The organism is Verrucosispora sp. WMMA2044 (genome assembly GCF_027497155.1).
Taxonomy (GTDB): Bacteria; Actinomycetota; Actinomycetes; order Mycobacteriales; family Micromonosporaceae; genus Micromonospora; species Micromonospora palythoicola.
Window position 1 is genome coordinate 4016098 of sequence record NZ_CP114913.1, and the last position, 461373, is coordinate 4477470.

Below are 461373 nucleotides of genomic sequence, written 5' to 3' on the forward strand. Positions count from 1 at the left end.
GCACCAGCGCGGCCCGCTTCGAGGTGGAGCCGACCACTGTCACTCCCCGGTCCCGCAGTGCCTGCCACAGCGCCAGCTCGGTGGTGACGTCCAGCGCGGAGGAGACGTCGTCGGCCACCAGCAGTTCGGTACGCGGCGCCAGCGCCCGGGCCAGCGCCAGCCGTTGCAGCTGCCCACCGGACAACCGGGTGCCCTTGTGCCCGATGAGCAGGCCGAGCCCGCTGCCGGTGGCGGCCAGGTCGTGGTCGAGCTGGGCGGTGCTGACCGCGTGCGCGGCGTCCACCTGATGCCCGAGGGTGATGTTGTCCGCGACCGTGCCGGAGAGCACCCGGGGCAACTGACCGACGTAGCCGACCTGGTTGGGACGCAGGAACAGCTCCGGCTCGGTCACCGGCTCGCCGTTCCAGGTCAGCAGCCCGGTGTGCGGGGCGATGCCGGCGAGGGCCCGCAGCAGCGACGACTTGCCCGAGCCGACCGGCCCGACCACGAGGACCAGCTGCCCGCGGGCCACGGTCAGGTCCACGTCGCGCACGGCGGTGGTGCCATCGGTGTGCCGGACGCCGAAGCCGACCAGTTCCAGCCGCCGCAGCGGGGTACGCGGTGGCACCGTCGGGGCGGGGGCGGTGCCGGCGGCCAGGTCCACCCCGGGCACCCGCGCCGAGTACGCCTCGATCCCGGTCATCTCCGCCGTCCGTCGGGTCCACACCCGCGCCGACGGCACCTGGGAGATCAGTGAGGCGGTGGTCCAGGCGAACCAGCGGGCCGCGCCCAGCGTGGCGACCGCGACCAGCGCCGCCCCGGCGGAAAGCCGACCGGTCAGGAACAACGCCCACACGCCGATCGGGAACAGCCCACTGGCCACCGCCGGCGTGGAGCGTGCCCAGACCTGCACGGCGATCTCCCGGCGCTGCCGTTCGCTGCGTACGGTGTCGAGGTTGGCCAGGTGGGTCAGCACAGGTCGGGTGGCCCCGGCCAGCTTCACCGTGCGGGCCGCGGACAGCGTGGAGACCAGGGCGGTGGCGAAGGCCGCCCGCGCGGCGACGGTGTCCCGCGCCGCCCGCTCCAGTCTCGGGCCGAACGCTGTGGCGGCCAACCCGGAGAGCACCATCGTGCCGAGGAAGAACAGTCCCGGTACCACGCTGCCGGTGATCAGGGTCATGGCGACCAGCAGGATCAGGCCGACGGTCTGGTCGAGCACGTTGTCGGCGAGTTGGACGACCCGCTCGGTGTCGCCGCCCTGGGCCACCACCTCGGCGGGGGTGTGCCGGCTGACCCGGCGCGGGCCGGTCTGGCCGTACACCAGGCGGGCGCTGATCCGCAGCATCTGCCGTACCCACCAGGCGGGGAACCACAGGTGGGTCCAGTAGTGCGCCGGGATGGCGAGGATCAGCCCGGCCGCGATACCGACGGCGGGCAGCCAGGGGTCGCCGGTGCCGTCGACCACGTCGGCCCAGAGCCAGGCGAGCACCGGCCCGTCCAGGCCGAGGATCGCCAGCACGGCGAAGATGCCCACCGCCGCCGCGCCGTACCGGGGGTCGTTGAGGCAGAGCCGGGCGATCTCCCGCAGGGTCCGTCCCCGGGAGGCCGGTCGCCGGTCGGCTTCGGTCGCCGCGTCCGTGGCACCGGCGCCGGTTTCACGCCCGCCGACCTGTCGCCCCTCCGCCGGGTCGACCGGCTCCGGCCCGACGACCGGCGCGGGATCGCCCACCGGTAGACCTGCCTCGACGTCGTGCCGGGCGGGCAGCTCAACATCGTCCGGCGGTGGCGAGTCCGTGCCGTCGCCGGTCTCGCCACCGCCGGGCAGCAGCACGTCGGCGCCACGCGCGGCGGCCGGGCGGGCCCCCACGGGCGCGCTGATCGCGGCCGCCTGGCTGAACGTGCCGGCTGGTGTGGCGGCGGCCGGGTTGGCACCGACGAGCGCCGGCTCCGCCCAGATCCGGTCCGCCGCCGGCTCCGGCAGCAGCTCGGTTGCCACGTCGACACCGTGCCCGCCCTGGTGCCCGGCCGCCAGCAGCTCGGCGAAGCGCCGCGACTCGGCCAGCGGGGCGGCCTCGACCACGGCACCGTCGGCCAGTACCACCACCTCGTCGCAGCGGCTCACCGACGACAACCGGTGGGCGATGACGATGCCGATCCGGTCGCGCAGCAGCCGCTCGGTGGCCTGCTGCACCCGGGTCTCGGTGACCGGGTCGAGCCGGGCGGTGGCCTCGTCGAGGATCACCACGTGCGGGTCACGGACCAGGATCCGGGCGAAGGCGACCAACTGCTCCTGACCGGCCGAGAGCACGTGGCCGCCGTCGCCGAGGCGGGTGTCCAGGCCGGCCGGCAGCTCGGCGATCCAGTTGGCCAGCCCCAACTCGTCGAGGGCCCGGGCGGCGGCGTCGAGCAGCTCGGGGTCGAACAGCGCCACGTTCTCGGCGAGCGTGCCGGCGAGGATCTCGGTACGTTGCGGCACCACGGCGACCCACTGGCGCAGTTGCTCCACGTCGAGGTCGAGCACGTCGCGCCCGGCGAGCAGGACCGTCCCCGCTGGCACGTCGACCGCCCGGGTGAGCAGCTTGGCCAGCGTGGACTTGCCCGACCCGGTGCGGCCGACCAGGGCGTACGAGCGGCCCCGTACGAAGGTCAGGTCGACGTCACGCAGTGCGGGGCCGCGATCGGCGTCCGGCCCGGTGCTCGGGTAACGGTAGGTCAGGTCGCGGATGACCAGGTCACCGTCGCTGGGGGCGGCACCGCCGCTGGGTTCCTGCGGGGCGGCCGAGAGCAGTTGGACCCGCCCCCACGCGCCGAGTGCGTACTGCACCTCCGGCACCATCCGGCTGACGTGTTCGACGGTCATGCCGAGGGAGAGTGCGAGCAGCCAGATCGCGGTGATCCGGGCGGCATCGACCCGGCCGGTGGTCAACGCCCACACCCCACCGAGCACGACCAGCGCCACCCCGGCCCGGGTCACCCCGGCCGCGACGGTGTTGACCTGCGCCGACATCTGCCACACCCGCAGTCCACGGCGCAGCACCTCGGCCGCCCGGCCGGCGTACAGGCGCAGCACGTACGGCCGGGCCAGGCTGGTGCGTACGTCGTCCTGGCCGTGGATCGACTCCTCCATCACGGCCGCGAGGTCCGACCAGGCCGCTTCCTCGTGCATCCGGGCCGGGGCGATCCGGGCGGCGGGACGCCGCAGGGTGTACGCGAGCAGGACGCAGAGCAGCAGCATGCCGAGCCCGGCCGGCCACCAGACGGTGAGCGCGACGAGCGTGGACAGCAGGCCGACGGCCAGCGCCTGGGCCAGCCGGACGCCGGGGCCACGCACGCCCGAGGCGACGTCGTACACGTCGCCGTCGATCCGGTCCAGCATCTCACCGACCGGGGTCGTCTCCAGGGCGGGCACGGGCTGTCCCAGCGCCACCCGACACAGACGACGGCGCAGGTCGGCGGACCAGTCGGCGGTCACGCCGGCCATCACCAGGCTCACCACCAGGTCGCTGACGACCGCCGCGACAAGCGCCACCGACAGCAGCACGAAGAACCCGACGGAGCGGTGCAGCAGCACCGGCCCGGCGAGCGCGGCGGTGGCCGCCTGGCCGATGCCGCCGAGCAGGATCAGGACGACCACCAGGGTCATCCGGCGCGCGGAGGTGACCCACAGATCACGGAGCAGGCGCATGCGTCGGTTCCTCCGGTCTGGTGGCGGAGTTTCCAGCCTGCTTCGCCCGGCCGCCTGACTCAACGCATTTTCGCCGGTGGCGGGGCGTGACGAGGATCTCCGTCAGCCGGCGGGCCAGCTCAGAACAGCACGGTCGCCAGGGTGCCGACCGGACGGAAGCCGCAGCGCTCGTAGACCCGTCGGGCGGGCAGGTTGAAGTCGTTGACGTAGAGGCTGACCGTCGGGGCGACCCGGTTCAGCGCGTCGGCGACCACCGCGGCCATCGCGGCGGTGGCGATGCCGCGTCCCCGCCACTCGGGTGCCACCCACACCCCCTGGACCTGCGCGGTGCGCCGGGTGACGACCGCCAGTTCGGCCTTGAACACCACCCGGCCGTCGACGAAGCGGGCGTACGCCCGGCCGGAGCGGATCATGTCGGTGACCCGGCGCCGATACCCGCGCCCGCCGTCCTCGGCGAGTGGGGAGACGCCGACCTCTTCGGTGTACATCGCCACCGCGGCCGGGAAGAGCCGGTCGAGTTCGCCGCTGCGCACCCGGCGCACCTGCGGGTCGACCGGGACCGGGGGCGGCGCGTCGGTGACCAGCAACGGCTGGTTGGCGCGTACGTCGCGGGCCGGTCCCCAGGTGTCGGAGAGCCGCTCCCACAGTTGCAGGACGGCGTCGGCCCGCCCGACGATCGAGGAACAGAGCCGTTCCTCGCCGGCCAGCAGGTCGGCGAAGGCCGCGATGGCCTGCGGGCCGGCCAGCACCGGGGTGAGGTTGCCGCCGAGCCAGCAGACCGATTCGAGGTGCCGGCGGGAGCCGTACCCCAGCACCCGGCCCTCGGCCCGCCACCAGGCCAGCCCGCGCGCGGCGACCCGCTCCGCGACCTGCGCGCTCGCGAACGGGTCGAGGTCGAGCAACCGCTCGACCGCGCGCCGTTCCGATTCCCCGATCTGCCGCACCGGCGCCGTCAGCACGGTTACAGCCTGCCAGATCCCTTCACCTTCCGTCGGCAGACACCAACCCCACCCCAACCCACCCCCACCCACCCCCACCCGCGTTGATCAAGAAGTTTTCGCCAATTTCGGAGGCGAGTCACGACGCGAACTTCTTGGTCAACAAAGCGGAACCCGGGCGGGCTGAGGTGAAGGTGAGTTGTCGGCGTTGTGTTGGCGATATATCGTTGATGCATCAGTGATAGTTTCAGGAGAAGGAGAAGCTCATGAGGTTGCATCGACGTGGGCATGGCGTGCACGAAGGGCGGATGCGGGGGTTCGGGTTCCCGCCGGGGCCGCCGTTTCCGCCGGGCGGGCATGGGTTCGGGCACGGCCGGGGCGGTCGCGGACGGGGGCGGGGGCGCCGGCCGAACGTCCGCAACGCGGTGCTGGCCCTGCTCACCGAGCGGCCGATGCACGGCTACGAGATGATCCAGGAAATCGACTCCCGCACCGGCGGGAGCTGGCGACCCAGTCCCGGTTCGATCTACCCGACCCTCCAGTTGCTGGAGGACGAGGGCGTCATCGCCGCCACCGAGGAATCCGGCGGTGGTCGCAAGCGGTTCACCCTCACCGAGCAGGGCCGCGCCGAGGCCGACGAGGCGGCCCAGACGCCACCGTGGGCGGAGGTCGCCGAGGACACCATCAACAGCTGGCACGACATTCGGCACGCCGGCATGCAGGCGATGCAGGCGCTGCGCCAGGTGATGATGACGGGCACCGACGACCAGCGGGAACGGGCCGCCCAGGTGCTCGACGAGACCCGCCGCAAGCTGTACGCGATCCTCGCCGAATCCGAGTGACCCCGGTACGCGTCGAGGGCGGCCACCCAGTGGGTGCCCGCCCTCGTACGTCCCGCCTCGCCCGCGCCGCCCGCGTTCGTGCCGCCCGCGTTCGTCAGTGCACGGTGACGGTGGCGCCGGGAATCATGTCGCGTAGTTCCTCGGGCAGCTCGGCGCCCATCTCGTCGGCGAGCCGCAGCGCCTCCTCGATCAGGGTCTCCACGATCTGCCCCTCGGGCACGGTCTTGATGACCTGGCCCTTGACGAAGATCTGCCCCTTGCCGTTGCCGGAGGCCACGCCCAGGTCAGCCTCGCGGGCCTCACCGGGACCGTTCACCACGCAGCCCATCACGGCGACCCGCAGCGGCACCGGCAGCCCTTCCAGGCCGGCGGTGACCTCCTCGGCCAGCTTGTAGACATCCACCTGGGCCCGACCACAGGACGGGCAGGAGACGATCTCCAGGCCACGCTCGCGCAGCCCGAGCGACTCCAGGATCTGGTTGCCGACCTTGATCTCCTCGACCGGCGGCGCGGACAGCGACACCCGGATGGTGTCGCCGATCCCCTCGGCCAGCAGCGCGCCGAAGGCGACCGCCGACTTGATGGTGCCCTGGAACGCCGGCCCGGCCTCGGTCACCCCCAGGTGCAGCGGGTAGTCGCACTGCTCGGCGAGCTGCCGGTACGCCCGGATCATCACCACCGGGTCGTTGTGCTTGACCGAGATCTTGATGTCCCGGAAGCCGTGCTCCTCGAACAGCGAGCACTCCCACAGCGCCGACTCGACAAGCGCCTCCGCCGTCGCCCTGCCGTACTTGGCCAGCAGCCGCTTGTCCAACGAGCCGGCGTTGACCCCGATCCGGATCGGCGTACCGGCGGCGGAGGCCGCTGCCGCGATCTCCTTGACCTTGTCGTCGAACTGCCGGATGTTGCCCGGGTTGACCCGCACCGCCGCGCACCCGGCGTCGATCGCGGCGAAGACGTACTTCGGCTGGAAGTGGATGTCGGCGATCACCGGGATCTGCGACTTGCGGGCGATCGCCGGCAGCGCCTCCACGTCGTCCTGGCTCGGCACCGCCACCCGCACGATCTGGCACCCGGACGCCGTCAACTCCGCGATCTGCTGCAACGTGGCGTTCACGTCAGCGGTCAACGTGGTGGTCATCGACTGCACCGACACCGGCGCGCCACCGCCGACCGGCACGGACCCGACCATGATCTGGCGGCTGGCCCGGCGGGGCGCGAGCGGCGGCGGCGGTACGGGCGGCATACCAAGACTGACAGCGGTCACTTCAGGCACTCACTTTGGGAAGAGGGAGATCGGGTTGACCACGTCCGCGGTGATGGTGAGCAGGGTGAACACCCCACCGATCAGAATCACCACGTACGTGAAGGGCATCAGCTTGAAGTAGTCCACCCGGCCCGGGTCGGGCTTGCGCAGCCGCGCGTACACCCAGGAGCGGGCTCGTTCGAACCAGGCGATGGCGATGTGGCCGCCGTCCAGCGGCAGCAGCGGCAGCAGGTTGAACACCCCGATGAAGAAGTTCAGCGAGATGAACAGCATGACGAAGATTTCCCAGGCGTTGTTGGCCACCGCCTCGCCACCGAGGACGCTGGCCCCGACCACGCTGATCGGGGTGTCGATGTCCCGTTCGCCGCCGGTGATGGCGGTCCACAGCGCGGGGATCTTCTCCGGCAGCCGCTGCAACGCCTGCGCGGTGGCCACCGCCATGTCGCCGATGAAGGAACTGGTCGCGCCGACCGCCTCCACCGGGCCGTAGGTGACCAGGCCGGGGGTGCTGATGATCAGCCCGATGCCGAGCGCGGGAACGTCGGTGACCGGCCCGTCGGGGTTGTCGATCGGGGGGCGCTTGGTGGTGCCCAGCACGGTCTCGACGGTGCCGGTCTGGCCGTCGCGCTCGTAGCCGATAGTGGCGGTGGCACCCGGGCTGGCGGTCCGCAGGACGGTGAGCAGGTCGCCGTAGTTGGTGATCGGGGTGCCGTTGAACGAGGTGATCCGGTCGCCGTCGCGGAGCCCGGCGGCGGCGGCCGGGCTGGCGGCGTCGCTCGGGGTGCACTCGCGGTAGGTGGTGTCCGGCAGGACGCAGTCCTGGAGGGCGATCACGGCGGGCTCGGCACGGATCTGCGCCTCGGTGGTCGGGCGGTCCGGGTTGGGCAGGCCGAAGGTCATCGCGGCCAGCCAGGCCGCGAAGATCGCCAACCCGAAGTGGGTGACCGACCCGGCGGACATCACGATGGTGCGCTTCCACACCGGGTAGCGCCACATGGCCCGCTTCTCGTCACCGGGCTCGACGTCGTCGTCCTGCGGCGTCATCCCGACGATCTTGCAGAAGCCACCGAGCGGGATGCCCTTGAGGCCGTACTCGGTCTCGCCGCGCCTGAACGAGAAGATGGTGGGGCCGAAGCCGACGAAGTAGCGGGTGACCTTCATGCCGAAGGCCTTGGCGGTGAGCATGTGCCCGGCCTCGTGCAGGCTCACCGAGACGAGAATGCCGAGGGCGAACAGCACCACCCCGAACGCGAACGACATCAAGCTCCTTCCACCGCAGCAGCGATGATCTCCTGCGCGTGTGCGCGCGCCCACGACTCGGCTTCGAGTACGTCCTCGACGGTACCCGGTTCGCCGAAATCGGGAGCCTCCTCCAACACGCGCTGCAACGTGTCGACGATGCCGAGGAACGGCAACCGCCCGGCGACGAACGCCGCCACGCACTCCTCGTTGGCCGCGTTGTAGATCGCCGGCCGGCACCGGCCCGCCTCGCCGGCCGCCTTGGCCAGCGCCACCGCCGGGAACGCCTCGTCGTCGAGCGGCGCGAACTCCCAGCTGTGCGCCGTGGTCCAGTCGACGGCGGCGGCCGCCTCGGGCACCCGGTCCGGCCAGCCGAGGCCCAGCGCGATCGGCAGCCGCATGTCCGGCGGGCTGGCCTGCGCCAACGTCGACCCGTCGACGAACTCGACCATCGAGTGGATCACCGACTGGGGGTGCACCATCACGGTGATGTCGGCGTACGGCACGTCGAACAGCTCGTGCGCCTCGATCACCTCGAGCGCCTTGTTGACCATGGTCGCCGAGTTGATCGTGACGACCGGTCCCATGTTCCAGGTCGGGTGGGCGAGCGCCTGCTCCGGCGTGACCGCCGTCAACTCGTCGCGCCGCCGCCCCCGGAACGGCCCACCGCTGGCGGTCACCACCAGCCGGCGTACCTCACCCCGGGTGCCGCCGCGCAGGCACTGGGCCAGCGCCGAGTGCTCCGAATCCACCGGGACGATCTGCTCCGGCCGCGTCACCGCGCCCTTGACCAACGAGCCGCCGGCCACCAGCGACTCCTTGTTGGCCAGCGCGAGCGTACGCCCGGCGCGCAGCGCGGCCAGCGTCGGCGCGAGCCCGAGCGACCCCACCACCCCGTTGAGTACGACGTCACACGGCCACTGCGCCAGCTCGGTCATCGCCTCCGGCCCGGCCACGATCTTGGGCAGCTTGAACTCGCCGCTCGCCCAGCCCCGCCGGCTCGCCTCGGCGTAGAACGCCAACTGGAGATCCTGCGCGGCGGACGCCTTGGCCACCCCGACCACGTCGACACCGAGTTCGAGCGCCTGGGCGGCGAGCAGCCCGATGTTGCCGCCACCGGCACCGAGCGCCACCACCCGGAACCGCTCCGGGTTACGCCGCACGATGTCGATGGCCTGGGTACCGATCGACCCGGTACAACCCAGCAGCACAAGATCACGGGGGGACGTCACACCGCCCATTGTTCCCCACCGCCGCTGCGTGCAGGGAAGGGCACCTTGTCAACGCCTCCGGTAGAGCAGGGGCCCCCGTGCTGACAGGAAGCAGCTACCGTCAGCTCTCCCCGAGCGGGGCATCTTCGTCCTCCAACGGAGCTTCCTCGCCGAGCAGGTCGCCCGGATCGACCGAGAACTCGAACGGCTCCCGCATCACGAAGGTGCTCCCGGCCGCAGCGGCGGCCACCGGTCGGTACTCGCCGTCGGTCAGCTCGAACAGTGCGATGGTGGGGACTCGGTTACGCAGGTCGACCCGGAGGAAGAAGGGTACGCCGGCCGTACCGTACTCGCGCGGACGATCGATGATGTCCTTACGCCGATTGCCGGGCGACACGACCTCGCCAAGCAGAACGGCATGCCTGATGTCCATGGTCGTGCGCCCCCCGCCGGGAACACGCAGCACGACGAGGTCGGGGATGAACAGATCCTGGCCGGAGACGACGTACGCCTCCGCGTAGAGCCACAGCTTGGCCTTCCGGGCCGCCTGCTTCAACAGGTACGCGAGGTCGAGCTCGGCATCCTGGTGGTCATATCCGGCGTGGGGTGTCACGATCACGCTTCCGCTCAGCACCTCAACCTTGGGGCCGTTGGTCTCCGGCAACAGGTCGAGGGCGAGCTGGGCGGTCCACGGCTCGTCGTGCCACCGCAGCACGTCGAACGACGGCCCGGCGGGCCGGTCGCCGGCACCAGCGTCCGGCGCGGGCTCGGGCGCGTACGCAGCCTGGGCCATCCGGGCTCACCCCCTCAGCGGAACATCTTGCTCAACTCAGCCTAGCCAGCGCAGCCCGCACCGCACGCCATCGCACAACCTGTCCGACACAGCCGGGGCGAACGACGTCGACCAGGCCGCCGACTGTGGGTACGTTTCTTGTCGTCGGGACAGCAAGAAACGCACCCACAGCTTGCGGTCACGTCAGTTCAGGGGCGGGTGTCGAAGCGGCCCGCGCGGCTGGCGGCGACCAACCGGGGTCCAGCCGGGACGACGTGCGCCACACTCCGTCACGTCTCATGGGTCATCTCCTTGCGATTGCCGTGATCAGCTCACGGGAGTCATCGACATCGAGCGCCCGCTCGCCGAGCGAATGCCAGGCCTCCTCGTAGGTCTGGATCTCGTGCGGCTTGTCAAGGTAGGCCGCGCCGCACGGACCGTCCTTGTAGACGGTGGTCGGCTCCGGCTCCCGCACGTGCGTGGGGAAGTCGAGCACGGTGGAGGTGCCCGTTTCTGCCCAGCGGAATAGGCCAGCCGCCAAGGGAAGCACCCGGAACTTGACGTTGGGTTGGCGGCTGGCCATCACCAAGGCTTCGAGTTGCCGAGCCATCGCGAGCCGATCACGCAGCGGTCGACGTAGCACCGCCTCGCTGAGGATGACGTCGTAGTGGGGCGCTCGGGGGACTGCCCGCACCAATAGCCGTTGCGCCCACCGCCGGGCCCAGTTCACGATCTTGTGAGCTACTTCCGTCCGTACGATTCGTACGAGTTGTACAATCGGAACCGTGAGTGAGCCCGCAGCCGAACTCCCGATCTCAGACGCCCGCGACAGCCTCGCGGACGTCGTCTCCCGCGCGCACTACGCCGGGAGGATCACCTACGTCACCCGTCGGGGGCAACGCCTGGCCGCCATCGTCCCGGCCGAGGTCGCCGAGGCCATCGAGCGCGCCGAAGACGCCGGCGATGTCGCCGCCGCCCGCGAGGCCCTGACCCGCATTGACGCCGGCGACACCCCGATACCGCTGGCCGACCTACGCGATGAGCTCGGCTTGTGACCAGCCCGACTCCACCCGCCTACACCGTCCAGGTCGACCGAGCCGCCGCCAAGCTGCTGCGCAAGCTCGACCGCCCCGTGCAGGCCCGCCTCGTCACCGCCATCGCGAATCTAGCCACCGAACCTCGCCCAGCCGGCGTCAAAGCCCTGACCGGCCACTCCAACCTCTTCCGCATCCGCGTCGGTGCATACCGCATCATCTACACCGTCCGGGACCAGGAGCTGATCGTGCTCGTAGTCCACCTCGGGCACCGCAGCGACGTCTACGACCTGCTCTGAGGCACGCGGCCCGCCCCGAGTGCCACGACCCGAGCCTCATCCGTCAATACGCAGTCGGCACGCGGTACCGTCCTGACAGCGTGGCAAGGCAAAGGTCGTCGGATGACGGGCCGTCGAGTACCCGATCAGGCGGTACGCGGTGCGTCATCGGTCTTCGGCCACGGTGGGTCGGGTGGCGTCCACGGCGGTGTGCCCGCCGATGAGGATCCTCGCCTCGGCACCCGGCGTACGGCGCAGCGGATGGCCCACACGACGCCGACAACCATCACAACCACCGCGACGATCGGCACGGCGACCACCGCCGCACGTTGCGGAGGCCAACCGGTCAGCAGACGCAGCAGCAACGGCAGTGGCACCATCGCCCCAGCGAGGGTGCCCGCGACGCAGATCCGGCCGGCCACGGCCTGCGACGGCTCCGTGACGTTGGCGACGAGCACCGCGACGCCCGCCGGCACCGCCGTCATGCCCACGATCAGCGCCACCACGAGAACCGATCCCACCGCGTCGTCCGAGTTCGCGCCACGCAATGCGTAGGGGACGTACACGCCGAGCGCCACGAGGCCGAGCGCGCCACCGACAGCGGCGATTGGAATCACGAACCAGCCGTACCGCCGCGCCAGCAATGTGGCACAGCCGGCAAGCACCACCAGGCTTCCCACCGCGACCGACAGCGGAACGGCGACCCGCCAGCCGACGGTGACGGTCGCCTCCGCGACATCCGGGATCGGTGTCGCGGGTTGCTGGTGCCGGAAGCTGTCACCGGCAAGCGTGCCGAAACCGATGCGCTCCCAGCGGCCGGCGGTGTCGCGGCGGACGAAACCGTCCCGGCCGTTCGCCACCAGCACGACCACTCCACCGTCCGGCTGATCCCGGACCAGCAACGCGCGGGACGACAGGTACTCCGCCACGTCACGCATACCGGGTATCGCCGTTGCCAGTCGCTGCCGGGCGTCCTCGTCGACCTGCCAGGCGACGCGCCAGTTGGCCCCACCGTCCCGGCTCTCCTGCACCGCCAGGCGGCGCGGCACGATCCGGAAGCAGTGCCCCGGATCCCGCGCCGAACAGTCCTCCCCCGACGCGGCCGGTGGCGGCTGCTTGGAGAACAGCTCGTAGCCGCCCTCCGGCAGCTCCGAGAACGTCGGTCCGTCGTCCGCGCCGATCCACCAGGTGTAGGGCTCCCGGGAATCGTGATAGGCGTTGCCGATGCCGGCCACGGCGACGTCCCGCCACTCGTACAACGCGACAGCGTCGTCGTACCGGGGAGCGGAGGTGGCCGCGACGCCCAGCCCGGCGATCGGCAACACCACAAGCACCGCCACCATCCGCAGCCAACGTGCCGGGCTCGGGCGGGCCACCGCCGAACGCCACGTCCACCAGGCCAGCCCCAGCGCCGGCAGCGCCAGCAGGTCCGTGCCGTCGGCCAGGATCACCGACGGTCCGTTCACCACGCTCCACACCGCGGACGCCGTGACCGCCCCCTCCGGAGTGGCCTTCACCGCCGTGAATCCCACCCCGACGATGAAAATCGAGACGGCCGCCAGCAGGTCGCCCGACGTACGGCCAGACCCGAGACCAGCAACCCTGACCGTACGGCGCAGCGCCGGCAGTCGACCGCACCCGTTCGGCAGCACCAGTACGACGGCCAGCAACGGTGGCGCCATCACCAGCCCGGCGGCGTCGCTGAGCTTTCCCGTCAACCAGCCGGGATAGGCCGCCTTGAGCACCTGGTCGTTGAGGATCAACAGCGCGGTGGCCGCCACCGTCACCGGATGGATCAGCCAGGTCAGGAAGCTGTCGATCGACCCACCGCCCGAGCGTTCCACGCCTGGTCGATGCTGCGGTGACCCGTCCATGCTTCCCCCGTGATGCTGCGAGCGCCTGAGTCTTCACGGTCGACCCTGCTGGTAACGCTCCAGCCTCGCCCGAGCCTCAAAGCCGCATCCATGCCGATCTGTCCAGCATGTCGCGGGCACCCCTGGCGCTCGTCCAGCAACGCGGACAACAGGACGGTTGCCGAAGCGGATCACGGGGAACTGGAGCGCGATGGGCGGTGCGTGGGAGCGGACGAAGCGGATCACCACGGGGGCTTTCCGCCCCGTCCGTGGTCGGGATCTGTCGCTGCACGCCGCCTCGATCACGTTCTACGGGGCGATCGCCGTGGTGCCGGTGGCCCTGCTGGCGATCTGGCTGACCTCGCTGCTGGTCGGGGCGTCCCAGGTGCGACGGCTCACCGGGTACGCCGTGGAGGCGCTGCCGGACGCGATCGGTGCGCCACACGCGGTGGCCGCGCTGGTCGAGGCCGGGGTCGGCCTGACGCCGTGGCTGGCGCTGGCCGCACTGCTGCCGGCGTCGCTGTACGGCGAGGGGCTGCGCCGGGCGTTCGTGTCGGTCGCCGCGCCCCGCTCCGACGAACACCTCGTCGGCTGGCGGGGCCGGTTGCTGCTGCTGCCGCTGCTGGCACCGGCCCCGGCGCTGTTGCTGTCGATCCTGCTGGCCCTGCCGACCACCACCGGGCTGGTCCGGCGTGGCGGCTGGGCCGGCGCGCTAGGGGTGGTGCTGTCGTTCCTGGCGGTGTGGCTGGTGCTCACGCCGGTGCTGATGTGGGTGTTCCGGGTGGTCGGCCCGGCCTCGCCGGACTGGCTCGCCACGCTGGGGATGGGCTCCTTCACCGCGGCGAACCTGTCCGGCTTCCTGCACGGTTTCGTGCTCTTCGCCTCGTTGCCACTCGACCTGGGCGTGCCCTTCGGTGGGCTCGACGAGGTGGGTGCCGCCGTGGCGATCCTGCTCTGGCTCTACCTGTTCCACGTGATCGTGCTGGCCGGCTACTCCGCCACCCTGGCCCTGTCCGCCTGGCGTCAGCGGCGGAAGGGGCCGGTGACCTCGTAGGTGATGCCGCCGGAGCCGGTCGAGTTGCCGCTGGTGCCGCGCTGGGAGGAGAAGTAGAGGCGGGAGCCGTCGGGGCTGAACGCGGGGCCGGTGATCTCCGAGGAGGACTGGCCGTTGATCCGCAGGAACGGGGCGACCACGCCGGCCGGAGTGATCACGCAGACCTCCATGTTGCCGCCGTCCTCGGCCACGTAGAGGTCCCCGCCCGCGGTACCGGTGATGTTGTCGACGCCGGTCAGCGGCGCGGTGCCGGCCGGCACCAGCGAGTCGTCGTACGCCAGGTCGATGCGCTGATTGACCGCGTCGTACGCCCACACCCGGTTGTCGCCCTTGGTGGTGAACCAGCAGGTGCCCCGGTCGTACCAGCAGCCCTCGCCACCGTCGAAGTGCTTCGCCGCGCCGACCTGCCACCGGGTCGGGATCGGGAAGCCGTCGCGGTCCGGAATGTTCTGCCAGGTCACCGGGCCGGAGGTGGCGTTGGCCGGGGCGCACAGCACCTGCACCTGACCGGTGCGCAGATCACCCCAGGTGTCGGGGACGAAGCGGTAGAAGCAGCCGTCGCTCTCGTCCTCGGTCAGGTAGATCACCCGCCGGTCCGGGTCGCAGGCCGCCGCCTCGTGGGTGAACCGGCCCATCCGGGTGCGCTCCTCGGCGCTGCGGCTGCCGTCGGGCCAGGTCTCGAAGACCCGCCCCAGCGGCACCTCCTCGCAGGACAGCCAGGTGCCCCACGGGGTGGCCCCACCGGCGCAGTTCACGTTGGTGCCGCCGAGGATGCGGTACGCGGTGGCGATCGACCCGTCGGCGCGGAAGCGCACCGCGGAGGCCCCACCGATCAGCGGCACCTCCGAGTTCGAGACGTAGATCCAACCGTCACCGGCCGGGAAACAGGCACCACCGTCCGGCGCCCAGTGCCAGACGTACGAGGTGCCGGCGACCCGCTGACCCGAGCGGGCGATGACCCGGCTGCTGAAGCCGGCGGGCAGGTGGATGCCGTTGGCGTCGGCGGCCAGCAGGCCCCCGTACGGGCCGGGGCCTGGTTGGGCGGGTGCGGCCAGCGCGGCACCGGCCCAGAGGCTGCCCGAGAAGGCGGCACCACCGACGACGGTGGCACGCAGCACGGTACGACGATCCATCAGGGGAACCTCCCAGGGGTGGCGGGGGCGGGCCCCACCGACGCTAGGTCCCCCACCCCATCGACAAAACCCACTCCCCCATGAACACAAACCAAACCCTCAACAGCGGTGGGGCGGGGTGCGAACGGGTTAGGGTGCGGGGATGGTGGGTGGTGGGGTGCCGGGGCGGGCGGACGTGGTGGTCGTGGGGGCGGGACACAACGGGTTGGTGTCGGCGATCCTGCTGGCGCGGGCCGGGCTGGACGTGCTGGTGCTGGAGGCCGCCAAGGTGATCGGTGGGGCGACGCGGACCGAGAACCCGTTTCCCAAGGTGCCCGAACTGCGTCACTCCACCGGGTCGTACCTGCTCGGGCTGATGCCGCCGGAGCTGCTGGCCGCGCTCGACGTCCGGATCCCGGTGCTGCGCCGCGACCCGCACTACTTCCTGCCCACCCCCGGCGGGGTCGGCTCGCCGTACCTGCTCTTCGGCACCGACACGGAGGCCACCCGGGCGCAGCTCGCCGAGTTCTTCTCCCCCGCCGACGCCGCCGCCGACGAGGCGTTGCAGGCCGAGCTGGCCGCGTTGCGCGAGGACCTCGCCCCGGCCTGGCTGGCCGAGCCGCTCGGCGTCGAGGAGACCGGCGACCGCTACGTCCGCCCCGCGCTGCGCCAGATCTTCGTCGACCTGGTACGCGGCTCCGTCGCCGACTACCTGGCCCGCTTCGACTTCCGCTCCGAGCTGCTGGTCAGCATGTACGCGGTCACCGACGGCCTGTCCGGGCTCAACGCCGGCCCCGACGACCCCGGCACGGGCCACAACTTCCTGGTGCACAACATGTGCCGGCTACCCGGTTCGGGCGGCACCTGGATGATCGCCGAAGGCGGCATGGGCACCGTCTCGCGGATCTTCGCCGACGCGGCTCGGGCCTCCGGCGCCCGGATCGTCACGGACGCCCCGGTCGCCGCGATCAGCCTCGACGGGGGTGCCGCCCGGGGCGTGGTGCTCGCCGACGGCCGCCAGGTCGACGCCGAGGTGGTGCTCGGCGCCTGCGACCCGTACCGGCTGATGGAGCTGCTGCCCGACGGCGCGCTGCCGACCACGCTCAGCGAACGGATGGCGGCGGTCCGGCGCACCGGCAGCACCCTCAAGTTGAACCTGGCGCTGCGTGGCCTGCCCCGCTTCTCCTGCCTGCCCGAGGGCGCGCCGAGCCCGTTCGGCTCCACCATCCACCTGCTGCCCGGCTCGGCGACGCTGGCCGGCGGCGCCGGCGAATCACCGATGGCGGCGCTGCGCGCCATGTGGGCCGACGTGCGGGCCGGGCGACTGCCGGCGGAGCCGACGATCGAGTGGTACCTGCACACCACCGTCGACCCGTCGCTGGCCGACCCGGCCGGGCACCACTCGTCGGCGCTGTTCGTCCAGTCGGTGCCGTACGAGTTGGCCGGCACCACCTGGGATGCCGAACTGCCCGGTTACGTCGACAAGCTGATCGGGATCTGCGAGCGCTACGCGCCCGGCACCGGCGACCTGATCGCCGACGCGGTACCGCTGCCGCCACCCGGCATCGAGACGCACTTCGGCATCACCGGAGGCCACATCCACCACGTCGACAACACCGTCTCGTTCGCCGACCGGATGCCCTACGCCACCGGCGTCGACGGGGTGTACGCGGGCAGCGCCGGCTGTCACCCGGCCGGCAGCGTCATCGGCGCCGCCGGCCACAACGCCGCCCAGCGCATCCTCGCCGACCTCGGCCGGTAGGCGACGGCTCAGCCCGCCGGCTGGGTGACCTCCGTGACGGAAGCCTCCTCGCCGACCCGGTGCGCGCGGACCTTGTGGCCGACGCTGGTCAGGCAGCGCCCGCTGGGCAGGTCGAACCGCCAGCCGTGCAGCTGGCAGGTGAGCTGGTCGCCGTCGACGATGCCGAACCGGCTCAGGTCCGCCTTCAGGTGCGGGCAGCGCCGCTGCACCACCCAGTCACCGAGGGTGATGTCCTCGGCGTCAACGGCCCGCTCGTGCTCGTCGTACCAGCCCTCGGCGTACTGGAGGCGCTCGGTGGACAGGCACTTGAAGAAGGCGTACACGAACTCGTTGTACTGCCCGATCCGGGCGGCCGAGAAGCGGCAGGACAGGAAGAGCGAGTTGACCCAGTCGACCTCGCCGATGTGCAGCAGGTGCTCCACCAGCGCCCGCTCGGTACGGAACCGGTAGCGCACCTTCTCGTCGGCGTACGGCCGCACCTGCTTGCCCGGGAAGTCGACCACGATGGATTCGATGCTCTCACCGTCGTAACCGACCAGGTCGAAGCGGACCGGCCCGCCGACCCCCTTGGCCAGGTAGATCGACTCGTCGAGCAGCGGTTCGACGCGCCGCTTCAGCTCCTTTAGCACGTCGACCTCGGGGTGCCGCCAGGACGCCTTCTCCGCCTCGATGATGGGCCGCTTGCGCTCGCGCATCTCCTCCAGGTGGGCGACCTTGTTGGCGAAGAACTCCTCCACCGGCACCGGGTGGGTGGTCGTGGCCCCGGTGGTGGTGACCTCGGTGACGCTGCCGGGCAGCAGCACGATGCCGTTGGTGCCGCCGACCTTCGCGTACTCGGACAGGAAGACCGACTGGTCGGGGAAGATGTTCCCCTCGTCGCCGAAGATGTCGTTGAACTGCCAGAGCTCGTCGTCGAGGAAACACGGCGGGCCGGCGATCGGGAAGACGTGGTCGGCCTTGAGGTCGTCGATGTAGCGCCAGGTGCGGTCGAACTGCCGGTCCCGCTTCTGCTTGCCGAACGCGGTCTTCGCCGCGCTGGGCAGCTCGTAGACCATCGGGTACCAGATGGCGCCGGAGAACTGCAGCAGGTGCGCGTGCACGTGACCCAGCTCGGCGAAGGTGCTCAGGTCGGTCGGTCGGGCGTCGTTCTGGTTGAGCAACCGGACGCCGTCGTACTCCACCCAGAGCGAGGAGTCGCCGATCGGACCGTCGGTCGGGCTGGTCAGCGCCTGGATCATGATCTTCAGGCCGCCGTCCAGCTCGACGACCTCCTCGTTGCGGGTCTTCAGGAAATTCGTGAAGCCCAGCGCGCGGAACTCGTCCTCCATTTCGGAGGTGGGGAACTCGGGCAGCAGCACGGTCGCCTTCTTCGACACGTACCGCTTGAGGTGCGCCGCGTCGAAGTGGTCCCGGTGCAGGTGGGAGACGTACAGGTAGTCGACGTCGCCGAGGGCCTCCCAGTCGAGCTGAGAGTTGTCGGGGAACGGGAACCAGGACGCGAAGTAGGCCGGATTGACCCACGGGTCGCACAGGATGCTGCCCGCGGCCGTGTCGATCCGCATGCTCGCGTGCCCCGTACCGGTCACTCGCACCGCAGTTCCCCCTCCAAACGACAATCAAGGTGTACGCCCCAGAACGCTACCGGAGGCAGTCTGGTCCTCGCCCCGCGACGCCGGTAGTGCCCTTGCACCCACCGGAGCGGGGCCCATCGGCCCTGGCCGGAAACCGTCCCGAGGGACGTGCCAGACTAGCCGGAGATCCGTTCGCGAGGAAGGACCGACAGTGGCAGGCAGCGAGCCGGTAACGTCGCCAGACCAGCACAAGCCCGGGCACCGGAAGGCCGGGCGGATCGGCGCGGTGCTCACCGCGTTCGCGCTGCTGGCCATGCTCTGCGGCAACCACGAGGGCAGGGTCGAGAACCTCTGGCTGATCGGTTTGGCCGCGCTGCTGCTGCTCATCGTGATCGGTGACGTGGTGCTGCGCCGCAACGGCCTGCGCTCCTGACGATCCGGGCCACCCGCGACGGCCTGCGCTCCTGACCACTCGGGCGAGCTGCGCCGCTGCGCGCTCCGGCCCCAGCGACGACCTGTCCGCCAAACACCGCAGTTTCCGGCGCGAACAGCGCGAGGGCCCGCTCCGGTTCTCGGAGGCGGGCCCTCGCGCATCGCTGTCGGTCAGCGGCCGAAGAGGATGTCCTGCACGTTCTTCAGCGCGGCGTCGACCTCGGCCTCGAAGTAGCCGCCCTGCACCAGCCCGAAGCGCAGCGTGTCCAGGTCCTTCGGGTTCACCGGCATCTGGTTGCGCCCGGCCATCCCGCCGAGCAGCGACTCGAAGAACCGGTCCACCTGGTCCGGGTCGTATCCGCTGCCGAAGCGACGGACCTGGAAGCTGCGGCGGATCTGGTCCACCCGGTAGAGGTCGCTGCCGGGCGGGCCGGCCATCGGTGGCCCACCCATCGGGGGGCCGGCCATCGCGGGCGGACCACCCATTGCCGGAGGGCCGCCCATCGGAGGGCCGCCGAGCGCCTGCTGCGGCAGGCCGGGAGGCCCGGCCGGGCCGCGCCGCGGATCCCGGTCCGGCAGCCTGATCTCTGCGGTCATGTCGGTACGGCCGTGCCGACCCGCCTCGAACCCGTCGAAGCGCTGCTCATCCGGGGGGCCGTAGCCACCGGGGCCGTCCGGCGGACCGTAGCCGCCCGGCGCGTCCGGCGGACCGTAGCCACCGGGGCCGGCAGGCAGACCACGCGGCGGAGGCCCACCGTGCCCCATGCCGCCGGGAGGGCCCATCGGCGCACCCGGGCCCATCGGGGCGGCCGCCCCGCGCGGGCCGTCGTAGCCACCCCGGGGAGCGTTGTCGTACCCGCCGGCGAAGGCGCCCGTCGGCTCGTCGTAGCGACCGTAGGGTGGCCCGGCCTGTGCCGGCATCGCCCGGGGCGGCATCGGCGGCTGCGGCACCGGGGACATGCCGCGATCGTCCCGCATGCCCGGGCCCATCCGGTCCATCGGGCCCATCCGGCCGTCGCCGCGACCGGACACGCCGCCGCGCTCCTCCAACTCCGCCAGCTGCCGTTCGACCCGGTCGAGGTGCAGGTCCACCTGCCACTCGTCATAGCCGTTGAAACGAACCCGGAAGACGACGTCGTGGACTTCCTGCGAGGCCACCGGCGCTCCGACCGGCTGCCCGGCAAGTGTCGCCTCGACCCGGTCCAGGAAGGCGTCCACCTCGTCAACCTTGTATCCCCGGCGGAGCGCCTTACGCCGGAAACGCTGACCCTGACTCGCCACTATGTCTCCTGGTCTCGTTCGCCACGCCCGGTCACGCCGTCATCTCCCCGGCCGGGTCGGTGCCACTGTCCTCCGCGGCGGCCAGCTGCCCACATGCCCCGTCGATCTCGCGACCTCGGGTGTCCCGCACCGTGGTGGACACCCCGGCGTCGCGCAACCGCCGGACGAACTCCCGCTCGACCGGCTTCGGGCTGGCGTCCCAGCGGCTGCCCGGAGTCGGGTTCAGCGGGATCAGGTTCACGTGGGCCAACTTGCCGGCCAGCAGCCGGCCGAGCAGGTCAGCTCGCCACGGCTGGTCGTTCACGTCCTTGATCATCGCGTACTCGATCGACACACGACGGCCCGTGCGGGCCGCGTAGGCCCAGGCTGCGTCCAGCACCTCGCACACCTTCCAGCGCTGGTTGACCGGCACGAGTTCGTCGCGCAGCTCATCATCGGGGGCATGCAGCGACAACGCAAGAGTCACGGAGAGGTCTTCGCTGGCCAGTCGGTGGATGGCCGGCACCAGCCCAACCGTGGAAACGGTGATGTGCCGCTGCGACAGGCCGAGCCCCTCGGGCGCCGGCGCGACCAGGCGACGGATCGCGGCGATCACCCGGTTGTAGTTCGCCAGCGGCTCGCCCATCCCCATGAAGACCACGTGCGACAGCCTCGGCGGTGACCCGGCGACCTTGCCGGAAGCGGCCACGCCCGCCAGGTACACCGCCTGGTCGACGATCTCGGCGGTGGAGAGGTTGCGGGTCAGGCCCGCCTGGCCGGTCGCGCAGAACGGGCACGCCATGCCACATCCGGCCTGGCTGGAGATGCAGACGGTGACCCGGTCCGGGTAGCCCATCAGCACGCTCTCCACCAACGAGCCGTCGTGCAACCGCCACAACGCCTTGCGGGTCGCGCCGTCGTCGCAGGCCAGCTCGCGTACCGGGGTGAGCAGTCGGGGCAGCAGCTGGTCGGCCAGGCGGTCGCGGGACGACGCCGGCAGGTCGGTCATCTGCGCGGGGTCGCGGACCAGTCGGCCGAAGTAGTGGGTGGAGATCTGTCGGGCCCGGAACGCCGACTCGCCCAGCTTCGTGACCAGGTCCTTGCGGCCGGCGAGGTCGAGGTCGGCGAGGTGTTGCGGTGGCATCGCCGCCCGGCGCGCGCCAGGCGCGTCCGGGTCGACCGGGATCAGGGGAAGACTCGTCATGGCACGTCCAGTCTGGCACGCCCGGCCCGGAACACGCCCCCGCGGAGGCGCCGGATCCGCTCCCGCCTCGTCCGCCTCCCGGTTCCGCCGCCGTGGGCCATGCCTCAGTTCACCGCCGGGACGAAGACCACGAGCAGCAGGTACGCCGTGGGCACCGCGAACAGGACGGAGTCGAGCCGGTCCATCAGGCCGCCGTGCCCGGGCAGCAGGTTGCTCATGTCCTTCACACCGAGATCTCGCTTGATCATCGACTCGGCGAGGTCTCCGAGGACCGCGGCGCCCGAGATCGCCACCCCGAACACGGCGCCCCACCAGGGCGCCACGTCGAACAACAGCCAGAGCAGCACGGCACTGCCCAGGGCCGCCGCGCCGACCGAGCCGGCGAAACCCTCCCAGGACTTCTTCGGGCTGATCGTCGGTGCCATCGGCCGCTTACCGAAGTTGGCGCCGGCCGCGTAGCCCCCGGTGTCGGAGAGCACCACCGCGACCAGCGTCACCAGCACCCGCAGCGCACCGTCACCGGGAGACGACGCGAGCAGGGCGGCGAAGCCGCCGAGGAAGGGCACGTACACCGAGATCAGAGTCGCCGCGGTCATGTCCCGCCGGAGGTTGGCCGTACCGTCGCCGAGCCGCCAGACCAGGGTTCCCGCCACGGTGACCAGCAGGCCGAGCAGGAGCGCGTCCAGCCCCGCGAACCAGGCCAGGGTCACGGTGAGCACCCCACCGGCGACCAGCGGCACCAACGGCACCTCGGCGCCGCCACGGCGTACCGCGCGGGACATCTCCCAGATGCCGACGCCGAATGCCGCGACGAGCACCAGCAGGAACGCCGGGGTGTAGAGGAACAGTGGCAGCAGCACCGCCGCGCCCAGGCACACCCCGACCGAGATGGCCGCCGGCAGGTTCCGCCCGGCCCGGCTCGCGCCCTGCTGGGTGGCCGGCCGACCGGCACCGGCCCGACGCCGGCCCCGGTGGCGCCGACCCGGACCGTCCGTCCCGTCGGGCTCCGGCGTCCCGAGGTCCGCGTTCCCGGGTGGAACGGCGGCGAGCTGGGTGGTCGGCGCGTCGTCGTGCTCCCGCACGGGCGTCAACTGGGTGGTGGGTGCCTCGTCGTGGTCCCGACCGGCACCGACCCGCACCGGCGCGATCTGTGCGGTGGGTGCGTCACCGTGGTCCAGGTCGCGGGGTGCGCCGCGCCCGTTCGGTGGCTGGTCCCAGCCGCCGGGTCCGCGCCCGTTTCGGTTCTCCGGAGCGGGCCGGTCGCCGCCGTACCGGCCACGGCCCCACGGACCGGGTTCGACGTCCGGATCCGGCCAGGGCAGCGAGGTGGGTCGGTCCGGGCGATCCCAGTCACGGGCCTCGGCGCCACCGTAGGGGTCGAGGTGGGACATCACGCACCAGGGGGGAGCGGTACGAGATCCACCACTTGACGCACAGCCACTACCATCCCCTACCCGCGCGAGGCGCTCCGTCTATGTGCCGGCCTGTCGGCTGGCCGATCCCCACCGTTCACCGTCGGGTCACCGGGAATCGTGCCGAGCCTACTGCACCCGCCCGCCCGGCAGGACGTACCGGTGCCCGCTCCCGCAGCCTTGATCATGAAGTTGTCACCACGCCACGCCGGTGGCAAGGGCGACAACTTCATGATCAAGCAGGTGGTGACCTCGGCGTCAGACTTCCAGGAGCTCGGACTCCTTGTGCTTGACCAACTCGTCGACGTGCGAGACGTAGCGCTGGGTCAGGTCGTCGAGCTCCTTCTCGGCGCGGCGGCCCTCGTCCTCGCCGACCTCGCCGTCCTTGACGAGCCGGTCCAGCTCCTCCTTGCCCTTGCGGCGGATGTTGCGGATGGCGACCTTCGCCTCCTCACCCTTGTGCCGGGCCACCTTGATCATGTCCCGGCGGCGCTCCTCGGTCATCTGCGGGAGCAGGATGCGCAGTTGGTTGCCCTCGTTGTTCGGGTTGACCCCGAGGTCCGAGTCCCGGATCGCCTTCTCCATCGCATTGATCTGCGAGTTGTCGTACGGCTTGATGATGGCCATCCGCGGCTCGGGAACGGCCACCGACGCCATCTGCGTCAGCGGGGTCGGGCTGCCGTAGTAGTCGATGATGACCTTGGAGAACATGGCCGGAGTGGCGCGACCGGTACGGATGGCGCCGAACTCCTCCTTGGCGTGCTCGACCGCACGCTCCATCTTCTCCTCGGCCTCGAGGAGGGTGTCGTCGATCACCGGTCTCCTCGCCTCCTTCTTGTGCTCGTCGTGGGCTTGTCGGGTCACCGGGACCGCCGAGATCGCCGTCGGCGGTCGGCTCAGGTGGTGATCAGCGTGCCGATCTTGTCGCCACCCACGGCCCGGACGATGGTGTCGTCGCCCTGCGCGCCGAAGACCAGCATCGGCAGGCCGTTCTCCATGCAGAGGCTGAAGGCTGCCGCGTCGGCGACCCGGAGGTTGCGACGCAGCACCTCGGAGAAGGTGATCGAGTCGAACTTGCTGGCGGTTGGATCGATCCGGGGATCGGCCGTGTAGACGCCGTCCACGCCGTTCTTGCTCATCAGCACGACGTCCGCGTGGATCTCCAGCGCGCGCTGGGCGGCGACCGTGTCGGTGGAGAAGTACGGCATGCCCGCGCCGGCGCCGAAGATGACCACCCGGCCCTTCTCCAGGTGCCGGATCGCCCGCAGCGGGATGTACGGCTCGGCCACCTGGGCCATCGTGATGGCGCTCTGTACCCGGGTCTCAATGCCCTCCTTCTCCAGGAAGTCCTGGAGGGCCAGGCAGTTCATCACCGTGCCGAGCATGCCCATGTAGTCCGCCCGGGCCCGGTCCATGCCCCGCTTCTGCAACTCGGCGCCCCGGAAGAAGTTGCCGCCGCCGACCACCACGGAGACCTGCACACCCCGGCGTACCACGGTGGCGATCTGCCGGGCGATGGCCTGCACCACGTCCGGATCGACACCGATGGCGCCGCCGCCGAACACCTCGCCGGACAGCTTCAACACCACCCGCCGGGCCCGGCCGGGCGGTGGTGCCGTCGGATCGTCCGCCGCCAACGTCCGGTCACTCACAACCTGCGTCATCCGCCCGTCCTTCCCCCACTGGCGCGCTCAGGTGCGCGTACCTGCCGCTGCCGACCTTATGGGACGAGGAGGCCGCGGTGTGTGTCGCGTACACCGGCGGCCTCCTCGTCTCGTCGTTGCTCCCAGCCCACGGGCGCGGTACGCCCCGAGCCGGCTCAGGCCTGGCCGACCTCGAACCGCACGAAGCCGGTGACCTCGATGCCCGCCTCAGCCAGCACCTGCTTCACCGTCTTCTTGTTGTCGGTCACCGAGGACTGCTCCAGCAGGACGAAGTCCTTGAAGAAGGAGTTGACCCTACCCTCGACGATCTTCGGCAGCGCGGCCTCGGGCTTGTTCTCCTCGCGGGCGGTCTGCTCGGCGATGCGCCGCTCGGACTCGACGACCTCGGCCGGCACCTCGTCGCGGGTGAGGTACTGCGGCCGCATCGCGGCGATCTGCATCGCCGCACCGCGCGCGTCGGCGTCGCCCGCCTCGTCGGTCTTGCCGGCGTACTGCACCAGGACGCCGACAGCCGGGGGCAGGTCCTGCGCCTTGCGGTGCAGGTAGACCGCCACGGTGCCGTCGAGCTTGGCGAACCGGTTGAGCACCAGCTTCTCGCCGATCTTGGCGGACTGCTCCTGGACCAGGTCGGCGACGGGACGACCGTCGATCTCGCTGGCCAGCAGCTCCGCGGCGTTGCTGACGCCGGCGCGCTCGCCGTGCTCGACGAGCTGCTGCGCCAGCGCGATGAAGGCATCGTTCTTGGCGACGAAGTCGGTCTCGCAGTTGAGTTCGAGCAGCGCCTTGCCGGAGTGCGCGATCAGACCGTTCGCGGCGGTCCGGCCGGCCCGCTTGCCGACGTCCTTGGCGCCCTTGACGCGCAGGATCTCGACGGCCTTGTCGAAGTCGCCCTCGGCCTCGGTCAGCGCCTTCTTGCTGTCCATCATGCCGGCGCCGGTCAGGTCGCGGAGCTTCTTGACGTCCGCGGCGGTGATCTGGGACATGGCTCTCTCTTCGGTGTTGAGACTGCGTGGAATGGTCTGCGGTGACGATTACCCGGTTCCGAGAGGTTCGTGCCCGGTCTACCCGCCGCCGGTCACCGTCAGCGGAACGGACGGTGACCGGACGGCGGAACGGTCACTGACCGGAGACGGCGGCGGGCTGCTCGGCGGCCGGCTGCTCAGTGGCGGGCTGCTCAGTGGCGGGCTGCTCGGCGGCCGGCTGCTCGGCGGCGGGCTGCTGCTCGTCGGCCTTCTTCGGCTCTTCAAGCAGCTCGCGCTCCCACTCGGCCAGCGGCTCGTCGGTGGCGACACCCGCCTCCGGCTTCTCGTCGCCGCCCCGGCGACGACCGGAACGGGCGATCAGGCCATCGGCCACGGCGGCGGCGACGACCTTGGTCAGCAGCTCGGCCGAGCGGATCGCGTCGTCGTTACCCGGGATCGGGAAGTCGACCTCGTCCGGGTCGCAGTTGGTGTCGAGCACGGCGATCACCGGGATGCCCAGCTTGCGGGCCTCGTCGACGGCGATGTGCTCCTTCTTGGTGTCGACCACCCAGACCGCGGCCGGGAGCTTCTGCATGTCCCGCAGGCCGCCCAGGGTGCGGGTCAGCTTGATCTTCTCGCGGGAGAGCTGCAGGGTCTCCTTCTTGGTGTAGCCGGCGGCGGTGCCGCTGAGGTCACCGAGGGCCTCCAGCTCCTTCATCCGCTGCAGCCGCTTGTACACGGTCTGGAAGTTGGTCAGCATGCCGCCGAGCCAGCGGTGGTTGACGTACGGCTGGCCGACGCGGGTCGCCTGCTCGGCGATCGCCTCCTGGGCCTGCTTCTTCGTGCCGACGAACAGGATGCTGCCGCCCTCGGCCACCGTGTTGCGCACGAAGTCGTACGCCTTCTCGATGTAGTCGAGGGTCTGGCGCAGGTCGATGATGTAGATGCCGTTGCGCTCGGTGAAGATGAAACGCTTCATCTTCGGGTTCCACCGCCGGGTCTGGTGCCCGAAGTGAACGCCACTCTCCAGCAGCTGACGCATGGTCACGACGGCCATGATTCGTACTCCTTGCGGTCCCTGGTTGTCCCGCCCAGCCGGCGGCCGGGCGTCCTGGTGCCCGGTCGTCGACCATGGTGGGCCCGACCGGGGTCGGGACCAGGGAGGCCGCCGCCGCACGACGACTCGTGAGGAGGGCACGCGAGGTCGACCGCACGAGGCGGTCGCCGGTTGACCAGTGTACGCGCTCTCCCGACCGGGCCACGCCCGGGTGCGGCGATGCTCCACTCCACGGCGGTCGACCCGCGTGCAGCCACCGACACGGTTCCGCGCCACCGACGGCCAGACCGCCTGCCGCCGCCGGCTACGCCCCGCCGCACCCGCCGGCTCGGTGACGCGCAGCCGGTGGCCCGACCCCTCAGCCGGCGGCGAGCGCGGCCACCAGGAAGAGCGCCAGGCCGACCGTGAGGTAGGCCGTCGGCGGTCGCAGCCAGCCCCGCGCGCCGTCGAGCAACGAGAACCCGGTCGTCCGCAGCCCGTAGAGGCCGGCCGCGAAGATCGGCAGTCCGCAGACCAGGAACGTGCCCGCCAGCACGTCCCCGGCGGCAACCGGATCGGCGGTCGCGCCGTGCAGCAGCACCCGCACCGCCGGCACCTCGAAGATCACGACCAGCGCCGCGAAGAGCACCGCGAGCACCGGCCGCCGCGTCCGGTAGACACCATCCCCGGGCAGTACGCCGCCCGCCGGTTGACCGGGTGCCAGGTGGCCGGGTACCGGATGGCCAGCCGCCGGGGGACCGGTCACGGCGTCGGCGGGACCGGGCGGGGCCTCGCCCACCGGCGGTTCCGTCCGGGGTGCCACCGACGGCACCGGACCGGTCGGCTGTTCCAGCGGGTTGGTCGCCTCCGGGCCGCGCTTGGTCTCGACGATCGGGTATCCGGCCAGCACGGCGCGGGTCGGATCCGTGGACAACGGCGCTCCGCCGCTGGTCGGGCCCACCTCGTAGGCGGCGCGTCGGCCGGGACGGTCGACCGGCAACTCACCGGAGACGTCCGGTCCCGCCGGTTCCGCTCGGCGGGAACGCGACGCCCGGTAGCGCTCGGTCTCCCCCGCCACGTCGCCGAGCGGGTCCGTCAGCGCCGCACGTCGCGGCGAGCCGTACCGGTCGTCGTCGTCACCGCGCTGCTCGGGTACCGCGCGGGGCTCGTCGCCGAGGTGGCGCTCCTCTCCCGCCGGACGCCACTGCGGGTCGGTGTAGCCACGGTCATGGTCGCCCGGATACCAGCGCGGCTCCTGGTCATCGGCGAAACTGCGTCGTCCGTCCACGCCCGGCACCGTATGCGACAGGCAGTTGGTACGCCATTCGACCCCGCACCTGACCAGCCCGGGAAGATGGCTTAGCACATCCGGGACATGATCGTCCGGTCGTCCACAACACCCTTGGTTGTCCACAGGTCACCACGACGGGGTCGCCGCGAGTCCCGGCCCGGAGCAGTGTGCCGGTCATGACCAAGCGGAACCAGGCGATCGGCGGTTACGGGGAACGCTGCGCCGTCCGGCACCTCATCGAGGCTGGACTACGCCCGGTGGCCCGCAACTGGCGCTGCCGCACCGGGGAGATCGACATCATCGCCTGGGACGGGCCGGTGCTCGCCTTCTGCGAGGTGAAGACGCGGCGGACCACCACCTTCGGCAGCCCCGCCGAGGCGGTGGTGCCGCGCAAGGCCCGCCGGCTGCGGAGGCTAGCCGCCGCCTGGCTCGCCGCCACCGGCACCACCGCCGACGAGGTGCGCTTCGACGTCATCTCGGTGCTGCTGCCCCGCCTCGGTCGGGCGCGGGTCGAGCACGTCAAGGACGCCTTCCGGTGAGCGAACACAGCGACCGAACCGGTCGACCCGATGCGCTGGTGCCGTGTCGGGGCACCGCACGAGCCGAGGTGACGCGGTGAGTTACGCCCGGGTGCTCTGCGTCGGTCTGGTCGGGGTGACCGGGCAGTTGGTGGAGGTGGAGGTGGATCTCGCTGCCGGCCTGCCCGGAGTGGTGATCTCCGGCTTGCCCGACACCGCCCTGCACGAGGCGCGCGACCGGGTCCGGGCCGCGGTGGTCAACTCCGGCCAACGGTGGCCGAACCGCCGGATCACCCTCAACCTGCTACCGGCCACCCTGCCCAAATTCGGTTCGGCGTTCGATCTGGCGATCGCGGTGGCGCTGCTCGGCGGCTCCGGCGAGCTCCCGCTGCTGCCACTGGACGGCGTGGCGGTGCTCGGGGAGCTGGGCCTGGACGGCACCGTGCGACCGGTCCGGGGCGTACTGCCGATGGTCGCCGCGGCCGCGAAGGCCGGCATCCGACGGGTGATCGTCCCGGCCGGCAACACCGCCGAGGCGGCGGTCGTGCCCGGCCTGCTGGTCCGCGGCGTCGACACCCTGCACCGGCTGGTCGCCTTCGTCCGCGACGGCAGACCGCTGATCGAGCCGGCGGTCGACGCCCCGCCGCCGCCCGCACCCGGACCCGACCTGGCCGAGGTCGCCGGGCAGGGGCTGGGCCGACGGGCGCTGGAGATCGCCGCCGCAGGTGGCCACCACCTGGCGCTGATCGGGCCGCCGGGAGCGGGCAAGACGATGCTCGCCGAACGCCTGCCGTCGATCCTTCCGGAGCTGGACGACGAGGCGGCCCTGGAGGTCACCGCGCTGCACTCGATCGCCGGCCTGTTGCCGGCGGGTGGCCGGTTGATCCGGCGTCCGCCGTTCCAGGCACCTCATCACACCGCGACCGTTCCCTCGATCGTCGGTGGCGGGTCCGGGCTCGCCCGCCCCGGCGCGATCTCACTCGCCCACCGTGGGGTACTGCTGATGGACGAGGCACCGGAGTTCAGCAAGGCGGCGCTGGAGGCGCTGCGTCAGCCGTTGGAACACGGCCGGGTGCTGTTGACCCGCAGCCGGGGCAGCGCCGAGTATCCGGCCCGCGCCCAGCTGGTCCTCGCGGCCAACCCGTGTCCATGTGCGAACCCGGCCGGCGACGACCGCTGCGAGTGTGCCCCGCAGGCCCGCCGCCGTTACCTCGGCCGGCTCTCCGGTCCGCTGCTCGACCGGATCGATCTCCAGGTGCGGCTGCCACCGATGCGCGCCGCCGAGCTGATGGAGTCGACCAGTCACGAATCCTCCGCGGTGGTCGCCGGGCGGGTGGTGGCGGCACGTGCGGCGGCGGCTGCCCGCTGGGCACCGCTGGGTCGGCGGCTCAACGCCGAGATACCCGGCCCGCAGCTACGTCGGGCGCCGTGGCGGCTGCCCGGCCGCGTCACCGCCGATCTGCGGTCCCGGCTCGACTCCGGTTCGCTCTCCGCCCGTGGCTTCGACCGGGTCGTCCGACTCGCCTGGACGATCGCCGACCTCGACGGGCGGGCCCGGCCGGACGCGGGAGACGTCGGCGAGGCCATCACGCTCAGGACGGGAGAGGGCACATGAGCAGCCATGAGGAGTTGACCCTGGCACGGGTGGCGTTGACCTGGCTGGCCGAGCCGGGGACCCGGTCGGTGCACGCGCTGGTCGACGAGCTCGGCCCGGTGGGCGCGCTGGACCTGCTGCTGGACGGCGGAGCACCCCAGCAGGCGCTACGCGAGTCGGTGGCGGCCCGCAGTCGGGGCGGTGACGCCAGGATGATCGCCGCCGAGGCGCTGCGCCGCGCCGAGCGACTGGGTGTCCGGGTCGTCATCCCCGGCGACGACGAATGGCCGGAGACGGTGGAACATCTGCGCACGCTCCGCCTGTCCGACGCCCGCCGCCGGGTGGATGTCGAGACCGCACCGCCGCTCTGCTTCTGGGTACGTGGCTCGTGGCCGCTGGCGGAGGCGCTGGACCGGTCCGTGGCGGTGGTCGGGTCGCGGGCCGCCACGGCGTACGGCACCCACGTCGCGACCGATCTGGGTTACGGCCTGGCCGACCGGGACTGGACGGTCGTCTCCGGCGGCGCGTTCGGCATCGACGCCGCCGCGCATCGTGGGGCGCTGAACGCCGGTGGGCGCACTGTCGCGGTGCTCGCCTGCGGGGTGGACCGCGCGTACCCGATGGGCAACGCGGCGCTGTTCGACCGGATCGCCGACACCGGTCTGCTGGTCAGCGAGTGGCCGCCGGGCGCGGAGCCGCTGCGTCCCCGTTTCCTCATCCGCAACCGGGTGATCGCGGCGGGTACCCGGGGCACGGTGCTGGTCGAGGCGGCGGCCCGCAGCGGCGCCACGCAGACCACCCGACGGGCCATCGCCCTGGGTCGACCGGCGATGGTGGTGCCGGGCCCGGTCACTTCCGCCATGTCGGTCGGTGCCCACGAGATGCTTCGGGAGTACCTGGAGGCGCGACTGGTGACCGGCCTGGCCCATGTGCTCGAGGAGGTGGGTCGGATCGGCGAGTTGGCCCCGGTGCCGCGCGGGCCCGAACGCCCCACCGATCTGCTCGACGACGACGCCCGGTCGATCGTGGAGGCGATGCCGCGACGCGGCCGCGTCGATGTGGACGCCCTCGCCGTGCGGGCCGGTCTTGCCGTTCGCACGGTGCTGCGCAAACTGCCGCTGTTGGAGGAGTTGGCCCTGGTGGTACGCCGGGAGGACGGCTACGCCCTGGTCACACCGAGCCGGCCGAGCACGCCGGCCCAGCCCGGCCCGAGCACGCCGACCCGGCCCCGCCCGGTCGCGCCGGTGAGCAGGCCGATCGGCGGTGACGCCCCACCTTCCGCCTGATCACCGGGTGCCGCCTGGCGGGCCGCCTGTTCCCCGTCCGGGCCTACCGACCGTAGGGTGGATCTCGTGGGCAGGATGGGCGGGCACGTGCCGGCCGCCAACGGCACCCAGGCGATGCACGACGCGCTGCCGGCACCACTGCGGGACGCGGTGGACGAGTTCGCGGGATACCTGGCCTCGGTCCGCAACCGCTCGGCACACACCGTGCGGGCGTACGTCGCCGATCTGGTGTCGCTGTTGGATCATGCTGGGCGGATGGGCTGCACCGAGGTGGCCGAGCTGAGCCTCGACACGGTCCGCAGCTGGCTGGCCCGGCAGCGCACCACCGGCGCTGCCCGCACCTCGCTGGCCCGCCGGGCCGCCGCGGCCCGGACCTTCAGCGCCTGGGCGCACCGGCACGGGCTGCTGCCCACGGACGTCGCCGCCACGCTGGCCAGCCCCCGACCGCGCCGGACACTGCCCACGGTGCTCCGCCCCGAGCAGGCGGCCCTGCTCGTCGAGAGACCCGTCCACCCCGCGGCCACCCCCGGGTCCGGCAGGCCGGCGTCCGGCGCCGATCCCCAGCCGTCAGCCGAAGACCCATCCGTCGCCGGCCAGGCGGTACGGCTGCGCGACCGGGTACTGCTCGAACTGCTCTACGGCACCGGGGTACGGGTCAGCGAGGTGTGCGGAATCGACACCGCCGACGTCGACCAGGATCGGCGGGTCGTCCGGGTACGCGGCAAGGGTGGGCGGGAGCGGACGGTCCCGTACGGCCTGCCGGCGCAACGCGCCCTCGACGACTGGCTGCGGCATGGGCGGCCGGTGCTGGCGGTCCCCGAATCCCGGGACGCGCTGCTGCTCGGTGCCCGGGGCGGCCGGCTGCATCCGACGATGGCTCGGCGGATCGTCGGTGATCACGCCGAGGCGGCGGGGCTGCCCCGGACCAGCCCGCACGCGCTGCGCCACACCGCCGCGACCCACCTGCTCGAAGGCGGCGCGGACCTACGGGCGGTGCAGGAACTGCTGGGGCATTCCTCGCTGGCCAGCACCCAGATCTACACACATGTCTCGGTGGAACGGCTCCGGGCCGCCTACCGCCAGGCCCACCCGCGCGCCTGACGGTAGGCGGCCCGGGGCCTCCGAGTCACGCACGAATCACCCGGCGGCGGGACGCCGTGCCGAACCTCCGGACTGCCCGGCATCCCCGACCGGTGACGGCGGCAGCACCACCGGGCACACCGAGCCCGACGGCTACGATCATCGGGTGAGCGTCCCGCCGCCGCCCGAGCCGATCACGGGCGCCCGTCTGCTCTTCTCTCTCGACCCGGCGGTCAGCCACCTCAACCACGGCTCGTTCGGCGCGGTCCCGATCGTCGCGCAGCGCGCCCAGCAACGGCTGCGCGACGAGACGGAGGCCGACCCGCTGCGGTTCTTCACGCAGGGACTGGTCGACCGGATCGCGCACACTCGCCGGCACCTGGCGGGTTTCCTCGGTGCCGATCCCGACGGCACCGCCCTGACCACCAATGCCACCACCGGCGCCGCCGTGGTGCTCCAGTCCCTGGGGCTGCGGTCCGGTGACGAGGTGCTCACCACCGACCACGGCTACGGTGCCGTCGCCTACTCCATCCGACGGGAGTGCCACCGCACCGGGGCGACGCACCGGGTCCTGCGGGTGCCGTTGACCGCCACCGACGACGAGGTGGTGCAGATCGTCCGGGACGGGCTGCGGCCCGGCCGGACCCGGCTGCTGGTGGTCGACCAGCTCACCTCGGCAACGGCCCGGCTGTTCCCGGTCGCCGCGATCGTCGGAGTGGCCGGTGAGCACGGCGTGCCGGTGCTTGTCGACGCCGCACACGCTCCCGGCATGCTGCCGGCGTCGGTGCGCGGCATCGGCGCCGACTTCTGGGTGGGCAACCTGCACAAGTGGGGGTACGCGCCGCGCGGCACCGCCGTGCTGGTGGTGGCGACACCGTGGCGGGACCGGATCGAGCCGCTTGTCGTCTCCTGGGAGCAGGACTCGGGCTTCCCGGCTCGCCTGGAGTGGCAGGCCACCTCGGACTACACGGCCTGGTTGAGCGCACCGGCAGGGCTCTACACACTACGCAGCCTCGGCGTCGACCGGGTACGCGCGCACAACGCCGGACTGGCCGCGTACGGGCAACGGGTGGTGGGGGACGCGCTTGGCGTGCCACCGGCCGACCTGCCCGACCCGGGCGGACCGACGGTCGCCATGCGACTCATTCCGTTGCCGGCGGGGCTCGCCACGACCCTGGACGGTGCCCGGGCGTTGCAGACCCGGATCGCGGAGCGGCTCGCCACCCAGGTCGCCGTCACGACCTGGGACGGCCGCGGCTGGCTGCGCCTGTGCGGCCAGGTCTACAACACGCCCGAGGAGTACCAGCGACTCGCGTTCGGGTTGCCCGGTCTGCTCGTCCAGCGTTGATCGAGCGCGCCCGGCTGACGGTGAGGTCACCGACGGGCAGCAGTCGGACCCGTCCGAGACCGAGCAGAGCCAGCGGGTCGAGGTAGCCCTCGCCCCGACGCAGCCCCCAGTGCAGGCACGCGACGGCCGGACAGCCGGCGTGCCCGGGCAGCAGGTTGCCCAGCGGCGTACCGGCCGACACCACCGCGCCCACCGTGACGGTCGGTCGGACCGGTTCGTACGTGGTCCGTAGGCCGTCGACGTGGCCCACGGTGACCACCGGCCGGTCGGCGACCATGCCGGCGAACAGGACCGTGCCGGTGCCGGCCGCCCGGATCGTGGCGGCGGCCGGGGCGAGCAGGTCGACTCCCCGGTGCCCGGCCAGCCACGGCCGGGGCGGCGGGTCGAACCGGCGAACCGGCCGTGGCACCCCGTCGACCGGCCATCTGAACCGCCCGCTTCCGCCGAGCTGCGGCACCCCCTCGACCGGCCACCGCGGGGACGGCCGAGCATCCGGCGCGGCCGGCGAGGGCGACCAACCACGCGCCCCGGCCACGCCGCCCATCGATCCGGTGGGGGCCAGCAGCAGGAGCGTCGTGAGTGCGCCGAGTATCGACATCCGTGGCGACATGCCGTCGAGCCTGACCGGGCCCGTCGAAGTCCACCGCCCCGGGCGGCCGATCTGTGGACGACCGGGCGTCCTGTGGACAGTCCACGCACGCACTGGTCGATCTGCTATGGGCGAACGTCGCCTAGGCTCGGTGCGTGACCCGCGACTGGTACGCCTGGCACCACCATTACGAGGATCCGGATTCGTCGCTGTCGCGGCGGCTGACCGAGGTGCGCCGGCGGATCGGCACCGCCCTGGCGGAGGCACCGCCCGGCCCGCTGCGGGTGGTCAGCCTCTGCGCCGGGCAGGGCCGGGACCTGATTCCCGTGCTGGCGACCCATCCGCGTGGCGGCGACGTGACCGCGCTGCTGGTCGAGCAGGAGCCGCGCAACGTGGAACTGGCCCGCGCCGCCGTCCGTGAGGCGGGACTGTCCGGGGTCGAGGTGAGGTGCGGCGACGCGGCCGACAGCGATGCCTACGTCGGAATGGTTCCGGCCGACCTGGTGCTGGCCTGCGGCATTTTCGGCAACATCTCCGATGCCGACGTGCGAGCCGTGGTGGCACACTGCGCCTGGCTCTGCGCCACCGGCGGTACCGTCGTCTGGACCCGGGGCCGATGGGAGCCGGACCTGGTACCGACGATCTGCGACTGGTTCGTCGCGGAAGGGTTCGAGCAGGTCTCGGTCAGCACCCCGGCGGAGGGGGTCGGCGTGGGCGCGCACCGGCTACTCGGTCCGCCGCGACAGCGGCCGGCCGGCGCGACGATGTTCGAGTTCGTCGGGCGTCCGGAGGCCGCCGGGCACTGACGAACCAACCGAGTGCACTGTGGACGCGGGACGCGGGACGCGCGGCGGGTGGGGGCCTCCGTCGCCGCTCCGGCGGTATGCGGGGTCAGCCGCCGAAGCCGGAGTCGGCGGGCAGGGAGATGTCCGGCTTCTCCAACTCCTCGACGTTCACGTCCTTGAATGTCATCACCCGGACATTCTTCACAAACCGAGCAGGGCGGTACATGTCCCAGACCCAGGCGTCGTGCATCTCCACCTCGAAGTAGACCTCGCCGTCTGAGTTGCGGACATGCAGGTCGACCTGGTTGGCGAGGTAGAAACGGCGTTCGGTCTCCACCACGTAGGAGAACTGACGGACGATGTCGCGGTACTCCCGGTAGAGCTGGAGCTCCATCTCGGTCTCGTACTTCTCGAGATCTTCCGCGCTCATCGCACTCCGCCTTCCATGACCACATCTTCCCCCACCGGCGCCGGAGGCCGAGGCTGCTCGCCCAACGCCACGCCGACGGTACCCCCTACGGCGCCTGCGCGCCCCATCGGCTCGTCCCGGCTTGCGCCGAGCGGTCGCCGCGAGCGGGGTGGCCGGCCGTCGAGCCCGGAGACGGCGGCCACGTTGACGTACGAGTAACGGTGCTCCCGACACGGCCCGCGCTCACGCAGTGCGGCGGTGTGCTCCGCGGTGATGTACCCCTTGTGCTCGGCGAAGCCGTAGCCGGGATGCTCGGCGTCCAGGTCAACCATGATCCGGTCCCGGGTGACCTTCGCCAGCACGCTCGCCGCCGCCACACAGGCGGCCACCCGGTCGCCCTTCCACACCGCGAGCCCAGGTGCACCCAGGCCGTCCACGCCGAACCCGTCGGTCAGGACATACTCCGGCCGGACCGCGAGCGACGCCAGCGCTCGGCGCATCGCGGCCAGGTTGCACACGTGCAGCCCCCGGGCGTCGACCTCGTCGGCCGGGACGACCACCACCGCGTACGCCAACGCGCGCTCGACGACCTCGTCGTGGATCCGTTCCCGACTCGCCGGGGTCAGCAACTTGGAGTCGGCCAGCCCGTCGATCTCGCCTCGCCGGCCCTCCGGCAGCACCACGGCGGCGGCGACCAACGGCCCCGCGCAGGCACCGCGGCCAGCCTCGTCGGCACCGGCGACATGCCGGAAGCCGCGCCGTTGCAGGGCCCGCTCCAGCGCGTAGAGCCCGGCCTCCCGGCGTACCACCGTGCGTGGTGGAGTCAGCATGCCCGTCCCTCGATGACAGCCGTCGTGCCCAACGCGCGGGCCAGAACCTCGGCAAGGTCAGCTGGGTAGCAGCGCTCCCGGGTGCCGCGCAACTCGTCCGCCGACCACCACCGGTGATCGTCGACGCTGCCCCGCTCCACCTCGCTGAACCCCGCCGTGTCGACCTCGTGCGCCGTCACCCGGACCAGGAAGAACTGCTGCTCCTGCCGGTACCAGACGCCGCCGAAGGAGAACTCGGTGACGTCGGCGTGCACCGGTTGACCGACCTCGGCCACGCTCACACGGAGCCCGGTCTCCTCGGCCAGCTCGCGGATCGCGCCCTCGGCGTACGTCTCCCCCGGGTCGAGTCCTCCGCCGGGGGTGAACCACCACCGGCCGCGTTCCGGACGGGCGGGGTCGAAGCCGCGGAACAGCAGCAACCGGCCGGCCGCGTCGACAAGCAGGACGCGAGCGGCACACCTCGGGGTGTAGACGGTCACCGCACCAGACTGCCAGATGCCTGCGACGTCCCCCACGCCGCGCTGTCCGGGACGGGTGGACGCCCGTTCACCGACGGTGCCGGCCCTGGTCAGGAACTGGGGATGGCCTCGAACTCGTCCGGCACGGTCAGGATCCTGGCCCGGTCGAACGGCCAGAAGATGGTGAAGGCGCGCCCCACCACGTCGTCCTCGGGAATGGTGGCGGCCTCGATGTTCTGCCCGGACTGCTGGTAGTGCTCCAGCGAGTCACCGGAGGCGGACCGGTGATCGCCCATGACCCAGAGCCGACCCTCGGGCACCCGCACGTCGAACTCCTGGTCCGCCGGCTTGTCCCGCTGACCGTCGACCGAGAAGATGTACGGCTCGTCGAGCGGGGTGCCGTTGATCAGCAGGCGGTCCTGGTCGTCGCAGCAGACCACCCGATCGCCGCCGACACCGATCACCCGCTTGATGAAGTCCTCCCCCGCCGGATTGCCACTCCACTCCATCGGTGCCTTGAAGACGATCACTTCGCCGCGATGCGGCGAACGGGTGTGGTAGACGAGTTTGTTGACAAGTACCCGATCGTCGATCTTGAGAGTGTTCTCCATCGACGGCGAGGGGATGAAGAAGGTCTGCAGTACGAAGGCACGTACCAGTACCGCGACCAGGATCGCCACCCCGAGGAGGATGGGCAGTTCCTTCCAGAAGGAGTGGCGCGGCTTGTCGGTCTGCTCGTCAATCACGGGAGGAGCCTACGTTGCCCGACCGAGCGCCACCGTCCGGAACGCGCGAGAACGGAAAGTGTGGCCGCAATCGGGATCAGCAGGACGACACCTCCGTCGGGGTCGGGGCGTACCGGGGCCGCCCCGCCGGCGGTGGGTGGCGGGGCGACGGTGGCGAAGGTGTCGGGGATCGGCAGCGAATGCCACCGGTCGGACGGCCAGACCACCGCGAACGCCCGCCCGACCACGTTGTCGATCGGCACCGTGCCCTGGCACCGGGCGTCCTGCGAGACCTGCCGGTGATCGCCGAGGACGAACATCTGACCGGGCGGGACCACGATCTCCTCGAACCGGCGGGAACGGCACTCCTGCGGATTCGGCGGGAGATCGAGCGGCGAGTCGCGCAGCACGTACGCCGACTCGTCCAGCGGGGTGCCGTTGACCAGCACCCGTCCCTGGTCGTCACAGCAGCTCACCCGGTCCCCGGGCAGCGCGATGACGCGCTTGATGAAGTCCTTCTCGCCGGGCCGACCGACGCCGACCAGATCGCCGACGGTGCGGCCGAGCTTGTCGGCGAAGCTGGTGGGCGGCTGCACGTCCACCTGCGGGACCCACTGGTCGGTGCCGCGGAAGACCACGACCTCGCCGCGCTGTGGGTTCCGGACGTTGTAGACGACCTTGTTGACCACGACCCGATCGCCGACGAGCAGGGTGTCCTCCATCGACCCGGAGGGGATGAAGAACGCCTGGAGCAGGAAGGTGCGGATCAGCACCGCCAGGCAGAAGGCGACGATGAGCAGCAGCGGCAACTCCTGCCAGAGCGGCATCTGCCGTTTACCGCGCCGGGTGCGTCGGCGCCACGGATCGGCCGCGCCGCTGTCGTCAAGCGCCTGTACCACGCTCACTCCCCGGTCCGCAGAAACAACTACCGCCCGGGAACCTCGTCGAGGCTCCCCGGGCGGTAGTGGAGGTCACCCGCCACACACGAGGCGGGTCACCGCCGCGCTGCGCCCGTACGACCAGGGTAGTGCGGACTGGCCGGTACGGCATACGCGCAGTTCGGGCGGCGTGGCGCGGTGCGAGATCAGCTCGGCTGCTTCTCGCGCAGCTCCTTGATCTTGGCCTTCTTGCCCCGCAGCTCCCGCAGGTAGTAGAGCTTGGCCCGGCGGACGTCACCGCGAACCACGACCTCGATCCGGTCGATCGCCGGGCTGTTGATCGGGTAGGTCCGCTCGACGCCGACGCCGAAGCTGAGCTTGCGGACGGTGAAGGTCTCGCGCAGCCCGGCACCCTGGCGGCGGATGACGACGCCCTGGAAGATCTGGACCCGGGACCGGGCCCCCTCGACCACCCGGGCGTGCACCTTGACGGTGTCACCGGCACGGAAGTCGGGCAGGTCGGTGCGCTTCGACTGGGCGTCAAGGGCGTCCAGGATGTTCATCGCTGTGTCCTCGTGAGGCTCACGGCGCACCGTCACTCGGCGCGCGGATGGGTGATACTGATCCCCGGGTGGTGGCCGACGCGAACCGACCCCGGTCGGAGATCCTCGCAGCCGCCCACGGGCGCGGACGACTGCGGCAACCCCCCTACTTTGCCACATCCGGTCCGGGCACCTGAAATCCGGCCCGGTCCAGCGCCGCCACGTCCCGTTTGTCCAGGCTCTGCGGATCCAGCCCGGTGAGCATGTCCGGCCGGCGGCGACCGGTGCGGACCAGCGCCTCGTCACGACGCCAGCGGGCGATCCGGCCGTGGTCGCCGGAGCGGAGCACCTCCGGCACCGGCAGTCCGCGCCATGTGGCCGGCTTCGTGTACATCGGCGCTTCCAGCAGCCCGTGCGCGTGGGACTCCTCGGTCAGCGAACCGGCGTTGCCGAGCACCCCCGGCAGCAGCCGGGTCACCGCCTCCAGGATCACCAGCACCGCCACCTCGCCGCCGAGGAGCACGTAGTCACCGAGGCTCACCTCGGCGACCGGCATCCGCGTCGCCGCGTGGTCGAGGACCCGCTGGTCGATGCCCTCGTACCGGCCGCAGGCGAACAGCAGGTGCGGCTCGGCCGCCAACTCGTGGGCCATCGCCTGGGTGAAGGGCACGCCGGCCGGCGACGGCACCAGCAGCCGTGGCGGGGTCAGCTCCGCCGGTGCCAGGGCGTCCAACGCCTCGCCCCACGGCTCCGGCCGCATCACCATGCCGGGTCCGCCGCCGTACGGGGTGTCGTCGACGGTGCGGTGCACGTCGTGGGTCCAGCCCCGCAGATCGTGTACGGCCAGCCGCAGCGTGCCGTTGGCCCGCGCTCGGCCGATCAGCGACAGGTCCAGCGGTGCGAAGTACTCCGGGAAGATCGACACGATGTCGACGCGCATCAGGCTGCTCCGCCAGCTAGAGATCGAGCAGGCCGCCGGGTGGGTCCACCACGACCCGGCCACCGGCGAGATCGACCTCGGGGACGATCGCCTTGACGAACGGGATCAGCGCCGTGCGCCCCTCGGGACGCCGCAGCACCAGCAGATCGGAGGCGGGAGCGTGGTCGATCCGGGCCACCTCACCCAACTGCTCGCCGGTCGGTGTGACCACGGCCAGCCCGACCAACTGGTGATCGTGGAACTCCTCCGGATCCTCCGGCGGGCTGACGTCGGCGCTGTCCACCGCGAGCAGGGTGCCCCGCAGCGCCTCGGCGACGTCGCGGTCCAGCACCCCGTCGAAGGCGACGAGCAGCCGCCCCTGATGCCGCCGCGCGAACTCGACGGTCAACGTGTCGGGCGTCCGGAACGGCACACCGGGACCGTCCGGTGCGGGCTGGGCGGCGTTCGCCCCCGGCACGGTCTTGAGCACCATGCCGGGGGCGAACCGCGTCTCGGGCTCGTCGGTACGCACCTCCACGGTGACCTCACCGCGGATGCCGTGCGGCTTACCGATCCTGCCGACGATGAGCTGCATCAGTACGAGTCGATGATGTCGACGCGTACGCCGCGCCCACCGATGGAGCCGATCACCTGGCGCAGCGCCTTGGCGGTCCGGCCGGACCGCCCGATCACGGTGCCCAGGTCCTCGGGATGCACCCGGACCTCCAGCCGCTTCCCTCGCCGGGAGTCGACCATCCGGACGCGCACGTCGTCGGGGTGGTCGACGATGCCCTTGACCAGGTGCTCCAACGCCGGCCGCAGTGCCATGTCAGGCCTGCTCGCCGGTGTCCGTGGCGGGCTGCTCCTCGGCCTTCGGGGCTTCCTCGGCCTTCGGGGCCTCGGCGGCCTTGGCGGCCTTCTTCGCCGGCTTCGCCGGGGTGTCGGCCACACCCGCGGCGGCCTTCGCCTCGGCCTCGTAGGCCGCCTTGCGGTCGGCCCGCTCGGGCGCGACCTTCAGCGGCGGCGGGGCCGGCAGGCCCTTGAACTTCTGCCAGTCACCGGTCAGTTCCAGCAGCCGCTGCACCGCCTCGCTGGGCTGGGCGCCGACGGACAGCCAGTACTGGACCCGCTCCGACTTGACCTCGATCACCGAAGGGTCTTCCTTCGGCTGGTAGATGCCGACGAACTCGATCGCTCGGCCGTCGCGCTTGGTGCGCGAGTCGGCGACGACGATGCGGTACTGCGGGTTGCGGATCTTGCCCATCCGCAGGAGCCGGATCTTTACGGCCACGGTTGTTTCGCTCCTGTTGCGATCTCACCGACCCGGTACGGGCGGTGCACGGGTGAGCGCCAACCGGCACAGTGGGGTTGGGCCGGAGACCGCTCGGGTGGACTGGCGACGCGCCCGGGTTAGAGGGCGCCGGACACGCGCCGGATACCAGCCAGCCATTCTGCCAGATCCTCGCCGGAACGCTCACACCGCACCGGCAGACGTCACCCCGGACGGACCCGGCGTGACGAACGACACCCCCGGGCCGGTCAGCGCACCGGTGGTCGGTCCCAGCCGTCCGGCAGGCGATCGGGGGCGGTCCAGTGCGGCGGCGGGGTGAAGTCGCACCAGGTGCCGTCGAAGGGGAAGACCCCCGCCTCGGCCAGTGCGATCACCCGTTTACCCTCGGCCCGCACCGCGGCCTCGTCGGTCACCCAGTAGTGCTCCGGGAAGGCCAGCCGTTCGACGAACTCGTCCTCGTCCTTCCACTCCCAACTGCGGTCCGGACGGACCCACACGTCGAGATCCTGGTCGACGATGTCCACGCCGGCCAGCCCGCCGTCGTCCCACCGGACCCCCGGTTCCTCCAGGTTGACGTACCAGCCGGCGAAGCGGCCTTGCACGTCACGGAACCACCAGACCGAATGGGCAGCGCCCGTGGGCAGGAACTTCAACAAGGGTGGGCCGTTCCAGCGGCCCTGCGCCAGCCGGTAGGTCGGAGTCAGCCACTCCCGGAAGGGCACCGCCCGCATGCCCAGCCCGGCCTCGTTGACCTCGCCGGCCACCGGGCTGCCCTCGGCCACCCAGAGCAGCAGCCCCCGCTCGTCGTCGCTGACCACCCGGGCCGGCCGTACCCAGCCAACCCGCCCCCGCCGCACGTTACGGTGCACCACCACCCGACCCCGCTCAAACCCCACACCCCGACCCTACCCGCCCCCTCACCACCCACCACCCCGTCCCACCCATCGTTGATCATGAGGTTAGCGGCAATTTTGGAGATCAACTTCGCCGCTAACCTCATGATCAACCACGTCGATGGGGTGGGGTGGGGTGGGTTAGTAGGCGCGGGCGAGGATGGCGATGAGGTCGGGTTCGGTCTCGGTGTCGGGGACGGTGCCGTCGGCGCGGACCAGGCAGCGGACGGTGACGCCTTGGGCGTTGGCCTTGGCCTCGCCGTCGACGCCGACGACGGACCACGGGACGCGGGCCCAGCCGGTGGTAGCCGCCTCCAGCGCCTCGTCGAGGGTCGCCACGTCGACCGTGCGCGACTCGCGGAAGGCCAGCGCCTGGTCGTGCAGCGCCCGCTGGTCGGCATCGAGAGCGGCGAGCACCGCACCGACCACGTCCGCCACCGGCGTGGGCGCCTTCGAGCCGTCGGTACGGCGGACCACCACCGCGTTGCCTGCCGCCAGGTCACGGGGACCGACCTCGACGCGTACCGGATAGCCGCGTAGCTCGGCGTCGACGGCCCGGCGGCCGAACGGGGTGTCGGTGCGGTCGTCGAGCGTCACCCGGACACCGGCGTCCCGCAGCGCGTCGCGCAGCTTGGCCGCCGCCTCGGTGACGCCGTCACCGTCCTTGACCACCATGACGTACGCCTGGGTCGGCGCCAGCCTCGGCGGCACCCGCAGCCCGTTGTCGTCGCCGTGGCACATGATCAGGCCGCCCAGCATCCGGGTCGAGGTGCCCCAGGATGTCGTCCAGGCGTGTTCCCGGCCCCCTTCGGCCGAGGAGTAGCTGATGTCGAACGCCTTGGCGAAGTTCTGGCCCAGCTCGTGGCTGGTGCCTAGCTGAAGCGCCTTGCCGTCGCCCATCATGCCTTCGCAGGTGTAGGTGGCGGTCGCGCCGGCGAAACGCTCGCGGGCGGTCTTGAGCCCGACCACCACCGGGATACCGAGCACGCTCACCATCAGGTCCTCGTACGCCTCGTGCAGGATCTTGCGGGCGTAGGCGCGGGCGTCGGAGCGGGTGGCGTGCGCGGTGTGGCCCTCCTGCCAGAGGAACTCGCTGGTCCGCAGGAACACCCGGGGGCGCAGCTCCCAGCGGACCACGTTGGCCCACTGGTTGAGCAGCAGCGGCAGGTCCCGGTAGGAGTCGATCCACTTGGCCATGAACTCGCCGATGACCGTCTCGCTGGTCGGCCGCACCACCACCGGCTCGGCAAGCTGCTTGCCGCCACCGTGGGTGACCACGGCCAGCTCCGGCGAGAAACCCTCGACGTGCTCGGCCTCGCGCTTGAGGTAGCTCTCCGGGATGAACAGCGGGAAGTACGCGTTCTCCGCCCCGGCGGCCTTGATCCGGTCGTCCATCTCGGCCTGCATCCGCTCCCAGATGGCATAACCGGCCGGTCGGATCACCATGGTGCCCCGCACCGGCCCGTTGTCGGCCAGCTTCGCCTTGGCGATCAGATCCTGGTACCAGCGAGGAAAATCCTCTGCCCGGGGAGTAAGCACGCGCGCCATGACCGCACATCCTATGCGCCCTTCCCCCACCCCCCACGCCCAACCCACCCACCCTCCGCCGCGATGATCAAGAAGTTTGCGTCGCCCGGGGGCTGGAATCTGACGCGAACTTCTTGATCACCGCGGGCAGGCGGCGGGGGGTGGGTGGGGGCAGGTGGGGGTGGGGTCAGGGGAGGGGGTGGCCGCGGAGGATCAGGTGGGTGGGGGTGCGGAGGGTGGTGAGGTCGGTGCGGGGGTCTTCGGGGTAGATGGCGAGGTCGGCCAGGCCACCTTCGACGAGGCCGGGGAGGCCGAGCCAGGCGCGGGCTCCCCAGGAGGCGGCGGCGAGCACGTCCAGGGTGGACATGCCGGCCTGCTCGTGCAGCAGGAGCATCTCCTCGACGGCGAGGCCGTGGTCGATGCCGCCACCGGCGTCGGTGCCGACGTAGATCGGCACACCGGCCTCGTACGCGGACCGCACCACCTGCGGGAAGCGGTCACGCAGGGCGAGCATGTGCTCGGCGTACCCGGGGAACTTGGCCCGGGCCTGGTTGGCGATGTGGCCGAAGGTACGGATGTTGATCATCGTGGGAACCAGCGCGGTGCCCTGCCGGGCCATCAGGTCGATCAGGTCGAGGCTGAGCCCGGTGCCGTGCTCGACCGAGTCCACCCCGGCCCGCACCATGACCTCCACCGCCGACTCGCTGAAGGTGTGCACGGCGGCGCGTACCCCGGCGGCGTGGGCGGCGGCGACGGCGGCGGTCATCGTGTCGGCGTCCCAGGCCGGCGCCAGGTCGCCGACGCCCCGGTCGATCCAGTCCCCGACCAGCTTCACCCAGCCGTTGCCGGCGGCGGCCTGCTCCGTCACGGTCGCGGCCACCTCGGCGGCACCCACCTCCACACCGATGTCGCGCAGGTACCGCTTGGGCGGTGCCACGTGCCGGCCGGCCCGGACCAGCCGAGGCAGGTCGGGTTCGTCGTCAAGTTCCGGGTACGGGAAGGGCGAGCCCGCGTCCCGGAGGGCGAGGACTCCGGCGTCCCGGTCGATCCGCGCCAGCGCACGCGCCTGGTCCAGCGAGGTGATCGGTGCGCCGCCCCGGGCGATGCCGATGTGGCAGTGCGCGTCCACCAGGCCGGGCAGGATGAAACCGCCGTCGGCGACCGTCTCCGCGCCGGGCACCGGTTCGAAGGTGACCCGGTCGCCGACCAGCCACAGGTCGCGTACCTCGTCGTCGGGCAGGAGCACACCGCGCACATGCAGAGCCATGCGCACAGTCCTACCCGATCACTGCCCGTCGCGCGCCAGAAGCCCGGCCCGCCGCACGGTCAGCGCGGGCAGGTCCACCGACACCTTCCAGGGCCGCTCGCTGACGAAGAGGTCCTCGGTGTGCGTGGTGACCTCGTAGTCTCCGGACGCGCTGAGGGCGTACTCGGTCAACGTCATCTTCTCGTGCAGCGGGTCGACCACCCAGTACGACCGGACCCCCGCGTGGGCGTAGACCTTGGCCTTGTCGTACAGGTCGCGGAAGGTCGAGGTGGGCGAGATGACCTCGACGGCGAGCAGCGCGTCCTCCACCGGGACGGGCGAACGGTTCGCGTGCTCCCGGCGGATGGCGACCACGTCGGGCCGGGGCTCGTTGCGCCGGTCGATCCGCATCGACAGGTCGATGCTGACCAGGTAGTCGGGCGGGCAGTTGACTCTGAGCGCGAGCAGCAGCTCGACGCAGAGATCCTGATGCAGGGCGGTCGGCGACGGCACGATCAACCTTCCGTTGACCAGTTCGTACGGAAGGTCCTCCGGCAGCTCGCCGAGGTCGTCGACCGTCCACTCCGAGCGCTCGGGTGGGATGGGCAGCATGGGGGCCACGGTCATGACTCCTCCTTCCAGGGGCGACATCACCCTAGGAGCTGATGACGTCACCCGCCGTCACCGACACGCTCAGCGGGGCGGCTTACCGTCCTTGCCGAACTTGTTGAAGTCGATCTTCGGCAGCTTGAAGCCCGGCGGCAGACCCTGACCGGCGGCCAGGTCGTCGGGGTTCATCCCCGGCGGCAACTGCGGCATCCCGCCCGGGAAGCCACCCTGTACGCCTCGGGTGCCGGCGCCGCTGCGCGGCCGGTTGCCACCCTTGGTGCCCTTGCGCTTGTTCTTCGGCGACTTGGTCGCCTTGCGCCGACCGGCACCGGGCAGGCCCATCATGCCGCCCATCTGCTTCATCATCTTCTGCGCGTCGGTGAAGCGGTTGAGCAGCTGGTTGACGTCCATCACGGTGACGCCGGAGCCGTTGGCGATCCGGGCCCGCCGGGAACCGTTGATGATCTTCGGGTTGGTGCGCTCGGCCGGGGTCATCGACCTGATGATCGCGGTGATCCGGTCGAAGTGCTTGTCGTCCAGCTCGGCGAGCTGGTCCTTGACCTGCCCCATGCCCGGCATCATGGCCAGCACGTTGGCGATCGGCCCCATCCGGCGTACCGCGATTAGCTGGTCGAGGAAGTCCTCCAGGGTGAACTGCTCGCCGCCCATCAGCTTGGCGGTCATCTTCTCCTTCTGATCGGTGTCGAAGGCCGCCTCGGCCTGCTCGATCAGAGTGAGGACGTCGCCCATGCCGAGGATCCGGCTGGCCATCCGGTCGGGGTGGAAGACGTCGAAGTCCTCCAGTTTCTCGCCGGTGGAGGCGAACAGGATCGGCTGCCCGGTCACCTCACGGACCGACAGGGCGGCACCACCCCGGGCGTCGCCGTCGAGCTTGGAGAGAACCACGCCGGTGATGCCGACGCCGTCCCGGAACGCCTCGGCCGTCCGGACCGCGTCCTGGCCGACCATCGCGTCGATGACGAAGACGACCTCGTCCGGGTTGACCGCGTCCCGGATGTCGGCGGCCTGCTGCATCATCTCCGCGTCGATGCCGAGCCGGCCGGCGGTGTCGACGATGACGACGTCCCGGGCGGCCCGGCGAGCGTGCTCGATCGAGGATTTCGCCACCTGCACCGGGTCGCCGACGCCGTTGCCGGGCTCGGGAGCGTACACCTCGACGCCGGCTCGGCCACCGAGCACCTGGAGCTGCCCGACGGCGTTGGGACGTTGCAGGTCGGCGGCGACCAGCAGCGGCTGGTGGCCCTGGGCCTTGAGCCAGCGGGCCAGCTTGCCGGCGAGCGTGGTCTTGCCGGAGCCCTGGAGGCCGGCCAGCATGATCACCGTCGGCGGCTGTTTGGCGAACTGGAGCCGCCGTCCCTCGCCGCCCAGCACGGCGATCAGTTCCTCGTTGACGATCTTGACGATCTGCTGGGCCGGGTTGAGCGCCTGGGAGACCTCGGCGCCGCGCGCCCGCTCCTTGACGTTCGCGATGAAGCCCTTGACCACTGGCAGCGCGACGTCCGCCTCCAGCAGCGCGAGGCGGATCTCGCGCGCGGTGGCGTCGATGTCGGCGTCGGTGAGACGTCCCTTGCCGCGGAGCTTGGTGAAGATCCCGGAAAGGCGGTCACTCAAGGTGTCAAACACGCGAACATCCCGTTTGTCAGTGTTCCGATGAGCACGAACGAGGCCGGGTGAGCTGTCCGACCACCGCTAGGGTAGCCCGCCACCCACACCCCCGCTCCCGGCCGGGCAGCCCACCGCTGGGGGCAGGTCTGTGGCAGTTGCGGTCGCCGACACGCCGCCCGGTCGACGCCTTCACTGCCACAGATCCTTCGGGCGTCGCTCAGACGGCGGCGAGCACGGCTGCCTCCAGGCGGGCCCGTTCGTCCTCCGGGGGCCAACCACCGACCAGGTAGAAGGCGTCGACCACGTCGCCGCCGAGGGTGGCGATCCGGGCCGCCCGGACCTGGGCGCCGGCCGCGTCGAGCGCACTGGTGACCCGGTAGAGCAGGCCGGCGGCGTCGGCGGCCCGCAGTTCCAGCAGTACCGCGTCGGTGGCGGCGTCGCGGTGCCAGACCACCCGCGGTTGGGCCCCGGCCCCCCGTGCGGCCAGGGCCCGACCGCGCAACCGCTGGGTCACCGACACGTCGCCGCGTACCGCGCGACGCAGGTCCGCGCTCAGCGCCACCGGATCCGGGGCCAGGCCGTAGCGCGGCTGCACCCGGCACTGCACCAGGGCTCGCCCGTCCACGGTCGAGGCGTCGGCGGCGAGCACTTCCAGCCGGTGCAGGGCCAGGCAGCCGGCCACCGTCGCGAGCAGGCCCCGACGATCGGCCGCGGCCACCGACACCCGGTCCCCGGTCAGGTGTACGACCGGCAGCGGCCCGGCCACCAGCGCCGGGTCCGGTGCCGGCGGGGCAGGTACGTCGCCGGTGTCGAGGGTGGTGCGTACCCGGGCGACCAACTCGGCGACCAGCCGGCCCTTCCAGTCCGACCAGGCGGCCGGGCCGGTGGCGGCGGCGTCGGCGCGCACCAGCGCGTACAGCAGGTCGAGGGTGGTGACGTCGCCGACCGACTCGGCCACCCGGGCGATGGTGACCGGGTCGGACAGGTCCCGCCGGGTGGCCACCTCGGGCAGCACCAGGTGCAGCCGGACCAGCGTGCCGATCAGCGTCGCCTCGGCGGCCGGCAGGCCGATCCGGGTGGCGATCCCCTCGGCGATCGGCGCGCCCACCACGCTGTGGTCACCGGGGAGCCCCTTGCCGACGTCGTGCAGGAGCGCGCCGAGCAGCAGCAGGTCGGGACGATCCACGTCGCGGGTGTGCCGGCTGGCCTCGGCGGCCGTCTGCACCAGGTGCCGATCCAGGGTGAACCGGTGCACCGGGTTGTGCTGGGGCAGGCTGCGCAGCCGGGTCCACTCCGGCAACCATCCGTCGATCAGCCCGTACCGGTCGCAGGTCTCCCAGGCCGGGATCATGCCGGTGCCGGCTCCGAGCAGCGTGGTCAGGGCGGCGCGGGCCTCCGCCGGCCAGGGCGTGGGCAGCGGCGGGCAGTACGCGGCCAGCCACTCGCAGGTGGCGCGGGCGATCGGCAGCCCGGTGGTCGCCGCGGCGGCGGCCAGCCGCAGCGACAGGCTGGCGTCCGGGCGGGCGCCGATGGCGGTGCGGGCCAGCACCAGTTCGCCGTCGTGCTCGACCACGTCCCGGGCCACCGGGCGGCGCAGTGGCCTTCCGTCGGCGCCACGACGGCGACCGGAGCGCAGCCGGTCGGTGGCGCGGAGCGCGTCGTCCAGGGCGTGGCTGACGGTCCGGGCGTCACCGGCGACCCGACGCAGCAGGGTGTCGCCGTCGCCGTCCTCACCCCGCGACGCCGGGCCGTACCGCTGCTCCGGTGCGGACCCGGCCGGCTGCGGCGGCACGGTGCCCGGCGGGGCGTCCTCGGCGACGCCGGACGGTGTGCGACGCAGGCCGAGCAGGGCGGCCACCCCGTCGCGCTCCTGGGCGAGCAGCCGGTCGACGCGCCGGCCGACCTGCTGGTGCAGCGCGTCCCGGGTGTCCAGCAGCCGCAGGTGTGCGGCGTGTACGGCGGGTCGTAGCGCGTCGGTGATCCCGGCGGTGGCGATGGCCCGCAGGATGCCGACGTCACGTAGCCCCCCGGCCGCCTCCTTCAGGTCGCCCTCCAGCAGGTGAGCCAGTTCGCCGTGGGCCTGCCAGCGGGCGGCGGTGCTTTCCCGCAGGGGCGCGAGCTGGCGGACGGCGGTGCGCCGCCAATGGTCGGTCGCGCTGCTCACCAGCGTGTCCGCGAGGTCCGGGTCACCGGCGACGAGCCGGGCGTCGAGCAGCCCGAGGGCCACCTTGACGTCGTCCTGGGCGACCGACAGCGCCTCGGCGACGGTCCGGACGGAGTGGTCGAGCCGCAGCCCGGCGTCCCAGATCGGGTACCAGAGGGCGGCGGCCAGTTCGTCGATGCCGGGCACCCCGGCGTGCACCAGCACCAGGTCGAGGTCGCCGTAGGGGGCGCACTGCCGCCGGCCCAGCCCGCCGACCGCGAGCAGCGCGACGCCCGGCCGGTCCGGCAGCAACCGGGCCAGCCAGGCGTCGTACGCGTCGGCCCGGGCCCGACGCGCCGTCGCGCCGATCCCGGCCGGTACGCCGACGACCTCGTTGACCAGGAGGTCAGCGCTACCGGGGGGTTCCGAGGCTGCCCTGCTGGTCAACGAGGTCATCGATCAGCGCCCTACAGTGCGTCCAGGCCGCGCTCGCCGGTACGGACCCGGACGACCTCCTCAACGGCGGTCACCCAGACCTTGCCGTCACCGATCTTGCCCGTCCGGGCCGCCGACACGACGGCGTCGACGATCTTCTCGACGTCGATCTCGTCGGTGAGCACCTCCACCCGGATCTTGGGCAGGAACTCGACGGTGTACTCGGCGCCCCGGTAGACCTCGGTGTGGCCCTTCTGCCGCCCGTAGCCCTGGACCTCACTCACCGTCAGACCGGCCACGCCCAGCGTGTGCAGGGCCTCCTTGACGGCGTCCAACTGGTGCGGCTTGATGACCGCGGTCACCAGCTTCATGTCCAACCCCTCCATTCGCAGAACGTTAGCCGGCGACCTTTTCGCTTACCGGTTCGGTGGGCTCGGTCTTCGGCGCCGCCGAGGTACCGATGCCCGCGGCGGCGAACGCGCCACCGCCACCACCCGTGGAGCTGAACTCGTACGCGCTCTCCGCGTGCTCGGCGTTGTCGATGCCGTCGACCTCGGCGTCGGCGTCGGCGCGGAAGCCGATGGTCTTGTTGATCACGAAGCCGATCACGTACGCGACCACGAACGAGTACACCAGCACGGCGGCCGAACCGAGAGCCTGCTTGCCGAGCAGCGTGACACCGCCGCCGTAGAGCAGACCGTCGTTGCCCTCACCCGCCAGCACCTCCATCGCCAGGAAGCCGATGAGCAGCGAGCCGATGATGCCGCCGATCATGTGCACGGCGACCACGTCGAGCGAGTCGTCGTACTTGAGGCGGTACTTGAGGCCGACGGCCAGCGCGCAGACGACACCGGCGATGACACCCAGCGCGATGGCGCCGAGCGGCTCCAGGAAGGCACAGGCCGGGGTGATGGCGACCAGACCGGCGATGGCACCGGACGCCGCACCGAGGGTGGTCGGCTTGCCGTCCCGGATCTTCTCCACCAGCAACCAGCCGAGCACCGCGGCGGCGGTGGCGACCTGGGTGTTGATGAAGGCGATCGCGGCGGTGCCGTTGGCGGCCAGCGCCGAGCCGGCGTTGAAGCCGAACCAGCCGAACCACAGCAGGCCGGCACCGAGCAGCACCATCGGCAGGTTGTGCGGCTTGAAGCTGTCCTTCGGCCAGCCGACCCGGCGACCGAGCACCAGCGCCAGGGCGAGGGCCGCGGCACCGGCGTTGATGTGCACCGCGGTGCCACCGGCGAAGTCGAGCACGCCCAGCTCGAAGATCCAGCCACCGCCCCACACCCAGTGCGCCACCGGGAAGTAGACCAGGGTGGCCCACAGGCCGGCGAAGAGCAGCCACGGGCCGAACCGGGCCCGGTCGGCGATCGCGCCACTGATCAGCGCGACAGTGATCACAGCGAACATCAGCTGGAAACCGGCGAACAGCAGGTCGGGGATGCCACCCTCGGTCCCGCTCTCCAGCATGCCGCGCAGGCCTGCGGCGGAAAGATCACCGGTGATCCCGCCGACGTCCTCACCGAACGCGATGCTGTAGCCGTAGAACACCCACAAAAGGCTGACCAGGCCGATCGCGCCGAAGCTCATCATCATCATGTTGAGCACGGACTTGGACCGGGTCATGCCCCCGTAGAACAGCGCCAGGCCGGGCGTCATGAGCAACACCAGCGCGGCTGAAGTCAAAATCCAGGCGGTGGCACCAGAATCTAGCTCCGGCACGCTGCCTCCTCTCGGGTTGTTTTCTCCCTCCCTCCCGGCACCGCGCAGCATCGCCCGTACGCCGGTTGCGCGGAAGCCTGGTGGTCCGCTGTTTCACCCAGGGTCCCCGGCCGGTTTCCGAACCATGACGGCTTGTTTCGGACGTGTGAAGAAAGTCGCACACCTCGGCGCTTCGACGGGGGTGGATCGGCCATTTGGTGCCGGTCTATCCCCCCGTCGGCCCAGCGACCGCCGAAACGGTCGCTCAGCGCAGGGCGTGCTCGAGGGCGTGTCGCTCGTAGTCGAGCAACCGAAGATCCCGCATCGGCCGGCGCAGGTGGCCCTTGTGCACGATCCGGACGAAGGCCGGCTCCCCGGCCGCCGCCATCCGGCGGATGCCCTCGACGTGGTCCACGATCCGCTTGCGGATGGTCCGGATCAGCCGATGGCGGTCGCGCGGAATGAGCCCGTAGGCGTCCGCGAAGAGCCGCAGCCGGCGCGGCCGGTCCGGACGCTTCCAGCCGAGGGTGATGGAGTCCCGGTCGGAGAAGATCGGCACCCACGTCCAGGCCGCGTACGCCACGTCGTAGATCCGGGCACCGGGCGAGGCGAGGTCGAAGTCGATCAGCCCGAGGGTGCCGTCCGGCCGCCAGATCACGTTGTGCGGTGCCGCGTCGTGGTGGCAGATGACCTCGGTGTCCGGCGGCGGCGGGCCGAACGAGCGCCACACCGCCTGCGGTGGCGGCACGAAGCCGTACTGGGCGTCGTGGAACATCCGCAGCATGGTGGCGACAGTGACCAGGGCCTCGTCGGTGACCCAGTGCGGGGCCAGCGGGTACTCCCCGCACTCCCCCTCCAGGTAAGACAGCACCTCCCGGTTGCGCTCGTCCATGCCGAGGGCGCGGGGTGCGCCGGTGAACCCGACGTACTCCAGGTGACGCAGCAGGGCGTGCACCGACGGGGTCCACGGTCCGGCGTTGCGCCGCACCGTGTCACCGACCCGCACCACGGTGCTCACGTTCCCGCCGTGCAGCGGGATCTCCTGCGAGGTCACGTACGGTCTCCCGAGGCGCTGCGACGGGTGGCTCGCGTCGCGCCAGCCCGCGTACGCGCGATCGTCTCTGGTCACCCGAGGTTACGCGGTCTGGCCGGTGGGTTCGGTACCCAGCAACGCGTCGACGAACTGTGCCGGGTCGAACGGTGCCAGGTCGTCGGGGCCCTCGCCGAGGCCGACCAGCTTCACCGGGATGCCGAGCTTGCGCTGCACGGCGATGACGATGCCGCCCTTGGCGGTGCCGTCGAGCTTGGTCAGCACCACACCGGTGACGTTCACCACCTCGGTGAAGACGCGCGCCTGCTCCAACCCGTTCTGGCCGGTGGTGGCGTCGAGCACCAGCAGTGTCTCGTCGATCGGGCCGTGCTTCTCCACCACCCGCTTGACCTTGCCCAACTCGTCCATCAGGCCGATCTTGTTCTGCAGGCGGCCGGCGGTGTCGACGAGGACCGTGTCCACGCCGGTCTCGATACCCCGCTTGACCGCGTCGAAGGCGACGCTGGCCGGGTCGGCGCCCTCCGGACCGCGGACTGTCTCGGCCCCGACCCGTCCGGCCCAGGTCTGCAACTGGTCGGCGGCGGCGGCCCGGAAGGTGTCGGCGGCGCCGAGCAGCACACTGCGGCCGTCGGCGATGAGCACCCGGGCGATCTTGCCGCAGGTGGTGGTCTTGCCCGCGCCGTTGACCCCGACCACGAGCAGCACCGCCGGGACGCCCTCCTTCGGTGCGGTGTGCAGCGACCGGTCCAGCCCCGGGTCGAGCGCGGTGACCAGCTCGGTGGCGAGCAGGGTGCGCAGCTCGGCGACCGAACGGGTACCCAGCACCCGGGTGCGCTCCCGCAGCCGGTCGACGATGTCCCGGGTGGCGTCGACACCGACGTCGGCGGTGATCAGGCTGTCCTCGATCTCCTCCCAGACGTCCTCGTCGAGCCGGTCCCGGCTGAGCAGACCGAGCAGGCCCTTGCCGAACACGTTCTGCGACCGCGACAGCCGGGACCGTAGCCGCACCAGCCGGCCGGCGGTCGGCTCGGGCACCTCGACGGTCGGTGCCGGCGCCTCGACCGGCGGCTCGACCAGGACACCTGTGGACAGGTCAGCCTCCGGCGCCTGCACCGGCGGGCCGGCGAGGTCCTCCTCCGCCCGGGTGTCGACCTCCGTACGCGGCAGCGGCGGCTGCGGCCGTCGGCGCAGCCGCGGCACGACCAGCCCGATGCCGCCGAGGATCAGCAGACCGAGCAGGGCGAGAGCGATGAGGAGGTATTCCGTCATGCCGGAATCCTGTCAGATGCCGGCGATCACGTCTCAGCCACCGCTCCCGCCGGGCTCGGCGATCACCCGGCGCCCGACCGCCCTCGGCGTCCGCCCAGGATGCGGCGGTAGTCTCGGCCACAGTTGGCAGTGGTGCGCCGCCGGCCGGGTAGTAAAGGATGAAGCTTTCTCGTCTGGAGGTCCACATGCCCGCCGAGCTGCTCATCGGCCCCCTGCTGCGCCGGGTCGTCGGCACTCGGGCCACCGTCTGGGTGGAGACCACGACGCCGGCCGTGGTCACCGTCCGCACGGCCGGCGGCGCCACCGGCACCGCCCCCACCTTCAGCGCGTACGACCACCACTACGCGCTCGTCGTGATCGACGGGCTGACCCCGGACAGCGCCACGACGTACGAGGTGCTGATCGACGACGAGGTGGTCTGGCCGCTGCCGGACAGCCGCTTCCCGCCCAGTCTCATCCGCACCCGGGCCACCGACGACCGGGACCAGCCGGTCCGCCTGCTCTTCGGTTCCTGTCGGGAGACCACCCAGCACGCGACCACCCGCAAGTTGCCGCCGGACGCGCTCGACGCGTACGCCCGGCGGGTGATGGCCGACCCGGACCCGGCCGCCCTGCCCGACCTGCTGCTGCTGCTCGGTGACCAGGTCTACGCCGACGAGACCTCGCCGACCGTCAAGCGGCTGCTGCGCCGTCGGCGGCGGCGTCCGCAGGGCGCACCGAAGGACCAGGTGGTCAGCTTCGACGAGTACACCAAGCTCTACCTCGAGTCGTGGCGCGACCCGGAGATCCGCTGGCTCCTCTCCACCGTGCCGAGCGTGATGATCTTCGACGATCACGAGATCATCGACGACTGGAACACCTCGGCCTCCTGGCGGGCCGACATGCGCGAACAGTCGTGGTGGGCCGAGCGGATCGCCAGCGGGCTGGCCTCCTACTGGGTCTACCAGCACCTGGGCAACCTCTCGCCGGACGAGATCGCCGCCGATCCGGTCTTCGCCAAGGTGAGCACGGCGGAGGACGCCACCGGTGTGTTGCGGGAGTTCGGTGCGCGCGTCGACACCGAGGCCGACCTGGCCCACGACACCGAGCGCTGGCGGGCGGTGCAGTACCAGTGGAGCTACGCGCTCGACCTGGGGCGCACCCGCCTGGTGATGCTGGACAACCGGTGCAGCCGGGTGCTGCAACCGGGTCGGCGGGCGATGCTGCCGCCCGGGGAGTGGTCGTGGTTCGTCGACCGCGCCCACGGTGGCTACGACCACCTGGTGGTCGGCTCCTCACTGCCCTGGCTGCTGCCGCCCGGCATCCACCACGTCGAGACGTGGAACGAGAAGCTGGCCGACTCGCCCCGGCGGTGGGTCGCCGGGCTGGGCGAGCGGCTGCGCCGCGCGCTGGACCTGGAGCACTGGGCGGCGTTCCGCCGCTCGTTCGACGCGCTGGCGGAGCTGTTCGCCCGGATCGGCGCCGGCACACCTGGCACGCCCGACGACCGCAAGGGCGCCGGGCCGGCGTACCCGCCACCGGCGTCGATAAGCGTGCTCTCCGGCGACGTGCACCACTCGTACGTGGCGCGGGTCAGGTTCGCCGACCCCGGTGTACGCACACCGGTGCACCAGCTCACCTGCTCGCCGATCCACAACCAGGTGCCGGCCGGGATGCGCCCGTTGATGCGGCTGGGGTGGGCGCGCGGCCCGGCCGGAGCGGCCCGGGCCCTGGCCCGCACGGCGGGGGTCCGCCGCCCGCTGGTCAAGTGGCGCAGGCTGGCCGGGCCCTACTTCGGCAACGCGGTGGCGACGCTCACCCACGCCGGCCGCGGGGCCGAGGTGATCATCGAGGGCACCACCGGCGACGGTCACCTGCACGTGGTGGCCCGGCAGCGGCTCGCCGACGGCCGCTGAGCGCACCGCAAACCTGTCGCGGGTTGTCAGTCATCCAGGCCAGAATTCCCGGATGACCTGGACAGCACCGGCGGTCGACCGGACCCCTGAGCCCTACGTCGGCGACGAGCGCACCATGCTGGAGGGCTGGCTGGATTATCACCGGCAGACCCTCCTGCTCAAGTGCGCCGGCCTCACCGCCGAGCAACTGCGCACGGCCAGCGTGGCACCGTCGGGCCTCACCCTGCTCGGGCTGGTGCGGCATCTGGCCGAGGTGGAGGCCTGGTGGTTCCGGGAGAACTTCGCCGGTGAGCAGGTCGACTACCCGTACTACACGGACGACGATCCGGACGCCGACCACGACGTCAGCGCCGCCGACGCCGAGGCGGACTTCGCCACCTACCACCGGGAGGTGGCGCGGGCCCGCGCCGCCGTCGTCGGGCGGTCGCTCGACGAGACGTTCACCGAGGTCGGCCCGAAGCGACGGACGTTCAACCTGCGCTGGGTCTACGTCCACATGATCGAGGAGTACGCCCGGCACAACGGGCACGCCGACCTGATCCGCGAACGCATCGACGGCGTCGTCGGGGTGTGACGGAGAGCGTGGCTGGTTGGCGCGGGTTGCGGCATGTCGCGGTCACCCGTCGGCGGGACACCGCCACGTGCCGCGACCCGGGCGCGCAAAGTGAGCGACCGAGGTCGGAGCCGGATCAGGCGGCCAGCGCGGCCCGCAGATAGCGCAGGTCGGCCGGGCCGTTCCAGCGGTACGCGGACAGCCCGGCCGCCCGGGCGCCACTTATCGCCCGATCCTCGTCGTCGACGAAGAGCACCCGGGCCGGCGGCGTGTCCAGCGCCGCACAGGCGGCCTGGAAGTACTCGGGTGCCGGCTTGTGCACCCCGATGACCGAGGAGTTGACCACCACGTCCAGCTCGCCGATCAGGTCGAGCGCGGCCAGGTCGGCGTCGAGCAGGTCGGTGGCGTTGGTGCCGAGCCCGACCCGGATGCCGGCGGATCTCGCCTCGCGGACGAACGCGAGCACCTCCGGGTCGACCTCACCGCGATAGCGCTGCCACTGGGCCACCGCCGCCCGCGCCCGCCCGGCGTCACCGACCGACGGGGTGAGCGCGTCGGCCACGCTCGTCATCCAGTCGGCGTGGCTGACCTGGCCGGTGAGCACCGGTTGCAGCCGCCCCCACTGCATGGCGATCTCGCCGAGCACACCGGCGGAGAGGCCGTACTCCCGCTCGACGGCGGCGGCGACCGCCGGATCCCAGCGCCGCAGCACACCGTCGAAGTCCACCAGGAGCGCCGTCGCGCGTTCCCGAGCCACTACCCGTTCTCCTCGCCGCGGCCCTGCCGCTCGTCATCCCCGTCGGCCCGGTTGAGCCGTTGACTGATCACCTGGGTGACCCCGCCGCGCATCGTCACACCGTAGAGCGCGTCGGCGATCTCCATGGTCCGCTTCTGGTGCGTGATGACCATCAGCTGGCTCTTCTCCCGTAGCTGCGCCAGCAGGGTGATCAGCCGGCCCAGGTTCACGTCGTCGAGGGCCGCCTCCACCTCGTCCATGATGTAGAACGGGCTCGGCCGGGCCCGGAAGATCGCCACCAGCATCGCGACCGCGGTCAGCGACCGCTCGCCGCCGGAGAGCAGCGACAGTCGTTTGATCTTCTTGCCCGGCGGGCGGGCCTCGACCTCGACGCCGGTGGTCAGCAGGTCGTCCGGGTCGGTGAGGATCAACCGGCCCTCGCCACCGGGGAACAACACGGTGAAGACCTGCTCGAACTCTCGCGCGGTGTCGGCGAAGGCGCTGGCGAAGACCTCGAGGATCCGGTCGTCGACGTCCTTGACCACGGTGAGCAGGTCCCGTCGGGTCGCCTTGAGGTCCTCCAACTGCTCGGAGAGGAACTTGTACCGCTCCTCCAGCGCCGCGAACTCCTCGAGGGCGAGTGGGTTGACCTTGCCCAGCAGGGCCAGTTCCCGTTCCGCCTTGGCGGCCCGCTTCTCCTGCACCGGGCGTTCGTAGCGGACCGGTTCGGGAACCGGCAGCTCATCCCGCTCGGCGGCGGCCACCTCGGCCTCGGTGGGCGGCACCAGCTGACTCGGGCCGTACTCGGCGACCAGGGTCTCCACCGTCAGGCCGAAGTCCTCGGCGGCCTTGGCCTCCAACTGCTCGATGCGCAGCCGTTGCTCGGCGCGGGCGACCTCGTCCCGGTGCACCTGGCTGGTCAGCCGTTCCAGTTCCGCACCGAACCGTTTCGCGGCGGCCCGCACCTCCTGCAGCTCCGCCTCGCGGGTGGCCCGTTCCCGCGCCACCGCGTCGCGGTGCTCCTCGGCCCGGGCGATGCTGCTGGTCAGCTGGGTCAACGCCGTCCGCGCGCCACCGGCCACCGCGCGGGCGATGGCGGCGCCCCGGGTCCGCGCCGCGCGTCGGGCCGCCGCCCGCTCCCGGGCCGCCCGTTCGGCACCGGCCTGCCGGCGCAGCGAATCGGCCCGCCCGGCGATGGAGGCGACCCGCTCCTCGGCGGTACGCACCGCGAGTCGGACCTCCATCTCGTTCTGCCGGGCCTGCGGCACCATGGCGGCGAACTGGTCGCGTTCCTCGGTGGAGGGTTCCGCGTCGATCGGGGTCGCCTCCGCCAACCGCAGCCGCTCCTCCAGCTCGGCCAGGGTGGTCAGATCCCGCTCTCGGGCCGCCTCGGCGCGCGCTCGGGACTCGCCGAGGCGATCGGTCTCCGCCTTCGCCGACCGCGCGGCGGCACCCAGCTCGGCCAGCCGTCGTGCCGCGGCGTTGCGGTGGCTCTCGGCCTCCCGTTTGGCCGCTGCGGCGTGCTGCACCGCCTCCTTGGCGGTGGCCACCTCGGCGCGTGCCTCGACCAGCTGTTCGCGCAGCTCGGCGCTGGTCCGCTCGGCCGCCAGCCGACTGGCCCGGGCCTCCTCGACGGCCGCCTGGACCTCGATGTAGCTGGGCGCCTTGGCCGACCCGCCGGCCGCCGCGTACGCGCCGACGACGTCACCCTCCCGGGTGACCGCCCGTAGTTCGGGATTGCCGGTGACCACCTCGGCGGCGGCCGACAGGTCCGCCACCAGCACCACGTCCCGCAGTGCCCGGTGCACCGCGGGCCGGATCTGGTCGTCGCAGTCGACCAGGTCGGGTGCCCAGTGGGCGCCGTCGGGCAGTTTCGGGCGCAACGCGTCGGCCGAACCGGACATCCCCGGCCCGGCGGGGCTGCCGACGAGCAGCCCGGCACGTCCGGCGTCGGAGATCTTCAGTAGGCGCATCGCCTCGACGGCCTCGTCGACGCCGGTCACCGCGACCGCGTCGGCCAGCCCACCGAGCGCCGCGGCGAGCGCCGCCTCGTGGCCCGGCGCCACCGAGAGCAGCCCGGCGAGGCCGCCCAGCAGACCGGGCACCTGGTCGGCGCGGGCCAAGAGGGCGCCGGCACCGTCCTTGCGGCGCAGGCCGAGGGCGAGCGCCTCCTCCCGCGCCTTCCAGGTCGCGGCGTCCTTCTCCGCTGCCCGCTCCGCGTCCGACAGCGACCGGACCGTGGCCTGTGCCTGCTCCTGGGCGGCGACGGCCTCCGCGTGCCGGGCGTCCAGGTCGGCGTTGTCGCGGTCGGCCTCGGTGGACTGCTCGGCGACCGCGTCCAGCTCGGCCTGGGCCCGCTCGGCGCGGGCCATCGCGTCGGTGTGCGCGGCGGCGAGCCGCTCGATCTCCTCGCCGGCGCTGGTGGTGCGCGCCCGGGCGGAGTTCACCTGTCCGGTCAGCCGGGCCAGGCCCTCCCGCCGGTCGGCGATCGCCTTCGCCGCAGCGACGAGTTCCCGCTCGGCGGCGGCGAGCTGCCGCTCCAACTCCTGGCGGTGCTCGACCGCCTCGGCGAGCCGGACCTGGTCGTCGGTGAGCGCCGCGCGCAGTTCCTCCTCCTGCTCGCGGACCCGCTCGGCCTCGGCCTCCAGCTGTTCCGGGTCCCGCCCCGGGCGCTCGTCGTCCGGCGTGGCGGTCAGATGCCGCAGTCGTTCGACGGCGAGCTGCTCGATCGAGCGGAACCGTTCCTGCAAGGCGGAGAGCTTGTACCAGGTGTCCTGGGCGGCGGCCAGCAGCGGGGCGTCAGAGGCCAACGCCTCCTCCAGTTCGCCCAGGCGGGACTGCACCTCGGCGTGCTCGGCCTCGACCTGCTCGCGTCGCTGCCGGAGCGCGGTCTCGTCCGCGATCTCCTTGTCCAGCGTGGTCCGCAGGGTGGCCAGGTCATCGGCGAGCAACCGCAGCCGGGCGTCGCGCAGGTTGGCCTGGATGACGGCGGCCCGGCGGGCCACCTCGGCCTGCCGGCCGAGAGGTTTGAGCTGTCGGCGCAGTTCGGCGGTGAGGTCGGTGAGCCGGTTCAGGTTGGTCTGCATCGCGTCGAGCTTGCGCAGCGCCTTTTCCTTGCGCTTGCGGTGCTTGAGGACGCCGGCCGCCTCCTCGATGAACGCCCGCCGGTCCTCCGGCTTGGCGTGCAGCATCCCGTCGAGCCGGCCCTGCCCGACGATGATGTGCATCTCGCGGCCGATGCCGGAGTCGGACAGCAGTTCCTGGATGTCGAGCAGCCGGCACGAGTCGCCGTTGATCTCGTATTCGCTCTCGCCGGAGCGGAACATCCGGCGAGTGATGGAGACCTCGGTGTACTCGATCGGCAGGGCACCGTCGGTGTTGTCGATGGTGAGGGTCACCTCGGCCCGGCCCAGCGGGGCCCGCCCGGCGGTACCGGCGAAGATGACGTCCTCCATCTTGCCGCCGCGCAACGCCTTGGCGCCCTGCTCGCCGAGTACCCAGGCGATGGCGTCGACGACGTTGGACTTGCCCGAGCCGTTCGGGCCCACCACGCAGGTGATGCCCGGTTCCAGCTTGAGCGTCGTCGCGGAGGCGAAGGACTTGAAGCCCTTCACCGTCAGGCTCTTGAGATACACCTTCTCGATCCTCGTCCGGTGGCCGCCGTACCGTCGCCCGGCTGCGCGGACCCTGGTAAACCCGCAGACTAACCCGGGACCGGGTGGAGCACGCCACGCGACCCGCCTGCCCGGCCGTCGGACACCGGCCGGACCCGACTGCACACCCCGTGGCCGGGGGCGATCGAGCACGCACAGAGCTGCGCGCCGGCACAGGGTGTCGGCGCGCTAGGTGCGGTGGTGCTATTCAGTTGTGGCGACCGGTTGCGGCGGTCGCTCTCGTGCGACCAGGTGAGTTCGGCCGCTTGCGCGGCGACCAGGTGGGTTCGGCCGCTTGTGCGGCGACCAGGTGGATCAGGTCAGCGCGGGCTCGGCCAGACGGAGCAGATCGTCCGCCTCCGCCGCAGCCGCCGCGAGCCGATCGTTCTCGGCGCGCAGCCGCGTGACCTCGAACTCCAGTGACTGAACCCTGGCACGCAGTCGGGTGACCTCGTCGAGCAGGCGCCGGTCGGGCGCCGCACCTACGTGGCCGTAGAGGGCCTTCGCCATTTTTACTCCTTGATGTGCGCTGCCGGAGAGGCCGGCCAACGCGCGCCCATGTGAACGCGACTACCATTCCCACAATTTCTGGGCATGACCGGGCGCGACTGGCGACAACACCATATTGAGCCGACAGCCCCTGCTTCGTCAAGTTCTCGCAGGCCGTAGATCATCTAGGCGTCGGCCACACCCCTCGCGGGAGGCTGCCACCAGGCGCGGACACGCTCTGTCCGGACACCCCGACTCTACGCTGCGGAATCATCGAACACCTCACCCAGACGTACCGGCTCCTCTTAACTCTTCCTTAGCCAGATTGCCGCTGCTCAGACACAACACGTAGCGTCACCCCGGCCCGTAACTGACCCGTGGAGGCGACAGGCGTGCACGGCTGGAATGATCCGATCGACCCGGAGCGCACCCCGTGGCGAGCGGAACCGCCGACCGACGATCCGGCCTGGTTGACCGACCGGCCGGCGCCACGGTCGTCCTACCTGTTCGGCGACGATCCGGTGGAGCCGTCCGACGGGTGGTACCGCGACCAGCCGACCGAGCAGTGGCGGTCCGACGCTGCCGAGCACCCGGTGACGGAGACGTACCGGCAGGCGGAGCAGCCGTACCCGACAACGGAGCAGGACTGGTACGACGCCTCCGGCGCGCCGCACCAGCAGACCGGACGGCACCACCGCGACGACGAGCCCACCGCCACCGACTGGCCCGTGCACCACGCCGCGCCGCAGGAGAGCGCGTACGCCTACGATGATCGGCCCGACTGCTACACCGATCAGGCCGTCGGGTACACCGACCGGGCCGGCGCGTACGCCGAACCGGTCGTAAGCCCGCACTACGGCCCGCCGCAGACCGGGCACCGGGAACTGGCCGGTGTCGACGAGCCGGCGCTGGAGCCGACCGCCGCGACCCGTCGGTCCCGCCGACTGCCGCGCCCCCTGGTGATGGGAGGTGCCGCCGCGGCCGCCACGCTCGTGGTGAGCATCGGCGTCGCCGCCCTCGCGCTACCCGGTGACGACGCTCCGACCAACACGACGGCGGGCCAGGAACCGGTCGCCAGCGCCCCCGCCGCGCCGGAGGAGGATCCGGCGCTCACGCTCGACCTGCCCGAGAGCACCAGCCCGAGCGCCAGTCCCAGCCCCAGCGCCTCACCGAGCACCGCCACGGCAGCACCGTCACCGAGCCGGACCAGCCGGCCCAGGCCCGCGCCCTCGCGGAGCACGGCCCCCTCCCGGCTCGGCACCGACCGCCAGGGCAGTCCGAGCCGGGCCGCCTCGACCAGCCCGTCGCCCTCCGACGGCGTCACCGCCGAGGCGGCCGAGGTGGTCAAGCTGGTCAACGCCGAACGGGCGAAGGCCGGCTGCGGCGCGCTGAGCATCGACGACAAGTTGATGACCGCAGCCCAGCGGCACAGCCAGGACCAGGCCGACCACCAGAACATGTCGCACACCGGCAGCGACGGTAGCGATCCCGGCGACCGGATCGACCGGGTCGACTACGCCTGGCGTACCTATGGCGAGAACGTCGCGTGGAACCAGCGGACGCCCGCGGCGGTCATGGACGCCTGGATGAACAGCGACGGACACCGTGCCAACATCCTCAACTGCGCCTTCACCGAGATCGGCGTCGGCGTGGCGCGCAGCAACGGCCCGTACTGGACGCAGGTCTTCGCCGCACCGCGCTGAGTCGGCCGCGAATCCTTGTCGGGTCCGTGCTCGTTTGACCGGGTGGGTACGCCGGGACCCGGCGTACCGGGCTCGGGCGGCCCGACGCCGCCCCGCGACCTGCGGAGCTGGCGATGCGGTTCGGCCTGGGCGGGCGACCGGCCCGGTGGGTGCACCGCCGGGCGCTGCCGGCCGGCCTGACGTTCACGCTGCTCCTCACGGCTGCCGCCTGCCGGCCTGACCTCACCCCGCCCGGGGCACCGACCAGTTGGCCGACCACCTCGGCGCGGCACTGGCAGTGGCAGTGGCAGCTGGACGGGGTGCTCGATCCGGACGTCGAGGCGGACGTTTTCGTCCTCGACCCGGTCGACACCACCGCCGCGCAGACCAGCGAGCTACGTTCCCGGGACCGTCGGCTGGTTTGCCAGGTGCACATCGGTTCGGTGCACCCGACCGACCCCGACGCCAGCCGCTACCCGGCTCGCGTCCGCGGCGCGACGACGGCGCGGACCGGGCGCGTCTGGCTCGACGTACGCCGGTGGGACGTCCTGCGGCCGGTGCTGGCCGACCGGTTCCGGCTCTGTCGTGGAAAGGGTTTCGGCGCGGTGGTGTTCGCCGACGCCGACGGCTACGACAAGCGCTCCGGCTTCGCGCTGGAGTTCGACGACCAGTTGACGTTCAACCGTGAGGTCGCCGCGCTGGCCCGCTCGCTGGACCTCTCCCCCGGGCTGCTCAACAATCTGCCGCAGGTCGCCGCGCTGGCACCGGACTTCGACTTCGCCGTCAACGAGGAGTGCGTACGGCTGGACCGGTGCGACAAGTTGCTGCCCTTCGCCGACGCCGGCAAACCGGTGTTCCACGTCGAGTACACCGGTGCCACCATCGACTTCTGTGTCACAAGCGTCGGCTACGGCTTCGCCTCGATCCGTAAGAACCGCTCCCTGGACGCCTGGCGCCTCCCCTGCCCGGCCCCCTGACCACACGTCCGGCCCCGGCAGAGGGCGAGGTCAGCGGCGCGAGCGGGGGCGCGGTTGGCAGCGGGGGCAGCTGTACGACGAGCGGTTCATGAAGGCCTCGCGGCGGATCGGTGCGCCGCAGCGACGGCAGGGCTGCCCCTCGCGCCCGTACGCGTTCAACGATCGGTCGAAGTAGCCACTCTCGCCGTTGACGTTCACGTAGAGGGCGTCGAAGCTGGTGCCACCCGCGGTGATCGCCTCACCGAGGACGTCCCGCACGTGCGCGAGCAGCCGGTGGGCGGCCGGGCCGGTGAGCGCGTCGGTGGACCGGGTGCCGTGCAGCCCGGCCCGCCACAGCGCCTCGTCGGCGTAGATGTTGCCCACGCCGGAGATCAGGCTCTGGTCGAGCAGCGCCCGCTTGACCTCGGTACGCCGCCGACGCAGCGCGGCCACGAACTCCGCGTCGGAGAACTCCGGATCAAGCGGATCGCGGGCGATGTGGGCGATCTCCGCCGGCAGCGTGCCGCCGCCCTCGCTCACCGCCAGCCCGCCGAACGTGCGCTGGTCGACGAAGCGCAGCTCGGGGCCGCCGTCGTCGAAACGGAACCGGACCCGCAGGTGCGTCTCGTCGGGCGCCTCCGCCGGTTGCAGCAGCAGTTGCCCGGACATCCCGAGATGCCCGACGACGGCGTCCCCGCTGTCCAGCGGCAGCCAGAGATACTTCCCGCGTCGACGGACGTCGAGTACCTTCCGGCCGGCCAGCACGTCGGCGAAGTGCGCGCCGCCGGGCACGTGGCGACGGACCGCCCGGGGGTGGCGTACCTCCACCGAGTGGATCCGACGGCCGGTGACCCAGCGGGACAGGCCCTGCCGGACGGTCTCCACCTCCGGCAGCTCAGGCATGGTGCGCCTGGGCCTCGACCTCGTCGACCAGCTCCCGCTGGCCGTCCACCGTCCCGTTGACCTGGCCGTCGACCGAGCCGTCGGCGGCCGTCCCGGCCTGGTCAGCGGTCTTCTCCACCTGCTCGGCGGCTTTCTCCGCCTGCTCGGTGAGGGTCCGCCACGCCGACTCCGCCGCCCGCTGCTCGGCTTCCTTCTTGCTCCGCCCGTCGGCACCGCCGTACCGGTTGCCGGCCACCACCACCCACGCGGTGAAGGTCTTCAGGTGGTCCGGCCCGGTCCCCTCGATCCGGTACTCCGGAACGCCGAGGCCGAGTGCGGCGGTGAGTTCCTGGAGGCTCGTCTTCCAGTCCAGCGCGGCACCCCGGCCGGCGGACTCGGCCATCAGCGGGTCGAACAACCGGTGGATGACGATGGCGGCGGTGTCCAGGCCGTACTGGAGGTAGATCGCGCCGAGCAGCGCCTCGAGGGTGTCGGCGAGGATGCTGGCCTTGTCCCGACCGCCGGTGGTCTCCTCGCCCTTGCCGAGCAGCAGGTAGGGGCCGAGCCCGTCCGGGCCCAGGCCGCGCGCCACGTCGGCGAGGGCACGCATGTTGACCACGCTGGCGCGCAGCTTCGCCAGTTGGCCCTCCGGCAGGTCCGGATGGTTCTCGAAGAGCGCAGTCGTGATCACCACACCCAGCACCGAGTCGCCGAGGAACTCCAGCCGCTCGTTTGTGGGCAGGCCGCCGTTCTCGTACGCGTACGAACGGTGGGTCAGCGCGCGTTCCAGTAGCTCCGGGTCCAGCGAGACGCCGAAGGCGGCCTCCAGGTGGCCGATCTCGGGTCGCCGGCGCTTGTCGTTGCTCATGATGTGCGTACCTCGGTGTCGGTCGTGCGATCGGTGCGGTCCCCGCCGAGCAGCGCGGCGACCCGCTCGGTGGCGTCGCGCCGCCAGAGGTGGGCGGCCAGGGCGATGCCGGAGGCGATGTCGTCGGCGCGGGCGGCGCCGTGGCAGACGACGACGGTGCCGGCCACGCCGAGCAGCGCGGCGGCCCGGGGCGCGCCGCCGCCGGGCGGGTTCCCGCCGGCCATGGCGTACGCGCCTTCGATGGCTTTGAGCAGCACGTTACCGGTGAATCCGTCGGTGACCACCACGTCGGCGCTGGTGCCGAGGCAGACGTCGTAGCCCTCGACGAGCCCGACGTAGCGGGCATCACCGGGCAGCGCCGCCGCGCCGAGCATGGGGTCGGTGAGCCGGCGAGCCCGGTCACCCTTGCCGGCTTCGGTGCCCACGGAGAGCAGCCCCACCCGGGGCGCGGTGATGCCGTAGGCGACCGAGGCGTAGGCGGCACCGAGGGCGGCGTTGCGGGCGAGGGTCGCCGGGCTCGGCTCCAACGAACCACCCACGTCGAGCAGGACGACGGTGCCGGAGACGGCGGGCAGCGCGGCGGCGAGGGCGGGGCGCCGCACATCGGGCCAGCGACCGAGGACGAGGGCGGCGGCGGTGACGGTCGCACCGGTGGACCCCGCGGAGACCAACGCGTCGGCGTAACCGGCACGAACGGCCGCCACGGCCGCCCGGACGGTGGTGTCGGCACGCGCCGCGCTGGGGTCGTCGGCCATGTCGACCACGGAGTGGGTCGGTCGGACCGTGATCCGGTCCCGTTGCGCCGGGTCCAGGGCGTCGATCAACGCGCCGGCGACCCGGGTCGGCCCGACGAGAAGCAGGTGCAGGTCCGGGTCGTCGCGCACCGCCCGCAGAGCGCCGTCCACCACGACGGCGGGAGCGTCGTCCCCGCCGAGGAGGTCAACGGCGATCCGTGCGACGCCCGACTCCGTCTCGACGCCGACCGGCCTGGGCCGGCCGGCGTCGGCCGGAGTTGCGGACGACCGCCGGGGGGTGTGCGTCACCCGACCTGTGGTCGGGGACGTCACGCGCCGTCCGGGTCAGACCTCAAGGACCTGGCGGCCGTTGTAGGTGCCGCAGACCGAGCAGGCGGCGTGCGGCAGCTTCGCGGACTTGCACTGCGGGCAGGCGACGGTCGCGACCGCCGCGGCCTTCCAGTTCGCCCGGCGGGACCGGGTGTTGCTGCGCGACATCTTGCGCTTGGGGACGGCCACGGTTCTTACTCCTCTGTACGGGTCAGTTGCGACAGGCCCGCCCAACGCGGGTCGATCTGCTGGTGGCTGTGATCGGCCGGCAGATCGTCCCGGTGCACCCCGCATTCGGGGCACAGACCTGGGCAGTCCTGACGGCAGAGCGGGTTGTTCGGCAGCGCGAGCACCACCGCGTCCCGCAACGCCGGTTCCAGGTCGATCAGGTCTCCCTGCATTCGACCGACCTCGTCTTCCTCGGTGGTGGCGTCCGTGGTGCTGTTCTCGTACGCGTACAGCTCCTGGATCGTCACCGTCACCGATTCGTTGATCTCGCGCAGGCAGCGGCCGCACTCGCCCCGGATCGGACCGCTGACGGTCCCCGAGACGAGCACACCCTCGGACACCGACTCCATCCGCAGATCGAGGTCGAGGTCCGCGCCCTCCGGCACGCCGATCAACTCCACGCCGAGGTCCGACGGTGCCGGGACCACCCGTTCGACGGTACGCAGAGCACCAGGTCGGCGTGGCAGCTCCCTCGTGTCGAGGACCAGCGGCGACCTGGGGTCGAGTGAAGTGGGTGAGTTCTTGGGCATAGTCAGACTCCGGCCGGTGAGAGGCCGACAAACGAGGTTACCTGGACGGACGCCCCAGCGTCGAACCGGGGTGACCAGCCGCAGTGGCGGTCGGTCCCGGCGGTGGCGGGCAGTCCGGTCGGCGGCGGACGATCCGTTCGGCGGCAGCGGTGCGAGATCAGAAGGGCAGCGGTCGCTCCGCCTCGTCCCCGGCGAAGGTGCCGATCTCCCGCAGCGCGTGCATCTTGTCCCGGCCGCGCTCTATCGACGCCAGCGCCCGGGTGAGGAACTGTTCGAAGTTGGCCAGCGCGGTGTCGACGTAGTCGTCGACCTCCTCGCGCAGCCGCTGCGCCTCCGCCCGCGCCTCGGCGATGATCCGGGCACCCTCGTGCTCGGCGGAGACGGTGATCTCGTTCACCGAGACCAGGCGGGCGTGTTCCGCCTCACCCTCGCTGATGATGCGGTCGGCCTCCCGCTTGCCGGCCTCCATGATCTTGTCCCGCTCCTCCAGCAGGGCAGCGGCGCGGCGCAGGTCGGCCGGAAGCCCTTCGCGCAGTTCGTCGAGGGCCCCGATCATCTCACTCCGGTCGACCATGCAGTTGTTGCGCGACATCGGCACGGAGCGCGCCTGCTCCACGATGTTGATCAGTTCGTCGATGCGGTCGAGCGGGTCCACCGGTACCTCACTCCTGTCATTCGTCGGGCCGACCTACATCATGCGGGCTGCGGCCGATTTCCCGCTTCACCCAATGATGTCGTCCCGTACCAACCCCGCACCGACCCCTCCCCGGGCGTGTCGCACCACCCCACCTCGCGATCTCGCCCGTTCCGTCCCGGCAAACCGCGGTAGAAGCGGCACAGCGGCGACCAGAACGGCACGATCGAGAGCTGGTCAGGGTGGTGGGGGGACCAGGCGGGCCTTGAGGGCGTCGCGGACCACGTCGGGGACGTGGGGGGTGACGTCGCCGCCCCACTTGGCCACGTCCTTCACCAGGCTCGACGAGAGGAAGGAGTAGAGCGGGTTGGTCGGCATGAACAGCGTCTCGACCCCGGCGAGACCGATGTTCATCTGCGCCATCTGCAACTCGTAGTCGAAGTCGCTGACCGCCCGCAGTCCCTTGATCAGCACGGTCGCCCGCTGCGCCCGGCAGAAGTCCACGAGCAGGCCCCGGAAGGACGCCACCCGCACGTTGCCGTAGGAGGCGGTCACCTCACGGAGCATCTCGATCCGCTCCTCGACGGTGAACAGGCCGCTCTTCGACTGGTTGACCAGTACGCCGACGATCACCTCGTCGAACAGCCGGCTGGCCCGGCCGATGATGTCGAGGTGACCGTTGGTGACCGGGTCGAACGATCCGGGACACACCGCACGTCTCATGATCGGCGACCGTACCAAAGGGTGGTCTCGCCGTACCGGCGACTGCGCTGGCCAGTGATGCCTTCCACCCACTCGACCGGTGCGCCACGGCTGGACCGCTCCACCACCACCACCGCCTCCGGCGCCAGCCATCCGCCGTCGACCAGAGCGGCGAGCATCGTGCGGACGCTGTCGTCCGGCAGCGCGTACGGCGGATCGGCGAAGACGACGTCGTACGGCTCGCCCGCCACGGCGGCGGCCAGGACGGTGGCGACCTTGCCGGCGACCAGCCGGGCCGAGGCGCCGACCCGCAGCGCCGTCAGGTTCTCCCGGATCACCCGGGCGGCGCGCGGGTCGGACTCGACAAGCAGTACGTGCCCAGCGCCCCGCGACAGCGCCTCCAGGCCGACCGCGCCCGAGCCGGCGTAGAGGTCGGCGAAGCGGGCACCGTCGAGGTCCATCTCGGCCTCGACCGCACTGAACAACGCCTCACGTACCCGGTCGGAGGTGGGTCGGGTGCCGGCACCGGGCGGGGCGGCGATCCGCCGACCGCCGAGGCTGCCCGCGACGATGCGGGTCATCGCTCGCTCCTGCTCACCTTCGTGACGCTACGCGAGACCAGAATCGGAGCGGGCGGCCCCCGCTTGATCACCGTGGGTGGATCAATGATCTCACATTCATAACATCTCACTTAAGCTTCCCTGAGGGCTGTTTCGTTTCTCACGATCTCGCTAGGGTCTGCCCGGTGCCGGCGTCATGGCCGCCGGTCATCGGCACGGGAGGCACCCTCTCAGGCGCGGCACGTGCCGCCAGCGCCGTCCGTCCCGCCCGCGCCGACCCTGACGCTTCTTTACCCCGGGAGTACGCGTGATCCGACCCAAGCTGTCGCTCCGGCGGCCGCTGGCTGTCCTGGCAGCCGCCCTCATCGGCCTGACCGGAGCGGCGGCGGTGGCCACCCCCGCCGCCGCACACCACACCACCATCACCGCCACCGTCGTCTGCGACCAGCTCAGCGGTGAGCGGGTGATCACGTGGACGGTGGCCAACAGCGAGCGCAGGACTGCCGCCACGGTCAAGAAGGTGACCGCCGAGCCGTCGACTCCGGTCCAGGTACTCGTGCCGGGTGCCGACCCTGTCGACCTGCAGGGCGTGGCGATCCCCCGGAACGGCTCGGTCCAGGCCGTACAGCGCGTTCCGGGCGACACCGCCAGCGCCAAGCTCATCGTCGAGGGCCGCTGGGACAACCGGCGGGAGAGGACCAACGAGGGCACCATCAACCTCGCCGCCGACGGTGCGTGCACGCCGGCGCCGAAGTGCGTCGACGCCAGCGAGGCGAAGTACAGCCACACCTTCGACGGCCCGAAGGGCACGGCGACGGTCAAGCTGGAGGGCGACCTGCCGCTGTGCGGCGAGGAGAAGCAGTACTTCACCCTGGTGTCGTACTTCGCCCCGCGCCCGCAGTTCGCCACCCCGCAGTACGTCTACGGCGAGCCGGACAGCGACTTCCTCGGCGCCGGCCAGAACGAGATCGAGCTGAACGTCGGTGTCCCGGACTGCCACACCCAGGTCGACCTGATCTGGGGCGGCGTCGACGAGGTCATCGACCCGCTGGTCGAGGACGGTCCGCGCTACGGCTCGAAGAAGCTGGGCGAGAACGCTGCTCCCGGCAACCGCTCGTCGGGCCCGAAGGGCTGGTACAACGGCGGCAGCAAGAACTGCACCACCCCGGCGTCCACCTTCGCCTCCGCCTGCGACGGCAGCGTCACCGTCTCGCTGAGCAACGACGGTTCGATCTCGAAGTACCCGGTCGAGTTCGAGGTCCGGGGCGAGAACGGCTGGTCCAAGACCGTCACCGTCGCGCCGGGCAAGGCCGACAACGAGACCGTGGTGCCCGCCGAGAACGCCGGCAAGATCGAGGTGCTGGTCGACGGCGAGGTCATCGAGAACGGCACGTACTCCTGGGAGCGTCCCGAGGACTGCCCGCTGCCGACGGTGACCACCGACGCGGACTGCGAGACCTTCGGGCTGACCGCGTCGAACCCGGAGGGCGGCATGCCGGTCAAGGTGGAGTTCACCTACGGCGACAAGACCGAGACCCGTACCGTCGCCCCGGGCTCGTCGGAGAAGGTCACCTTCCCGGCCGGTGACGAGGAGGCGGCGCTGGTCGTCCTGCCGGAGCTGGGCCTGGAGCTTGAGGTCGTCTACGCGCCTGAGGGCTGCGGTGGCGGTGGCGGCGGCGAGGAGCCGCCGGGCCTGCCGGTGACCGGCGCGGCGGCCGGCGGCATCGCCGCGGGCGCGATCGCCCTGCTGGCGCTGGGCGCGGTCCTGTTCGTGATGGCGCGGCGGCGGCGGATCCACTTCACCGCCTGAGCCGAGCCGGCCAACTGAATTGATCTGAACCGCCCCGGTCGCCCATATGGGCACCGGGGCGGTTCACGTTTCAGCGCAGGTCCTCCGACCGGCCGACCTGTCGAAGCCTGAGGGCGCTGCCGACCGGCGCACGACCGTGGCGTCGACCACCAACGGACGGTCAGCCCTTTTCGAGGTACTCGGCGCGGTCGGCGTCGACCAGCGCGGCCACCGAGGCGGCGAGCGCCGGATGCCGGGCCAGCGCCGGATCCTCCTCGACCAACGCGATCGCCTCCGCCCGCGCGTCCCGGATCAGGTCCGCGTCGCGCAGCAACGACAGCAGGCGCAGGTGCGAACGACGGCCGGACTGGGTGGCGCCCAGCACGTCCCCCTCCCGCCGCTGTTCCAGGTCCAGCTCGGCGAGCTTGAAGCCGTCGGTGGTGGAGGCGACGGCGTCCAGCCGCTCCCGTGCCCCGCTGCCTTCGGCCGCCTCGGTCACCAGCAGGCAGAGCCCGGGTGCGCTGCCCCGGCCCACCCGGCCACGCAACTGGTGCAGCTGCGAGACGCCGAACCGGTCGGCGTCCAGCACCACCATCATCGTCGCGTTGGGGACGTCCACCCCCACCTCGACCACCGTGGTGGCCACCAGCACGTCCAGCTCTCCGGCGGCGAAGGACCGCATCACCGCGTCCTTCTCGTCGGCCGGCAGCCGACCGTGCAGGACCCCGATCCGCAGCCCGTGCAGCGGCCCGTCGGCCAGCAACGGCGCGACGTCGGTCACCGCCAGCGGTGGCCGACGTTCCGAGTCGTCGACCGCCGGCGGCTCCTCCTCGGCCCCCGACGTCGAATCCCCGATCCGAGGACAGACCACGTACGCCTGGTGGCCGGCGGTGACCTCCTCCCGCAGCCGCCGCCAGGCACGGTCGAGGAAGGCCGGCTTCTCCGCGGCCGGCACGACGTGCGAGGCGATCGGCGAACGACCGCGCGGCAACTGGGACAGGGTGGAGATCTCCAGGTCGCCGTAGACCGTCATGGCCACCGTACGAGGGATCGGGGTGGCGGTCATCACCAGTACGTGCGGCGGCTGCTCCGCCTTGGCCCGCAACGCGTCGCGCTGCTCAACGCCGAACCGGTGCTGTTCGTCGACCACGACCAGACCCAGGTCGGCGAAGTCGACCCCCTCGTAGAGCAGCGCGTGGGTGCCGAGCACGATGCCGGCCGCGCCGCTGGCGACCTCGGCCAGCGCCCGCCGCCGCGCCGCCGCGCCCAGCGAGCCGGTGACCAGTTCCACCCGGGTGGCGTGCTCGGCGGCGCCCAGCTCACCGGCCTGGGCGAGCGGGCCGAGCAGATCGAGCATGCCCCGGTGGTGCTGGGCGGCGAGCACCTCGGTGGGGGCCAGCAACGCGGCCTGCCCGCCCGCGTCGACCACCTGGAGCATGGCCCGCAGCGCCACCACGGTCTTGCCGGAGCCGACCTCGCCCTGCAACAGCCGGTGCATCGGGTGACCGGTCGCGAGGTCGGCGGCGATCTCGACACCGACGTCACGCTGCCCGGCGGTCAGCTCGTACGGCAACCGGGCGTCGAAGACGTCGAGCAGGCCACCCGGTCGCCCCGGACGGGGGCGCGCGGGCGACGCGGCGGCGTCCCGCTTGCGGCGGACCAGGGTCACCTGCACGGCGAACGCCTCGTCCCACTTCAGCCGCCGACGGGCCCGGTACAGCTCCTCCCGACTGGACGGCCGGTGGATCTCCCGTAGCGCGGTGCCCAGGCCGACCAGGTTCCGACCGGCCCGCACCGTCGCCGGCAACGGATCCTCCGGCGGGGCCACCGTGTCCAGCACCACCCGGACGCAGCGGGCGATCACCCAGGTGGGCACCGCCGCCGCGGCCGGATAGACCGGAATGAGTGCCCCGGCGAACTCCTCGATCTGCTCGCTGGCCGCCGCCTCGCTGTCGGTCTGTTCCCCGAGCAGGACGTACTCCGGCCCGTTGAGCTGCCGCCGGCCGCGGAACTCGGTGACCTTCCCGGCGAACAGCCCCCACCGGCCCGGCCGTAGCTCCCGTTCGCGCCACGCCTGGTTGCCGAAGAAGGTGAGGGTGAGGCTGCCACCGGAGCCGTCGCCGACGGTGACCTCCAGCAGGTTGCCCCGCCGCTGCCGCATCGGGCGTACGGCGGTGCGCTGCACCTGGGCCAGCACGGTGACCTGCTCGCCGACGTCCAACGCGCGGATGTCGGTGTGCTCGCCACGCTCGTCGTAGCGGCGGGGGAAGTGGTAGATCAGATCACCCGCGGTGTGCAGGTCGAGGTGGCCGCCCAACGCCTTGGCGGTCTTCTCACCGACCAGCTTCTTCAGCGGGGTGTCCAGATCGGACGGCTCGGCGGTCATTCGACACCGACCAGCAACGGATGGTGCGGTTGCCCACCCGGGTACGCCTGCACCTCGACGAAGGGCCAGCGGGCCGTGATGTGCGTGCGCACCGCGTCGAGCAGCCCGTCGGGGGCGTCGGCGCCGACGAGCAGGGTGACCAGCTCGCCACCACCGCCGAGCATCCGGTCGACAAGTGCGACGCAGGTGTCCACCAGGTCGACGCCGATCAGGTTCACCTCCCCCTCGACCAGGGCGAGCACGTCACCGGCGTGGCACGGGCCGGCGACGGTGAGCGCGTCCCGGCCGGCCCGGCACACCTCGGCGTACCGGCAGGCGCCGGCCGCCTCGGCCATCGCGATCACGTCGTCGGCGAAGCGACGCCCCGGATCGCGTACGGCCAGCGCCGCCAGCGCCTGCACCGGTGAGCGGGTCGGCACCACGGCCACCTCCACCCCCAGCCGGTGCGCCTCCTCGACGACCTGGTTCGCCACCGCCTGCGCGGCCGGGTCGTTGGGCAGCACCACCACACGGGCCGCGCCGGTGGCGCGTACCGCGTCGAGCAGTTCACCGGTCGACGGATCACCGGGCACCACCACCGCTCCCTCGGCGGCGAGCAGCTCGGCGATCCCGGCACCCGCGGCCACCACCACGGCGGCCCGCCCCTCGGACGACCGGGGCGGTACGGGCTCCGGTTGGTCGGCGAAGCGGGTCACCGCGATCTGGTGCGGGCGGCCGGCCACCACGCCCGCCTCGATCGCCGCGCCGACGTCGTTGACGTGCACATGGACCTGCCAGGTGCCGTGGTCACCGACGACCACCAGGGAATCGCCGAGGCCGGCGAGGGTGGCCCGCATCCGCTGCACCGCGGCGGGCTCGGCGTCGAGCAGGAACTGCACCTCGTAGGCGTACTCGGTCGAGCCGGTCTCCCGCGCGACGGTGACCGGCGGCCGCACCGCCGAGAAGCTGGGCGCCGGCCGCACCGGGCTGTCCCCCGCCACCACCTCGACCAGCGCGTCGAGCAGCAGGCACAGCCCCTGCCCACCGGCGTCGACCACCCCGGCCCGGGCCAGCGCCGGCAACTGCTCGGGGGTACGGGCCAGCGCGCCGGCCGCGGCGTCGGCCGCCGCCCGGGCCACCACGCGCAGCTCGTCGCTGCCGGCCCGCTCGGCCGCGTCGGCCGCGGCCGAGACCACCGAGAGCAGGGTGCCCTCGACCGGGCGGGCCACCGCCGTGTACGCCGCGTCGGTCGCCTCGCGCAGCGCCGCCGCCAGCTCCCGGCCCCGTACCTGCGGGGCGGCGGCCAGCGCGTCGGCGAGGCCGCGCAGGATCTGCGACAGGATCACCCCCGAGTTGCCCCGCGCGCCCAGCAGGGCACCCCGGGCCATCAGGCGCAACGCGTGCCCGTGCGCGGTCGCGACGCCGTCGGCGTGGGTGTCGAGATCCATCGCGAGCGCCTGGTGTGCGGAGGTGAGGGTGAGCACCAGGTTGGTGCCGGTGTCACCGTCGGGCACCGGGTAGACGTTCAGCTCGTCGATCTCACCCTGATGCCGCTTGAGCGCGGCCAGGCCGCTGGCGCACCAGCGGCGCACGGCGGCGGCGTCGAGGGTGTCCAGCACGGTGGCAGCCTACTGGCGTACGCTGACACTCGCCCGGCACCGGGTGGGTGCGCCCCGGTCGGGTTTCCCGGCATGGTGCTGCCCGCGTCGGATGCCGAGCCGTCTCGGTGGCCGAGCCCGGTTGGGCGGGCGGTTCCCCCATCGGGTACCCTGGCCAGGTTGCCCGGGCTGCGCCTGGTGCCGACTTCATGAACGTTTCAATCCCAGGAGTATCCCGTGGCTAGCGTGTGCGACGTCTGTGGCAAGGGGCCGGGCTTCGGCCACAACGTGTCCCACTCGCACCGGCGGACCAACCGCCGCTGGAACCCGAACATCCAGTCGGTGCGCACCCCGGCCGGTGGCGGCACGACCAAGAAGCTGAAGGTCTGCACGTCCTGCATCAAGGCCGGCAAGGTCGCCCGCGCCTGACGCGGTAGCACCCGGACATCACGACCGTCACACCGGCGGGCCCCGACGGGCCCGCCGGTGTCGTCGTGTCCGCGGGAGCCGGGGGCTCAGAGCGTGCGGCCGAACGACAGGCAGCCGGGCTCGTCGGCGTAGAAGCCGAAGTTGGGGATCCGCTCGTAGCCGGCCGCCTTGTACAACGCGATCGCCTCGGGCTGGCGGTCACCGCACTCCAGGATGATCCGTCGGCGGCCGTTTTCCCGGGCCGAGCGTTCGATGGCCGCCAGCACCGTGCGGGCCACCCCCCGCCCCCGCGCCTGCGGCGCGGTGTACATCCGCTTCACCTCGGCGGCCTGGTCGCCGTGGCTGCGCCAGCCGCCGCAGCCCACCGGCTGCCCGTCGATCCGGGCGACCAGGAACGCCCCGGCCGGCGGTACGAACTCACTCGCGTCGACCGGGGTCTCGTCGCCGCTGCCGCCGTAGCGGGCGCCCAGATCGGCCAGGGTCGCAGTGATCAACCGCTGGGCCACCGGAGAGTCGAACGGCACCATGTGGATCTCAATTTCGGGCACCCGTGCAGGGTACGACGCGACCGGCGGCACCCCGCCGGGTGGCCGATGGTCAGCGAAAATGGTCCCAACCGGGCGGGCCGTCGAACGGTCGGCCGTCCACGGTCACGCCGGCACCCTCGGTCACCCGACCGATCGCCCGCCAGCCCGCTGGCAGGGCCGTCGCCGGGGGAAAGGTCGCCGCCAGCGCGTGGTCGTCGCCACCGGCCAGCAGCCAGGCGTACGGGTCGACGCCGAGCGCCTGCGCGGCGTCGCGCATCTGCGGCGGCACCTCGAAGGCGTCCCGGGTGATGTCGACGCCCACCCCGCTGGCCTTCGCCACGTGCCCCAGGTCGGCGAGCAGCCCGTCCGAGACGTCGATCATGGCGGTGGCGCCGAGCCGGGCTGCCTGCGGTCCGGCCCGGTAGGGCACCTCCGGCCGTCGATACGCCTCGACCAGCAGCCGGGGCGTCCGGAAACCACGGGAGAGCACGGTGAACCCGGCCGCCGCGTACCCGGTGCGACCGGCCAGGGCGAGCAGGTCACCGGGTCGGGCACCGGCCCGGGTGACCGGTGACCGACCGCCCAGGTCACCGAGCGCGGTGACCGCGATGGTGAGCGTGGGGCTGGCCGACATGTCCCCGCCCACCACGCTGGCCCCGACCCCGGCCGCCTCGGCGCCGAGACCGTCGGCGAGCTGCTCCATCCATCCGGTCTCCATGTCGGCGGGTACGCAGAGGGCCACCAGCAGGGCCGTCGGCTCGGCCCCCATGGCCGCCACGTCGGCTAGGTTCGCCGCCGCCGCCCGCCGACCGATGTCGTGTGCGCCGGACCAGTCGCGGCGGAAGTGCCGTCCCTCGACCAGCACGTCGGTGGTGGCGACCACCCGGGCGTCCGGCGCGGCGACCACCGCCGCGTCGTCCCCCGGGCCGAGCAGCACCGTCGCGCCGTACGACAACCGGGCGGTCACCCGGTCGATCAGCCCGAACTCGCCGACACCCGCGACGCTCACCACGACACTCCCCCGCGCTCGCTGCGCTCGCTCACGACGGAACTCCGCTCCGCTGCGTACCGCCGTGAGGCACCACCGCCCTGAGCCTGATGGCTCGCTCGCTACGCTCGCTCACTGCTTCTCCTTGGCCACCGATCGGGATCAGCCCTGGTCCGTAAGGTACTTTCTCCCTTCGGGCCGCCTTGCCGGCGGCGACGGAGGGAGGTCGAGCGTGGTACAGGCGTACATCCTCATCCAGACAGAGGTCGGCCGGGCACGTGACGTGGCCGGTCTCATCGCGGACCTCGCCGGCGTGGTCCGCGTCGACGCGGTCACCGGGCCGTACGACGTGGTCGTGCTCACCGAGGCGAACACCGTCGACGAGCTCGGCAAGCTCATCGTCAGCAAGGTGCAGATGGTGCCCGGCATCACCCGCACGCTCACGTGTTCGGTGGTGCGCCTGTAAGTGGACGAGCACTCGAACTCCCCTGTCGCCCAGGTCGACCGGCCGGACGCGAAGGCACCCGACCGGACCAACCGCAGCGCGGCGCTGATCGCCACCGCGGTGGCGCTGCCGGTGACCCTGCTGGTGGGCGCGCTCGCGCTGAACAGTCTCTCGCCGGAGGAGCCGGCCGCCGCGCCGCAGCCGTCGGCGAGCACACCCGGCCCGATCTCCACCGCGCCGGTCGAGATGGCCGCTCCCCAACTCGGCGAGCGCCCGACCGTCGTCTGCCGTGCCCTGTTGTCGCAACTGCCCGACTCGATCCGCGACCTGCCGCAACGACCGGTGAGCGCCGGTCCCGAGCAGAACGCCGCGTACGGCGACCCGGCGGTCACGGTGGCCTGTGGTGGTACCGAGCCGCAGGTGCGGCCCGACGACCACCTCTACCTGGTCAACTCGGTCTGCTGGTACGCGGTGGAGGGGCCTGACGCGACGGAGTTGACCACGGTCGACCGGGAGACGGCGGTGACCCTGCGGGTACCGAACTTCCACGGCGAGGCGTTGCAGTGGGCCTCCCCGGTCTCCGCCACCATCGTCGAGTCGATCCGGTCCTCCGGCACGGCACCGTCCGGCTGCACCTCCTGACGCCCCGGGGCCGGCCCCGTCCGGTGCCGGGGCTGCGCGTCGAGCAGCGCGGCGGGGCTCAGTACTGCCCGGGCCCCCGGGTCAGCGCCGTCCGGATGAGCCGGTCGACCAGCTTCGGGTACTCCAGCCCGGCGGCCGCCCACATCCTCGGGAACATCGACGTCGGCGTGAAACCGGGCATCGTGTTGATCTCGTTGAGGTAGACGTCGAGGTCGGGCGTGACGAAGAAGTCGACCCGGGCCAGGCCGGCGCAGTCCAGCGCGGTGAACGCGCGTACGGCGTAGTCGCGTACCTGCCGGGTGACCCGCTCCGGCAGGTCGGCGGGAATGTCGTACTCGCAGGCGGTCTCCGCGTCGATGTACTTGGCCTCGAAGTCGTAGAAGTCGTAGTCGCCGACCACCCGCACCTCGGCCAGCACGGACGCCTCCGGCGCGCCACCGGCCTCGCCCTCCAGCACGCCGCACTCGATCTCCCGACCGACGATGGCGCCCTCGACCAGCACCTTGCCGTCGATCTGCCGGGCGGTGGCGAGGGCCGCGTCCAGGTCGTCCCAGTCGGTGACCTTGGTGATGCCGAAGGAGGAGCCGGCCCGGGAGGGCTTGACGAAGACCGGCAGGCCCAACCGTCGCTTGTCCGCCTCGCTGAGCGTTGTCCCGCTGCGGAGCACCGCGTACGGACCGACCGGGATGCCCTCGGCGGCGCAGAGCTTCTTGGTGAACTCCTTGTCCATCGCGGCGGCCGAGGCGAAGACCTTCGCTCCGACGTACGGGATGCCGGCCATCTCCAGCATGCCCTGGATGGTGCCGTCCTCACCGTAGGCGCCGTGCAGGACCGGGAAGACGACGTCCACGTCGGCGAGCGCCCGGGGCCCCTCGGTCGGGTCGAGCACCAGCAGTCCACCGCCGGTGGGGTCGGCACGCAGCACGATGTCCGTGCCGGACGCCGCGGTGATCTCCGGTAGCCGGCGGGCGTTGATGGCCAACTGACCGGGGTCACCGCTGGTGAGTACCCACTGGCCGGCTCGGGTGATACCGACCGGTACCACCTCGAACTCGTCCGGGTCCAGCGCGCCGAGCACACTGCCGGCGCTGACGCACGAGATGCCGTGTTCCGGGCTGCGGCCGCCGAAGACGATCGCCACGCGGGTCTTGCCTGGGGTGGTCACTGTGATCACCTTTCCGGGACGCACTGCTGGCGCTCTCCCGGATGACCTTACTGTGCGTGGCGGGTGGAGGTAGTCGATACCCTGCGGCAACGCAGCACGGCCGCAAACGGTCAACCAGTCATATACGCAACGTAACCACACCAGGGTGGTCAGCCGGCCAGCTCGCGCTCGCCGTACGCGTGTCGGCGACCGATGGCGAGCACCTTGACCCGCTGCCGGCCGGCCCGCACCATGCCCAGCGCCATGAAGGCCCCGGCGATCCGGTCGGCCGCCTCGCGGCTGCTCGCACCGACCACCTGGCGGCGACGCTCGGGGGCCAGCCGCTCGTTGCGGCCGTCCACCTCGTACGGGCGCACGTCGGTCAGCACCACCAGGAAACGTGTCATCGCCGGCCGCCCCGGCGCTCGCCGAAAACCCGCTGACCAGTCCGCACGTCGATTCCCTTCCGGTGGCCGACCAACTGGCGTGGCACGCGGCGGTCAGGTACGGGGGAAAACCCGACCGCCGCGCGCCCCATCCCCTCCGGTCGCTCACCACCACCGTCGCCACGACAACCGGCGGTGAGGACGCGCTAACAGATTGACAGCCTCATGGGCATGAATGCAACTCTCACTGGCGTTCTCTCATGTACAGCTTCCCAAATACGTGCGACTATCTATGTATGGCTCCGAAGACCGCCCGCGCCCGCCGGTTGGGCATCGCCCTGCGCCACCATCGCGAGGCCGCCGGCCTCACCCTGGAGACCGCGGCTGACGAGATCAACAGCACCCGCAGCACGCTCTCCCGCTACGAGAACGCGCAGACCCTGGTCAACCCGGCCACCGTGCGCGCCCTGCTCACCCTCTACGGGGTCGGCGCGGACGAGGTCGCGGCCGCCGTCCAGCTCGCCAAGGACGCGCGCAAGCCGGGTTGGTGGGTTTCCTACTCGTACCTGCTCGACCGGCGCACCATCGACTTCATCGCGTTGGAGGCCGAGGCGGTGGCCATCGCGAACTTCGAGCCGTCGGTGGTGCCGGGGCTGTTGCAGACCGCCGACTACATCCGCGGCGTGATGCGCGGCGGGCCGCACACCCTCAGCGACAACGACGTCGAGGAGCGGGTACGCATGCGACTGGACCGGCAGCAGCGGGTCTTCGAGGAGGACCCGCCGATCTTCGACGCGATTCTCGACGAGGCCGCGCTGCTGCGCCCGGTGGGTGACGACGCCGCGCAGCAGGGCCAGTTGAGCCACCTGCTCAAGATGAGCGAGCTGCCGAACATCACCGTGCAGGTGATCCCGTTGGCCGCCGGCTACCACCGGGGCACCCGGGGTTCCCTGCACATCCTCGAATTCGCCGACCCGGAGGATCCGATCATCGCCTCCGTGGAGACGGTCGCCGGGCAGATGATCCTCGATCGTCCCGGCGACCTGCGTACCTGCACCAAGATCATGGAACACCTGCGCACCGTCGCACTCAGCCCGACGGACAGTCGCGAGGCAATCTTCGAACTCCTGAAGGGACGGTAACGCGATGACACCGGAGATCAGCGCGGCGGTGGCCGTGACGGGATGGCGCAAGAGCAGCCACAGCGGCGACGAGGGAGCCTGCGTCGAGATGGCGGTCGTCCCCGGCATCGTCGCCGTGCGCGACTCCAAGGACCCGCACGGCCCCCTGCTGAGCTTCCCGCCGGCCGCGTGGCGCGCCTTCACCCAGGCACCGCCAACCCGCTGAGCCTCGGAGGAACCGCACCCCAGTGCCGCTGACCGGGCCGGTAAGGGCACCGCCGGCCCGGTCAGCCCCTCCGCCGTCGCCCGCTCAGTCGCCGACCAGCGGCGGCGGCGACGGCAACGCACGGATCGCCTCCAGCGCCGCCAGCGCCACGCCCCGCGCACCGGCCATGTCGCGGTCCGGCACCAGGGCGAAGGTGGCCAGGGCGGCCTGCTCCGCCCGGAGCAGCGTGTGCTCCCGCACGGCGGCCAGGAACCAGTCGCGGAACGCCGGGTCCGTCTCCACCACCCCGCCGCCGACGAAGTACGCGTGCGGATCGGTGAAGTTCGCCGCAATGGTGAACAGGGCACCGAGCGCCCTGGCCTGCTGGGCGAAGATCTCCCGGGCCAGCTCGTCGCCCCGCTCGCCGTAGCCGCGTACCAGCTTCGCCGCCCGCTGCGGCGACTCACCGGCCAGTGCATGCCCCGGGAAGCGGGTCAACCAGTACGGCAGCAGATTGTGCTCGATCGCGGTCAACGACACGACGCTCTCGACGTCACCGGCGAACCCGCAGGCGCAGGTCGGCACCGGCTGTCCCGGTGCCAACACGGTGGTCAGCGGAATCTGCACGTGCCCCAGTTCGCCGGCCATCCCCGCCGCCCCGGAGATCACCCGGCCGTGCTCGACCAGGCCACCACCCAGTCCGGTGCCGACGATCGCCGACACCGACGAGCGCCGCATCGCGTCGGTCCCGAAATGAACGTGATGGGCGTAGAGCGCGGCCGCGTTGCCGTCGTTGTGGTAGATCACCGGCAGCCCCAACCGACGTTCGAGGGCACCCCGGACGTCGTAGCCGCGCCAGGCCGGCTGGGAGAAGTTCGTGGACCCCTTCGACGAGATGACGCCGCTGGCACTGGCCGGGCCGGGGGTGTCCAGACCGACCGCGCCGACCTGGCCGCGGGACACCCCGGTGAGGGCCAGCACGCCGTCGAAGGCGTCCGCCATCGCCGCCACCGCCGCCTCCGGGCCCTCCTGCACGAGGCTCGGCGTCTCCACCAGGCGATCGACCAGGAACCGTCCGTCGAGCGTGAGCACGGTGGCGTTGTTGGTCGTGCCACCGTTGTCGATCCCGACCACCACCGTCGCGCCGTCCACCCGAGTTCCGCCTCCCACCGTCACAGCCTGACGTGAGGCTAGTTCTCGTACCGCCCGCCCGCCACGTCGTCCGGGCATCGGCCCGTCATCGCGGTGGCGTCGGCGGCGTCGTCACGCACCACCGACGGCACCAGGCCGGCCTCGCTCAGCACCGCCCGGAACCGCTCGACCTGCGTCTGGCCGACCTCGACCACCAGATGCCCGCCCGGCGCCAGCCACTGCGGCGCGGCAGCGGCCAACCGGCGCAGCACGGCCAGCCCGTCCGACCCACCGTCGAGTGCCGCGGCGGACTCGTAGCGGCGAGCCTCGGGGGGCAGCAGAGCCATCGCGACCGTCGGCACGTACGGGGCGTTCGCCACCACCAGATCGAGCCGGCCACGCCAGGCCGCCGGCAGCGGATCGAACAGATCCCCGGCGAGGACCGGCACCCCCACCGCCGCGAGGTTCCGCCGCGCACAGGCCACCGCCGCCGGATCCACGTCGACCGCGGCCAGCAGCCGGGGCGCGGCGAGTCGACGCGCCAGCACCCGGCTGATCGCACCGGAGCCGCAGCACAGCTCCACCACGGTCGCCGCCGGCCCGGTCACCGCCACGGCCGTCGACACCAGCAGAGCGGTACGCGCCCGGGGCACGAAGACGCCCGGGTCGACCTCGATCCGCTCGCCGCAGAACTCCGCCCAGCCCAGCAGGTACTCAAGCGGCTCGCCGGCGACCCGCCGGTCGACCAGATCCGCGAGCGTCTCCGGGCCGCCGTCGACGGCCAGCAGCAGGCGAGCCTCCTCCTCGGCCCACACACAGCCGGCCTGCCGCAACCGGGCGACCAGGGCGTCGTACCCGACCGGGAAGACCGACGCCCCCATCAGGCCGCGGCGTCCAGCGCGGCCGCGACGTCGGCGACCAGGTCGGCGGTGTCCTCCACCCCGCAGGAGAGCCGGACGAAACCGGGCGCGGTGTCGTCGCCCCACTGCGCCCGCCGGTCCGCCGTGGTGTGCAGGCCGCCGAAGGAGGTGGCCGCGGCGACCAGCCGGGCCGCGTCGAGGAAGCGGGCGACCCGGTCGGCGCTGCCGAGATCGAAGGAGAGCACGCCCGGCATCCGCCGCAGTTGCCGCACCGCCACCGCGTGCGCCGGGTCGTGCGGCAGGCCGGGCCAGCGCAGCCCGGCGACGTCGCCGCGCTCGGCCAGCAGCCGGGCCAGCGCCTGCGCGTTCGCCGTCTGCCGGGCCAGGCGCAGGTCGAGGGTGGCCAGCGACCGGTGGGCCAGCCAGGCGTCGAACGCGCCCGGCACGGCACCGGTCGCGGTACGCCAGGCGGTGACCGTCGACAGCAGCTCCGCCGACCGGGTGGCGACGTAGCCGAGCAACAGGTCGGAGTGCCCGGTCAACGCCTTGGTGCCGGAGGCCACGACCACGTCGGCACCGAGGTCCAGCGGTCGCTGCCCGAGCGGGGTGGCGGTGGTGTTGTCCACGGCCAGCAGGGCACCGGCGGCGTGTGCCCGCTCGGCGAGCGCCGGCAGGTCCACCACGTCGAGTCCCGGGTTCGCCGGCGTCTCCACCAGCACCAGCCGTACCCCGTCGAGGTCCGGGTACGGGCCGGCGGTCGGTGCGAACAGCACCCGTACGCCGTTGCCAGCGAGGGTGTCGGTGGCGAACGCGCGTACCGGGAAGTACCCGTCGGCGGGCAGCACCACCACGTCACCCGCCCGCAGCACCGCCAGCAGCAGGCCGGTTATCGCCGCCTGGCCGCTGGCGAAGACCCGACAGTCGCCGCCCTCCAGCTCACCGATCGCTGCCTCCAGCAGCCGGCGGGTCGGGTTGTCCGGACGCCCGTACCCGTTCGGGGCCGCCGCCGGGCCCTGCCACGGGTCGAGGTGGTACGGCGCGGCGAACACCGGCCCGGGCAGGAACGGCGCGCCGGGGGTGGGCTCGGGCAGACCGGCGTGCACGCACCGGGTGCCGTCCCCCGTCGACGGGTGGTCATGCGGCTGCGGGGCGTCGCGCTCGCTCATGGTGCTGCTCACTCCGGCTTCGTGGTGCGGCTCATCAGGGCCTGGACCGCCAGGCGCGGGTCCACCCCCTCGTGGCAGACCAGCTCGACCTGCTCGGTGATCGGCATCTCCACGCCGTGCGCGCGGGCCAGGTCCCGGATCGCCAGCGCGCTCTTGACCCCCTCGGCGGTCTGCCGGGTGGCCACCCGCGCCTCCTCCAGGGTGGCACCCCGGCCGAGGTGCTCGCCGAAGGTGCGGTTGCGGGCCGACGGCGACGAGCAGGAGGCCACCAGGTCACCCATCCCGGCCAGGCCGGCGAAGGTGAGCGGGTCCGCGCCGAGGGCGACCCCGAGCCGGGCGGTCTCGGCCAGGCCACGGGTGACAAGCATCGCCCGGGTGTTGTGGCCGAAGCCCATCGCGGTGGCGATGCCGTACGCCAACGCGATCACGTTCTTGACCGCGCCGCCCAGCTCACAGCCGATCACGTCGTCGTTGGTGTACGGGCGGAAGTAGGGCGTGGTGATCGACCGCTGCACCAGGGTGGCCCGATCGGAATCGGTGCAGGCCACCACGGTGGCCGCGGGTTGCTCCGCGGCGATCTCCGGTGCCAGGTTGGGGCCGGAGACCACCACCACCCGATCCGCCGCGACCCCGGCGGTCTCGACGATCACCTCGCTCATCCGTTTGGTGGTGCCGAGTTCGATGCCCTTCATCAGCGACACCAGGGTGGCCTCGGGGTGCAGGTGCTCCACCCACTCGGCGAGGTTGCCGCGCAGGGTCTGCGACGGCACCGCCAGCACCACCATCTCGGCGCCCTTGATCGCCTCGACCGGGTCGCCGGTCGCGGTGACCCGCTCCGGCAACACCACACCGGGCAGGTACTCCGGGTTACTCCGCTCGGCCCGGATCGCGTCGGCGATCGACTGTCGCCGCGCCCAGAGCGTCACCTCTCGGCCGGCGTCGGCGAGGATCTTCGCGAACGCCGTACCCCACGACCCCGCCCCCAGCACCGCCACCTGCCCACTCACGCCGCCGCCTCCCTACGGTCGGCGCCGCCGTGAGGCACCACCACACAGCACCGATGATTCACTCGCTGACGCTCGCTCATGCCGGCACTCCGCTGACGCTCCGTGCCGCCATGAGGCACCACCGCACCGCACCGATGATTCACTCGCTGACGCTCGCTCATGCCGCCGCCTCCGGGCGCTGGCGGTCGGGCTGGGGGCGGGTGGTGCGCTGCCACAGCGGCGGGGGTGTCCCGCCCCGGATGTCGGCGAGCATGTCCCGCAGCCGCAACATGATCACGTCGGTCATCTCCTCCAACACCTGGCGGCTCGGGGTGGCGCCGGCCCAGCGACTCAGGTCGATCGGCGGCCCGGCCACCACGGTCACCGGGATCCGGGGCCGCAGGTTGATCCGGGCCCGACGCGGATCGAAGATCCGCTCCGGTCCCCACATCGCCAGCGGCACCACCGGTGCGCCGGTGGCCAGCGCCAGCCGGGCCGCGCCGGTCTTGCCCTTCATCGGCCACAGGTCCGGCTCCCGGCTGGTGGTCCCCTCCGGGTAGATGATCACGGCGCCACCCGTGTCCAGCGCCTTGATCAGGGCGTCCAGCGACTTCACCGCGTCGACCGAGCCCCGCTCGACCGGAATCTGCCGGCACCGGTGCAGGATCCAGCCGATCACCGGCACCTTGAACACGCTCGCCTTGCCGAGGAACTGCGGCCATCGCCCGGCGTCGTAGACGAAATGCGCGGAGACCAGCGGATCGGCGTGCGAGATGTGGTTCGGCACGATGATCACGGGACCGTCCTGGTCCAGATGTTCCATACCCCGCCAGGTACGCCGGGTCCAGACGGTCATCACCGGCTTCACCAGCACCACGGCGAACCATTGCCAGAATCCCAGCCTCCGCCGACCCACCGTGCCTCCTCATGCCCACCCCGACCCGCCACCGGAGGAGCCCGGTGAGGTCCGCAGCGGAAATCATGCCTGCTCGCCCCGGGTACGGCCAGTGAGGGTACCGCCGCCCGGCTGGCAGGATGGCAGGCGTGACACAGCCCTGGACCGTGGTGGTGCCGGTCAAGCGCCTGGCAGCCGCGAAGACCCGGCTGCGTGGCGGGCTGCCGGGCGTACCCCACCAGGATCTGGCTCTGGCGCTGGCCGCCGACACCCTGGCGGCGGTGCGGGCCTGCCCGGTGGTGTCCGAGGTGCTGGTGGTCACCGACGATGCCCGGGTCGCCGGCGAGGCCCGGTCCGGTGGTGCCCGGATACTGCCGGACGTCGCGGACGCCGGGCTCAACGCCGCGTTCCGGCACGGCGCGGCGGGCGTCGTCGGCTGGGTGGCCGGGCTGACCGCCGACCTGCCGGCCCTGCGGCCGGCCGAGCTGGCGGCGGCGCTGCGTGCGGCGTTCACCGGACCGCGCGGGGTACGCCGGTTCGTGGCCGACGCCCCGGGCACCGGCACCGTGCTGCTGGCCGCCCCGCCCGGCGTACCCCTGGACCCCCGCTTCGGACCCGACTCGGCCGCCGCGCACGCGGCCAGCGGCGCCCGTCCACTCACCGGTGACTGGCCGAGCCTGCGGCGCGACGTGGACACCGCCGACGACCTGGCCGCCGCGGCGCGGCTCGGCCTGGGTCCGCGCACCACGGCGCTGACCGCCGGCTGCCTCACCGAGTCCTTCCGCACCTGACGGCGCGGGCGGACACACACCCGCCGGAGGATTCGGTACGGTGCTGGCATGCAGGGCACGGTGGCGACCTTCGACGCGGCGACCCGCAGCGGACTGCTGCTGCTGGACGACGGCACCGAGCTGCCCTTCCCGCCCCGGGCGTTCGATGCCTCCGGGCTGCGCCTGCTCCGCCTCGGCCAGCGGGTCCGGGTGGAGACCGACGCCGCCGGCGACGTCGTACGCGTGACGCTGCCGACGATGTCCTGACAACCCGCCCCAAGTTCATTTTGCGTTAACCGAGTTCGGGTGATTATGGGCGGGTGAGCACCCCTCGCGAACACCCCGCCAGCCCCGCCGCCACCGACGACACCACCAGCCGCAACGGAGGTCGCCCCCGGGGGACCGACGGCCGGTTCCGCAGCGCTCGCCCAGCCCCCGAGGACGTCTCGGACAACGACTTGGCGGCGGCCTCCGCCGGCCTGGAGGAGGTGCTGGACCCGGTCTCGGAACCGGGGCTGCCGCAGCCCGCCGACGAGCCGCCGTCCGCCCACCCGCTGCCCGAGGACCGGTTCCTCAACCGGGAGCTGTCCTGGCTCGACTTCAACGCCCGGGTGCTCGCCCTGGCCGAGGACCCGCACACCCCGCTGCTGGAACGGGCCAAATTCCTCGCCATCTTCGCCAGCAACCTGGACGAGTTCTACATGGTGCGGGTGGCCGGGCTGAAGCGCCGGCTCTCCGCCGGCCTACCCGTGCGGGGCGGTGACGGACTGCCCCTGCGTACCCAACTCGCGCTGATCTCCGAGAAGGCCGCCGCGCTGGTGGCCCGGCAGGCCGCCTGCTACGTCGACGACCTGCTGCCCAAGCTCGCCGCCGAGGACATCCGGGTGCTGCGCTGGTCCGACCTCGGCGATGCCGAGCGGGAACGGCTGCGTACCTACTTCCGGGAGAAGATCTTCCCGGTGCTCACCCCGCTGGCGGTCGACCCGGCCCACCCGTTCCCGTACATCTCGGGCCGATCGCTCAACCTGGCCGTCGCGGTACGCGACCCGGACGGCGGGCCGGAGCTGTTCGCCCGGGTGAAGGTGCCCAACAACGTGCCCCGGTTCGTCCGGGTCGACCGGGACCGGCCCGGGGTCCGCATGCTGCCGGTGGAAGATCTCATCTCGGTGCACCTCGGTCAGCTCTTCTCCGGCATGCAGGTGGTCGAGTGCCACCTGTTCCGGGTCACCCGCAACGCCGAGGTGGAGGTCGACGAGGACCGGGACGAGGACCTGCTCCAGGCGCTGGAGCGGGAACTGGCCCGCCGCCGTTTCGGCCCGCCGGTACGTCTGGAGGTGGCCGCCTCCATCTCCGACCACATGCTGGAACTGCTCGTTCGGGAACTGGACATGGACACGCAGGACGTGCTGCGGGTCCGTGGCCTGCTGGATCTCTCCGCGCTGTGGCAGCTGTACGGCGAGGCCGACCGGCCCGACCTGAAGGACCCACCGTTCGTCCCGGCCACCCATCCCCGCCTGGCCGAGGGCGAGGTGCCGAGGAGTGTCTTCGCCACCCTGCGCGACGGCGACGTGCTGGTGCACCACCCGTACCACTCCTTCGCCACCAGCGTGCAACGGTTCATCGAGCAGGCCGCCGCCGATCCGAACGTGCTGGCGATCAAACAGACGCTCTACCGCACCAGCGGCGACTCGCCGATCGTGGACGCCCTCGTCGACGCCGCCGCCGCCGGCAAACAGGTGGTGGTGCTCGTCGAGGTGAAGGCCCGCTTCGACGAGGTGGCGAACATCGGCTGGGCCCGCACGCTGGAACGAGCCGGCTGCCACGTGGTGTACGGCCTGGTCGGTCTGAAGACCCACTGCAAGACCGCCCTGGTGGTACGCCAGGAGGGCAACCAGATCCGCCGCTACTGCCACATCGGCACCGGCAACTACCACCCGAAGACCGCCCGGCTCTACGAGGACTTCGGCATGCTCACCGCCGACCCGGAGATCGGCGCCGACCTGACCGACCTGTTCAACGTGCTCACCGGGTACAGCCGGCAGACCGCGTACCGGCGGCTGCTGGTGGCGCCACAGGGCATCCGCAGCGGGCTGATCGAGCGGATCGAACGGGAGATCAACCATGTCCGGTTGGGCATGCCGGGACTCGTCCAGTTCAAGGTGAACTCGCTCGTCGACGAGGAGATCACCGACGCGCTGTACCGGGCCTCCCAGGCCGGCGTGCACGTGGACCTGATCATCCGGGGGATGTGCACGCTGCGACCGGGGGTGCCCGGGCTGTCGGAGAACATCCGGGTGCACTCGATCCTCGGTCGCTTCCTGGAACACTCGCGGGTCTTCCGCTTCGGCAACAACGGCGACGCGGAGTTCTGGATCGGCTCCGCCGACCTGATGCACCGCAACCTGGACCGGCGGGTGGAGGCACTGGTCCAGGTCACCGACCCGGTGGCCCGGGCCGAGTTGGACCACGTGCTCGGTGCCGCGATGAGCCCGGACGTGGACGCGTTCGAGCTGGCCGGCGACGGCACCTGGAGCCGCCGTGCCGGCCGGCCGGAGGCACCGCTGAGCCACCTTCAGCACCTGCTGCTGCGTCGCGTCGGCAGCACGGCCGGTTGACCGGGTCGGAATAGGCTGGGCAGATGGTCGAGGAGGAACGGAAGTTCACGGTGGAGGCCGGGTGGCTGCTGCCCGACCTCTCCCCCGCCGTGCCGGCCTCGGGGAGCGTCCGGGCGCTGGCACCGGCGACCCTCGTGGCCACGTACCACGACACCGTCGACCTGCGGCTGGCCCGGGCGGGTGTCTCGCTGCGCTACCGCGAGGGCGACGAGGTGCCGTGGACGGTGAAGTTGCCGACCGGCAGCCCCGGCGTCCGCCACGAGATCTCCCGTTCCGGCCCGGCCGACGTGCTGCCGGCGGAGCTGGTCGAGCTGGTCACCGTGTTCCACCGGGGTGCCGCGCTGACCCCGGCGGCGGTGGTGCGTACCGTCCGGCACGCCCAGGAGATCGTCGACGAGGCCGGCCGGGTGCTGGCCGAGGTGGTGGACGACCAGGTCACCGTGCTCGACGCCGAGGGCGCCACCACCGGCGCCTTCCGCGAGGTGGAGGTGGAACGCAAGGCCGGTGACGGCGCTCTGCTCGACCGGCTCACCGAGTTGCTGCGCGACGCCGGTGCCCGGGGTGGCGACTTCACCCCCAAGCACGTACGCGCCCTCGGCCGGGCGGCCACCGCCGAACCGGACCTGGTCGCCCCGGACGAGTTGCCGGCCGATCCCAGTGCCGCGGCGGTGGTCACCGAGGCGGTACGCCGCGAGGTGGCCCGGTTGTTGGCGCACGACCCGCTGGTCCGGCTGCGCGCACCGGTCGGCGACGACGACACCGCCGTCCACCAGATGCGGGTGGCCTGCCGGCGGTTGCGCAGCGACCTGAAGACCTTCGGCCCGCTGGTCCGCCCCGCGTGGGCCCGGCCGCTGCGCACCGAGTTGAAGTGGCTGGCGGACGCCCTGGGGGCGGCCCGGGACGCGGAGGTGCTGCGGGAGCGGTTGCGCCGCACCGCCGCCGCCGACCCAGTCAGTCCGGTGGATCCGGCGGCGGTCGACCGGCTGGACGTCGTCCTCGCCGAATGGCAGGAGGAGGCGCTGACCCGGGTGGACGAGGCGCTGCGCGCACCGCGGTACCTCGCCCTGGTCGACGCGCTGGTGCTGGCGGCCCGGGCACCGCGACTCACGCCCCGGGCGGACGCGCCGGCCAAGCGGGTGCTGCCTCGACTCGTGGCCCGCCCGTGGCGACGGCTGGCCGGCACACCGAAGAAGCCGGGCGGCGTCGCGACGCTGCACCCGGCCGGGCCCGACGAGCAGTGGCACACCGTACGCAAGCAGGGCAAGCAGGCCCGCTCGGCGGTGACGGCGGTCGCGCCGGTGCTCGGCGGGGACGCGGCGAAGCTGGCCCGGGCACTGGCGAAGGTGCAGAACCTGCTCGGTGAGCACCAGGACGCGGCGGTGGCCGCCGAGACCTGGCGCGCGGTGGCCGAGGCTCGGCCCGACGACCACCAGTTGGCGATGACCGCGGGCCGGCTGTTGGAACGGGAGCGGGCGGCCGTACGACGAGCGCGGGCGGACTTCCCGTACGCCTGGCGGCGCGCCAGCCGGCGACGCCGGACCCGGTGGCTGGCGTGACCGCGATCCGGGCGGCCGGCGGGGTGGTGTGGCGTCCCGCCGGGGTGGACCACGTCGAGGTGTGCCTGGTGCACCGGCCCCGGTACGGGGACTGGACCCTGCCGAAGGGCAAGCTGGAGCCGGGCGAGCATCCGCTGCTCGCCGCGGCCCGGGAGGTCGCCGAGGAGGCCGACGCGCAGGCCGCGCCGCAACTGCGGCTGCCGTCGGTGCGCTACCTCAGCGAGGGTCGGCTCAAGGTGGTCGACTACTGGGCGATGCGGGCGGTGGGCACCGGCGGATTCCAGCCGGACACCGAGGTCGACGAGGTCCGTTGGTTGGCCGTCGACGACGCGATGACGCTGGTGAGCTATCCGCACGACGTGGAGGTGCTGGCCGCGTTCGCGGCGCTGCCGCCGGTCACCGCGGCCCTGGTGCTGGTGCGGCACGGCCACGCCGGTAAGCGGCTTACCTGGCCCGGCCCGGACACCGGGCGGCCGCTGGACGCCCGGGGCTGGTCCGAGGCGCAGGCGTTGGCACCGCTGATCGGGCTGATCCGCCCGGCCCGGCTGCTCTCCGCGTCACCGCGCCGGTGCGTGCAGACCCTCGATCCGGCGGCGGCGCTGCTGGACCTGCCGATCGAGATCTGCGGCGACCTGGACGAGCCGAACGCCGGCCAGCAGCCCGACGAGTGCGTACTGGCCGCCGCCGCACGCCTGGCCGCGCTGGCCGCCGCCGGGGAACCGGCGGCGGTGTGCAGCCAGGGAAAGGTGATTCCCGGCGCCCTGGAGCGGCTGGCGGGGCGGTGTGGTGACTGGGCCACCGGCAAGGGCGGCGGCTGGCTGCTCGCCTTCACCGGCGACCGTCTGGTCGCCGCCGACCGTCTCTGACCGGGTGCCGCACCCGTCAACGGTCGGGCAGGGTGAGGGTGACGGCGACCGGCAGGTGGTCGCTGGCGGTGCCCGGCACCGCGACCGCGTCGGCGGCGACCAGGTCGGGTGAGACGAGGACGTGGTCGATCTGCTCGCGCGGATCGTCCGCCGGGCTGGTCGGCAGCGGGCGGGCGGCGGCGAGCGCGTCGACCAGCCCGGCATCGGTGAACGCGGTGAACGCCGGGTCGCCCGGCTCGGTGTTGAGATCACCGGCGACCACCAGCGGCGCGCCGTCGGCGTACCCGGTGGCGAAGTCCGCGACGGCGCGGGCCTGCACCACCGGGTCCGCACCCGGCGGCGGTTGCAGGTGGGTGCTCACCACGGCCAGGCGTACGCCGGCGCTGAAATCGACCGTCACGCCGAGCGCCTGCGCCCCGGTGGGCGCGCCGACGGCGGGCAGCGCACGCGTTCGGGCCCGCTGCACCGGCCAGCGGCTGAGCACCGCGTCCCCCCACAGCGGGTCGGCGGCCGGCGCGAAGACGTACGGCATCCCCAGCCGGGCGGCGAGCAGGCCCAGCGTGTCGTGGCCACCGTTGAGCAGCCAGCCCCGGTCCACCTCGCTGAGCACCACCACGTCGGCCCGGCCGACCATCCGGTCCAGGGCGGTGAGGTCGAAGCGGCCGTCGAGGCCGAAACCCATCCGGATGTTGTACGCCACCACCCGCACCCGCTCCGGCGGCCCGGGCCGGTTGCTGGCCACCAGCCATGGCCCGTGCAGCCAGGCGGCGGCGAGGGCGACGACGGCGGCCAGCACCGCCAGCCGCCACGGGGGTAGCTCTGACGAACGGTCCGCCCGTGGTGGCCGGTGCCCGTCGGACGCGGCCGCGCCGCGCATCGCGACCACCCCGGTCAGGGCGGCCACCACGGCCGGTACCCACTGGTTGGGGTAGCCGAGGTCGTAGGCGGCGTAGTAGACGAGCGCGGCGACGGCGAAGACGAGCATCCCGCCCACCGCCGCGTACGCCGGTCCGGTGCCGCTTCGGCCGGTCGGCTGCGGCGTCGCTCCGCCGCTGGCCAGGGCGAGGCAGCCGCCCAACCCCGCCGCGCCGGCCAGGATGGCGACGGTGAGCAGCGTCGGCGGACCGTATCCGAACAGCAGCGCCCCGGCCACCAGCAGCACCGGCGGCAGCGCCCGCCAGCGCGGGTGCCACGGGGTCAGCGCCCCGAGCAGGAACAGCGGTGCCGCGGCACCAAGCGGCGCCAACGCGAACGGCGGCGGCGCGGCGGTGCCCGCCTCGCCGTACCAGTAGGACATCGCGCTGATCGCCACCGCGGGCGACAGCGCCACCATGTTGCCGAGCAGCAGGGCCGGACCGACGAGCAGCCAGCCCCGGCGGTTCGGCGACGGCCGGTCGTCGACCGGCCGGGCGGCGACACGGCCGGAGACCGTCTCGGCGGCCAGCAGCGCCGCCACCACCGTCACGCTCGCCACCCACGCCGGCCAGCGCTGCCACCACACCAGGTCGTACGTGCCGAGCAGCGCGTGACCCAGCGCGCTCGCGGTCATCCCCAGCACCAGCCCGGGCACCGGATACGCGACCCGGGCGGCGGTGGCGGCCAGCCAGACCAGACCGGCGAGCAGACCGGCGCTGGCCAGCCACAGTTGGGCCCGCCCGCCCGGCGCGGCGGTGAGCGACAGCCGGGCGGCACCGAGCACCAGCACTGCCGCGACCCCGACGGTGGCGGAGCCGACGCGCGCGACGAGGGCCGGCGCGACGAGCGCCAGCACGAACCAGCCGACCGCGAACGCGCCGAGCAGCTCGGCCGGGGTCGACGCGGCCTGACCGAAGATGGTGATGACCGACGGCAGGAAGACCCGCAGCACGTCGGTCAGGACGACAAGTCCCAAGGCCAGGGTGGCGGTGCCGAGACGGCGCTGACTCAACACGGTTCTCTTTCCGGCGAGGGGTGGTGCGGCGATTCTGCTGGCCGGGTCCCGGGCCGGTCAACGGTTCACCACCGTCGGGGTGGACCGTCGGAGGCAATGGCGAGGGCGCCCGCCGTGCCGGCGGGCGCCCTCGTCGTACGACCGGCTCAGCGCCGGGTCGCGGTCTTCCTGGCCGACGCCTTCTTCGCCGGCGCCTTCTTGGCCGTCGCGGTCTTGCGAGCCGCCGTCGCCTTGGTCGCCGCGGCGGTCTTCTTCGCCGGGGCGGCCTTCTTGGTGGCGGCCTTCTTGGCCGGAGCGGCCTTCGCGGTCGTCTTGGTCGCGGTGGTCTTCTTGGCCGCCGCGGTCTTGCTCGCCGCGGTCTTCTTGGCTGCGGTGCTCTTCGCCGCGGTCGTCTTCTTCGCCGCGGTCGCCTTGGCACCGGTGGTCTTGGCGGTGGCTCCGGCGGTCTTCTTCGCCGCAGCCGTGGCCTTCGGCACCTTGCCGCTGGCCACCATCTCCTTGAACCCGGCACCGGGGCGGAACGTCGGCACCGAGGTCTTCTTGACCTTCACCGCCTCCCCGGTACGCGGGTTGCGGGCTGTTCGTGCGCCCCGGACCCGCTTCTCGAACGCTCCGAAACCGGTGATCGCCACCTTCTCGCCCTTGGTGACCGCCGCCTGGACCTCAGCGAGGACCGCGTCTAGCGCGGCCGTCGCCGTTTTCCGGTCCCCCAGGCGAACGGCGAGCGCCTCGATGAGCTCGGCCTTGTTCACGACTTCCTCCTGATTGTGCAACTGACTCGACGCGAGCCATTCTGCGCGCACGGTATGCCCTGTGCTGGCGGGACACAAACATTCGGCGGAAAAAAGCCCTTGTGTCGTAACGGATTCGCCCCCACCGGTGGCACCGGTGGGGGCGAAATCGGCTGCGGATCGGGGCGTTCGGGCTACGCGACCCGGGGCAGGAAGGTCGGTCGGTCGGCCTCGAAGGCACTGATCCGGTCCTCGTGGCGGAGGGTGAGTCCAATGTCGTCCAAGCCCTCCATCAGCCGCCACCGGCTGAAGTCGTCGAGCGGGAACGACCAGGTAGCGGTGTCGACCCGCACCTCACGCGCGGTCAGGTCGACGACCACCGGGGTGGCCGGGTTCTCCTCGACCAGGCTCCAGATTTCTTCGACGGCTTTCAATTCCAGCTCTACCGGAAGCAGCCCTTCCTTGAGGGCGTTCCCGCGGAAGATGTCACCGAAGCGCGGTGAGATCACCACTCGGAAGCCGTAGTCACGCAACGCCCACACGGCGTGCTCCCGCGATGACCCGGTGCCGAACTCGGGACCGGCCACCAGAATCGACGCTCCCGAATAAGCTTGATCGTTGAGCACGAATGCCGGGTCCTCCCGCCACGCGCTGAACAGCCCGTCGGCGAAACCGGTACGGGTCACCCGCTTGAGGTACACGGCGGGGATGATCTGGTCAGTGTCCACGTCGGAGCGACGCAGCGGCAGGGCGGTGCCGGTGTGCACGGTGAACTTGTCCATGTCGCAGCCCTTCTACAGGTCGGCGGGAGCGGCCAGCCGGCCGACGACGGCGGTGGCGGCGGCCACCGGCGGGCTGACCAGGTGGGTACGCCCACCCCGGCCCTGGCGGCCCTCGAAGTTCCGGTTCGAGGTCGAGGCGGCGCGCTGCCCCGGCGAGAGCGTGTCCGGGTTCATGCCCAGACACATGGAGCAGCCGGCGAAGCGCCATTCGGCGCCGGCGTCGGTGAAGACCTTGTCCAGCCCCTCCGCCTCGGCGGCCTCGCGTACCGCGGCCGAGCCGGGTACCACGAGCATGCGTACCCCGTCAGCAACCCGATGGCCGCGCAGCACGTCGGCGGCGGCGCGGAGGTCCTCCAGGCGCCCGTTGGTGCACGAACCCACGAACACCACGTCGACGGCGAGGTCGCGCAACGCGGTGCCGGGGTTCAGGTCCATGTACGCCAGGGCGCGGCGGGCGGCGGCCCGCTCCGGCTCGGTGACGAACTCGTCCGGGTCCGGCACGACCGCACCCAGCGGCGCACCCTGCCCCGGGTTGGTGCCCCAGGTGACGAACGGCGTGATCTCGGTGGCGTCCAGGGTCACCTCGGAGTCGAAGGTCGCGCCCTCGTCGGTGGGCAGGGTCCGCCAGTAGGCGAGCGCCGCCTCCCAGTCGGCGCCGCTGGGGGCGTTCGGCCGCCCCTTCAGGTACGCGAAGGTCGTCTCGTCCGGCGCGATCATGCCGGCCTTGGCGCCCCACTCGATGGACATGTTGGCGATCGTCATCCGCCCTTCCATGGACAGCGCCCGGATCGCCTCGCCCCGGTACTCCACGATGTGCCCGCGTCCGCCGCCGGTACCGACCTTGGCGATCAGGGCGAGCACCAGGTCCTTGGCGGTGACACCGGGGCCGAGCCGGCCGTCGACGGTGACCGCCATCGTCTTCGGGCGAGCCTGCGGCAGCGTCTGGGTGGCCAGCACGTGCTCCACCTCACTGGTGCCGATGCCGAAGGCCAGGGCGCCGAACGCGCCGTGGGTGGCGGTGTGCGAGTCGCCGCAGACGATCGTCATGCCGGGCTGGGTGAGGCCGAGCTGCGGGCCGATGACGTGGACGATGCCCTGGTTGGCGTCGCCGAGCGGATGCAGCCGTACGCCGAACTCGGCGCAGTTGCGCCGCAGCGTCTCGATCTGGGTACGGGAGGTGGGGTCGGCGATGGTGAGCAGGTCGCCGCGACGCTGCTGGAACGAGGGATCGGCGTACCCGGTCGGGGTGTTGTGATCCTCGGTGGCCAGCGTGAGGTCGGTACGCCGCACCCGACGGCCGGCCATGCGCAGGCCGTCGAACGCCTGCGGGCTGGTCACCTCGTGCAGCAGGTGCAGGTCGATGAAGAGCAGATCGGGCTCACCATCAGCGGACCGGACGATGTGTGCGTCCCAGACCTTCTCGGCCAAGGTTCTCGGCTCTGGAGTGACTCCCACCATCTGGACATCCTAAATTCTGGGAGGTAAATTTCGGCTTGTGGGACACAGTATGAGCGGTGTCGGCGTTCTCGACAAGGCGGTGGTCATCCTGGCCGCCTGTGTCGACGGCGCCAGCCTTGCCGAACTTGTTGAACGCACGAAGCTGCCCCGAGCCACCGCGCACCGGCTGGCACAGGCGCTGGAGATCCACCGGATGCTGGTCCGGGACACCCAGGGTCGCTGGCGTCCCGGCCCACGCCTGGGCGAGTTGGCGAACGCGGCGCCGGATGTGCTGATGACCGCGGCCGAGCCACTGCTGGCCGCCCTGCGGGACGCCACCGGCGAGAGCGCCCAGCTCTACCTGCGTCGGGCGGACGAGCGGATCTGTGTGGCGGCCGCCGAGCGGGCCAGCGGGCTACGCGACACCGTGCCGGTCGGCTCGGTGCTGCCGATGACCGCCGGCTCGGCGGCGCAGATCCTGCTCGCCTGGGAGCCGCCGGAGGCGGTGATGCCGCTGCTGCCCCGGTCGAAGTTCACCGGCCGCACCCTCGCCGAGGTCCGCCGTCGAGGCTGGGCGCAGAGCGTCGCCGAACGCGAGGCAGGTGTGGCGAGCGTCTCGGCCCCGATCCGCGACCGCACCGGCCGAGTCATCGCGGCCATCTCCATCTCCGGCCCCATCGAGCGCCTAGGCCGCCGCCCCGGCGAACGCCACGCCATGGCCGTGGTCCGCGCCGGCCAACGCCTCTCCGGCCTCTGACCCCCCACCCACCCCACCCCCACCCCCGCTTCACCCGTTGATCATGAAGTTATTGTCACGCCACGCCGGACGGCCGGACAACAACTTCATGATCAACGCGGCGGAGCGGGCCGGGCGGAGGGGGAGATGGGAGATGGGGAAAGCCTGTCTCGGCGGGGGAGACGGGCTTTGGTGTGGTAGCCCCGACCGGATTCGAACCGGCGCTACCGCCTTGAGAGGGCGGCGTCCTGGGCCGCTAGACGACGGGGCCAGGCACTTTTCCAGTTCACCAGCCCTTGTGGGCGGTGCGGCAGTAGTCTAGCGGCGCCGCCGCCGAGTGCCGCACAGGGGTGGCGAGTGGGTGGCCCAGCCGACCGGACCCCAGTGCGGGGAGTCGGCGCGCGGGCCCGATCCACGGGCGACAGCTGCGGTAAAGCAAACGGCTCGTTCCGCAGCAGCGGAACGAGCCGTGAACATCTGTAGCCCCGACCGGATTCGAACCGGCGCTACCGCCTTGAGAGGGCGGCGTCCTGGGCCGCTAGACGACGGGGCCAGAACACATCGCGGCACCACCCTTTCGGGCGGTGCCGCCGAACTCTACCAGACCCCGCCACCGGAGCCCCTCGCGGTGCCTCGGTGCCGAACTCCACCAGAATCCAGCGGCCTCGATTCGTGACGAATCTCGGCTGCGCTGGGGTACCAGGACTCGAACCTAGACTAACTGAACCAGAATCAGTCGGGCTGCCAATTACCCCATACCCCATTGGCCCCTTGCGGCGCCGGGAACAAACTCTACCCTCCCGGCACCGACAGGCCAAATCGACTTCCCCAAACCACTCCTGAGCTGCCAAAACGGCGATCAGGTCGCCGACACCACCGGGTTCGTCAGCTCGCCGATCCCCTCGATCCGGACGCTCACCGTATCCCCGTCCGTGAGCGGGCTAACCCCTGCCGGCGTACCGGTCAACACGACGTCGCCGGGCAGCAACGTCATCACGTGTGACACATACGACACGAGGGCCGGCGCGTCGAAGACCATGTCGCCGGTGCGGCCGAGTTGCCGCACCTCCATCTCCTCCGGATCGCGACCGACCTCGCAGCGGATCTCCAGGTCGGTGACGTCCAGCCCGGTGGTGATCCACGGCCCGATCGGGCAGAACGAGTCGAACCCCTTCGCCCGGGTCCACTGGCTGTCGGACCGCTGAAGATCCCGGGCGGTGACGTCGTTGGCGCAGGTGTAGCCGAAGATGGCCCGTTCCGCGGCGGCGCGGTCGGCCCGGCGGGCGCCGGGTGCGCCGATCACCACCGCCAACTCGGCCTCGTGCTCGACCTGCTTGCTGAACTCCGGTAGCCGGATCGCGTCCCGGGGACCGATCACCGAGGTCGAGGGCTTCAGGAACAACAGCGGCTCCTTCGGCACCTCGGCGCCGTGTTCGGCGGCGTGCTCGGCGTAGTTACGGCCGACGCAGACCACCTTGCTGGGCAGGATCGGCGAGAGCAGCCGGACGTCGGACAACGCCCAGCGGACCCCGCTGAACGTGATCTGGCCGAACGGGTGGCCGGAGATCTCGGCGATGGTGAGCCCCTGGGGCCCCGCCTCCGGCTCCCCCTCGACGACACCGAACGACATTCCCTTGGCATGAGCAAAACGAGCGATACGCACCAGGCCAACTGTAGTGCGGCCGGCGCACGGTCGGCGCAGCTTACCCGCGCCGCGCACCGTCCGGGCCGGATTCACCGCTTCGTACCCACCCGGCGCGCGCCCGCACCTAGCGTCGGCTGCGGAGGTTCGTTCGTATGCCTGCATCGACACGACACCACAGGACCCTCGCGGCGATCGTGCACTGCGTCGGTCTGCTGACCGCCCTGCCGGTGCTGCCGACCGCCACCGCTCCGCAAGCTCCGGCGGTCACCGCCCGGCACGCTCCGACGGCCGGGCTCACGCCGGCGGCGGCCGCACCTGAGCCCAGCATGCCGGCGGCACCACCGGCGGTACCGACGCCCACCCGGGTGGTCTCGCCGGCCGCCAGGCCGGAGGTGAGCGTACGGATCGCGCCGGAGCAGAGCAGTGCGCCCGGGTACCGGATCGAGGTCCGTAACGCCGGCAGCACCCCGGTGGAGACGACTGTGCGTCAGGAGTTGCCCCAGGGGGTCTCGGCGACCGCGGTGAGCGACGGTGGTCGGGTGCTACGCCCCGGCGGTTCGGCGGCGACCGAGGTGACCTGGCGGCTGAGGCTGGCGCCGGAGAGCACCACCACACTTGGCACCACGCTCACCACGACCGGCTCCCGACAGCCGGTGACCGCTCCGACGTGCGCCTTCGCCAGCGACGGCCGACAGCCGTACGACTGTGCCAGCGCCACCTGGACGGCGCCGGGGATGGCGGCGTCGCAGTCGCCGGAAGCCACGGGCTGGCGCCGCCAGACACCCGCGCTGGTGGCCGCCGGCGCCGCGCTGCTGGTGCTGGGCGTGGTGGGCCTGCTCACCTGGCGACGCCGCCGACGGCCGGTCGCCGCGGCACTGGCCTCGGACGGGCCAGGCACCATCTACCCACGCCCGGCCGCGCCCCGGCCGCCGGCCCGGCGCCGCAAGCCGCCGGTGTGGGTCGTGGTGCCGGTGGCCGCGATCGTGCTGGCCGGGACGCTGGGCGCCGCCGCGTGGTCGGCCACCCGCCGGGTCACCGCGATCGACACGGACAGCCAGCCGACCAGCGGCGCCTGGACCGGCACCGGGGTCAGTGGCGCCTTGGGGATGCCGCTACGCGAGGACGCCTTCGAGTTCACCGTCTACCGGATGAGCTGCGAACCGGGCCGGGGCGCGCGGCAGTGTCAGGCGACCGTCGGGGTCCGCAACCTCACCCGGGAGCACCAGAGCTGGCACGGCAAGCTGCAACGGGCGTACCTGGCCGACGGCAACTGGGTCACCACCGACGAGCCGGCCACCCGCCGGGCGAACCAGGGACGCGACGTGTTCGCCGACCCGCTGGCCGCCGGCAGCCGGGTGGTGCTGCCGCTGGTCTTCACCATCACCGGGCGTGAGGCGCCGCAGCGGCTGGAGCTGCGCAGCGGGGTCTTCTCCGCTGGTGTCCGCGTCGACGTGCCCTGACCCGCTACCGGACGGCGGTCGTACCCTTGGCTCCGTGAGCACCGTTCCCGCCTCCCTCGTCGGTGGTGTCGACGGCGGACGACCGGCCAGCCTGCCGGCCACCGCCTGGCGGCCCCTGCTGGCGGGGCACGAGCGACGCGCGGATTCGCTCACCGCGGGACACCGGGCCCGCCGGGCCGCCGGGGCACGCCACGCCATCGACGACTTCCTGTACGACTACTACGGCACCCGACCGTCGGTGCTACGCCGCTGGCACCCGGGCGTCGGTGTCCGTCTGGAAGCCGGTCCGGACGGTCCGGCGCCGCAGCACCGGTGGCGCTGGTACGCGACGGACGCCGACGGCTCGGTACGCCTCGACGTCGACGCGTTCCTGACCGACCGGGGCGACTCGGTGCGCTTCATCCACCGACTGCTGACCGCGATCGCGTCCCGACCGGCGTTCACCGGCTGCTTCGGGCTGCACGAGTGGGCGATGGTGTACCGCCAGGCTGAGCACCGGCACCCGCTGCCCCTTCGACTCGGTCAGCGGGGCACCGACGCGGTGGTCGAATCGCACCAGATCCGGTGCACGCACTTCGACGCGTACCGGTTCTTCACCCCCGACGCGGTCGAACTCAACCATCTCCGACCGACCCGGGCCGGTCAGGTTGACCTCGACCAGCCCGGCTGTCTGCACGCCTCGATGGACTGCCACAAGTGGGCCACCAAGCTGGGTCCCGCCGTTCCCGGTGCGCTGGCGCTCGACTGCTTCGAGCTGGCCGGCGAGATCCGGCTGCTCGACATGCGGGCGTCGCCGTACGACTTCTCCTCCTACGGTGAGCCGCCGGTGGCGATCGAGACGCCGGAGGGCAAGGCCGAGTACGTGGCGCGGCAACGCGAGTTCGCGCAGCGGGCCGGTCGGCTGCGGGCCCGGCTGATCGAGGTGTGCTCGGCGCTGCTCGACTGCGGTTGACGGGGCTACTCGCCGTCCACCCGACGGTCGCGCTTGCGCTGCCCCCGACGCTTCTTCTCGGCCAGCCGCCGCTCCTTGGCCGCCCGCGACGGGCGGGTCGGACGACGCGGTGGCGGTGGCGGGGCGACCGCCTCGCGCAGCAACGACACCAGGCGTTCCCGCGCCGCCTCACGGTTGGCCAACTGGGCCCGGTGCTCGCTGGCCGCGATCGTCAGCACGCCGTCGACCAGCCGTCCGGCGAGCCGGTCCAGCGCCCGGGTACGCAGCGACTCGGGGATGCTCAGTGAGCCGGCCAGGTCGAAGCTCAGCTCGACCCGGGAATCGGCGGTGTTGACGCCCTGTCCGCCCGGTCCGGACGATCGGGAGAACCGCTCCCGCAGTTCGGCGGCGGAAACCACCCACCGGTCGGTCACCCGCAGTCCGTCGTCCACGCCCTGAGGCTAGCGCGGGGTCCGCAGCGCCTTCGCGCCAACGCCGCGAGCGCACATCCGGCTCGGCGATCCGGTGGTCAGCGGTCGGGCCGCTCGTCGGCGGTGCTGCTCGGCGTCGGCGTCGACGGTGCCGGATCGTCACCGCCGCCGGTGGCGGCGTACGCGACCGCTCCGATCAGGAGCAGGGCGATGACGCCGACCTTCGTGGTGACGACTTTGATCAGCATCCAGGCTGCGCGACGCGCCCCGGGCACGGTCTTCTTCGCCGCCTGGTAGTCGTTCCAGCCCCGTCGGGCGCGCGCGTACGACGACCCGACGCCACTTCCGATGATGAGGCCCACCAGCAGGAGGGCCGCGATGAGAGGACGCTCCACCCACGCCAGTATTCATACCGAGCGTAATATTTCCATTCTCCGATCATCGGGCGCCGGAATCCGACAGTTGCCCCGATCTCCCCGTAATCGGACAGTCACTCTCAGCAATCAGCCACCTTTTCCGATGATCGTGTCGGCGGTCTGCTGCACCTGCTCGATCGGGATGGCGAACCCGATGCCGATGGAGCCGTTGCCGTCGATCGTCGCGATCGCGGTGTTCACCCCGACCACCTCGCCCCGGGCGTTGACCAGGGGTCCCCCTGAGTTGCCGGGGTTGATGGAGGCATCGGTCTGCACCGCACGGTGCCGGTTGTCACCGAGGCGCACCTGCCGGTCCAGCGCGCTGACGATGCCCGCGGTGACGGTGCCGGGCAGCCCCAGTGGCGATCCGACGGCCAGCACCGGTTCGCCGACCCGGGTCGCACCCGGCTTGGCCAACGGCAGCGACGTCAGGTTGGCCGACGACGGCACCTTGAGCACCGCGAGATCACTGTCCGGCTCCCGGCCGACCACCTCCGCCGCGTACCGCCGGCCGTCCGGCAGTTCGACGGTCACCGGCCCGCCACGGCCTCTGGCGATGATGTGGTCGTTGGTGATGATGTGTTGTTCGGAGTCCACCGCGAAGCCGGAACCGCTCGCCGAACCCCCCGCCGCCCCACCCACCAGCACCGACACCACACCGGGCACGGTCTTCTCGGCAGCGGTCACCAGCTCGGCCGGCACCGGGGCGGCGGACGCGGCGGCCGGCCCCGGGATGCCGTCGCGACCGGCCACCCAGCCACCGGCGACCGCTCCCGAACCGGCGGAAATCGCGATCATCGCCAACCCGGCGAGCAGCCGGCGCCGCCAGCCGCCCAGCAACCGCTCCCGCTCCCGCGCCGCCGGGTCCGTCCCGCCCCGCCCGTCCGGGTCGAGGTCGGGCGAGACGAACCAGGGTCCACGCGGCTCACCCAGTCCGGTCTGCACTGCCATACGTACGCTCCTCACGTGTGTGGCCTCGGCTGCGGCCGCCGTCGCGGATCGGACGGTCGGAACTCAGGGCAGGCGGGAGAACCAGCGCATCGAGCCGGCCGCCGCGCCCATCGCGAAGACCAGCCCGAGCCCGATGAACCGGGCCGAGACGTCCTGCCGCACCGTGCGCCAACCCACCGAGCTGCCGATGTCGTCGTAGACGGCCCGCAGTTCGGCGCTCGTACCCGCCTCGTGGAAGCCGCCCCCGGTCTGCTCGGCCACAGCCCGCAGCGTCTCCCCGTCCACCGGCACCTGGATCGGTCGCCCGCCCCGGTCGACGAAGCCACCCGGCGTACCGAACGAGATGCTGTGCACCGGCACGTCGAGGGCCACCGCCTCGGCGGCGGCGTCCACCGGATCCATGCCCGAGGTGTTCGCCCCGTCGGAGAGCAGGATGATCCGGGCCGGTGGTGGCTCGGTCGAGGCCTTGTCGTCGAGCGCCTTCACCGCACCCAGCGAGGTGCTGATCGCCTCGCCGATCGCGGTGCCCTGCACCCCCGTCGCGCCCTCGGCCAGCCGCTCGATCCCGTCGTGCAGCGCTTCCCGGTCGGTGCCCGGTGGCACCAGTACCGCCGCACTACCGGCGAACGCGACGAGTCCCACGTTGAACTCGCGGGGCAGACCGTCGGCGAAGCGCCGAGCGGCGCTCTTGGCCGCGCTGAGCCGGTCCGGCTCGACGTCGCCGGCGAGCATCGAGGTGGAGACGTCCACCGCCACCATCACGGTGGCGCGTTCCCGGGGCACCCGGACCTCGGCGGTGGGTCGGGCGAAGCCGACCACGAGCAGGGCCAGCATGGCCAGGAAGAGGCCGGCCGGCAGGTGCCGACGCCAGGTCGGGCGCCGGGGCGCCACCCGGTCGAGCAGCCGCAGGTTGGTGAAGCGGACCGCGTACCGGGTGCGGCGCCGCTGCGCCACCAGGTACGCCGCCGCCAGTGCGAGCACGCCGAGCAACAGCCAGAGCCGCACAGGTGACTGCCAGATCACGCCGTACCTCCCCGGTGCGACGTGGCCGCGGCGGCGACCAGCCGGCGTTGCGCGTGCACGTGCCGGACGATGTCGACGGTCCAGTCCCGGTCGGTGCGTAGCGCCAGATGGGTCGCACCGGCCCGGCGCAGCGCGTCCCGGACCTGCTCACGTTGGGCGGCAGCCGCCGCCGCGTAGCGCTCGCGCAGGTGTCGGTCGCCGGTCCACACCTCGCGGTGTTCACCGGTCTCCGGGTCGACCAGGGTGATCAGACCGACGTCCGGCAGTTCCAGCTCACGAGGGTCGGTCACCTCGACCGCGAGCACCTGGTGGCGAACCGTGAGCTGACGTAGCGCACGCTCCCAGCGGGCCGGGCACCGTGGGTCGTCGGGCAGGCCGTCGAGGAAGTCGGAGACCACCACCACCAGACCACGCCGGTGGGCGACCCGGCGCACCTCGGCCAGCGCGTCGGGCAGCGCGTCGGGCAGCCCGGCGACGGGCGCGGCCCGGGGCCCGACGTCCGGGTCGTCGCCGGCCCGGGGCGCGGCCAGCAACGCACGCAGCAGCCCGAGCAGGTGGGTACGCCCACCCCGGGCCGGCACCCGGTGCAGCCCGTACGGTGTGAGCACCTGCGCGCCGAGCCGGTTGCCGGGCCCGGCGGTGAGGAAGCCGATGGTCGCGACCGCGGCGACGGCCAGTTCCCGCTTGTCCAACTCGGCGGTGCCGTACTCCATGCTGGGGCTGGCGTCGACGAGCAGCCAGGTGGTCAGCTCCCGGTCGGCGTCCACCTCCCGTACGTGCGGCACGGCGGTGCGGGCCGTCACCGACCAGTCCATCCGGCGCACCTCGTCCTCACCCGGCCGGTACTCGCGGCTGCCCGCCGGTTCGCTGCCGGGACCGGGCAGCAGACCGTGCCGCTCGCCGTGCAGCAGGCCGTCGAGACGTCGGGTCACCGTGAGTTCCAGCCGCCGCAACCGCTGGCCGGGGGTGAGATCGGTGAGCACCGGGTCCGCCGCCACCGGCGGCACGGGGTTCCGGCGGCCCATCAGGCGACTGCCAGGTCGGTCGCGTACGCCTGCCTGGCGGTGGCCACCCGGGGCGGCGGTACCGCCTCGACCAGCCGGTGGACCACCCAGTCGGCGCTCATTCCGTCGGCGACCGCGTCGAAGGAGAGCACCAGCCGGTGGGCCAGGACGTCCGCCGCGAGTTCCCGGACGTCGTCGGGCAGGACGTAGCCGCGTCCCCGGAGCAGGGCCTGGGCCCGAGCGGCCGAGACCAGCCCGAGGGTGGCGCGCGGGCTGGCACCGTAGGCCAGCAGCCCGGCCATCTCCGGCAACCCGAACCGGCCGGGATCACGGGTGGCGAGGATGAGCCGGACCACGTACTCGGCGATGGCGTGATGGACGAAGACCTGCCTGGCCTGACGCTGGAACTCGCGCAGCCGCTCCGGGTCGAGCACCCGGTGCGCCCGGGGGCGGTCGGCGCTCATCCGGTAGAGGATGGCCAACTCGTCGGCGACGTCCGGGTAGTCGACGATGATCTTCATGAGGAAGCGGTCCCGCTGCGCCTCCGGCAGCTGGTAGACCCCTTCCGACTCGATGGGATTCTGGGTGGCCAGCACCAGGAACGGCTCCGGTACCGGGTGGCTGCGTCCGCCGATCGACACCTGACGCTCGGCCATTGCCTCCAGCAGCGCCGACTGCACCTTGGCCGGTGCGCGGTTGATCTCGTCCGCCAGCACCAGGTTCGCCATCACCGGGCCCAGCTCGACGTCGAAACTCTCCTTCGAGGCGCGGTAGATCCGGGTGCCGACGATGTCGGAGGGGACGAGGTCGGGGGTGAACTGGATGCGGGAGAAGCTGCCGCCGACCACCGTCGCGAGGGTCTGCGCGGCGAGCGTCTTGGCCACTCCCGGTACGCCCTCCAGCAGGCAGTGCCCGTCGGCGAGCAGCGCGACCAGGAGGCGTTCGACGAGCCGGTCCTGCCCGACGATCACGCGTTTGACCTCGAAGAGCGTCTGGTCCAACTCCGCCGCGGTCGCGTCCGGATCGGCCGGGCTGGGCAGGCTGGCCATGGTGTCCGAGATGTCCGTCACGGTGCTTGCTTCCCGAGCCGACCGGCGGACAAACGTCGGAATTTCCGGCCCTGCGCCGCCCAGACCACGTGATCGGCACCCTTACCGGACAGTGGGCAGGAGGGGCTCCCTCCCACGCGGCACCGGCCTCCGTCGTGGGACGGAGGCCGGCGACAGTGGACGGATCAGCGGTGCACGAGGAGGTAGAACGGCAGGTCGGCGGGGGTGCCGGCGGAGTCACGGGTCTGGACGAAGACCGCGTTCGGGGTGAGCAGCCGCCGCGCGACGGAGATCTCACCGGCGGGCGGGATGCAGCACGAGTCCGGCCGCCCGATCGTCGCGACGTAGATGCCGTTCGTGACGTTGCTGCCGAACTGCACCTCGTACTCGCCGACGCCGTACTTGATGACGACGCCGGCACCGCGGGCCTTGGTGCCGTTGGCGTTGACCGCCGTGGCGTAGAAGCCGCTGACGGCCTGGGTGCTCATCCCGTCCCCCTTGGCGAGGGTGGCCTTCGCGCTGTTCAGTGAGGCGGTGGTGACGGCCGGCTGCTGGGCGCTGCGGGCGGTGGGCTGGGCGGATCCGCTGGTCGGCTTCGCCGCGGCGATTCCGCCGCCGGCCAGTGCGAGCGCCAGGGCCGCGATCGCCACCGCAGCCGTCTTACGTCGGAATAATCTGGTCATGACGGGTCTCCCTTTTCAGGCGTGGAGATACGGCCGACCCGTGACACACGGGGCGGTTGTTGCCTTTTCGAGTCGGGCGGCAATGAGCGATCACCGCCTGCGCACCCCATCCGGGAGCGCACCCGCGGACGCATCCAACCCACCCATTAACATGCACTCTGAGCTGGTGATTCCTTGCCTGAGCGCGACCTCCCGAGCAGCTGAAACGTAGCACTGAAAAATGCCGGGGGTCAATAGCGACAATGCCGTCGGCGAGTTGTCGGATCAACGCCAGCAATTGCGAAAGTGAAGCCGTGAACAATTCATGAAATCGTTCCCGGGAACCGATTTCTGGGATCTTCGTCGAGCCGCCGTACGGGATCCGGTCGGGCCGGGTGTTCGTGGCCGGACGGTGCACACCGGGCGAGGTTCAGTAGCCTGCCTGACGTGGAGATCACCATCGGCCACCGGATCTGGCGGCCGTCCCGGGTCGGCCTGCTCTGCTGGTTGGCCGTCGCGCCCGGCGTCGGGTGGGTGCTGGTCCGGTCGATCGGTCTGGACCGGGGACCACTGGTGCAGGCGTTGGCCTTCACGCCGTACGTGACGATCGGCAGCCTGGTCCCGCTGGTCCTCGCGCTCGCCCTGCGCCGCCGGGCCCCGGCGATCGTCGCGGCGCTGACCACCCTCGCCCTGGTCGCGCTGGTGGCACCGCGCGCCCTGCCCGCGCCGCAGCCGGACGCTGCCGGACCGACCGTACGGGTGCTCACCGCCAACCTGCTCGCCGGTGCCGCCGATCCGGCGGCGGTGGTGGAGGTGGTCCGCGCCCGGCAGGTCGACCTGCTGCTCGTGCAGGAGTTGACCCCGACGGCCCAGGCCGAGCTGGATCGGCTCGGCCTCGACATGGTGCTGGTGCACCGGCAGCTCAACCCGATCGTCGGCACCCCGGGCTCCGGCCTGTACGCCCGACACCCGCTCAGCGACGGTGGCGTCCGCCAGCTACGCGGCGCCTGGGGCTTCACCCAGGCGTACGCGACCGTCACGGTGCCCGGCGCACCCCCGGTACGCGTCGAGTCGGCGCACCCGGCGGCTCCGTACGCGGTCGACCAGGTGGAGTTCTGGCGTGACGACCTGGCGGCCCAGCCGGCGGCCACCCCCGACGGACCGCTGAGCATCCTCGCCGGGGACTTCAACGCCACCCTCGACCACGGTCCGCTGCGAACCCTGCTCGACACCGGCTACGTGGACGCCGCCGCCTCGGTCGGCGCCGGGCTCACCGGCACCTGGGGACCGTACGACGGTGATTTCATCCCGCCCGTGGTGATCGACCACGTGCTGGTGGACCGGCGCATCGACGTACGGGACGTGACGGTCCACCCGCTACCCGGCAGCGACCACCGCATGGTCTTCGCCGAACTACGCCTGCCGGCGCAGCGCTGACCGATTCGCCGGGTGGTCGCCCACGGCCTGGCGAGCGGCAGGCCGAATGCTCACTCAAAACGATGGTCAACTGATGAGAGGGTGATGAGAGCTCTCGCCATACTCCGGTCGTCCCCTAGTCACAGGAGCAACAATGAGCGTTTTCCAACCTGATCTTGCAGGTCAGGGACGGTGTGCGTAGCCCGGTGATCGATGAGGGCGAGGCTCCAGGTAAGACAGCAAATCGACCAAAACCCGATGCCCCAACACGGGAGCCTCGCCTGTGCTGTCTTACCCGTCCACGATCTCGTTGTCCAGCCGGACGCTGAACCACCTCGCTGACCGTATCCGCAGCCACCGCAACCAGCGTCGATCCAGGTGGCGACGCCTCGACGCGGGACGGCAAGCACTGCTCGCTCTGGCTCACCTGCGCAACGGTGATACCTACACCCGCCTGGCTGCCGGGTTCGCCGTCGGCGTGAGTACCGCATGGCGGTACGTGCAGGAAGCTGTAGCCCTGCTCGCGTCGACCGCCGATGACCTGGCCACCGCCATGGACCGGATCCGCCGGCTGGCGTACGCGATCCTGGACGGCACCCTGATTCCGATCGACCGGGTTGCCGACCAGAGGCCGTACTACTCCGGAAAACATAAGCGCCACGGCGTGAACGTGCAGGTCATCACCGACGCGGCTGGCCGCCTCGTCTGGGCTTCGCCGGCACTACCCGGCTCGTTCCACGACCTGACCGCAGCCCGGACCCACGGCATCATCGAGGCGCTGACCAGCTCTGATGTGATGACCTTCGCGGACAAGGGCTATCAGGGAGCCGGCGGGAGCGTGCACACGCCGTTCAAGCGGCGCCGCTTCCGGCCCAAGCTGTCACGCCGGCAGAAGGCCGTGAACCGCGCCCACGCGAAGATCCGCGCCCGCGGCGAACGGGCGATCGCCACGCTTAAGACCTGGAAGGTCCTGGCCAAGCTGCGTTGCTGCCCACGACGAGCGACCACGATCGTGCAGGCCATCCTCGTTCTCCACCACGTCGACGCCAACCGCTACGCAGGATGAAAAGGGCTCAATGAAGCGACTGTTACGGATGTCCGGGCTCGCCTCCGCCCTCGCTCTGAGCCTGCTCGTGGCACCCGCCTCAGCCCAGGCCGCACCCGACCACGCCGCCGCCGAGGTCCAGGCGGAGATCGCTGCCAGCGAGGCCGCCATGATCGACGAGGTGACGCTCGCCGCGTCCGGCTGCGGTTCCGTCTGCGACGGCAAGGACCCGGCAACCTTCAAAATCTACACCAGCTACGGCAACTACTACACCTGCGGTCAGGACGCCATAACCCCGACGTCCGGCAGCTACACGTACCGTGTGTCCGACCCGACGGGCAGCGTCGAGCTGCGGTACAGCCCGCGATGCCGCACGGCATGGGCGCGGACCAGCTCCTCCGCCGTCACCTTCAAGGTGGTCAGCCGCACCCTCAGCGGCACGCACCGGATGACGATCACGGACCGCTACCCGAGTTCCTGGACCCTCATGGTCAACGACGCCAACCTGGAGGCGCAGGCCTGCTACTGGCCGGACGGCCCGTACGAGGGTTGGGACTGCACTCGTTGGTACTGAGGCCGAACTGACCCGCTGCCGGCGACCAGGACCGTGGTCGCCGGCAGCGGTGTGCCCGCCGGCCGTGGCGCCGACGTGCGATCGCGGCCGGCTTCAGACCCGCGCCCGGTCCAGGCCGTAGGTGAGCGCGTCGACCAGGGCGTGCCAGCTCGCCTCGACCACGTTGGGGTGTACGCCGACAGTGGTCCAGCCACCGCCCCGCCCGTCGGCCGTCTCGACGAGCACCCGGGTCACCGCGCCGGTGCCGTGGCTGCCCTCCAGGATCCGAACCTTGTAGTCGGCCAGCTCGAAGTCCCGCAACTCCGGGTAGTGGCGGCCGAGACCGACCCGCAGCGCCTCGTCCAACGCGTTCACCGGACCGTTGCCCTCGGCCGTGGCGATCACCCGTTCCCCGCGTACCCGAATCTTGACGGTCGCCTCGGAGACGACCGAGCCGTCCTCGCGGTGCTCGACCAGCACCCGGTACGACTCCAGCGCGAAGGGCCGCACCGGCGCGGCGTCCGGCAGCTCGGAGCGGACCAGCAGCTCGAACGAGGCGTCGGCGGCCTCGAAGGACCACCCGCCGGCCTCCAGCTCCTTGACCCGGTTGGTGACCCGGGACAGGGTCTCCGGATGGCCGGCCAGATCCAACCCCAGCTCGCGGCTCTTCAGCTCGATGCTGGCCCGGCCGGCCATCTCGGTGACCAGGATCCGCATGTCGTTGCCGACCACCTCGGGCTCCACGTGGTTGTAGAGCAGCGGATCCACCTTGATCGCGCTCGCGTGCAACCCCGCCTTGTGGGCGAAGGCTGCGGCCCCGGCGTACGCCTGGTGGGTGTCGGGGGCGATGTTGGCGATCTCGGCGATGGCGTGGGAGACCCGCACCATCTGCTCCAGGCAGCCCTCCGGTAGGACCGGCAGCCCGAGCTTGAGTTGGAGATTCGCGACGACCGCGAAGATGTCGGCGTTGCCCGGCCGCTCGCCGTACCCGTTGGCGGTGCCCTGCACGTGCCGGACCCCGGCCTCCACGGCGGCGATGGTGTTGGCCACCGCGCAGGCGGTGTCGTTCTGGGCGTGCATGCCGAGCAGCTCCGGCGCGACACCGATCCGGTCGGTGAGGTCGACGATGGCGGCGGTCACCTGGGACGGCAGCATCCCGCCGTTGGTGTCGCAGAGCACGAACCGCTCGGCGCCCGCCGCGAGGGCGGTCTCCACCACCGACGCGGTGTACGCCGGATCGTGCCGGTAACCCTCGAAGGTGTGCTCACCGTCGACGAAGACCCGACGCCCCTCGGCGACCAGGTGGGCCACCGTGTCGTGGATCATCGCCAGGTTCTCCTTGGCGGTCGTGCGCAACGCCCGCTCGACGTGCCGCAGATCGGCCTTGGCGACCAGGGCGACCGCCGGGGTCTGCGCGTCGAGCAGGCCACGCACCTGCGGATCGTCGGCGGCCACCGTGCCGGCCCGGCGGGTGGCGCCGAACGCGACGAGCACCGCGTGTCGGAGGTCGAGTTCGGTACGCGCCCGGCGGAAGAACTCGGTGTCCTTCGGCACCGCGCCCGGCCAGCCGCCCTCGATGAAACCCACACCGAACTCGTCGAGCAGCCGCGCCACGGCGAGCTTGTCGACCACCGAGTAGCTGAGCCCCTCCCGCTGGGCGCCGTCGCGCAGCGTGGTGTCGTAGACCTGAAACGTCATGGTGATCCCTTCGTCAGGCACCGGCCGGCGCAACAAAAAGACCCCCCGCGGATGCGGGAGGTCTGCGCGCTCGGCGAGGGGAAGGCCGGCGCGCTAGTTGCCAATAATGCGGGCGGTGCTGGTCACGTCCGGTACTCTGCCACCTCCGGGTCGCTTCTGGGAGGCACAATCCACATCTCGGGACGGCGGGTGGTGGCTGTGCCGGATGGTTTTCCTGGTGTAGAGCGCCCGTGCCGGGGTAGGAGTTTTCGGGACAACGAAACACGTTCCTCCGAGACGGCCCAACCACGGGCCGGGGCAGGAGAATCCCGTGGACAGGCTCGACCCCAACACCACGCACACCACGCCCGACCCGGAGCTGCGTGCCGTCGACCAGAGCGTCGTCGCGGGCGGCGCGCCCGCCGGCGCCTTCGACCCCTGGAGCTACCGGGACGAGGCCGGGGTGGCCGGCGCGAACCTGGTCGGCTACAAGGTGGAGGCCAGCGACGGCTCGATCGGCAAGATCGACAGTGACAGCACCGAGGTCAACGCCAGCTACCTGGTGGTGGACACCGGGCCGTGGATCTTCGGCAAGAAGGTGATGCTCCCGGCCGGCACGGTGAACCACGTCGACCACGAGGAGCAGAAGGTCTTCGTCGACCGCACCAAGGACCAGATCAAGGCCGCGCCGGAGTACGACGAGACGGCCACCGACCCGGCCTACCGGGACAAGCTCGGCGGCTACTACAACGACACGTACAGCGCCATGCCGCCCGGTGGCCCGCTCCGGTAGGACACCTGACGACGTGACGGCCGGTGGGACGCTGTTCCACCGGCCGTTACCGTGTCCGGATGGACGCCATTGAGCAGACTCGCAGGATCCCCTTCACCAGGATGTTCAACTTCCGGGACGTGGGCGGCTACCGCGGCCTGGACGGGCGTGCCGTCCGCACCGGACGGCTCTACCGCTCCGACTCGCTGCACGGGATGGATGAGGCCGACCGGGAGGCGTTCGCCGCGCTCGGCGTCCGGACCGTGGTCGACCTGCGCCGCCCGCAGGAGGTCGAGCGATACGGCCGGGTCCCCGACTTCGACGGCCTCACCTACCGGCACATCCACCCGGAGCACGCGCACTGGGAGGAGCGGCCGTACCAGCCTGACACCGATCTGGCCCGCTACCTCGCCGACCGGTACGCCGATCTGGCCCGCAGCGGCACCGCCGGTCTCGCCGAGGCGATCGGCCTGATCGCCGACAGCGCGAACGCGCCGGTGGTGGTGCACTGCGTCGCGGGCAAGGATCGCACCGGCATCGTCTGCGGCCTGACCCTCGCGGTGCTCGGCGTCGAGGACGCCGAGATCGCGGCGGACTACGCGCTGAGCACCGAGGCGTCGCAGCGCTTCGCCGCCTGGGTGGCCACCGCCCATCCCGAGGTGCCCGAGCTGCCCGTGCCGTACCTGTCCTCACCGGCCGAGACGATGCTGCTCTTCCTGGCCGAGATCCGGATGGGGCACGGCTCGGTCGACGACTACCTGCGGCATGCCGGGGTCACCGACGAGCAGCTCGCCGCCCTGCGTGACCACCTGCTGACCTAGGCCTGGTTGTCCCAGACCGTGCCCGCGCGAGCTTCATGAGCACGGCAGGACGGTGCAGGGGCCCCGCGCCACGCTCGGCGTGACGACGGGGCCCCGACGAACCGCTCAGAAGACGCGGTGGACCCAGTTGTGCGGGTCCTCGGCCTTGCCCCGCTGGAGGTCCACCAGCTGTTGGCGCAGCGCCATGGTGACGGTGCCCGGCTCTCCGCCGGCGACGGTGAACTCCCCGTCCGGGAAACGCACCTGCCCGATCGGGGTGATCACCGCAGCGGTGCCGCAGGCGAAGACCTCGCGGAGTCGGCCGCTGGCGGCGTCGGTCCGCCAGTCGTCGAAGGTCACCGGCCGCTCCTCGACCCGGTGGCCGGCCGCCGCGGCCAGGGTGAGCACCGACTCGCGGGTGATGCCGGGCAGGATCGTGCCGGTGAGCGGCGGAGTGGCGATCGACCCGTCGTCGTAGACGAAGAAGACGTTCATGCCGCCCAGTTCGTCGACGAACCGACGCTCCACGGCGTCGAGGAAGACCACCTGGTCGCAGCCGTGTTCGAGGGCCTCGGCCTGGGCTGCCAGCGAGGCGGCGTAGTTGCCGCCGCACTTGGCCGCGCCGGTGCCGCCGGGCGCGGCGCGGGTGTAGTCGGGCGAGACCCAGACCGTCACCGGCTTGACCCCGCCGGAAAAGTACGCCCCGACGGGCGAGGCGATCACCGAGTAGAGGTACTCGTTGGCCGGACGGACGCCGAGGAAGACCTCGCTGGCGAACATGAACGGCCGCAGGTAGAGGCTGCCGCCGTCGTCGCCGTCGGGAATCCACTCCCGGTCGATCTCGATCAGCCGGTGCAACGAGTCCACGAAGGTCTGCTCCGGCAACGCCGGCATGGCCATCCGGGCGGCGGAGGTGTTGAACCGGGCCGCGTTGGCGTACGGGCGGAACATCGTCACCCCACCGTCGGCCGCCCGGTACGCCTTCATGCCCTCGAAGATCTCCTGCGCGTAGTGCAGCACCGCGCTGGCGGGATCCATCGGGATCGGTGCGCGGGCCTCGACCCGGGCGTCGTACCAGCCCTTGCCGTCGGCGTAGCGGATGGTGACCATGTGGTCGGTGAACACCCGGCCGAACCCGGGGTTTGCCAGCAGCGCAGCCCGGTCGGTGGCGGATACCGGTGCGGGGTTCGGACGGATCTCGAAATCGATCTTGTCACCACCGCTCATCGCGCTGACCTCCCTGGGGACGACGGCATGCGCCGACCGCACGCCGGAAACATGGTTGTGCCAGAAACCTACCCCGAACGGTCGTTCAGCGGATAGGTCCACCGGTGGACAGGTGGCACACCACCGGCGAGTCGCCACCGCCACCCTGGTTCCGCCGAAGCGGCGAGGTGGCCGTGGCCGGTGGGACGCGAACGGTTCAGCCGGCGGCCTGCGCCGCGATCCGGTCGCCCACCTCGGCGGTACGTACCGTTACCTCGGGGCTCCGGCCGGCCAACTCCGCACTGACCGCGGCGGTGATCCGCGCGGCGGCGTCGGCATGCCCGAGTTGGTCGAGCAGCAGGGCCGCCGAGAGTACGGCGGCGACCGGGTCGGCGAGGCCGCGACCGGCGATGTCCGGGGCGGAGCCGTGCACCGGCTCGAACATCGACGGGTACGCCCCGTCGGGGTTGATGCAGCCGCTGGCGGCCAGCCCGATGCCACCGGTCACCGCGGCGGCGATGTCGGTGAGAATGTCGCCGAACAGGTTGTCGGTGACCACCACGTCGTACCGCTGCGGCTGGGTGACCAGGAACATCGCCGCGGCGTCGACGTGCTGGTACTCGGTGGCGATGTCGGGGTGCTCGGCGGCGACCGTCTCGAAGGTGCGCGACCACAGGGAGCCGGCGTGGGTGAGCACGTTCGTCTTGTGCACGAGCGTCACCTTGCGCCGTTCGCGCCGGGCGGCGCGGGCGAAGGCGTCCCGGATCACCCGCTCGACACCGTGCCGGGTGTTCAGGCTCTCCTCGGTGGCGATCTCGGCCGGGGTGCCCCGGTGCAGCGAGCCGCCGGCACCTGCGTACAGGCCCTCGGTGCCCTCCCGGACGACCACCAGGTCGACCTCGCCCGGCTTGACCGCCGCGAGCGGACTTGTCACTCCCGGCCAGAGCCGCGACGGGCGCAGGTTGACGTACTGGTCGAAGGCGAAGCGCAGCTTCAGCAGCAGACCGCGCTCCAGCACGCCGGGCGGCACGGTCGGGTCGCCGACCGCGCCGAGCAGGATCGCGTCGTGTCCGGCCAGCTCGTCGAGCACCGAGTCGGGCAGCACCTCGCCGGTGCGGTGGTAACGTGCCGCACCGAGGTCGTACTCGGTCACCTCGACACCGGGCAGCACCGCGTCGACGACCTTGCGGGCCTCCGCGACCACCTCGGGGCCGATGCCGTCCCCGGCCACCACCGCGATCCGTGCCACGTCCGTCAGCTCCTTAGCTCGAATGGCTCGACGGTACGCCGCCGTCCCGCCCCCCGGTACGAATGTTCCACCTTTCGGGAAATTGGTGACGCACAGCAGCTTCCCAGGCGGCATTCATGGCTCGGTCATCTCCGCTGCCTAGCGTGAGCGTGACGGGCCGGGGGCCCGGGCGAGCGCCGCGACGGGGCGGCACGCGCCGAGGAGAGGGCGGACGCGATGTGGACCGACGAGCAACCACGAACCCGCTGGGTCGATCCGGCGGTCTTCCGCCTCCGCCGGCCCGACCTGCGACTGGGCGCCCGGGAGCAGCGGCCGGACCGCACCGACCTGGTGGCCGGGGACCGGATCGCCGTCCGGCACACCGTTCGCACCTCGACGGCCGCCTACACCCTGCTGCTGAACGCTCCCGAGTGGTTGGGCCGGCGCGGCACCGGCGCGGCGCTGCGTGACGCGGTGGCCGAACTGCGGGCGATCGACCTGACCTACGGCCCGAACCGCCCGGAGAGCCTGGTGTCCCGGCTGCGCCGGGGTGAGATCAGCCCCGAGTCGTACCCGCCGCTGCGCGACCTGGTGGGCCGCTGCGCCGCGATGCGCGCGGCCACGGACGGCTGGTTCGACGCCTGGGCGGTGCCCGGCGGCTTCGACCCGGGTGGCCTGCTCGGCGGGTGGGCGGTCGAGCGGGCCGCGGCCCGGTTGCGCGACGCCGGCATCCACGACTACGCCGTGCTCACCGGCGCCGACCTGGTGGTACGCGGCCAGGCCGGACACGGCGGCCCGTGGCGGATCGCGGTGCACCACCCCACCGATCGGAGCCGGGCCCCGCTGCTGCTGGAGATGACGGCCGGCGCGGTCGGCACCTCCGGGGTGACCGGACGGCAGCGCCACGTGGTGGACCCGCACACCGGCGAGCCGGCCGGGCAGTTGGTCGCCGCGACCGTGGTCGGGCCCGACCTCGCGGTCGCCGACGCCTACGCCACCGCCCTGTACGCCGCCGGGCCGGCGGGACTGGCCTGGTTCCGCCCCGGGTCGGACTACCAAGTGCTCTTCGCCGCAGAGCGCTGAACCGCGCGACCCCACCAGGGGCGTGGGAAAGCAGAGGGCAGAAACACGGATCGGCCTCCACGGTCGCGGCAACGACCGTGGAGGCCGGTCGGCGACGAGTGCGCGTGGCTCGCGCAATCGAGGGGTGCGGGCCGCTCGGCCGGACGTCGACCTCGCCACCCGAAGACGGGCCGGCGCCACGTGCTCGGCAGGTGACCGCACCGGTACGTTATCGAATTGACGCGTTTCGCGGCAAGGGTTCCACAGGGGAGCATCTGCGCAATGCCGGTACCCCAGGCGTTTGCCTGCGGCAGGGTCGTTTTCGACAAGGTGAACCGCAGATGGCACGCTGTCCGCCGTGAGTTTCGATCTGAGCGTGTGGGCCCTGGCGGACGGGGCGACGCCCGAGGACGTACGAGCGGCGGTGCAGCAGTGCCGTAGCGGCCGGCACCACCAGCGTCAGCCGGACCCACGATGCGTGGGCTTCTACCGGGCGATCACCGCCAGCTACCCCGACCAGCCGGCCGGCCCGAACACTCCCTGGGCGGTCGCACCGCTGCACAAGGCGGCCGACCACATCGAGCTGAACCTTGACCCGGCCTGCCCGGACCAGGTGCTGCTCGACATCGAGCGGCTGGCCGGCGAGCACCGGCTGATGCTGTTCGACGCCCAGGACGGTTCGGTCTACCCGCCGCCCGGGGTCCGGCTGCCCGGCTGACCTGCCCGCCGGTGCCGGGCGACGGGCCCGACCGCGCAGGCGGGCGCGATGCGCCGACCGAAGCCGGCTCGGTGACCGGACTACGAGGGGCCCGGCCAGTGGCCGGGCCCCGTCGTGGCGTGCCTGCGGCGCGCTACTCGTCGCGCAGGTCGGCGGCGCTGGCCGACGTCGCGCCGATCGAGTCCGCGGCCGAGGTGAGCAGATCGGCACCGAGCGCCTGGTCCACGGTGAGGGTCATCAGCGTCTCACCGCCGGCCTCCCGACGAGCCACCTGCATCGCCGCGATGTTGATGCCGGCCTGACCGAGCAGGGTGCCGACGATGCCGACCACGCCCGGGCGGTCGGCGTAGCGGAGGAAGAGCAGGATGCCCTCGGCGCCGATCTCCACGTCGAAGCCGTCCACCTCGGTCAGCTTGATGACGTCGCGGGGGCCGGCCTGCGCGACGGTGCCGGAGACACTCACCGTCCGACCGTCGGGCAGCGCGCCGCGCACGGTGACCAGGACCGGGTGGTCGACGGTCTCCGCCTGGGTATTCAGCGACATCTCGACACCGCGCTGCGCGGCCAGGTGCGGAGCGTTGACGTAGGTCACCTGCTCCTCGACCACCGAGCTGAACAGGCCCTTGGTGGCGGCGAGCTTGAGCACCGACACGTCGTGGTCGACGATCTCACCGCGTACCTCGACGGTGACGCTGGCGGCGATCCCGCCGGCCACCGCGGTGAAGGCGCGGCCGAGCTTCTCGGCAAGCGGCAGCAACGGCCGGACGTCCTCGGCCACCACGCCGCCGGCCTGCACGTTCACCGCGTCCGGCACGAACTCGCCCTGCAGGGCCAGCTTCACGCTCTTGGCGACCGCGAGGCCGGCCTTGTCCTGCGCCTCCGCGGTGGAGGCCCCCAGGTGCGGAGTGGCCACCACGTTGTCGAAGGCGAACAGCGGCGAGGAGGTGCACGGCTCCTTGGCGTAGACGTCCACCCCGGCGCCGGCGACCCGACCCTCGGCGAGCGCGTCGGCGAGTGCCTGCTCGTCGATCAGCCCGCCCCGGGCGGCGTTGACGATGCGTACGCCCGGCTTGACGATGGACAGCTCCTTCTCCCCGATCAGGCCCACGGTCTCGGGGGTCTTCGGCAGGTGGATCGAGATGAAGTCGCTCTCCCGCAGCAACTCCTCCAGCCCGACCAGGCGTACGCCGAGCTGCGCGGCCCGGGCCGGCTGGATGTACGGGTCGTACGCGATGAGCCGGGTGCCGAAGGCGGCGATCCGGGAGGCGAAGAGGACGCCGATGCGGCCGAGGCCGACCACGCCGACGGTCTTGCCCTGAAGCTCGACACCGGTGTACTTCGACCGCTTCCACTCCCCCGCCTTCAGCGCTGCGCTGGCGCTGGCGGTGTTGCGGGCGACGGCCAGCAGCAGCGCGACGGCCTGCTCGGCGGCGGAGACGATGTTGGAGGTGGGTGCGTTGACGACCATGACGCCCCGGGCGGTGGCGGCCGGCACCTCGACGTTGTCCAGGCCGACACCGGCCCGGGCCACGACCTTGAGTCGGGGGGCGGCGGCGATCGCCTCGGCGTCGATCTGGGTGGCGCTGCGGACGATGACGGCGTCGGCCTCGGAGAGCGCCGAGAGCAGGGCCGGGCGGTCGGTGCCGTCCACGTGCCGGACGTCGAAGTCGTGGGCGAGCACCTCGATGGCGGCGGGGGCGAGTTCTTCGGCGATCAGTACGACAGGAGTCATTGGTCCTCGTAGATGTCGTCAGAGCGGTCGGCCGGGGGCTGGGCGCTGCGCTGCGCCCGGCGCGCTCCCGGGCCATGGCCGTCAGGTGCCGCCTGGAGCACCTACCCGCGATCGTAGGGTGCGGGTCGCCCGGCGCGCCCCGGAGTGTGGGGTGAGTGCCCTCACAAACCGGACGTGACGTGCGTGTTAACGATCGTTTACCACGTGGGGACAGCACGGCACCCGGCCCCGGCGTCGGGGAGAACGCCGAAGCCGGGTGCCGTCCGGAAAAGCGCTCAGGCGGTCTCGGTGATCGGCCGGTCCACCCAGCTCATCATGCCGCGCAGCTTCGCGCCGGTCTCCTCGATCGGGTGCGCCGCGCCCTCGTTCCGCCACTTGTTGTAGTTGGGCCGCCCGGCCTCGTCTTCGGCCACCCACTCGCGGGCGAACTCGCCGTTCTGGATCTCACCGAGGATCTTGCGCATCTCCTCCTTGACCCGGCCGTCGATGACCCGGGGTCCGCGGGAGAGGTCGCCGTACTCGGCGGTGTCGGAGACGCTGTAGCGCATCCGGGCGATACCGCCCTCGTACATCAGGTCCACGATCAGCTTCAGCTCGTGCAGGCACTCGAAGTAGGCCACCTCGGGGGCGTAGCCGGCCTCGGTGAGCACCTCGAAACCGGTCTGCACCAGCGCCGCCGCGCCGCCGCAGAGCACCGCCTGCTCGCCGAAGAGGTCGGTCTCGGTCTCCTCGGTGAAGGTGGTCTTGATCGCGCCGGCCCGGGTGCCGCCGATGCCCTTGGCGTACGACAGGGCCAACGCGAACGCGTCGCCGCTACCGTCCTGCTCCACGGCGACCAGGCAGGGCACGCCCTTGCCGTCGACGTACTGCCGGCGGACCAGGTGACCGGGGCCCTTCGGGGCGACCATCGCCACGTCCACCCCGGCCGGCGGCTTGATCAGCCCGTACCGGATGTTGAAACCGTGCCCGAAGAACAGCGCCTTGCCGGCGCTGAGGTTCGGCGCGATCGACTCGGCGTAGATGTGGCGCTGCGCGGTGTCCGGGGCGAGGATCATGATGACGTCGGCCTCGGCCGCCGCCTCGGCCGGGGTGAGCACCCGCAGCCCCTGCTCCTCGGCCTTCGGCCGGCTCTTCGAGCCCTCCGGCAGGCCGATCACCACGTCGACACCGGAGTCGCGCAGCGACAGCGCGTGCGCGTGCCCCTGGCTGCCGTAACCGATCACGGCGACCTTCTTCGACTGGATCAGGCCCAGGTCGGCGTCGTCGTCGTAGTACACCTCAACGCTCATGACTTCCCTTTCGTACGGCGGCCGCAGCGGCCCGTCGTGGCTGGTGGCCGGCCCCGGTCACCCGGACCCGGGCCGTGGTGGGGTCAGGCGGCCCGCAGGGCCGGGCCGGCGGTGATCGCACGCGAGCCGCGCCCGATCGCCACCAGACCCGACTGGACCATCTCCTTGATGCCGAAGGGCTCAAGGTCGCGCAGCAGCGCGTCGAGCTTGTCCGGGGTGCCGGTCGCCTCGACGGTGAGGGTGTCGGCGGCCACGTCTACCACCCGGGCCCGGAACAGGTTGACCGTCTCCAGGACCTGGCCCCGGGCGTTGCGGTCGGCGCGCACCTTGACCAGCAACAGCTCGCGGGCCACCGAGGTGCCCGGATCCAACTCGACGATCTTCAGTACGTTCACCAGCTTGTTGAGCTGCTTGGTGACCTGCTCCAGCGGCGAGGACTCCGCGTTGACCACGATGGTGATCCGCGAGACGTCCGGGTTCTCGGTCTCGCCGACCGCCAGACTGTCGATGTTGAAGCCGCGCCGGGAGAACAGCCCGGAGACCCGGGCCAGCACGCCGGGCTTGTTCTCCACCAGGACGGAGAGGGTGTGGATGGTCATCAGATATCGTCCTCGTCGAAGGCCGGGCGGACGCCGCGGGCGAACATGATCTCGTCGTTGCTGGTGCCGGCCGGGACCATCGGCCAGACCATGGCGTCCTTGCCGACCACGAAGTCGATCACCACCGGTCGGTCGTTGATGGACATGGCCATCTCGATGGTCCGATCCACGTCCTCGGCGGTCTCGCAGCGCAGCCCCACGCAGCCCAGCGCCTCGGCCAGCTTGACGAAGTCCGGAATGCGGTGCTTGTGGGTGCCGAGGTCGGTGTTGGAGTAGCGCTCGTCGTAGAAGAGCGTCTGCCACTGCCGAACCATGCCGAGGTTGCCGTTGTTGATGACCGCGATCTTGACCGGGATGCCCTCCAGCGCGCAGGTGGCCAACTCCTGGTTGGTCATCTGGAAGCAACCGTCGCCGTCGATGGCCCAGACCACCGTGTCCGGTCGGCCCACCTTGGCGCCCATCGCCGCCGGCACCGCGTAGCCCATGGTGCCGAGTCCACCGGAGTTGAGCCAGGTCTGCGGCTTCTCGTACGAGATGAACTGGGAGGCCCACATCTGGTGCTGTCCGACACCCGCGACGTAGATCGTGTCCGGTCCGGCGATCTCCCCCAGTCGCTTGATCACGTACTGCGGGGAGAGGGTGCCGTCGGACGGCTCCTCGTAGCCCAGCGGGTAGCGCTCGCGCAGGTCGTCGAGCTGCGCCCACCAGTCACTGAGGTCGGTGGTACGGCCCGCCGCGCGCTCGGCGGTGACCGCCGCCAGCAGCTCGTCGATGACGTGCCGGGCGTCGCCGACGATCGGCACGTCCGCGTGCCGGTTCTTGCCGATCTCCGCGGGATCGATGTCGGCGTGCACCACCGTGGCGTCCGGCGCGAACGAGTCCAGCTTCCCGGTGACCCGGTCGTCGAACCGGGCGCCCAGCGCCACGATCAGGTCCGCCTTCTGCAGCCCGTAGACCGCGGCGACGGTGCCGTGCATGCCCGGCATGCCCAGGTGCTGCCGGTGCGAGTCGGGGAACGCGCCGAGCGCCATCAGCGTGGTGATCACCGGGATGCCGGTCATCTCGGCCAGCTTGCGCAGACCCTCGGTGGCGCCGGCCTTGAGCACGCCGCCGCCGACGTAGAGCACCGGCCGGCGGGCGGCGCTGATCAGCCGTGCCGCCTCGCGGATCTGCTTACCGTGCGGGTGCAGGGTGGGCCGGTAGCCGGGCAGGTCCAGGGTGGGCGGCCAGGCGAAGGTCGTCGACGCCTGGAGAACGTCCTTGGGGATGTCCACCAGGACCGGGCCGGGGCGCCCGGTCGAGGCCAGGTGGAACGCCTCGGCCAGCACCCGGGGAATCTCGCTGCCGTCCTGCACCAGGAAGTTGTGCTTGGTGATCGGCAGGGTGATGCCCTGGATGTCCGCCTCCTGGAAGGCGTCCGTGCCGATCGACGGGCGGGCCACCTGACCGGTGATCGCCACCAGCGGCACCGAGTCCATGTACGCGTCCGCGATCGGGGTGACCAGGTTCGTCGCGCCCGGACCGGAGGTGGCGATGCACACCCCGACCCGGCCGGTGGCCTGGGCGTAACCGGTGGCGGCATGACCGGCGCCCTGCTCGTGCCGGACCAGGATGTGCCGCACGGTCGAGTCGTAGAGCGGGTCGTACGCCGGCAGGATCGCGCCGCCCGGGATGCCGAAGACGACGTCTACGCCGAGTGCCTCCAGGGAGCGCACCAGCGAGCCGGCACCGGACACCTGGGCCGGGGCGGGACGGGCCGCCGGAACGGCCGGCGAGGCGGCGCGGGTGTGGTCGGCGTCACTCGGCGCCTCGGCGGCGGTGCGGGCGCGCCGGGCGGAGTGGGCGAGCGTCTCGGGCGTGGGTCTCGTCATGGCGGTTGGCCTTCGGCTGAAGTGGGTGGGGCTGCTCACACTGTGGAACGCGGGCGAGGCCGGCGTTCGATTGGTTCGACGGCAAGAAAAAGGCCCACGTGCCAGATGCACGGGGCCAGCGCACTCTCAGTCAGGGAGAGTGCGCTCAGGTAAGTACTCGCAGCGACCGGTACGACGACATGGGCTCAAGACTGACGCATCTCATGCGATGAGTCAACTGATCCCACATTTTGGTTCACGGACCTCGGCGCGTCGCCGCCCGGCGCGCCGATCCGACCGGGCATGACCTGGCCGGGGACGCCCTCGCCCCGACGCTGAAGGGGCGGTCCGACGGGTCGAGCAACCGCGCTGTCAGCCGCCGGACGGGCCGGGCGGGCACCCGGCGACGTCGCCGCGTCCAGCATCGCCTCCAGGTGCTCCGCCGGTACGCCCCAGCCGAACAACGCACCCTGGCCGAACCGGCAACCGGCGGCCACCACCGCGGCCAACTCTGTGGGAGTGGTCACCCCCTCGGCGATCACCTCCAGGCCGAACTGGTGGCCCAACCGCATCACGATGTCGACCATCGGGGCGAAGGCCGGACCGTCGCGCCCTTCCGGCTGGACCGGCTCGTGCTCCGCCACCAGTCCGTGATCGATTTTGAGAATGTCGATCGGCAGCCGGCGGAGCTGGTTGAGCGAGGAGTAGCCGGCGCCGAAGTCGTCGAGGGCGATCCGCACACCGGTCAGCCGCAGCGCGGTCAGCCGCCGGATCAGCTCGTCGAGGTCGGTGGCGACCGCGTGCTCGGTGATCTCCAGCACCAGCCGCTGCGGCGGCACGTGATGGGCGCGCAGCGCCTCGGCGACCTGCACCACGTACTCGGGGGCGTGCAGCTCACGCGGGGAGACGTTCACCGACACCCAGACGTCGTGACCCTCGGCCAGCCAGCGGGACAGCTGGTAGCAGGCCTGGTGCAGCACCCAGGCACCGAGCCCGGCGATCATCCCGCTCTCCTCGGCGAGGGGGATGAACTCGTCCGGTCGTACGTTGCCCAGCTCCGGGTGACGCCAGCGCAGCAGCGCCTCCGCGCCGACCGGGCGTACCGACGGCAGGGAGGCCACCGGCTGGAACACCAGCCGCAACTCGTCCCGCTCGATCGCACCGCGCAGCTCGTGCTCGAGCGTGGTGCGTCGGCGCAGCAGCCGGTCGTACGCGCCGTCGTAGCGCTCGATCCGGTTCTTGCCACGTTGCTTGGCGTAGCGCAGCGCCAGATCCGCGTGCCGCAGCAGCAGCTCGACGTCGGGCTCGTCGGCCCAACCCGCCAGGCCGATGCTGACCGACAGGAAGACGGGTGCCTCTGGCTGCTCGTAGGCGCCGCCGAGAACCCGCAACAGTCGTTCCGCGACCACCCCAGCTCCCGCCGGGCCACCGTGCATGAGCACCGCGAACTCGTCGCCACCGAGCCGGGCCGCCAGATCACCGGGGCGAAGGTTGCCCCGCAACCGCCGGCCCACCTCGGCGAGCACGGCGTCGCCGACGTCGTGCCCCCGCATGTCGTTGACGTTCTTGAAGCCGTCCAGGTCCAACCCGAGCAGCACGCACGGCACCCGTTCCTCCGCGCTGCGGTGCAGGGCCCGCAGCAGGCCGCGACGGTTGGCCAGCCCGGTGAGCGCGTCGGTGTGCGCGAGCTGCCGGAAGTGCGCCTCCCGGTCGGCCAGCCGGCGGGCGTAGGCCCGCACGTCGTGCAGGGTGAGGTACTGCCGGGCGACCAGGGCGAACCCCTCGACGCTGCCGGCCGCGATGGCCAACCCGTCGAACCGGCCGTCCTGCAGGAGGTGGTACATCGCCGAGGCGGCCATGGCGCCCATCGGCACGAAGGCGTACTCGCCGTCGCGACGGATCACGTCGATGGCGAGCTGGCCCGGCGGATCGATCCGGTACGCCGCCACCGCCGCGATCAGCAGCCCGACGGCCAGGATCACCGCGCCGGTCAGCGCCAGGCCGGGCCCGGCCTGGCAGAGCCCGGCCGCGACACCCAGCCCGCCGACCGACGCGGCGGTGATCCCGGTGCCGAGCACGGCCAGGCAGCGTCGGGGCGGGGGCGCCCGGAGCACCATGATCGCGGAGAGGCCGGCGCTCAACGCCGCGCTGACCGAGGCGAGCAGGATCGACGGGCAGGCGGTCGGCGTCGCGTCGCCGAGCAGCCGGGTCGGCTCGGAGAACAGCACCCAGCCGACGAACCAGAGCGCTGCGCCCACGATCACGCCGTCCAGCGCGAGCCGGGCCGCCGAGGGCACCGACCCGGTCACCCCGGGCAGGCGGAGCAGGCCGAAGCAGAACAGCAGGCCGCCGGTGGCCGTGCCGAGCGCCACCAGAGTGGCCCACGTGCTGCGATGCTGCTGCTCGTGCGCCCAGTGCTCGCTCGCGGTCACCGCGACCGCCGCACCGACCAGCATGGTCACCGCCGCGAACGCGCCACCGACGGCCAGCACCGCGTACGCCGGACGGTGCGGTGCGGCCCGGCGCCGGACGGCGGCGGCGAGCAGCACGCCGGCCGTCAGGGCGATGAGCGCGCTCAGCACCGCAGCGCCGATCATGGCCGGGGGTGTGTGCACGACCTCAACTGTGCCGGATCGATGCCCGCTGTGGGGATCGGGTGTGCATCTGTTGGGACACGGCGCGACGCCGGTGTCCGGGCCGCGCCGTCGGTGTCAGACTGGTACGCATGCCTGAGCTGCGGTCGAAGACCTCCACGCACGGTCGGACGATGGCCGGCGCCCGGGCCCTCTGGCGGGCCACCGGGATGACCGACGACGATTTCGGCAAGCCGATCGTCGCCATCGCGAACAGTTTCACCCAGTTCGTGCCGGGCCACGTACACCTCAAGGACATGGGCGGCCTGGTCGCCGACGCGGTGGCGGAGGCCGGCGGGGTGGGCCGGGAGTTCAACACGATCGCGGTCGACGACGGCATCGCCATGGGCCACGGCGGCATGCTCTACTCCCTGCCCAGCCGCGAGTTGATCGCCGACGCGGTGGAGTACATGGTCAACGCGCACTGCGCGGACGCCCTGGTCTGCATCTCCAACTGCGACAAGATCACCCCGGGCATGCTGCTGGCCGCGCTGCGGCTGAACATCCCCGCCGTGTTCGTCTCCGGCGGCCCGATGGAGGCCGGCAAGACGGTGGCGATCGAGGGGATCGTGCACAGCAAGATCGACCTGATCGACGCGATGATCGCGTCCTCCAACGAGGCCGTCACCGACGAGCAGCTCGGCGAGATCGAGCGGTCCGCCTGCCCCACCTGCGGCTCCTGCTCCGGCATGTTCACCGCCAACTCGATGAACTGCCTCACCGAGGCGATCGGGCTGGCGCTGCCGGGCAACGGTTCCACGCTGGCCACCCACGCCGCGCGCCGGGCACTGTTCGTCGAGGCCGGCCGCACCGCCGTGGAGATCGCCAAGCGGTGGTACGACGGCGACGACGCCTCGGTGCTGCCCCGCGCGGTGGCCTCCCGGGCCGCGTTCGAGAACGCCGTCGCCCTGGACGTGGCGATGGGCGGGTCGACGAACACGATCCTGCACCTGCTGGCCGCCGCCCGCGAGGCGGAGCTGGACTTCTCCGTGGCCGACATCGACGCGATCTCCCGCCGGGTGCCGTGTCTGGCGAAGGTTGCCCCGAACTCGCCGCAGTACCACATGGAGGACGTGCACCGCGCCGGTGGCATCCCGGCCATCCTCGGCGAGTTGGACCGCGCCGGTCTGCTGCGCCGGGACGTGCACGCGGTGCACTCCCCCACCCTGGAGCGCTGGCTGGCCGACTGGGACGTGCGCGGCGGGGCGGCCAGATCCGAGGCGGTCGAGCTGTTCCACGCCGCACCGGGCGGGGTGCGCACCACCGAGCCGTTCTCCACCACCAACCGCTGGTCGTCCCTGGACACCGACGCGGCCGGCGGCTGCATCCGGGACCGCGAGCACGCGTACAGCGCCGACGGCGGGCTGGCCATCCTGCACGGCAACCTCGCGCCGGAGGGCTGTGTGGTGAAGACCGCCGGGGTGCCCGAGGAGTGCCTGACCTTCCGCGGCCCGGCAAAGGTCTACGAGTCGCAGGACGACGCGGTGACCGCCATCCTGGCCAAGGAGATCGTCGCCGGGGACGTGGTGGTAATCCGCTACGAGGGGCCGAAGGGCGGTCCCGGCATGCAGGAGATGCTCTACCCCACCTCGTTCCTCAAGGGACGAGGGCTGGGTCGGGCCTGCGCGCTGCTGACCGACGGCCGGTTCTCCGGCGGCACCTCCGGGCTCTCCATCGGGCACGCCTCACCCGAGGCCGCCTCCGGCGGGTTGATCGCGCTGGTCGAGCCGGGTGACGAGATCGTCATCGACATCCCGGCCCGCTCCATCGAGCTGAACGTGCCGGCCGACGTGCTGGACGCCCGCCGGGTCGCCCAGGAGAAGCGGGACCGCCCGTACACCCCGGTCGACCGGCAGCGTCCGGTGTCGGCGGCGCTGCGCGCGTACGCCTCGATGGCCACCTCGGCCAGCGACGGCGCCTACCGCCGCGTCCCCGAGTGACCGGCCGGATGGCCCGCCCCCGGTGGCGGGTCATCCGGGCCCTCGTAACCGCCCCGTCTCGGGTAGCGTGGAGGCAGCGTCGCGTGTCGGTGGCAGACCGTGTCAGGCATGGAGGCGTCGGATACGAAGGACCACGACGATGACATTGTCGTTCCCTTCGCCCTCCTGTGTCTGAGGGCGAGAAGACCAGGCTCATCGCCTGGAGTCACGAGCTGCGCAGCGTGCACGATCGGCTACACGAAGCCCTGCGCCTGACCCGCAGCGCACTCGCCGGTGGCGAGGCGGCGGAACCCGCCACCCGTGACCTGCTGCTGTTCTGTCACGGCTTCTGTGCCGCATTGACCGGGCACCACGAAGGCGAGGACCGCGAACTGTTCCCCGCCATCGCCGCCGCCCATCCGGAGCTGCAGGACACCCTGCGACACCTGAAGCAGGACCACTCGATGATCGCGCATCTGCTCGTGGGACTGCAGGCTGCCGTGAACCGGGCCGCCTCCCCGGCCGAACTCGACCGCCACGTCGAGGGGATCGCCGCCATCATGGAGAGCCACTTCCGGTACGAGGAACGCCAACTACTGGCAGTGCTCGACACGCTCGCCCTGAACGCCGACCCGCACGACGTCCTGGGTCCACTGTGAACCAGTTCACCGTCAACAAGACAACCGCGTCGAGCCCGGCGCGGTAAGGCATGCGTCGGGCTCGACGTACGTCGCGCTTGCCGTCACGACCCGAAGCACGCCCGCCCCGGGTCGTTGCTGGTCACGGACTGGTGCAGGTCAACGACGGCGTGGACGGGGAGCCGGAACCCAGGAAGCCGAACGTGGTGGTGCCGGCGGCCGGCAGCGATCCGTTGTAGTCGACGTTCCGCACGATGACGGATGATCCGCTGGTGCTGAGGTTTCCGTTCCAGAGCTGACTGATTCCCTGACCACTGCTCAGATTCCACCGGACGGTCCATCCGTTGATCGGCGCATTGCCCGCCCGGACGACAACCTCGCCCTGGAAGCCGCCGGACCACGAGCTGACGGTCCGGTAGGTCGCGCTGCACGCTCCGCTCGGCGGATTCGTGGTCGGAGGCGTCGTGGTCGGAGGCGTCGTGGTCGGAGGCGTCGTGGTCGGAGGCGTCGTGGTCGGAGGCGTCGTGGTCGGAGGCGTCGTCGGGTTCGAGAGCTTCGGCCCGGCGCAGTTGCTGACGATGCCGGGTACATCGTTGGCGTTGTCCAGTGCGTAGCTGTAGGGCGGGTTGGTGAACGGGGTGACACCACTGCCCTGCGCTCCGGTGTCCCGCCTACCGCTGGTGCCGTCGTAGACGTTGCCGCGGGCGGTGATGTATGTCGGGTTGGAGTCCTGGAAGCGGTGCGGGTTGTTGACGTTCTTGAAGTAGTTGTTCTCAACCAGGACCGAGGCGTACGAGCCGGTGCCGATTGAGTAGGCGTTCCCGGCGGAGGTGTAGTAACTGTTGTAGATGTGACCCTTGCCGAACAGCATGCGGGGGCCCCGCTGGTCGACGAGTTCGGCGAACCAGTTGTGGTGGTAGGTGGCGTTCAACTTCCCGCTGTCGGTGTCACCGTGGGTCGATCCACCGCCGACCAGGCTCGCGAGTCGGTGACTGTGCGAAGAATTGGTGTACCAGAACTTCGACCAGGACACCGTGATGTAGTCGACCCCGCGGGTCAGGTCCAACAGACCGTCGCTGGCGTCCCAGAGGTTAAGGTGGTCGAACCAGAGGTGGTGGGCGTTGCGCGCGGCGATCGTATCCGCCGGACTGCTGCCCTGGCCACCACCCTGCACGTTCAGGTTTCGCACAATGATGTTGCCACCACCGTTGATGTTGATCCCGCCACGGATCGTGGCATTCGCGTCCGCCCCGACGAGCGTCTTGTTGCTACCCACCTCCACCGGCGACGATCCGGTGCTGATGGTGCCGGAGATACGCAGTACCCGGGGCGTGGAACCACCCGCGTACTGACGCAGATCAGCCAGTGATGTGATGTTTTGCGTCGGAGCATTGCCGCCGCCGGTCGTCGTGCTGACCCCGTTGGCGGACACCGCCGCCCAGCCGTACAGCCGGTCGTCGCAGGCGACTGCGGCGGCCACGCTCGCGCCGTGCGGCGTCGGCACCGCCGCTGACACGCTCGGAATTGCCAGGGCTCCTGCCACGGTGAGGGTTACTGCCGAGGCGACGATCGCGGACATCCGCAGGCGTCGTGGCCGGACAGAATTGCCAGACTGAATCACTGCATTGCCTCCGTGTTCGGTGCGCGGCCGGTCAGCCGGCCGTGCACGACCAGTGCGGGTCAGGGGCAACCGCCCCACGAACTGGCATCACGCGCAAGGCAACTCCGCCCGGCTTGTCGCATTGCCAGCGGCCTTACATCACTGCGTGCCCTACCGCTTGATGTTCGGCGCGCACCATGGCGGATCCACGTGTGACGCTCGAATCGGTGACCCGGTGACCGGCTGGGGCTGCCCGTGCCCGACGGCCCGTGATTCCGCCTCCGGCTCACTGCGGAACCCGATCGAGACTATCCATAGAACTCAATATAAGGCAAGCGGTTTCCTCGCCCACTGTCACACTGCACGCTACTGAGAACACGTCGTCCACGTGTGGCTTGGTCCCGATCTTGAGTCACACGTCGCCGGGCGGCGCACCGGGGAACGAACCTGTCGACCATGGTTCACCCGAACGCCATGTCACCCCCGGTAGCGTGGCGCTGGTCGATCGAGATCAGGGAGGATGTCGATGGGTGCGAAACGGATGGCATGCGCCGCGGCCATGGCGGGAGTGCTCGCGGTGGGGGCCGGGATCACCGCCGCTCCGGCGAGCGCGGGCGGACAGCGACCCGGCAACCTACGGGTGGCGACCTTCAACGCCTCGCTGAACCGGGGTGTCGCCGGCGGGCTGGTCGCCGACCTGTCCGGGCGGGACGACGCGCAGGCCGGCAACGTCGCCGAGGTGATCCAGCGGGTACGCCCGGACGTACTGCTGATCAACGAGTTCGACTACGACCCGGCCGGGCGGGCGTTGGCGTTGTTCCAGGACAACTACCTCTCCGTGCCGCGCAACGGCACCCGCGCGATCCGCTACCCGTACCGTTACGCGGCCCCGTCGAACACCGGTGTCCCCTCCGGACACGATCTCAACAACGACGGGACCGTCGGCGGGCCCGACGACGCGTACGGTTTCGGGCTCTTCCCCGGCCAGTACGGCATGGCGGTCTACTCGGCGTACCCGATCGACCTGGCCCGGGTGCGCACGTTCCAGACGTTCCGCTGGCGGGACATGCCCGGCGCGCTGCTGCCCGACGACCCGGCCACCCCCGCGCCCGCCGACTGGTACTCCCGGCAGGAACTCGCCGACGTGCGGCTCTCCTCTAAGAGCCACTGGGACGTGCCGATCCGGCTGCCCGGCCGTACCGTGCACCTGCTGGCCAGCCACCCCACGCCACCGGTCTTCGACGGGCCGGAGGACCGCAACGGCCGCCGCAACCACGACGAGATCCGCTTCTGGGCCGACTACATCTCGCCGTGGCGGGCCGGCTACATCTACGACGACACCGGGCGACGCGGCGGGTTGCGGCCGGGGGCGGCCTTCGTGATCGCCGGGGACCTCAACTCCGACCCGTACGACGGTGACAGCCTGCCCGGCGCGGCGCTGCAGCTGCTCGACCACCCCCGGGTCAACGACCGGGTCGTGCCGGCCAGCGCGGGCGGCACCGCCGCGGCGCGACGGCAGGGCGGCGCCAACCTCGGCCACCGCAGCGATCCGCGTTTCGACACCGCCGACTTCGCCGACACCAGCCCCGGCAACCTGCGGGTCGACTACGTGCTGCCGAGCCGGGGCCTGCCGGTCCGTGCCACCGGAATCTTCTGGCCGGTGCCGGGTGACCCGCTGTTCCGGTTGGTCGGCGACTACGACCCGGCCCTGCCGGGCGGCTTCCCCACCTCCGACCACCGGCTGGTCTGGCTCGACCTGCGGCGCTGAGGTGCCGCCTGCCCCGGCGTCAGTGACCGGCGCCGGGGCCAGACAGAGCTGCTTCCAGGACTTCAGCGTTGCTCGGCCTTCCGGTCGAACATCTGCCCGATGCGGATCTGGTTGCCGAACGGGTCGCGGATACCGAAGTCGATGCCGTACGGCCGTTCCATCGGTTCGTCGGTGATGTCGACACCCTTGGCGACCAGTTCCTCGTACGTCTTGTGGGCGTCGTCGGTGGTCATGAAGAGGAAGCCGCCCGCGGCGCCCTTGGACAGCAGTTCGCGGACCTGCTCGGCGGTGGCCGGGTCGAGGTTCGGCGGGCCCGGCTTCTCCAGCAGGATCTCCCGCTGCCGGTCGCCGGGAATGTTGACCGTGAGCCAACGCATGAAGCCGAGATCCTGATCCGTGTTCAACTCCAGGCCGAGCTTGCCGATGTAGAAGTCGAGCGCCTCGTCCTGGTCGAGGACGTAGATCTGGGAGCGGCTGATCGCGTTCATCGTCATGCCCGAAACGCTAGTGCAACGCTCTGACCTGCTGCTTATCCAAAACTGCTCGGTCTGGTCCACGCCTTCGTGAAGCAGCTCGGTACCGGCGCGGCGGGCGCCGTCCGCCGCTTACGGTAGTCGGTGGGCGACTCACCGACGATCTGCCGGAAGGTACGGCTGAACGTGCCGAGACTGCCGAAACCGACAGCCGTGCAGATCTCCGTCACGTCCTGGTCGCTGTTCACCAGCAGGTACATGGCCCGCTCCACCCGACGCCGTTGCAGGTAGCGGTGCGGGGTCTCACCGAAGGTGGCCCGGAAGGTACGGATGAAGTGCGCCTCGGAGACGTGCGCGACCCGCGCCAGGGTCGGAATGTCGAGCGGTTCGGCGTATGCCCGGTCCATGGCGTCCCGGGCGCGCAACATCGACCTGTTCGTCTCTTCGATTGCTCTGCCCACAGCTGAGTACGGTGCCACAGCCTGCCGCCCCGGTCACGACACTGTCACGACACCGGCCCGCAGGCGAATCCTGGAGCAGTTCCTGCTCCTCCAGGCCAGGAACTGCTCCAGGGTCTGCACGAACGTGATGTCAGCGTGGACCAAGCCGGGCTACGCATTGATCGGCTGGCTACAGCTCGACGACGGCGTCCTTAGCGAGAGTGAACAGGCCAGCGTCAAGCGTGACGGTCTTCAGTTTCGTGCCCTTCGGCACCTACCAGGGTGTCTCCCGGGACACGGCCTTAGATGCAGGCGCCGACGTTCGCGCCGTTGGCCGGGCGTAGGAAGTTCGATGACGGGATGGACCCGTCCGCGTTGCGCGGCCCGGTGATGGTGCCCTGGTTGGTGCTGGCAAGCGACCAACTACCGCCGATGTCCCAGGAGTTGCCACTGCCCCGGGAGTTGCTGCCCAGTGACACGTTTGTGCCGTTGCTGACCGCCAGGTTGCCGGTCAGGATACTGGTGGAGCGGTTGACGTTGAATCCGACGCCCGGGTGGTTCCAGGCGGTGCTGCGCTCGATGCGATGCTGGCCGGGGTTGTTGTTGTCGACGAATCCGCTTACCGCGTTACTCCAGGCCATACTGTTGCGGACGGTGTGGTCGGCGGAGACACCGTTGCCACCGAGCTTGAACCCGTTGCCGTCACCAGTGTAGTCGGGAAGACTCCACCGATTGAACCCGTTTCCCCAGGTCAAGGTGTCTTCGGTCAGGATTGGCGAGCTGAACATCCAGTAGTCCAGGCCGTCGTCGGAGTTGTTCCACAGCCGGGCACCGCGGACCACGTTGCCAGTGCCGGAGCCCTCCTTGATAGCCAGTCCGTCGGCACTCTCACCGTTCTTGCGCGGGTCCCGGTTGCCGTAGGCGTCCAGGTTCAAGATCTGGTTGTTGCTCGACGCTCCCTGGATGTGGAAGCCGGACTCGTAGTTGTCCCGGGTCACCAGTCGTTCGAAGACACCGTTGTTGACGTCCAGGCCGAAGACACCGTACGGGCCGTTGATGATCTCCAGCCCGATCAGCCGCCACCAGTCACCCTCGATGTGGACCGCGCCCCGCTCGGGGCGAGGGATGCTACCGCCGACCGGGGCGGGCGTGTGCGGCATGTTCTCCCCGTCGATGACGACCCGCTCGTTGGCGTGGTTGCGCATCGTGATGGGTTGGCTCGCCGTACCGTTCTTCAGCAGTTGGATGTTGCTGCCCGGCGCGTACGTTCCACCCCTGATGACGATCGTGTGGCCCGGCTCCGCGAGGTCGACAGCCCGTTGGATGGTGGCCAGCGGGGACCCGATCGTGCCGGGGTTGCTGTCGTTGCCGTTGGTCGCGACGTAGAGCATGGCTGGCGGTGGCGCGTTGCCCGCCTCGACGTCGAGATAGTCGACGTTGGGGAGGCCGTTGGACGAGGTGGGGCTGAGCCGGACGGTGTTGCTGCCGGCGTGCAGACCCACCGACAGTGCCTTGGTGCGCCAGGAGTCCCAGGCACCGGTGCCCTCGAACGAGACGTTCGAGGCGGTGGCACCGTTCACGATCAGGTTGGCCGGACGGGAACTGCTCGTGCCGTTGGCGAACCGGACGTGCAGCTCGACGGTCCCGGCGGTCGCGACGGACACGGTGAACTCGGCGTACGCGCCGACGGCGTTGGTGCCGTTGCAGAAACCGCTGCCGGAGTAGCCGGACCAGTTGGCATCGATGGTGCCGGTGCACCGTGCGGGACTGTTCTCGGCCTCGTAGCGGACAGGTGCGGCCATCGCCGGTGCGGCGATCGACACCGCGGCGACACAGGCCACGAGCGCGAGGCTGGTGACGAGCGGCTTGAACGTCATGACTTCTCCAGGGGTCGGTCGTGCTTCGACGGCACGGCGACCGTCAGGTGCGGTCTCTGAAGCGGCCGTGCCGGCGCTGCGTGGTGGCCACGATCGGCCGGCCCGCGCTGCCCCTGCCCAGAGGGCCCCGCGACGACTCGCAGGACCTCGCGCCACCCGGACCCGCGCGAGGAAAGCGCTTTCCAGCATACCAGGATGCTAGCAATCTCCCGCACCACCGTCAATGCATTTCATTCACCACCGACATGCGACCGAAGTGTCAATGAGTGTTCGCGACCACAAATCACGGCGATATTGAAATCACTAAGAGGCTGCAATGTTAAGGCGAGCGGTAAGATTTAGGACATTCTCGACCCGGAAAGTGGTTGCACTCTCGCTCTGCGGGTGAAGAAATACTCACCTACGGAACGAGGGCGACACCCATGGCCGCATCCGGCTGCGCCAGAATCAGTTCTATCCGGATGAACCAAAGAAGGACGTGATCATCAGCTCGCCGTTGAGCATCGAGCTGTCCGTGAACACCAACTACAGCACCAGCCAGGAAGCCGACAAGATCTTCTTTACCACCCACCACGGCAGCACAAAGCGCATCATCGCGATCCTCGACTCCGAGGGCAATTTGCAGATTGCCGGCCGCGTCATGGAAATGCAGCGGGACCTCAAATACAGGTGATCTGAACACCCGTCCGGCCGGCGATGGGACGCAATTTTCGGCCCACCGCCGGCCGGTCAACCTCACCCGAGAAAACACTCACTGAACTGCCGGAGTATCGCGGCCGACCACGCGGCCGTACTGCGCGAACGCGATCTGCTCGTAGACGTGGACGGCCCGCACGGCCCATGCCGACCACCGATTGTCGGCCTGGTCGCCCTGGTGAGTGGATCAGGGCACCGGGCGGACCTGCGTGGCGCCGCGCCAGCATCCGGTGCGACCCACGGCCGACCGCCACCCCTCACCGGAGAGCTGCACCATCGCATAGACGCAGGTACGCGTGCTGGTCAGCAGGTTGCCGTAGGCGGAGATGCCGGCGTAGTCCATGCTGAACTCCGCGGTGCGCGCCGGATCATCACCGTCGGTCACTGTCAGCCGCACCTGCGCGGGGCTGGATACCCGCACGGCCGGTTCCGGCGCCGGCACGAAACGAGGCCAGCTCGCACCGCAGGCGGGCGCGTAGCGAAGCTCGACAATGCCGATCACCCGATCGTCGAGCAGCACCGCATTGCTGTCCAACGTGGTCACTGAGGGATCGGCCGCACAGCCGGCGTCCTTCGGATCGGCGCCGTCCCGGGCCGTCGCGCTGGTGTACCCCGTCGCCGAGTCGGATGCGACTGCGGAAGGATTCACGGGCGCGCCGGGCGGCGGGCGGAAGGCCCCGGCGAGCCAGGGTACGGTGACGAAGGCGGCAAGCACGACTACGGCGAGTCCGACGGCAGAGCCGGTCTGCTTTGCTGTCCGGGGGGCAAGAGCGTCCCGGGGCTGATCGGTCCTGACGGGTTGAGCGGGTCTGGCCGCCGGACCGGCGACCGCGTCACCAGTCCCGTCTGCGCCGGCCGCAGCACCCACGCGCCGCTCGGCACTGGGCTTGCGCTCGGCGAGAGGCGCATCGGGAGCTGCATCGCCTACGCCGTGGATGGCGGCCCGCAGTGCGTGCCACCGTTCGGCCCATTCCCGCTCGTCGCCGCCGAGCGCGCGGACGTAGGCGAGCGTGGTGTCCAGGGTGGGCATCCGTCGGCCGCCGGCCGCTTCCGACAACGAACTCGACGACCGGTGTGCCCTTCGAGCCAGGGCATGATAGGTGGGACGCCCGGCCGCTTCCCTGAGCAGGCGCAACTCGGCGGCGAACGCCTGGAGGGGATCGGCGGTGGGGTCTACGGGACGTTCCGCCCGAGCCATGAGCCCTCCCAGGGGTTGATTAACCGTCGCCGTTTTTGATTGTCCGTCGCGACACAGCGTAGAGATCAGTGTCGACGGACGGTAGAGATGAGGAGCCGAGTCCCGGGCTGACACAGCCCATCAGAGGTCAGGAGAGACAATGATCCGGAACGCCCGCCGGTTGGTCGCCGCTGCCGCAGGCGCCCTCATCGCCGCCAGCCTCCTGGTCGCGACGCCCGCCAGCGCCGCCACCTGTAGCGGTCACGGCTGCGACGGCCTCGATCCGATCGACACCGGCTGCTCCGCGAACGCCCGTAACGCCACGAACTACCCGAAGTACATCATGCAGGGCTCGACCACCCTCGCCGTGGTGGAGCTGCGCTGGAGCGAGACCTGCAAGACCAACTGGGGTCGGATCTCCAACCGGGTCAGCCCGCACAACACCGTTCAGGTGCACGTCTACCGGTCCAGCCCGTCCGCCACCACCGACTGGTACGGCGGCACCGGCCAGCAGTACTACGGGGACCAGCTCTACGGGCACAACATGACGGTCTGCGCGGTCGGCAAGGTGACCACCTCCTCCGGCACGACGTACACCAGCGACCCGCTCTGCGCCTGACGGTCTCCCCGGGCCGGTCCTGCGGTGCGAGCAGGACCGGCGGATAGGGCTACCGGGCCGGCGCGTCATGGGACCACGCGCCGGCCCGGTAACCATCCACTACGGCGGCGGTGAGGTCGGGAAGCGGCCCCGCCGCCACCCGAGGCGTCATGCGGGTGCCCGTACCGGCAGGTCGTTGACGCAGCGCAGCACCGGGCGGGTGGTGAGGGCGGTGGGGTCGAGGGGTGCCGCCGACCGCACCGTGAAGGTCGCCGCCTCGCCGGGGAGCAGGGTCACAAGCGCCGTGTCGACCTCAGCGGACGGGTCGAGGCGATCCGGAAACAGGGTCACGTCGCGCAGGATGGTGCGGGCGGTGACGCGTACCTGTTGGCCGCCCTCGGTCGGCTGCACCGTCGCGTCGAAGGCCGCCGTCGGCCATCGCACGTCGCGGTCCTCGGCAAAGAACCACCAGGCCCGTTCGGCCGGGTCGTCGGTCTCGGCGACCAGCAGTTCGTCCCGGGCGTCGTCGGGCCGGGCCAGCTCCGCCGCCAGTGCCAGGGTCACCGTCTCGTACGCGGGCACTTCCAGCTCCAGAATGGACTTCGCTTTCGGTTCCCCGGCCAGGGTGAGCCGGGTGACCGTGGCCGACGCCCGCCACGGCAGCCCGTCGTCGTTGACCGCGACCAGGGCCAGCCCACCGTCGCGGGGCTGCACGGTGAGCAGCCGGTCGGCGTAGGAGCGGCGCAGCGCATACCAGAGTGGTTTGCGGCGGCCGTCGCCGTCGATGGCGGCCCACGAGGTGACCGGCCAGCAGTCGTTGAGCTGCCAGACGATGGTGCCCATGCACCGGCCCCGGTGGGAGCGGAAGTGTTCCACCCCGAGGGCGATGGCCCGGGCCTGGTTGAGCTGGGTCAGCCAGTGCCAGTCGTCGAAGTCGCGCGGCTCGGGCAGGTGCGCGTCCAGCCCTCGGCGCAGCTTACGGTCCCCGTCGGCGGCCTTCTGATGGTGCGCCATGCCGGGCGAGTCGTGGGCGAGGGGCTCGTCGGAGAGGGCCCGGCGCAGCGTCGCGTACGCGGGAGGCCCCTGGTAGCCGAACTCGGCCACGAACCGGGGCAGGTACTCCCGGTACTTGACGTAGTCGTCGGTGTTCCAAACGTCCCAGATGTGCGTGGTGCCGTACGCCGGATCGTTGGGGTGGATCTCCTCGCTGCCCGACCAGGGGCTGCCCGGCCAGTACGGGCGGGTCGGGTCCAGCGCGGCGACGATGCGCGGCAGCAGGTCGAGGTAGTAGCCACGCCCCCAGCTGCGCCCGGCCAACGGTGCCTGCCAGTCCCAGTCGTGCCAGCCCCAGATGTTCTCGTTGTTGCCGGTCCACAGCACCAGCGAGGGGTGCGGCGCGAGGCGGATCACCTGTTCGGTGGCCTCGGCGGCCACCTCGGTGGCGAACGGCTCCTCCTCCGGGTACGCGGCGCAGGCGAAGAGGAAGTCCTGCTGGACCAGCAGTCCGCGCTCGTCGGCCAGGTCGTAGAAGTCCGTCGACTCGTACCGGCCGCCGCCCCAGACACGCAGCAGGTTGACGTTTGCCGCCTCGGCCTGGTCGAAGCGGTGGGCCAGGCGCGGGCGGGTAACCCGGGTGGGAAAGACGTCGTCGGGGATCCAGTTGACGCCCCGGACGAAGACCGGCACCTCGTTGACGTACAGCGTGAACGGGGCACCGTGCTCGTCGGGGGTGGTGTCCAGGCGTACCGACCGGAAGCCGATCCTGCGGTGCCACTCGTCGAGCGGGCCGCCGTCGGCATCGTGCAGGGTGACCGTCAGCTCGTGGCGGTGCGGTGCGCCGTAGCCCCGGGGCCACCAGAGTTCCGGTCGGTGGACGGTGAGGGCCACCACCGTGGAGCGTTGCCCGGGCGGGACTGTCACCTCGGCGCGCTGGCCCGCCACCTGCGCCCGAACGGTGAGCGGCCGGTCGACGGCCCGTTCCACGTCGACGTGCACCTCCACCCGGCCGGTGTCGCCATCCACCGTGACGAGTGGGCGTACCACCGCCAGGCGGGCGGCCGACCAGCCGTGCAGGGCGATCTCCTGCCAGATGCCGGCGGTGACGAGCGTCGGTCCCCAGTCCCAACCGAAGTTGCAGGCCATCTTGCGGATGAACTGGAAGGGCTCTGGGTAGGCGTTGGGCCGGTCGCCGAGCCGGTCGCGCTGCGCCTCCGCGTACCGGTAGGCGGAGTCGAAGCGTACGACCAGGTGGTTGCCCTCGGCGCGGAACAGCGACCCGACGCCGAAGCGGTGACCTCGGTGCATGTTCTCGGTACGGCCGACCTCGACGCCGTTGAGTGTGATCGTGGCGACCGTGTCCAGGCCGGCGCAGACCAGGTCGAGGCGGGAGTGGTCGCCGGGCGGCCGGTCGAAGGTGGTCTCGTACACCCAGTCGGTGCGCCCGATCCAGGCCAGCGCGGTCTCGTTGTCGTCGAGGTACGGATCGGGGATCAGCCCGGCCGCCAGCAGGTCGGTGTGCACACAGCCCGGCAGGGTGGCCGGCACCGTCGCTCCGTCGACCTCGGGCGGCACCTGCTGGCCGGGCACCGCCCGCATGGTCCACCCGTCGTGCAGCGCCAGCCGGATCGGACCGGTCCCCCGCGCCTCGCTCAAGATTTCACCGCGCCTTCCATGATTCCCCGGACGATCTGCCGACCGCCGATGACAAGCATGATCAACAGTGGGATGGTGGCCACGAACGCGCCGGCAAGCACCCGCCGGTAGATGACGTAGTTGCCGCTGGCCAGGTCGGAGATGGCCACCATCGAGGTGGGATAGTCGGTGCCGTTCAGGGTGATCAGGGGCCACTGGAAGTCGTTCCAGGTGGCCACGAAGGTCAGCAGGCCGAGCACCGCCAGCGCCGGCCGCACCGCCGGCAACACGATGTTCCAGTAGACCCGCATGGTGGTGGCCCCGTCCACCCTGGCCGACTCGACAAGTTCGTCAGGCACCGTGTTGACGATGAACTGCCGCATGTAGAACACCCCGAAGGCGGTGACCAGACCGGGCACGATCACCGCCAGCAGGGTGCCGTTCCAGCCCAGCTTGCCCATCACGATGTAGAGCGCGACCACGCCGAGCTGGTTGGGCACGGTCAGGGTGAGGATCACGAACAGCATCAGCGGCCTGCTGCCCCGGAACCGCAGCTTAGCGAAGGCGAAACCGGCCAACGAGCAGAAGAACAGCACCGACGCGGTGACCGCCGTCGACACGATCACGCTGTTCACCAGGGAGGCCGCGAAGTAGACGTCCTGGAGTGAGAACACCTCGTCCAGGTTGACCAGGAACTGGTCGCCCGGCACCACCACCGGTGGCAGCTGGGAGGTCGCCTCGTCGGTGCTGGTGGAGATGACGAACATCCAGTACAGCGGGAACGCCGCGAACAGCGTGCTCAGTGCCAGGAACAGGTAGGTCCAGAGGCCGGCCGGGGTGTCCTGCGGTGCCCGGCCGAGCAGCACGGCCCGCCTGCGTCCGCCGCGCGGTGCCGACGGTGCCGGCCGGGGTCGCTCCAGAAGGCTCATCGCGCCACCTCGCTTCGCTCGCTCATTTGCGTCCCCCCGAGATGCGGTTGGTCAACAGGGTGTTCAGGGCGGCGACCACGAGGATGATGAGGAACAGCGCCCAGGACATCGCGGCGGCGTAGCCGAGGTTGAGGTCCTTCCAACCGACCTTGTAGATCAGCTGCGCGACGGTCTGCCACTCGCCGCCGGCTCCGCCGGTGGCGGCCTGCGCGTTGAGGTCGAACAACATCGGCTCGGTGAACAGTTGCAGCCCGCCGATCGTGGACAGCACCACCGTGAAGATGACCACCGGCCGGATCATCGGCACGGTGATCCGCCAGAGCTGACGCCACGGACCGGCGCCGTCGAGCGCCGACGCCTCGTACACGTCACGCGGGATGGACTGCATCGCGGCCAGGTAGAGCAGGGCGTTGTAGCCGATCCACTTCCAGTTGACCATGGTGGCGATGGCGATCCAGGAGTGCATCTTGTCGGCCCGCCAGTCGATCGGGTTCTCGGTGCCGATGCCGATCAGGCCCAGGGCCCAGTTCGCCATGCCGAGGTCGCGGGCGAAGAAGACGTTGAAGACCAGCGTCGAGGCGGTGATCGGGGTGATGTAGGGCAGCAGCGCACCGACCCGCCACCAGGTCTGGGCCCGCAGCCGACGGTTGAGCAGCGACGCGATGATCAGGGCGAGCAGCAGTTGCGGGACCGTGGAGAGCAGGAAGATGCCGAAGGTGTTGTAGAGGGCGTTGCCGAAGTCGCCGTCGGTGAACAGCCGACTGAAGTTCGCGAAGCCGGCCCAGCCGGTCAGCTCCGGGTCGTCGAGGCGCCAGTGGCGCAGCGCCACCACGCCGTTGAAGACCATCGGGAAGAGCCCGAAGACGAGGAAGAGCAGAAAGAACGGCGCGATCATCAGGTACGGCACGTACCGCATGTCGAAACGGTGCAGCCGGTCGCGCCAGGTCATCGACCGGCCGGGAGTGGGCCGGGGGCGGCGGGTGGCCGGCGCGGGGGTCGCGCGGGTGGTGGACATTACCTGCTGGCCTTCTCGGCTTCCTTGAGCGCCTCGGCCCAGGCGGCGTCCGGCGCGAGGGTTCCGTTCTGCACCCGGTTGATGACGTTCTCCACGGCGACCCGGGTGGGGCCGTTCTTCCTGCCCAGGTACTGCGGTGTCAGGCCCTCGGCCATCCTGGGAAAGATCTGGCCGACCGGCGCGGAGTTGAAGAACTCGTTCTTGAAGTCGGCGATCGCCGGGTCGGTGTAGAGCGCCGGCTGCGAGGGCAGGTTGCCGACCGTCTTGAAGACCTCGATCTGCTGCTCCGGCTGGATCAGCCACTCCAGGAACTTGTACGCCTCGTCGATGTTCCTGCCTTGCTTGGGGATGGTGAGGAACGAACCACCCCAGTTGCCGCCGCCTCCGGGCACCGCGGCGATGTCCCACTTGCCCCTGGTGCCGGGAGCGGTGTTCTGGATGTGCCCGAGCATCCATGCCGGGCAGGCCAGCACCGCGAACGAGCCGCTGGTGAAGCCCTTGTCCCAGTCGGCCTGGAAGCTGGTGAGGTTGGCCGACAGCCCGGCGTCGGCGGCCCGCACCGCGTAGTCGAAGGCGACCTTCGGCCCACCCTCCATCCGCAGTTGCTCGTTCTCGTCGTAGAAGCCGACCTGCTGCTGACCGAGGATCGGGTTGAACAGGTTCGTCGCGTTGTCGACGAACTTCTTCCTGGTCGTGGCGGTGTACTGCTGGCCGACCTCCAGGAACCTGTCCCAGGTGGGCCAGAGCGCGGAGACCTGTTCCCGCTCGGTGGGCAGGCCGGCGGCGGCGAACAGGTCGGTGCGATAGCACATGGCCAGCCCGCCGACGTCGGTGCCGAGGCCGATCTGGGTGGCACCGTCCGCGGACAGGGACTGCTTCCACTTCCACGGCAGGTAGTTCGCCTCGTACTTGCCGGCGCCGGAGTCGAGCAGGTTGACGAACTTGTCGGCCTGGCTGCGGAACTGGACCATGAAGCCCTCGTCGATCGCCGCGATGTCGGGCGCACCCGAGCCCGCGATCAGCTTCTTCTGCAGGTCCTCGTGCTGGGCGTTGTACTCACCCGAGTTGAGGGCGATCGTGACGTTCTGGTTCTCCGCCTCGTACTTCGCCTTCAGGTCCTGGAGCCCGAAGTCGCCCCAGAAGTTGATCGTCAGCGTCACCGCGCCACCGCTGTCGCCGCCGCTCTGGGTGCTGCGCCCGCTGCACGCGACAACCAGGGAGCCGACCGTCAGACCTACGGCTGCGACCCGCAGCCACCGCGGCGTAGACCATCTCATGATCCATCCTCCGACACCCGTTGGAAACGCTCCAGAGATCGAGGAACGTTGACTGAACCGGATAAGTGAGGTCACCGTACGAGGGTGTCGTCAGCGTGTCAACGACGGGTTAACATTGAGCGCCGCCGTTAACCTCCAGCCTGTCCTTTCATGTGGGATCGCCTGGTATATCAGGGATCATCGGCGGTAGAGCGTGGGAGTCCAAGCACCCGAAGGAACGACCGACAGCGAGCCGACCCGTCGACTGAACCGCACAAGTTCGCATGCTGGCCGGTGGCGCACCGCCCCGTACCGTCCGACGGTCGGGCGGACGGGTAGCGTGTGCCACAGCCGCCCGCGCCATCGACGCGGCCGGCAGGACGAACTGGTTCAGGAGGGCGTACGCCGGTGAAGCGGCCCACGATCGCGGACGTCGCCCGGCGGGCGGGGGTCTCCAAGGGTGCGGTCTCGTACGCGCTGAACGGCCAGCCGGGCGTCTCCGAGGCGACCCGGCAACGCATCCTCGCCATCGCCGCCGAGATCGGGTTCAGCCCGAGCAGCGCCGCCCGCGCCCTGTCCGGCGCGACCGCCCGGGCCATCGGCCTGATCCTCGCCCGCCCGGCGCGAACCCTCGGCATCGAGCCGTTCTTCATGGAGCTGATCAGCGGCGTCGAGGCGGAGCTGTCCGCCCGGTCGTACGCGCTGACTCTCCAGGTGGTCGCCGACCAGAGCGCCGAGATCGCGGTGTACCGGCGCTGGTGGGGCGAGCGGCGGGTCGACGGCGTGCTGATCTGCGATCTGCGGACCGACGACGGGCGGGTGCCGGTGCTGGAGGAGCTGGGTCTGCCGGCCGTGGTGATCGGCGGCCCGACCGGCACCGGCGGGCTGCCGAGTGTCTGGTCGGACGACGCGGCGGCACTCGTGGAGACGGTGGAGTACCTCTACGCCCTCGGTCACCGCAGGATCGCCCGGGTCGGCGGCCTGCCCGAGCTGCAGCACACCGCGATCCGTACCCAGGCGTTCACCGAGGTGTGCCGGCGGCTCGGTCTCGCCGAGGCAATCACCGCCTCCTCCGACTACACCGGCGAGGAGGGTGCCCGAGCCACCCGGCGGCTGCTCAGTTCCCGGGTCCGCCCGACCGCGATGATCTACGACAACGACGTGATGGCGATTGCCGGGCTGTCGGTGGCCCAGGAGATGGGGCTCGCGGTCCCCGCCGATCTGTCCATCGTGGCCTGGGACGACTCCCCGCTGTGTCGGCTGGTGCATCCACCGCTCACCGCGTTGAGTCGGGACATCCCGGCCTACGGGGCACACGCGGCGCGCCAGTTGCTGCAGCTGATCGAGGGAGCCCCGACGGGCGGGCTGGAGGACGAGGCCCCGCATCTGACGCCACGCGGCAGCACCGGCCCCGCCCCCGGCAACAGGTGAAGCGGCTGAGCGGCCGCACCGGTCAACGCGACGTCGAGGGAAACTCCTCGAAGTACGCCTCGACCCGCTCGGCGGTCGCCGGCCGGGCCAGCTCGAAGCCCTGGCCGTAGCGGCAGCCGGCCCGGTGCGCCCCCTCGACCTGGTGGGCCGACTCCAGTTCCTCGGCCACCACCTCAAGACCCAGCCGCTCGGCCACCGTGACCACCACGTCCAGCAGAGGTCGGTGCGGGTCAGCACCGGCCGTGGCCACCTCCGGCCCGACCTTGAGCAGGTCGATCGGTAGTCGCCGGAGTTGGGCGAGGGAGGCGTGCTCGGCCCGGAAGTCGTCGAGCGCGGTGCGGATGCCCATCGAGCGCAGCCCGGCGAGCCGGGCCACCACCGTCGGCAACTCGGCGGCGACCTTCGGCTCGGCGACCTCGACCACCAGTTGGTCCGGTCCCACCCCGTATGCCTCCAGCACCGCCGCCGTCCGGGGCACGAAGTCCGGTGAGGTGAGTTCCCGGGTGGTCACGTTCACCGCCATCCACATCCGCCGGCCACCCACCGTCCAGTCGGCCAACTGTCGACAGGCCCGGTCCAGCACCCAGGTGCCCAGCTCGCCCACGATGTCGAGATCCTCGGCCACCGGTAGCAGTTCCGTCGGGAAAACGGTGCCCAGCACCGGGTTGCGCCACCGCAACAGCGCCTCGGTGCCGACCGGAGCCCGGTCGGCCAGGCTGAGCACCGGCTGGTAGACCAGATCCAACTCGCCCCGGGCGACCGCGCCGGGCAGCTCCCGCTCCAGGTCGAGCCGGCGGACCAGCTGCTCCTCCAGGTAGGCGTCGTACCACTCGACCCGGTCCCGGCCGAGTTGCGCCGCGCGCCGACGGGCCAGGTCCGCCTGGCGGAACAGGTCCTCCGGCTGCCCGCTGCCCAACTCGGTCAGCCCGATGCTGGGTCGCGACCGCAGCACCGCCCCGGCAACCTCGTAGGGTCGACTCAGCGCGGTGAGCAGCCGGGTGCCGAGCGCGTACGCGAGCACCGCTCCGGACCCGCTGACCACCGCGAGTCCCGTACCGGTCAGGTCGAACACCTCGCCGTCGTCGGCGGCCACGGCTCGGGCCCGGCGAACGGCCTCGGCGGCGACGTCGTCGCGCACCAGCCGGCCGGGCAGTTCGGTGAGGTGCAGGTCGACCACGAGCAGGGCGCCGCAGGCCGGTTCGGGGCGGGCCGCCAGCGCCCGCAGCAGGCCGGCGCGACCTGCGGAGCCACCCGGGTCGGCGGGTGCCGGTGCCTTCGCGGACATCGGGTCCGGGGCGGCGGCCGACTCGTCGCTCGACGTCGCGGCCGCGGTATCGACCAGTTGGCGCACCACAAGTGGCGGGACCACAGCGAGCGCGAGCAGCACCGCCGTGCGGTCGGGCAGCAGACCGGCCTGCAACTGGTGGACGGCGGCGAGCGCCACCGCGACCGGTGGGAGCACCGCCCGTGGCCAGGCCAGTGCGGTCCGCCGGGCGGGTGCGGGCTGCGCCACCTGCCGGACCCCGGCCGCGACCAGCAGCACGCCGACCACGAGGGGCGGCACGGCCAGCAGCGCCACCCGCCCGCCGGCAGGACCGGCCGGCAACCCGGCCAGCAGCACCAGGGCGAACAGGGTCAGCGCGGAGCCGCCACGACACCGGGCGGTACCGCCGTCGCGGCCGGCCCCGGTCAGCACGGCCAACGCGTCGACGGCGAGTAGGCCCAGGGCCACCGCGACCGCCAGGCGCACCGGCGCGGGCACACCGGCGTACGGCAGCAGCAGCCAGGCGGTGAGGACCAGGCAGACACCGGGTGCGGCCTGGTCGAGCAGCCGGTGCAGCCGACCCCGCACCGACCGACGCGACCGGTGCAGGCTGAACAGACCACCGCCGAGCAGCGCGCCGGTGCCGGCGAGCCCGGCCGCGGCGGCCGCCGGGCGGTATCCGGCGGAGGCCAGCGGTAGCACCGCCGCGGTCAGGCCGGCGGTCACCACCGCAGCATGCAGCAGGGCGGCGGCCCGTCGTGGACGCGCCGCCCGGCGGCGGGCCAGCCGGCCGGCCGGCGGTCCGGCCGCCGGATCGGGGCCGAGGGTCAGCCGGGACAGCCGAACCCCCGCCAACGTGGACGCGGCCGCACCGGCCAGCGCCACCACGGCGAGGGGAGGCACCGGACCGGCCGCACCGAGGACGATCAGCACGGCGGCGACCGCGAGCACACAGGTCTCCGGCAGGAGCGGCCGGGCGCTGGCACAGGACGGAGCGCTACGGAACACAGACGCGACGGGCACGGCGGTCGCCTTCGTGAGGGGGCACGGGGGCGGTACGCGGACGACGGACATGGTCCACCGCCCACCCCCGGTGAACGAGTCGTTCGGCGAGAAGTGACGGCCTGTCGACAGTGAGTCAGGTCACGACAACCGAGTGTGGAGCTGGACCCACGCCGGTGTCGCCGGACGGGCGTGCCGCTCGCGACCGACGGCCCACCGCCAGCCGTCTCCGCCGAGGTGGGATCATCTGGTCATGCCGCGCACCGACACCGCACGATTCCGGCACAACCAGGCCATCCTGGCCGGGGCGATCGTCGCCACCATCGGCGCCGTGCCGCTGGCCAGTTCCCGCCCCTACCTGCTGCCGGTGCTGCTGGTGCCGCTGGCGGTGGCGGTCTGGGCCTGGCGGGCCGGCACCGACGCCGACGTGCGGGGGCTACGGCTACGGGCGCTCGCCGGGGAGCGCCGGATCTCGTGGGACCAGGTGGTCGAGCTGGCGGCCGACCCCCGCGGGCGGGCGGTGGCCCAGCTCGACGACGGCCGATGGTTCGTGCTCCCGGCCGTGCGGAGTGTGGACCTGCCGAGACTGGTGACGGCGGCCGGACGCGACGTCGCCGGAGCGGATCAGTAACCGTCCACCACGACGTTGCGTGTTGGCTCACCGGCCGCGAACCGTCGGATCTGCTGACCGACCAGCCGGTACGCCCTGGGCAGCAGGCCCCGTACCGAGCCGGCCACGTGCGGAGTGATCAGCACGTTCGGCATCTCCCAGAGCGGGTGGTCGGCGGGTAGCGGCTCGGGGTCGGTCACGTCCAGCGCGGCGGAGATCCGTCCGGTGGCCAGCTCGGCGACAAGGGCGTCGGTCCGGGCAACTGGGCCCCGGGCGGCGTTGACCAGCAGGGCCCCGTCCCGCATCGCGGCGAGGAACCTCTCGTCGACCAGCCCTCGGGTCTGCTCGGTCAGCGGCACCAGCAGCACCACGACGTCGGCCCGCGGCAGCAGTCGCGGCAACTCGTCGACGCCGTGCACCCCCTGCTCGGGCCGGGCGCTGCGGGCCACCAGCAGGAACTCCACCTCGAACGGCGTCAGCCGCGCCCGCAACGCGGTCCCGATCGACCCCGAGCCGACGATCAGCACCCGTTTGCCGGCCAGTTCGTCGGTGGGGGCCACCTCGTCGTACGCCCACCGCCGCCGGGCCTGCGCGCGGGCCATCGCCGGGAAGGCGCGCAGCTGGGCGAGGATCGCGGCGACCACCCACTCGGCGGTGGACGGGTCGTGCACCCCGCGGGCGTCGCAGAGCGTGACACCGTCGGGCACCCGACCCACCCAGGCGTCGGCACCGGCCGAGAGCAGCTGCACCACCGCCAGGTCGGGCAGCTCGCGCAGCAGGGCCACGGCCTCCTCACCGGCCAGGAACGGCGGCACCCAGAACCGAACGCCGGCCCTCGGCGACGGCAGCTTCGCCGGATCCTCCATCGTCTCGACGACGACCCCCGGCGGCAGCTCGCCGAGCAGGACGTGGCCGGCCTCGTGCGGGATCCAAACCTTCACCTCGCCGACGATAGGCGTCGGCGCGGGCCGACCAGCCGATGGGGGGCGACCCGCGCCGCCATCCACGGGGTCGGCCTCGGCGGGCTACTCTGGGGCGGGTGAGCGCTCCCCCGTACCTCCGCGCCCGTCAGGTTCGTGCCGCCCTCGTGGCGTCCTGCGCGACGCTGCTGCTCGTCGCCGGTGGTTGCAGCCTCGGCGACCCGGAACCCGACCCGGCCGGCGAGCCACCGAACCTGCCCAGTCCGACGGTCACCACGGGCGATGGCGACCAGGAGGTCGTCGCCACCGTGCTCGCGCAGGGGTTGCGGGTGCCGTGGGGGATCGCTTTCCTGCCCGACGGCGGCGCCCTGGTCACCGAACGCGACAGCGGCCGCATCGTCCAGGTCGGCCCGGAGTCGACCGCCGACGGTTTGAAGATCACCGAGGTGCAGACCATCGACGACGTGGTCGCCTCGGGCGAGGGTGGTCTGCTGGGCATCGCGGTCTCTCCCGAGTTCGCCCAGGACCGGACGGTCTTCGTCTACTACACCGCCGAACGGGACAACCGGGTGGCCCGGCTGCGACTCGGTGAGAAACCGACCCCGATCCTGACCGGCATTCCCAAGGCGGGCATCCACAACGGCGGCGGCCTGGCCTTCGGCCCGGACGGGCAGCTCTACGCCAGCACCGGCGACGCCGGGGACACCGACCAGTCGCAGGACGTCGAGCAACTCGGCGGCAAGATCCTGCGGATCACACCGGACGGCAAGCCGGCGCCCGGGAATCCCTTCCCGGACTCGCCCGTCTGGTCGCTGGGGCACCGCAACGTGCAGGGCATCGCCTGGTCCGGCGACCGGATGTACGCCGTCGAGTTCGGCCAGAACACCTGGGACGAGATCAACCAGATCACCAAGGGCAAGAACTACGGCTGGCCCGAGGTCGAGGGGCGCGAGGACGACGACCGGTACGTCGACCCGATCGTGCAGTGGTCGACCGATGAGGCGTCCTGCTCCGGCCTGGCCGCGGTGGAACGGATGCTCGCCACCGCCTGCCTGCGCGGTCAACGGCTCTGGCTGGTCGAGCTGACCGAGACCGGCACGGTCCTCGGCCAGCCGCAGGCCCTGCTGACCGAGCGGTACGGGCGACTGCGGGCGATCGCCGCCGCGCCGGACGGTTCGCTCTGGGTCAGCACCTCCAACCACGACGGGCGGGGCCGGCCGGCGCCCGAGGACGACCGGTTGCTGCGCCTCGTCTTCGCCGGTGGCGGTGCCGGGCGTAGCTGAGGCGCCGACGCACGACCTCATTCCAGGTTTGCCAAGATCTTTCGGCGGGCAGGTCAGAATCTCATCATGGACGGTCAGCAGAACGACGAGCCACGCCGCGACCGGGACGGGGAGACGACCCCTGATCGGTCGCGTCGCTTCCCACTGACGCGACGTTCCGCGGCATCGCGTGCCGGCGTCGGGTGGCACCTGGGCCTGCGCCGCCTCGCTGTCGGCCTGGCCGTCCTGGTCGTCACGCTCTTCGGTGTGCTCGCCGGGGTCGTGGCGGGCGGCAACGTGGGCACCGAGATCGGGCCGTTCCACGCTCGCCTGGCCGTGTCACCGACGACCGACGGCGGCACCACCGTCGACATCCCCCCGCTGGGCTCGTTGCTGCTGGACAGCCACGACGGGCCGACCCAGCTGACCGTGGAGCTGGGCGCGTTGGAGCAGAGCCGGGTCGAGGCCCTGATCGGCGACCCGGCGAGCCTCAACCGGGCCACCCAGTCGGCGGTCGACGAGGTTCGGGAGGGGGTGATGCGGCTCGGCCTGCGCACGGTCGGCTCCGCCGTACTGGCCACCCTGGTGCTGGCGCTGCTGGTGTTCCGCGACACCCGCCGGGCGGCCTGGGCCGGCGGCCTCGCGCTGCTGATCACGGCCGGTAGCCTGGGCACCGCCGCCGCCACCATCCGACCCCAGTCGATCGAGGAGCCCCGGTACGAGGGACTGCTGGTCAACGCCCCGGCCATCGTCGGTGACGTGCGCAAGATCGCCGACGACTACACCCGGTACGCCGAGCAGCTCCAACGGCTCATCGGCAACGTCACCCAGCTCTACACGACGGTGTCGGCGCTGCCGGTGTACGAGCCGGACCCGGGCACCACCCGGGTGTTGCACATCTCCGATCTGCACCTCAACCCGAGCGCCTGGCAGCTCATCCGGACCGTGACCGAGCAGTTCGGGATCGACGTGGTGATCGACACCGGTGACATCACCGACTGGGGCAGCGAGCCCGAGGCGTCCTACGTCGGCTCGATCAGCCTGCTGGAGAAGCCGTACGTGTACATCCGGGGCAACCACGACTCGGGCCGTACGGCGGCGGCGGTGGCCCGCCAACCGAACGCGGTGGTACTGGACAACACCACGACCACCGTCGCCGGGCTGACCGTCGCCGGGATCGGTGATCCCCGCTTCACCCCGGACAAGAGCACCTCGCCGGCCAGCGGCGGGCTGAACCAGTCCACCGCGGACGAGTTGATCACCAACGGTGAGACCCTCGCCGCCACGATCCGCAGCTCGCCCCGGCCGGTCGACATCGCGCTCGTGCACGACCCGGCCGCCGCCGGCCCGCTCTCCGGCACCACTCCGCTGGTGCTCGCCGGGCACACCCACGATCGGCAGGTCAACACGCTGCCGGAGGTTCCCGGCCAGCAGCCCACCACGCTGATGGTGCAGGGCTCCACCGGCGGTGCCGGACTGCGGGGGCTGGAGCAGGAGGAGCCGACCCCACTGGCGATGACGGTGCTCTACTTCGACCAGGAGAAGCGACTCCAGGCGTACGACGACATCACCGTGGGCGGCACCGGCCAGGCCCAGGTGAACCTCGAACGCACCGTCATCGCCCCACCGGTAACCACCCCCCTCGGCGCCACCCCCACAGCCACCCCCACCACCATCTCCCCCACCCCAACCCCCACCCGCTGACCCCTCCCCTCCCCCACCCCACCCAACCTTTCCCCGTCGATCATGAAGTTGTTGTCCGGGAGAGCGCTCACCGGTGACAACAACTTCATGATCAACCAGGGGATGGGGTGGGTCAGCGGAGGGAGAGGGCGGCGAGGGCGGCGTTGACGATGCTGCCGGGGAGCAGGTCGTGCAGGTCGTAGAGGTCGTGGACGCTGCCGGACTGGCCGAACTCGTCGACGCCGAGCGGAACCGCCGGCGCGGCCACTGCCGAGCCGAGCCAGGCCATGGCGTGCGAGGCGGCGTCGTGCACGGTCACCACCGGCACCCGGTCGGCGAAGGCGGACCGCAGCGCGCCCGGCACGCTCGGCACGGTCGCCGTGCGTACGCCCTGGCGCAGCGTGCGTTGCCAGGCCCGGTAGAGGCGATCCAGGCTGGTCACGTCCACCACATGGGCGGCGACCCCCTCGTCGGCCAGTTCCGCCGCGGCGGCCAGCACCTCGGGCAGCACCGCACCGGAGGCGGCCAGTTGCACGGTCGGTGCGTCGGCCAGGTGCGGGTACGCCTGGTGGGCGTCGACCAGCCGGTACGCCCCGGCGAGCACCTGCCGGCGCAGCACCGCGTCACCGAGCCGGGCCCGGGCCGCCTCGAACGGTGCCTGGTCCACCGGCCGGGTGCTGAGCCGGAAGTAGTACGCCCCGTCCTCGGTCGGCACCGCCGTCGGCGTCGCCCGGTCCGCACCAGCGATGTGCCCGAACGCGTCGCAGAGCAGCCAGTCGAGGCTCGCCGCGTACGCGGGCTCGACGAAGGTCACCCCGGGCAGTTCCAGGCCCACGCTCGCGGTGATGGTCGACTGGTGGGCGCCACCCTCCGGCGCGAGGGTGACCCCGGACGGGGTACCCGCGACCACGAAGCGGGCACCGGAGTAGGTGCCGTACAGGAACGCGTCGAGCCCGCGTAGCACGAACGGGTCGTAGACGGTGCCGACCGGCAGCAGCGGCTGCCCGGACAGGTCCCACGCCAGGCCGAGCTGGCCGAGCAGCAGGAACAGGTTCATCTCGGAGATGCCCAGCTCGATGTGCTGACCCTCGGGGCTCTCCGTCCAGCGCAGCATCCGGTCCTCCGACCAGGAACGCTGGGCGGTCGGTGCGAACACGCCGGTCTTGTTGATGAACCCGGCCAGGTTGGTGGAGGTGGCCACGTCCGGTGCGGTGGTGACGAGGTACCGGCCCACCTGCGGGTCACGGGCCAGGTCGACGAGCACCCGGCCGAAGACCTCCTGCGTGGAGATCGGCTTGTTGGCGCGTACGTTCGTGGCCTGGGGCACGGTGACCCCCAGCGCACGCTCGCGGGGCGCGCGGGACAGCGCCTCCCGACGCTGCCCGGCCCGGATCCCGGCCGGCGATGCCGGGTCGAGCCGGTCCCACTCGGTGTCCCGGGTCAACCCCTGCGCGGCGCGCAACGCGTCCACCTGCTCGCCGGTCAGCAGGGCCGAGTGGTTGCGCGGATTGCCGGCGATCGGCAACCCCCACCCCTTGACGGTGTACGCGAACACCACGCTCGGCCGGTCGGTCACCGCGTCGCACTGGGCGTACGCGTCCAGCAGCGCCGCCAGGTCGTGCCCGCCCAGGTCGGTGACGAGTGGGCCGAGATCGGCGTCGGAGACGTCGGCGATCAACGCCGCGATGCCCTCGGGGGCACCGTCCAGGAACTGCTTGCGCAGCGCCGGGCCGGTCAACCCGAACAGCGACTGGTACTGCTCGTTCGGCATCGCGTCAATCCAGTCGCGCAACGCCGTCCCGCCCGGCCGGTCGTACGCCTCGGCGAGCCGGCGGCCGTACTTGACCTCGACGACGTGCCAGCCGGCGGCCTCGAACTGGCCACGCCACTGGTCGATCCGCACCCCCGGGACCACCCGGTCCAGCGACTGCCGGTTGAAGTCGACCACCCACATGACGTTGCCGAGCCCGGTGGTGGCCGGGTCGGCGACGGCCTCCCAGATGTTGCCCTCGTCCAGCTCGGCGTCACCGATCAGGGCGACGAACCGGGAGTGCGGCCGGGCCCCGAAGTGGGCGTCGACGTAGCGCCGGGTCACCGCCGCGAACAGCGGCGCGGCGGCACCGAGCCCCACCGACCCGGTGGAGAAGTCCACCTCGTCCGGGTCCTTCGTCCGCGACGGGTACGACTGGAGTCCGCCCCGTGCCCGCAGCCGGGGCAGGTACGACCGGTCCAGGTTGCTCAGCAGGTACTGGATGGCGTGGAAGACCGGCGAGGCGTGCGGCTTGACAGCGACCCGGTCCTCGGCGTCCAGGTGGACGAACCACAGCGCGGTCATCGCGGTGACGAGCGACGCGCTGGACGCCTGGTGCCCACCGACCTTCACCCCGTCCCCAGCACCCCGGTCGTGATTGGCCGCGTCCACGATCCGGGTGGCGAGCCACAACACCCGCCGCTGGATCTCGTCAAGAACATCAAGGTCGTGCTGATCCACGAAAACTCCATCCAGACGTCGCCATTGACGCCTCGCGAGGGGTGGCACACCTCGTTGATCATGAGGTTGACGGCAGTTTGAAGATCAACAACTGCCGCCAACCTCATGATCAACGAGGTCGGGGTGGGGTGGGGGTCAGGACTGGGCGTTCAGGCGGTCGAGGATCAGGGTGCGGACGGTTTGGGCGTCGGCCTGGCCTCGGGTGGTCTTCATGACCGCGCCGACGAGGGCGCCGGCGGCGGCGACCTTGCCGCTGCGGACCTTGTCGGCGATGGCCGGGTTGGCGGCGATCGCCTCGTCCACCGCGGCGGTGAGCGCACCTGTGTCGGAGACGACCTCCAGGTTGCGGTTGGTCATGATCTCGGTAGGCGAGCCCTCACCGGCGACCACGCCCTCCAGGACCGTGCGGGCCAACTTGTCGTTGAGCTTGCCGGCGTCGACCAGGCCCTGAAGCTCGGCGACCTGGGCCGGGGTGGCTCCGATGTCGGCCAGCTCCACACCCGTCTCGTTGGCCCGCCGGGACAGCTCGCCCAGCCACCACTTGCGGGCGGCGGCCGGCGAGGCACCAGCGGCGACCGTCTGCTCGATCAGCTCGACAGCACCGGCGTTGAGCACCGACTGCATGTCCGCGTCCGACAGGCCCCACGCCTGCTGAAGGCGACGGCGGTGCAGCCGGGGCAGCTCCGGCAGGGCGGCCTTCAGCTCGGCCACCCAGGCCGGGTCGGGCGCGATCGGCACCAGATCCGGCTCGGGGAAGTAGCGGTAGTCGGTGGCGGTCTCCTTGGACCGGCCCGGGGTGGTGTCCCCGGTGTCCTCGTGGAAGTGCCGGGTCTCCTGGGTGATCCGACCGCCGGCCTCCAGTACGGACGCCTGGCGCAGCATCTCCGAGCGGACCGCCCGCTCGACCGAGCGCAGCGAGTTGACGTTCTTGGTCTCGGTGCGGGTGCCCCACTCCTCGCCGGGCAGGTTCAGCGAGGTGTTGACGTCACAGCGCAGCGAGCCCTCCTCCATGCGCACGTCGGAGACGCCCAGCGAGCGGATCACGTCACGCAGCTCGGTGACGTACGCGCGGGCCACCTCGGGGGCGAGCGCACCGGTACCGGGGATCGGCTTGGTGACGATCTCGACCAGCGGGATGCCGGCCCGGTTGTAGTCGACGAGCGACTCGGTGGCGCCGTGGATGCGACCGGTGGCGCCGCCGACGTGCAGCGTCTTGCCGGTGTCCTCCTCCAGGTGCACCCGCTCGATGCCGATGCGCACCAGTTCGCCGTCGACCTCGACGTCCAGGTAGCCGTCGAAGCAGAGCGGCTCGTCGTACTGGCTGATCTGGAAGTTCTTCGGCATGTCGGGGTAGAAGTAGTTCTTCCGGGCGAACCGGCACCACTGTGCGATGGAGCAGTTCAGCGCCAGGCCGATCCGGATGGTCGCCTCGATGGCCGCGGAGTTCGCCACCGGCAGGGAGCCGGGCAGGCCGAGGCAGACCGGGCAGACCCGGGTGTTCGGCTCGCCGCCGAAGTCGGTCGGGCAGCCGCACCACATCTTGGTGTTCGTGCCCAGCTCGACATGGGTCTCCAGGCCGATCACCGGCTCGTAGCGCGCGACGACCTCGTCGTACGCGGGCAGCGTCGTGGTCATGAGAACTCCAGCTTTGCAGGCGGTAGCCGGCCCACGGCGGCATCCGGACACAACGCCGCCAAGCCTAACCGCTCGACGTGGCACGCCTCGGCCGGGCGTCACCCGGGTGTCACTCGGGTGTGCTGAACCGCCGACGACGGTTGATGGTCACCACGAGCAGGATCCCGCCGATGGAGAACGCCAGCACGCCCAGCGACAGCAGCACGAGTGTCGAGTTCGAGCCGGTGACCGGCAGCCACGCCCCGCTCGTCTTCGACGGCGACGGGACGGGCGCCGGCGGGCTCGCCGACGGCGTCGAGGTCGGGTCGACCGGGGTCGGCGTGGCGGTGGGCGCGGTCGGTGTGGCGCTCGGACCGGTCGGTGTGGCGCTCGGACCGGTGGGTGTGGGGCTCGGAACGGTCGGGGTTGCCGTGGGGGTCGGGGTCGGGGTCGCGGCCTCGGCGACGACGATGGTGACGTCCTGCTCGCCGAAGTAGCCGTTCTTGTCGGTCATCCGCAGGGTGGCGGGGTAGGTGCCGGCCGTGGTCGGCGAACCCCCGAGCGAGTTACCGACCAGCAGCATGCCCGGCGGCAGGCTCCCCGCACTCACCGACAACCGGTACGGCTCGGTACCACCCGTCGCCTCCACCGTGTGGATCGCGTACACCTGCCCCAGAACCATCGGCGACCGGGGCGCGCCCGAGGTGATCTCGACCGTGGGTTCGCGTACCTCGATCGTGGCCGTCCGCTCGGCGAACTGGCCGGCCGCGTCGGTCATCCGCAGGGTGAAGGTGTAGGTGCCCGCCGTGGTCGGCGAACCCCCGAGCGAGTTACCGACCACCAGCATGCCCGGCGGCAGACTGCCCGCACTCACCGACAACCGGTACGGCTCGGTGCCACCGGTCGCCTCCACGGTGTGGATCGCGTACGCCTGTCCCAGAACCATCGGCGACCGAGGCGCGCCCGAGGTGATGGTGACGGCCACCGCCGCGGCCGGGGATGCGGTGCCCAGCAGCAACGCGGCCACCATCGTCATGGCCATGACCGAGCGCAGTGTCTTCATCGCACATCCAGGTCTGATCAGAACGGCTCGCGTTCGCCTACGACCAGCCGGTCCAGCCGACTCTGGTCATCCAAACAGGAAGGTTGGTGACGGGCAATTACCCGAACGGTGACCAGTGTGTCGCGCCAACGCAACCGCGCCCGGCGCGGCGCAGTGGCCGCACCGGGCGGGCGAACGGTGCCGTGCGCGGACGACGGTCGGCCGCCCGCGCACGATCGATCACATGGTCGGTGGCGTGAGCGTGCCGACCGCGCTCTCCAGCGCGGCGGCGACCCGGTACATCCGGTCGTCGGCCATGGTCGGGGCCATCACCTGCAGGCCGACCGGCAGCCCCTCGGAGAGCCCGCACGGCACCGAGATGCCCGGCCCGCCGTACAGGTTGCTCGGGATGGTGAACAGGTCGGCCAGGTACATCTGGTACGGGTCGGAGGTGCGCGCGCCGAGCGGGAAGGCGACGAACGGGGTGGTCGGCGAGATCAGCGCGTCGACCCGCTCGAACGCCGCGGTGAAGTCGCGGGTGATCAGCGTACGTACCTTCTGCGCCTGCCCGTAGTAGGCGTCGTAGTAGCCCGAGGAGAGCGCGTACGTGCCGAGCATGATGCGCCGCTTGACCTCGGGGCCGAAGCCGGCCTCCCGGGTCAGCGACATGACCTCCTCCAGCGACCGGTTGCCGTCGTCGCCGGTCCGCAACCCGAACCGGACGCCGTCGAAGCGGGCCAGGTTCGAGGAGCACTCGCTGGGCGCGATCAGGTAGTACGCCGGCAGGGCGTAGCGGAAGTGCGGGCAGGAGATCTCGACGATCTCCGCGCCGAGCTTGGTGAGCGTGTCGACGGCCTCGTTGAAGGCGGCCGTCACGCCCGGCTCCGCGCCCTCGCCGCCGAACTCGGTGACGATGCCCAGCCGCACCCCGCTCAGATCACCGGTCGCGCCGAGCTTCGCCGCGGCCACCACGTCCGGCACCGGGGCCGGGATGGAGGTGGAGTCACGCGGGTCGTGTCCGCCGATCGCCGCGTGCAGCAACGCCGCGTCGAGCACGGTACGCGCGCACGGGCCGGGGGTGTCCAGCGAGGAGGAGAAGGCCACCAGCCCGTACCGGGAGGTGCCGCCGTAGGTCGGCTTCGCGCCGACGGTGCCGGTGACCGCACCCGGCTGGCGGATCGAGCCGCCGGTGTCCGAGCCGATCGCCAACGGCGCCTCGTACGCGGCGAGTGCCGCCGCGCTTCCCCCGCCGGAGCCACCCGGGATGCGGTCGGTGTCCCACGGGTTGCGGCTCGGCCCGTACGCCGAGTACTCCGTGGAGGAACCCATCGCGAATTCGTCCATGTTGGTCTTGCCGAGCATCACCGTGCCGGCGGCGCGCAGCCGCTGCACGATCGTCGAGTCGTACGGCGGACGCCAGCCCTCAAGGATCTTCGACCCGACGGTGGTCGGCACGCCCTTGGTGGTGAGGACGTCCTTGACCGCGACCGGCACACCGGCCAGCGGCCCCAGTTCCGCACCGGCCGCCCGGCGGGCGTCGACGTCGCGGGCGGCGGCCAGCGCGCCCTCGGTGTCGACGTGCAGGAAGGCGTTGACCCGGCCGTCGACGGCGGCGATCCGGTCCAGGTGGGCCTGGGTGACCTCGACGGCGGAGGCGGCGCCGGTGGCGACGAGCCCGGCGATCTGCGTCGCGGTCATTGCGGTGACGTCGGTCATGAGGCCACATCCTCGTCCAGGATCCGCGGTACGCGGAACCGCTGCTCCTCCGCGTCGGGGGCACCCGACAACGCTTCCTCCGGCGTCAGGCACGGCGTCACTACGTCCTCGCGGAACACGTTCGTCAGCGGCACCGAGTGGGAGGTCGGCGGGATGTCCGCGGCGGCGACCTCGCCCACCTGCGCGACCGCCTGGAGGATCACGTCGAGCTGACCGGCGAAGGTGTCCAACTCCTCCTCCGTCACGGCGAGCCGCGACAGTCGCGCGAGGTGCGCGACCTCCTCGCGGGAGATGGCGGCCATCGGTGCCCCCTTCGTGGCTGTGCTGCGTCTGCCAGACCTGCGCCCACCGCTGCCGGGTACGCGACACGCGGTGACCGCAGCGAGTCTATTGTTTCCCGCCCGGCCGGCCGTTGCCGCCTCCCCGAGCAGCCGACCCGGCCGGTCCCGGCCCGCCGGATCAGCGGGCGTGCCGGCGGGGGATGTCCGCCTCGTCGTGGCCGCCGAGCGGGCGTAGCGGACGGTACCGGGCCAGCCAGGCGGCCAACTCCTCCGCCGGCATCGGCCGGGCGTAGAACCAGCCCTGGGCGGCGTCGCAGCCGGCCGCGTGCAGCATCCGCCAGGTCCGCTCGTCCTCCACGCCCTCGGCCACCACCCGCAGCCCCAGCGCCTTGGCCAGTTCGATGGTTGAGCGGACGATCGCCGCGTCGTCGGCGTCCTCGGCCATGCCGAGGACGAACGAGCGGTCCACCTTCACCTCCGACAGCGGCAGACGGCGCAGGTGCTGGAGGGACGAGTAACCGGTGCCGAAATCGTCGAGCGCGATACCCACCCCGATCCGGTGCAGCCGGGTGATGGTGGTCAGCACCCGACGTGGGTCGGCCATCAGCGCACCCTCGGTGATCTCCAGTTGCAGCCGCTCCGGTGCCACCCCGTAGCGGCCGAGCCGGTCGGCGATCTGGTCGGCGATCTCACCGGTGTGCAGGTCCCGCACGCTGACGTTCAACGCCGCCCGCAGTCCGAGGCCGGCCGCCGACCACTTGGCGAGCTGCTCCACCACGTCGTCGACGACCCGGCGGGTGAGCAGCCGCATCACCGCGCTCTGTTCGGCGACCCGGATCAGCTCCTCCGGGTCGACCATCCCCCGGCGCGGATGCCGCCAGCGCAGCAGCGCCTCCACCCCGACCACCTCACCGGTGGCGATGGCGACCTGCGGCTGGTAGTACATCGTGATCTCGCCCGCGTCGGTGCCCGGCTCGGCGCCGGGACGACCCTCGACGGTGGGTTCCGCTCCACCGCCGAGGTCCGACTGGTCACCGGCGCGCGTCCCGGACCACAGCGCGCCGCCGGCCGTCGCGGCGTCCCAATCGGCGTCACGGGCCGCCCGGCGCAGGGTCGGGTCCGCGCCGGTGATGATCCTGGCGATCAGCTCGTCATCGTGGTGTGCCAACCGGGGGCGGCGTCGCCGCCGGTCCCACCACCGGGTCCCGGCCGGCTCCTCCGCCGGCACGGAGGTGGGCAGCACCGCGCCGTCGCCGCCGCGAGCGGCGGTCAGGTCGGCCGGCGCGGAGCCGTCGTTCCGCCCCGACGCACCGACCTCCAGCACCCGGCGCAGGTCGGCCAGCAGCCCCAACCGCTCGGCGGAGTTGTGGTCGGACTCGGCGGTGTAGACGGCGACGGTGTCGTTGCGGTGCTTCGCGTCGTACATCGCCACGTCCGCGTGCCGCATCAGGGTGGCGAAGTCCTCGCCGTGCTCCGGAAACAGGGCGATGCCGATGGACCCGCCGACGTCCAGCGGCAGCCCGTCCAGCGGCACCGGTTCGGCGAGCGCCTGGACGACCTGGTCGGCCAGCGAGCGGGCCTCGCCGACCTCGGTGAGCCCGGTCATCACGATCGCGAACTCGTCACCGCCGAGCCGGGCGACCATCTGCGGCGGCGCGACCACGCCGGTCAGCCGGGCGCTCACCTCCACCAGCAGCCGGTCGCCGACCGCGTGGCCGAGCGCGTCGTTGACGTTCTTGAACCGGTCCAGGTCGATGAGCAGCAGGGCGAGGCGCGTCGCGGCCTCGCCGCGGGCGGCGCGCTCCGCGTGCCGGTGCACCTGTTCGTTGACCTCCGCCAGCAGGGCCTTGCGGTTGGGCAGGCCGGTGAGCGGGTCGAGTGCGGCCAACTGGTGCTGCTCCACGGTGAGCCGGGCCATCCGGTAGACCGCGAACAGCGGCACCAGCACCAGCGGCACCAGGGCGGCACTGGCCCTGGCGGCGGTGACCAGAACCGGCGCGAGCAGCAGCAACGACCCGGTGGAGAGCAGCTCGAAGGGCAGGCCGTGCCACGCGTTGGGCCACCACCGCTCCCCGAAGCGCAGGCGCACCGCCATGGTGACCAGCCCGTAGTTGACCGCGAACCAGGCGACTCCGGCGCCGCCGATCGCGGCGATGTCGGTCCAGCCCAGCGCCGCACCGTCGTAGATGCCGCCGGGGCCGAGCCGGGTGATCGCGTACGCCGCCGCCAGCGAGCAGGCGTACTGCCCCGCGTTGAAGGCCGTCCGCCAGGGCGCGTGCCGCATCCGGATCCCGGACACCACCACGGCCACCGCCTGCACCGCGACCGCGGGGCCGAGCCCCCAGCCGAGCAGGATCGCGAAGGTGAAGCAGGTCGAGGGGAAGACGGCCGAGGAGGACTGCCCCCGGCCGGGCGGCAGGAAGGGCCGCGCGTCGCAGGCCACGGCGAGCACCGCCATCGTCCAGAACGCCGCCGGCAGGTCGGGCAGAGTCGAAACGAACGACACCAGGCCGCTGGCCGAGACGAGCACGGCCACCGCGAGTACGGCCGCGACGAAGGTGGAGAACTGCGCGGTTCGCCCGGGCGGGACGAGGTTGCGCGGATCGGGCGACTCCATCACACCTCCCGGCACGAGACCGGCCCGTGGTCCCACGCGCCGTACCCCAATGAAACGCCCTGACCGCCCCCTTACCCGGCGCGACAGTCACGAACCGGTCGTAGTCGTAATTAAGTTGGTATCCGGCACAGTGCCGTAAAGATCGTCACTCCTCTACCCGGGCCACCTGCCGGGCCGCCTCGGGGCCGGCGTCGAGGAGCACCTCGAAGCCCTCCTCGTCGAGCACGGGCACCTTCAGGCTCGCTGCCTTGTCCGCCTTGGAGCCGGGGTTGTCGCCGACCACCACGAAGCCGGTCTTCTTCGACACCGATGCGCTGACCTTGCCGCCCCGGGACTGGATCGCCTCCGCCGCCTGGTCCCGTGAGAAGCCGCCGAGGGTGCCGGTCACCACCACGGTCACCCCCTCCAGCGGACGTGGCCCCTCCTGCACCGCCTCCTCCGCCATCCGGACGCCCGCGTCGGCCCACTTGCGGACCACCTCACGGTGCCAGTCGACGGCGAACCACTCGCGGATGCTGGCGGCGATGGTCGGGCCGACACCGTCGACTGAGGAGAGTTCCTCCTCGGTCGCCCGGTCGACCGCCTCGATGGACCGGAAGTGTCGGGCCAACGCCTGCGCGGCGGTCGGCCCGACGTGCCGGATCGACAGGGCCACCAGCACCCGCCACAGGTCGCGCTCCCGGGCCGTGGCGAGGTTGTCGAGCAGCTTGACGGCGTTGCTGCCGAGGCTGCCGTCCTTGTTGACGAAGAACGGCGCACGGGCAAGCCGCTCGGCGTCGAGCGAGAAGAGGTCGCCCTCGTCGGTGATGATCTGCGCGTCGAGCAGCGCGGCGCCGCTCTTGTAGCCGAGTGCCTCGATGTCGAAGGCGCCCCGCCCGGCCAGGTGGAACACCCGCTCCCGCAGCTGCGCGGGGCAACTGCGCGAGTTGGGGCACCGGATGTCGACGTCGCCCTCCTTGGCGGGCGCGAGCGGCGTCCCGCAGGCCGGGCAGGTGGTCGGCATGACGAACGGTCGGGCGTCCGGCGGACGCAGGTCGACCACCGGACCGAGCACCTCGGGGATCACGTCGCCGGCCTTGCGGATCACCACCGTGTCGCCGATCAGGACTCCCTTGCGCTCGACCTCGCGGGCGTTGTGCAGGGTCGCGTACTCGACGGTGGAGCCGGCCACCCGGACCGGCTGGAGCACCGCCCGGGGCGTGACCCGACCGGTCCGCCCGACCTCGACCTCGATGTCGAGCAGGGTGGTGTTGACCTCCTCCGGCGGATACTTGAAGGCGATCGCCCAGCGTGGCGCCCGGCTGGTCGAACCCAGCCGTCCCTGGATGGGCACCGGGTCGACCTTCACCACCACGCCGTCGATCTCGTGCTCGACGTCGTGCCGGTGCGCCGCGTAGTGCGCGATGTAGTCCCGGACGCCGGCCAGGTCGGGCACCACCCGCCAGCGGTCGCTGGTGGGCAGCCCCCAGCCCTGCAACGCCGCGTACGACTCGGACTGGGTGGCCGGCTGGAAGCCGCGGCGGGCGCCGATGCCGTGCACCACCAGTCGCAGCGGGCGGGAGGCGGTGATCCGTGGATCCTTCTGCCGCAGGCTGCCGGCCGCGGCGTTGCGCGGGTTGGCGAAGGGCGCCTTGCCCTGCTCGACCAGACCGGCGTTGAGATCGGCGAAGGCGGCCACCGGAAAGTAGATCTCGCCCCGCACCTCGATGAACTCGGGGGCCGGTCCGAACTCCGCCGAGTCGGTCAGCCGACCCGGCACGTCCCGGATGCTGCGTACGTTCGCGGTGACGTCCTCGCCGGTGCGGCCGTCGCCGCGGGTGGCCGCGCGGACCAGCCGGCCACCTTCGTAGGTGAGGTTGATCGCCAGCCCGTCGACCTTCAGCTCGCACAGATAAGGTGCCGGACCACCGGCGTCCCGCTCGACCCGCTCCGCCCAGGCGGCCAGTTCCTCGTCGGCGAAGGCGTTGTCCAACGACATCATCCGTTCGGCGTGCGCGACCGGGGTGAAGTCGGTGGAGAACGTGCCGCCGACCCGCTGGGTCGGTGAATCCGGGGTGCGCAGCGCCGGGAACTCCGCCTCCAGCGCCTCCAGCTCGCGCAGCTGACGGTCGAAGTCGGCGTCGGAGACGGTCGGGGCGTCGAGCACGTAGTAGCGGTACTGGTGCTCGGTCAGTTCCTGGCTGAGCGTGGTGTGCCGCTCCCGCGCCTGCGGCGTCGGCTCGGGACCGGCGGCCTCATGCGCCGCATCGACCTGCTGGGGAACCGCTTCCTCGGACACCCTGCCGCCTCCGGACACCGCTGTCGACCTCCCGTGATCGTGCTACCCCCGCACGGTATCCCCCGGGTGGGACAACCGTGCGGCCAGCGCGGCGAGTTGATCGGCGTACTCGATCCGGCCGGCCCAGTCCGCCGGCCAGCCGGCCATCCCGTTGGCCGCGCCGACGAAGGCGCCGGCGAGGGCGGCTATCGAATCGGAGTCTCCGGCGCTCCGCGCACCCCGGGCCAGCGCGTCGACCGGGGCGTCCGGATGCCGGAGTGCGCAGTACAGGGCCGCCGTGAGCGCCTCCTCCGCGATCCAGCCCGCACCGGTGACGCGACACGGATCGTCGCCGTCGTCCGGGGCGGCCAGGGCCGCGTCGAGTCGGCCCAGCGCCAGGAGGCACTCGTCCCAGCCACGGGCGATGAACTCCTGCGGCGTCCGCTCGCCCGGCCGTTGCCACAGCTCACCGAGCCAGTCGGCCCGGTAGACCGTGCGCTGCTGCCGAGCCCGGGCGGTGAGCAGGCCAGGAAGGTCGGTCAGCGGAGCACCGTCGACGAGCAGCCGCACGGCGTACGCGGTCAGCTCGCTCGCCGCCAGCCCGGTCGGGTGTCCGTGGGTCAGGCCGGCCTGGAGCTGGGCCAGCCCGGCCAGGGTGTCCAGGTCGACGTCGAGCAGCCCGACCGGGGTGACCCGCATGTTCGCGCCACACCCCTTCGAGCCGGCCTCGGTGGCCTGCTGCCAGGGCAGGCCCCGGGACAGTTCGGCGCAGGCCCGCAGGCAGGTCATCCCCGGCGCACGGTTGTTGTCCGGGCTGGCCGCCCAGTCCAGGAACCGGCGGCGCAGCAGCGGCTCCACCGCCTCGGCGGCGTACGCCGGCGCGTCGTGCAGCGCCCAACCCACCGCCAACGCCATCTGGGTGTCGTCGGTGACCAGCGCCGGATCACCGACCAGCTCACGCGGACCGGTGGTCCCGTAGCGCCTGTCGATCTCGGCGACGGTGAGGAACTCGGTGGGCTTGCCGAGGGCGTCACCGAAGGCGAGCCCGAAGAGCGAACCGGCGACGCGCTGCGGCGCAAGGCTGATCATGACCGTGATGATGCCCGCCGCCCGCAAGTCCGCGCAGCGCCCGGTCGGACCCCACGGTCGGCCTGCCGGCCCGGCCGAGGCCGGCACCGGCAGGCCGGGCGGTCAGTCCCAGCAGAGGCAGAAGGGGTGTCCGGCCGGGTCGGCGTAGACCCGGAAGCCCTCGCCCTCGCCGGGTAGCCGGCGGGCGCCCAGGGCCAGGGCCGCCTGCTCCGCCGTCTCGATGTCGTCGACCGTCACGTCGAGGTGGAACTGCTGGGGCCGCTCCGGATCCGGCCAGGCCGGCGGGCGCAGGTCGAGGGCCCGCTGGAAGGCCAGCCGGGGTTGGTGGCCGGGCGGCCCGCCGAGCACCACCCACTCGTCATCGTCGGAGTTGTCCCCGATCAGCGGCAGGCCGAGCAGCTCCGAGTAGAAGCCGGCCAACGCGCGTGGGTCGGGACAGTCGATCACCGTCGAACGCAGCTGTCCAATCATGGCGAGCATCGTGCCCGGTGGGTACGACGGAAAACCTCACTCCTCGGACAGCCGGCGGCCGGCGTCCCGACAGGCGGCCAGAACCGCCCGAGCGTATGCGGCATCGGCACCGGCCAGGCCACAGGCGGGGGTCACCACCACCTGCTCGGCGAGCCGGCGGCGCGGAAACCCGAGGCGGTCCCAGAGGGTGCGTACCCGGTCGGCCAGGTCGGCGGAGGTCGGTGCGCGACCGCTCGGCGTCGTCGGCGCGGCACCGGCCAGCAGTCCGAAGCCGGCGTCGAGCGCCTCGCCGAGCGGGTCGAGGTCGGTGAGCAGGCTCAGGTCGAGCGCGACACCGACCGCTCCGGTGGAGCGGAGCAGGTCCAGCGGCACGTCCGGGGCGCAGCAGTGCACCACGGTCGGCACCCCGACCGCCCCGATCACCGTGCTCAGCAACGCACCGGCGTCGCCCGACTCGACCGCCCGGTAGGCGCCGAGGCCGCTCTCGGTGGGGACGCGGCCGGCCAGCACCGCCGGCAGGCCCGGCTCGTCCAGTTGCAGCAGCACCGAGGCGCGCGGCAGCCGGCGGGTCACCGCCTCGACGTGGCCACGCAGCCCTTCGGCCAGCGAGCCGGCCAGGTCCCGCAGCGCGCCGGGGTCGCGCAGCATCCGACCGCCGATCGGCAGCTCGATCGAGGCGGCCAGGGTCAGCGGTCCGGCCGCCTGGATCTTGAGTGGCCCGGCGTACTCCTCGGCCTGCTCGGCGAGCTGGTCCAGGTCGCGTTCCATCAGGTCACGGGCCCGGCGCAGGTCGCGGCCGGGACGCGGAGCCACTCGCCACCGCGCCGCGTACAGCTCGATCGGCAACTCCACCAGCAGACCGCCGGTGCGCCCGATCATGTCCGCACCCGGCCCCCGGGCCGGCAGCTCCGGCAGATGAGGCAGGGCGGGCAGCTCACCGAGGACGATCCGCTGCGCCTCGGCGATGTCGGTACCCGGCAACGACCCCAGCCCTGTCGCCGAGCCCACTCCCCACGGCAGCCCCTGATCACTCACCGCCGCAGGGTACCTCCCGCGATCCGGCCCGCATCGAGGTCACGGCTTGCGGCATGTCGGGCCTTCCCGTCGCCGTGATGGCCCGACATGCCGCAGGCCGCGACCGATACTCCACCGGGGGCGAGGGCCGGCGGGGCGGTCAGTCGGTGATGGTGGCGGAGCCGAGCACGATGTCGCCGGCCGGATCGGGGCGGTAGGCGACGATGGCCTGGCCGGCGGCGACGCCGCGCACCGGGCGGCGCAGGTCGGCGTGGAGGGTGTCGGCGTCGACCGTGACGGCGGCGGGCACCACCACGCCGTGGGCGCGCAACTGCACCTCGCACTCGATCGGGCCGTCGGGTCGCGGCCCACCGGTCCAGACCGGGCGGGTGGCCCGCACCGTGGTGACCTCCAGCGCCTCCGCCGGGCCGACGGTGACGGTGTTCGTCTTCGGCGTGATGGAGAGCACGTAGCGGGGCCGACCGTCCGGGGCCGGCCGGTCCAGATGCAGACCGCGCCGCTGGCCGACGGTGTACGCGTACGCACCGGCGTGCTGCCCCACCACCGCACCGGTGGTGGCGTCGACCACGTCGCCGGGGGCCTCGCCGAGGCGCTGGGCCAGGAAACCCCGGGTGTCACCGTCGGCGATGAAGCAGATGTCGTGCGAGTCCGGCTTGTCGGCGACGGCGAGCCCGCGCTCGGCGGCCTCCTGCCGGACCTGCGCCTTGGTCGAGTCGCCCAGCGGGAACATCGACCGGTCCAACTGCTCGCGGGTGAGCACGCCCAGCACGTACGACTGGTCCTTGGCCGCGTCGACGCTGCGGCGCAGCAGTCCGTCGGAGCCGAGCCGGGCGTGGTGCCCGGTGACCACCGCGTCGAACCCCAGGGCCACCGCCCGGTCCAGCACCGCGGCGAACTTGATCTTCTCGTTGCAGCGCAGGCACGGGTTGGGGGTACGCCCGGCCGCGTACTCGGCGACGAAGTCGTCCACCACATCGGCGTGGAAGCGGTCGGCCATGTCCCAGACGTAGAACGGGATGCCGAGCACGTCGGCGGCCCGCCGGGCGTCCCGCGAGTCCTCAAGCGTGCAGCAGCCCCGGGCCCCCGTGCGGTAGGTCTGCGGGTTGCGCGCCAACGCCAGGTGCACGCCGGTCACGTCATGCCCGGCCTGCACCGCCCGCGCCGCCGCCACGGCGGAATCCACGCCGCCGGACATCGCCGCCAACACCCTCACCCGGACCACTCTCCCTTCCCACCGAGCCTATCCCCGCCCGGCACCGGCTCAGCGGGGCGTACGCGGTGCCGCCGCCCGCCGGGCCCGTTCCACGGCCCCCGGGAGAGCGGCGATGAGCGCGTCGATGTCCTCGGTCGTGCTGGTGTGGCCGAGGGAGAAGCGCAGTGACGAGCGGGCCCGGTCGTCGTCCGCGCCCATCGCCAGCAGCACGTGGGAGGGCTGCGCCACCCCGGCGGAGCAGGCCGAGCCGGTCGAACAGGCGATGCCCTGGGCGTCCAGCAGGAGCAGCAGCGCGTCCCCTTCGCAGCCGGGAAAGGAGAAGTGCGCGTTGCCGGGCAGCCGGTCGGTCGGGTCGCCGTTGAAGACCACCTCGGGGACCGCCTGACGGACCCGCCGCACCAGGTCGTCACGGAGCGCGGCCAGCCCGGCCGCGTACTCCTGCTGGCCCTTGACGGCCGCTTCGACGGCGACCGCGAAGGCGACGATGCCGGCCGCGTCGAGCGTGCCGGAACGCACGTCCCGTTCCTGTCCACCACCGTGCAGCAGCGGTACCGCCGCCACGTCCCGGCCGAGCAGCAACGCGCCGACGCCGACCGGGCCGCCGAGCTTGTGACCGGTCACGGTGAGCGCGGCGACGCCGCTGGCGGCGAAGTCGACGGGCACCTGCCCGACCGCCTGGATGGCGTCGGTGTGGAACGGCACCCCGTACTCGGCGGCCACGGCGGCCAGCTCAGCGATCCGCTGGACGGTGCCGACCTCGTTGTTGGCCCACATCGCGGTGACCAGCGCCGCCCGGTCGCCGTGTTCGGCCAGCTCGGTGCGGAGTGCGTCCGGGTGCAACCGGCCGGACCCGTCGACTGGCAGCAAGCCCACCTCGGCGCCCTCGTGCCGGTCCAGCCACTCCACCGCGTCGAGCACGGCGTGGTGTTCGACGGCACTGGAGATCACCCGGCGCCGCCCGGCTGCGGCGGCCCGGCGCGCCCAGAAGATGCCCTTCACCGCGAGGTTGTCACTCTCGGTACCACCACCGGTGAAGATCACCTCAGACGGCCGGGCCCCCAGCGCGGCGGCCACCCGCTCCCGCGACTCCTCCACCCGCCGACGGGCGCGCCGGCCGGACGCGTGCAGGGAAGACGCGTTGCCGACCTCGCGGGCGGTCGCGACGTACGCCTCCAATGCCTCGTCGAGCATTGGAGTGGTCGCGGCATGATCCAGGTAAGCCATCACGATTCAGCCTAACGACCACTCCGGTGCCGACCGCAGACCGGATTGCCTGACGGGACGTCAAACCGGTGACGCGGTCACCACGATGTTGTCCCGGTAGCGGCGAGCCTCGGCGTCGAACGGCCCGCCACAGGTGATGAGGGTCAGGCGGGGACGCCCGTCGCGAGCGAAGTACCGCTCCAGCGGAATCTTCGTCTTGTCGTACTCCTCCCGGGCCACCACCCGGTAGGTCCGCTCGGTCCCGTCCTCGCCGGTGGCCGTCACGGTGTCCCCAGGTGTCAGTTCCCGCAGCCGGTAGAAGGCACCCCTGCCCTGATCGGCGCTGTCGACGTGCCCGGCGATCACCACCGAGCCGGACTCGGCCTCCAGCCCGGGGCCGTAGCGGTACCAGCCGATCTCGTCGACGCTTGGCGGCACGTCGAACTCCTGGGTGCGCTCGTCGACGCCGACCGGGTCGACCCGCGCGGTGACCCCGATCGCGGGGATGCGCAGCCGGACCGGGCGCACCGGTTCGGCGTCGTCCGGCAGCGCGCCGGGGGCCACCGCCACGGCCGGTCCGGTGCGCGCCGCAGTGGAGCTGGCCAGGGCGGCGGCCTGCTCGGTGCCGACACTTCCCGCCGGCCGGGACACGACCGCCACGACCGCCGCGACGGCGAGCGCGGCGGCGCCGGCGGCCACCGCCGCCAGCGCCGCACGGTTGCCGACGGTCACCGGCGACCCGACCGGACGACAGCCGCCCGCGCCCCACCCGCGACCAGCAGCAGGAGCCCGGTGCCCGCCAGGGCGTACCACCAGGTGCCGAGACCGGTGTCGGCCTGCCCGCCCGTGCCGCTCGGCACGCCGGACGGTGCCGAGTGCAGGCCGTCGATGGTCTGCGCGACGACGGAGAGGTTCTCCGCCTCGGCGGAGCCGATGGCGTAGACGATCGTCGCCGTGCCCTCGCGCAGGTTGAGGTCGGCCGGCCCGATCACCACGGTGTCGGTGCCGGCGAGTACCACGTCCGCCGAGACGCTGCCGGCGTCCACGTCGCCCTTGGCCTCGTTCGGGTTGGTCAGGCCCTCGAAGACCGGGCTGCCGCCGGCCCGCACGTCCACGGCCGGCGCGGCGGCGGTGTGCCGGACGATCAGCCGGGCCTTGCCGGCGTCGACCTTCGCGGTGTCGTTGACGAAGGGGGTGATGGTCGGCTCGCCGTCGGCGTTGAGGTGGGCGGCGATGCTGATGTTCGCCCCACCGGGCACCTCGGCGTCGTCGGCGGTGAGGATGGCCTCGCCGATCGGCTCACCCGGCCTGGTCAGCGCGAGGTCGTACTGCCCCTCTGGCAGGTCCAACGGACCGGCCACGTCACCGGGCTCGAAGTTCTCCAGGGTCTTTTCCCCGTTGACGTAGACGTCGACCGGGGTGTCCGGGATGCCGTGCACGACGGAGACCTTCGAGTCGGCGGCGTACGCCGGGGTCGCCGTCGCGATGCCGGCGCCGACGAAGGTCAGCGCGGCGACCGCACCACCCGCGGCGACGCGACGAAGGTACGCGAACTGCATGTCTGCCTCCTGATGTTTCGTGCCACTTCGTCATGCTTGCTGTGCACCCCGAGTTACGCCGACAGCTCGCCGCCCGGATGCGGGCGGCGGCGACTTTCTTTTTCCGGCGGCAACCGCATCCGTCGGGCACCGCCCCGACGTAGGGAGGTCGACAAGACGCTGGGCTGACAGAGGGGACGGCGCCGGTGCGAGCTACAGTCGGGCATGCCCCCAACCAGGCGAACCGTCCCGTGACCGGGATCCGGCAGCAACCGGGCACACCCGAGGACGAGCTGGCCCACCGGTTCCGGGCCGGCGACGAGCTTGCGCTGCGTGAGGCGTACGACCGTTACGGTCGGGCCGTTCTCCACCTGGCCACCAGCACGCTTGTCAACCGCAGCGACGCGGAGGACGCGACCCAGGCCACGTTCGTCGCCGCCTGGCTCGGCCGGGAGACCTTCGACCCGGCGAAGGGCTCGCTTGTCGGCTGGTTGCTCGGCATCGGCCGGCGCAAGGTGATCGACCGGCTCAGGTCCGCCGCCCGGGAGAACCGGGTGGTCGACACCGTGCGCCAACTGCCCGAGCCGGCACCGGCCGGCACTGACCCGGACACCGTGGTCGACCGGCTGGTGGTGGCCGACGAACTGGCGCGGCTGCCGGACGAACAGCGGCGCATGCTGGAATTGGCCTTCTTCGACGACCTGACCCACCAGCAGATCGCGACGATGACCGGAGTGCCGCTCGGCACGGTCAAGAGTCACATCCGGCGGGGCATGGCAAGTCTGAAGCGCAGATGGGAGGTGGACGGTGCAGCACCTGGAGCACGACCGGCTGGTATTTCTGGCGCTCGGTGAGAGTGAGGTGGACGTCTCCGACCGCACCCATCTCGACGCCTGCCCGCACTGCCGGGCCGAGCTGGACAGCCTGCGCCACGTCGCCGGCCTCGGTGCCGCCGGCCAGGAACTGCGTGATCTGCCCGACCCGCCGGAGCACGTCTGGCAGGGCATCATGGCCGAGATCACCGCGGCGGAGGAACTGCCCCGCCTCGCCGACCGGCAGCGGCCGGACGTGACGGATCCGGTCACCACCGGCACTCCCCCGCCGGTGCCTCGCCGGTCACGGCGCGGACGCTGGTCCCGGCTGGCCACCACGGCGGTCACGGCGGTCGCCGCCGCCACCGTCGCGGTGATCGGCACCGCCGCCGTGCTGCGCGACGGTACGCCCGCCGAGCCGACGGTGCTGGCCAGTGCTCCCCTGGCGGCGTACGGTTCGACTCCGCCGACGGCCCGGGGTGACGCGCGGGTGCTGGGCAGCGGCGAGTTGCACCTGCACGTGACGAATCTCCCGGCCGTACCGGGGTATTACGAGGTCTGGCTCATCAACCCGCAGAACATGGAGATGTTCTCGGTCGGTGTGCTCGGCGACGGCTCCGACGTGCTGCTGCCGTTGCCGCCGAACGTGGACCTGGGGCAGTACTCGGTCGTCGACGTCTCGGCCGAGGAGTTCGACAACAACACCGCCCACTCCGGCGACAGCCTCCTGCGGGGCTCCCTGACGGGCTGATCGGCGGGCCGGTTCAGCTCCCCGGCCCGCCGATCAGCTCCCTCGTGCACCGACGACACAGCCGCCGCCCGCAACTGCGGGCGGCGGCTGTGTGGGTACGACTCACTTGCGCTTGCGGATCTCCTCGGCGGCCTGCGGCACGATCTTGAACAGGTCACCGACCACGCCGAAGTCGGCCAGCTCGAAGATCGGCGCCTCGCCGTCCTTGTTGACCGCGACGATCGTCTTCGAGGTCTGCATGCCGGCCCGGTGCTGGATCGCACCGGAGATGCCCAGCGCGACGTAGAGCTGCGGGGAGACCGTCTTGCCGGTCTGGCCCACCTGGAACTGGTGCGGGTAGAAGCCGGAGTCGACCGCGGCCCGGGAGGCACCGACGGCACCGCCGAGCAGGTCGGCCAGCTCCTCGACCAGCTTGAAGTTGTCCGCGTTGCCGACACCGCGACCACCGGAGACGACCACGCCGGCCTCGGTCAGCTCGGGGCGGGAACCCTTCTGCTCGGCCACCCGGTCGACGACCTTGGCCAGCTTGTCGCTGTCGGTGACCGCGACGGTGAGCTGCTCGACCGAGGCGCTGGCCGCGGCCGGCGTCGGGTTCACCGAGTTCGGTCGGACGGTGACCAGCGGCAGCCCTCGGGTGACCTTGGACTTCACGATCGTCGACCCGGCGAAGGCCACCTGGGTGGCGGTGCCGTCGGCGGACAGGCCCACCACGTCGGTCAGGATGCCGTTGTCCAGCTTGACCGCCAGCCGGGCGGCGATCTCCTTGCCCTCCTGGGAGGAGGCGAGCAGCACGGCGGCCGGCTGCACCCGCTTGACCAGGTCGGCGACCACGGTGGCCTTCGGCGCCACCAGGTAGCCGTCGATCTCGTCACCCTCGGCCGCGTAGATCTTCTCCGCGCCGTACTCGCCCAGTTTGCCGGCGAGAGCCTCGGCCGCACCGGCGCCGCCGAGCACCACCGCCGACGGGCTGCCCAGCTCCCGGGCGAGGGTGAGCATCTCCAGGGTGACCTTCTTGACGCCGAACTCCGCGGTGGCTTCGACGACGACGAGAACCTCAGACATGTCCCACACCCCTCACACGAACTTCTCGGTGGCGAGGAACTCGACGAGCTGCGTGCCGCCGGAGCCCTCGTCGGTGACCTTGACGCCACCCGAACGCGGCGGGCGCTTGCTGTGCTCCACCACGGCGCTTGTCGCCCCGTCGAAGCCGACCTCGTTCGCGGCTACGCCCAGGTCGGCCAGGGACAGCGTCTGCACCGGCTTCTTCTTGGCGGCCATGATGCCCTTGAACGACGGGTACCGGGGCTCGTTGATGGTGTCCCACACGGAGACGATGGCCGGGGTCGAGGCGGTGACCACCTCGTAGCCCTCCTCGGTCTGCCGCTCCACGGTGAGCGTGGCCCCGTCGACGGTGAGCTTGCGCGCACCGGTCAGCGCCGCGATCCCCAGCCGCTCGGCGAGCATGTGCGGCATCACCTGCACCCGCCCGTCGGTCGACTCCGAGCCGCAGAGCACCAGGTCGGCGTTGAGCTGCCCCAGCGCGGCGGCGAGCACCTTCGAGGTGGCGACGGCGCAGGAGCCGTGCAGGGCGTCGTCCACCACGTGCACCGCCTTGTCCGGGCCCATCGACAGCGCCTTGCGGATCGACTCGGTCGCCCGGTCCGGACCCATGGTCAGGATGGTCACCTCGCCGCCGTGCGCCTCCTTGATCTTCAACGCCTCCTCGATGGCGTACTCGTCCATCTCGTTGATGACGTTGTTCGCCGAACCGCGGTCGACAGTGTTGTCGTCAGTACGCAGGTTGCGGTCCGCGCCCGAATCGGGCACCTGCTTGACGAGTACGACGATGTTCATCGCGCTTCGACGACCCTCCTGCTGTGGTTATGTGATCTTTTCGCCCCAGATCTGGGCGCAGCCTCGCGCGTGCGGTGCCGTCCGGTCAACCATGGGCTGTTGTGCGGTTGCCCACGGCGCCATGTTACCTGTCAGTAGCATCGGCGCCCAGCACGCCCCTGATCCGTTCGATGACCTCGGCCTCGGCCGGACTCACGCCGTCGTGGGCGCGGGCCGTACGATCGGCCGCCGCCAGCACCACCGCGCGGTAGACCGGCACGTCCTGCGGCACCTTCTCGGCCAGGATCTCGACACTCCGGCGCAGCGCCGGCAGTACCACCGACTCCACCTCGAGCGCCGAGTCACGCGGCAGTTTCGGCAACGGCCCGCTGGTCAACGCCTCCTTCACCACGCCGCTGGCGTCGGCCATCGCCCCGGACGCGGCGAAGCTCTCCCGGAACAGCGCGATCACCCCGGGGTCGGCGTTCGAGACCATGAACACCGCGCCGAAGGCACCCGTCTTGAGGGTCATCATCTCGTCGTCCGTCAGCCGCTGGCTCATGATCACGGAGTGTAGACGTAGGGCGTGGTGGTGGTGACCGCGACGAGCCCGAGTCGCTCCAGCACCGGACGACTCTCGTCCGACGCGTCGACCTGCACCAACGTCCGGCCCCGCGCACCGGCCAGCCGGGCCCGGTAGGTGACCAGCGCGCGGTAGATGCCCTTGCGCCGCCACTGCGGCAGCGTCGAGCCGCCCCAGAGCGTCGCGAACGTGCTGTCGACCGCGTACCGCACCCAACCGGCGCTCACCATCGTCTCGTCCGCCTCGGCCACCACGACCGTGATCGCCTGCGGGTCGGTGGCGATCTCCCGTTCCAGCCCGTCGGCCAGGCCGGACAGGTCACGCCCCCACACCTGGGTCTTCAGCTCCGCGATCCGGTCCAGCTCCGCGCGCCCGGTCACCTCCCGCAGGCGTACACCCTCGGGCACCACCGGCAGCGCGGAGGCCAACGGGGCGACCGGGCCGACCACGACGGTCTCCCGATCTTCCGGCACGAATCCGGCGGCGCGCAGCCGCTGCGGCAGGTCGGCCGGCTCGTCGTGGCCGTGCAGCTTCCACTCGACCGGCTCACCCCGCTCACGGAACACCGCCACCTGCCGGGCGATCAACTCGTCCAGATCCGCACCGGCCAACCCACCGAGGTCGCGGTAGGTCACCAGGCCCCGCTGGTCCAGGCCCCGCACCCGGAACACCGGACCGTCCGACTCCACCACCACGCCGTCGGGCACCGGGTCGGGCAGGCCCGGCCGCAACTGGGTGTCGTACGCCGCCCGCAGCGTGCTCGCGTCAAGATCCGTCATGCTCCCAACCTATTCCCGCCGGGAATCGGATAATCACTCTCGTGTGGCAGATGATCAGGAACTGGTTCGATCCGCAGGAGTTGCGTTCGGTGGGAACCACCCCCGACTACCGCTTCTCGCTGGCCAACGAGCGCACCTTCCTGGCCTGGCTGCGTACCGGGCTGGCGCTGATCGCCGGCGGGCTGGCCGCCGCGCAGTTCCTGCCGACCCTGTCCCTGGTCCACCTGCGCGAGGCGATCGCCGTGGCGTTGCTGCTGCTCGGCGGCGTGGTGGCGATCCGGGCCGTCGACCACTGGGCCCGCACCGAGCGGGCCATCCGGCTCGGCGAGGAGCTGCCCGCGTCCCGCTTCCCGGCCGTACTCGCGCTGACCGTCGGCCTCGGCGCGCTGTCCCTGGTGGTGGCGGTGCTGGCCGGCGCGATACGCGGATGAGCACCGTTCGCGACCCGGGCCTGCAACCCGAACGCACCCGGCTTGCCTGGCGGCGCACCCTGCTCACGCTGACCGTCGTGGCGCTGCTGACCGTCCGCCTCGCGCTCACCGGCGGACCGGTCGGAGCCGGGTTGGCGGCGCTGACCATCCTCGGCTGGGGTGTGGTCGTCACGCTCTGTTGGCGACGGGCCACCGGCAGCGGCATACCCCCGACCGGCGGTCGGCTTTTCGCCCTGGTAGGGCTGGCCGCCGCCGGATTTGCACTCCTCGGAGCGCTGTTGGTGCTGCGCGGGCTGTGACCGCTGTGCGCGGTAGGTAATGATGGTTACATGGCCCGGCTGTACATCCTCCTCTTCCTGGTGCAGGTCGTCCTCGCCGTCTGCGCCCTGATCAGCTGCCTCTCCGCCGAGGAGGACGGCATCCGCCACCTCCCCCGGATCGCCTGGCTGCTGATCATCCTGTTCTTCCCGCTGGTCGGCTCGATCGCCTGGTTCGTCGCCGGCCGGGAGCGCAAACCTGTCGGCGGGTCGACGTCCTGGGCTCCGGGGGCACGCCCGGCCGAACGCCACCGACCCGTCGCACCCGACGACGACCCGGAGTTCCTCCGCTCGATCGAGGAGCGCTCGCGCCGGGAGGATCAGGAACTCTTCCGCCGTTGGGAGGAGGACCTGCGCAAACGCGAGGACGACCTGCGCAGGCGGGAGGGCGAGCCGCCGCGCGAGGAACCCCGCCCCGAGGTGTAGCGCCGGGGCGGGATCCCGCGGTTTCAGGCCAGGTTCGAGGAGCGGGGGTACGCGTCGGCCGGATCGGTGAGCACGTTGACCAGGTACGGCACCCCGGCGTCGAAGGCCCGTTGCAGGGCCGGACCCAGATCGGCGGCCTTGGCGACCGTTTCGCCCGCCCCGCCGAGCGCGCCGACCACCTGGTCGTAGCGCAGCTCGGGTTGCAGGTCGGCGGCCACGTCGTAGCCGTACATGGCCCGCATCGGGTGCTTCTCCAGCCCCCAGATGCCGTTGTTGCCGACCACGATGACCACCGGCAGTTTCTGCCGGGCCAGGGACTCCACGTCCATCAGCGAGAAACCGGCAGCGCCGTCGCCCATCAGCACGCAGACCTGCCGGTCCGGGTGGGTGACCCGGGCGCCCATCGCGTACCCCATGCCGGTGCCGAGGCAGCCGTACGGGCCGGGGTCGAGCCAGGTGCCGGGCTGGGCCGGTTCCAGGTACCGCCCCGCGTACGAGACGAAGTCGCCGCCGTCGCCGATGGTGACCGCGTCACGGGCGAGCACCTTGCGCAGCTCGCCGTAGATCCGGGCCGGGCGGATCGGGTCGGTCTCGGCCGCCATCTCCTCGGCGTCGCGGGCCTTCGCCGCGTCCTCGGCGGTCCGCAGCTGGGCGACCCAGTCGTCGTGGTCGACCCGGTCGCCGGGGTGCTCGGCCAGGGCGGTGAGGATTCCCCGCAGGTCACCGGCGGGTGCGGCGGCGGGTTGAACGTGACCGGCGCGCTGGCTGGGCGCGTCGACGATGTGCACCACCTGGGCTTCGCCGAAGTCGCCGAAGGAGAGCCGGAAGTCCAACGGGGTGCCGATCACCACGACCACGTCGGCGTTGGACAGGGCCACCCGCCGGGCCTTGGCGAAGGCCAGCGGGTGCTCCGGTGGCAGGGCGCCGCGGCCCATGCCGTTGGTGAACACCGGCACGGTGAGCGCCTCGGCCGCCGCCCGCAGCTCGTCGACCGCGTCACCGGTCCAGACGTCCGAGCCGGCGATGATCACCGGACGGGCCGCGCTGGCGACCAGCGCGGCGGCGCGGGCCACCTCGTCGGGGTCGGCTTCGAGCGGGCTGAGCTGCGGCCCGGCCGGCAGCTCGGCGTCGCCGACCGAGAAGACCGCCTCCAGCGGGAAGTCGAGGAACACCGGCCCCCGGTGCGGGGTGAGGGCGGTGGTCAGCGCGGCGGCCACCGCCCGGGGGATGTCGTCGGCGCTGAACACCGTCTCGGCGTGCTTGGTGACCGGGGCGACCAGCGGGAGGTGGTCCATCTCCTGGAGGCTGCCGGAGCCCCAGCGGAACTGGGGTGCCCGGCCGCCCAGCACGAGCACTGGCGAGGCGTTGAAGAAGGCGCTGGTCAGACCGGAGATGCCGTTGGTCACGCCGGGGCCGGCGGTGAGTACGGCCAGGCCGGGTCGGCGCTGGAGCTTCGCCACCGCCTCGGCGGCGAAGACGGCGGACTGCTCGTGCCGCACGTCGTAGATCGGGAAGTCGGTCTTGTGCGCGGCATCGTAGAGCGGGAACACGTGTCCGCCGGAGAGGGTGAACATCTCCCGCACCCCGTACGCGCGCAGCGCCGCGAGGGCGAGCTCCCCGCCGTGGCCTTCGATCCGCTCCGTCATTCCCACTCCTTCTCGTCGCCTGACCGGAGTCACACGCTACTGGCCGGTAGGGAGAATGTGAACCATTCTCGGCACGCTCAGCGCCCGGTGAAGTCCGGCTTCCGCTTCGCCACGAAGGCCGCCATCCCCTCGCGTCGGTCGTCGGTGGCGAACAGCGCCGCGAAAAGCTGACTCTCCCAGGCCAGACCCGAGTTCAGGTCCATGTCCAGACCACCGTCGACGGCCAGCTTCGCCGCGCGCAGCGCCTGCACCGGGCCGGTGAGGTACGGCCGCACCATCGCCACCGCGGTGTCGTACACCTCGGCCGCCGGGGCGACCCGGTCGGCCAGGCCGATCCGCAGTGCCTCCGGCGCGTCCACCATCCGCCCCGACATGATCAGATCCTTGGCCCGGGCCGGCCCGACGAGCCGAGCCAGCCGCTGGGTGCCCCCGGCGCCGGGGATGATGCCCAGCTTGATCTCGGGCTGGCCGAGCTTGGCGTCCTCGGCCACCACCCGCCAGTCGCAGGCCAACGCCAGTTCACAGCCGCCGCCCAGCGCGTAACCGGTGATCGCGGCGACCACGGGCTTGGGGATCCGGGCGATCGCGCCGAGCGCGCTCGACAGGTCGGCGGCCCGCGCGGCCATGTCCACGTAGGACATGTCCGCCATCTCCTTGATGTCCGCACCGGCGGCGAAGACCTTCTCGCCGCCGTACACGATGACCGCGCGGACGTCGTGGTCGGCGGTGGCCGCGGTCGCGGCGGCGCGCAACTCCTCCTGCACCTGGGTGTTGAGGGCGTTCATCGGCGGCCGCTCCAGCCGGATGGTGCCGATGCCGTCCCGGGTCTCCAGCCGCACGAACTCGCCCACGCTGAGCCTCACTTCCTCGTCGAAGTCGCGTGCCAACCTTACGACCCGGCTCGTTGGGGTAGGTAGTCTGGTGCCAGCCCCGTCGGTCGGGAGTCGCACGATGAATCCTCGTCACCCTGAGCCCCGCACCGGCCGTGCCGCGACGCCGTCGCCACACCCCGGCCGCGCGCACGGGCCGGGTGAGCGGCGCGCCGTGGTCACCTACTACGACGACCGGTCGGTCCGGGTCACCTCGGCAGCGGTCACCGTCGAGGGCCGGGTCTATCCACTGGCCGAGATCAGCGAAATCTGGCACCAGCACGGCACCCGCTCCTGGCGGGTGCTGGCCGGGCGGGGCGCCCTCGGCGCCGCGCTTGTCGCCCCGCTGGTGGCCGCCGTCGCCGGAGTCGCGCTCGCCATCCGGCTGGACCGGTCGGCAACCGTCACGATCGCCATCGTCGGGGCGTCCGTGCTGGTCGGGCTGGCGGTCGGGCCGATCGCCGACTTCCTCTTCGAGCACCTTGACCGCTCCTACGCCCGGGGCAGCCGGCAGCGGGAGGTCTGGATCCGTTGGCGAGGCCGCCCGGTGCAACTGCTGCGCACGCCGGACGCGCTGCGTTTCGGGCAGATCTACCGGGCCGTGCAACGGGCCATGGAGGTCGGCCGACCGATACCACCCCGTCGACGCTGAGCGCCCAACCGACTACGCAAGGTTGCCCGGTGGTGCTTAGGCTTAGTGATGGCCCTCTATTACCGGGACGACGCGGTGCAGGTGACCTCCGAGACGATCCGGGCCGGTGGACATGTCATCCCGATCGCCGAGGTCACCTACGTCTGGCACGCGAAGGGGCGTACCACCCTCGCCGTACGCGGTCGGGTTCTCGGCCGGGGCGTGCTGGTCCTGCTGTTGTCCCTGCCTCCGCTGGTGGGCCTGATCTGTGTGCTGTCACTGGCCTGGTCCGCACAGGACCGGGGCGAGTGGCTGCCGGCGCTGATCGTGCTCGCCGCGTGCGTGATCGTCCCGCTCGCCCTGGTCCCGTTCCTGGAGATACCGCTCGGTTGGCTGGACCGCTCGTACGAGCGCGGTAACCGGGTGCTGGAACTGTGGGTGCAGTACCGGCGGCAGGAGGTCATGGTGCTGCGCACACCGGACGCGCTGCGGTTCGGCCAGATCTACCGGGCGGTGCAACGCGCGGTCGAGCACCAGAGCGACGGGTGAGACCGTCGTCGGGCGGTGCTGGCCCGCCCGACGCACACTTGATCCCATGGCACTCCCTCTTCCCCGGCCGACCGCGGTCCTCGGTCTCACCCGTTCCGCCCTCGACCAGGCCGCGTCCTTCGCCGCCATCCCGGCCCGCGCGTTCGCGGTACTCGACGAGGTGGAGGCGCTGCTGGCCCGGATCAACGGTGTGGTGGACCGGGTCGAGCAGACCCTGGACCGGACCGACCAGATGGTCACCGACGCCGAGGTGGCGGTCCGTGAGGTCGCGGTGATCAGTGCCGCCGCCACCGCCGCCGTGGACAACGCCACCGAGGTCGCCGCGGCGGCGGCCGTGGTCGTGGAGTCGGCAGGTTCGGTGGCCGGGCGGGCCGCCGAGACCGTGGGTACGGCGGCGGAGGCCGCCGCCACCGCGGCCGAACTGCTGAAGGCGTACGAGCCGGCGCTGCGCCGGGCCGCCCCGATGGCCACCCACTTCGTCGAGCAGCTCAGCCACGAGGAGGTGACCGCGGCGGTCCGGCTGGTCGACGAGTTGCCGAAGCTACGGCAGCACCTGACCGCCGACGTCCTGCCGATCCTGGCCACCCTGGACCGGGTCGGCCCGGACCTGCACGACCTGCTCGACGTCACCCGGGATCTCAAGCTCGCGGTGGCGGGCATCCCCGGTCTGTCGATGCTGCGCCGACGGGGCGAGAAGCTCAACGACGACGCCGGCTGAGCGCGAGGAGTGAGCCGGGTTTGTGAGCCCCGCAGTCGCGAGCGGAGACGGTCTGACCGCCCGACCCGCGGTCCCCTCGGCGGGTGGCGGTCAGCAGTCGCAGGTGGCGGCGGTTCGGGGAGCGGTCAGGTCGTCCACCGGCCGGTGGGTGAGCCCGGTGGCGGTCACCACGGGCAGTCCCTCCCGCACCCAGTACTCGTAGCCGCCGCGCATCTCCTTGACCCGGTAGCCGAGCCGGGCGAACTCCAGCGCCGCCCGGGTGGCGCCGTCGCAGCCGGGCCCCCAGCAGTAGGTGACCACGTGCGCGTCGGGCGGCACCGCGTCGGCGGCCCGCGCGGCGATCAGGTCGGTGGGCAGGTGCACGGCGCCGGGCAGGTGGCCCTGCGCCCAGGCCGCGTCGCCGCGCGAGTCGACCACGACCAGGTCGGGCAGCTCTGCGGTCAGGTCGTGGTGCACGTCGGCCACGTCGGTCTCGAAGCGCAGTCGGGCGAGGAAGTGGGCGACGGCGGTGGACGGCTCGGCGGCCGGTACGGCGAAGGTTCGGGTCATGTCCCCGATCATTGAACGGTGCCGACCGCCGGGCGAGTGGCGGTCACGCCGTCCTCCGCTAACATCCGGCCATGACGCCGGTCGACCGCAGTGTGGCTGTGCTCGCGTACCCCGGGATGTCGGGTTTCGAGACCGGGATCGCCACGGAGGTCTTCGGGCTGCCCCGGCCGGAGCTCGACGTGCCCTGGTACGACCTGCGGCTGTGCGCCGAGCGACCGGGTCCCGTACCACTGCTCGGCGGCGCCAGCCTGCACAGTCCGTACGGCCTCGATGTGCTGGCCGCCGCCGCGACCGTCGTCGTTGCCGGCGTACCCGACGTGCACGGCACACCGTCGCCGGAGCTCGTCGCGGCCCTGCGCCGGGCGCACCGGGCCGGCGCCCGGCTGCTGTCCATCTGTTCGGGCGCCTTCGCGCTGGCCGGTGCCGGCCTGCTCGACGGTCGACGGGCGGCCACCCACTGGCGGTACGCGGACCTGCTGGCCCGCCGGTACCCGAGGGTCATGGTCGACTCCGACGTGCTCTACCTCGACGACGGGGACATCCTGACCAGCGCCGGCAGCGCCGCCGGCCTCGACCTGTGCGTGCACGTGGTACGACGCGACCACGGCTCGGTCGTGGCCAACGCGGTGGCCCGACGACTGGTGATCCCACCGCATCGCGACGGCGGTCAGGCGCAGTTCGTCGAAGCGCCGGTGGCGGTGGATCCGGACGACGACCGGATCGCCGGCAGCATCGACTGGGCGCTGGCTCACCTGGCGGAGCCACTCACGGTGGCCCGGCTGGCCCGGCAGGCCCACATGTCGACCCGCACCTACCTGCGGCACTTCGCGAGAGCCACCGGCACCAGCCCCATCCGGTGGCTGGTCGAGCAACGGATCCGGGCCAGCCTGGCGCTGCTGGAAACCACCGACGCGCCGGTCGGGCAGATCGCGACGGCCGTCGGCTTCGACGCCCCGGTGACCTACCGTCACCACTTCACCCGGGCGATGCGGACCTCACCGTCGGCGTACCGTCGCGCGTTCCGGACCGGCGGTGCCGCCGCGCAGGCGAGCCGGGCGGGACGGCCGAGCCCGTCCGAGCGGCCCTGATCCGGTCAGGGCGCGGGCACGTACAGCTGGTCGATCTCGACCCGGTGCGGCAGCGAGACGCTGGCGCCGAGCCGGCGTACGCAGGCGGCACCGGCGGCCGAGGCCCAGCGCACCGCGTCCACCAGGTCGCGTCCCTCGCCCCAGGCCACGGCGAGCGCACCGGTGAAGGCGTCACCGGCGGCCGTCGAGTCGACCGTGTCCACCTTGACCGCCGGCACGTGTACCGCCGTGCCGTCCCGGTCGCCGTACCAGGCACCCTGGGCGCCGAGGGTCAGCACCGCCCGGGGCACCAGGTCGAGCAGCGCCCGCGGTTCCTCCCGACCCCGTCCGGTGTACGCCTGCGCCTCGTTCTCGTTGACGACCAGCACGTCCACGGCGGCGAGCAGCTCCGGCGGCAGTGGCACGGCCGGCGCCGCGTTGAGCACCACGCGGGTTCCGGCGGCGCGGGCCGCCACCGCCGCCTCGGTCACCGTCTCCACCGGGATCTCCAGCTGCGCGACCAGGACATCCGCGTCGCGTACGGCGGCGAGTTCGGTCTCGGTCAGCTCGGTGAGCGACGTGTTCGCCCCCGGGGTCACCAGGATCGCGTTCTCACCCTGGGCGTTGACCATGACCAGGGCCACCCCGGACGCTCCGTACGTGGTGCGCAGCTGACCGGTGTCGACCCCGGCGGCGGTGATCCGCGCCCGCAGGGTCACCCCGAAGGCGTCCGAGCCGATCGCGCCGAGGAAGACACTTGCCGCACCGGCTCTCGCGGCGGCGATGGCCTGGTTGGCTCCCTTGCCGCCGGGCACGGTGACGAAGTCGGTGCCGAGCCTGGTCTCCCCCGGGCGGGGCAACGCCTCGGCGGTGGCCACCAGGTCCATGTTGGCGCTGCCCACCACCACGACACGGGTCTGTCGCACGGGCACCTCCCGGATGTCGCGGGCGTCGTCTCAGGCGGCGCGGGCGGTGTAGCGGTCGCCGTGGCGCTCGACGAGCAGCGGCAGCCCGAAGGTCTTGGTGAGATTGTCGGCGGTGAGGGTGTCGGGCAGCAGGCCCTGCGCCATCACGGCCCCGTCGCGCAGCAGCAGCGCGTGGGTGAAACCGGGGGGAATCTCCTCGACGTGGTGGGTGACCAGTACCAGTGCCGGAGCGTCCGGATCCTGCGCCAGGTCGGCGAGGCGAGCGACCAGATCCTCCCGGCCACCCAGGTCCAGGCCGGCCGCCGGTTCGTCGAGCAGCAGCAGCTCCGGGTCGGTCATCAGCGCCCGCGCGATCTGCGTCCGCTTGCGCTCCCCTTCCGACAGGGTGCCGTACGCCCGGTCGGCCAACGCGCTGACGCCCAGTTGGTCCAGCAACGCCCGAGCCCGGGCCTCGTCGGCCGGGTCGTAGTCCTCGCGCCACCGGCCGACCACCGACCAGGCGGCGGTCAGCACCACGTCGACGACGCGCTCGCCGGCGGGCACCCGCTCGGCCAGCGCGGCGGTGGACAGCCCGATCCGGGTACGCAGCTCCGTGACGTCGGTGCGACCGATCCGTTCGCCCAGCACGTGTGCGGTGCCGGTGGTCGGATGCAGTCGTCCGGCGGCGATGTTGAGCAGGGTGGTCTTGCCGGCACCGTTGGGCCCCAGCACCACCCAGCGTTCGTCCAGCTCCACCCGCCAGTCGACGTCGTGCAGCAGGGCGGTGCCGGACCGGCGTACGGCGACGCCGTCGAGGCTGACCACCAGATCCGCGTCCACGGGCGAGGGGGCGGGTGCGGCGCCGGCGGCGCCAGGGATCAGGTCACCAGTCACCAGCCCATCCAACCACGCACGCCCGTGGTGCCCCCACGGGCCGGCGTCGTCGCCGTAGGGTGAGGCGCCGTGTCGTTGCTCACCCCACCCGGAGGGCCGCCAATGACCAGTGGGGTCATCGAGATCGAAGGTCTCCGCAAGACCTTCCACAGCCTGCGTCGCGGGCGACGGGTCGCGGTCGACGGCTTCGACCTGCTGGTCGAGGCCGGCCAGGTGCACGGCTTCCTCGGGCCCAACGGATCGGGAAAGACGACCACCCTGCGCGCGCTGCTCGGGCTGGTACGCGCCGACGACGGGCGGATGCGGGTGCTCGGTGCCGCCGCGCCGGAGCAGTTGCCTCAGGTCGCCGGCCGGGTCGGTGCGATCGTGGAGAGCCCGCAGTTCTACGGCAACTTCACCGGGTACCGGACGCTGCGGCTGCTCGCCCTCGCCGGCGGCGTTCCGGTCAGTCGGGTCGACGAGGTGTTGGAGCAGGTCGGACTGGCCGACCGGGGCGACGAGCGGGTCAAGGGTTACTCGCTGGGCATGAAGCAGCGTCTGGCGGTGGCTTCGGCGCTGCTCAAGCGACCCGAGCTGCTGATACTCGACGAGCCGGCGAACGGGCTCGACCCGGCGGGCATCCGGGAGATGCGCGACCTCGTCCGGGCGCTGGCGGCCAACGGCGTGACGGTGCTGGTATCCAGCCACATCCTGGCCGAGATCCAGCTGATCTGCGACCACGTGACGATCATCTCGCGGGGTCGGCGGGTGACGGCCGGCCCGGTCACCGAGGTGCTCGCCGGCTTCGACCACAACGAGCACCTGGTCCGCGTCGACGACCTGGCCCGCGCCGAGGAGCTGCTGCTGGCCGCCGGGCTGACCGTCACCGGCCACGCCGACCACCTCGTGGTCAGCGGGGTGCCGGACCCGACCGAGGTGAGTCGGACGCTGGGCGAGCAGGGGGTCTGGGTACGCGAGCTGACGCCGCTGCGGCCGGATCTGGAGAGCGTCTTCCTGGAGCTGACCGGCGCCCCGGCGCATCCGGGTGTGCCCCGGCAGGTGGACGGTTCGACACCGGCGGGCGGCCCGGCCGCCGACCAGGAGATCGACCTCGGAATGCGGGGAGTGGACGCGTGAACCTGATCCGTGCCGAGCTGGAGCGGCTCGGTGCCCGCCGCTTCGTACAGCTGATGATCGTGCTGCTGATGCTGGCGTTCGGGGTGACCGCGGCGACCACGCTGGCCGGGTCGCACCAACCCTCCGCCGTCGAGCTGGCCGAGGCGCAGCGGCAGGCCGCCGCCAACCTGCGCGGCATGGAGCTGGAGCACGAGCGGTGCCTGGCCCGGGACCGGGGCGAGCCGCTCCCCGGCGACGAGGGGTTCTACCTGCCACCGGACTGCTCCGAACTGGACCCGGCGCTGCGGGACCGGTTGCCGGTGGCCGCCGACTACCTGACCGGGGTGTTCACCTTCACCCGGCAGGCCGAGCCGCTGCTCTACTTCCTGGTGGCGTACCTGGTGCTCTTCGGGTTCCTGGTCGGCGCCTCGTACATCGGCGCCGACCTGAACTCCGGCGGAGTGGTCAACCTGCTGCTGTGGCGACCACGCCGGCTGACCGTGCTCGGCGCAAAACTCGGCACGCTGCTCGGGGCGGTGCTGACGGTGTCGGTGCTCGCCTCACTCGCCTATCTCGTCACCTTCTGGGTCATCGCGCAGGTCGCCGGCTATCCCGGACCGACCAACGCGGCCTTCTGGGCCGACCTGGGCGCGATCTGGGGGCGCGGGTTGACGCTTGTGCTGCTCGCGGCGGCGACCGGCTTCGCCATCGCGACGATGGGACGGCACACGGCGGCGGCGCTCGGCGCGGTCGCCGCCTACCTGGTGGTGTGGGAGCTGGGTGGGCGGATCGTGCTGCAGATCCTCGAGGTGGCCCGGCCCGACCAGCTCATGCTCGCCAGCTACGTCGGCGCGTGGCTGGCCGGCGAGGTCAGATTCTGGGACAGCACCGCCTGCCGGACCGTCGTCGACAGCTACTGCGACGGCAGCTACACCCTGACCTGGCAGCCGGCGCTGGCGGTGCTGCTGCTGCTCACCGCCGGCCTCAGCGCCTCCGCCTTCGCCATCTTCCGCCGCCGCGACCTGATCTGACCCTCGCCCGGCTCAGGCGATGGTGGAGCCGAAGACCTCGTCGCGGACGGCGTCCAGGGCCGTGCGCAGGGCGCCGTGCAGAATCGGCTCCTCGGTCAGTCCGGTGGGCACCACCCGGGGCCGTACCAGGGTGATCGCGGCGACCTCGTGCTGCACCCGTTCGGCCAGGGCCGCCCCGCCGGCCTGCCCCACCTCTCCGGCGAGCACCACGAGCGGCGGGTCCAGCACCACACAGGTGCTCGCCACGCCGAGGGCGAGCCGGCGGGCCACCTCGTCGAGCATCGGCCCACCCGAGGTGCCGTCGGCGATCGCGGCCCGGACCGCGTCGGCGGCGGCCGCGTCCGGGTAGCCGTGTTCCCGGGCCAGGCCGCGGATCGCGTCGGCGCCGGCCAACTGCTGGAAGGCCGGCTTCGCCCGGCGGGACACGTCGCGTGGGATGGGAGCGCCGGGCACCGGCAGGTAGCCGATCTCACCGGCGGCACCGCTGCTGCCGTGGTGCAACCGGCCGCCCAACATGATCGCCAGACCGACACCGGCACCGACCCAGACCAGGACGAAGTCCGCCAGGCCCTGGGCGGCGCCGGACTGCGCCTCGGCCACCGCGGCCAGGTTGACGTCGTTCTCGAAGACCACCGGGGTGTCCAGGTCGTCGCGGAGCGCGGCGAGCAGACCCCGATGCCAGCGGGGCAGGTTGTACGCGAACGTGATGTCGCCGGTGCCCGGGTCGACCAGGCCGGGGGTGCCGAGCACGATCCGGCGTACGCTCGACAGCTGCGCGCCGGCGCTGCCGGCCACCCGCACGACCGCGTTGTGCACCACGCCGACCGGGTCGTCGGTGTCCTGGGTGGACTGCTCGACGCGCCCGATGACCGCACCGGTGATGTCGGCGCAGGCGGCCACCACCCGCTCCGGGCCCACGTCGACGCCCACCACGTGTGCGCTGCCGGGCCGTACGGCGTAGAGCTGGGCGTTCGGTCCGCGGCCTCCGGCCTGCTCGCCGACGCGGGTGACCAGTCCGCGCTCCTCCAGCCGCTCCACCAGTTGCGAGGCGGTGACCTTGGACAGGCCGGTCAGCTCGCCGATCCGGGCCCGGGTCAGTGGTCCCTGCTCCAGCAGCAGTTCCAGCGCCGCGCGGTCGTTGAGGGCCCGCAACAGACGTGGGGTGCCGGGCAGCCGGGTCGCGCTCATGCCATGTGTCCTCAAGTTATTAGTAAACTTTGCTAACTGTATGAACCTTTGAAGCCGTAGAACCGACAGGCGAACGGGTAAGCCGTAGCGTATCGGCCACGTGGGAGCGCGACCCTCCGCCGACCCGGTACGAGATCCGCGCCGGCCGGCATCGAGAGGAGAGAGCACGTGGGGCTGGATCCAGGACTGCGCCGGCTGGCGCTGGGCACCCTGTTGGCCGCGTACCCGGGGTCGGTCCCGCCCGAGTGGGCCGTCGACCTGGTCGCCGACGGACTCGCCGGACACACCCTGTTCGGCGGCAACGTCATCGAACCGACCCAGGTGTCCGCCAGCACGGCGATGCTGCGCGCCGGCCGGTCCGACGTCCTGGTCGCCATCGACGAGGAGGGCGGCGACGTCACCCGGCTCGCCCACGCCACCGGCAGTCCGTACCCGGGCAACGCCGCGCTCGGCGCGGTCGGCGACGTGACGCTCACCCGCCAGGTCTACCAGGCCATCGGCACCGAGCTGGCCGGCGTGGGCATCACCCTCGACCTGGCACCGACGGTCGACGTCAACACCGCCGACGACAACCCGATCATCGGCACCCGGTCCTTCGGCGCCGACCCGGAGCAGGTCGCCGCGCACGCCGCCGCCGCGACCGCCGGGCTCCAGGTCGCCGGAGTGGCGGCCTGCGCCAAGCACTTTCCCGGCCACGGCGCCACCGTGGCGGACTCCCACCACGAACTACCCACCGTGGACGTCGCGCCCGAGCTGCTGCGCCGGCGGGACCTGCCGCCGTTCGCCGCGGTGGTCGCCGCCGGGACGAAGGCGGTGATGACCGCACACATCCGGGTGCCCGCGCTGACCGGGACTTTGCCCGCCACGTTCAGCCGGACCGTGCTGGTGGACCTGCTGCGCCACGAGTACGGCTTCGACGGCGTCGTCGTCACCGACGCGCTGGAGATGAAGGGTGCCGCCCTGGCCGCCGGTGGCATCGCCCCGGGCGCGGTACGCGCCCTGGCCGCCGGGGCCGATCTGCTCTGCATCGGCGCCAAGGTCGATGCCGACCTGGTTGAGCGGGTCGCCACCGAGATCGTGGCGGCGCTCGGCGACGGCCGGCTGGACCGGTCCCGTGTCGAGCAGGCGGCCGGTCGTGTCGCGGACCTCGCCGCCTGGACCCGGACCGCCGACCGCACCACCGCCGCCTCCGGCGACCTGGGGTACGCGGCGGCCCGCCGAGCGCTACGGGTGGAGGGCGCGCCGACCGGGCTGGACCGGTCGCTCGTGGTGCAGTTGCACGGCAACTCCACGATCGCCGAGGGCCGGGTGCCGTGGGGTCTCGGACCACACCTGGGCGGCGGCGCCGAACAGATCCGGGTGGTGGCCGCCGAGACGGACCCGGCCGACCTGCGCCGACGGGCCGCCGGCCGGCCGATCCTCCTGGTCGCCCGCCATCTGCACCGGCTGCCCGGCGGTCCGGAGCTGGTTGACGCGCTGTCCGCCACGCATCCGGTGGCCGTGGTGGAGATGGGCTGGCCGGCGACCTGGCGACCCGACCACGTACGAGCCTTCGTCACCACGTACGGCGCGAGCCACGCCAACGGCCGAGCCGCCGCCGAGGCACTCGGCCTGACCCACTGATCCCGAACGCCATCTTGAACGCGTTCAACTTCTGCCCTACGCTTACGCCCATCAAGTTGAACGCGTTCAATATTGGTCGACACATGGACATCAAGGTCTGGATGTACCTGGTCTACCTGACGGTCAGCATCGGGCTGACCGTCTGGGTGGCGCGGGCACTCAGCCGCAACGGGCTGGTCTTCCTCGAAGAGGTGTTCGCCGACGGACGCCTGGCACGGGCGGTGAACAACCTGCTCGTGGTCGGCTTCTACCTGCTCAACCTCGGCTACGTCACGGTGGCGATGCGGCACTCCGAGCAGGTCGGCTCCACAAGCATCGCGATGGAGGAACTCTCGTGGAAGATCGGGCTGGTGCTGCTGGTGCTCGGCGCGCTGCACTTCTTCAACGTCTTCGCCCTGGGCCGGTACCGGCGTAACCGGCTGCGTCAGCTCGCCACCCATCCCCCACTGGCCCCCGTCGGCCGACTGCCGGTCCAGCCCGCCCATCCGCCCACGGCGCCCGGTCCGGGCATGCCTGGCCCGGGTGCCGCACCGGCCGCACCGGGCCAGGCCAACCCGCCGGCCCGATGACCAGGCCGGGCCAGGGCGGAACGGAGGGACTGCCGGATGCCACCGCACACGGGGGCGGTGGCATCCGCGGCCTCACCGTCCTCTACGACGCACACTGCCCACTGTGCCGGGCCGCGCGCGGCTGGCTCTCGTCGCGTCCGCAACTCGTACCGCTGGAGTTCGTGCCGGCCGGTTCGACCGCCGCCCGGCAGCGCTTCCCCGGCCTGGACCACGACGCCACGTTGCGTGACCTCACCGTGATCGCCGACAACGGCGAGGTCTACGCGGGCGACGGAGCCTGGTTCGCGTGCCTGTGGGCACTGGCCGACCACCGGGAGACGGCCCAGCGTCTCGCCCGCCCCCACCTGCTGCCTCTGGCCCGGCGGGTGGTGGCCGCCGCGTCGGCGGTACGCGAGCGGGTCCGTGAACCGTCGCCGGAGCCGACCGGCGACGCGGCGGGATACGGTGACCGGAATGACCGACCAGACTGTGCCGACGACCGCTGCGGGTGAGGCGGCGACCGCCCGGGGCGAGCAGACGCGGCAGCTGATCCTGGAGACCGCGATGCGGTTGTTCCGCGAACGCGGCTACGCCCGCACCACCATGCGCGCCATCGCGACGGAGGCCGGTGTCGCGGTCGGCAACGCCTACTACTACTTCCAGTCGAAGGAACACCTGATCCAGGAGTTCTACGCCCGGACGCAGACGGAGCACCGGGCGGCGGCCGAGCCGGTACTGGAACGCGAATCCAACTTCGCCGCCCGGCTGGCCGGGGTGCTGCACGCGGGCATCGACGTGCTGACACCGTCGCACGAGTTCGCGGCTAGCTTCTTCAAGACCGCCGCGGAACCCACCTCCCCGCTGAGCCCCTTCTCCGCGGAGTCCTCCGGGCCCCGCGAGGCGTCCATCGGCCTCTACGCCGAGGTGCTGACCGGTTCCACCGCCAAGGTCGACGCGGAGCTTCGCCGCCAACTGCCCGAGCTGCTCTGGCTCGCCTACATGGGCGTGGTGCTCTTCTGGGTCTACGACCGCTCGCCGGGACAGGCCCGGACCCGGCAGCTGATCGACGGCGCGGTGCCGCTTGTCGACCGGCTGGTGCAGCTGTCGCGACTGCGCGTGCTGCGGCCGGTGACCCAGCAGGTCGTCAGCCTGATTCACACCCTGCGTCACTGACCGCGTCGGGCGAGAGGTAACGCTTCTTCCCAGGTCAAGTCCACAATTGGACAGCAAGGAGACGGTGGCGGCGGCTTGCCCAGAGCGTTCCGAGTACGTAGCGTGATCGGCACTGGAGCCGCACCCGGACCTGGGGGGAGGCTGCGGACCGTGGATCCGGCCCGGGATCCACGGTCCGCGCCCTGCCGGTCGATGGTCAGCTCGGGTAGACGCCGTAGGAGCGCCAGCCCCGGTCGGGAAACCCGGCGGCCTCCGCCACCCGAGCCGAGGCGGCGTTGCTCCGGTCGTGCAGATAGGTCGGCACGGCACCGTCGTCGAGCACCCGACGAGCCGCCTGGGCCACCAGTCTGCGGGCCAGGCCGCGGCCACGCGCCGCCGGGACCGTACCCACCGCCAGCTCGTGTCCGTGCCGGTCATGCCGCTTGATCCCGACGCCGGCCAGGTAGCGGCCCCGCTGGTCGCGCACGACGAGCACCGACCGGTCGAACAGCCGCAGCCAGGAGGGCAGGCCGGGCGTGGTCGGTGGCGCCCACTCACCGACATCCGGCAGGTCCGCCGGCGCGACGCTCCACCGGAAGACGTCGTCGTGCACGGCCCAGCGTGGATACCCGACCGCGGCCGGCAGTGCGTTCAGCAGCCCGTCCGGGCGCCGCACCAGCTCACGTACGGCCGCGACCCGGTCGGGCGCCACGGAGAGCACGCCGCTGGCCCCGGCGTGGACCGCGATGGCGGGGCGCGGGCGGCCGTCCCAGGCGGGTCGGGTCCGCCGCCCGGACCCGACCACGTGCAGGCCCGGGCCGGCCGGCCACTGTCCCAGCCAGGTCGCGAGGTGCAGGTGGAGCCGCCGGTCGAGCATCAACACCTCCCGGTCCGTCACCGTCGACGCCGCTCACGGTACGACGGACCCGGTGAGTTCGGGGCGTAGGTGGGCGCGATCCGGGGAACCTGAACGATCGATCGACCGTCATATCCATTTCCATTCATGGACAACTTTCTTTGAAACGGTGTAGGCATGCCGAAACACCCGCAGGACCGTGATCAGCAGGACCCCGAGCGCGCCTGGCGACACCACGGGGCGACCGGCCGGACTCCGGCCCAGGCCCCCTACCGGGGACACCGCACCCGCCCTGCCACCCTCTCCTGGCACGAGCTGAACAGCCTGCCGGCCGGACCCGTACGGCACCACCTGAACCCCCACTGAAGCACCAACCGCATTGCGATCTTGATGCCTGGAAATCCGCTGCTCTGGTGTACGATTCCCGACATGACGCGCATCACCGTGGACGTGAACGACGAGTGGCTTGAGGCGGCCCGCGAGGTGCTCGGCACCGACACCAAGGTGGCTACCATCAACGCCGCCCTGCACGCCTTTGCCCTGCGTCGCCAGGCACGGGAGATCGTCTCCGCATTCGATCAGGTGGAGATGGACTTCACCGACTCCGCAGAGGCGTGGCGTTACGGCGGCGGCCGGGATCTCGGTCGGCTCGTCGAGGACGCGCGCGACTCCGAGGCCGCGTGATGGCAGGAGCGATCTATCTGGCCGACACGTCGGTGTTCGTGCTTCAGGGGCGATATCCGACGGTCCGTCGCCGCTTTGAGACGTTGTTGGCCGAGGGACGCCTGGCGACCTGCCACATGGCCGCTCTCGAGTTCCTCAACAATGCTCCTCACCCGAAGGGGTACGAGATCCTGTGGCAAGCCCTGCGCGGCCACCGGTGGATGGACGTGACGACCGCGGCGATGGATCGTGCTCTCGCCGTGCACCGCATGCTCGCCGCGGACAGCCAGCATCGCAACTTCCGGCTGCCCGACCTGGTGATCGCGGCGACCGCAGAGGTGCACGGAGCGACTGTGCTGCACTACGACGCCGACTACGACCGGATCGCCGCGATCACCGGTCAACCGACCGAGTGGGTGGCGCCCCGAGGAAGCCTGTAGCGCGGCGAGCCACCGCGCGCTTTCGCACACCTGTCGGGTAACGTCTGCTGGTCCTTCTCGGGTCACGACGGGAGCTGGCACATCCATGGGCAAGAAGACGATCCACGTCTCCGACTTCAGCGGCACGATGCTGGGTGCCGACGACGAGGCGGTCCGCGTCGTCGTTCTCGAGCATCCTGACCTGGTGGCCGGGCCCGTGCAGTTGGACGCCACCCCGGTGGAGGTGGAGAGCATCGACGACGCGGCGTTGGACGTGGCGGTGGTCGAGATCCACGACCGGCACGGCCAGGGCGAGCCGCGTCGGGTGGTGCTGACCGCGAGCGAGTTCGACGCGATGGCCACCGACGTGCCGATGGCGCAGTTGCTGAGGACCGCCGAGCGGGTACGCCCGCCGAAGGCCCGCCGCAGCGCCGAGAAAATCGACTACGGCACCATCGAGCACGCCGGCCGACCGCACCGGGGGCGGGTCACCGAGGAGGAGGCCCGGTTGGTGCGGGAGCGGCTCGACGAGGTCAACAAGCGCCTGGCCGACGCCGGCCTGCGCCAGATCGATCCGGCCGATCCGGAGCACGCCGCCCGGTACGGCTTCCCCGTCGAGCCCTGATCGGCTACTCGAACGTCCGCAGTTTGGCCAGGGTCGCCACGATGTTCGCCTCGACGGCGGCCTTGTCCACGCCGAGGCTGGTGAGCACACCCTCGCCGTTCTCCTGCTCCAGCAGGGCCAGCAGGATGTGCTCGGTACCGATGTAGTTGTGCCCGAGCCGAAGCGCCTCGCGGAAGGTCAACTCCAGCGCCTTCTTGCCGGCGGCGTCGTACGGAATCAGCTCCGGTACGTCGTCCGACGGCGGCGGCAACGCGGCGGTGGCGGCCTCCCGCACCGCGTCGGCCGAAACACCACTGGCGGCCAGCGCCCTCGCGGCGAGCGCCTCCGGCTCGGCGAGCAGGCCGAGCACCAGGTGGGTAGGGGTGGTGTGCGGGCTGCCGGCGGCCTTCGCCTCGTTGTGCGCGGCGGCGACCACGTTGCGGGCGCGCGGGGTGAACCGCTGGAAGCCCTCCTGAGGATCCATCGCCGCGCCCACGAAGCGCTTCTGGGCGGCCTGCTTGCTCACCCCCATGCTGCGGCCGATCTCGGTCCAGGAGGCACCGGACCGGCGGGCCTGGTCCACGAAGTGGCCGATCAGATGGTCGGCGACCTCACCGATGTGGTCGGCCACCATCACCGCGTCGGTGAGCTGGTCGAGCGCGTCGGAGTGGGCCCGCTTGATTGCCTGGATCAGATCGTCGAGTCGGACCGGATTGCTCATCTGCACGGGTTCAGTCATGCGTCAACCTTAGGTTGACGCTCGTTATTCGTCAACCGCCGGTTGACGACGCCCCTTCCTTGATGATCGCTGTTAACAACCTTGACTAATTCTGTCGAAATCGACAGACTCGGATTTGGAGAGCGCTCTCCAGACCGCCTCGCCAGCGTATCCGCCCCTCCACCCCCGAGGAGACTCCATCGTGGACGCCATCTCCCGCAACCTCCGGCGGGCAGCCGCCGCCCTGGGTGCGGCCCTCGTCACCAGTGCGCTCCTGCTACCCGTGCAGTCCGCACCGGCCGCCGCCGCGATCGGCGGCCTCACCTGGCAGGACGAGTTCAACTCACCGGCCGGCACACCGGTCGACCAGTCCAAGTGGCGCTTCGACATCGGCGGCCACGGCTGGGGCAACAACGAACGGCAGTACTACACCAACAGCACCAGCAACGCGGTGCACGACGGCCAGGGCAACCTGGTCATCACCGCCCGCCGGGAGAACCCGGCCAACTACCAGTGCCACTACGGCCGGTGCGAGTACACCTCGGCCCGACTGCTGACCGCGGCCACGTTCACCCAGGCGTACGGGCGGTTCGAGGCACGCATCAAGATTCCCCGAGGTCAGGGGATCTGGCCGGCGTTCTGGATGCTCGGCAACGACTTCGGCAACGTCGGCTGGCCGGCCTCCGGCGAGATCGACATCATGGAGAACGTCGGGCGGGAGCCGAACACCGTACACGGCACCATCCACGGTCCGGGCTATTCCGGCGGCGGCGGGATCACCGGCAGCCGCACCATCGGACAGCCGCTGGCCGACACCTTCCACACCTACCGGGTGGACTGGGAGCCGAACATCATCCGCTGGTACCTCGACGGTTCGGAGTTCTTCCGGGTCGACCCGGGTCGGCTTGGTGGTAACCGCTGGGTCTTCGACCACCCCTTCTTCATGATCCTCAACGTGGCGGTCGGTGGTAACTGGCCCGGCTACCCCGACGGCAGCACCCAGTTCCCGCAGCAGATGCTCGTCGACTACGTCCGGGTCTCCGGCTACGTCCCGGACGGCAACACCGGCACCACCCGGATCCGGGGACAGCAGAGCGGCCGGTGCATCGACATCCCCGGCGCCAACCCGGTCGACGGGGCGCCGCTGCAGGTCTGGGACTGCAACACCACCGCCGCGCAGGCATGGACCTTCGCCGCCGACGGCACCATCCGCGCGATGGGCAAGTGCATGGACCCGGCCTGGGCCGGCACGGCCAACGGCACCGAGGTCAACCTCGTCACCTGCAACGGCAACCCGGCGCAACGCTTCACCCTGAACGCCGCCGGTGACCTGGTCAACCTCAACGCGAACCGCTGCGTCGACGTACGCGACAACAACCCGAACAACGGCGGCCGGCTGCAACTGTGGGACTGTGCCGGCACCCCCAACCAGAAGTGGTCCCGGGCCTGACGTCTCCGTCCGTAACGCCCATCCCGAGCCAATAAGCTTCTGCGACGACGTGTCTGAGCGACATGATGATGTCGCTCAGACATGTCGGCTCGAATCCGTGTCGCTTCCGGGCACCGGTGAGCCCACCGGACGTGACACGCGTAAGAGTCGGTGACAGGCGGGTAGTAACCCGTGCGGTCATCGATGTACGGGAGGCGACGTGGAGAGCACTCAGGCAGCCGGCGGACGACGGATGTGGTGGTGGATCGGTGCGGCCGTACTGGTCGTCGTGGTGGTGGTGGTCGCCACCTGGACGTGGGTGTCGGTCCGGGGTGACGGCCGCAACGGTCACGTCGTCACCGGTGCCGTCGGCGACCTGCGGGAGGCCACCTTCGTCCTGCTCGACGGTGCCGACGTGATCCAGGTGCGTACCGCCGATCTCGGCGACGACGCATACCGGGTGTCGACCCCCCGCGACGCCAACGTCCGTCCCGCGGTCTCCCTCACTGACGGCAGCCTGCTGACCAGCCTGCGCGGCACCGACCGGGACGGTCCGGCGGTCGTGGAGGTGGTGCTGGCCGAGTCGGTCCGCTGGCACGTCCGACTCAACGGTGGCGCCAAGGAACAGCACCTCGACCTGCGCGGTGGGCAGCTCGGTGACGTCGAATTCACCGCCGGCGCGAACCGGGTCGAACTGACGCTGCCCGCACCGGAGGGGACGCAGCGGACCCTGCTCGGCGGCGGCGCCAGCCAGGTCGTCGTCCGCCTGGCCGGCGACGCGCCCGTGCAGGTACGCGCCGGTGGCGGCGCCGGTTCGGTCACCATCGACGGCACCACCCACTCGGGGGTGGCCGGTGGCACGACCTTCACCCCGCCCGAGTGGAACTCCGCCACCGACCGCTACGACATCGACGCGACGGCCGGCGTCAACACCATCACCGTCGAACGCGTCGACGCCGGCTGAACAGGTGGCCAGGCGACTGCACGTCGGATGTGCGATGTGGATCCACCGGTCCTGGCAGGGGCGACTGCTCCCCCATCCCCTGCCGGCGCGGGAACGGCTACGGCACTACGCCGGCTGGTGCAACGCGGTCGAGGGCAACACCACCTTCTACGCCACCCCGGGCCGCGAGACGGTCGCCACCTGGGCGGAGCAGACCGGACCCGACTTCCGATTCGTGGTCAAGCTGCCGAAGGTGGTCACCCACGATCGCCGCCTCACCGACGTCGACCAGCCGATGCGCGCCTTCCTCGACGCGATCGAGCCCCTCGGCGCTCGGGCGTACGCCCTCTGGGTGCAGTTGCCCGGCTCCTTCGGCCCGGACGACGTACCCACGCTCGCCCGGTTCCTGCGCCGCCTGCCCGCCGCCCACCGACCGGCCGTGGAGGTACGCGATCCGGCCTTCTTCACCGACCCCCGCGCCACCCGGCTGCTGGAGACGACGCTGGCCGAGACGGACGCCGAGTGGATCCCGTTCGACACCACCGCGTTCTTCACCGACCCGCCGACCAGCGACGCCGAGCGGGACGCCTGGACGAAGAAGCCCAGGATGCCGCTGCGTACGGTCGCGCTCACCGACCGGCCGATCGTCCGTTACCTCGGCCGGGACGACCCGGCGCGCACCGTCCAGGGCTGGCGGCGCTGGGTGGACGCCACCGTGACCTGGCTGCGCGAGGGCCGGTCGCCGACCGTCTTCGTCCACACCCCGGACAACGCCGACGCGCCGACGCTGGCCCGCCGCTTCCACGACGAGGTACGCGCCCGGGTGCCGGAGCTGGACCCGCTGCCCGAGCCGATCCCGGTCGAACCCACCACCCTCTTCTGACAGACTCCCGGCCCCGGCCCCACGGACCGCTGCCGCACCGCATTCAGGAAGCCTGCGCGATGAAGCCGGCGACATCCTCGGCGATCCGTTCGGGCTGCTCGCCGTTGACAGCATGGGAGGCGTCCGGGTAGAGCCGGACGGTGCCCCGGGGCAGGGTCTGGCGTGCGGTCTCGGCGGCCGACTGCGGATCGTGCATCACCGATTCGCCAGCGATGATCGCCAGGACCGGCAGGTCGAGTCGACGGAGTCGTTCCTCGCTGATCCGCGTGGGCTGTGGCAGCCGCATCCGGTAGTGCTGCATGCCGGCTTCGATCATGTCGGCGACCGGCTCGTCCTCGACCGGCGCGCCGCCTGCGGTGTAGGAGTTGAAGCTGTCCCGCCACGACCTGGGCAGCCAGGGCAACGCGGCCGGGATGGACCGCACGATGGTGCCGAACGGCAGGTCGGCGAAGACGTGGACCGGGTCGATGACGGTCATCGACGCGATGTGCTCCGGTCGGTGCAGCGCGAGGTTGACCGCGGTCCACCCCCCGATCGAGAGACCGACCAGGTGAAACCTGTCCGGCGGGAGCGCCTGGAGGGTCTGGTGCAGCCACTCGGACTGCGCCTCGTCGGTGTTGATCGGGCGACTCTGCACGCTCATGCCCGGCTGGCCGAGCAGGTCGACGGTGTAGACGTCGCCGATCGGCAGCAGCAGGGGCAGGTTGTCGGCCCAGACCGGGGTGGCCGAGGCGGTCCCGGGCAGCAGCAGCAACGGGATGTCCGCGTCGCCTCCGGTGCCGGTGCCGGCGAAGCGGTAGACGCGGACGATGCCGAAGTCGGTGCGTACGTCGATGGTCTCCGCCGGGTCGGGCAGGGCGGCGAAGGCCTCCCGGTAGGCCCGGAGGAACCGGTCCTGCCCGTCGGCGCTGTCCCAGTGGCCGATCGGAGCGGGCTGACGAACGGCGAAGGTGACCGCCAGCGCGATCAGTGCGAGCCCGGCCAGCACCAGGCGCAGCCACCGTGACCTGGGCCGCAGCCGGTTGAGAGCCTTCATCAGCCTGGTCCGCACGACACACTCCTAACCGATCGGTAGATTTTTCGACCGTACGGTAGAATCTGGCGGGTGACAAGGAGACGAGAGGGCGCGACGGGCGAACTCACCCTGATCGAGCGCGCCCGCCGCACCCAACTGATCGAGGTCACCATCGAGCTGGTCGCCGACCGGGGCTACGCCGGCGCCTCACTGGCCGCCATCGCCGAACGCGCCGGCATCACCAAGGCCGCCGTGCTCTACCACTTCCCCACCAAGGCCGCCGTCGTACGCGCCGCGCACGAGCACGCCCTCGCCGCCCTGGTCGCAGACGTCGCCGCCGCGGTCGAGGCCGCCGACCCCGCGAACCGGCCCGCCGCGTACGTCAGGTCGATGGTGGGACACCTACGGGAACATCCACGACACACCCGCATGATCATCGAAGCGATGGTGCACGACGACGGTGAACACGATCCGGCCGCCCGTTGGGGTCCCCTGGCCCAGCTCATCGACGCGGCCCGGCTCGCGCGCGGCACCAGCGGTGACATCGACCCGCGTACGACGGCGATCATCGTCGGTGGCGGCATCGACGCCATCGTCGCCGAGCAGCTCCACGACCCCGACTACGACACGGCAACAGCGGCCGAGCACCTCGTCGACATGCTCGACACGACGATCTCGCGGTGACCCGGGCTCGCTGTCGCCGTGCGTACGCCCCGTGGTGCCGGACCGGTCACGCGGCCGGCTGTCGCGGCCTCGGCCGCCGGTGGTATTTCGGTCCGCCGGGAGCGTTCATCTCGCCCCGGTAGACGCCGTGCCGCAGCTCGGAGACGTACCCCGCCAGCTCGGGCATGCCCAGCCGGGTCGCCACGGCCAACTCCGCCTCGACGTCGTACGGCACCCGAACGAACTGGATCGAGAACGGCGCGTCGAACTCCGCGTCGACGACACCTTCGAGGATCACGTAGACCGGGGTCGGGTCGTCCATCGCGTTGCCGACGCTGCCGGTGTTGAACAGGGTGCGACGCTCGCGGTCCACCTCGTAGAACGGATCGTGCGTGTCGCCGTAGCCCACCACCGAGGGCTCCGGCCCGTCGCCGGTCGCCGGGGTGTTGGCGAACATGCCGAGGAACTCGGCCTCGTCGTGGTCGAACCGCACCCGACGATGCACGCTCGTCGCCGAGGCGTGAAAGAGTCGTACCCGCCGCCCGCTGAGCAGGAAGTCGTGGCTGAACGGTAGCCCGCGCAGCCAGTCGCCCTGGCCGGCGGCGAGCTGCGCCAGCCACCAGGCCATCGCCTCGCTGTCGTAGGTCCGGTCCGGGTCGGGGAGGAAGTCGTCCCAGTTGCCGAGGATGTTGACCTCGCAGCGCTGCCGGCAGAGCTCGATCACCTCGCGGCCGCGCGGCCCCTTGCCGACGTAGTCACCGAGGTTGAAGATCCGTTCGATGCCGCGTGCGTCGATGTCGGCGAGCACGGCCTCCAGTGCGGTCAGGTTGCCGTGGACGTCGGAGATGAGGGCGATGCGGTCGAGGGATCGGGCCACCGGCCGATCGTAGACGTGGCAGTCCCGGCGGTGGGGGTGGCGGCGGCCCGCCCACTACCAGCCGACGTCGCGTAGTTCGGCAAGCAGTTGCGGGTCGAGGTCGTCCGGTTCGAGTACGTCCTTGGCGGGTGGCGGGTCGATCGGCAGTCGCCGACCGAACGAGTGGTAGAGAAACTGCCACTCACCGGCGCCCGCTTCCACCTGATCGAAGTGCAGCGACAGGTTCGTGAGCCGGCCCTGCGCGTCGAGGGTGGCGTCGAAGGGCACCATCGCGTTCGTCCCCGACGATTCTTCACACAGCTCGACGGTCAGGTGGGGGTGCCGACGGAGGTCGAGGACACCATGAACGGCTCGTTCGGTGACGAGCCGCAGCTCGACCGACGTCTTCACCAGGTCCTGGAGGTCGTCCATCGCCTGCGTACCGGTGAAGATCGAGGAGTCCGCACCAAACAGACGCGGCAGGTCGACCGGTATCCACCCCTCGGGAGGCGCTCCGAAGCCGAAGAACCGCGCCCAACTCTCCTCGTCGACGGTCTTTATCTCAACCCACTGAAAGTGGCCGGGTTGCCGAATGGGGAAGTGGATGCTCATGTCGCTCCGGCGCCTGGCCGGGTCCACCGTCATCTCGACTCTCGTACTGACCGAAGCTCCCTCGACGTCCCTGCGTGTCATGGTGAAACGAGACGAGTAGGTGTCCTGACCGACTTTGTTCGCGCCCTCGTGCAGCCACCTGTGCAGGTCTTTCTCTGCCGCGCTTGCCGACGGGCTCGGAGCCGACGCTTGCGATCCCGCGTCGGCGCAGCCGGCCGCCAGGGCCAGCGCGACCGCCACACCTGCCACCGCGGCCAGCCGGCCCACCGCGCCAGCACCCGATCGCCTCGACAGCCCACCCGACCCCGACCACGAGCTGTTTACCAGGTTCTCCATCCGGGCCCGCTTCATGATCGGCACATGGTGCCAGCTCACCCGTGCCTCGTCCAGGGCGTCGGTCTCTCCGCACGCAGCGCTTCTCTGACGTCGGAGGGGCCAGGCACCGCCGGTGCCTGCCCCTCCGGATCCGGCTCTCAGCTGCGTCGACTCCACTGCTGGTTCGCGCCGCCGTTACAGGACCAAAGAATGATCTTCGTTCCGTTGGCGGTGGCGGCGCCGTTGGCGTCGAGGCACAGTCCGGACTGGACATTCGTGATGGTGCCGTTGGCGTTGACGTTCCACTGCTGGTTGAGACCGCCGTGGCAGTCCCAGATGATGACCGTGGTGCCGTTGGTGGTGCCGGCACCGTTGGCGTCCAGGCACTTGTTGCCGTACACGGTGAACTGCTTGCTGGCGGTGTAGGTCCAGCGCTGGTGCGAGCCGCCGGAGCAGTCCCACAGTTGCGTCCGGGTGCCGTTCGTGGTGGTGGCGCCGGGAACCTCGATGCACCGACCCGACTGGCCACCGACGAGCTGGGTGTCAGGCGTACCGCCGGTGCCCTGCCGCCGGACGAGCGACTTCGACTCGGCCGACCGACCGCCCTGCGCGTCGACCACGAAAAGTCGGTAGTCACCCGACGCCGTCGGCACCGCGATGGAGGTGGCGTTGCCGTCCGCCCTGGTCATCGTCGGGCCGGCGGCGAAGGTGGTGGTGCCGGACGGGGCCAGCCACAGCGACCTGGTCGGGTCGCCGCCGCTGCGGATCGGAATCGAGGACGTGCCGCTGCCCACGAATGTGCTCGCCGGCAGGACGTAGTCCTGCATTGGCAGGTTGCGCGGCTGGGTGATGTCCCGGAACGAGTCCTGGAGCCCGGAGTTGACCGCGATCGCGTAGGCCGCCGCCGGCCAGACGTAGTCGGCGGAGACGAGGATGTCGTGGATGGTGCTGTTCGGCAGATTCTTGTTGGAGACCTTGTTGATCGGGCCGTACGTCTGGGTGATGTTCAGGTCGTGCTTACGCCCGAAGTCGTCGGAGTTGATCATCCAGGTGATGTTCTTGTCCACGCTCAGGACGTTGTCCCGGAAGGTGATGAACGCCGAGCCCTCGTCCGGGTGCAGCCCGTACTTGTGACCGGCCGGGACGCCCTGGAAATAGTTGTCGTGGATCGTGGTGCCCGGCTGGCTGCCCAGCGTGTAGATCGGTGCCGTGTCGCTGAGTCGTTGCACCGTGTCGATGATGTGGTTGTGGCTGATGGTGTTGTTCTTCGCCGTGGTGGTGGGCCGGTTCGGCGCGATCGATCCTGAGGAGCCGTCGAAGTTCCACCACCCCCAGCCCATCGTGATACCCGCCCACGGCGCCTTCTCGATGCGGTTGTGCTGCACCGTCAGGGTGTCGGCGAAGTACGCCGCGACCGCGCCGTGCCCGTTGAACAGCACCGCACTGTCGTGGATGTAGTTGTTCCTGATCTCGATGTTCTTCGGAGGCCCTTCGACCTGAGCCGGGTACTTCTCCCGGTTGTTCGACGTGTGATCGCCGATGAAGACGTGCTGCGGGTGACCGACGCTTATCGCCGTTCCGGCGATGTCGTTGGTGTAGTTGCCGATCAACTGCGTGTTCGTCACGTCGTTGACCAGGGTGATCCCGTCGGCCCCGGTGTGCGCGATCCGGTTCCGCTCCAACCGGATTCCGTTGGCGTTCTGCAGGTGGATGATGCCGGGGGTGAGGTCGACGTTGCGGTAGTAGTAGACGTGGAAGTTGCCGCGCGCGTACGCCTGGGCGCCAAGATTGCCCTGCTGGGCCTGCTTGTACACCGAGCCGGCGACGTTGAACAGGTTCCAGTCGGAGTGCCGCACGGTGAGACCGGAGAAGGTGATGTTGCGCGCCTGGTTGCTGGTCGAGGTACCGGCGACCCGCAGCACGGTGGTCACGTTGTTCGGCGCGAAGACCGACGCGGTGGACATGTTGTCGGCGCCGGCCTTGTAGTAGTAGAGCGTCCGGCTGGACTTGTCGAAGTAGAACTCCCCGGGCGTGTCCAGGAACTCGTAGGCGTTCATGACCTTGTGGCTACCGTTGATCTGGGCGTTGCCGTTGAACGCCCCCTGGGCGATGGCGGCACCCGGCTGCTGGAACAGCGCGATACGACTCTGACCGTCACCGCTCGTGGTCACCTGGCGAACTCCCACGATGGCCGTTGTCCAGGTGGTGCCCGTCTCGATCTCGATGTCTTCCTGGTTGCGGGAGATCGCCGGGAAATCGGCCGGGTTGTATCTCGCGCCTTCGCACTGCGAGCCCGACTCCCACGCCCAGTCGGCCTGTCCCGCCGTGATGGTGTACGTGCCGTGGCAGCCCTCGGATGTGATCGTCTTGGCTGCCATGTGGGCCCGTTGGCCGTTGACGTAGAGCGCCCGCAGCTTGTTGGCCCGGTCGAGCGGGGCCTTCCAGATGTTGCCGCTGTGCTGGGTCCAGCCGGTCACCTGCACACCGGCCTCAAGCACCGGCGTCTCGTCCGGGTACGCGGAGTAGATCACCCGGTGGCCGTTGGTGCCGGAGTCACCGGCCCCGAACTCGATCGTGCTGGTCACCGGATAGCTGCCACCGCGAAGGTAGACCTGGATGTCGCCGGTCATGCTCGCGGTCTTCGTGCGCACCACGTCCCGCGCGCGTTGGAGCGTCCGGAACGGCGCGGCGAGCGTGCCGGGGTTGGCGTCGTTCCCGTTCGGTGCGACGTGAAGCGTCTCCTGGACCGCGGCCAGAGCCGGCGCCTGATCTGCGATCACGGCCGGCACCGCGGCGGAGACGAACACCCCCAGCGCGAGTAGGCAACCTTTCCCGGCATGGACAACGGATCTCATCTCTTCTCCCTCCACGTCCGCGACGGCCCGTGCCCCGCCGAGGCGAGGCGCCTCTGCGCGTGACAGCCGGACCGTCCCGGAAGCCATTGACCTACCGCGCCGCCAAGTCGATACGGACGGCACGGACCGTTGCTGATGAATGCCGGGTCAGGCGTTCTGCACCTGCCACTTCTGGTTGTCGCCGCCCCAGCAGGCCCAGAGCTGGACCTTGGCCGTGGTGGTGTTCACGTCCAGGCAGAGGCCGGACTGCGCGCCGCGGATCGTGCCGTCGCCACCGACCGTCCACCGCTGGTTGTCGCCGCCGTTGCACGCGTACGTGCCGACGACGGTGCCGTTCGTGGTCCCCCGGTTGTACGCGTCGAGACACCGCTGGCCGGCGAGGGCGGTGAGCTGGCCACCGGCCGTCACGGTCCACCGCTGGGCGGCGGTGTCGTTGCAGGCGTACACCTGGACCTGGACGTTGGCGGTGGTGGCGCCGGGGATGTCCAGGCACTGCCCGGTGCCGACGTTCCGCAGCCGGCTCACCCGGTCCGGTGTGCCGCCGTCGGTCAGGCCCCAGGCGTACCGGAGACGGTCGAGTCCACTGGCGTTGGGGGTGCTCAGGGTCAGGTTGGTGCCGGTGCCGTGCAGTTTCTGCATGGCGTACCAGTCGTCGCCCTGACCGGCGGTGACCTTGCCGCCCAGGCCCGGCCAGTAGATCGAGCCGATCCGCAGTTCCCGCAGCACATCGGTGGTGGCGCGGAAGTAGCGCACGAAGTTGTCGGTGCTGGTGGTGTCGTGGTAGTTGAGCCCGGTGTCCATCGGCGCACCGAACTCGTCCATGACGGTACGGGCGGCGCAGGAGCCGATCGCGTCCCGCAGGAACGTCACCCACTGGTCGTAGGTCTTCGCGCCGCTGAAGAAGGTGTAGTGGTGCAGCGACACGATCGTCCCGTCGAGCCGGCGGTCGGCGCACATCGACTTGATGTCGGTGTTCAGGCCGGCGCCGCTGACGAAGACCCGGTGGCGGGGGATCGACGGACGGGCGGTGAGCCAGTTGTTGACCACGTTGGCCCAGTCCGCGGCGCTGTGCCCGCCCGGCTCGTTCATCGGCTCGAAGTACACCAGGTCGTTGCTGCCGTACCTGGCGACCACGGTGTTCCACATGGTGTCGAAGGCGGTGGTGTTGACGATCCGTCCCCCACTGGCGGCCACGCCGTCGTCCCAGTAGGAGAGTACGACCCGGAGACCCTTCGCGGTGGCCGCGTCGATCGCGCCGGTGTACGCGTTCCACCAGCTCGTACCGACGGTGTAGGTGTTGATCGGCAGCCGGACCGTGTTGGCGCCCAGGTTGGTCTGGAAGCCGGTGTAGATCGCGTTGGCCTTGGCCACCACCGTCGCGTAGCTGTCGGAGCTGCTCAGCCCGTGCAGGACCAACGGTCCGCCGTGGAAGTTGTCGCCCAACCTGGCCCAGTTGACACCACGGAACTGGCTGGTGTCGGCGGCTGCCGGTGCGGCACCGCCGAGCACGACAGTCGGCACCGCGACGAGAGCGGCCAGGGCGCAGGCGAGCATCCGGCTCAACGAGCGATTCGAGCGGGATCTGACCATCGTCGTTCCCTTCTGTACGGTACCGACTGTCGTGCTCATCAGCTCAGGCCCGGTTCCAGCGCTGGTTGGCGCCGCCGTGGCAGCCCCACACGATGACCGCGGAGCCGTTGGCGGTGGCGGCGCCGTTGACGTCCAGGCAGAGCCCGGTCTGCGCGTTGCTGATCGTGGCGTTGCTGTTGACGTTCCACTGCTGGTTCGCCCCACCGTGGCAGTCGTAGATCTGCACCCGGGTGCCGGCGGCGGCGTTGTTCGGCACGTCCAGGCACTTGCCCATCACCTGCAACGCCCGCCCGTTCTGGGTGAACTGCTGGTTGGCGTTGCTGTGGCAGTCCCAGATGATCATCTGTGCGCCGTTCGCCGAACTCGCGCCGTTGACGTCCAGGCACCGGCCGGACCCTTCGTTGCGGAACCTGTTGCCGGTCGGAGCCGGGGTGCTGCCGCCGTTGAGGGCGTCGAGGACCGCCGTGTACGCGGGCTTCTTGTTGCCGGCGCAGTCGAACAGCAGGGCGTTGTCGCTGCCGCGCCAGGAGTCACAGTCCCGTACGCCCCACACGGTGATGCCGGTGCAGCGCGAGATCGCCAGGCAGGCGCGGGTGACGGTGGCGTAGATGTTGGCCTGGTTGCCGCCCTGGGTGACGTCCAGTTCGGTGATCTCCACGTCCACGCCGAGGTCGGCGAAGCGTTGCAGGTTGGCCTGGTAGTCGCTGGCGAGGGTGGTGCCCAGGTGGGACTGGAAGCCGACGCAGTCGATGGGTACGCCGCGCTGCTTGAAGTCGCGCACCATGTTGTAGATGCCGGTCGACTTCGCGTTGATGCCGTCGGTGTTGTAGTCGTTGTAGCAGAGCTTGGCGCCCGGGTCGGCCGCGCGGGCGGCGCGGAACGCGGCCTCGATCCAGTCGTTGCCGGTGCGTTGCAGGTTCGAGTCGCGCCGCGCGCCGCTGCCGCCGTCGGCGAACGCCTCGTTCACCACGTCCCACGAGTAGATCTGCCCCCGGAAGTGGCTGGCCACCTGGGTGACGTGGTTGATGGCGGCGTTGCGCAGGTCACCGCCGGACAGGCCCTGCGCCCAGCCGGGCTGCTGGGCGTGCCACAGCAGGGTGTGCCCGCGCACCTTCATCCCCCGCGAGCGGGCGTGGTTGACGATGCGGTCGCCGGCGCTGAAGTTGAACACGCCCCGCTGCGGCTCGGTCGCGTCCCACTTCATCTCGTTCTCGGCGACCAGGCTGTTGAACTCGCGGTTCAGCACCGTCATGTACGTGTTGTCGTTGAACTTGTACGTGCCGACGGCGGCGCCGAAGTAGCGCCCCTTCTCCGCCGCCGAGGTGCCCAACGTGGTGCCCGCGTTTGCGGCACCGCTGGGCACCAGGACCGTGCCGGCCATCAGCAAGCCGACCGCCAGCGTGCGGATCGTCGCCGTGCCCGACCACCGTCGTCCTGGAGAACCGCTCGGATGTACGAGATTCCTCATCTGTCTCAGCACCTTCCAGAGTCGCGTCACTTCGACGAGTTAGCGCTAACATCGCCCGGCGACTCAGGTGCCCATCGGTGCAGACCACAGGAGACGAGAGAACGCTACACATCGATGGCAGTGAGATTGCCACAAAGTTACGGGGCGCTCAAGAAGTTCCGCTCAACGACCAGAAAAAGACCAGGTAGGACGAGTCCACTGCAACGGCCGGACAGCCCGACCACAACGCTGCCGATCGATGGGGTTAGCGGGTCAGAGATCCACGGCGGCGAGCCACGTCGGTCACGCCACCACCGTCCCGCGCAATGTGCACGTGAACAACAGTCACTCTGATCCACCGTATGGGCGAGCAGGCGGCGGCCGACGACCGGCCAGCGGTACGCGGCGGCGCGCCGATGCGACCTACCCGGCCGCCCCGGGTCAGGAGGCGCGGTGGCCGTCAAACGGAGCCCGCGGAACCGACGCCGCGTTCACCGACTGAATCAGCGGCCGGCGCCTGCGCAGCCGCGTGATCCGCCCCGGTCACCAGGCCCAGGCTGGCCGGGTAGCTGCCGAACCGGCGTAGGCCCAGCTTGCGCACCGCGACCGACCACGGCCTCTCGGTGGCCAGCACCACGAGATGCTCGAAGTTGGCCAGATACGACTCGCCGCGCGCCGCCCGCTCGGCGAGGATGTACGGCTCCAGCACGCTCCATGCCTCCCGGGCGCGGTACCCACCCGTGCCGATCAGCAACGCCGGGTCGACGACGTCGAAGGCCAGCATCTGACCCAGGCCGTTGTAGTACAACGCGATCCGGTTCACGTGCTTACGAGCCTCGGGCGGCAGGTCGCTGACCCGCAGACCGGGCGGACAGCTCGCCCTCAGCTCGGTGAGCACGAACTGCTGACTGTCCAGGAAGACGTCGCTCATCCGGTCCCGGGTGAGCAGCTCGATCGCGACCAGGGTGTGGTTCGCACTCTGCGACAGCCGCAGTTGCCGGAGCGCGAAGAACACCGAGACACCGACGGTGATCACCGAGACCGCGGCCACGACCGCGTTCGTCACGATCGCAACATCCATGCCGGTCATCGTACGAAGACCACTCCACCGGGCCGCCGATCCCGCGCCTCAGGTTTATTCATTGACAGTTGTTGATGTAGTGTTGGGTACGCTCCCAGCCTGCGTACTCCATACCACCTGCTCAAGGAGCTGAGAACATGTCGCGACGGCGTTGGCGCCCGGCACCCACACTGGCCGGGCTGCTCGTCCTGGTCCTCTCCGCGCTGCTGTCGGCGTCGGCCGCCGGCACCGCCACGGCCGGCGCTCCGCGCCCCGGCAAGGTGCCCCTCACCGAGCTGACCGTGGTAGCCGAACAGGTGGCCTTCGGGCTGCAACGCCCGATCGCGCTCACCGGGCTGCCGGACGGGCGGATGCTGATCGCGGAGAAGAACGGCACCGTCCGCGCCTACCACCCCGACACCGGCCTGGCGGCCGAGCCGGTGCTCGACCTGACCGCCCGGGTCGACACGTCGGGCAACGAGCGCGGCCTGCTCGGCATCACCCCCGCGCCGGACTTCGCGCGGACCGGGATGCTCTACGTGGCCTACACCAGCCTCCCGGACGGTGCGCTGACCCTGGCGCGACTGCCGATCAGCGCTCCCGCGCGGCTACAGGTGCTGCTCACCCAGGAGCACGCCGAGTACAACAACCACAACGGTGGACAGGTCGCGTTCGGCCGCGACGGTTACCTCTACTGGTCCCTCGGCGACGGCGGACACGCGAACGACCCGTACAAGGCCGGTCAGGACCTCGGCACCCTGCTCGGCAAGATCGTGCGGATCGACGTCAACCGCAGCTGCGGCGCGAAGCCCTACTGCGTACCCCGGGACAACCCGTTCGTCCGCACGCCGGGCGCACGGCCGGAGATCTGGCTGTACGGGCTGCGCAACCCGTGGCGGTTCTCGGTCGACAAGCTCGACAACTCACTGTGGATCGGTGACGTCGGCCAGGGCCTGGTCGAGGAGATCAACCACATCCGCCCGTGGCAGGGTGGCGCGAACCTCGGCTGGTCCTGCCGCGAGGGCACCCCGGTGTTCGACCCGGAGCAGTGCCGACCAGGCGTGAAGTACACCGACCCGGTCTTCGAGTACGAGCACTACATGACCGAGAGCTGCTCGGTGACCGGCGGCGTGGTGTACCGAGGCTCCGCCACCCCGGAAGCTTGGGGCACCTACATCGCCAGCGACTACTGCTCGACCCTCGCCTTCGCCGTACGCCCCAAACCCTGGGGTGGCTACGAGAGCGCCATCATCGGCAACTTCCCCATCCAGCCGACCGCGATCGACGCCGACGTGCACGGCGAGCTGTACGCGCTCAGCGACCTGCCGGGCTGGCTGAGCCGGATACGATTCGAGCGCGTCCAACCGGACCCGAGCAGCGAGCCAGCGAACCGCTGAACCTGGGCGAGGGCCGGCGGGCACCCGCAGATCGTCGTCTGTGCCGCCGGCCTGTCCAGCCCGCTGGCCGGCTCGCCGTTCGCTCAGCTCCGCAGGTCGAGCAGGGCCTTCCGTTCGACCTCGGTCAGCGGGCCACGGGCCTCGGCGGCGAGGCACTCCGCCAACTCGGTGCGGTTCTTGACGCCGAGCACCACGGTCGCCACACCGGGGACGCTCAGGGCGTACCGGTGGGCCAACGAGGCGGGCGACTCACCGAACTCGGCGGCGAGCGCGCGGAACCGCTCCGCCCGGGCGAAGTCGACCGCGACCGGGGCGTCGTCCGCCACGGACCGGTCGATCTCGCCGGTGAGCGCTCCCGCCGCCACGGCACGGATGGCGATCACCGAGACGCCGTCGGCGACCGCGGCTCGGCGGATCTCGTCGTTGCGAGGCTCGGCCGACTCGCCGAGCAGCCACATGTCGCCACTCAGGTCAAGGGCGTTCACCACCGCCTGGACCGCATCCGGGCGCGGCTGCTGGTGCATGGCGTCGATCACGGTCTGCGGGTGGCCGACACCGGTCAACCCCCAGGCCCGGATCTTGCCCTCGTCGCGCAGCCGTTCGAAGGTGGGCACCACCTGGTCTCGGTACAGTTCCCAGCCGAGTGTCCGGGGAGTGGGACCGGTCCAGCCCTGCGGGTGCAGTTGAGAGTGGAGCAGGAAGAGATCCAGCTGCTCGCGGCCGAGACGCTCCAGGGTGGCGTGCAGGCTGCTGATCATCTTCGCCGGGAGATCCCCGCCGTCCTGCTCGGGCAGCTCGATCTTGCTGGTGACCAGGACGTCCGCGGCCGGAATGCCGTGCAGCGCGGCACCGGCGACGTTCTCGGCCGCGTAGCCGTCACCGTAGGTCGGGGCCAGGTCGAGCATCGTGACGCCACCGTCGACGGCCGCCCGCACGGTCGCCACCGCCTCGGCGTGGTCGGTTGCCCCCCACACACCGCCGATCCCGCCGCCGCCCAGGGTGAGCGCGCTGACCGTGCCGAGACGACCGAAATTCCTGCTGTGCATCTGCACCTCCGTGACGGAACGTGGCTGCCATTGTACTGATCGGAACGCCGCTCACATCAATGCGCCGGCCCGCGCCCCGTGGACTCGGAACAGCGCCGCGTACCGGTCCAGACATCCGTCCACACCGAACTCCTCCAGGGCCCGCTTGGCCCCCTCGCGTCGGGTGTCGGCGTCCCAGCTGAGCACGTCCAGCAGCGCCACCCGTAGTCCGGCCGGGTCCCGCGGCTGGACGACCCTGCCCATCCCGGTCGCCAGGACCGGATACCGGCCGCCGGGCAGATCGGTGGTGACCGACGGGATACCGCACATCATCGCCTCGGCCTGCGCGATGCCGAAGGACTCGGCGACGGAGGGCAGGGCGAAGGCGTCGATGGAGGCGTAGAAATCGTTGATCTGCCGGCCACGGAGCAGCCCGAGAATCCGGATCCTGGGATCCCGTTCGGCGGCCGCCCGGATCCGGTCGATCACGCTTCCGCCCGCGACGGTCAGATAGTCGCCGCCGAGCAGCAGCCGCGCCTCGGGATCCGGGATCTCGGCGAATGCGGCCACCAGGTAGTCCAGACCCTTGTCCGGCACGATCCGGCCGAGGAAGCCGATGTGCGGGCCGGCGGTCTCCCGGTATGCCGCCTCCCCACCGCGCCGGTCGAGACAGGGTGCCGGAATCGCGGACCGCTGGCTGGACCGCAGGATCGACCAGAGCTCCGAGTACCGCGCCTGGTCGTCGCTGTTGACGACGACGGCGTCCGAGCGGCGCAGCGTCACCCGCGACGACACCCGCACCGCGGCCATCGCCGCCCGGGTCACCAGGGTGGGCGGCAGCCAGAGGTCGATGTGGTAGGTGGTCACCACCGGCACCCGCAGCGGCAGGGCAGTGATCAACGCTCCCTCCAGCATGGGCAGATGCAGGTTGACCACCCGCGAACGTCGGGCAACCCGGCGCACCAGGGCCGGGAAGCCGGGACTGACCGGGCCACGGCCGATCGAGGCGACCACCGGGCTGCGGTAGACGTCGACGCCGTTGCGGCTCTCCCGCAGCGGAAGCGTCGGGTCGTGCCGGACGGCGACCACCGCCACCCGCCAGCCCCGCCCGGCAAGGCCCTCGGCGAGCACCCGGGCCACCTCGGTCAGCCCGCTGACGTAGGGCGAGTAGTAGTTGACCGCGACGCAGAGGTCGTACTCGTGGGAGTCTTTGCTGCTCACGCTCTTCTCCAAGGGGTGTCGATCGGTTACCAGACGTGCCAGGTGCCGGCCAGCATCGCCTGCGCCAGCACCGCGGCCCAGAGGCCGAGATTGACCAGCAGCGCGCGGTCCCGGACGAGGTCCTCGACCGGATCGCCGCGGGAGCCGCCCATGGCGATCATCTGCAGATAGCGGTGTACCGCGAACGCGGCGAACGGGAAGGTCAGCCCGGCGGTGACCGGCCCGTACGGCGGGGTCTGGGTCCAGACGAAGGCGACGTAGCCGATCAGCGCCGCCACCAGGTTCACCACCACCATCTGGTCCAGGAAGTGCACCGAGTACGCGCGCAGCGCCGGACGGTGCTCGCCGGCCTCACCGCCCGCGGCCGACAGGGCGGCGAGTTCGTGGCGTCGCTTGCCGAGGGAGAGCGCGAGGCACGCGCAGTAGACCCCGATCAGCAGCGCCGGATGGACGGCCGCGCCGACGGCGATGGTGCCGGCGAGCACCCGCAGGACGAATCCGATGGAGACGACCGACACGTCGACCAGGGGCTGGTGCTTGAGTGCCAGGCAGTACCAGAGGTTGAGGGCGAGATAGCCGGCGACGACCACGCCGGTCAGGGCGGGTAGCAGGGTGGCCAGGGCGGCGGTGCCGGTGAGCAGGCCGACGAGGAGGATGACCGCGGCGGTCGTACTCACCCGCCCGCTGGCCAGTGGACGGTTTCGTTTGACCGGATGTAGGCGGTCGCGTTCCCGGTCCCTCAGGTCGTTAAAGACGTACACGGCTGAGGCGGCGGCCAGGAAACTCAGCAGCGTGCCGAGCAGCGGCACGATATGGGTCACCGTGGCGCCGGGGGCCGCGACGAGCGGCGCCGCCAGCACCAGACTGCCCTTGACCCACTGGCGGGGTCGCAGCAGGACGAACAGTCCGGTGACGCGGGCCAGCGGTTTCAGTGCCTGCACGGCGACGGCCGGGTCGACGGAGACCACGGGCAGGTCCGGCGTGGTGGGGGTCGGTGCTTCCAGGGCGTGATTCATGGCGGACCTCTCCTTGCTCCGTGGAGTGTCAGAACAGCGCCTTCGCCAGGCTCAGGGCGCCCTGCTTCCAGGGGTCGCGGTGCGTACGTCCGGCGCTGCGCCGCGCCCCGGCGGCGTTCGCCCGCCACCACTGGTACGTCTTCAACAGCGCCTGTTCGTTGCTGAACCGCGGGTTGAACCCGAGCCGCTGCGTCGCTCGGTCGATCGAGACGTACGAGTCCCGGGTGAGCTTGTGCACGAGTCGCTTGTAGACCGGGGAGAGGCGCGTCGCGGCGAGGACCCGCAGCGCGGTGACGGCGGGCCCCACCGGCATGGCCAGGACCCGCCGGCCGTGGCCGGCGGCGTCCAGGACCGCCTGGAAGTCCTCCCGTAGGGTGCGGAACTCGCGCGCGCCGATGTTGAACGTGTCGTTGGCCTTGTCGTCGGGCGCCTCGCAGATCAGCTGGATCGCCGCGCAGAGGTCCTCGACGTCGAGCATCTGGGTGGCGACGTCGCCGCCGCCGATCAGCGGGAAGTGCCGGCCCTCGTCGGCCCACTCGAAGAGCATGGCGAACAGACCAAGACGCTCCTCGCCGAGGAAGGTCTTGGGCCGCACGATCGGGGCGCAGAGGCCCTGTTCGCGCTCACGTAGCACGGCGGTCTCGGCGCCGAGCTTCGCCGCCGAGTAGGGGTCCACCGGTTCGCACGGGTAGTCCTCCGGCGTGGGGCAGTCCCGGGGCAGCCCGTAGACGGCGGTCGACGAGATGTGCACGAACCGGTCCACACCGGCCCGCCGCGCCGCAGCCAAAGCCGCCCCGGTGCCCTCCACGTCCACCGATCGGATCTCCGCCGCCCGGTGGCTGGGCAACGCGGCGGCGGAGTGGATGACCACGTCCGCGCAGCGGAAGGCGCGGGTCATCGCCTCGACGTCCCGGACGTCGGCCCGGACGAAGCTCGCCCGCTCTCGTACCCGGGGCGCGAGTGGACGGATGTCCACTCCGGTCCAGGTCACTCCCGGCCAGGGGCGCGCCAACAGCGCGGTGCCCAACATTCCGGCGGCTCCGGTCACCACAACGTGCACTTCCACCTCCCGTTTCGAAGAAATGCCGCGCTCTCGACGGCAGTGTCACGACTGCGCAGCGGCGACGTTTCCGGCATTCACCGTCATTGGATATTTACCGACCGACCATCCATCGGTCACCGTTACCGACCAATCGGGCCGGTCCGCCAAATGCCCGGCAAGTCGCATACCCGACTGACCAGCCGCGCCGCGCCGACGCCGGCTCCGTACGAGCGTCGATAGGCTGCGCGTGCTCCATCCGGCGGCTCCGTCCTCGGTGGTGAATCCGGTATTAGCACTCGTGACGCTAGTGAGTGGCGATTGCCCCCTCCTTGGTGTCCGGGACAAGCTTCGAGCAAGGTGCCGATCGATACCTTTTTCCCGGCCGGTACCGACCTCGGCGGGAACCGGAGCCACGTAAAGGAGTTGCGATGACGGAAGCGGCGGCAAGAACGACCGCAATAATGGACGAAAAGGATCCGGAGCTGTCGCCGGGGCCTTCCGGCCGGTCCCGTCAGGCCCGCTGGGGGGTACGCCTCGCGGCGGTGGCCTGCGTGGGCTGGCTGGTCGTCGTCGTGCTGCACCATTTGCTCAGCGCTCGGACGTACGTGTGGGGACCGGTGGACCTGTTGCCGCCGATCGTCTGGGCGGCGGTCCCGGTGGTGCTGCTACCCGTCGCCTGGCTGGCGCGACCGATGCGCAGGCGGCTGGTCGGGGCGGCGCTGCTCGCCCTCGTGCTCGGCGTCGGCTACAGCGGGATCAACTTCGCGACGGTGTTCCACACCCCGCCTCCGGCGCCCGCCGACGCCGTCAAGGTGGTGACCTGGAACACCGAGTACTGGGACCAGGACCGGCGCAACGGCGGGGAGCAGCGCACCACCACGGCGCAGTTCTACGACTTCCTGCGGGAGATGGACGCCGACGTCTACATGCTGCACGAGTACGCCAACGTCGACGACTCGCTGGTCGACATCTTCGCGCAGGCGTACGAGATCGACCAGACGGCGCAGTTGAAGGCCGCGTTCCCCGGCTACACGATCGTCCGCGAGGGGCGCAACGTCACGCTCACCCGGCTGCCGGTGGTCGGGCATGCGTGGCTCGACTCGCAGCCGTACCTGCCGGACGACCTGAAGCCGGTGCCGCCGGCCCTCGTCGACCGCCCACTCTTCTACACGTCACAGGCGCTGCGTACCGACATCCGGGTCAACGGCCAGGTCGTGTCGTTCTACAACTCGCACATCTTCCAGCCGCCCGTCCGGATCCTGCTGCTGCGCAGCGACGATGACCGCAACATGTTTGAGATCGACCGGTTCAACTTCGAAATTCGGCAGGCCAGCTATCAGGCCATCGCCGCCGACCTGGAAAAGAATCCGAACCGGGCGGTGATGGCCGGTGACCTGAACACGTCACCGTCGATGAATCTCCTCGACATGGTCTCCGACCGGCTGGTCGACCAGAGCAGGGCGCTCTCCTCGCTCTACCCGGTCACCTGGCCGGTGGGCGACAAGCCGCGAATGTGGCGTATCGATTGGCTCTTCACCACTCCGGACATCAAGGTACACAGTTACGAGCTGACCCTCCCCAAGGGCCTGTCCGATCACAAGGCCCAGCAGTTCGTCATCTCGGCACCCTGACGAGATGAGCGTCACATTGGCGCGAAACACGCGGTGGCGGGGCATCCCGAGCATTTAACCAGCATGAAACCGATCGACAGTTGTCTACCGATGTCGATCAGGCACTAGGGTGGTCGACGGGTCTTCTCGACGACGAGAAACCGACGAGTAGGTGCGTCGTCCACCTCCCAGCGCAGCCGAATTCCTGCCCGAGGAGCATCAATGAAGCCCGCCCACACGCCACTGGTGTCAGTGGTAATCCCCTGTCACAACAGCCGGAAGACCATCGCCCTGAGCGTGCTCTCGGCATTGCACCAGACCCACCCGTCGATCGAGGTCATCGTCGTCGACGATGCCAGCACCGACGACACACCGGAGATCGTCAAAAAACTTGGTTGCACGCTCATCGAACTGACCGACAATGTCGGTGCCGGCCCCGCCCGCAACCGCGGCATAGCCGCAAGCAGCGGCGACATCCTCTTCTTCCTCGACTCCGATGTGGCCCTCGCCCCCGACGCGGTCGCCAACGCCGTCAAGATCTTCGAGGAGAACCCTTCCTACGGAGCCGTCTGGGGCGTCTACGGCGACCGCCCCCTGGTCGACGACGGAGTGGTGGAGTGGGTGCAGGTGCTCTACGGCCACTACCGCGCCACCCGCAAGCTCGGGCCGGCCCGGACCGGCCACTTCGCCAGCGGGGCCGTACCCCGCCGGGTCATCGACGACATCGGGGCGTTCGACGAGCGGCTGCTCGGCCAGTACGCCAACGAGGACCACGAGTTCAGCCTCCGGATCGCGGAGCACTACCCGGTCACCCGCACCCTGTCCGTGGTCGGTTACCACGACGACGACGACCAACTGTCCTCGATCCTGCGGAAGCTCTATCGGCGCGCCGGCTCACTGGTTCCCCTGGTCCTCAAGCAACGCGAGCTGAAGCCCGAGCGGGAGGCCACGCACCGGCCCGCCGAGGTCGCGGCCGCCTTCCTGGCCACCACCAGCCTCCCCCTGGTGCTGGTCTCCCCCTACCTGGCGGCCGTTCCGGTCGCCTTCCTGACGTGGTTCATCGGCGTCGACCTCCCCCTGCTGAACTACGTCCGACGCACCGCGGGCTGGCGGATGGTCCCGCCGAGCGCGCTACTCAGTTTTCTGTACAGTCTCGCGATTTCCGCGGGCGCGTTGAGTGGTGGCCTGCGCTACGTGCTCGACGCGCGCTTCCGACAGAGGTACCGGACGCCAGCCGGCGTCCACTAGCACACCGGCCGGCGTCAGCCGTGATGACGGGGAGAGCATGTGAGGATCCGACTACTGGGGCCCATCGAGGTGGAATCGGCGGACGGCCCGCTGGATGTGGGGCCACGTCAGCGTCGCGCAGTCCTGGCGGCCCTGGCCGTGGACGCCGGCACACCGGTGTCGATCGACACCCTGACGGAACGGGTGTGGGGGCCGGCGGCTCCGGAGGCGCCCCGCAGCGCCCTCTACGCCCATGTCGCCCGGCTGCGTCGGGCCCTGGCACAGGCCGACGACGGCTCCGGCAGAACCATCGGCCTGGGTCGCCACGGGGACGGCTACGTGCTCGACGTCGAGCGCCAGCAGGTGGACCTGCACCGGCTGAACCGTCTCATCGACACCGGTCGCGCGGCGACGCGGATCAACGACGAGAAGCGGGTCGCCGCCCTGCGCGAGGCGATGGACCTGTGGCGGGGGGACCCACTGGCCACCCTCTCCAGTGACTGGGCCAACCGGGTGAGGCGCAGCGTGGCATCGCAGTTGATCAGCCTGGCCGGCGCCTGGGGCGCCGAGGAGCTACGTCTCGGCAGCCCGGAGGCGGTGGCCGAGCGGCTGGCCCGGATCCTCGGCTCGTACCCGCTCGCCGAACCGCTCGTGTCGCTGCAGATGCGGGCGCTCTGCGCGATGGGGCGTACCCCGGAGGCGCTGCAATACTACGTCGACACCCGCGCACAGGTCGTCGAGCAGTTCGGCGCCGAGCCCGGCCCCGAGCTGCGCAACCTGCACGTCGCCATACTCCGCGGCGAACTCGACGAGCCGTACCCGGGCAACGTCGGCCCGGTCACCACCCCGATCCGGCACGTGCCGCGGCAGCTACCCGCCGACATCGCCCGATTCTCCGGTCGGCACGACGATCTCGCGCCGGTCATGAACTGGCTGAAGCCCGCCAGCACAACGGACTCGGCCCCGGTCGTGTCGATCTACGGGACCGCCGGGGTCGGAAAGTCCACCCTGGCCATCCACGCCGCGCACAAGCTCACCAGCCGCTACCCGGATGGCCAGTTGTACATCGCCCTACGCGGCACCAGCGTGGACGCCGAGCCGCTGACACCGGTCGACGCACTCGCCCGGCTGCTGCGCACCCTCGGGGTCAGCATGAGCTGCGACCAGGAGCAGGTCGACGAGGCGGCGGCCCTGTTCCGCTCGGTCGTCGCCGGGCGGCGGCTGTTACTGGTCCTCGACAACGCCGTCGACGCCGCCCAGGTGCGCCCGCTGCTGCCCAGCGGCGCCGGATGCGGGACGCTGGTGACCAGCCGCCAGCCGCTGGCGGGGCTCAGCGACGTGCGCCAGCTGCGCGTCGGACCGCTCACCATCCCGGACGCCATCGCGCTGCTGAGCCACTGGGTCGGCGCGGAACGGGTCGCGGCGGAGCCGGAGGCCGCGACCGCCATCGCAGAGTGGTGCGAGTGCCTGCCGCTGGCGCTGCGCATCGTCGGTGCCCGCCTCGTGGCCCGTCCCGGTTGGCCGCTCGCCGAGCTGCGCGACCGGCTCGCCGACGAGCGCCGCCGGCTGGACAACCTCGAGTTCGACGGTGTCGGCCTGCGGGCCAGCATGGCCGGCTCCTACGATCGTCTCTCCGGCAGCCCGGACCGCTCCGAGCGCGCCATCGCCGAGGCGTTCAAGTTGCTGGGCACGTCGCCGATGACCGAACTCAGCCGGTCGACCGCCGCTCGGGTGCTCGCCCGCTCGGAGGCGCACACCGAACGCATCCTGGAGCGGCTGGTCGACGCGCAGCTGTTGGAGACCTCGACCCCGGGCAGTTACCGGATGGGGGAACTGCTGCGGCTGTACGCCCGGGAACGCTTCGCCGGGCCCGAGACGGAAATGACCGGCGAGCCGTCGGACAAGGAAGAAACAAGCGGTTCACGGTTAGCGTGAGCCACCAGCTCGATTCCTTTCCACGATCGGAGAAGGTGCGCGTGTCAACAAAAGAACTGGACGCACCGCAGGCCTTCCCGGAAATCGCCGTACCGGTGACCGCTGTGCCCCGTAAGCGTTGGCACACGGTGGCCCGCCGGGTACTCATGAGCCTGTTGCTGACGGTGACCGTGGTCTTCATCGTGCTCGCGCTGCGCGGTCAGGACTGGTCCACGGTGGCCGGCACGCTCCGCGGTCAGCGACCCGGCTTCGTCCTGACGATGACGACGCTGGCTGTCCTGGCCAACGCCGCCGGTCTGGTCGCCACGATGGTCTCCTGGCGGGCCATGCTCGCCGGCGTCGGCGAGCGCGTTCCCGCCGTGGACGCGGCCCGGATCTTCTACTTCGGACAGCTCGTCAAGTACGTGCCCGGCAAGGTGATGGGCTTCCTGGTCAGCGTCGAGATGGGCAGGGCCATCGGCGTACCGGCGGGCCGGATGAGCGCGGCCTGGCTGCTGGCCCTGGTGGTGAGCCTGCTGACCGGCGCCACCGTGGGGCTGGCCGCCGGGCCGGAGGTGTTCGGCGCGTCGTCCGGCTGGCTCCTGCTGGCCCTCCTGCCGGTGGCCGCGGTCCTGATCCGCCCCGGTCTGGTGGGTGGGGCCGCGACCCTGCTCGGCCGGCTGCGCCGCCGACCCGAGCCGTCGACGGCGATCTGCGGCACCGGCATCCGGCAGGCGGTCGTCGCCCAACTGCTGGCGTGGGTGATCGGGGGCGCCCACCTGTGGATCCTCGCCGTGGCGATGGGGGCACCGCCGCTGCGCGCGCTGCCGCTCTGCCTCGGCGCGTTCGGCCTCGGCGCGGTGGCCGGGGTGATCGCCGTGTTCGCCCCCGACGGCATCGGCGTTCGGGAGGTGGTCGTGACGGCCGCGCTCAGTGTCATCCTGCCGATTCCGGTGGCCGGTGTGGTGGCGCTGGTCAGCCGGGTGGTGGTGACACTGAGTGAACTCGCCACCGCGGGGGTCGGCCTGCTGGTGGCCGCGGCCATCATCCGGCGGCGCCCGGCGGCGGCGGTTCCCACCGTGCCCACGGTGACGGTGGCAACCGTTCCGGAGCACCCGAATGCCGGGCAACCGGTTCCCAAGAAATCGCCAAGAATATGGCCACAGGCGAACCACTAACGTGCTCAGAGGTTAGGTAATCGGCCGTAGCGATACCTCAGAGAATGCGGTACCCATGCCGGACAGGAAATACGATCTGACGCTAGCGGCCACCCACTACGAGCCGTACGTCAGTGGCTTCACGCAGACCGCACGCAGCATCGCCGAAGGAATGGCCAATCGGGGGTGGCGGGTCGCCGTCGTCACCGCCCAGCACGACCCCGACCTGCCGCTGCGGGACACCGTCGGCGGGGTGGACATCTACCGTTCCCCGGTGTTGATGAGGGCGAGCCGGGCGATCGTCGCCCCCCGCTACCCGATCCTGGCCGGTCAGCTGGCGCGCAGCTCGTCGCTGCTGCACGTCAACCTGCCGATGCCGGAGGCGGCCCTGCTGATGCCGCTGGCCCGCCGCGTACCGGTGGTGAGCGTGCTGCACAGCGACCCGCACCTGCCGGCAAGCTGGTCCGGCCGGGCCTTCGCGCGGGCCTCGGACGTCGCCTCCCGAGCGGCCATCCGCGGCTCCGCCGCTGTGGTGGCGAGCAGCCACGACCAGGCGCACGCCTCGCGGTTCTGGCCGGTCATCCGCAACCGCAACTTCACCCCCATCACGCCGCCGTGCCTGGACCGGCGGGGCGGTGAGCCCCGATACCGGGAGACCGGCGGCCTGCACGTCGGCTTCCTGGGCCGGATCGTGGCGGACAAGGGCGTCGGCTACCTGGTCCGGGCGTTCCAGCAGATCGTCGACCCCGCCGCCCGGCTGTTGATCGCGGGCAACTACCACGAGGTGGCCGGCGGCGATCTCATGGCGGTGCAGTCCGAGATCGACCGGGACAGTCGGGTACGGATCCTCGGCGAGCTGCGCGGCCGGGAGGTCAACGACTTCTACGCCTCGGTCGACGTGTTCGCGCTCCCGGCGGTCGCCAGTTCGTTCGGCACCGTACTGGCCGAGGCGATGATGAGCGGCATTCCGTCGGTGACGACCGATCTTCCCGGCAACCGGTACCCCGTGGCCGCGACCGGCTTCGGTCGGGTGGTTCCGCCCCGGGATCCACAGGCGCTGGAGCGGGCCATCTCCGAACTGGCGGCGGTGCCGCGGCATTGGAAGGAGCAGAAGGCCCGGGCGGCACGGGCGCGTTTCTCCGTGGCGGCGTCGCTGGACGCGTACGAGGTTCTCTTCACCACCCTTCGCGGACGCACCGCGGCACGGTAACACCGATGAGACAAAAGAAAGGTTGGAGCCCGATGAATGAGCAGCCACTCGTCTCCGTGATCATCCCGAACTACAACTACGCCAGCACCATCGGCGAGTGCATCAGAGCGGCGAAGAACCAGACGTACCCGGCCGTCGAGGTGATCGTGGCCGACGACGCGAGCACGGACGACTCGGTGGCGATCGCCAGGGCGCTCGACGTCACGGTGCTGCAGGTTCCGGTCAACAGCGGCGTCTCCACGGCGCGGAACCTGGGCGCCCGGCACGCCAAGGGTGAGGTGTTGTTCTTTGTGGACTCCGACGTCGCGCTCGACCCCGACGCGGTCGAGCGGGCGGTCGACCACCTACGGGAAGAGCCGCAACTCGGCGCGATCTGCGGCATGTACCGGGCCGAGCCGATGTTTCCCGACAGCCTGGTCAAGCGCTACCGCGCCATCCAGCAGTACGTCTGGTTCTGCGAGGTCGAGGGCGCCATCCCAGGTCTGCACTCGGCGCTCTTCGCGATGAAGAAGGAGACGTTCCTGGAGATCGGCGAGTTCAACGACCGGCTTCGCTGGACCGAGGAGCAGGACTACGGCTTCCGGCTCAACGCCCGGTACGAGGTCAAGGCCGTACCCACCATCCGGGGACGGCACGACCACGACGGTACGCTGCGGGTGATGCTGACCAAGGTGTTCAACCGTACCCGGCTCGGCGCGCCGAACTGGCTGCGGCTGAACAAGCTTCCGGGTGGCGCCGGCACCGGATATCGGGCTTTGGGCAGCGCCTTCCTGCTCGCGGCGGTGATCGCGCTGGCCTCAGCGGCGATCCTCGGCCCCTGGGCGCTCCTCGCCGCCGCGGTGCTGACCGGGATCAGCATCGGGCTCGACAAGCGCACCTACGGCTACGCCTATCGTCACCATGGAATCCTTTTTGGACTACAATTCACGGTGCTTCACCTAATGGTGACGCTCACCTCGGCGGTGGCAGCCAGCATCGGCATCCTGCAGGGACTGCTGTTCCCACGAATGACGCGGCGGCTCTACCGCGTCGAGAACCCCGCCTGACCCGCGCGCCAGCAGTAGCGGTGCCCGACCGGAAAGTTGAACATGACTCTTTCTGATCAGCCTGACGACCAGGGTTTCGGGATCGACAGCACAGCGACGGAGGTGCTCGCCGGCATCGACCTCTCCGGTAAGTTCGCCATCGTCACCGGCGGATACTCCGGCCTGGGCCTGGCGACCACCCGGGCCCTCGCCGCGGCCGGCGCCCGGGTCCTCGTTCCGGCCCGCCGTACGGACGTCGCGCGGGAGGCGGTCGCGGGGATCGCCGGCGTGGAGGTCGACGAACTCGACCTCGCCGACCTCGACAGCGTCCGGAACTTCGCCGACCGCGTCCTCGAATCGGGTCGTCCCATCGACATCCTGATCAACAACGCGGGCATCATGGCCACCCCGCTGACCCGGGTGGGTGAGGGCTGGGAGGCTCAGTTCGCGACCAACCACCTCGGGCACTTCGCCCTGGTCAACCGGCTCTGGCCGGCGCTCACCGCGGACGGCGGCGCGCGCGTCGTCGTCACCGCCTCGGGCGCCGGGGAGACGCCGCGGATCAACTGGGACGACGTGCACTTCGAGAACGGCTACGACAAGTGGGCCGCGTACAGCCAGTCGAAGTCGGCCAACATCCTCTTCGCAGCCGAACTCGACCGGCTGGGCCGGGCGGTCGGGGTACGGGCCTTCTCGGTGAACCCCGGCTACATCCTCACCCCGTTGCAGCGGCACCTCTCCAAGGAGGAGATGGTCGGCGCCGGCTGGATCGACGAGAACGGCACCGCCCTGCTGCCCGAGTTCCGGGCACCCGAGCAGGGCGCCGCGACCCAGGTCTGGGCCGCGACGTCACCGCGACTGGCGGACGCGGGCGGCGGCTACTGTCAGGCGTGCACGGTGGCCAAGACCTTCGACGGCCCCGCCGACCGCGAGGCGGCCGAGCGGCTCTGGGCGCTCTCGGCCGAGTTGACCGGCGTCGACGCGTTCGGCAAGTCCGAGTAGTCGGCGCGGCGGGCCGGTTGCCAGCCCGCCGGACGTGACACGGGGGTGGGCCCGGCCGGGCCCACCCCCACTCGACCCGACTGTTCACGAGACGGGTGAGGGTCGCGGCATCCGCCTCCGACAGAATGCGTGCACGGCGACATCTGCCGGCCTTGACGATCAGCGATATGCGGCCGCCTGCAGGCTGAAGAATTCGGCGTACATCCCGTTGAGCGCCAGCAGCTCGTCGTGGCTTCCGGACTCCACGATCCGCCCGTCCGACACGACCAGGATCACGTCAGCCATCCGGACGGTCGAGAACCGGTGTGACACGAAGACGGTGACTCCGCCGGTGCGGATCCCCACGTCACGCGCCGCGTCGGCGTACCGGTCGAACAGGGCGTGCTCGGTCAGCGGGTCCAAGGCGGCGGCGGGTTCGTCGAGCAACAGCAGCAGCGGATCGTCGCGCATCATCGACCGGCTCAACGCGATGCGCTGCCACTGCCCGCCCGACAGTTCAGTGCCGTTGTCGTAGGACGTGCCAAGGTAGGTCTCCAGGCCGACCGGCAGCCGGTCGATCACCTCCTCCGCGTCTGCTCGCCGGGTTGCCCGCTCCACCGCGCCCGGTTCGTCGAGTCGAGGCAGGTCACCGAGGCCGATGCTGCTCCGGGCCCGCAGCTCCAGCCGGAGGTAGTCCTGGAAGCTGGCGGAGATCCGCTGGCGCCATCCCAGCGGGTCGAGCCGCCGCAGGTCGGCGCCATCGATGGTGATCTCGCCTGCGGTCGGCCGGTAGAACTGGCAGAGCAACTTGACCAGGGTGGACTTGCCGGAACCGTTGTCGCCGACGATGGCGACGATCGTGCCGGAAGGGATGCGCAGGCTGAGGCCCTGCAACACGTCGACATCGGTGCCCGGGTAGCGGAACGCGACGTCACGCAGCTCGATGCCGTCGGTGAGGACGGCGGGCGGTGTCTGGTCAGCCGGCGGCCCGGGTTCCGGCGGCGTGGCATCGCGGATCCAGTTCAACCAGCCGAAGGCTCGGGCGTTGCGTTGCAGCGCCTGGGCGAGCGCGACGGCGCCGGCAGCCTGCGCGTTGGTTTGCACGGCCAGCGTGATGGCGAGGACAACGTCGCCGACGGTTCGCTCGCCGCTGATAGCGGCGCGAACGACCAGGACGATGGAGCCGATGTACCCGAGCGCGAAGATCAGCTGACCGGTGAACCGCAGGGCTGCGCCGACGCATTCAGCTCGGCGCAGTCGGCTGTCCACCTCGCGGCGGACCACCCCATGGCGGCGGCGGAGCTCTCCGCCGAGCCCGAAGAGCCGAATCTCCTTGGCGGCTGTCGAGCTGAGGGCCAACTCGAACAGGTGCCAGCTCATGCGAGCCGACTCGGCGGTCACGAGTTCGGCACGTTCCAGCCGCTTCTCGGCCAGCCGCCCGGCGATCAGCGGAGGGACACCGAAGATCGGCAGCAGGAGCAGCCACGGCTCGATGCGGGCGAGGAGCACGGCGGTCAGGGTGATCTGGGTGAGTAGCACCCCGATCGTCAGGACGGTCTGCACGCTCTGACTCAACGTCCACGACTGCTGTCGGAGCAGCTCGAAGCGATCCGCGGCGTCGCGCCGCTCGTGCAGCGCCAGCCCGACCGGCCCGTGCGCCAGGTCGCCGAGCTGACGTTCGGTGTCCTGCTTGTGCAGATCACCGAGTTCGAAGAAGAAGATGTGGGCGAAGTGCTCCATGGTCAAGCTGAGCAGGACACTCACGGCGGCGGCCGCCGCCGTCCAGACCGCGACATCGGTCCGCCCGTCGAGGGCCGCGTCGACCGCCACACCCAGAAAAAGCGCCAGCAGAGGTCCACTCACGGCACCGAGCATCATCAACAGGGCGGCGGTGATCAGCCTTCCCGGGCTGAGCCGCCACGCCGAGGCCAGGGTCGCGCCGACACTGCGCAGCATCCTATTCACAGCCTTCGACCTCTTCCTCGGTGAACCGCGCAGCCTGCAGCCGAAACAGCTCCGCGTAGCGACCGTCGAGGGCGAGCAACTCCTCGTGGGTACCCTCCTCGACGACGCGACCGTGTTCCAGCACGACGATCCGGTCGGCACGGCGCACTGTGGAGAATCGGTGCGAGATGACTACGCTGGTGACTCCCTGTGTCAGGTCGAGGAACCGCTCGAAGAACGCCACCTCCGACCGCACGTCCAGGTTGGCGGTCGGCTCGTCGAGGACGAGAATGCCGGCGCCACCCTCGACTGCGACGAGAGCACGGGCGATCGCGATGCGCTGCCACTGCCCGCCGGACAGTTCGGCGCCGCCGGCGTATCGCCGCGACAGTGGAGTCTCCAGGCCACGGGGGAGACGGTTGACGAAATCCGCCGCGCCGGCCTTCTCCAGGGCAGCCCGGACCACCTTGTCGGCACGCTCCGGCTCGGCGAGCATCTCGATCGCCCCGAAGGCGACGTTGTCGCGCACCGGCAACTCGAAGTGCGTGAAGTCCTGGAAGATCGCCGCGACCCGGCGCTGCCAGGCCGTGGCCGGGAAGGTCCGAATGTCGACGCCGTCAGCGGTGATCGCCCCGGTCGTCGGCTCGTAGAGCCGGGCCAACAGCTTCACGAGGGTGGTCTTGCCTGCGCCGTTGAGGCCGACGATCGCCAGCGACCGGCCCGCCTCGATGGTGAGGTCGAGGTCGTTCAGCACCGGTGGCCCGCCCGGGTAGGCGAAGGACACCTTGTCGAATCGCAGCACTGTCCTGGGCAGTCCAGCCGGATCGCCCCTGCCGCTCTCGGTCGTGCGGGCGTCGGCTTCGCTCATCCTCTCGATCCGCTCCACCGACCGGTAGGCATTGAGGCCCTGCTCGGTCGCCACATCGGACTCGGCGATGAACCCGCCGATCCTCATGGCTGCCAGGGACGCCTGGAATACGAGTATCAACCCGCCGAGGCCGAGCAGTCCGGCCGCCGTTGCCTGAGCCGCTCCCGTCAGCAGCACGCCCAGCAGCACAAAGGCGACAAGAACGTAGAGGATGTAGGGGCCGTAGAACAGCCGGCGCCGGGCTCGCCAGACCGGGAGCGCGGCGTCCATGGCGGCGGTCGTGTACTCCTGCTTCAACCAGGGTAGAAGCCCGAAGACCCGCAACTCCTTCGCCGCCGCGGGTTGGAGCAGCATGGTGCGGAGATATTCGCTGCGGCGCCGCAGCCGGGCGGTGCTCCGGAAAACCTCGGTGAACACCGACAGACCGAGCCGGTAGCCGAAACGGATCGTCAGGGCCGCGACGAGCAGCGCCGGCCCGGCCCACCACACGAAGGCGACCGACGTGACCCCGGCGGCGAGCACGGTCTGCAGGTACCGCGAAATCAGCGCGATCTGACCGGCACCCGCGGCACCCGGCGACCACATTTCGGTCCGCAGCCGGTCCTTGGCGTCGGCGACGTGATCGAGCAGTTCCGGATCCTCCATGACGGCCACGCCGCCGCTCGCTTGGGAGGCCGCCATCAACCGGTCACGGACGAGGTCGTCGAGGCGGCGGCGGATCAGGTTGCCGAGCAGTTCCTGTACCGGCAGCAGCAGCTGCACTCCGAAGAACGCGGCCGCCGCGAGGATCAAGTTGGTCCGAAGATCGCTCCAGGCCGCCGACCCGAGCCCGCCGGCTACCGCGTCCGGCACTCGGGCGACCACGGCTGAGGTGGCGAGGATGAACGCGACCGGCAGGATCCCTGCGGCGATCTGGACCAGCACGGCGGACGAGACCAGCGACCAGCCAGCCTTGGGCACCAGGTGCAGGATTCTCATTCGCCCGTCGCGGCGCGATCCGTGGCCGTCGACAAGTTCCGCCCACACAGATCTCTCGTGCATCGTCACCACCAGGCGCCTCCAGTGCGGCTGTGAACCCTATCGGCGCATGGCAGAGCCCGTGTCGACGACTGCGGGTTCCCACATGCCACTTCATCATTCTGCGACGGCTGCGGGGGTCGACCTGGCACACATTTCGAACCGCTCGTAGAGATCGGTCCAGTTGGCACCGACCGCCGGGTTGAAGATTGGCGCAAGCATGGCCTGAAGGATCACCTCAGGAGATTCCTTGTGCAGCGCGATGAATAGGCTCAAGTTCTTCAGCCAGCCCTCATAGACACGGGTGTTGGGGCTCAGCGGCGGCCCTTGATGGTAGGCGAAGCTTTCGTCGTCGAAGACGAACTGCGTGCCGAAGCGCTCCAGCCTGTACCCCAACTCGGAATCCTCCAGGCCCCATCCCCGAAATTCTTCGTTGAACCCACCGACGTGCTTGTAGTCGACGCTGGGAACGGACACGTTGCAGGTGAAGAAGAGATGCCATGACGTCTTCAGGTCGCCATCGACATCGCTCAGGCGGCTCAACAGGTCCAGCCTGATGTCGCTCTTTATCACGCCGCCGAGGAATTTCTCGGCACCGTCCTCAAGGAAGCGCTCATCGAACGCTTCCGGTGCTCGCAGATATTTTCTGAAGCCGATGACGGCCTTCTTTGCGGAAGCAACTCGGTAGTGACGAAGATGCCCATCGACAAAGGTGGGCGGAACCAGTTGGTCACCATCGACGAAGATCAGGATGTCGCCGGTCGCTTCTTCCGCACCGCGATTTCTTGCGGCACCTCTCGACGAGGTTGCAGAACGAGGCAGATGCAGGTAGCGGAACCGGGAGTCCGCCATCACGTGACGCTGCACCGTCTCTGCTGTCGAGTCGGTCGATCCGTCATCCACGATGAGCACTTCGAGGGAATCGTCGGCAGCCAGACTCTGTGAACGGAACGTGCGAAGGCATCTGTCCAGCAGGACGGACGAGTTGAATGTCGGTACAACCACTGATGCCTTCATCGGAGGTCTCCATCCCAGAGCAAGAACCGCAATTCCAAGTGCGACAACTAGCCGACGACCGACGGCGTTGCCGCCGGTACGATCTACGTACCGCCGCGGTCAGGTGACCCGGCTGCGCCGTCCCCTGAGGCCTGCTGGGATTCCGCGCGCCAGGTGCACCCGTCGCCTGCCTGTTCGCACGACACCGTGACGTCCGATTCGACGTAGCGGGCGGCGATGGCGGTGTTGAGTTCCTGACAGTACTGGCATGGTGATGCGAAGGTCAGTTTGACGCCGGCACCGGCGGCCAGTTTGCGGTACCGCAGGATCCCACATTCGGTGTTGCGCAGGACGGTGCCGGAGGGCTGGGGCTCGCTGGTCACCGCCGAGTCGTAAAGCAGCAGTTGGCGCTGCAGCCGGGCCATGAAGTGGGCGGTGGCAGACTCTCCGGCGGGCCGCTGCGATCGCAGTAGGTCCGCGGTGATGCGCGAGTTCGCCTGGATCCACGCGGATACGCCTTCATCACCGTGCATGCCGAGAATGAACTCTTCGGCGGCCGCCTGGGCCTCGAAGAACCGCTGGCGCCAGAGGTCGACCTTGACGGTGGGGTCGAGGGGAGCTGGGTCACTGGTCATGGTCGGTGTCCTTGGCGGTGTCAAGCTCGGCGAATACCTCCTGGGCGATGCGCAGCCCGTTGTTGGCAACCGGCCAACCCCCGTAGTAGGCGAGCTGGATGATGATTTCGACGATTTTCTCTCGGGGCATCCCGAGGTGGAGGGCGGCACCGATGTGGCCGCGCAGCTCCCAGTCGGTCCGGGCCAGTGCGACCGCGGTCAGTGCGATCAATTCGCGTTCCTCGACACTGAGGTGCGGGCGGGTCCAGATCTCACCGAACAAGTGGTCGATGGTGAGCTTCAGGAAGTCGGGGTAGGAGCCTGGGCGGGGTTCGCGGCCGAAGACGTGCTTGAACATGGCCTCACCCCGCTCATGTCGGGCAAGCGGCTGGCTCATCGATCACTCCTTGGTGGTGCCAGGTGGCCTGTCGGACAGTGGTGAACTTCCACGCCGCCGCCGGGCCCCGCCGCCGGCATCGTCGATCAACGCGGCAGGTACCGGCGCAGCCTGACCAGACCCACCCCAGCGCCCGAAGCGGTGAGGAGGGCCGTGTCTCGGTCAGATCTCAGAGGATGATGCTGAGCTTTCCGTGTTCGTAAAGACTCTCGTGGTCGAGCACCACGAGACGTCTCCGGACCCGGAACGACTCGCCCTCGACGGCGAGTTCGAGCCGGAATTTTCCGACGTAACAGTCAGAGCGCCCGTGCCCGAACCGGTACACGACGACATTCGCCGCCACATCGAGGTGCGTGCCCCGATCAGCCACAATCTCCACGTTGCTGATCATCCGATTCGTCCGCGAGCGGGGATTCTCGCACCACACCTCGCCGTTGAGGATCTGCTCGATCCGCTGGCGCAGCCGGGCGGCGTTGTCGTCGATGAGCCCGAGCGCGTCGGCCGGCTCGCCCCGGACGTCCGTGGCCGGCACCAGGTAGCGGATGTCGTCGGTCAGCATCTCGTCGTACCACTCGCGCAGGCGCCACTCGTCGAGCAGCCGCGCCTCCCGGAAGAGGAACTGGCTCACCCGGTGCCACAACCGCATCTGGGCCGTCTCGTCGACCGCCGGCTCGGTGTTGATCGTGTCGGTGGTCATCGCCGTTGCCCTCCTTGCCTCTCGGCCCGCTGAGTGAGGTGGTGACCTTCCTCGCGGTCGTCGTCGCCGTCGTGCATCAACCGGTCCCACTGCCGCCAGAACTCCCGGGCTGGAAGCTCGTCGGTGGTCTCGGGGACCTCCTTGGCCATACCGCGTGACAGGTCCGAGTGGCGGAGCGTGCGATTGAGGTAGCCCCGTTGACAGGACTCGATGATCTCGATGTCGTCGGGGGTGGCGAAGCCGGCGGGGCCGAGGAAGGTCAGGTAGTGACTCTTACGCAGTTCCCGAATGTCCGGATCCTCGTCCTGGGGGGCGAGCGCGACCGAGGTGATGGACATCTGGCCGGCGCTGACCGGGTCGATCTTGCGGATGGTGATCCCGATGGCGTCGATGATCATCAGATTTGGGAAGATCATCAACGCCCGGTTGGCGCCGGTGATCCGTTGGGCGCGTTCGGCGCCGAACCGTTCGACGAACCGGGCGGCCGTCGCCTCCATCCGTGACCTGACCTCGGGAGGAAACATCGGCGTCCAGTAGGCGAGTGGTCGGGCTGCCGCCGGTACCAACTCATTGGCGCCGTGCCCCCGGCCGAGAGCGCGGGCGAAGCCGCCTCGTCGTCGCGGTGCCATCGTCCCGAGCGACTCGATGTAGCTCACGTAACGCTTGTGCAGGGCGCGGAAATGGTAGATGTCGACGCTGTTCTCCATCATGAGCTTCCAGTTGGCCCGAGCCCCGTGCAACTGCGCGCCTTGGATCACCTCCATTCCTACTTCGGACTGGTCGGCGATCAGATCGAGGTACTCCGTGGCGCCCGCCAGATGCTCGGTCAAGGTGAGTGGCTGCTCAGGATCGAAGGTCGCGAACACGAAACCCCGGTAACTGTCGCTACGGTGCCGCGCCAGGCCGAAGTCGGACTTGCGGAAGCCTGGGCCGTACCCGTCCGGAAGCGGAACCCCGACCAGGTCACCCTGGTTGGAGAATGTCCAGTCGTGGTAAGGGCACCGGAACGATCTGGCCTGCCCGGCCGACTGCGAGCAGATCAGAGCCCCGCGGTGCGGGCAGCTGTTGGCAAGAACTCGAATCACCCCGTCGGAGCCGCGCGCCATGACCACCGGGCGCCCTCCGACGTCACGTGACACATAGGAGCCCAGCTCGGGCACCTCCGATTCGTGCCCGACGTACAACCAGCAGCGATCGAAGATTTTGGTGATCTCCTGTGCGGCCACGTCGTCGTCGGTGTAGGCCCGGCGGTCCACCCGGAACGACAAATTCTCAGGATCGTCGAACACGATCTGGCCGTCCACCGGCCGCTGCAGTTCTATCGTCACTGCTCCCCCTTTCGCTGTAGCTTCTCGCTCATGCTGCCGACTATTTCTGCCGTGCGCGCGGCGGAATTACCGCATTCGGGCTGCGCCGCGCGCAGCCGCGCCCGATAGTCCCGGCCGGGATCAAGCAGATCGGTCACAGCGTCAGCGACTGCCTGTTCTGAGACGTCGGCCGGCTCCAATGCCGTCCCGAAGCCCGCGGTTTCCACGAAGTACGCCTGGATAGGCTGATCCACAGCTAGCGGGATCACCAGCATCGGTGTCGCCGCCCGGATCGACTCCGCCACCGAGTTGTAGCCGCCATGGGTGATGAACACGTCGGCGCGCTCAAGCACCTCGCGTTGGGGCACGTACGGGGCGGTAAGCACGTCGGCGGGCAGCGCGAGTTCCTCAGCGAGATCTCCCACCGCGGCGATCACCTGCGCACCGGTCTTCACCGCCCCCATGATCACCGTGCGTAGGAGTTCGGGCCGCCTGAAGAAAATCGTGCCGAAGGAGACGAACACCAACGGCCGGCCGGGGTCGATCTCCTCCAGGCCGGGAAAGGCGACCTCGTCGCCGCGGATACCTGCCGCGCCCGGCAACCCGACCAGCTGCACGCCGTCGTCGGTGACCGCTTCATCCCCGACGAGCGAGGGAATCGTCGGCATCACGTTGAGAATTGGCGAACGCGCCGAATGCGTCCGGGTCGACCACAACACCCCGCGCCTGGTCAGATAGTCGCCGACCTGTTCGTCGTACAGCCAGCGACCTTGCCGACGCTCCTTCGGGCATACTCCGCCCAGGTTCGCCCAGATCATCCCGTACGGCACACCGGACGCCTGGGCCCCCGCCATCGCTGCCGCCAATACCGGCAGCGAATCGAGCAGCGCGAAGTCCGGCTGCGTCGTTCGGAGCGCATCAGCCACCTGGTCCGCCAGCGGTGACGATTCGAGCATCGGACCGATCTTTGCCGGATCGTCGCTCCACGGCGCCATCTGGACCTGCCCGACCAGGTGGACCTCCGCCGCGCCCAGGGCCTGGCGACGCTGCTCGCCGAGCACGCCACCGTCCGCCGACACCAACAGCAGCACAACCTCGTTGCCGGCAGCTTGGAGCGCATTGACCACCGGAATGTACGGGTTGAGGTGGCCATGCTGAGTCGTGGTGAGGAAGGCGATGCGCACTAGATCTCCGATCCATGGGGAAACGAACAGGCCGACTCGGATCTGGGCCTGAATCAGCCACACCGGCCACGAATGCGCCACCCGGCTTTAAGCGACGAGTCCAGACCCGCGACGCACGAGCGGCAGAACTGCGCCCGAAGGCGCGCGGGACCGGCAGGCTAGAAAGCCATCGACGTCCAAATACTGGTATGAGGCTCTACGCAATCCCCAACGCCATTGTGGGGACCCGGACCTGTCTACGTTGACTGCCGAAACAACCTTGCAACAAAGGGCTTACCGGCCGCACCGAGGCGACTCCGGAAAGTGTGCCGGATGGCATGATCAGAGTCAATGCTTGACGTGTCAGCACGCCCACAACGCCGCTGAGCTTGGCCATAGTCCGCTTCCACCCTCAGCAGGCAGGACCGGTTGCTCGGCAGCGAAGTCGCGGAGGTGCGGACACATAACCCTTCCGGCCGAGTCGTCGGATTTCGTGCGATGGTGTCGATGAAGCTTGAAATGTCGCCTTGGCCGCGCTATGAGGCGTGGTCACCGGTCAACCGGTGCCGGCTCGCGGACGAGGTCCTTGCCAGAAGTCCCGCTCTTCGATAGCAGCCTCTCCCTGCCTTTTTCCAATACGGCGACGAAATCGGCCCGCAGCGCACACGCTGCAGGCCGATTTCGTGCTCCGTCAAACAAGGAAGCCGACTATGAACGCCACTGTCACGTGCGCGGCGCGCACCGCCCACGATGCCGAGCCCCGGACCGCGTATGGCTGATCCGGCAAGCCTGAGTTTCCCTGCCGTCAACGCAGGCCGGCAAGGGGCCGGAGGGATCTGCCGCGACTGACTGTGGTTGGGCGCATTCGGGTGCGCGTAGGCGAAGTAGATGATGTCGTCCCACGAGTTACGCACCGGCTTGCCGAGAAAGAGGCGGACTCGTTGGCAGAGGTCCGCGGCGCCCCGTCGATCCGCGACCCGGTGCGGTTCAGGCCAGGTCGATGTGCAGGAGGCGCTGCCAGCCCAGGACGGCGGTCGCGGTGAGTTCCAGCAGGGACGCGGTGACCAGTGACCAGTGCCACGGCCCGTTGACCCAGTAGTAGACGAGCGCGCCGAGCGCCGGAACGTTGAAGGTGAGCAGGTCGGCGGCGGCCTGGAGGGTCTTGCGCCGCCGTCGGCGCTGGTCGCTGCGGTGCGTTTCCTCCCAGCCGAAGACGGGCGCGGCCGCCGGGTGCAGATCTTGCACGCGCGGGGCGAGCGCCGTGCGCACATAGCGACCGATCGCGGAGATCTTCTCGTCGTTGGCGAGGTGAGTCCATCCGAGGACGGTCGCCGCGCCGGGGAGGATGAGCAGCAGCGCCCCATGGCTGCCCAGCGTGGTCACCCCCACCACGATGGCGGCGTACGCGGCCAGGGTGACGTAGATGAGGTTGTCCCGTAGGCCGATGCGGGCACGTTGCTCCTCTTTGAGCTGCCCGTACTCGGCCAGAAGCAACTCCCGTAGCGGGTCAGCGGACATGGTGGGCCTCCTCGGAGCGGGCGCGCAGGATCGGGATCTGCACCAGCCAGGTCTCGCCGGGGCGGTAGAGCGCGGCGGGTCGTCCGCCGTTGCGGGTGGTCTGGGCGCCGGTCGGCCGGACGAAATCTGGCACGGTGAGGACCTTCCGATGGAAGTTGCGGGCGTCCAAGGAGCGCCCCCAGACGATCTCGTAGACCCGGCGGAGCTCGGACATCGTGAACTCGGGGCCGCAGAAGGACGTGGCGACGGTGGTGTACTCGAGTTTGCTGCGGGCACGCTCCACGGCGTCGGCGAGGATCTGGGCGTGGTCGAAGGCGAGCCGGGTCGGCTCCGCCAGGACCTCCTCCACCGGGTACCAGTCGACGTGACGCGCGTCGCCGCCGGCGGTGGGCGCACCGGGCGTCGGCACCAGCGCGAGGTAGCAGACAGTGATCACTCGTTGTCGCGGGTCTCGGTCCGGGGCACCGTAGGTGGCGAGCTGCTCCAGATGGATCCGGCTGGGATCGAGCCCGGTCTCCTCGGTCAGCTCCCGTACGGCGGCGGAAGTCAAGTCTTCCTCCACAGTCGACAAAAAACCACCTGGAAGGGCCAGCAAGCCGCGGTCCGGCTCGATTCCGCGTTCGACCAACAGGACGACGAACCGGCCCGCCAGGACGGTGAAGACCGCCAAGTCGACGGCGACCGCGATCAATGGGGCAGTCCACTGCTTATCGTCCGGCACAACACTCTCCTCTTTTGGTCAGCTTGACGATAGCACCGACGCGCCCGTACGCTCGACGGAGAAATGGTTACTCTGACGATAAGGTGCCTACCCCCTCCATGGGCCACGGATCCCACCCCTCCGAAGCCACCCGGGTGTAGCACCCGACCCGGCACCGCACCGATTGTCTCCACACAGGACATAAGTCGGATCTGCACGAGGAGTCCCTCATGATCGTCGTACTGGTGGCGCTCGAGGTGGAGCGCAGCGAGATCAGGAAACGCCTGCACGACACGCACCTCGAGCGTCACCCCGCCGGCACCCACTTCGACGTGGGCACCCTGACCAGGCCCGACGGTGGACCCCCCACCCGGGTCGCCTTGGCGCTCGTCGGGCAGGGGAACCCCGCCGCCGGGGTCATCGCGGAACGTGCCATCAACCACTACAAGCCCGCCGCCGTACTCTTCGTCGGGGTGGCCGGCGGCCTGCGCGACTGGCTCGCCCTCGGCGACGTCGTGGTCGCCACCAAGGTGTACGCCTACCAGGGCGGTCGCAGCGAGGACGGTGCCTTCCGGGCGTACCCGCAGGCATGGCCGATGCCCTACGAGCTGGAGCAGGTCGCCCGACACCTCGCCCTCGACGAGGACTGGGCCGACGGACTGGACCGCACCCCGAGGGTCCACTTCGAACCCATCGCCGCCGGGGAGGTGGTGGTGAACGGGCGGGAGACGCCGGAGGCCCACCGCCTGCGTCAGCACTACGCCGACGCCGTGGCGGTGGAGATGGAGAGCGCCGGAGCGGCCCACGCGGGCCACGTGAACCACGCGGTGCCCACCGCCACCGTCCGCGGCATCAGCGACCACGCCGGTGGTCACAAGGACCAGACCGACGCCGAGGGGTGGCAGCCGAGAGCCGCGGCACACGCGGCGGCCTTCGCCCTGGCGCTGGCCGCCCGCATCGACCACCACGGCGCCTCCGCACCGGCCACCCGGGAGAGCGCGGACAGCAGCCGCTACACGATTAGCACCTCTGGGCCGCAGTCTCCGGTGATCGGAACCGGCGGCACCATCCGCGGCGGCGTGCACCTCGACTACCGGGAGGAGCGGCGAGATGGCTGAGACGCCCCGCCTGGACGTCCGCACCTCCGGGCCCAACTCCCCGGTGATCGCCCCGGGCGGTCACATCCACGACGGCGTACACAACTACTACGTCGCGCCGGACGACCTCCCGGAGAAGAAGTACAAGGTGGCGGTGCGCCGCCTCGACGGCGGCATGTCCCGAGCCGCGGAGCAGCTACTGGCCGAGGTGCTCGCCACCTCGTACGGTGACCGGCCCGGTGTGTACTACCACTACCTCGTCGCCGCGCTCAGCGACCGGACACTCAGCGCCCTCGACGAACGGCACCAGCAGGCGCTGGGCAACGCCCGGCGGCTGGTCGCCGAGGGTGCCGCCCCGAGCGGCGAGAGCGCCGATGACTCCCGCGACCGGAAGCGGCTGGGCAGCCTGGTCACCCTGATCGACCTCGCCGTGCGGATCAGCGACCCCGCGACGGATGCCAGCCGCAAAGAGGCGACCGGCGCCGACCTCGAAGAGACAGGTAAGGCGTACGCGCGCCTGCCCGAGGAGCACCAGCGGCACCTTGACGGGCTGCTCGCCGGACCCGTCAAGGACGAGATGTTCCGTCGGATCGCCAACCGGGTCCGGGAGCAGCGCTCCGGCGACGTCCTCGACCGGCGGTCGCGCGTCTGGAAGTTCTTCGAACCCGACCCCGCCGAGCCGAGAGAACTCGGCGGCATCCTGGCGCCGCCCTCGCGCGGCACGACGCTGGCCCGCTGGGCCGGGCTGGGGCTGGGGCTTGTCGGGGTTGCCGGCGTCGTGGCGCAACTTGGCTCGCTCGGCGCGTTCAGCACGATGACGTACGCGCTCGCCCTCGCCGGGGTCGGTGCCCTCGTCGGCGGCTACGCGAGATGGCAGCGGCAGCACCACCGCACGCTGCTCATCATCCATCGGGAGCGGTTCTACGGCCGTACCGCGCTGGCCGGCGAGGCGGACCCGGAGGTGATGCGCGCCGCGGTGCGTACCGTCGAGGCGGGCTTCTTCGCGAGCTTCGCGCCCGGGCAGCAGACGAGCTGGAGCCGGATGACCACCGGGCTGCGCCACTCCCTCGCCCGGGAGTTCGCGCACCTCTACGACGAGTCCGACCTGCGCAACGGGCACCTGGTGTGGCTCGCCCGCTGGCACGCCTGGCAGACCCGCGACGCCTGGGGCACCCGTCGGCTGGAGGCGCACGAGGAGACGTACCGCGAGCGGCCGCTGCTGCGGCGGGCCGAGCGGCTCGGGGTGGTCCTGCTGGCCGTCGCGGCGCTGCTGGTGCTCGCCCCGCTGCTGACCGACGGCGGCGCGGAGTCGGCGTTCCCGTTCCTCGCCGCCGCCGGTGTCACCCTGCTCTGGCGTAGCCAGCCGCTGTTGTGGGCACGGCAATCGGCCTACCGCGCCCTGGGCAGGGAGCAGGCCGAGCGGTACCGGGCCGAGCGAGCCGAATGGGAGAGCTGGTGCGCGGTCCTGCGTGATCGCCCCACCGACCAGGAGATGGCGGCCTGGCTGGCCCAGGATGTGCTGGTCTTCAAGGCGGACATGCTCCGCGAGCGGGGGATCCGCCCCTCGGAGGTGGCGTGCGCGCTCGAGCTGGCCACCGGCGCACCGGGGGCGAGCAGCGCACGGCTCGTCTACGGGCCGATCCGCTACTCGCGCTATGTGTTGACGCTGTTTCTGCTGACCGCGACGGGAATCCGCTACTTCCGCTCCGAGCTCGACTTCACAAACGGCGACCTGCACGGGTCGAGCCGACGCTCCATCCCCTACGGCGGGCTACGCGAGGTGGAGGTCACCGAGCAGAGCGTTCGGCGTCCCGTGCTCACCGCGGCCACACCGCAGTACGGCGGCGCGGGAGCCTCCGCGCCCGCCGAGCCGGCCTCGGAAGTGCACGTCCGACAACGGCGCTTCGTCGTCCGCACCGACACGCTCGGCACCATCGACGTTGAGCTGGGCGACTTCGGAGAGCTGCGGGACGGCAGGGAACCGGAGGGGTTGGTCGCCCGGCTCGTCCTCGACAGCACCGGCGTCAACGACGCGCTCGACGTGCTCGAGACGGTGGTGGTGGACGGCTCGTCCTGGCTAACCAAGGAGTTGAACCGCCGCCGCAGCGGCCTGTGGTGCCGGGGGCCGGAGAGCATCGAAGCCGGACGGGAGCACATTGCCACCCCGCCCGCCGGCGTTGACGCAGACACCATCCCGGAGGGCAAGCGGTGAACCGCAAGGTGATCGCTGTAGTGCTCACCGTCGTACTGGTCTGCCTGGGTAGCTGCTGCTTCAGCGGAGGCGTCACCATCGGCAGCGCCATGCCGTACGAGTGGCAGCTGCCCGACGGCGACAAGCCACCCGCGGACAAGAAGGTCGGCATCATGGGGCACGTCGCCTACCAGCCTCCGCTGCTGCCGGTGCAGTTCGTGCTCAACTCGGACGGCAGCGTGCAGGTGCAGACCGAGGACGTCTCCATCGTGACCCCGCTGGGGGTGTTCGGCGTCGGCGCCGGCGGTGGTGTCCAGGACGCCCGGGCGCCCGGGCGGATCCTGAAGGCGGAACCCGCCGACGTCACCCAACTGCTGATCTGCCCAATCGCGGCCCGTGAGAAGCCGGACGCCTCGTGCGAGACCTTCCGGATCAACAGCGGCCGCAAGCTGCGGATCGTCATGGACGGGCGCTTCGTGCAGGAGGTGGAGCGCAACCGCATCGTCGTCTTCGTCGCCCCGGGTTCGAATATCGACGTCACGGACGCCGGTGGGCCGACCAAAAACACCGAGGTGTACGGCCCCGCCCGCCTCGACGTCGAGAAGGTGACCTTCACCGCGAACGGTGAGCACACCTACCTGGATCTGGAGCGCAGCCAGGGGGGCATCACCGCCGACATCGCCTTCGACCACGTCACCGGCAGGCTGAAGCTGGTCAACGGGGCGCAGATCTCGCGGGTGCTCCGGCCGCAGATCTTCGACGGGATGACCGTCGACGATCTACCGAAGGAGGCCGACTGCCTGGCTCAGCGGGAGTGGAGTGGCGAGTTTCCACCGCTCACCTTTGCGCAGCGGATCATGCGCCTGGGCGGCGGGGCGAACAACCCGTTCGCCGCACCGCTCGCGGCCTGCGTCAAGACCGCTGAGGCCGATCTCGGCTATCTCATCATCTGGCCGGGCAAGGAGTGGTTCACCGGCGAGCCAAAGTTGACCTTGTACAGCCTCGTCTGGGTGCGGTGATCCCTGGTCGCCGCACCATACGGTCCGGTCGACGTACCAGTCGTCGCCCGGCACGCGCCGGTCGCCCCGCCGACACCGTAATCTTCCTCGACCCGCCGACCACAACATGTCAGTGGGACATCGTCGAGCGCCGGTGGCGCTTACACGGCGGCCAACACCGGCGTCCACGAGAACCCGACCGCGCCTCGGGTGGGCTGTCGGCGTGGCGTCGTCCGTTGATGCGGAGCGACGCAGGGTGAATGCGCCCGGCCTACCCCGGCCAGTTGACCAGGTAATCGTCAAACGGCACGTCGCCAGGCCGCTGGCCGCCGACCTCGACGTAACCGTCGATGTCCCGGTCGTACGGTGGACCGACGACGATCGGCATCTCGTGCGTGGAGTGCCGGGCCAGAAACCGCCAGGCCGCCCGGTTGAGCACCGGCTGCCGGGAGTTGGCCGGAGTCTCCGGACCACCACTGTGGAAGAACAACACCTGACCGTCGGCGTCGCGCACCGCATGCCCCAGGCAGAGCCGTTCCCGACAACGGAAACACGCAAGATAGCCGACCTTCGACACATCCCACCCGTTACTCGGGTAGTCGGCGAAGTCATCTTCTGGCCAGCCGGCAAGGTAGTCATCGAACTCGATGTCGCCAGGCTCGTCGCCGCCGATCTTGGCGGGCGGCCCCGGCGGCTCCCACATCTCGTCGTACTCCAGCTGAGAGTCGTAGATCACCTGCAACTGGTGGCCGACGTGCTCCGCGAAGATTTTCCACAACGCCCCCGACATCTCCCGCGCCTGACTGTGGTTGGGCGCATTCGGGTGCGCGTAGGCGAAGTAGATGATGTCGTCCCACGAGTTACGCACCGGCTTGCCGAGAAAGAGGCGGACTCGTCGGCAGAGGCAGAACAGGCTGGCGTCTATCCCCACAGGTCGTCCCCCCGTTCAGCCCGGCACGCCCATGCCACGGGCGCCCGGCATCCACAAGCCCCGCGGCCTGCCGTCCGGAGAACGAAACGCCACCCACACGTTCTGGTAGACGGCCAGCCGTGCATCGGAGCGGTTGCCCCAGAAGCGTTTCATCATGCCCTCCACAGCCGCCGCGTCGACACCGGGCGCTACTTGAACCAGCAGCTCTCCGTCGTATTGCATGTTGGGCGCCGCCGGGCGCTGGTTCATCAACAGGTACCAGGCAGGACCGTCACCGCAGCCCTTCGTCGGTTTTTCCCAGTGCCGCGAGGCCCGCCCTCGCTACCTCCAGCGGCACGACAGCGGCGACCGGTTCATGCTGCTCGCTGAGGTAGACGACCTGCCCCTCACGAACACTCCGCAGCAGCTCAGGCTGCAAGGCCGAGACCGGGAGGTCATCCGGTGGCGTAGGTCCGGTCCGCACTGGGCTCCCTCATGCCGCCCGCGTAGGGGTTATGCGGCGACGGGCCGACGCCGACTCCAAGCAAGGATGCTCTGGCCAAGCTGCCTACACCGAGAGCAGTGCCTCCTGGCTGGAGGTGATGAACTCGGCCAGCCCTTCCGGCTTGAGATCCACCGCAGGCAGCTTCTCGATCGTCACTCGGTCAAGCTGGTAGTCACCACGCGACGGGTCATCGAACTCCGGCCCGGTTCGAGCAGCCTCCCGCAGCTCAAGTAGCCGACAGACGAAGAAGTGCTGGACGGAAACACCCTCACCAGCCGGGACGGTGAACAGAAGCACCTGGGCGAACCGTTCGGCCTCGGCACCGAGTTCTTCGTGCAACTCCCGGCGAAGCGCAGCCTCCAGAGAGACATCCGTCGACTCCACGCCACCGCCCGGCGTCGTCCAGTACGGCACCTGGCCCGGCTTGAGCCGCTTGATCACCACGAGGCGGTCGTCCTCGTCCAGCAGAATGGCGCGCACCGACCTACGCACGATCCGACGCACAACCGGCCCCTATCCACGTCCAGAGCGACCAGGCACCAGCGCACCCGTGATCTATGGATCTGTCCGCTGGCACCGCACCGCGTCCCACCGACGCCGCCGCCGTCCAACGGCTCTCGAGCACCCACCGAGCGACCACCTACGACCGGGATACGCGAAAAAGGCCCTGACTGGCAGAGTTCTACCAGGTCAGGGCCTTGCTCGTTGGTGCGCCGCCAGGGACTCGAACCCCGAACCCGCGGATTAAGAGGCGGCGTTGATCAGTGCTCTTCCGTTCCTTCAGGTCTCACCGGTCCACGCGCTATCTGGCTTTGCCCGTTTGTGCCAAACGGAATTATCCCGCAGTCCAGTCTGAGCGAGCCGGTCCGTGGCGGCCGAGCACCCAGGGAGCACCACCGTGACGCGCCTCGGGTGGGCTTTCGGCGTGGCGTCGTCCGTTGATGCGGAGCGACGCAGGGTGAATGCGCCCGGCCTACCCGGGCCAGTTGGCCAGATAGTCGTCAAACGGCACGTCGTCAAGCCGCTGGCCGCCGATCTCGACGTAACTGTCGGTGTCCCGGTCGTACGGTGGGCCAACAATGATCGGCATCTCGTGGGTCGAGTGACGGGCCAGAAACCGCCAGGCCGCCCGGTTGAGTACCGGCTGCCGGGAGTTGGCCGGAGCCTCCGGACCGCCACTGTGGAAGAACAGCACCCGACCGTCGGCGTCACGCACCGCCTGCCCCAGGCAGAGCCGTTCCCGACATCGGAAACAGGCCAGGTAGCCGGTCTTCGACACATCCCACCCTTTACTGGGGTAGTCGGCGAAACTGTTCTCGGGCCAGTCGGCAAGGTAGTCATCGAACTCGATGTCGCCAGGCTCGTCACCGCCGATCATGGCCGGAGGCCCAGGCGGCTCCCACATCTCGTCGTACTCCAACTGAGAGTCGTAAATCACCTGCAACTGGTGACCGACATGCTCCGCAAAGATCTTCCACAACGCCCCCGACATCCGCCGCGACTGACTGTGCTTGGGGATGCTCGGGTGCGCGTAGGCGAAATAGATGATGTCGTCCCACGAGTTACGCACCGGCTTGCCGAGGACCAGCTGGACCCGTCGGCACAGGCAGAACAAGGTGGCGTCAATTCCCACAGGTCGTCCCCCGCTCAGCCCGGCACACCCATGCCACGCGCGCCCGGCATCCACAAGCCCAGCGGCCTTCCGTCCGGAGACCGGAACGCCACCCACATGTTCTGGTAGACGGCCAGCCGGGCATCGGAGCGGTTGCCCCAGAAGCTTCTCATCATGCCCTCGGCCGCCGCCGCGTCGACACCGGGCGCTACCTGGACCAGCAGCTCTCCGTCGTATTCCATGCTAGGCGCTGCGGCGCGGAGTCGGTTCGGAAACTGGTTGGGTTTGCCGGCGAACGTCTTGATCTGGCGTCCCAGCACCAGCTTGCCCGACGCGTCGTAGAACAACACGTCGTATCCCTGGACGTTGTCCCCGGCCACCTTCGGCGTCGCCCCGGCCGGACCGTAAAGGGCAAGCTCCGCGTTCTTTCGCGTCAGTGCCGGGCCGGCCTGCTTGGAGTGCTCGGCAACCAGGGAGTCGATCGCCGCCTGCAGCTCAACACCGGAAAGGGCGAGCACTCCTCCGCAGCCGCCACACGCCGCATACGCACGCCGGGTATTGCGGGCAAGCACCTCGACGGGATTGACCGGCGCGGACTCGGGCTCAACCGAGGCGGCCACCTCGCTGGCCGCCGGCGCGGCGGTCGCCGGCGACGGGCTCTGGCTGACCGCTGGCGGTTGTGTGCCGCCATCCGTGCCGCAACCGGCCAGCACAACCGACAACACCACCGCAAGAAACGCACTCGCCCCCGTGCGCGATGACATGTGAACCTCCCCCGTCGCCAAGAGCCTAGCCAACATTCATCGATCCATGTGTCGGACGACGAAGCAGCATGACCAATATGGACGGAGCCAACGACGTTTCCCTCAACGCGGCAGCCGCGCCCGGCCCCGACTCAGCACATCGGATCTCGGACACAGCTAAACGTCGGTCAACGACCGTCGGTCGAGCCATGTCCTACTGCGCTAACGGCACCTAGAGTGGTGCGGTGCTGACCCTCGGCGTCGACCTCGCAGCGGCGGACAAGCGCACAGCGATGGCCACGGTCGAATGTGCTGGGGTGTACCGCCATTCTGCGTCGCGATCCGGAGAGCACCCTCGTCTCGATCGCGCCTTCGGCGCCACAGTCGCGGATGGTGGTAACGGCAGCCGGCGCCGGTACACCGGCCTACACGGCTGACGACCGGCTCGCTGTCCACCAACACCCCGTCACAATCGAAGATGACGAGATCGGCCCGGCCATGATCGCCCATCGGTGATCATGGCCCTTCCAGGCCGCGTCCCACCGGTGACGGCCGGTCCCGGCATCGCCTGCCGGGTCCAACGGCTCCCGAGCACCCACCGAGCCACCAGCCGCCCCCGGCGTACGCGAAAAAGGCCCCGACCGGCAGAGTTCTACCAGATCAGGGCCTTGCTCGTTGGTGCGCCGCCAGGGACTCGAACCCCGAACCCGCGGATTAAGAGATAGATGATCGTAGACTCGATTCGTCCAACTGAGTCGCATGGGCCCATCTATTCCTAGTCAGGCCGCGACTTCACCGAGACGGTGTACCGCTCAGTCCCCCGGATGCTTGGTCGTCCAATTCCGCCGGAGCACCCGCGGAGCACCCACATGGCCTGTCGTGAGCACCAGACCGGGCTCGGTTCCAGTACGACTATGACGATCTGCCGCTGCGGGCCCAAGCAAGCCGAACAGCCCAGGCCGGGGTCAGTCCCGTCCGACCCGTCCGCCTCAGTACTGTCGGTCATTTTCCGACGGCGTGAAGTCGTAGTCACGGGCCGAGAGCGCACCGCCGTCAGGGTTCCAGGTGAAGACCCGGAAAGTGCCGCTTGCCGGGACCGCTTCACCGTCTGCCGTGAAGACGACATCGGACAGGATGCCGAGCACGCAGTAGCCGACGTGTTCCCGCGCCCACTGCACCTCGTTGCGCGAGACGATCACAGTCGCGCCCGCGGTCTCGGTGCCCTTGGCCTCAAGCCATAACGTCTGATCGTTCTTGGTGGCGATAGCGTCGTAAGGATTGCCGAACCGGACGTCTTGCACGATCCAGCCACGGTCCCGGAAGTGCGCCATTAGTCGGTCTTGGGCGGCGTCTTCGACTTTTCGGCGCCGCGTGGGATCTAATTGCCAGCCTTGTCGAGGCGAACCGCGAGCCGGTAGCGGAGCGGGATGACCGAGATGTGCCGCCCAGAGCTCTTCGAGCTTCGCGGCGACGTACGGCGCCAGGACCCATCCGCTACCTTGCGGCCGCCATGCGCCGGCTTCAGGAATGTGGTTGACCAGGAGCGCGTGCGGCAGCCCGTCCTCGGGCAGCAGGAGCGTGTCCCAGTCGATCAGTACGTAGTTGGCGTGCTGGCCCGCGCGTTCGTCGTCCCATTGCTCATCAGGGAAGATTCGGCTCGCGGCGGTGCCGCTGCCGATGATGCCCCGTGGTTCTGGTCCCTGTCGCAGGAAAAAGATGCGGTCACCTGGCTCGATGCCGCCCTTGCGGCTTCCAGTGGACCATCGGTCCCGCAGGAGCCGGCCCGACTCGACGGCTTCAACGTCTCGGGGGTAGACGGTCTCCACCCAGTCGTCCGGGTTCCACCGCTCGGGGTTCCACGTCACCACCATGGTGGCCCGCTCACGTTCATCGATGCCCGCCCGGTCGGCCGCGGGGAGCACGTCCAGCCTGGCGGTATCGAAGTAGCTCACCGGATTGCGGTGTCGAGGCGCCGGCGCACCTTTCAGCGCGTCGTGCACGGGGTCGCCAGGGCGCAGCACCCGCCCGACCAGCGCCCACTTCGTCACGCCGTCAACATCGTGGCGGGTGCGGCCCTCAATCTCAGCGACGACCTGGACACGACCATCGAACGACAGGGTGGCGATTCGCTCGCCGTCGACCCGGCCCCCGACGGTCCAGAGGCCACGGTTGACCTCCCACAGTTCGTCATCGGTCGCGGTCGCCTCCCACCCCACCCAGGTTCGCCCGAGCGGGTCACCGGACGGCACGTCACGCGCCTCGGTCAGCACAAAGTTCACGGCCATCCGCGCATCTTGCCCAGGCTGGCCGACTGAACGCCAGAGCCGGCCGGACAGGTGCAATCAGCGGACATGCGGGGGCTACTGTCCAGGGTCGCTCGGCTCCTGCAGCCTGCTGCTCAACTGTGCTTGCGAGGCCGCCCGCGCTTCGATTTCAGGGGACGCCAATCGCGTAGATTTTCCTCAGTGACGACCCACCGGACCATCAAGTCGTCCAGCAGCGTGCGGTGGCTCTCGTACTGCCGGTCACTACACCATTGCTTCACCCACGGCAGCAACTCGAGCAGACCGGCGAGCAGCGGAACGGCGTCATCGCGAGTCGGCGCGGCTGACGCGAGGTCGGACAACACCATTGCCCGGTCTTCGACGGGCCAGCCGGCCCACCCCACCATGGCGTCCTTGATCGCGCCCCCCGAGCGCGCATAGGACACGAACCTCTCGCCAGGCACGTCGTACTTGCCACGGTGCCGCCAATAGCTGGCCTTTAGGAAGTCGGCGCTGCTGTATTTCGGTGGTAGCGGGACCGGCGCGGTATGAACTTGATCCTGGTCCCGTTGGAGCCGCCACGTCTCCTCCCACGCAACGCGCTTCGCGATGCCTGAATCCCGATAACGTAGGGCGGAGAGGTAGGGAACGACCTCGTCTGCGAACAGACCCCTCACGACGTCGACCAGCGGTTGGCCTGGTGCGTACAGCCCAGCGGCCTCGATGACTGCCGGGTCCTCGCCCAGTAGCTCGGCGAGCTTCGTTACCGTTAGCGGTCGCGCGCGCCTTGCGCCGTCTGCGTCGTCGTACCAGAGCTCGGCCGTCTCGCACCTGTCGAGCAACCAGGTTCGCAGGGCATCGGCCGCCATGACGTCCCAGCCCGTGGAGGCCCACCGTCGTTTGAACTCCGGCTTTTCCAGAGTCCGCAACCGCCTGTCCCGCTGTATCGCATCGATGCGCCGCTTAACCACCTCTCGATAGGACGCCGGCCAGTAGGCGGGCAGATCGGTGGTCGGAAGGCCGCCGTGCCGCACATACCAAGCAGTGTCCAGCTCGCCCACGACCAACTGTCGAGCCATGGCGATCTCGAAGGCTCGCTCGCCAAAGCTCAGTGGCGGAACGGCGGAGGCAGCGGCCAGCAGGCCCTCGTCCTTGGCTACGCCAAACCGGAGATAGACCTCCCAGTCCAGCTCCTCTTGCAGGGCCACCATACGGGCGCGGATAGCTTCCCAACGGGAGCGAGCCGTGGAGAAGCCTTCGCGGCTCGGGGACTGGCGGCTGAGGACCGCCGCGGGGGCGGCCTCAGACAGCTCCCGGGCGAGCCGGTCCAACTCATCGGCATACGTGGTGTGCAGCTTCTCGGGCAATGGAAGCTCACGCAGCCGGGTGGCCGCAATCTCATAGAAGACGTCCCAGTGTTCGCCGGTACCGGTCTGGTCGAGGCCTGACTTGCCCTTGCTGTTGCTGCCGTGCTTCAACCAGAAGCAAACCGAAGAACTGTTGAGCCACGCGGTCAGGTCGGTCCGACGCTGTGCCGGCGCGTCGGGAGGAAGCTCGATGATCGGCGCGGACTGCAGTGGCACCTCATCCGTGTGCAGGGAAGCGAAATGATTGTGGGTGGCGATCCAGGAATACGTGATCAGCCGATCGTGCGTGCCCCTTCGACCGACGAACTGATGCCAGCCGTACCAGGGCCTTCCGCTCTTGTCGGAAGATCCGTCGCTGCCGGAAGGGCGGTTCTGCAGCACCAGCCTGTACGGCCACAGCCGTCGTAGATGCGCGGGATGCTGCTCGATCGAGACGATATCGCCCGATGAATCGTACGGACAGAACGCGTAACGGTCGGCCCGGGCGTTCCAGTCCCGGACCTCGGAGCCGGAGATCACGCCCACAAGGACGTCGTCATCAGGAATTCCAAGCGTCGCGAAGGTGTGACGTGGCGCGGTGAAGATGTCATCCGATCCCGTGTTGGCGAAGTATCCAATTCGCACCACATAGTCGTTCAGCCGACGTGGCGCACCGGCGATCTGCGCAAGGACCTCGTCCGCCTCGCTTGTTGCAATCCTCAGCGGAAACGAGCGGAGTTGTTCTTGGCTGACGTAGCGAGACGCCGACCACGTGTCGGCGTGACCAGGATGCGCCGTCTGTCGCAGCAACGATCGCCAGACCGGCGCCTGAGCGGGATCGGACGGCACGGCCGGCTCGCCACGTAGACCGGTCACGGTGAGCACCGGCGCCGCGTCACGAGGCGGCTCATTGCGTCCGATCAATATGACGGTGGGCGTGCCGTGGCCTGGAATGAACGCGCCCGAAGTGTCGATGATGTGCGTGAGCGCGACCCGGTGCCCGAAGAACTCCTCGACGAGCCTTCGACCGAACTCGCGCTTCATGAACGAGTTGGACGTCAGCTGACCGACATGTCCACCGGGCCGCGCCAACTGAAAAAGCCTCTGCGAGAAGGGAATCGTGAGGGCGTACCTGCCGACGCAGGCGTCGTACCGGGCGCGGTAGACCTCATCGAGGATCTTGTCCCGGACGGTGGCGTAGGGCGGATTGCCCACCACCACGTCGTAGTCACCGCCGAAAGGGTCCTCGACCAGCGAATCGGCGACGGCTACCGAGAACCGCCAGTCAAACCCGGCAACCTCGCTGAGCCTCGTGGCGCCACACGCGCGCACCGCAGCCATGAGCAGGCGGAACCGGGTGATAGCCACGGCGAAAGGGTTGAGATCCACCCCGTGCACGGAGCGCAGCGCACGACCGACCAGATCCTCGACAGCAACCGTGGGAGCGGCCCGCCGCCAGGCGGAAAACAGCCGCGTGAATGCCGCCAGGACAAAATGCCCCGACCCGCAGACTGGATCCATCAGGCGGAGGGACTCATGCCCACGCTCCTGGATCGCAGGTTCAAGCGTGAGATCCAAGATGAACTCGGTGACGAAGGCAGGCGTCTGCAGCAGGGCGTACTGCTTGCTGGCACTCTCATCGATGACCTGGTAGAGGTCGCCGAGGAAGCGGGTGTTCAGGTCAGCGGCGCCGAGGTCCTGCGCCTTTCCGGCCGCGTCGGTGCGGTTCCAGAAGCCGACCAGTTGGCTGGCCATCTGTTCCGAGATCGGCAGGTCGAAGAGCGCGTTCTGCCCGCGCTCGAACAGCCCGGTTCCGGGATCGACCGCAGCGAAGGCCTCGATCCGGGAGCGGAGCCAAGGCAGCTGCTGGCTCGGCACCGCAGGTGGCGACGGTCCATCGATCAGGCGGTTGTCCTCCGCGAACCGCACAAACAGAATGCTCAGCACCCACGCGACCGCTACCTGGTCGACCTGCACGTCCGAGGCTTCGCTGACCCGGGTTGCGCGTAGATCCTCTTCGACAAGCCGCACGAGCCGTCGCAAAGGGGTGGATAGCTCCACGGTCGACACGTGAGACTCGCCTCCTGGAATTTTTGAACCGTGTTAGAACTTCCGCTACTCTACCCTCACAGCTTCCCCTCTCCGCCGCACGCTGTTCGCCATCGACAGGCGCTGACGTGCCCCGGTGCCCCACAAGCACCCGGGAACAGCCGGAGGCCACGAAAGGACGGATCGGCAATGACTCCTCCGACGCGCCCCCTCTGGCTCGCGGTGATCATCATCTTCAGCCTCATGGTGGGCGCGGCCGCCGGGCTGCTGACAGGGATGAGCTCGAAAGATCCGGTCGACGGGATCTTGACCGGAGCCGCCAGCTTCACAGGCACCGTGCTCCTCCTGCTGGCGATAGCGGCATTCCTCACCTCGTCGCCGGGCCGACCCTGAGACTCTGGATGCGCAGCCGATGAGCCGCATGCGAGGCCACATCCGGGTGCCGGGACCTTCGCCCGTCCTACTCATACCCCTCTTGATCACCGTGATGAACACGCGGCGCCTCGGACTCACTCGACCCGAGGCGACGGCGATCTTCATCGAGCGCTGGGCGAGGATGACCGGTTGCACCGTTCCGGCTGGCCTACCTCGCGTGACCAATACCGTCGCGTCGCTTGCCGTGAACATGCTGTGCACCGCGCCTACCCCAGCCCTCAGGCCGAAGGCGCGGGATCCGCAAGAACGTACGTCCGCGAAGCCGCTGAGCCGACCAGCACAGCAGCCACACATCTACCGTTGCCCAGCCATCCGTCTGTACCGCACTAGCCAATCAGCCAACACGAATCCCGCAGATGTACATCTCGTCGTAGGGCGGCAACTTGCTGAGCGGAGACCATGGTCATCCGCTACTGGCCGGATATGCTCCTGCGGCTCAGGGCGGTAGGTTCGGGGACGGCCAGGCGCGGTGGGGAGGGCGAACAGTGGCAGAGGTTGGGCAAGACCGGTGGATCGAGGTCTCGCCCTCACAGTTCCCGCACGAGGCTGAAGGGCTGGCACTAGTCCGCGGGATCATGCCCAGCGAGACGCCGTTTCGGGCCTGGTCGAATTTCGAGTTCCGCGACTCACGGGGTCGATGGCACGAGGTAGACCTGCTCCTGCTCGGCCGTAAGCAACTCCACCTCATCGAGCTGAAGTATTACTCTGGCACCCTCCGCGGCGATGACCAGCGTTGGGCTCGCGATGGCCGGCGGCCGGAGGATTCCCCGCTCAAGCTGGCGCGGCGCAAGGCGCAGTTTTTCGCGAGCAAGCTTAAGGACGAGCTGCGCTTATGGGCGCAAGAGCAGCACGTTCAGATTCCCGACGAGCGAGATGTCATCCCGTTCGTGCAGGAGGCAGTCTTCCTGCACCATCCCGATCTGCGTTGCGCCCTTGGCCCGTCCAGCGCGATCAACCTCTACGGCCTGGATGGCCGCAGCACCCAGAGCAACCTCACGGAGATCTCTGAACTGGTGCTCGAACCCGCGGGGCGGCGGGCGATCGGACCGAACCAGGAACACATCCTGGTCAAGCTGCTCGAACGCATCGGTCTCGTACAACGCCGGGAGCGTGAGGCAGGGTCCTGGGTCATCGAAGACCAGGCCATCGACTCGGACGAGGGCTGGCAGGACTGGCTCGCCTACCACCGGGTGGTCCAGCAGGACCGCGCCCGGATCCGGTTCCGAGTCCTGCCACCCACGGCCGGTCAGCAAGAGCGGGCGTCGGCCCGACGGATCGCGGAGCACGAGTTCCGGGTCATGTCGCGGCTGCAGCACGACGGGCTGCTGCGCCCGCGCGACCTGGTCGAGTCGGAGCTCGGCATCGGGCTGGTCTACCCCTACGACCAGCAATGGCAGCGCCTTGACCTGTGGCTGGCCGGCCAGAATCAGGGTGTGCCGCTGGCGACGCAGTTGTCGATGATCCGCCAGATCGGCGAGGCACTGCAGTACGCCCACAACAACCGGGTCGTGCACCGCGGGCTGATCCCGCAGGCGGTCTGGGTGCGTCCGGTTCCCGGTACCCAGAGCGATGTCAAGGTGCGGGTCGGTGATTGGCAGGGCGCCGGCAGCGTCCAGGGCGCCGCGGCCACCCATTCCTCGGTCCACGGGGTGACCTCTCTGGTCGACGCCGCCCTCGCCGACCACGGATCAGGAACGGCGGAGGTGTTCAGCGCTCCGGAGGGGGTGTGGAGCGCAGACGCCGACCGTATCCGGCTTGATGTGTTCGGGTTGGGCACACTCGCCTTCTACCTGATCACCGGGAGACCGCCGGCGCCCAACCGGAGTGCTCTCAGGCAGCGCCTGCGCGACCAGCACGGCCTCGATCTGGCGATCGAGCTGCCTCAGGTCCCGTCGACGCTGCGATCACTCGTCCTCAAGGCAACCGATCCGGCGCCCAGTCGGCGGACGGCCGACGTCGCAGCGTTCCTGTCGCAGCTTGCCGCAGCCGAGCGCGACGCCGCGACGAGTGAGGAGACCGATCCGCTCGAGGCGGCACCCGGCGCCGTCCTCGACGGAAGGTTCCGGCTAGTTCGGCGCCTCGGGCAGGGCTCGACCGCGGTGGGTCTGCTCGTGCAGGATCTGCACGTCGAAGGAAACGGCGAGTGTGTCCTCAAAGTGGCTCTCGACGACACCGCCGCGACCCGTCTCGACGATGAGGCGGAGGCGCTGCGGCGCCTCGACGTCCCGCGGATCGTGAAGATTCTCGAAGGACCGATCGTAGTCGGCGGCCGGCGAGCCCTCCTGCTCGAAAGTGCCGGGCCGGAGACTCTCACCACCGCGCTGCGGACGCGCACCCGCCTGTCATTTGACCTGCTGGAACGGTACGGGACGGACCTGCTGGACTGCCTCGTCGCGCTGGACAAGGCCGGGATCGACCACCGGGACATCAAGCCGTCCAACCTGGGCGTGCGGGAAAGCCGCGGTGACCGCACCAAGCACCTGATCCTTTTTGACTTCTCCCTGACCCGCGCTGCAGCCTCTGCTACCCAGGCCGGCACCCCGCCGTACCTCGACCCGTTCCTCATCGGCACGCGGGACCGGTACGACTCGGCAGCGGAACGATACGCCGCCGCGGTGGTTCTCTTCGAGATGGCGACCGGCAGCACGCCGGTCTACGGAGACGGCGAGGGCGACCCGGGAAGCATTCCGGATGAGGCGACCATCAGGCCGGAGATGTTCGACGCCACGCTCGCCGGCGACTTGGTCGATTTCTTCCGTAAGGCACTGGCCCGCGATGCCGGCGCCCGGCATCACACCGCCGAGGCGATGCGGGCTGCATGGCTGAGGATCTTCGCGAAGGACGCCACGACCGAGCCCGACGAGTCCTACGACGAGCTGGCAGCTCGGGCGACCCTGACCACGCCACTGCGCGACTCCGGGCTGACCGCCCGCGCCCTGTCGGCGCTGGAACCCTATGCCGTCCAGACGGTCGGCGAGCTGCTGACCGTCGACCCGGTGCAGCTGTCCCGCCTTCAGGGCGTCAAGAACGCGACCCGCCTGCAGCTCACCTCGCGCATCAAGGAATGGCGCGCCCGGCTCGGCTCCGAGATCCGCACGGCGGAGCGAAGCGGTCCGGAGCTCACCCCTACGGCAGCTGCAGACCTTCTGCTGAGAGTTGTCGCCACGCCGCGCTCACCGTCACGCGGTGGAGTCGTCCGCCTGATCCTGGGGTTCGACACGACGCTCGACGCCTTCGCGACGCACGCCCAGCTCGGGGCCAACCTCGACGAGCCAGTCCAGCAGTCGCGCGTCACGACGCTGCTCGGAACCCTGCAAGAGCGGTGGGCCGGGGATCACGACGCCCGAGCGCTTCTCGACCGGTTGGCCGAAGCGGTCTCGGCCCGTCTCACCGAACTCGGCTCGGTCGCGACGATCGCCGAGTTGACCCGCACGGTGGCAGAAACGCTCGCGCCTGCGGCCCATCCCGACGAGCGGCTGGCTCGTGGTCTGCTGCGTTTCGCGCTCGAACGCCGCAAGGCAATGAACAAGGCCGACGGCTCGCAGCCCCCCGTCTGGGTACGCAGGCGCGCGGGAGTGGTCACGTTGCTGGCCGAGGACCAGGCGCTGTGCGATGTCGCCGAGTCGCTCGCCTCGGAGGCGGACCGTCTCGTCAACGCGGCCGGCGACGCCGCCAATTTGGTCATCCCGGCGCAACGCGTGCAGGCCCGCCTCGAAGCAGCTGTCCCCACCGAGAGCGGATGGCCGGCGGCCCTCGCCGACCCGCTGCGCCGGGTGACTCTGGCCGCCGCCGCATCGACCCACGCGGCTGCCTCAGGTGCCGGAGATCTGCACCACCGCGGCTTCACCGCGGTCGCGGCCCTGGCCCAGACGTTCGCGGACTTCGGCGGGCAGCAGCTCACCCCGGACGAGATCCGCGAACGCGTACGGGTTCGGTTCCCCGCCGTGCCGGAGCTGCCGCGGCGGCCGACGCTCGACAGCCTGATCACGGAGGCTGGTCTCGGCCTGATCTTCGACGACCGGCTTCGGGTCTACCGGGCCCTGGACACCGGTTCCGCGACAACCGGGCTGGATTCCCGGTCGGCGACCAGTCTCGCCGTGACCACCTCCCCGGTGGGTGCCACGGGTGCGCTGGGTGCCCGTTTGGAGACCTCGATCGGCAGCCGGTCCTTCCTCGCGCTCGGCACCCGCGCCGATCGCCTGGGCCGTCTGATTGACGCCGTCAAGGCGCGGTACGGGGCGACGACGGTGGACCTGACCGGAGCACTGCTGGACGCGCTGCGTGCCGTGTCCGCGGCCGCCAACATGCCCTGGGATCTGGTACGCGCCGCGGACGCCGAACGGGAGTCGAGCCGTCCCCGTCGCGGTCTGGATGAGCTGATCCGCCGATCCTGGCCCGAGGTCGAGGCCACCGTCGAGAGGGCGTTGTCCGCGGGACGCGACGACTCGCCCGTGTTGCTCACGGACGCGTCGCCGCTCGCCCGCTACGGCAACATGGCGCTGCTCACCCGCTGGACGGACCTGGCCGCCCCGCGCCGCCGTGCGGTCTGGCTGCTCGTGCCGCAGCTCAACGGCAACCACGGTCCTGTGATTGACGGCCGGCCGGTTCCGCTCGCCGCACCCAACCAGTTCGTCAACCTCGACAACGAGTGGATCGACAGCACGGCTGCCCTGACCGCAGCCACCCAAAAGGAGCAGTAGCAATGGCGGTCTCAACGGGGTTGACGACAGCGCTCAAGAAGGTAGTCCTCGATCTGGAGGACGACCTTCGCGACCGTGTCGCCTCGCAGCCCGACATCCTGGCGACGTGGAAGCAGGAGCACAAGGTCGCGGAAAGCCGCGAGCGGACGGCCATGTCGTGGCAGGAGTGGCGCGACGACCGGGTGACGCAGGCCGCGGTCGCGTGGGTGCTGACCACGGTCTTCGTACGATTCTGCGAGGACAACCGCCTGCTCAAGCCGGTCTGGATCGCCGGTCCCGCCGACCGCCGGCAGGAGGCGCTGGACGCGGAACTCGCCTACTTCCGCGCCCACCCCGAAGACACCGACCGGGAGTGGGTGCTTCAGGCGGTCGAATACCTACGAAGCACGAAGGCGACCCGGGATCTGGTCGAGTCGCACTCGCCGCTGTGGACGGTTTCTCCATCGGGCCAGGCCACCAAGCGGCTTATCGCCTTCTGGCGCGAACGCACCACCGACGGCGACCTCGTCTGGGACCTTGCCGACCCCGACCTGTCGACCCGCTTCCTGGGCGACCTCTACCAAGACCTCTCCGACTACGCTAAGAAGACGTTCGCGCTGCTCCAGACCCCGGAGTTCGTCGAGGAGTTCATCCTCGACCAGACAATGGAGCCGGCGCTCGCCGAGCGGTCGCTCGAAGGCTTCAAGCTCATCGACCCCACCTGCGGGTCGGGTCACTTCCTCCTCGGCGCCTTCGCCCGGCTCAACGATCGCTGGGCCTCACACGCGCCGGGCTTGGAAGTACAAGCTCGTGTTCAGCACGCACTTGATGCAATTCACGGCGTGGACCTCAACCCCTTCGCCGTCGCCATCGCTCGCTTCCGCCTTATGCTCGCGGCGCTACAGGCCGCGGACCTGAATACCTTGGAGCAAGCGCCTGCGTTCCGGTTCCACCTCGCGGCAGGCGATTCCCTGCTGCATGGACGGCCGCAGCTAGCGCTCGAGCTACCCGGTGTGGAGGATTACGACGCAGGGCTGAGCGGTTTCGCCTACGCGTCTGAGGATCTGGCGGCGCTGCGCTCGATTTTGGAGCCTGGCAAGTACGACGTCGTTGTGGGTAATCCGCCGTACATCACGGTCAAGGATCGAAAGCTAAACGGGGCCTATCGCGAGCTCTACCCGACATGCAAGGGAACTTATGCCCTAACAGTCCCGTTCATGGAGCGGTTCTTCCAGCTGGCGAAGTCTACGGCAGGCGACCGCCCGGCTGGCTGGACCGGTCAGATCACGTCGAACTCCTTTATGAAGCGAGAGTTCGGATCGCGACTAATGAGCGTTTTCCAACCTGATCTTGCAGGTCAGGGACGGTGTGCGTAGCCCGGTGATCGATGAGGGCGAGGCTCCAGGTAAGACAGCAAATCGACCAAAACCCGATGCCCCAACACGGGAGCCTCGCCTGTGCTGTCTTACCCGTCCACGATCTCGTTGTCCAGCCGGACGCTGAACCACCTCGCTGACCGTATCCGCAGCCACCGCAACCAGCGTCGATCCAGGTGGCGACGCCTCGACGCGGGACGGCAAGCACTGCTCGCTCTGGCTCACCTGCGCAACGGTGATACCTACACCCGCCTGGCTGCCGGGTTCGCCGTCGGCGTGAGTACCGCATGGCGGTACGTGCAGGAAGCTGTAGCCCTGCTCGCGTCGACCGCCGATGACCTGGCCACCGCCATGGACCGGATCCGCCGGCTGGCGTACGCGATCCTGGACGGCACCCTGATTCCGATCGACCGGGTTGCCGACCAGAGGCCGTACTACTCCGGAAAACATAAGCGCCACGGCGTGAACGTGCAGGTCATCACCGACGCGGCTGGCCGCCTCGTCTGGGCTTCGCCGGCACTACCCGGCTCGTTCCACGACCTGACCGCAGCCCGGACCCACGGCATCATCGAGGCGCTGACCAGCTCTGATGTGATGACCTTCGCGGACAAGGGCTATCAGGGAGCCGGCGGGAGCGTGCACACGCCGTTCAAGCGGCGCCGCTTCCGGCCCAAGCTGTCACGCCGGCAGAAGGCCGTGAACCGCGCCCACGCGAAGATCCGCGCCCGCGGCGAACGGGCGATCGCCACGCTTAAGACCTGGAAGGTCCTGGCCAAGCTGCGTTGCTGCCCACGACGAGCGACCACGATCGTGCAGGCCATCCTCGTTCTCCACCACGTCGACGCCAACCGCTACGCAGGATGAAAAGGGCTCAATCGAAGACTTCCTTCGCAAGCAAGATCTGAGACTTGTCGTTGACACCTCGGGCGCCTACATTCCGGGGCACGGGACCCCGACCGTCATCCTCGTTGGGCAGCCCCAGTCTCCTAGCGGAGATACCGTAAAGGCTGTACTCGGTATCCGTGGCGAGCCAGGACAGCCGGAGGATCCCGCAAGGGGGATGGTCTGGAGGTCCATTGCTGAAAACGTCGGCCGGATCGGCTTTGAGAACGAATACATCTCCGTTGTAAATCTTCCGCGTAAAGCCCTATTATCTCACCCCTGGAGCCTTACTGGCGGCGGAGCTGACCGACTATTGGCTACTGTAGAGGGAGCTGGTTTTCAGCGGCTCGGCCAAGTGGCCAGCGAAATAGGGTTTGGCGCCGTCACGCGCGAGGACTCGGCATTCATGATCGGGGCGCGCACCGCGAGACGTCATGGAATCGACACCAATCATGTTCGCTTAATGGTCGAAGGCGACGTCACGCGCGACTGGCGGATTGCGGATCCGATTGGCTCTATCTGGCCGTATGATTGCGTTTCACTCGAGGCTCAAGGGAGTGAATCGGTTACCCGGTTCCTGTGGCCATTCCGGCAAATTCTAAGTTCGCGCGTTGCTTACGGCTTGACGCAGATCGAACGGGGGCTCGAGTGGTTCGAATACTCAATGTTCTTCACGAAGCGCTTCCAGGTGCCACTCTCGATTTCGTTTGCCTTTGTATCGACCCACAACCACTTCGTGCTGGATCGCGGCGGAAAGGTATTTAATAGGTCGGCTCCGGTGATCAAGCTGCCGGAGGGGGCGCCGGAGGACGATCACCTCGCGTTGCTCGGAGTGCTCAACTCCTCGACCGCCTGCTTCTGGCTCAAGCAGAACAGCCACGACAAAGGGATTCGGGGTGAGGGTGGAGGATTTACGTCGTCGGACTGGGAACGATTCTACGAGTTCACCGGTACAACTCTAAAAGACTTTCCGCTGCCCCTGACTTCGCCTTTGGCTCGGGCGCGCTTGCTCGACGAGGCAGCCCAGAAGTCAGCTGACCTCTTCGGCTCGCTCACAGACGGTGGATCCACGCCGTCGGACTCCGCAATTTCTAAAACCGCCACTGAGCTTGACGAGCTGCGTGCGCGCATGATTTCTGAGCAGGAGGAGCTAGACTGGGAGGTCTACCGCTCCTACGGTCTCATTGCAGACGATCTGACCCTTCCGGAGGGCGCAAGCCCCGGCATCCGCCCCGGGGAGCGTGTATTCGAGATTGCACTTGCTCAGAAGGTTATTCGGGATGGCGAGTCCGCGGAATGGTTCACGCGCCACGGGTCGGAACTCGTGACTGAAATACCAGAGCATTGGCCGCAAGAGTATCGGGAGCTGGTGCAGCGGCGGCTTGATTTGATTGAGTCCAACAAGTTCATCAACCTGCTTGAGCGTCCTGAGTACAAGCGACGCTGGGCCGCCGAGCCGTGGGAAAAGCGGGTCGAGAAGGCGTTGCGTGCGTGGTTGCTCGACCGCCTGGAGGCACGCTCATACTGGTTTGACACCCAGGGGCGGCCAACCGCGCGATCAATCGCTCAGCTTGCCGACACCGTGACCCGTGACACCGACATGGTCTCCGTCCTGGAACTATGGGACGGCCGCAAGGATCGGTCGGTCACCCAGCAGCTCGCCACGCTGCTCGACACGGAGAGCGTGCCCTTCCTGGCCGCGTACCGGCTCAAGGATTCCGGGCTGCGCAAGCGCGAAGCCTGGGAGCACAGCTGGGAGCTGCAGCGCCGCGAGGACAAGGGCGAGAACGTTGGCGAGATCCGGGTACCGCAAAAGTACACGTCCGCAGACTTCCGCAAGCAGTCGTGGTGGCAGCACCGGGGCAAGCTCGACGTGCCCAAGGAGCGGTTCATTCTCTACCCAGATGCCGGCCGCGAGACCGACCCCACCCAGTTGCTCGGCTGGGCCGGCTGGGACCACGCTCAGCAGGCCCTGGCCCTGAACGCAGTCATCGCCGACCGGGAGGCCGAAGGCTGGGCTGACGATAAGCTTGTCCCCCTGGTCGCCGGCCTCGCGGAGCTTCAGCCCTGGGTGCGGCAGTGGCACGACGAGACTGACCCCACCTACCAGCTCAACCTGGCCGACTACCTGGAGGAGCAACTGCGCGGTCGCGCTCACCAGGTGGGTATGACGGTCGAGCAGCTTGGCGCCTGGAGGCCGCCGGCCGCCAGGCGCGGACGGCGGCCGAGGTCGTGACGGCCATGACGATGCAGCTTGAGGAGAAGGCGTGAACACCCCGCTCCGTGACGTCATCAGCATTCCCGAGCGTGCCGGCGCGGAGGACTACGTTCTGCGTCTGACCGACTCGGTCGGGCACAGCGCGGTTCAGCGCACGCTTGACGAGTATGTCGTCACCGATGCACTTGTCGAGGCGTTCGACGCGGCTATGGGCTTGGTGGCGGAGGGCATCACCTCCGGCACGAGCCGCGGCTCGTTCCTTACCGGTTCATTCGGTTCGGGCAAGTCGCACTTCATGGCCGTGCTGCATGCCCTCCTTCAACACGAGCCGGCTGCCCGCTCCAAGGCTGAGCTTCAGCCCGTGGTGGCGCGTCACGATCCCGTCCTGGCCGACCGGAAGATCCTGCCGCTCGCCTTCCACCTGCTCGGTGCGCGGACGATGGAGGAGGCTCTCTTCCAGGGATACATTCGCCAAGTCGCCGAACGTCATCCAGGTGCGCCGCTGCCCGCCGTACACAAGTCCGATGCTCTCTTGGAAGACGCCGAGCGCTACCGAGCCCAGCTCGGTGACCGGCAGTTCTTCGCCGGTCTCAACGGCGAGGCAGATGGTGCGGGCGACGGCAAGGCCGACCCGTGGGCTGCCGTGCTGGGCGCCGGTGAGTGGGATGCGGTCCGCTACGCCGAGGCGCGTGCCGCCTCGGCGGCGAGTCCCAGCCGGCAGAAGCTTGTGTCAGCCCTGGTCGACACATACTTCCGCTCATATACACAGCAGGCGGAGTACGTCGACCTGGACACCGGGCTGGCGGCGATCTCGGTGCATGCCAAGAGCCTTGGCTACGACGCCGTGGCCCTGTTCCTCGACGAGCTGGTGCTGTGGCTGGCGTTCTCGGTGCAGGACCGGGAGTTCTTCCGCAGGGAGTCGCAGAAGCTCACCAAGCTGGTTGAGTCGTCCATCGGCGGGCGGCCCATCCCGCTCATCTCCTTCGTGGCCCGACAGATGGACCTGCGGCGCTGGTTCGCCGACTCCGGCGCGAGCGGCGCCGAGCAGGACGCGCTGGACCGCGCGTTCCGTCACCAGGAGGGCCGGTTCGGGGTCATCCCGCTCGGCGACGACAACTTGCCGTACGTCGCCAACCGCCGCCTGTTGGAGCCTAAAAACCCTGAAGCTGCCGCGGTTCTCGAAGGTGCATTTTCTGCAATCGACCGGCGCCCCGCCGTCTGGGATGTGCTCCTCGACGGCGTGAACACCGACGAACGCCATCGTGGCTCCGACGAGAAGGCGTTCCGCCTCACGTACCCGTTCTCGCCGGCCCTGGTCTCGACCCTGCGCAGCCTCGCCAGTGTCATGCAGCGCGAGCGGACCGCGCTCAAGGTGATGCAGCAGATGCTCGTTGACCGGCGCGAGACCCTGACCATCGACCAGATCATTCCCATCGGCGACTCCTTCGATCTCGTGGTTCAGGGGCAGACCGGGCAGGCGTTGGACGCTGAGGCGGCCGCGCTCTTCCGGTCGGCCGACAAGCTCTACACGGACAAGGTGCGGCCGCTGCTGCTCGGCATCCACGGCATCGACGAGCGGACGCTGCGGGAAGAGCCGGAGAAGGTTCCGCCCGGCTTCCGTACCGATGACAGGTTGGCTAAGACTCTCCTGCTGTCGGCCGTCGCTCCGAAGGTGCCGGCCCTGATGGCGCTGACCGCTGCCCGGCTCGCGTCGCTGAATCACGGGTCGATCGTGTCGCCGCTGCCGGGCGGTGAGGCGGCCGTGGTGCTGTCCAAGGTGCGCACCTGGGCCCGGGACATCCCGGAGATCCACCTAGACGGTGACGACCGCAATCCGACGATCAGGGTGCAGCTGTCTGACGTCGACTACGAGTCGATTGTGGAGCGGGCTAAGGCTGAGGACAACGATGGCCGGCGCCGTGAGCTGCTGAAGGACCTGGTCAGCCAAAGTCTGGGCGTCACGTTGGCGGCTCAGGATCTGCAGGGCGCATATTCGTACGACTTCGTCTGGCGTGGCTCGAAGCGCAAGGTCGACGTGCTTTTCGGCAACGTCCGCGACCGTAGCTGGTTGTCTGACGACCACTTCCGTGCCGCTCCGGACACTTGGCGCATCGTCATCGACCACCCGTTCGACGACCCTGGCCACTCCACGGTCGAGGACCTACGACGGCTGGACGAAATGGTGGCCCGGGGCGTACAGGAGCGCACCGTGGTTTGGCTACCGCGGTTCCTGTCGGATGACAAAATCCGTGAGCTGCGACGCCTGGTCATCCTTAACTGGCTGCTCGACGGCAGCGCCGAGCGCTGGCAGGGCAAGGCCGACCACCTCAACGAGGCCGACCGTGCCCTCGCCCGATCCATTCTGGAGTCTCAGCGCAACACGCTGCGGCGCAGCCTGGAGGACGCTGTGCAGCAGGCGTATGGGGCCGCGTCGCCACGCCCAGGTGTCCTCCTGGAGGACGCGTCGCACGAGCGGACGCTGTTCTCCTTCGAGCGGCGCTTCGCCCCGGCCAATCCGGTCGGCGCCACGCTCGGTCAGGCCTTCCACAATCTGCTCGATCAGGCGTTCAAGGCCCTATACCCGGCGCATCCCGCGTTCGAGCCGGGTGATGTGGAGGTCAAGGTCCGCGACCTCAAGGGCGTCGCCCGGTACGTCGCGCGGACGGCGGCGGACAGCGAGAAACGCGTCGAGCTGGAGGCCGATGCCGCAGTGGTGCGCCGGATCGCGGAGCCGCTCGGCGTCGGCAAGGCCACGGAGATGCACTACCTGCTCGGTGACGATCGGTTCACCCCATGGGGCCAGGAAATCGAACGAGCACTCGGCCGGCGCGCACAGGAGCAGGGCAAGCCGGCCGACGGGCCGGTGACCGTCGCGGAGCTACGGCGCTGGATCCGGGACGTCTCGCCCGCCCACGGGCTGAGGGACGAGGTCGCCGACCTGGTCATCATCGCGTGGGCGGCGCTGCGGCAGCGGGCCTGGTTCCAGCAGGAAACGGCTCTGCCGGTCGTACCGGAGCCGGGCTCGCTCACCCCGGTGATGGAGCTGCGCACTCAGGAGCTGCCGTCGGCCGATGATTGGGAGTCGGCGCGAACCGTGGCCGGCGCGATGCTGGGCGTTGTGGCCGGCGCGTATCTCACCGCGCCGGCTGTGGCCGATTTCGTCGGGCAGGTCACCATCAAGGCGGCGGAACTGTCGAAGACGGCGCCCGGATTGGTGGGAGCGATTGAGGCGGCGTACCGGCGCCTGGAGATTGCGGACGGTAACCGGCTGAGGACCGCTCGAGCTGGGTCCGCGCTGGTGCAGCAATTGCGACACCTCGACGGTGTCAAGCTCGTTCAGGTGCTGGCGAAGGCGAACCTTGGCGATGCCACACCAGTCGCGGCAGGCAAGTCGTTGGCTTCGGCGGAAACGGTCGAGAAATCGCTCACGGGATTTCCCTGGCACCGGCTGGACCCGCTGCGTGAGGCAATGAAGGGGGAGGACAGCCGCGCTGCGGACGCCGCCGCTGTCGTCAACGGCCTTCGGTCAGCGCTTGAGCAGGACGAGCTGCCGGTGCCGATCGGGCGCGCGCTGGCAGTTTGCGAGGACGGAATCTTCAGCTGGCTAGCGAAAGCTGCGCCCTCGACGGATCCTGAGCCCAAGCCCAAGCCACCCGTCGTGTCGGGTCCCACGGCCGGGCGCTCCAGTCGTGCGGGCGGAGCAGGCAACAGCGAGATCATGAACCAGGTGCGGAAGTTCCTGGACGCCAACCCCGACGTCACCGTCGAGGTGACGTGGCGAGTGCTGCCGTGACCGTCGCCGTGGCCACGACGCGGGTGAGCGCATCGATGGTGCTCGCCATCATCGACGAAGCCTTGGCTAAGAACTACCGTACCGGCGTCATCGGCCTCCGCGGCGTCCCTGATCGGGCCACCTCCGTCGACCTGCAACACCAGGGCCAGACCGTACGGGTCCGGGTGGCCGAGTCCACACTAGCGGTACGAGAGATGCTCGGCGAGCACCGCGACGGCGACTGGCTGGTGATCGTTACCGACCGTGATGACGACGATCTTGGTGCCGGTATCCTGGCTCATTTCGTCTGGCAGCGGCTACGCAGACCGGATCCGTGGGAGGCGGTCCGGGCCCGGTTCGCGGCCGCCGGGATCGACCCCGCGTTGACCAGCCGCCCGGACAACCGGGAGCTGGCCACGGCGTTGGTGGCCGCCACCCCGGCCGCAGGCTGGCCGGCCGCGCCGGCCGGCGTTCTCACCCGTACTCATGCGCTTGGTGCCGTTGCCGCCATCCACCTCGACTTCGACACGGATACCGCCGATGTCCTCGGCGTCCTCCGCTGGTCGATCGCCGCGCGGAGTGTCGCCTCCCTCGGCGCTCTGCGCCGTAGCGTCGGGGACCTACTGGCCGACACCACACTCGACTGGATCGCCCAGCGTGCGGGCTCGGCGGCAGGCCCGATACGGGCGCTGCTGTCCCGCGGGGAACTCGCCGACGTGGTACCGCTCGGTCTGGTTCTACGACTGCTGACCAACGACCGGTACGACCCTCCAACGACGCATCAGGCTCAACTGGCTCTGGTCCGGCTAGAACCGCGGTGGGGCGAATACAGCCCTACGCCGGCCGCATTGGCCGCCCTCGGGCAAGCCGCGGACGCGCTGCTGTCCGACCTGATTCACGACCGGCGCGCCGACGACGACGTCGCTCGCTGCCTGGACCGGGCCGACGCGATCCTCACCCAGATCCAGGCCGAGCCGCTGGCCCGCCATTCTGAACTCCTCGCCGGCGGATTGCGGGCGCGCTTCGTTGCGCTTGCCGACGGCCTGCGCGGGGCCGTCACGGCGCCCGGCCGCGCCGGCGACACGGACACCGTCGAGAAGGCCTGGGCAGCGGTGCGGGCCCACCGGCTCGCCGCGACCACGCCGTTCCGGGGGCCCTTCGAGGCTGCGGTGCGGCTGGTCCGATGGCTAACCGAGGTCGATTCCGCGCCCGGTACCCCCGCGGACACTCCCGAGTTGAGCCTCCTCGCCCGCCAATATCTGGACAGCGCGGCATGGGCCGACGCGGCGATCAACGACGCGTTCGGCGGGGTGGACGATCCGAGCCTGTCCGGTGCGCTGCACGCCGTCGTCACGGCCGCGCAGCAGCGGCGTCGCGCCCAGGAACGCCACTTCGCCCGGGCGCTCGCCTCGGCGCCGACCCCTGGCGGCCGCGGTTTGCCAGCCGGCTCGGGAACCGTCTGGTACCTGGAACAGTTGCTGCCGGGCTGCGTCGTTCCGCTCGCCCGCAAGGCACCCGTACTACTGCTGGTCCTCGACGGCATGAGCGCCGCCGTCGCCACGGAGATCCTGTCCGACGCGACCGGGCGGCTCGGCTGGCTTGAGGCCGCCCTACCTGGTGCCGGTTCGCTGCGAAGGACGGCGGCGCTCGCGGTGTTGCCGTCGGTAACCGAGGCGAGTCGCGCATCCCTGCTCTCCGGCCGCCTCACCCGCGGGCAGCAATCCGAAGAACAGCACGGCTACGCCGAGGTGACCTTCAAGGGCGGAAAGATCCTCGCGCGGCTCTTCCACAAAAAGGCGGTGGACACTACCGCAGCAGGCTGGTCGGTCAGCCCGGATGTGGGCGGCGCTATCGACGACATCGAGCTGCCGCTGGTGACCGTCGTCCTCAATACGATCGACGACGCGCTCGACCGCAGTGACCCCGCGGGCACGGTCTGGACCGCCGATGCCGTCAAACACCTCGAACCGCTGCTCGCTAGGGCGGCCGCCGCAGGGCGGACCGTCGTCGTGACCGCCGATCACGGTCACATCGTCGAACGCCGTCAAGGCACCCAGCGATCGCACCCCCAGATTTCCAGTGCTCGTTCTCGCCCGGCCACCGCTCCCGTCCAGGAAGACGAGATCGAGGTCAGCGGCCCTCGCGTGCTGACAGACGGCCACCGAGCCGTCCTCGCCGTCGACGAGACCCTCCGGTACGGCCCGCTGAAGGCTGGCTACCACGGGGGAGCCAGCGCGGCAGAGGTGGTCGTGCCGGTCGCCGTCCTCGTACCGGATGAATCCCGCAACCAGGCCGGTCTGGAGTTGCTTCCGCCGCAGGAGCCCACGTGGTGGCTCACCTCCCCGGCCGTTTCGCGGACACCCACCGTCTCACCCGCGCCGAAGGCCGCGACCACCAAGAACCAAGGAGGGCGCCAGACCGGCCCGACCCTGTTCGATCAGGCGCCGTTTGAGCAGAACCTGTTCGACCAGGCTCCGGAGGTCACCAAGCAACCGACGACGACGCTCGGTCGTGCCGTCGTGGCCAGCTCCGTCTACAGGGCACAGCGGAAGATCGCCGGCCGCCTCATTGTCACCGACGATCAGATCGCCGGAATCATCGACGCGCTGGCCGGCGCGACAGCCAACCGGCTGCCGCCCACCCCCGCCGCCCAAGCCCTCGGCGTCGCCCAGACGAGGCTGCGGGGTGCGCTGACGCAGGTCCAGCAACTACTCAACGTCGAGGGATACGCCGTCCTGGCCGCCGAACCGGCCACCGGCACGGTCATGCTCGACGTCAAACTCCTGACCGAGCAGTTCGAGGTGCCCTCGTGACGCCGGACGTCTCCCAGCGACGCCGGCGCGAAGTGATCGACGCGCTTCGCCGTGGAACCGTCCCGGAGAGCGGTCTCGACCTGCTCGCGGTCGGTCTCGACCGATTTTCCGCCGCCCTCGACAGTGAGCTCGACACGGTCAGCTCCGGTGGCGCCGTGTTCAAGGCGGTACGGGGCGAGTACGGCGCCGGCAAGACCTTTTTCACGCGGCACCTGGCCGAGCGGGCTATTCGGCACGGCTTCGCCGCAGCCGAGGTGCAAATCTCCGAGACTCAGACGCCGTTGCACCGGCTGGAGACCGTGTACCGGCGCATCACTGAGTCCATGCGGACGGCGTCAATACCACCCAGTGCGTTCCGCGCCGTTCTCGACTCGTGGCTGTTCACGCTGGAAGCCGATGCGCTCCAAGCTGATCCCGCCGCCGAGGCTGACGTGGGCGCGGCAGTGGATCGACTCCTCGAACAGCGCCTCGCCCAGGTCAGCAAGCACTCCCCCCTCTTTGCACTGGCGTTACGCGGCTACCGGGCGGCGTTGAGCGCCGGCGACACCGTCATCGCCGACGGGCTGGCCGCGTGGATGGCCGGACAGCCGCAGGTCGCGGTGGCGGCGAAACGAGCCGCCGGTATTCGGGGCGAGCTCGACCATTTCGGCGCCATGGCCTTCCTCCAAGGGCTGCTCACCGTCCTACGAGACGCCGGCCATCCGGGACTGGTTCTCGTCCTCGACGAGGTCGAGACGCTGCAACGGGTCCGCGGCGATGTCCGGGACAAAGCACTCAACGCGCTGCGGCAACTGATCGACGAGGTGCACTCCGGCCGCTTCCCCGGGCTGTATCTCGTCATCACCGGCACGCCGGCCTTCTACGACGGGCAGCAGGGTGTGCAGCGCCTTGCCCCGCTGGCACAACGGCTCGCCGTCGACTTCGGCACGGATCCGAGATTCGACAACCCCAGGGCCGTGCAGATCCGCCTACCCGGCTTCACCATCGAATCCCTGGTCGAGCTGGGCGGCCGCGTCCGGGACCTCTACTCCAACGGGTCACCCGCACCCGGCCGGATACGGACTCTGGTCGACGACACGTACCTTGACCAACTGGCCCGCGCCGTTGCCGGTGGCCTGGGCGGAAAAGTCGGCATCGTGCCACGCCTGTACCTGAAGAAGCTGGTGGGCGATGTCCTCGACAGGGTCGACCAGTTCCCTGACTTCGATCCCAGGCGGCACTATGCGGCGACAATGTCGGCAGCGGAGATGACCGACGTGGAACGCAACGCCGCGAGCGCCGACGACATCGCACTGGACCTGTGACCACCGCCGGCCTGCTGCATCCCGTGCTGCTGCACCACATCGTCAACTCCCTGCAATGGCCGGGCCTGCGTCCGCTGCAGGAAGCCGCTGTGGAGCCACTACTGGCCGGTGAGGACGCCCTGCTTCTCGCCCCGACCGCCGGAGGCAAGACCGAAGCCGCAGCCTTTCCGCTGTTGTCTCGGATGTCCGCCGAGAGCTGGTCCGGAACGTCGGTGCTCTACCTTTGCCCGCTCAAGGCCCTGCTCAACAACTTGCTGCCGCGCTGGGAACGCTACGCCGACTGGCTGGGACGGCGAGCTGCGCTCTGGCACGGTGACGTCACCGCGCCGAGGCGGCGGGCCATCCTGGCCGCCCGCCCGGACGTGCTGCTGACCACGCCGGAATCGCTAGAATCGATGCTGGTCAGCCGCAACGTCGACCATCGGGCGTTCTTCGCCGGACTGCGCGCCGTGGTCGTCGACGAGGTGCACGCCTTCGCCGGCGACGACCGCGGCTGGCACCTCCTCGCCGTCCTTGAACGCTTGACCCACCTGATCGGTCATCCCGTTCAGCGGATCGGGCTCTCGGCAACCGTCGGCAATCCGGATCGCCTGCTGACCTGGCTGCAGGGATCCAGGGCTGGCGCCCGGGCTGGCCGCGTCATCGCTCCCGACCTGCCGGTCGCCGCTACGGCGACCGCAGCGACAGCGCCGCCGGGCGAAATCGAACTCGACTTCGTCGGCTCCCTGCAAAACGCCGCCACTGTGCTCTCAGGGCTGCACGCCGGTGAAAAACGGCTGGTCTTCTGCGAATCCCGGCAGGCCGTAGAACAGCTCGGCAGTCTCCTACGGGAGCGCGGCATCACTACGTTCCTGTCGCACGCCTCGCTGTCCGCTGACGAAAGAAGACGCTCGGAAGAGGCCTTCGCCGAGGCACGCGACTGCGTCATCGTCTCGACCAGCACACTCGAGCTGGGCATCGATGTCGGCGACCTCGACCGCGTCGTCCAAATCGACGCCCCCTCGACCGTTGCGTCATTCCTGCAACGACTCGGGCGCACGGGTCGGCGGCCAGGCAACATCCGCAACTGCCTCTTCCTCACCCGCAGCGGCGACGCCCTGCTGGAGGCGGCGGCCCTGCTCGTGCTCTGGGGCCGCGGATGGGTCGAACCAGTCGTCGCCCCACCCGAACCACGGCACATCGTCGCCCAGCAGATGCTCGCACTCTGCCTGCAGGAGCACCGAGTGGGAGATCGGAACTGGTCGCGGTGGTGGAACGGTCTCGACCCCTTCGGACGCGCCGCCATCCCGATCGTTCGCCACTTGATCGATCAGGGCTACCTCGACAGCGACAGCGACATGCTTTACATCGGCCCGGAGTCCGAACGGCGCTTCGGGCATCGGCACTTCATGGGCATGACGGCGGTGTTCGTCGGAGCGCCCGAGTTCACCGTCCTATTGGGCCGCGATGAGCTGGGGCGAGTCGACCCGACCCTGCTCACCGAGGAGGTGCAGGGCGACCGGCGATTGCTCCTCAACGGGCGAAGTTGGCGGGTCACCTACATCGACTGGCGACGCCAGCGCTGCTTCGTCGAACCCGCCGAGAGCGGCGGAAAGGCTCGCTGGACGACCGGGGGTTGGGCAGGCCTCGGATTTGAGCTGACCCGCGCCATGCGCGAGGTACTTCTCGGCGCCGACCCCCCGGTAAAACTCACTCACCGAGCAGCCAAGCGCCTCGCTCAAGAGCGGGAAGAGCGATCCGCGATGGTGCATCCGGGTGGCAGCGTGATCCTTCGCGATCGGCACGGCGATGACCTGCGGTGGTGGACCTGGGCCGGTTTCCGCGCGAACGCCACCTTGGCGGCCACGTTGACGGAGGTTGTAGACCCGGTGCAACGCTTCGATGACTGCCAGGTCCGCTTACGGGCGAATCTCTCTCGGGAAGAATGGCGGACACTCATCGCCGACGTAGATCAGCGTCTGTGCCTGCCTGAGGTCAACAAGAAGGCTCTTGACGGACTCAAGTTCAGCGAAGCGTTGCCGGAGCGGCTCGCGCTGGCGACGTTAGCCTCTCGCCTCGCCGACCTCGGTGGCGCAACCGCTGTCCTGCAGGAGCCGACACGGTTCGTTCAGATATAGCCGGGCAGTGGGTCGATCTGGTGCGTGACGTTCGAGTTCGGCTACGAAATTCGAGAATGCGGCCTGTCCGATTTCGGGCTCGACGGAACCTCCGACACGACGCGCTGGGGCTCCAGCACGCTGCCCCAACACACGGCGCCCTTACCGACCGGGCCGCCGTCTGCACGACCGACGCAGACGCCTCGGCTGCGGCGCAGCATGGCTCGGGTAGGACGCGAACGCAAGACTGAGGGTGGTATACAACGCGTCGTGAACGGACACATACCGACGGTCGATGATCTGGTGCGGGCGCGCGAGGTCTTCGGCGCCCACGAGCCAAGAGACGTCTTCTACCGGGCCGCCACTGATTTGGTCGAGACGGCGTTGCGCGGAGCTGGATCTGTCAGCGTTGCTGAGGCGATAGCGGTTCTGCTGCAGACCTGGAACCGCCCCTACTATCAGTATCGCCCCGCTGACGCCGCGCATTTCGAGGCGATGGAACGGCTCCTCACCCGGCATGAGCTGTGGCTGGCAGAGACGCGGGTGCGATCGATCGATTCCATGTCGGACGTTGACTCCGAGGCCGTATCCGCCGTCTTCCCGGAGTTCGAGGCGCTGCTCGGTCCTGTCGGTGCGGCCAAAGCGTTACATCTCCTGGCGCCGTGTTTCCTGCCACTGTGGGATCGCAGGATCGCGGCAGCGTATGGTCTGGGGCTCGGGCCGGTGGGTACGAATCAACGACGCTACGTCCGGTTCATGCAGCTGACTAGGGAACAGAGCCTCCGCGTCGGTGGAGAGCGGGCAGTAGGCCGCAACATCATCAAGGCGCTGGACGAGTTCAACTACTGCCGATTCACCAAAGCGTGGATGTAGCAACGTGGCCGTGAGGCACAGGGTCGAGGCATGAGTCCGCCGCCGATGGTTGACGCCGCAATCGCAGGGTCTGCCGCTCCGCTCGGCTACCTATGCCGACTGCACACCGGTGCCGCGCTGCCGTGGGACGACGGCGGCGGTGGCTTCGGCGGCGGCGTGGGAGAGCTCGGGGAGGACGTCGCCGTAGAACTTGGCGGTGAAGTGTGGGCTGGAGTGGCGGAGCCGGTTGGAGATGATCCTCATTTGGACTCCGGCGGCGAGGCCCATGGTGGCGGCGCCGTGGCGGAGGTCGTGGAGTCGGATGGGTGGTAGTCCGGCTTGGGTGGCGAGGTGGTGGAAGTGGTCGGTGACGTCGGCAGGGTGGAGCCGACCACCCGTGGGTGTGGTGAACACGAGTCCGGTCTTGGTCCAGGCAGCACCGGCGGCGAGGCGTTCGCGGTGTTGCCGGGTGCGGTGGGCGCGTAGGACCGCGACGGTTTCGGTGTCGAGGGCGACGGTGGCTTCGCTGTCGGTGGTTTTGGGGGTGTCGATTGCGGTGGCCCAGCCGTGTTGGACGAGTTGCCAGCGGACGGTGAGGGTGGCTGCGTCGAGGTCGAGATCGTCCCAGTGCAGGCCGCAGGCTTCACCTCGGCGTAGGCCGGTGAAGGTGATGAGGTGGTAGAGAGCGTAGAGCCGGTCGTTGGCGTCGTGGGTGTGGTCGAGGAATTTGCCGGTGTGTTCGGGGGTCCAGATCATGACAGGGCTGGGCGTCTTGCCGGTGTCGCGCCACGTCTTGATGCGTTGGTCGGTCCAGATGGTGGGCTTGGGTGGTCGGGCGGTGGGGAGTTCGATCATGAGGGCGGGGTTGGTGTCGATGTAGCGGTGGCGGCGCATCGCGTCGTTGAGGGCTTTGCGCAGGGTGGCGTGGATGACGTGCATCGTTCTGGGGCCGACGATCCGTTGGTTCTTGACCTGATCGCGTTTGGCGGGGTCGCGGCTGGCGCGCAGGGTGGCGATGGTGGTGTTGCGTTCGGCGATGGCGTCGTACATGGCGTCGATGTGGCCGGGGCGGAGCCGGTCGATGCGCAGGTGGCCGAGGTACGGGATCAGGTACAGCCGAATGTGTCCTTCGTAGGAGCGCAGGGTGCCTGCCTTGATGGTCTTCCGTCCGGCGAGCCAGTCCGTCAGGTACGCCTCCATGGTGGGCAGTTCGGTCGGGGTGATGTCCAGGTGCAGCGCCCGACGGATCTGATCCGGGGTGGGGATGGGTGCGCCGGTCTTGACGGCGCTCTCGATCAGGTCACCGGTCTTGACGGTGGTGTGCGGGTCGGTGGGCTCGGGAACGGCCAGGGCGGCGCGGATGCGGTCCAGGATCGCGTCGGCGTCGGTCTGGCCAGCGTAGGGGCCGTGGCGGAGTGGGCGGCGGGTGCCGTCGGCGCGGGCGGGGATCTCGATTTGCCAGTGCCAGTGGCCGTGGGTGCGGGACCAGCCGCCGCCGGGCCGGCGCAGTTGGGGGCAGGAGCGTCCGAGTCGCCGGCCGGTGGTGTCGCGGCAGCCGCAGCGTTTGAAGGTGGATCCCTTCACGGGTTGTCTCCTGGGTGCTCGGCGTGGTGCCGCCAGCGGTGGCGGTGGTAGTCCGCTGGTGGCGGGGTCGTTGCATCCACGCTCGCCACGGGGGCGGAATCAAGTCCCCGACTGTCGTCGGGGGCCGGGGCGTTTTCGTCGAGGAGGAGGAGTCGGAGGAGTCCGGCGACGGGGACGATGATGCGGGTGCCGGCGCGGATCAGCGGTGTGGGGAAGGTGTCGGTGGCGGCGAGGCGGTAGGCCTGGGATCGGCTGATGCCGAGGACGGCTGCGGCGGTGGGCAGGGTGGTGGCGGCGCCGAGCGCACGGATCCGCTCGGCGGTCCACGGCGTACCGGCGGTTGCCGGGTGCGGACTGGTCGTTCGGGTGTCACGGGTCGGGGCGTCGGTGTTCACGGTGTCGGTTCTCCTGACTGCGGTTGACGCTGATGCGAGGCGAGCGAGGTGGTGGGCGTAGGAGCGACGAGCACCGGGGTCATCGGTGGGGCACTGTCACCGGGCGCTCCCCCCGCCTCCTGGTGATGAGACGCGGGCGCCGCAGGCTGGCCGGCTTTGAGGATCTTCAGCAGGTGCGATGCCCTGGTGTTGGACACGGTGTATCCGCTGGAGCGCAGCGCGGCTGCCAGGGCGGCGCGAGTCAGCGGCTTGCCGTCGGCGGCACGCTGCTCTTGAACACGTCTGGCGGCGGCGAGCAACTCGTCGGTGGGGTGGGTGGACGGTCCGCGTCGTGACGTCCGGCGTCGGTGGACCGGTCCACCAGTACGGGAACGGTCCGGTCCGTGGTGATCCTGATGGTTGCCGGTGTCGTGGACGGTCCGTGCGTTGGATTGTCGGTCCGAGTCCGGCGGGGTGGACCGGCCGTCGCGGTCCCCGTTCGGGTGGGCCGGGATGACGGTGGTGGACCGGTCCGCCGGCTTGGCGGTGGACGCGTCGGCGCGCACTCGGACGGAGCTGCCGTCGGTGTAGCCGAGGGCGATCTTGACCATGACGAGGAAGCCGAGCGCGGGCACGGCTGCGGCGATCCAGCCGATCGGTGACGGCTCGGCTTCCACGACCTGCGCCGCGAGGGACAACGTCACCGCGCAGGCCAGCACCGTCGCCGGGAACACCACTGACACGCCGGCTCGTTTACGACGGCGCAGTTCCAGGCCGGAGGCGACCGACATCAGTTCCAGCACGATCGCGTCCGCCCACGCCAGCCAACCCGGCTGCCCGTGAGCGGCAGCGACGTCACGGACGTGGGTGAAGCTGGCCGCGCCAGCCGCCCCACCGATAGCAAGCATGATCACCACCTGGACGAAGCCCTCGGCCCGGCTCCGTCCCGAACTGGCATCCGGATCACCTGGTGGAGTCGTGGTGGACCACCTCCCCGGACCGGAGCACAACCGCCCGCGGTCCCCCGGACCGGACGAGTGGACGGACGGTCCCGACACACCGGTCCGGGACCGTGAGTGGGCTGGTCCGGACGGGGAGCGCGGACCGGCCGGGTGAGGGCCGGGACGATACCTCGGGCCTCGCACTGTCAGGGCGGTCCGGTTCTGTCACCGGTCTGTCGGCCGCCTGCGGTGAGACGCTGACAGACCGGTGACAGGGCCAGTCCGCTGCGGTGTCGTACGCGGACGAAGTGGGGACGGTGTTCGGGAGGCTGTCGAGATTCACGCCGCCGCCTCCCCCGCCAGATCGCCCTTGTCGGCGACCCACACCGCCAGGTCGGCGAGCGTCGATCGTTGGCCGTCGCCGCCGGGCACAGCCCACACCTCCTGCGCGGGGCACAGGCCCGCCGTGGTGGCGTGGTCGCGGGCTCCGGTAGCGACCGGCACCAGCGTCGGCGTTTCGGCCAACACGCGGCGTAGGTTGCGTTCCCGGGCGGTGGAGTGCAGCCAGAACAGCACCGGCCACACCCGCCCCAGCGCGGCGAACCACTGCCGGTAGCCGGTCAGCTTGCCGGTCAGCACCGACAGCTGCTCGCCACCGGTGTCGTACTCGACGAAGAACGGCACCCCGACACCCCGCACCATCCACAGGCCGTATCCGTCCGGACGGACCCGAGGTTGATAGGCGCGCACCAGAGCCGGATCCTCCGGCCGCGTGAACATCCCAGAGCGTTGGCATGCCGCCTCCGACAACCACTCCCCCAGGCGGGCATCGGGGTGGGTGCGGGCGTAGCCGGCGAGGTCGGTGAAAAAGTCGTTCACCCCAAGCCGGTGTTCCAGGGTGCGGCTCGACGTCCACCGTCGCCGCTCCACCCGCGCGTGATCACGCCGCGGCGGCCGCTCATCCCGGCCCGCGGCCACGACCTCCGCACCGAGCTGGTCAATGACGTAGTGATACGGGTACGAGCCACCATCGGCGCGCTGCGGCCGGAACCTGGCCACCAACCGCAACCGGTACAACGTCAACAACCGGCGCTGGCAGAAATCCAGCGACGGGAACAGGGCATGCGCGATCTGGAACGAGGTCAGCACCCCGTGGTCGTACAGCCAGCCCAGCAGCACCCGATCACGGGCCGTCAGCTGCGACTGGACCCGCAGAACCGGATCATCCATCCACCATCACCTCCTTCTCCGATACGCATGTGGTCTCCCCAGGGGGAGAGTCCCGAGACCAGCAGGGGTCTGTCGCCGGACAACCAGCCCATCACTGACAGACCAGCTGACCTGCAATGTGAGAACAGACCAAAGGTCCGTCCGGGGGGCCGGTTGAAGACCGATACCAGCCCGGACGGCAAGCCCGACCCCCGAACGGGGGCCAAGCCGGGAACTGTCACCACCACCGGCCACGGCGGTGGTCGAAAGCATGGGGAACAACAACGGAACTCCTTGTCGATAAGGTCACCGACGCCGGCCAAGCACGGCACCGGGTGCATACACGGGGATCGCCCGGCAGACGCCCAGCAGCGGACGAGGGGGCACCGGCAGCAGCCCTTCCTGACCCGGGGGTCAGAGTGGGTAAGCGCTGCCGCCACTGTGGAGTTGTCAAGAGAAGCCCGCCCCAGGTGGCGCGTAGACGGGTACGCCACGGTGCCGCGCCAGCGGTCAGTGACCCTGACAGCGACGCACGGAAGGCGTACCGCAGCGGGAGGTGCGTTCAGGCGCGATCAGCTCTGGGCCTGGGCCTCGCGCGAGGGGTGGGCAGGGCGGCGCCGAACCCGGCAGCCACCGACGGGGAGGCTGCGGCGGCGCACCGGCTCAACCAGCCGGGAGAAGATCCTTCATGGCGTCCCCCTGTCACTCAGAACCCTTTGACCGCCCGCCCTAGTCCTGAGGGCCCGAACGACAGGCGACGCTCCGAAGGAGCGCACCAGATCGGCCGATCGAACCCGGCAGGCAGACCCTCAAACGGTCGCGTGCATCCCAGTACGCCTCCGCCAGCAGTGCCCTGTCAACCAGATACACCAGCGGTCGATCATGACGGATCCGGATCCAGCAGGACGCGTCAGCACGGGCTGACCCGCATTGGTCTCCGCCAGCACGAATTCCCCGCGCGAACAGGTGAAAGAATCTTCTAGCGCAGTCGCCCGTGTCTCGTTATTTGAGATGTATCCCCCGCCACCTCTTGCGCTCGGAGCGAAGCTGAGGGCCACCGCCCCACGGTCGGCGGACCAGCTCGATCCGGGCGAAACACGCGAGGCGAGGCCGTAGGGTCGGTCGCGTGGCCGAGACACAGACCGAACCTGATCTCTCCTACATTGCCAACGTGACGCGCGTCCGCGCAGCCGCCGGCATCATCCTGCGCGACGAGGCCGGCCGGGTGTTGGTGGTCCACCCGACCTACAAGGACGTGTGGGAGATCCCCGGCGGGACAGTGGAACCAGACGAGTCCCCAGCGGACGCATGTGTCCGCGAGGTCAGGGAGGAACTGGGCCTGTCGGTGTCCGCAGAAGCGCTGCTGTGCGTCGACTGGGTGCCGGCCAGCCCACCGTGGGACGGCGGACTCATGTTCGTATTCGACGGCGGAGTGCTGACAGCGGACCAAGTCGCGACGATCCGCCTGTGCCCCGACGAGATGGACCGGTACGACTTCATCGAGCCGGAACGCCTCGACAAGGTGTTGATTCCTCGGCTGGCTCGGCGGGTTGCCGCAGCAGTCGCCGCAATCGGACATGGCGGCGTCTACCTGGAGGACGGAGTCGCGACCTCAAGCAGGTAGTCCGCCGCACTGCCCCGACTCGCGGTGCACGTTGATCCTGATGGCAGCGCCGGGCACAATCGCCGGGTGATCGCGAGCGTGTTCTTCGATGTGGGCGAGACCATCGTCGACGAGTCCCGGGAGTACGGGACATGGGCGGACTGGCTCGGGGTTCCGCGCCACACCTTCTCGGCCGTCTTCGGGGCGGTCATCGCTCGCGGCCTCGACTACCGGGAGACGTTCCAGGTTTTCCGGCCGGGCTTCGACCTGGCCGAGGAGCGGGAGCGCCGGACGGCGGCGGGACAGCCGGAGTCCTTCACCGAGGAGGATCTCTATCCGGATGCTCGGCCGTGCCTGGCCGCGCTACGCGAGTCGGGGCTACAGGTTGGCCTGGCCGGCAACCAGACGGCGCGGGCGGAGACGATCCTGCGTGCCCTGGACCTACCGGTCGACGTGATCGGCACCTCGGACGGCTGGGGTGTGGAGAAGCCTTCCGCCGCGTTCTTTGACCGCGTGATTGCCGAGGCAGGATGCCCGGCTGACCAGGTGCTCTACGTCGGGGACCGGTTGGACAACGACATCCGGCCGGCGCAGGAGGCGGGTATCGCGACCGCCCTGGTCCGTCGCGGCCCGTGGGGTTACATCCTAGGTGACAAGGCGGTCAGCGACCGGTGCCTGTTCAAGCTCGACTCCCTGGCCGAGCTGCCTGACCTCGTACGCAAGCACACGCGTCGGCACGCTAACTACCCGGCAGCGCGGCGCGGCCGGCGGTGAGAGTGGCGACGCGTTCGTCCAGCAGGGTGCCGTGTCGGCTGTCGCCGAGCATGGGACGGACGGCTCGGACCCGGTCGAGGCCGACGCCGTACCAGTCGTTCTGCAGGGCGTCGACGGCCTGGTTGAGATAGTCGGCGGCCTTGTCGCCGTCTTGGCCTTGGGCGGTGGCGAGGTCGGCAAGGACGACGCTGCGCTGCTTGGCACCGGTGGTGGTGAGCGCGGCGAGTGCCTGGTTGAGCTGGCCGGTGGCTTCGCCGTGGTCGCCGCTGGCGAGGGCCGCGTAACCAGCGAACGAGTGCAGGCGACCGTTGTCGTAGAAGTCGAGCCATTCGGGCGGGGTGCCGTCACTGTCGACCGCGCCTGCGGCGAGGTCGATGTGGCGACGGCTGGCGCCTGCGGCTCCGGCACGCGCCTCGACTTCCGAGGCGACGCAGTGCAGCCATGACCGGACCGTGGGGCTGACGCCGTGCCAGGTGTGCTGGAGAGCCGCGTCGATCAGTGGTCGGGCGTTGGCCGGCTGGTGGCCGAAGGCGGGAACGAACGCCATGTGGCCGAGGACGGCAGCGGCCAGGGCGTGGTCACCGGCCTCGCGGGTGGCGGCGAGGGCGACGTCGTAGCAGCGTTCGGCGATAGCGGGTTGGCTGAGGTCGAAGAAGGCGAGCCGGGCGGTGAGCAGCGCGGACTCCGCGAGTGCGGAGGCGATACTGGTCCGGCTGGTCCCGGTGGCAGCGCGCAGGAGCCCGATGCCGAGCTGGGTGTGGGCGTAGGCGGCCTCGTAGAGCGGCCGGGCCGGGCTGGTCCAGTACAGCTCGCGTTGGCAGCTTACGATCTGCCGGTACGAGTCGGGGTCGACGGTCTTGCCGTCGGCGTGTGCGGCGTCCGGGTCAAGGGACAGCAAGGGCGCGACCAGGGGCAGCATGCTGGCACCGACCAGCGCGCGTAGCACGGATGCGCGGTCCCAACCGTTGCCGTTGTCCTCTCCAGTGAGCATGTCCCACAACCTCCTGAACTCGTGCAGTGTCTCCGCGTCCGGACGTACGGCCAGCTCGTCGGGAGTGAGCAAGCCGAGGTCGCTGGCCGGCCTACCGAAGATCGCGACCAGATGTTTGCGGTACCGCGGGTCCGGCCACCGCTCGCCGATCTCCCACCGCCGGACGGTGTTGGCGTTGAGCCCGGTGTCGGTCTCACCGGTGCGGCTCATCTCGGTGCGGATGCGTTCGGCGACCTCCTCGTAGGACCAACCGCGTTGGAGTCTCTCCCACGCTAGCCGCCGGTTCGAGGGGTAGCGCCGTCCCGCCATCGCGCACCTCCGGGCATCGCCTGTCGACATGGATCACGCTAGCCAGTCCGGCTACCCGTCGTCACCACGTGGTTGCAATTGGACGGGTAGTGGACGGTACCGGTCCGCTGCCGTGGACGGTTCGCTATTGCCGGACGTCGAAGCCGCCTGCTCCGGGCTGGCCTCGATGGTCGCCGACCAGTCCCGTCAACGACATGAGGTTCATGGTGGACACGTCGCACCGACCCGAGATTGCGTCGCCCCGACCGGATCCCATTGCTACGACGGCGGTCGGCTTCGGTGCCGTGAGGTTGACTCCGCGTCCGCGTACTGCCAACGAGGCTGCGCAGGCGAGTGACCGGCGAGAATCCACTCGCCGCCTCCCGGTCGCGGGCCCGCCAGGCTCCCGGCGGGCCCGCAACATAGGTCGCCGATTCCGCGTGCCCGACAGCCGTTCGCAGGTTGCACAGCCGGAAGCGGAACCGAGGACGCAGCGGCGATGACTCTCTACATCTCCCGACATGCCACCGCGGCGACTGCCAACAGCCCCACCAGCCCGGTCCGCACTGATCCCGTGCGCGTGGCCCAGCGAGCGGATCTCCCGCGCGTCGACCCGCCCTTGTTCAACCACGTCTGGCAGCGGCTTTTCGAGCAGACCATGCGAAAGGAAGAGCATCGATGATGTCTCGTGTCCTGGTTACCGGTGCCGCCGGCTTCATCGGCTCGCACCTGGTCGACGCGTTGCTGGCCAGGGGCGTCACGGTCGTTGGCCTGGACCGTCGTCGACTCGGCGAGCATCCGTTGGCAGACGAGAACCTGGCCGGTGCCGCCGCCAGTCCCCTCTTCTCCTCCTACTGCCTGGATCTGGCCGTGGACCCGCTCGACGAGGTCATGGCCGGCTGCGACACCGTCTTCCACCTGGCCGCGAGACCCGGCGTTCGGCCTTCGTGGGGTCGCGAGTTCCTCGACTACACCCAGGCCAACGTTCTCGGCACGCACCGGTTGCTCGATACTTGCGCCCGTCAGGGTGTACGCCGATTGGTCGTCGCCTCGTCGTCAAGCGTCTACGGACCGGCCGACCGACCCAGCCGCGAAGACGACCCGACCTGCCCGGTGTCCCCGTATGGGGTGAGCAAGCTCGCCGCCGAGCAACTCTGTCTCGCCTACGCCCGACGCGCCGACAGCGCGCTGAGTGTCGTGGCGCTGCGCTACTTCACCGTGTACGGGCCCCGGCAGCGTCCGGATATGGCGATCGGCCGGATCCTGTTCGCCGCCTACACCGGATTTCCGGTCACGCTCTTCGGCGACGGCAGCCAGCGACGGGAGTTCACCTACGTGGGCGATGTCATTGCCGCGACCCTCGCCGCCGGCCACCTCGATGGCCGAGCCGAGGTCGTCAACATTGGCGGCGGTGCCAGCGTCTCGATGCTGGCGCTGATCGACGAGACGGCCAAGGTCACCGGCCGCGAGGTGCCGGTGAAGGTCGTGGGCGCTCAACCCGGCGACGTTGCCGCGACCGCAGCCGACCTCACCCGCGCCGGCCGACTACTCGGCTACTGGCCCACCGTCGGGCTCCGCGAGGGCCTTACCCGCCAGGCCACCTGGCTGGTCAACCTTCCCGGCGATCGACTCGCCGCCTTTGCCTCCTGACCGCCACAGAGGAGTCCCACATGATCGTGCTGACCGCTGGTTCGGCGAGTGAGCTGTTCACCGCCGCCTGCCAGGCCGTACTGCTCAATGGTCGCGTCGTATGTCCGCGTGACCTCACCACGACCGAGGTGATCGGAGCGCACCTGTGCCTCACGAATCCCCGGCGGCGACTCGTCGACGTACCACCTGTCAGGGTGATCAATCCCGCCTTCGCGGTCGCGGAGGCGCTCTGGATCCTCTCCGGTTCCGACGCCCCCTGGATCTTCGACTACAACGACAGGCTGCGCATCTACGCCGACGACGGCGTGCTGCGCGGCGCCTACGGGCCGCGGCTGCGCCGATGGGACGGCCAGATCGACCAGCTCGACGCGGTACGGCAGCAGTTGCTCAGGGACCGGGATTCACGGCGAGGGGTGATCCAGCTGTACGACCCGTCCCGCGACCACCGGGGTTACCGCGATGTGCCCTGCACCCTCGGGTACCGGTTCTTCATCCGCGACGGGCGGCTGATTATGCACACCAGCATGCGCAGCCAGGACTTGTGGCTCGGCTTTCCGTACGACATCTTCACCACCACGCTGATCCACGAGTTGATGGCGGGCTGGCTCGGCGTCGAGCTTGGCGAATACCACCACCATGTCGATTCCTTGCACCTGTACGCCGACAACGCAGAGGCAGCCGCCGCTTCCTTGCAGGGCACCGAGGGCACTGCGGAACTGGATCCGGTCGCCGTTTCCTGGCCCGACCTCGATGCTCTGCTCCAGCGTGTGATCTCCGGGGACGCCGGCACTGCGGACAGTTCGGTCTGGGACGCCTTCGGCCGGACTCTCGCCAGCTACCGGGCCTGGAAATCCGGTGAGCGCGACCAGGCACGCAAGATCGCCGCCGACACTCCCGATCCGCTCGGCCTCGCCCTGGCGACCTGGTACGACCACCTCACCTCGCGCACGCCAGGCGGCCGGTGATGATCGCGCAACGGTCCGCCCATGATGCCGAGGTGTTACTTGGGCTCTGCGCCTACACTCACGACTCGGCTGCGGCACTCCTGGTCAACGGTCACCTGATCGGCTTCGCCGAAGAGGAACGCCTCGACGGGGTCAAGCACAGCAAGGCGTATCCGGCCGAAGCCGTGGCCTGGCTCCTCGACCAAGCCGGTCTCACCGCGAACGACGTGACGACGGTGGCATACAACTTCGACGGTGGCCGCTACCTGTCGGCGCTCGGGCAACTCCCCGCTCACCTGGCGAGGGCCTCGACCCGAAGCCGGGCGACTCCACGCGCACGCAGCTTCCTCACCGTGCAGCGCCGATACCGGGCACGCTTGCGGGATCTGTCGCTACGGTTCCCGCTCGCGCGACTCGTCCCCGTGCTGCACCACCGTGCACACGCCCTCTATGCCTTCCTCGCCGCCGAGGTGGACGATGCGGCGGTCCTGGTCGTGGACAGTCTCGGCGAGCTGGAGACCACCACGATCTGGCACGCCACACACCGCGATGAGCAGCCCTTCCGCCTCCGGCTGGCCGAGTCGGTCAAGGATCCCGCTTCGCTCGGTTACGCGTACGGCGCCGTGACCGAGCACCTCGGGTGGCGGCGCGGTGACGAGGAAGGCACCGTCATGGCGCTGGCCGCCCTTGGCGACCCGGCCCGCTTCCGTGACCTGATGTCCCGCGCGATCCGACTGACCACGGACGGGTTCACTCTCGATCCGAGCCTGCTTCCGCTACGGGTGCTGTCCAGCCGGTACCGCCGGACCAGCCCGACGTTCACCGCCGCCGCATGCCCGCCCCGACCGCCGGACGCCCCGGTCGAACCGGTGCACGCCGACCTCGCTGCCGCCCTGCAGGAACGCACCGAGCAGGTCATGCTGCACCTGGCCAGACATGCCGCGCGGCTGACCGGCTCCGGTCTGCTCTGTCTCGGCGGCGGCGTCGCGATGAACTGCGTCGCCGCAGGGCAGATAGCCCAGGCCGGCGTTGTCGACGAGGTCCACATCCCGCCCGCGCCCGGAGATTCGGGCACCGCGATCGGCGCTGCCGCAGCCGCCTGGCTCGACGCCACCGGCCGCCCACCCACCGGCATCGGCGGGCGCTGCTACCTCGGCCCGGCCTACCCCGACCTGGCCCTACCTGCCGAGCCACGGCCCGGCCTGGCCGCAGCACGCCCGGCCGAGCCGGTCCAGCATCTCGCCCGGCAACTCGCCGACGGGGCGATCGTCGGCCTCTTCACCGGCCCACTGGAGGCCGGGCCGCGCGCGCTGGGTAACCGGTCCATCCTCGCGTCGCCTTTCGCCCCTGAGGTCGTGGACCGGTTGAACGGCACGGTGAAGTTCCGCGAGCCGTTCCGCCCTTTCGCTCCGATGGTCCTCGCCGACAAGGCCGCCGACTATGTGCGGCTTCGCCGGCCCTCGCCGTTCATGTCCATCGCCGCACCGGTCACCGAACTGACCCGGACCGGCCTACCCGCGATCGTGCACGGCAACGGCACCGCCCGGGTCCAGACCGTGACCCGCATGCAGCACCCGTTCCTCGCGAACGTGCTGGCCGCCTTCGGCGAGATCACCGGACACCCAGTGCTGATCAACACCTCGTTGAACATCAAGGGCAAACCGATCTGCGGCACCCCGGACATGGCCCTGGACTGCCTCGTCGAGACCGGCCTGGAAGCCCTGCTCATCGAAGGCTGGTGGGTGACGAAGTGCTGATCGGCTACAGCTTCTGGGGATTTCTCGGCTCCGGCGTCGTCGACACCCCAGACGGCGGGCGCAGTCACCGCCGGCCCTTGGTTGACGGGCTTCGCCAGGCCGGCCACGACATCGTGTTCCTCCAGCTCAACCGTGACCTCTGCGACGCCGGCCTCGACCTCACCAGCAGCTACCGGTGGGATGTCGGCCTACCCGAGCTCGACGCGTTGTTCCTCGAATGGCGCTGGCCCATCCCCGGCCGCAACACCACCCCGTGCGGCAGGCCCGGACACACCTGCGACCTGCACCGGCAGGCCGAACTCGTCGCCCACTACACCCACCGGCTCGGCACCCCGACAATCCTCTGGGACAAGGACAGGCAACTCGACCCGGCGGATCCGCTTCGCCGGACCGGCAACGTCACCATCTGCGAAGCGGCCATGCACCCGAACCCAGGGGCGACGCCGCTGCTCTTTCCCGTCGCCGACGCGATCCTCGACCGCGCCGACCCCACCAGGCTCGCTGCCCAGAACCGCTCGACGCCGCTGGTCTACGTCGGCAACCAGTACGACCGTGACGAGGCCTTTGACACCTTCTTCGCTCCGGCAGCCGCACACCTGCCGCACCTGATCGCCGGCAAGTGGACCGACACTCACCGTTGGCATGGCCTCAACTTCGTCGGCCGGGTCCCGTTCCCACAGGTCGCCGCGATCCACGCCGACGCCCTCGCCACGGTGCTGCTGTTACCCGACCGCTACGCCGCAGCCGGCCAGATCACCCAACGGATCTTCGAAGCGGTCCTCGCCGGCTGCGTACCGCTGCTGCCCACCGGTGTCCGCGGCGCCGCCGAACTCGTACCGGCGAGCCTGCACGTCCGGCACGCCACCGACGTACGGCACCGGGTCGGATGGCTCGCCGAGATCGCCGGGACCAACGACCACGCCGGCCTGATCGACGACTGCCTGCGCCGTCTTGACCCGTTCCGGCTTTCCACCCAGCTCGGCGTGCTCGATCGTCTCCTACGCCATCCGGAACCGGCGCCGTCATGACCCGCCGTGTCCGCTCAACTTCGCCCCGCACCGCCCCTACCCTGGAGGACCATGGACAGGATCGCCATCATCGGCTGCGGCGGCAGCGGCAAGTCGACGATTGCCCGGCAGCTCGCCCAGATCCTCGACGCGCCGCTGACCCACCTCGACGCGATCTTCTACGACGAGCAGTGGAACCCGCTGCCCCAGGAAGAGTTCGCCGCCAAGCAGGAAAAACTTGTCACCGGCGAGCGCTGGATCATCGAAGGCAACTACGCCGGCACCCTGCCGATCCGGCTGGCCGCCGCCGACACCGTGATCTTCCTCGACCTTTTCGCCGCCACCTGCCTCTGGGGCATCGCCCAGCGACGCCGACGCTACCGGGGTGGCCAGCACCAGGCCGACGGCGTCTACGACCGGATCACCTGGAACTTCGTCCGGTACATCCTCAGCTACCGACGCACCATGCGACCCCGCGTCCAGACCCTCATCCAAGAACACGGGCCACACATCCGACTGATCTCGCTCACCAGCCGCCGCCAAGCCAACCAACTGATCGAACGGTTACGACAACAAGCCCAGCCGATGACCTGACCGCTTCGGCGTGGGAGACGACGACCCATGTCGGCTAACCCGTTCCTTGATCCAGATCTGGTTCGCGGTGACCTCTACCGTTCCAGCCACCGGCTCGCAGAACGCACCCGAGCATTACGCGAAGCCAAGATCGCCGGGCGGGACGCCGTAGGAGTCATCGTCGACCTGGTCGCTCAGCGCACCCCACCTGGCGCGGTCGTGCTCGACATCGGCTGCGGACGCGGCACCACCACCCTCCGCATCTCCGCACGTCTCCGCCCCCGACGTCTCATCGCTGTCGACGCCTCGGCCGCGCTGGTGGCCACCGTCCGTACCCGGCTGGCCGAGGCCAGCGGAACCGGCTCGACGGTCTGCGCCGACTTCCACCACCTGCCGCTGCCCGATGCGGTGGCCGACGCGGCGGTAGCCGCGTTCTGCCTCTACCACTCGCCCACGCCGGTCGACGCGGTCGCGGAGATCGCCCGCTGCCTCCGCCCCGGAGGCGTCGCCGTCCTGGCGACCAAGTCGCTGGACAGCTACGCCGAACTCGACCAGCTCGTCCAAACCGCCGACCTCGACCCCGACGCCGTCCGCCGGCCGGGCCTCTACGAGAGCTTCCACAGCCGCAACCTGCTCGACATCGCAGCCACCCACCTCACGGTGCTCGACGTTCTGCATGAGGAACACCTCTTCGAATTCAAGGATGTCGGGCACCTCGCCCGATACCTCGCCACGACCCCGAAGTACCAGATCCGCCTCGCCGGTGCGCCGGCCGAGCTCGCCGCGATCCTCCGGGAACGACTACCGGCACCGCCATACCTGACCCGGTCCACCGTCAGCTACGCCCTGGCAGCACGACCGTGACCAGCAGCCTCTTCATCAAGCGGTACGACGACCCACAGCGATGCTCTGCAGCGGCGGCCCACCATGGCTGGCTCACCGAGCTGGATTCCGGCGTGCGCCTCCCGCGCCTGGTCACGCGGACCAGTCGCCACCTGGTCTTCGAACGGCTACCGGGCCGGACACCCGAAGTGGCGGACCTGCCCCGCGTGGCGGCCACACTCGGCCGGCTGCACCACACCGCCCACCGGCGAGAGCTGCACACCGCCCGCCTCGACCAAGACCACGTCACGGTGACGGGGCCGATGCTCCCCCACTTCGCCGGCCCGCGTCGGCAGGCGCTGCACCGTGCCGCCCACATCACTGGCATCGACCTGACCACGGTCGACACCGTCCTCGATCGGGTTGACCAAGCCGTGGCCTTCTACAAGGACCCAAACGTCCGCAACTACCTCATCGAGGGAGAAGACGTGGCCGTCGTCGACTTCGACGGCCTCACTCTCGCCCCCTTCGGCTACGACCTAGCCGGACTACTCGTCACCGCCTCCATGACGTACGGCCGCCTCGACCAATCCACCCTGACGGACTGCGTCGACGCCTATCGGACCGCCATCGCCCCGAACCGGTGCGACCTTGACGAGCTGCGGCAGTACGCCGAACTACACCACCTCTTGACGCTCCGGTACCTCGGCACCAACGGCTACCGACACCCCTGGCCCACCGTCCGGCCCTGGCCCAACCCGTTCGCTCCAGCCTGACAACCCCGAAGGAGCCCCGCCGATGGCCTCAACCACCGAACTCGTCATCGCCCGCCACGGCGAGGCCGCCTGCAACGTCGCCGGGATCGTAGGCGGCGAACACGGCTGCACCGGCCTGACCGACCGGGGACGCCACCAGGTCACCCGACTCGCTGCCCGGCTGGCCACCGAGCACGCAGCCCGACCGTACGCGGTCTTCTACTCCACGCCCCGGCTTCGGGTAGTCCAGACCGCTGAGGTCATCACCCAGGCCCTTCGCCTACCGTCCACCGTCGAGCCGGAACTTCGCGGGCCTGACCACGGCGACGCTGATGGCCGCCCTTGGGCGGACGTCAAGACCGCCTTTCAGGGCCCGCCCCAACACGCCCCCGACGTCCCGTACGCCAACGGGTCCGAAACCTGGAACCAATACCTCGACCGGGCAACCGAAGCGCTGCAGCGAATCCTCGCCCGGCACGAGGGCGAGCGAATCCTCATCGCCGCCCACGGCGAGACCATCGAGGCCGCCAACAACCTACTCCTCACACTCCCCCGAAACGCCTGCCTGCGGCTCGGCTTCGTCACCAACCACGCCTCGGTCACCCGATGGCAGCGACCAACCAACCGGTTCGGCCGCACCATCTGGCAACTCGCCGCCCACAACGACACCCACCACCTCGAAACCGGGCGATGAACAGCGCCGACCTCCTCCAACTCTGCCGACGCCTCCTCGACACCGACGCAGTACCCGTCGCCTGGCACCCAGGCCACGCGGGCACCCACGTACTCCGCGCCACGACCGCCATGGACGGCGAGGTGATCGTCAAACCACACCGCAGCCATGAACGGCACACGCAGGAGGTACACGCCTACCGGAGGTGGGTTCCAGCCCTTGGCGACCGGGCACCCCGCCTACTCGCGACAGCAGACGATCCGCCCGCGATCGTCATCACCGCCGTGCCGGGAGCCCCACTCAACCAGCGAAGACTCGACCCCGAGGCCGAGCAGGACGCCTACCGCCAGGCGGGGCGACTACTCAAGACGCTCCATGTCGCCGGACCGCCGAGACTGGAGCCGGACTGGACAGCCTGGCTCGCCCAACGCGCCGAGTACTGGATCCACCAAGCCGGAGACCACATCACGCCCGACGCCCGCGCCGAGGTACGCGCCCACATGCGGGCCCTCCAAGACCTCGCAGCCCTGCCCGCCGTGCCGTGCCACCTCGACTTCATGCCCCGCAACATGATCTACGGCGACGACGGCATCGTGCGCCTGATCGACTTCGAGCACAGCCGCTACGACCTACCTGCCCGCGACCTCGTACGCCTCGCCACCCGCATCTGGCCCATCCGCCCCGACCTGCGCGACGGCTTCCTCCATGAGTACGGCCAGCTCAGCGCAGCCGACCACGAAGTGCTGGAGCACTGTGCCTACCTCGACGCGCTGACCCGGCACAGGCAGCAGCCACGGCGATGAGCCAGCGCCCCGCATGCGCGACGTCGGCAAGTAGGGGCACACTTGGGGCGTGACGGTTCGCACCGCGAACGGCCCCTGCTATTCACTGATGTTCGCCTCGGGGAATAGCTGTGCCATGTACGGCGTGTAAAGCCCGTGACGCTCAAGATCAAAACTGGTAAGCGGCTGTCCTTCCAGTATGGGCCGCCAACGCCCGTACATCCACATCATCACCGTGGACCGATCGCCGTCACGCTGGAGAGCAAAGCCCTCTCTGCAGGTCATTCCCGCGGCACAGACAGCGAATCCCGGACCAGTAGTCAGTGCACCCTCCTGCATGATCAAATGTTCCGCCCCCACCGTCACCAGCACCAAGTCGCCCGAGGCAGCCACGGCACCCGAGAGGCGCTCCACATAGACGCCGGTGAAGTAAGTGACCGCTTCCGACCGCACCGGGTCCATGTCGGGGAGCTCGAAAGTGTCTACATGCTCGACGACACGGGTGAACGTGTAGGACGGGTCCACGGGAAAGCGCTCTTGCCAGACCACTATCAGACTGTTGCCAGTAGCGTCATAGATAGCGCCGTCGATTGAGTTGATGTCACCACCAGGTAGCTCCGCCGCACTCACCTGCTGGCGTGCAACGATGTCCCAGGTGAACAGTCCCAGGTCGCTGACCAACAGAAGCCTCGACCGGTCGGGAGACAGGACCGACATGCGGATACCGTAGTCAGGGGCGACGACAACCGGCTCTGTCCCGGGTCGCCAGATTAACCAGTAGCTGAACGACGACGCGACGATCGCGTCGTCCGCAGTGAAGTAGACCTGATTGACCGGATCCGGCGCCCCGCCCCCGAGTTCGCTTTCTGGCAGTAACGGATGCAGGTCCGCCGCTGTCATCTGCGCAGTCACCTCACCGGTCCGCGTGTCCAGCACGGTGATGCCGCCACCGCCGACTGCGAGCCGATCACCGCTCGAGCTGAAACCGACGTCGAAGAAACCGACGTCGAAAAAATCGGCCCGCACCGAGGTGATGTGCTGCTGGCCCGGGACGTTCCACAAGGAGAGCTCGCCGTTGTCGTCGGCGGCCGCGAGGATCTCGCCATCTGGCGACAACGCCCGCAGCCTTGAATCAGGCGGTAGCAGGATCTCGCCAATCTGATTGCGCGAGACCAGGTCCCAGGCGGTTACGCGGTTTGCTGGATAGCCCACGACCGCCGTAGTGCCGGCGACGTCCACATCCACCCGTTCCAGGTCTGCGACGGACGCGCCAGCCTCAGGGAGCACGAGGTCGAGCACTTCCTTGAGTGCTTCGGCAACGGCGGGTCGATCCGCCTGCCGTTCGATGGACTTCCCATCTGGCTGACTTTTCTCAGTACATCCAGCGAGCACGAGGATACCCACGATTGCGCCTGCCGCGGGCGCCCTCATTTGAACGTCTCCGGTCTCGCTGGCGCAACTTGCCCGTCCTGGTACTGATACAGCCGCTCGTACCGGCCGAAGTCCCGAACCAGTTCGGTCGCCCCAGCACCGTCCGCGTACCCCGAGACCGACAGCCGTCGTCCTTCGGTGTCCACCGCTATCCGCTCCGTTCGGTCTCCGTCGTTCGCCGTCACTTCCAAAGTCACCGTGCAGTGGTGCAGGTTCGTACGTAGTTCGACCACAACCACGACCTGCTCGTCTTTGCTCAGCGAGATCGAGTTCTCCTGGAAGTAGTCGCTACCAAGGGATTTCGCATCCGCCGCCCGAGGGTCCGGCTGGTCCAGATCGAAAACGATCCGGGGATTCTTCTGCGGGCCACCGCCTGGGTTCGGTCCATAGACCAAGGCACCGCTGAGCGGCTTACCACAGACCGGGTTGCTCTCCAGGCCCGTGATGGTGGTGCCGGCTCTGCGCTGGCCCTGGATCAAGATCGATACGGAGAGCGCTAGTGGATCCACGCCGCCGCGCTCCCGGATACCCTTATGGTCCCGGCTCTCGATCGCGGCAGCGAGGGAGTTCAAATCAGCGCCACCGAACTCCTGCGGCTCGGCAAACAACCAGTCGAATCCAGCGGGACGGGTTCGATCCACACTGAGCAGCCGTGCCTTGACCGGCGGCCCGTGCTCTGCCGACTCGAGCCTGTTTCCGGCTACCTGGGCGATGACGGCAGCCGCCGTCGGCAGGACTAGGAGGGTGACGGCGGCGACGACTTTCGGGCGATGGTCTCGCCATACCCGCCGCCACCAAGTACCGATACGAAACCGACGCTTGCGCGTCTGCTTGCTCACGAGGAGCTATGCTCTCGACACTCACTGCATGGTCACATCCGTCAGACCGGCACCATAGAGCCACGACCCTCCACAGCCGAGTGGGACTATCGGGCTACGGAACTTATTCGAGCATCGACACGACGTCGATCTGTGCTACTCGCCAGTGGGCGAACGACTCTGGCGAACCTGCCCTATGCCGAGAGCAGAGCCTCCTCGTTTGAGGTGATGAACTCTTTCAGCGCATCCGGCTTGAGATCCATCGCAGGCAGCTCGTCGATCGACACTCGATCGAGCTGGTAGCCACCACGCGACGGATCAGCGAACTCCTGCCCCGTACGGGCGTCCTCGTTGAGCTGAATCAGCCGGCAGGCAAAGAAGTGCTGGACGGAAACGCCCTCACCAGCGGGAGCGGTGAACAGGAGCACCTGGACGAAGCGGTCGGCCTCGGCACCGAGCTCCTCGTGCAACTCCCGGCGAAGGGCAGCCTCCAGGGAGACATCCGTCGACTCCACGCCACCGCCCGGCGTCGTCCAGTACGGCGCCTGGCCGGACTTGATCCGCTTGATCAGCACGAGACGGTCGTCCTCATCCAGAAGAATGGCCCGCACCGACCTACGCACGATCCGACGCACAACCAGCCCCCATCCACGCCCGAGACGCACTGGCAGCAACGCACCCCGTTGATCTATGGGTCTGTCCGCTGGCACCGCACCGCGTCCCACCGGCACCCTCCCCGTCCAACGGCTCCCGAGCACCCACCGAGCGACCACCCACCACCGGCGTACGCGAAAAAGGCCCCGACCGGCAGAGTTCTACCAGGTCAGGGCCTTGCTCGTTGGTGCGCCGCCAGGGACTCGAACCCCGAACCCGCGGATTAAGAGTCCGCTGCTCTGCCAGTTGAGCTAGCGGCGCTCGCTGACAACGGGGGAAACACTAGCACGCGGCCCGAACCGGGTTCCAATCCGATCCCGGGCTCACCCCTTCGGTCGAGCTTATCGGACATTAGCCAAAAATCCCTCGCAAAGTGTGGGACCGGGGTGATGCCGGGCGGCAGCGGTACGGCACGATGTCCGCCAGGTGCGCAACGGCAGGGGTGGGGATGGGCAGGTTCGCGCGGACCGGGGCGCTGTTGGGCGGCTTGGGGCTGGTGGCGTCGCTGGCATTGTCGGGCTGCGGCGAGGAACGTGCGGTGGCCGAGTTCGTACCCGGTCAGACACCCGGTGCGACCGGCACCGCGACGCCGGGCACACCGGAGGTGCCGAGTGGTCCGCCGCTGACGGTGAGCCCGGCCGACGGGTCGAAGAACCGGCCGGTCAGCGTGGAGATCGGCGCGAAGCTGCCGGACGGCGGCGAAGTGTCGCAGGTCACCCTCAAGACCAAGGACGGCAAGACGGTCAAGGGCAGACTGCGTACGGACGGGTCGTCCTGGGTGCCGTCGGCTCCGCTGAAGTGGTCCACCCGTTACACCGCCACCGTCTCCGCGAAGGGGCCGGACGGCGCGGTGAGCGAGGGCACCAGCACGTTCACCACGATGGCCAAGCCGGGTTCGATGATCACCTCCGGGTTGTACCTGTTCGACGACCGGACGTACGGGGTGGCGATGCCGGTGGTGGCGGAGTTCCACCCGGGCATCCCGGCCAAGGACCGGGCGAAGGTGCAGAAGCGGATGTTCGTGCAGACCGACCCGCCGCAGCCGGGTGCCTGGCACTGGGTGAGCAACGGCACGCAGGCGTACTACCGGGCACCGGAGTACTGGAAGGCCGGTACCAAGCTGACCGTACGCATCGCCCTGGCCGGCATCCCGCTGAGCAACGGCAGGTACGGCAACGTCGACCGCAGCGCCACCGCGAAGATCGGCTCGGCCTTCGAGATGAAGGTGACCAACTCGGACAAGCAGATGCGGGTGTACGAGGACGGGCAGCTGGTCAAGACGTTGCCGGTCAGCCTGGGTAAGAAGAAGACCCCCTCGTCCAGCGGCACGCTCGTGGTGATGGAGAAGAAGGAAGCGACAGTCTTCGACACGATGGACGACCCCGATCCGGAGAACCGGTACGTCACCGACATCGAGTTCGCCCAGCGGCTCACCTGGGGCGGCGAGTACATCCACGCGGCACCCTGGTCGGAGAACGTCCAGGGGCGGCAGAATGTCTCCCACGGCTGCGTGAACGTCTCGATGGCGAACGCCCGCTGGCTCTTCCAACGCACGAAGATCGGTGATCCGATCACCATCACCGGCACCGAACGCAAGCTGGCGGCGGGCAACGGGTGGACGGCATGGAACCTGAGCTGGTCGGAGTTCGTCAAGGGCAGTGCGCTGCCGGTTCCGGACGGTGGTGCCGGTCCGGCCGTGTGAGCGGACGAAATATGTAACTATCCGGACATCCCGCTCCACGTGTTTCGGTTCACTGGGCGCAACGGGTACGTGAACTGGTGCGTCAGTGATGTGGACGGGACACGGACCACGACTGTGAGGACACCATGCGGATTCGGGACCAGCGCAACCGGAGGCGGGGGGTGCTCGCCGCGGGCCTGCTCGTCGTGACGTTGGCACTGACCTCCGCCTGCACCGGCGGTAAGGGCGGCGACAAGGGGCCGGGTTGGCAGGACGGTGCCGACCAGCCGGCCGCGAAGGCGTCGGTGAGCATCAGCGAGCCGGCGGCGGACGCCAAGGACGTGCCGGCGTCGGCGGCGATCGCCTTCGCCGCCGAGCAGGCCGAGGACGTCACGGTCGAGCTGACCGACGCCGAGGGCGAGTCGGTCGAGGGCGAGCTCGCCGCCGACGGCCGCAGTTGGCTGCCGGCGGGGGCGTTGACCTACGGCGCGTCGTACACCGTCACCGTCACGGCGACCGGCGACGACGGCCTGCCGGCGACGGCGACCAGCGCCTTCACCGTGATGGAGAAGCCGGAGAAGCAGGTACGCATCAGCAGTTTCCTCGGCGACGACCAGACGGTCGGGGTGGCCATGCCGCTGATCGTCAAGTTCGGCCGGGACATTCCGGAGAAGTACCGCGCCGACCTGCAACGCCGGATGACGGTGACCTCGGAGCCGGCCCAGGAGGGCATCTGGCACTGGGTGAGCCCCACCGAGATCCGCTACCGGCCGAAGGAGTTCTGGCAGGCCGGCAGCAAGGTGTCGTACCGGGTGCAGGCCGGCGGGCTGCCGCTTGGCGACGGCTGGTACGGCCGGGCCGACCTAACCGTCGACATCGCCATCGGACCGAAGCTGCTGATGACGGTGGACAACCGGACCAAGCGGATGACCGTCACCAAGAACGGCGAGAAGATCAAGACCATTCCGGTGAGCCTGGGCAAGAAGAGCACCCCGTCCTCCAGCGGCACGATGGTGGTGATGGAGAAGCTGCGCAAGACGGTCTTCGACACCTACGACGAATTGGGCCCCGAGGAGGGGTACCGGACGAAAATCGACTACGCGCAGCGGCTCACCTGGGGTGGCGAGTTCATCCACGCGGCACCCTGGTCGGAGGGGCAGCAGGGCACGACGAACGTCTCGCACGGCTGCGTGAACGTCTCGATGGCCAACGGCGCCTGGCTGTTCAAGAACACGAAGGTCGGTGACCCGATCGTCGTCAAGGGCACCGAACGCAAGCTCCAGCTCGGCAACGGCTGGACGGACTGGAACGTCAGCTGGGAGGAGTACGTCAAGGGCAGCGCCCTGCCGTACGAGCCGGCAGCCAACGACGAGACCGACCCGGACGTCGACGCGAGCGAGGCCCCTGGCGCCTGACCCGCACGCCGGCACCGGTGCCACGACATGCCGCAACCTGCGGCCTCCGTCGGTGGGCATACCGCGCCATGCCGCAACCGGGGGCGGCTGCTCCCCGCTGCGGGCCGACTGCCGGTCACCCCGAAAGCGTCAGGCCCCCTCCGTGGAGGGGGCCTGACCGTGGGGTGACTGATGGGAATTGAACCCACGACAACCGGGACCACAACCCGGTGCTCTGCCAACTGAGCTACAGCCACCATGCCGCCGCGCCCGGTCGATCGCCAGGGGCGGGTGCGGTGAAATCATACCCCCACCACGGCCGACCCCGTCCAGCGGGTTGCCGCCCGGGCCGCGAGGGCGCGCCGCGGCAGTCCGGGGCGTCAGAGTTCGCCGGCGATCGCCTTGGCGCTCTCCACGTCCGGCCCGGGCAGGGGCACGAAGATGGTGCGCCGGTAGTACTCCAGCTCGCGGATGCTCTCCCGGATGTCGGCCAGGGCCCGGTGCGCCAGGCCCTTCTGTGGCTGACCGAAGTACACGCGGGGATACCAGCGGCGGCACAGTTCCTTGATCGAGGAGACGTCGATCATCCGGTAGTGCAGGTGGGCGTCGAGGCGGGGCATGTCCCGGGCGATGAAGCCACGGTCGGTGGCGATCGAGTTGCCACACAGCGGGGCGGTGCGCGGATCCTTGACGTGGCGGGTGACGTAGTCGAGCACCCGCTCCTCCGCCTCGGCGAGGGTGATGGTGGAGCGACGTACCTCGTCGGTCAGCCCCGACTTGCCGTGCATCGTCCGGACGATCTCGGGCATCGCGTCCAGCGCGGCGTCGTCAGCGTGGATCACCACGTCGACGCCCTCACCGAGCACGTTGAGGTCGGGGTCGGTGACCAACGCGGCGACCTCGATCAGTTTGTCACCACCGAGGTCAAGCCCGGTCATCTCACAGTCGATCCAGACGAGAAGATCAGCCACCGGGACAGCCTACGCGCAGGCCAAGTCTCGTGGCTCCGCGCCGTCACGGTCACCGACCGCTAGGGTCTTCCCCGTGCCCGCCGAACCCGCCACACCACCCTGCGTCGACCTGGACGACCCGGGCAGCCGTACGGCCCGCCGGGTCGTCGGAGCACTGGCGTTGGCGGCGGTGCTCCCGGCTCTCTACCTGCCGGGACGCACCCACGACTTCTTCGACCTGAAGATCTACATGGCGGCCATGGACTGGTGGGCCGCCGGCAACCCGCTGTACGACTACGCGCAGCCGGACCGGGTGCAGGGTGAGTTGTTCTTCACCTATCCGCCGTTCGCCGCGCTGATCCTGCTGCCGTTCTCCTGGTTGAAGCTGGGCGCCACCGTAGCGATCTTCACCGGGTTGACCCTGCTCGGCGTGGTGGTCACCACGAAGTGGCTGCTCGATCCGGTGATCCGTCGGCACCGGCTACCTCACCTGTTCACCCTGGTGGTGGGCGTACTGTTCGTGCTCGGCGTGGAGAGCACCCGGGAGACGATCACCTTCGGGCAGATCAACATGCTGCTGGTGGTGCTGATCCTGGCCGACCTGCTGTTCGCCGTACCCCGCGACAGCCGCTGGGCCGGGGTGGGCATCGGGTTGGCGGCGGCGCTCAAGCTGTTCCCGGCCATCTTCGTGATCTACCTGCTGGCCACCCGGCGGTGGCGGGCGGCGGTGGTGGCCGGGGCGACCGCGGCCGGGGCGACCCTGCTCGCCGCGGCGGTGGCGCCCGGTGATTCATGGCGGTTCTGGACGCACGAGCTCTGGGCCACGGACCGGGTCGGCCGCACCGACTACACCGGCAACCAGTCGCTGTTCGGGCTGCTGAGCCGGCTGATCGCCCCAGAGGAGCCGAACCGGCTGCTCTGGCTGCTGCTGGTCGCGGTGGTCAGCGGGTACGGGTTGTGGCGGGCGGTGCGGGCGTCGCAGGCCGGGGACGCGCTGACCGGCCTGACGCTGACCGGCCTGGTGGCGGCGCTGATCAGCCCCATCACCTGGACACACCACATCTACTGGTTCATCCCGGCGGTGATGATCCTCGCCGACGCCGCCCTGGGCACCGACCCGCGCACCGTCGCGGGAGCCCGCCGACGCCGCCGGCTGGTGATCCTCGCCGTCAGCGTCACCTCGGTCATCGTGTACGGGGTGGTGTCCTTCTACGACTGGGGAATCACTCCGTCGCCCACCGGCAGCCCGTGGGAGTTCGTGCTTCGCAACGCGTACGTCTGGCTCTGCCTGGTGCTGCTCGTCGTCCTACCTGTGCGCGGCGGCGCCCGCTTGCCGAGTCGCCAGCCGACAAAGTCGGACACTCTTCCCGAGACTCCGATTACTCGGTAATCTGCCCCAGGGTCAGAAAACCCCACGAACACCGATATCCCCCGGTGAAGGGCGGCCCTCCGCGTCGGCAGCACGGAGGGCCGCCCGCCCCATCAGGTTGGTGGGGCGGGTGGGCGGAGGGGGTGGGGCGGGGACGAAGGGTCGGGGAGTTCGGCGAGGGTGGCCGGGCGGGGCACGGGGCCGATGGCGGGTCGGGTCGTGGTGGCCGGCACGGTGGCGGCGACCGGGACGAGTTGACGCTCCGGCAGCCTGCGAGGACCGGGTGGTGCCGGGGCTCCCAGGCCGCTGAGCGAGCTGATCCCGAGCCATCCGGCGAGCACCGGAACCTGGTCCGGCTCGACCACGAAGACCACCTCGCGCGGCCGGACCGGCCGCAGCAGCACCAACGCGGCGAGGATCACCAACAGCGTCCCGCCGGTGAGCGAGCCCCAGGTGGCCGGGGCGATCCAGCCGGCCCGCAGTTCCGCGCGCAGGTCGAGGGTCACCCCCGCCCCACCGTCGGGTCGCAACAGCACCAGACTCAACCGCTGCCCGGCCAGGTCGCCGGGGCTCCACTCGAGCACGCCGTGACCGGCGCGTACCCAGAAGGTCTGCGCGGCGGGTGCGGCCGGGACGGTGAGCGGTGTCCCCGCCGCCGGGGTCACCTGTTCCAGCCGGACCGGCAGCGGACCCCGGGCCAGCGGCATCCGGAGCACCGCGGCGTGCGGCGCGCCGGCCAGCCACCGCTGCACCTCCTCGGCCGGGGCCAGCCCGACGAAGGCCGGCCCGTCGGGAGTACGGGCGTCCAACCGCAGCCGCGCCTGCCCGCCCCGGGCGAACGGCACCTCCCGGCGTACCAGCGCGTCGAGGTCGGTCACCACCACCGCGTGGCCCGGCGTCTGCACGGTCTCGAAACGGGCGGTGAACGCCCCGTCGGGGCCAGCGTGACCGGTCAGCAGACCGAGCGCGGCCGCGCCGAGCAGCGCGGCGGTGCCGACGGTCAGCAGCAGCATTCCGGTAAGCGTCCACACGAAACGCATGCGCCCTGCTCCCCTCTGTAGCCAGACACCCGGCCGACCTTACCTACGCCGACCCGCCAATCAGCGGATATCCACGGCAGGGACGCCGAAAGCGGACAGGCCCACCGGGGATCACCCGGCGGGCCTGCGATGCGATGACGCCTCAGGGGGCTGGCGTCGCCGCCGTGCCGCTGGAACGCCGGGTGCGGGCGAAGGCCAGCCCACCGAGCACCAGCCCACCGAGGCCGGCGAGCAGTCCGGCGACGCCGAGGCCGACCGCCAGACCGTTGCCGTCCTCGTCGTCGCTGTCGTCTGACTGCGCCCCAGCGGGCGAGTCGGCCGGCGCCTCCGTCGGCGTGTCGGCGGCGGAGGCGGCGGTGAGGGTGAGCACCGGTGCCGGAGCTACCGGCTCCTCGCCACCGGGCTGCGGCTCGTCGATCCAGCGCACCACGGCACCGTCGGAGTAGGTCTGCAACGCCTTGAAGACCATCTGGTCGGTCTCGGGCAGCGGCCCCATGGACACGGGGAACTCCTGGAAGGTGCCGGGGGCGATGGCGGCTCCGTCACCGGCCGTCCAGGTGATCTTGGATACCACCTCGGTGATCTCGCTGCCGTGCACCTGCACCGGCGGGTCGACCTGCCGCTTCTCCACCGCCACCGACCAACCGGGCACCGGCATGGTCGACACCGAGCCGACCGGTGCGTTCTCCGGCAGGAAGATCTCCAGTTTGGTGGTGGACGCGGTGTCGCTCTCGTTCGGTACCCGGAACGCGAGCCGGCCGTAGCCGCCCTGGGTGGCCTCGCGCGGATTGACCGTGACGTGCGCGGAGGCCGGAGCCACGAAGCCGAACACGGCCGTGGCGACGGCGCCGAGCGTCAGGGCGGCAGCGGTGGCGGCGAAACGCCGGTGACGGAGCATCGATGGAACCTCTCTATCGGACGGGTACGGTGGCGGTCACCGTGGCCTGGTCGATCTCGGTGGTACGGGCGGTCACCCGCAGCTCCCAATCGCCCGCGGCGGGCAGACTGATCTCGCCGGTGGCGTGGTTGTCGGTGAGCGGTAGCAGGGGCACCTGGATCGGTTCGATGCCGGCCGCCGGCAGGGCGACCGTGACCTGCCACTCGACGACCGGCAGCGGCTGGTTGTCCAGCGTGTACGCGTACAGGTGCACTGAGTTGTTGCCCCGGCGGGCCGGCGACACCTCGATCTGCATGGAGTACAGCGAGCTGGTCGCGGTGGTGCTGAAGTAGCCGCTGTCGGCGGCGGACACGTCCGTGGAGACGCTGCGGGCGGGGGTCGTCTGGACCAGGGTGGCCGACACCCCCAGCACGATCGCGGTGATCGCCAGCTCAGCCCAGATCGCCCGGCGCACCGGAGCCGGCCGGCTCGCCGCGACCCGGGTGCGTACCAGGTGGCGGGAGTAGGCGGCCACCGCGATGACAAGCACGAAGAGGCCGATCTTGGCCAGCACCAGCCGCCCGTACGTGGTGTTCACCAGGGCCGCCGGGGTGGCCACCTCGATCAGCGCCTGGACGGTGCCGGCGAGCAGCAGCGCGGAGACCGCCAGGGCCGCCCACCGGGACCAGATCGGCAGGATCGCCCCCAGTTCCCGCTCGTCGGCGCGGGGCAGCAGGAACACCGCGAGCATCACCAGCCCGCCAAGCCAGACGGCCATGCCGCCCAGGTGCACCGTGTCGACGAGCACCGACACCGCCGGGGCCGGCGAGGCCGCCGGATGCCCGGCGATCGGCCAGGTGAACAGCGCTCCCACCGCGAGCACACCCAGGATCACCAGGTCCGTCCGGCCCACCGGGCCGGCCAGCAGCGGCCGGAGCAGCAACGCCACCGCGGCCAGCAGACCGAGCCGGACCAGGTGAGCGGCGCCGAAGGCGCTGCCGAGCACCAGGCTCAGCCCTTCGCCGGTGACGTCGAACACCCCGCCGCCGTTGGTGTAGGGCACCTGGAGCAGTACCGCCGCCACCGTGGCCAGCGCCACCAGACCGAGGCCGGTCCAGGCCAGCCGGGCCGGCCCGCGTCGGGACAGCCGGCGCGGCCAGAGCAGGGCGAGCACCAGCGCCGGCCCGATGGCCAGCAGCAGTCCGGCGTAGCCGAGGAACTTGGCGACCTTCACCGCGTTGCCGACCACCGGGTTGGCCTGGCCGTCGTCGCCGCTGTCCACCGGCGGCTCGGAGGGCGCGCCCACCGAATAGGTGAACGCGCCGGAGACCGGGTGGCTGTCGGCGGAGATCACCCGATAGGTGACCAGGTAGGTTCCGTTGCCGCGACCGGTGTCCACCGGGATGTTGACCACACTGCCGGCGAAGGTGGGCTCGCCCTGATCCGCGCGCGAACCGTCCGGAGCGATCACCCGGATCCGGTCCGGCACCTTGCGGACCGTCTCGCTGAAGGTGAGCACCACCTCGGCCGGCGCGGCAGGCACCACGGCCGAGGCGGCCGGGCTGCTGCTGGACAGCACGGCGTGGGCACTGGCCGGGCTGGCGGGGACGAGCAGCAGGGCCACGACGGCGACCAGGAGGCCGGCGGTCGCGGCCAGCCGGGCGAACCGGCGGCGATGGGCGGCAGTCATGCCGCCCATGGTCGCCGACGACACCCGTTCCAGGCGATCCAGGTCCATCGATTGACGCCGATCACCCATGATCGGGTACGGGCGCACGGACACCGGACCGGAGCTCATAGGCGGATAGTCGGTCACAACGCCGGAAAAGTTCCCGGAGTGGCGCACCCCATGGAAGGGCCGAAGGACCCTGCTGCTCGCCGTGCCGCCGCGTAACCTGGGTTGTCGTGATCCCCGCCCCGCGCGACACCTCCGCCACCGCCGACACCGGCACCGTCGGCCCGGGTCGCGCCGACGGCCGACCCCGGCGACCTGCCTGGACGCCGCGGCACGCCGAGCCCGACCCGACCGTCGACCCGGCCACCGGGTGGGCGCTGGCCGCCCGGGACGGCGACCCGGTCGCCCAGGCCACATTCGTCCGCACCACCCAGGCCGAGGTGTGGCGATTCGCCGCGGCGCTCGTCGATCCGGACAGCGCCGACGATCTCACCCAGGAGACCTACCTGCGGGCGTTCCGCGCGCTTCCCGCCTTCGCCGGCCGGTCCAGCGCCCGCACCTGGCTGCTCGGCATTGCCCGGCGGACCTGCGCCGACCACCTGCGCACGGTGGTGCGGCGGCGGCGACTGGATCAACGGCTCACCGCGCACGCGCACACCGACGTGCCGCACCCCGATCCGGCCGGTCAGCTCGGCGCGAGCGACCTGGTGCGCCGGTTGGCCCCCGAACGACGCGGGGCATTCGTCCTGACCCAGTTGCTCGGCCTGTCGTACGCCGAGGCCGCCGCTGTGGAGGGGGTGCCGGTGGGCACCATCCGCTCGCGGGTGGCACGGGCCCGGGCCGACCTGGTCGACGCCGTCGACGAGGCGTTGGCAGGGTGAACGCCAACCTGCGCACCTGGCGCCCCTGGCTCGGTCTCGCCGTCCGGCTCGGCCTGGCCGTCGTCTGGTTCTGGGCGGGCTGGTCGAAGGTCGGCGACCTGGCCGCCTCCGGCCGCGCGGTGAACGCCTACCAGGTGCTGCCGTACGACGTGGCGATGGTGATCGGCGCGGCACTGCCCTTCGTCGAGCTGGCGTTGGGTCTGCTGCTGCTGCTCGGGCTGGCCACCAGGCTGACCGCCGGGGTCTCCGCGGCCCTGCTGCTGGTCTTCATCGCCGGCATCGCCTCGGCCTGGTCGCGCGGGTTGGCCATCGACTGCGGCTGTTTCGGGGTGGGCGGCGAACTGCCGGCCGGAGAGAGCCCCAGTTATCTCCCGGAGATCCTCCGGGACATCGGCTTCCTGGCGTTGGCCGGGTTCCTGCTGATCTGGCCCCGCACCGCCGTCTCCGCCGACGGCGCGCTCGCGGGCGAACCGGTGGAGGACGACAATGAGTAGTCGCAAGGGACGCAAGGACGCGGCCCGGGTGGTCCGGGAACAGATGGCCCAGGAGCGACGTCGCAAGCGCACCCTGTGGATCTCCCTGAGCGCGGTGCTGGTGCTGGTCATCGCCGGCCTGATCGGCTGGAGCGTCTGGTCCAGCCAGCAGTCCGACGAGTTCACCGCACCGCCGGGCGCCAACGACGCGGGCACCGGCATCGTGGTCGGCTCCGGGCCGGTGACCATCGACATCTACGAGGACTACATCTGCCCGGCCTGTAAGCAGTTCGAACAGACCAGCGGTGCCACCATCGACCAGTTGGTCGCCGACGGCAAGGTACGGGTGGTCTACCACCCGGTGGCCTTCCTCGACCGGTACTCCAGCACCGACTACTCGACCCGGGCCTCGGCCGCGTCCGGCTGCGCCGCCGAGGGCGGCAAGTTCACCGAGTTCAGCGAGGCACTGTTCGAACGGCAGCCGCCGGAGGGCGGTGCCGGCCTCAGCAACGACGAGCTGATCGACATCGGGGCCGAGGTCGGGCTGGACCGCGACGCGTTCGCCAGCTGCGTCCGGGACGCCAAGTACCAGCCGTGGACCGAGCACGTCACCGCCGAGGCGAGCCAGGCCGACGTCACCGGCACGCCGACCATCCTGGTCGACGGCGAGCCGGTGCGGGAGTGGACGCCGGAGAACATCACCGCGGCGGTGGAGGCGGCCGGCCGGTGACCCTGCTCGCCCGGGCCGGGCTGCTGTTCGCCGGCACGATCACCGCGATCCTCGCCACCGCCGCCCCCGCCCTCGCCCACGGCGCGGACGCGCCGAACGGCACGGACTACCGGGTGACGGTCACCGCCGCCGGCCACCCGGACCTGCGGGTACGGGTCATCGAGGCGGGTGCCCGGCTGGAGCTGACGAACACCGGCGACACCCCGGTCGAGGTGATCGGCTACTCGGGTGAGCCGTACCTGCGGATCGGGCCGGACGGGGTCTACGAGAACTCCCGCTCACCCGCGACGTATCTCAACCGCACGCTCGTCGGTGACACCGCCCTGCCGGCCGAGGCCGACCCAGCCGCCGAGCCGCGCTGGCACCGTGTCGACGGCGGGACGACGGCCCGCTGGCACGACCAGCGAGCCCTGTGGCGCGAGGCGGAACCGCCCGCCCAGGTCCGCGCCGCGCCCGACCGTGAGCACCGGGTACGCGACTGGGTGGTCCCGCTACGCGGCGCGGACGGGCCGGCGGAGATCCGCGGCACCCTGGACTGGGTACCGCCGCCGGACGCGTACACCTGGTGGGTGGTGACCGTCGTCGGCGTGCTGGCGGTCGGTGCGCTCGGGGTGCTGCCGGCGGCCTCCGGCCCCGGCCGGCGGGCGCTCGTAGCCCTCGGCGGGCTGCTGATCGTCGGCGGGGCCACGGCGGTCGCGCTCGCGCTCGGGCGGACGCTCGACGCCGGGGCGCAGGGACCGGGCGCCGTGCTGGCCGGGCTGCTGACCGGTCCGGTGTGGACCCTGCTGACCGGCCTAGGGGCGATCGCCGCCGGGACGCGGGCGGCGACCGGCGGCGGCGCCTCGTCCGCCCGGTCCCACGTCGACTTCGTGGTGGCGCTGGCGGGCGTCTGTCTGGCGTTGTTCGCCGGGGTGACGAACATCGCCGGTTTCAGCCGGGCCGTGCTTCCGACGCCGTGGCCGCCGACCGTCGCCCGGGCACTCGTCGTCCTCGTCGTGGTGGCCGGTGCCGGTGCGCTGGCCGCCGCGCTGCTGCGCCTGCACACCGCCGCCCGCCGCCCGACCGCGACAACGGCCGCTACTCGCTGATCGGCGTGCGCCCGGTGGTGGGACGGAACGGGTAGGGCAGTTCGAGGCGGTGCCGGGCGAGTAGTTCCTCGTCGTCGAGCAGCACGGGTGTCGGCCCGTCGGCCACGATCCGCCCGGCGTCGAGGATGACCGAGCGGTCGCAGAGTTCGAACGCGTACGGCAGGTCGTGGGTGACCATCAGCAGGGTCACCGGCAGGGTACGCAGGATGCCGGCCAGTTCCCGCCGCGCCGCCGGGTCGAGGTTCGACGACGGCTCGTCGAGCACCAGGATCTCCGGCCGCATCGCCAGCACGGTGGCCACCGCCACCCGACGACGCTGGCCGAAGGAGAGGTGGTGCGGGGTCCGGTCACGATGCTCGGACATGCCCACCGCGGCCAGCGCCTCGTCCACCCGGGCGGCCAGTTCCGCCCCGCGCAACCCGAGGTTGGCCGGGCCGAACGCCACGTCCTCGGCAACCGTGGGCAGGAAGAGCTGGTCGTCCGGATCCTGGAAGACGATGCCCACCCGCCGACGGATCTCCGCAAGCGTCGCCCGGTTCGGGCCGACTGTCAGCCCACCGACCGCGATCTGCCCCTCGGTGGGCGTCAGAATGCCGTTGAGGTGCAGCACCAGCGTGGTCTTCCCGGCACCGTTGGGACCGAGCAGCGCGACCCGCTCGCCGCGCGCCACCGTCAGGTCGACGCCGTGCAGCGCGACGTGGCCGTCGGGGTAGGCGTACCGGACGCCACGGACGTCCAGGCTGGGCGGGGTGGGCTGCACGCTTCGATCATGTCAGGACGGCGGCCGTGGCGGCGACGGTGCCCGCCAGCACCGGAACGGTGGCCGCGATCAGCCACTGCCCGGTCGTTGCCGCCGCACCGCCCTGCCACACCGTGGGCATCCGACCGGTGTAGCCACGCGAGAGCATCGCCAGGTAGACCCGCTCGCCCCGCTCGAAGGCGCGCAGGAACAGCGCCCCGATGCCGGCGGCGAAGCCGCGCAGCTGCCACACGAAACGCGGATCGTCGCCCCGGGAGATCCGGGCGAGACGCATCCGCCGGGCCTCGCCGACCAGCACGTCGAGGTAGCGCAGCATGAAGGTGGCGATCTGGGTGACGATCTGCGGGCAGCGCAGCCGGTCCAGCCCCACGATCAGGTCACGGGTGGTGGTGGTCGCCGCCAGCAGCAGCGACGCCCAGACACCGAGGGTGCCCTTGGCGATGATGTTCCAGGCACCGTAGAGACCGTCGACCGACAGGTGCAGCCCGGCCACGTCCACCCGTTCACCCGCGCCGAGGAACGGCAGGGCGAAGGCGAACAGGACGAACGGCAACTCGATCGTCGACCGCAGCAGCAGCCAGCGGGCGTTGACCCGGGCCAGCGCCGCGACGACCGCGACCAGCAGGGCGTACGCGCCGAAGGCCCAGAGCGCCTCGCGGGGGGTGGCGACCACGGCGATGGTGAACGCCACCATCGCCGCGATCTTGACCTCCGGCGGGAGCCGGTGCACCGGTGAGTCGGTGGCCCGGTACAGCACGTGGGCGTGACCGGCCCCCACCTCGGCTACCCGCCGCTCGTGGTGGCCGGATCGGTGCGCTGCGCCCCGGTGGCGTTCTCCCCCGCCGGCTCCCGGCGGCGGACCAGCCAGAAGGCGCCGCCGGCCACGGCGAAGGTCAGCAGTACGCCCAGCACGCCGGAGAGCCCGGTGGAGAGAAAGTCGTTGTCGAGGCCCGCGATGCCGTAGTCGGCCAGCGGACCGCCGATCTCGTGCTCCTGCTCCTGCTGCGCCGGGCAACTGCCGCCGGTGATCTCGTCGTTGGCGTCGAAGGTGCAGCCCTCCCGCAGCGACGAGTCCAGTCCGTCCGGGTGCGACGAGGCGAAGTTGCTGACCACGCCGGCCAGCAGCAGGGCGACGAGGAGTCCGCCGACGATGAAACCCCACTTCCTCACCGGACACCTCCGACGGTCGGTACGGTCACCGGCGCGGCCGGCTTCAGGGCGCGCAGCGCGTACACCAGGTCGGGACGGACCTTCGCAACGGTGACCACAGTGGTCGCCGTGATCAGACCCTCGCCGATGCCGATGAACAGGTGGGACACGGCCATGGTGCCGGCCAGGCCGGCCAGGTTGCCGCCGAGATCGGTGGTGCCGCCGAGCTGGTACTGCAGCACGAAGCCCATCGCCGCGACGACCACGCTCACCAGCGCGGCGACGAAGGCGGTGACCGCCAACCCGGTCGGGGTGCGGGGCAGCACCCGCAGCAGCAGCGCGATCAGCAGGTACGCCACCGCGATGCCGATCACGGCCATGTTGGTGATGTTGAGGCCGAGCATGGCCACCCCACCGTCACCGAAGACGAGGGCCTGCACCACGAGCACCACCGCGACGCAGAGCGCGCCGACCCACGGCCCGACCAGCATCGCGGCGAGCGCACCGCCGAGCAGGTGGCCACTGACCCCGGCGGTGAAGATCGGAAAGTTGAGCATCTGCACGGCGAAGATGAACGCGGCGACCAGACCGGCCATCGGGGCCAGTCGGTCGTCCAGGTCCTGCCGGCCACGCATGACGCAGTACGCCATCGCCGCCAGTGCGACCACCGCGAAGACCGCGGCGACCGGACCGTTGATGATGCCGTTGGAGATGTGCATCGCCAGGGTTTCCACATGACCTCCACGGATCGGCGGACCCGTGCCCGCCGACAGGGGTGAGCGTATTTCCCGTACCACGCTGTTGCCAATACCTGGCAACAGTGCCGTACGCCTCGTCCGACGTGCCGCGCCGACCGGCTGGTCCAGCGCGGCGGTAGGGTCGTGCCATGACCGCTCCCGCCCGCCTCTCCCCCGGCGACCCGGCGCCCGGGTTCAGCCTGCCCACCGACACCGGCGGGCAGCTCACCCTGGCCGACCTGCGCGGTCGCAAGGTCGTGCTGTACGCCTACCCCGCCGCCATGACGCCCGGATGCACCAAGCAGGCCTGCGACTTCCGCGACTCGTTGGCCTCGTTGCAGGCCGCCGGATACGAGGTGGTGGGCATCTCACCGGACAAGCCGGAAAAGCTGGCGAAGTTCCGCGAGCGCGACGCGATCACCTTCCCGCTGGTGGCCGACGTCGACAAGTCGGTGCTGACCGCCTACGGCGCGTACGGCGAGAAGCAGATGTACGGCCGCACGGTCACCGGCGTGATCCGCTCCACCTTCATCATCGACGAGGAGGGCCGGATCGAGCGGGCGCTCTACAACGTGAAGGCCACCGGCCACGTCGCCAAGCTGCGCCGCGACCTCGGCCTGGACTGACTGCGCGCACCACACGAACACCGCCGCGAGGCAACGCCATAGACTCTCCAGGCAGGCGGGAGTGGCGTAACGGCAGCCGCGGTAGGTTTAGGTCCTATTGTCCGAAAGGACGTGGGGGTTCGAATCCCCCCTCCCGCACCACGACTCCCTGTCGGGAGCATCACGATCATCGGCATTCACTGTCGAACCCGGTCAGGATGAGGCAGTGAGTCTGCGCTTCGTCCTCGACCCCGAACTGACCGCTGACCTGCGCGAACGGATCGTCGCACTGTGGGTCGACGTGACGAACGCCGGCGGCGCGGTCGGCTTCGTGGCACCTGTCGACGCCATGGAGGTCCGCACCATCGCCGACCCGACGCTGGCCGCCATCGCGGACGGACCGGACCGGTTGCTGCTGGGCTACGACGGCGATCGGCTGGTCGCCATGGCGATCTTCACCGATCCCCGGTTCCACCTGAAGACGCACCTGCGGGTGCTCACCCGGGTGATGGTGCACCCCGACACCCAGGGACGTGGCTTCGGTGACGCGCTGATGCGCGAGGCCGAACGGGTGGCGCGCGGCCTCGGGCTGGCGGCGCTGCACGTCACCGTGCGGGACGGGTTCGGGCTCGACCGGTTCTACCGGCGGCTCGGGTACCACGAGGTGGGCCGCTGGCCCGGTGCGATCCGCGTCGCCCCCGGCGACGACCGCGACGAGATCCTGATGTGGCTCGACCTGACGGCAGCCCGGCAGGATCAACACACGAGCGGCTGACCGGCGCCGGCCGCAGCGTCAGTCGCAACCGGGCGAGGGCGCGGCGAGCGGCGCGGGTGCGAACGCTTCGACACCGGTCGGCGCCGCCGATGCGGTCGCGTCGGCCGTCATCGCGACCGACGGCGTCGGCCGGGCCGAGGCACGCGTCGACGCGCTGGGCGACGGCTTCGCACGCGCCGCCGGTGTCCTGGTGGCCGTGGCCGACCCGGCTGGACTGTCCCCGTACATCCGGACGGAGCTGCGCTGCACCTTGCCCGGCGCCATCCGGATGCCCGTCGCGGTGGCCCGGTGGCCCCGGGTGTCGGTGACCCGGATCTGGTACGGGCCGGGCCCGGCACCGGACTCGATCAGCCAGTAGTTGTAGCTCTCCCGCGCGGCCGCCCGCCACGGCCCCGAACTGCCCTGACGCACCTCGACCGAACGCAGCGGGTTGCCGTGGCCGGCGACCAGCACGGCGAACCACCACTGCGACGCGCCCTCCTTGATCCGGAAGGTGAGCGGACCGGACAGCGGCGGGTCGGCGACCAACCGGTAGCTGACGTCGACGATGCCCCGAACCGGATCCGCGATGCGGGCGAACGCCTCCCGGGACAGGTCGAGATGACCGGGTTCGCACTCGGGGCACTGGTCCATCACCATCACCCGTACGGTGCCCTTCGGCCCGGTCACCTCCAGGTACCCGCCGCACGCGGCACCGTCGGCGTACTCGGCGGGGCCGAGCGCGACGTAGCGGCGGTCGGCCGGGGCGGCCGGGTAGGAGCAGTTCCCACCCGCGCCCTTCGAGTCGTAGAAGGTCGCCTTCCCCTCGTGGCGGGTGCCGGCGGCGGGCGGGGCGAGTTGCGCAACGGCGGCCGGGAGTGCGACGGCCGGACGGGGCGGTGCGGCGCAGGCGGGTGCGGCGCCGGAGCGGAGCGCGAGGCTGAGCCCTACCACCGTGGCGAGGGTGGCCACCGCCCCGCCGACCAGCCACCGACGCGGCGCGGAACGCCGAGTCGACGAATGGCCGGCGGGGCCGTCGATTCCGTCGGTCACGTGCAGACATGCTGCCGGAGCGGCGACCGCCCGGACAAGCGAGCTAAGCCAAAGCTAAGACGAACTTGATCTCGACTGCGCGTGGGTGGTCAGCCGGCGCAGCGGCTCCACGGCGTCCGGGTGGCTGCGCAGCGCGTCCTCGATCCGGACCCGCCACACTCCGGCCTCGACCAGGTCGCGCCCGTCGTCGGGGGCCGAGCGCAGCCGGTCGCGCGTCTCCCGCAGCGACTGCGCCACGCCACCGCCGAGCAGCCGTTCCAGCTCACCGGCGATGCTGCGGAAACGCTCGTCGTCGGGTACCGCCCCGACCAGTGTCCGGGCCGCGTCCCATGCCACCCGGGGATGATGGATCACCGACATCTCAGACTCCCTTGGTCGAGGTCCGCCTCGGCCATCATCGATCCGCCGGCCGGCCGGCGGCAAGAGGTGTCCGCCGGTCGTCGTCGAGCCGTGTCCACCTGGTCAGTCGGACAGTTCCACCGGGTCACCGAGCCGCACCCGGCCCGACTCCAGCGGCACCAGGTTGAGTCCGAACAGGAGCTTGCGGTCGATGTTGCGGTGCCGGGCGAGGGTCCGCAACGGTTCCCGGCCGCGTACCCCGGTCTCCTGGTCGGTGGTGATGACCAGGCAGCGGGCCGACGGGCCGGCGGCGCGGAAACGGACGGCGCCGATGCGCAGCCCACGCCCGGCCCAGTCGTCCTCCGCCCAGGCGGGGGCACCGTCGAGCACCAGGTTGGGCCGGAAGCGGGTCATCGGCACCGGTTGCGCACCGTCCGCGACGAGCCAGTCGCCGAGGGCCGCCAGCGATGCCGTGCTGGTCAGCAGCACCGGGTACGCGTCGGCGAAGCTGACCTGATCCCCGGGGTCGTACTTCCGGTCGCCGCGTGGAATGTGCCGGGTCGGTCGAGCCAGTCGGACCAGCCGGACCGGTCGGTCGAGCACCGCACCGAACCAGGCGTCGGCGGCCGGGCCGGCGGGCAGCGCGTCGACCCGCAGCACCCGCCGCCGGAACGTCCGCACCGCCACCGGCGTGCCGTCGGTCGGCTCGGGCACCACCAGGTCCGGGTGACCGTCGGCGCGCAGCAGCAGCCCGTCGGGGCCAGGGCTGGCATGCACCCGGACCAGCGACGTGGCCTCGCGCTGGGTGACACCGATCCCCTCGGCGTCGACAAGCATCCAACGCCGGTCCTCGTCCAGCCCCCACGGCCGTACGTCGGCCGCGTCGTGGACGAGACCACGGCAACCCTTGACCGGATAGGTGGTGATCCCGCTCAGCCGCACCCGGTTACCATGCCACGCCGATGCCGTCGCCCGGGTACCAGTGGTTCGCCGGCGTCTCCCGGTAGGCGAGGAACCGCCGCCCGGTGCGTTCGGCGTGCTCGGCCAGCACGTTCGTGTGGGTGACGTTGTCGGTGAGCAGCACCGCGCCCGGGGCCAGCTTCGACTCGACGGCGGCGAACTCGCGCCGCTCGTAGGCGCGGCTGTGGTCGCTGTCGTGCAGGAACAGGTCGACCGGCCGGTCCAACGCGGTGATCGACTCGACCGAGTCGCCGATCACCAGGTCGATCACCTCCGACCAGGGTTCGGTGCGGGCGAGATAGCCGGCCTCGGGGTTGATGTCGATGGAACTGACCCGACCCGGATGCCCCTCGGCCGCGTTGCGCAGCAGCGCGGCGGCCAGCACGCAGCTGCCCAGTCCCTTGTCGACGCCGGTCTCGACGATGTGCTTCGGCCGCCGGGCCCGGACGATCGCGTACCAGCCGATCCGGCGGGCGTACCGCACCTGCCGGTCCGCCAGCCCACGACGGGCGGCGCCCGCGATGGCGGAGCTGATGTGCTGCCGCAGCGCGTCGTCGGACTCGATCTCGGCGAGGTACCCACGGACCTGCTTGACCGGCAGCTCGCAGACGACACTGACGAACCAGGCGAGATGGTGCCGACTGAGCTTGGTCAACTCGTACGTGTAGTTGTGATGCTCCCGCGAGGCGACCAACCAGCGGGCTGAGGTACGCAGCACCTTGGCGTCGTGCCGGGCGACGGCGACCAGGCGTTTCGGAAAGGCGGCGACGGGGGCGAGGCGGGTACGGGCGATCGCCCGACGCAGCTTGACGGCATCCACCGCTGCGTTCTACCAGATCAACGGAAACAGTGGGGTAACAAAGGGAAGTTGGTCGTACCGCCCATTCCACTGTGTTTCGGCTCTGCGACGGGTCGACACGCGAAAGCAACGACAGGGGAATGCGAGCCAGGGGTCGAAATCAGTAGCATCCTCATCATGCGCCAGGACCACGGGGACGTTCAAACCGATACGTCGCTTTCCGAGAGCCCACCGGCTGCGGCGTCGTCCGCCGACGAGCCGCCGACACTGGAGGCGCCGGCCGAGCGCCCGCGACGCCGTCGGCGGTGGTCGCGCCTAGTGTTGATCATGGGCCTGGTGCTGGTGCTGGTGGTCGGTGGTGGGATGCTCGCCGCAGGGCTCTACTACCGGTCCGTCGAATCCAGCGTTGAGCGGGTCGACGCCTTCGAAGACGTCCCGGAGGAGTCCCGACCACAGGTCGTCGCGGCCGACGCCTTGAACATCATGATTTTGGGCAGCGACTCCCGCGATCCGGAGGACACCTCGGGATCCCGCACCGACACGATCATCCTTGCCCACCTCCCGAAGGATCGGTCCAGCGCCCAGCTCATCTCGATCCCTCGCGATACCTGGGTGAGTGTGCCGAGATCCCGCCAGGGGCGCGGCGGTCGCGATGCGAAGATCAACGCCGCGTACGCCTGGGGTGGTGTCCCGCTCATGGTGCAGACGGTGGAGAAGTTCACCGGCGTTCGTGTCGACCACGTGGCGATGGTCGACTTCGCCGGGTTCAAGGAGATCGTCGACGCCCTCGGCGGCATCGAGATCACCGTCGAGCAGGGCTTCACCTCCCGGCACTCGTTCACGCCCGACGGCCGGCGGCAATTCGTCGCGGGCAAGCAGGAGATGGATGGTGCCGCGGCGCTCGACTACGCCCGCGAGCGGTACGCGTTCGCCGACGGTGACTTCACCCGGATCAAGCACCAGCAGCAGGTCATCAAGGCCATTCTCGACAAGGCGGCCTCCGGTGGCACCCTGGCCAGCCCCACCAGACTGAACTCGTTCGTCCGTGCTACGGCGGACGCGGTGGCCGTCGACGAGTCCATGTCTTTGTTGGATCTAGGCATGGAACTGCGTCATCTGCGTGGCGGAAATCTCGACTTCTACACCTGCCCCACCAAGGGCACGGGCCGGATCGGCAACGAAAGTGTCGTGCTCGCCGACACAGCGAAGGCTGATCGGCTCTTCGACGCGGTGCGCCGTGACGCGGTGCCGGAAATCCAGTCCGCCGCAAAGTAGGAAGAGGAAACAAGCCTTCCTACTATGGCGGTCTATCTCACCCGACCGTATCCTGCGGTCGCCCTTTGAGACTTGTCGCGCGGCCAAGGGTTCCACGGGGGGAGCGCCAACCATGACAAGCCAGCCGACAATCAGCCATCCCCCGTCCGGCGAGCGCACCGGCGGGTGGGGACAACAACGGGTCGCGCGGCAGGACGCCGTCGACGACGAGGTTCCACCGGCCCCGGCTTCCGTCGAGATGCCGGTCGCCGACGAGATGGCGGACGCGGCCACCTCCGGGCTCGACACGACTGCGGTCCTGCCCTATGCCCGATCCCGTACATCGTCGCGGACGCGACGACTGCGGGCATGGATGATGACGCTTCCAATCGACGCCGCCGCGCTGCTCACCCCGCTGCTGCTGAGTCAGACGTACTGGCGGGGCACGTTGGCAAACGCCGTCCTCGCGGTGGCCATCTTCGCCGCCGGGGGGCTCTACCGGCCCCGCCGGCACGTGAGCATCCTGGACGAGCTGCCGAGCCTCTGTGGGCGACTACTGGCGTCTGCCGCCGTGGTGGCCATCATCGCGGCGCTGCGTCACTCCTCCGTCGAGTACGTCAGCGGATTCATGCGGGGAGTGGCGTTGTCGGCTGGCTTGGTGATCCTCGGCCGGGTGGTCAGCCGTACCCTCACCATCGCCGTACGCAAGCGCCGGTGGGTGGAGCACAACGCGATCATCATCGGTAGCGGGCCGGTCGGGCTCGAACTCGCCCGGCTGCTCCGCCGCTACCCCCGTTACGGGCTACGGTTCGTCGGCTGTGTCGACGCCCCCGCCCGGCAGCGCGGTGCCACGCTCCCGCTGAGCGGCACCCTCGACGATCTGGAGCACCTGGTTCGCCTGTTGGAGTGCGAGGTTCTCGTCATCGCCGACCCGGACTGTCCGGAGTCCACTCTGATGGAGACCCTGCTACGTCCCCGCAGTGCCCGATGCGACCTGTGGGCGGTCCCGCGTCTGTGGGGCTCCCGGGCTCAGGGCGGATACCCCGACCACATCGGGGCGATCCCGATCATCAAGATCGGTGATGTCACGTTCTCCGGTCCACGGTGGGCCGTCAAGCGAGCCTCGGATCTGCTGTTCGCCACGGTGGCTCTGATCGTGCTGTGTCCAGTGCTCCTACTCTGCACCGTCGCCACCGCCGCCGAAGGGGGGCGCGGCATCTTCTTTCGTCAGGAGCGCATCGGCCGGCACGGCAGGTCCTTCCAGGTCATCAAGTTCAGGACGCTGCGTCCGAGGGACGAGCAGGAGTCGCAGACCAACTGGACCATCGGGCACGACCGGCGAGTCGGGCCAATCGGCCGCTTCATGCGCCGTACGTCGCTCGACGAGCTGCCTCAGCTGTGGAACATTCTGCGCGGCGACATGAGCGTGGTGGGTCCGCGGCCGGAGCGGCCGTACTTCGTCGAGAAGTTCTCGGCGGAGTATCCGAACTACGCCGCGCGTCACCGGGTGCCCGTCGGGCTGACTGGGCTCGCGCAGGTCAGCGGCCTGCGGGGGGACACGCCGATCTCCGATCGCACGCGGTTCGACAACTACTACATCGAGAACTGGTCGCTCTGGCTCGACGTCAAGGTGGTGCTGCGTACGGTCGCGGAGGTGTTCCGCGCCGGAGGTCGCTAAAGCTGCCGGCTTCCGCTCGACGCACCGCCGCCGAATGGGTGCGTTCGCACGGTCGCCGCCCAGGCAGCCTTGAGGTCTGCGCTCACGGGTGTGCCCAACCTGCGGTGGGCATGACACACGGCGATGCCGATCCCGATCGCGGATCCACCGAGCGCACCGAGGGCCGCACGCCACGGCCAGGGCACCGCTTCAGGTTCCTTGGGGACGACGCCGACCTTGAGCACGGAGACCCGCGCCCTCGACACGAGGCCGGCTGGCGCTGCGTCGCGCTCCGCGATTCGCTGCAGTTCGGCGGCGAGCGCGTTGACGATGGCGGCCGCCCCCGCTGGGTCGCCGTAGGTGACAGCCACGTCGATCGCCAGGGTGTTCACGGTCGACGACGCAACGATGCGATCGGCGAGTTGGGCGGGTGTGTCCGGCAGGCCGAGCGAATCGATCACCGGTTGGGTCAGCCGCGCACTGTTCATCATGCTGGCGTAGGTCTTCACCCGCCGCTGCATCAACTGTTCGGCGAGCGCCGGGGCGGCGGTCTCCCGGATGTTCGGCGGTACCGGTACGAAGCTGACGAGCAGTTGCACCTCGGAGCGATAGCTGGAGGGCTGGCTGGCCGCCAGGGCACCCGCCCCGATCCCGCCGAGCAGGGCCAGCAGCGCCATCGTCGCCCAGTGCGCGCCGAAGTAACGGGCGAGGTACATGTGGCTCCACGTCTGTTGTCCCCGGACGAGCCGTCAGATTACCGGTGAGTGAGGTCGTCAAATGTCCGAGGGGCCGCTCGGCAGATGCGGCAGGTTCGGTCCAGGCGGTCGATTGCGGGACCGAGCGTCGTTCGGGTAGAAAATGCCAGCGACGTGGCGTTCATGCTGGCACATCCACCACATCTTCGGGGGGAGACGAGTGGGAAGCGTGTGGCTGGCCGACGCTGCCCGGTCTCGGCAAGACGTCAGCCCGGGGTCGACCGAGGACACCGCGTGCTAGGTATCCGCCGCCGCCTCTCACCCGAACGTCTCTACATTGCCGCGCTCGGGATGACTGGTTTCGCGGCCGTCGTATCGGTTGCGCTTCCGGCGACCGAACGCGGTGAACTCGCGGCAAACATGGTGGCCGCCACGATGGGGGCTGCGATCGGTGGTTTCTCGACCGACACCTTCCTGCTGTCGCGTCCCGCTGGCTGGATCATGTCTCGCGGACGCAGCTGGATTCTCGGCATCCTCGGGGTATCGCTCGGGCTCACGGCCGCAGCCGCAGCAGCGATGACAGCGCTGGCCGGGATCGGCAGCTTCACGGTGGGCATCGGCGCCGCCTGCGCCCTCACCGTCTTCAACACGGCAGCCGCGCTGGGTCTACGCCTCAAGAAATTCTGGCTCGTGTACGCCACCCGGGCGGCAGGCGGCGGTGTGCTGATGGCTGGGTACGCGATCCTGCTCGTCGGCGACGAGCGCGACGGCGGCCACTGGAGTCTGGTCTGGCTTCTCGTCCAGGTGGCAGCCGCTGCCGTCCTGGCCGGCGCGGTCCTGGTCTGGGCGCAACGGCTCCGGCCGTTTCCGGCGGTGACCGCACGGCTGCCCGAATACCGGGCCGACCTCGTCGCCGTGGGCCAGTTGCACGTCGGCGTCTCCGCTCAGATGGTGACGTACCGATTGAGTCAGGTCCTGGTGGCTCGCTTCGCCGGGGCCGGACCACTTGGCGTCTACGCCCTGGCCGTGGCCGCGTTGGAGTTCGCACAGGCCGGCGCGGTGGTCAGGTCGCAGCGGATCCTCGCCGAACGAGATCCCGACGCCATCCAGGACCAGAGCCGGGCAGCGGTGCGGGCGGCGTTTCCCGTGGCCTGCCTGGCGGTGATCGGGCTCGCTGTTGTCGGCCTGCTGGTGCCCGACTACCGCGACGCCTGGATCTTCGGGCTGCTCCTGCTGCCCGGCACGTTGGCGCTGGCCGTCGGCAAGACCTGGAGCGCCATGCTGCTCAAGCAGAGTGGCGAGCGAGCCACCACGGCCGTCGCTCTAGTCACGATGTCAGTCTCGGTCGTGCTCTACCTCCTGCTCATTCCATGGATCGGCGCTACCGGTGCCGCCACGGCCTCATCGCTCGCATACGGCGTTTACACGTTCCGGACCTGGCAGCGCCTGCGGCGGTCGTCGCACCTTCTCCTCAATCGGGTGGCCTAGCGGTGGATGTTTCAATCGTCGTTCTGACCTGGGAAGACTTCGAGCGGACGAACGCCTGCGTGAGATCGCTGCCGTCCGCCGCTGAGGTTGTCGTCGTGGACAACGGCAGCGCCGCTGACATCAGCTCGGCCCTACAGGCAATGTGCGACGAGACCGGAGCCCGGTACCTCCGTTCGGAGGTGAACCTTGGCTACGCGAAGGGCATGAACCTGGGAGTACGGCACACCACCCGGTCCCGCGTGGTCTTGTCCAACAACGACATCGTCGTTCGAACCGGCGCCGTCGAGGAGTTGTCCGCGCGTCTCGACGATCCGACGGTTGGGGCCGCGTTTCCGACCGTCCTCGACGTGAACGGCGCGGACCAGACAGCGGCCGGACGCTTCCTGACCGTGGCTGCCGGGCTCGCGCACGCCACCGGACTGAGCCTGGTACTACCGCGCCTGCGGATAGTCTCCCCGCCCGAACAGGGCGACTGGTTCTCCGGGCCCTTCGTGGCGATCCGCCGGGAAACCCTCGACGCCATCGGCGGCGTCGACGAGTCCTCCTTCTTCTACTCCGAGGATCTACGGCTGTGTTGGGCGGTCCGGCGGCTGGGGCTGCGCCTCGCCTACGTACCGGCGGCCGTCGTGACCCACGAGGACGACGCGAGCGCCAAGCGACGGTGGCCGCCGGAGGAGATCTCGCGCCGACAGACCCGCGAGTTCATCCGGGCGAGTCGCGAGCTTGCTGGCTGGCGCGGAAGGATCGCCTGTTCCGCCTACACCCTCGGAGTGCTGCTACGGGCCGGGGTGGGTGGCGGTGCCACCCGTCGGGCGGTGGCCCGGGGCGCCATCGAAGGACTGCGTGCTCGATGAGGGTCCTATTCGTGTGCACGACGGGTGGTGCCGGACGACGGCAACTTGGCGGCGCTGAGCGATTTCTCGCCGAGATGCTGCCGGCGCTGGCCGAGCAGGGGGTGGAGGTGCTGGCCGCCACGCCCGACGACGAGGTGGCGGCGACGCTCCGCGACTCGGGAATCAGGTGGTTCAGGCTCGCAGCCACCCGACGGGTCGATCTTGACTACGCGCGGGACATTCGGCGGCTCGTCGACGAGTCGCGGCCGGACGTGGTGAGCGCCCACCTGCTCTCCGCCGCGATGCACGCCAGAGCCGGGCTCGGCGTCAAGGGCCGGCAGACTCCGCTGGTGGTCGCACTGCACAACAGCTTGTGGCAGTATCGTGACGCCGCAGCGTCGTTGCGCGGAAAAGCCGCGGTGCAGGCGAACATCACGCTCGACCTGATCGCTCGTCGACTACGACCGCACGCAACCGTCGCGGTCTCCGCCTTCGAGGCGGAGGAGCTGCGGGTGCGCGGACGGGTCGACAACGTACGTGTGATCACAAATCCGTTACCTGCGATCTGGCCGACGGCAGGCCTCACGTCGCTCCGTCCACCGACCGAATCGATCCGGGTGGGCTTCCTCGGTCGACTCGAGCGAGAAAAGGGCGCGGACCTTCTCACCGACATCGCGGATGCACTCGCTGATGCCGAGTTCCTGGTCGCCGGAGCCGGAACACTGCCCATCGCGGCTCGTCCCAACATCAGACTCGTCGGCCGCGTGGATGCCGCATCGTTCCTACCGACGCTCGATTGTCTGCTCGTACCATCCCGAGTGGAATCCTTCGGACGTAGCGCGCTGGAGGCGATGTCCCTCGGCGTTCCGGTCGTGCACTCCGGAGTCGGCGGGCTGGCGGAGATCACTCGGCGGGGTGCGGGTGTGCTTGCCTACCAGGCGGACCTGACGACACCGGCGATCACCGCCGCCATCCGTGCGGCTACTCGTCCGGGCAGCGACCCGGGGCATCGGCGCGAGTTGGCCCGGGAGTACGCATCCGAGCACTCCTTCACCCGATGCGTCAAGAACTGGTTTGACCTGTACCGAGCGGTCAGCAGATGACGCCACGCCAACCTGACGAGCATGGCGCCCGGCTGCCGAATTCGGCATCGAGCCCCGACCCTGCACCAGGAGAGGTGACAGGGAAACCGATGCTCCCCGCTGAGAAACGGCTTTGGTCGGTCGGCATCCCCTTTGTCTCTGGCACGCTGCTGTTCATGTCCGTGTGGGACACCGGTGCTGCCGTGACACTTGCCTTGGCGGTAGCGGCCCTGCTCGCAGCGAGGTCGCGGATGTGGGGTTTGGCCGCATGTACAGCCGCCTGGGGTGCCACCTTCCTCGCCGTACTTACCGTTCCCGGCCCCTACGACTCCTGGGCTGGCGAGGCGGTGTTGCCGGTCCTCGCCGGATACGTGGCCGTGTTCCTGACCGCGTGGGCTGTCGGACGGCGACTGACGGTACGGCGCGACGGCGTCGAGTCGCGTCGGCCGACGCTTTCATGGCCCAGTCAACGGCGCCTGCTGACATACCTCTTCGTTCTGCTCGGTATCGCGGCCGCGACGTCGGCCCTCCGGTTCCAGGGGGTGGTGCCACCACTGCTGGCCGACAACCCGGACGCGGCACGGCAGGTGCTGCGGGAACAGTCGAACATCGTCATCGGGCTGCTTTCCGAAGCGTGGACCCTCGGGATGGCGGTCTCCCTCCTGCGCGCCCTGTCTCGAAACTGGCGGACATCGCTCATCTACTACGCTCTCGCCGGCGTCTTCGCCGTGGGCGCTGCCCTCGGCGCGAGCAAGAACTCCGTGCTCGTCGGGATCGCGCCCGCGCTGATCGCCGCCCTGTCGATGTACCGCCCGAGGCGGCGAGCGACGAAAGCCTTCCCGAAGACCCCGGTCATCCTTCTCATCGGCCTGGCGGTCCTCGGCACTGCCGTCTTCCTCGGCGGGCAGCGCACGATGGCGGGGACCGGTTCGTTCGAGAACGAGTTCCGGTCGCAGTACGGCGGCAACGCCGTAGCCAGCAGCGTCGGCTCGCTCGACCTGTCCCTGAGCTCGTCCACGGAGACATTCGGCCGGCTCTGGTCCCAACGGGAGCACCTGGACCCGAGGTACGGCGCGTACTCCCTGACATTTCTGGGCTCCCGCGTCGAGCCACTGGTCGGCGAGGCGGATTTGTACGCGGTGACGTCCCAACTCAGCCAGCCGTACCACATGAACACCGCGACGTTCGTTGCCATACCGCTGCTCGATTTCGGAGCGGCCGGTGCAGTCCTCTTTCTCGCCGCCCTAGGACTGGTGGTCGGCGCGGCCGAACGTCGGCTCGAGTTCACCACCGCACCCGCCGGACAGTTGGGCCGGGGCTTCATCGTGTATTTCGCCATGTTCGGCCTGTACGAGCTCTACCCGTTCATCTATCCGACCTGGCTGAGCCTGGTACCCGGGCTCTACGTCCTACACCGGCTGGGGAGATCCGCGACGTGAGCGAGACGTCTGCCACGGGCCTGACGGTGGTCACCGTCCTGTACCGGTCGGGCGACATGCTGGCCGAGACGCTGCCGACGTGGGTACGCGCCGTCGGTGAACTCCCGGTTCGGTTCGTCTTCGCCGACAACTGTCCCGGTGACGGCTGCGAGGCGATCATCGCGGGTTGTCTGGGTGACGCCTCGTACACCTATCTTCCCGACTCCTCGAATCCCGGTTTCGCGGAAGGCTGTAACCGCGCCGTCGCAGCCGCGACGACGAGCCACGTCCTGCTGCTGAATCCGGACGTCTGGCTGCCCGAGGACGGCCTGGCCCGCGTCTGGGCCACCGTCGCGGCGAATCCCGACGGCCCGATCGCGGTAGGTCTTTCCATGTACGGCGGCGCGTACGTCGGCATCGACCTTCACCCGATCGCCCTCTTCATCGACCGGGTGGCGACGGTGTCCCGAGGTCCGCTCGGGCCGTCGGGTGGCGCGGCGGTCTTTCCCACCGACCTGTTCCGACGGTTCGGCGGGTTCCACGAGCATCTGTTCGCCTGGGGGGAGGACGCCGACCTGGCCTTCCGGCTCTATGCCTCGGGCCTACGCACTCGCCCGCTGGACCTGGTGCTACCGCACGCGGGCGGTCACAGCGTCGAGGGCGACAGCAGCCTTCAGGGGTTCCGGGCCCGACTTTTGGCACGCAACCGGCTCCTCGTAGCGGCCCGGACCTTCACCTGGCCACTGCTGCTCGTCGCGGTTCCCGTGCTGACACTCGCCCACCTCGCACTGGCCGCCCGCCGCGCCCGGCAAGGGCTGCTACGGCCGTTCCTTCGCGGTGTCGGGCGCGGCCTGGTCGAGGCGCCGGCCGCCCGCCGGCAGTGGAACGGCAAGAGATTCGGCTTCGTGTCCCTGTGCCGCTACCTGACAGTTCGGAGAGCGTGATGACTGAACGTAGGTGGAGCGTCGTCACGGTCACCTACAACTCGGCGGAGATCCTGCGCCGCTGTTGGCACAACGAATCCAGACCGTACGAGTGGATCGTCGTCGACAACTGCTCCGCCGACGACTCGGTACAGGTGGCGGAGAAACTGGGTGCCCGAGTCATCCAACTGGCGGAGAACGTTGGCTTTGCCAAGGCCAACAACATCGGGCTACGCGAGGCGGGTGAGTACGTTCTGTTCGCGAACCCGGATCTCGAGCTTCGCCCTGATGGTCTCACCGTGTTGAAACGGCACCTTGACGTGCACGGCGGGCTGGTTGCGCCCCAGTTGCTCTCGGCGGAGGGCATTCCACAGCCCAACGGCCGCGGCTTCCCGTACGCGACGGCGAAGCTGGGTAACCGGCGCGTCTGGCCGCTGAACCGGCTGCACGGGTCGTACCGCATCCTGGCCGGTCCCGGCGAGTCGGTCTACGTCGCCTGGGTCATGGGCGCGGCGGTAGCGGCGCGTACGGCGGAGTTCGTCGAGTTGGGTGGGTGGGACGAGCGGTTCTTTCTCTACTACGAGGATCACGAGCTCGGTCTACGCTCGTGGCAACTCGGCCGCCCGGTCGTCCTGCTCGGTGATGTCCGTTGGACCCATCATTGGGCCCGCGCGACAAACTCAGTGCACTGGTCACGGGCACACAACCTCGAACTGCGCAGTGCTCGGACCTTCTTCGGCATCTTTCCCGAGTTCCTGATCGGACTGCCGCCGGCATCCCGACGGCACCGGACCGCCGCCCGCCTGGTCGGCTCGCCCGTGAATGCGGAACCGGGTGTACAGCGGTGTCAACCACCCCGGTAACCCTGCCGGCGCTCATCGCGACAGTTTCCCCCGCCGCGACAATGCCTGCCCTTGGTAGCGTCTCGCCGTGCCCGAGACGCGCCGCCTCCCGGTCCACCCCGCCTTGGCGGCTGCTGCGCCAGCCCAGTCCCGTTACGGCCGGCAGACGGCGTCCGGGGCGGCACCCTCGATCGTGAAGGCCCTGGGCCGGCTCCCCTACTGGTCGCTTGCCGGCATCATCGTCGGGTTTGGTGCGGTGTTGCGGATCCGGCAGTGGACGTTCGGGCGCAGCTTCTGGAGCGACGAACTGTACGTGGCTCACAACCTGCGCGAGCGAAGTTACCTGGAGTTGCTGGAGCCGCTCGCCTTCAGCCAATCGGCCCCGCCAGGTTGGCTCTGGCTCGAACGGCTCTCCCTCCAGCTGTTCGGCCCAACGGAACAGTCGATGCGGCTCGTACCGCTGCTCTTCGGGCTGGCGCTGCTGCCGCTGGTCGGCTGGCTCGGACGGCGGCTCATGCCGCCACTCACCGCGCTCACCGCTCTGCTGCTGGTCGCGATCGCACCCTTCCTCATCGCCTACTCGAACGAACTCAAGCCGTACAGCGCCGAGGCATTCTGCGTGACGCTGCTCGTGGGAACGGCTCTCCTCCTGACCCGCCGGAACAGGTTGACCCGGCGCAGTGGCATCGAGTTCTGGGGAATCGCACTTGTCACGTCCGTACTGAGCATCATGGCCATACCGGTCGCCGCTGCGCTCGGCGTGTTGATTGGGCTGCACACGCTCGTCAGTCCGGGACAGCGGTGGGTGCAGCGGTTGCGTGAACTGGGCCGCTTCCTGCTGCCCGCGCCAATCTGGATCATCGCTGCGCTGTGGATCTATGTAGCGGTCCTGGCACCCGGTCAGAACGACGCCCATCTCCAGGCGTACTGGCTGGGCAAGGCGATCTACCCGTACCAGCCGCTCACGAACGTTCCCGCCACCCTGGACTGGCTCGATTCGACGTATCGCAGCCTGGCCCGCGTGCCGTTCGTGTCCTGGTCGGCCTGGATAGTCGTACCGTTGCTGGTCACCGGTGCGGTCCTGTGGTGGCGTCGCGTAGCCGCTCTCGCCGTATTGATTCTGGTCACTCCGCTGATGGTCGGACTGGTCGGCGCGGCCGCGTCGGTCTACCCGTTCACCGGTCGGCTGGCGCTCTACACGGTGCCGGCTCTGCTGATGCTGGCCAGCCTCGCGGTGGCCGCGCCGGACGCCCGGCACGGCGTTCCCAGTCGCGTCCGCAGGGCGCTCGGTGCGGCGCTTGTCATCGCGCTGGCGGCTCCTCAGCTCGCCCTCGACGTGACGGCGTCAACCCGTCCACAACACGCCTTCCCGCAGGGTGGGGGTGCCAACGTGGCCGACTACCGGACCGCCCTGCGCCACCTGAGTGACGAGCGGCGTCCGGATGACCTGTTCCTCGCGACCCGGCTGTCCTGGAACTCGCAGTCCTACTACGGCCCGCCAGCCGACGGCTATGTGGCACCGGCTCCGCCCACCGGTTGTCCACAGCGGACCGTGGCGGAGCTGCTGGCCGGACGGTCCCGGGTCTGGCTGTTCCAGATCACCGACTGGGAGGAGATCGAGAACAGAGATGTCATCGTCCGCCTCGGCAGTCGCGGCGGAGCGGTCACGGAGCGAATCTTCCGCGGTGCGCGCCTGGTTCGGATCGACCTTCCCGCCGACGTCACGGTAGGTGCCGACGTCTGTCTGGTCGCTCCACCCGACGGAGCCGCGGTGCGCTGAGGTCCGGCGGCGTCACCGCCGGCCGGTGTCGGGCCCGGGTGGACGATTTCGAAACCGGGTCAGCTGTTCCGGTGCCAGAGGTCCCGAAGCGCGTCCCAGTTGCCACCGAGCCCCGCGCCGCAGGGCGTCTCCAGATACAAGGAGCTGAGGCCGTCGTCGCGGCTCCACCAGATCCCGCAAACCGGCCGCCCGTCGTGGCCGTTGCCCGCGTACTCGACGTAGGCGCCTGGGGCTCCACTGGAGCCGCCGGTGCTCTGGGTGGCCTCCCTGAGACCCGGTGCGAGTGCCCGGCCGATGATGCCCATCTCCTGGCGGAAGGTCCGCGCGGCCTCCTTCGTGGCCGCCGACTCGTACCGGGCGAAATGCACGGCCACGCCGCGGTACCGGCAGAAGACGTGCCGGCTCTCACCGTCCAACAGTTCGGGACCACCGACCTCCGTGTCAACCGCGCATCCACCCATCTGCGCCAGCCAGGGCTCGGCGAGCGGCATGAGGTCCCCGTCGAACTTCGTCTTGTTCAACGAGTTCTGCGTCGCGTCGTACAGCGGCGGAGAGGCACTTACCGACGGATCGCCGGCCGGCTCGCCCGACCCGTCGAGCGCGCCGCCGACGAAGAACCCGGCACCACCGGCCAGCAGCGCGGTCAGCACCACACCGCCGATCCAGAGACGGAGCCGGTTACGCGGCGGACGTGCGACGGGTGCGATCCTGCGCCCACCGGACGAGTCGAACGGATCTACGGCGCCGAATGTGCCCGGCACCGCCGGACCGAATCCCGCATCCGATACCGGAGTCGCCGCGCCAGCGGACGGTGCCGACGTCCCCACCTGGGGTGCCCCCGGCGAGGCCGGCGCGCCAGAGATCGGGTGCGGAGCTCCGGACGCCGGCTGCTCGGGAATCTGCACCGACCGGTGCACGACAGGTGAGCCCGACACGAGCTGCGGGGCTCCGGAGACCGGCTGCGGAGCACCGGAAACCGGCTGTGGCGGCGCGGAGACGGGTGCCCTGGCCTCCGCCTGGATCGGCTGGTAGTCCACCCCGAGCGAGCGCATCAGCCGTTCCGCACCCGGCCCAGCTTCGGCGGGGTAGGCGACCCACGGCGCGGCGGCCGAGAAGTCGGCGTACGTGTACGGCACACCCTCGGGCACCTCGGCCAACGAGTTAGCCATTCCGGCGAACGCCTCCCGCCAACCCTCGGTGGCGGCGACGGTGGCATCCAGGACTGCCACCGTCACAAGGCGGCCCTGTTCATCGATGGCCGCCCACGCCTTGCCCACCGAAGACCCGCCCAGCATGTGGGTGAACCTGTAGGGCGTTCCCGGCTGCATGCCAACTCCTTCGCTCAACCGCCATGCGGATCCTACAGAGACGGCACCAACTGGCTCGGCCCGCCGCCGCTGGCCGCACAGAGCCCGGAGTTGCTTGATGAAAGTTTTCATGCATAGAGTCACCGGATGAATGAGGGAGTTGCCATGGCGTCGGCGGAGCGGGTCGTCGGCCTGTTCGATGGCGTCCGGCTCACCCCGACGCAGCGGCGCATCGCGCACTGCCTGGTGCAGCACGCCCCCGCCATCGGCTACCTCTCCGCCGCCGAGGTCGCCGAGCTGGCCGGGGTCAGCCAGCCGTCGGTCACCCGGTTCGCGGTGGCGCTGGGCCACGACGGCTACCCGGCGCTGCGTCGTCGGCTGCGCGAGCTGACCGCCGCCGCGCCCGGCCCGACCACCGCCGGCAACGAACTTCAGCAGGCGGTACGCGCCGAGATCGGCAACCTGGACCGGTTGGCCGGTCAGTTGGCCGACCGGGAGCGGATCGCCGAGACCGGGCGTCTGCTGGCGGCCAGCCGACCGCTGCCGGTGCTCGGTCTGCGCTCGGCCGCGCCACTGGCCGCGTACTTCGCGTACTTCGCCGCCAAGGTGCATCCCGACGTGCGGGTGCTCGACGACGGCGGCAGCCTGCTCACCGACCGCCTCGAACAGGCCGCCGAGGCGGGGGCGCGGGCGCTGCTGGCGTTCGTGCTGCCGCGTTATCCCCGGGAGACCCTGGAGGCGCTGCGCGAGGCCCGCGCGGCGCGGCTGACGGTCGTGGCGATCACCGACTCACCGGTGAGTCCGGCGACCGAGCACGCCGACGTGGTGCTGCCCGCCGCGGTCGGCGCGCAACTGGTGTTCGACCTGCACACCGCTCCGATGACCCTGGCCATGGTGCTGCTCCAGGCGATCTGCGACGCCGCCCCGGCCGAGACCCAGCGGCGGCTGGAGGCGTTCGAAGCCTCGGCGGCCCGTCGACAGTTGTTCCTCGGTTAGGAGGAGGAGAACCACGATGACGCGATCCGACCAGGCCGCGCCCGGCCCAGGAACCAGCATCCACGCCGCACGCGGTACCGAACGCACCGCCCGTGGCTGGCCGCAGGAGGCCGCCCTGCGGATGTTGATGAACAACCTCGACCCCGAGGTCGCCGAGCGCCCCGACGACCTGGTCGTGTACGGCGGCACCGGCCGGGCGGCCCGAAACTGGCCGTCGTACCACGCCCTGGTGCGGACGCTCACCGAGCTGCGCGACGACGAGACGATGCTCGTGCAGTCGGGTCGCCCGGTCGGTGTGCTGCGGACGCACGAGTGGGCGCCCCGGGTGCTGCTGGCCAACTCGAACCTGGTCGGCGACTGGGCGACCTGGCCGGAGTTCCGCCGGCTGGAACAGCTCGGCCTGACCATGTACGGGCAGATGACCGCCGGCTCGTGGATCTACATCGGCACCCAGGGCATCCTCCAGGGCACCTACGAGACCTTCGCCGCCGTCGCCGCCAAGAAGTTCGGCGACACGTTGGCCGGCACGCTGACGTTGACCGCGGGCTGCGGCGGAATGGGCGGGGCGCAGCCGCTCGCGGTCACCATGAATGGCGGCGTCTGCCTGATCGTGGACGTGGACCGTAGCCGGCTGGCCCGCCGAGTGCACGACCGCTACCTGGACGAGATCGCCGACGACCTGGACGACGCGGTCGCGCGGGTGCTCGCCGCCAGGCGGGAGCGCCGGGCGTTGAGCGTCGGTGTCGTCGGCAACGCCGCCACCGTCTTTCCGGAGCTGCTGCGCCGGGGCGTGCCGGTCGACATCGTCACCGACCAGACCAGCGCGCACGATCCGCTGTCGTACCTGCCGGAGGGGGTCGAGCTGGCCGACGCCCGGGAGTACGCGACGGCCAAGCCGGCCGAGTTCACCGACCGGGCCCGGGCGTCGATGGCGAGGCACGTCGAGGCGATGGTGGGTTTCCTCGACGCGGGCGCTGAGGTCTTCGACTACGGCAACTCGATCCGGGGCGAGGCCCGCCTCGGCGGGTACGACCGCGCGTTCGACTTCCCCGGCTTCGTGCCGGCGTACATCCGGCCGTTGTTCTGCGAGGGCAAGGGGCCGTTCCGGTGGGCGGCGCTCTCCGGCGATCCGGCCGACATCGCCGCCACCGACCGGGCGATCCTGGACCTGTTCCCGGAGAACGAGTCCCTCGCGCGGTGGATCCGGCTGGCCGGTGAGCGGGTCGCGTTCCAGGGCCTGCCCGCGCGGATCTGCTGGCTCGGTTACGGCGAGCGGGACCGCGCCGGCGTACGGTTCAACGAGATGGTCGCCTCGGGTGAGCTGAGTGCGCCGGTGGTGATCGGCCGCGACCACCTGGACTGCGGCAGCGTGGCCAGCCCGTACCGGGAGACCGAGGCGATGGCCGACGGCTCGGACGCGATCGCGGACTGGCCGCTGCTCAACGCGCTCGTCAACACCGCCAGCGGGGCGTCCTGGGTCTCCATCCACCATGGCGGCGGCGTCGGCATCGGTCGGTCGATCCACGCCGGTCAGGTCTGCGTGGCCGACGGCAGCGCGCTGGCTGGGCAGAAGATCGAGCGGGTGCTGACCAACGACCCGGCGATGGGCGTCATCCGGCACGTCGACGCCGGCTACGACGCCGCCCGCGAGGTGGCCGACCGCACCGGCGTGCGCGTCCCGATGGCGGAGTGAGGGAGCTCTTGTTGACGCATTCGGCAGCGGACGAGCACCGGCTCGGCAGGTTCCGGCAGCTCTGGGACGAGATCGCCACAATCGGGCGGGACGAGCGCAGCGGCGGCTACCTGCGGTACGCGCTGACCGAGCCGGAGCTGCGGCTGCGGCAGTGGTTCCGGGCGCAGGCCGCCGAGCGGGCCATGCCGGTGACCGACGACGGCAACGGCAACCTGTTCGCCTGGTGGGGCGACCCGGAGGCCGGGGAGGCGATCCTGACCGGCAGCCACTTCGACTCGGTGCCGCACGGTGGGGCGTACGACGGTCCGCTGGGCATCGTGAGCGCCTTCCTGGCGGTCGACGAGTTGCGTGCGGCGGGTGTCACGCCGGCCCGGCCGGTGGCGGTGGCGGCGTTCGTGGAGGAGGAGGGCGCCCGGTTCGGCGTACCGTGCCTGGGGTCGCGGCTGCTCACCGGCGCGCTCGACGTCGAGCGGGCGGCCGGGTTGCATGACACCGGCGGGGTGAGCTTCGCCGAGGCGTTGGGTGACCGGCCGGCGGGTGCCCGGCCGGAACTGCTCGGCCGCTTCGCGGCCTTCGTGGAGTTGCATGTCGAGCAGGGCCGCGCGCTCATCGAGCAGGACGCGCCGGTGGCCGTCGCGAGCGCCATCTGGCCGCACGGCCGCTGGCGCTTCGACTTCACCGGCGAGGGCAACCACGCGGGTACGACCCGGATGGTCGACCGCCGGGACCCGATGCTGACGTACGCGTTCACGGTGCTCGCCGCCAACAAGGAGGCCCGGCTGCGTGGTGCCCACGCCACCGTCGGTCGGGTGGCGGTGGAGCCGAACGCCACGAACGCGATTCCGTCCCGGGTGACCGGCTGGCTGGACGCCCGCGCGGCCGAGCCGGAGACGCTGACCGGGATGGTGGAGGCCGTGCACGGCAAGGCCACGGAGCGGGCCCGGCGCGACGGTACTCAGGTGACGCTGACCGAGGAGTCGGCAACCCCGCTGGTGGCCTTCGACGGCGAATTGGCCGACCGGTTGGCCGGGCTGCTGGCCGCGCCGGTGCTGCCCACCGGGGCGGGGCACGACGCCGGGGTGCTCGCCGCCCACGTACCCACCGCGATGCTGTTCGTCCGCAACCCGACCGGGGTGTCGCACTCCCCCGCCGAGTCGGCCACCGACGCCGACTGCGCCACCGGGGTGACCGCGCTGGCCCGGGTGCTTGAGGAGTTGCTCCGATGAGTGCCACCCGTTGGCTCGCGGAGTACGCCTGGCTGCCCGGGGAGGCCGAACCGACCCCGGACGTGCTGATCGAGACGGTGCACGACCGGATCACCGGCGTCACAGCGCTCGCGCCGGACGGCCGGCCCGACGCCGGTGTCGACGTGCTGGCCGACGCGGTGCGGCTGCCGGGGCTGACCCTGCCGGGGCTGGCCAACGCGCACTCGCACGCATTCCACCGGGCGCTGCGCGGGCGCACCCACGCCGGGCGCGGCGACTTCTGGAGCTGGCGCGACCAGATGTACGCGGTCGCCGGTCGCCTCGACCCCGACTCGTACCTGGCGCTGGCCCGGGCGGTCTACGCCGAGATGGCGCTGGCCGGCATCACCTGTGTGGGCGAGTTCCACTACCTGCATCACGGGCCGGGCGGCAGCCGGTACGCCGATCCGAACGCGATGGGCGCGGCGCTTGTCGAGGCGGCAGCGCAGGCCGGGATCCGGCTGACCCTGCTGGACACCTGCTACCTGACCGCCTCGGTGGACGGCCGGCCGCTTGTCGGGCCGCAGCAGCGGTTCGGTGACGGCGACGCGCTGCGGTGGGCGGAACGGCTCGACGCGTTCACTCCCGACGGCGGGCACGTGCGTCTGGGTGCCGCGATCCACTCGGTACGCGCGGTGCCGGCCGAACAGCTCGCCACCGTCGCCGGTTGGGCGCACCGCCGAGACGCGCCACTGCACGTGCACCTGTCGGAGCAGCCCGCCGAGAACGACGCCTGCCGGGCGGTGCACGGGTGTACCCCGACCCGGCTGCTCGCCGACCACGGGGTGCTCGGCCGGGCCACCACGGCGGTGCACGCCACCCATCCGACGAGCGCCGACGTGGGGCTGCTCGGCGACAGCCGGACCGGGGTCTGCCTCTGCCCCACCACCGAGCGGGATCTGGCCGACGGTATCGGGCCGGCCCGCCGGATGGCCGACGCCGGCATTCCGCTGAGCCTGGGCAGTGACAGCCACGCCGTGATCGACCCGTTCGAGGAGGCACGCGCCGTCGAACTGGACGAGCGGCTGCGCACCCGAAAGCGGGGCCATTTCACCCCGGCGGAGCTGTTCACCGCCGCGAGCAGCGCCGGGCACGCCGCGCTGGGCTGGACCGACGCCGGCCGGATCGCCGTCGGTGACCGCGCCGACCTGGTCACGGTGCGGCTGGACAGCGTACGCACGGCCGGGGTGACCCCGGCTGGCGTCTGGTTCGCGGCGAGCACCGCCGACGTCGTGCAGGTGGTGGTAAACGGTCAGGTGCTGGTCCGCGACGGTCGGCACGTGCGGGTGGACGCGGCGCGGGAACTTGCCACCGCGATCACGGAGGTCACCTCATGAGCCTGCTGGTGGACAACATCGGTGAGCTGGTGACGAATGTGCCCGGCGCGGGCGAGGGCGGGCCGCTGGGGATCCGGCGTCGCGCGGCGGTGCTCGTCGAGGAGGGCGAGGTGGCCTGGGTCGGCCCGGCAGCCGACGCGCCGGCGGCGGACGGGCGGATCGACGCCGCCGGTGCGGCGGTGCTGCCCGGGTTCGTGGACAGCCACGCCCACCTCGTCTTCGCCGGGGACCGGGCCGCCGAGTTCGCCGCCCGGATGGCCGGCGAGCCGTACACCGGCGGTGGTATCCGCACCACGGTCGGCGCCACCCGGGCCGCCTCCGACGGCGAGCTGCGGGCCACCGTGCGCCGGCTGCGCGCGGAGGCGCTGCGCCAGGGCAGCACCACGATCGAGATCAAGAGTGGGTACGGCCTCACCGTCACCGACGAGGCCCGCTCGCTGCGGATCGCCGCCGAGGTCACCGGGGAGACCACCTTCCTCGGCGCGCACGTGGTCCCGGCCGAGTACGCCGACCGCCCCGACGAGTACGTGGGGCTGGTCTGCGGGCCGATGCTGGCCGCCGCCGCGCCGTACGCCCGCTGGATCGACGTGTTCTGCGAGCGGGGCGCCTTCGACGCCGACCATGCCCGCGCGATCCTGACCTGCGGACAGGCGGTCGGCCTGGACGTGCGGGTGCACGCCAACCAGCTCGGCCCCGGACCGGGCGTGCGACTCGGGGTCGAGTTGGGCGCGGCCAGCGTCGACCACTGCACCCACCTGACCGACGCCGACATCGACGCGCTGGCGTCGACCCGGTTCGACTGCATGTGCCACGAAGGCGGGCACACCACGACCGTCGCCACCCTGCTGCCCGGCGCGGAGTTCTCCACCCGGTCGCCCTACCCGGACGCGCGCCGGCTGCTCGACGCCGGCGTCACCGTGGCGCTGGCCACCGACTGCAACCCCGGCTCGTCGTACACCTCGTCGATGCCGTTCTGCATCGCGCTGGCCGTCCGCGAGATGGGGATGACGCCGGCGGAGGCGGTCTGGTCCGCGACCGCCGGTGGCGCGCGGGCGCTGCGCCGCGACGACGTCGGCGTGCTGCGGCCCGGTGCCCGGGCCGACCTGATCATCCTCGACGCACCGTCCCACCTGCACCTGGCCTACCGGCCCGGGGTGCCTCTCGTCCGCCAGGTTCTGCACAACGGAGTACCGCGATGACCGTCACCGTCCAGCCCACCGGAATCACCCCCGCCGACGTGCGCGCCGTGGCGCGTGGCGGTGCCAAGGTGGTCCTCGACCCGGCCACCGTGGACGCGATGGCCACCAGTCGGTCCATCGTGGACGGCATCGAGGCCGCGGGTCGTCCCGTGTACGGCGTGTCGACCGGTTTCGGGGCGCTGGCCAACACCTTCGTCGCACCCGAGCGCCGCGCCGAGTTGCAGCACGCGCTGATCCGGTCACACGCCGCCGGCGTCGGCGCGCCGATGCCCCGGGAGGTGGTACGGGCGATGATGCTGCTGCGGGTCCGCTCGCTGGCGCTCGGCCGCTCCGGGGTACGGCCGCTGGTTGCCGAGGCCCTGGTGGACCTGCTCAACCACGAGGTCACCCCGTGGGTGCCGGAGCACGGTTCGTTGGGTGCCTCCGGTGACCTGGCCCCGCTGGCACACTGCGCGCTGGTGCTGCTCGGCGAGGGCTGGGTGCTCGGCCCCGACGGCGGACGGGTGCCCGCCGCCGACGCGCTGCGCCGGGCCGGCCTCGCCCCGGTCGAGCTGGCCGCCAAGGAGGGGCTGGCGCTGATCAACGGCACCGACGGCATGCTCGGCATGCTGCTGCTGGCCATCGACGACGCCGCCCACCTGTTCACCATGGCCGACGTCACCGCCGCCCTCGCCATCGAGGCGATGCTCGGCTCGGAACGACCGTTCCTGCCGGAACTGCACGCCATCCGTCCGCATCCCGGGCAGGGCGTCTCGGCCGCCAACATCCACCGGTTGTTGCAGCACTCGGCGGTGATGGACTCGCACCGCGACGACCTGGCGCACGCGGTGCAGGACGCCTACTCGATGCGCTGCGCACCGCAGGTGGCCGGCGCGGCCCGGGACACCCTGGACTTCGTCCGGACTACCGCCGCCCGGGAACTGGTCTCGGTGGTGGACAACCCGGTGGTGCTGCCCGACGGTCGGGTCGAGTCGACCGGGAACTTCCACGGCGCGCCCCTGGGCTTCGCGGCGGACTTCCTGGCCATCGCCGCCGCCGAGGTGGGCGCGATCGCCGAGCGGCGGGTGGACCGCCTGCTCGACGTCACCCGGTCCCGGGACCTGCCGGCGTTCCTCTCCCCCGACGCCGGGGTCAACTCCGGGCTGATGATCGCGCAGTACACGGCCGCCGGGATCGTCGCCGAGAACCGCCGGCTGGCCGCGCCGGCCTCGGTGGACTCGCTGCCCACCAGTGGCATGCAGGAGGACCACGTCTCGATGGGCTGGGCGGCGACCAGGAAGCTGCGTACCGTGCTGGACAACCTGACCAGCCTGCTCGCGGTGGAACTGCTCGCCGCCGTACGCGGGTTGCAGTTGCGGGCGCCGTTGGTTCCGTCACCGGCCGGGCGGGCGGCGATCGCCGCGCTCGGCGGAGCCGTCGGCGAGCCCGGCCCCGACGTCTTCCTCGCCCCGCTGATGGAGGCCGCCCGCGCCGTGCTGGCCGGCCCCGACCTCCGCACCGCCATCGAGCAGCAGATCGGCCCCCTCGGCTGAGGCCGGGTGATGGCGCACGAGACGCCGCAACTCGTGCCTTCAACCGCCCCGGATACCGCGACATACCGCAACTCGTGTCGCGGTATCCGCGCTCAGAGCACCTTGGCGACCAGCGCGGCCAGCTCGCGCAGCGCCTTGCCACGGTGGCTGATCGCGTCCTTCTCCTGCGGGGTCAACTCGGCGTTCGTGCGGTCCTGGCCGTCGCCGAGGAAGATCGGGTCGTAGCCGAATCCGCCGTCGCCGCGCGGAGCACGCAGCAGGCGGCCCGCCTGCCGGCCGTCGACCAGGTGTTCCTTGCCACCGGGCAGCACCAGCGCGACGGTGCAGACGAAGGAGGCGCCCCGGTGCTCGTCCGGCACGTCGCCGATCTGGTCGAGCACGAGTTGGAGGTTGGCCTGGTCGTCACCGTGCCGCCCGGCCCAGCGGGCGCTGAACACCCCCGGCATCCCGTTGAGCGCGTCGACGGCCAGCCCGGAGTCGTCGGCGATCGTCGGCAGCCCGGTACGCCGGCAGCCCTCCCGGGCCTTGATCAGCGCGTTCTCGCCGAAGGTCAGCCCGGTCTCCGGCAGCTCCGGGTACGCCTCGACATCGTCGAGCCCGATCAGCGCCACCCGGTGCGCGCCCAGCGCCCCGTCCAGGATGCGCTGCAACTCGATCAGCTTCTTGCGGTTGCGGGTGGCGAGCAGCACCTTGTTCATGGGAGTAGAGCCTTCCGCTGGGCTTCGGCCAGGTCCAGGCAGCCGACCACGGCCAGGTCGAGCAGGGCGTCGAGCTGGTCGCGGGCGAAGACACCGGCCTCGCCGGTGCCCTGCACCTCGACGAAGTCGCCGGTGCCGGTGCAGACCACGTTCATGTCGACCTCGGCGGCCACGTCCTCGTCATAGCACAGGTCCAGGCGCGGCTCACCGGCGACCACACCGACGCTCACCGCCGCTACCGACCGGTGCATCACCTTCTCCGGCTGACCGCTCAGGGCCTTGCGGGCGGCGAGCCAGTTCACCGCGTCGTACAGCGCCACGTAGGCACCGGTGATCGCGGCGGTCCGGGTGCCGCCGTCGGCCTGCAGCACGTCGCAGTCGAGCACGATCGAGTTCTCACCGAGCGCCTTGAGGTCGATCGCGGCGCGCAGGCTCCGGCCGATCAGCCGGGAGATCTCGTGGGTACGCCCACCCACCCGGCCCTTGACGCTCTCCCGGTCGGATCGGGTGTTCGTGGCCCGGGGCAGCATCGCGTACTCCGCGGTCACCCAGCCCAGCCCGGAGCCACGGCGCCAGCGCGGCACCCCCTCGGTGACGCTCGCGGTGCAGAGCACCCGGGTGCCGCCGAACTCCACGAGCACCGAGCCCTCGGGATGGGTGCTCCAACCGCGGGTCAGGGTCACCGGTCGAAGTTGGTCGGGTCGCCGCCCGTCAGGTCGCGCCATCCCTGCACCCTATGTGGTCCACCGATCGGACCCTCCCCGGGTGTCGGCCGCCCTCCGTCCCAGCCCCGGAATCAGCGGTCGGCGTGGGCGCCGTGCGCGCGGAGGAACCCGGCGACCGCCGCCGGCCAGCCGAACCGCTCCGCCCGGTGCCGGGCGGCGGCCCGCCGGGCGGCCTCGGGGCGCGACAGCAGCTGATCGACGGCCGCGGCGAACGTCGCCGGGGTGCCGTCGGCGGCGATGCCGCCCGGACCGACCACCTCGGGCAACGCGCTGGCCGCGTTCACCACCACCGGGGTACCGCAGGCCAACGCCTCCAGCCCGGCCAGACCGAAGGTCTCCACCGGGCCCGGGGCCAGGACCACGTCGGCGCTGGCCAGCACCGCCGCGAGGGCACGACGGTCGGGCAGGAAGCCGGTGAAGGTGACGGGGAGACCGGCCGCGCGGCGTTGCAGCGCGATGCGACGCGGGCCGTCGCCGACCATCACCAGCACCGCCGGCACACCGGACCGGCGCAGCTGCGCCACCGCGTCGACGGCCAGTTCGGGCCGCTTCTCCACCGACAGCCGCGCGCAGTGCACCAGCAGCACCTCGCCCGGGCCCGCGTACCGGTCCCGGACCGCCGGGTCGGCGCGGCCGGGGTGGAAGGTGTCCAGGTCGACGCCGAGTGGTACCAGGTCGACGTGGGGCACGCCGATGCGGGCGAACTCCTCGGCCGCCCATCGGGTGGTGCAGACGATCCGGTCGTACCGGCGGGCCGTGTCGGCGTTCAGCCGGTCGGCGATCCGCCGGCCCAGCGGGCCGGGTAAGCCCCAGGCGGTCAGCAGGCCGGTGAGCGACTCGTGCGAGACCATCACCGACGGCACGCAGTTCTCCCGCGCCCAGTCGCCGGTCCAGCGCAGCGTCGCGCGGTCGGACACCTCCAGCCGGTCGGGTGCGAGCGTGGTCAGCAACCGCGCGAGCCGGCGACGGGCGGTCAGCAGCCGGTAGCCGCCACTGTGCGGCAGCGGTGGTCCGGCGAGGGTGACCACTCGGCCCCACGGATGTCGTTCGTCGTCGTCGCGGCGGCCGGGCACCACGAGCACGGGGTCGTGCCCGGCCGCCCGGTAACCCTCGCCCAGCTGCTGCAACGCGGTGCGTAGCCCGCCGGAGGTGCCGGTGACGAAGCTGGCCAGCCGGACGATCCGCAGCGCGCCGCCGGGGGTGCCCGCGACCTGGGTCGTGGTGGTGGCGCCGGTGCTGCTGGTCGTGCTGGTGTCCTCCGGGTGGTTGCCGGTCACGACGCCGCCGGCAGGTCGACGGCGGGGGTGCTGGCGCGGGCGGCCCGGTAGTGCCCGACGAGTTCGTCGCCGACCGCCGCCCAGCTGCGTCCGCTCACTTGGGCGCGCGCCGCGCTGCGGTACGCCTGCCGGCGGGCCCCGTCGGCGGCCAGCCCCGCGACCGTCTCGGCGATCGCCGCGTCGTCCCCGGGCGGCACCAGTTCGCCGGTCTGCCCCGGGGTGACCAGGTCGACCGGCCCGCCACTGGCCGGCGCGACCACCGGCACCCCGCTGGCCAGCGCCTCCTGGATGGTCTGGCCGAAGGTCTCGTGCGGCCCGGTGTGCACGAACAGGTCGAGGCTGGCGTAGAGGCGGGCCAGCGCCTCGCCGTGCTGGACGCCGAGGAACCGCACGCCGGGCAGGTCCCGTTCGAGCTGGCGGCGGGCCGGGCCGTCACCGGCGACCACGACCCGGACGCCCGGCAGTCGGGCGGTGGCGGCGAGCAGGTCGACCCGCTTCTCCGGGGCGAGCCGTCCCACGTAACCGACCAGCAGTTCCCCGTGGGGGGCGAGGGTCCGGCGCAGACTCTGGCAACGCTTGTCCGGGTGGAAGCGCTCCGCGTCGACGCCCCGACGCCACAGCCAGATCCGCTGCACGCCGTGCGCGGCGAGGTTCTCGGCGGCCCGGGTGGAGGGGGCCAGGGTACGGCGGGCCGAGTTGTGGATCTCCCGCAGCCGCCGCCAGGCCGCGGCCTCGCCCCACCCGACCCGGTATGCCCGGGCGTACGCGGCGACGTCGGTCTGGTAGACGGCGACGGTGGGCAGCCCGTGCCGGGCGGCCAGCGTCGCCGCCCGGGCGCCGAGGATGAACGGACTGGCCAGGTGCACCACGTCGGGCGAGTGCTCCAGCAGCACTCCGGCCAGCCGGTTGTTCGTCGGCACGCCGAGCCGGAAGCCCTGGTAGCGCGGCAACGGCACGCTCGGGATGCGGACCACCGGGTACGGGTACCGGTCGGTGTCGCGGCGCCGCGTCCCCGGCGGGGCGGGTGCGATCACCAACGGCTCGTGGCCGCGGGCGACGAGGTGCTCGGCGGCCCGCACGACCGAGTGGGCGACTCCGTTGACGTCGGGCGGGAACGACTCGGTCACGATGGCGATCCGCATGTCTTCACCGTCGTGGTGGCAGCGAAGGTCCAGGAGACGTCCAATTGACCACCCGGCGAACAGTGCGGCACGAACCCGCGCCCGGCGGGTCAGACCTCGTAGCAGGCGCCGGGACGGACCACTTCCAACGGGCCGGCGTACGCGGCGGAGGCGGCCGCCACGGTGAGCGCCTCACTGCCCCAGGCGGGGACCAGGTGGGTCAGCAGCAGCCGCCCGACGTTGGCCTTGGCGGCCGCCTCGCCCGCCTCACCGCCGGTGAGGTGCAGGTCCGGCGGGTTGTCGACGCCGTCGAGATAGCTGGCCTCGCAGAGAAAGACGTCGGCGTTCTGGGCCAGGCGCAGCAGCGCCTCGCAGGGGGCGGTGTCCGAGGAGTAGCAGAGCACCCGTCCGGCGTGCTCCAGGCGTACGCCGTAGGTCTCCACCGGATGCAGCACCCGGTCGACGGTGACGGTGAACGGGCCGATCGGGAAGGTGCCGGGTTGCAACGCGTAGAACTGGTAGACGTCCTCGACGGTGCTGTCCTCCTGCCCGTACGCGGTGGCGAGCCGGTCCGGGGCGCCGGCCGGCGCGTAGACCGGCAACGGCGGGTACGGCCCGTCCGGGGCGTACCGCCGCACCACCACGTAGGTGGCGGCGTCGAGGATGTGGTCGCAGTGCAGGTGGGTCAGCAGGATGGCGTCCGGGGCGTGCAGCCCGGCATAGCGTTGCAGAGTGGACAGTGAGCCCGAGCCGAAGTCGACCAGGAGCCGGAAGTCCTCGGCCTCGACCAGGTAGGCCGAGCAGGGGGACTCGGGTCCGGGGAAGCTGCCCGCACAGCCCAGGACGGTCAGTCGCATCGAGTTGTCTCGCTGTCACGGTAGGTAGTGAACGTGCCGGCCGCCGCTCCGGCGGTGATCACTACCGACGCGTACGCCACGCTGCGCAGCCTACGCCCGCGCGTGCAGGGGCAAGAATGATCTGCTGGAAGTTGTCATCAACGTGACACCGGTTTCGCCCGTCCGATCGACCACCCGTCACCGAAGTGGTCGGTTCGGGTGGACCGACGCGACGAGGGCCACCGGCGCGATGCCGGTGGCCCTCGTCACATGTCGATCGCGCCGCAGGTCAGGCCCAGAGCTGACCGTCCAGCGCCTCCTCCGCGTCGGCGAGCGTCCCGCCGTACGCCCCGGTGCTCAGATACTTCCAGCCGCCGTCACTGACCACGAACGCCACATCGGCCCGGCGGCCGGCCCGCGCGGCCTCGTGTGCCACCGCCAGCGCCGCGTGCAGGACCGCGCCGGTGGAGAAGCCGACGAACAACCCCTCGACCTCCACCAGTTGCCGGGTACGCAGTACCGCGTCCCGGGTGCCGACGGAGAAGCGACGGGTCAGCACGGTCGCGTCGTACAGCTCCGGGACGTATCCCTCGTCGATGTTGCGCAGCCCGTAGACCAGCTCGCCGTAGCGGGGCTCGGCGGCGATGATCTGGATGCCCTCGACCTTGTCGCGCAGGTAGCGCCCGGTGCCCATCAGGGTGCCGGTGGTGCCGAGCCCGGCCACGAAGTGGGTGATGGTCGGCAGGTCGTGCAGCAGCTCGGGCCCGGTCGTCTCGTAGTGCGCCCGGGCGTTCGCCTCGTTGCCGTACTGGAAGAGCATCACCCAGTCGGGATGCTCGGTGGCGATCTGCTTGGCCGTGGCCACCGCCTGGTTGGAACCGCCCGCCGCCGGCGAGAAGATGATCTCCGCACCGTACATCCGCAGCAGTTGCACCCGCTCGGTGGAGACGTTCTCGGGCATCACACAGACCAGGCGGTACCCCCGCAGCTTGGCCACCATGGCCAGGGAGATGCCGGTGTTACCACTGGTCGGCTCCAGGATGGTGTCGCCGGGCCGGAGGCGGCCGGCCGCCTCCGCGGCGCGGACCATGAACAGGGCGGCCCGGTCCTTGACGCTGCCGGTGGGGTTGCGGTCCTCGAGCTTCGCCCACAGCCGCACCGGCGGCGCGCCCTCGGGCACCGTGGGTGACAGTCGGGGCAGCCCCACCAGGGGCGTTCCGCCGCAGGCGTCCAGCAGGCTGTCGTACCGCGTCATCGCGGCCGCCTCAGCTCGCGGTGACGCGCGCCCGGCGCTCGGCCGGCGCGGCCCCGACGTGCTGTGCCATCGCCGCCGCCGCGGCGAAGCCGAACGCGCCACCGGCCACCGCGGGCAGGATGGTCACGCTGTCGCCGTCGTTGAGCTTGGCGTCCAGCGCGCCGAGGAAGCGCACGTCCTCGTCGTTGACGTAGACGTTGACGAAGCGGTGCAGCGCGCCGGCCTCGGTGACCAGCCGGCCACGCAGCCCGGAGTGCCGCGAGTCCAGGTCGGTGAGCAGGTCGTTCAGCGTGTCACCGCTGCCCTCGACGACCTTCGCGCCGCCGGTGTAGCTGCGCAGGATGGTGGGGATGCGAACCTCGATGGCCATGGTGTCGTACTCCTCGATCGGGTAGGTGCTCGGTGACGGGGAAGGGGCGTGCGGGGGCTGAGGGTGGTCAGCGGCCCGAACACTCGTAGTCGACCGTCGCCGGGCTCTGCCCGAACATGTATGACTGCACGGCGTGTGGATCCACGCCGGCGTCGAGGATCCGCACCGGCTCCTCGGTCACCACGCCGTCCACGATGCGGAAGGAGCGGATCTCCTCCGTGTCGGGCTCGCGCGTGGAGACGAGGAGATAGTGGGCGTCGGGCTCACCGGCGAAGGAGATGTCCGTCCGTGACGGGTACGCCTCGGTGGCGGTGTGCGAGTGGTAGATGACCACCGGCTCCTCGTCCCGGTCGTCCATCTCACGCCACACCCGCAGGTGCTCCATCGAGTCGAACTCGTAGAAGGTCATCGACCGGGCGGCGTTCTCCATGGGGATGTGCCGGGTCGGCGTGTCACTGCCGACGGGACCGGCGACCACACCGCAGGCCTCGTCGGGGTGATCCCGACGGGCGTGGGCGACGATCGCGTCGACGATCGACCGGTCGATGCTCAGCACGCCGCCAAGGGTAGCGCCCGACTACGGCCGACCGCGAGGCGGCGCCGGTCACAGTCAGTCGATCAAGGCGTTGAGCAGGGACTCCTGGAGGTACCCGAGATACGCGTAGACCGAAAGCTGGAACACTCGGCTGGAACTCGGATCGTCGGCGACCGCGTCGTCGAGCTCCGCACCCAGGTCCGTCCCGTCCTTGATCTCCAGCCGTACGCCCATCGCCAGCCGGGCGTCGTTGAGCGCCCGCAACCACGCCTCGGCCGCCTCGGCGTCCAGGCGTACCTCCCCGCCGCTGTCGCCGGGCAGGGCGGCCAGGATCGCACCAGCCTGATCGATCTTCGCGGTCTTCAGGTCACCTTCGGTGTACCGGCGGAACTCCGCGGTGCCCGTCGCGTCTTCCGGGTAGACCTCCGGAAACAGCCGGCAGACAACCGGGTCGGAGTGGTCGAAACCGTCGGTGAGCAGGCCGACCACCTCGGAGGCGACCTTACGGAGCACACGTACCTCGTCCACCGCGAAGGTGGCGGTGTACCGGTCGCCCCGGCGGCGGAACATGCTCACGGTGCCATCCCTGTTCGCGACTGCGGGGCTCGCAAACCCGGCTCACTCCTCACGCTCACGACCGGTCCACCGTCGCCCAGAGGCCGTACGCGTGCAGCTGGGAGGCGTCGTGCTCCATGCGTTCCCGGGCCCCGCTGGAGACCACCGCCTTGCCCTTGTGGTGCACGTCCAGCATGAGCTGCTCGGCCTTCTCCCGGCTGTACCCGAAAAGCTTCTGGAACACCCAGGTCACGTAGGTCATCAGGTTGACCGGGTCGTCCCACACGATCGTCACCCACGGTCGGTCGGCTGCCGGCACCTCATCGGTGTCCGGGGTCTCGACCGGTGCAACCTGCGGAGCCGCCATGCCCCCCATCGTGCCACCGGATCCGGGGAATCGAGGAACCGGAACGCCGGACCAGCCCGGATCACCACCCACGGCCGCGCCCTCGCCCCGGTCCACCCCGTCCCGGGCGTGCGCGGATCCCCCGCCGGCGCCGCCGGCAGGGTGGACGGCAGCCCGGTCAGGCGAGCAGGAGGCCGTGTTCGGCAGCATCGGACAGCACCGCGCCGAGCGAGAGCCGGACCGCCTCGAAGCGGCGGGCGACCTCCCGGGACAGCTCCAACTCGATCTCCCGCAACGCCCGCTGCGCCCAGGTCCGCGCCGCGCTCGGGTCGTTGTTGCCGGGCGAACGCCAGTGCTGCCAGCAGCCTCCGGACAGCGCCACGGCCACCGGTGGGAGCACCGCCGTACGGGGCGACGAGGGATAGGCGGACAGCATGTCGACCGCCGCCGGACCGGTGAGCGACGCCACGCCCGCCGTACTTGTGACGAGCAACGCCCGCTCCAGTTCCTGCCCGGCGGGGTCGTCGACCAGACCCCAGCGGACCGCCTTGTCGATGCGCCGGCGAGTCGCCTCGGGCAGGGGTGCGCCGAAGAGCCGGCCGGCGGCGTCATCGACGAGTTCGCCGACATGGTGGTCGCACTGCGCGGTGGCCAGCAGCGACAGCGCCGCCATCTCCTGGTCGAGGAGGTGCGGCAGGCCGGCGCAGCCGACGCCGAAGACGATCTGCTGCACCAGGCGCAGGTGCATGTTGGCCAGCTCCAGGGCAAGGTGCTGGCGGATGCGCCGGGCCGCCGTGCGGACCTGCCGGTCGAGCTGTTCCGACCATTCGCCCGGCTCGGCGAGCACCGGGACCCGGCCGCGCTCACCGGGCAACTCGGGCGGCTCCAGACTGCCCCGCCGTAGTTCCTCGGCGGAGGCCCAGTCCACAAGTGCCCGCCGCAGGTCGGCCTCGCCGCCGGTGACCAGCGGAAACCAGCGGGCGTCGGCCAGCCCGGGCACGGCGGCGAGCAGCGCGGCCCGGTGCGCCTCGACGGTGACCGTGACCGGGTCGACCGTCGGGCCGCCGGACTCCCCCGACTCCCGCATCGCCGCCGTACCCTCGCCGGCCGCCCAGCCGGCGGCGCCCGGCGTGACCGCGAAGAAGACCCGCACCGGTGTCCCGGCGAGGTCGGACAGCAGATTCAGCTCGGTGGCGCCGAACGACTGATCCGCCGCGATCACGAACAGCAGCGCCCCGGCCCGCCCCACCGCGTCGAGCAGGACACCGCAACCGGCCGTACCCAGCGTGGCGATGTCCGGCGTGTCGACCACCACGAAACGTCTCACCAGCGGCTGAGGCAGGCTCAACTCGACCCGGCGCGGCGGCCGGGCCAGCGCCGGACCCACCGCCGGCAGCTGGGGCCGGTAGGCGTGCGGCGTACGGTAGCCGGGCACGTAGGCGGCCCGGGTGGGTTCGGCGCTGTGCCGGATCACCAGCCAGCCGCCGCTCGGCACGGCGAGCAGTCCGGAGTCGAGTTCCAGCAGCGCGGCGAGTACTCCGGTGCGCCCGGCGTCGGCGGGCCCGGCCGCGACCACCGCGACCGGCTCCCGGACGTCGGTGCTGGACACGCCGAGTCGCTCCGGAAAGGGCCGACGGCCAGGCCGCCCCGCCGGGTCGTCGGGCGTGCCGAGATGGTGGAGCGGGCCCGGCTTCATCAGGCGTCGGCCTCCGAGGCAGGGCGACCGGCGAGCCGGCCGCAGTGAGCATCCGGTGTCGACACTCGGATTCCGGAAGGGTACGGGGGCGAGCGTCGGGAACGGGACAATTGCGATACTCACCGGTAACTCTACAACTACTCAAGTTCCCCCTCGCGCGCTGCCGTACCGGCCCCAGTTCCGTCGATATGCTGCGCGAATGAGTCGGTGGAGCTTCGTGGGCCGGGCTGAGCAACTCGACCGTCTCCGGATGGCGGTGGCCGGCGTCCGAGGCCGGGGAATCCTCTTCACCGGCAGTGCCGGCATCGGCAAGAGCCGGCTGTTGCACGAGGGTGTCGACGCGTTGCCCGGCGACAAGTACGCGGTCTGGCGGATCGCGGCCAGCGCCACCACCTCCGCGATGGCCTTCGGCGGCCTGGTCCAGGTGCTGCCGGAGCAGCCGCAGGGCCTGTCACCGGCCGGCATCCTGCGCTGGGCCGTCGACGTGTTGCAGCAGCAGGCCGCCGGCCGGCGGATCGTCCTCGCGGTCGACGACGCGCACCTGCTCGATCCACCGTCGGCCGCGCTGGTGCACCTGGTGGCCCGGGCGGAGAACGCCTCCGTGGTCGGCACCCTGCGCGACGGTGAGCAGATCCCACTGCCGATTCGGGCACTGTGGACAGATGGTCTGGTGGAGCGGGCGGAGCTGGGCCCGCTGCCGCCGGACGAGACCGCCGCGATGCTGACCGCCATCGTCGGCGGTCAGGTGGACAGCGGCTCCACCGACCGCCTGGGTCGGCTCAGCGCCGGCAACCCGCTGCTGCTGCGCGAGCTGGTGCACGCGGCAACCAACAGCGGTGAACTCGTCGAGCGGTACGGCGTCTGGACCTGGACGGGCCGGCTGGAGCTGGCACCCAGCCTGACCGAGCTGATCGACATCCGGATCGGCCAGCTCACCCCCGGGGTACGGGCGGTGGTCGAGCTGGTCGCGTTCGGCGAGCCGCTCGGCCTGCGGCTGCTGCACCAGGCCGTGGAACAGCACGACGTGGAGTACGCCGAGGAACGCGGCCTCATCACCATGGTGGAGTCCGACCGGCGCCTCGACGTCCGCCTGGCGCACCCGCTCTACGGCGAGGTGGTACGCCGACAGTGTCCGGTGAGCCGGACCCGCCGGTTGCAGGCGCACCTGGCGGACCTGCTGGAGAAGGTCGGCAAGCGGCGGCGGGAGGATCTGCTGCGGGTGGCGAGATGGCGGCTGGCCTCCGGCACCGCGCAGGACCCGGCGATGTTGATCGCCGCGGCCGGTGAGGCGTTCGCTCGTTACGACGTCCCCCTGGCGACCCGGCTGGCCCGCGCGGCGCTCGACGCCGGTGGTGGGTTCGACGCGGCCGAGCTGCTGGCGACCATTCTGATGTTCGCCGACCGGCCGGCCGAGGCGCTCGGCGTGCTCGACGCCGTCGCGACCGACACGGGCCAGGAGGAACGGCGCAGTCGGTGGCTCACCGTACGCGGCATGGTCAGCTACTGGGGGCTGAGCCAGGCGTCCACCGTCGAGGAGATCGCCGCCGAGGGCACCAAACTGACCGACGCCGCCGCCCAGGCCCGGGTCCGCGCCTTCGAGGCGATCATGCGGCTGCACCGGCTGGACGCGCCGGCCGCGCTCCGGCTCGCGCAGGGCGTGCTGGACCGCCCGGCGGCCAGTGTCGCCGCCCGCGAGCTGGCCCGCTGCACGATCGCACACCTTCAGGCCGTGCAGGGGCAGCTGTGCCGCAGCGCCTCGGCGGTGGACCTGGTGCAGGCGAAGGTGGCCAGCTGGCGGGCCGACATGCCGTACCTGCAACTGGCGGTGGAGCTGGCCCGAGGCACCCGGCTGGCCCTCTCCGGCGATCTCGCCGGCATCGACGCGCTGGTGGCCGACGAGTTCGCCGACCTCGCCGACGCGGGTGACTTCCGGCTCGGCACCGGCTACCTGGCGATCCTGCGGGCGTACGCGGCACGGCTGCGCGGACGCAGCGACACCGCGTTGCAGGCCGCGCTCAGCGCCTGCGCGGTCCTGGCGACCAGCCGGGTCTACGCGGGACTGGCCCAGTCGGAGCGAGCCCAGGCCGCCGCGTTGCGGGGCGACGCCCGGCAGGCCGCCGAGGCGATGGCCGAGGCCGACCGCCTGCACTCGCCGACCATGGTGGTGCTGTACCCGTGGCTGGAACAGGCCCGGGCGGCGACGCTGGCCGCCGGCGGTGAGCCCGCCACCGCGGTGAAACGGCTGCACGACCTGGTGGACCGGCTGCGTGCGGACGGCTTCGCCGGGCACGAGGCCCTGGTGCTGCACGATCTGGTGCGGCTGGGGCAGGCCGCAGCGCAGACCGGTCCGAGATGTTCCGACGGGGATCGCCGCACCGTGGCGCAGCGGTTGACCGAGCTGTCCGAGCAGGTCGACGGGGAGTTGCCACCGCTGCTTGCCCGGCATGCTCGGGCGTCGGCCGACGGCCTGCCGGAGGGGTTGCTCGGTGCCGCCGACGGCTTCGCGGAGCGGGGCCTCGACCTGCTTGCCGCCGAGGCCGTAGCGGAGGCCGTGCACCTGCTGCGGCAGCGTCGCTCGCCCGAGGTCGGACACGCCCGGCAACGGCTCGGCGCGCTACTCGCCGGATGTGACATGGTGCACACTCCGGCGCTCCAGGCGGCCACCCCGACGTTGACCGACCGGGAGTGGCAGGTGGCGCGGCTCGCGGCGGTCGGCGGCACCAGCCGCGCCATCGCCGAGCAGCTCTTTCTCTCCGCCCGCACGGTGGAGAACCACCTGCAACGGGTGTACACCAAGCTCGGGGTGACCAGCCGGGCGGAGCTGCGGTTGGCACTCGGCACGATCCCAGGGCACGACGGCACGACGGCGGTGTGAACCCTAGTCTGAGGGGGTGCACACCCTTCGTCCCGCGCTGCTGACCGACCACTACGAGCTGACCATGGTCAGCGCCGCCCTGCGGGACGGCACGGCCGACCGTCGGTGCGTGTTCGAGGTGTTCAGCCGTCGGCTCCCCGCCGGCCGCCGGTACGGCGTGGTCGCCGGCACCGCACGACTCGTCGAGCTGATCCGTGCGTTCCGCTTCGATCCGGCCGAGATCGAGTTCCTGCGCCGTACCGGCGTGGTGGACGAGCCGGGTGCCGAGTGGCTGTCGCGGTACCGGTTCACCGGCGAGATCGACGGGTACGCCGAGGGTGAGCTCTTCTTTCCGGGCTCGCCGATCCTGACCGTCTCCGGCAGCTTCGCCGAGTGCGTGGTGCTGGAGACGCTCGTCCTGTCGGTGCTCAACCACGACTGCGCGGTGACTGCCGCGGCGGCACGGATGGTCACCGCCGCCCGGGGCCGGGCGCTGATCGAGATGGGCTCGCGGCGGGCGCACGAGGAGGCGGCGGTCGCGGCGGCCCGGGCGGCCTATCTGGCCGGCTTCCGCTTCACCTCCAACCTGGCCGCTGGCCAGCGCTACGGCATCCCCACCGCCGGCACCGCCGCGCACGCCTTCACCCTGCTGCACGACGACGAGCGGACCGCGTTCGCTTCCCAGGTCGCCACGCTGGGCAAGGACACCACGCTGCTGGTCGACACGTACGACATCAGCCAGGGCATCCGGAACGCCATCGAGGTGGCCGGGCCGGAGCTGCGGGCGGTCCGCATCGATTCCGGCGACCTGGCCGTCATCGCCCAGCAGTCGCGGCAGCTGCTCGACTCCCTCGGCGCCACCGAAACGAAGATCATCGTCTCGGGTGACCTCGACGAGTACGCCATCGCGGCGTTGGCCGCCGAGCCGGTGGACATGTACGGCGCCGGCACCGCCGTGGTGACCGGCTCCGGCGCGCCCACCGCCGGGCTGGTCTACAAGTTGGTCGAGGTCGAGGGCCGTCCGGTGGTCAAACGGTCCGAGCAGAAGGCGACCATCGGCGGGCGCAAGGTCGCCGTCCGCCGGCACAAGCCGACCGGGACCGCCACCGAGGAGATCGTCGTACCCCAGGGGGTGCCGGACCACCGCCCCAACGACCGGCTGCTGCAACGGTCGTACGTCGTCGACGGCGAGCCGATGGCCCTGCCGACGCTCGACGAGTCGCGGGAGCACCTGCGGCAGTGCCTGATCTCGATCCCGTGGGAGGGCCTCAAGCTCTCCGCCGGCGATCCGGCCATCCCGGTCACCGTGGTACCCGCCGAGTGAGAGGAGTGGAGTCGGTGAGCAACGCGTTGATCATCGTGGACGTGCAGAAGGACTTCTGCGAGGGCGGCTCGCTGGCCGTGGCCGGCGGAGCGGGAGTCGCGGCCGGGATTTCCCGGTTGCTGGCCGCCGAGCCGGACCGCTGGGATCACGTCGTCGCGACGAAGGACTACCACATCGACCCCGGCACGCACTTCGCCGACTCGCCGGACTACGTGAGCACCTGGCCCCGGCACTGCGTGGTCGGCACCCCCGGCTCCGAGTTCCACCCGGAACTGGCCACCGACCGGATCGAGGCGATCTTCCACAAGGGCGAGTACGCCGCCGCGTACTCCGGGTTCGAGGGGCACGCCGACGACGGTGAGGGGCTGGCCGACTGGCTGCGGCAACGCGGCGTGGCGCGGGTGGACGTGGTCGGCATCGCCACCGACCACTGCGTGCGGGCCACCGCGCTGGACGCCGCCCGGGAGGGCTTCGCCACCACCGTGCTGCTGGACCTGACGGCGGCGGTCGCGCCGGACACCACCGACGTGGCGTTGCGCGCGTTCGATGGGGCCGGGATCACCACATTCGGTGCCCCTGTGATCAAAGCCGCATGAGCCGTTAAATCGCTGGCAGCTGTCGCGCCGGCGGTCGAGGATGTCCGGCGGAGGTACGCACCGACGTGAACATGAAGCCTTACCGGGAGGCACTCGCCCTGCCCGGTCTGCGGTCGCTGCTGCTCGTCGCGGTGCTGGCCCGGGTCCCGCTGACCGCCACCGGCGTCACGCTGACGTTCTACGTCGTCCAGGACCTGGGGCGCGGCTACGGTGCGGCCGGTCTGGTCGGTGCGGCGATCACCGTCGGTGCCGCGGTTGGCGGCCCGCTGCTCGGCCGCCTGGTGGACCGGCGTGGCCTGCGGCCCGTGCTGGTTCTCACCGCCGTGGCCGAGGCCGCCTTCTGGTCGACCGCACCGGTGCTGTCGTACTACCTGCTGCTGCCGGCGGCGTTCCTGGCCGGCCTGTTGGCGCTGCCGATCTTCTCGGTGATCCGCCAGTCCGTCGCCGCGCTGGTACCGCCGGAGAAGCGCCGGCCGGCGTACGCCCTGGACTCGATGTCGGTCGAGCTGTCGTTCATGATCGGTCCGGCCCTGGCCACGGTGGGTGTCACCACCATCTCCGCTCGCTTCACGCTCTACCTCGTCGGTGCCGGCATCGTCGCCGCCGGGGTGGTGCTGTGGCTGCTCAATCCGCCGGTACGCAGCGCGGCCGAGGCGTCGACCGGCCCGCAGCCACGGGTGGCACGGCGGCAGTGGCTCACCTCGCGCCTGGTCGCCGTGTTCGCGGTCAGCGCCGCGGCGACCCTGGTGCTGGGTAGCACCGACGTGGCCGTCATCGCGGTGCTGCGGGAGAGTGGCGACGCCGGTTTCACCGGCGCGGTGCTCTCGGTCTGGGCGGTGGCGTCACTGCTGGGCGGGTTCGCCTACGGCGCGGTCCGTCGCTCGTTCTCGCCGGTGGCACTGATGGGCCTGTTGAGCCTCTGCACCATCCCCGTCGGCCTGGGCGGTGCCCACTGGTGGCTGCTCTGCCTGGCGTTGATCCCGGCGGGAGCGCTCTGCGCGCCGACCATCGCGGCGACCTCCGACACCGTCAGCCGGCTCGCCCCGGCCGGCGTCCGCGGTGAGGCGATGGGCCTGCACGGCTCGGCGGTCACCGTCGGCATCGCGGTGGGTGCCCCGCTGGCCGGCGCGGTCATCGACGCCTCGGCACCGCTGTGGGGGTTCGCGGTCACCGGCGCCATCGGCGCCCTGGTGGCCCTCGCGGTGCTGCCGATCGAGCTGCACCACCGCCGCGCCGACCTCGCGGCCACCACCCGGCCCGGCGACGAGCACTCCGCGACCGAGCTCACCCCGACCGCCTCCTGACCCACCCCGCGACACCAAGCGCTCCCGCGCCTCACCCCACCCCCACTGCGCTTCCCGTTCCTGTGCTTCCCACCCTGCCCTTCCCGCCCCACCTTGCCCCGCCGCGCTGCCCACCCCCGGCTTGGCACGCCGGGTCGGAGCCGCGACCGGGGCCAACGCCGCCGACTCGACCCGACGTTGCGTAACCGCCCACGCCACCCCACCCCCACCCACCTGCTCCCTTTGCTCTGCTTCAACCCACGCAACGAATTACGCACCGTGGCGCCCCGGCCGACTCGCCTCCGTCGGGCCGCCGCAATCCAGCAGCTCAACCGCTATTGCGTGGGTTGAAGCAGAGCAAAGGATGCGAGGGTGACAGGTACGGCCCGGCCGTAGCCATCACGCAGAGTGAAGCTCCGCGCCGAGGCTGCTCGTCACAGAAAGCGACACCCGGCGCGGCGGTAGTGGTGGGGGTGAGGTCGCGGACCTGGCGCCGAGCACCAGCCACGGCAGCCGGGCAGCGGGCGGGCGGTGCTGTCCCCGCGAGAAGCCCTCGGCCCGCAGCACCGGGAAGTACGAGACGGGCGCCGACCCCGGCGCGGGGATCGGCGCCCGTCGTGCGACGCGGTGGGTCAGCGACGGTCGGTGTCGCTGGCGACGTCCTCGGTGTAGCTGGCGCCTCCGTCGGACTCGCTGGTCAGCGGCTTGGAACCGCCCTCGGGCGGACCAGCCAGGGTCTGTCCGGCAGCCAGCTCGGGGAACTTGTGGTCGAAGGCCGGCCGCTCCGAGCGGATCCGCGGCATCCGGTCGAAGTTACGCAGCGGCGGCGGCGAGCTGGTCGCCCATTCGAGCGAGTTGCCGTGACCCCAGGGGTCGTCGACCTCGACCACCGGACCCGCCTTGTACGACTTCCAGCAGTTGTAGATGAACGGCAACGTCGAGATACCGGTGATGAACGCGCCGATCGTGGAGATCATGTTCAGCGTGGTGAAGCCGTCTTCGGGCAGGTAGTCGGCGTACCGCCGGGGCATGCCCTCGCTGCCCAACCAGTGCTGGATCAGGAACGTGGTGTGGAAGCCGATCATGGTGAGCCAGAAGTGAATCTTGGCGAGTCGCTCGTCGAGCATCCGACCGAACATCTTCGGGAACCAGAAGTAGATCCCGGCGAAGACCGCGAAGACGATCGTGCCGAAGAGCACGTAGTGGAAGTGCGCCACCACGAAGTAGGAGTCGTGCAGGTGGAAGTCCAGCGGCGGGGCGGCCAGCAGCACGCCGGTCAGACCACCGAAGAGGAAGGTGACCAGGAAGCCGAGGGAGAACAGCATCGGCGACTCGAAGCTGAGCTGCCCCCGCCACATGGTGCCGATCCAGTTGAAGAACTTCATGCCGGTCGGTACGGCGATCAGGTAGCTCAGGAAGCTGAAGAACGGCAGCAGCACCTGACCGGTGGCGAACATGTGGTGTGCCCAGACGCTCATCGACAGGCCGGCGATGGCGATGGTGGCGGCGACCAGGCCCTTGTAACCGAAGATCGGCTTACGGGAGAAGACCGGGATGATCTCGCTGATGATGCCGAAGAACGGCAGCGCGATGATGTAGACCTCGGGGTGGCCGAAGAACCAGAACAGGTGCTGCCACAGCATCGGCCCACCGGTCTCCGGGCTGTACACGTGCGCACCCAGCAACCGGTCGGCGGCCAGTGCGAACAGCGCGGCGGCCAGCAGCGGGAAGACCAGGATCACCAGGAGGCTGGTGACCAGCATGTTCCAGGTGAAGATCGGCATCCGGAACATGGTCATGCCCGGCGCGCGCAGGGTCAGGATCGTGGTGATCAGGTTGACCGCGCCGAGGATCGTGCCCAGACCGGAGATGGCCAGACCGACCACCCACATGTTGGCGCCGACGCCTGGAGCGTGCTCGCTCGTGCTCAGCGGGGTGTAGGCGGTCCAGCCGAAGTCCGCCGCGCCCCCCGGGGTGAGGAAGCCGGCGGTGGCCATGGTGCCGCCGAACAGGTACAGCCAGTAGGCGAAGCTGTTCAGTCGCGGGAAGGAGACGTCGGGAGCGCCGATCTGGATCGGCACCACGTAGTTGCCGAACGCGAAGACGATGGGCGTCGCGAAGAACAGCAGCATGATCGTGCCGTGCATCGTGAACAGCTGGTTGTACTGCTCAGGCGACAGGAACTGCAGCCCGGGCCGGGCCAGCTCGGCCCGCATGATCAGGGCCATCAGGCCACCGATCATGAAGAACACGAACGCGGTGACCATGTACATGATCCCGATCTGCTTCGCGTCCGTGGTCCGCAGCAGCCGCGCGATGGCCGACCCCTTGACCGGCTCCCGTACCGGCCAGGGCCGGGTCACGACCGGCTTGGGTGCGACGGTGGTCACGAGTGGCCTCCGGTTCTGGGTTGTCCCGCTCGGCACGCGCTCACTCGGCGGGCCGTCATCCGCAAGGAGGATAGTCCCCGGCAGGTGACAGCACCGCGTGGGGTCGCCCGAGGGTGATCACAGCGGGCCGAGAAGCAGCCGGTAATGCTCCCCGAAGATGCGGTCGCCGCGTCCGCGTAGCAGCGGGTCGCGTAGCGCCGGCGGCACGTCGCGGGTGCGGTTGCGGTCCCGGGTCCGGTCCTGCACCCATCGGGTACGCGGCCGACGACGACTCTCGTACGCGGTGAGCGCCGCCTCGACGCTGCCCGCCGCGCGCAGTGACTCGGCGAGCACCACCGCGTCCTCCAGGGCCATCGCGGCCCCCTGGGACAGGGTCGGCGCGGTGGCGTGGGCGGCGTCGCCGACCAGCAGCACCCGGCCCCGGTACCAGCGCCCGAGCTCGACCTCGTCGGTGGTGGTCGCGTACACCCCGTCGAGCGCGGCGAGCACCTCCGGCACCGGTCCGCCGTACTCGCCGAACAGGTCGCGCAGCCGGGCCAGCGGGTCGTCCGGCAGGTCGGTGCCGGCTTCGTCGGTGTAACAGTGCAGCCGGCCGGCGCCGATCGGCACCACGAGAAAGCCGCAGCGGCGACCGAGCAGGGCCGTCCACTCGTCGACCGGCGGACCGTCCCGGACGACGCCGCGGTAGACCACCTGCCCGGCCGGGCGGGGTGGGCCGCCGAGCGCGGCCAGCGCCCGGATCGAGGAACGCGGCCCGTCGGCACCGATCACCAGGTCGTACTCGGTCTGGGTGCCGTCGACGAAGGTGACGCCGACGGCGGCCGGCAGCAGCTCGATGGTGCGTACCTCCGCGCCGTGCCGGACCGCGCCGCCGGCACCGCTGAGCAGCACCCGGTGCAGGTCGGATCGGGCCAGCGCGCGGCACTCGCCGACCCCGGCCCAGAGTGCGTCGAGGTCGACCTCGCACAGCGGCGCACCGGTCGAGTCGAGGAACCGCTGCCGGTGGATGACCTTCCCGTACGGGCGGACGGGGTCGTCGAGGTCCAGCCGGCGCAGCGCGCGGGCCGCGTTGCCGGGCAGGTACAGGCCGGCGTCGGTGAGGTCGTGCGGCGGCGCCTTGTCGGTGAGGTCCGGCCGAAAGCCCGCCAGGCGCAGCGCCCGGGCCACGGCCAGCCCGGCGATGCCCGCGCCGACGACGAGGATGCGCAGGGGGGAGCCACGCATGGGGGTGTACGCCTCCGGAGGGGGTTCGGCACGCGTTGAAGGCAAGAGACTACTCGGCGCAATCGGTACACACCAGAGGCAACCGGCTCACCTCCGGCACCCCTCGGCAGCAGCGGATCCACCCGTCGGCACTGGTCACCAGCCAGCCGGAGTCGGCGGATGTCCGATCGTGCGCCCACGACACACGTCGCATTTGACGCCAATCGCCCCCAGCGGTTGCGCCCAATGTTTCAAGGATGTAAATGTGACGATGAGCATGGGAGCGCTCCCGAGATCGTCGGGGCGCGTTGCCGAACGCTCCGTCCGCATCCGTCCCGGCGTCCGGGCGACGCCGCAGCGCTAGGAGCATCATGAGACGTACCATGCGGGCCATCGTGGCCGTCGGGCTGGCCGCCGCCGGCTCGATCGTCGCCGTGGCCCTCGGCGGAACCGCCTCCGCCGACACCCAGATCTGCGAGCAGTACGGCTCGACCGTGATCCAGAACCGGTACGTGGTGCAGAACAACCGCTGGGGCACCACCGCCCAGCAGTGCATCAACGTCACGAACAACGGCTTCGAGATCATCACCCAGAACGGCAGCAGCCCGACCAACGGCGCTCCGACGGCGTACCCGTCGGTCTTCTTCGGCTGCCACTACACCAACTGCTCCCCCGGCACCAACCTGCCGATCCAGGTCAGCCAGATCAGCAGCGCGACCAGCAGCATCAACTACCGGTACGTGAGCAACGGCATCTACAACGCCTCGTACGACATCTGGCTCGACCCGTCGCCGAAGCGCGACGGCGTGAACCAGATGGAGATCATGATCTGGTTCAACCGGCAGGGCCCCATCCAGCCCATCGGCTCCCCGGTCGGCAACGCCAACATCGACGGTCGGAACTGGGAGGTCTGGCGGGGCAGCAACGGCTCCAACAACGTCATCTCGTACGTCGCCCCGTCGGCGATCAGCAGTGCGAACCTGAACCTGCTGGCGTTCATCAACGACACCCGCAACCGGGGCGCGATCACCAACTCCTGGTACCTGACCAGCATCCAGGCCGGCTTCGAGCCCTGGCAGGGCGGAGTCGGGCTGGCCGTGACGAGCTTCTCGGCCGCGGTCAACGGCGGCGGCAACAACAACCCGCCGCCCACCACCACCCCGCCGCCCTCCGGCAGCGGCGCCTGCGCGGTCAAGTACACGGCCAACGCGTGGAACAACGGCTTCACCGCCGACGTGCAGATCACCAACACCGGGTCGAGCACGATCAACGGCTGGACGCTGGCCTACTCGCTGCCGTCCGGGCAGCAGGTGACCAACTCCTGGAACGCCACGGTGAGCCAGAGCGGTTCGTCGGTGACCGCCCGCAACGTCGGTCACAACGGCACGATCTCACCCGGCGGCACGGCCAGCTTCGGCTACCAGGGCACGCTGAGTGGGTCGTACGCCAACCCGACGAGCTTCACCCTCAACGGCACCGCCTGTTCGCGCTCCTGACGAGCGAGGGCCGGGGTGCGGCGGACGCCGCACCCCGGCACCGAACAGGGCCGACTGACGTCCACCGACCGGTGGCCTCACCCGGGGTTGCCCAGTGGTGTCGGGAGATCGCAGACTTGGCAGCCACCATGACGGGGGGCCGAGCTGACGTGGACGTACGCCTGGAAGGTGACGGGGTGGTCCTGCGCCAGTGGTCCGAGCAGGATCTCGACCAACTGGTCGCGCTCTTCGACGATGCCGAGATGGCGTACCGCCTGCCGGTGGCGACCCCGTTCGACCTGGCTGCCGCCGAGGCGTACCTGAACTCCGCCCGGCGTGCCCAGCAGGCCGGCGACCGGGTCTATCTCGCCGTCACCAGCGGCGACGACCTGGCCCGTGGCGAGGTGATGCTCAACCTGGTCACCGGCACCATCGGCTACGCGATCGGCCCGGCCTATCGCGGTCAACGCCTGGCCAGCCGCGCTCTCCGGCTGTTGACCGGGTACGCCCACCGGGTGGTCGGTCTGCCGACGGTGTATCTGGAGATCGAGCCGGACAACACCGGCAGCGTGGCCGTTGCCCGGTCCGGCGGTTACCGGCCGACCGGCGACGAACCGGTTTTCGTCGAGGACAAGGGCCGCCGCTACGCACTCCACCGCTGGTTGCACATCGACCCCACGCCGCCCGCCGGCACCTGACGACGAGCGGGCGACCGGTACCGCTCACGGATTGCGGCAACTCGGGCTCTCCGCGCTGCGGGAGAGCCCGAGTTTCCGCATGTCGCGGCGGCTCCGCCTCGCGGCGGCGTCCGCAGCGGGCGCCGTCTGGCCCCGGGTCAGGAGTTGCCGAGGGCGTCGATGTCGCGCATCTCCTCGGCGGTCAGCGAGAAGCCGAAGATGTCCGCGTTGGCGCGGATCCGCTCCGGCGTCACCGACTTGGGGATCGCCACGATCTCGTGGTCGAGGTGCCAGCGCAGCACCACCTGGGCCGGCGAGACGTTGTGCGCCCCGGCGATCCGGGTCAGCACCGGGTCGGACAGGTCGGTGGTCTTGAACGGGCTGTAGCCCTCCAGCACCACTCCCCGGTCCCGGTGCTCGGTGTGCCGCTGCCGGTCGTACAACCGGGGACCCCACTTGATCTGGTTGACCGCCGGGTTCTCCTCGGTCGCCTGGATCAGCGCGTCGATCTGGGCGGTGCTGTAGTTGCTGACTCCGACCGCCCGGGCCAGGTTCGCGTCGCGGGCGGCGAGCATCTCCCGCCAGACCGGGATCAGGGCACCGGAGTCGTTCGGGGGCCAGTGCACCAGCCACAGGTCGACGTAGTCGACGCCGAGTGCGCGCAGGCTCTCCTCGATGGTCTCCCGTTCCCGGCCGACCCGCTCGGGTGGGAGCTTGGTGGTGATGAAGACATCCTCCCGGCGCAGCCCGCTCTCCCGGATCGCCCGGCCGACCTCCTCCTCGTTGCCGTACATGGTGGCGGTGTCGATGTGCCGGTAACCGGCGTCGAGCGCGGCGAGTACGGCCTTGTAGCCCTCCTCGCCGGTCGCCTGCCAGGTGCCGAAGCCGAGCAGCGGGATCCGAACGTCACCGGGGAGAACTGCGGTGGGGTGGTCACTGTGGTCCATGTCGACCGTTCTACCCCCGATGACGCTCGGCATGCCCGAGATCGGGCGCGTCGACCCGCTACCGGGCGCGTCGGCGCTATGTGCCGGAGAATCGGTACGTGGCTGACCGGCTGGAGGAGTACCGGCGCAAGCGGGACGCCGCGCGTACCCCCGAGCCGGTGCCGGCCGAGCGTCCCCGGCGAGCGCGGGACGGCGGCCGGGCTCGGTTCGTCATTCAGCAGCACCACGCCCGCAGCCTGCACTGGGACCTGCGGCTGGAGCGCGACGGGGTGCTCGTCTCCTGGGCGGTGCCGCGCGGCCTGCCCCGCGATCCGGGGCGCAACCACCTGGCCGTGCACACCGAGGACCACCCCATGGAGTATCTCGACTTCTCCGGTGAGATCCCGGCCGGTGAGTACGGCGGCGGCCGGATGCTCATCCACGACCAGGGCACCTACCGCTGCGAGAAGTGGCAGGACCGCGAGGTGGTGGTCGAGCTGCGGGGTACGCGGACCACCGGGCGGTACGTGCTGTTCGCCACCGGCGGCCGCGACGGCCGGGACTGGATGGTGCGCCGCACCGATCCGCCGCCGCCGGGCTGGACCGCCATGCCCGACCTGGTCGCGCCGATGCGTCCCACACCGGCCGGCCGGCTGCCCACCGATCAGGCCGCCTGGGGGTACGAGCTGCGGTGGGACGGGGTACGCGCGGTCGCGTACGTCTCCGGCGGGCGGTTGCGGCTGCTCTCCGACAGCGGTGCGGAGATCACCGGCGAGTATCCGTGGTTGCGGTCGATGGCCGAGGCCCTGGCGCCGACGGAGGTCGTGCTGGACGGCGTGCTGGTCCGCATCGACCGCGCCGGACAGGTCCGGCCGGCGCGGGGTGGGCGCAGCAGCACCGATGCCCAGTACCTGCTCGTCGACCTGCTCTGGTTGGAGGGGGTGAGCAGCCTGGAGTTGCCGTACCCGCAGCGCCGCGAGTTGCTCGACTCGCTGGCGCTGGCCGGGCCGCACTGGCAGACTCCGCCGTGGTTTCCCGGCGCCGGTGCGGAGACCATGCGCGCGGCGCGCGACCAGGGCCTGCCCGGGGTGGTGGCGAAGCGGCTGGACTCCGGCTACGAGCCGGGCCGCCGCAGCCGCGCGTGGCGCAGCGTGGACGCGGGTTGAGACGGCGAGGAGCGGCGTGTATCTGACCCACCTTGAGTGCCCGCGCTGCGGCCGGGAACACGACGCCGCCGTACCGCAGAATCTCTGCGAGTGCGGCTCGCCGCTGCTGGCGCGCTACGACCTCGCGGCGGCGGCACGGGCGATCGAGCCGGAGCGGTTCGGGTTGCGCGCGGCCGACCTGTGGCGTTACCGGGAGTTGCTGCCGGTCGCCGACCCACGGAACGTCACCACCCTCGGCGAGGGATGGACACCGATGCTGCGCGCACCGGCGTACGGCGCGGACATCGGCGTCGACGACCTGCTGGTCAAGGACGAGGGGCTGACCCCGACCGGCTCGTTCAAGGCGCGCGGTGCCGCCGTCGGCGTCAGTCGGGCCCGCGAGCTGGGCATCCGGCGGATCGCCATGCCGACCAACGGCAACGCGGGCGCGGCGTGGGCCACCTACGCGACCCGGGCGGGGCTGGGCGCCACCATCGTGATGCCGCTGTCCGCACCGACCATCTGCCGCCGGGAGTGCGTGGCCGCCGGTGCCGACCTGCGCCTGGTCGACGGGCTGATCGGCGACGCCGGGCGCCAGGTGGCCGCGCTCGTCGCGGCTGCCGAGGGCACCGTCTTCGACGCCGGTACGCTGCGCGAGCCGTACCGTCTCGAAGGCAAGAAGACGATGGGGTACGAGATCGTCGAGCAGCTCAGCTGGCAGGTGCCCGACGTCATCATCTATCCGACCGGCGGCGGCGTGGGGCTGATCGGCATCCACAAGGCGCTCGGCGAGCTGCGGGAGCTGGGCTGGGTCGAGGACAAACTGCCCCGGCTGGTGGCGGTGCAGGCCACCGGCTGTGCGCCGATCGTACGGGCGTTCGCCGCCGGGGACGACCGGGCGCAGCCGTGGGAGGACGCTCACACCGTGGCGTTCGGCATCACCGTTCCGGCGCCGTTGGGCGACGAGCTGATCCTCGCCGCGCTGCGGGCCACCGCCGGCACCGCGATCGCGGTGGAGGACGCCGAGATCCTGACCGATCTGCGCGACTTCGCCGCCCGCGAGGGGCTGCTGCTCTGCCCCGAGGGTGCCGCCTGTCTGACGGCCGCGCGCCGGCTGCGGGCCGGCGGCTGGATCCGGGCGGGTGAACGCGTCGTCGTGCTCAACACCGGTGCCGGGGTGAAGTACCCGGAGACGATCGACGTCTCCGGCGTACCGGTGCTGCCACGCTGACACGCGACGGCGCGCCTCACAGTCAGTCGAGGATGGGGTCGGTCAACCGCCACGCGGCGTTCACCTGACCGATGTGGGACAGCGCCTGCGGCGTGTTGCCCAGGTGTACCCCGGTGACCGGGTCGATCTGCTCGCTGAACAACCCGACGTCGTTGGCGTGCCCGCTCACCCGCTCGAACAGCCGGGCCGCCCGCTCCCGTTCACCCGCCAGCACCAGGCACTCGACCAGCCAGAACGAGCAGAGCACGAAGCCCGCCGGGTCGCCTTCCCAGCGGTGGACCAGTCCGTCGGCACCGCCGAGTTCCCGCTCGATCGCCTCGATGGTCGCCCGCATCCGTGGATCGGTGGCCGGCAGGAAGCCCACCACCGGCAGGTACAGGGCCGCCGCGTCCAGTTCCGGCGACCCGAGGGCACCGGTGAAGGCGCCGCGACGCTCGTCGAAGCCGTCCCGCAGGACCGTGGCCCGGATCTCGTCCCGGATGCCGGCCCAGCGCCGCACGTCCGCCCGCTCGCCGAGTTGGGGGGCCAACCGCACGGCCCGGTCCATCGCCACCCAGCAGAGCGCCTTCGACGACAGGTAGTGCCGCTCCCGGTCGCGCTGTTCCCAGATACCCCGGTCGGGCAGTCGCCAGGTGGCCGCCACCTGTTCGGTGAGACCGAACACCATGTCACGCAGGTCCACGGGTAGCTGGTCGCCGAGGTAGTCGTGCAACCGCCACACCGCCGAGATGACCTCGCCCGGCACGTCGAGCTGCCGCTGCCGCCAGGCGTCGTTGCCGATACGCACCGGTCCGGTCCCGGCGTACCCGGCCAGGTGGGGACAGACGTGCTCGGAGACGTCACGTTCCCCTTGCAGACCGAACAGCACGGGCACCGGATCGGAGCCGACCCGACCGATCGAGCGCGCCGCCCATTCGAACAGACGGGACGACTCGGTCGGGCAGGCCGCCACCCAGAGGGCCCGCATGGTCATCGCGAAGTCCCGCAGCCAGCAGAAGCGGTAGTCGTAGTTGCGGTCGCCGCCGATGCGTTCCGGCAGGGAGGTGGTCGCCGCCGCGGCGACCGCGCCGCTGCGGGCGTATGTGAGACCGGTGAGGACTGTGGCGCTGTGCCGCACCACCTCGGGATAACGCCCCTGGTACTGGTGGCTCTCGCGGAACGCCTCCCAGGCCAGCACGGTGTCCGTCAGCGCGCGGACCGGGTCCAGCCGGGCCGGTTCCGCGCCGTACGCCGGCGCGTAGGCCAGATCGAAGCCGAGCACCTGGCCCTCGTCGACGGTGAAGGTCTGCCGGACCCGGTCGTGCTCGACGCGCAGGGGCAACCCCGTGCAGCGCAGTACCAGCGCCATCGAGCCGGCCACGCTCGCCACCGCGCCGTCCGGCAGTTCCCGCAGGTACGGGGTGAGCAGGCCGTACTCCGGTCGCGGCCGGTAGTCCAGGGACATCGTCACCCGGCCGGAGAGCCCCTCGACGACGCGCAGCAGCACGGCCGGCGAGCGCATGCCGATCTCGTGGGCGCGGGCACCCTCCTCGGCGGCGAGGGCGTCGGTGACCGCGACGCTGCCCTCCGCGGTTTGGTGCACGGTACGCAGGACCAGGGTGTTCGGCTGGTACGAGCGCTGCACCCGATGCCCGGTGTGTCCCACGGCCACCGGTGCCAGTCGCCAGTGGCCACCGTTCGGGTCGAGCAGCCGCGCGAAGACCGACGGCGAGTCGAACCGGTGCGGGCACCACCAGTCGATCGAACCGGCCCGGCTGACCAGCGCCCCCGATCGGCAGTCGGAGAGGTATCCGTAGTCGGAGATCGCCGGCTGCTCCATGCGCTCGGCGTACCCGGGATTCCTGGGCTCATCCGGCCCGAAGAGGTCCGCCGGCCCGGGTGAGCCGGGCCGGCGGGACGGTCAGGAGGTCGGCGGCTCGTCCTCGCCCGCCGCCTCCGCGGCGTCGGCCTCCTCCTTGGTGTGGTGCACGGCCTGGTCGGCGTGCTCCGGCGGCCCGTAGACGGTGTACAGCACCAGCGGGTTCGGGCCGGTGTTGACGAAGTTGTGCCGGGTGCCGGCCGGTACGACCACCAGGTCGCCCTGCACCACCGCACGCTTCTCACCGGCCACCTGCGCCTCGCCGGTGCCGCTGACGAAGGTCAGGATCTGGTCGATGTCCTCATGGACCTCCTCACCGATCTCGCCGCCCGGCGGGATCGTCATGATCACCAGCTGGGTGTGCTTCCCGGTCCACAGCACGCGCCGGAAGTCCGGGCTCTTCTCGGCGACGGTCGCGATAGTGAAGTGCTCCATGTCCCGACACATACCCCATCCGGGGCCGCGCCACGCCGCACTTCGCAGATGGCGGAATTGACCGCCGCCCCGGGGTTTGGACCGATGCCGATCGGGGATCGACACGACGACCGGTTCGACCGGTCATGCCAGGTCCCCGCTGACGTACCGCCGTACGGCTGCGGCGGTGGGAGACGGCCGAGCGCGGCGCGGTTTCGACCCTCGGGTCAACGGCGCCGCGCGCTCGTCTGCGCCTGCGGTGGTGCTCAGGAGAGCACGGCCAGGTGAAAGGGACGGTCGGCGGCCGTCCCGGCACCGTCGAAGGTGGTCACGAAGACGGCGTTCGGAATGCCGGTACGCCCGGCAACCGCGATCTGACCGGCGGGGGCCAGCCCGGAGCTACCCGTGAGGCCGACGGTGCCGACCAGGCTGGCACCGGTGACGTCCTGGTCGAACACCACCTGGTACATCCCTGTCCGCAACCGGTTGGCCGCCGCCGCCCCCAGCCCGCGGACCAGGAGACCATCGGCGCTGACCACGGCGAACAGCACCCTCGCGGTCAGTGGCATGCCGGCGCCGGCGCAGGTGGTGTGTTCGGCCTCGGCGTGGGCCGTGGCCTCGTCCCCCGGTACCGGCTGGGGAACCCCTCCGCTCCTGGCTCTCGCGCTGGACATCGGACTCCTTCCCCGGCCCGGTCGAGCGGCCCTGGCATGTTGAGTTGGTTGCGGCGACTAAAGGAGGATCAGCGCCGATCAGCCCCCTTTGTGCCTCGAACGTATGTCGCGTTCCCGGCCGGTAGCCAGGCGATCGGCTGTCCGATCAAGGACACTCGACATATCGATCATGGACTTGACCTGCGGCGACGTCCGAGTGTGCGGGTGGCTCAGTCGTCGACATCGAGCGTGGGCACCCCGCCCACGCACCGCACCGAAAGTTCGTACTCGCCGCTCGGGCCGACGAACGTCACGTCCGCGTCGTCGTCCGGGCCACGATCGACGTCGTCGACCCGGTAGCCCGGTCGCGCGCTCCAGGAGACCAGGTAGACCCCGTCGGGCCGGCACTCGGCCACCGCGCTGCCGCCCAGCGTCGAGAAGCCGCGCCGGTCGCCCGAATCCGCGCTCGGGTCGGCCGGCGGCACCGGGTTGGACGGCGACCCGCCCGGGCCGGAGCCGGTGGTGGTGCTGCCAGGGGCCGGAGCGCCGGTCGGCACGCTGCCGGGCGGATCGGTACCCGGTGCCGGCTCGGCGAGCGCGCGGGCGATCTCCTCCTGGCTGCGGACCCCACCGGGCGTCCCGGTGAGGCTCTCACCGACCAACCGGATCGCGGCGAGCCCGATCAGGGTGGCGACGACCGCGGTGGCCAGCCATCCGGCCACGGCGAGCAAGGTTCGACGGCCCATCACCCGACTATCCCCGATCGGCGGTTGGGGTGACCTTCGGGCAACGCTAAGGGAGGGTTAACGACGCCGGCCGGTGACGATCGCCGGGGATACCCTGCCTGCTGTGGCCCGCCTACTGCTGATCGAGGACGACCTGACCATCCGTGCCCCGCTGGTGCGGGCGCTGCGCGAGCGGGGACACGCCGTGGCCGCCACCTCCACCGCGATGACCGGGCTGCGCGACGCCCTCGACGACCGTCCCGATCTGGTCGTGCTCGACCTCGGGCTGCCCGACCTGGACGGCCGTGAGCTGCTGCGGATGCTGCGGGCCGTCAGCGCCGTACCGGTCATCGTGGCCACCGCCCGCGACGACGAGCGGGAGATCGTCCGGGTGCTCGACGCGGGTGCCGACGACTACGTGGTCAAACCCTTCACCGCCGCCCAACTCGACGCGCGGGTACGCGCGGTGCTCCGCCGCGGACCCGGCGGGCAGCCGGAGGATCCGACGGTGGTGGTCGGCGGTCTGCGGATCGACCCCCGCTCCCGGCAGGTCGACCTCGACGGCGAACCGGTCGAGTTGACCCCGCGCGAGTTCGACCTGTTGCGACATCTGGCCACCCGGGTCGGTGAGGTGGTGACCAAACGGGAGCTGCTGACCGAGGTGTGGCAGATCCCGTACGGCGGGGCGGACAAGACCGTCGACGTGCACCTGTCCTGGCTGCGCCGCAAGCTCGGCGAGAGCGCCCAGCGTCCGCGCTACCTGCACACCGTACGCGGGGTCGGGGTGCGCCTGGTCACCCCCGAGGTCGACGGGTGAGGGCCCGCCTGGCACTGCTGGTCGCCGCGGTGAGCGTCCTCATCGTGATCGCCTTCCTGGTGCCGCTGGCGTTGCTGCTGCGTACCGCCGCCGAGGACCGGGCGACGGTGCGGGCCACCGCCGACGCACAGAGCCTCGCTCCCGTGGTGGGCACCGCCGACCCGGAGACCGTGCGGCTGACCGTCGAACAGCTCGCCGCCGAATCGGCCCGGCCGGTCAGCGTGTTCCTGCCGGACGGCACGGTGCTGGGCTCGTCCGCCACCCGCACCCCGGCGGTGGAGCTGGCCGGGCGGGGGCAGAGCCTCACCGCCGAGACGGCCGACGGCCGGGAGGTGGTCATCGCGGTGCAGGGCCGCGCGGACGGCACCACCGTGATCCGCACCGTGGTGCCACGGGCGGAGATGACCGCCGGGGTGGGACGTGCCTGGTTGGTGCTCGCCCTGCTCGGCACGCTGCTGGTGCTGATCGCCCTGGCCGTCGCCGACCGCCTGGCCCGCACGCTGGTCCGCCCGATCGGCGAGCTGTCGGCGGTCTCGCACCGGCTGGCCAACGCCGAACTGGACGCGCGAGTGGAGCCGTCCGGGCCGGCGGAGCTGCGCGAGGTGGGCGGCGCGCTCAACCATCTCGCCGGCCGGATCCAGGAGTTGCTGGTGCAGGAGCGGGAACAGGTTGCCGACCTGTCGCACCGGCTACGTACGCCGCTGACCGCCCTGCGCCTGGAGGCCGAGTCGCTGCGCGACCCGCAGGACGCCGCCCGGGTGATCGACGCCGTGGACGGACTGGAGCGGGCGGTCACCGGTCTGATCCGGCAGGCCCGCTGGCGCGCCCCCACCGACGGCGCGGTGGTCGCCGACGCCGCGGCCACCGTGGCGGATCGGGTCGCCTTCTGGTCGGTGCTGGCGGAGGAGACCGGCCGTGCCGTCGACCTCGATCTGGCCCTCGGCCCGGTTCCGGTCGCCGTCGCGGCCGACGAGTTGGCCGCCGCGCTGGACGCCCTGCTCGGCAACGTCTTCGCGCACACGCCGGACGGCACGCCCTTCGCCGTCCGGCTCCGTGCCGCCGGCGACCAGGTGGTCCTGACGGTCGCCGACCAGGGACCCGGCATCGCGGCCGACTCGGTGCGCCGGGGCGCGAGCCAGGCCGGGTCGACCGGACTCGGGCTGGACATCGCCCGCCGGGCGGCCCAGGCCAGCGGCGGCCGGCTGACCCTCGGCGAGCGCACCGGCGGCGGAGCAGAGGTCGAGCTCTGGCTCGGCCGCGCGTAACCGGTCTTAACCGGGGCTTAGGGTTCGGACAGCGCGCCGCTATCGCGGCGCGACCGATCCTCGATGCAACAACCGAGGAGAGGTGCAGAACGATGAAGCGCAACCCCCTGATCCTGGCGTCGGTCGGCGGCGCGGCGGCGGTGCTCGCGGTGGCCGGGGCGTTCCTCGGCGTGACGGCGGCGGACGACAGCAGGGCACGGCAGACCACCCTGACCGCCGCGACCGGCGCCCCGACGACCGCGGGTGTCCCCGAGGGCACCACCGGCGCCACGGCCCCGGGCCCGACCGGCACCACCGCCACGGCCGACCCGACCAGCGTGGCACCCAGCACCCCGGCGCAGACCCAGCCGGCCACAGAAGGGGACGCGGTGAGTCGGGAGCGGGCCGGTGAGATCGCACTGGCGCAGGCCGGTGGCGGGCGGATCACCGAGACGGACCGGGACGAGGAGAACGGCCGGGCCATCTGGGAGGTCGAGATCGTCAACGGCGGTACCGAGCACGAGATCGACGTCGACCGGCAGTCCGGTGAGATCGTCAAGGCCGAGCAGGAGCCGGCGGACGAGGACGAGGACGACCGGGACGAGGACGACCGGGACGAGGACGAGGACGACCGGGACGACGACTGACCCGAGCCTCTCGGGTCGGTGACGGCCCACCGGCACCCTCGGAGCGGCACCCCCGCCGCGGGGGTGCCCGCGTCTTCACGCCTCGGTTCGGTGCAGCCAGGCCAGCAGGTCCGGCGGCGCCAGGGCGGCGGCCCGGGAGTGGTAGCGGGCACGCGCCGCCGCGTCGAGCAGCGCGCGGCCCTGACCGGACCGACCGCTGCGGAAGAAGGCGTTGCGGTCCTTGAGCACTCCGGCGGCGTCGGGCGCGAGTCGGTCGGCGCGGGCCCGCATCCTTTCGAAGGTGGCCGCCTCCACCAGATCAGGTCCGGGCGGTTCGAGGCCCAGACGCTCGGCCAGGCGCCGCATCTGCCCGGACAGGTCGACTCGGAGGTCGTCGTAGTGGACGAGGTGCACGTTCGGTTGGTGCCGACGGGCCCAGGCGTCGCCCAGGTGCCACAGGACACCCGGCAGCGAGTCCAGTTCGGCATGTGGATCCGGGTCCGCGTCGATCCAGCGTACGAGCGCCTGCCCGACCGGCGGATGGGGGTGGGCCGGCTCCGGCGGTGCGGGCTGACCGGTCAGCTCGGCGAGCCGGACGCGATCCAGATTGGCGCCCTGGTGGTGCAGTGAGACCGCAGCGTCGAGTGGATGGCGGGCCACCACCACGTAGTGCACCCGGGAATCACTCGGCACCCCGTCCAGCGGCGTGTGGGTCTTGATGAAGCGCCGGTGCCGCTGGGCGGCCAGCCGGGCGTACACCCGCTCCGGCGGCTCGACCAACCAGTCGAGCCAGGGCGACAGCTCGGTCAGCGGCGCCGGCAGTTCCGGCGTACGCAGCACCAGCAGGGCACAGATCATCTGCATCCAGGTCGTCCCGCTCTTGGAACGCGTGCTGATGACGATGTCACCGGGGCGGAAGGGGAAGCCCTGCCAGCGGGCGCTGTCCTCGTCGGCGGACCGATACCTGGTCAGTGCGTCAGACACCGCGCGAGGATAGTCGGGGAGTTGACACCTGTCCGGTGAATTCCCGCTCTTCCGCCCTGGGAGGTGGGTAATCGGCTGGCTACATTGAATTATGGTGCCCGCCCCCGGAGGACGGGCGGAGGAGCCGGTCTACCGTCCCGTCCTCGCCGCCCGGCGCGGGGAACTGGAGGCGCTCGGCCACCTCGATGACGCCCTCGCCCCGCTGCTCAGCCCGATCCTGCAACTGTCCGAACTCGACAGAACCGTCCTCGACGCGCTGACCCGGCTGCCGCCCGGGCTGCGGCCCGCCGTCGAGATCGGTGCCCTGCCCGACACGACGGCGTCCGTGCTGACCCGCCGGGGCGTACCGGTGGTGCCGGTGATCGGGCTGACGGACGGCGAGCGGCGGCTGGCGGCGCTGGGTGCCACGGCTCGGGCGCAGACCCAGCGGGCCGTGGTGCGGCTGCGGCTACGTCGGGACCGGGCCGGCCCGGACGCCACCACCGTGGCCGTGGAGCGGATCGGCAGACACGCACGGCTGGCCCCGGAGCAGTGTGATCTGGTGCTCGACTGCGGCGACGTGTGCTGCCCGGCGGACGTCCGGCTGGTCGAGCCCCGGGTCCGGCGGATGCTGGACTGGACCCGCCGACACACCTGGCGTTCGGTGAGCATGGTGGCCGGTGGCATGCCGCCGGTGCTGTCCCGGCTGCCCATCGACGAGCCGGTACGGGTGGACCGCTGGGACTGGCTGCTCTGGCAGCGGCTGGCCGACCTGGGCGTCACTTTCGGCGACTACGGTGTGGCCTCGGCCACGGGCCAGCCCACCATCGACCGCCACCTGACGGTCCCGTACACCGGCGACGGCGTCTGGTTGATCCACCGGTGGTCGCGCCGCCGAGGTCAGGGTGACCAGCGGGTCGCGGACCTGTGCCGAACGCTGGTGTCGGGGCCGCACTGGCCGCCGACCGGCGCGAGCTTCTCCTGGGGAGACCAGGAGATCTCGCGCCGGGCACGCCGGGGTGCCGGGGCAGGCTCGGCAACCAACTGGATGGCGTGGAGCACCTCCCACCATCTGGCCCACGTGTTGAACGCGCTGGCCCGGTCTACTCCTTCTCGGTGAACCCGAACTGCACGACGCCCTCGTCGTCGACGGTCGCGTCGACCGAGGCGTCACCGAGCAGGTCGGCCGCGTCGGAGTCGAGAAAGATCCGGGCGCCCTGGTTGTCGACCACCTGGTCACCCTCGACCGGGGCGGGTACCAACTCGACGCTTAGTGAGCCAGCGCTGGTGTCCGCGGCGATGCGTACCCCGCCGCCCTCGGAGACGTCCTGCTGTGCGGCGAGATCACGGATCACCAGGACGGCATTGTCGGTCATCGTGAGCATGGTGGGACTCCTCGTGGGTTTCTGGGCTCCCGGGCGGTGCCATCCACCGCCACATCGGGGCAGCTCAAGGCCCCTCCAGTCCCCACGGTGCCCGCTGCCGAGGCGTCCGTCAAATAGAGCGATGTCAGCGCGACACGAGGCATTACGGCCCGCTGAGCGGGTATCGGTACCGGTTGCGCCCCGTGCGCGCTGACCCGCCTCGCGCGCCGCTCAGGCCGGGGGTCGGGGCGGCAACGCGGCAGCGGGATCCCCGCGTTCGATGAGCGCGGCGATGTCGGCGTCGCGCAGGCCGCGTAGTGCGAGCACCCGGGTACCCCACCGGTGCAGCCGGCACGGGTGCGGGCTGGCGTCGTTGCGGCAGACCGTGCCGCCGGACCAGCGTCGGGGTGCGTGCACCACGACAGCTCGCACGGCGAACTGGGCATCCTCGGCGGTCACGTACGGCGGCAGCGGAATATCCCGCAGCCCCACCCCGGGCCGCTCGCCGGTGGGCGGGGCGGGACGGACGGTACTGCTGCTGTTCATCGGCCTGGCCTCCACACAGGACAGTCGAACACGGACAGCAGGACGTTACGACCCGGTGGACCCGCAGTGACGGACAAACTGTCCCGTGGGCTCAGCCGGTCGCGGCCTGTGCCCGCAGCGCCGCCGCGGTCTGGCCGGGGTCGTAGCCCGGACCCACCCCGTCGAAGATGATCGCCGCGGCGTCGATGTGCCGCGTCCGCAGCGGCAGGATCTCCTGGTACGCCGGCGAGTCGTACCAGGCGTGGGCCCGCTGCCGATCGGGGAACTCGAGGATGACCACGCTGCCCGGCCACTCCCCCTCGCGTACGTCCACCTCCGGGCCGTGCACCACGAACCGGCCGCCGAAGGGCTCCAGGGTGGCCTGGATCCGCTCCAGGTAGGTCAGAATATCCTCGTTGACCTGCGGGTTCCGCAGGTGCGCCAAGGCGAAAGCGGGCATCGTTCGTCCTCCCCGGTCGTCTCGTCAGGCCCGTTCGAGCAGCACCACCGGGATGTCCCGGTCGGTCTTCGTCTGGTAGTCGTCGTAGGCCGGCCAGATGGCGGTCATCACCGGCCACAGCCGCGCCTTCTCCTCGGGCGTGGCCGTGCGCGCCCGGGCGGTGAACCGGTCGGCACCGACCTGCACCTCGACCTGCGGCTCGGCCAGCAGGTTGAGATACCAGGCCGGGTGCTGCGGTGCCCCACCCTGGGAGGCGACCACCGCGTACGCGTCGCCGGACCGGCCGTAGATCAAGGCGGTACGCCGCAACGCGCCACTGCGCCGCCCACGAGTGGTCAACAGCAGCGTGAAGACGCCTGGTCGCCACTCGTGCCCGTCGGCACCGCCGGTCTCGACGTAGCGGTTGATGTGCTCGGCCACCCAGTTCGTGGGGCTGTCCAGTACCCGTTCGCCCGTGGTCATGCGGTCCTCCCGGTCGTGTGGACGGTCGCAGACCAGGCTACTGCCGAGTCCCCCGGTGCACCCGCCAGTGCTGCCCGCTCCTCCTGACGGGCGTCAGCCGCGGATGTCGAACCCGAGGGCCCGGGCGAGGGTCGCCGCCTGCATCAGGTCGATGACCGCTCCCTTGCGGTGCACCGAGGCCGGGTCCAGCCCGGCCAGGTCGCTGCCGCGCAGATCCGCACCGGTCAGCCGCGCCCCGCGCCACTGCACGTCGGACAGGTCGCACCCGGTCAGCACCGCGCCGGACAGGTCGGCGCCGGACAGGTCGGTCTCGCGCATCCGTACGCCGGTGAACCGCGCGCCGCGCAGGTCGCCGCCGGCCAGGGTGAGAAACGACCAGTCGCCTCCGGTCACGGTCAACGGCCGCAGGTCGCAGCGGTCGAAGGTGGCGCCCAGCAGCTTGCAGCCGGTGAACTCCGCCTCGAACAGGTTGCACCGGGTGAAGACGCACCGGGTGAAGGCCGAGTCGACGTGCCGGGAGACGTTGAAGGCCACGTCGCCGAAGGTGCAGCCCTCGAAGACCGCGCCCTGACTGGTCGCCTCGGTGAGATCCACCCGGTGGAAGGTGCAGTTGACGAAGTGCCGGTCGGCCAGGTCCTCGGCGTACCAGTCCTCGTCGTGGAAGGTGACGTCCTCGGTCGGCTCCGGCATGACCAGCAGGCTAGCCAGTGACCCCGACAACAGAGCTTCCGCGCCTCGCGTACCGGCCGGTAGGTTCCCTGGGGTGAGCATCACAACCAGCATCGAGGCGGGACAGGTCGGATTCGACCCGGCGCGGCTGGCCCGCATCGACGAACATTTCGCCGGCTACGTCGACGCCGGGCGGCTCGCCGGCTGGCAGGCGGTGGTCACCCGACGCGGCGAGATCGCGCACAGTTCGACGTACGGGCTGCGGGACCGCGAGGCGGGCGCGCCGGTGGAGCCGGACACCCTCTGGCGGATCTACTCGATGACCAAGCCGATCACCTCGGTCGCGGCGATGATGCTCTGGGAGGAGGGTCGCTTCGAGCTGACCGACGAGGTCGGCCGCTGGCTGCCCGAGTTCGCCGACATGCGGGTCTACTCGAAGGGTTCGACCCTCAAGCCGTACACGGTGCCGGCAATCGAACCGATCCGGATCTGGCACCTGCTCACCCACACCGCCGGGTTGACCTACGGCTTCATGCAGACGTCGGTGGTCGACGGGCTGTACCGGGCCGCCGGCTACGACCTCTACCCGCCGGCCGAGGTCGACCTGGCCGAGGCCTGCCGGGTCTTCGGTGAGCTGCCGCTGCTGTTCCAGCCCGGCACCGCCTGGGGCTACTCGGTCGCCACCGACGTGCTCGGCCGGCTGATCGAGGTGGTCTCCGGGCAGAGCCTGGACACCTTCCTGGCCGAGCGGATCCTGCGTCCGCTGGGCATGGCCGACACCCGCTGGCACGTCGACGGCACCGACGCCGAGCGGTTGGCCGCGCTGTACGTGCCGGATCCGGCGTCCGGTCGCGCGGTGCGGCACGACGCGCTCGGCGCGCTGGCGTACGAGAAGCCGGTGCTGCTCTCCGGCGGGGGTGGGCTGATCTCGTCGGCCGCCGACTACCACCGCTTCACCCAACTGCTGCTGCGCGGCGGTGAGCTGGACGGCACGCGGCTGCTCGGTCCCCGGACGGTGCGCTTCATGACTCGCAACCACCTGCCCGGCGGCCAGGACCTGGGCACCCTGTCCACCGGCGGGTTCGCCGAGACCAACCTCGACGGCGTCGGATTCGGGCTCGGCTTCGCGGTCGTCGACGACCCGGTGCCGAGCCGGGTGCCGAGCAGCGTCGGCGAGTACTACTGGGGCGGCGTGGCCAGCACCGCGTTCTGGGTCGACCCGGTCGAGGAGATCACCGCCATGTTCTTCACCCAGCTGATGCCGTCGAGCACCTGGCCGCTCCGCCCACAGCTGCGCCAGCTGGTCTACTCGGCACTCGTCGACTGAGCCGTTCCGCCGACGCCCACCCGACCGAATCCCTAGCCTGGGAGGCGTGGTCAACATCGTCGTGTTCGGCGCGGGCGGCACCGCCGGTTCGCGGATCGTCCGGGAGGCGTTCGACCGGGGGCACCGGGTGGTGGCCGCGGTGCGCCGTCCCGAGGCGGACGCGCCGTACCTGCCGGCCGGGGTTCGGGTCGTCACCGGGGACGCGACAAGTGTCCGCAGCGTGCGGGAGCTGGCACCGGAGGCGGACGCGTTGGTCGTGGCGATCGGCGGCGGTGACCGTACGCTGTGGCCCGACGCGGCGCGAACCGTGCTCGACGCGTTGCGCGGGATGCCGGCGGCGCCCCGGGTCATCCACGTCGGCGGCGGTGCCACCCTGCTCGGCCCGGCCGGCACGCCGCTGCTGGACGACCCGGACTTCCCCGACGAGTACCGCGACGCCGCGCTGGGCCAGGCGGCGGCCCTCGACGTCTACCGCTCCTCGGCCGACGGGGTGACCTGGACCTACGTCTGCCCACCACCGCTGGAGTTCCACCCGGGCGAGCGCACCGGCCGGTACCGCACCGGCACGGACCAGCCGGTGACCGACGCGCAGGGCCGCAGTGTGCTCAGCTACGAGGATCTGGCGGTCGCGGTGGTCGACGAGATCGAGAACGGCCGCTTCCGGAACATGCGGTTCACCGCCGCGTACTGAGCACGATCGCGGCGAATCTGATCTTGAGTGACGGCGACCCGCCGGATAGATTCGAGTCTCTGTGACCCGGACGTCACACCCCTGACGCGCGGGTCGGACCTCGAATCAGGAGGGCGCCGTCTTGGCCTCGCACGACGACACCGTGACATCCCCGCACGAATCGTCCCGCTCCACCGGATCAGCCTCGTTCGACCGGCGACGGATGTTGACCGTCGCGCTCGGCGGTGCCGCCGCCGTGGCGCTGCCCGCCCCCGCCTGGGCGGTCGCCGACCGGCGTCCGGGAGCGCACCGCCCCCCGACCCTCACCCCGTCCGACCGGATCGTCGTCGCCCAGCTGTCGGCGAAGCGTGCCCTGCACCACCTGAAGGTGCTCTCCGAGGACATCGGCCCGCGCATCGGGGGCACCGACTCGGAGCGCCGGGCGGCGCACTACATCGCCGGCCAGCTCGACCGCCTGCGTTACGACACCACGCTGCAACCCTTCCCGGTCGCCGACAAGTTCCTCGCCCAGCTCAGCTCACCGTCCGGGCTGCCCCGGGACCTGAACTGGCAGGCCGGCGCGAGCGGACAGGCCGCGCTGGACACCCGGGTCTCCGCACCCGTGGTCGACGTCGGCGCGGGTGCGCCCGGCGACTACCCGGCCGACGTCAGCGGCCGGATCGTGCTCGTGGACTACGTCGCGGCCCAGCGCGAGCAGCTCGCGGCCACCGCCGTGGCGGCCGGTGCGGCAGCCGTGGTCTTCCTGCCGGCCGACCTGGTGGAGCCGCGTCGCGCGTCGGCGTTCTCCCCCACGCTGCCCGGCTCCGCCGCCACGCCGCTGCCGATTCCGGTGGTCGGGGTGGCCCAGGCGCAGAAGCACCGGCTGCGCGCGTTGCTGGCCGCCGGGCCGCTCACCCTGACCATCGTCACCACCGCCCACCGGGGACTGACCTCGCACAACGTGCTGGCCGAGCGGCGCGGTCGGGCGGGCCGCGATGGGCCGGTGGTCATGGTCAGCGCCCACTACGACTCGGTCATCGGCGCGCCGGGCGCCAACGACGACGGCTCGGGCACCGTGCTCTGCCTGGAAGTGGCCCGGGTGTTGAGGGCGGTGCCGACGAACGCCACGGTGCGCTTCGCCCTGTGGGGCTCGGAGGAGCAGGGGTTGATCGGCTCCCGCTACTACGTGGCCCAGCTGCCGCAGCCCGAGCGGGACCGGATCCTCGCCGTCTACCAGAACGACATGGTCGCCACCAGCTGGGACCCGGCGACCCGGTACTGGCTGTTGTCGTTCACCGGCGAGAGCAACCGGGCCACCGACGAGGTCGCGGCCGCCGCCCGGCGGCTCGGCTACGAACCACGGATCTCGCCGGTCACCCAACGCGGCGCCAGCGACCACCAGTCGTTCCAGGAGGTCGGTATCGCCAGCGCGAACTTCTCCTGGCGCGGCGAGGAGTCACCGGCGCTGCTCGAACCGCCGTACCACAGCCCCGAGGACACCATCGCCAAGAACATCAGCCTGGAACGGCTCCAGGTGTCGATGGAACTGATCGGCTGCGCCGCGTACGCGACGGCTCGGTGCTGAACCCCGGCGGGGCGCGGCTCTCCGCCGCGCCCCGTCGCGGGGCTCACTCGGCCAGTCGAGCGGGAAACCCTCCGGTCGCGATCGGGCCCCAGCCGGTGACGGTGATCCTGATCAGCGACTTGCCCTGCCGCCGCATCGCCTCCCGGTACTCGTCCCAGTCCGGATGCTCGCCGGAGATGCTGCGGAAGTACTCCACGAGCGGTTCGAGGGCCTCGGGCAGGTCGAGCACCTCGGCGGTGCCGTCGACCTGCACCCACGGACCGTTCCAGTCGTCGGAGAGCACACAGGCCGACACCCGGGGGTCGCGGCGGATGTTGGCGACCTTCGCGCGTTCCGGATAGGTGGAGATAACCAGCCGGCCCTGCGCGTCCACCCCGGCCGAGACCGGCGAGGACTGTGGGCGGCCGTCGGCGCGGGTGGTCAGCAGCACCACCCGGTGCCGGGGGCGGAGGAACTCGAGCAGTGCGTCCCGGTCGACCCGGGTGTTACGCGCGATCATGCGTGCCATCGCTCGTTTCTACCAGCACTCAGGCGTGCTGACCGACGGACGGCTGGCTGGGTACGCGCGGGCGCAGCGACGGTCGCCAGGCCCGGCCGTTGGCGTAGATGATCCGGAAACCCAGGTACGACGCGAGCGGCGCCCAGTGCGCCGAGCCCATCCGCAGCTCGGCGGCGTTGTGGCGGCGGCCGTTGGCGAGCACGTCGAGCAGCACGGTCTCGAACGCCGCCGACTCGACCCAGTCCACCTCGCGGGTGAAGCCGCAGATCAAGGCGGCGCCGGTGACGGCGAGGAAGTCCCGCAGCACCGGTTCGGGAGCGCGTAGCACCGAACAACTGCCGAAGTAGAGGCGTCGTCCCTCGCAGCGTCCGGCCATCAGCTCGGCCACCTCGGTGAGTTCCACCGAATGCCAGTCGGTGAGACACAACCGGTTCGGTTCGCCGTGCATGGCGAAGAAGCCGAGCCGGTGGTCGGCGTACTGCTTCAGCAGCCAGCGGTCGATGAAGTAGAACAGCTCGTCCCGGGTGGCCGCGTCCTTGTGGATGAAGCGGACCTTGCCCAGCCGTTCGAGCAGTTCCAGGGTGGGCAGCACGGATCCGCGCTCGTTGAGGTCACGGTGCCACTGGCCCTCGACACAGAAGATGCCACCACGCGCCACGCCCACCTCCCGTCGTCACCGGCGCTGACGTTACCGGGCCGGTTGACCCGGTGAACATCACCCTCCGTGGCACCGGCTGCGACCTTCCGCACCGAAATGGCTGCTCTACGGCTACTCACCACCGAATGCCGGTTTCCAAAACGGGCCTAATTCACAGGCAATGCCCAGGTAAGGCGAATTGCGAGGACAATTCTCGTTTATCCCCTCCAATCGGCTGCTCCGGTGCGAGGGTGGATCCACGGGACAGCCTGGTCGAAGTCCCGGATGCATCCCATTCACTCTCCTATCGGGAGGACTTCTGTGCGCGTACACACCTTGAAACGGGCAGTCGTCGCCCTCGCCCTGGCCTTGCCGGGCGCCGCGATCGCCTCGGTGGTCGCCGCGCCAGCGGCCCATGCCGACGGCTGCTACACCTGGAACCGCAACCTCTACCAGGGGCGTTCCGGCAGCGACGTGCGCGAGCTGCAACTACGGATAGCCGGCTGGGCCGGCAACAACAACGTCGTGGAACTCGACGGCCGGTTCGGCCCGAAGACCGCCGCCGCGGTTCGCCGCTTCCAGTCCGCGTACGGCCTCAAGGTCGACGGGGTCGCCGGGCCACAGACCTACCGGAAGCTGTACCAGCTCCAGGACAACAACTGCACGCCCCGGCACTTCGCCTACACCGAGATGGACGACGGCTGCGGCGGCAGCGGGTGGGACGGTGGCCCGCTGAGCACCGGGCAGACCCGGCAGAACGCGCTGCGCACCATGTGGAAGCTGGAGGCGCTGCGCAAGAGCCTCGGTGACCAACCGCTGATCGTGACCAGCGGGTTCCGCAGCCGCACCTGCAACAACCGGGTGGGTGGGGCGTCGGACAGCCAGCACCTCTACGGCAACGCCGCCGACCTCATCTCCCGGGACAGGTCGCTGTGCCAGATCGCCCGACAGGCGCGCAACCACGGTTTCAGCGGCATCATCGGGCCCGGCGTGTCCGGCCACAACAGCCACGTCCACGTGGACTCGCGGCGGGAGAACAACCAGGACCGCAGCGCGAACAACACCTACTGGGCGGCACCCAGCTGCGGAATCCCGGCCGGGAACCGCTGATCGCACGGTGCATCGCGACGCCGGCCCGGGCGCGGGAGGGGAACGACCGCGCGCTCCGGGCCGGCGTCGTACCGCCGGCGGGCGAGCCCGCTCAGCTCGCCCGCGGCCAGCGCGGCGCGGTGGCGGGGGGTGCCACCGGCCGGCCGGAGCCGGGCGCCCGCACACCGGTACGCCCAACCGGGGCGGCCACCCGGGGCGCCGGGCCACGCGCCGGGTACCCGGGGGCGCGGTCGGGTCGTGCCGGATGACCGGCGGCCCGCGGCGGGTAACCGGCGGCGCGGTCAGTGCCCGCCGGACGCGCGGCGGGCGTACGTCCCGCCGACGGCCCATTGATCAGAAATGGGAACGGCACGTGCACGAACGGATTGCCGTGCCGGATCAGGGCGTCGAGCTGTCGCTCGTTGAGCCCGTGGTTCAGCAGTACCGTCCGACCCCAACGATGCAGCCGGCAGGGGAACCGGGCACCGTCGTTGCGGCACAGCGCCCCGGACGGCCACTCCTCGGCCGCGTGCACGACCACCGCCCGGACGGCCAGCCGGACGTCCTCGGGGGTCAACGGCGTCGGGACCGGCAACTCGCCCAGAATCTGATCGATGGGATCCGTCGACTGCTCATCAACTCGCACGGCAGACCTCCCGCAGCTCCGGTAGCGGTGCGCTTGAGCACCGCACCTCGAGCAGTGGTACGGCCACCGCGACGGGATGGTTCAAACCGGTTTTCAGACCAGCCCGGCGTCGTGGACGAGCAGGGCCACCTGCACCCGGTTGTTGAGTCCGAGCCGGGTCAGCAGCCGGGAGACGTACGCCTTGACGGTGGCCACGCTCATGAACAGCTCGGCGGCGATCTCGGCGTTGGTGCGCCCCCGACCGAGCGCCACGGCGACGGCGCGTTCCCGCTCGGTCAGGCCCCCGATCAGGCGCGCGGCCCGGTCCCGCCGTGGGTCGGCCGCCGGTCCGGCCGTGACGTGTTCGATGAGGGTCCGGGTGACCGTCGGCGACAGCGTCGCCTCGCCGGCCGCCACCCGGCGCACCGCCCGCACGATCTCCACCGGCGGAGTGTCCTTCAGCAGGAAGCCGCCGGCCCCGGCGCGCAGCGCCCGCAGCACGTGCTCGTCGGCGTCGAACGTGGTCAGCACGAGCACCTCCGGCGGCCGGGGCAGCCCGCGCAGCGCCTCGGTGGCGGCCAGCCCGTCCAGCCGGGGCATCCGGATGTCCATCAGCACCACGTCCGGCCGGCACGCGGCGGCGGCCTGGACGACCTCGCTGCCGTCGGCCGCCTCGCCGACCACCTTCAGGTCCGGCGTACCGCCGAGGATCATCGACAGACCGGCGCGTACCAGCGCGTCATCGTCCACGATCAGGACCCGCACCAACTGCTCGCCGCCGGCAGCGGGAGCGTCGGCGGCTGCCTCCGCCGACGCCGCGCCACCGCCCTCGGCGGCGGCCGGCACCGGGCCGGTCACGTCGCCGGCCACGGCAGCCACGCGGCCAACCGGAAGTCACCCTGGTCGTCGCAGCCGTGCTCCAACCGCCCACCGGCGAGACTGACCCGCTCGGCGATGCCGACCAGGCCGGTACCGGTGCCGGGGATGGCCGTCCCGGGCAGCTCACCCACCGGCCTGCGGTTGCGGATCTCCACCCGCAGCCCGTCACCGGGCGCGCCGTCGAGGCCGACGGTGACGGCGGCACCATGGGCGTGCTTGCGGGCGTTGGTGAGCCCCTCCTGCACGATGCGGTAGACGCTGCGCCCCACGGCCACCGGCAACCGGTCCGGCGCGGCGACCCGTTCCCGCAGGTCGACGCGGGTTCCGGCGGCCCGGGATTCGGCGATCAGGGCGGGCAGGTCGTCGAGGGTCGGCTGGGGGCGTTCCGGGTCGTCGGGCAGCGAGGTCTCGGCGCGCAGCACGCCGATCACCTCGCGCAGGTCCTGAAGGGCGGCGTGCGCGCTGTTCCGGATCACTCCGGCCGCCCGGGCCACCTCCGGCGCGGGCGCGTCGGGGCGGAACTCCAGCGCCCCGGCGTGCAGGCTGAGCAGGGAGATCCGGTGGGCGAGCACGTCGTGCATCTCCCGGGCGATGCGGGTGCGCTCCAACTGCCGGGCCTGGGCGACGCGTAGCTGCTGCTCGGCCTCGGCCCGCTCGGCGCGCTCCCGCAACGACAGCACCAGTTGCCGGCGCGCCCGCACGAACATGCCCCAGGCCAGCACCAGCAGGGTGATCACCACTCCCCAGAGGGTGGATATCCAGTACGAGCCGGCGGGGTCGGGACGCAGCAGGGCGAAGAAGAAGTTGGTGACGAGCCCGGCACCGGTGACGGCCAGGGCGACCGCCGTCCGACGGTGCACCACCACCGTGAAGTAGATGATCAGCAGGGCGATGCTGGAGGCGACGGAGAACATCGCCAGCGGCAGCGTCGCCAGGGCCAGCCCCACCGGCCAGCGACGCCGCAACCAGAGCGCCGCCGTGCAGAGCTGGCCGACGAGAGCGTCGGCCGCGATCATCCAGTCGTGGGGCAGCCGGTCGGCGAAGGTCGGGTTCGGGGAGGCGGCGTCGAAGGTGGCCAGCACCACCCAGGCCAGGGAGACCAGGAACGCGAGGCTGTCGACCAGCCAGTCGCGGGGGGTACGCCGCGGTCGGCGGCCCGCCCCAGGGTCCAGCGCCCCGGGCAGCAGACCCGGGTGATCGAGTACGACGGCGCTGGTCACAGGCGCAATGGTAGGCAGCCGGTCGGGCACCGGACCAGCTACCAAAGTCGAGACCTGAGCATCGACCTTGGTCTGCGCGGGCCCAGACCGATGGCCGCTGCGGATGGCCGGCCGGCTCGGACAGGCTGGCAGCCATGATCGCCGTACACCAGCTCACCAAACGGTACGGGCGGCACACCGCCGTCGAGGACGTGTCGTTCCACTGCGAACCGGGCACCGTCACCGGGTTCCTGGGCCCCAACGGGGCCGGCAAGTCCACCACCATGCGCATGATCTGCGGGCTGACCCCGCCGACCGCCGGCACCGCCACCGTCGACGGACGGCCGTACCGGCAGCTGCCCAACCCGGGCCGTACGGTCGGGGTGCTGCTGGACGCCTCCGCCCAGCACGCCGGGCGGACCGGCCGGGAGGCACTGGCCGTGGCGGCGGCGACGATGGGCGTCGACCGGCGCCGGGTCGGCGAGCTGCTCGACCGGGTGGGGCTGGGCCCGACAGCCGCCCGACGGCGGGTGCGGGCGTACTCGTTGGGCATGCGCCAGCGACTCGGCCTGGCGCACGCGCTGCTGGGCGATCCCCGGGTGCTCGTCCTGGACGAGCCGGCCAACGGCCTGGACCCGGAGGGCATCTTCTGGATGCGCGGCCTGCTCCGGGACTTCGCCGACCGGGGCGGCACCGTGCTGCTCTCCTCCCACCTGCTGCGCGAGGTGGAGGCGGTCGCGGACCGGCTGGTGGTGATCGGGGGTGGCCGGATCGTGGCCCAGGGCGGCAAGGACGAGTTGCTCGCCGGCGACGGCGCGGTGGTACGGACCCGCGAGGACGCGGCGTTGCGCGCCGCGTTGCACCGGGCCGGCCTGACGGTAAGCGAGGGCTCCGAAGGGCTGCTGGTCGGTGCCGACACCGAGGCGGTCGGGCAGGTCGCCCTGGCCGCCGGGGTGGCCCTCACCGAGCTACGTCCGGCCGGCGGCGGCCTGGAGCAGTTGTTCCTCACCCTGACCGCCACCGCGCCCGACCCGGTCGTGCCCGCCACCACCACCGTCGAACCGACCGGGGAGGTCGTCCGATGACCACCGTCACCACCACGCCCGAGGCCGCTCCGGCACACCGCCGGGCCGAGCAGCGGCCGCCGCTGGCCCGGCTGACCGCCGTGGAGCTGCGCAAACTCGTCGACACCCGAGCGGGTCGCTGGCTGCTCATCACCATCGGCCTGGTCAGCGCCGTCATCGTCACCCTGCAACTGGTGTACGCGCCGGACGACGAGCAGACCTTCGCCAACTTCTTCACCCCGTCGCTGGTGCCGGTGGGCTTCCTGCTGCCGGTGCTGGGCATCCTGTCGATCACCAGTGAGTGGTCCCAGCGCACCGCGTTGACCACCTTCGCGCTGGTGCCCCGGCGGGAACGGGTGATCGCGGCGAAGCTCGTCGCGGTGGTGCTGGCCGCGCTGGCGTCGGTGCTGACCAGTCTCGCGGTGGCCGCCGTCGGCACGCTGGTCTCGTCGGCGACCGGCGGCGCGGGAAGCTGGCAGTTCGACCGGATGCTGCTCGTGCACGCCGCCGTGTTCCAGGTGGCCACCGTGCTGATCGGGGCCGGCTTCGGTCTGCTGCTGCTGCACAGTCCGCTGGCCATCGTGGTCTACCTGGTGCTGCCGATCGTGTGGTCGGTGCTGGGCGAGCTGGTCCGGCCGCTGCACCGCGTCGCCGGTTGGCTGGACACGAACCTGACCATGGAGCCGCTGTTCACCGCCGAGGTGACCGCTGGACAATGGCGAAGGCTCGCGGTGTCGCTGCTGGTGTGGCTGGTCGTGCCGCTGGTCGCCGGGCTGGTCCGGACCCTGCGGCGGGAGGTGACGTGAGGGCGTACGGAACACCGACCGTGGTCAGTGGTGGCATCACCGAGCTGGTCGTGCTCTGGGGCGGGATCCCGCTGGTCGGCGGAGCGCTGGGTGGGTTGCTGGTGGCCGGGTCCGGTTGGGTGGCCGACCTGCCCTGGGCTCCGGTGCAGGGCCTGTTCCGAGCGCTCGACGGCCTGCCCGACCGGTACGCATTACCCGTTGGGGTGGGTGTCGGGATCCTGGTCGGGCTGGTGATCGCCGCCATCGGCACCGCCGAGCGGGTACGGGTGACCGTGTCCGGTGCCGAGGTCCGGCTGCGGGAGGGCAGCTCCGAACGGGAGATCGACCGGCGCGACACCCGGGTTGTCCACCTGGACGGCAAGCACCTGGTGCTGCTCGACGCGGACGACGCCGAGCTGGCCCGGCAGTCGGTCGACCTGCCGGCGAGGGAGCTGGCCGAAGCCTTCCGGGAGCACGGTTGGCCGTGGGCGGAGGCGGATCCGCACCGCGCGGCGTACCGGCTCTGGGTGCCCGATCTGCCCGGCCTGCCGGCGGGCGCGGATGCGCTGCTGCGGGCGCGGCAGGAGGCGTTGAAGCACGACCGGGGCGGCGAGGCCGGGGAGCTGCGCGCCGAACTGTCCCGCTACGGCGTGGTGGTCCGCGACGACGGCAACCAGCAGCACTTCCGGCTGACCCGGGCCGCCCGGCCGCCGGCCTGACCCGCTGGCGGTCAGGAGAGCAGGGCGGCGGTCAGTGTCGCGGCGACGGCCAGTGAGCCGGTCGTCGCCGCCACCCGCGACCACCGCCGGGGTGCGGTGTTGACCGGCAGGCGTCGCCAGCGGTACCCGGCCAGGGCCAGCCCGGCGCCGGAGGCCGCGAGCCCGAGCGGCCAGAGCCAGCCGGGCACGGCCGACCAGTCGCCGAGCTGGTGGCCCAGGGCCGGGTAGACAACCGCCCAGACGGCGCCCGACAGCACGCTCAGCCGGTCCGGTGCGCCACGCAGCGCGGTGCCGAGCAGCGACAGGCCACCGATGAAGGTGAACAGCAGCGCGATCCCGACCCCTATCCAGGTGGGGTGTCCCGGTGTGGCGGTACCGGCCGAATCGCGGGGCACCCCGAGCAGCCGCAGCCCGATGGGCTCGACGCCCATGTCGGTGTTGCCGAGCACCACCACGCCCCGGCCGGTGGCCCGGTCGAAGCCGACGTACGAGTGGAAGCCGCCGGTGGCGCCGTTGTGCCAGGTGATCTCCCGGTCGCCGTAGCGGGTGGTGAGCCAGCCGTACCCGATGCGGGTGCCGTCGGTGTCGTCGAAGCGCGGATCGCGGGCCTCGGCGCCGGGCGCGGTACCGGCGGCGGTGGCCGCGACGAGTCGCGCGAGATCCTCCACGGTGGACCAGTAGCCGAGACCGGCGGCGGCGTATCCGGTGCCGATCCACGGGTCCGGGGTGCGGCCACTGCCCCGGGCACCCTCGGCCCGATCGGCGGGCAACGCTTCCGAGTTGGTGACCTGGATGGTCGCGGTCATGCCCAGCGGGGTCAACAGTTCCCGGTCGAGCAGCTCGGGGTAGCCGGTGCCGGCGTCGGCCGCGAGAGCCTGGCCGAGCAGCGCCATGCCGAGATTCGAGTAGTGGACCTCGCCCCGGCCGTCGCCGGGTGTCTGGTCGTTCGCGGCGGCGCGGACCCGGTCGACGTCCTGCCCGGCGTACGGGTTGCCGGCCGCGTAGTTGGCCCAGATCGTGCGAGCCCAGTCGGTGACCGAGCTGAGCACGATCCGGGGCAACCCGGCGCGGTGGCTGGCCAGCTCGGCCAGGGTCACGTCCCGGGCGGCACCGGTGATCGCCGGCCAGGTCGCGCCGAGGGTGTCGTCGGGGCGTACCGCGCCGGCGTTGATCTGATGGGCCAGCAGCATGCCGGTGAGCACCTTGGGCACCGATCCGATCTCGAACGGGGTGTCCGGCCGGACCGGGTTGCCGGCGCCGTCGCGGTCACCGAGGCCGGCGGTGCGGATCCGCCCTCCGTCGACCAGGGCGACAGCGAGGCCACGGTAGCCGGCGGGGTCGGCCACGGCCGCCCGGGCGGCGGCGGCCAGATCGGCGTCGCCGGTCGTCTGTGCGGTCAGCCGAGGTTGCCGGGGCATGAGGCCGAGCCCGGCCAGACCGGCGACCATGCCGGCGACCAGGGCGATGACGGAGGTCTTGCGCATCACGTGCTCCTTCCGTTCCTGCCGGATCGACGCGGGCCGGTCGTGCCGGCCACGGTGGCCTCCTGGCGCGACGGTTGGTGGGTGTGCTCAGCGACCGGCGGCGGTGAGGATGGCCAACAGCGGCACCACCCGCTCGGCGGGGATGGCGTACCGGCCCCGGCCGGCGCTGCGCAGCCAGCCGGCGCCGGTGAGCTGGCGCAGGTGATGGTGCAGCTGGCCGGTTGTGCCCAGGTCCTCGATCCCAGCCAGCTCGGCGGTGCCCTGCCGGCCGCCGAGGATCTCCCGCAGCAGCCGCAGGCGTACCGGGTGGGCCAGCGCCGACAGGACGACCGGCAGGTCGGCCCAGTCGTCGGCCAGCAGGTCCTCGACGCCCCGCCCGTACTGCCAGTCGTAGTGCTGCCCGCCGACCCGGACCGTGCCGGTGTAGAGCACGGCGCCGGCACCGTCGGCGGGCAGTCGCTGCTTGAGCCCGTCGAGCGCCCAGAAGACCCCCTCCGGCAGCGGAGCCGGACCATCGCCGCCGCCGAGCCGCTCGATCAGCTCGGCGACCTGCGCCTCCAGCGCGGCCAACCGTTCCTCCACCTCCGCCATAGTTCGATCGTACGAACTTACGTACTTACGTGCAAGTCGAGGATGATCGACTTTTCGCCGGACGGCCCGCTACCGTCAGTCGTCTTGGGGAGGTACGTCGATGTACGTCGTGTCCGTGATCAACTACAAGGGCGGGGTCGGCAAGACCACGGTGACCGCCAACCTCGGCGCCGAACTGGCCAACCGGGGGATGAAGGTGCTGCTCATCGACCTCGACCCACAGGCCAGCCTGACCTTCGGCTTCTACGACCCGGACGACTGGCGGGAGCGGCTACGCGACACCCGGACGGTGAAACGCTGGTACGACGGCCTGCGCGAGGGCAGCCCGTCGGTCACGCTCAGTGAACTTGTGGTGTCGCCCGGCCCGGCGAACTCCCGGCTCAGCGGCGCCGGCCGGCTCGACCTGATCGCGTCGCATCTGCAACTCGTGGACATCGACCTGGCCCTGGCCCGCAGCGTCGCCGGTGGCGAGGAGTACGACGCCGAACTGTTCCGGGTCCGCGGGTCACTCGCCGAAGGACTGCTCGCCGACGGGCTCGACCCGTACGACATGGTGCTCATCGACTGCCCGCCGAACTTCAACGTGGTCACCCAGTCGGCCATCATCGCCAGCGACCACCTGGTCATCCCGGCCCGCGCCGACTACCTGTCCACCCTGGGCATCGACTACCTGCACGGCAACGTGCGGGAACTGGTCGAGCAGTACAACGCCGACGCGCGCCGGTTCGCCACCGTACGCCGGCACCAGAAGGTCGCTCCCGGCGTGGCCGGCGTGGTCTTCACGATGGTCCAGTTGCTGTCCCAGCAACCCATCGCCACCCACCAGACCTACATGGACCAGGTCCGCAACCTGGGTCTGCCCGTCTTCCCCACCGCGCTGCGGGAGAACGTCACGCTCTACGCGACGAACACCCCGCGCGGCGTGCCGGTGGTGCTGCGCGACCGCGTCACGGTGCCCGCCGTACGCGACGAGCTGCGCCGCCTCGCCACCGAGTTCCTCGACCACCTCCAGCCGACATGAGCGAGCGACCGGATCTGACCGTCGCCGTCGACCGGCTGGCGACGATGAGCAGCCGCGCCGACGGTACCGCGTACCTCTCCCCCTGGCCGCTGCGCGACCTGCGGGAGCTGGCCGCGGAGTTGGGGTTGCGCGGCGTCGGCGGGCTGCGCAAGGCGGACCTGGTCGAACGGTTGGTCGAGCACACCATCGGCTACCGCCTCACCTCCACCGCGCTACGCCAACGCTGATCCGGCGCGGCACCCGTCAGCTGCCGGTACGCACCGTCGGCCGCACCCGGGCACTGCCGCCGGTGGCCTGGCGACCGATGACGGTCTGGTGGTTGCGGGCCGTCGGCACCCGGTCGAGCAGGGCCCGGTACGGGTTGCGCAACGCCCGCTCCCGATGGCTGGTCCAGCGCACCAGCACGACGATCGCGCCCACCAGCGCGACACTCGATACGCCCGTGTAGATGACGCCGAGCCAGTCGGCCACGGTGGCGAACGCGACAGGTGCCCCCGTGGCCACCAGGCCGGCCACGCTCATCATCCCGAAGACGACGGGTACCCACTCCAGGTCGTGGTCGGCCGGCATCAGCAGGGCGACCACGAAGCAGATGACCGCCAGGAGCGTGCACCCCACCACGAGCGACGCGATCTCCACCGGCCCCCACGCCCACCAGTCGATCAGCGTGCCGAACGAGCGGGTGATCGCGATGCCGATCAGGGTCACGCCGGCCAGCGCACCGAGCGTGCCGGCGACGTTGCGCAGGAAGACCAGCACCGTCGGCTTCTCCGGCCGTTCGTTGAGCGTCCGCCAGTCCCGCAGGTCGGCGTCGATGCTGCTGCTGCTCCACAGTCGACTGGCCAACTCGGTGAGCACCGGCATGGGCAGCCGGCTCGCCAACGCGGCCCGCCAGCCGGACACCCGAGCCGTCAGCGCCCGCACCGCGATCCCGCGCGCGACCTCGGGCTCCCGCCGGGCCACCACGTCGAGCATGTCGCGGATCTCGTACGCGCCGAAGGCACCGGAGAGCAACCGCTTGTGGCCGAAGCCGTGCGCCTTGCGAGTCAGGTCCTCGGTCAGTTCGTTCGGCACCTTGCCGGTGCCGAACGCGCCGGCCCACGCGACGAGGCCGATCGCGAGACGCACGTCGACGGTGCCGAGATCACTCGGGGCGTCGTCGGTCGACTCCAGGATCAGCCAGCCGAGGCGACCCATCGTCCGGGCCATCGGGGTGCCCGGCTCGAAGGGCGCCCACAGCCAGTCGTACCACTCCGCGCCCGGCACCCGTCCCGACCGCCGGCCGGTCAGCCGCGCCGCCCCGGCGGCCACGGACGCCGCCTCCGCCGCCGTGGGGTCGAAGGTGCGCAGTTCGTTCTCGACGTCCGGCGCGTCGACCAGGGTGGCCAGCCGCCACGCCGCGCGTAGGGCAACCTGCCGGTCCCTGGCCCACAACTGTTCCGCCAGGGCGACCGCGGCGGCGGGGGTGCCGATGGCAGCCAGGTCGTCGACGGCCGCCACCGAACCGGCGCCGGCCCGGGCGGCGAGGGTCGGGATGGCCAGCTCACCGGTGGCCCGCAAGGCGGCACGGGCCGCCGGCACCCGCACCGCCATCTCACTGAGCAGCTCGATAGCCTCGCGGCGACGGGACTCCGCGAGGGCCACCACCGCGTCCTCGGCCACCGAGCCGCCGGAGCGCGCCTGCCGCGCCAGGCTGTCGAACAGTCGCTGACCGAACGGCCCCGAATTACCGGCCACCGCACCGAGCGCCGCCAGCACCAGATGCTTGTCGGCGGCCGGCGTACCGAGCAGCCGGACGTGACTGTCCACGATGGTCGAGGCAAGATTCTCGTCGAGCTGTCGGGCCTCGGCGACGCACTCCAGGGCGAGCAGCCGGTCCCGGCCGTCACCGCCGAAGATCTGCCGGACCACCCCGGAGGCGTCGCGATTGGCGCCGGCGCACCATAGTTTCACCGTCTCCCGCCACCGGCTCGGGTTCTCCCGGTAGAGCCCGAGCAACCGGTCGGGGTCGTCCGCGAGTTCCACCGCCGCCAGGTACTCCTGCAGGGTCAGGTGGGCGAACTCGTAGAGCAGGTTGTTGTCGTCGATGCGGATCAACAGCCCGCTGCGCTCCACGATCTCGTCGACCATGCGCGGCAGGTGCTCCTCGGCCAGCCGGAACCGGGGCAGGATGCGGGCGAGCTCGGCGTACACCTCCGCCTCGCCGATCACCCGGCGGTCGGTGCCCTGGGACCGGCCGCCCTGGGCGGCCAGCGCGATCGCCCGCAGCGCCATGAGCTTGTGGCCGGCCTGGTATCGGGCCAGGTTGCGGTGCCGGCCGAGATCCCGGTCCCGGCGCAGCAGGTGCTCGACGGCCTGCTGGTAGAACTCCGCCCGCGAGTTGGTCAACATCGGCCCGGCACCGGCGTCCGCCTCGTACAAGGTGGTGATCATCGTGAGCATCAGCGGGCTGCGGGCCAGCCGCATCACCGTCGGGCTGGATCGCAGTTCCGCCAGGAGTTGCTCCACGACGTGCCGGGAGTCGGCCGACGCCTCGTCGCGTTCCCGCCCCGGTGCGTGGTGCTCGGCACCCCCGGCGTCCCGCCGGGTGAACCAGAGCCGCAGGAAGTGCCGGATCCCGGCGTCGTCGAAGCCGGCCACCCGGATCTCCCGGTCGAAGACCGGCCGCAGGTCACCGTCGTAGACCGCGTCGCGGCAGGTGACCACGATCTGCGTCGTGGAGTGGCGCTCGGCGAACTCCTTGATCTCGTCGGCGACGGCACCGCGCCGCTCGGTGACCACCTCGTCCAGCCCGTCGAGGAACACGCAGAGCCGGCCACTGGCCAACGCCACCTCGACGACCTGCGCCGCGTCGGCGACGAGCGGACGGGCGCGCCGGTGCCGGCGGCGACCATCCGGTTCGTCGTCGAGCCGGCCGAGCGCCTCCGTGATGAGCTGCCGGATCGTGCGGCCGTCCCGGTTGGACCGGGCGAGCTCCACAAGCACTGGTACGCGCTCGAACCGTTCGGGCGCCGCCGCCCAGCGCACCATCGAGTGCCGCAGCAGCATCGACTTACCCGCTCCCGCCGCACCGAGGATCACCGTGCGCCGCCGATCCTGCACGTCGCGGTAGACGTCGACGCGCCTGCCGTCCTGCTCGTACTCCAGCGGCACGTACACCTCGTCGAGCGTGACCGAGACATCCCGCACGAAGCCGAGTTCCATCCGGTTGTAGGTGCGGGCGACCCAGGCGCGGTAGCGGCGCCACTCGTCCGCCCGGATGCCGCGCCGTCGGCCGGCGACGAGTCCCCACAGCCGGGCCAGCTGGGCTTTGATCCAGTCGGCGGAGAACTGCTGGATCACTGCGACGAGCACCGCCAACAGGAAGACCCCGACTGCCCGGTAGTCCACACCGAAAGGCAGGTCCGGTAGCTGCGGCACTGGCGAATCCTCCACTGTGTGACGTCGGACAGGAACACACCGTATGGGTGGCGCTGTCCGGGCGCACCGGGCTCAGGTGTCAGCGTCGATGGATCTTCGGACGAGCGGACAGGGTCAAGGGGTTGACCTCGAGTGCGCTCGAAGACGCAGGCTGGTGCCGCGTCCACAGGTTCGGGCGCACGAGAGGAGTTTCCATGCGGTACCGCACGATCGGCAGCGACCCGCGTACCCGACGCGAGGTCAGCGTGCTCAGCCTCGGGGCGATGCTGTTCGGCACGAAGACCGACGAGGCCACCTCCTACGCGATCCTCGACAGGTACGTCGAGGCCGGCGGCACCTTCATCGACACGTCGGACAACTACGCGTTCTGGATGACCGGCGGGCAGGGCGGCGAGAGCGAGGAACTGCTCGGCCGGTGGCGGCGCAGCCGGGGCATCGGCGACGAGGTCGTCGTCGCCACGAAACTCGGCGCCCGGCCGCTCGCCCCCGGCACCAGCTACCTCGACAACCCGGAAGGGCTGTCGGCCAAGGTGATCCGGGAGTCCGCCGAACGGAGCCGGGAACGCCTCGGCATGGACCGGCTGGACCTGCTCTACGCCCACATCGAGGATCACCGGGTGCCGTTGCGGGAGACCGTGGAGGGGTTCGCCGAGCTGGTCGCCGAGGGCACCGTGGGGCTGCTCGGCGCGAGCAACCACCGCACCTGGCGGGTGGAGCGGGCCCGCGCGCTGGCCGCCGCGGCCGGCCTGCCCGGGTACGAGGTGCTCCAGTACCACCGCAGCTACCTGCCGGCCCGACTCGACGGGCCGAGCGACCTCGACGTCGACGGCAACGTGGGCGCGGTCGGCGGCGAGCTGACCAGCTACCTGCGCGCCGAACCCGGCCTGACCCTGGTGTCGTACGGCTCACTGCTGTGGGGTGCCTACGTCCGTTCGGACAAGCCGCTGGGGCCGGAGTACGACCTGCCGAGCGCGCCGGTGCGGCTGGCCGCGCTGCGCGAGGTGGCCCAGCAGACCGGCGCGACGGCCAACCAGGTGGTGCTGGCCTGGCTGATCGACGGCGACATCCCCACCATCCCGCTGGTGGGGGTCTCCTCGGTGGCGCAGTTGGACGAGAGTCTCGCCGCCGTGGACCTGGCGCTGACACCCGAGCAGCGGCACCGGCTCGACACGGCCTGGTGACGGGGCCGGCAGCGCGTCGGGCCGGCCACGGCCCGGAGCACCGCCGACAGGTGGTGTCGGGACAGCCGCCGCTAGATCCGATCTAGCGGCGGCTGTCCGCCGTCTCGCGCCTGTGCGGTGAGCCGACCACTCCCGTCGGCCAGCGTCGTTGTAGCTGGCGGGCGGCCACGGGAGGGAGCATTCTGTCGTACCCGTGGGGTGTGGTGGGTCGCCGGGTCGCGGCGGCCCGGCTCGCAGACGTGACGAACGGAAGGACACTTCGCAATCATGAGTAGACGCACCACCGGCCTCGCCATCGAGGCCGAGGGTCTGACCCGGTCGTTCGGCGAGACCCGCGCGCTCGCCGGCATCGACCTGCAGGTTCCGGCGGGTGCCGTGTACGGGCTGCTCGGGCCGAACGGGGCCGGCAAGACCACCGCGGTACGCGTGCTGGCCACCCTGCTTCGTCCGGACGGCGGGCAGGCCCGGGTGTTCGGTCACGACGTGGTGGCTGAGGCCGACGCGGTACGCGCCCGGGTCAGCCTGACCGGTCAGTACGCCTCGGTGGACGAGGACCTGACCGGCACGGAGAACCTCATCCTGCTCGGCCGGTTGCTCGGGCTGCCCAAGTCCGCCGCCCGGCAACGGGCGGAGCAACTGCTGGCCGCGTTCGGGTTGACCGAGGCGGCCGGACGGCAGGTGAAGAAGTACTCGGGCGGCATGCGGCGACGCATCGACATCGCGGCGAGCATCCTCAACACCCCCGACCTGCTGTTCCTCGACGAGCCGACGACCGGGCTGGATCCGCGCAGCCGCAACCAGGTGTGGGAGATCGTCCGGGCGGTGGTCGCGCACGGCACGACCGTGCTGCTGACCACGCAGTACCTGGACGAGGCCGACAAGCTGGCCAGCCGGATCGCGGTGGTCGACCACGGCCGGGTGATCGCGGAGGGCACCCCGGGCGAGTTGAAGTCGTCGGTCGGCTCCGGCACGGTCCACCTGCGGCTGCGCAACGCCGACCAGCGGCCCGAGGCCGAGCGGGTGTTGCAGGCGACGCTGAGCGTACCGGTGCAGTTGGAGGCCGACCCGGTGGCGATCACCGCCCGGGTGGGTGGCGACGGCAGCGAACTGGACGCCAGCGCACAGGCCGCCCGGGCCCTGGGCGAGTTGTCCCGGGCCGGGATCGTGGTCGACGACTTCTCCCTCGGTCAGCCCAGTCTGGACGAGGTCTTCCTGGCCCTGACCGACCATCCCGCCGTGCCAGCCACCGACGAGCGGGACGACGAGCTGGAGGCAGCCCGATGAGCAGCGACACCGCCACCTCGACCGGCCGGGCGCCGACGGTCTTCGTACCCTCCTCCGAGGCGCTGGCGACGGTCCTCGCGCCGGGTGCCCGACCGCCACGGCCGAGCCCGCTGTCGGCGTCGCTGACCTTCAGCTGGCGGGCCCTGCTGAAGATCAAGCACGTGCCGGAGCAGCTGTTCGACGTGACCGCGTTCCCGATCATCATGGTGCTGATGTTCACGTACCTGTTCGGTGGCGCGCTCGCCGACAGTCCTCGTGACTACCTGCAGTTCTTCCTGCCGGGCATCATGGTGACGAGCGTCGTGATGATCACCATGTACACCGGGGTCGGGTTGAACACCGACATCGAGAAGGGCGTCTTCGACCGGTTCCGGACGCTGCCGGTCTGGCGGCCCGCCGCGCTGGTCGGCATGATCGTCGGCGACGTGCTGCGCTACGTCCTCGCCGCCCTGGTGATCCTCACCGTCGGGTTGGTGCTCGGCTTCCGCCCCGACGGTGGCGTGGTCGGCGTCCTCGCCGGGATCGGCCTGCTGGTGGTCTTCTCCTTCGCGTTCTCCTGGGTGTGGACGTTCTTCGGGCTGATCCTGCGCAGCGAGAAGTCGGTGATGGGGGTCAGCATGATGGTGCTGTTCCCGCTGACCTTCCTGAGCAACGTCTTCGTCGACCCGTCCACCATGCCCGGCTGGCTCCAGGCGTTCGTCAAGGCCAACCCGATCACACATCTGGTCTCGTCGGTACGCGCGGCCATGGCCGGCACCACCGACGCCTCGGCGATGATGTGGATCGCCCTCTGGAGCGCCGCCTTCATCCTCGTCTTCGGACCCCTGACCATGCACCGCTACAACCGCCGCTGACCTGGTCCGCAGCCCTGGATCTTGGTCCGGAGGTGCCCCTCGGAGGGCGCTTTCGGACCAAGATCGCTCCTGGTCAGAGGTGCCAGGGGTGGGGGGTGGGTGGGAGGTAGCGGCAGGCGGCGCCGGTGGAGATCGTGGCGCGCAGGTGGGTGGCGAGGGGTGGGTGCCGCTGGTCGAGACGCCGCAGGGTGTCGCGAATGCGGGCGGTTACCGTCTTGCGGGCCCGTTCCGCCTCGTCACCGAGCCGACGGGTCCGGCCGGCCAGCCCGGCGGCGGCCCGCAACTGGTCGATGAGGGCCTGCCGCTCGGCCTCCAGCGCCGCCACCCTGTCCTCGTCGCCGCGCCCGGCCGCCAGGTCGATCTCGTCGTCGAGCCGTGCCAGGTGGCGCCGGTAGCGACTCTTCGCTTCGTCGTCGAGCACCTGATCGCCGCCCATCCGGCGGGCGGCGACGAGTTCCGGCCCGGCGGCCGGGTCGAGCATCTCGACGGCGGGCACGTCGACGCCGGGACGGCCGAGCAGCAGGCGCAGGTCGTGCAGCCCCTTGGCGTCGGGTAGATGAACCGTGCTGCCGTCGAAGGTGAGCCGCCAGACGGCCCCGTCGCGCCGGAACTCGTACGCCGGGCCCACCGCACCACCGTTGCCGGCCGTACCGGCTGGCACCGAGCCCACGGCCGACTCGTCCGACGCCCACCCGGCTGCGACAGTGGCCGAGCCGAGCACCGGGCCCGCCTCGGCGGGCCGCTCCGGCGCCTCGGGTGCCCGGGTGGCCGGCAGGGTCGGTGCGACGGCGGCGAGTCGGGCCAGGATCTGCGGCATGTCGAGTTTGCCGGCGTCGCGCTCGGCATCGACGCGCAGGGCGGCGGCGCTCGTGGCGTCACCCGGGCCACCCCGGGCGGTCAGGGCGTCGGCGAGCGCGGTCCGGGCGATCAGCGACCACGGCCGGGAACCCATCCGGTCGGCGGCGGCGCGGGCGGCGGAGAAACCGGCGACGGCGTCGTCCCAACGCCCCTCGGCGGCGTCGACCACGGCGAGCCAGTGATCCACCGGACCGCTGAGGTCGCACCCGTACAGCGAGACGAGCCACTGGCCCCGGTACGGCAACAGCGCCTGACGCACCTCGGCGCAGCGGCTCGGATCGGCGACCGTGGCCTGGGCGCACAACCGCAACCACATCGGCGAGATCGACCCGGCGAAGCGGGTACCCGCGGCTTCGAGTTCCGCGACGAGGTCGGCCGCCGTGCGGTGGTCACCGCGTTCGGCGGCGGTGATCGCCCGCAGCAGGCCGAGCTGCGGATGATCAGTCTTGGCGAGCCCGTCGAGCAACGCGTCGGCATCGTCGAGTCGGCCCCGCAACAGCAGCAACGCCCAGCGCAGATGGTGCCCGAGGAAGGCGTGGTCGGAGTGCTCCCACTCGTCCAACTCACCGAGTTCGGCGTAGCAGGCCTGCGCACCGGCGAAGTCACCGCGGAAGGCGGCGATGAGGCCGCCGTCGATGGCCGCCGCCATCTGGTGCCGGGGCTTGCCGGTCTGTCGTCCACCGGTGACGAAGGCGGTGAGTTCGTCGAGGTAGTCCGGGTCACCGAGTTCCAGCAGCGCGACCCAGCGCAGCGAGGTCGACCACAGCTCGGTCTCCCGGTCGCCGTTGCGCCGCGCGACGTCGCGGATCTCGCCGGTGAGGGCGGCCCGATCGGCGGCGGTGCCCAACCCCCAGGTGGAGTCGTGTCGCACCCACAGGCTGAAGGTCAGCGCCTCGTCGTCCCGCGCCGACCGGGCGAGCGTCTCGGTGGCGGTCATCAGATCGGCTTCCAGGACGGCCGGTCCGACGCTGTCGTCGGGCTCACCGATGAGCCGCCGGTACGCCTCGCGCAGCAGTGCCTCGCCGTCGATGCCGGCTACGGGATCGAGTTGCCAGTGGCGACGTACGTTGAGTGCGAAGCGGGCCAGCACCGCCGGGTCGTCGACCGTGAGGGCCAACGCGGCGGCCTCGCTGAGCAGTTGGCGCGCCTCCTCCCGGGCACCGCAGTGGAAGAGCTGGTCGGTCAACGTTGTCACGATCTTGAACTGTTGGAGTTCGTCACGCACCACTTCCAAGGCCCGCCGCAGGTGCAGGGTGGACTCGTCGAGCGCCAGTCGGCACCTGGCGTCCCGCGCGGCGTCGAGCAGCAACTCGGTGACGCGGAACTCGTCCAGATGCGCGCCGGCCAGCCACGCGTGGCGGGCCACGTCGGCGGGGATCAGCAGCCGGTCCAGCGTGTCGTGCTCCTCGACGGCCCGCACCACGGCGGCGTGCCGCGCTCTGCGGTCGTCCTCGGTCAGCGCGTCGTAGAGCGTCTCGCGGACCAGGTCGTGCACGAAGGCGTAGCGGTCGTCGCCCAGACCGAGCAGCAGTCGCGCGGTGACCGCGACCTCCAGCAACTCACCGACCCGGGGCGGGGGCAGGCCGACACCGGCCGCGAGGACCTCGCCGTGGAACTCCCGGCCCAGCACGGCGGCGACGGTGAGCGCGTCGGTCACCATGGCGGGCAGATGATCCAGTCGCCGCCGCACCACCTCCCGTACGCCGGGAGGGATGGTGGCCAGCGTGCCGTCGGCGTGCCAGAGCCGGGCGGTCTGCTCCACGAAGAAGGGGTTGCCGCCGGTGCGCCGGTGCACGTCGTCGACGCAGTGGGCATCGGGTGTCCGACCGGCGGTACGCGTCATCAGCTCGCCGACCTCGTCCCGCGTCAGACCGGCAAGGCTGATCGAGGTGGCCTTGGCCACCAGGGACATCAGCAGCGGCCGCAGCGGGTGGTCGGCGGCCTCCACCTCGGCGTCACGGTAGGTGCCGACGAGCAGCAGCCGCTCGAACCAGGTGTGCTGGGCGGCGAACCGCAGCAGTCGCATCGACGCCGGGTCGGCCCAGTGCAGGTCGTCGAGGATCACCACGACCGGCCGGCGCTGCGAGACGGCGACCAGTGCGGTGGTGACCGCGTCGTAGAGCGCGAACGCCTCCTGCTCCGCCGCGTCGCCCTCGCCGCGGACCGACGTCAGGACGCTGCCCTCACCGTGCACGGTGGCCGACACCAGAGGACTCGCCTCGCCGAGCAGCAGGGCGAGCGCCGGCTCGGCCGATTCCCGGGCCACCGCCCAGTCCTCCGGCGACCGGCGCAGCCGGCGCAACACCTGTGTCCACGGCCAGTAGCCGGGTGCGCTGGCCGAGTCCCAGCAGGCGCCACCGAGCACCAGCGCACCCTGTCGACGGGCCTCGTCGGCGGCGGCGGTCACCAGGGTGGTCTTGCCGATGCCCGGCTCCCCGGCGACCAGGACCAGCCCGCCGTGGCTGGCGGTGGCGCGGTCGACCTCGGCCCGCAACAGACCGGCCGGATGATCCCGCCCGATCATGAATCCGCCCGCCCGCCCGCTCATGGCAACCGACGGTAGCCGACCGGACCGACACCGCGTGCCGTCGCGGGTTCAGCGCGCGTCGGTGATGACGTGGGCGCAGGCGGCCGGCCCCGGTCCGGCGAGCCAGCGACAGGTGCGCCGGCGGGGCGGCCAGTCGTGCGGCGGTGATGCCGTCGCCGCTGGTCAACCCGGCGGCGGAAGCACCGTGGCGAGGTGGGCGAGGATGGCCTGGTTGGCCTCCCAGCCGTCGGGGAACCGGACCGGCACGTCCAGTTGCGGTGCCTCGGTCGAGGGGTGGGCGTCCAGCAGGTCGCCGATGCCGGCGCGGGCCACCACCAGGCAGGCGTGCCGGTGCCGGGAAGTGAGCACGCAGAGCCGCCCCGACTCCAGGTGGAAGGCGGTCGCGTCGCGCCGACCGGAGAGCGGGTGCAGCACGATCGTCACGTCGTACTCCCGGCCCTGGAGGCGGTTGGCAGTGTCGACGGTGATGTCCGCACCGGCCTCGCCGAGTCGCGCGCGGATGGCCGCGACCTGGTCACGGTGCGCGGCACCGACGGCGATCCGGTCCGCGGTGACCGGCGCGCCACCGGGCGCCTGCTCGCTGACCGCCACCGCTCCGCGCCGCAGCACCCGCAGCGCGAGCGCGGCGCACGCGTCCGCGGCTTCCCCGTCGGTACGCAGGGTGTGCCGGGCCGGCAGCTCGTACAGCGCCCAGCCGGTGGCGGCGGCCGACTCCACCGCCCGGTCGACGGCGTCACCCGGCCCGGGCGCGGTGAGGTGCAGGCCCCGATCGTCCGGGCCGGTGCCGGCGCGGAAGCCGGTGAACGGGTAGAACGCGCGGGACACCACCGACGCCGCCGAGGCGGGCAGCCGCCAGGAGACCGGCAGCCGATGCACCGGCAGGTGCGGGTTGTGCCGCAGCAGCACCGCCACCGCCGACTGCATCGGATCCCAGGTCAACCCCGCCCACCGACCACCGTCCACCGTGGAGAACGGGTCGAGCTGCCCCGGATCACCCACGAACAGGGCGCGTTCGAACCTGCCGGCCACGCGCAGCAGAGCGTCCGAGCGCATCTGGTACGCCTCATCCACGATCGCCCACGGCCAGCAGCCCTCGGTGACCGTGGCCCACTTGGCGGCCGTACCGATCACCACGGCCGAGGCGGCCAGGTCGGCGGCGTTCGCGGCGACCCGGACCTGCGGATGCGCCCGCACCCGGGGCGACGCCCGGTAGTCACCCGCCGACAGCCGCCCGATCCGCAGCCGCGGCGCCTTCGTGGCGAGCCGGTCGATCAGGTCATCGACCTGCTCGTTCGTCTGCGCGATGATCATCAACGGCTCGCCGGTACTCGCCAGCTCGATGGCGGCCCGCACCACCAGAGTCGACTTGCCGGCCCCCGGCGGCGAGTCGACCACCACCCCCCGGTGCTCGCCCGACCGCAGGTCGGCCAGCACGGCGGTGATCACCCGCTCGGCCTCGATCGCCGGCGGCACCGCCAGCCCCGGCGTCAACCCCAACTGCCCCACCGGCCGCACCCTACCGCCACGATGATGCTGCCGAGACGCGGCGTTTCGGGGCTTCCCGTGCCTCGCCGGCAACGGGACGCAACCCGCGCAACTCACTTCCACGGGATCCGGCTTGCCGGGGACCATCCGGCAAACCCGGGCGGTAGCCGAAAATCGCGTCCCGCCTGGGCAAACGCCACTAGCCTGATACGGAAAGCCGCGTTGTGGCCTCCGTCAGGTGCCGGCCATGCAGATCATGGGGGGTGACCATGCGCGGGCCGAAACGTGGTCCGGTCTGGGCGGCCCAGTTGTGGCTCCACCAACGCCGCCGTCAGTGGCGTATCCAGAGGGAACGCCGGGCTGAACGCAGTCTCCGACGACGGACAGAGGGACGCGCCGAGCAGCGAATGAGTTGGCGGCACCACCGCGGGCTACGCCGTCTGATCATCACGGCGGCGACGATTCTCCTGTTGTGGATGATCGGCTCATTGGTGCTGATGATCCTCGGTGCCGAGCCCCGGTTTCTTCGGATCTCCGGCTGGTGCAAGAACTCGCCGACGAGAGATTACTACTGCGGGCAGGTCGAGGGGTTCGTCAAAGGTCCGCTGATTCTGGCGCTCGGTCTGGCGGTGTTTCTGTTCTGGCGTTATCTGCGGGTCCGGCGCTGGTATCGACGCAACGCCCTCCGCAATCGACGCATGGTGGTACCGACCGCCGATCCGGAGATCAGCCGGGTCCGCATCGTCGGACGCGACGAATTGTGTGAACTGATCATGCAACGGCTCCGCGACGAACAGAGCCGTCGCCCGCTGCTCCTGGTCGGTAGCATCGGCACGGGCAAGACGGCGACATTAGTACGGCTCTCCGAGATGCTGCTGGCCACGAACGTCATACCGGTCGGCATCGACCTACGGACCGTAGCCTCGTCGGAGAAGCTGAACTTCCGCCAACTCGCCCTTGAGCAGTTCGAGAGCACCATCGACGGCCAGTTGCACGGGTCTGCGGAGGCGGACAAGGTGTGGCGGCGGCTCCATCTGGAGAACCGGATCGTGGTGGTCGCCGACGGCCTGGAGGAGGTGCTCACCGACACCGCCCAACCTGCGGACCGGGACAGCGTGCTCAGGGAGGCATTCCGCCGCGCTACCCGCGATCGTCTGCCGCTCGTCGTCGCGTCGAGGCCCGATGATCCGCTTCGCGGCCTGGACGCACTGCTGCTGCAACTGGAGCCACTCGCTCCCGCCGCTGCACTCGAGTACGTTCAGGCACACAGCCGGCGGTCCGGTGCCGACGAACGGTGGGATCGGATCGCCGCCCTGGTCAAGGCCGCCGACGTCGCTGACTCGCCGTTCTTCCTGCGGGTCATTGGCGAACTGTACGAGGTCGACCGGCTCGACCGCCTCCCCCACTCGAACCACGGCCGGTCCCTTCTGCGCTGGGTGCTGCTGGAGGAGTGGCGCGACGCCGTCATCTCAGGCGACCTCTACGAGGACTACGGAATGCCTGCGGCGGAGCGGGCGGAGGCGATCGAGGTGCTTTCGGCACTCGCCTGCATCGGACTGCGAGACAACCGGCAGCGGATACGGACCACGGATCTCGCCACCGCCGAGCGGGACCCGAGCGGACGGTGGATTCTCGCCGAACTCCGATCTCGGTTGCACAAGCTGGACGCCGGCAACCTGCAAGATGTCGGGCTGGCTGAGACCACCGGCAACGCACTGAACATCGTCGTGAAGATGCAGGACGGCGTTCGGTTCCAGCACGGGGTGGTACAGGCGTACCTAGGCGCCCGCTTCCTCACCGCCGCCCTGCGTGACGCCGCCTTCCTCGACCACGCGTTCAGCGAGCACGACGGACCCGGCCGGGAACTGCTGGCCGCACTCACGCTCTACACGCGTAGCGACGGAACCTTGGAACGTCGTGACGGCAGGCGACGAGCGCCCGTAGCGTACGGACGGCTGCTCAAGCTCGGTGACACCGTGGGGCAAGCCATTGGGTTGAACCTTCGGGTGCGGGATGCGGAGCTGACCCGGCACCATTCGGTCAGGCTGGTGCGAATGCTTCGCGCTGCGGCGGTTTCGACCCGGAACCGTACGCACGCGCTTGAGATGTTCGCGGCGGCGTTGGAGATGGATGCTGCCACCGGCCATGTGCAGCACCGGAAGCTGGCCGACGCGATCGGTCGATCCTGGCCCTGCTACCAGGGGGACGGCTCCATCACCGACCGACCCCTGGAAGACGCCAAGATCGCCCTCGTGCACCGGTACGGCGACGCGGCCCATCAGCTACGACACCACCCGCCACAGCGCGGCGCGATGCGATGGCGTCAGCCCACTCCGCAGTACCGCCAACTCTTCCAGATGATGGCAGACGAGACGTCGTACCTACCGCGCCTGGCAGCCGCGCGCGAGATCGCCCGGGGCGGTAGCGCTGCAGCCCGCAACCTAGGCGACTGGCTCGGTCAGCCTCCATGGGCGGACTCCAGTAGGGGACGGGAACGCCTAGAGGAGATGAGGGCCTGGATTCTGCCGCCGCTCTTTCTCTTCACCGAGGCAGAGACCGACTCGATCGAGCAGGACCTTCAGTCGGAAACGTGCGGGATGCTGCGGCACCTAGTCCGACGGCTGGCCACTGATTCCGCCGAGGGCACCCCCGTTTCCGAAATGACTTTGGCTCAGGGGTTCCGGTTGGCCGCCAACTGCCGCGCCTACCCACCGCACCGCAGCATCCTGATTGAGGAAGCCGAAAAGGCGCTCCGGCACTCCCGCTTCTGGTACTCGCATCTCGTTCTCATTCAGGCTCTCACCCTCCTGGCACTGCCCCGTGATCCCGGTGAGCCATTGCGCAAGAGAGGTCATGGCTCGGACCCTCGTGGACTCGTCGAGTTCTGGATCTCCATTGCCGGCGAGGGACATCGCGCGCCAGAGACCGGCGGTGGAAGAACGCACCCACTCGTCCGCGCAGCCGCCGATCTGTGCGTCGAGGCACTCATCGACCGCCATCCCGAACGTCACTGCTGGGTCGATGAACGGCAAATCGTCGGCAGGGTGGGTTCGGTCAGCGCCCATCAGGGCATCCGACGGCTCCAGGATTCCTGGCTGCCGCCGTCACATGGCTGGGCCGTACTCGAACCGCGAGCTCAGCGGCTGCTGGCCGACGTCATGTTGCTGATGAATCTGGCCGATCGCGGGAGGGACGCCGGCGAGCGGGCGCTCCGACTGGGTCGAGCCAGTCGGTCCGACCTCCCCCCTTGCATCACGACCGACCGCAGCGCCATGCGGGTCACGCTGAGCCGCCGCCAGGCCCACGACGTGCAACCGGGCGCCACCTGCATCGACGACTGCCAGTTCCGGCTGTGTCCGCTGCCGCCCAAGGGGGACGAATTGCCATACCAGATGGACGAAGCCTTCTGTGCTCACCAGATCGACCTCGTCGGACACCTGTTCCGCTCACCCGGGCGAGCGGACTGGCAGGCGGTTGATCGAGAGGAATTGCGCTCGTTCTGGCGGGACATGTCCGAGCGGATGGCCCCCGCCTGGCGTAAGTGATCCCTGCTTCGTACTGACCGTCCGCTGCTCCGCCGGCTGGCGCTGTCGGGACGCACGGCGGCAGCCACGGGTTGCGGCATCTCGGGGTCTCCGGCCGCCCGGAAGGCCCAAACATGCCGCAAGCCGAAAGAGGGCGACGCCACGACGGGGTGGCGCGGGTCAGTGGACGATGACCGGGATCTTCGGCTGGTCGCCCGGCTGCCCGCCCGGCTGGTCGTCGAGCAGGTGGGACCGTTCCTGCCGCCGCGGCAGGAACGCGGCCGGGATGAACGTGGCCGCCACCAGGGCGAACGCCACCCAGAAGGTGGTGGCGAAGGAGTTGGCGGCGAAGTCCAGCCCACGCTCGATCAGCGACGGGTCGGGAATCTGCTGGGCCAGCTCCGGCCGCTGCTGGGCGGCGATCGCCAGACCGGCCTCGGTGACCGGGTTGCCGTTCTCGTCGGTGAGGCCGGGAATCTGCCGGGAGCCGTTCAGCTCGTTGGTCAGGATCACCGACATCACCGCGGCGCCGACCGATCCACCGATCTGCTGGAGGATGTTCACCAGCGTGGAACCTCGGGCCACCTCGTGCCCGGTCAGCGTCTTCAGCGCCGACGTCATGATCGGCATCATCGTGCCGCCCATGCCCAGGCCCATCACGAACAGCGAGCCGCAGAGCAGCACGTACGAGGTGTCGGCGTCGAGCTGGGTGAAGGTGAAGAACCCGGCGAGGATGAGCAGCAGCGCGAACGGCACCGTCCGGCCGACCGGCACCTTGTCGGCGAGCATGCCGGCGATCGGCATGGTGACCATGGCACCGAGGCCCTGCGGCGCCATCAGCAGGCCGGCGTGCAGCGTCGACTCACCGCGTACCTGCAGGAAGTAGCTCGGGAACAGCAGGCCGGCACCCATGAACGCGATGATGAAGACGAACATGGTCAGCGCGGCGACGGTCAGCCTGCGGTTACGGAACAGCCGCAGGTCGAGCAGCGGGTGCCGGGGCTTGAACGAGTAGATGACGAACGCCACCACCAGTGCGGCACCGACCAGCATCGGCCCCCACACCTCGGGGTCGGCGAAGGTGCCGGCCTCGGGCAGCGTGGAGACGCCGTACAGGAAGAGGGCGAGACCCGGCGAGAGCATCAGCATGCCGAGGAAGTCGAACGACTCGGAGGGCTGCGGGCTGTCCTTCGGCAGGGCCATCTGAGCGTACACCAGCGCGACGATGCCGATCGGCAGGTTGATCAGGAAGATCCAGTGCCAGCTCGCCACGTCGATCAGCCAGCCGCCCAGGATCGGGCCGCCGATCGGGCCGAGCAGCATCGGGATGCCGAGCACCGCCATCAGCCGGCCGATCCGGTTCGGCCCGGCCGCCCGCGTCATGATCGCCATGCCGATCGGCATCAGCATGCCACCGCCGAGACCCTGCAACACCCGGTACGTGATCAACTGGCCGATCGTGTCGGCGGTGGCGCACAGGCCGGAGCCGATGGTGAACAGCGCGAGCGCGATCATGTAGAGGCGTTTGGTGCCGAACCGGTCGGCGGCCCACCCGCTGAGCGGGATCACCGTGGCCAGGGCGAGCGTGTAGCCGGTCATCGTCCACGCCACCCGGGCGTACGAGGCGTCGAACTCGCTCTGGAACGTCGGCAGGGCGACGCTGACCACCGTCACGTCGAGGATCGACATGAGCGCACCGAGCACCACGACGCCGGCCACCTTGAGTACCGCGGCGTCGAGCTTGTCCGAGGTCGGAACAGGCTGCGGTGCCGCGACAGATTGCTGTGTCACGAGGTCTCCCGTTGTTGGAACTGCCCATGAGGCGAGCGGTGGTGGCCGACGTGGCGCCCACTGGCCGGCGCGACGGCGGAGGTGAAGCCCGCACGGCACATTAGCTCCCGCCAACGACAGTCCGCCGCCCGTTTAGCGACCAGCAGAGCTTTCTGTGAGCACGGCCACGGTGACTCTGCGCCGCCAGGCGTGACCGGACGGGAAACGGGTACGCGCGGCACGCGGTCAGGGCCGGCAGACGGCGGGAGAGGTGGTGCCAGCGTGGCGAAATTCCTGGTCACAGCGACCTACACGATCCCGGGCATGGCCGGGTTGGCCAAGGAGGGCGGCACGGCGCGGGCCGAGGTGGTCGAGGCCCTGATCGAGAACGCCGGTGGGCAGGTGGAGGCGGTGTACTACGCGTTCGGCCAGTTCGATCTGTACGTGCTCTGCGAGGTGCCGGACAACGTCACCGCCGCCGCGCTCGGCATCGCCGTGCGGGCGGCAGGCGGCGTGGATGCTCGGATCGTGCCGCTGCTCACCACGGCGGAGATCGACGCCGCCGTCCGGCTACCCGTCACCTACCAGCCGCCGGCTGCGTGACGCGGATCCGGCCGAACGACGACCCGCCACCAGCCCACCCCGAGCCGCCCAGCCCCACCCCGAGCCACTCACCCACCCCGATCACGCCGCCGAACGCCCGACCTGCCAAGGTCCGACGTGGGCCGCCACCCGACCCGACATGCGGCATCTCGCCGCTTCCCGCGAACCAGAAAGCCCAACATCCCGCACGTTGATCAGCGGCGGCGCTCCCCCACCCGGTACGTGACCAGGTTCGGGTCGGCCCGTAGCTGCCGCTGGGTGAACTTGATGGTGTCCCAACCCTTGGCCGAGTACAGCCGGGTCTGGTCGGCGTACCAGGGCGAGTTCGGGTTGGCCGACTGCGAGTAGGTGAGCAGCTGCCGGCCCGACGGCCCCTCGCGGCCCAGCTCGACGGCCATCAGGTACGACGTGCCGTGCCGCACCTTCGGGTAGCCGACGCCGGGCTGCACCTGGTTGATGATCATGTTGAAGACACCGGCCTCCGGCCAGCCACCGTGGATGGGGATGCGTTCGGCGCCACGGGGTTCGGTCTGGATGTCGCCGAGGCGGGCGTCCAGCGGGATGCCGCCGAGCAGTTTCACGGCGTCGGCGAGTGCCGTGCGGACCCTCGGGTCGTCGACGGCGAGCCGGTTCGGCGTGGTCAGCGGGGCGGCCGGATCGAACGGGTCGGCGAACCGCAGGCCACCGGCGCGGGCGAACTCGGTGAACACGTGCGAACCCCGGCTGCCCAGGTCGACCCGGAGGTCCCAGCGACGTAGCGCGGCGCAGGCGGCCGTCAGGTCGACAGTGGTGCCGTCCGAGGCGGTGGCCGTCGGCTGGGCTTCGCAGAGCCGGACCAGGTCGTCGCGGACCAGTTCGCCGCCGTACGCCCGGTTGCCGAGCGTCACGTCCCACAGCCGGCCGGTGGTGAATCCCCGGCCGGGCAGCCCGTCGGTGCCGGCAAGACGTTGCCGCACCTGGTGCACGCCGAGCCGGGTCCGCAGGCTGCGGACGGTCCGCTCGTCGCCGAGGATGCGCGGGTACCCGACGAGCGGGCGAGCGGGGTTGGCCAGCCAGTAGCTGTCGTTGGAGTTGGTCACGTAGTCGTCGCGGACCAGGGTGGGCAGGTTCGCCGGCCCGAGGATGCCGGGCACCGCCGCGTCGCGGTCCCGGCCCAGCTCACACGCAGATCGGGAGCCGTCGAGGACGGCCTGGCCGCTTGTCGCGTACAAACTCTGGAAGGAAGCTGGGATGCACGCGGCCGCGAGGGAGTCGGTGACCCGGGGCACGACGGAGTGGTCCGCGTAGAGGGCCCGTCCGTGCCGGTCGGCGGCGATGACGTTGACCCAGGGCAGGAACTGCCGCCGGTCCAGCGCCGACCGCAGCTCACCCACCGAGCGCGCCCGGCCCATGGCGAGCCAGCCGTCGAGCGCACGGTTGTTCGTGGCGTTGACGTCGGTGATCGCGTACGCCGTGTCGGTGGTCCAGTCGAAGCGGCCCGGCACCACGACGACCGGGCCGAAGTGGGTGTCGTAGAGGGTACGGCTGACCGGCCCGGCGGGAGTCCGGACGGTGACCGTGCGGGCGGTCATCTTCCGGGTCCGGCCGTCGTAGCGGTAGCTCGTCGGGTCGCCGGGCACCAGCGTGAGCCGATGCCAGACGAAGCGGCGGGCGGTGGAGACGGTGTGCGACCAGGCCACCTTGCCGTTGTGTCCGATCTCGACGAGCGGGTCACCGATCAGGGCCGCGCCCTCCACGTCGTACCGGCCGGGCACCTTCAGCCGCATCCGGTAGAAACGCTCGTCGCCGTCCCACGGGAAGTGCGGGTTCGCCAGCAGCATGCCGGCGCCGCCGGTGGTGGCGCGGCGCCCCAGACCGTACGCGTTGCTACCCACCCCGGACGGCGCCCCGTCGCGGGCAGTGACCACGGCTTCCGCCCCCGGGGCGGTCACCTTCATGCTGGTGCCACTGGTGCTGCTCCCGCCGGTGCTGCTTCCGTTGGCGCTGCTTCCCTTACTGGTGGCGGCGGGCGGCGCGGCGGCGACGATGCCGTCGGCGAGCGCGCCGGAACTGGCCCGGACCATCGCGGCCCGGTTGGCCCGCCACAGGTCCAGCTCGGTGATCGGACGTACCCACTCCTGCCCGGCGCAGGCCGGGTCGTTGATCTTCTTCCGCGCTCCCCGTAGGTAGGCGTTGTAGCCGGCGGCGAAGCCGCGCATCTGGTCGCGTACCTCGTCGGAGGGTGCGCTCAGGCCGTCGCGCCGGCCGACGAGCCAGCGCTCGGCGGCCCGGTCGTCGATCGCCTTCTGGTGGAACAGGTCGCTGGCGACGTTGTCGGTGTCCGCGCCGAACCAGCGGGACCGCTGGCCGTTCACGGTGACCATCTGCTCGGCGATCAGGCAGATGTTGTCCTCCGCCTGCGCGTACCCGACGCCGTAGCCGAGGCTGGCGAAGTCGCGCGCGGTGATGTGCGGTACGCCGTAGGAGGCCCGCTGGATCAGGGCCGAGTAGCCGCCGCCGCGCGCGACTGCGGTCCCGCCGGTCACGGCGAGGCCGGCGGCGACCAGTACGGTGGCGGTGGCGGTGGCGACGATCCGTCGCCCCCTCATCGGACAGCTCTCTTCATGGGACGTCTCCCCGTGGTGTCGACTGTGCCCGGTCAACTCGTTGCCCAACCGAGGCTAATCACATCGACCGATCCGGCAATCCGGGATCACCACCACCCGCCTCCGGGTTCACCCCCAGAGCACATGCCGCCGATCACGCAGCAGGGGTGGTTCGGAGGCCTCGGATCAGGATGGCGGCGAGGCGGCGGGGGTTGTAGCGGGAGTCGGCCGAGGCACCGATGCAGAGGTTGCCGACGCCTTGGAGCAGGGTCAGCGGGTCGATCGGGTCGGCTTGGCCGGCATCGACAGCGGCGTCCAGCAGCAACGTGACCGCCGGGAGCAGGTGGTCGAGGAAGTACGCGTGCAGTGGCTCGAAGGCGGCGGCGTCGGAGTGCATCGCCTCGGCCAGGCCGTGCTTGGTGACGAGGAAGTCGACGAACAGGTCGATCCACGCGGTGAGCGCGTCGTGCGGGGTGGGGCTGCTGGCCAGCAGTACGGGGGCGGCCTGGGCGCAGGACTGCACCTGGTGCCGGTAGACGGCGACGATCAGGTCGGCCCGGGCCGGAAAGTGGCGGTAGATCGTACCCACGCCGACGCCGGCCCGGACGGCGATGTCACGGACCGGGGCATTGACGCCGGAGTCGACGAAGGCCGCGGCGGCGGCCTCGAGCAGCGCCTGCTTGTTGCGCTCGGCGTCTGCCCTCTTCCGGGGAGTCGGTGGATCGGTGTCGCGGGCCGGCACGGTCCTGTGGCCTCCGTCACGATGCCTGGCAAACGGAACGATGTTCCGTATCGTTTAAGCGGAACGAGGTTCCACTTCTATCCTCTCTCCTGCTGAGGAGCAACAGTAATGCGCATCCCAGAGCAACAGCCCACCCCGGTGGTTTCGGTACGACCGGTGGTGCTGCCGGCACCGGCCCGGGGCACCGACCTCCAGGTCCGGGTCACCGCCCCGCTGTCCGGGTCCGGGCTGCCGATCGTCGTGTTCGCGCACGGCTTCGGCGCGAACATGGACATGTACGCACCGCTCGTCGAGCACTGGGCGGCCCACGGCTTCGCGGTGCTCCAGCCGACCCACCTCGACTCCCGGACCCTGGCCGTCGGACCGGACGACCCTCGGTACCCGGAGATCTGGCGCATCCGGGTCGCCGATCTCGTCCAGGTCCTCGATTCACTCGACACGATCGAGGCAGTCGTCCCGGGGCTCGCCGGGCGACTCGACCACGACCGGATCGCGGTGGCCGGCCACTCCTGGGGCGGCCAGACGGCCAGCATGCTGCTCGGCGCCCGGGTGCTCGACGCCGACGGCACCCAGGGCGAGGACATGTCCGATCCTCGCGTGAAGGCGGGCGTCCTGCTAGCCACCACGGGCACCGGCGGGGCCGATCTGACCCCGTTCGCGGCCGATCACTTCCCGTTCATGAGCCCGACGTTCGCGCAGATGACGACGCCCACCCTGGTCGTCGCGGGCGACCAGGACAAGTCACATCTGTCGGTACGCGGACCGGACTGGTTCACCGACCCGTACCACCTGAGCCCCGGGCCGAAGAGCCTGCTCGTCGTGTCCGGCGGGGAGCACTCACTGGGCGGCATCCCCGGCCACAACGTCACCGAGACCACCGACGAGAGCCCGGAACGGGTCGCCCTGGTCCAGCGCGCCACCACGGCGTACCTGCGCAGCGCGCTCATCCCGGGCGACCCGGCCTGGTCGCAGGTGGACCCGGGAGCGCTCGGCCGGATCGAGTCCCGATGACCGCAGCGCCATTGATATTCATGCATGCAGCTATCTAGCATGCGCCTATGCGTGCTCGTCGGGTCACCCTGGTCGCCGTCCTAGGTATCGCGCTCGGGCTGTCCGGCACCGCCGTCGCCCACGCGGCCGACGATCCGGTGCTGACCACTCCCGGCGCCCCGGTGGTGGTGGCCAACGAGCCACACCGGCTCACCCTGACCTGGTCGCCGTCGACCTGGATCGGCGAGCCGGGCGCAACGCCCATCCAGCACGAGGTCCGGGCGTGGCTGGGCCCCAACGTGTACCGCAGCCTCGGCACCACCACCGGCACCGACCTCACGCTCACCGATCTCGCGCCGGGCACCGAGTATCGGCTCACCGTGTGGGCGTACACCAACGTCGGGTACTCCCTCGACTCGCCGGTGACCCCGGTCCGCACCGCGTACGGGAAGGCACGGATCAGCTACCGCAACCTGAGCTGGTCACCGACGGACAACCAGATCCAGCACGTCCTCCAGGTCGTCAACACGGGCACCGCCCCGCTCGACCTGGCGGACGTGCGGATCCGCTACCACCTGACCTTCGAGGGTGGAAACACCTCGCTGGTGACCAACTGCGACTGGGCGGCGATCGGCTGCGCGAACGTGCAGCGCCACATCGAGTACTTCCCACCACCCCTGCCGCCGGGCCCGCCGACCCCGACGCCAACCCCCACGGTCTTCCCGCCGCCCGGCACACCGATCCCCGGCTGGATCGAGCTGACCTTCACCGGCGGCGAACTGGCCCCCGGCGAGTCGACGGGCCCCATCTACCTCCGCCACCACCGGCCGAACTGGACGGCGATCGACGAACGCGACGACCTCAGCTGGCAACAGGCCACCGGCGAGTGGGCCGACAACAGCCGAATCACCCTCGACGTCAACGACATCCGCGAGTACGGCGACACCAACGCCTGAGCTGTCGCCAGCGGCGGCACGGCCAACAGGTGCGGACCGGTCAGGCGAGCCGGAACAACTCCTCGACCGGTCCCCAGTCCAGCCTGCCACCAGGAGCGAGAGCGGCCTCGCCCCAGGAGACGCCGAGCAGCCCTTCGTCCGAGTTGCAGGCGAAGCCGACGAGCAATGTCCTCGGCTGCGGCGTGAGTGCCTCGATGGCCGCGCGCAGCAGCGTCCGGTCCCGGGCCTCGTCCGGAGTCGCGGGCATCCCCGGAAGGGTTGGCTCGTCGTAGCCGGGCGCCGGACCGAAGAGAATCAGCAGGTCGCGCACGAGGTGGTTCTTGAGCCGGCCCCGGACACGCCGCATGTCGAGACCGCGGCGCTTGGCGTACATCCAGGGCAACAACAAATGGTTGCGGCAGATGGTGACGCGCACCTGCGCACCGGGTGGATGCACGTCCTGCACGTCCGACAGTTCCCGGAGCTGCTCGTGCAGCGACTCGTACTGCTGCTTCCAGCGGGTCGGACCGAAGGCGTGATCCGTGGCCAACGCCGAGGCCTCCCGTGCGTTCTGCGCCAACTCGACGGCCCGCTGGAGGGCCTTGGGTATCCGTGCCCGCAGGTCACGGACCAGGTCGGGGCCGAACTTCTCGACCGACCACTGCGACGGCTCGCCATCAACCCCCACGCCATTTACCCCCTGTATCGAGGCGATCACTGACCGATACAAGGTCTCACATCTTTCAATGCGAGTAACAGCCCCGGCCGCCGGCCGTCACCAGATCGCGGGCAGGTGGATCTGGTCGGCCGGTATCCCTGCGGCGGTGAGCCTGCCCCGGGCGAGGCCGAGCATCGCGGCTGGTCCGCAGACGTGAACCTGCTGGCCGGGGCGATAGTGGTTGAGCGCGACGGTCAGCGCGTCGCCCTGCTCGGCAGGGGCGACGAACGGGTCATGGGAGAACGCCGGGACTACGGTCAGCCAGGGATGGGCCTGATCGAGCTTGTCCAGGGTGATCGCGTCGTAGAGGTCGGCCACGGTGCGTACGCCGACGATCAGGGTCACCCGGCGACCGGCCGGCGCGGCGGCGACCTGCTCGACCAGGGCGCGCAGCGGCGCCAGCCCGGTGCCACCGGCCACCAGCAGCAGATCCCGGGCAGTGGCTCGTCCTGCCCCGACCGGCTTAGCCCTGGCGGATGCTGCTTCGGCGGGGCAGCCAGGAGGGGACGTGTCCGAGGCGGTGGGCAGGCTCAGGCCGATGTCGACGGGTGGGCCGAGATGGAGCAGGTCGTCGGGGCGTACCTCGTGGACGAGGGTGCGGGAGACGGTGCCGGCGGGGACCGCGCGGACGTGCAGCTCGACGGTGCCGTCGGGGCGTGGGGCGTTGGCCGGGCAGTACCAGCGCCACCGGCCGGGATGCTGCGGCAGGCAGACCGGCACCGCCTGGCCGGGCCGGAACGGCAGCCGCCGCCAGGGGCGTACCGTCAGGATGACGATGCCCTCGGCGGCCAGGTCGCGGCCGACCACCTCGGCGGGCCAGAACGCCGGCCCGTCGCCCATCCGCCCGGCGGCGCGCTCGACGAGCGCCCAGGCCCGCCACCACCGTCGCTCCCAGCCGGCCTGTTGCGGGCACAGCCGTGGTGCCACCGGCGCCAACGCGGCACCGATCAGCGAACCGTGCTCGTGGCGCAGCCGGTACCGGCGGTAAACCCGGCCGAGCACCGCCAGCAACGCCAACCGCCCGGCCCGGTCACCGCCGCCGCCGACCAGCCGGGCCAGTGCGGCGACGACGAGCGCCGTCGCCCGCTCCGGCAGCAGCCCCGGGCCGCGCAGCTCGGCCCGGAAACGTGCGGCGGCCTCGTCGATGACTGGGTGGTCGCGGGCGGAGAGAACCCCGGCCAGGTAGTCGGCGGCCCGCCGCCGCTGCGCCTCCGGCAGCCCCGGCCAGCCGTCGAACACCGGTCCGCCGGCCGCGAGCTGCCGGGCCACGTGCGCGGCGAGCCGGTCCCGATCAACCCCGATGAGGTACGCCGACAGCTCCGCGTCCGCCTCGACCAGCCGCAGCCAACGAGTCACCGCATCCCGGCTCACCGCCGCTCCCCTGTTCGGTGGTCGTGGGTTGCCGGCCGGCAGTCGGCGTGCCGGGCCTGCCGGCCGTCGGCGTGCCGCGACTGCCACTGCCGCAACGCCTGCCGGATCCGCTCGGCCTCGGTGTTCGCGGTTGTCAGCTCCCGATGCAGCCTGTCGATCTCGTCGGCCGCCCGGTTCAGGTAGTTGTACACCTGGCGCGGGTCGAGACCCCGCCAGCGCCGCTCGAAGTCGGCGGTGCGGATGTGATGTGGGTGTAGGCGCTCCCCGGACAAGTAGATCATGGCCGCGGTGCCTCCTGCTCGGCGATCAGCGCCCGGAACTGCCGGTCGCTGAGGTCGCGCCGGTCCAACACCCGCCGCCCCCACCGATGCAGCCGGTACGGATGCGGCGCACGATCGCTGCGGCAGCGCGGCCCCTCGGGCCACTGCTCGGCGGCGTGTACGGTCACCGCCTTCACGGCGAAACCGACATCCTCGGCTGTCACGTACGGCGGCATCGGCAGCTCGCCGAGCACCTGGTCATTCGAATCCATGTCCCTCCCCTGCTGTGGTTGCGGCACCGAGGCGGGCGGGGACGACGCGCCGTCGGGGGTCGGCACCACCGGAGCCCAGCACCCGCCCCGGGCCATGTCTGGCAGAGTTCTGGATCAGCAGGGCGGGCCGTATGACGTGGGCGAAGTAGCCGACATGCACACTTCGCATCTGACTGCTCCACCGAGCAGTGACGTCGCACTGATGGCCATCTCGCTTACGGACGGTGCTGCGGCACTCCGGCGACCTCGGCCTTCAAATGATCGATATACGTAGCGCGCATATCGCAGTCCGCGCTGACGGGTTGAATAGATAGGCTCAACTGAGCGCAATCGACACAGCCGACCGGGAACAGCGAGGTCGCCGGTGAGACATGCGAAATGCCCTCGATGTGGCAGCCGCCTGGCGCGCGACAACGACAGTGGACGCTGCGCACCCTGCCACGCGGCCGAACGCGACAGGCTGAGCGTGCCGCCGCCGGTACCGTCGTCCTTCTGGAAACACGAGCCGGTACGTGACGCGCTGGCGCAACGACATCTCGGGCGGGTGATCCGGGCGTACCGGCATCACCCCTACCACGGTCGGAATCCACTGCCGCAGGTCGCCGTCGCGGACTGGTTGGGCATCACTCAGGCCCAGCTCAGCCGGATCGAGAACGGCCCGCCCGTGGTGCACCTTGACCGTCTGACACATTGGGCACAGCTACTACGCCTGCCGGCGAAACTTCTATGGTTCGCTCTACCCACCACACCGCAGACCGGGGTCGCCGCAGATCCTCCATCAGCCACGGCGGGGCAGCCGCTTCCCGGACCGGTCGTCAGGTCTTGGCCGAACGAGCTGGACGATCCCGTCGATGCAGCACCGACTGAGGAGGTGGCCACCACGGACCGCCGACAGTTCAGCACGCTTGCCGCTCTGGCCGGTCTGGCATCTGCGGCTCACCTGGAGTTGTTGGCGGAGCTCGTCGACCCCCCTTCCACGATCGGTATGGAACAGGTTCGCGTTGCCTGCACCCTCGTCAACGAACTACGCCAGGCCGACGCCGCCGTAGGCGCCAACGAACTCTGCGACGTGGCCGTCCAGGTGCACTCCCGCCTGCTGAACTGGGCCGCCAAGGCCCGGTACAGCCGCGAGGTGAGCGATGCGTTGCAAAGCGCGCTCGCCGATCTCGCGGTCGAGGCCGCTTGGCTGGCGATCGACTCGGAGCGACGAGCCACCGCCCGCCCATATCTCAACGAGGCGATCACCCGAGCACGGATCGCCGACGATCCGCAGGTCGAGGTTCGCGCGCTGACCCACCTCGCGCTGCTCATGCGCGAAGCACAACCGATCGAGTCCCTGCACTGCGCCGAGGCGGCGCTACGGGCGTCCGCCGGCTGGGCCACCCCTCGTCTGCGGAGCCTCCTGCATCTCCGGCGGGCGCACACGTTCGCTGTGCTGAATGATGCGAGTGGCTACGAGCGGGCCATGGCCAAGGCCCGCCACGAGTTGGACCGCGGCCCGCACGACGACGACCAGGGTTTCGTGCACTTCGTCAACAACCAGGAGGTCCAGGGCATTCGCGGGCTCTCCTACCTGTGCCTCGGCCAGTCAGGGCGCGCAGCGGACGCCTTTCGAGCGGTCACCGCGAACCCATCCCCGGCACACCGGCGCAACCAGATCCTGTACTCCGTCCACCTGATCGAGGCGACCCGGCAGCAGGGCGACGTCAACCAGGCGGCCCGGATGGCGCTGGACGCGTTGCCCGCTGTGAGCCAGCTGCGTTCCCAGCGGGTGGCGAGACACCTGGCCGGAGTCAGGGCGAACCTCGGCAGGCTGGAGCGTCCGACCGCCGCCGTCCAACAGTTCACACGCGCGTACGACCAGCAGGTGACGAGATGATCGCCAACCTTGTCCTACAGACCTACGCCACCGATGAGGCCGAAAAGCTCGTCGACGAACTCGTGAGCCTCTACCTGGAAGTGCACGCCGACGAGGGGGAGTTCTACAGCGAGGAGCGCTACCTTCGCCAGCTCGGCGCACACCGGGAACGCAATGGGTGGCAGCTCGTCACCGCCACAGTCAACGGAGTACTGATCGCTTACATCTACGGCTTCCCGCTTCCGCCGCAAACCCGATGGTGGGAGGGGCTCAACGGGGATGTACCCGCCGGGTTCACCGACGAGGACGGCCGACGGACCTTCGCCATCAGCGAACTGCTGGTGCGGGCCGGCTGGCGGCGCAAAGGTGTGGCGCGAGCATTGCATGATCGGCTGCTGAGTGGCCGTACCGAGCAGCGCGCCACCCTGCTCGTCCGTCCCGACAACGCGATCGCCCGACGTGCTTACGACTCGTGGGGCTGGAGGCAGCAGGCTCGGCTGCGGCCGAGTTGGGAGAACGCGCCGGAGTTCCTGGTCCTGACGACAGACTTGCCCCACCCGACGGCTTCGTCGACGGTCCGGGCCTGCGAATGACCGAAGGCCCGGTGCTCGCCCTGGTCGCCTGCGCCGCACCTCACGTACTGCGGGTCGGTGAGCTGATCGAGTTGCTGCAACAGACGGCTGGACCGTCTGCCTCACCGCCACGCCGACCGCCGCCACCTGGATCGACCGACAGGCACTGGCAGACCGGCTTTCCCGTGCGAGTGGAATGGCGAACGCCCGGCGAGCCCGAGCCGCATCCACCGGCCACGGCCGTTGCCGTCTTACCGGCCACCTTCAACGTCATCAACAAGTGGGCCCAGGGGATAAACGACGCCCCTGCCCTCGGCATCCTCAACGAGGCGCTCGGCGCGGGCATCCCGGTCTACGCATTTCCGAACGTCAAGGAACAGTTGGCCGCCCACCCAGCTACGACCGGCACCTACGGCTATTGGAGGACGCGACCGTCGCCGTAACGCCCCTGCCTGCTGAACTGGGTTGGCGTACGGTCGTGGACCGTCTCCGCGTCGCGTAACGCGTCCAGGCTCGTGCTGGCCTAGAGATGCCTCAATCGGTCAGCAGTCGAGCGTGACCGGTTAGGCAATGAGCAGGAGCACGCGGATCGACAGCATCACCGCTGCCGTAGCGCCGTGGATGCCATAGACGGCCGCCCTGGGCCCGCCGCTGCGCATCACGATTAGCGCGTCGCCGATGGGGATGAGGGTGGCAGCCAGCATGAGCCAGCCCAGCAGGTGGGTTGTCCCGCCGACCACCAGGATGAGGATGAAGAGGCCCGCGGCAATATCACGCACCGCCTTGACCGACAGCCAAGCGGGACTGGTGCGGTCCTGGCCGAGCGCGTCGAGTATAGCCAGCCGGTGCTCTACAGCCACTTCACCGGCAAGGACGACATCATGCGTGCCGTCGCTATCGAAGGCTTCGGCGAACTCGCGGCCCGCCTGCGCCGTGCCCGGCTGGCCGCCCCCGAGCGGCCTGCGGCATTGCATGCCGTCTGCCGCGCCTACCTGGAGTTCGCGACCGAGCAGCCCCCTCTACCAGGCCAGTTCGTCCTGCCGACCGACGTGAAGTTTGCGCACACCGAGACGCCGCCCCCATTGCGCGCCGCTTTCGACGAGTTCGTGAGTTGCTTCCGCCCGGACAACCAGCGACGCGAGCTCTTCGCCGAAGTCACTTGGAGCGCCTTGCACGGCATTGCCGCCCCTCCCGAGAGCGGCCGCATCCCCCCGAACGGCCAAGCAGAATGGCTCGACTTCCTCGTCACCCAGATCGCCAGCACACCAGAGCCAGGCATCTGAACTCGCGTTCAGTGCCTCGAATGGCTTGCGACGATCCTCGTTTGCTACGCCCCATGGGGCGCGGCTTCGGCACTTGCCGGTTGAAGCGGGGCTTGAGGGCCAGAACCGAGGCTTCCTTCGTACCCTCCGGGTTGTCGGTCTCCTCCCAGCGGACGTGGCACCGGCCCAGCCAGTCGGCGATGTCCTGCGCCGTCGCTACGGAACCCTGCCTGTCGAGTAGCTGGCCGACCTGCTCGTGCAGTACCGATGATCCACGGTTCCCGGTCAAGTGCTGCCGGAGGCGTTTACGCAGATCCCGGTGTAACCGACGTAGACGACGGTGCCGCCGTCGAGGACCACATGCACGCCGGGCGCGCGAGGCACCCTGGCAGCAACCTCCATGGTGTACGGGGAGGGTCGGTGAAACCGGTAAGCAGACCTTCGGTCTCGGTGTCAGGCATGCCGGGACGCTACCTCCAGGTGAGGATGTCGAGTAAACGGAGGTCAGTAAGGTGAGCCGCACGCCGGACGAGTTCATCCTGGTGAGAGGCCAGGTCCTCGCGCAGGCGCCATAACCCCGCCACGTTCGTCGGGTCGACGAGGTCTCCTCGGATCGCGATCCAGTAGGCCAGTCGAAGGCCCGGCCGGTCGGCTCTGTGCCGGCGGGCGCAGTCCGCTGCCTTCCGCCGATACCTGTCCGCCAGCTGCGAATCCAGGATCGGGAACAACCCTCGCCGCTTCAGATGCAACACCTTGGATATCTTTCCCGTCGCCAGGCCGGAGGGCCGCTGGTCATGGAAATGCTTGAACAGCGCGAGGGCCCTGTCGTACAGCAGGCCCACCTCTGCGGGATCGGCGTCGGCCAGCCGAGCGTCAGGGGCCACCACGGACCAAAGTTCTTGGCCTTCGGCTGCTCTCGCTACGAGCCAGTCGCGCTCTTCGTTGCTGATCCGCGACCTGATGATCCGAGTGCGGACAACGTCCTCCAGAGTGAGCAGGTCCGGGTCGCCCTCGCCCGTCAGGTCGTACTGCCGGATGGTCCTGCCGCGCTGCTTGACGTAATCCACCACCCTGCGCAGCGGGTCCGGTTCGGCGGCGCAGGCGATGACAATCACTCCTGCTCTCCCATCCGGTTGGCGATCCGCTCCGGTGTCGGTACATCTCTACAAGATCCGGGGCGGTTCAGGTGTCTATCGCAGCACCCGCCGCTGCAAAACCGCACGGCCGATCCGTCATCGAGTGGACCATACAGCGGAAAGACCAGAAGGGGACGCCGACCATTCCTCAGTCGTAGGACAACAGCTGGTGGGGCAGCAGATCCCCCCGCAACCGGGCACGACTCGAGAGCTAGCTGCGGCGGCCCCTGCATCACCTTCGGGCGGTGCACCAACGGTGGGCTTCGAGCCGGTAGCGTCCCTTGTCGGCTCCGCCTGAAAACTGGCTCTGGCACACATTCTGTGATTGATCTTGTTGGTGGCTCACGGGGTGGTCAGGACGCGTTTGCGGAGGAGGTCGAGGTTCGCGCGGCCATACATTTGTCGCTTGATCGTCTTGATGCGGTTGACTTGGCCTTCGACGGGGCCTGAGCTCCAGGGCTGGGTGAGGCCGGCGACGACGGCGTCACGGTCGCTGGCCAGGCCGGCGGCGAAGCCGCGGATTTCGGGGTATCCGGCGTGGCGGGCGCGGTTGATCCAGGCGTCGAGGTGTTGTCCGGTGCCCTGGTGGCGGACCAGCGCGGCGAACCCGCGGGCGAGGCCGGCGACGGTGTCGAGCTCGGGGCAGCGGCTGCGGGCGTCGGTGAGATCAGCGCGGTCGTCATCGGTAATTTTGTGGCCGGGTCGCATGATCCAGGCGGTGATCCGCCGGGCCGACGGCACCCGTACTGCGGTCGCAGGGGTGGGGCGGGTGCGGTTGATGGCGAGCCAGTCCCGCAGTACCCGCAAGCTGCCCCGGTAGCCGCGGGCCACGATCTCGGCGTGCAGCACGGCTGTCTGGTGGACGCCGTCGGTGAGGCGTTGCCGCAGGTAGGGGTGGAACGGGGCGAGGACGCTGGGTCGGTTGGCGGCGTTCGGGCCGATCAACGCCTCGGCGGTGGTGGCGTGGGCGTACTTGCGGGCGGTTCTGACGTTCATGTCGAGCCGGCGGGCGGTCGCGCTGATCGACAGTCCTTCGGCTCGCAGGGCGTGCACGGCCGCGTGGCGTTGGCCGGTGTTCGCCGCCCGCCGTCCCGTCCTGACCGGCTCGTCGGCCGGAGCGGCCAGGACGGAGGTCGGTTCGGTGTGGGTGCGTAGGCAACGGCGGTGTCCACGGATGACTTTTTCGACGGTGTCGCTGAGGTTCTTCAGCAGGTGCCACCGGTCGGCGACCTGGATCGCGTCAGGTGCTCCCTTGCGGGCGCCCTCGGCGTAGCTGCCGCCTCGGTCGCGGCAGATGATCTGAACGCCAGGATGCTCGCGCAGCCAGGCGGCGAGGGTGTCGGCGGTGCGGTCGGGCAGAACGTCGATCGGCCGGCGGGTGTGCATGTCGAGCAGCACCGTCGCGTATCGGTGCCCTCGGCGGCGGGCGAAGTCGTCGACGCCCAGCACCGTCGGCGTCACCGGCGACGGGTCGGGCATCCGCCGGATCATCCGGATCAACGTGGAGCGGGACACCGACACGGCCAACCGCTGCGCCAACCGGCTGCCCGGTCGACCGCCCAACGCCGCCGCGACGGCTTGCAGATCACCTGTCGCGAGGACCGTGTGGCGGGCATGCCTTCGGGTCAACCCTGGCACTTGCTCGACGAACGTCCGCCGTCCGCATTTGGCGTTCACGCAGGCGAATCGACGGACCGTCAAGGCAACCAGCACCTCATGGCCACCCAACCTGACATCGGCCAGCCGCCGCAGATAGCGACCGTGCACCGTGGTCGACCAGGTACCGCAGACCCCGCACGGCGCCCGCACCGTCTGCGTCGCCGCGTCGATCCTGACCGTGATGCCCCGAACCGCCACCGCTTCCACCCGCAGGCCTGTCAGGTGCGGCAGCAACGCCGGAATGATCTCCACCTCGGCACCCAACCCGAACTACCGGCGAGCGCGACTCACAAAATGTGTGCCAGAGCCAAAGTTCAGCCGGCGTTGACATCCCTTGGCGTCCTCGTGGCGGCTTTCAGCTAGAGGCATTAGTCGGGGCTGTTCATGCGCAGTCCGAAGGTGGCAGAATGTGATCATGAAGCCCCGCATCGTCCGGACGCACGACATCCTTCGCTATGCGCGGGATGCAAACCCCAATGAAGAGACACTGAACGGCTACCTCAACTACTACTTCGTAACGTCGTCGCCCGACGGGCGTCTGCCGCGCATCCAGCTGGAGCGAGGAATCAATGCGACCGCAAACGTCCACGGGCCGGACGGGGTACGACGGCCTGTCGTTGCCCTACGATCCAGTCCTTGGAAGGCCGGGCACGCAACTAATCCCTGGTACGACGAGTTCGACCTGAACCATGGCCAGGTTCGCTACTACGGAGACCACAAGGCAACCACCCCAGGCTCGCTCGGCACCACCGCCGGCAACAAGGCCCTGATCGAGGCCTGGCCCCTCTTTGCAGCTACCTGCATCGAGGATCGCCTGCTCGCCCCGCCACTCCTGCTATTCCGCTCGGTGACGGTCGAGCGAGACGGGCAGGCCCTGGTGAAAGGCCACGTGGAGTTCTGCGGGGTCGGCATCATTCAGAGTCTCGAGCACGTCGTACAGCAGGACGAAAACACGGGCGGCAGCTTCCCAAACCTTGCCCTGGATATCGCCGTTGTAGACGCCTCCGACCGCGGCGACGCATTCGACATGCGCTGGATCGACGACCGCCGCAATCCCGATCTAGACAGCCTTCAGGCGAACCGATACGCTCCACCCTCGTGGAGTCGCTGGGTCAGGAAAGGTAAACACGCGTTTCCTCAAGTCCAACGCTCCTTCATCCCCTCCAGAACAATCTCCTGAGGAGCCTTGCCATCGCAGAAGACCGCAACTAGGGGAACGTCGGCAGCTGCGGGTGGTGGCGTGACAGACGATGCTCCGGCGTAGGTGGACACCGCGCGGCGACCGGATTGGATCTTCGGTTCGCCCGTCCCAGCCCCTTCGCGGTCGCCACAGCCGATCGTCAGACCGGATGGCCAGTTCGAACCGGTTGCCGGGCCGAACGGCTACTTGTTCCACTGCCGCCGGACGCCGTAACCCGCCAGCGCGTCCCCTTGCGCCTACCCAGCCAGCGCCAGCTATCGTCTACCTTCAAGCCGATCATGACCTAGGGCGGCCCGGAAGCGCGGAGCGGAGCGGAACACATGCACACCGTTGTCGACCTGTTCGCGGGCTGCGGCGGCGGATCTATGGGATTCAAGAAGGCCGGCTTCAAGACCCTCGCCGCGATCGAGATCGACGTGGACGCCGCGGCAGCCTTCGCCTTGAACGTAGGCGTGAAGCCGATCGTCAAAGACATCCGCGACGTGTCAGTCACGGAGCTCCAGGCCGTCGGCGTCCAGCCGGGTGAGCTGACTCTACTGTTTGGCTGCCCACCATGTCAGAGCTTCACCGTGCTTCGTAGGGGAAGCGCCGCCAGTGATCATGACTTGCGTCGAAACTCTCTGATCTTCGAATATCTCCGACTGGTCGAAGCCCTCCAGCCACGCCACATCGCATTCGAGAACGTCCCGGGCCTTGTAGGCGGCCGGTGGTCGGAGTACTTCGAAATCTTTCGCGAGAGACTCGATGCGATGGGATACCGGATCGCATGGGACGTGATTGACGCCGCGGACTACGGCGTACCGCAGCGACGCCGGCGAGTTCTCGTCATCGGCAGTAGGGTCACGGAACCGCAGCTGCCTGAGCCCACGCACGGTTCCAAAGGCGACAAGAAGCCGTACGCGACGGTGCGGCAGGCAATTTACGGTCTGCCACCGTTGGCGCCCGCTGAAGCTGATCCTCACGATCCATTCCACAAGGCTCGTCGACACAGCAAGCTTGCGCTCCGCAGGCTGGCCCGGATCCCCGAGGGCGGCGGGCGGGCAGATCTGCCCGAGGATCTCGTGCTCAACTGCCACAAGAATCACAACGGCCACTACGACATTTACGGCCGCATGTGGTGGGACCGGGTAGCGCCCACCCTCACCTCGGGCTGCACCAACGTGACGAGGGGGCGTTTCGCGCATCCCGAACAGGACCGTGCAATCACCCTCCGCGAAGCCATGCTGCTGCAGACGTTCCCGCGGAAGGCGCATCTGCATGGCACCCACGACGCAATGGCACTGCAAGTAGGAAACGCGGTCCCGAGCCTGCTGGCAGAACGCATTGCGACAAAAATCATGGGGATGGAGCGCCAGTCCTTGCCGACTTCCAACGAACTCGGCAAGCTCGAGGGGCACGCGGACGAGCCTGGAGAGGTCCGTGGGGTCAGCCCCTCAGACTGATACCTCGGTCACCCGCACAGCTTGTATGACCGCTACAGCCATGGCGGAAACATCTTGGTGCGCCCAGAGACGCAGCACTTTCCAGCCGCGGGATTGGAGGTGAGAGCTGGTCTCCGCGTCCCGGCGACGGTTTCCTTCAAGTTTGGCTGCCCACCACGCCTGATTGCTCCGTGGAACCATGCCGTGTTGGGGGCAGCCGTGCCAGAAGCAGCCGTCGACGAAGATGGCTACCTTGACGCGGGTGAAGGCAATGTCGATCGTCCGGCGCCGCCAATCCGGTACCGGCAGTTGTACCCGATAGCGAAGACCCTGAGCATGCAACAGCTGGCGAAGCTGAACCTCCGGCCCTGTGTCTCGACGAGGCAGGCGACTCATCTGCGCCGAAACCAACGGCGACGAGGGCACCATCGGAGGCGGCGGCGCTGCAGCTTGCTCGGCCGACATTGTGATCAAACCGCCCGTCCGGAACCTAGAACCCCGATGACCAACCGTACCCCGGAACTCAATGCCGCCCGCTTCGTGGCCGACCCGGCCCCATACGCGCGGCCGGGTCCCACCACGAACGCTCCGACTTAGTATTCGTTGTCGACGTCCGGCTGCGGAAACCAGCTATCGAGCGGGACGCGCCCGAGATATGTGTACGCGACGACGTCCGTGCCGACCGGGGCGAACAGCTCACGTGCCTCGTTGATATAGATGCTGCCCCCAGCCCTCTTGTGCTTGGCCCAGCGGCGCACTACCTCGCTGGCTGACGCCAGGTAGTCCGACAGGTACTCGTCCCGCTGCCGCCCAGGCCGGATCTGTCGGCGGCAGTAGATGTCGTCTCCGGACGCCTTCAGAATGTACTTGACGCCGACGCGCGGACCGACCCAGTTGTCACCCGGAGATAGATGGCCGGGCGCGACCGGGGAGATCCTCGTCTCGTCCAGATCGAATTCCAATAGCTGGTCGTAGCGCCCCGCGTACCAGGTCCCTCCACCGGCCTTGACGAGCACGTGCCGCCACTCGTTGATGTAGAAGACGCCGGAAGGGGGCTCTCCATGCTCTCTCTTGACTTCGGCGACCATCTTGACGAGTGGCGAGTGCTGGTCCGTCGTCAGGAGAGCTCGTTCCCGTCGGTCCACTATGTAGACAAGTCGGATGTGCCCATCGGCGGTTACCCGGTACTTGGCGTCGGTCTTGGTCGACGACGGCTCGATCCAGGGGTATGCCCGCCGTTGCTTGGGTACCTTCACATCGCCCTCGGTCGTAGTTGGATTCAAATATTTCGGTTATTTTGGCCACGCGAAGCCGCCCGGCACGCGGGCAAGGAAGCGAATTTGCCCGCCGCTCACGTAATAGGCATCCCCGGCTTGGTTGACGTGGAACTGCAGGCCATTCTCACCCGTTCGCCGCCAGGCATGCAGCAGACGAGCGACGTTGTCGACCAGATCGGCCGGACCGTCGGACGGGTCGGCCACGGCCCACTCCCGACCGTTGGCGACGCGGCGCTCGATGACGCCGCCAGACTTCTGCCTGACGTGGTAACTGCCGCCCCTCCGGTCGTTTGGACCGTAGTAGGGAGCTCCGGGTTCGGGCTCCTCGACAGGAGCAACCGGGTAAGTCTCGGCGCCCACGTCTGCGACGAATTCGAACGGTTCGGCGAGCTGGCCGACCAGCCACGCCCGCATCTCCCCACCCTTCAACTCAGGCACCACGACCAGCCGATACCGACTGGAGACACGGAAGCGCCCACCGCCATCCTTGATCAAGGAAACCTTCCGAGCGACGTCCTGCGGGTTGGTCACGAGCTTGCCGCTGACCGTCGTGACGGAGCTACGGGAATCAAGACTCCACTCCGAAACTGGCAGGTCGGGTGTCCACAACACCGGCTCCGGGGGCACCGTGCGGCCGAGGCTTTCCCAAAATTGGTCCTCGGTGGGCCTGGGCGTCCTTGGCGGCCCCTGGCGATCCTCCGGATCTACGGCCCCGGGCCGCCACCGCCAGTACCGGTTGACGGCCTCTCCGGTCAGGTCGGACCAGCCCTCCTTGGCATAGATCGCCTCGTCGACGGTGTCATGGACGTAGAGGATGTGCATCTCGGCGTGTTTGCTGCGACCGTCGAAACGCCGTCGCAAGACCCGACCAAGGGCCTGTACCCGCTGTCTGACGCTGGATGATGAGGCGACGGATATGCCGACGTCGGCGTCCGGCACGTCGATGCCCTCAATGAGTGACTTTACGCTTACGAGGACGGGTGTCGAGCCCTGGGCGAAGCGTGCGAGGGCGTCCCGTCGCTCCGCCCCGGGCAGTCCGGAGTGCTCTAGGCCGATCGGAAATCCCAGGCCGGCTTCCGTTAACCGACGGTGCAGGTCCGCCGCCTCGTCGATGCGCTCGTGGAACAACAACGCGCGCGCCTTCTCCGCCCGCTCGGCCAGACCGCTCAGGATCTCCGTCGCCACACGCGCGCGCTCGCCCGCCCGGTATAGTAGGTCCTTCCGCTGCCCCACCGTCCCGACGTAGCTACGGGCCAGCACCCCTATCTCACCGGGCCGCCCCGTCGCCTGGCGCGCCAGCGAGTTTGGCACACCCGAGTCGTCCAGCCGCTCCGACAGGTCGTCGATACGTCGCGTCAGCTGTTCATAGCGGCGGCGCTCCTCCGGCGTCAACTCCACCGCGTGGTGATGCACGGTGTACTCCGGAAGCCACCCGACTCTCCGGGCTGCGCGGAGATCGAAGCGGTAAACCAGGGGGCCGAGCTTCTCACCGAGTACGTGGTCGTCGTACTGGATCGGCAGGCCATGCTCGTCAACGTCGTCGCGCTCGGCGGTCGCGCTGAGGCCGAGTCGGAAGGACGCTTTCGTTTCCAGCACTCGTGAAAAACGAGGCGCTCCCGCGCGATGACACTCGTCGACGACGAGCATCACCGGGGCCGAGGCAGCTACCGCCAGTTCGGGGAGCCGCTCGGCGGCCGTGTTGAGCACGCTGATCAGAATCAGCTTCGATTGCAGGTCGTCCTTGTGGTCGCCGTCGAGCCGACCCACGTCCCGCGGATCCAGCATTGTGTGGCGGAGCACCACGTTGTGCCACTGGCGCGCGAGGGCGAGTGTCGGCACGACGATGGCGACGCGAAGTTGCGGTTCAAGGAGTGCGGCTCGACGAATGCACTCCAACGCGATCAGCGATTTGCCCCCACCTGTAAAGATCTCCAGCGTCCCGCGGTACGCCAGGCGCTCGCTGCCGCTGACCCACGTCTCGACAGCGTAGAGCTGCCAGGGCGCTAGCTCGACATGGCGGGGGTCGGCCAGCGGATCCGCCAAGGCGTCCATCCGACAGCCCTCGCCAGGTGGCTCCCCTGCCGCGCTCATATCCGATCCACAGAGGCAGCTCGAAGGGCCTCGACCACATCGCCGAAGAATCCCGGTGTCTTGTCGTCACCGACCACCAGGACACGATCGAGCAGCACATTCGATCGTTCGCACGACGTCTCCCCGACGAGGCAGCAGCCGTGGCAGCCAGCGAGGTTCAGGCTGTTCAACCCCTGCCCCCGGCTCTCGCGGCATACCGGGTCGGCGGAACACCAGGCCGCTTCCTCAAGTGCGGCCAGCAGCGTCTGCGCAAGGCGCGGGTCTTCGCCCTGCCGGACAAGCCCGCCAAGGGTCCCCTCGGCATCGCCAGCCGCCGTATAGATCAAAAACCCGGCTTCCGGGTCCGGCCCGACGCCAGCGTAAATACGCTCGCGCAGGGAGGCCGCCGAGTAGCCGCAAGAGAAGGCCAAGCGACGGATCTGCAGGTGTGCGAGTGTGTGAAGAAGAACCGACCTCGGCGAGACCTCCGCGAATCGTGATCCGATGTGGCTGTCACGGCGGCGTCGCTCGAGGATTTCCGTACGTTCGACGACGGCTTCGATCTGCTCCCAGGAGGCCAACCGTTGCTGGTCCAATGACAGAAAAATGCCCTCTCCGAACGACTCGGTTGCCGGAAGCCAGCGCTCCCGCCCGCGAGACCCGAGGTCGACCGGAACGACGTCCGCGGCAAGGTCGTATCGACGGAACCCGTGAAGGACCCGGACCTCCCGTAGGCGATGAACCAACACAACGTCCTGGACCTTCTCGGCGAGCAAGCTGTGCACGTGACTGCCCGCGCCCGCCACGAGCTCTGCGGACGACACGATGAAGTTGGGGTTCCCCGTCGGCTCACCGTCGGCGTCGGTGGCCTGCATGAACGCCCGCCACTCGCCGTTGAGCAACCCTGCTCGGGTTTCGCGCAAGCCCTCCGCCGAGTCCGTGCCCCCGTCACCTCTGACGACGCGCAGGACGAGATCCTTGGACACCCCCAGATCCTCGGCGATCAACTCGACCAGCACCGCGGCCCGCGGCCCGTCGGGAGCGGTACGAACATCGTCGAAGTTGCGGTGCTGCCGGATTTCAGCCTCGAGGTCCCGAGCCGGAACGGTCGGTTCCGGGATATCCAACGCCGTAGTCGTCTCTGAAAGAGTGACGTTGGTAGCCCCACGCTGGAGGACCTCAATCCGTTCGTCGCACGAAAAACTGCCCCGCTGCCACGGCTGCGTTCCGGAGCACCGCACACCGATCCTCTTCAGAGAGTCCCGGCTCGGAAGCTCGCCGAGGTCCCGCGACGCCTTGCAGGTCATGCAGTGCACGACCAGGCTGGACAGCCCTTCAGATCCGCCGCTCCTCGTCTCGAAGCGCAGCTCCTGCTTGCGGCATCGCTTCTGGTCCTCGGTTCCCGGCTGCGAGTGCGCCCACCGGTCCCAGGGAACGTCCATCACGTGCCCGCGTTTCGCACACACCGCGATGAATCGCATGGGCACCATGTGTGCCGTGCAGTGCACGCATTTCGGCGCCTCACCGGTCTCCTCGAGGCTCCGTACGTAGCGCATACGTCGACAGTCCTGGCAAAAGAGCCAGCGCGGAAAGCGCTGGTAGGGGATCCCGGGAGTGTGCTTGGACGGGTAGGACGGGACGCTCGGCGGCGAGCGCAGCTCTTTCACGCCGAGAGCCTCCTCCAGCCGCCGTGACACGACCCTTGTGCTCTTGTTATACGCCCACCCGCTGATGTCGACGCCCATCAGGGATTCTCCGAGGACATCGAAGACAGCCCCCACCCCGAACGGAGACACGACCTGGCTGAGCCTGACGGTTCTCATGTTGGACCGGCCCTTTTTCGTCACAACGACTCCCCCACGGCCACCACGCGGACCTGCCGGTCGACCGATCGCATCGAGTGCATCAGGGCCCATCCATCGCGCTGCTCCCCGAAGTCCTTGAGCAGTGCCGGGCCGTTCTTCGAGTCGTAGCTCAGCCGCTCGCCCAATTCCTCGGCCCGCCGACTACGGTGCTCCCAGTCATCGACGAGCTGCCGCAAGTCAGTTTCGACCTGTTGTGCTTCATCAGGGTCGGCCTTGCGGGCAAGGGCGCAGAGCTTCTCCACGGCCACCCTCACCAGAGGATCGTCGGCCCGGAAGTCACCGGCTTCATCGTTGGCGCGCAAGCCCGCGCCATGCCTGACAAGAAGAACAAGCGCGGCCGGAAGCGATCTGCGGCGCGAGGCCAGCGACCAGGGCGTTACGCTCGTCGGCTCCACATAGCGGTAGAGCGCCTGGTGGTACGCCCGAAACGCCTCGTAGTGAGAGCGATCGCGAGGCTTACTTGCTCTAAGCAACGTCACGACGAGTCCGGGCACGTTCGCCCGCCCCACGCGGCTGGTCGCCTGGATGTACTCGGACGTGGTCTTGGGTTGCCCGTTCATCAGCATCAGCCCCAGCCGGCTGATGTCGATACCGACCGACAGCATGTTGGTCGTCGCAACAAGGTCGATCGCCTCGGGATGCTGGACCGGCCGCTCCAGCCGCGCCAGAAGCTTAGGCAACTGGTTGGCCGACACGTTGCTCGTGAGCTCGACGACTCCGTCCCGTCGCAGGCTACGCGACGGGCGGTCTCTGTTGTCCCGGGCACGAAGCATGCTCTCGACGTCGTCCCGGGCGATGGTCACGGTACGGCCGAGCTCGCGCAGGCTGTTGTGATAAGCCACGACGCTCCAGTACGCGTCAAGCGCGTCACCCTCCAGACCGAGGTAGCGCGGTGCCTGCAGTAACGCGACGCAGGTGAGAACGGTCGCGAAGGCCTGTGTGTGAGCCTGCGGCATGAGACCCAGGTAGAGCCTGCCCGGGGCGTCGTGATCCGTCTCGGCGAAAAAGCTGTTATCGGCGGTGAGGCCGCTAGGCGGGAAAAGAGCAACCTTCGAGCCGAAGAGCCCACGCACCTGATGATCTGCCGCCCGAATCGTTGCGGTGGACGCCACTACCTTGGGGCGTGAACCTTGCCATCCGATCAAGTTCTGAACGGCGGCTTCGTAGAGCGCCACCGTCGTGCCCAGCGGGCCGGACAGCAGGTGCAACTCGTCTTGGATCACCAGGCTGGGCGGGTCGTAGGGCACGTTACCGAGACCGAACAACGATCCAGCGTCCGTCACCCAGGGGAGCCGTGCCAGCTTGTCCACCGTAGCGACGAGCAGCGTCGGAGGATCCTGGAACATCTGCTCGTCGACGACGCACACAGGCAACAGAGAATGGAAAGGGCATTCGGCGTGAGGGCAGAACAGCTCAAAGCTGTGCTTGGTCGTTCGAACGCCGTACGCACCAGAGTCCTGCTGTTTAGTGCTCGGCAGGAGCGGACTGCCACACCACGGACAGGATTGGATCTGGAAGGGGCTTTCCGGTTCCTGAGCCTTTCTCAGCTCAATCGTGAGCTGGTGGGCGTCCTGGAAGCTGTTGGGCGTGGTCTCGCCACCCACCCAAAGGCCGATGCTGAAGGGCGGTGTATTCCGAAGTTCCGGCCTCGTCTCCCGTAGCTGCTCCAAGGCGCAGATCAGCGTCGCAGCGCGTTGGAACTGTTGGGCGGTCAGCAGCCGCAGGGTGTACCGGGTTAGGACGGCAGTGCCCCCGCCGTGGATCCCTCGATACAGACGGCGCCGGATCATCTCGAATGCAGCGAGGCCAAGGTATGCCTCCGTCTTGCCACCACCCGTAGGGAACCAAATCAAGTCGACGGTTTCCCGGTCGTCGTGCGTGTCGAGGGCCGTGGAAGCAAGAGACAGCAGCTGGAACCCGAGTTGGAACGGGTGCCAGGCAGGTTCCGCAGCGGGCAGCTGCCGCGCTGGCAGCGGAGCGCCACGACTGCCGGGCCACTTCCTCACGTGGCGGCTCTGCAGCATCTGCTCGCGCATGGCGGCGTTCGCGAGCCTGAAGGCAAGCAACGGACGTTGGTCTTTGTCGTCGCCCAGCAGTTGGATGCCCTCCCTCATCCGGTGGGCAGCGCGCCGCATCCGTTCCAACAAGCGCTCGGCGGCCAGCTGGTATCGCTCCTCGAGCCCTTTCGCCTCCGTTTCCCGTTTGCCGATCCACTCCTCGTAGGCGAGGACAAATTCGCTCAGTTCGGCGCAGAGGCGGTCGACCGGCAGGGTCTCGTCAGCCAGACGGGCGAGATCGAGGATCGGGAGGCTGAGTCCCTTCGCCCTGACCGCGGGAACGACGGTCGCTGGAAGCATGTCCGTCGCCACGACGGTGACGGTGCCGTCGGGCCCGGACTCCCAGATCACCGAGCATCCGTGGCCAACGCCGTACGCGCGGCGCTCGCGATAGAGCAGGCGGAGTTCCTCGTCTTCCTCGTCGGCGCTGAGCTCCTGGCTGCTCGGATAGGGCAAGATGCTGCCACCCAAGGCTTCGCACCGCACGTCGACCTGGAAAAGGCACTGCTCGGTAGGGGGCGGGGAGTCCGCCTCGTCATGTTCGGCGAGGTTCTCCAACGCCACGGTCACGAGCCACCGTGCGCCGACGGGCCTCCACACCGACACGAGCCGGGCACGGTCTTCCAAGACGTTCTGTCTCTTGACCGGAGCAACGGTATCCGCCGAGACCTCGACCGGTTCCTGCATCAACCTTCGTCGCCGCCAGCGATCCCTGCCACCTTCGCCGCCGTCGGGGACTTCCGGCTCATAGACCGCTGCTGTGACGGTGCATCGCAGAGTGACAGCGTCGTGGAGGAACGAGATGGCTGCGGAGGCGGGGTGCCAGGCGTTGGCGAGCTCGACGGGCTCGTCCAGCTCCTCGTCGTGTAAAACGTCGCCCAAGACGCTGCCGTCGATTCGCTCCGCCGACCGACCACGGGGGTAAAGTGTACCGACGAGGTAGATCCTGTCCGGCCGCCCTTGAACGATTTCCTCCTCACCGCTCGCTGGCCCGAGGTACTGCTCTCGGAGGTACTGCACCAGGTCGTCCCGGACTGAAACCGGGTCGTAGGCATGCATCAGTTCACTCCTCACTCGGTCGGTCCCTCTGCAATCTGTCGCCAAGCGCTTTCCGACAGTGCGAGCCAAAGGCTGATTCGTGGTCGGGTCATCGCGACGTACAACCGTGCCCTGGACACGGAGCCCTGGACGTCGTCAACGTCGACGACACAGACATGAGCGGCTTCCAGCCCCTTGATATCGGCGGCGGTGACCAGACGCGCCGTGTCCACTCCGGGCCCGACACCTCCCGCTCCCGCGACGAGTCGCCCTGTCCGGTAAGCCCTGGTAGCCATCGCAGCGCTCTCGGAGACCTTGTCACACATCGTCACCACGACAACGTCAGCCAGGTCGACCTCGTCCTTCCGCAAACGCTTGAGCTGGGCGTCGAGGACAGCTGCGACTGCACTCTTGCCCACACACCGCTTGTACTCGACGGGCGGCCCCTCGCCCGCCCGGGCGACCCCCAGGTCGGCGGTCGTAACCATCTGCGTCTGGTGCACGACGGTCGCGGTGTTTCGGCAGTTGAACGGCAGCTCGACCACCGACGAGAGTGCCGACAACTCGTCGAAACAGCCACGGTCGAACGTCCCATCCACGTTCGCCTGGTTGTTCGGGTCGCAAAACACGCGCCACCGTCCGCCTGACCAACCGCCGACGACCAGCTCATCCAGTTCCAGCAACGACTCGACGTTCAGGATGTCCTGCGCCTCGTCGACGACGAGCACATCGACAGGGCCGGCGCCGAATGCGCCGCCGACAGGAACGCAGACGACGTCCGTCCCGCGGAGCTGTTCCCGGAGAGCCCGCGCAAGCGCTTCGGAGCGACAGGTAAGCATGACCCGAAGGCCCTGCCGCGCGGCACGACGGGCCGTCTCGACTGCGAGCAACGTCTTGCCCGAGCCCGCCCCGCCGAGGCAGAGAACTCGCGGGTTGCGTTCGGCGCCCAGCAACAGGTCGTACTGCCGTTCGGCCAGTCGAACGTACTCGCTTTCGAGGTTGACCCTGCTACTTCGGAGCGTCGGGACACGGTCGAAATCGGGCCGTAGCACCTTCAGCAGGTCACGGTAGGCGCCGCCCCGGACCGGCCGGCCGGTCCGCGACTTCCAGAAGCGGCGCGCTTCTTCGAGAGCCTTCTCAATGCCCGAGACTGTCATCGACCGGAAGCCCACGTGCTGCTGAGGTTCCCACTCAAGATCGTCGCCAAGTTCCTGGTCTGGAGTGACGATCAGGTACCCGAACGCGACATCCAGGGCAGGGATCCGCTGTTGCAACCGTGCCTCGAGCGCGAACATCGCTGAACGTGCTTGCTCGAACGGCCCCTCGCGTTTCTCCGTTATCTCCCCGTAGCGGTCCCTAACGGTCCATGTTCCGCCGTGCCGCCCAAGCCGGCCGCCTTTGACCTCGATCACCAGGACCATGTCGTCCCACACGACCAGGAAGTCCACCTCCGACATCCGCTTGTACTCATGCGCAGGCAGATGCACGGAGTACAGGCACATCGCTGGCTCCGGCAGCTCGGCCTGTGCGAGCAGCTTCGCAACGCGAAGCTCCGCGGTACTTCCGACGCTACCGAGGCGGTCGAGGTCAGGAATCAGCCTCACCGAAGCCGACCCCCTTGCCGCTCCCAGAGATAGTCGAACTTCTGGTAGGCCAGGCGCTCGCCGAACTGGCCGAAAGTGTCTGCGACGTTGACGACCAAGCACGCCTCTTTGCCGCCGTTCGCTGGTCCTCGCAAACCACGTCCGACCATCTGTATGTAGGCGTTAGGGCTGAAGGTGGGCCGGGCGATGTACAGGGCCCGGACACTCGGCGCGTCGAATCCCTGAGTGAGCACATTGCAGTTAGTCAAGACTCTGATGTCGCCCGCGCGGAACGCCTCGATGCTACGGCGCCGCTCCTGAGTACGGGTCGCCCCGCTGACGGCTGCCGAGCCAATGCCGCGCACACGAAGCAGCGCGGCGAGGACCTGTGCCGACAACACCGACGCGGTGAAGACCAGGACGGGCCACTCGTCGGGCAATGACCCGATATCCTCCAGTAACCGCTGTGTGCGGGCCTGATCTTTCCCCAATCGATCGAGCGCACCCTGCGGGAGCTGCCGGGTTCTGAGGGCATATTCCCGTTCCTGCGCATCGAGTTCTAGATTCGCGCCGTCGAGGATGCGGTGCTCTACCCGCGAGAGGACGCCCTGAGCCTGTAGTGCCGCATACGGGTCTTCGCCGAGTGCGTCCAGCAGACGCTTGTCGAACCGGGTGGCCAGCCGTATGTTCGCTTCTTCGCCGCCTGTGCCTTTGAACGGAGTCGCCGTCAGGCCGAGGAGCGGACGCGTTGTTTTGCGATGGTCCAGCCCTAGCCATCTCAGCGTCGCGGTGTAGTCCTTCCCCGTTGCCACATGGGCTTCGTCGATTACGACCATAGATGGTTGACTCAGCCAGTCGTAGTCGTCCTTGTCCCGGCAGATTGCGAGCTTGGCGTCGGTCGCGACCACCACCATGACCTCGTCGTCGCTGGGAGCCACCTCGTTCCGGTCCCATAGACGGGAAAGTCGAAGTGGCCTGCGGTCGCCGAACTGCCTCCAGACCACGCTCCAGGTTTGGACTGCCTGCTCGCAGAGTTCCTCGCTCTGCGCGATCCACAGCAACGGTCCATTCAGGCCGTCTTCGACGAAGGCATGCACCAAAGCCTGCACCGTGACGCGTGTCTTTCCAGCCCCTGTGGGCAGGAACAGCAGCGCGCGATCGGGATCCTTGATCAGCTGGCGAATATCCCCAGCCAGCTTCTCCTGGTATGGGTGCAAGGGGTTCAAGTCGGGTGGGCCCGGCACAGTGAGGTCAGCTTCAAGTCGCTGCCCTCGCTCGCCAGCGTATTCGGCGGGAAGGCCAAGTTGTCGGACGAAGCTGATAGCTGGAGCAGAACCTGCCCACTGCGTTGGGACCGGGAACCCGGCTTCCTGCAGTTCGTGGCGGAGTTCGCGCAGGACGTCATACCCATGCACGTGCAGCAGGAGCTCCGCCAGTTGGTAATCACCTCCGTTGTCCCCGAGGTGCCGGACGGCTTGAAGCAGGCCCGCGGGCAGCTTCGACTCCAAAACGCGCGAATCGACAAGCGTCAAGAGCTTCTTGGCGGGATCGCGCTCGATCCGGCACGTCGCCATGCGTGACCTGATCTGCTCGTCCTGGGCGTCGCTGAGGATACGCGCGATGCTCATCGTCGTGAGTCGTAGATCGAACTCCCCCGCGAGCCTGCCCAGAAGCTCTTCGTCTTCGAGGCTCGCCAGGTAGAAGACTGTGTTTCCGTCTTGTGCAAAGTCGATCGGCTCCCGATCGATGCCACCCGCGGCCGTTATCTCCCTCGCCAGGCCCTGACACTCGACGAGTTCAAACCCGTCCAGACCCCCGCCAGCGAGGGCGCGCAGGGCCCGGAACCGGTCGAGGAGAACCACCGGCTCTCCGGGCATCTCCGCAACAACCTGAACGCGAAGTTGCGCGGAAGCCTCCCGGCAACCCCATCTGTCGATCAGCAGATCAGCATCCTCGTCCTTCGCTACGGCGACGTACGGCAAGCGACGTCCCGACAACGCACGGAGTTCCTCCTCCGTGCGCGCGAGGAGGACCTCGTCCGGCGCCGCCAGCACTCCTGACGCTTCAGACAGCGCAGGTACCTGCAAGGGCGTCTCCCCAACGAGGCACCGTGCGGCCTCGGTTAGCAACTGACCGAGGCTCCATGGGTCAGCCTCGGCAGGCGCGCGCGTGAGAAACTCCCGCCAGACAACGGCGGATACGTCGACGAGCGTCTTTGGTAGCGAAAGCTTGGCTGTCGACTCCCAGTGCGCGACGGGAAGCAGAGGCGAGTACCTTGCCAGCCCTCTACCGACGGCTTCCTCCGCCCTGCGAGATCCCCAGTCCGTAGCGAAACGACCGTACGTCCTTGCAGCCCAAAGATGGGGCGCTTGTACCTCCCGCACATTAGGGAAGAGGCGGTGGTTACGGTGCCTCAAGCGTGTGCGTTCCGGCGCGTCTACATTGAGCAGCTCACGCGTCCACGCCTCCAAAGACGCTGGATCATCTGTGTCGGCGAAGCGTCGAAGCATGTGCAGGGGGCCGACCGCCTCGTTATCGAAGTGCAGCAGGCCCGGGTCAGGGCGCCCCAGTGGCGGCAAGTCGCGCAGATGCTGCTCTCGCACGTTCCGCACGTACTCCATGTACGTTGGGTCAAGCAGCGCCGCACGGGTAACGGTCGGCCGAGCGTCCACGCCAACCGCGCGAAGAATAGTCAGATGCAAATCATGAAATTCGGTGTCCAGGGCGAGCGAGGCCCTGCGGGGTTTCACGACCGCAGGAACGACGACGTTCCCCACCACATGCCACGACCTATCCAGGCAACGAACACAGAGGCGACCGCCGAGGGCAACGTGTTCCTCCAGCAGGCGCTGCGCGTCGGCGACAGACACCTCATCGACGAGCTCCCAGAAGGCAGTCCATTCGTAGTCGCCCCAGTCCCTCCCGGCTTTCTTTAGGAGTTTCCTGAGCTCCAACGCTGGGTCGACATCGCGGAATCCGAGGTTGCGCAGGGCATCTTCTACGCCCCGGCCGTTCAAGAACGATCCGCGGACCAGGCTGAGACCTGCGGTGGAACTCAGCACGTGACCTCGCAGGAAGACCTGGTCCGTCTCGTCGAGTCGCCGCAGACGACCGGAGGTATCGGGTAGGACGCTCGCAGCCTGCATGTCTCGGCGGGTCAGGTCATCCCTGACGGTCGCCAAAATCTGCAGGGCGGACCTGCATTGCTCGTCGGTGCCATCCGGCACGATCAACTCGAGCCATTCGTCTGCCCCGACCTCCGAGTCTGAGACCTTCATGTCCTCGGCTCGAACGAGCGAGCGCAGTCGCGCCCGTCGTGTGGCTGTCTGGTAGCAGGACCAGTGTGGCACTTGCGCCGGCCTGCCCGGAGCCTCATGCCACGCGCGATGTGTAGGGAGTTCCAGACGCAGATCGAAATGCGGCAAGCGCAGATTTTTCGGGAGTTGCAGCTGCCCGTCCGCGTCCGGCACGCAGCGAGTCTGCGCAGCTATGCGCGGTACTCGCTCGGTCAGGTAACGGTCTGCGTCGTTATGCGCCTCCCGCCCACGTGCAGGGAGGTAGTCGAAGTGTCTGGCCAGGTCCTCGCCTGTCGTCAGAGTGGTTACTCCGGCGACGATCATCTCCGCAGCGACGTCGAAAAGCTCGTTGTTGAAGACTCCGCTGAGAAGGTTGGTGCGGTCGTCATTGACTCGCCATGGCGCGTTGATGATTCCGCGGGCCGATGTCTCATCCGCCAAGGGAAAGTAGGCCCAGAACCGCCCGAGTTGCTGCGCGTCCGCCAGCGGAACCGCATACGAGACGCGAACCTCCTCGCGCCGCACCGCCTCGCCGACTTCAGCCAACGCCTGCTCCGATGGACGGTGGGTGCGATGCCACACCCGCCAGTCGGCTTGCTGGCTGGCGTCGCCCTCAAGACGCAGGTCACCGGTTGGCAGTTCCACACATCTGTGCTCGACTTCGAACCGCGAGCCGACATCTCCCTCGATCACCAGATGCAGGACTGACACATTGGGCACGAAGAGCAGAAACTCGCTTGGAAAATCGCGCATCTCCTGCTCGAGGCGAGGGCGGTCGTTCGACAGCCGGAGGCGAATCACTGTCTGTGCCCAGGAGGCGAGGTCCCGCAGAGTCTCGTCCGTCTTCATCTCGTGCTCGGCGTCAAGGAGCGACGGAAGGCGTAGCACAGGGAACCGCCGGGCGAGTGGCGCGATGGCGAGAAGCTCGGTTCGCGACCTCTCCGCATCGAAGTCGAAGCAGATCGATCGGCTGAAGACGGCCGGGCGTTGGCTGACGCCCAGGACCGATTTGAAGCCCAGGCCGAACCGGCCGATCTCTTCGCCCCGCTTCGGGCTCAGGAAGGCGTGGCAAACGGCCTCGAGCCCAGCCTGTGTGAAGGGCTCGCCCTCGTTGGCGCAGTAAAGTGCGTCGCGTGTCAGGCGGAGCTCGACGCGTCCGCGGCTGCCGCTGCGATGCAGGGCATCAGCGGCGTTCTGAACCAGCTCCAACAACTGCCGCTGCGCATACCCACCGGTTCGATAGCTGTCCTCCTGGTTGGCATGCTCCGCCACCAGAAGGGGGTTGGCACGGTACACCTTTATAGCCCGGTGGCGGTGGTCGTAGAGCCACTGCACCAGAGCCGGGTCGAACTGTCCCCATTTCCGGTCCTCAGTCATTTTCGCTCGCCTCGGGTGGAAGGAGCGTTACCAGATAAGAGTCTGAGGGAGTCATCGTTCCGCCTAGGCAGGGAGTCTGTGAGGGGACAGGTGGGCGAGAACTGCTTGGTTCGCTTCCCAGCCATCGGGGAACTTGACTGGGGCATTGAGGTGCACGGGCTCAGCGGACGGATGTGCGTCCAACAGCTCGGCGATCCCGGCCCGGGCCACGACGATGCAGGCCTGTCGGTGCCGGAAGGTGAGCACGCAGAGCCGCCCCGGCTCCAGGTGGAACGCTGTCGCATCCCGCCGTCCTGACAGGGGATGCAGCACGATCGTCACGTCGTACTCTCGGCCCTGGAGCCGGTTGGCGGTGTCGACAGTAACGCCGCTTTCAGCCTCGCCGAGGTGAGCACGGATGGCGGCGGCCTGGTCCCGATGAGCAGCGCCGATGGCGATCCGGTTGACGGTGACGGGCGCCCCGCCGGCCTCGCCTTCGGAGACGGCGACGGCCCCACGCTCTAGCAGCCGACGGGCCAGGTCAGCACACGCGGCAGCGGCCTCGGCGTCGGTGCGCAACGTGTGTCGAGCGGGCAACTCGTAGAGCGCCCAGCCCGTCGCCGCCGTCTCCAGCGACGCGTCGACCGGGCCGTGCCCGAGCCCAGCCGTCCTGAACGACAGCGACCGCTCCCCGGGCGCCGTACCAGCCTGGAAGCCGGTGAACGGATAGAACGCCTCGGCGACCACCGGCGCCGACAGCGGCAGCCGCCACGACACCGGCAGCCGGTGTACCGGCAGGTCCGGGTTGTGCCACAACAGCGCGGCCACGGCGGACTGCATCGAATCCCAGGTGAGGCCGACCCAGCGTTCGATCTCGACGGTGGAGAACGGGTCGAGCTGACCGGGGTCACCGACGAAAAGCGCCCGCTCGAACCGGCCGGCCACGCGTAGCAGCGCATCCGACCGCACCTGGTACGCCTCGTCGACGATCGCCCAGGGCCAGCAGCCTTCGGACACCCTCGACCACTTCGCGGCCGTACCGATGATGATCGACGGACCGCCGAGGTCGGCGACCTTGGCGGCGACGCGGACCGTTGCGTACCGCTTGATCCGCTCCGTGGCGCTGTAGTCATTCGCCGAGAGGCGGCCGATGTGCAGGTCCGGCGCCTGCTGGGCGAGCCGGTCGATCAGATCGTCGACCTGCTCGTTGGTTTGCGCGATGACGATCAGCGGCTCGCCGACGCGGGCCAGCTCGATGGCCGCATGGACAACCAGGCTCGACTTGCCGGCGCCCGGTGGCGAGTCCACCACGACGCCACGATGCTCGCCGGAGTGTAGGTCGGCCAGCACCGCCCTGACCACCCGCTCCGCCTCGTCCGGCGCCGACCACGTCGCGCCCGCGCCGTCGGCGCTTCCGAGACGTGCCGTTGGCTGGACCAGGAGATCAGCCATTGGTCGCCTCCCAGAGCTCGACTAGACCGTCCTCCGCCACCAGGAAGACACCGATCCGCATGTTCCGAAGGGTGCTGGCCGTCTCCGCCAGCAGCGAGCGGTAGCGCGGAGCGTCCGGGAAGGCCATCGCGACCTGGTCGCCGCTGTGCTTCTCGCGTAGCCGCAGCGCCTGCACCAGAGCGTCGGCGTACCAGTGCCCTGCCTGAAGCGTCGGCTGCGTCGGTTTTACCTCGCCGGCACGGCGCGGGTCGGCGTACGTCTTCGACGGGTAGCCCTTGACCTCGACGTGGAGACGCTGCCCGGCACGTTCCGTGACGACGTCGGTGCCTTGTTGCTTGGTCGCGGTGTCTGCCACCTGGAGCAGCTGCCAGCCCTGCTCCTCAAGCCACCGGCACAGCACGGCCTGGACGTTGCCCTCCCAGTCCCAGCTGCGTTCCGAGTGCGGCACCGGGCGCGGCTGCGCGACCGGGCCAGATGCATTCTGGCTGCGGAGCCGGTTGACGATGACGCCGCTGCTGCGGTCCCGAGTCAGGATTCCCACCGTCTCCATCTGCCGGCACCGCTGGTTGATCTGCTGGTGCAGCTTGCCGGTCGCGATGGCCAGCTCTGCATCGGTCATTCCGCCAGGCTGTGCGCGTAGCCGGGCGACGATCTGCTCCTTCAGCGTCTGCTGGCTCACGACAACTGCTTCCGGTACGGGAACCGGCAATTCACTCTGCTCATGCCGACCCCTTGAGGACCCGCAGCCGGTTACCGAAGAGCTGTTCTGCCTCGTCGAGCTGGACTCGCGCCCGCTCGGCCGCCTCGGCCCGCTGCGTGCGGTCAGCGTCGGCGTGTATCTCCAACTCGGCTCTTGCGGCCTTGATGACGATGGCCGGGTCAGTGGTTTCGTGCCCGCCCGCGGCGCCGGGGATGTTGGCGGCGAAGCGCCAGAGCAGGCGTGCCACCGGGAGAGTCTGCTCGGGGAGACGGGTGGCCTGCTCCGCGACCTGGATGGCGGCGTTCAGGAAATCGACCCGCGGGCTCAACGGCCCGACGATGCGCCGCTCCAGCGGCCATGTCGACACGGCGAGCAGACCCCGGGCGGGCGTCAGGTGCTCGGCGGTCAAGGTCGAGCAGAGATAGTACGGCCGGGAGTGCCGTGCCGTCCGGAACGACCGCTCCTCGTCCCGGCGCAGGTGCGTCAGCTTGCCGGTGGCGAATGCGGTGCCAGCGACTCCGAGGAAGGCGTTGTGGACCTCGGCGATCAACTTCGGTGCCGCTGGGGCGGAGAGCAGGGTGAGGGCATGGTGCACCTGGTCCCGCAGTGACACCAGCGGCGACTCCACCGAGGCGAGTTGCCCGTCGGCCTGCTTGGTCAGAACACCGAGGGCCTGCTCCCAGTCGCGCTCGGCGGCCCGCAGCTCGGCACGCAAGGCCGTTGCCTGAACGTCATCGCGAGCCATCACCGCCCGTCGGACGGCAGCCCGTAGGGTGCTGATCCGACGTTCGACGTTGTCAATGGGCTCCGCCATGCCGAACATGCTACAAGTTCCAGTCTTTTCCAGTAAAGCCCCAATTCGAATTTCGTTGACGAGCGGAACATTACTTCGCCGAGCACCTGGAAGGGAGACCCGGACGGGTGATGACCACCCTCTGCTCGATCAGGTCTTCGACCTTTTGGCCGAGACGACGCAACAGATGAGCTAGCCAGCGTTGATCGGAGATAGCAGAACTGTCCGGCGTACGACAATCTGTGCCTCGGCTACCGGACATGGGGTTCATTCTGCCCTGAATGCACGCCTGGCAGGCGCTTGAGTGGATGCGTAGTCCCCGGCTCGCTGGCCAGGGTTTCGGCTCCGCACTTATCTACCCCTTAGGACAGACGTGGGAATTGTCGGCCTACCGAAGCCGACCCTGATCACGCATTTCACGCACGTCGACAACCTGCCGCGCATCCTGAAGGCCGGCCGGCTCTTCTCGGACAGCAGCGTGGGTCCGCAGTCGGCGACCAACGTCGGCGCCGCGGAGATCAAGGCTCATCGGCGACATCGTCCCGTCTCCTGCCCTCCGGGCGGGGTCGTAGCCGACTACGTACCGTTCTACTTCGCCCGGTGTTCTCCGATGATGTTTCGGATCGCATGCGACCACCGGGACGGCAAGCGGGGGTTGCTGTCTGGCTATGGAACCGGCACGACCTGTCTCACCAAAGCCAGCATCCGGGTGCGGTCCGCAGTACTGGCAGACACCTGCTTCAGGCCGGCCGCTTGAGGTACGCCGAAGAAGCGGTGCAGCACCTCTGCGGCCTGGCGGCCGGTAACGCTGCCCGGCCAGTCCGCTACCCGCAGCCCGGCCGCATGAGCCGCGGTGATGAGCCGCCACAGATCAACCGCGTCCTTGGCCGCGAGCCGTCCGCGGTAAGCGAGCGCCTTCAGGCAGAGCGCGGATGCCACGTCCGGGAGCATGACGCTCAGGTTGAGCGCCTTGCCGCTGGTGAGCTGGACGTGGACGTCGAGTAGCTCGGCAGGCCGATGCAGCGCGAGCACGAGGCCGGGCACCTCGTCGACCACCAACTCGCCGTGTCGTTGGTTGGGCACCAAGGCACCCCGGTACGACGGCGCGAGGATGTCGACCACCAGAGTCAGCGGCCCTTGGGAGTCTTCGACCTCGCGGGTGAACCGGTTGGCTGCCTCCCGAGATGTGTAACCGCGCCCGACGAGTTCGGCCGGTAGGCGAGGGTCAGCGACGACGGTGGGCAGGGCGGCGAAGTCGGCGTCCGCCGTCTCGCGCAGTGGCACCTGCGCGGACACGCCGTGCAGCGCGACGAGCAGAGTGACCATGTGACCGCCGACAATCCGGTGGTCGATTTCGAGCGTGGTGGTGATCTTCGCCAGGTCAGCAAGGGTGAGGAATCCTGCGTCTGCGGCTCGGCTGGTCGAGACGAGTGCGACGGAACGCGGTGCCACTGGGGTCGACCCGGTCACGCCGCATGCCTCCGATCATGGTGGCGTTGGCGCAGTGTGTTCCACACGCGTTGCGCCGCCTCTTCGTTGTCGGGGCCTGGCGAGCGCCGGACGTCCCAGAGGATCTGAAGCGGATCGGCGAGCGGAAGGCCGGGCGCCGCCTGGCCGGAGGGTGGGCACAGACCCGGATCGCTCGGCACGGTGAGTTCGAGCGTCGCCTCCTCGCCGCCAGCGGGCACGAACCCCGCGTCGGCCAGGTTCACTCCGTCGCGGGCGTAGATGATCGCCCGTGTCGGGGCACGCCATGGGGCGATGATGTCGGCCGCGACGTCCCCGGACACCACGACGCCGGCAGCATCTGTTTGCGCGGCCATTTCGACGATCGCCCGGGCCTGCTCGACCACTGGAGCCAGGTTGTACCAGTAGGTGCTGATGCCTCCCGGTCCCGGATAGGTCGACAGCCACCACCGGATCGCTTCGTCAAGATCCCGCACGACCCAGCCGCTCGGCGTGCGGCGCACGAGGTCTTTGTCAGTCAGTGCCGCCAGCGCCTGGGAGATCCGTGGTTGGGAGACGCCGACGAGGACGGCCAGTTCCTGCTGGGTCGCGTACGGCCGTTGGATCAGCCGGCGGACCAGGGTGAAGGTGCCCCACGGCACCCGACCGCGCTTGGCTGATCGCTTCACTGCCTCCGTTGGGGGTCGCAGCGCGACCCGTTCCCCGTCGAGGCGCAGCACACCCGTCACCTGTTGCTCACCGTCGATCAGCCAGGACCAGCCGGCGGCGTCGATTGCTTCCCGCACTGCGACCGTCGCCGACGGGACGATGATCAGACACGGTCCGGCGTGGCGGTCGATCGACATGGTGATGTCGCGCGGGGTCAGCGGAGTAGGGGAGGCGATGACGGTCAGCGTGGCGCGGGCATCGGCGTAGCTCAGTTCAACCCGGTCAGCCGCACGCGGCACGAGCGCGACCCCCGCTTCAGTCAGCGCCTGCCAGACGGACGCCGATATAAGCATCACCCAACCTCCTTCGGTAATACTTATACACCCTGTTCGCCAGCTTCTCAGCCGAGTTGGTCAGAAGACCGACGATGCTGACCGGAATCCCGGAACCGCCCCGTCGAAGCCGCCGAATGTCTTGCCTCGATCACCACAAATTGCCATCGATCAGTTGGTTCTTGCTGATCGATGGCGGTAGAGGGTTGCCTGATCGGTAGCGACGTGCACAGGATACGGGGACGCTCGATCAGCGTGCGTAGATCCACCGGCGCCTGGGCCACCCCGGGCCGGTGGTCTTCCACCTATGAGGAGGTTTCGTGGCACGACGCCGCTTCGCGGGGATAGCAGCCAGCGCCATCGTCCTACCGTTACTCGTCATCGCTCAGCCGACCGCCGCCTCGGCCACCCCGGAGGCCGCGACCGTCAAGCCGGTGCCGGCACCGGCCACGGGGCTTGCCAGTGATGTGCGGGAGCTGACCCGCAAGGACTTCACCTTCAACGGGCAGCGCCTGGAGGCGCCGACCCAGTATCAGCCGCGTACCCAGGCCCGCTCGAAGGCCGTGGCGGCCGACACGCCGCCGGTCGGCACGGTCCGGCAGTGGCTGGCGCTTGACGACTACCAGGGCATCATCTACCTGAAGGACTACACGCTGCGCGGCGTGGGCGACAACATCGAGGTGTGGGTCGCCAACGACACGGAGTTCCCGGAGGGTGACTGCCGTCGGCAGATTCCGAACTCCACGGTGGTCACCGACGAGCAGGTCGCGAACCTGGTCAACGAGTTCGACACCAACATGTACCCGAAGTCGACCGCCGCGTTCAGCACCCCGCCGGAGCGGGACGGCAGCAACGCGCAGATCGGCGGGGACTTCACCGGTGCCGGTAACCGGACGGTCACCCTCGTCGACAACGTACGCGACGACAACTTCTACGACTTCCCGGCCGCCCCCAGCTACATCGCCGGGTTCCACTTCTCGCTCTTCAACGAGCTGCTCGACCGCAACATCATGACTGTCGACGCGTTCGACTGGGCGCACCGCACCGGCGCGAACCCGCCGAACGAGCCGACCGACGACCTGTGCACCAGCCGGCCGGCCCGCCCGCAGCTGTACGAGGGCACGTTCATCCACGAGTGGCAGCACCTGGCGCACTACTACACCGACCCGTTCGAGACGACCTGGCTGAACGAGGGTCTCTCCGACTTCGTGCAGACGCTCGCCGGGTACGTCGACGCCACCGCCCGGGTCGACGAGCCCGGCACGGACAGCCACATCTACTGCTTCCAGGGCTTCGGCACCGTCCAGACGGACTACAACACGAATCCACGGGACTGCGGCGGCCCGGAGAACTCGATAAACCTGTGGAACGAGGGCAGCACGTCAAGTGGCGTGCTGGCCGACTACGGCAACGTCTACTCGTTCGTGCTGTTCCTGTACGACCGCTACGGCCTGGACTTCATCTCGCGGCTGCACCGCGACGGTGAGCTGCAGGGCTTCGCCAGCCTTGAGGCGGCGTTGAAGGCCGAGGGCGTCAAGGACATGTACAAGGTGATCCACGACTACCAGACGATGAACCTGGTGGACCGGATCGTCGGGAACTCCAAGCTGGGCATCATGCTCGGGGTGGACAAGCGCCGGGTCACCACGGCCAGCCTCGACGCCACGGTGAACCTGGCCAACCCGGCCTCGTACGCGGCTGCCGGCGCGGCACCCAACGGCGCCGACTACGTGACCCTGCAGAAAGCCAACGGCAAGCCGCTGGGCCTGGGCGACCTGCGTTCGATCAAGTTCCAGGGCGCGAAGACGCTGCCGCCGGTCCCGCTGGCCTGGCAGATCGTCGACGACGACCCGGATCGCAGTGGAAACCCGGTGTTGTGGTCCGGCAACGGCAACAGCCTGGACGTCGCGGCGGTCACCCCGGTGACCGTGCCGGCGGCCGACCCGACGCTGACCTTCCTGGCGAAGTACGGTGCCGAGGCCGGCTACGACTACGGCTACGTGAGCATCTCCACCGACGGCGGCGAGACCTGGACCGTCATCCCCGGTGAGGAGACGGTCGCCGGTCCGCTCGGCCCGGCGCTGAACGGCACCACCGACGGCTTCCAGCCGCACTCGTTCGACCTGTCCGCGTACGCCGGGCAGGACGTGCTGGTCAGCTTCCGGTACGTCAGCGACGGCGGTGTCAACGAGGGCGGTCTGCTGATCGACGACATCGCGGTCGGCGGCACGCTGGTCAGCGACGGTTCGAGCCTGGAACCGTTCGACTCGCCGTCGGAGATCAACCCGACGCCGGTGGCGAACTGGAACGTCCGGTTCGTCGGCATCAACGAGAAGCTCAAGCTGGCCTACCAGGTGGAGGTCGACGGCAAGTCGAACTTCACCCTCGGTCTGATCCAGACGGCGCTGCTGTCCGCCTTCCCGAAGGTGGTCGCGATCGTCGCCTACGACGAGCCGACCGAGCAGGTCACGCAGTACGCCCCGTACACCCTCACGGTGAACAACGTGGCGCAGCCCGGCGGCGCTCCGCTGAGCTGACCTGAGCAGGAACTCCCGGTGCCGCCCGGCGCGGCACCGGGAGTTCTTCTGTTTCGGAAGCTGTCGCAGCCCCGGGCTAGGTTGCGGTCATGGAGCAGCGTCTCAGCCTGATCACGCTCGGCGTCGCCGACCTGGCCCGGTCCCGCGACTTCTACCGGCAGCTCGGCTGGCAGGGCCAGGAGGTCGAGCACACCGTCTTCTTCCAGGCCGGCGGGCTCGCCGTCGTGCTGTGGTCGCGCCAGTCACTGGCCGAGGACGCCGGTGTCGAAGACCGGGCCGCGGGCGGTTTTGCCGGGGTCGCGCTGGCACACAACGTCCGCGAGCGCGCCGAGGTGGATCATCTGATGGCCGCCGCCGCCCAAGCTGGTGCCGTGGTCACCCAACCGGCCCGCGACACCTCCTACGGCGGGTACGCCGGCTACTTCACCGACCCGGACGGTCACCTCTGGGAGATCGCCTGGAACCCCGGCTTCCCGATCGCCGCGGACGGCACCATCACCGTCCCCGACTTCGGCGCGACCTGACCCGACCTGGCTTCACCCGGACAGCACGGTGGGCCGGGCAGTCGCCGTCCGCGACGGTCGCCTACCCGTCGCTGGGCCGCCGCCCGGCTATCCACCGTGCCATGCTCTCCCCAACGACTCGCATCCGAGGGGATCGATGTGGAGTTGCGTAGACACCGCACCCTGTTGGTGCTCGGCCTGTTCCTCTTCGTTACCGGCGCGCTCGTGCTGGGCTGCATCGAGGGTCTCACCGTGTTCGGGTGGATCTTCGGCTTCATGACCCTGCTGACCGGCGGCGGTATGGTCCTCGCCCATCGCCAGCCGTTCAAGTTTCACATCGGGCCGAACGGGCTGGTCGTCCAGGTGACCGGGTTCAGCCGGGCGGTGCCATGGGCCGAGGTCGACGCGATCATCCTCGACCCGCAGGTGCCGACGGTGGGCGAGAAGCACCCGATCTCCACCTTTCTGCTGCTGGTGCCGGCGGCGGGCTCGACGATCGGCGGCCCGTTCGACGGTCGGAGCCCGCTCGACGGACGGCCGGCGTTGGTCCTGTTCGACCTCGTCGATGTCAGGCAGCCGGTGAAAGAGGTGGCGGCGGTGCTGGCCCGCTTCGCCGGGAGCCGCTTCACAGACGTCCGCCAACTACACCGTGCCCGTTTCGACTCGCCGCAGTTCACCATGCGGCCGGAAGGGTACGAGCCCGCGCGGGTCAACCAGCTGATCCAGATTGGACAGGACGTGCTTCTCCTCGAACAGTCGGTGGTGCGATCGGAAGCCAAGACGATGTTCGATCGCGCTCGGGCGGAGCTGCCCACCAGCGAGCTGGGCTACGACCGCGCCGAGGTGGACTCGATGCTGGACGAGCTGTCGAGCCTGATCGCCCGCCGGCCTGACGAGGCCGTCCCGCCCAACCAGCACGACCCGTGCAACCCGCGCGACCAGAGCACCCCGCCCGGCTGAGTGTCAGGGATCCGTGGTGACGATGCCGGCAGGGTCAGCGTCCGGGCGGAGTCGGAAGAGCCGTGCAGCCTTGCAACGACCGGAGCTACCGCACGCGGGCCGGGCGGGCGAGGGTCAGTAGCATCAGCAGGGACGCGGCGGCCGCGGCACTGAGCACCACGGCCATCGGGAGCGCGCTGCCCTCTCCGCCGAGCCCGACAAGTGGGGCGGCGCTTGCCGCGACCACGGCCTGGATGCCACCGAGCAGCGCCGCGGCGGTGCCGGCGCGGGAGGCGTGCCGGTCCAGGGCGAGGGCGGTCCCGTTGGGCATCACCAGGCCGAGCGAGCCGAGGAAGACGAAGAGCGCGGCGACGACCACGGGCAGGTTGTTCAGCAGCGCACCGGCGAGCACGGCGAGGGCGGCGAGCAGGCCGAGGCCGAGGCCGGTGACCAGCAGGGGCCGGGGATCGTAACGGTCGAGGAGGCGGGCGTTGAGCTGGCCGACGGCGACGAAGGAGAGCGCGTTGGCGCCGAACAGGATGCTGAACGTGCCGGCGGAGAGGCCGAAGACGTCCTGGAGGACGAACGACGAACCGGACAGGTAGGCGAAGAGGCCGGCGAAGGCGAGGCCCTGGGTCAGCGCGTACCCGAGGTAGATGCGGTCGGTGAGCAGCGTGCGCCCGGCGGCGGCGGTCGCGGCCAGGCCGCCGGCGTTGCGTCGGGTGGCGGGCAGGGTCTCCGGCAGCCGCAGCGCGACGGTGGTGGCGAGCAGGGCACCCACCAGGGCGAGCGCGACGAAGATGGTGCGCCAGTCGCCGACGTTGAGCACCAGGCTGCCGAGGGCGGGAGCGACCATCGGCGCGATGCCGAAGATCAGGACGAGTCGGGAGAAGTACTTGGCGGCGGCCCGGCCGGAGTACAGGTCACGCACCACCGCCCGGGCGACGACCGTGCCCATGCCGCCGGCGAAGCCCTGCGCGAAGCGGGCCACCGCGAGCGTCTCCGCCGACGGCGCGAGGGCACAGACCAGCGACAACAGGGCGTACGCGGCGACCCCGACCAGCACCGGGCGGCGCCGGCCCCAGCGGTCGCTGAGCGGGCCGGTGACGAGTTGGCCCAGCGCCATGCCGATCAGGCAGGTGGTCAGGGAGAGCTGGATCTGTGCCTGGCTGGCGGCCAGGTCGCGGGTCATCCCGGGAAATGCCGGCAGGTAGGTGTCCAGCGACAGCGGGCCGATCGCGGTGAGGGAGCCGAGCAGCGCCAGCAGCCCGAGCGCGGCGCGGCCGGTGGGTGGGGTGATCCGCTCCGCCGGGCGTACGGGCACGTCGGTCTGCGGCATCGGTTCCCCTCGGCGGTCGGTGCCACCACGGCGTGGCCGGCTGCCGGGGGCGTCCGGCTACGATAGCTCTGCCTACAGAGGTGTTGCAGCGTGAAGGGGCGGCACTGTGACCGACGAAACGCTCGACCAGCTCGGCGACGCCCTCAGCGACCTGCATCGGGTGCTCCGTCGCCGGGCCCTCCAGCGGACCGGCCGGGCCGCCCTGCCGGACGCGCAGGTCGAGGTGCTGCGGCTGGTGCAGCGTCAGCCCGGGATCAGCGTCCGGGAGGCCGCCGCGCGTCTGGGCACCGCCGCGAACACGGTGAGCACCCTGGTCGGCGAGCTGACCACCGCGGGCCTGCTGCGCCGGGACCGGGATCCGGCCGACCGGCGTACCGTCCGGTTGGCGTTGACCGAGGTGGCGTACGAGCGCATCGCCGCCTACGGGCGCTACCGCCGCGAGCTGCTCGCCGCCGCCCTGGCCGACCTCGACGCGACCGACCGGGAGCGGCTGCGCACCGCCGTGCCCGCCCTGTCCCGCCTGGCCGACCACGCCGCCGAGCTGCCCTGAGCGACGCCGGTCCCCGCCACGGGACGGGTGGGTGGCGGACCGGCGCGGTGAGCGCCGGGACGGCAGCCGGATGAAGCGGTACCCGTCAGCCCTGGGCCCGGATCACCTCGTACAGGGCGGTCCAGTCCTGGTCGCCGTGGCCGGCCGCCACCGCCCGCTCGTAGTGCGACCTGACCGCCTTCGGCAGCGCGACGTCGACACCCAGCGCTTCGCTGGTCCGCAGGATGTGCTCGGCCGTGGCGCCCATCATCCGTGCCGTGCTCAGGTCGCCCGGGTGCTCGCCGGCTTCCAGTGCCCGCGCCAGCTCCAGCCCGTCGCCGATCATCGCCGGGATGTCGGTGAGGGTGGTCAGCGCGCCGGGCAGGAACTCCGCCGGAGGCACGCCCGCCGTCGTGACGAGTGCGGTGGCGTGCAGCAGGCTGGACAGGCAGGTCAGGAAGACATCGAGGTGAGCCTGGTAGAAGAGTTGCGCCAGCCCTGGATCGGTACCCAGGTACCTCGGCTCTCCGATGATCCGCAGCACCGGTTCGCTGTGCTGGAACGCCTCGCGGGCTCCGCTGTAGAAGACGTACGCCTCGTTGGTGCCGATCGCGGGGGCGGGCACCATCACCCCGCCGGTCACGAACCGCGCGCCGTGTCCGGTGGCCCACTCGGCCGCCTGTCGCGAGGTGTCGGGGGTGTCGGAGCTGAGGTTGACCAGGGTGCGCCCGGCCAGTGCCCCGGGCTGGCTGGCCACTGGGCCGAGGATGTCGTACATCGCCGGGTAGTCGGTGAGGCTGAGGATGGTCAGTTGGCTGGCGGCCACGGCGGCGGCGGGCGTCGGCGCGAGGTTGGCGCCCCCGGCGACCAGGGCGTCGGCCCGGCTCGGAGTGCGGTTCCACAGCGTGACCGGATGTCCGGCGCGCATCAGGGCGGTGGCCATCGCCTGCCCCATCGGTCCGAGACCGATGACGGTGACCGGCCGGAGATCGCTGTTTCCGCTCATTGGACACTCCCCCAGTGCCGCCCTGCCCGGTGCTGGCCGGCATCGCCATGGTTGGCGATCACAATCCGCATGACAAGTACCCACTATTTTGTTCAATACTTACCTCAAGGTAAGTATTGAAGGTCGGCTACCGGGAGGCGAACCCGTGACATCGAGTGAGAGGCGCGGCCCGTACATCTGCGGGATCGACGCGGCGATGGACGTGGTGTCCGGAAAATGGAAGTCGCTGATCCTGTGGGAGCTGGACAACTACGGCACCCGGCGGTTCGGTGAGCTGAAACGGGGTCTGCCCGGGGTCAGCGAGAAGATGCTCATCCAGCACCTACGTGAGATGGAGCAGGACGGTCTGGTCCACCGCGAGGTCTACCGCGAGGTCCCGCCCAAAGTGGAGTATTCCCTCACCGAGCACGGCCGGTCACTCAACGAGGCGCTCGGTCCGCTGGGCGAGTGGGGCCAACGTCGCGCCGAGCGTCTCGCCGCCGAGGCCCCCACCGTCTCCCCCTGACCGCGCCCGTCGCCCGCCGCCGGGTCCGCACATCACCCGGCACCTTCGGGGAAACTGCACCCTCACCCCGCGGCCAGTGAGCAACTTCGGGGATAGTGCGGCCTCGCACCCGGCACCACCCAGCACCTTCGGGGATAGTGCGGCCTTTCCCAGCGTTGTGCGGAGGGGGCTGGGTGGGTGGGTCAGGTCGTGACGGTGCGGCGGACGCCGCCGTGCAGGCCGCAGGCCCGGGGGCTGCCGCCGGCCAGGCTGACCTTGCCGTTCTCGCACTGCACCAGGTAGCCGCGGCCCTCCCAGAAGCCGGGCACGCAGTCGAAGTGGTCGCACACCTCGCGGGCGGGTTCGCGGACCCGTTCCCCGCCGCAGAAGTCGTACCCCATCGGGTTCTCGGGGGCGCCGCAGCGCCGCTCGGGCTTCGGGCTGGCCGAGCCCGGCTTGGCCGAACCGGTGGCGCGCGGTGCCGGCGCGGAGCCAGTGGGACGCGGGGTCTTCGAGGTGCCGGTGGAGCGCGGGGTCGTCGAGGTGCCCGTCGCGGCCGGCGCTCCGGGGGCGGCCACCGCGGTTTCGGTGCTTGTCGGGTCGGACGGGCCGGAGTTGGCCAGGGCCACCGGCACCATCACGGCGAGAGCGGCGGCGACCACTGCGGTCCGCCGGCCGCCCGGGATCAGGGTCAACAGTCGGGCCTGGCCAGGGGTGGCGATGCCCGGGCGGGACGGGCGCAGCCGGGCGTGCTCGTCGATCAGCTCGTCGAGCTGGTCGATGACCGCCTGCCGCTGCTCGATGGCGTCGGCGAAGGCCAGGGTCAACACGAACCGGAACTCGGCCGCCACGTCCGGGCGCAGCAGCACGCCGGAGGTCCGCCGCCGGTCCAGCACCTGGATCAGGGTGACCGAGGCATGCGGGTCGTGGGCCAGACCGGTCATCCGGCCGTACGCCCAGTCGCGCCGGCCCCGCCCGCCGAGCAGCACCAGCCGCCGGTTGGTGATCACCGCCATGCCGGCGTCGGTGACCCGTACCCCGTCGGGCAGGCGCCGACGCAGCCGACCGGTAGGCGTACCCACGGTCAGGTCGGGGGCGGGCAGCACGGCGTTGTGCCGCATCTCCACCAGTTGGGCGGCCGGCACCACTCGGAGTACGACCTCGTCGGGGGCCAGTTCGAGCGGCAGTCCGTCGCCGGCCGTGGCCGAGCCCTGACACTGCTCGGCGAGCGTACGCAGGCGGCGCAGTTCGTCGTCGCGTCGCCGCCAGCCTCCCTCGGCGCTGCGGAACAGCCGCAGCCGGCGCTCGTTCTGCCGGCGCGCCCACCGGTACCGCCATGTCGAACCCGTCGAATCAGTCCTCGCCACGCCGAACTCCTTCGCCGCGCATGCCACCAACCGCAGGCCACCAGATGGGGTGTCACAGTGTTAACGGTTGCGAGCACCGGCATGGACACGGCCAGAAGTGGTCGAATTACCCGATCGGTGGAGCAATACGGACGAGACGGCGGTTCCGCTCTGCCCCGTTCGCCTTCCGTTCCGGCGGCTGTGACGTAACCGGCCACCGGTACGCCGATCAGTTGTGGGGAGTAGACGAGGGCTGCAACACGCGCCCACCACCAAGCGGCCCGGTGGCGGAACGACCGTGACCGTCCCCGGTGCGCCTACCGGGAGCGGTCCGGCCGCGACGCCGCGCACCCCAGGCCGCTGACCGCGGGGCCGGGCGGGTTCTCCCCGACCCGTCCGGTCCCGCGCCCACGTCGGCGGGCGATCACGGTGACTCGACGGTACTGATCAGGAACTTCTGCACCTCGGCCTCGACGATCGCGACCTGCTGCTCCGGTTCCGGGCCGGAGCCACGGAAGTCCAGCAGCTGCTCCTCGGACTCCCACCGCTCATAGACGTTGATCCGCCCCGGCTCGATCAGGTCCGCACTGATGGCGAAGTCGAGGCAACCGGGTGCCTCGCGGGCCTGGCGGACGATCTCGGCGCAGGTGGCCAGGTAGTCGTCCCGCCCGGCGGGTTCGACCTGTAGCGTGCCGGCGACGATCAGCAAGGCAACCTCCGAAGATCGGGAGAGCGGACGCCAGTCATACTCTCCCGATCCGCCCTCGTCCGCACGCCCGATCAGGCACGGGTGATCGCGTTGGCGTGGATCGCCTCGGCCAGGTACTCCGTCAGCCCGGGTGCCATCGCCTCATAGTGCGCGGTGAAGCGTTCGTCGGCCAGATACAGGTCGGCCAGCCCGGTGTGGATCTCGTACGTGCACTCGTAGAACCACCGGCTGATCTGCTGCCGATGCTCCTCGGCCAACTCCATGGCCGCCGGCCCCTCGGCCGGTGCGCCCGAGGCCATCAGCGCCACGATCCGCCGCCCCCAGTCCTCGGTCTCGGCCTTGAGCCGCTGCCAGTCCTCCTTGCGGTAGCTCGACGTCCGCCGGTTCGACTCCCGGTACGCCTCGGTGCCGCCCCACCGCCGCTCCGCCTCCTCGGCGTGCGCGTCCGGGTCGAAGTCGCCGAAGACCTCGAACCGCTCCTGCGGGGTCAGTCGGATGTTCATCTTGCCCGCCTCCATCGCGAATTCGATCGCCGCGACCATCTCCTGCAGGCGCTTGATCCGCACCGTCAGCAGCTCGTGCTGGCGACGCAGGTGCGCTCCCGGGCCGCTCGCCGGGTCGTCGAGGATCACGGCGATCTCGTCCAACGGGAACCCCAGCTCGCGGTAGTACCGGATCAGCTGCAACCGCTCCAGATCCGCCTCCGAGTAGCGGCGGTATCCCGAGCCGCTCCGCCCGCTCGGCGTCAGCAGTCCGATCTCGTCGTAGTGGTGCAGCGTCCGGACCGTCACGCCGGCGAGCTTCGCCACCTGACCTACCGTGTGGGCCATGGTTCCCCCTTTCCGGGAACCACGGTCCCGCCTGCCGTTAGGTGAGGGTCAAGCCCGATTCTGCGACGCCGGACACACCTGGCGGGTCGCAGTTCACCAGGACCGTACGCAGCTCGGCCAGGCTGGCCGGTCGACCGTAGCGGTAGCCCTGCCCCTGCGCGCAGCCGATCGCGGCCACCGCCTCGTGCTGCCGCTCGGTCTCCACCCCCTCGGCCACCACGCCCAGGTCGAACGCGCCGGCCAGCCGGGTCACCATCTCCACCGTCGCGTACGCCCGGGTGTCCTCGGGGATCCGGGACACGAACGAACGGTCGATCTTCAACTCGGTCGCCGGGATCCGGTGCAGGTAACTCAGCGACGAGTACCCGGTGCCGAAGTCGTCGATGGCGATCCGGATGCCCAGCTCGCGCAGCTGGCCCAGCCGGTCCAGCACCGCGTCGCTGCCCTCGATCAGCGCCGACTCGGTCAGCTCCAGGGTCAGCGCCCGGGGTGCCAGCCCGGCACCCGCGGTGGCCTCGGTGACCGTGGCGATCAGGTCGGGCCGGCGCAGGTGCGACGCGGCGATGTTCACCGCCACCGTCGCGGACGGCACGTGTTCCTGCCAGGTGGCCGCCGCCCGGCACGCCTGGTGGATGACCCACCTGTCGATCGGCAGGATCAGCCCGGTCTCCTCGGCCAGCGGCAGGAAGCGGGCCGGGCTGAGCACGCCCAGCCGGGGGTGACGCCACCGCACCAGCGCCTCCGCGCTGCGTACCGCCCCGGTGGCCAGATCCACGATCGGTTGGAACTCCAGGTGCAGTTGCTCCTCGTCGACCGCCCGCCGCAGGTCGGCGATGAGCTCGGCCCGGCTCACCGCCGACTCCCGCAGCCCCTGTGTGCACCGCCGGTACGCGGACTTGCCGGCCGCCTTCGCCGCGTACATGGCGATGTCGGCGTCGCGCAGCAGATCCGTGTGGGAGATGTGCTGCGGCCCGTACTCGGCGATGCCGATGCTCGCCGACGGGTGCACCCCGACCAGTTCCTCTCCCGGAGACGGTTGCAGTGCCCTGAGCAGCCGCTCGGCCAGCCGCTCCGGCGCCAGCGGCCGTCCGTCGGTTACCAGCACCGCGAACTCGTCCCCACCGATCCGGGCGATCAGGCCGTCGTCGCCGACCGCCCGGCGCATCCGGCGGGACAGACCGGACAGCAGCGTGTCGCCGGTGGTGTGCCCGAACCGGTCGTTCACCTGCTTGAACCCGTCCAGGTCGAGCAACAGCACGGCGACCCGGTTGGTGCCACGCAGCGCACCACGCAGCCGCCGGGTGAAGGCCAGCCGGTTCGGCAGCCCGGTGAGCTGGTCGACGTAGGCGAGCTTGCGTAGCTGCCTCACCAGGCGCAGGTTCTCGTTGGCCGCCAGCCCCTGCCGCAGTGCGAGCGTGGCCAACAACGCCATCATCGCCAGGAAGATCGGCAACGGGGTGTGGCCGCTGGCGTCGCGGGCCAGCATGGTCGCCACGATCGCCCCGCCCACCGGCAGGTAGGGCAGCACCACCCGCCACCACGGCGGCAACGGGGCGTCCCCGGCCTCCTCGTCGGCGCCGTGGTCCCGGGGCGGGGGCATCCGGGTCGCGGCCACGATCAGCAGGTAGCTCAACGGCCAGAGCACGTCGATCGGAGTGCCGGGCTGGTAGGTGCCGGCGGCCACCCACGACACGTAGACCGTGTCGGCCACCGCCCGGACCGTGAGGCTCGCGCCGAGCAGCGCCAGCGGCCGCCACACCGGCCGGCTCGGACCGACCACCGCGATCAGGATGGTCAGCTGCACCAGGTCGAACATCGGGTACAGCAGGCCGGCCGTACGCAGTGGTTCGTCCAGGTCGGCCAGGCTGACGTTGCGGAAGATCAACAGCCAGCCGATCGGAATCAGCGCCAGCCCGACGATCACCCCGTCGAGCAGGGTCCGGGCCCGACCCACCCTGGTACGCGGCGCGGTGACCGAGCAGAACAACGCGGCGGTGCCGGTGACCAGGCTGGCCGCGAAGATCAACCCGATGGGCAGGGTGTGCGGCAGGCTCTCACCGAGCAGCCGCTGCGATGTCCACAGTGCCCGTCCGGCCAGCGACAACGCCATCGTGGCGGCCAGCAGCAGCCAGAACCGGCGTACCGTCGGATGCCGGCGGGACGCCGCGACGCAGGCGATCGCGGCCCAGCCCGCCACGGTGAGCGCACCCAGATCGCTCACCAACGCGCCGGCGGGCAGCCCGAGCATCAGCCACAGCGCCTCGACCGCGACGACGACGCCGGCACCGACCAGCCCCACCCGGCCCACCCGGTCCGTTCCAGGCGAGCGCGCGGCGGCCCGCTCGACGTCCTTCCGCGACACAGCGATCGCTCCGGCTCTCTCTCGTGCGTACACCCTCGACGGTGAGGTCCGGCCCCGGCAAACCCCGAAAGCCTAGCCACGCCCGCCGCCACCCCGCCAGATCCACCGGTACGCAACTACCCCACCCGACGGTTCCCGAATGCGGCGACGCGGGCAGCGACCCGCTCGCGGTCGCCCCGTGGTGCCCCTGTCGCGCCGGTCGGGCTCGCACCGCCGGGGACGGCGCCATGCTGGCCGGGCCTCCCACTGCAGCCCGCCGACCAAGACCCACCGCAACGCGGTCATTACTCCTCGTAGCCATGACGACAAGTCATTGAACGTCACCACCGGGCCCGCCACCGACAATGCCGCCTTCCACCTTTGCTCTGCTTACCTATACGCAACCCCACGTTGAGCAGGCCTTGTCGGAGTGGCGCGGCGTTCGCCGCAATCACTCAGCGCAACCTGTGCGTATAGGTAAGCAGAGCAAAGCGTCCGAAGGGGATGGTGTCCCTGGCCGCGGATGGTTACTCCCGGCGGTCGACGGTCCGGCTCGGCGCTGGGTGGGTTCGTCAGGGCGGGTGTTCCGTGGGGCGGGCACTTGCGTTCACGCCCATTGTTCGTCGGGCGCCGCCGCTGCGGACGCGGGTGGACCGCCATGGGTCCACGGGGTCTCATCCGCGGTGGGGAACGCCGCGCCCGGCACGTAGGCGTCGCTGAGCGTGGTGTAGCAGAGTCGCTCCCCCACCTCCGGCACGCTGCCCGGGCTGGCCGTCAGGCCGCGCCCCATCCCGCCGGACAGCTCCAGCACCACCTCGGTCTTGCCGTCGGCAGTCGGGGTGACGAACACCAGCCGCGCCTTCTGCCCGGGACGGGACGGGCTGGTCAGCGTCACGCCGACCGGCGCCAGTACCGGGTCGGTGGTCAGCAGCTGGATGCGCGGGCGCAGCACCGGCCGGCGGCCACTGTCGTCCATCCGGGTCGGATCGGCCAGCAGCACCTCACCGACGAACGCCTCCCCGGTCAGCCGGTACTCCGCCATCACCAGCGGATCGTCGTAGGCACGCTGCACCGCGTAGGTCGCGGCGGCCCGCTCCAGGCGGTGCAGCCGGGCGGCGGCGGCCACCGCACCGTCCCGGCGCGGCTGCGGCGCACCGTCGGAGTCGAGATGGTCGGCGTGGGCGGTGAAGGCGTCCCGGTCGCCGTCCCACCGCCCGGCCACCCGGGCGCCGGGCGGCAGGGCACGCAGCAACCCCAGGCCACGCCACATCAGCTCCCAGGTGGGCGTGAGCTGGTCGCGCAGCAGCCGCTCCAGCTCGGCGTACGCCTCAACGCGCGTCGCCTCGTCGTCGGCGGCGGCGTACGCCTCGATGGCCGGCGCCAGCAGCCGGTTGTCGAACTCGGGGTCGGTGGCCGGGCCGGCCGGTGGGCAGCTCGACGGGTCCTCGGCGCGGGCGGCCGCCTCGGCTCCGGACAGCCCGGCCGGCGGGGCGATCCAGCCCAGCAGCGCCGGCAGGTGCAGATCCTCCACCGCGCTCTGCCCGGTCGCCCAGTGCAGCGTCAACGCCTGCGTCATCGCCACCAGCGTCGACGAGCCGGGATGCTCGGCCCGTTCGGCGAAGAAGGTCAGCCAGCGGCCCAGCAGCGGCACCTGCGGCGGTACCGGATACTCGCCGTCGGCGCGACGGAACCGGGTGGACCGACCGAGCAGCCGCAGGAACGTCACCCCTGCCGGGTTAGGTACCAGCAGCTGCGGTGCGTCGAGGTAGCGGTACCGGACGTCCCGGCCCCGGTCCACGGCGACCGCCTCGTTCGCCGTGCGGTGCCCGTCGATATAGGGGAGCACGATCGCGGCCAGCTCGGCGGCGAACGCGAACCGTTGGTCCCGGTTGCGCGGCTGCGGCACGATCAGCAGCCGTCCCTCGCCGGGAGCCGAGCCGACCATCGCGGCGAGCGGAGCGTTGGCCTCCCCCGCCATCGCCAACGGCACCAGCACCAGCGGTCGCCTCGACAGGTGCAGATGCCGGACGGTGGCCACCGGTTGGGCCAGCCCGGCGGCCACCGCCTGCGCCGCCGCCAGCGCCCGCAACGTGCTCATGTCGGCACTCCGCCGCGCCGGGTGCCGGCCGGAGCTGCCGCCACAGACTGCCTGACGCGCCCGCTACTCATGCGGTGGCGAGGGCGTCGGCGCGCAGGCGGGCCGCGGTCCGCAGCAGCGCTGCGGCCTCCGCCCGCTCGGGGTCGGTGACGGTTTCCCCACCGGCGAGTGCCAGCACCTCGTCGACGTCGGCGATCCCGCCCAGCGCCTCGCGGACCGGGCGACCGAGCGCGCCGGTCTGCCCCCGCGCCTCGTGCCGGCAGAAGTACGCCAGCTCGCAACTGGCCAGGCAGTCGGGGGCGTACCGGGCCGGCACCCGGGTCAGCGAAGCGGCCAGGATCGCCGGATCGGCGGCCGGATCGGCGGTGAAGTCGGCCGGTACGTCGACCAGCAGCGTGTCGAGCCGGTCCATCCGGTCCAGTTGCCGGCGGACCACCAGCAGTTGCCGGCGGACGTCGAGCAGATGCGCGACCGGCGCGTTGCTGAAGTCCCGGGGGGAGACCAGCACCACCTCGTGCGACACCAGGTGCGGGTCGTGACCCCGGGCGGTGAGCAGCTCCCGCAGCGCCAGCACGTAGACGGCGGACTGCACCGCCGCGGCGGCCAGCTTCGCCGGGTCGGCCTGGCCGTCGATCACCGGAAACGACTTGATCTCGACCACGTGGAACCGGCCGCCCAGCCGGGCGGCCACCAGGTCCGGTTCCAGATGCACCCGCTGCCCGGCGACCGCCAGGCCGAGCATCGGATGGTCGAACAGCGCCGCCGGCTCGCCGACGGGCGACGGTTCTCCGGCACCGGCCGGCTCGTCGGAGTGAGATCCGGTGGGCGGCAGCGCCTCGGTGAGCAGGGTCGCCGAGCGGCGGGCCCGGTCGGCCAGGTCGTCGCCGCCGCCGAGATCCGTCCAGTGGGCTGCCGCCGGCACCGGTACGCCCAGCCGCTCCGCGACCAGTCGCAGTAGTTCGGCACCGCCGTCGGCCTTCACCTGAGCCTCGAAGGTGTTGCCCCGGGTGATGGCGAACCGGGACTGCCCGAACCGGGCGGGAAAGCCGATCCGCTCGGCCAGCGCCGGTTTGTCCACCCCGGCGCCGTCGAGGACGGCCCGCCGGGTGCAGCCGGGGTTGCCGGTCAACGCCGCGATCGTCCGGGCGTTGTGCCGTTTCGGCGGTGCGTCACCCCGGATCGCGGCCAGTCGCTGCTCGGTACCCGTCACGACAGGCCACGATAGCCGCGTCCGCGAACTCCGGCCCGCCGCCACCACCCCGTCGCGCGCCGGTTGATGCGTCGCCGGGTGCGGGCGGTCACCGGGGGTGTCCGGTGGCCGCCCGCGCCGGTACGGCTCAGCCGGCCGTAGCCGAGGTCTCCTCGGGCAGCCAGATCGGCTGCCAGCCGGGCACCTCGTGGAAGCGGCGCAGCTCGGCCAGCCCGGATACCGACCCGGCCCAGGCGGCGTACGGCGGGTTCTGCTCGTCGAAGCCGCTCTGCACGAAGGTCAGCCTGGTCTTCCCCTCGGACTCGGTCAGCTCCCAGCTGGTGACGCCGGGGGCTCCCCAGTCGACGGACATCTTCCGGCCGGGCTCCAGGTCGACCACCTTCGCGGCGAAGCCGCTGTCGAAGCCGCCCATGGCGTACCGACCGCCGACCCAGGGCTCGATCCCGATCGGGTAGCCGAACCAGGCGCTGGCCTGCTCGGAGTCGGTCAGGGACTCCCACACCTTGTCGGCGGGCGCGGCGATGACCAGCTCGCCACGGAAGTCGGTGCTGGTGAAGTCCACCTTTGGCAGCAGCGGCTGGCCGGCCAGGTGGCACTCCAGGTTGGCTACCGAGAGCGCCCAGAAGGTCTGCAGGACGCCCCGGATGCTGGTGCCGTTGACCACGTCGTTGAAGTCGAAGTGGGTCTGCGACAGCCGCAGCACGGTGGCGTCCGATCCCTCCGCGCTCAGCGTGATCTCGGTGGTGGTCTCCACCCCGTCGAGCAGCCAGGCCAAGCGCAGCCGGTCGTCGTCGGCGTGCAGCACCCGCTGATGTGGAGCGTCGCCCTCGGGCGTGTAGCGGCCCCAGAACTCGTACCGCTCGGGGAGCTCGACCTCGGCGTGCTCGGCCAGCCAGACGCGCAGTTCGGCGGGTTCGGTCAGGGCTCGGCGCACCCGCGCGATCGGTGCGCCGAGGCGGACGGCGAAGGTCATCGGTTCAGTCACGGTCGGTCCCCTTCGGGTAGCAGGCCACGGCGAGCTTGAAGGCGTCTCCCTCGGCGCCGCCGTAGCGCGTGAACAACTCCTGCAGCGCGGACTGCAGGTCGTGCAGGAATTCCTGCCGGCGTTCGGCCGGCACCCGGATCTCGCCGGAGACGCCGATGGACGGCAGCTCCGGGGCGGTGCGGTCCAGGGCGGCGACGTCGGCCTGGACCTCCTCCATCAGGTCCAGCAGGTAGCCCAGGCTCAGCTCGTCGCGGGCACGACGCAGCCCGATCCGGCCGACCAGACGCGGCGAGAGCCAGTAGGACCGGGCGGCGGCCTGGTAGATGCCCTCGGTGATGCCGCGGACCTTGCGCTTGTCGACCTGCTCGACCAGCCCGGCCGCGACGAGTTGCTTGACGTGGTAGTAGACGCGCTGTGGCGTCTGCTCCAGCCGGGCGGCCACCTCGGTGCAGGTATGTGGCTCGGCCAGCTGCCGCAGGATCTCGACGCGCTGCGGTTTCAGCAGCACCTCGGCCTGCTCGATCTGCTCCAGGTACAGGACGTCTCTCATGGCAAAATCAGTTTGTACGTAAAAAACTTCCTTGTCAATGGCGTCGAGAAAGGCCGCGCCGGCAGCTTCCGGCGCGGCCTCGCTCAGTAGCGCGGCGCGGCGGTCAGGGCAGCCAGTCCGGGCGCAGCGGATAGCCGTTAAGCGCGTCCGGGCCGTTGCGCGTCGCCACCACCTGGTGCAACTGGATGCCGTTGCGCTCGAACGCCAGCCGTGAGCCGGCCATGTAGAGCCCCCACACCCGGGCCGTGCCAGCGCCCACCTCGGCGACGCAGAAGTCCCAGTGCTCCACCAGGTTGCGGCACCAGGCGGCCAGGGTCAGCGCGTAGTGCTGGCGCAGGTTCTCCTCGTGGTGCACCTCCAGCCCGGCATCGTGGATCTCACTGATCACCCGCCCCGGGCCGGCCAACTCGCCGTCCGGGAAGACGTACCGGTCGATGAACGCGCCGGACCGGTGCGGTGCCCGGTTGTCAGCCCGGGTGATGCAGTGGTTGAGCAGCCGGGCCCCCGGGCGCAGCCGGTCCCGCAGGAACCCGAAGTAGGCCGGATAGTTGCGGACTCCGATGTGCTCGGTCAGGCCGATCGAGGAGACCGCGTCGAACTGTTCGCGCGGTGCGTCGCGGTAGTCCAGGTGCCGCACCTGCGCCAAGCCGGTCAACCCCTCCCGCTCGATCGCCGCCTGCGCCCACTGCGCCTGCGCCCGCGACAGCGTGACGCCGAGCGCCTTGACGCCGTACTCGCGGGCCGCGTGCCGGACCATGCCGCCCCAGCCGCAGCCCACATCCAGCAACCGCATGCCCGGCCGCAGCGCGAGCTTGCCGGCGACCAGGTCGTACTTGTTCGCCTGCGCCTGCTCCAGGGTGTCGTCGGGGCTGCGGTATACCGCGCAGGTGTAGGTCATTGACGGGCCGAGCACCTTCTCGTAGAAGGCGTTCGACACGTCGTAGTGGTGCGAGATGGCGCTGCTGTCGCGGATCCGCGAGTGCCGCAGGCCGTCCACGACCCGCTTCCAGCGGGGCCTGGCCTCCTGCGGCGGAGCGGGCGGTGGCAGCAGCCGCTCCCAGCCCAGCTCGCGCACCAGAGTCACCCCGTCGGCCAGCGCCGGTGGCCGCATCCGCACCCCGGCGAGCACCCGCAACGCGTCGTACGGGTCGCCCGGGTGGACTCCCTCGATGGCGAGGTCGCCGCTGACGTAGGCACGCGCCATGCCCAGGTCACCCGGTGCGGTGAGCAGGTATGACAACCCTCGCTCGGAGCGGATCGACAGGGTGATCCCGGCGTCGGCCGGGCCGAGTGCGCTGCCGTCGTACGCGGTGACGCGTACCGGCAGGGGGCCCGAGGTGACCGCCCGGACGATGTCCGCCACGGTCAGCCCACGCCGTCGGCCCCCCGGGGGCGGCGTGGCGGGAGCGCCTGCCGCTCCCTGGCTTCGGTCGGTGAGACTCATGCCGGCACTCCGCTTCGCTCGCTCATGCTCGTGCTACTGCCTTTTCGTACAGTCCGGTCAGCCGATGCTCCGGGTCGTACCGGTCCCGCACGGCGTGCCAGGTCCCGCCGCCGTAGAGCCGGTCGAACGAATCCCGGTCGTAGTACGCGTCGGAGTAGAGCGACTTGTGCCCGCCCGCCTCCGACACCGCGCGCTCGATCTCCCGGTTGACGTCGCCGTCAGCGGCGCCCGCCGCGATCGGCACGCTCCCCCAAAACCCGATGTTGACGTAGTCCTGCCCCGGCCGGAGCGGGTACAGCGGCCAGGACCGGGCCGATCCCGGGCCGGTCGGTTCCCGCAGCCGCAGCGGGCACAACCACACCGGCGTCATCCCGACGTTCGCGGCAAACCAGTGCAGGAACTCGGCGGTGCGCTCCAGTGGGATCTCCACGTCCTGCACGACCCGCTCCCGGGCCGGCTGGCCGCGCCACCTGTCGATCCGGGCCGCGACCCGGTGCCGGTGCTCCAGCCGGACGATGCGGTGATAGACGTCGCTGCGCCGCCACCGCGCCGGCCACAACCGCCGCACCACCGGATGCTGCGCGCCGAAGGCCGCCGAACACCAGAACCAGTCGGTGTCCCAGCGCCACAGGTAGTCGTGGACGGTCAGCGCGTCGTGCGGGCGCTGGCGCAGCGAGCGGTAGTAGATCTCCTGGCCGGTGTAGTCGGAGACGCCCGGCACGTCGTCGGTGAAGCTGCCCAGCACCAGGTACGCCTCACCGGGGTCGAACATCACCCCGTCCATCGCGTCGACGCTCTCACCGGCCCAGCGGCGGGTCGCGGTGATCTCGCCGATCGCCTCGGTCAGCGCGGTCAGGTTGGTGAAGCGCAGGTTGCGCAGGGCCATGTGCCGGCGGACCGGTTGCAGCTCGATCCGCAGCCGGGTCGCGTACCCGAGACTGCCGAGCGAGTTGGGGAAGGCCGCGTACAGGTCGGCGTGCGGGCCGTCGGGCCGGGCGGTGACCACCTCACCGGCGCCGGTGAGCACGTCCAGTTCGGTCACCGACTCGTGCGGCAGCCCGTTGCGGAACGAGGTCGACTCGATGCCCAGCCCGGTCACCGCCCCGCCGAGGGTGATGGTGCGCAGCTGCGGCACCACAAGCGGCATCAGGCCGTGCGGCAGGGTCGCGGCGACCAGCCGTTCGTAGGTGCACATGCCCTGCACGTCAGCGGTGCGGGCGACCGGGTCGACGCCCAGCACCCCGCCGAGCCCGCTGACGTCCAGGCCGGAGGCGGGGGCGCTGCGCGGACGGAACAGGTTGGAGGTGCGCTTGGCCAACCGCACCGGCTGGCCGGGTGGCACCGCCGCGTACGACCGTCGCAGCTGGGCCACCGCCAGGTCATGATCACGCACGGCGTGCATGGGATCACTTTACGCGCCACGCGCCCGCCTGGCGGGATGTCCATCGGAGGCGTTTCTCGCTCGATTCCGGGTCGGGTGGCGGGGGTGGCTGGCCGGTGGCCCGGGCCGTGGGACAGGATGCCGGCATGTCGCACACCGACGGGTCGGGCAGCGTCTACGGCACCCGCCGCACCGGACCACCCCGCGATCCGCTGCTCGTCACGGCACTCGGGGTGGGGCTGGTCGGCGTACTGGTGGGGGTGCTGTTCGCCACCGGCGTGCTCGGCGGCGGCGAGCCGGCGCCGGCACCGACGGTGGCCGCCCCCGGTCCGATCACGGCGCGGCCCAGCCCGACCGGGAGCGAACCGGAACCCAGCCCGACGACGTCCGAACCGTCCCCCACACCGAGCCCCGGCCAGGATCCGGACGCGATCGTCGGGCCGAGGGTGCTCCGTGGCGTCGGTTCCGGTCTCTGCCTCGGCCTCGACGGTGACGGTGAGAAGGCCGCCGCCAAGCTGACCGAGTGCAGCGGCGGGCCGGAGCAGCAGTGGGTGGTCAACGCCTTCGGCCCGGACACGGTGACGCTGACCAACGCCGCCCACAACCAGTGCCTCGACGTCGAGGGCGGCAGCGGCGACGACGGCGCCCGGTTGCAGCAGTTCGGCTGCCACGGCGAGGGCAACCAGCAGTGGCGGCTGCAACCGGTCGACGGCGGGGCGACCGTCCTGGTGGCCGTGCACAGCGGCAAGTGCGCCCAGGCCCGCGACGGCGGCGCCGCAGCCGGCACCGACATCGTCCAGGCCCCCTGCGACGGCAACCCGGCTCAACGCTGGACGCTCCAGTAGCCGCCCCCAACCACCAGGCGGCGTGGTCAGGACCGGCCGCGCAGCGCCCGTAGTTCGTTCAGGTGCCGGGGCAGGTGCACGCGGGCGTGCAGGTCGATCGTGCGGCCCCAGGGCAGCGGCTCGTCGACGACGAGTTCGAACCCCTCACGCAGGTGCGTCTCGACCGGGGTGTCCGCCGCCGCGCCTAGCCGGGCCACCAGCGCGACCAGCCCCTCGCTGGTGGCCCGCAGCCGGGCGGCGAGCCCGTCGAGGCCACCGCACTCGGCAACCAGTTCGTCCAGTTCCGGCCGGTGGACCTCGTCCAGATCGTAGAAGGCGTACGGCGAGCCGGCCAGCACCGCCTCGGTGGCCTCGCGCATCAACTCGTCGCTGGCGATCAGGTGCGCCACGACCTGCTCGGCGCTGTACCGCTCCGGCGGGGGCGGCCCGAACCCGCCCGCGTCGACCTCGGCCAGCACCGCGTCGTACGCCCGTCGCAGCCCGTCGACCTCCACCCGGCCGAGCCTAGCGGCGGCCCCGGCGGGCCCGCAGGTAGTCGCTGACCACGTACTCGCCGAGGTCGTCGGTGTCGGGGGTGAACACCCGGCCGCCGCTGCGGCGGGCCACCGCGTCGACGAAGCGGCGCAGCCCGGGATCGTCGCCCAGCATGAACAGGTTCAGGGTGGCTCCGTAGCGGCCGAGCCGGTCCACCTCACGCACCGTCGCCTCGATCGTCTCCGGCGACGACGGCCAGGCGAACAGCGCCTCACCGTCCTCCGGGTCCAGGTGGGCGGTCGGTTCCCCGTCGGTGACCACCAGCACCACCGGTTCCGCGTCCGGATGACGCCGCAGATGCCGACCGGCCAGCCGCAACGCGTGCTGCAGATTGGTCCCCTGCATCATGTCCGGCTCGACGGCGGCCAGTTCCTGCTGGGTGAGCGTCTCCGCCCGCCGGCCGAACCCGATGATCTGCAACGCGTCCTGCGGAAACCGGGTGGCCATCAGGTGCGCCAGGGCCAGCCCGGTCTGCTTCATCGGCCCCCACCGCCCCTGGGAGATCATCGAGTACGACAGGTCGACGCAGAGCGCCACCGCCGCCGACGCTCGTCGCTCGGTCTCGACGACCTCGAAGTCCTCGACCGCCAGTTGCACCGGCACCCCGGGGCCGGCTCGGCGGACCGCCCGGGTCAACGTCCGCACCACGTCCAGCGGCTGCTCGTCGCCGTACTCCCAGGGCCGCGACGCCCCGGTCACCTCGCCGGCCGCCCCGGCCGAGCGCAGGTCGTGCTGGCCGCGCGGGCCGGCGGTCAGCTCGGCGAAGACCTGCCGCAGCGCGGTGCCGCCGAGGCGACGCAGCGCCTTCGGGCTCAGGGTCAGACCGTCGGCGGCGCGGGTCACCCAACCCTGCCTGCGCAGCTCCCGCTCCAGCTCCCGCAGCCGGCGTACGTCGTCGGCCGCGTCGCGGCCCAGCGTCCGGGCCACCGCGTCGACGTCGATGTCGTCAAGGGTCGCCCCGGGGTGCGCCTGACCCAACTGGTCGAGCAGGTCGTCCAGCTCGGCGATCTCGTCGAGCGCCCCGGTCGCCTCGCCGTAGCCCAGCGGCTGACTGCCCTGCATCCGCTCGCCCCGACCCCAGCGCAGGTCGGGCCGCAGCGCCCGCAGATTCCCCTCAAGCGCGGCCAGCTCGCCGGCGAGCCGGTCGCCGAGGGACTCGCGCATCAGCCCGGCGAGTTCCTCCCGCTGCCGCTGCGACAGCGAGTTCATCAGTCGCTGCCCGGCCGCCGACCGTCGCGCCAGGATGTCGATCAGCTCGTCGACGTCGCGGGGACGTTCCGGGAAGAAGTCGCCGTGCCGGCGCATGAACTCGGCGAACGCGTCGGTGGTGTCCTCGGCACGGGCGTGTCGGGCCAGCAGGGCGTTGAGGTCCCGCACCATCTCGGCGACCTGCTCCTGCACCGCCGGGTCGCCCGCCAGCCGGGCCGAGTCGCGCAGCCCGGCGAAGCGCTGGCCGAGCACGTCGTCGCGCAGCCCGTCGAGGATCCGCTGGTAGGTGTGCCGAGCCTCGTCGCTGGCCCACCGGTAGTCGGACAGGTCCCGCACCGCCTGTGCGGTCGAACGGGGCAGGTTTCCCAGCATCGTCTCGGCGAACCGGGCCGCCTCGTCGTCGCGCCGGGCCAGCTCGTCCCGCTCGGCGGCAAGTGCCTGGTCGAGCAGCGCCCGCGCCCGGGTCACCGCACCGTCGAGTTCGCCACGGCGCAGCGCCTCGCGGCGCAGCCTGCGGGCGCGGGCGGTCAGCCCGTCCAGCCCACCACGCCCCTGCGGGCCCCGGCGCAGCAGGTCCCGCAGCGCGTCGCGAAGGCTGCCGCCGGCCAGCACCTCCGCGCCGACCTGGTCAACCGCGCCCTGCACGTCGTACGGCGGCGCGAGCGGATCGGGGCCGCCGCGCCACTGCCCGTACCGGAACCGGTTGCCGGCCATCGCTAGTCCCGGCCGCCGTAGCGGGTCCGCCCGGCGTCGGTGACGTCCTTGCCCAGCCGGCGGCTCAGATGCAGTCCTTCGAGCACGAACTCGACGGCCGCGGCGGCCTGCCCGGTGCTCGGCGCGTCGCCGATGCCGAGCCGGTCGAGCACTTTGGCCAGCCCCGGCACCGTGCCCACCTGACGCAGCAGCTCGGCCGCCGACACCAGCTCGCCGGTCTCGACCGCCTGCCCGTCCTCGACCAGCGCGGTGAAGCCGGACAGGTCCAGCCCGGCCAGTCGGGCCCGGAACGTCTCGGCGGTGGCGGTCCGCAGCAGGTGGCCGAGCAGTTCGATCTCCCGGCCCTCCTCGCCGCTCTCGAACTCGACCTTGCCGCGCAGCGTCGACGTCACCGACACCGCGTCACCCACCCGCGCCACCGCCTCCGCCGACGGCAGTTCCGAGTCGGCGCCGAGCAGGCACGCCCGGCGCAGCGCGGCGGCGGCGACGGTCTCCGCGGCGGCGATGGCGAACCGGGCGGAGACGCCGGAACGCGGGTCCACCGACGGCGACTCGCGTACCGCCCGGGCGAACCGGGCCAGCACCTCCAGCACGTGTTCCGGCACCTCGGCGACCAGGTCGGCCTCCTGCCGGATCAGGGACAGTTCCAGCTCCAGGTCGGTCGGGTAGTGGGTGCGGATCTCCGCGCCGAAGCGGTCCTTGAGCGGGGTGATGATCCGACCCCGGTTGGTGTAGTCCTCCGGGTTGGCGCTGGCCACCAGCAGCAGGTCCAGCGGCAGCCGCAGCTGGTAGCCGCGTACCTGGATGTCCCGCTCCTCCAGCACGTTGAGCAGCGCCACCTGGATCCGCTCGGCCAGGTCGGGCAGCTCGTTGACCGCGAAGATGCCCCGGTTGGTGCGCGGCACCAGCCCGAAGTGGATCGTCTCGGGGTCGCCGAGCGTACGCCCCTGGGCCAGCCGGACCGGGTCCACGTCGCCGATCAGGTCACCCACGCTGGTGTCCGGGGTGGCCAGCTTCTCCCCGTACCGCATCGAGCGGTGCAGCCAGCCGACCGGCAGGTCGTCGCCGGCCTCGGCGACCAGCGCCCGAGACGCCGGGGTGACCGGGTGCAGCGGGTGCTCGTTGAGCACCGAGCCGGCGATCACCGGCGTCCACTCGTCCAGCAGCGTCACCAGCGACCGGATCAGCCGGGTCTTGCCCTGGCCCCGCTCGCCGAGCAGCACCATGTCGTGCCCGGCGAGCAACGCCCGCTCCACCTCCGGCAGCACGGTGTCGTCGTACCCGACGATGCCGGCGAACCGCGGCGCGCCGTCACGCATCCGGGCCCGCAGGTTGTCGCGGAGTTCCTGTTTGACGGTGCGGTGGCGGTGCCCGGCGGCGCGCAGCGCGCCGAGCGTGGCGGGCAGATCGCCCGGGGGGAGCGGCGGAACAGACGAAGACTCACTCACCCCGCCCACGCTAGCGCGCACCTACCCCCGTCAGCCCAGCTCGATCATGAATCGAGGGTCGCGCGTGACGCTGCCGCACGTTCAGGGCTCGACCCTGAGGCGGGCCAGCGCGGCGTCGAGGGCGATCTGTTGGGTCCGTTCGCCGTAGGTCTCCGGGTCGACGCAGGCGAGGGCGTTGAGCCCTTCGACGAGGGCCACCAGGCTGGTGGCGGTGTCGGCCGCCTCGGCCGGGTCCAGGTCGGGCCGGGCGGCGTGGACCAGTTCCCGGACCCGGGCGACGAAGCGCCGGTTGTAGTCGCGGTGCAGGTCGGCCAGGACCGGATCGGCAAGCGCGGCGGCGAGGAAGCCGACCCAGACCCGGGCCTCCTCCCGCTTCTCCTCGGTGGGCGAGGCCGCCTGGAGCAGCACGGCTCGCAGCGCCGCCACGGGGTCGGCGGCCGTGGCCTGGGCGGCGTCGGCACGCAGGCCGGTACGCCGGTGCAGCAGCTCACGGGCGTGCACGAGCAGGGCCTGCTTGTCGGCGAAGGTGTGCAGCACCATTCCGGTGGTGCAGCCGGCCCGCTCGGCGACGGCGCGCAGGGTCAGCCCGGGCAGGCCGCGTTCGGCCAGCACCGACCAGGTGGCCGCCGACAGGCGTCGCTGCTGGTCGGCGAGATCACGCCGTCTGGCCATCCGTACCCCTTCCCGGTCGACGACTCGTACCGTAGCGTACGTTACGGTAACGACCGTTACGGAAAGGCTGGCAGGTGCTCACCATCGATCGCGAACCCTGGGACTCGACCGACGCCACCCGGCTCCGCGCCGCCCAACGGGCCGAACTCGACGCCCGCTACGGCTGCGACGACCACGAGCCGGGCGAGGAACCCACGGCCGAGACGGTGAGCGTCTTCCTGATCGCCCGCGACCCGGACGGCACCGCCGTCGGCTGCGGCGGCCTGCGCTTCCTCGCCGCCGGTTCCGCCGAGATCAAACGGATGTACGTCAGCCCGCCGGCCCGGGGCACCGGCGTCGCGACCGCCGTCCTGCGCGCCCTCGAACAGGCCGCCCGCGCCGCCGGGGTACGCACTCTGCTGCTGGAGACCGGCACCGCCCAGCCCGACGCGATGCGCTTCTACGAACGGGAGGGCTACCGGCGCATCGACAACTTCGGGCCGTACCGGGGCGAGCCACTCTCCGTCTGTTACGCCCGCGACCTGCCGTGACAGCCCGGTCCGCCGCCCGCCCCCGTGCCGGACGACGGACCGGGCCCCGGCGGTCACCCCTGGTGGCAGCGACCGCAGACGCCCCGACGACGCAGGTGGTACGCGTACGTCGCGGCGCCGAGCGCGAGCCCCCAGAGCGGGAAGAACATCAGCGGGAGACCCGCCGCGCTGAGCCCTCGGCCGGGCTCCCAGAACTCGGGCAGGCTCAGTGCGTTCAGCCCGGCCGCGGTGGCCAGGACCGCGACCGCCGTCGCCGGGATCACGGCCAGCCGCACCGGCACCCGCCGCCCGGCCAGCCCCACCATCCAGCGGGGGAACCGCTCACCCCAACGTTGCACCAGACCCAGGGTCAGCACCGAGCCGACGGTGGCGAAGGCACCCAGCCCGGCCCCCGCCCAGACGGCGCCGCTGTCGCGCAACTCGGCGAGGTCGTCAGCGGAGAGGCCGAGCGGGATGCCGGCCAGCCAGGCGAACCGGGTCAGCGCGTACCCGACGGGGATCACCGCCGCCACCCAGACGGCCCACCGGCCCCAGCGGGCGGCGGCCGCCGGGGTGGCCCACCCCCGGTCGGTGCCGTCGCGGCCACACGCCACACAGCGACCGGCGGTACGCCGCTGCCATTCCAGCAGCACCCCACTCAACAGCACCCCGCCGCACATCGCGGCGACGCGAGCGGCCAGCGGCCAGGTGAACACGTCGGCGTAGTCCACCGGCGGCCAGCCGAACGGCGCGCCGATCAGCAGCATCGGCGCGTACCCGAGCAGGGCCAGTACCTGCACGCCGGGCACCACCACGGCCAGCAGGAACGCGACGGCCCAGCCGTAGCCGAGCAGCAGCACCCGCAGCGGGCCGCTCGGCGTGGTCCTGCGGCTGACCAGGACCAGGGCAGCGGCGGTGAGCAGCATCCCGGCGAAGAACGGCGGCCCGGCCTCCGCGGGGAGCAGCCGGAGCAGGGTCGAGTCCCGCTGCGGGTCGTCGGCGCCGAACGGGTAGCCGGTGCCGGTGCCGGCCGCCACCAGGGCGAGCAGGCCCCACAGTCCGAGCCAACCGGCGACGAGTGGGGCGAGCAGGCCGGCAGGACCGGTCGTCTCGCGGTGTTCGGGTAGGGCTACGTTCGTCATGACCCCAGCCTCGGCCGGGACGCCCGCCCTGCCCTCCCGGGTGGAGGGGAATCGTCTCCCCCTCCCGGGGGACACCTCAACCGGCCGGCGTGACGAACCCCGACTCGTACGCGGCTATCACCGCCTGGGTGCGGTCACGCACCCCGAGCTTCGTCAGCACGTTGCCGACGTGCGTCTTCACCGTCTCCACACCCACCACGAGTCGGGTGGCGATCTCCGGGTTGGACAGTCCGGCGGCCATCAGCCGCAGCACCTCCGCCTCCCGTTCGGTGAGCCGGGCCGCCCGCAGCCCGTCGGCGTTCCGCCGCCCGTACGCCCCGACCAGCCGGCGGATCGCGGCCGGGAAGAGCAGCGACTCGCCGCGCGCCACCACCCGTACCGCCGCCACCACCTCGGCCGGCCGGGCCCGCTTGAGCAGGAACCCGCTGGCGCCGGCGCGCAGCGCGTCGTAGACGTACTCGTCGTTGGCGAAGGTGGTGATGACCAGTACCCGGGGCGGCTCGGCGGAGGTGGCCAGCAGGTGTCGGGTGGCCTGGATGCCGTCGATCCCGGGCATTCGCACGTCCATCAGCACCACCTGCGGGCGGTGCCGGGCGACCAGCGGGGGCACCTCCGACCCGTCCGCGGCCTCGGCGACGACCCGCAGGTCCGGCTGGGCGTCGAGGATGGTCCGCAGCCCGATCCGGACCAGTTCGTCGTCGTCGACGATCAGCACGTCCACGCTCATCCGTCCGCCCCGATCGGCAGTCGCACCCGAACCCGCCACACTTCTCCGTCCACTCCGGCGGTGACCCGGCCGCCCAGCAACAGCACCCGCTCCCGCATCCCGATCAGCCCCCGCCCACCGCCCGGCGCCGCCGCACCGCCGGACGCCGACCGGGCCACCGCGTTGATCAACTCGATCTCCAGACCGTCCGGCGACACGTCCACCCGTACGGTCACCGGCCCGTGGCCGTGCCGGGCGGCGTTGGTCAACCCCTCCTGCACGATCCGATAGCCCTCCCGCGAGACCACCGCCGGCAGGGTGTCCAGCGAGCCGCGACTGCGGCTGCGCACCGACGTGCCGGCCGACCGGGTGTCGGCGATCAGTTCGTCCAGGTCGGACAGGGTCCGCTGGGGAGCGGCAACCGATGGTTCGCCGGTCTCCCGGAGCAGCCCGAGCACGTGGTCGAGATCGTCCATCGCCCGCCGACCGGTCTCCTCGATGGCGGCCAGCGCCCGGCGGACGAACTCCGGGTCGCCGTCGAGCACCTCGCGAGCGGCACCGGCCTGGAGGGTGGCGACGGTGAGCGCGTGGCCGACCGAGTCGTGCAGTTCCCGAGCCAGCCGGTTGCGTTCGGCCAGCCGCGCGGCCCGGGCCTCCAGCGCCGCGATCCGCTCGGCCGACGCCGGTCCCAGCAGCGCCGGGGCCATCGACGCGGCCAGCGCACCGAGCCCGGCCACGGCGTAGCCGAGCGCGACCAGCACGAGCACCCCGACGAGGGTCAACCAGCCGCCGTCCCGGCCGTCGAACGGCCCGAACCGCTCGGCACCGGTGATCCCGACGTCCACGCCCGCCTGGGCGGCGATGAAGGCCAGGGCCATCGGCACCGCGCTGAACAGCGCGGCCACCACCAGCGCGCCGCTGGTCAGGTGCAGTCCGATCCAGAGCGCGGCGCGCAGCCGGGTCTCCCGGTCGAGCCGGTGACCGGGCATGGGCTCGGGCACGTCGACCCCGAGCAGCCCACGGACCGCGGCGATCTCCAGTGCCCGGCTACCGCCGAGGAAGATCGGTACGACGGCGATGGTGGCCGCCGGCACCAGCAGCACCAGGACCAGCAGCCGGGGCGGCCCGGGGGTGGTGAACATCTGCGCGAAAGCCACCCCGAGCAACGCGTACGGCAGCGCGAGAACCCCACCGAGCAGCAGGAACACGCCGCGCCGCCAGGTGGAGCCGGCGACCAACGGACGCAGCGGCGCGGGACATTCCATCGCCCCATGATGCCGATGCCCCGCCGGCCGGTCACCGCGACCTGGGGTACGACAGCGCTCAGCCGCGCATGCGGGACCTGATCAGCTTCGGTACGGCCGCGAGCCCGGTGACCGGGCGGAACGCCCGGGCCGCGTTGACGAGCGCCGCGTACTCGTCGTCGGTCAGGTCGATCTCCGCGGCAGCGGCGTTGCGTTCCAACTGCTCCACACTCGACGCACCGGGGATGGCCACCACGTTCGGGTGACGCAGCACGTACGCCAGGGCGATCTGGCTCGGCGTCGCGTCGTGCGCGGCGGCCACCTGCCGCAGCGTCTCGATCAACGCGCCGCCGCGTGCCAGGTTCTCCGGCAGGAAGTACGGGTTGGCCCGACGGATCGCGCCGACCGGCGGATGGTTCGCGTCGTACCGCCCGGACAGGAAGCCCTGCGCCAACGGGCTGTACGCGATCACCAGCCGACCGGCCTGTTCGGCGTACCGGAGCAGATCCTCCTCCGGCTTGCGGTCCAGCATGCTGTAGCGGACCTGGTTGCTGAGCACCCGCCGGCCCAGTGCCGCCTCCGCCACCTGCCAGCGGCGCAGGCTGTAGTTGCTCACCCCGACCTCGGCGACCAGCCCGACGTCCTGCAACACGCGCATCCCGCGCATGGTCCGGTGGTCGCTGACCACCGGGTTGGGCTGGTGAACCTGGTAGAGATCGATGGCGGTGACACCGAGCCGGGCCGCCGAGGCCACCGCCCGCTGCTGCACCACCGACGCGACCGGCAGCACCGGCAGGATCTTGGTGGCGATGGCCACCTTGTCCCGGTCGGCGGCCAGTGCCGCGCCGAGGAGCCGTTCACTGCGACCGAAGCCGTAGATCTCGGCGGTGTCGAAGAGGGTCACGCCCAGCTCGACGGCGCGCCGGACGATGCTCGCCGCCAGCCGCTCGTAGTCGGGGCCGTATCCCCACTCCCGCGAACCGAACTGCCACGTACCGAGACCGATCCTGGACAGAGGCTTCGCAGTGTCGAGCCGCACGTAACGCATACCTCGACGCTACCCGTCGCGGCGCACCACGGCCGCAGCTCAGGCCAGCGACCGTACCTCGGGATATGGTCATGATCGTGACTTACCTCGCCGCCGACACGCGCTACGACCAGATGACCTACCGGCGCAGCGGAGCCAGTGGGCTTCGGTTGCCCGCGATCTCGCTCGGCCTGTGGCACAACTTCGGGCCGGACCGCCCGTTCGAGCGCCAGCGGGACATCGTCCGACGCGCCTTCGATCTCGGCGTCACCCACTTCGACCTGGCCAACAACTACGGTCCACCGCCCGGCTCCGCCGAGGAGAACTTCGGCCGGATGCTCGCCGGCGACCTCGGGCCGTACCGCGACGAGCTGGTCATCTCCAGCAAGG

Annotated in this window: 407 protein-coding genes, 6 tRNA genes and 3 pseudogenes (2 of these 416 cut by a window edge); 168 read left to right on the forward strand and 248 right to left on the reverse strand. The window is 70.7% G+C overall.

The window, feature by feature from the left end; genetic code table 11:
• Window positions 1-3664, reverse strand: the 5' portion of a protein-coding gene (locus tag O3597_RS18240) for an ABC transporter ATP-binding protein (RefSeq protein ID WP_281601859.1). Its footprint begins 95 nt before the window's first position; the window shows 3664 of its 3759 coding nt (coding positions 1-3664); it begins with the start codon at window positions 3662-3664; the stop codon falls past the left edge of the window.
• Window positions 3665-3783: 119 nt separating this feature from the next.
• Entirely contained in the window at window positions 3784-4623 is an 840-nt protein-coding gene (locus O3597_RS18245) for a DUF4081 domain-containing GNAT family N-acetyltransferase (protein WP_164445684.1), read from the reverse strand.
• Between the two features lie 245 nt (window positions 4624-4868).
• Here O3597_RS18245 and O3597_RS18250 point away from each other — a divergent pair, with 245 nt between their 5' ends.
• A complete protein-coding gene (locus O3597_RS18250) occupies window positions 4869-5444 on the forward strand; it encodes a PadR family transcriptional regulator (RefSeq protein WP_164445685.1) in 576 nt (191 codons plus the stop codon).
• A gap of 94 nt (window positions 5445-5538) precedes the next feature.
• Here the strand turns inward: O3597_RS18250 and ispG are convergent, their stop codons facing one another.
• The 5 genes from ispG to O3597_RS18275 form a co-directional block, all read right to left on the reverse strand.
• Entirely contained in the window at window positions 5539-6711 is a 1173-nt protein-coding gene (gene ispG / locus O3597_RS18255) for a flavodoxin-dependent (E)-4-hydroxy-3-methylbut-2-enyl-diphosphate synthase (protein ID WP_164445686.1), read from the reverse strand.
• A 9-nt stretch (window positions 6712-6720) separates the two neighbouring features.
• Window positions 6721-7971: a site-2 protease family protein gene (locus tag O3597_RS18260; RefSeq protein WP_164445687.1), complete on the reverse strand. Its 1251-nt coding sequence runs from the start codon at window positions 7969-7971 to the stop codon at window positions 6721-6723.
• Complete coding sequence (gene dxr, locus O3597_RS18265; RefSeq protein WP_164445688.1) at window positions 7971-9182, reverse strand: 1-deoxy-D-xylulose-5-phosphate reductoisomerase; 1212 nt, start codon at window positions 9180-9182, stop codon at window positions 7971-7973. The genes O3597_RS18260 and dxr overlap by 1 nt, the downstream gene beginning before the upstream one ends.
• A gap of 100 nt (window positions 9183-9282) precedes the next feature.
• Window positions 9283-9954, reverse strand: a complete 672-nt coding sequence (locus O3597_RS18270; RefSeq protein WP_281601860.1) for a Uma2 family endonuclease — start codon at window positions 9952-9954, stop codon at window positions 9283-9285.
• 283 nt (window positions 9955-10237) lie between these two features.
• A complete protein-coding gene (locus O3597_RS18275) occupies window positions 10238-10693 on the reverse strand; it encodes a DUF5753 domain-containing protein (RefSeq protein ID WP_281604580.1) in 456 nt (151 codons plus the stop codon).
• Window positions 10694-10718: 25 nt separating this feature from the next.
• Between O3597_RS18275 and O3597_RS18280 the strand changes: the two genes are divergently transcribed.
• Window positions 10719-10988: a type II toxin-antitoxin system prevent-host-death family antitoxin gene (locus O3597_RS18280; RefSeq protein WP_164445690.1), complete on the forward strand. Its 270-nt coding sequence runs from the start codon at window positions 10719-10721 to the stop codon at window positions 10986-10988.
• Window positions 10985-11266 carry a type II toxin-antitoxin system RelE/ParE family toxin gene (locus O3597_RS18285; protein WP_164445691.1) on the forward strand — a complete coding sequence of 94 codons (282 nt, stop codon included), beginning with the start codon at window positions 10985-10987 and terminating at the stop codon, window positions 11264-11266. The genes O3597_RS18280 and O3597_RS18285 overlap by 4 nt, the downstream gene beginning before the upstream one ends.
• A gap of 125 nt (window positions 11267-11391) precedes the next feature.
• Here the strand turns inward: O3597_RS18285 and O3597_RS18290 are convergent, their stop codons facing one another.
• Complete coding sequence (locus O3597_RS18290; RefSeq protein WP_281601861.1) at window positions 11392-13089, reverse strand: hypothetical protein; 1698 nt, start codon at window positions 13087-13089, stop codon at window positions 11392-11394.
• 220 nt (window positions 13090-13309) lie between these two features.
• Between O3597_RS18290 and O3597_RS18295 the strand changes: the two genes are divergently transcribed.
• Window positions 13310-14152: a YhjD/YihY/BrkB family envelope integrity protein gene (locus tag O3597_RS18295; RefSeq protein ID WP_164445693.1), complete on the forward strand. Its 843-nt coding sequence runs from the start codon at window positions 13310-13312 to the stop codon at window positions 14150-14152.
• On the opposite strand, the gene O3597_RS18300 is transcribed toward O3597_RS18295, so the two are convergent.
• Entirely contained in the window at window positions 14122-15285 is a 1164-nt protein-coding gene (locus O3597_RS18300; protein ID WP_281601862.1) for an alkaline phosphatase PhoX, read from the reverse strand. The two genes, O3597_RS18295 and O3597_RS18300, sit on opposite strands and share 31 nt — an antisense overlap.
• A gap of 142 nt (window positions 15286-15427) precedes the next feature.
• Between O3597_RS18300 and O3597_RS18305 the strand changes: the two genes are divergently transcribed.
• On the forward strand, window positions 15428-17026 hold the full coding sequence (locus O3597_RS18305; protein WP_281601863.1) for an NAD(P)/FAD-dependent oxidoreductase: 1599 nt from the start codon (window positions 15428-15430) through the stop codon (window positions 17024-17026).
• An 8-nt stretch (window positions 17027-17034) separates the two neighbouring features.
• Here O3597_RS18305 and O3597_RS18310 read toward each other — a convergent pair whose 3' ends face one another.
• On the reverse strand, window positions 17035-18618 hold the full coding sequence (locus tag O3597_RS18310; RefSeq protein ID WP_164445696.1) for a Rieske 2Fe-2S domain-containing protein: 1584 nt from the start codon (window positions 18616-18618) through the stop codon (window positions 17035-17037).
• Between the two features lie 190 nt (window positions 18619-18808).
• On the opposite strand from O3597_RS18310, the gene O3597_RS18315 reads away from it, so the two are divergent.
• Complete coding sequence (locus tag O3597_RS18315) at window positions 18809-19030, forward strand: DUF2631 domain-containing protein (protein WP_093401678.1); 222 nt, start codon at window positions 18809-18811, stop codon at window positions 19028-19030.
• A 170-nt stretch (window positions 19031-19200) separates the two neighbouring features.
• Here O3597_RS18315 and O3597_RS18320 read toward each other — a convergent pair whose 3' ends face one another.
• The 8 genes from O3597_RS18320 to O3597_RS18355 form a co-directional block, all read right to left on the reverse strand.
• Window positions 19201-20310, reverse strand: a complete 1110-nt coding sequence (locus O3597_RS18320; protein WP_281601864.1) for a DivIVA domain-containing protein — start codon at window positions 20308-20310, stop codon at window positions 19201-19203.
• Between the two features lie 31 nt (window positions 20311-20341).
• The gene (rlmN, locus tag O3597_RS18325; RefSeq protein ID WP_164445697.1) at window positions 20342-21493 is read right to left on the reverse strand and encodes a 23S rRNA (adenine(2503)-C(2))-methyltransferase RlmN; all 1152 of its coding nucleotides are present in this window, start codon (window positions 21491-21493) and stop codon (window positions 20342-20344) included.
• 104 nt (window positions 21494-21597) lie between these two features.
• On the reverse strand, window positions 21598-22884 hold the full coding sequence (locus O3597_RS18330; protein WP_164445698.1) for a phosphatidate cytidylyltransferase: 1287 nt from the start codon (window positions 22882-22884) through the stop codon (window positions 21598-21600).
• A 279-nt stretch (window positions 22885-23163) separates the two neighbouring features.
• Window positions 23164-23721, reverse strand: coding sequence for a ribosome recycling factor (gene frr / locus O3597_RS18335; protein ID WP_093402027.1), 558 nt, complete (start codon window positions 23719-23721; stop codon window positions 23164-23166).
• 80 nt (window positions 23722-23801) lie between these two features.
• Complete coding sequence (pyrH, locus tag O3597_RS18340; RefSeq protein WP_093401681.1) at window positions 23802-24569, reverse strand: UMP kinase; 768 nt, start codon at window positions 24567-24569, stop codon at window positions 23802-23804.
• A gap of 155 nt (window positions 24570-24724) precedes the next feature.
• Window positions 24725-25552 carry a translation elongation factor Ts gene (gene tsf / locus O3597_RS18345; RefSeq protein WP_164445699.1) on the reverse strand — a complete coding sequence of 276 codons (828 nt, stop codon included), beginning with the start codon at window positions 25550-25552 and terminating at the stop codon, window positions 24725-24727.
• Window positions 25553-25685: 133 nt separating this feature from the next.
• A complete protein-coding gene (rpsB, locus tag O3597_RS18350; RefSeq protein WP_281601865.1) occupies window positions 25686-26588 on the reverse strand; it encodes a 30S ribosomal protein S2 in 903 nt (300 codons plus the stop codon).
• A 358-nt stretch (window positions 26589-26946) separates the two neighbouring features.
• Window positions 26947-27855 (reverse strand): hypothetical protein, encoded by a 909-nt coding sequence (locus O3597_RS18355; RefSeq protein WP_281601866.1) that lies wholly within the window; start codon window positions 27853-27855, stop codon window positions 26947-26949.
• Between the two features lie 179 nt (window positions 27856-28034).
• On the opposite strand from O3597_RS18355, the gene O3597_RS18360 reads away from it, so the two are divergent.
• The 5 genes from O3597_RS18360 to O3597_RS18380 all read left to right on the forward strand — a co-directional run bounded on the left by O3597_RS18360 (window position 28035) and on the right by O3597_RS18380 (window position 33684).
• Complete coding sequence (locus O3597_RS18360; RefSeq protein ID WP_164445701.1) at window positions 28035-28397, forward strand: YraN family protein; 363 nt, start codon at window positions 28035-28037, stop codon at window positions 28395-28397.
• Window positions 28398-28473: 76 nt separating this feature from the next.
• On the forward strand, window positions 28474-29991 hold the full coding sequence (locus tag O3597_RS18365; RefSeq protein ID WP_164445702.1) for a YifB family Mg chelatase-like AAA ATPase: 1518 nt from the start codon (window positions 28474-28476) through the stop codon (window positions 29989-29991).
• Complete coding sequence (locus O3597_RS18370; protein WP_281601867.1) at window positions 29988-31256, forward strand: DNA-processing protein DprA; 1269 nt, start codon at window positions 29988-29990, stop codon at window positions 31254-31256. The genes O3597_RS18365 and O3597_RS18370 overlap by 4 nt, the downstream gene beginning before the upstream one ends.
• A 75-nt stretch (window positions 31257-31331) precedes the next feature.
• Window positions 31332-32357, forward strand: a complete 1026-nt coding sequence (locus O3597_RS18375) for a tyrosine recombinase XerC (protein ID WP_281604581.1) — start codon at window positions 31332-31334, stop codon at window positions 32355-32357.
• Window positions 32358-32502: 145 nt separating this feature from the next.
• Window positions 32503-33684 carry an aminotransferase class V-fold PLP-dependent enzyme gene (locus O3597_RS18380; RefSeq protein ID WP_281601868.1) on the forward strand — a complete coding sequence of 394 codons (1182 nt, stop codon included), beginning with the start codon at window positions 32503-32505 and terminating at the stop codon, window positions 33682-33684.
• Here the strand turns inward: O3597_RS18380 and O3597_RS18385 are convergent.
• Window positions 33572-34294, reverse strand: a complete 723-nt coding sequence (locus O3597_RS18385) for a peptidoglycan DD-metalloendopeptidase family protein (RefSeq protein ID WP_281601869.1) — start codon at window positions 34292-34294, stop codon at window positions 33572-33574. The two genes, O3597_RS18380 and O3597_RS18385, sit on opposite strands and share 113 nt — an antisense overlap.
• Before the next feature lie 134 nt (window positions 34295-34428).
• On the opposite strand from O3597_RS18385, the gene O3597_RS18390 reads away from it, so the two are divergent.
• A complete protein-coding gene (locus O3597_RS18390) occupies window positions 34429-35079 on the forward strand; it encodes a class I SAM-dependent methyltransferase family protein (protein WP_281601870.1) in 651 nt (216 codons plus the stop codon).
• A gap of 85 nt (window positions 35080-35164) precedes the next feature.
• On the opposite strand, the gene O3597_RS18395 is transcribed toward O3597_RS18390, so the two are convergent.
• The 20 genes and pseudogenes from O3597_RS18395 to ftsY all read right to left on the reverse strand — a co-directional run bounded on the left by O3597_RS18395 (window position 35165) and on the right by ftsY (window position 53610).
• The gene (locus O3597_RS18395) at window positions 35165-35488 is read right to left on the reverse strand and encodes a DUF2469 domain-containing protein (protein ID WP_007075222.1); all 324 of its coding nucleotides are present in this window, start codon (window positions 35486-35488) and stop codon (window positions 35165-35167) included.
• Window positions 35485-36297, reverse strand: a complete 813-nt coding sequence (locus O3597_RS18400; RefSeq protein ID WP_164445706.1) for a ribonuclease HII — start codon at window positions 36295-36297, stop codon at window positions 35485-35487. Before O3597_RS18400 ends, O3597_RS18395 begins: the two co-directional genes overlap by 4 nt.
• Entirely contained in the window at window positions 36291-36776 is a 486-nt protein-coding gene (locus tag O3597_RS18405; protein ID WP_164445707.1) for an NUDIX domain-containing protein, read from the reverse strand. The genes O3597_RS18400 and O3597_RS18405 overlap by 7 nt, the downstream gene beginning before the upstream one ends.
• Before the next feature lie 89 nt (window positions 36777-36865).
• Complete coding sequence (gene lepB / locus O3597_RS18410) at window positions 36866-37501, reverse strand: signal peptidase I (RefSeq protein ID WP_164445708.1); 636 nt, start codon at window positions 37499-37501, stop codon at window positions 36866-36868.
• Window positions 37502-37510: 9 nt separating this feature from the next.
• Window positions 37511-38379: pseudogene (lepB, locus tag O3597_RS18415) on the reverse strand (signal peptidase I).
• Window positions 38380-38564: 185 nt separating this feature from the next.
• Window positions 38565-38921 (reverse strand): 50S ribosomal protein L19, encoded by a 357-nt coding sequence (gene rplS / locus O3597_RS18420; RefSeq protein WP_093401691.1) that lies wholly within the window; start codon window positions 38919-38921, stop codon window positions 38565-38567.
• A gap of 145 nt (window positions 38922-39066) precedes the next feature.
• Window positions 39067-39840 carry a tRNA (guanosine(37)-N1)-methyltransferase TrmD gene (trmD, locus tag O3597_RS18425; protein ID WP_281601872.1) on the reverse strand — a complete coding sequence of 258 codons (774 nt, stop codon included), beginning with the start codon at window positions 39838-39840 and terminating at the stop codon, window positions 39067-39069.
• A gap of 16 nt (window positions 39841-39856) precedes the next feature.
• Window positions 39857-40414 carry a ribosome maturation factor RimM gene (gene rimM / locus O3597_RS18430; protein ID WP_281601873.1) on the reverse strand — a complete coding sequence of 186 codons (558 nt, stop codon included), beginning with the start codon at window positions 40412-40414 and terminating at the stop codon, window positions 39857-39859.
• The gene (locus O3597_RS18435; protein ID WP_281601874.1) at window positions 40414-40647 is read right to left on the reverse strand and encodes an RNA-binding protein; all 234 of its coding nucleotides are present in this window, start codon (window positions 40645-40647) and stop codon (window positions 40414-40416) included. The genes rimM and O3597_RS18435 overlap by 1 nt, the downstream gene beginning before the upstream one ends.
• A 1-nt stretch (window position 40648) precedes the next feature.
• Complete coding sequence (gene rpsP, locus O3597_RS18440) at window positions 40649-41110, reverse strand: 30S ribosomal protein S16 (protein WP_164445711.1); 462 nt, start codon at window positions 41108-41110, stop codon at window positions 40649-40651.
• 248 nt (window positions 41111-41358) lie between these two features.
• Window positions 41359-42006: a DUF402 domain-containing protein gene (locus tag O3597_RS18445; protein ID WP_281601875.1), complete on the reverse strand. Its 648-nt coding sequence runs from the start codon at window positions 42004-42006 to the stop codon at window positions 41359-41361.
• Window positions 42007-42144: 138 nt separating this feature from the next.
• On the reverse strand, window positions 42145-43551 hold the full coding sequence (gene proS / locus O3597_RS18450) for a proline--tRNA ligase (RefSeq protein ID WP_281601876.1): 1407 nt from the start codon (window positions 43549-43551) through the stop codon (window positions 42145-42147).
• Window positions 43552-43717: 166 nt separating this feature from the next.
• The gene (locus tag O3597_RS18455; protein ID WP_281601877.1) at window positions 43718-44797 is read right to left on the reverse strand and encodes an amidohydrolase family protein; all 1080 of its coding nucleotides are present in this window, start codon (window positions 44795-44797) and stop codon (window positions 43718-43720) included.
• A gap of 18 nt (window positions 44798-44815) precedes the next feature.
• Window positions 44816-45403 carry a Uma2 family endonuclease gene (locus O3597_RS18460; protein WP_164445715.1) on the reverse strand — a complete coding sequence of 196 codons (588 nt, stop codon included), beginning with the start codon at window positions 45401-45403 and terminating at the stop codon, window positions 44816-44818.
• Window positions 45404-45469: 66 nt separating this feature from the next.
• Window positions 45470-47029: a signal recognition particle protein gene (gene ffh / locus O3597_RS18465; RefSeq protein ID WP_164445716.1), complete on the reverse strand. Its 1560-nt coding sequence runs from the start codon at window positions 47027-47029 to the stop codon at window positions 45470-45472.
• Window positions 47030-47228: 199 nt separating this feature from the next.
• Complete coding sequence (locus O3597_RS18470; RefSeq protein ID WP_281601878.1) at window positions 47229-49610, reverse strand: [protein-PII] uridylyltransferase; 2382 nt, start codon at window positions 49608-49610, stop codon at window positions 47229-47231.
• Between the two features lie 11 nt (window positions 49611-49621).
• A complete protein-coding gene (locus O3597_RS18475; RefSeq protein WP_166458079.1) occupies window positions 49622-49960 on the reverse strand; it encodes a P-II family nitrogen regulator in 339 nt (112 codons plus the stop codon).
• Between the two features lie 25 nt (window positions 49961-49985).
• On the reverse strand, window positions 49986-51311 hold the full coding sequence (locus O3597_RS18480; RefSeq protein WP_281601879.1) for an ammonium transporter: 1326 nt from the start codon (window positions 51309-51311) through the stop codon (window positions 49986-49988).
• Window positions 51312-51555: 244 nt separating this feature from the next.
• Entirely contained in the window at window positions 51556-52419 is an 864-nt protein-coding gene (locus O3597_RS18485; RefSeq protein WP_216592600.1) for an aminoglycoside phosphotransferase family protein, read from the reverse strand.
• 6 nt (window positions 52420-52425) lie between these two features.
• Window positions 52426-53610, reverse strand: a complete 1185-nt coding sequence (gene ftsY, locus O3597_RS18490; RefSeq protein WP_164445718.1) for a signal recognition particle-docking protein FtsY — start codon at window positions 53608-53610, stop codon at window positions 52426-52428.
• A gap of 185 nt (window positions 53611-53795) precedes the next feature.
• Here ftsY and O3597_RS18495 point away from each other — a divergent pair, with 185 nt between their 5' ends.
• Complete coding sequence (locus tag O3597_RS18495) at window positions 53796-55505, forward strand: alkaline phosphatase D family protein (protein WP_281604582.1); 1710 nt, start codon at window positions 53796-53798, stop codon at window positions 55503-55505.
• A 52-nt stretch (window positions 55506-55557) separates the two neighbouring features.
• The gene (locus tag O3597_RS18500) at window positions 55558-56079 is read left to right on the forward strand and encodes a DinB family protein (protein ID WP_281601880.1); all 522 of its coding nucleotides are present in this window, start codon (window positions 55558-55560) and stop codon (window positions 56077-56079) included.
• Between the two features lie 115 nt (window positions 56080-56194).
• On the opposite strand, the gene O3597_RS18505 is transcribed toward O3597_RS18500, so the two are convergent.
• From O3597_RS18505 to O3597_RS18515, 3 genes are all read right to left on the reverse strand, one after another.
• The gene (locus O3597_RS18505; RefSeq protein WP_164445720.1) at window positions 56195-56815 is read right to left on the reverse strand and encodes an HAD-IA family hydrolase; all 621 of its coding nucleotides are present in this window, start codon (window positions 56813-56815) and stop codon (window positions 56195-56197) included.
• Complete coding sequence (gene smc / locus O3597_RS18510) at window positions 56815-60429, reverse strand: chromosome segregation protein SMC (RefSeq protein ID WP_281601881.1); 3615 nt, start codon at window positions 60427-60429, stop codon at window positions 56815-56817. Before smc ends, O3597_RS18505 begins: the two co-directional genes overlap by 1 nt.
• 333 nt (window positions 60430-60762) lie before the next feature.
• Window positions 60763-60957, reverse strand: coding sequence for a hypothetical protein (locus tag O3597_RS18515; protein WP_093401709.1), 195 nt, complete (start codon window positions 60955-60957; stop codon window positions 60763-60765).
• Window positions 60958-61328: 371 nt separating this feature from the next.
• On the opposite strand from O3597_RS18515, the gene O3597_RS18520 reads away from it, so the two are divergent.
• A complete protein-coding gene (locus O3597_RS18520; RefSeq protein WP_281601882.1) occupies window positions 61329-62639 on the forward strand; it encodes a CAP domain-containing protein in 1311 nt (436 codons plus the stop codon).
• 113 nt (window positions 62640-62752) lie between these two features.
• Window positions 62753-63595, forward strand: a complete 843-nt coding sequence (locus tag O3597_RS18525; RefSeq protein ID WP_164445722.1) for an endo alpha-1,4 polygalactosaminidase — start codon at window positions 62753-62755, stop codon at window positions 63593-63595.
• Between the two features lie 30 nt (window positions 63596-63625).
• On the opposite strand, the gene mutM is transcribed toward O3597_RS18525, so the two are convergent.
• The 8 genes from mutM to rsmD form a co-directional block, all read right to left on the reverse strand.
• On the reverse strand, window positions 63626-64477 hold the full coding sequence (gene mutM, locus O3597_RS18530; RefSeq protein WP_164445723.1) for a bifunctional DNA-formamidopyrimidine glycosylase/DNA-(apurinic or apyrimidinic site) lyase: 852 nt from the start codon (window positions 64475-64477) through the stop codon (window positions 63626-63628).
• Window positions 64470-65324 carry a ribonuclease III gene (rnc, locus tag O3597_RS18535; protein ID WP_164445724.1) on the reverse strand — a complete coding sequence of 285 codons (855 nt, stop codon included), beginning with the start codon at window positions 65322-65324 and terminating at the stop codon, window positions 64470-64472. Before rnc ends, mutM begins: the two co-directional genes overlap by 8 nt.
• Window positions 65321-66274, reverse strand: a complete 954-nt coding sequence (locus O3597_RS18540; RefSeq protein WP_281604583.1) for a phosphate acyltransferase PlsX — start codon at window positions 66272-66274, stop codon at window positions 65321-65323. The genes rnc and O3597_RS18540 overlap by 4 nt, the downstream gene beginning before the upstream one ends.
• A 129-nt stretch (window positions 66275-66403) precedes the next feature.
• Window positions 66404-66577, reverse strand: a complete 174-nt coding sequence (rpmF, locus tag O3597_RS18545) for a 50S ribosomal protein L32 (RefSeq protein ID WP_091435485.1) — start codon at window positions 66575-66577, stop codon at window positions 66404-66406.
• A gap of 5 nt (window positions 66578-66582) precedes the next feature.
• The gene (locus tag O3597_RS18550; protein ID WP_164445726.1) at window positions 66583-67146 is read right to left on the reverse strand and encodes a YceD family protein; all 564 of its coding nucleotides are present in this window, start codon (window positions 67144-67146) and stop codon (window positions 66583-66585) included.
• A gap of 157 nt (window positions 67147-67303) precedes the next feature.
• Window positions 67304-67801 (reverse strand): ATP synthase F0 subunit B, encoded by a 498-nt coding sequence (locus tag O3597_RS18555; protein WP_164445727.1) that lies wholly within the window; start codon window positions 67799-67801, stop codon window positions 67304-67306.
• 216 nt (window positions 67802-68017) lie between these two features.
• Window positions 68018-68503 (reverse strand): pantetheine-phosphate adenylyltransferase, encoded by a 486-nt coding sequence (gene coaD, locus O3597_RS18560; RefSeq protein ID WP_164445728.1) that lies wholly within the window; start codon window positions 68501-68503, stop codon window positions 68018-68020.
• Entirely contained in the window at window positions 68500-69063 is a 564-nt protein-coding gene (gene rsmD / locus O3597_RS18565; protein WP_164445729.1) for a 16S rRNA (guanine(966)-N(2))-methyltransferase RsmD, read from the reverse strand. Before rsmD ends, coaD begins: the two co-directional genes overlap by 4 nt.
• Window positions 69064-69349: 286 nt before the next feature.
• On the opposite strand from rsmD, the gene O3597_RS18570 reads away from it, so the two are divergent.
• Entirely contained in the window at window positions 69350-70852 is a 1503-nt protein-coding gene (locus tag O3597_RS18570) for a cell wall anchor protein (RefSeq protein ID WP_281601883.1), read from the forward strand.
• Between the two features lie 160 nt (window positions 70853-71012).
• On the opposite strand, the gene recG is transcribed toward O3597_RS18570, so the two are convergent.
• Together recG and O3597_RS18580 are read right to left on the reverse strand one after the other, a co-directional pair.
• The gene (recG, locus tag O3597_RS18575; protein ID WP_281601884.1) at window positions 71013-73217 is read right to left on the reverse strand and encodes an ATP-dependent DNA helicase RecG; all 2205 of its coding nucleotides are present in this window, start codon (window positions 73215-73217) and stop codon (window positions 71013-71015) included.
• On the reverse strand, window positions 73214-74815 hold the full coding sequence (locus O3597_RS18580; protein WP_281601885.1) for a DAK2 domain-containing protein: 1602 nt from the start codon (window positions 74813-74815) through the stop codon (window positions 73214-73216). Before O3597_RS18580 ends, recG begins: the two co-directional genes overlap by 4 nt.
• Window positions 74816-75031: 216 nt before the next feature.
• Here O3597_RS18580 and rpmB point away from each other — a divergent pair, with 216 nt between their 5' ends.
• Window positions 75032-75223 carry a 50S ribosomal protein L28 gene (rpmB, locus tag O3597_RS18585; protein ID WP_093401721.1) on the forward strand — a complete coding sequence of 64 codons (192 nt, stop codon included), beginning with the start codon at window positions 75032-75034 and terminating at the stop codon, window positions 75221-75223.
• An 86-nt stretch (window positions 75224-75309) separates the two neighbouring features.
• On the opposite strand, the gene O3597_RS18590 is transcribed toward rpmB, so the two are convergent.
• Both O3597_RS18590 and O3597_RS18595 read right to left on the reverse strand, forming a co-directional pair.
• Window positions 75310-75771, reverse strand: a complete 462-nt coding sequence (locus O3597_RS18590; RefSeq protein ID WP_164445732.1) for a GNAT family N-acetyltransferase — start codon at window positions 75769-75771, stop codon at window positions 75310-75312.
• Between the two features lie 49 nt (window positions 75772-75820).
• A complete protein-coding gene (locus O3597_RS18595) occupies window positions 75821-76759 on the reverse strand; it encodes a thiamine-phosphate kinase (RefSeq protein ID WP_281601886.1) in 939 nt (312 codons plus the stop codon).
• Window positions 76760-76970: 211 nt separating this feature from the next.
• Here O3597_RS18595 and O3597_RS18600 point away from each other — a divergent pair, with 211 nt between their 5' ends.
• Together O3597_RS18600 and O3597_RS18605 are read left to right on the forward strand one after the other, a co-directional pair.
• On the forward strand, window positions 76971-77204 hold the full coding sequence (locus O3597_RS18600; protein WP_013284547.1) for an Lrp/AsnC ligand binding domain-containing protein: 234 nt from the start codon (window positions 76971-76973) through the stop codon (window positions 77202-77204).
• Window positions 77205-77825: a DUF3515 family protein gene (locus O3597_RS18605; protein ID WP_281601887.1), complete on the forward strand. Its 621-nt coding sequence runs from the start codon at window positions 77205-77207 to the stop codon at window positions 77823-77825.
• Window positions 77826-77883: 58 nt separating this feature from the next.
• Here the strand turns inward: O3597_RS18605 and O3597_RS18610 are convergent, their stop codons facing one another.
• Both O3597_RS18610 and O3597_RS18615 read right to left on the reverse strand, forming a co-directional pair.
• Window positions 77884-78990: a D-alanine--D-alanine ligase family protein gene (locus O3597_RS18610; protein WP_164445735.1), complete on the reverse strand. Its 1107-nt coding sequence runs from the start codon at window positions 78988-78990 to the stop codon at window positions 77884-77886.
• 149 nt (window positions 78991-79139) lie between these two features.
• The gene (locus O3597_RS18615) at window positions 79140-79376 is read right to left on the reverse strand and encodes a hypothetical protein (protein WP_164445736.1); all 237 of its coding nucleotides are present in this window, start codon (window positions 79374-79376) and stop codon (window positions 79140-79142) included.
• Between the two features lie 275 nt (window positions 79377-79651).
• Here O3597_RS18615 and O3597_RS18620 point away from each other — a divergent pair, with 275 nt between their 5' ends.
• Window positions 79652-80497, forward strand: a complete 846-nt coding sequence (locus O3597_RS18620) for a helix-turn-helix transcriptional regulator (RefSeq protein ID WP_164445737.1) — start codon at window positions 79652-79654, stop codon at window positions 80495-80497.
• Window positions 80498-80501: 4 nt separating this feature from the next.
• On the forward strand, window positions 80502-80702 hold the full coding sequence (locus tag O3597_RS18625) for a DUF397 domain-containing protein (RefSeq protein ID WP_164445738.1): 201 nt from the start codon (window positions 80502-80504) through the stop codon (window positions 80700-80702).
• A gap of 84 nt (window positions 80703-80786) precedes the next feature.
• Here the strand turns inward: O3597_RS18625 and O3597_RS18630 are convergent, their stop codons facing one another.
• The 5 genes from O3597_RS18630 to O3597_RS18650 form a co-directional block, all read right to left on the reverse strand.
• Window positions 80787-81851 (reverse strand): ROK family protein, encoded by a 1065-nt coding sequence (locus O3597_RS18630; RefSeq protein ID WP_281601888.1) that lies wholly within the window; start codon window positions 81849-81851, stop codon window positions 80787-80789.
• Window positions 81852-81871: 20 nt separating this feature from the next.
• Entirely contained in the window at window positions 81872-82693 is an 822-nt protein-coding gene (locus O3597_RS18635) for a putative protein N(5)-glutamine methyltransferase (RefSeq protein ID WP_164445740.1), read from the reverse strand.
• On the reverse strand, window positions 82693-83838 hold the full coding sequence (locus tag O3597_RS18640) for a cystathionine gamma-lyase (protein WP_281604584.1): 1146 nt from the start codon (window positions 83836-83838) through the stop codon (window positions 82693-82695). Before O3597_RS18640 ends, O3597_RS18635 begins: the two co-directional genes overlap by 1 nt.
• 8 nt (window positions 83839-83846) lie before the next feature.
• Window positions 83847-84845 (reverse strand): NAD(P)H-dependent glycerol-3-phosphate dehydrogenase, encoded by a 999-nt coding sequence (locus O3597_RS18645; protein WP_164445742.1) that lies wholly within the window; start codon window positions 84843-84845, stop codon window positions 83847-83849.
• A 157-nt stretch (window positions 84846-85002) separates the two neighbouring features.
• Window positions 85003-85740, reverse strand: a complete 738-nt coding sequence (locus O3597_RS18650) for a lysophospholipid acyltransferase family protein (protein WP_164445743.1) — start codon at window positions 85738-85740, stop codon at window positions 85003-85005.
• A gap of 128 nt (window positions 85741-85868) precedes the next feature.
• On the opposite strand from O3597_RS18650, the gene cofC reads away from it, so the two are divergent.
• Genes cofC through O3597_RS18675 form a run of 5 tightly spaced genes read left to right on the forward strand, consistent with a single transcriptional unit; the run spans window position 85869 to window position 91526 of the window.
• Window positions 85869-86510, forward strand: coding sequence for a 2-phospho-L-lactate guanylyltransferase (gene cofC, locus O3597_RS18655; RefSeq protein WP_281601889.1), 642 nt, complete (start codon window positions 85869-85871; stop codon window positions 86508-86510).
• 48 nt (window positions 86511-86558) lie between these two features.
• Window positions 86559-86756, forward strand: a complete 198-nt coding sequence (locus O3597_RS18660) for a cold-shock protein (RefSeq protein WP_281601890.1) — start codon at window positions 86559-86561, stop codon at window positions 86754-86756.
• Between the two features lie 53 nt (window positions 86757-86809).
• Window positions 86810-89104 (forward strand): RNA degradosome polyphosphate kinase, encoded by a 2295-nt coding sequence (locus tag O3597_RS18665; protein ID WP_281601891.1) that lies wholly within the window; start codon window positions 86810-86812, stop codon window positions 89102-89104.
• A 23-nt stretch (window positions 89105-89127) separates the two neighbouring features.
• Window positions 89128-90660, forward strand: coding sequence for a CYTH and CHAD domain-containing protein (locus tag O3597_RS18670; protein WP_281601892.1), 1533 nt, complete (start codon window positions 89128-89130; stop codon window positions 90658-90660).
• Window positions 90648-91526, forward strand: a complete 879-nt coding sequence (locus O3597_RS18675) for an NUDIX hydrolase (protein ID WP_281601893.1) — start codon at window positions 90648-90650, stop codon at window positions 91524-91526. Before O3597_RS18670 ends, O3597_RS18675 begins: the two co-directional genes overlap by 13 nt.
• A 16-nt stretch (window positions 91527-91542) precedes the next feature.
• On the opposite strand, the gene O3597_RS18680 is transcribed toward O3597_RS18675, so the two are convergent.
• From O3597_RS18680 to leuC, 4 genes are all read right to left on the reverse strand, one after another.
• Complete coding sequence (locus O3597_RS18680) at window positions 91543-93456, reverse strand: endonuclease/exonuclease/phosphatase family protein (RefSeq protein ID WP_281601894.1); 1914 nt, start codon at window positions 93454-93456, stop codon at window positions 91543-91545.
• Window positions 93457-93602: 146 nt separating this feature from the next.
• Window positions 93603-94208: an HU family DNA-binding protein gene (locus O3597_RS18685; protein ID WP_164445747.1), complete on the reverse strand. Its 606-nt coding sequence runs from the start codon at window positions 94206-94208 to the stop codon at window positions 93603-93605.
• Between the two features lie 173 nt (window positions 94209-94381).
• Window positions 94382-94969, reverse strand: a complete 588-nt coding sequence (gene leuD / locus O3597_RS18690; RefSeq protein ID WP_164445748.1) for a 3-isopropylmalate dehydratase small subunit — start codon at window positions 94967-94969, stop codon at window positions 94382-94384.
• A gap of 12 nt (window positions 94970-94981) precedes the next feature.
• The gene (leuC, locus tag O3597_RS18695) at window positions 94982-96427 is read right to left on the reverse strand and encodes a 3-isopropylmalate dehydratase large subunit (RefSeq protein ID WP_164445749.1); all 1446 of its coding nucleotides are present in this window, start codon (window positions 96425-96427) and stop codon (window positions 94982-94984) included.
• A gap of 49 nt (window positions 96428-96476) precedes the next feature.
• Between leuC and O3597_RS18700 the strand changes: the two genes are divergently transcribed.
• Complete coding sequence (locus tag O3597_RS18700) at window positions 96477-97163, forward strand: IclR family transcriptional regulator (RefSeq protein WP_281601896.1); 687 nt, start codon at window positions 96477-96479, stop codon at window positions 97161-97163.
• 174 nt (window positions 97164-97337) lie between these two features.
• Here the strand turns inward: O3597_RS18700 and O3597_RS18705 are convergent.
• From O3597_RS18705 to O3597_RS18720, 4 genes are all read right to left on the reverse strand, one after another.
• Window positions 97338-97413 (reverse strand) — tRNA-Glu (locus O3597_RS18705).
• Window positions 97414-97622: 209 nt separating this feature from the next.
• A tRNA-Glu gene (locus O3597_RS18710) sits at window positions 97623-97695 on the reverse strand.
• 138 nt (window positions 97696-97833) lie between these two features.
• Window positions 97834-97905: transfer RNA gene (locus tag O3597_RS18715), tRNA-Gln, on the reverse strand.
• 96 nt (window positions 97906-98001) lie between these two features.
• On the reverse strand, window positions 98002-98805 hold the full coding sequence (locus O3597_RS18720; protein WP_210830059.1) for a fumarylacetoacetate hydrolase family protein: 804 nt from the start codon (window positions 98803-98805) through the stop codon (window positions 98002-98004).
• 134 nt (window positions 98806-98939) lie between these two features.
• Between O3597_RS18720 and O3597_RS18725 the strand changes: the two genes are divergently transcribed.
• Window positions 98940-100247, forward strand: coding sequence for a hypothetical protein (locus O3597_RS18725; protein WP_281601897.1), 1308 nt, complete (start codon window positions 98940-98942; stop codon window positions 100245-100247).
• A 34-nt stretch (window positions 100248-100281) separates the two neighbouring features.
• Window positions 100282-101199: a 3-methyladenine DNA glycosylase gene (locus O3597_RS18730; protein WP_281601898.1), complete on the forward strand. Its 918-nt coding sequence runs from the start codon at window positions 100282-100284 to the stop codon at window positions 101197-101199.
• A 5-nt stretch (window positions 101200-101204) separates the two neighbouring features.
• On the opposite strand, the gene arfB is transcribed toward O3597_RS18730, so the two are convergent.
• The 7 genes from arfB to O3597_RS18765 all read right to left on the reverse strand — a co-directional run bounded on the left by arfB (window position 101205) and on the right by O3597_RS18765 (window position 106735).
• Window positions 101205-101630: an alternative ribosome rescue aminoacyl-tRNA hydrolase ArfB gene (gene arfB / locus O3597_RS18735; RefSeq protein ID WP_281601899.1), complete on the reverse strand. Its 426-nt coding sequence runs from the start codon at window positions 101628-101630 to the stop codon at window positions 101205-101207.
• Window positions 101631-101707: 77 nt separating this feature from the next.
• Window positions 101708-102004 carry a hypothetical protein gene (locus O3597_RS18740; protein WP_164445753.1) on the reverse strand — a complete coding sequence of 99 codons (297 nt, stop codon included), beginning with the start codon at window positions 102002-102004 and terminating at the stop codon, window positions 101708-101710.
• 108 nt (window positions 102005-102112) lie between these two features.
• Window positions 102113-102976, reverse strand: a complete 864-nt coding sequence (locus O3597_RS18745; RefSeq protein WP_164445754.1) for a trypsin-like peptidase domain-containing protein — start codon at window positions 102974-102976, stop codon at window positions 102113-102115.
• 63 nt (window positions 102977-103039) lie between these two features.
• A complete protein-coding gene (locus O3597_RS18750) occupies window positions 103040-103999 on the reverse strand; it encodes a VWA domain-containing protein (protein ID WP_281601900.1) in 960 nt (319 codons plus the stop codon).
• A complete protein-coding gene (locus tag O3597_RS18755) occupies window positions 103996-105024 on the reverse strand; it encodes a DUF58 domain-containing protein (protein WP_164445756.1) in 1029 nt (342 codons plus the stop codon). Before O3597_RS18755 ends, O3597_RS18750 begins: the two co-directional genes overlap by 4 nt.
• The gene (locus O3597_RS18760; protein ID WP_281601901.1) at window positions 105024-106073 is read right to left on the reverse strand and encodes a MoxR family ATPase; all 1050 of its coding nucleotides are present in this window, start codon (window positions 106071-106073) and stop codon (window positions 105024-105026) included. The genes O3597_RS18755 and O3597_RS18760 overlap by 1 nt, the downstream gene beginning before the upstream one ends.
• A gap of 164 nt (window positions 106074-106237) precedes the next feature.
• On the reverse strand, window positions 106238-106735 hold the full coding sequence (locus O3597_RS18765; protein WP_164445758.1) for a hypothetical protein: 498 nt from the start codon (window positions 106733-106735) through the stop codon (window positions 106238-106240).
• 474 nt (window positions 106736-107209) lie between these two features.
• On the opposite strand from O3597_RS18765, the gene O3597_RS18770 reads away from it, so the two are divergent.
• The 3 genes from O3597_RS18770 (at window position 107210) to O3597_RS18780 (ending at window position 109749) form a co-directional block, all read left to right on the forward strand.
• Window positions 107210-108151: an endonuclease/exonuclease/phosphatase family protein gene (locus tag O3597_RS18770; RefSeq protein ID WP_281604585.1), complete on the forward strand. Its 942-nt coding sequence runs from the start codon at window positions 107210-107212 to the stop codon at window positions 108149-108151.
• A 262-nt stretch (window positions 108152-108413) separates the two neighbouring features.
• Window positions 108414-109196 (forward strand): transposase family protein, encoded by a 783-nt coding sequence (locus O3597_RS18775; RefSeq protein ID WP_164446258.1) that lies wholly within the window; start codon window positions 108414-108416, stop codon window positions 109194-109196.
• A 10-nt stretch (window positions 109197-109206) separates the two neighbouring features.
• Window positions 109207-109749: a DUF2690 domain-containing protein gene (locus tag O3597_RS18780; protein ID WP_281601902.1), complete on the forward strand. Its 543-nt coding sequence runs from the start codon at window positions 109207-109209 to the stop codon at window positions 109747-109749.
• 93 nt (window positions 109750-109842) lie between these two features.
• On the opposite strand, the gene cimA is transcribed toward O3597_RS18780, so the two are convergent.
• The gene (cimA, locus tag O3597_RS18785; protein WP_281601903.1) at window positions 109843-111426 is read right to left on the reverse strand and encodes a citramalate synthase; all 1584 of its coding nucleotides are present in this window, start codon (window positions 111424-111426) and stop codon (window positions 109843-109845) included.
• 358 nt (window positions 111427-111784) lie between these two features.
• Between cimA and O3597_RS18790 the strand changes: the two genes are divergently transcribed.
• Together O3597_RS18790 and O3597_RS18795 are read left to right on the forward strand one after the other, a co-directional pair.
• The gene (locus O3597_RS18790; protein WP_281604586.1) at window positions 111785-112198 is read left to right on the forward strand and encodes a PRC-barrel domain-containing protein; all 414 of its coding nucleotides are present in this window, start codon (window positions 111785-111787) and stop codon (window positions 112196-112198) included.
• A gap of 59 nt (window positions 112199-112257) precedes the next feature.
• The gene (locus tag O3597_RS18795) at window positions 112258-112998 is read left to right on the forward strand and encodes a tyrosine-protein phosphatase (protein WP_281601904.1); all 741 of its coding nucleotides are present in this window, start codon (window positions 112258-112260) and stop codon (window positions 112996-112998) included.
• Between the two features lie 105 nt (window positions 112999-113103).
• On the opposite strand, the gene O3597_RS18800 is transcribed toward O3597_RS18795, so the two are convergent.
• Window positions 113104-114204: a branched-chain amino acid aminotransferase gene (locus O3597_RS18800; protein ID WP_164445763.1), complete on the reverse strand. Its 1101-nt coding sequence runs from the start codon at window positions 114202-114204 to the stop codon at window positions 113104-113106.
• A gap of 196 nt (window positions 114205-114400) precedes the next feature.
• Window positions 114401-115432 carry a 3-isopropylmalate dehydrogenase gene (locus O3597_RS18805; protein ID WP_164445764.1) on the reverse strand — a complete coding sequence of 344 codons (1032 nt, stop codon included), beginning with the start codon at window positions 115430-115432 and terminating at the stop codon, window positions 114401-114403.
• A gap of 216 nt (window positions 115433-115648) precedes the next feature.
• Here O3597_RS18805 and O3597_RS18810 point away from each other — a divergent pair, with 216 nt between their 5' ends.
• Complete coding sequence (locus O3597_RS18810; protein ID WP_281601905.1) at window positions 115649-116494, forward strand: FAD:protein FMN transferase; 846 nt, start codon at window positions 115649-115651, stop codon at window positions 116492-116494.
• A 337-nt stretch (window positions 116495-116831) separates the two neighbouring features.
• Window positions 116832-117191: a hypothetical protein gene (locus O3597_RS18815; protein ID WP_216592606.1), complete on the forward strand. Its 360-nt coding sequence runs from the start codon at window positions 116832-116834 to the stop codon at window positions 117189-117191.
• A 133-nt stretch (window positions 117192-117324) separates the two neighbouring features.
• On the opposite strand, the gene serA is transcribed toward O3597_RS18815, so the two are convergent.
• From serA to O3597_RS18840, 5 genes are all read right to left on the reverse strand, one after another.
• On the reverse strand, window positions 117325-118923 hold the full coding sequence (serA, locus tag O3597_RS18820) for a phosphoglycerate dehydrogenase (RefSeq protein ID WP_164445765.1): 1599 nt from the start codon (window positions 118921-118923) through the stop codon (window positions 117325-117327).
• A gap of 275 nt (window positions 118924-119198) precedes the next feature.
• Entirely contained in the window at window positions 119199-120212 is a 1014-nt protein-coding gene (gene ilvC / locus O3597_RS18825) for a ketol-acid reductoisomerase (RefSeq protein WP_281601906.1), read from the reverse strand.
• An 83-nt stretch (window positions 120213-120295) separates the two neighbouring features.
• Window positions 120296-120811: an acetolactate synthase small subunit gene (gene ilvN / locus O3597_RS18830; protein ID WP_093401760.1), complete on the reverse strand. Its 516-nt coding sequence runs from the start codon at window positions 120809-120811 to the stop codon at window positions 120296-120298.
• Window positions 120811-122682, reverse strand: coding sequence for an acetolactate synthase large subunit (locus O3597_RS18835; RefSeq protein WP_281601907.1), 1872 nt, complete (start codon window positions 122680-122682; stop codon window positions 120811-120813). The genes ilvN and O3597_RS18835 overlap by 1 nt, the downstream gene beginning before the upstream one ends.
• A 185-nt stretch (window positions 122683-122867) precedes the next feature.
• Complete coding sequence (locus tag O3597_RS18840) at window positions 122868-125276, reverse strand: bifunctional diguanylate cyclase/phosphodiesterase (RefSeq protein WP_281601908.1); 2409 nt, start codon at window positions 125274-125276, stop codon at window positions 122868-122870.
• A gap of 110 nt (window positions 125277-125386) precedes the next feature.
• Here O3597_RS18840 and ilvD point away from each other — a divergent pair, with 110 nt between their 5' ends.
• Together ilvD and O3597_RS18850 are read left to right on the forward strand one after the other, a co-directional pair.
• Window positions 125387-127234: a dihydroxy-acid dehydratase gene (ilvD, locus tag O3597_RS18845; RefSeq protein WP_281601909.1), complete on the forward strand. Its 1848-nt coding sequence runs from the start codon at window positions 125387-125389 to the stop codon at window positions 127232-127234.
• A gap of 167 nt (window positions 127235-127401) precedes the next feature.
• On the forward strand, window positions 127402-127872 hold the full coding sequence (locus O3597_RS18850) for a hemerythrin domain-containing protein (RefSeq protein WP_269739456.1): 471 nt from the start codon (window positions 127402-127404) through the stop codon (window positions 127870-127872).
• Between the two features lie 121 nt (window positions 127873-127993).
• On the opposite strand, the gene O3597_RS18855 is transcribed toward O3597_RS18850, so the two are convergent.
• Window positions 127994-129430, reverse strand: coding sequence for a cellulose binding domain-containing protein (locus O3597_RS18855; protein WP_281601910.1), 1437 nt, complete (start codon window positions 129428-129430; stop codon window positions 127994-127996).
• 547 nt (window positions 129431-129977) lie between these two features.
• On the opposite strand from O3597_RS18855, the gene O3597_RS18860 reads away from it, so the two are divergent.
• On the forward strand, window positions 129978-131219 hold the full coding sequence (locus O3597_RS18860; protein ID WP_269739458.1) for an endonuclease/exonuclease/phosphatase family protein: 1242 nt from the start codon (window positions 129978-129980) through the stop codon (window positions 131217-131219).
• Between the two features lie 62 nt (window positions 131220-131281).
• Here O3597_RS18860 and O3597_RS18865 read toward each other — a convergent pair whose 3' ends face one another.
• The 3 genes from O3597_RS18865 to O3597_RS18875 all read right to left on the reverse strand — a co-directional run bounded on the left by O3597_RS18865 (window position 131282) and on the right by O3597_RS18875 (window position 134009).
• Window positions 131282-131713, reverse strand: a complete 432-nt coding sequence (locus O3597_RS18865; RefSeq protein ID WP_164445772.1) for a VOC family protein — start codon at window positions 131711-131713, stop codon at window positions 131282-131284.
• 35 nt (window positions 131714-131748) lie between these two features.
• A complete protein-coding gene (locus tag O3597_RS18870; RefSeq protein ID WP_164445773.1) occupies window positions 131749-132153 on the reverse strand; it encodes an AraC family transcriptional regulator in 405 nt (134 codons plus the stop codon).
• Window positions 132154-132434: 281 nt separating this feature from the next.
• A complete protein-coding gene (locus O3597_RS18875; protein WP_208020797.1) occupies window positions 132435-134009 on the reverse strand; it encodes a CBM35 domain-containing protein in 1575 nt (524 codons plus the stop codon).
• Window positions 134010-134427: 418 nt separating this feature from the next.
• On the opposite strand from O3597_RS18875, the pseudogene O3597_RS18880 reads away from it, so the two are divergent.
• Window positions 134428-134682 (forward strand): annotated as a pseudogene (locus tag O3597_RS18880) (DUF6342 family protein); the annotation flags it as partial.
• 210 nt (window positions 134683-134892) lie between these two features.
• Here the strand turns inward: O3597_RS18880 and O3597_RS18885 are convergent.
• Window positions 134893-135903 (reverse strand): XRE family transcriptional regulator, encoded by a 1011-nt coding sequence (locus tag O3597_RS18885; protein WP_281601911.1) that lies wholly within the window; start codon window positions 135901-135903, stop codon window positions 134893-134895.
• Between the two features lie 139 nt (window positions 135904-136042).
• Between O3597_RS18885 and O3597_RS18890 the strand changes: the two genes are divergently transcribed.
• A complete protein-coding gene (locus tag O3597_RS18890) occupies window positions 136043-136501 on the forward strand; it encodes a DUF2690 domain-containing protein (protein ID WP_210938809.1) in 459 nt (152 codons plus the stop codon).
• Between the two features lie 147 nt (window positions 136502-136648).
• Here O3597_RS18890 and O3597_RS18895 read toward each other — a convergent pair whose 3' ends face one another.
• Genes O3597_RS18895 through O3597_RS18910 form a run of 4 tightly spaced genes read right to left on the reverse strand, consistent with a single transcriptional unit; the run spans window position 136649 to window position 142332 of the window.
• Window positions 136649-139075, reverse strand: coding sequence for a glycoside hydrolase family 2 protein (locus O3597_RS18895; protein WP_281604587.1), 2427 nt, complete (start codon window positions 139073-139075; stop codon window positions 136649-136651).
• A 53-nt stretch (window positions 139076-139128) separates the two neighbouring features.
• Window positions 139129-140040 (reverse strand): carbohydrate ABC transporter permease, encoded by a 912-nt coding sequence (locus O3597_RS18900; RefSeq protein WP_281601912.1) that lies wholly within the window; start codon window positions 140038-140040, stop codon window positions 139129-139131.
• A 22-nt stretch (window positions 140041-140062) separates the two neighbouring features.
• Window positions 140063-141055 carry a sugar ABC transporter permease gene (locus tag O3597_RS18905; protein WP_281601913.1) on the reverse strand — a complete coding sequence of 331 codons (993 nt, stop codon included), beginning with the start codon at window positions 141053-141055 and terminating at the stop codon, window positions 140063-140065.
• A complete protein-coding gene (locus O3597_RS18910) occupies window positions 141055-142332 on the reverse strand; it encodes an ABC transporter substrate-binding protein (protein ID WP_281601914.1) in 1278 nt (425 codons plus the stop codon). The genes O3597_RS18905 and O3597_RS18910 overlap by 1 nt, the downstream gene beginning before the upstream one ends.
• A 387-nt stretch (window positions 142333-142719) precedes the next feature.
• Between O3597_RS18910 and O3597_RS18915 the strand changes: the two genes are divergently transcribed.
• Window positions 142720-143742 carry a LacI family DNA-binding transcriptional regulator gene (locus tag O3597_RS18915; RefSeq protein WP_164445779.1) on the forward strand — a complete coding sequence of 341 codons (1023 nt, stop codon included), beginning with the start codon at window positions 142720-142722 and terminating at the stop codon, window positions 143740-143742.
• A 22-nt stretch (window positions 143743-143764) separates the two neighbouring features.
• Here the strand turns inward: O3597_RS18915 and O3597_RS18920 are convergent, their stop codons facing one another.
• Window positions 143765-146029, reverse strand: a complete 2265-nt coding sequence (locus tag O3597_RS18920) for an EAL domain-containing protein (protein ID WP_281601915.1) — start codon at window positions 146027-146029, stop codon at window positions 143765-143767.
• 232 nt (window positions 146030-146261) lie between these two features.
• On the opposite strand from O3597_RS18920, the gene O3597_RS18925 reads away from it, so the two are divergent.
• Window positions 146262-146639, forward strand: coding sequence for a PH domain-containing protein (locus tag O3597_RS18925; RefSeq protein ID WP_164445780.1), 378 nt, complete (start codon window positions 146262-146264; stop codon window positions 146637-146639).
• Here O3597_RS18925 and O3597_RS18930 read toward each other — a convergent pair.
• Window positions 146633-147559: a 2-hydroxyacid dehydrogenase gene (locus O3597_RS18930; RefSeq protein ID WP_164445781.1), complete on the reverse strand. Its 927-nt coding sequence runs from the start codon at window positions 147557-147559 to the stop codon at window positions 146633-146635. The genes O3597_RS18925 and O3597_RS18930 overlap by 7 nt on opposite strands.
• A gap of 38 nt (window positions 147560-147597) precedes the next feature.
• On the opposite strand from O3597_RS18930, the gene O3597_RS18935 reads away from it, so the two are divergent.
• Both O3597_RS18935 and O3597_RS18940 read left to right on the forward strand, forming a co-directional pair.
• Entirely contained in the window at window positions 147598-148821 is a 1224-nt protein-coding gene (locus O3597_RS18935; protein WP_164445782.1) for a PQQ-dependent sugar dehydrogenase, read from the forward strand.
• A gap of 66 nt (window positions 148822-148887) precedes the next feature.
• Window positions 148888-150504 (forward strand): metallophosphoesterase, encoded by a 1617-nt coding sequence (locus O3597_RS18940; RefSeq protein ID WP_281601916.1) that lies wholly within the window; start codon window positions 148888-148890, stop codon window positions 150502-150504.
• A gap of 112 nt (window positions 150505-150616) precedes the next feature.
• On the opposite strand, the gene O3597_RS18945 is transcribed toward O3597_RS18940, so the two are convergent.
• From O3597_RS18945 to O3597_RS19010, 14 genes are all read right to left on the reverse strand, one after another.
• Window positions 150617-152974 (reverse strand): 1-deoxy-D-xylulose-5-phosphate synthase N-terminal domain-containing protein, encoded by a 2358-nt coding sequence (locus O3597_RS18945; protein WP_281601917.1) that lies wholly within the window; start codon window positions 152972-152974, stop codon window positions 150617-150619.
• Window positions 152975-153109: 135 nt separating this feature from the next.
• Entirely contained in the window at window positions 153110-154609 is a 1500-nt protein-coding gene (gene gatB, locus O3597_RS18950) for an Asp-tRNA(Asn)/Glu-tRNA(Gln) amidotransferase subunit GatB (protein ID WP_164445785.1), read from the reverse strand.
• Between the two features lie 109 nt (window positions 154610-154718).
• The gene (locus O3597_RS18955; RefSeq protein ID WP_281601918.1) at window positions 154719-155651 is read right to left on the reverse strand and encodes a putative Ig domain-containing protein; all 933 of its coding nucleotides are present in this window, start codon (window positions 155649-155651) and stop codon (window positions 154719-154721) included.
• 219 nt (window positions 155652-155870) lie between these two features.
• Window positions 155871-157346, reverse strand: a complete 1476-nt coding sequence (gatA, locus tag O3597_RS18960) for an Asp-tRNA(Asn)/Glu-tRNA(Gln) amidotransferase subunit GatA (protein ID WP_164445787.1) — start codon at window positions 157344-157346, stop codon at window positions 155871-155873.
• Window positions 157343-157648 carry an Asp-tRNA(Asn)/Glu-tRNA(Gln) amidotransferase subunit GatC gene (gene gatC / locus O3597_RS18965; protein WP_164445788.1) on the reverse strand — a complete coding sequence of 102 codons (306 nt, stop codon included), beginning with the start codon at window positions 157646-157648 and terminating at the stop codon, window positions 157343-157345. The genes gatA and gatC overlap by 4 nt, the downstream gene beginning before the upstream one ends.
• Window positions 157649-157805: 157 nt before the next feature.
• Entirely contained in the window at window positions 157806-160244 is a 2439-nt protein-coding gene (locus tag O3597_RS18970; protein ID WP_281601919.1) for an EAL domain-containing protein, read from the reverse strand.
• A 145-nt stretch (window positions 160245-160389) separates the two neighbouring features.
• On the reverse strand, window positions 160390-162522 hold the full coding sequence (ligA, locus tag O3597_RS18975) for an NAD-dependent DNA ligase LigA (protein ID WP_164445790.1): 2133 nt from the start codon (window positions 162520-162522) through the stop codon (window positions 160390-160392).
• A 42-nt stretch (window positions 162523-162564) separates the two neighbouring features.
• Window positions 162565-163590 (reverse strand): ADP-ribosylglycohydrolase family protein, encoded by a 1026-nt coding sequence (locus O3597_RS18980; RefSeq protein ID WP_164445791.1) that lies wholly within the window; start codon window positions 163588-163590, stop codon window positions 162565-162567.
• A 102-nt stretch (window positions 163591-163692) separates the two neighbouring features.
• Window positions 163693-164061 carry a VOC family protein gene (locus O3597_RS18985; protein ID WP_208020799.1) on the reverse strand — a complete coding sequence of 123 codons (369 nt, stop codon included), beginning with the start codon at window positions 164059-164061 and terminating at the stop codon, window positions 163693-163695.
• Window positions 164062-164097: 36 nt separating this feature from the next.
• Window positions 164098-165096: a methionine synthase gene (locus O3597_RS18990; protein ID WP_281601920.1), complete on the reverse strand. Its 999-nt coding sequence runs from the start codon at window positions 165094-165096 to the stop codon at window positions 164098-164100.
• Window positions 165097-165235: 139 nt separating this feature from the next.
• A complete protein-coding gene (gene mnmA, locus O3597_RS18995; RefSeq protein ID WP_164445794.1) occupies window positions 165236-166309 on the reverse strand; it encodes a tRNA 2-thiouridine(34) synthase MnmA in 1074 nt (357 codons plus the stop codon).
• A gap of 48 nt (window positions 166310-166357) precedes the next feature.
• Window positions 166358-167533 (reverse strand): cysteine desulfurase family protein, encoded by a 1176-nt coding sequence (locus O3597_RS19000; protein WP_281601921.1) that lies wholly within the window; start codon window positions 167531-167533, stop codon window positions 166358-166360.
• 60 nt (window positions 167534-167593) lie between these two features.
• The gene (locus O3597_RS19005) at window positions 167594-168244 is read right to left on the reverse strand and encodes a class F sortase (protein ID WP_281601922.1); all 651 of its coding nucleotides are present in this window, start codon (window positions 168242-168244) and stop codon (window positions 167594-167596) included.
• Window positions 168241-169071, reverse strand: a complete 831-nt coding sequence (locus O3597_RS19010) for a DUF4397 domain-containing protein (RefSeq protein WP_164445796.1) — start codon at window positions 169069-169071, stop codon at window positions 168241-168243. The genes O3597_RS19005 and O3597_RS19010 overlap by 4 nt, the downstream gene beginning before the upstream one ends.
• A 230-nt stretch (window positions 169072-169301) precedes the next feature.
• Between O3597_RS19010 and O3597_RS19015 the strand changes: the two genes are divergently transcribed.
• A complete protein-coding gene (locus O3597_RS19015; RefSeq protein WP_164445996.1) occupies window positions 169302-169904 on the forward strand; it encodes a sigma-70 family RNA polymerase sigma factor in 603 nt (200 codons plus the stop codon).
• Window positions 169858-170613 (forward strand): anti-sigma factor, encoded by a 756-nt coding sequence (locus O3597_RS19020; RefSeq protein WP_164445797.1) that lies wholly within the window; start codon window positions 169858-169860, stop codon window positions 170611-170613. The genes O3597_RS19015 and O3597_RS19020 overlap by 47 nt, the downstream gene beginning before the upstream one ends.
• A gap of 102 nt (window positions 170614-170715) precedes the next feature.
• Here the strand turns inward: O3597_RS19020 and O3597_RS19025 are convergent, their stop codons facing one another.
• The 4 genes from O3597_RS19025 to O3597_RS19040 all read right to left on the reverse strand — a co-directional run bounded on the left by O3597_RS19025 (window position 170716) and on the right by O3597_RS19040 (window position 173808).
• Window positions 170716-171675: an electron transfer flavoprotein subunit alpha/FixB family protein gene (locus O3597_RS19025; protein ID WP_164445798.1), complete on the reverse strand. Its 960-nt coding sequence runs from the start codon at window positions 171673-171675 to the stop codon at window positions 170716-170718.
• A 12-nt stretch (window positions 171676-171687) separates the two neighbouring features.
• Window positions 171688-172467 (reverse strand): electron transfer flavoprotein subunit beta/FixA family protein, encoded by a 780-nt coding sequence (locus O3597_RS19030; RefSeq protein WP_093401799.1) that lies wholly within the window; start codon window positions 172465-172467, stop codon window positions 171688-171690.
• Window positions 172468-172591: 124 nt separating this feature from the next.
• Window positions 172592-173008: a hypothetical protein gene (locus O3597_RS19035; protein WP_164445799.1), complete on the reverse strand. Its 417-nt coding sequence runs from the start codon at window positions 173006-173008 to the stop codon at window positions 172592-172594.
• Window positions 173009-173010: 2 nt separating this feature from the next.
• Window positions 173011-173808 carry a GNAT family N-acetyltransferase gene (locus tag O3597_RS19040; RefSeq protein ID WP_281601923.1) on the reverse strand — a complete coding sequence of 266 codons (798 nt, stop codon included), beginning with the start codon at window positions 173806-173808 and terminating at the stop codon, window positions 173011-173013.
• A gap of 41 nt (window positions 173809-173849) precedes the next feature.
• Here O3597_RS19040 and O3597_RS19045 point away from each other — a divergent pair, with 41 nt between their 5' ends.
• Genes O3597_RS19045 through O3597_RS19055 form a run of 3 tightly spaced genes read left to right on the forward strand, consistent with a single transcriptional unit; the run spans window position 173850 to window position 174982 of the window.
• A complete protein-coding gene (locus O3597_RS19045; RefSeq protein ID WP_164445801.1) occupies window positions 173850-174239 on the forward strand; it encodes a DUF202 domain-containing protein in 390 nt (129 codons plus the stop codon).
• A complete protein-coding gene (locus O3597_RS19050) occupies window positions 174236-174538 on the forward strand; it encodes a DUF202 domain-containing protein (RefSeq protein ID WP_164445802.1) in 303 nt (100 codons plus the stop codon). Before O3597_RS19045 ends, O3597_RS19050 begins: the two co-directional genes overlap by 4 nt.
• Window positions 174539-174568: 30 nt before the next feature.
• Window positions 174569-174982 carry a PLD nuclease N-terminal domain-containing protein gene (locus tag O3597_RS19055; RefSeq protein ID WP_164445803.1) on the forward strand — a complete coding sequence of 138 codons (414 nt, stop codon included), beginning with the start codon at window positions 174569-174571 and terminating at the stop codon, window positions 174980-174982.
• 23 nt (window positions 174983-175005) lie between these two features.
• Here the strand turns inward: O3597_RS19055 and O3597_RS19060 are convergent, their stop codons facing one another.
• Together O3597_RS19060 and O3597_RS19065 are read right to left on the reverse strand one after the other, a co-directional pair.
• Complete coding sequence (locus tag O3597_RS19060; protein WP_281601924.1) at window positions 175006-176628, reverse strand: acetolactate synthase; 1623 nt, start codon at window positions 176626-176628, stop codon at window positions 175006-175008.
• A gap of 77 nt (window positions 176629-176705) precedes the next feature.
• Complete coding sequence (locus O3597_RS19065) at window positions 176706-177479, reverse strand: enoyl-CoA hydratase-related protein (RefSeq protein WP_281601925.1); 774 nt, start codon at window positions 177477-177479, stop codon at window positions 176706-176708.
• Window positions 177480-177672: 193 nt separating this feature from the next.
• Between O3597_RS19065 and O3597_RS19070 the strand changes: the two genes are divergently transcribed.
• The 3 genes from O3597_RS19070 to O3597_RS19080 are packed head-to-tail and all read left to right on the forward strand — an operon-like array spanning window position 177673 to window position 179395.
• Window positions 177673-178149 carry a DUF6232 family protein gene (locus O3597_RS19070; RefSeq protein ID WP_281604588.1) on the forward strand — a complete coding sequence of 159 codons (477 nt, stop codon included), beginning with the start codon at window positions 177673-177675 and terminating at the stop codon, window positions 178147-178149.
• Between the two features lie 48 nt (window positions 178150-178197).
• The gene (locus O3597_RS19075; RefSeq protein WP_164445806.1) at window positions 178198-178677 is read left to right on the forward strand and encodes a DUF6232 family protein; all 480 of its coding nucleotides are present in this window, start codon (window positions 178198-178200) and stop codon (window positions 178675-178677) included.
• A gap of 46 nt (window positions 178678-178723) precedes the next feature.
• Window positions 178724-179395, forward strand: a complete 672-nt coding sequence (locus tag O3597_RS19080) for a hypothetical protein (protein ID WP_164445807.1) — start codon at window positions 178724-178726, stop codon at window positions 179393-179395.
• Between the two features lie 90 nt (window positions 179396-179485).
• Here O3597_RS19080 and O3597_RS19085 read toward each other — a convergent pair whose 3' ends face one another.
• Window positions 179486-179944, reverse strand: coding sequence for a rhodanese-like domain-containing protein (locus O3597_RS19085; protein ID WP_281601926.1), 459 nt, complete (start codon window positions 179942-179944; stop codon window positions 179486-179488).
• Window positions 179945-180015: 71 nt separating this feature from the next.
• Here O3597_RS19085 and O3597_RS19090 point away from each other — a divergent pair, with 71 nt between their 5' ends.
• Window positions 180016-181032 carry a helix-turn-helix domain-containing protein gene (locus O3597_RS19090; RefSeq protein ID WP_164445809.1) on the forward strand — a complete coding sequence of 339 codons (1017 nt, stop codon included), beginning with the start codon at window positions 180016-180018 and terminating at the stop codon, window positions 181030-181032.
• 5 nt (window positions 181033-181037) lie between these two features.
• On the opposite strand, the gene O3597_RS19095 is transcribed toward O3597_RS19090, so the two are convergent.
• Complete coding sequence (locus O3597_RS19095) at window positions 181038-181937, reverse strand: ribokinase (protein ID WP_164445810.1); 900 nt, start codon at window positions 181935-181937, stop codon at window positions 181038-181040.
• 30 nt (window positions 181938-181967) lie between these two features.
• Window positions 181968-182810, reverse strand: coding sequence for an ABC transporter ATP-binding protein (locus tag O3597_RS19100; protein ID WP_281601927.1), 843 nt, complete (start codon window positions 182808-182810; stop codon window positions 181968-181970).
• Between the two features lie 102 nt (window positions 182811-182912).
• On the opposite strand from O3597_RS19100, the gene O3597_RS19105 reads away from it, so the two are divergent.
• On the forward strand, window positions 182913-183926 hold the full coding sequence (locus O3597_RS19105) for an ATP-binding cassette domain-containing protein (protein ID WP_281601928.1): 1014 nt from the start codon (window positions 182913-182915) through the stop codon (window positions 183924-183926).
• The gene (locus tag O3597_RS19110; RefSeq protein WP_164445813.1) at window positions 183923-184936 is read left to right on the forward strand and encodes an ABC transporter permease subunit; all 1014 of its coding nucleotides are present in this window, start codon (window positions 183923-183925) and stop codon (window positions 184934-184936) included. The genes O3597_RS19105 and O3597_RS19110 overlap by 4 nt, the downstream gene beginning before the upstream one ends.
• A gap of 12 nt (window positions 184937-184948) precedes the next feature.
• Here the strand turns inward: O3597_RS19110 and O3597_RS19115 are convergent, their stop codons facing one another.
• Complete coding sequence (locus tag O3597_RS19115) at window positions 184949-186124, reverse strand: ROK family transcriptional regulator (protein WP_281601929.1); 1176 nt, start codon at window positions 186122-186124, stop codon at window positions 184949-184951.
• Between the two features lie 168 nt (window positions 186125-186292).
• Between O3597_RS19115 and O3597_RS19120 the strand changes: the two genes are divergently transcribed.
• The 4 genes from O3597_RS19120 to O3597_RS19135 all read left to right on the forward strand — a co-directional run bounded on the left by O3597_RS19120 (window position 186293) and on the right by O3597_RS19135 (window position 189468).
• Window positions 186293-187747: a glycoside hydrolase family 3 N-terminal domain-containing protein gene (locus O3597_RS19120; protein ID WP_281601930.1), complete on the forward strand. Its 1455-nt coding sequence runs from the start codon at window positions 186293-186295 to the stop codon at window positions 187745-187747.
• An 83-nt stretch (window positions 187748-187830) separates the two neighbouring features.
• Window positions 187831-188316 carry a hypothetical protein gene (locus O3597_RS19125; RefSeq protein ID WP_281601931.1) on the forward strand — a complete coding sequence of 162 codons (486 nt, stop codon included), beginning with the start codon at window positions 187831-187833 and terminating at the stop codon, window positions 188314-188316.
• Window positions 188313-188807, forward strand: coding sequence for a DCC1-like thiol-disulfide oxidoreductase family protein (locus tag O3597_RS19130; protein WP_164445816.1), 495 nt, complete (start codon window positions 188313-188315; stop codon window positions 188805-188807). Before O3597_RS19125 ends, O3597_RS19130 begins: the two co-directional genes overlap by 4 nt.
• Window positions 188770-189468: a TetR family transcriptional regulator gene (locus O3597_RS19135; RefSeq protein WP_164445817.1), complete on the forward strand. Its 699-nt coding sequence runs from the start codon at window positions 188770-188772 to the stop codon at window positions 189466-189468. The genes O3597_RS19130 and O3597_RS19135 overlap by 38 nt, the downstream gene beginning before the upstream one ends.
• A 196-nt stretch (window positions 189469-189664) precedes the next feature.
• Here the strand turns inward: O3597_RS19135 and O3597_RS19140 are convergent, their stop codons facing one another.
• On the reverse strand, window positions 189665-190324 hold the full coding sequence (locus O3597_RS19140; RefSeq protein WP_164445998.1) for a GNAT family N-acetyltransferase: 660 nt from the start codon (window positions 190322-190324) through the stop codon (window positions 189665-189667).
• Between the two features lie 156 nt (window positions 190325-190480).
• Here O3597_RS19140 and O3597_RS19145 point away from each other — a divergent pair, with 156 nt between their 5' ends.
• The 4 genes from O3597_RS19145 to O3597_RS19160 all read left to right on the forward strand — a co-directional run bounded on the left by O3597_RS19145 (window position 190481) and on the right by O3597_RS19160 (window position 192010).
• Window positions 190481-190669 (forward strand): DNA repair protein, encoded by a 189-nt coding sequence (locus O3597_RS19145; protein ID WP_164445818.1) that lies wholly within the window; start codon window positions 190481-190483, stop codon window positions 190667-190669.
• 63 nt (window positions 190670-190732) lie between these two features.
• On the forward strand, window positions 190733-190987 hold the full coding sequence (locus tag O3597_RS19150; protein WP_164445819.1) for a type II toxin-antitoxin system VapB family antitoxin: 255 nt from the start codon (window positions 190733-190735) through the stop codon (window positions 190985-190987).
• Window positions 190987-191406 carry a PIN domain nuclease gene (locus O3597_RS19155; RefSeq protein WP_166457914.1) on the forward strand — a complete coding sequence of 140 codons (420 nt, stop codon included), beginning with the start codon at window positions 190987-190989 and terminating at the stop codon, window positions 191404-191406. The genes O3597_RS19150 and O3597_RS19155 overlap by 1 nt, the downstream gene beginning before the upstream one ends.
• An 85-nt stretch (window positions 191407-191491) precedes the next feature.
• The gene (locus O3597_RS19160) at window positions 191492-192010 is read left to right on the forward strand and encodes a hypothetical protein (protein ID WP_281601932.1); all 519 of its coding nucleotides are present in this window, start codon (window positions 191492-191494) and stop codon (window positions 192008-192010) included.
• A 4-nt stretch (window positions 192011-192014) separates the two neighbouring features.
• On the opposite strand, the gene O3597_RS19165 is transcribed toward O3597_RS19160, so the two are convergent.
• Complete coding sequence (locus O3597_RS19165; RefSeq protein ID WP_164445822.1) at window positions 192015-192728, reverse strand: Clp protease N-terminal domain-containing protein; 714 nt, start codon at window positions 192726-192728, stop codon at window positions 192015-192017.
• A 181-nt stretch (window positions 192729-192909) separates the two neighbouring features.
• Here O3597_RS19165 and O3597_RS19170 point away from each other — a divergent pair, with 181 nt between their 5' ends.
• The 3 genes from O3597_RS19170 (at window position 192910) to O3597_RS19180 (ending at window position 195962) form a co-directional block, all read left to right on the forward strand.
• Window positions 192910-194157 (forward strand): family 16 glycosylhydrolase, encoded by a 1248-nt coding sequence (locus tag O3597_RS19170; protein WP_281601933.1) that lies wholly within the window; start codon window positions 192910-192912, stop codon window positions 194155-194157.
• A gap of 199 nt (window positions 194158-194356) precedes the next feature.
• Window positions 194357-195100, forward strand: coding sequence for a hypothetical protein (locus tag O3597_RS19175; RefSeq protein ID WP_281601934.1), 744 nt, complete (start codon window positions 194357-194359; stop codon window positions 195098-195100).
• Between the two features lie 34 nt (window positions 195101-195134).
• Window positions 195135-195962 carry a DUF72 domain-containing protein gene (locus O3597_RS19180; RefSeq protein ID WP_281601935.1) on the forward strand — a complete coding sequence of 276 codons (828 nt, stop codon included), beginning with the start codon at window positions 195135-195137 and terminating at the stop codon, window positions 195960-195962.
• Between the two features lie 43 nt (window positions 195963-196005).
• Here the strand turns inward: O3597_RS19180 and O3597_RS19185 are convergent, their stop codons facing one another.
• Window positions 196006-197013: an alpha/beta hydrolase gene (locus O3597_RS19185; protein ID WP_281601936.1), complete on the reverse strand. Its 1008-nt coding sequence runs from the start codon at window positions 197011-197013 to the stop codon at window positions 196006-196008.
• Between the two features lie 54 nt (window positions 197014-197067).
• On the opposite strand from O3597_RS19185, the gene O3597_RS19190 reads away from it, so the two are divergent.
• On the forward strand, window positions 197068-197661 hold the full coding sequence (locus O3597_RS19190; RefSeq protein WP_281601937.1) for a TetR/AcrR family transcriptional regulator: 594 nt from the start codon (window positions 197068-197070) through the stop codon (window positions 197659-197661).
• A 46-nt stretch (window positions 197662-197707) separates the two neighbouring features.
• Here the strand turns inward: O3597_RS19190 and O3597_RS19195 are convergent, their stop codons facing one another.
• The 6 genes from O3597_RS19195 to O3597_RS19220 all read right to left on the reverse strand — a co-directional run bounded on the left by O3597_RS19195 (window position 197708) and on the right by O3597_RS19220 (window position 206396).
• Window positions 197708-198517, reverse strand: coding sequence for a metallophosphoesterase family protein (locus O3597_RS19195; protein ID WP_281601938.1), 810 nt, complete (start codon window positions 198515-198517; stop codon window positions 197708-197710).
• Window positions 198518-198571: 54 nt separating this feature from the next.
• Entirely contained in the window at window positions 198572-199375 is an 804-nt protein-coding gene (locus O3597_RS19200; RefSeq protein ID WP_281601939.1) for a hypothetical protein, read from the reverse strand.
• A gap of 206 nt (window positions 199376-199581) precedes the next feature.
• Window positions 199582-202278, reverse strand: coding sequence for a ricin-type beta-trefoil lectin domain protein (locus tag O3597_RS19205; protein ID WP_281601940.1), 2697 nt, complete (start codon window positions 202276-202278; stop codon window positions 199582-199584).
• Window positions 202279-202425: 147 nt separating this feature from the next.
• Window positions 202426-203868 (reverse strand): RICIN domain-containing protein, encoded by a 1443-nt coding sequence (locus O3597_RS19210; RefSeq protein WP_281601941.1) that lies wholly within the window; start codon window positions 203866-203868, stop codon window positions 202426-202428.
• A 43-nt stretch (window positions 203869-203911) separates the two neighbouring features.
• Window positions 203912-205336, reverse strand: coding sequence for an endo-1,4-beta-xylanase (locus tag O3597_RS19215; RefSeq protein WP_281601942.1), 1425 nt, complete (start codon window positions 205334-205336; stop codon window positions 203912-203914).
• 439 nt (window positions 205337-205775) lie between these two features.
• Window positions 205776-206396 (reverse strand): hypothetical protein, encoded by a 621-nt coding sequence (locus tag O3597_RS19220; RefSeq protein ID WP_281601943.1) that lies wholly within the window; start codon window positions 206394-206396, stop codon window positions 205776-205778.
• Window positions 206397-206533: 137 nt separating this feature from the next.
• Here O3597_RS19220 and O3597_RS19225 point away from each other — a divergent pair, with 137 nt between their 5' ends.
• Window positions 206534-207772, forward strand: coding sequence for a PQQ-dependent sugar dehydrogenase (locus tag O3597_RS19225; RefSeq protein WP_281601944.1), 1239 nt, complete (start codon window positions 206534-206536; stop codon window positions 207770-207772).
• Window positions 207773-207855: 83 nt separating this feature from the next.
• Here the strand turns inward: O3597_RS19225 and O3597_RS19230 are convergent, their stop codons facing one another.
• From O3597_RS19230 to O3597_RS19245, 4 genes are read right to left on the reverse strand one after another with little or no spacing between them, the layout of a single operon-like run.
• The gene (locus O3597_RS19230; protein ID WP_281601945.1) at window positions 207856-208818 is read right to left on the reverse strand and encodes an aldo/keto reductase; all 963 of its coding nucleotides are present in this window, start codon (window positions 208816-208818) and stop codon (window positions 207856-207858) included.
• Window positions 208819-208869: 51 nt separating this feature from the next.
• Window positions 208870-210018: a glycosyltransferase family 4 protein gene (locus tag O3597_RS19235; protein ID WP_164445837.1), complete on the reverse strand. Its 1149-nt coding sequence runs from the start codon at window positions 210016-210018 to the stop codon at window positions 208870-208872.
• A gap of 26 nt (window positions 210019-210044) precedes the next feature.
• Window positions 210045-211034 (reverse strand): UbiA prenyltransferase family protein, encoded by a 990-nt coding sequence (locus O3597_RS19240; RefSeq protein ID WP_164445838.1) that lies wholly within the window; start codon window positions 211032-211034, stop codon window positions 210045-210047.
• A 28-nt stretch (window positions 211035-211062) separates the two neighbouring features.
• Window positions 211063-212094: an NAD-dependent epimerase/dehydratase family protein gene (locus O3597_RS19245; RefSeq protein WP_216592613.1), complete on the reverse strand. Its 1032-nt coding sequence runs from the start codon at window positions 212092-212094 to the stop codon at window positions 211063-211065.
• 410 nt (window positions 212095-212504) lie between these two features.
• Between O3597_RS19245 and O3597_RS19250 the strand changes: the two genes are divergently transcribed.
• From O3597_RS19250 to O3597_RS19280, 7 genes are all read left to right on the forward strand, one after another.
• Complete coding sequence (locus O3597_RS19250) at window positions 212505-213707, forward strand: endonuclease/exonuclease/phosphatase family protein (RefSeq protein WP_281601946.1); 1203 nt, start codon at window positions 212505-212507, stop codon at window positions 213705-213707.
• A 201-nt stretch (window positions 213708-213908) separates the two neighbouring features.
• Window positions 213909-214934, forward strand: a complete 1026-nt coding sequence (locus O3597_RS19255; RefSeq protein ID WP_216592614.1) for a glycosyltransferase — start codon at window positions 213909-213911, stop codon at window positions 214932-214934.
• Between the two features lie 39 nt (window positions 214935-214973).
• The gene (locus O3597_RS19260) at window positions 214974-216848 is read left to right on the forward strand and encodes a BTAD domain-containing putative transcriptional regulator (RefSeq protein WP_164445842.1); all 1875 of its coding nucleotides are present in this window, start codon (window positions 214974-214976) and stop codon (window positions 216846-216848) included.
• A 41-nt stretch (window positions 216849-216889) separates the two neighbouring features.
• Window positions 216890-218005, forward strand: a complete 1116-nt coding sequence (locus tag O3597_RS19265; protein ID WP_164445843.1) for a lysylphosphatidylglycerol synthase transmembrane domain-containing protein — start codon at window positions 216890-216892, stop codon at window positions 218003-218005.
• Between the two features lie 55 nt (window positions 218006-218060).
• Window positions 218061-219194, forward strand: a complete 1134-nt coding sequence (locus O3597_RS19270) for a glycosyltransferase family 4 protein (RefSeq protein ID WP_281601947.1) — start codon at window positions 218061-218063, stop codon at window positions 219192-219194.
• Window positions 219195-219226: 32 nt separating this feature from the next.
• Window positions 219227-220240: a glycosyltransferase family 2 protein gene (locus O3597_RS19275; protein ID WP_281601948.1), complete on the forward strand. Its 1014-nt coding sequence runs from the start codon at window positions 219227-219229 to the stop codon at window positions 220238-220240.
• A gap of 42 nt (window positions 220241-220282) precedes the next feature.
• The gene (locus O3597_RS19280) at window positions 220283-221221 is read left to right on the forward strand and encodes an oxidoreductase (RefSeq protein ID WP_281601949.1); all 939 of its coding nucleotides are present in this window, start codon (window positions 220283-220285) and stop codon (window positions 221219-221221) included.
• A 159-nt stretch (window positions 221222-221380) separates the two neighbouring features.
• On the opposite strand, the gene O3597_RS19285 is transcribed toward O3597_RS19280, so the two are convergent.
• The 10 genes from O3597_RS19285 to O3597_RS19330 form a co-directional block, all read right to left on the reverse strand.
• Window positions 221381-223156: an ABC transporter ATP-binding protein gene (locus tag O3597_RS19285; protein ID WP_281601950.1), complete on the reverse strand. Its 1776-nt coding sequence runs from the start codon at window positions 223154-223156 to the stop codon at window positions 221381-221383.
• 1 nt (window position 223157) lies between these two features.
• Complete coding sequence (locus tag O3597_RS19290; protein WP_281601951.1) at window positions 223158-225053, reverse strand: ABC transporter ATP-binding protein; 1896 nt, start codon at window positions 225051-225053, stop codon at window positions 223158-223160.
• Between the two features lie 93 nt (window positions 225054-225146).
• A complete protein-coding gene (locus O3597_RS19295; protein ID WP_281601952.1) occupies window positions 225147-226046 on the reverse strand; it encodes a glycosyltransferase in 900 nt (299 codons plus the stop codon).
• Window positions 226047-226129: 83 nt separating this feature from the next.
• The gene (locus O3597_RS19300; protein WP_203992643.1) at window positions 226130-226660 is read right to left on the reverse strand and encodes a hypothetical protein; all 531 of its coding nucleotides are present in this window, start codon (window positions 226658-226660) and stop codon (window positions 226130-226132) included.
• Window positions 226650-227036, reverse strand: a complete 387-nt coding sequence (locus tag O3597_RS19305) for a carboxymuconolactone decarboxylase family protein (protein ID WP_164445852.1) — start codon at window positions 227034-227036, stop codon at window positions 226650-226652. The genes O3597_RS19300 and O3597_RS19305 overlap by 11 nt, the downstream gene beginning before the upstream one ends.
• A 169-nt stretch (window positions 227037-227205) precedes the next feature.
• Complete coding sequence (locus tag O3597_RS19310) at window positions 227206-227733, reverse strand: aromatic-ring-hydroxylating dioxygenase subunit beta (protein WP_203992637.1); 528 nt, start codon at window positions 227731-227733, stop codon at window positions 227206-227208.
• A complete protein-coding gene (locus O3597_RS19315; RefSeq protein WP_281601953.1) occupies window positions 227730-229061 on the reverse strand; it encodes an aromatic ring-hydroxylating dioxygenase subunit alpha in 1332 nt (443 codons plus the stop codon). Before O3597_RS19315 ends, O3597_RS19310 begins: the two co-directional genes overlap by 4 nt.
• The gene (locus O3597_RS19320) at window positions 229058-230224 is read right to left on the reverse strand and encodes a glycosyltransferase (protein ID WP_164445854.1); all 1167 of its coding nucleotides are present in this window, start codon (window positions 230222-230224) and stop codon (window positions 229058-229060) included. The genes O3597_RS19315 and O3597_RS19320 overlap by 4 nt, the downstream gene beginning before the upstream one ends.
• Window positions 230225-231190: 966 nt before the next feature.
• Window positions 231191-231721 carry a hypothetical protein gene (locus O3597_RS19325; protein ID WP_281601954.1) on the reverse strand — a complete coding sequence of 177 codons (531 nt, stop codon included), beginning with the start codon at window positions 231719-231721 and terminating at the stop codon, window positions 231191-231193.
• A complete protein-coding gene (locus tag O3597_RS19330) occupies window positions 231711-232442 on the reverse strand; it encodes an NUDIX domain-containing protein (RefSeq protein WP_281601955.1) in 732 nt (243 codons plus the stop codon). Before O3597_RS19330 ends, O3597_RS19325 begins: the two co-directional genes overlap by 11 nt.
• A 209-nt stretch (window positions 232443-232651) precedes the next feature.
• Here O3597_RS19330 and O3597_RS19335 point away from each other — a divergent pair, with 209 nt between their 5' ends.
• From O3597_RS19335 to O3597_RS19345, 3 genes are read left to right on the forward strand one after another with little or no spacing between them, the layout of a single operon-like run.
• Entirely contained in the window at window positions 232652-233539 is an 888-nt protein-coding gene (locus O3597_RS19335; protein WP_281601956.1) for a 5'-methylthioadenosine/S-adenosylhomocysteine nucleosidase, read from the forward strand.
• Window positions 233532-235730: a hypothetical protein gene (locus tag O3597_RS19340; protein WP_281601957.1), complete on the forward strand. Its 2199-nt coding sequence runs from the start codon at window positions 233532-233534 to the stop codon at window positions 235728-235730. The genes O3597_RS19335 and O3597_RS19340 overlap by 8 nt, the downstream gene beginning before the upstream one ends.
• Window positions 235727-236728, forward strand: a complete 1002-nt coding sequence (locus tag O3597_RS19345) for a hypothetical protein (protein ID WP_281601958.1) — start codon at window positions 235727-235729, stop codon at window positions 236726-236728. The genes O3597_RS19340 and O3597_RS19345 overlap by 4 nt, the downstream gene beginning before the upstream one ends.
• Before the next feature lie 250 nt (window positions 236729-236978).
• Here the strand turns inward: O3597_RS19345 and O3597_RS19350 are convergent, their stop codons facing one another.
• The 7 genes from O3597_RS19350 to pglX (O3597_RS19380) all read right to left on the reverse strand — a co-directional run bounded on the left by O3597_RS19350 (window position 236979) and on the right by pglX (O3597_RS19380) (window position 246157).
• Window positions 236979-237638, reverse strand: a complete 660-nt coding sequence (locus O3597_RS19350) for a hypothetical protein (RefSeq protein WP_281601959.1) — start codon at window positions 237636-237638, stop codon at window positions 236979-236981.
• 15 nt (window positions 237639-237653) lie between these two features.
• Complete coding sequence (locus tag O3597_RS19355) at window positions 237654-237887, reverse strand: hypothetical protein (RefSeq protein ID WP_281601960.1); 234 nt, start codon at window positions 237885-237887, stop codon at window positions 237654-237656.
• Between the two features lie 298 nt (window positions 237888-238185).
• Window positions 238186-238626 (reverse strand): NUDIX domain-containing protein, encoded by a 441-nt coding sequence (locus O3597_RS19360; RefSeq protein ID WP_281601961.1) that lies wholly within the window; start codon window positions 238624-238626, stop codon window positions 238186-238188.
• Window positions 238627-239095: 469 nt separating this feature from the next.
• Entirely contained in the window at window positions 239096-239755 is a 660-nt protein-coding gene (locus tag O3597_RS19365) for a hypothetical protein (protein WP_281601962.1), read from the reverse strand.
• Between the two features lie 14 nt (window positions 239756-239769).
• Window positions 239770-240498: a hypothetical protein gene (locus O3597_RS19370; protein WP_281601963.1), complete on the reverse strand. Its 729-nt coding sequence runs from the start codon at window positions 240496-240498 to the stop codon at window positions 239770-239772.
• 968 nt (window positions 240499-241466) lie between these two features.
• Entirely contained in the window at window positions 241467-242762 is a 1296-nt protein-coding gene (locus O3597_RS19375; RefSeq protein ID WP_281601964.1) for a DUF3883 domain-containing protein, read from the reverse strand.
• A 113-nt stretch (window positions 242763-242875) separates the two neighbouring features.
• A complete protein-coding gene (gene pglX / locus O3597_RS19380; RefSeq protein ID WP_281601965.1) occupies window positions 242876-246157 on the reverse strand; it encodes a BREX-2 system adenine-specific DNA-methyltransferase PglX in 3282 nt (1093 codons plus the stop codon).
• Between the two features lie 168 nt (window positions 246158-246325).
• Between pglX (O3597_RS19380) and O3597_RS19385 the strand changes: the two genes are divergently transcribed.
• The 10 genes from O3597_RS19385 (at window position 246326) to O3597_RS19430 (ending at window position 266584) form a co-directional block, all read left to right on the forward strand.
• Window positions 246326-246529, forward strand: a complete 204-nt coding sequence (locus tag O3597_RS19385) for a hypothetical protein (RefSeq protein WP_281601966.1) — start codon at window positions 246326-246328, stop codon at window positions 246527-246529.
• 527 nt (window positions 246530-247056) lie between these two features.
• On the forward strand, window positions 247057-251271 hold the full coding sequence (pglW, locus tag O3597_RS19390) for a BREX system serine/threonine kinase PglW (protein WP_281601967.1): 4215 nt from the start codon (window positions 247057-247059) through the stop codon (window positions 251269-251271).
• A 2-nt stretch (window positions 251272-251273) separates the two neighbouring features.
• The gene (pglX, locus tag O3597_RS19395) at window positions 251274-252626 is read left to right on the forward strand and encodes a BREX-2 system adenine-specific DNA-methyltransferase PglX (RefSeq protein WP_281601968.1); all 1353 of its coding nucleotides are present in this window, start codon (window positions 251274-251276) and stop codon (window positions 252624-252626) included.
• An 81-nt stretch (window positions 252627-252707) separates the two neighbouring features.
• Entirely contained in the window at window positions 252708-253490 is a 783-nt protein-coding gene (locus tag O3597_RS19400; RefSeq protein WP_164446258.1) for a transposase family protein, read from the forward strand.
• A gap of 10 nt (window positions 253491-253500) precedes the next feature.
• Window positions 253501-255744 carry a BREX-2 system adenine-specific DNA-methyltransferase PglX gene (gene pglX, locus O3597_RS19405; RefSeq protein WP_281604589.1) on the forward strand — a complete coding sequence of 748 codons (2244 nt, stop codon included), beginning with the start codon at window positions 253501-253503 and terminating at the stop codon, window positions 255742-255744.
• A gap of 31 nt (window positions 255745-255775) precedes the next feature.
• The gene (locus O3597_RS19410) at window positions 255776-259519 is read left to right on the forward strand and encodes a hypothetical protein (RefSeq protein WP_281601969.1); all 3744 of its coding nucleotides are present in this window, start codon (window positions 255776-255778) and stop codon (window positions 259517-259519) included.
• 35 nt (window positions 259520-259554) lie between these two features.
• Complete coding sequence (pglZ, locus tag O3597_RS19415; RefSeq protein WP_281604590.1) at window positions 259555-262311, forward strand: BREX-2 system phosphatase PglZ; 2757 nt, start codon at window positions 259555-259557, stop codon at window positions 262309-262311.
• The gene (gene brxD / locus O3597_RS19420; RefSeq protein ID WP_281601970.1) at window positions 262308-263615 is read left to right on the forward strand and encodes a BREX system ATP-binding protein BrxD; all 1308 of its coding nucleotides are present in this window, start codon (window positions 262308-262310) and stop codon (window positions 263613-263615) included. Before pglZ ends, brxD begins: the two co-directional genes overlap by 4 nt.
• The gene (locus O3597_RS19425; RefSeq protein ID WP_281601971.1) at window positions 263612-265732 is read left to right on the forward strand and encodes a DEAD/DEAH box helicase; all 2121 of its coding nucleotides are present in this window, start codon (window positions 263612-263614) and stop codon (window positions 265730-265732) included. Before brxD ends, O3597_RS19425 begins: the two co-directional genes overlap by 4 nt.
• A 24-nt stretch (window positions 265733-265756) precedes the next feature.
• Window positions 265757-266584 (forward strand): hypothetical protein, encoded by an 828-nt coding sequence (locus tag O3597_RS19430; RefSeq protein ID WP_281601972.1) that lies wholly within the window; start codon window positions 265757-265759, stop codon window positions 266582-266584.
• A 90-nt stretch (window positions 266585-266674) separates the two neighbouring features.
• Here O3597_RS19430 and O3597_RS19435 read toward each other — a convergent pair whose 3' ends face one another.
• The 4 genes from O3597_RS19435 to O3597_RS19450 all read right to left on the reverse strand — a co-directional run bounded on the left by O3597_RS19435 (window position 266675) and on the right by O3597_RS19450 (window position 270692).
• Window positions 266675-268147, reverse strand: coding sequence for a site-specific integrase (locus O3597_RS19435; RefSeq protein WP_281601973.1), 1473 nt, complete (start codon window positions 268145-268147; stop codon window positions 266675-266677).
• Entirely contained in the window at window positions 268144-268542 is a 399-nt protein-coding gene (locus O3597_RS19440) for a hypothetical protein (protein ID WP_281601974.1), read from the reverse strand. The genes O3597_RS19435 and O3597_RS19440 overlap by 4 nt, the downstream gene beginning before the upstream one ends.
• Window positions 268539-269429, reverse strand: coding sequence for a DUF2637 domain-containing protein (locus O3597_RS19445; RefSeq protein ID WP_281601975.1), 891 nt, complete (start codon window positions 269427-269429; stop codon window positions 268539-268541). Before O3597_RS19445 ends, O3597_RS19440 begins: the two co-directional genes overlap by 4 nt.
• 372 nt (window positions 269430-269801) lie before the next feature.
• Complete coding sequence (locus O3597_RS19450) at window positions 269802-270692, reverse strand: replication-relaxation family protein (RefSeq protein ID WP_281601976.1); 891 nt, start codon at window positions 270690-270692, stop codon at window positions 269802-269804.
• 1105 nt (window positions 270693-271797) lie between these two features.
• Between O3597_RS19450 and O3597_RS19455 the strand changes: the two genes are divergently transcribed.
• Together O3597_RS19455 and O3597_RS19460 are read left to right on the forward strand one after the other, a co-directional pair.
• On the forward strand, window positions 271798-272295 hold the full coding sequence (locus tag O3597_RS19455) for an NUDIX hydrolase (RefSeq protein WP_281601977.1): 498 nt from the start codon (window positions 271798-271800) through the stop codon (window positions 272293-272295).
• Window positions 272296-272361: 66 nt separating this feature from the next.
• The gene (locus O3597_RS19460; protein ID WP_281601978.1) at window positions 272362-273048 is read left to right on the forward strand and encodes an HAD family hydrolase; all 687 of its coding nucleotides are present in this window, start codon (window positions 272362-272364) and stop codon (window positions 273046-273048) included.
• Here O3597_RS19460 and O3597_RS19465 read toward each other — a convergent pair.
• Complete coding sequence (locus O3597_RS19465; protein ID WP_281601979.1) at window positions 273014-274348, reverse strand: helix-turn-helix transcriptional regulator; 1335 nt, start codon at window positions 274346-274348, stop codon at window positions 273014-273016. The genes O3597_RS19460 and O3597_RS19465 overlap by 35 nt on opposite strands.
• A gap of 657 nt (window positions 274349-275005) precedes the next feature.
• Between O3597_RS19465 and O3597_RS19470 the strand changes: the two genes are divergently transcribed.
• From O3597_RS19470 to O3597_RS19510, 9 genes are read left to right on the forward strand one after another with little or no spacing between them, the layout of a single operon-like run.
• Window positions 275006-275977 (forward strand): NAD-dependent epimerase/dehydratase family protein, encoded by a 972-nt coding sequence (locus O3597_RS19470; protein ID WP_281601980.1) that lies wholly within the window; start codon window positions 275006-275008, stop codon window positions 275975-275977.
• Between the two features lie 20 nt (window positions 275978-275997).
• Window positions 275998-276942, forward strand: a complete 945-nt coding sequence (locus O3597_RS19475; RefSeq protein ID WP_281601981.1) for a thymidylate synthase — start codon at window positions 275998-276000, stop codon at window positions 276940-276942.
• The gene (locus O3597_RS19480) at window positions 276942-278678 is read left to right on the forward strand and encodes a carbamoyltransferase C-terminal domain-containing protein (RefSeq protein ID WP_281601982.1); all 1737 of its coding nucleotides are present in this window, start codon (window positions 276942-276944) and stop codon (window positions 278676-278678) included. The genes O3597_RS19475 and O3597_RS19480 overlap by 1 nt, the downstream gene beginning before the upstream one ends.
• On the forward strand, window positions 278660-279706 hold the full coding sequence (locus O3597_RS19485; protein WP_281601983.1) for a hypothetical protein: 1047 nt from the start codon (window positions 278660-278662) through the stop codon (window positions 279704-279706). The genes O3597_RS19480 and O3597_RS19485 overlap by 19 nt, the downstream gene beginning before the upstream one ends.
• Window positions 279707-279757: 51 nt before the next feature.
• Window positions 279758-280279 carry a topology modulation protein gene (locus O3597_RS19490; protein WP_281601984.1) on the forward strand — a complete coding sequence of 174 codons (522 nt, stop codon included), beginning with the start codon at window positions 279758-279760 and terminating at the stop codon, window positions 280277-280279.
• Window positions 280280-280306: 27 nt separating this feature from the next.
• The gene (locus tag O3597_RS19495; protein WP_281601985.1) at window positions 280307-281122 is read left to right on the forward strand and encodes a class I SAM-dependent methyltransferase; all 816 of its coding nucleotides are present in this window, start codon (window positions 280307-280309) and stop codon (window positions 281120-281122) included.
• The gene (locus O3597_RS19500) at window positions 281119-281856 is read left to right on the forward strand and encodes a phosphotransferase (protein WP_281601986.1); all 738 of its coding nucleotides are present in this window, start codon (window positions 281119-281121) and stop codon (window positions 281854-281856) included. The genes O3597_RS19495 and O3597_RS19500 overlap by 4 nt, the downstream gene beginning before the upstream one ends.
• 22 nt (window positions 281857-281878) lie before the next feature.
• Window positions 281879-282529 carry a histidine phosphatase family protein gene (locus O3597_RS19505; RefSeq protein ID WP_281601987.1) on the forward strand — a complete coding sequence of 217 codons (651 nt, stop codon included), beginning with the start codon at window positions 281879-281881 and terminating at the stop codon, window positions 282527-282529.
• Window positions 282526-283311, forward strand: coding sequence for an aminoglycoside phosphotransferase family protein (locus O3597_RS19510; RefSeq protein WP_281601988.1), 786 nt, complete (start codon window positions 282526-282528; stop codon window positions 283309-283311). The genes O3597_RS19505 and O3597_RS19510 overlap by 4 nt, the downstream gene beginning before the upstream one ends.
• 78 nt (window positions 283312-283389) lie before the next feature.
• On the opposite strand, the gene O3597_RS19515 is transcribed toward O3597_RS19510, so the two are convergent.
• The 4 genes from O3597_RS19515 to O3597_RS19530 all read right to left on the reverse strand — a co-directional run bounded on the left by O3597_RS19515 (window position 283390) and on the right by O3597_RS19530 (window position 286454).
• Window positions 283390-284694: a WD40 repeat domain-containing protein gene (locus O3597_RS19515; RefSeq protein WP_281601989.1), complete on the reverse strand. Its 1305-nt coding sequence runs from the start codon at window positions 284692-284694 to the stop codon at window positions 283390-283392.
• Between the two features lie 23 nt (window positions 284695-284717).
• Entirely contained in the window at window positions 284718-285560 is an 843-nt protein-coding gene (locus O3597_RS19520; RefSeq protein ID WP_281601990.1) for a hypothetical protein, read from the reverse strand.
• Between the two features lie 173 nt (window positions 285561-285733).
• Complete coding sequence (locus O3597_RS19525; RefSeq protein ID WP_281601991.1) at window positions 285734-286174, reverse strand: NUDIX hydrolase; 441 nt, start codon at window positions 286172-286174, stop codon at window positions 285734-285736.
• Between the two features lie 204 nt (window positions 286175-286378).
• Window positions 286379-286454: transfer RNA gene (locus tag O3597_RS19530), tRNA-Lys, on the reverse strand.
• A 187-nt stretch (window positions 286455-286641) separates the two neighbouring features.
• On the opposite strand from O3597_RS19530, the gene O3597_RS19535 reads away from it, so the two are divergent.
• Together O3597_RS19535 and O3597_RS19540 are read left to right on the forward strand one after the other, a co-directional pair.
• Entirely contained in the window at window positions 286642-287895 is a 1254-nt protein-coding gene (locus O3597_RS19535; protein ID WP_164445864.1) for an Ig-like domain-containing protein, read from the forward strand.
• Between the two features lie 125 nt (window positions 287896-288020).
• Window positions 288021-289289, forward strand: a complete 1269-nt coding sequence (locus tag O3597_RS19540; protein ID WP_164445865.1) for an Ig-like domain-containing protein — start codon at window positions 288021-288023, stop codon at window positions 289287-289289.
• A 160-nt stretch (window positions 289290-289449) separates the two neighbouring features.
• Here the strand turns inward: O3597_RS19540 and O3597_RS19545 are convergent.
• Both O3597_RS19545 and orn read right to left on the reverse strand, forming a co-directional pair.
• A tRNA-His gene (locus O3597_RS19545) sits at window positions 289450-289525 on the reverse strand.
• A 123-nt stretch (window positions 289526-289648) separates the two neighbouring features.
• The gene (gene orn, locus O3597_RS19550; RefSeq protein WP_281580216.1) at window positions 289649-290239 is read right to left on the reverse strand and encodes an oligoribonuclease; all 591 of its coding nucleotides are present in this window, start codon (window positions 290237-290239) and stop codon (window positions 289649-289651) included.
• A gap of 73 nt (window positions 290240-290312) precedes the next feature.
• On the opposite strand from orn, the gene O3597_RS19555 reads away from it, so the two are divergent.
• Window positions 290313-291608, forward strand: coding sequence for a glycosyltransferase family 87 protein (locus O3597_RS19555; protein ID WP_164445867.1), 1296 nt, complete (start codon window positions 290313-290315; stop codon window positions 291606-291608).
• A gap of 269 nt (window positions 291609-291877) precedes the next feature.
• Here O3597_RS19555 and O3597_RS19560 read toward each other — a convergent pair.
• The 3 genes and pseudogenes from O3597_RS19560 to O3597_RS19570 all read right to left on the reverse strand — a co-directional run.
• Window positions 291878-292102: pseudogene (locus O3597_RS19560) on the reverse strand (hypothetical protein); the annotation flags it as partial.
• A gap of 667 nt (window positions 292103-292769) precedes the next feature.
• Entirely contained in the window at window positions 292770-293525 is a 756-nt protein-coding gene (locus tag O3597_RS19565) for a YcnI family protein (protein WP_281601992.1), read from the reverse strand.
• 13 nt (window positions 293526-293538) lie between these two features.
• Window positions 293539-295203, reverse strand: a complete 1665-nt coding sequence (locus O3597_RS19570; RefSeq protein WP_281604591.1) for a copper resistance protein CopC — start codon at window positions 295201-295203, stop codon at window positions 293539-293541.
• A gap of 353 nt (window positions 295204-295556) precedes the next feature.
• Between O3597_RS19570 and O3597_RS19575 the strand changes: the two genes are divergently transcribed.
• The 4 genes from O3597_RS19575 to O3597_RS19590 are packed head-to-tail and all read left to right on the forward strand — an operon-like array spanning window position 295557 to window position 298351.
• The gene (locus tag O3597_RS19575; protein ID WP_281604592.1) at window positions 295557-296060 is read left to right on the forward strand and encodes a sigma-70 family RNA polymerase sigma factor; all 504 of its coding nucleotides are present in this window, start codon (window positions 295557-295559) and stop codon (window positions 296058-296060) included.
• Window positions 296057-296554 (forward strand): MauE/DoxX family redox-associated membrane protein, encoded by a 498-nt coding sequence (locus O3597_RS19580; protein ID WP_164445871.1) that lies wholly within the window; start codon window positions 296057-296059, stop codon window positions 296552-296554. The genes O3597_RS19575 and O3597_RS19580 overlap by 4 nt, the downstream gene beginning before the upstream one ends.
• The gene (locus O3597_RS19585; RefSeq protein WP_164445872.1) at window positions 296547-297263 is read left to right on the forward strand and encodes a thioredoxin domain-containing protein; all 717 of its coding nucleotides are present in this window, start codon (window positions 296547-296549) and stop codon (window positions 297261-297263) included. Before O3597_RS19580 ends, O3597_RS19585 begins: the two co-directional genes overlap by 8 nt.
• The gene (locus O3597_RS19590) at window positions 297260-298351 is read left to right on the forward strand and encodes a hypothetical protein (RefSeq protein WP_281601993.1); all 1092 of its coding nucleotides are present in this window, start codon (window positions 297260-297262) and stop codon (window positions 298349-298351) included. Before O3597_RS19585 ends, O3597_RS19590 begins: the two co-directional genes overlap by 4 nt.
• On the opposite strand, the gene O3597_RS19595 is transcribed toward O3597_RS19590, so the two are convergent.
• From O3597_RS19595 to O3597_RS19610, 4 genes are read right to left on the reverse strand one after another with little or no spacing between them, the layout of a single operon-like run.
• Window positions 298341-299111, reverse strand: a complete 771-nt coding sequence (locus O3597_RS19595) for an ABC transporter ATP-binding protein (RefSeq protein WP_281601994.1) — start codon at window positions 299109-299111, stop codon at window positions 298341-298343. The genes O3597_RS19590 and O3597_RS19595 overlap by 11 nt on opposite strands.
• A 7-nt stretch (window positions 299112-299118) precedes the next feature.
• Window positions 299119-299889 carry a cobalt ECF transporter T component CbiQ gene (gene cbiQ / locus O3597_RS19600; protein WP_281601995.1) on the reverse strand — a complete coding sequence of 257 codons (771 nt, stop codon included), beginning with the start codon at window positions 299887-299889 and terminating at the stop codon, window positions 299119-299121.
• A gap of 5 nt (window positions 299890-299894) precedes the next feature.
• A complete protein-coding gene (locus O3597_RS19605; RefSeq protein WP_164445876.1) occupies window positions 299895-300281 on the reverse strand; it encodes a PDGLE domain-containing protein in 387 nt (128 codons plus the stop codon).
• On the reverse strand, window positions 300278-300994 hold the full coding sequence (locus tag O3597_RS19610; protein WP_164445877.1) for an energy-coupling factor ABC transporter permease: 717 nt from the start codon (window positions 300992-300994) through the stop codon (window positions 300278-300280). Before O3597_RS19610 ends, O3597_RS19605 begins: the two co-directional genes overlap by 4 nt.
• Before the next feature lie 152 nt (window positions 300995-301146).
• Here O3597_RS19610 and bcp point away from each other — a divergent pair, with 152 nt between their 5' ends.
• The 3 genes from bcp (at window position 301147) to O3597_RS19625 (ending at window position 302377) form a co-directional block, all read left to right on the forward strand.
• A complete protein-coding gene (bcp, locus tag O3597_RS19615) occupies window positions 301147-301623 on the forward strand; it encodes a thioredoxin-dependent thiol peroxidase (protein ID WP_164445878.1) in 477 nt (158 codons plus the stop codon).
• 55 nt (window positions 301624-301678) lie between these two features.
• Window positions 301679-301764: transfer RNA gene (locus O3597_RS19620), tRNA-Leu, on the forward strand.
• A gap of 64 nt (window positions 301765-301828) precedes the next feature.
• Window positions 301829-302377 carry a GNAT family N-acetyltransferase gene (locus tag O3597_RS19625; RefSeq protein ID WP_164445879.1) on the forward strand — a complete coding sequence of 183 codons (549 nt, stop codon included), beginning with the start codon at window positions 301829-301831 and terminating at the stop codon, window positions 302375-302377.
• An 18-nt stretch (window positions 302378-302395) separates the two neighbouring features.
• Here the strand turns inward: O3597_RS19625 and O3597_RS19630 are convergent, their stop codons facing one another.
• From O3597_RS19630 to O3597_RS19645, 4 genes are all read right to left on the reverse strand, one after another.
• Window positions 302396-303409: an expansin EXLX1 family cellulose-binding protein gene (locus O3597_RS19630; RefSeq protein ID WP_281601996.1), complete on the reverse strand. Its 1014-nt coding sequence runs from the start codon at window positions 303407-303409 to the stop codon at window positions 302396-302398.
• A gap of 54 nt (window positions 303410-303463) precedes the next feature.
• A complete protein-coding gene (locus O3597_RS19635; RefSeq protein WP_281601997.1) occupies window positions 303464-303769 on the reverse strand; it encodes a hypothetical protein in 306 nt (101 codons plus the stop codon).
• Between the two features lie 102 nt (window positions 303770-303871).
• Complete coding sequence (locus tag O3597_RS19640; RefSeq protein ID WP_281601998.1) at window positions 303872-304690, reverse strand: MOSC N-terminal beta barrel domain-containing protein; 819 nt, start codon at window positions 304688-304690, stop codon at window positions 303872-303874.
• Between the two features lie 4 nt (window positions 304691-304694).
• Entirely contained in the window at window positions 304695-305528 is an 834-nt protein-coding gene (locus tag O3597_RS19645) for a class I SAM-dependent methyltransferase (protein WP_281601999.1), read from the reverse strand.
• Window positions 305529-305834: 306 nt separating this feature from the next.
• Between O3597_RS19645 and O3597_RS19650 the strand changes: the two genes are divergently transcribed.
• Window positions 305835-306782: an LCP family protein gene (locus tag O3597_RS19650; RefSeq protein ID WP_281604593.1), complete on the forward strand. Its 948-nt coding sequence runs from the start codon at window positions 305835-305837 to the stop codon at window positions 306780-306782.
• 112 nt (window positions 306783-306894) lie between these two features.
• Window positions 306895-308439: a sugar transferase gene (locus O3597_RS19655; RefSeq protein WP_235944376.1), complete on the forward strand. Its 1545-nt coding sequence runs from the start codon at window positions 306895-306897 to the stop codon at window positions 308437-308439.
• On the opposite strand, the gene O3597_RS19660 is transcribed toward O3597_RS19655, so the two are convergent.
• Window positions 308436-309095, reverse strand: coding sequence for a lipopolysaccharide biosynthesis protein (locus O3597_RS19660; RefSeq protein WP_281602000.1), 660 nt, complete (start codon window positions 309093-309095; stop codon window positions 308436-308438). The genes O3597_RS19655 and O3597_RS19660 overlap by 4 nt on opposite strands.
• A gap of 312 nt (window positions 309096-309407) precedes the next feature.
• Between O3597_RS19660 and O3597_RS19665 the strand changes: the two genes are divergently transcribed.
• The 7 genes from O3597_RS19665 to O3597_RS19695 all read left to right on the forward strand — a co-directional run bounded on the left by O3597_RS19665 (window position 309408) and on the right by O3597_RS19695 (window position 317479).
• Window positions 309408-310601, forward strand: a complete 1194-nt coding sequence (locus tag O3597_RS19665) for a polysaccharide biosynthesis C-terminal domain-containing protein (RefSeq protein ID WP_281602001.1) — start codon at window positions 309408-309410, stop codon at window positions 310599-310601.
• 2 nt (window positions 310602-310603) lie between these two features.
• Complete coding sequence (locus O3597_RS19670) at window positions 310604-311455, forward strand: glycosyltransferase family 2 protein (RefSeq protein ID WP_164445885.1); 852 nt, start codon at window positions 310604-310606, stop codon at window positions 311453-311455.
• A complete protein-coding gene (locus O3597_RS19675; protein ID WP_164445886.1) occupies window positions 311452-312537 on the forward strand; it encodes a glycosyltransferase family 4 protein in 1086 nt (361 codons plus the stop codon). Before O3597_RS19670 ends, O3597_RS19675 begins: the two co-directional genes overlap by 4 nt.
• Complete coding sequence (locus O3597_RS19680) at window positions 312534-313955, forward strand: O-antigen polymerase (RefSeq protein WP_281602002.1); 1422 nt, start codon at window positions 312534-312536, stop codon at window positions 313953-313955. The genes O3597_RS19675 and O3597_RS19680 overlap by 4 nt, the downstream gene beginning before the upstream one ends.
• Window positions 313952-314878: a glycosyltransferase gene (locus O3597_RS19685; protein WP_281602003.1), complete on the forward strand. Its 927-nt coding sequence runs from the start codon at window positions 313952-313954 to the stop codon at window positions 314876-314878. Before O3597_RS19680 ends, O3597_RS19685 begins: the two co-directional genes overlap by 4 nt.
• The gene (locus O3597_RS19690; protein ID WP_281602004.1) at window positions 314878-315720 is read left to right on the forward strand and encodes a glycosyltransferase family 2 protein; all 843 of its coding nucleotides are present in this window, start codon (window positions 314878-314880) and stop codon (window positions 315718-315720) included. Before O3597_RS19685 ends, O3597_RS19690 begins: the two co-directional genes overlap by 1 nt.
• Window positions 315721-315787: 67 nt before the next feature.
• Window positions 315788-317479, forward strand: a complete 1692-nt coding sequence (locus O3597_RS19695) for a glycosyltransferase family 39 protein (protein WP_281602005.1) — start codon at window positions 315788-315790, stop codon at window positions 317477-317479.
• 59 nt (window positions 317480-317538) lie between these two features.
• Here the strand turns inward: O3597_RS19695 and O3597_RS19700 are convergent, their stop codons facing one another.
• Window positions 317539-318807, reverse strand: coding sequence for a hypothetical protein (locus tag O3597_RS19700; RefSeq protein WP_164445889.1), 1269 nt, complete (start codon window positions 318805-318807; stop codon window positions 317539-317541).
• 126 nt (window positions 318808-318933) lie between these two features.
• Here O3597_RS19700 and O3597_RS19705 point away from each other — a divergent pair, with 126 nt between their 5' ends.
• Genes O3597_RS19705 through hutH form a run of 6 tightly spaced genes read left to right on the forward strand, consistent with a single transcriptional unit; the run spans window position 318934 to window position 326787 of the window.
• Window positions 318934-319782: a MurR/RpiR family transcriptional regulator gene (locus O3597_RS19705; protein ID WP_164445890.1), complete on the forward strand. Its 849-nt coding sequence runs from the start codon at window positions 318934-318936 to the stop codon at window positions 319780-319782.
• A 16-nt stretch (window positions 319783-319798) separates the two neighbouring features.
• Window positions 319799-321475, forward strand: coding sequence for a urocanate hydratase (gene hutU, locus O3597_RS19710; protein ID WP_281602006.1), 1677 nt, complete (start codon window positions 319799-319801; stop codon window positions 321473-321475).
• An 8-nt stretch (window positions 321476-321483) separates the two neighbouring features.
• The gene (locus tag O3597_RS19715) at window positions 321484-322701 is read left to right on the forward strand and encodes an allantoate amidohydrolase (RefSeq protein ID WP_281604594.1); all 1218 of its coding nucleotides are present in this window, start codon (window positions 321484-321486) and stop codon (window positions 322699-322701) included.
• Window positions 322698-324056: a formimidoylglutamate deiminase gene (locus O3597_RS19720; RefSeq protein WP_281602007.1), complete on the forward strand. Its 1359-nt coding sequence runs from the start codon at window positions 322698-322700 to the stop codon at window positions 324054-324056. Before O3597_RS19715 ends, O3597_RS19720 begins: the two co-directional genes overlap by 4 nt.
• Window positions 324053-325255, forward strand: coding sequence for an imidazolonepropionase (hutI, locus tag O3597_RS19725; RefSeq protein WP_281602008.1), 1203 nt, complete (start codon window positions 324053-324055; stop codon window positions 325253-325255). The genes O3597_RS19720 and hutI overlap by 4 nt, the downstream gene beginning before the upstream one ends.
• A complete protein-coding gene (gene hutH, locus O3597_RS19730; protein ID WP_281602009.1) occupies window positions 325252-326787 on the forward strand; it encodes a histidine ammonia-lyase in 1536 nt (511 codons plus the stop codon). Before hutI ends, hutH begins: the two co-directional genes overlap by 4 nt.
• A 92-nt stretch (window positions 326788-326879) precedes the next feature.
• Here hutH and rdgB read toward each other — a convergent pair whose 3' ends face one another.
• The 11 genes from rdgB to O3597_RS19785 all read right to left on the reverse strand — a co-directional run bounded on the left by rdgB (window position 326880) and on the right by O3597_RS19785 (window position 336114).
• Window positions 326880-327485, reverse strand: coding sequence for an RdgB/HAM1 family non-canonical purine NTP pyrophosphatase (rdgB, locus tag O3597_RS19735; protein ID WP_281602010.1), 606 nt, complete (start codon window positions 327483-327485; stop codon window positions 326880-326882).
• Window positions 327482-328210: a ribonuclease PH gene (rph, locus tag O3597_RS19740; protein WP_281602011.1), complete on the reverse strand. Its 729-nt coding sequence runs from the start codon at window positions 328208-328210 to the stop codon at window positions 327482-327484. The genes rdgB and rph overlap by 4 nt, the downstream gene beginning before the upstream one ends.
• A 71-nt stretch (window positions 328211-328281) precedes the next feature.
• Window positions 328282-329397, reverse strand: coding sequence for a glycosyltransferase (locus O3597_RS19745; RefSeq protein WP_281604595.1), 1116 nt, complete (start codon window positions 329395-329397; stop codon window positions 328282-328284).
• An 86-nt stretch (window positions 329398-329483) separates the two neighbouring features.
• Window positions 329484-330629: a glycosyltransferase family 1 protein gene (locus O3597_RS19750; protein ID WP_281602012.1), complete on the reverse strand. Its 1146-nt coding sequence runs from the start codon at window positions 330627-330629 to the stop codon at window positions 329484-329486.
• Window positions 330630-330718: 89 nt separating this feature from the next.
• The gene (locus O3597_RS19755) at window positions 330719-331465 is read right to left on the reverse strand and encodes an MBL fold metallo-hydrolase (protein WP_164445898.1); all 747 of its coding nucleotides are present in this window, start codon (window positions 331463-331465) and stop codon (window positions 330719-330721) included.
• 268 nt (window positions 331466-331733) lie between these two features.
• Complete coding sequence (locus tag O3597_RS19760) at window positions 331734-332699, reverse strand: pyridoxal-phosphate dependent enzyme (protein WP_164445899.1); 966 nt, start codon at window positions 332697-332699, stop codon at window positions 331734-331736.
• A 10-nt stretch (window positions 332700-332709) separates the two neighbouring features.
• Window positions 332710-333069 carry a MoaD family protein gene (locus O3597_RS19765; protein ID WP_164445900.1) on the reverse strand — a complete coding sequence of 120 codons (360 nt, stop codon included), beginning with the start codon at window positions 333067-333069 and terminating at the stop codon, window positions 332710-332712.
• 67 nt (window positions 333070-333136) lie between these two features.
• Window positions 333137-333625 carry a M67 family metallopeptidase gene (locus O3597_RS19770; protein WP_164445901.1) on the reverse strand — a complete coding sequence of 163 codons (489 nt, stop codon included), beginning with the start codon at window positions 333623-333625 and terminating at the stop codon, window positions 333137-333139.
• 54 nt (window positions 333626-333679) lie between these two features.
• On the reverse strand, window positions 333680-334174 hold the full coding sequence (locus O3597_RS19775; protein WP_166458131.1) for a DUF2017 domain-containing protein: 495 nt from the start codon (window positions 334172-334174) through the stop codon (window positions 333680-333682).
• Window positions 334175-334235: 61 nt separating this feature from the next.
• Entirely contained in the window at window positions 334236-334526 is a 291-nt protein-coding gene (gene clpS, locus O3597_RS19780; RefSeq protein ID WP_093401920.1) for an ATP-dependent Clp protease adapter ClpS, read from the reverse strand.
• A 157-nt stretch (window positions 334527-334683) separates the two neighbouring features.
• Entirely contained in the window at window positions 334684-336114 is a 1431-nt protein-coding gene (locus O3597_RS19785) for a hypothetical protein (RefSeq protein WP_281602013.1), read from the reverse strand.
• A gap of 286 nt (window positions 336115-336400) precedes the next feature.
• Here O3597_RS19785 and O3597_RS19790 point away from each other — a divergent pair, with 286 nt between their 5' ends.
• The 4 genes from O3597_RS19790 (at window position 336401) to O3597_RS19805 (ending at window position 342279) form a co-directional block, all read left to right on the forward strand.
• On the forward strand, window positions 336401-339076 hold the full coding sequence (locus tag O3597_RS19790; protein WP_281602014.1) for a LuxR family transcriptional regulator: 2676 nt from the start codon (window positions 336401-336403) through the stop codon (window positions 339074-339076).
• Window positions 339077-339092: 16 nt separating this feature from the next.
• Window positions 339093-340379, forward strand: a complete 1287-nt coding sequence (locus O3597_RS19795) for a nicotinate phosphoribosyltransferase (RefSeq protein ID WP_281602015.1) — start codon at window positions 339093-339095, stop codon at window positions 340377-340379.
• Window positions 340380-340393: 14 nt separating this feature from the next.
• The gene (locus tag O3597_RS19800) at window positions 340394-340975 is read left to right on the forward strand and encodes an isochorismatase family protein (protein WP_281602016.1); all 582 of its coding nucleotides are present in this window, start codon (window positions 340394-340396) and stop codon (window positions 340973-340975) included.
• A 71-nt stretch (window positions 340976-341046) separates the two neighbouring features.
• Window positions 341047-342279, forward strand: coding sequence for an MFS transporter (locus tag O3597_RS19805; protein ID WP_281604596.1), 1233 nt, complete (start codon window positions 341047-341049; stop codon window positions 342277-342279).
• Between the two features lie 611 nt (window positions 342280-342890).
• On the opposite strand, the gene ctaD is transcribed toward O3597_RS19805, so the two are convergent.
• The gene (gene ctaD, locus O3597_RS19810; protein WP_164445907.1) at window positions 342891-344648 is read right to left on the reverse strand and encodes a cytochrome c oxidase subunit I; all 1758 of its coding nucleotides are present in this window, start codon (window positions 344646-344648) and stop codon (window positions 342891-342893) included.
• Between the two features lie 117 nt (window positions 344649-344765).
• Complete coding sequence (locus O3597_RS19815; RefSeq protein WP_281602017.1) at window positions 344766-345872, reverse strand: FAD-dependent monooxygenase; 1107 nt, start codon at window positions 345870-345872, stop codon at window positions 344766-344768.
• Between the two features lie 350 nt (window positions 345873-346222).
• Here O3597_RS19815 and O3597_RS19820 point away from each other — a divergent pair, with 350 nt between their 5' ends.
• Entirely contained in the window at window positions 346223-347347 is a 1125-nt protein-coding gene (locus O3597_RS19820) for a cellulose binding domain-containing protein (protein WP_281602018.1), read from the forward strand.
• Window positions 347348-347475: 128 nt separating this feature from the next.
• Window positions 347476-348024 (forward strand): GNAT family N-acetyltransferase, encoded by a 549-nt coding sequence (locus O3597_RS19825; protein ID WP_164445909.1) that lies wholly within the window; start codon window positions 347476-347478, stop codon window positions 348022-348024.
• 137 nt (window positions 348025-348161) lie between these two features.
• On the opposite strand, the gene O3597_RS19830 is transcribed toward O3597_RS19825, so the two are convergent.
• A complete protein-coding gene (locus O3597_RS19830) occupies window positions 348162-348950 on the reverse strand; it encodes an aldo/keto reductase (protein ID WP_164445910.1) in 789 nt (262 codons plus the stop codon).
• A 98-nt stretch (window positions 348951-349048) separates the two neighbouring features.
• Here O3597_RS19830 and O3597_RS19835 point away from each other — a divergent pair, with 98 nt between their 5' ends.
• Window positions 349049-350095, forward strand: coding sequence for a DNA polymerase ligase N-terminal domain-containing protein (locus O3597_RS19835; protein ID WP_164445911.1), 1047 nt, complete (start codon window positions 349049-349051; stop codon window positions 350093-350095).
• Between the two features lie 16 nt (window positions 350096-350111).
• Window positions 350112-351305, forward strand: a complete 1194-nt coding sequence (locus O3597_RS19840) for a threonine synthase (protein WP_164445912.1) — start codon at window positions 350112-350114, stop codon at window positions 351303-351305.
• A gap of 22 nt (window positions 351306-351327) precedes the next feature.
• Here O3597_RS19840 and O3597_RS19845 read toward each other — a convergent pair whose 3' ends face one another.
• The 4 genes from O3597_RS19845 to O3597_RS19860 all read right to left on the reverse strand — a co-directional run bounded on the left by O3597_RS19845 (window position 351328) and on the right by O3597_RS19860 (window position 354976).
• A complete protein-coding gene (locus O3597_RS19845; RefSeq protein WP_281602019.1) occupies window positions 351328-353124 on the reverse strand; it encodes a glycoside hydrolase family 15 protein in 1797 nt (598 codons plus the stop codon).
• Window positions 353125-353205: 81 nt separating this feature from the next.
• Window positions 353206-353598, reverse strand: coding sequence for a cupin domain-containing protein (locus O3597_RS19850; RefSeq protein WP_164445914.1), 393 nt, complete (start codon window positions 353596-353598; stop codon window positions 353206-353208).
• 245 nt (window positions 353599-353843) lie between these two features.
• Complete coding sequence (locus O3597_RS19855) at window positions 353844-354251, reverse strand: hypothetical protein (protein WP_164445915.1); 408 nt, start codon at window positions 354249-354251, stop codon at window positions 353844-353846.
• 209 nt (window positions 354252-354460) lie between these two features.
• Complete coding sequence (locus tag O3597_RS19860) at window positions 354461-354976, reverse strand: septum formation initiator (RefSeq protein ID WP_164445916.1); 516 nt, start codon at window positions 354974-354976, stop codon at window positions 354461-354463.
• A gap of 103 nt (window positions 354977-355079) precedes the next feature.
• On the opposite strand from O3597_RS19860, the gene O3597_RS19865 reads away from it, so the two are divergent.
• The 3 genes from O3597_RS19865 to O3597_RS19875 all read left to right on the forward strand — a co-directional run bounded on the left by O3597_RS19865 (window position 355080) and on the right by O3597_RS19875 (window position 357663).
• Window positions 355080-355772 (forward strand): response regulator transcription factor, encoded by a 693-nt coding sequence (locus tag O3597_RS19865; protein ID WP_164445917.1) that lies wholly within the window; start codon window positions 355080-355082, stop codon window positions 355770-355772.
• Window positions 355769-357037, forward strand: a complete 1269-nt coding sequence (locus O3597_RS19870) for a HAMP domain-containing sensor histidine kinase (RefSeq protein ID WP_281602020.1) — start codon at window positions 355769-355771, stop codon at window positions 357035-357037. The genes O3597_RS19865 and O3597_RS19870 overlap by 4 nt, the downstream gene beginning before the upstream one ends.
• Window positions 357038-357129: 92 nt before the next feature.
• The gene (locus O3597_RS19875) at window positions 357130-357663 is read left to right on the forward strand and encodes a PepSY domain-containing protein (RefSeq protein ID WP_281602021.1); all 534 of its coding nucleotides are present in this window, start codon (window positions 357130-357132) and stop codon (window positions 357661-357663) included.
• 75 nt (window positions 357664-357738) lie between these two features.
• On the opposite strand, the gene O3597_RS19880 is transcribed toward O3597_RS19875, so the two are convergent.
• The gene (locus O3597_RS19880) at window positions 357739-358626 is read right to left on the reverse strand and encodes a sulfotransferase domain-containing protein (RefSeq protein WP_281602022.1); all 888 of its coding nucleotides are present in this window, start codon (window positions 358624-358626) and stop codon (window positions 357739-357741) included.
• A 91-nt stretch (window positions 358627-358717) separates the two neighbouring features.
• On the opposite strand from O3597_RS19880, the gene O3597_RS19885 reads away from it, so the two are divergent.
• Entirely contained in the window at window positions 358718-359725 is a 1008-nt protein-coding gene (locus O3597_RS19885; RefSeq protein WP_164450010.1) for a hypothetical protein, read from the forward strand.
• Here O3597_RS19885 and O3597_RS19890 read toward each other — a convergent pair.
• The 5 genes from O3597_RS19890 to O3597_RS19910 all read right to left on the reverse strand — a co-directional run bounded on the left by O3597_RS19890 (window position 359709) and on the right by O3597_RS19910 (window position 362106).
• The gene (locus O3597_RS19890) at window positions 359709-359990 is read right to left on the reverse strand and encodes an adhesin (protein WP_164450009.1); all 282 of its coding nucleotides are present in this window, start codon (window positions 359988-359990) and stop codon (window positions 359709-359711) included. The genes O3597_RS19885 and O3597_RS19890 overlap by 17 nt on opposite strands.
• 210 nt (window positions 359991-360200) lie before the next feature.
• Window positions 360201-360515, reverse strand: a complete 315-nt coding sequence (locus O3597_RS19895) for a hypothetical protein (protein ID WP_164450008.1) — start codon at window positions 360513-360515, stop codon at window positions 360201-360203.
• Between the two features lie 91 nt (window positions 360516-360606).
• Window positions 360607-360954: a DUF1330 domain-containing protein gene (locus O3597_RS19900; RefSeq protein WP_164450007.1), complete on the reverse strand. Its 348-nt coding sequence runs from the start codon at window positions 360952-360954 to the stop codon at window positions 360607-360609.
• Window positions 360955-360978: 24 nt separating this feature from the next.
• Complete coding sequence (locus O3597_RS19905) at window positions 360979-361416, reverse strand: nitroreductase family deazaflavin-dependent oxidoreductase (RefSeq protein WP_281602023.1); 438 nt, start codon at window positions 361414-361416, stop codon at window positions 360979-360981.
• 93 nt (window positions 361417-361509) lie between these two features.
• The gene (locus O3597_RS19910) at window positions 361510-362106 is read right to left on the reverse strand and encodes a pentapeptide repeat-containing protein (RefSeq protein WP_281602024.1); all 597 of its coding nucleotides are present in this window, start codon (window positions 362104-362106) and stop codon (window positions 361510-361512) included.
• Between the two features lie 73 nt (window positions 362107-362179).
• Between O3597_RS19910 and O3597_RS19915 the strand changes: the two genes are divergently transcribed.
• The 3 genes from O3597_RS19915 (at window position 362180) to O3597_RS19925 (ending at window position 365667) form a co-directional block, all read left to right on the forward strand.
• Window positions 362180-363412: a serine hydrolase domain-containing protein gene (locus tag O3597_RS19915; protein WP_281602025.1), complete on the forward strand. Its 1233-nt coding sequence runs from the start codon at window positions 362180-362182 to the stop codon at window positions 363410-363412.
• 46 nt (window positions 363413-363458) lie between these two features.
• The gene (locus tag O3597_RS19920) at window positions 363459-364103 is read left to right on the forward strand and encodes an NAD(P)H-binding protein (RefSeq protein ID WP_164450004.1); all 645 of its coding nucleotides are present in this window, start codon (window positions 363459-363461) and stop codon (window positions 364101-364103) included.
• A gap of 142 nt (window positions 364104-364245) precedes the next feature.
• Window positions 364246-365667, forward strand: coding sequence for a M20/M25/M40 family metallo-hydrolase (locus tag O3597_RS19925; protein WP_281602026.1), 1422 nt, complete (start codon window positions 364246-364248; stop codon window positions 365665-365667).
• Window positions 365668-365710: 43 nt separating this feature from the next.
• Here the strand turns inward: O3597_RS19925 and O3597_RS19930 are convergent, their stop codons facing one another.
• Together O3597_RS19930 and O3597_RS19935 are read right to left on the reverse strand one after the other, a co-directional pair.
• Window positions 365711-366175 (reverse strand): PPOX class F420-dependent oxidoreductase, encoded by a 465-nt coding sequence (locus O3597_RS19930; protein ID WP_281602027.1) that lies wholly within the window; start codon window positions 366173-366175, stop codon window positions 365711-365713.
• A 19-nt stretch (window positions 366176-366194) separates the two neighbouring features.
• Window positions 366195-366824, reverse strand: a complete 630-nt coding sequence (locus O3597_RS19935) for a hypothetical protein (protein WP_164450002.1) — start codon at window positions 366822-366824, stop codon at window positions 366195-366197.
• A 300-nt stretch (window positions 366825-367124) separates the two neighbouring features.
• On the opposite strand from O3597_RS19935, the gene O3597_RS19940 reads away from it, so the two are divergent.
• Entirely contained in the window at window positions 367125-367913 is a 789-nt protein-coding gene (locus O3597_RS19940) for a D-Ala-D-Ala carboxypeptidase family metallohydrolase (protein WP_164450001.1), read from the forward strand.
• 91 nt (window positions 367914-368004) lie between these two features.
• On the opposite strand, the gene O3597_RS19945 is transcribed toward O3597_RS19940, so the two are convergent.
• From O3597_RS19945 to O3597_RS19955, 3 genes are all read right to left on the reverse strand, one after another.
• Complete coding sequence (locus O3597_RS19945) at window positions 368005-368538, reverse strand: hypothetical protein (protein WP_281602028.1); 534 nt, start codon at window positions 368536-368538, stop codon at window positions 368005-368007.
• A gap of 93 nt (window positions 368539-368631) precedes the next feature.
• Window positions 368632-369285 (reverse strand): response regulator transcription factor, encoded by a 654-nt coding sequence (locus tag O3597_RS19950; protein ID WP_281604597.1) that lies wholly within the window; start codon window positions 369283-369285, stop codon window positions 368632-368634.
• 86 nt (window positions 369286-369371) lie between these two features.
• Window positions 369372-370616, reverse strand: a complete 1245-nt coding sequence (locus O3597_RS19955) for a histidine kinase (RefSeq protein ID WP_281602029.1) — start codon at window positions 370614-370616, stop codon at window positions 369372-369374.
• A gap of 134 nt (window positions 370617-370750) precedes the next feature.
• Here O3597_RS19955 and O3597_RS19960 point away from each other — a divergent pair, with 134 nt between their 5' ends.
• From O3597_RS19960 to O3597_RS19970, 3 genes are read left to right on the forward strand one after another with little or no spacing between them, the layout of a single operon-like run.
• Window positions 370751-371680, forward strand: coding sequence for an ATP-binding cassette domain-containing protein (locus tag O3597_RS19960; protein WP_281602030.1), 930 nt, complete (start codon window positions 370751-370753; stop codon window positions 371678-371680).
• A complete protein-coding gene (locus tag O3597_RS19965) occupies window positions 371677-372465 on the forward strand; it encodes an ABC transporter permease (protein WP_281602031.1) in 789 nt (262 codons plus the stop codon). Before O3597_RS19960 ends, O3597_RS19965 begins: the two co-directional genes overlap by 4 nt.
• Window positions 372462-373163, forward strand: coding sequence for a hypothetical protein (locus tag O3597_RS19970; RefSeq protein ID WP_281602032.1), 702 nt, complete (start codon window positions 372462-372464; stop codon window positions 373161-373163). The genes O3597_RS19965 and O3597_RS19970 overlap by 4 nt, the downstream gene beginning before the upstream one ends.
• An 11-nt stretch (window positions 373164-373174) precedes the next feature.
• Here the strand turns inward: O3597_RS19970 and O3597_RS19975 are convergent, their stop codons facing one another.
• Window positions 373175-374647: a serine hydrolase domain-containing protein gene (locus O3597_RS19975; RefSeq protein ID WP_164449996.1), complete on the reverse strand. Its 1473-nt coding sequence runs from the start codon at window positions 374645-374647 to the stop codon at window positions 373175-373177.
• A gap of 87 nt (window positions 374648-374734) precedes the next feature.
• Complete coding sequence (locus O3597_RS19980; protein WP_164449995.1) at window positions 374735-375238, reverse strand: helix-turn-helix domain-containing protein; 504 nt, start codon at window positions 375236-375238, stop codon at window positions 374735-374737.
• A 100-nt stretch (window positions 375239-375338) separates the two neighbouring features.
• On the opposite strand from O3597_RS19980, the gene O3597_RS19985 reads away from it, so the two are divergent.
• Together O3597_RS19985 and O3597_RS19990 are read left to right on the forward strand one after the other, a co-directional pair.
• Entirely contained in the window at window positions 375339-376259 is a 921-nt protein-coding gene (locus tag O3597_RS19985) for an AAA family ATPase (RefSeq protein WP_164449994.1), read from the forward strand.
• The gene (locus tag O3597_RS19990; RefSeq protein WP_281602033.1) at window positions 376256-376486 is read left to right on the forward strand and encodes a Rho termination factor N-terminal domain-containing protein; all 231 of its coding nucleotides are present in this window, start codon (window positions 376256-376258) and stop codon (window positions 376484-376486) included. The genes O3597_RS19985 and O3597_RS19990 overlap by 4 nt, the downstream gene beginning before the upstream one ends.
• Window positions 376487-376502: 16 nt before the next feature.
• On the opposite strand, the gene O3597_RS19995 is transcribed toward O3597_RS19990, so the two are convergent.
• Window positions 376503-379679 carry an NACHT domain-containing protein gene (locus tag O3597_RS19995; RefSeq protein WP_281602034.1) on the reverse strand — a complete coding sequence of 1059 codons (3177 nt, stop codon included), beginning with the start codon at window positions 379677-379679 and terminating at the stop codon, window positions 376503-376505.
• 194 nt (window positions 379680-379873) lie between these two features.
• Between O3597_RS19995 and O3597_RS20000 the strand changes: the two genes are divergently transcribed.
• From O3597_RS20000 to O3597_RS20010, 3 genes are all read left to right on the forward strand, one after another.
• Window positions 379874-380860: an aldo/keto reductase gene (locus tag O3597_RS20000; protein WP_164449990.1), complete on the forward strand. Its 987-nt coding sequence runs from the start codon at window positions 379874-379876 to the stop codon at window positions 380858-380860.
• A gap of 267 nt (window positions 380861-381127) precedes the next feature.
• Complete coding sequence (locus tag O3597_RS20005; RefSeq protein WP_164449989.1) at window positions 381128-382144, forward strand: ATP-binding cassette domain-containing protein; 1017 nt, start codon at window positions 381128-381130, stop codon at window positions 382142-382144.
• Window positions 382141-382998 carry an ABC transporter permease gene (locus tag O3597_RS20010; RefSeq protein WP_164449988.1) on the forward strand — a complete coding sequence of 286 codons (858 nt, stop codon included), beginning with the start codon at window positions 382141-382143 and terminating at the stop codon, window positions 382996-382998. Before O3597_RS20005 ends, O3597_RS20010 begins: the two co-directional genes overlap by 4 nt.
• Before the next feature lie 73 nt (window positions 382999-383071).
• Here the strand turns inward: O3597_RS20010 and O3597_RS20015 are convergent, their stop codons facing one another.
• Both O3597_RS20015 and O3597_RS20020 read right to left on the reverse strand, forming a co-directional pair.
• Window positions 383072-386404: an AAA family ATPase gene (locus O3597_RS20015; protein WP_164449987.1), complete on the reverse strand. Its 3333-nt coding sequence runs from the start codon at window positions 386402-386404 to the stop codon at window positions 383072-383074.
• 162 nt (window positions 386405-386566) lie between these two features.
• Window positions 386567-387910, reverse strand: coding sequence for an AAA domain-containing protein (locus O3597_RS20020; protein WP_281602035.1), 1344 nt, complete (start codon window positions 387908-387910; stop codon window positions 386567-386569).
• A 386-nt stretch (window positions 387911-388296) separates the two neighbouring features.
• On the opposite strand from O3597_RS20020, the gene O3597_RS20025 reads away from it, so the two are divergent.
• Complete coding sequence (locus tag O3597_RS20025; protein WP_281602036.1) at window positions 388297-391434, forward strand: NACHT domain-containing protein; 3138 nt, start codon at window positions 388297-388299, stop codon at window positions 391432-391434.
• Between the two features lie 159 nt (window positions 391435-391593).
• On the opposite strand, the gene O3597_RS20030 is transcribed toward O3597_RS20025, so the two are convergent.
• Entirely contained in the window at window positions 391594-393204 is a 1611-nt protein-coding gene (locus O3597_RS20030) for a DHA2 family efflux MFS transporter permease subunit (RefSeq protein WP_281602037.1), read from the reverse strand.
• Window positions 393205-393465: 261 nt separating this feature from the next.
• Between O3597_RS20030 and O3597_RS20035 the strand changes: the two genes are divergently transcribed.
• Window positions 393466-393786: a GYD domain-containing protein gene (locus O3597_RS20035; RefSeq protein WP_281602038.1), complete on the forward strand. Its 321-nt coding sequence runs from the start codon at window positions 393466-393468 to the stop codon at window positions 393784-393786.
• A 194-nt stretch (window positions 393787-393980) separates the two neighbouring features.
• On the opposite strand, the gene O3597_RS20040 is transcribed toward O3597_RS20035, so the two are convergent.
• Entirely contained in the window at window positions 393981-396374 is a 2394-nt protein-coding gene (locus tag O3597_RS20040) for an acylase (protein WP_281602039.1), read from the reverse strand.
• Window positions 396375-396525: 151 nt separating this feature from the next.
• Window positions 396526-397113, reverse strand: coding sequence for a TetR/AcrR family transcriptional regulator (locus tag O3597_RS20045; protein WP_281602040.1), 588 nt, complete (start codon window positions 397111-397113; stop codon window positions 396526-396528).
• Window positions 397114-397221: 108 nt separating this feature from the next.
• Here O3597_RS20045 and O3597_RS20050 point away from each other — a divergent pair, with 108 nt between their 5' ends.
• Both O3597_RS20050 and O3597_RS20055 read left to right on the forward strand, forming a co-directional pair.
• Window positions 397222-398124, forward strand: a complete 903-nt coding sequence (locus O3597_RS20050) for an alpha/beta fold hydrolase (protein ID WP_281602041.1) — start codon at window positions 397222-397224, stop codon at window positions 398122-398124.
• A 47-nt stretch (window positions 398125-398171) separates the two neighbouring features.
• Window positions 398172-399059 carry a cellulose binding domain-containing protein gene (locus O3597_RS20055; RefSeq protein WP_281602042.1) on the forward strand — a complete coding sequence of 296 codons (888 nt, stop codon included), beginning with the start codon at window positions 398172-398174 and terminating at the stop codon, window positions 399057-399059.
• Window positions 399060-399099: 40 nt separating this feature from the next.
• Here O3597_RS20055 and O3597_RS20060 read toward each other — a convergent pair whose 3' ends face one another.
• From O3597_RS20060 to O3597_RS20075, 4 genes are all read right to left on the reverse strand, one after another.
• On the reverse strand, window positions 399100-399726 hold the full coding sequence (locus tag O3597_RS20060) for a hypothetical protein (protein ID WP_281602043.1): 627 nt from the start codon (window positions 399724-399726) through the stop codon (window positions 399100-399102).
• Window positions 399727-399813: 87 nt separating this feature from the next.
• The gene (locus O3597_RS20065; RefSeq protein WP_281602044.1) at window positions 399814-401127 is read right to left on the reverse strand and encodes an FAD-binding oxidoreductase; all 1314 of its coding nucleotides are present in this window, start codon (window positions 401125-401127) and stop codon (window positions 399814-399816) included.
• Entirely contained in the window at window positions 401124-401408 is a 285-nt protein-coding gene (locus O3597_RS20070) for a DivIVA domain-containing protein (RefSeq protein WP_281602045.1), read from the reverse strand. The genes O3597_RS20065 and O3597_RS20070 overlap by 4 nt, the downstream gene beginning before the upstream one ends.
• Window positions 401405-401659: a hypothetical protein gene (locus O3597_RS20075; RefSeq protein WP_281602046.1), complete on the reverse strand. Its 255-nt coding sequence runs from the start codon at window positions 401657-401659 to the stop codon at window positions 401405-401407. The genes O3597_RS20070 and O3597_RS20075 overlap by 4 nt, the downstream gene beginning before the upstream one ends.
• 364 nt (window positions 401660-402023) lie before the next feature.
• On the opposite strand from O3597_RS20075, the gene O3597_RS20080 reads away from it, so the two are divergent.
• The 3 genes from O3597_RS20080 to O3597_RS20090 are packed head-to-tail and all read left to right on the forward strand — an operon-like array spanning window position 402024 to window position 404532.
• Complete coding sequence (locus O3597_RS20080) at window positions 402024-403538, forward strand: helix-turn-helix domain-containing protein (RefSeq protein WP_281602047.1); 1515 nt, start codon at window positions 402024-402026, stop codon at window positions 403536-403538.
• Entirely contained in the window at window positions 403535-404110 is a 576-nt protein-coding gene (locus O3597_RS20085) for a GNAT family N-acetyltransferase (RefSeq protein ID WP_281602048.1), read from the forward strand. Before O3597_RS20080 ends, O3597_RS20085 begins: the two co-directional genes overlap by 4 nt.
• Window positions 404107-404532, forward strand: coding sequence for a flavoprotein (locus O3597_RS20090; RefSeq protein WP_281602049.1), 426 nt, complete (start codon window positions 404107-404109; stop codon window positions 404530-404532). The genes O3597_RS20085 and O3597_RS20090 overlap by 4 nt, the downstream gene beginning before the upstream one ends.
• A gap of 120 nt (window positions 404533-404652) precedes the next feature.
• Here the strand turns inward: O3597_RS20090 and O3597_RS20095 are convergent, their stop codons facing one another.
• Window positions 404653-404949 carry a DUF4267 domain-containing protein gene (locus tag O3597_RS20095; protein ID WP_281602050.1) on the reverse strand — a complete coding sequence of 99 codons (297 nt, stop codon included), beginning with the start codon at window positions 404947-404949 and terminating at the stop codon, window positions 404653-404655.
• Here O3597_RS20095 and O3597_RS20100 point away from each other — a divergent pair.
• Complete coding sequence (locus tag O3597_RS20100; RefSeq protein WP_281602051.1) at window positions 404935-405372, forward strand: TetR-like C-terminal domain-containing protein; 438 nt, start codon at window positions 404935-404937, stop codon at window positions 405370-405372. The two genes, O3597_RS20095 and O3597_RS20100, sit on opposite strands and share 15 nt — an antisense overlap.
• Window positions 405373-405821: 449 nt before the next feature.
• On the opposite strand, the gene O3597_RS20105 is transcribed toward O3597_RS20100, so the two are convergent.
• A complete protein-coding gene (locus O3597_RS20105) occupies window positions 405822-406466 on the reverse strand; it encodes a DUF6308 family protein (protein WP_281602052.1) in 645 nt (214 codons plus the stop codon).
• A gap of 363 nt (window positions 406467-406829) precedes the next feature.
• A complete protein-coding gene (locus tag O3597_RS20110) occupies window positions 406830-408398 on the reverse strand; it encodes an ISL3 family transposase (RefSeq protein WP_281602053.1) in 1569 nt (522 codons plus the stop codon).
• Between the two features lie 163 nt (window positions 408399-408561).
• Here O3597_RS20110 and O3597_RS20115 point away from each other — a divergent pair, with 163 nt between their 5' ends.
• Window positions 408562-409326: a hypothetical protein gene (locus tag O3597_RS20115; RefSeq protein WP_281602054.1), complete on the forward strand. Its 765-nt coding sequence runs from the start codon at window positions 408562-408564 to the stop codon at window positions 409324-409326.
• A gap of 341 nt (window positions 409327-409667) precedes the next feature.
• Window positions 409668-410789 carry a DNA cytosine methyltransferase gene (locus O3597_RS20120; protein WP_281602055.1) on the forward strand — a complete coding sequence of 374 codons (1122 nt, stop codon included), beginning with the start codon at window positions 409668-409670 and terminating at the stop codon, window positions 410787-410789.
• A 572-nt stretch (window positions 410790-411361) separates the two neighbouring features.
• Here O3597_RS20120 and O3597_RS20125 read toward each other — a convergent pair.
• The 11 genes from O3597_RS20125 to O3597_RS20175 all read right to left on the reverse strand — a co-directional run bounded on the left by O3597_RS20125 (window position 411362) and on the right by O3597_RS20175 (window position 430723).
• Window positions 411362-412024, reverse strand: a complete 663-nt coding sequence (locus tag O3597_RS20125) for a hypothetical protein (protein WP_281602056.1) — start codon at window positions 412022-412024, stop codon at window positions 411362-411364.
• 36 nt (window positions 412025-412060) lie between these two features.
• A complete protein-coding gene (locus tag O3597_RS20130) occupies window positions 412061-414097 on the reverse strand; it encodes a DEAD/DEAH box helicase (RefSeq protein WP_281602057.1) in 2037 nt (678 codons plus the stop codon).
• Between the two features lie 35 nt (window positions 414098-414132).
• The gene (locus O3597_RS20135; protein ID WP_348650293.1) at window positions 414133-416031 is read right to left on the reverse strand and encodes a DUF1998 domain-containing protein; all 1899 of its coding nucleotides are present in this window, start codon (window positions 416029-416031) and stop codon (window positions 414133-414135) included.
• The gene (locus tag O3597_RS20140) at window positions 415959-419096 is read right to left on the reverse strand and encodes a helicase-related protein (RefSeq protein ID WP_281602058.1); all 3138 of its coding nucleotides are present in this window, start codon (window positions 419094-419096) and stop codon (window positions 415959-415961) included. Before O3597_RS20140 ends, O3597_RS20135 begins: the two co-directional genes overlap by 73 nt.
• 11 nt (window positions 419097-419107) lie before the next feature.
• The gene (locus O3597_RS20145; protein WP_281602059.1) at window positions 419108-420679 is read right to left on the reverse strand and encodes an NERD domain-containing protein; all 1572 of its coding nucleotides are present in this window, start codon (window positions 420677-420679) and stop codon (window positions 419108-419110) included.
• A complete protein-coding gene (locus O3597_RS20150) occupies window positions 420676-425331 on the reverse strand; it encodes a DEAD/DEAH box helicase family protein (RefSeq protein ID WP_281602060.1) in 4656 nt (1551 codons plus the stop codon). Before O3597_RS20150 ends, O3597_RS20145 begins: the two co-directional genes overlap by 4 nt.
• 63 nt (window positions 425332-425394) lie before the next feature.
• Window positions 425395-426762 (reverse strand): AAA domain-containing protein, encoded by a 1368-nt coding sequence (locus O3597_RS20155; RefSeq protein ID WP_281602061.1) that lies wholly within the window; start codon window positions 426760-426762, stop codon window positions 425395-425397.
• Complete coding sequence (locus tag O3597_RS20160) at window positions 426755-427441, reverse strand: hypothetical protein (protein ID WP_281602062.1); 687 nt, start codon at window positions 427439-427441, stop codon at window positions 426755-426757. Before O3597_RS20160 ends, O3597_RS20155 begins: the two co-directional genes overlap by 8 nt.
• Before the next feature lie 40 nt (window positions 427442-427481).
• Window positions 427482-428276: a hypothetical protein gene (locus tag O3597_RS20165; protein ID WP_281602063.1), complete on the reverse strand. Its 795-nt coding sequence runs from the start codon at window positions 428274-428276 to the stop codon at window positions 427482-427484.
• Between the two features lie 645 nt (window positions 428277-428921).
• Window positions 428922-429725, reverse strand: coding sequence for a hypothetical protein (locus O3597_RS20170; RefSeq protein ID WP_281602064.1), 804 nt, complete (start codon window positions 429723-429725; stop codon window positions 428922-428924).
• Entirely contained in the window at window positions 429722-430723 is a 1002-nt protein-coding gene (locus O3597_RS20175; protein WP_281602065.1) for a helix-turn-helix domain-containing protein, read from the reverse strand. The genes O3597_RS20170 and O3597_RS20175 overlap by 4 nt, the downstream gene beginning before the upstream one ends.
• Window positions 430724-431022: 299 nt before the next feature.
• On the opposite strand from O3597_RS20175, the gene O3597_RS20180 reads away from it, so the two are divergent.
• From O3597_RS20180 to O3597_RS20190, 3 genes are all read left to right on the forward strand, one after another.
• Window positions 431023-433239: a choice-of-anchor J domain-containing protein gene (locus tag O3597_RS20180; RefSeq protein ID WP_281602066.1), complete on the forward strand. Its 2217-nt coding sequence runs from the start codon at window positions 431023-431025 to the stop codon at window positions 433237-433239.
• A gap of 89 nt (window positions 433240-433328) precedes the next feature.
• Window positions 433329-433763: a VOC family protein gene (locus O3597_RS20185; protein WP_281602067.1), complete on the forward strand. Its 435-nt coding sequence runs from the start codon at window positions 433329-433331 to the stop codon at window positions 433761-433763.
• Between the two features lie 138 nt (window positions 433764-433901).
• Window positions 433902-434702, forward strand: coding sequence for a hypothetical protein (locus O3597_RS20190; RefSeq protein WP_281602068.1), 801 nt, complete (start codon window positions 433902-433904; stop codon window positions 434700-434702).
• An 85-nt stretch (window positions 434703-434787) separates the two neighbouring features.
• Here O3597_RS20190 and O3597_RS20195 read toward each other — a convergent pair whose 3' ends face one another.
• Entirely contained in the window at window positions 434788-436020 is a 1233-nt protein-coding gene (locus O3597_RS20195; RefSeq protein ID WP_281602069.1) for a multidrug effflux MFS transporter, read from the reverse strand.
• 106 nt (window positions 436021-436126) lie between these two features.
• Here O3597_RS20195 and O3597_RS20200 point away from each other — a divergent pair, with 106 nt between their 5' ends.
• A complete protein-coding gene (locus O3597_RS20200; RefSeq protein WP_164449963.1) occupies window positions 436127-436570 on the forward strand; it encodes a winged helix-turn-helix domain-containing protein in 444 nt (147 codons plus the stop codon).
• An 85-nt stretch (window positions 436571-436655) separates the two neighbouring features.
• On the opposite strand, the gene O3597_RS20205 is transcribed toward O3597_RS20200, so the two are convergent.
• Window positions 436656-437555, reverse strand: a complete 900-nt coding sequence (locus tag O3597_RS20205; RefSeq protein ID WP_281602070.1) for an NAD(P)-binding domain-containing protein — start codon at window positions 437553-437555, stop codon at window positions 436656-436658.
• A gap of 196 nt (window positions 437556-437751) precedes the next feature.
• Between O3597_RS20205 and O3597_RS20210 the strand changes: the two genes are divergently transcribed.
• The gene (locus tag O3597_RS20210) at window positions 437752-438060 is read left to right on the forward strand and encodes a winged helix-turn-helix transcriptional regulator (RefSeq protein ID WP_164450062.1); all 309 of its coding nucleotides are present in this window, start codon (window positions 437752-437754) and stop codon (window positions 438058-438060) included.
• Window positions 438061-438242: 182 nt separating this feature from the next.
• Here the strand turns inward: O3597_RS20210 and O3597_RS20215 are convergent, their stop codons facing one another.
• The 10 genes from O3597_RS20215 to O3597_RS20260 all read right to left on the reverse strand — a co-directional run bounded on the left by O3597_RS20215 (window position 438243) and on the right by O3597_RS20260 (window position 450954).
• Complete coding sequence (locus O3597_RS20215) at window positions 438243-439406, reverse strand: hypothetical protein (RefSeq protein WP_281602071.1); 1164 nt, start codon at window positions 439404-439406, stop codon at window positions 438243-438245.
• 403 nt (window positions 439407-439809) lie between these two features.
• Complete coding sequence (locus O3597_RS20220; RefSeq protein ID WP_164449960.1) at window positions 439810-440094, reverse strand: antibiotic biosynthesis monooxygenase family protein; 285 nt, start codon at window positions 440092-440094, stop codon at window positions 439810-439812.
• A gap of 71 nt (window positions 440095-440165) precedes the next feature.
• Complete coding sequence (locus tag O3597_RS20225) at window positions 440166-440924, reverse strand: MerR family transcriptional regulator (RefSeq protein ID WP_164449959.1); 759 nt, start codon at window positions 440922-440924, stop codon at window positions 440166-440168.
• A gap of 37 nt (window positions 440925-440961) precedes the next feature.
• Window positions 440962-443286, reverse strand: a complete 2325-nt coding sequence (locus O3597_RS20230) for an EAL domain-containing protein (protein ID WP_281602072.1) — start codon at window positions 443284-443286, stop codon at window positions 440962-440964.
• Between the two features lie 586 nt (window positions 443287-443872).
• Window positions 443873-445363 carry a hypothetical protein gene (locus tag O3597_RS20235; protein WP_281602073.1) on the reverse strand — a complete coding sequence of 497 codons (1491 nt, stop codon included), beginning with the start codon at window positions 445361-445363 and terminating at the stop codon, window positions 443873-443875.
• Between the two features lie 67 nt (window positions 445364-445430).
• Window positions 445431-446573 (reverse strand): hypothetical protein, encoded by a 1143-nt coding sequence (locus O3597_RS20240; RefSeq protein WP_281602074.1) that lies wholly within the window; start codon window positions 446571-446573, stop codon window positions 445431-445433.
• A gap of 127 nt (window positions 446574-446700) precedes the next feature.
• Complete coding sequence (locus tag O3597_RS20245; RefSeq protein ID WP_281602075.1) at window positions 446701-447558, reverse strand: SRPBCC family protein; 858 nt, start codon at window positions 447556-447558, stop codon at window positions 446701-446703.
• The gene (locus tag O3597_RS20250; protein ID WP_281602076.1) at window positions 447551-448108 is read right to left on the reverse strand and encodes a helix-turn-helix domain-containing protein; all 558 of its coding nucleotides are present in this window, start codon (window positions 448106-448108) and stop codon (window positions 447551-447553) included. The genes O3597_RS20245 and O3597_RS20250 overlap by 8 nt, the downstream gene beginning before the upstream one ends.
• A gap of 103 nt (window positions 448109-448211) precedes the next feature.
• Window positions 448212-449552, reverse strand: a complete 1341-nt coding sequence (locus O3597_RS20255; RefSeq protein ID WP_164449954.1) for a class I SAM-dependent methyltransferase — start codon at window positions 449550-449552, stop codon at window positions 448212-448214.
• Window positions 449553-449574: 22 nt separating this feature from the next.
• Window positions 449575-450954, reverse strand: coding sequence for an FAD-binding oxidoreductase (locus O3597_RS20260; RefSeq protein ID WP_281602077.1), 1380 nt, complete (start codon window positions 450952-450954; stop codon window positions 449575-449577).
• A gap of 125 nt (window positions 450955-451079) precedes the next feature.
• Here O3597_RS20260 and O3597_RS20265 point away from each other — a divergent pair, with 125 nt between their 5' ends.
• Window positions 451080-451778, forward strand: a complete 699-nt coding sequence (locus O3597_RS20265) for an RICIN domain-containing protein (protein WP_281602078.1) — start codon at window positions 451080-451082, stop codon at window positions 451776-451778.
• A gap of 26 nt (window positions 451779-451804) precedes the next feature.
• On the opposite strand, the gene O3597_RS20270 is transcribed toward O3597_RS20265, so the two are convergent.
• The 4 genes from O3597_RS20270 to O3597_RS20285 form a co-directional block, all read right to left on the reverse strand.
• Entirely contained in the window at window positions 451805-452272 is a 468-nt protein-coding gene (locus O3597_RS20270) for a hypothetical protein (protein ID WP_281602079.1), read from the reverse strand.
• A 10-nt stretch (window positions 452273-452282) separates the two neighbouring features.
• The gene (locus tag O3597_RS20275; RefSeq protein ID WP_281602080.1) at window positions 452283-454235 is read right to left on the reverse strand and encodes a VWA domain-containing protein; all 1953 of its coding nucleotides are present in this window, start codon (window positions 454233-454235) and stop codon (window positions 452283-452285) included.
• Between the two features lie 2 nt (window positions 454236-454237).
• On the reverse strand, window positions 454238-455692 hold the full coding sequence (locus O3597_RS20280; RefSeq protein ID WP_281602081.1) for a sigma 54-interacting transcriptional regulator: 1455 nt from the start codon (window positions 455690-455692) through the stop codon (window positions 454238-454240).
• A 72-nt stretch (window positions 455693-455764) separates the two neighbouring features.
• Window positions 455765-456355, reverse strand: coding sequence for a TetR/AcrR family transcriptional regulator (locus O3597_RS20285; protein WP_281602082.1), 591 nt, complete (start codon window positions 456353-456355; stop codon window positions 455765-455767).
• 74 nt (window positions 456356-456429) lie between these two features.
• Here O3597_RS20285 and O3597_RS20290 point away from each other — a divergent pair, with 74 nt between their 5' ends.
• Window positions 456430-456885 carry a GNAT family N-acetyltransferase gene (locus tag O3597_RS20290; RefSeq protein ID WP_281602083.1) on the forward strand — a complete coding sequence of 152 codons (456 nt, stop codon included), beginning with the start codon at window positions 456430-456432 and terminating at the stop codon, window positions 456883-456885.
• A 53-nt stretch (window positions 456886-456938) separates the two neighbouring features.
• Here O3597_RS20290 and O3597_RS20295 read toward each other — a convergent pair whose 3' ends face one another.
• From O3597_RS20295 to O3597_RS20310, 4 genes are all read right to left on the reverse strand, one after another.
• Complete coding sequence (locus tag O3597_RS20295; RefSeq protein ID WP_281602084.1) at window positions 456939-458006, reverse strand: hypothetical protein; 1068 nt, start codon at window positions 458004-458006, stop codon at window positions 456939-456941.
• A 76-nt stretch (window positions 458007-458082) separates the two neighbouring features.
• Complete coding sequence (locus O3597_RS20300) at window positions 458083-458733, reverse strand: response regulator transcription factor (RefSeq protein WP_281602085.1); 651 nt, start codon at window positions 458731-458733, stop codon at window positions 458083-458085.
• Window positions 458730-459977 (reverse strand): histidine kinase, encoded by a 1248-nt coding sequence (locus tag O3597_RS20305; RefSeq protein WP_164449946.1) that lies wholly within the window; start codon window positions 459975-459977, stop codon window positions 458730-458732. The genes O3597_RS20300 and O3597_RS20305 overlap by 4 nt, the downstream gene beginning before the upstream one ends.
• Before the next feature lie 58 nt (window positions 459978-460035).
• Window positions 460036-461004, reverse strand: coding sequence for an aldo/keto reductase (locus tag O3597_RS20310; RefSeq protein ID WP_281602086.1), 969 nt, complete (start codon window positions 461002-461004; stop codon window positions 460036-460038).
• 71 nt (window positions 461005-461075) lie between these two features.
• Between O3597_RS20310 and mgrA the strand changes: the two genes are divergently transcribed.
• Window positions 461076-461373, forward strand: partial view of an L-glyceraldehyde 3-phosphate reductase gene (gene mgrA / locus O3597_RS20315; protein ID WP_281602087.1) — the start only. 698 nt of this gene lie beyond the right edge of the window; the window shows 298 of its 996 coding nt (coding positions 1-298); it begins with the start codon at window positions 461076-461078; its stop codon lies off the right edge, out of view.

Excerpts from the sequence above, each read along its gene's own strand:
- O3597_RS18455 (WP_281601877.1), bottom strand. The coding sequence starts at position 44,797 with ATGGCTCTGCATGTGCGCGGTGTGCTCCTGCCCGACGACGAGGTACGC.
- hutH (WP_281602009.1), top strand. The coding sequence starts at position 325,252 with ATGACCGTCACCGTCCAGCCCACCGGAATCACCCCCGCCGACGTGCGC.
- O3597_RS20300 (WP_281602085.1), bottom strand. The coding sequence starts at position 458,733 with ATGAGCGTGGACGTGCTGATCGTCGACGACGACGAACTGGTCCGGATC.
- O3597_RS19290 (WP_281601951.1), bottom strand. The coding sequence starts at position 225,053 with ATGCACGAGAGATCTGTGTGGGCGGAACTTGTCGACGGCCACGGATCG.
- O3597_RS19895 (WP_164450008.1), bottom strand. The coding sequence starts at position 360,515 with ATGAACAGCAGCAGTACCGTCCGTCCCGCCCCGCCCACCGGCGAGCGG.
- O3597_RS18305 (WP_281601863.1), top strand. The coding sequence starts at position 15,428 with ATGGTGGGTGGTGGGGTGCCGGGGCGGGCGGACGTGGTGGTCGTGGGG.
- ilvD (WP_281601909.1), top strand. The coding sequence starts at position 125,387 with ATGCCTGAGCTGCGGTCGAAGACCTCCACGCACGGTCGGACGATGGCC.
- O3597_RS18500 (WP_281601880.1), top strand. The coding sequence starts at position 55,558 with ATGACCTGGACAGCACCGGCGGTCGACCGGACCCCTGAGCCCTACGTC.
- O3597_RS18855 (WP_281601910.1), bottom strand. The coding sequence starts at position 129,430 with ATGTCCGCGATCGTCGCCTCGGCAGTAACCCTCACCGTGGCAGGAGCC.
- O3597_RS19090 (WP_164445809.1), top strand. The coding sequence starts at position 180,016 with ATGACGCCGGTCGACCGCAGTGTGGCTGTGCTCGCGTACCCCGGGATG.
- O3597_RS19030 (WP_093401799.1), bottom strand. The coding sequence starts at position 172,467 with ATGAACATCGTCGTACTCGTCAAGCAGGTGCCCGATTCGGGCGCGGAC.
- leuC (WP_164445749.1), bottom strand. The coding sequence starts at position 96,427 with ATGGTGGGAGTCACTCCAGAGCCGAGAACCTTGGCCGAGAAGGTCTGG.
- O3597_RS20140 (WP_281602058.1), bottom strand. The coding sequence starts at position 419,096 with ATGCATGCCTACGACCCGGTTTCAGTCCGGGACGACCTGGTGCAGTAC.
- O3597_RS20250 (WP_281602076.1), bottom strand. The coding sequence starts at position 448,108 with ATGAGAGACGTCCTGTACCTGGAGCAGATCGAGCAGGCCGAGGTGCTG.
- O3597_RS19905 (WP_281602023.1), bottom strand. The coding sequence starts at position 361,416 with ATGACCACGGGCGAACGGGTACTGGACAGCCCCACGAACTGGGTGGCC.
- O3597_RS18270 (WP_281601860.1), bottom strand. The coding sequence starts at position 9,954 with ATGGCCCAGGCTGCGTACGCGCCCGAGCCCGCGCCGGACGCTGGTGCC.
- O3597_RS18885 (WP_281601911.1), bottom strand. The coding sequence starts at position 135,903 with ATGGCTCGGGCGGAACGTCCCGTAGACCCCACCGCCGATCCCCTCCAG.
- O3597_RS19205 (WP_281601940.1), bottom strand. The coding sequence starts at position 202,278 with ATGAGATCCGTTGTCCATGCCGGGAAAGGTTGCCTACTCGCGCTGGGG.
- O3597_RS20120 (WP_281602055.1), top strand. The coding sequence starts at position 409,668 with ATGCACACCGTTGTCGACCTGTTCGCGGGCTGCGGCGGCGGATCTATG.
- O3597_RS19465 (WP_281601979.1), bottom strand. The coding sequence starts at position 274,348 with ATGGCGGGACGGCGCTACCCCTCGAACCGGCGGCTAGCGTGGGAGAGA.
- gatA (WP_164445787.1), bottom strand. The coding sequence starts at position 157,346 with ATGACCGACGTCACCGCAATGACCGCGACGCAGATCGCCGGGCTCGTC.
- O3597_RS19165 (WP_164445822.1), bottom strand. The coding sequence starts at position 192,728 with ATGACTGAACCCGTGCAGATGAGCAATCCGGTCCGACTCGACGATCTG.
- O3597_RS20275 (WP_281602080.1), bottom strand. The coding sequence starts at position 454,235 with ATGGCCGGCAACCGGTTCCGGTACGGGCAGTGGCGCGGCGGCCCCGAT.
- O3597_RS18865 (WP_164445772.1), bottom strand. The coding sequence starts at position 131,713 with ATGACGATGAACGCGATCAGCCGCTCCCAGATCTACGTCCTCGACCAG.
- rlmN (WP_164445697.1), bottom strand. The coding sequence starts at position 21,493 with ATGACGAGTCTTCCCCTGATCCCGGTCGACCCGGACGCGCCTGGCGCG.
- O3597_RS19565 (WP_281601992.1), bottom strand. The coding sequence starts at position 293,525 with ATGCTCCGTCACCGGCGTTTCGCCGCCACCGCTGCCGCCCTGACGCTC.
- O3597_RS19220 (WP_281601943.1), bottom strand. The coding sequence starts at position 206,396 with ATGGATGTTGCGATCGTGACGAACGCGGTCGTGGCCGCGGTCTCGGTG.
- O3597_RS19180 (WP_281601935.1), top strand. The coding sequence starts at position 195,135 with ATGTGGATCCACCGGTCCTGGCAGGGGCGACTGCTCCCCCATCCCCTG.
- O3597_RS19255 (WP_216592614.1), top strand. The coding sequence starts at position 213,909 with ATGAAGCCCGCCCACACGCCACTGGTGTCAGTGGTAATCCCCTGTCAC.
- O3597_RS19135 (WP_164445817.1), top strand. The coding sequence starts at position 188,770 with ATGACCGACCAGACTGTGCCGACGACCGCTGCGGGTGAGGCGGCGACC.
- O3597_RS18435 (WP_281601874.1), bottom strand. The coding sequence starts at position 40,647 with ATGGCACTGCGGCCGGCGTTGGAGCACCTGGTCAAGGGCATCGTCGAC.
- ilvN (WP_093401760.1), bottom strand. The coding sequence starts at position 120,811 with ATGACCATCCACACCCTCTCCGTCCTGGTGGAGAACAAGCCCGGCGTG.
- O3597_RS20040 (WP_281602039.1), bottom strand. The coding sequence starts at position 396,374 with ATGAGGGGGCGACGGATCGTCGCCACCGCCACCGCCACCGTACTGGTC.
- O3597_RS19930 (WP_281602027.1), bottom strand. The coding sequence starts at position 366,175 with ATGGCACGCATGATCGCGCGTAACACCCGGGTCGACCGGGACGCACTG.
- O3597_RS19850 (WP_164445914.1), bottom strand. The coding sequence starts at position 353,598 with ATGGAGCACTTCACTATCGCGACCGTCGCCGAGAAGAGCCCGGACTTC.
- O3597_RS18370 (WP_281601867.1), top strand. The coding sequence starts at position 29,988 with ATGAGCAGCCATGAGGAGTTGACCCTGGCACGGGTGGCGTTGACCTGG.
- O3597_RS18460 (WP_164445715.1), bottom strand. The coding sequence starts at position 45,403 with ATGACCGTGGCCCCCATGCTGCCCATCCCACCCGAGCGCTCGGAGTGG.
- O3597_RS19765 (WP_164445900.1), bottom strand. The coding sequence starts at position 333,069 with ATGGCCATCGAGGTTCGCATCCCCACCATCCTGCGCAGCTACACCGGC.
- O3597_RS19775 (WP_166458131.1), bottom strand. The coding sequence starts at position 334,174 with ATGTTCCGCCGCCGGGGCGACCGGTACACCGCCACCTTCGCGGTGGAC.
- O3597_RS20305 (WP_164449946.1), bottom strand. The coding sequence starts at position 459,977 with ATGGAATGTCCCGCGCCGCTGCGTCCGTTGGTCGCCGGCTCCACCTGG.
- O3597_RS19275 (WP_281601948.1), top strand. The coding sequence starts at position 219,227 with ATGAATGAGCAGCCACTCGTCTCCGTGATCATCCCGAACTACAACTAC.
- O3597_RS20055 (WP_281602042.1), top strand. The coding sequence starts at position 398,172 with ATGCGTGCTCGTCGGGTCACCCTGGTCGCCGTCCTAGGTATCGCGCTC.
- O3597_RS19115 (WP_281601929.1), bottom strand. The coding sequence starts at position 186,124 with ATGAGCGCGACCCGGCTGCCCGGCACCCCACGTCTGTTGCGGGCCCTC.
- hutI (WP_281602008.1), top strand. The coding sequence starts at position 324,053 with ATGAGCCTGCTGGTGGACAACATCGGTGAGCTGGTGACGAATGTGCCC.
- O3597_RS19985 (WP_164449994.1), top strand. The coding sequence starts at position 375,339 with ATGTACGTCGTGTCCGTGATCAACTACAAGGGCGGGGTCGGCAAGACC.
- tsf (WP_164445699.1), bottom strand. The coding sequence starts at position 25,552 with ATGTCCCAGATCACCGCCGCGGACGTCAAGAAGCTCCGCGACCTGACC.
- O3597_RS19250 (WP_281601946.1), top strand. The coding sequence starts at position 212,505 with ATGACGGAAGCGGCGGCAAGAACGACCGCAATAATGGACGAAAAGGAT.
- O3597_RS19885 (WP_164450010.1), top strand. The coding sequence starts at position 358,718 with ATGGTGCCCGCCCCCGGAGGACGGGCGGAGGAGCCGGTCTACCGTCCC.
- leuD (WP_164445748.1), bottom strand. The coding sequence starts at position 94,969 with ATGGACAAGTTCACCGTGCACACCGGCACCGCCCTGCCGCTGCGTCGC.
- rimM (WP_281601873.1), bottom strand. The coding sequence starts at position 40,414 with ATGCAGCTCATCGTCGGCAGGATCGGTAAGCCGCACGGCATCCGCGGT.
- O3597_RS19355 (WP_281601960.1), bottom strand. The coding sequence starts at position 237,887 with ATGAACCAGCGCCCGGCGGCGCCCAACATGCAATACGACGGAGAGCTG.
- O3597_RS20195 (WP_281602069.1), bottom strand. The coding sequence starts at position 436,020 with ATGCCGCAGACCGACGTGCCCGTACGCCCGGCGGAGCGGATCACCCCA.
- cimA (WP_281601903.1), bottom strand. The coding sequence starts at position 111,426 with ATGACGTTTCAGGTCTACGACACCACGCTGCGCGACGGCGCCCAGCGG.
- O3597_RS19130 (WP_164445816.1), top strand. The coding sequence starts at position 188,313 with ATGACCAGGCCGGGCCAGGGCGGAACGGAGGGACTGCCGGATGCCACC.
- rdgB (WP_281602010.1), bottom strand. The coding sequence starts at position 327,485 with ATGAACAAGGTGCTGCTCGCCACCCGCAACCGCAAGAAGCTGATCGAG.
- O3597_RS19125 (WP_281601931.1), top strand. The coding sequence starts at position 187,831 with ATGGACATCAAGGTCTGGATGTACCTGGTCTACCTGACGGTCAGCATC.
- O3597_RS18550 (WP_164445726.1), bottom strand. The coding sequence starts at position 67,146 with ATGCCCAAGAACTCACCCACTTCACTCGACCCCAGGTCGCCGCTGGTC.
- coaD (WP_164445728.1), bottom strand. The coding sequence starts at position 68,503 with ATGAGACGTGCGGTGTGTCCCGGATCGTTCGACCCGGTCACCAACGGT.
- O3597_RS19675 (WP_164445886.1), top strand. The coding sequence starts at position 311,452 with ATGAGGGTCCTATTCGTGTGCACGACGGGTGGTGCCGGACGACGGCAA.
- O3597_RS18835 (WP_281601907.1), bottom strand. The coding sequence starts at position 122,682 with ATGACGAGACCCACGCCCGAGACGCTCGCCCACTCCGCCCGGCGCGCC.
- O3597_RS19720 (WP_281602007.1), top strand. The coding sequence starts at position 322,698 with ATGAGTGCCACCCGTTGGCTCGCGGAGTACGCCTGGCTGCCCGGGGAG.
- O3597_RS19445 (WP_281601975.1), bottom strand. The coding sequence starts at position 269,429 with ATGCTTGCTATCGGTGGGGCGGCTGGCGCGGCCAGCTTCACCCACGTC.
- O3597_RS18470 (WP_281601878.1), bottom strand. The coding sequence starts at position 49,610 with ATGACCTCGTTGACCAGCAGGGCAGCCTCGGAACCCCCCGGTAGCGCT.
- O3597_RS19490 (WP_281601984.1), top strand. The coding sequence starts at position 279,758 with ATGGACAGGATCGCCATCATCGGCTGCGGCGGCAGCGGCAAGTCGACG.
- O3597_RS19105 (WP_281601928.1), top strand. The coding sequence starts at position 182,913 with ATGACCAGTGGGGTCATCGAGATCGAAGGTCTCCGCAAGACCTTCCAC.
- O3597_RS18385 (WP_281601869.1), bottom strand. The coding sequence starts at position 34,294 with ATGTCGCCACGGATGTCGATACTCGGCGCACTCACGACGCTCCTGCTG.
- O3597_RS19505 (WP_281601987.1), top strand. The coding sequence starts at position 281,879 with ATGGCCTCAACCACCGAACTCGTCATCGCCCGCCACGGCGAGGCCGCC.
- O3597_RS19150 (WP_164445819.1), top strand. The coding sequence starts at position 190,733 with ATGACGCGCATCACCGTGGACGTGAACGACGAGTGGCTTGAGGCGGCC.
- O3597_RS20130 (WP_281602057.1), bottom strand. The coding sequence starts at position 414,097 with ATGGACGCCTTGGCGGATCCGCTGGCCGACCCCCGCCATGTCGAGCTA.
- O3597_RS19335 (WP_281601956.1), top strand. The coding sequence starts at position 232,652 with ATGATCGTCGTACTGGTGGCGCTCGAGGTGGAGCGCAGCGAGATCAGG.
- O3597_RS19280 (WP_281601949.1), top strand. The coding sequence starts at position 220,283 with ATGACTCTTTCTGATCAGCCTGACGACCAGGGTTTCGGGATCGACAGC.
- O3597_RS19585 (WP_164445872.1), top strand. The coding sequence starts at position 296,547 with ATGAGTAGTCGCAAGGGACGCAAGGACGCGGCCCGGGTGGTCCGGGAA.
- O3597_RS20025 (WP_281602036.1), top strand. The coding sequence starts at position 388,297 with ATGAGTTGGCGGCACCACCGCGGGCTACGCCGTCTGATCATCACGGCG.
- O3597_RS18615 (WP_164445736.1), bottom strand. The coding sequence starts at position 79,376 with ATGACACGTTTCCTGGTGGTGCTGACCGACGTGCGCCCGTACGAGGTG.
- O3597_RS18745 (WP_164445754.1), bottom strand. The coding sequence starts at position 102,976 with ATGGCAGTGCAGACCGGACTGGGTGAGCCGCGTGGACCCTGGTTCGTC.
- O3597_RS19080 (WP_164445807.1), top strand. The coding sequence starts at position 178,724 with ATGGCACTCCCTCTTCCCCGGCCGACCGCGGTCCTCGGTCTCACCCGT.
- O3597_RS19145 (WP_164445818.1), top strand. The coding sequence starts at position 190,481 with ATGCCGAAACACCCGCAGGACCGTGATCAGCAGGACCCCGAGCGCGCC.
- O3597_RS19010 (WP_164445796.1), bottom strand. The coding sequence starts at position 169,071 with ATGCAGTTCGCGTACCTTCGTCGCGTCGCCGCGGGTGGTGCGGTCGCC.
- O3597_RS18925 (WP_164445780.1), top strand. The coding sequence starts at position 146,262 with ATGCCGCGCACCGACACCGCACGATTCCGGCACAACCAGGCCATCCTG.
- pglZ (WP_281604590.1), top strand. The coding sequence starts at position 259,555 with ATGGTGCTCGCCATCATCGACGAAGCCTTGGCTAAGAACTACCGTACC.
- O3597_RS19050 (WP_164445802.1), top strand. The coding sequence starts at position 174,236 with ATGAGCACCGTTCGCGACCCGGGCCTGCAACCCGAACGCACCCGGCTT.
- O3597_RS20165 (WP_281602063.1), bottom strand. The coding sequence starts at position 428,276 with ATGGCGGAGCCCATTGACAACGTCGAACGTCGGATCAGCACCCTACGG.
- O3597_RS18625 (WP_164445738.1), top strand. The coding sequence starts at position 80,502 with ATGACACCGGAGATCAGCGCGGCGGTGGCCGTGACGGGATGGCGCAAG.
- gatC (WP_164445788.1), bottom strand. The coding sequence starts at position 157,648 with ATGGCCGCCATCTCCCGCGAGGAGGTCGCGCACCTCGCGCGACTGTCG.
- proS (WP_281601876.1), bottom strand. The coding sequence starts at position 43,551 with ATGGCGCGCGTGCTTACTCCCCGGGCAGAGGATTTTCCTCGCTGGTAC.
- O3597_RS19820 (WP_281602018.1), top strand. The coding sequence starts at position 346,223 with ATGAGACGTACCATGCGGGCCATCGTGGCCGTCGGGCTGGCCGCCGCC.
- ilvC (WP_281601906.1), bottom strand. The coding sequence starts at position 120,212 with ATGAGCGTTGAGGTGTACTACGACGACGACGCCGACCTGGGCCTGATC.
- O3597_RS19480 (WP_281601982.1), top strand. The coding sequence starts at position 276,942 with ATGATCGCGCAACGGTCCGCCCATGATGCCGAGGTGTTACTTGGGCTC.
- O3597_RS18905 (WP_281601913.1), bottom strand. The coding sequence starts at position 141,055 with ATGTCCACCACCCGCGCGACCCCCGCGCCGGCCACCCGCCGCCCCCGG.
- O3597_RS18400 (WP_164445706.1), bottom strand. The coding sequence starts at position 36,297 with ATGCTGACTCCACCACGCACGGTGGTACGCCGGGAGGCCGGGCTCTAC.
- O3597_RS20295 (WP_281602084.1), bottom strand. The coding sequence starts at position 458,006 with ATGACGAACGTAGCCCTACCCGAACACCGCGAGACGACCGGTCCTGCC.
- O3597_RS19965 (WP_281602031.1), top strand. The coding sequence starts at position 371,677 with ATGACCACCGTCACCACCACGCCCGAGGCCGCTCCGGCACACCGCCGG.
- O3597_RS18475 (WP_166458079.1), bottom strand. The coding sequence starts at position 49,960 with ATGAAGCTGGTGACCGCGGTCATCAAGCCGCACCAGTTGGACGCCGTC.
- O3597_RS19900 (WP_164450007.1), bottom strand. The coding sequence starts at position 360,954 with ATGCCCGCTTTCGCCTTGGCGCACCTGCGGAACCCGCAGGTCAACGAG.
- pyrH (WP_093401681.1), bottom strand. The coding sequence starts at position 24,569 with ATGACGCAGGTTGTGAGTGACCGGACGTTGGCGGCGGACGATCCGACG.
- O3597_RS19860 (WP_164445916.1), bottom strand. The coding sequence starts at position 354,976 with ATGGGCCGTCGAACCTTGCTCGCCGTGGCCGGATGGCTGGCCACCGCG.
- rsmD (WP_164445729.1), bottom strand. The coding sequence starts at position 69,063 with ATGACCCGCATCGTCGCGGGCAGCCTCGGCGGTCGGCGGATCGCCGCC.
- O3597_RS19310 (WP_203992637.1), bottom strand. The coding sequence starts at position 227,733 with ATGACCACCGACACGATCAACACCGAGCCGGCGGTCGACGAGACGGCC.
- O3597_RS20285 (WP_281602082.1), bottom strand. The coding sequence starts at position 456,355 with ATGGCCAGACGGCGTGATCTCGCCGACCAGCAGCGACGCCTGTCGGCG.
- O3597_RS19085 (WP_281601926.1), bottom strand. The coding sequence starts at position 179,944 with ATGACCCGAACCTTCGCCGTACCGGCCGCCGAGCCGTCCACCGCCGTC.
- hutU (WP_281602006.1), top strand. The coding sequence starts at position 319,799 with ATGACGCGATCCGACCAGGCCGCGCCCGGCCCAGGAACCAGCATCCAC.
- O3597_RS20310 (WP_281602086.1), bottom strand. The coding sequence starts at position 461,004 with ATGCGTTACGTGCGGCTCGACACTGCGAAGCCTCTGTCCAGGATCGGT.
- O3597_RS20150 (WP_281602060.1), bottom strand. The coding sequence starts at position 425,331 with ATGACTGAGGACCGGAAATGGGGACAGTTCGACCCGGCTCTGGTGCAG.
- O3597_RS19805 (WP_281604596.1), top strand. The coding sequence starts at position 341,047 with ATGAAGCCTTACCGGGAGGCACTCGCCCTGCCCGGTCTGCGGTCGCTG.
- O3597_RS20235 (WP_281602073.1), bottom strand. The coding sequence starts at position 445,363 with ATGAGCACGTTGCGGGCGCTGGCGGCGGCGCAGGCGGTGGCCGCCGGG.
- O3597_RS18955 (WP_281601918.1), bottom strand. The coding sequence starts at position 155,651 with ATGAAGACACTGCGCTCGGTCATGGCCATGACGATGGTGGCCGCGTTG.
- O3597_RS19650 (WP_281604593.1), top strand. The coding sequence starts at position 305,835 with ATGGGCCTGGTGCTGGTGCTGGTGGTCGGTGGTGGGATGCTCGCCGCA.
- O3597_RS20015 (WP_164449987.1), bottom strand. The coding sequence starts at position 386,404 with ATGAGCGGGCGGGCGGGCGGATTCATGATCGGGCGGGATCATCCGGCC.
- O3597_RS19035 (WP_164445799.1), bottom strand. The coding sequence starts at position 173,008 with ATGAGCCAGCGGCTGACGGACGACGAGATGATGACCCTCAAGACGGGT.
- O3597_RS18935 (WP_164445782.1), top strand. The coding sequence starts at position 147,598 with ATGGGGGGCGACCCGCGCCGCCATCCACGGGGTCGGCCTCGGCGGGCT.
- O3597_RS19060 (WP_281601924.1), bottom strand. The coding sequence starts at position 176,628 with ATGACGGAGCGGATCGAAGGCCACGGCGGGGAGCTCGCCCTCGCGGCG.
- O3597_RS19340 (WP_281601957.1), top strand. The coding sequence starts at position 233,532 with ATGGCTGAGACGCCCCGCCTGGACGTCCGCACCTCCGGGCCCAACTCC.
- O3597_RS19385 (WP_281601966.1), top strand. The coding sequence starts at position 246,326 with ATGACTCCTCCGACGCGCCCCCTCTGGCTCGCGGTGATCATCATCTTC.
- O3597_RS19690 (WP_281602004.1), top strand. The coding sequence starts at position 314,878 with ATGACTGAACGTAGGTGGAGCGTCGTCACGGTCACCTACAACTCGGCG.
- O3597_RS18970 (WP_281601919.1), bottom strand. The coding sequence starts at position 160,244 with ATGGAGTCGCCCGATCCGCGCAACCTCGTCCCGCCCGGGCGAACCGCG.
- mutM (WP_164445723.1), bottom strand. The coding sequence starts at position 64,477 with ATGCCTGAGCTGCCGGAGGTGGAGACCGTCCGGCAGGGCCTGTCCCGC.
- serA (WP_164445765.1), bottom strand. The coding sequence starts at position 118,923 with ATGACTCCTGTCGTACTGATCGCCGAAGAACTCGCCCCCGCCGCCATC.
- rnc (WP_164445724.1), bottom strand. The coding sequence starts at position 65,324 with ATGAGCAACGACAAGCGCCGGCGACCCGAGATCGGCCACCTGGAGGCC.
- ftsY (WP_164445718.1), bottom strand. The coding sequence starts at position 53,610 with ATGACGGAATACCTCCTCATCGCTCTCGCCCTGCTCGGTCTGCTGATC.
- O3597_RS18910 (WP_281601914.1), bottom strand. The coding sequence starts at position 142,332 with ATGAGATGGTCTACGCCGCGGTGGCTGCGGGTCGCAGCCGTAGGTCTG.
- O3597_RS19140 (WP_164445998.1), bottom strand. The coding sequence starts at position 190,324 with ATGCTCGACCGGCGGCTCCACCTGCACCTCGCGACCTGGCTGGGACAG.
- O3597_RS19755 (WP_164445898.1), bottom strand. The coding sequence starts at position 331,465 with ATGCGACTGACCGTCCTGGGCTGTGCGGGCAGCTTCCCCGGACCCGAG.
- O3597_RS19240 (WP_164445838.1), bottom strand. The coding sequence starts at position 211,034 with ATGAATCACGCCCTGGAAGCACCGACCCCCACCACGCCGGACCTGCCC.
- O3597_RS19475 (WP_281601981.1), top strand. The coding sequence starts at position 275,998 with ATGATCGTGCTGACCGCTGGTTCGGCGAGTGAGCTGTTCACCGCCGCC.
- O3597_RS18495 (WP_281604582.1), top strand. The coding sequence starts at position 53,796 with ATGCCCGCCGAGCTGCTCATCGGCCCCCTGCTGCGCCGGGTCGTCGGC.
- O3597_RS18755 (WP_164445756.1), bottom strand. The coding sequence starts at position 105,024 with ATGGGCCGCCGGAACCCCGTGCCGCCGGTGGCGGCGGACCCGGTGCTC.
- O3597_RS20000 (WP_164449990.1), top strand. The coding sequence starts at position 379,874 with ATGCGGTACCGCACGATCGGCAGCGACCCGCGTACCCGACGCGAGGTC.
- O3597_RS19040 (WP_281601923.1), bottom strand. The coding sequence starts at position 173,808 with ATGACGGATCTTGACGCGAGCACGCTGCGGGCGGCGTACGACACCCAG.
- O3597_RS19750 (WP_281602012.1), bottom strand. The coding sequence starts at position 330,629 with ATGCGGATCGCCATCGTGACCGAGTCGTTCCCGCCCGACGTCAACGGA.
- O3597_RS20010 (WP_164449988.1), top strand. The coding sequence starts at position 382,141 with ATGAGCAGCGACACCGCCACCTCGACCGGCCGGGCGCCGACGGTCTTC.
- O3597_RS19155 (WP_166457914.1), top strand. The coding sequence starts at position 190,987 with ATGGCAGGAGCGATCTATCTGGCCGACACGTCGGTGTTCGTGCTTCAG.
- O3597_RS18620 (WP_164445737.1), top strand. The coding sequence starts at position 79,652 with ATGGCTCCGAAGACCGCCCGCGCCCGCCGGTTGGGCATCGCCCTGCGC.
- O3597_RS20260 (WP_281602077.1), bottom strand. The coding sequence starts at position 450,954 with ATGCACGCCGTGCGTGATCATGACCTGGCGGTGGCCCAGCTGCGACGG.
- recG (WP_281601884.1), bottom strand. The coding sequence starts at position 73,217 with ATGACCGCCGAGCCGTCCGATCTGGACACCCCGCTGAAGAAGCTGGTC.
- O3597_RS18250 (WP_164445685.1), top strand. The coding sequence starts at position 4,869 with ATGAGGTTGCATCGACGTGGGCATGGCGTGCACGAAGGGCGGATGCGG.
- O3597_RS19450 (WP_281601976.1), bottom strand. The coding sequence starts at position 270,692 with ATGGATGATCCGGTTCTGCGGGTCCAGTCGCAGCTGACGGCCCGTGAT.
- O3597_RS18800 (WP_164445763.1), bottom strand. The coding sequence starts at position 114,204 with ATGAGCGGTGGTGACAAGATCGATTTCGAGATCCGTCCGAACCCCGCA.
- O3597_RS18985 (WP_208020799.1), bottom strand. The coding sequence starts at position 164,061 with ATGATTGGACAGCTGCGTTCGACGGTGATCGACTGTCCCGACCCACGC.
- O3597_RS20115 (WP_281602054.1), top strand. The coding sequence starts at position 408,562 with ATGAAGCCCCGCATCGTCCGGACGCACGACATCCTTCGCTATGCGCGG.
- O3597_RS18900 (WP_281601912.1), bottom strand. The coding sequence starts at position 140,040 with ATGAGCCTTCTGGAGCGACCCCGGCCGGCACCGTCGGCACCGCGCGGC.
- trmD (WP_281601872.1), bottom strand. The coding sequence starts at position 39,840 with ATGCGCGTCGACATCGTGTCGATCTTCCCGGAGTACTTCGCACCGCTG.
- O3597_RS19055 (WP_164445803.1), top strand. The coding sequence starts at position 174,569 with ATGGCCCGGCTGTACATCCTCCTCTTCCTGGTGCAGGTCGTCCTCGCC.
- O3597_RS19830 (WP_164445910.1), bottom strand. The coding sequence starts at position 348,950 with ATGGACCACAGTGACCACCCCACCGCAGTTCTCCCCGGTGACGTTCGG.
- O3597_RS20050 (WP_281602041.1), top strand. The coding sequence starts at position 397,222 with ATGCGCATCCCAGAGCAACAGCCCACCCCGGTGGTTTCGGTACGACCG.
- O3597_RS20185 (WP_281602067.1), top strand. The coding sequence starts at position 433,329 with ATGGAGCAGCGTCTCAGCCTGATCACGCTCGGCGTCGCCGACCTGGCC.
- O3597_RS19075 (WP_164445806.1), top strand. The coding sequence starts at position 178,198 with ATGGCCCTCTATTACCGGGACGACGCGGTGCAGGTGACCTCCGAGACG.
- O3597_RS19215 (WP_281601942.1), bottom strand. The coding sequence starts at position 205,336 with ATGAGGAATCTCGTACATCCGAGCGGTTCTCCAGGACGACGGTGGTCG.
- O3597_RS19660 (WP_281602000.1), bottom strand. The coding sequence starts at position 309,095 with ATGGCGCTGCTGGCCCTGCTCGGCGGGATCGGGGCGGGTGCCCTGGCG.
- O3597_RS18780 (WP_281601902.1), top strand. The coding sequence starts at position 109,207 with ATGAAGCGACTGTTACGGATGTCCGGGCTCGCCTCCGCCCTCGCTCTG.
- O3597_RS19960 (WP_281602030.1), top strand. The coding sequence starts at position 370,751 with ATGATCGCCGTACACCAGCTCACCAAACGGTACGGGCGGCACACCGCC.
- O3597_RS19635 (WP_281601997.1), bottom strand. The coding sequence starts at position 303,769 with ATGTCGGTGATCCATCATCCCCGGGTGGCATGGGACGCGGCCCGGACA.
- O3597_RS18670 (WP_281601892.1), top strand. The coding sequence starts at position 89,128 with ATGGTCGAGGAGGAACGGAAGTTCACGGTGGAGGCCGGGTGGCTGCTG.
- O3597_RS19225 (WP_281601944.1), top strand. The coding sequence starts at position 206,534 with ATGTCGCGACGGCGTTGGCGCCCGGCACCCACACTGGCCGGGCTGCTC.
- O3597_RS18980 (WP_164445791.1), bottom strand. The coding sequence starts at position 163,590 with ATGATCAGCCTTGCGCCGCAGCGCGTCGCCGGTTCGCTCTTCGGGCTC.
- O3597_RS19990 (WP_281602033.1), top strand. The coding sequence starts at position 376,256 with ATGAGCGAGCGACCGGATCTGACCGTCGCCGTCGACCGGCTGGCGACG.
- O3597_RS19790 (WP_281602014.1), top strand. The coding sequence starts at position 336,401 with ATGAGTCGGTGGAGCTTCGTGGGCCGGGCTGAGCAACTCGACCGTCTC.
- O3597_RS19700 (WP_164445889.1), bottom strand. The coding sequence starts at position 318,807 with ATGCAGCCGGGAACGCCCTACAGGTTCACCCACATGCTGGGCGGGTCT.
- O3597_RS20225 (WP_164449959.1), bottom strand. The coding sequence starts at position 440,924 with ATGGCCCACACGGTAGGTCAGGTGGCGAAGCTCGCCGGCGTGACGGTC.
- O3597_RS20155 (WP_281602061.1), bottom strand. The coding sequence starts at position 426,762 with ATGGCTGATCTCCTGGTCCAGCCAACGGCACGTCTCGGAAGCGCCGAC.
- rpsB (WP_281601865.1), bottom strand. The coding sequence starts at position 26,588 with ATGGCCGTCGTGACCATGCGTCAGCTGCTGGAGAGTGGCGTTCACTTC.
- O3597_RS19845 (WP_281602019.1), bottom strand. The coding sequence starts at position 353,124 with ATGGAGCAGCCGGCGATCTCCGACTACGGATACCTCTCCGACTGCCGA.
- O3597_RS20210 (WP_164450062.1), top strand. The coding sequence starts at position 437,752 with ATGGACGTGGTGTCCGGAAAATGGAAGTCGCTGATCCTGTGGGAGCTG.
- O3597_RS19875 (WP_281602021.1), top strand. The coding sequence starts at position 357,130 with ATGAAGCGCAACCCCCTGATCCTGGCGTCGGTCGGCGGCGCGGCGGCG.
- O3597_RS19535 (WP_164445864.1), top strand. The coding sequence starts at position 286,642 with ATGGGCAGGTTCGCGCGGACCGGGGCGCTGTTGGGCGGCTTGGGGCTG.
- O3597_RS19975 (WP_164449996.1), bottom strand. The coding sequence starts at position 374,647 with ATGCGCAAGACCTCCGTCATCGCCCTGGTCGCCGGCATGGTCGCCGGT.
- O3597_RS18395 (WP_007075222.1), bottom strand. The coding sequence starts at position 35,488 with ATGAGCGCGGAAGATCTCGAGAAGTACGAGACCGAGATGGAGCTCCAG.
- O3597_RS19230 (WP_281601945.1), bottom strand. The coding sequence starts at position 208,818 with ATGCACAGCAGGAATTTCGGTCGTCTCGGCACGGTCAGCGCGCTCACC.
- O3597_RS19980 (WP_164449995.1), bottom strand. The coding sequence starts at position 375,238 with ATGGCGGAGGTGGAGGAACGGTTGGCCGCGCTGGAGGCGCAGGTCGCC.
- O3597_RS19655 (WP_235944376.1), top strand. The coding sequence starts at position 306,895 with ATGACAAGCCAGCCGACAATCAGCCATCCCCCGTCCGGCGAGCGCACC.
- O3597_RS19000 (WP_281601921.1), bottom strand. The coding sequence starts at position 167,533 with ATGGCTTACCTGGATCATGCCGCGACCACTCCAATGCTCGACGAGGCA.
- O3597_RS19910 (WP_281602024.1), bottom strand. The coding sequence starts at position 362,106 with ATGCCGGAGCCGACCGAGGACGTCACCTTCCACGACGAGGACTGGTAC.
- O3597_RS18635 (WP_164445740.1), bottom strand. The coding sequence starts at position 82,693 with ATGGGGGCGTCGGTCTTCCCGGTCGGGTACGACGCCCTGGTCGCCCGG.
- O3597_RS20090 (WP_281602049.1), top strand. The coding sequence starts at position 404,107 with ATGACCGAAGGCCCGGTGCTCGCCCTGGTCGCCTGCGCCGCACCTCAC.
- O3597_RS18810 (WP_281601905.1), top strand. The coding sequence starts at position 115,649 with ATGTGGACCGACGAGCAACCACGAACCCGCTGGGTCGATCCGGCGGTC.
- bcp (WP_164445878.1), top strand. The coding sequence starts at position 301,147 with ATGACCGCTCCCGCCCGCCTCTCCCCCGGCGACCCGGCGCCCGGGTTC.
- O3597_RS19495 (WP_281601985.1), top strand. The coding sequence starts at position 280,307 with ATGTCGGCTAACCCGTTCCTTGATCCAGATCTGGTTCGCGGTGACCTC.
- O3597_RS19025 (WP_164445798.1), bottom strand. The coding sequence starts at position 171,675 with ATGTCTGAGGTTCTCGTCGTCGTCGAAGCCACCGCGGAGTTCGGCGTC.
- O3597_RS20075 (WP_281602046.1), bottom strand. The coding sequence starts at position 401,659 with ATGGATTCGAATGACCAGGTGCTCGGCGAGCTGCCGATGCCGCCGTAC.
- O3597_RS20175 (WP_281602065.1), bottom strand. The coding sequence starts at position 430,723 with ATGCTTATATCGGCGTCCGTCTGGCAGGCGCTGACTGAAGCGGGGGTC.
- O3597_RS18525 (WP_164445722.1), top strand. The coding sequence starts at position 62,753 with ATGCGGTTCGGCCTGGGCGGGCGACCGGCCCGGTGGGTGCACCGCCGG.
- O3597_RS18375 (WP_281604581.1), top strand. The coding sequence starts at position 31,332 with ATGGGCGGGCACGTGCCGGCCGCCAACGGCACCCAGGCGATGCACGAC.
- O3597_RS19815 (WP_281602017.1), bottom strand. The coding sequence starts at position 345,872 with ATGCGTGGCTCCCCCCTGCGCATCCTCGTCGTCGGCGCGGGCATCGCC.
- O3597_RS19680 (WP_281602002.1), top strand. The coding sequence starts at position 312,534 with ATGACGCCACGCCAACCTGACGAGCATGGCGCCCGGCTGCCGAATTCG.
- O3597_RS19890 (WP_164450009.1), bottom strand. The coding sequence starts at position 359,990 with ATGCTCACGATGACCGACAATGCCGTCCTGGTGATCCGTGATCTCGCC.
- O3597_RS19295 (WP_281601952.1), bottom strand. The coding sequence starts at position 226,046 with ATGAAGGCATCAGTGGTTGTACCGACATTCAACTCGTCCGTCCTGCTG.
- O3597_RS19855 (WP_164445915.1), bottom strand. The coding sequence starts at position 354,251 with ATGTCCAGCGCGAGAGCCAGGAGCGGAGGGGTTCCCCAGCCGGTACCG.
- O3597_RS19510 (WP_281601988.1), top strand. The coding sequence starts at position 282,526 with ATGAACAGCGCCGACCTCCTCCAACTCTGCCGACGCCTCCTCGACACC.
- O3597_RS18300 (WP_281601862.1), bottom strand. The coding sequence starts at position 15,285 with ATGGATCGTCGTACCGTGCTGCGTGCCACCGTCGTCGGTGGTGCCGCC.
- O3597_RS19540 (WP_164445865.1), top strand. The coding sequence starts at position 288,021 with ATGCGGATTCGGGACCAGCGCAACCGGAGGCGGGGGGTGCTCGCCGCG.
- O3597_RS19305 (WP_164445852.1), bottom strand. The coding sequence starts at position 227,036 with ATGAGCCAGCCGCTTGCCCGACATGAGCGGGGTGAGGCCATGTTCAAG.
- O3597_RS19705 (WP_164445890.1), top strand. The coding sequence starts at position 318,934 with ATGAATGAGGGAGTTGCCATGGCGTCGGCGGAGCGGGTCGTCGGCCTG.
- O3597_RS20265 (WP_281602078.1), top strand. The coding sequence starts at position 451,080 with ATGTCGCACACCGACGGGTCGGGCAGCGTCTACGGCACCCGCCGCACC.
- O3597_RS20070 (WP_281602045.1), bottom strand. The coding sequence starts at position 401,408 with ATGATCTACTTGTCCGGGGAGCGCCTACACCCACATCACATCCGCACC.
- gatB (WP_164445785.1), bottom strand. The coding sequence starts at position 154,609 with ATGACCACGACGCTGCCCGCGTACGACGAGGTCGTCGCGCGCTACGAG.
- O3597_RS19160 (WP_281601932.1), top strand. The coding sequence starts at position 191,492 with ATGGGCAAGAAGACGATCCACGTCTCCGACTTCAGCGGCACGATGCTG.
- O3597_RS18700 (WP_281601896.1), top strand. The coding sequence starts at position 96,477 with ATGAGCGGTGTCGGCGTTCTCGACAAGGCGGTGGTCATCCTGGCCGCC.
- O3597_RS19210 (WP_281601941.1), bottom strand. The coding sequence starts at position 203,868 with ATGGTCAGATCCCGCTCGAATCGCTCGTTGAGCCGGATGCTCGCCTGC.
- O3597_RS18660 (WP_281601890.1), top strand. The coding sequence starts at position 86,559 with ATGCAGGGCACGGTGGCGACCTTCGACGCGGCGACCCGCAGCGGACTG.
- O3597_RS18515 (WP_093401709.1), bottom strand. The coding sequence starts at position 60,957 with ATGGCGAAGGCCCTCTACGGCCACGTAGGTGCGGCGCCCGACCGGCGC.
- O3597_RS18860 (WP_269739458.1), top strand. The coding sequence starts at position 129,978 with ATGGGTGCGAAACGGATGGCATGCGCCGCGGCCATGGCGGGAGTGCTC.
- pglX (WP_281601968.1), top strand. The coding sequence starts at position 251,274 with ATGGCGGTCTCAACGGGGTTGACGACAGCGCTCAAGAAGGTAGTCCTC.
- O3597_RS18890 (WP_210938809.1), top strand. The coding sequence starts at position 136,043 with ATGATCCGGAACGCCCGCCGGTTGGTCGCCGCTGCCGCAGGCGCCCTC.
- O3597_RS19825 (WP_164445909.1), top strand. The coding sequence starts at position 347,476 with ATGACGGGGGGCCGAGCTGACGTGGACGTACGCCTGGAAGGTGACGGG.
- rph (WP_281602011.1), bottom strand. The coding sequence starts at position 328,210 with ATGGCGCGACCTGACGGGCGGCGACCCGACCAACTTCGACCGGTGACC.
- O3597_RS19760 (WP_164445899.1), bottom strand. The coding sequence starts at position 332,699 with ATGACGCGGTACGACAGCCTGCTGGACGCCTGCGGCGGAACGCCCCTG.
- O3597_RS20135 (WP_348650293.1), bottom strand. The coding sequence starts at position 416,031 with ATGGGCCCTGATGCACTCGATGCGATCGGTCGACCGGCAGGTCCGCGT.
- rplS (WP_093401691.1), bottom strand. The coding sequence starts at position 38,921 with ATGAACATCCTGGACGCCCTTGACGCCCAGTCGAAGCGCACCGACCTG.
- O3597_RS18765 (WP_164445758.1), bottom strand. The coding sequence starts at position 106,735 with ATGACCAGATTATTCCGACGTAAGACGGCTGCGGTGGCGATCGCGGCC.
- O3597_RS18295 (WP_164445693.1), top strand. The coding sequence starts at position 13,310 with ATGGGCGGTGCGTGGGAGCGGACGAAGCGGATCACCACGGGGGCTTTC.
- O3597_RS19285 (WP_281601950.1), bottom strand. The coding sequence starts at position 223,156 with ATGCTGCGCAGTGTCGGCGCGACCCTGGCCTCGGCGTGGCGGCTCAGC.
- O3597_RS18640 (WP_281604584.1), bottom strand. The coding sequence starts at position 83,838 with ATGAGCGAGCGCGACGCCCCGCAGCCGCATGACCACCCGTCGACGGGG.
- clpS (WP_093401920.1), bottom strand. The coding sequence starts at position 334,526 with ATGGCGGCTCCGCAGGTTGCACCGGTCGAGACCCCGGACACCGATGAG.
- O3597_RS20205 (WP_281602070.1), bottom strand. The coding sequence starts at position 437,555 with ATGAGCGGAAACAGCGATCTCCGGCCGGTCACCGTCATCGGTCTCGGA.
- O3597_RS20085 (WP_281602048.1), top strand. The coding sequence starts at position 403,535 with ATGATCGCCAACCTTGTCCTACAGACCTACGCCACCGATGAGGCCGAA.
- O3597_RS20005 (WP_164449989.1), top strand. The coding sequence starts at position 381,128 with ATGAGTAGACGCACCACCGGCCTCGCCATCGAGGCCGAGGGTCTGACC.
- O3597_RS18940 (WP_281601916.1), top strand. The coding sequence starts at position 148,888 with ATGGACGGTCAGCAGAACGACGAGCCACGCCGCGACCGGGACGGGGAG.
- O3597_RS19300 (WP_203992643.1), bottom strand. The coding sequence starts at position 226,660 with ATGACCAGTGACCCAGCTCCCCTCGACCCCACCGTCAAGGTCGACCTC.
- O3597_RS20255 (WP_164449954.1), bottom strand. The coding sequence starts at position 449,552 with ATGAGTCTCACCGACCGAAGCCAGGGAGCGGCAGGCGCTCCCGCCACG.
- O3597_RS19375 (WP_281601964.1), bottom strand. The coding sequence starts at position 242,762 with ATGGCCGTGAACTTTGTGCTGACCGAGGCGCGTGACGTGCCGTCCGGT.
- O3597_RS19570 (WP_281604591.1), bottom strand. The coding sequence starts at position 295,203 with ATGGGCGGCATGACTGCCGCCCATCGCCGCCGGTTCGCCCGGCTGGCC.
- O3597_RS19470 (WP_281601980.1), top strand. The coding sequence starts at position 275,006 with ATGATGTCTCGTGTCCTGGTTACCGGTGCCGCCGGCTTCATCGGCTCG.
- O3597_RS18330 (WP_164445698.1), bottom strand. The coding sequence starts at position 22,884 with ATGTCCCACCTCGACCCCTACGGTGGCGCCGAGGCCCGTGACTGGGAT.
- O3597_RS18875 (WP_208020797.1), bottom strand. The coding sequence starts at position 134,009 with ATGACGTTCAAGCCGCTCGTCACCAGCCTCGCGCTCGTGGCCTGTGTC.
- O3597_RS18725 (WP_281601897.1), top strand. The coding sequence starts at position 98,940 with ATGCCTGCATCGACACGACACCACAGGACCCTCGCGGCGATCGTGCAC.
- O3597_RS19370 (WP_281601963.1), bottom strand. The coding sequence starts at position 240,498 with ATGTCATCGCGCACGGGGGCGAGTGCGTTTCTTGCGGTGGTGTTGTCG.
- O3597_RS18260 (WP_164445687.1), bottom strand. The coding sequence starts at position 7,971 with ATGTCGTTCGCGTTCGGGGTGGTGCTGTTCGCCCTCGGCATTCTCGTC.
- O3597_RS18360 (WP_164445701.1), top strand. The coding sequence starts at position 28,035 with ATGACCAAGCGGAACCAGGCGATCGGCGGTTACGGGGAACGCTGCGCC.
- O3597_RS18895 (WP_281604587.1), bottom strand. The coding sequence starts at position 139,075 with ATGCGGGCGGTGCCCGGCCAGCAGGTGCCGCCCGAGGTCGACGGAGCG.
- O3597_RS18795 (WP_281601904.1), top strand. The coding sequence starts at position 112,258 with ATGGACGCCATTGAGCAGACTCGCAGGATCCCCTTCACCAGGATGTTC.
- O3597_RS19270 (WP_281601947.1), top strand. The coding sequence starts at position 218,061 with ATGCCGGACAGGAAATACGATCTGACGCTAGCGGCCACCCACTACGAG.
- O3597_RS19325 (WP_281601954.1), bottom strand. The coding sequence starts at position 231,721 with ATGTCCGCTGACCCGCTACGGGAGTTGCTTCTGGCCGAGTACGGGCAG.